Here is a 451,500-nt window from a genome sequence, read left to right as displayed (position 1 = left end):
TAGTAGCCGGCGCGCGAGACGCCGAGCAGGCGGGCCATCCGGGTGATCGGGAAGGAGGCCTGGTTTGCCTTCATGAACTCGAAGACCCGGACGGGATCGTCCCGGTCTCGCGGGCAAACCAGGCCGCCGCTCGAGAGAGAATGTCGCGCTCCTGGCGCAGCTGCTTGTTCTCGCGCCTGAGCCGCGCGAGCTCCTCGCGCTCGGTGGCATTCAGGCCGGTCTCGGCGGGGGCAGGTTTCACCTCACGCCGACCCTCCTGCCGGTCGGCAGAAGCCACCCAGTTCCGAATGGCCTGGGCGGAGGGTTCGAACTCGCGGGCAAGGTCGGCCGGGTCGCGTCCGGCACGGACCAGCTCGACCATTTGGCGCCGGAACTCCGGCGCGTACGCAGGATGGGTTTTGGGCATTGGGGGACACCTCACGCGAAAGCTTCGTGGATGTCCACCGAGACGGCTCTTCCGCAGGAAGCGTGGTTGGTGCTGGCCGGTGCGCTGCGGCTAGCTGCGGCGCCGCCGGCCGGGCGGTAATATTCGGAATGACGGACCTTTATCTCCTGCCAGGATGCCGCATCCGGGAGGTCACCCACCCGGACGCGAGCAACATCCAAATCGCTGCTGAGGCTCGGCAGCGGAACGGCCATTGTCCGGATTGTGGTGAGGCGAGCCATGCTGTCCACAGCCGCACGGTTCGGCACCCTGCCGACCTGCCCTGCCTTGGCCGCCAGGTACGCCTCCAACTTCAGGTGAGGCGCCTGTACTGCCGCAATCCGGCATGCTCGCGGCGGACCTTTGTTGAGCGACTGCCCAGCCTGATCGCGCCGCGGGCGCAGCGCACTGACCGGCTGGCGACGGCGCAGGGACGGGTTGGCGTTGCCATGGGTGGCAAGGCGGGCGCGCGCATGCTGCAGCAAATTGGGATGCCGACCAGCGGCGACACGGTGCTGCGCCTGGTGCGCCGCTTGCCCCTGCCGCGTTGCCAGGCTCCGCATGTGCTTGGTGTTGACGACTGGGCCCGGCGCAAGGGCCAGACCTATGGGACGATCCTGGTTGACCTGGAGCGGCATCGCGTCATCGACCTGCTGCCGGACCGGAGTGCCCCGACGCTGACCGACTGGCTCCGGCGCCATCGCGGGATCCGGATCGTCGCGCGTGACCGCTCGACCGAGTACGCCCGCGGCATTGGGCTCGGGGCGCCCCGGGCCGTGCAGGTTGCCGATCGCTGGCACCTGCTGCTGAACCTTCGGCAGATGGCCGAGCGCTGGCTGGCCGGGGTGCATGGCAGGCTCCGGCGCCTGCCGCCCATCCCGCGTCGGCCGCCTGGCCCGGCGCGGCGGACGAGCGCGTTCCCACGCAGCCAGGCCGAGCGGGCGGCCAGCGCCGATAGCCGGGCGCGCTGGAAGGCGCTCTACGATGAGGTTCGGCGCCGCATCGCGGCCGGCGAACCGCTGCTCACCATCAGCCGCCGCATGAGGCTGGCTCGCGGGACGGTGCGGAAGTTCGCCGATGCCGAGAGCTTTCCGGAGCGGGCGGTCCGGCCTCCCGGTCCCAGTATTCTGGATCCCTACCTCGACCACCTGGAGGCACGACTTGCGACCGGATGCGAGAACGCGATGGCGCTGTGGCGCGAACTGCGTGACCGCGGATTCCGCGGAACGGCGAGACAGGTCCACCGCTGGCTGGGCCCGCGACGAACGACACGCTCGAAACACACGCCACAGCGCGCAGGAGGAGCGCTGCCGGCCGCGCCATCTCCTGGGGATGACAGTGCACCGGCGCTCCCCTCGCCGAAGCAACTCGCCTGGTATCTGACGCGGCCGAGGGACCAGCTCAGCGAGGAGGAAGCTGCGGCCATCGCCCGCTTGGAGCAGGACGCCGAAGCTGCCACCGTCGCCGGGCTGGTCCGCCGGCTCGCAGACCTCCTGCGTAGCTGCTGTGTCAGCGCCAAGACGCGGTGCGGCGCACCGATTACCACCCTCGACGGCTGGCTCCGGGACGCCAGGAGGAGCGGTGTGGCCGCCATCACCACCTTTGCCGCCAGCCTTCAACAGGACGGGGCGGCGGTGAAAGCCGCTCTCACTACTTCATGGAGCAGCGGACAAACGGAGGGACAGGTAGGCAAGCTGAAGATGTTGAAGCGCCAGACCTTCGGACGCAGCAGCTTCGATCTCCTCAGGCGCCGCGTGCTCCTCGCCGCTTGAACCACGCTTCCTGCGGAAGAGCCACCGAGACGGGGCAAACCCAGCCTACCCGCGCGAGACGACCGAGGCGTTCCTCGACGGGCACGTGTCGTCCTTCGCCTTCTTCGGCGGCGTGCCGCTGTCGATCCTCTACGACAATCTCAAGATCGCGGTGGCCAGGATCTGCGGCGACGGCAAGCGCGAGCGGACGCGAGCCTTCACCGGCCTGGTCAGCCATTACCTGTTCCAGGACCGGTTTGGCCGGCCCGGCAAGGGGAACGACAAAGGCAAGGTGGAGGGGCTGGTGAAGTTTGCCCGCTCTAACTTCCTCACTCCGGTGCCGATCGCCGCTAGCTACGAGGCGCTCAACGCCATGCTGGCGGAGCGCTGCCGGCTGCGGCAGTCCGACCGGGCGGGCCGGCATGCCGAGACGATCGGCACGCGTCTGGCAGCGGATCTGGCGGCGCTGCAGCACCTGCCGGGTGTTGCCCTGGAGCCCTGCGAGACGATCAGCGCGCGGGTGTCGTCCACTGCCCTGGTCCGCTATCGCGGCAATGGCTACTCGGTGCCGACCGCGCATGGGTTCCAGACGGTGCTGGTGAAGGGCTTCGTCGACGCGGTGGTGATCCTGTGCGACGGCGCGCCGATCGCCCGCCACGCTCGCTCCTATGGCCACGGCGAGTTCGTCTACGACCCGCTGCACTACCTGGCGCTGCTCGAAACCAAGCCGGGCGCGCTCGACCAGGCGGCGGCCCTCCAGGGCTGGGCTTTGCCACCGGCCTTCCAGCACCTCCGCCAGCTGCTGGAGGCGCGTATGGGCAACCGCGGCAAGCGGGAGTTCATCCAGGTCCTGCGGCTGCTGGAGATCGCCGCCAAGGAGGTGGTGGCTGCCGCGGTGGCCGAGGCCATCCATCTCGGCGCCATCGGCTTTGACGCGGTCCGGCAGATCGTCCTGGCGCGGATCGAGCGGCGTCCGGCCAGGCTCGACCTGACCGCCTATCCCTATCTGCCGGGCACCGACGTGCGCATGACCCGGGCCGCGGACTACGCTGCGCTGCTGCAGGAGCAGGCGGCATGACCGCAGCCGATGCCATGCCGCATGGCACCAGCCAGGGGACGCCACAGGTCCTGCTGGCGCATCATCTCAAGCAGCTCCGGCTGCCGACGGTGCTGCGCGAATACGACAAGGTGGCCCGCGAATGCGCCCGCGACGGCGTTGACCACCCCCGCTACCTGCTGCGCCTCCTCGAGCTGGAGTTGATCGACCGCGAGCGGCGCCTGGTCGAGCGGCGGATCCGCCAGGCGCGGTTCCCGGCGACCAAGAGCCTGGACAGCTTCGTGTTCACCGCCATTCCCAGCCTCAACAAGATGCTGGTCCTCGAGCTGGCGCGCTGCGAGTACATCCTGCGGCGTGAGAACATCATCGCGCTCGGCAACAGCGGCACCGGCAAGAGCCACATCGCCCTGGGCCTCGGCCTGGCCGCCTGCCAGAGGGGGTTCAACGTCGTGTTCACCACGGCGGCCCAGTTGGTTCACCAGCTGATGGAAGCACGCGACGAGAGGCGCCTGCTCAGGCTCCAGCGTGACCTGCAGGCTGCCAAGCTGCTGATCATCGACGAGCTTGGCTACGTACCGCTGTCGCCGACCGGGGCGGAGTTGCTGTTCGAGGTGTTCAGCCAGCGCTACGAATACGGCTCCACCATCGTCACCTCAAACCTGCCGTTCGAGGAATGGACTACGGTGCTCGGCTCGGAGCGTCTCACCGGCGCCTTGCTCGACCGGCTCACCCACCATGTCCATATCCTGAGCATGAACGGCGAGAGTTACCGCCTGGCCCAGTCCACCGCCCGGCGCCGCCCGCCGGCCAAGACAGCACCAGCCGACGCCGCTGCAGGTCAGCAAATGGACCGCGACACCGGCGAGATCCTGCCCAGCTAACCACCGAAGGATCCAGCCACAGACCTCGCCGGGCCCCGATCGGGGCCCGGCGAGGTCTGCTGCCGCTCCGCCATCAATGGCTTGGTTTTACTCCGCCGCGCTGGCCTGGTTTTGCTCCGCCGTTGACAGCTCCATCGGTTCCGCTCGATCCTGATCCGCTGGGCCAAGAAACCCAGCAACTACCTCGCGCAGCTCCACTTCGCACTCGCCATCATCACCTGGCGACATGCCCTACCGGGATAGGCTCTTAGGCGCCTTTGCGGGCGCGGCATGAATGACGCCGCCGGGCACTGCGTCACCGCGCGCCATGGCGGCAGCTTCCCTTGCGGCTTGGAGAAGGCGGGCCCCCATCGAATTCAGACCTCAATTTTCCAGTACGCCATCGCTTCGCGGACGGCGTGGCGCGGATAGTACGGACCAGCATCAACCATGTCCTTCCGAATCCGCGCCAGTCGTCGTGTGGCGTCTTTGCGAATTCCGTCGTCGAGCGCCACTACGCCTGGAGGCACCTTCGCCTCACCGATGACCCGCGGCCAACTCGCGGGGTAGGCATCCCAGTCACCCCATTGATTGATTGTGGCCACCGTCTCGGAGAGGCTTTCGTGATCGCAATGCCAGCCGTAGAGGGCGCGTGCACAGATTCGGAGCATGGCCTTTACCTCCGGCACCGTGTCGGTGAAGGCTTTCAGCGGGGTCGGCAGCAACACCATGTTGCCGACGCACGAGAAGAACCGATGGTCTTGCACGACCAAATTCAGTGATTGGTACCGCGCGTCATCGACACCCCAGACATGACAGCACGACCAGTTCGGTCTGTCGTCGGAACGCAATCCGAGCGCATGCGTCAGTGCTTTGTTGGCGCCGAGATTCCCCTCTTGCTTGTGCGTGCCTTTGTTGAGTTGTTCGACGGACCAGTTGCTTTTGTAGAATAGACCTTTCCGCGCATATTCAGGGTACCAGAGCGGCAATAGCTGGAAGGTCGCAGGATCGACCCAGCGGGCCGTGCGCTCGATGAGGCGCATAACGTCGCCCAACTCCACCTCGACCCTGAGCGCGTCGAGCCCGTCCGGAAGCGTTGTCCTGGGCACTTTGCTTCCTTTTTTCCGGGTGGCTTTGGCGCGGCCGGCGGGCAGTATTTCGCTTGTCAGTTCCATGCTGGCGTCTACGCCTCGAAGGGATTGGCGACCTCGACCCCCATGGGCACGAAGTCGCGGGTGTTGCGCGTCGCCACGATGAGTCCCCGTGCACGAGCGATGCAGGCCACCGTCAAGTCCGCGAAGCCGGGCGTCACCCCCCGCAGGCGAGCCTGGTGCTGGAGTTGTCGCGCCTGCAGCGCGGCCTCGGTGTCGAAAGGCAGCACGCGGTCCGGATAGTTCGTCAGCACCGCGGCCAACCACTCGGCCAGATCCCGCGCGTGCCGGCTGGCACCGCTCGCCTCACGCTCGCCGATGCCTGCGGCAATCTCGGCCACAGCGGTGACGGGAAGGAACAGGCTCGACTGCTGGGCCACGATCCATGCGCGGGCAGCCGCCTTCTCCGGCGGCAACACGTCGCGCCGATCCGGCGCGGTCGCGGAGATCAGGTTCGTGTCGAGAAGGTAGCCGGCCATCACAGCCCGAGATCGCGGGCCGGCGTGCGATCGCGCTGGAGGTCGCCGCCCTCCGGGAAGGCGAGCAGCAGATCGGCCAGGCTCGGCTTCGCACCTCTGAGCCGCTGCCATTCGTCATAACCGAGGACCACGGCCACCGGCGCACCGTGCCGGGTGACGACTGTGCATTCGCCCTTGGCCGCCTGATCGACCACCGCCGAGAAGCTGGCCTTGGCATCGCGTAATTGAACCTCGCGCATGGCGCGACACCCCTATGTGACCACAGTGGTCATATAGGGAGAAATGGGGCACGGCTCCAGTCTACAAAATGCCCTGGAACGGCCGGGATGGGCGGACTGCGGACGCATGCGAGAGAGAATTAGCATTCTTATCGCTTAATTTTGCGCCTTTAGCCTTGAAAATAAGTTATCTAGAATGGTAACGGGTGGCTCACAAATCGAACAAGGAATCCCATGATGCGCCCCTACGCCGACGTCGACTACGAGAGCAAATCCTGCGTCCACAAGTATGCCGCCCAGCTCTTTGGCTTGGGGATCAAAGGTATTCAGGACACGACGGGCTGGGATCTACCCGTCATTATGAAGCGCATCTCTGAAGAGTCGGGCGTCACCCTCAACTCAATTCGGCAGATGCGGACAGGTGACCGCGATCCCCGCCGTTCCGCCGCCGCGGTCTCGGCCGCGATCACTAGGCTCGGCGGCCCGAAGATCGTCTTCCCTTCTCAATCAGCCGACGGCAAAGGCGCTGTGGTTTCCGACGCAGTGGGCCAACACGGCGAAACCAATGCCGATACCCTGCCGAACGAGGCCGGCAAAGAGCCCGTAGCGCCTATCGCCATCACTCTGACCCTCGCTGAAGCGAAGCGTCGCCTCGCGGCGACTTTCGACGCACCCGTGTCCGCTATCAAGATCATCGGCCACGACTGACCCGGAGGGATTCCCGATGCAGAACACACCGCAGTCCAAGAGCCTCGACAAGATTTTCGCGGCCATTGCGGCCAACACCGCTCCGAAAACGCTAAAGGTGCAGCGGCAGAACGCGGCTGAACGGAATGCGCTGGAGGTGGTCGAGGCCTGCGACCGCCGTCTGGCTGAACTCGCGGAATCTGCGACAGCTGACAGCCGCTCCCGCCGGGACGCGGCGAAAGTTTCCGCTAAAGCGGCGACGGCGGGGAGGCAGCGCACCATCCGCTACAGGGGTGCCTTCCGCAAGCCGCTCACCGAACGCCTGCGCAACGAGCCGGGCCGATGCCTTCTCATATGGCTGCCTCTGGCCAAGAAGGCGGGGCGCAAGGACCGCGGCCGGGTCGCCGGGGCGATCCGGCTGGATGAGCATGAACGGATCATTGTGGAGAACCTTGACCGCGGAACGCAGCATTCGTCCCTCTCCAACCTTCGGGCCGACTACGAGGCCGAAGGCGGCGGAACGGACTCCTGGGGTCGCTTCGAAACGGCCGACGGAACCTCAATTGCGAAGAGCATCGGCGTCGACCCGGCGGAGGCGCACGAGAGCCTCGGCGATTGAGACGCGCGAACGGCGCCGCCGCCATCCCGCGCATCCTCCCTGTGACCCCTATGCTAACCCCCGGTATTGGCGGCGCATGACGTGAAAATGCGAGCAGCGAAGGCTGGCGGCTGACTGTGTCACGCCACCCCCTTCAGCACGCCCGGTCCCGCCAAAACCTCGACGCTGCCTTCCCCCGCCATCTTCCGCAGCGTCGCCGCGGCCACCCGGTCGGCGATCGACAGCAGCACGTCATCGGCGACATGGGTGTAGCGCGCAGTGATGCTGCCGCTGCGATGGCCGAGCAGCGCCGCGATCGCCAGTTCCGAGCAGCCCAGGTCAGCGGCCAAGCTGGCGAAGGAATGCCGAAGGACGTGCGGTGTGATGTCTCGCGGCAGGCCGGCCGGCCGGACGATCCGCCCGAACAGCTTGGGGAAGCTGCTCATCTTCCCGTCTCCACGCGCGGGCGGGAACACCAGCGCTGCTGCATGACCAGGGCCAATCTGCCGCAGCAAATCGCAGGCAGCCATCGAGAGCGGCCGGAGGCTCTCGCCCGTCTTGGTGTCGGGGAGACGGGCCGTGCGGCGGGGCAGGTCGAGCATCGCCCACCGCAACGTCAGCGCCTCGCCGGTGCGCCAGCCGGTGAGCGCCAGGAAGCGGGCCACCTGGATGGTCGCCGGCCACCGCGGCGTACGTGGCGCCTTACCGTCATCCCGCGGCTTTGGCAGTTCGGCAGCAGCGGCGAGCCCGCGGCCAAGGGCAGCGTACTCCTCGTCGGACAGGCGCCGCTCTTTCTGGCGATCGGCATAGCGGATCACGCCCCGCACCGGATGCTCGGTGACCATCCGCTTGCGCTGCGCATAGGTGAAGATCCCGCCGAGCAGCCCCACGGTGCGTGACGCCACACCCCTGCCGCCGCGAACGTTGGAGAGGTCACCCTTCTTATTGGTCTTCACCCGCCTCCTGGTCGCACCTTCGGCGACTTGGTGCATGAAGTGCTCGACATCCTCGCGTGTCACCGCAGGCACCTTCATCCGGCCGAGCAGCGGCTTGATGTGGGCCTCGATGAAACTGCGATCGGTCAGCAACGTCGAGGGCTTCTTGGCGATCCCGCGCCGGGTCAGTAGCCGCCCGGCCTCGGCATCCTGCATGTACATGTCGCAGAGTTCGCCGATGGTTGCGGCCGAGCGCTTCGCCTTCTTGTCTGCCTGGGGATCCGCACCCTCGATCCTGGCCGCCACCAGCACTTGCTGCGCCTTGGCGCGGGCCGCGTCCGGCGTCCAGGGCGCGCCGTGGGTGCCGATGGTGTAGCGGCGCTGCCGGCCGTCCCGGGTGCGGTACATGATGAAGTAGCTGACGTGCTGCCCGGCGCGACGCCTCGCACCGAAGCCGGGCACCGAGCCGGTGCCGCCGTCGAAGATGGTCTCGTTGGGGGACATCGCGCGGATTTCGCGGAGCCCGATGCGGGTGCGTGGTGCGGGCATGCCTGGCCTCTGCTCTGGGTTCGAGATGCAGCCCCCAAAATCTGGGGTCACGACGGGGTAACCGGAGAGCGCAGATGTCAGCAAGTCGTTTTTTTAACAGGCAAATGATAAATCTGGTTATGCGTCGGATATCTCAAACGAACGCAAATCCAAGCAATCTAGATCTCAAGTATAACCACTCCCCAGGAAGGCGAAGGCCAGGCCGCGGGCCATGTCGGGGTCGAGGTCGGCCTCGGTGATCCGCAGCGCGCCGAGGCGACGGGCGGAGCCAGGCCTGGGCGGCGGCCATGACGGCGGTGGTGACGGGGCGAATTTCCACGCGGACGCCGCGCGGCAGGTCGAGCCAATAGGGTTCGGTGGGCAGGTCGAGGGTGAGCATTTGGTTCTCCATGCCGAGCGATCGTCGGGGAATCAGAGCACCGCAAGCATGGGCTAAGCGCGCGGCCGTGTTTCGGCTGATTGGGCGAGGATCGGCGACGAACTTCAGTCCCATTCGCACCGGGCACGACCGGCTTCATCGGTGCGGGAGGATGAAGCCATGCCGCACAACATCACGCTGAATGGCTGGATGGCTGTCCCATTATTGATCCGGCCTGGGTAATCTTGGGCTATGCAGCGTAGCGAAAGGTCCTATGCCCGAAGAAGCTGCGGACGCGATCGGGTAGCTTCGACAGCTTGCGCATGTGGCCGATGGCGGCACGCTTGAGCTGCACCTTGCTGCGTGCCGGCTCCTGGCGGGTGACCGCCTGCTTCAGGTCGCCGTTGACGCCCTCGTCCGGATTGAGTTCGGGGCTGTAGCCGGGGAGGTAGAACACCTCGATCTCGGCCTCCCGCCCGACAAGCCAGGCGCGGACCTTGGCCGAGCGATGGACCGGCAGGCGGTCGAGGATGAGGACGACTTTCTGGCCGGCATCCCGGACCAGACGGGCGAGGAAGCGGAGCAGGTCCGGTGCCGTGATGGCGCCGTCCAGCACCATCCAGCGCAGCTCGCCCTTGTTGGTCACCGCCGAGATCAGGCCGAGGTTGGCCCGCTTGTGGTTGACCCGCACCTCTGGCGTGCGGCCCCGGGGCGCGTAGCTGCGGCCGCGCACGTCATCAGAGCGCAGGCCGGTCTCATCACCCCAGAAGACAACGCCACCCTCGGCTTTGGCCCGGGCGGCAATCGCCGGGTTGGGTTTGCCCCGTCTCGGTGGACATCCACGAAGCTTTCGCGTGAGGTGTCCCCCAATGCCCAAAACCCATCCTGCGTACGCGCCGGAGTTCCGGCGCCAAATGGTCGAGCTGGTCCGTGCCGGACGCGACCCGGCCGACCTTGCCCGCGAGTTCGAACCCTCCGCCCAGGCCATTCGGAACTGGGTGGCTTCTGCCGACCGGCAGGAGGGTCGGCGTGAGGTGAAACCTGCCCCCGCCGAGACCGGCCTGAATGCCACCGAGCGCGAGGAGCTCGCGCGGCTCAGGCGCGAGAACAAGCAGCTGCGCCAGGAGCGCGACATTCTCTCTCGAGCGGCGGCCTGGTTTGCCCGCGAGACCGGGACGATCCCGTCCGGGTCTTCGAGTTCATGAAGGCAAACCAGGCCTCCTTCCCGATCGCCCGGATGGCCCGCCTGCTCGGCGTCTCGCGCGCCGGCTACTACGCTTGGCTCGGTCGGCCTCTGTCGGCCCGTGCCGAGGAGGATGCGGCGCTGCTGCGGCGGATCCGCACCGTGCACGCGACCTCGCGCCAGACCTACGCCGCGCTTACGGTGCATGCCGCCCTGCGCTCTGCCGGTATCCGGCACGGCCGCAAGCGCATTGCACGGCTCATGCGCAGCACCGGGCTGGTCGGTGCCAGCCATCGCCGCGGCGGACCGGTGACAACCCGCCGTGACGACAGCAGCAGGCCGGCGCCGGACCTGGTCGACCGCAACTTCACGGCCAGCGGTCCCAACCAGCTATGGGTCGCAGACATCACGTTCATTCCCACGGCAGCCGGCTTCCTCTACCTCGCCGTCGTGCTCGATGTCTGGAGCCGCAAGGTCGTTGGCTGGGCTACCGCCAACCATCTCCGCACCGAGCTGGTGCTCGATGCGCTCGACATGGCCGTCGGCCAACGCCGGCCGCGCGGCGTCATTCACCACTCGGATCAGGGGTCGCAAGGTGGATTCAAGTGGTCGTCGCAACACCAAGGCGGAGGGTGGTTGCGATGGCGGGTCGGCGGCGTTCGGATCGGGCTTTGCGGGCGAAGTCTCCTTCGCCAGGCCGCCCGGGAGTAGCCCGGCGTGAGGACCAGCGGCGCTTCTGGACGTTGATTGCGGCGGGACAGTCGAGCTGGGACGCGGCGATCGGCGTGGGGGTGTCGGAGGCGGTTGGGTCCCGCTGGTTTCGGGAGGCGGGCGGGATGCCACCATCGACGCTCGGGCGGTCGTCAAAGCCGCCTTCGGGACGATACCTGTTGTTTGCGGAGCGCGAGGAGATTGCGCTGCTGCGAGCCCAGGGCTGTGGAGTGCGAGAGGTTGCCCGGCGGCTGCGACGGGCGGCATCGACGGTCTCGCGCGAGCTACGGCGCAATGCGGCCACGCGCAGCGGCAACCTGGAGTACAGGGCCACGACGGCGCAGTGGCATGCTGAGCGGGCGGCGCGGCGTCCGAAGCCGGCGAAGCTGGTGACGCACCCGGCGCTGAGGGCGTATGTGCAAGATCGGCTGGCGGGTGCCGTGGTCTCTCCAGGCGGGGCTACGGTGCCCGGACCGGCGGTGCCGTGGAAGGGCCGGCGGCATGGACCGAGGCAGCCTCGGCGCTGGGCGAGAGGATGGAGCCCGCAGCAGATCTCGCGGCGGCTGCGGCTCGACTTTCCTGGCGATGGTGCGATGCGGATCAGCCATGAGGCCATCTACCAGTCGCTCTACGTCCAGGGCCGCGGCGCGCTGCGCCGCGAGCTGACGGCCTGCCTGCGAACCGGGCGGGCGCTGCGCGTGCCGCGGGCGCGGAGCCGGGGGCGCGGCAAGTCGCATGTCGCGCCCGAGGTGCTGATCAGCCAGCGCCCGGCGGAGGCGGACGACCGGGCCGTGCCGGGGCATTGGGAGGGAGACCTCATCCTTGGCCTTGGCAGCTCAGCAATCGGCACCCTGGTGGAGCGCACGACGCGGTTCACGATGCTGCTGCACCTGCCCCGCATGCCGGGTCATGGAGAGGGAACGCGCGTCAAGAACGGCCCGGCGCTGGCCGGGCATGGGGCGGAAGCGGTGCGCGACGCCATCACCCGCATGATCACCACCCTGCCGGAGGCGCTGCGCCGGTCGCTGACCTGGGACCAGGGGGCGGAGATGAGCGAGCACGCCCGGCTGCGGATCGACACCGGCGTGCAGGTGTACTTCTGCGAGCCGCACAGCCCGTGGCAGCGTGGCACGAACGAGAACACCAACGGGCTGCTGCGGCAGTACTTCCCGAAGGGGACTGACCTGAGCGCGCACGGCGCCGATGACCTCGCGGCCGTGGCTGCGGCGCTCAATGGCAGGCCTCGCAAGACGCTCGGCTGGAGAACGCCAGCCGAAGCGCTTGACGAGGCGCTGCGATCGGCTCAGGCAGGCGTTGCGACGACCAGTTGAGCCTGGGCAATATACGTCCCTGGCGTTCGGCAAGCGCTGCAGAGAAGCCGGCATCCGGCCGTCCATGGGTTCCGTCGGCGACGCCTATGACAATGCCCTGTGCGAGAGCTTCTTCGCCATCCTGGAATGCGAGTTGCTCGCGCGACGCCGCTTCGCCTCCCACGCCGAAGCGCGCATGGCAACCTTCAGCTTCATCGAGGCCTGGTACAACCCAGCCAGGCTCCATTCATCGCTGGGCTACCGATCGCCCATGACCTACGAAAAAGAGGAGCATCAAGCCGCCACAGCAGACCCGTAATCAACCAAGCCCATCAACTGTCCACCAGAGCGGGACAAACCCAAACCCAGCTTCAGATCATAGGTCGGGTTCGCGGCTTGGTCGGCCATAGGGGAATCATCCTCGCCCTCATCCGCCGGAGGGTAATTCCCGACAAAGCCGCTCTGGCTCTGAACCATGACCAGGATGCCGGTGATGCAGCCGAAGAGTGCCGCCAGGTCGCCCCAACGGCTGCCCTTACTCGCACCCCAGAGCAGTGCCGCCGTGATCGCTGTCGCGATAGCGAAGATCGCGGTCCACAACCAAAGATTCTCGCCGACATGTGCCGTCGCATACGCCTTCGTGGCGCGAATTGCCCGCATTGGCATTGACGTTCCTCCCGCCCGGGCTTGCTTGCTCGGTGCAGCAGCGTAAGCATGTATGGGTGCATGCTGCCAGTGTTTCGTGCAGGTCTGGTCTTCCCGGCCATCACACGCCGGTCCGGGATGCGCAGGATGCGGGACGAATGGCGGCTTTCCCGCCGCGTCAGTGCTGCCCCTCCGCGAGCAGGCTGGAATGCACCCAGCCCCGGGGCTCCGCTTCGCCGACGCGCAGCCAGCCGCCCGGCGCCCGGTCGAAGACCGTCAGCACTTGGCCGCGGGGCAGGGTGGACAGCACCTCGGCGCCGCCCCCCGGCCCGGCCCGGAGATTGGCCGGGGATTGCACGACCGCCCGGCCTTGCGGCTCCGCCATGCCGTTGCCCTGGCTTGCGGGAATGGCAACGCCGCTGCCGGCCGAGGCGTCGATCATCACCGGCTTCGCGGCCATGGGCGGGACCAGGACCATGCCGGGCGGGGCCCTGTCGGGCACGGCCGGTGCCGCCTCCGGCGCGCGGATGGCGGGCGGCGGTGCCGCATGGCAATAGCGGCGCTGCGCGTCGGCGGTGCTGCGCAGCAGGCCGGGGCCTTCCTCCATCACCACCAGGGGCGTGCCGCCACGCGGCGGCCCACCGTGCGAAGGCCGCCCGGTGCCGGGCAGGATGACGCGGATCACGAAATCCACCGGCGGCCCGTCCCGCGCCGCGACCTGGCCGCAGACGGCGCGCTCGTCCGCCGGGCCGAATTGATGCACCCGTACCGCGCCGAAACTGGCGCTCTCCGGCTCCCGCAGCCGGGCGCGGAGGGTCCGCAGCGCCGCCTGCTCGGCGATCTCGGCCGCGGCGGGCGGCGCCGGCGCCTGTTCGCTGCCGCCGGAGGAGGCGATCACGAGCACGAGCACCGCCCCGAGCAGTGCGCCACCGGCGCCCCAGACGAGCGGCTTCATGGGATGCACCGGCACTGCACCGGGCGCGACACGGTCGGCCATGCCGCTGGGAACCGCCCCGGCGCGGCCGGGTTCCACGGGGCGCCGCGCAAGCCTGCGCAGGTTACAACGAGTGGCCGGTCCGGCACCAACACCGCCCGCCGCCTCAGCCCGCGGCGGGCCGTGCCGCCCGGCGCATCGCCAGGGTCGGCAGCAGCGCCACCAGGCAGGCCACCGCCACGGCCAGGAAACTGTCGCGGAAGCCCAGCATCCCGGCCTGGGCCTGCAGGATGCGGCCGAGGAAATCATAGCTCCCGCCCAGGCGCTGGGTCTCCGGCACGCCATCCTGCCGCAGCAGCCCGTCGATCATCCGCAGCGCCTCCAGTGTCGCCGAGCCGCCGCCGCCATCCTGCGTGGCGACCATGGTCTGGGCATAGAGCTCAGTATGTTGCTCCAAGAGAATGGAAAGCAAGTTAACCCCGAGCGCCCCGCCCAATTGGCGCGCGAAATTGATCGCCCCCGCGCCCTGGCCGAGCCAGCGCGGCGGCAGGGCCCGCAGCGCGCCGGCATTCATGCTCGGCATCGCCAGGCCAAGGCCGATCCGCCCCACCAGGATCCAGAGCGCCATGCTCCAGAAGGGCGTGTCGGTATCCACCGCCCCCAACAGCCAGCAGGAGACGGCGAAGAACAGCAGGCCGAGCGCGATCGGCTGCCAGGGCGGCATCCGGTCCGCCAGCCGGCCCGCGATGGGGAAGACGATCACCATCACCAGCCCGGCGGGCATCAGCACCAGGCCGGCCCGTGTCGCCGTATAGCCCTGGATGGTCTGGACGAAGAGCGGCACCAGGTAGGTGGTGCCGAAGATGCAGGCGCCATAGACCAGCGCCACCGCCGAGGCGCCGGCGAAGCCGCGGTTGGCGAAGAGCCGCGGATTGAGCAGCGGCGCCCGCGCCCGCAACTCCCACAGCACGAAGCCGAGCGTGGCGGCGGTGGCGAGGCCAAGCTCGAACAGCACGCGGTTCGACCCCCAGCCCTCCCGCTGGCCGCTGGAAAGGCCGGTGAGCAGCGCGCCAAGGGCCAGGATCAGCAGGCCGAACCCGGCCCAGTCGAAGCGCCGGCGCGGGCTGTCGGCCGCACGGTCCGGCATGAAGACCAGCCCCATGCCGAGTCCGACCAGGGAAAACGGCACGGCCAGGAAGAAGACCGAGCGCCAGCCGTAATTATCCACCAGCAGTCCGCCGAGGGTCGGCCCCAGCGCCGGCGCCAGCACCACGCCGACCGCGAAAAGCCCCATGGCGGTGCCGCGCCGCTCCGCCGGGAAGACCTGGAAGATCAGTTGCATCGAGAGCGGCTGCAGCAGCCCCGCCGCGGCACCCTGCATGACGCGCCCGGCGATCAGCATTCCCTCGTTCGGCGCGAGGCCGGAGACGAAGGAGCCGGCGACGAAGATCGCCACCGCCACCACATAGGTGAAGCGGCAGCCGAAATTCTCCACCATCCAGGCATTCATCAGCATGGTGCCCGTCACCGCTGCGAGGAAGCCGGTGGAGAGAAGCTGCGCCTGATCCTGGCCGATGCCGAAGGCGCCCATCACCTCGGGCAGCGCGACATTGGTGATGGTGGAGGAGAGGATGGTGGCGATGGTGCCGATCATCGCCGTGAAGGTCACGAGATAGCGGTAGGCCGGGCCGAAGCGGCGCCCCAGCGCCTCGACGCTGCGTTCGCCGCCGGCCGGGGCCGGCCGGTCACTCATCCCGGCTATTCACGCGCCACCTCGATCTGCACCATCATGCCGGGGCGCAGCAGGCCATCCTCCGGCGGCGGCCGCAGCGCCACGCGGATCGGCAGGCGCTGGGTGATCTTGGTGAAATTGCCGGAAGGGTTCGGCGCGGGCAGCAGCGCGAATTCGCTGGTGGCGGCGCCGGCCACGCGTTCCACCACGCCCTCGAAGCGCTGGCCCGGCCAGGCATCCACCGAGAGCCGCACCGGCGTGCCGGGGCGGAAGTGGCGGATCTCGGTCTCCTTCACATTGGCTTCGACGCGGACCCTGGAGGGGTCATGCAGCATCACCAGCCGCTGCCCCGGCACGACATATTCGCCCGGATCGACGAAGACCCGGTCGATCGAGCCCTGGAAGGGCATGCGGATGATGCGGTCCTGCAGGTCAAGCTCGGCCCGGTCCCGCTGCGCCCGCAACTCCCGCTCCTGCGGCTCCAGCGCATCGAGCTGGCGGGCCAGCACGTTCAGCTCCTCGCGCCCGGCGGCGGCGGCGGCGATCTGCGCCTCGGCATTCTGGATCTCGGCCACGGCGCCCAGCACCTTCTGGCGCGCGGTGTCGAGCGCGCTGCGGGTCTGGTCGTGGCGCTGGCGGGTGCCGCTGCCGCTGGCCATGAGCTGCTGGGCGCGGCCGAATCACCCTCGGCAAAGAGCCGCTCGGCCTCCGCCGCCGGCAACGCGGCGCGCGCCACCTCCAGCCGGGCGCGGCTGGCCGCCTGCTGGCTGGTGGTCTGGAGGTCCACCATGGCCAGCCGCGCCTCCAGCTCCCGCCGCCGGGCGGCGAGGCTGGCCTGGCGCGCTTCCAGCTCGCGCGCCGCGAGCGCCGAATCGCGGCTGTCGATGCGGACCATCACCTCGCCGGCGGCAAGCTGGTCGCCGGCGATGACCCGCACCTCCGTCACCCAGCCGGGGACGCGGCTGGCGAAGGTGATCATATCCGCGGCGATGCGCGCATCATCCACGAAGACATGGGTGATGAGGCGGTGGATGAAGAGGCCGGCGCCGGCCAGCGCCGCCAGCAGCACGACGAGGATGGCGCCGAGCCGCAGCCGCTGCCGCGCCATGCCGGCCCGGCTGGCTTCGCGCACTGGTGCGCCGCCCGTTTTCGCACCCTGGCCGGGTGCCACCTGGTTCGGTCCGCTAGGCTGCCCGATGTCCATCCGCCGGGTCCTCCTGCGCCGGGCCTTCCGCCGCCGGGTCCTTCGCCGGGGTCGTGGGGCAGGCCGCCAGGCCCTGCGCCACGCGTTCCAGCACGGAGAGGCAGATCGCCAGTTCCGCCGCCGGGATGCCGGCCATGATCTCCGCCCGGATGCCGGTGGCCGCGGCCTCAATCCGCTGGGTCAGCGGCCGTGCCTTCAGGGTGAGGTGCAGGGTCTTGGCGCGGCGGTCATGCGGCGCCTCCCGCCGTTCCACCAGCCCCTCGCGCTCCAGCCAATCCAGGGTGCGGACCAGGGTCGGCCCCTCGATCGAGAGGCGGGCGGCAAGCTGCTTCTGGGTCAGCCCGTCGCCGCCGCGGGAGAGGTGCAGCAGCGCCAGCCAGCGCGCTTCCGTCAGGCCGAAGGGGGCGATGCGGGCATCCAGCCGGGCCCGCCAGCGCCGGGCGATCTGGCCGATGGTGGCGCCAAGCCGCCACTGGGTCTGGGCAAGGGAGGAGCCTTCAGGCATCCACTCAGGATAGGATGCCTGCGAATAGCTAGGAAGCTAGATATTCGTGGCCCGGGTCGGAACGGGCGTGCCGGGCGCCGCGAGATTGGGGCTTACCAGGCCGCGCGGTCTGCCCCCATGATCCGGCAAGGCGCCCGTGCGGCCACGGGACATGCCATGGCCGGCCGCCGGCGCATCGGGGGAGGGCCGCTCATCCGGGGGCGGGCTCCGCGTCCCGCGGCCTGAAGGGGAGATGCCGGGAATGCGCGAATTCAGGATGGTCTCGACCAGCGGCATCCTCGGCTATGGCTATCCCGAATCCAGCCTGAACGCGGCGCTGGAACGCGGCGTCGACATGATCGGCTGCGATGGCGGCAGCAGCGATCCCGGCCCCTATTACCTCGGCAGCGGCAAGCCGTTCGTCTCGCTGCGGGCGATGCGGCGAGACCTCCGGCTGATGCTGCTCGCCGCCATCCGGCACCGGGTGCCGATGGTGGTCGGCACCTGCGGCGGCGCGGGGGGCGAGCCGCATCTGCAACTCGTCGCCGACATGGTGCGGGAGATCGCGCGGGAGGAGGGGTTGCATTTCAGGCTGGCCCTGATCCATGCCGAGCAGGACAAGGACCTGATGCGGCGCCGCCTGCGCGAGGGCCGCACCCGGCCGCTCGGCCGCATGGCGCCGCTGGATGAGGGCGTGGTGGACCGCGCCGAGCGCATCGTCGGGCTCTGCGGGCCGGAGCCCTATATGCGGGCGCTGGACCAGGGGGCGCAGATCGTGCTCGGCGGCCGCAGCAGCGACCCCGCGCCCTTCGCCGCCAATTCCATGCGCGCCCAGCTTCCCCCGGCGCAGTCCTGGTATGCCGGCAAGATGCTGGAATGCGGCGCCGCCCCCGCCCTGCCGAAGGGGCCGGACTGCCTGCATGTGACGGTGCGCGAGGATGGCGTGATCTGCGAGCCGATGGGCGATCGCGCCTGCACGCCGATGTCGGTCGCCAACCATTCGCTGCACGAGAACGCCTCGCCGATCCGCCATGTCGAGCCGGGCGGCGTGCTGGATACCAGCGAATGCCGCTTCGAGGCGGTCTCCGCCAAGGCCACCCTCGTCACGGGCATGCGCTGGATGCCGGCCGAGACCTATACGGTGAAGATCGAGGCGGCGGAGCGCGTCGGCCACCGCGCCATTTCCATCTGCGGCACCCGCGACCCGGTGCTGATCGGCCAGCTCGACCACTTCCTCGGCCTGGTGCGCGAATTGGTGCGCGGCAAGGCGCAGGACCTGGAGATTTCGCCGGAGGAGTATCGCCTGACCATCCACTGCTATGGCCGCGACGGCGTGATGGCGGGGCGCGAGCCGGTGCGGGAGATCCGCGGCCATGAATTGGGCTTCGTGCTGGATGTGGTGGGCCGGACGCCGGATATCGCCCAGGCGGTGATCGCGCTCGCGCGCACCAGCATGCTGCACAGCGACTTCCCGGGCCGCTTGTGCAAGGAGGGGAACATGGCGATCCCCTTCTCGCCCTCCGACCTTTCGGCGGGGGAGGTCTTCCGCTTCAGCATGTCGCATGTGGTCATGCCGGATGACCCCTATGAGATGTTCCCCATCGAATATGAGAGCGTGTGATCCCATGCCTCGCATCCGCGACATCGCCAAGGTCTGCAAGAGCAAGAATGCCGGCCCCTTCGACCTGACCATCGACGTGGTCTTCGACGATCCCGGCCTGTTCCGCCGCGTGCGCGCGACCGGCGTGCTCTGCCCCGAACTCTTCGCCCGGCTCTACGGCGTTGGCGCCGGGGAGGTGCTCTTCACCGAATACGAGGCCGGGCTTGCCTTCAAGGCCACCCTCCCGCGCCTGGTCCCGGCCGGCGATATCGGCGATACCGATGTCTATGGCGCGCAGCAGCACACGCCGCTGCTCGATGTGGAGATCCCGGTGTGACGGAGGCCGCATCCCCGGTCCTCACCGGCCTGGAAGACGGCGTCGCCACCCTGGCGCTGAACCGGCCCGGGCGTGGCAATGCGTTGGGCCCGACACTGGTGGCGGCGCTGGGCGATGCCTTCGAGGGTGCGCTGGCCGGTGGCGCGCGGCTGGTGGTGCTGCGCGGCGAGGGCCGGCATTTCTGCACGGGCTTCGACCTGTCGGACCTCGACGACCTCTCGGATGGCGACCTGCTGCTGCGGGTGGTGCGGATCGAGGAGCTGCTGCAACGGATTCACGCGGCCCCCGTGCCGGTGCTCGCCATCGCCACCGGCCGCAGCTTCGGCGCCGGCGCCGACCTGTTTGCCGCCTGCGACCGGCGCATCGCTGTGGACGGCGCCAGCTTCGCCTTTCCCGGCCCCGCCTTCGGCCTGGTGCTCGGCACCGCGCGGCTGGCCGCGCTGGTCGGGCGGGATGCGGCGCGGGCGATGCTGCTCGCCGGCCAGGAGGTCACGGCCGAGGCGGCGCTGGCCTGTGGGCTCGCCACTGCCGTTGTGCCTCCGGCGGCGGTGCCGGCGGAACTTGCCCATGCGGCCGCGGCGGCGCGCCGGCTCGACCCCGAGACGGTCGCGGCGCTGCACCGGCGGACGGCGCCGGCGGAGAATGATGCGGATATGGCCGCGCTGGTGCGGTCCGCCAGCCGCCCCGGCCTGAAGCGGCGCATCCAGGACTACCGGGCGCAGGTGGCGGTAGCACGGCAGCAAAGATAGGGAGATCGGACGGATGCCCAAGGTTCAGGCGGAACGGCTGCGGGAGATCGGCCGCGCATTGCTCGTCGCCAATGGCGTGCCGGAGGATGAGGCCGCCACGGTGGCGCGGCATTGCGTGGCCGCCAACCTGGCCGGCCATGACAGCCACGGGATCATCCAGATCCCCGGCTATATCGACCGCATGAAGGCCGGCCATATCGTGCCCGGCGCCGCCTTCACCATCGTGCAGGAGAGCCCCACCACCACGGTGGTGGATGGCAATTGGGGCTTCGGCTACGTCATCAACGAACGCGCCATGCAACTCACCATCGAGAAGGCGCGCACATCCAACATCGCCGCGGCCAGCGTCTTCCGCCAGGGCCATGTCGGGCGGCTGGCCAGCTACCCGCTGATGGCGGCGGCGGCGGGGATGATCGGCATGGCCTGGGCGGATTCCGGCCGCTCGCCGAAATCCGTGGCGCCCTTCGGCGGGCGGGAGGCGCGGCTCGGCACCAACCCCTGGGCCATTGCCGTGCCCTCCGACCTGGAGGGGCCATTGTTCATCGACATGGCGACCTCGGCGGTCGCGGTCGGCAAGGTGAAGCTGGCCCAGGCGCGCGGCCAGCAGATCCCGCTGGGCTGGGTGGTGGACAGCGAGGGCCAGCTCACGACCGACCCGGCGAAGCTGCAGCCCGGCGGCGCGCTGCTGCCGCTCGGCGGCCCCGGCGAGGGCTACAAGGGCTACGGGCTGGCGGTGATCGGCGAGATTCTCTGCGGCATCCTCACCGGCCTCGGCTTCGGCGTGGAGCCCAGCGGGCGGCACAATGACGGCTGCTTCATGCTGGCGATCAAGGTGGATGCCTTCCGGCCGCTGCTGGAATTCCGCCAGCAGGTGACGGATCTCGCCGGCTACCTGAAAGCGACGCCACCCTCCACCGGCAGCAGCGGCGTGCTCTATCCCGGCGAGATCGAGCACCGGCAGGAGATCGAGCGCGCGCGGGAGGGCATCGAGATCGAGGCGGCCACCTGGAAGAAGCTGCAAGGGCTGGCGGAGGCCGGCAGCCTCGGCGCGCAACTCGGCTTCGGGGCGGCCTGACCCTTCTGCCCGGCGGGGAGCCGCATCGACGCTGCGCCGGAGATCGGGCGCTGCGGGCTGGAAACACGCGCATTTCCAGCCGGAGCGGCCTTGGACTAAGCTTCCCGCCAGCAGCATCGTCGGAACAGGCGGGAGGAAAGCCGGGCCATGGGCCAAAAAAGCAAGGTGGTTGCCAGTTTTGCCGAGGCGGTGGCGGATATCCCGGACGGATCGGTGATCGCCTTCGGCGGCTTCGCCGCGCCGGGCACGCCCTACAACCTCATCATGGCGCTGCTGGCGCAGGGGGCCCGCGACCTCACCTGCATCGCCAATACCACCGGCGGCGCGCATCAGCCGCGCATGCCCGATCTCGGCATGCTGGTGGAGAATGGCCAGGTGCGGAAGGTGGTCTGCAGCTTCACCGCCCCCGGCCGCCCGACCGATGTGCTGCCCTTCACCAAATACTACGAGGCCGGCGAGGTGGAGGCCGAGCTGGTGCCGCAGGGCACGCTTGCGGAGCGGCTGCGCGCCGCGGGCTGCGGCATCCCCGCCTTCTATACCCCGACCGGCGTCGGCACCGAAATCGCCGAGGGGCGCGAGACACGGGTCATCAATGGGCGCGAATACCTGCTGGAATACGCCATGCCGGTGGATTACGCCTTCCTGCGGGCGCATCGCGCCGATGCGGCGGGCAACCTGCAATTCCGCCTCAGCCAGCGCAATTTCAACCCGCTGATGGCCGCCGCCGCGCGCCATGTGGTGGTGGAGGTGGAGGAGGAGATCCTGCCCATCGGCAGCCTCGACCCCGACCATATCCATACCCCCGGCATCTTCGTGCAGCGGCTGGTGCGGATTCCGCCGGAGCCCGAGGGATTGTGGCCCGTTCGCCGGAAGGAGCGCGTGCGATGAGCGGCACGGACAAGATCGGCTGGTCCCGGCAGCAGATGGCGGACCGGCTGGCCCGTGAATTCCAGGATGGCTGGATCGTCAATCTCGGCGTCGGCATCCCGACGCTCTGTTCCAATACCGATATCGGTGGGCGCGAGATCACCTATCATGCCGAGAACGGCGTGATCGGCTATGGGCCGGTGCTGCCGGAGGGGCAGGAGGACCTGCACCTGGTGAATGCCGGCGGGCAGAACGTCTCGCTGAATCCGGGCGCCGCCGTGGTGCATCATGCCGACAGTTTCGGCATCATCCGCTCTGGCCGCATCGATGTGACTGTCATGGGCGCCTATGAGGTGGCCTGCAACGGCGACTTCGCCAATTGGAAGGTGGCCGGGGCCAAGGGCGGCGGCATCGGCGGCGCCATGGACCTCGCCGCCTGCGCCAGGCGCGTCTACATCATCCTGGAGCACAATACGCGCAGCGGCGCGCCCCGCCTGGTGGAACGCTGCGCCCTGCCGGTGACGGCGCGCGGGGTGGTGACGCTGGTCGCCACCAATCTCGGCCTCTTCGAGCCGCTGGGCGAGGGGTTTCGACTGCGCGAATTGGCGCCCGGCGTCACGCTGGAGGCGGCGCGTGCCGCCACCGGCGCGGCGCTGCTGGCGAGCTGAGGGGGCAAGGCCGATGGCCCGGCACATCGACTACTACGCTTCGCTCAACTCGCCCTGGACGCATCTCGGCGCGGCGCGGATCGAGGCGCTGGCGGCGAAGCATGGGGCTTCGCTGCGCATCTGGCCGGTGGATTTCGGCACCATCTTCGCCGGCTCCGGCGGGCTGCCGCTGCCGAAGCGCTCGCCGCAGCGCCAGGCCTATCGCTTGCAGGAACTGGCGCGCTGGCGCGACCATCTCGGCATCCCCATCACGATCCAGCCCAGGCATTTCCCGGCCAGGGAATTGCCCGCCACCTGCTGCGTGATCGCGCTGCGGGAGACCATGGGCGATGCGCCGGCCATCCGCCTCGCGCATCGCGTGCTGAAGGCGTTGTGGGAGGAGGAGCAGGATACCGGCGACCCCGCCACCCTCGCCGCGCTGATCGCCGAACAGGGCCTCGACCCCGAGGCGGTGATGCGGCTCGGCGCCGAGCCGCGCTGGGCGGAGCGGCGGGATGCGGATACCCAGGCGGCCCTTGCCCGCGGCGTCTTCGGCGCGCCGAGCTACGTGATCGGCGAGGATATCTTCTGGGGCCAGGACCGGCTGGAATTTGTGGACCGCCGGCTGGCCCGGGGCTGACGGAGCAACACCATGCCGGAAGGCTTCGTCGGGCAGTCCCTCCGCCGCGTCGAGGATGCGCGGTTCCTCACCGGCCAGGGCCGCTATGTCGCGGATCTGGCGGTGCCGGGCGCGCTGCACCTGCATGTGCTGCGCTCGCCGCATGCGCATGCCCGCATCCTGGGGCTGGAGGTGGCGGCGGCGCGGACCATGCCGGGCGTGCGGGCGGTGTTCACCGGCGCCGACCTGGCCGCCGACGGCATCGGCCCGCTGCCCTGCCCGGCGCAGGTGCAGACCATCGGCCCGCTCATCATCCCTGAGCGCCATGCCCTGGCGCGCGATACGGTGCGGCATGTGGGCGAGCCGGTGGCCTGCGTGGTGGCGGAGAGCGCCGCCGCCGCGCGGGACGCCGCCGAGGCCATCGCCGTGGACTACGAGGCGCTGCCGGCGGTGGTGGACAGCCTTGCTGCCCTGGCGCCCGGCGCGGCCCCGATCTGGCCGGAGGCGCCCGGCAACCTGGCCTTCCGCTTCGAACGCGGCGACCGTGCCGCGGTGGAGGCCGCTTTCGCCCGGGCTGCGCATGTCGTCGCGCTGGACCTGGTGAACAACCGCGTCCATGCCGCGCCGATCGAGCCCCGCGCCGCGATCGGCCGGCATGACGCCGCGACGGACAGCTTCGACCTGCTGCTCACCGGCCAGTCCGTCCACAATATCCGCGGGCAGCTTGCCTCCAGCGTCTTCCGCATGCCACCGGAGCGTATCCGCCTCTCCTGCCCCGATGTCGGCGGCGGGTTCGGGCTGAAGAACTTCCTGTTTCCCGAGTATGTGCTGGTGCTCCTCGCGGCGCGCCGCCTCGGCCAGCCGGTGCGCTGGGTGGCGGAGGGATCGGAGGAATTCCAGGGCGCCGTGCATGGCCGCGACATGCAGGGCAGGGCGCGGCTGGCGCTGGATGCGGAGGGGCGCTTCCTCGCACTGCATGCCGAGATGGCGGCGGATATGGGCGCCTATTGCTCGGCCAATGGGCCGGCCTGCCCGACCAATTCCTGCTCCACCGCCATGGGCGGCGTCTATGCCATCCCCGCCATCCTGCATGAGGTGCGGGGTGCCTTCACCAATACCACGCCGGTCGATGCCTATCGCGGCGCCGGCAAGCCCGAAGCCAATTACATGATCGAGCGGCTGGTGGATGCCGCCGCCCGGGCCTGCGGCTTCGACCCGGCGGCGCTGCGCCGGCGGAACCTGGTGACGCAATTCCCCTATCGCAGCGCCCTCGGCATGTTGATGGATTGCGGCCGCTTCACCGCCAATCTCGACGCGGCCGAGGCACTGGCGGACCGCCCCGGCTTCGCCGCCCGCCGTACCGCCTCCGAGGCGCGGGGCCGGCTGCGTGGCCTGGGGCTGGCCTGCTTCCTGGAAACCGCGCGCGGCGCGCCGAATGAATGGGCGGCGGTGCGCTTCGCCGAAGATGGCACCGTGCAACTCGCCATCGGCACCCAGTCCAATGGCCAGGGGCATGAGACGAGCTTTCCGCAGGTGGCCGCCGACCGGCTCGGCCTGCCCTTGGAGTGCTTCCGCCTGGTGCAGGCGGATACCGCGGCGGTGGCCAGCGGCGCCGGGCATGGCGGCGCGCGTTCCATGCATCTCGGCGGCGGTGCGCTGGTGCAGGCGATCGATGCCGTGCTGGAGAAGGCGCGCCGCGTCGCCGCGCATCTGTTGCAGGCGGCACCGGGCAAGCTGGAATTCGCCGCCGGGCGTTTCACCATGCCGGGCACCGGGCGCGGCATCGAATTGCTCGCCGTGGCCCAGGCCGCGCAGGATGCCGCGAACCTGCCGGAAGGGCTGGCACCGGGCCTGGATGCGGAGGCGATGAACCTCTCCGACCTCGTCACCTTCCCGAGCGGCAGCCATGTGGCGGAGGTGGAGGTCGATCCCGAAACCGGCGCGGTGGCGCTGTTGCGCTACCAGGCGGTGGATGATTTCGGCCGGCTGATAAACCCGCTGCTCACCGCCGGCCAGGTGCAGGGTGGCCTGGCCCAGGGCATCGGCCAGGCGCTGCTGGAACAGGTGGCCTATGACCCGGAGAGCGGCCAGTTGCTCAGCGCCTCCCTCATGGATTACGCCCTGCCGCGGGCGGCGGATCTGCCGATGCTGGAGATCAATTTCGGCGAGATCCCCACCGCCTCCAATGCGTTGGGCGTGAAGGGCTCCGGCCAGGCGGGCTGCATCGCCGCGCCGCAGACGGTGGTGAATGCGCTGCTGGATGCGCTGGCGCCGCTCGGCGTCACCGGCATCGACATGCCGGCGACGCCGGAGCGGGTCTGGCGGGCGATCCAGGCCGCCCGCGCGGGATAGGACATGCCGCCCCGCAGCCTGGATGCACCTTCCAAGGAGCAGCGCCACCGCCGCATCCTGGCCGCGCTGGCGGCCGACCCCACCGTGCGCATATCGGCCCTGGCCGCGGAATTCGGCGTCTCGGCCGAAACGGTGCGGCGCGACATCGAGCAATTGTCCCGCCAGGGCGAGGTGCGCCGCACCTATGGCGGCGCCTCCGTCACCCATGCCGGGTTGCAGCCGGCGGTGGGCCAGCGGGAGCGGATGGCGGTGGCGGAACGCGCCCGGATCGGCGCCGCCGCCGCCGCGCTGGTGGAGCCGGGGGCGGTGCTGATGGTCGATGCCGGCTCCACCACCGCGCATTTCGCCCGCGCCCTGGCCGGCCGCGAGCCGGAGGGCACGGTGCTCACCAACAGCCTTGGCGTGGCCGAGGCGCTGGCGCCGGCGCCGGGGATGCGGGTGCTGCTCTGCCCCGGCGAGTTCTATGCCGCCGAACGCGCCGCCTATGGGCCGGAGACCCAGGCTTTCCTGGAGCGCTTCAATGCCGATATGGCGCTGATTGGCGCCTCCGGCCTCACCCTGGCCGGGCCTTCGGATGTGGAAAGCCGGGCGGCCTGGGTGAAGCGGGCCATGCTGGGCCAGGCGGCGCGGCGGGTGCTGCTGGTGGATTCGGGCAAATCGGCAAGGCGCATCTGGAGCGGGTCTGCGACCTCTCCGCCCTGACCGACCTGGTCACCGACCAGCCGCCGCCGGCCAAATTGGCGGCCGCACTGGACCGGGCCGGGGTGCGGATCACGATCGCGCCGCCCGAGGTTTGATGTTTGATCTGCCACATGGCCTGGTGTAACTACCACATGGGCGGGATCGTATCGGGCATGGTTCATTTGCGGGCCGGGAGTTGCAGCGAGAGGACGGTGCCGGCCCCCCCTGGCCGCGGCGCCCGCTGCCGTCCTGGCCGGGCTGCGCTGGGTCCTGACCGATATCGACGACACCCTCACCACCGCGGGCCGCCTGACCGCCGCCGCCTATGCGGCACTGGAGCGGCTGGCCCTGGCCGGCATCGCGGTGGTGCCTATCACCGGCCGCCCGGCCGGCTGGTGCGACATGATCGCCCGGACCTGGCCGGTGGCGGCGGTGGTCGGTGAGAATGGCGCCCTCTGGTACGCGCATGACCCCGCCACCCGCCGGATGCGCCGGCATGCGGTGCAGGACCTGCCCGCCCGCGCGGCGCTGGAGCGGCTGGCGCAGCAGGCCATGGCGGCGGTGCCGGGCAGCGCGCTCGCCGCCGACCAGCCTTTCCGGCTTTTCGATGTGGCGGTGGATTTCCGCGAGGATGCCGGGCCGCTCGGCCTTGATGCGGCGGAGCGGATCGCCGGCATCTTCCGGGCGGGGGGCGCGGCGGCCAAGGTGTCCTCCATCCATGTGAATGCCTGGATGGGGCAATGGGACAAGCTTTCCGGCCTCCGGCACCTGTTTGCCACGCTGTGGCAGCCGCTGGAGGGGGTGCTGGGGCAGGTCGCCTATCTCGGCGACAGCCCGAACGACGCGCCGATCTTTGCCGAAGTGCCGCTTTCCATCGGCGTGGCGAATGTGCTGCCCTTCCTGGATGCGATGCCGGCCGCCCCGGCCTATGTCACCCGGGCGGAAGCCGGGGCGGGTTTCGTGGAATTCACCGAAGCCGTGCTGGCCGCGCGAGCCGCAACAAGGGGAGGAACCACATGATCCGTAGCATTCTCGGCGCCGCCGGGCTGGCCATCACGCTCGGCGCCTGGCTGCCCGCCGCCGAGGCGCAGCAGGCCGCCTGCAGCCATCGCGGCGCGCTGGACGACGCCTATTGCGACGAGGACCGCGACCTCACCGCCGACCCGCCGCAGGACCCGGCGCGCTTCCGCGACCCCTCCACCCTGGTCTTCGCCTATACGCCGGTCGAGGATCCCGCGCTCTATGCCAACCAGTTCCGGCCCTTCCTGGAGCACCTGACCGCCTGCACCGGCAAGCGCGTGGTGTATTTCCAGGTGACCAGCAACGCCGCGCAGGTGGAGGCGATGCGGAGCGGGCGGCTGCACATCGCCGGCTTCTCCACCGGCCCCACCGCCTTCGCGGTGAACCTGGCGGGCGCGGTGCCCTTCGCGGTGAAGGGCGGGCCGGAGCACTACGAGAGCTATCGCGTGCAGGTGCTGGTCCGCGCCGACAGCCCCTTCCAGAGCCTGACCGACCTCAAGGGCAAGCGCGTGGCGCATACCTCCGCCACCTCCAATTCCGGCAACCTCGCGCCGCGCGCCTTCTTCCCGGCCCAGGGGCTGGTGCCGGACCAGGATTACCGCGTGGTCTATTCCGGCGGGCATGACCGCAGCGTGATGGGCGTGAATGCCGGCGACTACGACGCGGCGCCCGTCGCCTCCGACGTGTTCGGCCGCATGGTCGGGCGCGGCCAGGTGAAGGGGGAGAATATCCGTGTCCTCTGGCAGAGCGCGCCCTTCCCGACCAGCTCCTTCGCCCTGGCGCACGACCTCAGGCCAGAACTGGCGGCGAAGATCCACCAATGCTTCTTCGACTACCGTTTCCCGGAGGCGATGCGGCGCGACCTCGGCGGCAATGACCGCTTCTGGCCCGCCACCTATCTGCGCGACTGGGAGCCGGTGCGCGCCGTGGCGGATGCCGTGAACGCCCCCTATACCCGCGCCAATTTCGACGCCGAGGCGCGCGCCGAGGAAGCCGCCGCGGCCCGCCGCGCGCAGCAGCGCCAGCAGCAGCAGGCGCCGGCCCCAGGGACGCCCCAGCCGGCTGCTCGCCCGCAGTGAGCGCCGCCGCGCAGCGCGGGCTGGAAATCCGCGGGCTGGTGAAGGAATACCAGCCGGGCAAGCCGGTGCTGCGCGGCCTCGACCTTGATGTGGCGGCGGAGGGGATCACCGCCGTCATCGGCCCCTCCGGCACCGGCAAATCCACCCTGATCCGCTGCATCAACCGGCTGGTGGAGCCGACCGCGGGCGAGATCCGGCTGCATGGCCAGGCGCTGACCGGGCTTCGCGGCCGCGCGCTGCGGCTGGCGCGGCGGCGCATCGGCATGGTGTTCCAGGAATACAACCTGGTGGAACGCCTCTCGGTGATGGAGAACGTGCTCTGCGGCCGGCTGGGCTATACGCCGCTCTGGCGCGCCTGGCTCAGGCGCTACCCGCCGGCGGATATCGAGCGCGCCTTTGACCTGCTGGATGCGGTGGGCCTGTCGGAACATGCGCCGCGCCGCGCCGATGCGCTCTCCGGCGGGCAGCGGCAGCGCGTCGGCATCGCCCGCGCCCTGATGCAGGGGCCGGACCTGCTGCTGGCGGATGAGCCGACCTCCTCCCTCGATCCCAAGACGGCGGTGGAGGTGCTGGAATTGCTGGTCCGGCTGACCGGCGCAGCGCGGGTGCCGGTGATCCTCAACATCCATAATGTGGAACTGGCGCGACGCTTCGCGCAGCGGATCATCGGCATGGCCGGCGGCGTCATTGTCTTCGACGGCCCGCCGGAGGCGCTGGAGCCCGGGCATCTCCGCCTGATCTATGGTGGGGAGGATTGGCTGTGAGCGGCGCCGCCGCGGCCGCGCGCCAGGCCTTCGCGCCGAATTGGGGCGCCCGGCTCGGCCTGCTGGCCCTGGCCGTCTATGCGGTCTTCGCGGCGACCCAGCTCGACCTGAACTGGGCCAGGCTGGCGGCCGGGTTCGGCGAGGGCGGGCGGTTCCTGGCGCGGATGTTCCCGCCGAACTTCACGCGCTGGGAATTGCTGCTGGAAGGCATGCTGGAGAGTTTGCAGATCGCGGCGCTGGCCTCCGCGCTCGGCATCCTGATCTCGCTGCCGCTCGGGCTGATGGCGGCGCGCAACCTCTCGCCCTGGTTCATCGCCGTGCCGACCCGCGCCTTCATCGCGCTCTGCCGCAGCCTGCATTACGTAATTGTCGCCATCCTCTTCGTGAAGGCGCTGGGCTTCGGAGCGCTGGCCGGGGTGGCGGCGCTCACCATCGCCAGCATGGGCTTCATCGCCAAGCTGTTTGCCGAGGCGATCGAGGAGATCTCCATGAAGCCTGTGGAGGCGGTGCGGGCGGCGGGCGCGCCGGGTGCCTCCGTGCTGCTCTATGCCGTGCTGCCGCAGGTGGCCTCGCGCTTCGTGGGCTTCTGCCTCTATCAGCTGGATTCCAACCTGCGGAACTCCACCCTGGTCGGCATCGTCGGCGCGGGCGGGATTGGCGGCACCCTCTTCGCCGCCTTCAAGCGTTTCGACTATGACTTCGTCTGCGCCATCCTGCTCACCATCATCGCGCTGATCTTCCTGGCGGAGGTCGTCTCCGGCCGGGTGCGGGCGGCGTTGCGATGAGCGCCACCTCCATCCCCGACCCGGCCGCGCCGCTGCGGCGGGAATGGCGGCGCTTCACCCCGGCGCAGCGGCTCTCGCGCTGGCTGGTCTGGCTGGTGGTCGTGGCCGCGCTGGCCTGGGCGGTGCGCAGCATCGACATCATCCCGGAATTCCTGGCCGATGCGCCGGAGCAGATGGCCGACCTGCTGGTGCGGATGTGGCCGCCGGACCTCGCGCATTACTACCCCGCGGTCCACGCCGCGCTGATCGAGACGCTGCATATCGCGACGCTCGGCACCATCCTGGCCTTCGCCCTGGCGGTCCCGGTGGCGCTGCTGGCCGCGCGCAATGTCTGCCCGCTGCGGCCGCTGAACGTGCTGGCGCAATTCATCCTGGTGGCGTCGCGTTCGGTGAACTCGCTGGTCTGGGCGCTGATCTTCGTCGCCATCTTCGGCCCCGGCGCCGCGGCCGGCACCTTCGCCATCGCCTTCCGCTCCGTGGGCTTCGTCGGCAAGCTGCTGTCGGAGGCGCTGGAGGAAACCGCGCCCGGCCCGGCGGAGGCGCTGCGCGCGGCCGGGGCACCCTGGGGCGCGGTGATGCTGAAGGGGTTCTGGCCGCAGGTGCAGCCGGCCTTCTGGGGCGTGGCGCTGTTCCGCTGGGACATCAATGTGCGGGAGAGCGCGGTGCTCGGCCTGGTCGGCGCCGGCGGCATCGGCGTGGTGCTGGACGATGCCATCAACTACTTCCAATGGGACCGGGTGGCGACGGTGCTGCTGGCGATCCTGGCCGTGGTGGTGGTGGCCGAGGTCGTCGTCACCCGCATCCGCGCGCGGCTGATCTGATGCGGGACGCGGTCGATATCCTCGTCATCGGCGGCGGCATCAATGGCTGCGGCATCGCCCGCGATGCCGCAGGGCGCGGTTTCTCGGTGCTGCTGGCGGAGCGCGGCGACCTCGGCGGCGCCACCTCCTCCGCCAGTTCCAAGCTGATCCATGGCGGGCTGCGCTACCTGGAGCAGTATGAATTCCGCCTGGTGCGGGAGGCGCTGGCGGAGCGCGAGGTGCTGCTGCGCATCGCGCCGCATATCGTCTGGCCGATGCGCTTCGTGCTGCCGCACCGGCCGGAGATGCGGCCGCGCTGGATGATCCGTGCCGGGCTGTTCCTCTACGACCACCTGGCCCGCCGCGTCAGCCTCCCGGGCACCGAGCAATTCGCCACTGCCCATGACCCGCGCGGCGCGCCGCTCAAGCCCGAAATCGCCACCGCCTTCGCCTATTCCGACTGCTGGGTGGAAGATAGCCGCCTGGTGGTGCTGAACGCCAAGGACGCGGCCCGGCGCGGCGCGGAGATCGCCGTGGGCAGCGCCTTCGCCGCGGCGGAACGCGGCGCCGCGGACTGGGCCTGCACGCTCCGCGACGCGGCGGGGCGGGAGCGCCTGGTGCGGGCCCGCGCCCTGGTCAATGCCGCCGGCCCCTGGGTGATGCAGGCGCAGGCAGCGGCGCATGCCCGCGCCGCCGAGCGGGTGCGGCTGGTCCGCGGCAGCCATATCGTGCTGCCCGCCCTGCATGCCGGGGAGCAGGCCTATATCCTGCAGAACGACGATGGCCGCGTGGTCTTCGTCATTCCCTATGAGGGGCGGTTCAGCCTGGTCGGCACCACCGACGTGCCGCATACGGGCGACCCAGCGATGGCGCGATGCACGCCGGAGGAGGCCGCCTATCTCTGTGCCGCGGTGGGCCGGCAGTTCCGCTGCGCGCCGCGCCCCGAGGATATCGTCTGGACCTATTCCGGGGTCCGGCCGCTGCATGACGATGGCGCCGACAACCCCTCTGCCGTGACCCGCGACTATGTGCTGAAGCTGGATACGGCCGGCGGGGCGCCGCTGCTTTCGGTCTTCGGCGGCAAGATCACCACCTATCGCCGCCTGGCGGAGGAGGCGATGGGCCGGATCGGCGGCGCGCTTGGCCGCGCCGGCACCGCCTGGACCGCCACGGCGGCGCTGCCGGGCGGCGAATCCTGGCGGCCTCGGCCTCGCGGCTTTCGAGGCGGAGATGGCGGGGCGGCACCCCTGGCTGCCCGCCGCCACCCTGCACCGGCTGGTGCGGGCCTATGGCGCGGAGACGGACGCGATGCTGGGCGGCGCCGCGAGCCTGGCCGATCTCGGCGCCGATCTCGGCGCCGGCCTCTCCGAGCGCGAGCTCGACTGGCTCCGGCGCGAGGAATGGGCCCGCAGCGCCGAGGATGTGCTGTGGCGCCGCAGCAAGCTCGGCCTGCACCTGACGCCGGCGCAACGCACGGCGCTGGCCGAGCGCATGGACGCGCCCCTGCGGGTGGGGTGAGGCGCCGCCCAGGGCTAAAGGAAGTCCTTCAGCTCCAGCCGGTCGCCCTGGGCCAGCAGGCCGGGGGGCGCCGGCGCGCAGCAAGGCCGCCGCCGCCGCATCCCGGAACAGCGCCGCGCGCAGGAAGGCCACCGCCAGCCCGGCGGTGCGCGCGTGGTAGGCGGGGTTGGACCAGCGTGGCCCCGCCGCCGGCTCGTCCGCGAAGGCGGCATGGTTGGCCCCCGCCAGCACCGCCAGCGCCTGGGGCGGGCCGCTGATGGCGCGGAAGGGGATCTCCCGGTCGGCCGGCGCCACGCCCTCGATATAGCCGTGGTCCTGGGTGCCGGTCACATGCAGCAGGGGCGTGGCGATGCGGCCGAAGGCGAAGCGCGGGGAGAGGCCGCGCGGCGGCACCGGCGAGAGCGCGATGCCCGCCCGCAGGCGCGGATCGAGCAACGCCAGGCCCCGCTCCCCGCCCGGCAGGCGCTGGCCGAGCAGGTGCTGCACCGTCCAGGCGCCATAGGAATGCCCGGCCGCCGCCAGGCGGGACAGGTCCACCCGGCCCTGCAACGGCCCCGGCGCGGCGGTGCGGCGGCTGAGCTCATCGAGCGCGAAGATGCCGTCCTGCAACCGTGCCAGCGCCTGCCCGGCATCCAGCGCCGCGGCCATCAGCGCGGCCGAAAAATCGCCGCCGCCCTGCCAGAGCGCGCTGTCGGTGCCGGGATGCTGGAGATGCAGCACCACGAAGCCCGCCCCCGCCAGGGCCTCACCGAGATAGCCAAGCCCGTCGCGCGAGCCGCCGAGCCCGTGCGAGACCACCACCGCCGGTGCCGGCGCCGAACCCGCGGGCAGGCGCAGCCGCACCGGCAGCGCGCGGCCACGGGCCGGATCGGTCCAGGTCCCGGTCAGTGCCGCCGCCGGCACCGTCATGCCGAAAGGGGCCAGGGCTGCGATGGTGAGCAGGGCACGGCGGCAAGGCGCCTGGTTGCTTGCATGCATCGATGCCTCTCGGTGCCGCCAGGAAGGGCGGTGCCGCTGGCGAACGCGCCGTGCCCGGGCCGGTTCAGCCGGGTTTCAGGTCATAGGTGATCCACATGGTCCGCTGCGCCAGCCGGTCATAGACGCCGCGGCCGCGGTAGTTGTTGTCGGCGGTGATCCAGCGGATCACGCTCCAGCCCCGGGCGCGGCCGATTTCGGCGATGGCCTCGATCAGCGCATCGGCCACGCGCTGGCCGCGGCAGGCGGGGTCCACGAAGAGGTCATCGAGGAAGCCGCCGGTGGCGGCGGCCAGCGGCCGGGCGAAGGGGCGGTAATGCGCGAGGCCGACGGCGCGGCCATCCGCCGTCTCGGCCACCAGGGCCTGCACCTCATGCGCCGGGTCCTGGATCCAGCCCCAGACGGTGGCACGCATCTCCGGCGTCTGCGTCACCCGGTAGAATTCGGCATAGCCGGCATAGAGGCGTTCCCAGTCGGCGCGGTGACGCGGGGCCAGGGGGACAATGCGGATGGCTTCGGGCATTGCGGGTTCTCCGTGGGGTGGCGGGCGATGGCGGCGCGGCTTGCATCTTGCCGGCCGGTTCACGCCCTCCGGCTGCGCCTCCGGGCGACCGGGCGGCTCATTCCGGCGCCTCACCGCCTTCCGGCCCGTAGAAGATCACCCAGGTGGCGAAATCCTCGGAGAAATTCCGGAAGCGGTGCTCTGCCCCGGCGGGGGCGAAGAGCAGGGCGCCGGTGGTGAAGTGGCTGATGCTCTCGCCGCAGAGGAACTCGCCATGTCCCGCGGCCACGACATAGACCTCGTCCCGGCTGTGCGGCGTCTGCGGGTCGGTGCCGCGCGGCGCGTACCAGCGCACTTCCAGCGTGCCATGCGACAGGATCAGCGCCGAGCGGCGGCCAGGCTCAGGCGGGACAAGGGCCGCCACGGCGGCGGCGAAGGCATGGGGCAGCGCGGGCGGCATGGCGGGCTTCCTCCTTCGCCGGCAAGCCTGGCGTCCTGCCCCGCCGCTGCCGACTGCGGCCCGGACCGTCGCACCTTTCGGCGCTCCGGTCATCGGGCGCATCTGGCCGGCCGATTCAGACCGTCGCGCCTTTCGGCGCTCCGGTCATCGGGCGCATCTGGCCGGCCGATTCAAACCGTCGCGCCTTTCGGCGCTCCGGTCATCGGGCGGCGTTACTCCGCCGCTTCCAGATGCACCGCCTTGGTATAGTCCTCCAGCGGGGCGCAGGTGCAGACCAGGTTGCGGTCGCCATAGACATTGTCCACGCGCTTCACCGGCGGCCAGTATTTATGGGCACGCACGAAGGGCAGGGGGAAGGCGGCCTGCTCGCGGGTATAGGGATGCGCCCACTCCTCCGCCATGACCTCGGCGGCGGTATGCGGCGCATTCTTCAGCGGGTTGTCGGCGCGGTCCACGCGGCCCTGCTCCACCGCGCGGATCTCGGCGCGGATCGCCACCATGGCCTCGATGAAGCGATCCATCTCCGCCTTCGGCTCGCTCTCGGTGGGTTCCACCATCAGGGTGCCGGCCACCGGCCAGGACATGGTGGGGGCGTGGAAGCCGTAATCCTGCAGCCGCTTGGCGATGTCCTCCACCATCACGCCGCCGCCCTGCTGGAAGCCGCGGCAATCCAGGATGCATTCATGCGCCACCATGCCGCGGGCGCCGCGATAGAGCACGGGGAAGTGCCCCTCCAGCCGCTTTGCCACGTAATTGGCGTTGAGGATCGCCACCGCCGTCGCGCGGGTGAGCCCGGCGGCGCCCATCATGCGGATATAGGCATAGCTGATGGGCAATATGGCGGCGCTGCCGAAGGGCGCGCTGCTGACCGGGCCATAGCCGGTCTCCGGCCCCGCGCCGGGATGCAGCGGGTGGTTCGGCAAATGCGGCGCCAGATGCGCCGCGACGCCGATCGGCCCGACGCCCGGCCCGCCGCCGCCATGCGGGATGCAGAAGGTCTTGTGCAGGTTGAGGTGGCAGACATCGGCGCCGATCGCCGCCGGCGAGGTCAGCCCCACCTGCGCGTTCATGTTGGCGCCGTCCATATAGACCTGCCCGCCATGGGCATGGACCAGGGCGCAGATCTCGCGGATCTGCTCCTCGAAGACGCCATGGGTGGAGGGATAGGTCACCATCAGCGCGGCCAGCCGCGCCGCGTGCTGCTCCGCCTTCGCCCTGAGGTCGCCGAGGTCCACATTGCCGTCGCGGTCGCAGGCCACCACCACCACCCGCATCCCCGCCATGACGGCGCTGGCCGGGTTGGTGCCATGCGCGCTGCTCGGGATGAGGCAGATGTCGCGCTGCGCCTCGCCCCGCGCCCGGTGCCAGGCGCGGATCGCCAGCAGCCCGGCAAATTCGCCCTGGCTGCCCGCATTGGGTTGCAGCGAGACGGCGGCGAAGCCGGTCACGGCGCAGAGCCAGCCCTCCAGCCGCTTCACCAGCGTGAAATAGCCCTCCGCCTGGTCCACCGGCGCGAAGGGGTGGATTTCCGCGAAGCCGGGGAAGGTGATCGGGATCATCTCCGCCGTGGCGTTCAGCTTCATCGTGCAGGAACCGAGCGGGATCATGCTGCGGTTCAGCGCGATGTCGCGGTCCTCCAGCCGCTTCAGGTAGCGGAGCATGGCATGCTCCGAATGGTGGCTGTTGAAGACCCCCGCCGTCAGGAAGGGCGTGGTCCTCTCAAGCGGCTCCGGCAGCCGCCGCGGGCCATCAAGCTCGCCGAGGCCGAGCCTGGCGCAGTTCCCCGCCTCGCAGATCGCCGCATCCAGCGCGACCAGGTCCTCGCGCGTCACCGTCTCGTCGAAGGCGATGGCGACGCAGCCGGCATCCACCCGGCGCAGGTTGAAGCCGCGATCCAGCGCACCCTGCACCAGCGCATCGGCGGCCTGGCCGGCTTCGATCGCGATGGTGTCGAAGAAGCTGTCGTACCGCAGCCCGAAGCCGGCGCGCCTCGCCGCATCGGCCAGCAGCGTCGCCTGGAGATGCACCCGCCGGGCGATGCGCGTCAGGCCCTGCGGCCCGTGCCATACCGCATACATGCCGGCCATCACCGCCAGCAGCACCTGCGCGGTGCAGATATTGCTCGTCGCCTTCTCGCGGCGGATATGCTGCTCGCGCGTCTGCAGGGCCAGCCGCATCGCCGGCGCGCCCGCCGCATCCAGCGAAACCCCCACCAGGCGCCCGGGCAGCAGCCGCTTATGCGCCTCCTTTACCGCCATATAGGCGGCATGCGGCCCGCCATAGCCGAGCGGCACGCCGAAGCGCTGGGTGCTGCCCACCACCACATCCGCGCCCATCTCGCCGGGCGGCGTCAGCAGGCAGAGCGAGAGCGGATCGGCTGCCACGATCGCCATGCCGCCGGCGGCATGCGCCGTCGCGATCTCGGGCGCGATGTCGCGCACCTCGCCTGTCGTGCCGGGATATTGCAGCAGCAGGGCGAAGGGCGTGAGCGCCGCCGCCGCCCTGGCGATCTCCGCCACCGGCACCACCGCGACCTCGATCCCCACCGGCTCGGCCCGCACGCGCACCACGGCCAGGGTCTGCGGATGCAGATCCGCCGCGACCAGCAGCGTATTGCCCTTGGCCTTGTGCGCGGCATGCGCCAGCGCCACCGCCTCGGCCGCCGCCGTGCCCTCATCCAGCAGCGAGGCATTGGCGATGGGCAGGCCGGTGAGGTCCGCCATCATGGTCTGGAAATTCACCAGCGCTTCCAGCCGTCCCTGGGCGATCTCCGCCTGATAGGGCGTATAGGCGGTGTACCAGCCCGGATTCTCCAGCACGTTGCGGAGGATCACTGGTGGCACATGGGTGCCATGGTAGCCGAGGCCGAGCAGCGATTTCACCCGCCGGTTCCGCTCCGACAGCGCGCGCAATTCGGCGATGGTCTCCGCCTCGGTCGCCGGGGGCGGCAGGGCGGAGAGATCCGCCTGGCGGATCGCCGCCGGCACGGTGCGCGCCGCCAGGTCATCGAGGCTGCCGGCGCCCACCACCTGCAGCATCTCGGCGATCTCGGACTCCGAGGGGCCGATATGGCGGCGGGTGAACTCGTCATGCTCCTCAAGCGCCGCCAATTGGGCCAGCGTATTCAAGCCCTGGGCGCTCACGCCTCGCTCTCCACGAAGGCGTGGTAGGCGGCCTCGTCCATCAGCCCGGCCGCTTCGGCCGGGTCGCGCGGCTCCAGCTTGAAGAACCAGCCCTCGCCGATGGGCTCGCGGTTGACCAGGCTGGGATCCTCGGCCAGCGCGCTGTTCACCTCGACGATGCGGCCGCCGACCGGCGCATAGATGTCGGAGGCGGCCTTGACGCTCTCCACCACGGCGCAGGCCTCGCCGGCCGCGACCTCGCGGCCGATCTCGGGCAGGTCCACGAAGACCACGTCGCCCAGCGCGTTCTGCGCGTGGTCGGTGATGCCGATGGTGGCGGCGTCGCCATCCAGGCGGACCCATTCATGGTCCCGGGTGAATTTCATCTCGGACATGCGGTCGGTCTCCAGCGGAGAGGGATCAGCGGGCGTAGCGGTGCGGGATGAAGGGCAGCGGCGCGACGCGGGCCGGCAGCGCCTTGCCGCGCACCATGAGTTCGAGGGCGGTGCCATCCGCGGCCTGCGGGCGGGCGACATAGCCCATGGCCATCGGCCCCCCGAGCGAGGGGCCGAAGCCGCCGGAGGTGATCTCGCCGATCGCCTCGCCGCCGGGCGCATGGATGGGGGTATGGCCACGGGCCGGCTGGCGGCCCTCCGGCCGCAGCCCGATCCGCAGGCGGCGCGGGCCATTGGCCAGCTCCTCCCGCACCCGCTCGGCGCCGGGGAAATTCCCTTCCATCCGGCGGCGCTTGCCGATGGTCCAGGTCAGCCCCGCCTCGACCGGGCTGGTGGTCTCGTCGATGTCGTTGCCATAGAGGCAGAGCCCCGCCTCCAGCCGCAGCGAATCGCGGGCGCCGAGGCCGGCGGGCGCGACGCCGGGCAGGTCCAGCAGGCTGCGGGCGAATGCCTCGGCCCGCTCGGCCGGGAGGCTGATCTCATAGCCATCCTCGCCGGTATAGCCGCTGCGGCTGACCAGGGCGGGGGTGCCGGCGATGCTCGTCTCCGCCATGCCGAGGAAGCTGAGCTTGGCAAGGTCCGGGGCCAGCGGCGCCAGCGTCGCCACCGCCTGCGGTCCTTGCAGGGCCAGCAGCGCCCGGTCCGGCAGCCGATGCAGTCGCACCCCGGCCGGCAGCGCGGCCTCGATCAGCGCAAAATCCTGTTCCTTGCGGCTGGCATTCACCACCAGGAAGAGCCGGTCGCCGAGATTGGCGACCATGAAATCATCGAAGATGCCGCCGGCCATGGTGGTCAGCAGGCCGTAGCGTTGCCGGCCGGGCTTCAGTCCCTGGACATCCGCGGGCGTGAGCCGCTCCAGCGCCGCCGCCGCGCCATCGCCCAGCAATTCGGCCTGGCCCATATGCGAGACGTCGAAGAGCGCGGCCGCGCTGCGGCAATGCAGGTGCTCGGCCATGATCCCGGCCGGGTATTGCACCGGCATGGCATAGCCCGCGAAGGGCACCATGCGGCCGCCCAGGCTGCGATGCAGCCGGCCCAGTGGGGTTTCGAGCGGTGCCTGGTCGGGTGTCTGGTCAGTCGAATCGGCCACGGGTCCCCCTGCCGCGGTTGCGGCGGTTTCAGTCCGTGGCCCCCCCTCTGTCCGATGACCTGAGAGATTCAGGGCGCATGCCGGGTGGCGGGCGACCCTTACTCCGTCGGTGCCGGCGCGAGTGGGCGCCGGGCTTTCCAGAGACCCCTTCCCCGCGCGGTCCTTCTGCCTGAGCGTTTCCGGGGGCCGGTTGCGCCTTCGGCGGCGGCCCGCAAGCAGGGGCCGCTCTCTCCCGCACGGGATCGGCGGGATGGCAGGTCTAGCCCGGCGGAGGGAAGGAGCGCAACCATCCGTTCCGCGGGCGCGGCCGAATCCGGCACCCGGTTCCGAAGGCTACCGCCGGGAGGGCCGCGCCGCCGCATGGGGCGCCGGGGCCGGCACCTCCCTCGGCGCGATGCGCAGCACGCCCCATCCGGCCAGCCCCGCGAGCAGCGAGCCGCCGAGGATGCCGATCTTCACCTCGTCCTGCAGCGCCGGATCGTTGGCGAAGGCAAGCATCCCGATGAACAGGCTCATGGTGAAGCCGATGCCGCAGAGCAGGGAAACCCCGACCAATTGGGGCCAGCTCGCCCCCATCGGCAGGTCGGCGAGGCCGAGGCGGATCGTCAGGGCCGCGCTGCCGAAGACCCCCACCAGCTTGCCCAGGAACAGCCCGAGGGCGACCCCGAGGGTGAGATGGTCCAGCAGCGCCTCCGTGGTCAGGCCGGCGAAGGAAACCCCGGCATTGGCGAAGCCGAAGACCGGGATGATCAGGAAGGCCACCCAGTTGTGGAGCCCGTGCTCCAGCCGGTGCAGCGGCGAGCCCTGCATCTCGTCCGGCCGGCCGGGCTGGGCGCGCAACGGGATGGTGAGGGCGAGGACGACCCCGGCGATGGTGGCATGCACGCCCGAGCGCAGCACGAGGAACCAGAGCGCCCCGCCCAGCAGCAGGTAGGGCCAGAGGCGCAGGACACCGCCCCGGTTCAGCGCCACCAGGGCGGCCACCACGGCGGCGGCGAGGCCGAGATCCAGCAAGGACAGGTCGCCGGTATAGAAGACGGCGATGATCGCGACGGCGCCGAGGTCGTCGATGATGGCCAGCGCGGTGAGGAATACCTTGAGTGAGGCTGGCACGCGCGACCCGAGCAGCGACAGAACGCCCAACGCGAAGGCGATGTCGGTGGCGGTGGGGATCGCCCAGCCGCGCAGCGTCGCCGGATCGCTCCAGTTGAAACCCGCATAGATCAGCGCCGGCACCGTCATGCCCCCGGCCGCGGCGATGCCGGGCAGGGCGCGGCGCGACCAGGTCGAGAGCTGGCCATCCAGGACCTCGCGCTTGATCTCGAGGCCGACGAGCAGGAAGAACACCGCCATCAGCGCGTCGTTGATCCAGTGCAGCAGGCTGAGCGGGCCGAGATAGGCATGCAGCGCCCCGAAATAGGCCGGCGCGAAAGGCGAATTGGCAACCGCCAGGGCGAGCGCGGCGGCGGCCATGAGGACCAGGCCGCCCGAGGCTTCGTTGTCGAGGAAGTGCCGCAGCATCGAGAGCGGTCGGCGGCGGATCGTCGCGGCGCCATCAGCCATGCCGGATCACCTCCCCACCTGGGCCCGCCCCGGCAGCATCGCACCCGCGGCACCGGCCGAACCTGGCCTTGTCTGTATTGCCGGCGCCTCCTGGATTGATGATCGCCCCCAATGCCTGATTCCCCTGAGCCCGCATCGCAGGCCTCAGACGCCATCGATCCCATGCTGGGTGAAGCAACAGATCCGGGAGGAAATCAGGCCCAGCGAAGCCCTGGAGGCCGAATTGCCCCGCACCGGCCGCCGGGGAGTCCAGCAGCCCACAGCGGCTCCAACGAAATCCGGGGCCGCGTCTCGGATATGGGGGAGGGATTCTGCCGGGGCTCCCCTGCCTCGTTCCGGCCCCTACCGCGGGCCACGCCGGCGGTTGAACGCCAGGTCCTCCGGGGTCAGTTCGAAGGAGACGAAGATGCGGTAATCCCGTGCCCGGCGGTCCTCGCCCACGGGCAGGGAGAGATTGACCGGCTCGCTGCTGCCGGTGGTGCGGGTTTCGTTACGGCCGAAGGCGACCCGCTCCACGAAGACCTGGCGGCTCAGCACCTGGTCATCCGGGCCGACCACGGCGACGAACCAGGGCAGGTCCACCGTGCGGCCCTGCGCCGCCGCGCCGCGCTCCACCGAGAAGCTGGTGGTCAGGGTGATGTCGATGCTGCGGTCGCCGCGGCCGGGGCGGCAACTGCCATTGATGCCGGCCAGCCTAGCGTCGAATTCCAGCGTCGTCAGGTCGCGCACCGGGCCTGGCCGGTAGCGGGTGAGATCGGCCCCCTCGGCCAGCAGCCCGGGGTTGGGGCAGGCCACGGGCAGGGGGGTCGGTCCGCTGCTGCCGCAGCCGGCCAGCGAGGCTGCCAGCACGGCCGCCAGGACGAATCGAACGCGCATCCCCATATTCCCCTTTGCATCCCGACCATGGCGGTTGCTGCATCCTGCGGCGGAAGGCAACAGCTTCGCCACAGGGCACGTTCCCATGAACAAACCCCCGGGCCGCTTTCCGGCCGGGCTGGAAAGGCATGGCGTTTCCAGTCAGGGCGGGCTTGGACTAGTCTGCGCCCCGCCCGGTCTGCGCAAGGCCGGTCTTCCCGCGGCCAGTCTGCCCGGCGGCGGGGTGGCGCGGCAACACGCGGCGAGCGAATGAAGGCAATGATGCAAGAGAAACCGCGCCTGAACATCCTGCTGGCCGGCCCGCGCGGCTTCTGCGCCGGGGTGGACCGTGCCATCAAGATCGTCGAGGAGGCGATTCGCCGCTACGGCCCGCCGGTCTATGTCCGGCACGAGATCGTGCACAACCGCTTCGTGGTGGAAAGCCTGGAACGCCAGGGCGCGGTCTTCGTCGAGGAGCTGGACGATGTGCCGGCGGACGCCCCGGTGGTCTTCTCCGCCCATGGCGTGCCGAAATCCGTCCCCGCCGAGGCCAGCCGGCGCAACCTGTTCTATCTGGACGCCACCTGCCCCCTGGTCAGCAAGGTCCACCGGGAGGCGGAGCAGCACTTCGCCCGCGGCCGCCACATCCTGCTGATCGGCCATGCCGGCCATCCGGAGGTGGTGGGCACCATGGGCCAGTTGCCGGCCGGCACGGTCAGCCTGGTGGAGGATGCCGAACAGGCCCGCAGCGTGCAGGTGCCGGCCGGCGCGCCGCTTGCCTTCATCACCCAGACCACGCTCTCGGTCGATGACACCGCCGGCATCGTCGCGGCGCTGCGCGAGCGCTTCCCCGAGATGCACGCGCCGGCCAAGGAGGATATCTGCTACGCCACCACCAACCGCCAGGCGGCGGTGAAGGCCATCGCCGGCCGGGCCGAGCTGATGCTGGTGGTGGGGGCGCCCAATTCCTCGAATTCGGTGCGGCTGGTGGAGGTGGCGGAACGCGCCGGCTGCCCGCGCGCGGTGATGGTGCAGCGCGGCCGCGACCTCGACCCCGGCATTGTCCGCGGCCTCGGCACCATCGGCATCACCGCCGGCGCCAGCGCCCCGGAGGTGCTGGTGGAGGAGGTGCTGGCGCGGCTGCGCGAGAGCTTCGACCTGGTGATCGAGGAGGTGGTGGTGGCCGAGGAGCGCATCACCTTCAAGCTGCCCGCGGCGCTGAATGCCTGAGTGGTCCGGTTGCCCGGACGGCGAAGCCGGGGGGGCGTGAACCGGCCCGCAGGATAGTGGTCCGGTCGCCCGGCGGCGAAGCCGGAGGGCGTGAACCGGCCCGCAGGATACAAGGCGGCCCGGGCGGCGGCGGGCCGCGCATGATGCAGCCGAAGCCCGTAGGCATCGTGGCGCCGCCGCGATAGAAGCCCGCCATGGCGGTCTATACCGAGGTCTCCGACGAGGCCCTGCGCGCATTCCTGGCCGGGTATCCGCTCGGCGATCTGCTCGCCTTCCGCGGCATCGCGGAGGGGGTGGAGAATTCCGAATTACGCCCTGCGCACCAGCACCGGCGACTTCATCCTGACGCTCTATGAAAAGCGCGTCGATCCCGGGGAATTGCCCTGGTTCCTCGGGCTGATGGAGCACCTCTCGGCGCATGGCCTGCCCTGCCCCCTGCCGGTGAAGGCGCGGGATGGCATGGCGCTGCGGGAATTGGCGGGGCGGCCGGCGGCGATCTGCACCTTCCTGCCCGGGGTCTGGCCGCGCCGGGTGCGGCCGGAGCATTGCTCCCCGCTCGGCGCTGCGCTGGCGCGGCTGCATGCGGCGGGCGAGGGGTTCGCCGCCACCCGGCCGAATGCGCTTGGCCCGGCCGGCTGGGCGCCCCTGCTGGAGCGCTGCCGGAGGGCGGGTGATGGGGCGGGCGATTCGGTGCAGCCCGGCCTCATCGCCGAGCTGGACGCGACGCTCGCCGGCATCCTGCGCGACTGGCCGGCGCCGGGCGCGCTGCCCACCGGGCATATCCATGCCGATCTCTTCCCGGACAACGTGTTCTTCCTGGAGGGCGCGGAGCGGCGGCCGGAGGTTTCCGGCATCATCGACTTCTACTTCGCCTGCACCGACCTGCTGGCCTATGACATCGCGGTCTGCCTGAACGCCTGGTGCTTCGAGCCGGACCGCTCCTTCAATGTCACCAAGGCGCATGCGCTGCTGGCCGCCTACCAGGCGCTGCGGCCCCTCGGCAGGGCGGAGCGCGCCGCCCTGCCGGTGCTCTGCCGTGGCGCTGCGCTGCGCTTCCTGCTCACCCGGCTCTATGATTGGGCGGCGACGCCGCCGGGGGCGCTGGTGACGCGCAAGGACCCGCTGGAATATCTCGGCAAGCTGCGCTTCTTCGCCCGCGCCGAGGGGCCCGCCGCCCTTGGCCTCTGAGCCGATGCAGAGCGTCGCCATCTGGACGGATGGCGGCTGCAAGCCCAATCCCGGCCCCGGCGGCTGGGCGGCGATCCTGCGCTATGGCAGCACGGAGCGCGAGCTCTCCGGCGCCGAACCCGCCACCACCAACAACCGCATGGAACTCACCGCCGCGATCAGCGCGCTTGAGGCGCTGAAGCGCCCCTGCCGCGTGGTGCTGCACACCGACAGCGAATATGTGCGCAACGGCATCTCCCGCTGGATCAATGGCTGGGTCCGCAACAACTGGCGCAACGCGGCCAAGGACCCGGTGGCGAACATGGAGCTGTGGCAGCGCCTGCTGGCTGCCGCCAAGCCGCACCAGGTGGAGTGGAAATGGGTGCGCGGCCATGCGGGGGACGCGATGAACGAAAGGGCGGACCGGCTGGCGACGGAGGCAAGGGAGAGGCTGCGGTTGGGGGTCCTGTAGGCCGCGACTACGTGCCGGGAATGCCGCGTGGGGCCCTCGGACGGAACCGGGCTGGTTGGGGCGCCAGGATTCGAACCTGGGAATGGCGGTACCAAAAACCGCTGCCTTACCGCTTGGCTACGCCCCAGCAGGCCCTCGCGCGGGCGCCCTCAATAAGCGTCAGCCCCCCCGCGTCGTAAAGCCCCCCTGCCGCCCGCCACCATGCCTGCGGCAACGCCGCCGCCGCCTGATGCGCCGTGGCGGCATCCGCGAAAAGGCCGAAGCAGGTGGCGCCGGAGCCGCTCATGCGCGCCAGCAGGCAGCCCGGCAGCGCCCGCAGTGCCGCCAGCACCACCGCCACTGGCGGGCAAAGCGCCACTGCCGGGGCCTCCAGGTCGTTCCGCAGCGCCGCGAGATCCCGCGCCATCGCCGCCGCATCCGGCCAGGCGGCGGGCAGGCTGGCCGGGGCGGAGAAGCCGCCCTGCCGTGCCCGGAACACCGTGGGCGTCGCCAGCGCCAGGCCAGGATTGACCAGCAGCAGCCCGCAATCCGGCAGGCCGGGTGCCGCCGACAGCACCTCCCCCACGCCGCCCATCCGCGCCGGGCGGGAGGCGATGCAGACCGGCACATCCGCCCCCAGCGCCGCGCCGATCCCGGCCAGCCGCGCCGCGCCGAGGCCCAGGCCCCAGAGCCGGTCCAGCCGCCGCAGCGCCGCCGCCGCATCGGCCGAGCCGCCGCCGATGCCGGAGGCCACCGGCAGGTGCTTCTCCAGGGTGAGCGCCGCCCGCGGCGGAATGCCGGCCGCCGCCGCCAGCGCCCGGGCCGCCCGCAGCACCAGATTGTCCGGCTCGGCTGCCAGCGCCGCGCCGAAGGGTCCGGTCAGGGTCAGGCTCAGGGACGCGGCCGGCCTGGCGGCAAGCCGGTCCGCCGCCGGCCCGAACACCACCAGGCTGTCGAGCAGATGGTAGCCATCCGTCCGGCGCCCGGTGACATGCAGATACAGGTTGACCTTTGAGGGTGCCGGCTCCGCCGGGGGCGAAGGCGCCGGCTCCGCCGGGAACACCGCCCGATGCCTCAGCGCTGGGCGGTGCTGGAGGGGAAGCCGGGCAGCCCGTCCCGCAGCTTGGCCTCGATCTTCGGGGTTTCCTCGGGTTCCGGGTCCAGGGTCAGGGCACGGCGCCACTGGAAGCGTGCCTCGCGCTGCCGCCCCGCCGCCCAGAGGGCATCGCCGAGATGGTCGTTGATGACGCTGGAACGCGGCTCCAGCTCCACCGACTTCTCCAGCCAGGTCACGGCGCCCGGCAGGTCGCCCAGGCGGAACAGCACCCAGCCCAGGCTGTCGGCGATATTGCCGTCCTGCGGCCGCAGCTCGGTGGCGCGCAGCAGCATGGCCTTGGCGCGATCGAGGTTCTTGCCCTGCTCGGCCCAGCTATAGCCGAGGTAATTCAGCACATAGGGCTGTTCCGGCGCGAGCTGGAGCGCATGCAGGAGGTCCTCCTCCGCCCGCGCCCAGTCGCCCGAGCGTTCGCGGGCGATGCCGCGGGCATAGAACAGCGGCCAGTCCCGCGCGCCCGGCTGGCTGGTGCGGGCCAGCGCCTGGTCATAGGCGGCGGCGGCCTCGGGGAAGCGGTTGCGGCGGCGCAGCAGGTCGCCAAGCCGGGCCGGCGGCTGCGGCATGGTGGGATAGGCCGCGGCCAGTTGCCGCAGCACGGCCACCGCCTCCTCCGTGCGGTCCAGCTTGTCGAGCAGGGCGGCGCGGCGCAGCCCCACCACTGGCGCCAGCGGATCATCCGTGGCGATGGAATCGAGCGCGGCCAACGCCTGTTCCTCGTGCCCTTCCTCGCCGAGCGCATCGGCGCTCAGCACCACCGCCGGGGCGAAGCCGGGCCGCAGCCGGAGCGCGAGCTGCGCCAGGATCAGCGCGAAATCGGACGAGCCCTGGCCGCGCAGCGCCCCGGCCAGCGCCGTATAGGCCTCCGCCATGCCATCGGTGGGGGAGGCGACGCCGCGCGCCGCCAGCAGGGCCGGCCGGCCCGCCACGGTCGCGGCCAGCGCCGCATCCTCGCCGCTTTCGGCCACCTGGTCGAGCAGCCGCTGCGCCTCCGCCCCGCGGCCGGACCGGGTGAGCACCCCCGCTGCCAGCACCGCCAGCCGCCAGGGCGGCTGCGGCTGGTCGGCCACCGCCTGGCGGGCGAAGCGCTCGGCTTCCCGCGGGCGGCCGGCGATATCGGCGATCAGCGCGGCATGCAGGGCGTTCAGGGCCCGCAGCCGGTTGCCCTCGGCCAGCGGGCGGAGCGTGGCCAGCGCCGCCTCCGGCTGGCCACGGCCCATCTGCACCCAGGCCAGCAGGGCCGGCTGCAGGATTTGCACCGGGCCGCTGCGGCCCATGGCGCGGAGCCGCTGCTCGGCCCTTTCCCAGCGGCCGGCCTGCGCATCGGCACCGGCCAGCAGCAGGTTGGCGGCGGGATTCTCGGGCAGGCGGCGGGCCAGGCGCAGCGCCTCCGGCCGGCCGTCCAGCAGGGTGGCGAGGAAGGCGCGGTTCAGTAGTTCCGGCTGGTCCGGGTCGGCGCGGAGCGCGGCGAGCATGCTGTCCGCAGCGAAGCGCGTATCGGTTTCGGCGGCGGCGAAGCGCCCGGCCAGATAGGCGCCATAGGCACCGGTCAACGGCGCGCCGCTGCCGCCGAAGCTGCTGCCGGGGCTGCCGCCGGCGGCGCAGGCCGAGAGAAGCGCGGCCGCGAGGAGCGCAAGCCGCAATGGGGGACCGGAACGCTGCATCGCAGCAGGCTAGCAGCGGCGGCCAGGGGGCGCCACCGCAAGCTGCGGCGCCCTGGCTGCGCCTGCCGGCTTTCCCTCCGGCTCCGGCATGATACGCTGCCGCATCTTGCCATGACATGACGGAGCAGAAAGATGCGCGCCCGGGTCCTGCTGATCCTTGGCCTGGTGCTGGCCGCGGCCCTGGGTGCCGCGCCCGCCCAGGCACAGAACCGCTTCAGCCTGGTGAACAGCACCGGCCAGACCATCGAGCGGGTCTATGTCTCGCCCTCCCGCGTCAATAATTGGGGGCCGGACATGCTGGGCACCGGGGTGCTGCCGCCGGGGCAGAGCGTCTGGATCGTGCCGCAGCTCAGCGACTGCGTGCTGGATGTGAAGGTGGTGTTCCAGGGCGGGCGGGAGGAGACGCGCTGGCAGATCAATGCCTGCAGCCTGTCGCGCATCGTCTGGGGCGGCGCCGCGGCGGGCGACCCCAGCTTCCAGTTCATCAACCGCGCCGGGATCACGGTGAACGAGCTTTACGTCTCGCTCAGTTCCGACCGCAATTGGGGGCCGGACCGGCTGGGCCGGGGCACCCTGCCGCCCGGCGCCGGCCTCTGGGTGAGTCTGCCCGGCGGCAAGGTCTGCGCCGTCGATATCCGCGTCGTCTATGCCAATGGCACCGCGACCGAGCGGCGCGGGGTCGAGACCTGCTCGGTGCGGGAGCTGAATTTCCGGTAGCTGCGGCGCATGATCCGCCGGATGGCCGGGTCAGCCCAGCCGGCCGTAATCGCCGAAGCCGGCCAGGACCGCCTCCATCTCCGCCTCGGTCAGCAGCACCGGGGCGAGGCCGGAGGCGCGCAGCGCCAGGTACTGGCGGGCCAGGTTCTCCACCTCCTCCGCCAGGGTCCGGGCCGAGGCCAGCGTCTTGCCCAGCGCCACCACGCCATGATTGGCCAGCAGCGCCGCCCGGCGCCCGGCCAGCGCCGCGACCGTGGCCTCGGCCAGGGCGGCGGTGCCGAAGGTGGCATAGGCCGAACAGCGGATATCGCCGCCTCCGGCGAGCGCGGTCATGTAGTGGAAGGGCGGGATGCCCTGCCGGGCGCAGGACAGGGCGGTGGCGAAGGGGCTATGGGTATGCACCACCGCCCCCGCCTCCGGCCGCGCGGCGTAGACCGCGGCATGCAGGCGCCATTCGGAGGAGGGCCGGCGCGCGCCTGACAGCACGGCGCCATCCAGGGCCAGTTCCACCAGGTCCTGCGGCGAGGTTTCGGCATAGGGCAGGCCGGAGGGGGTGATCAGGAAGCCGCGCGGCGTCCGGCAGGAGAGGTTGCCCGATTTGGCGGGCATGAAGCCCAGCGCATCCAGCGCCCGCGCTGCCCCGATGATCGCCTCCCGCATCTAACCCTCCCGCAGCCTGCGCACCTGGAGCACCGCCGGCCAGTCCAGGCAGCGGAAGGCACGCGAGTACGGGATTCCGTGGATCATCAGCATGGCACCCTCCCTTGCGACGCGGCGATCCTGTCGCAGGGGCCAGAAGACGCAAGCGCCAATATACGGGCCGCAACGGCAACAGTTCACGGAAGCCGGGTCACGTCTTGGAGATGGTGTGCTACCCTCCGCCACTACAACCGAGGCATGTATTCCGCCCCCCTATGGTGTCTTCCGCTCCATCACCCGCCGAACCCCGGAAGCGGCCCCCCCGGGCCCCACGGCGCTTCGGGCTGGCCACGCATCTGCTGGCCGTGCTGCTGGCTGCGCTGCTGCCGGCGCTGCTGGTGGGCGGGCTCGCCGTGGGCGTGGCGGTGCGGGGCTACCGCGCCGCCTTCGAGGCGCGGCTGCAGGATACCGCCCGCGCCCTGTCGCTGGCGATGGACCAGGAGATCGCGGCGCATCTCCAGACGCTGGAGGCGCTGGCCGGCTTCACCGGCATGGACCCGGAAGACGGCCTCGCCGGCTTCGACGCGCTGGCGCGGTCCGCGGCCGTCTCGCTCGGCACCTCGATCTTCGTCTACGGCCCGGGCCCGGAATGGCAGCAATGGGTGAATACGGCCAAGCCCCTGGGCTCGCCCCTGCCGGCCGGGCTCGCCATGGGATTCGAGCCGCGCGCGCCGGTGCCGCGGGTCTTCGCCACTGGCCGGCCGGCGCTCGGCGATATCGCCACCGGCCGGCTGCTGGGCCTGCCCCGCGCCGCCATCCTGGTGCCGATCCGGCAGGGCGATCAGGTGCGGGCGGCGCTCGGGGCGATCCTGGACCCAAGCCGCTTCTCCCGGACCCTGGCCTCGCTCGGCCTGGTCAATGGGACAGTGGCCATGCTGATCGACGGCCAGGGCGTGGTCGCGGCCCGCTCCGAGCGGGCCGGGGAAATGACCGGCCGCTTCATGCCGGCCTGGTATGCCCCCGCCATTGCCGACCGCAGCAACGGCCTGTTCGCCGGCCAGGGGCTCGACGGCCAGCCGATGATCCTGGCCTTCCAGCGCCTCGCCACCGACCCGGCCTGGACCCTGGTGGTGACGGAGCCGGCCTCGGCCTATCGCAATGCCTGGCAGACGCCGCTGATCGCCCTGGCCATCGGCGGCGGCGCGGCGCTCGCCTTCGGCCTGCTGGTCGCCGGCCTGCTGGCGCGGCGGCTGCTGCGGCCGCTGCATGCGCTGGTCGGCCATGCCGAGGCCGCGGCCGCCGGCGGCAGCCCCATCCCGCCGCCCGAGACGGGCGGCGGCATCGCCGATTCGCCCGGCTGCGCGACCGCCTGGCCGAGGCGCAGGCGGCCATCGCCGAACGCGGCGCCGAGGCGGCGCGGCTGGCCGCGGCGCTCGACACCACCACCTCCCTGGTCCGCCGCCTGGATGGCACCATCCTGCATTGGAGCCGCGGCGCGGAGGAGCTTTACGGCTGGCCTGCCGCCGATGCCATCGGCCAGGTGTCGCATGGCCTGCTGGAAACCGGCTTCCCGGAAGCCCTGGCGGCGATCGAGGCGCGGCTGCTGCGGGATGGCCAGTGGGAGGGCCTGCTCCGCCAGCGGGATCGGCAGGGGCGGGCACTGGTCGTCGCCAGCCGCTGGCGCCTGCATCGCGCGGCGCCGGGGGGCGACCTGGTGGTGGTGGAAGGTGCCGCCGACATTACCGCACGGGTGGAGGCCGAACGCTCCCGCGATCTGGTGGCGCGGGAGTTGCACCACCGGGTGAAGAACCTGCTCGCCACGGTGCAGGCCCTGGCGGCGCAGACCCTCCGCTCCGGCAGCCGCGACCCCGAGCAATTCGCCGCTGCCTTCACCGCCCGGCTGCGGGCCATGGCGCGGGTGCAGGACCTGCTGACAGTTGAGGACTGGCGTGACGCGGAGCTGGCGGCGGTGCTGCGCGCCGCGCTCTCGCCCTGGCTCGGCGCCGGCGGCCGCATCGCGCTGGCGGGGGAGGGGCGGGCGCGGGTTTCGGCCAAGCAGGCCCAGGCCCTGGTGCTGGCATTGCACGAACTGGCGACCAATGCCGGCAAGCATGGCGCGCTTTCCGCGCCGGAAGGCCGGGTGATCCTGTGCTGGCGCGCCGGGCGGCAGGGCGAGGTGGCGCTGGATTGGACCGAGCGCGGCGGCCCACCGGTCGCCGGCGCGCCTTCCCGGCGCGGCCTGGGCTCCCGCCTGTTGCAGGCCCTGCCGCGCGAGCTGGGCGGCGGGGCCACGGTGGCGCTGCGCTACGAGCCGGAAGGCGTGAGCGCCTCCATGCGCTTCTCCGCGCGGGTGGAGTAGGGCGGGGCGGCCTGCCTTTCGGAGTCTTGTCGGGAAATTTTACAGATGCCGGGGCCGTCCCAGGCGCTAGCCCTGCTCCGTCAGGAGGATGCGGTGGCGGCTTCGACGAGGGCATCGTCTGGTGGCAGGTCGGCATCGGCATGGCGGAGATGCCACAGCCGCTCATGGGCGGCGATCAGGGTCCACATCTCCTGCCGGCGCCGCCGGATATCGGGCTCGACGGCCATGGCCTCCTCGGTGAGGCGCAGAAGCCTGGCGGCAAGGTCGAGATGCCCCCCCGTCGCAGGCGCGGTGGACCGCGACGAGGAGGATGTCATGCAGCCGGCGGCTTCGATGGACCATGGGAGGCACGCGAGGTTCAGCCTTCAGATCTGCGTGGCCATCCGGCGGAAGGCCCTGGCGCATCCTTCATTGCCGGGACCTTCGGGAGGAAGGGGGCCAGGCGCGCCGTGGCGCCCGGCCCCATCCGGTTCAGCCCTTGCGGGCCCGCCGCGCCAGCCCGAGGCCGAGCAGGCCCATGCCGAACAGCGCCAGCGAGGCCGGCTCCGGCACGTTCGTCGGCGGGGTCGTGGCATTGCCGCCGGTGAGCAGCAGGTGCGAGATCGCCGGCTGCTGGCCGCCAGCATTCACGAAGTTGATGTCGAAGGTGCCGGTGCCGGTATTCGGGCTGATCGGCAGCAGCACGTTGTCGAACAGGTAGCCGGACCCGGTGTTGCCGGCGAACAGCGCGACCCCGAGGTCAACAATGAGCGGCAGGTTGGGCAGACCGGCAACATCCGTCCAGGTGACGGTCCAGGTTCCGCTGTTGCCGGCGCTGGCGGTGACGGTGAAGGCCACGCCACCGAGGCCGGTCGGGGTTCCGGCATCATCCGACTTGTCGAGATAGACGAACGACGTCCCAAGCGCCGTGTTCAGCGAGTTGGTCTCAGAGGTCGGCCCACCGCCCTGGCTCAGGTTGTCGGCGCAGGAAGTGGGATTGTAGGACGTCGCACCGATGAGCAGCGTGACATCGGAGGTCAGGCAGGCAGCGGCCTCGGCAGACGCAGGCAGCAGAGCGGGGGCTGCTGCCAGGGCTGCTGCCAGAGCGGCAGACCGCAGATAGTTGAAACTTGGCATTGGCTTCTCCTTGGTCCCAGTGGGGCAGTAGGCCGTGTTGTTCCTGGGTGAGGTCACTCCAGTGCCTCACGGTCCGGCTCCGCAAGCCTTAATGCAGGAGTCATGCCAACTAGAAAAACGGCCGAATTTCGCCAATTTGCCCATGCCGGGGCACCTTTTCGTAACTTTGTAAAATTTTACGACTCGTTCCAAAACCTGGAAATTTACGGAAGCGGTGACAGGCTTCCGCTATTTGGTCCTGCAATCGCAACATAGCGCGATGTGCTGGCGGCTTCGACGAGGGCATCGTCGAACGGCAGGTCGGCATCGGCATGGCGGAGGTGCCACAGCCGCTCATGGGCGGCGATCAGGGTCCACATCTCCTGCCGGCGCCGCCGGATATCGGGCTCGACGGCCATGGCCTCCTCGGTGAGGCGCAGAAGCCTGGCGGCAAGGTCGAGATGCCCCCCCGTCGCAGGCGCGGTGGACCGCGACGAGCATGGTATCGTGCAACCGCCTGCTGCGATGGGCCATGGGGTTTTCCGGACATTGCCCCTTCAGGGCGGCCCTGACCATGAGGCCACCCCTTGCACAGACCCTGCCGTAGCGGTTCAGCTCCTGCACCGGCCTGTCCGGCGACCGGAGCTTCACGTCAGGCAACGCGCCGGACCGCGCCTCAGCGGCCGCCGGACAGCGCCGTGGCCTGCGCGACCAGGCCCGGCCCCTGGGCCTCCAGCACCGCCTGCAGCAGTGCGCGCTGGTGCGCCTGGCCTGCGGCCTCGGCCTGCGGTCCCTCGGCTTGCAGCGTCACCATAGCGACGACCGGGGCGCCGCCGCCGCCACGCAGGCTGTTCCAGGCCTGCGTGGCGCGGGTGCGGAGCCCGTCGCCGGCCGGCCGGCCCTCCAGCCAGGCCGCGACTGCCACCGTGCCGGACTGGCCGCCGCCCTGGCTCTCGCCCTGCGCGCGGAACTGGCGCGCCTGCCAGGCCGCCATGCCGCCAGAGGGACGGATCCCGAAGCTGTCCTCCTCCTCGTCCCCTCCGGTGGCGCGCCGCCGTTCGGCGGCGACCGGGGCCCAGGTCACGCGCGATGGAAAGACCAGCAGCCGCGCCGAGACGGTGGCGCCGGGGCAGTGCAGTGCGGCGCCCTCGGCGGTGGCCGTGCATCCCTCCGGCGCGGTGAGCCGGGCCGGGACGGCGGTCGCCGGGCCGCCGAGGGCACTGTCCAGCCCGGCGGCCAGGGCCGGCCCCAACGCCGCCAGCGCCACCGCCAGCCCGGCCGCGGCGGCCAGCGCCGCGCCGCGCGGGGCGGCGGTGTCGGGCACCGCAGGGGGATGGGCGGGCGCCGCCGCACCATCCTCGCGGAAGGGCAGCCCGGCCAGGATCAGCAGCAGGATCACCACCGAGAAGAAGCCCCAGCCATAGATCACATGGTCCGCCGCCGCCGCCTCGGCGCTGCCGAGATACTGCCCGAGCACCACGATGCCCAGCGCCCGCAACCCATTGGCAATAATCGGCACCACCAGCGCCAGTACCATCACCAGCAGCCGCCGCCCCGGGCTGCGGAACATCGTCAGCGCATAGAGCGCGCCGAAGGCCAGGGCGGCAATGATGAAGCGCAGCCCGGCGCAGGCCTCTGCGACCAGATAGGTGCCGGAGGTGGTCTCGATGACGAAGCCGTCGATGTAATGCGTGATGCCGAGCAGGCGCAGCCCGAGCCCGATCATCCAGGCCGTCGCCGCCTGCAGCGCGGGCACGGCGAAGGCGCCGAAGGGCACCAGGAAGACGAGATAGGCCAGCGGCCCCGCCATGGCGCGGCAGATGCGCCAGCCCAGCACCGCCAGCACCAGCACCTCCAGCAGCGCCAGCGCGGCGAGTTGCCGGCCCTCCATGATTCCCAGCCGCTCCGCCACCAGCCAGGCCAGGACCGCAGGCAGGGCCAGCAGCGCCAGCAGTGGCGATGGCGCGGGCAGCAGCCCTGCCAGCCGGTCCCGGCGGTTCCAGGCCAGCCAGGCGGCGATGGGCAGCACCAGCCAGCAATGGTTGTAGGCGGTGGAGCGGTCCCAGGTGGCGATCGCCGCCGTGCCCTCCTCGGCGAAAAGGAAGCCGAACGGCACCAGCCCCAGGCCGAGCGCCACCAGCGCCGCGACCCAGGGCGCTCGGCGCGACCCGGCGGCCGCGGGGACCACCACCTCCGCCACCGCGTTCATGCCGCTGCTCCGATCTCGGCCAGGGAGGGTTGCGGGGCATCCGGCTCCAGCATCGGGTCCAGCCGCCGGAGCGTCGCCGCCCAGTCATGCCCGGCGGCGACGGCGGCCCGCGCCGCGCCGCCGAGGCCGGGATGCGCGCCGGCCAGCACCTCCCGCACCCGCTGCGCCATCTCGGCGGCGCCATCGGCCACCAGCAGGTCGCGGCCGGGCCGGGCGCGCACCCCCTCGAAAGCCTGGGGCGAGGCGATCACCGGCCGGGCCAGCGCCATCGCCTCCAGCACCTTGTTCTGGATGCCGCGCGCGATCCGGAGCGGCGCCACCGCCAGCGCGGCATGCGCGAGATAGGGCCGCACATCCGGCACCGAGCCCGTGACATGCACCCCCGGCAGCCGCGCCAGCGCCTGCACCGCGGCGGCGGGATTGGCGCCGACGATATGGAATTCCGGCGGCACCGCGGCGCCGGCCCGCAGCCCCGGCAGCACCTCGCGCGCGAACCAGGCCACCGCTTCGATATTCGGCCGGTAGCCCATGGTGCCGGTGAAGACCAGCGCGGGGGCCGGGCCGGAATAGGGATTGGGGTAGTCGCGGGCCGGGTCGAAGCGGGCGAGGTCCACGCCATTGTCCACCCAGTCCACCCGCGCCGCGCATTCCGGCGCGAGTTCGGCGAAGCGCCGGGCCTCCTCGCTGGAGACGAGGATGGTGCGGTCGAAGGCGGCGGCGGCCTGGCGCTCGAAGGCCAGGAGGGTGCGTGCCTCGCGGGCCCAGACCTGGCGCATCGGCGGGCGGGCGCCGGCGGCATAGGCCAGCCATTTCTCGGAATCCACATCCACCATGTCGAGCACCCGCCGCAGCCCAGGGCGCCGCGCTGCCGGCCCCATCGCGTAGGGCGCCATGGCCGAGGAATAGACGAAGACCGCGTCAAAGCGCCCCTCGGCCAGGCCCCGCTCCGCCCAGGCGCGGAGCCCCGGCTCGTGGAACCAGCCCAAGGTCAGCGGCCGGCCGGGGCGGAGTTGCAGCAGCGCCCGCGCGGCGGCCCGGATGCGGTGGCCGGTGGGCCGGCATTCCACCGCGGCGCAGCGCTGCCGCAGCACCGGCACATGCGCGAGGTCGGCCGGGTCATCGACCAGGCAGCCCAGCTCCACCTCCCAGCTTTCGGCCAGGTGATCGAGGATGTGCCAGGCGCGGATCTTCTCGCCCTTCTCCGGCGGGTAGGGGATGCGGTGGCACAGGAACAGCAACCGGCGGCGGGGCATCGCCTGGCTCAACCCAGGCCGCGCACGATCGGTGGCCCGAGCAGATTGGCCACCGGCAGCGGCAGCCGGCGCCAGGCGGCGATCATCAGTTTGTATTTCGGATTGGTGGGGTTGTGCTCGGGCAGCCGGGCGCCCTCGCGCAACTGGTAGCAATAGTGCAGCGGCTGCGCGGTGAAGCCCCAGTTCTTCTTGAAGTCGAAGGCGCCGGTGCCGGATTTGCTGCGGCCGAAATCGAACAGCCGCGCCCCGCGCTCCGCCCCGGCGCGGCGCATCACCTCCCAGTACATGAAATCATTGGCGGCCACCTGCCGCGCCTCCCGGGTGCCGCCGCCATAATAAGGGATCACCTCGTCGCGGAAATGGAAGTTCAGCACGGCCGCGACGGGGCGGCCCTCATGCAGCACCGTGGTCACGTCGTTCGCGCCGGGGAAGGCTTCGCCCAGCAGGCGGAAGTAGCGGCGCGGGAAGACGGGGGTGCCGAGGTTGCGGACGCTTTCCGCATAGACGCGGTGCAGCCGGTCGGTGTCGCCATCCGATACCGAGGTGAGACCGTTCTGGATGCCCTTGCGCACCATCGCCCGCTGCTTGCGCGGGATCGCCTTCATATCCGCCTCGGCATTGCCGCTGATGGGCTTGCGGAAGGTGTAGTAGAGCGGCGGCCGCACCGGCCAGCCCGGATCCGGCCGGTGCAGCCGGCGGAATTCGAGGCTCGGCGCGCCGATCCGCCGCATCAGCCCGAGCGCGTGGGATTCCAGCGCCGCCGCCGCCTCCGGCGTGCTCGCCACCGGGCCGCCATAGACGCAATAGGGGGTGGAAGCGAGGGTATCGCCGAAGAGCCAGGTGCGCATCCGCGCCAGCGGCAGCACGCCGGTAATGGCGCCATCCTGCTCCGCCAGCGCGTAATGCGTGGCATGGCCGAAGGCGCCGCGGATCACCTCGGCCCAGGCCGAGAGGTGGAAGAAGGTGGCCTCGGGCGTCGCCTGCACGAACGCGTCCCAGGCGCTGCGCGAAGCCTCGTCCAGCTCGCGAATGCGTACTGCCATCCCCGCCCCCTCATGCCGCCGCGCGCAGCGGGGCATCCGCCCCGTTGATCGCCGTGGCGAAAACCTCGTCCATCCGGCCCCAGGCGAAATCCTGGAGCAGCCGGTCCAGCCGCGCGGCCATGCTGCCAAGGCCCGTATAGTGCCGGAACCGCGACAGCCGCCCGGCCGCCTGCACGCGCGGCTGGCCCGGGTCCACCTCCCAGGGGTGGAAGTAGAAGATGCCGGCGCGCGCCTCGGCGGTATTGACCCGGCGCAGCCCGGCGCGGAACAACCCATAGGGCAGCAGGCGGAACCAGCCGCCGCCGGCGCAGGGCAGGTTGCGGCCCGGTGCGCGCACCGTGGTCATCGGCAGTTCCACTACGCCATCCGGGCTTGGCCGGTGCGGGCCGCGCGGCGCATCCGGCGCGCCATAGAGGTCATGGCTGATCGGGAAGACCGAGGAGCTGTAGCGATGCCCCTCCTCCGCCAGCACCCGGTGCGCCCAAGGGGTATGCGGGCCGATCGAGAAGGTGGGGGCGCGGTAGCCCACCACTGCGACGCCGGCGGCATCCTCCAGCACCTGCTTTGCGCGGCGGAGATCGGCACGGAAGGCGGCTTCGCCCAATTGGTCCACCGGCTCATGGCCATGGCCGTGGCTGGCGAGTTCATGCCCGGCCCCGGTGATGCGGCGGATCAGCGCCGGGTGGCGCTCGGCCACCCAGCCCAGGGTGAAGAAGGTGGCCCGCACGCCGGCGCCGGCGAAGGCTTCCAGCACGCGGTCCGTATTTGCCTCCACCCGGCGCTCCAGCCCGTCCCAGTCGGCACGGCGGATGGTGCCGGCGAAGGCCTGCACCTGGAACCAGTCCTCGACATCTACGCTCATGGCGTTGCGCGGCGCGGGCGCGCCGGGGGCATTCCGCGGCGCGGGCGTGCCGGGGGTATCGCGTGGCGGCGCGAGGTCCGGGCGGCTCATCGGCGGGTGCTGCCGATATCAGCGAAGAGGTCCATCATGCGGCTGAAGACGCGCTCGCGCCGGGCAGTCAGGCGCTCCAGCGCCTCGACCCGCTGCGCCAGGCCATCCAGCGCCGTCTCGTCACCGAAGGACGGCGCGCCGCCATAGGCCGCCGCGCCGCGCGGACCGGCATGCGGCAGGATGCCCTGGCCGCCGCCCAGATCCTCCTCCAGCTCCAGCGCCGTGGCCTCGACCAGAGAGGCGCTCAGCTCCGCGCTCCGCTCCAGCGCGCCGCCCAGCAGCACGCGCGAGCAGAGCCGGTTGATGCGGCGGGGGATGCCGCCGCTGTGCCGGTGCACGAGGTCGAGCGCCGTGTCCTCCCAGGCGGGCCGGCCATCCCAGCCCACCGCGCGCATCCGGTGCTCGACATAGGCATGGGTCTCGTCGCGCGACAGGCCGGCGAGATGGTAGGAGGCGAGCACCCGCTGGCGCAGCTGGTCGAGATCGGGGCTGGCGAGGGTGCGGCGCAGCTGCGGCTGCCCGAGCAGGATGGTCTGCAACGGCGCCCGCCCGCCCTCGGTGATGTTGGAGAGCATGCGCAGCTCCTCCAGCGCCGGCGGCGGCAGGCCCTGCGCCTCGTCAACGATGAGCAGGTAGCGCCGGCCGTCCTCCGTCGCGCCGGCCCGCAGCGCGGCGGAGATGCCGCGAAGCACCGTGGCCTTGTTCCCTTCCGAGGGTGCGCCGAAGGCATCGGCCACCAGGCGCAGCAGGTCGTCGCCGGAGACCTGCGTGGTCACGATCCGCGCCACCACGAAGCCATTGGGATCAAGCTCGGTGCAGAGCCGCTCCACCAGCGTGGTCTTGCCGGCGCCGACCTCGCCGGTCACCACCACGAATCCCTCGCGCTGCGCCAGGCCATACATGAGATGCGCATAGGCGCGGCGGTGCACCGAGCTGGCGAAGAACAGCCGCGCATCGGGCGTCATCTGGAAGGGATGCTCGCTGAAGCCGTAATATTCGGTGTGCATGGCGCCGGTCCTAGAAAGTCTGCCGCAGGCCGACCAGGATGATGTTCTGCGTGACGCGGCCATTCGTGGCGTTGCCGCTGCGGGTGATCAGCAGGTATTGCAGGATGGCCGAGAGCTTGGGGTTGATCTGGTGCGTCAGCCCCGCATTGGCGCTGAACAGGTCTCCCGATCCCGAGGTTGGGGAATCGAAATGGCCGTATTGCAGGTAGCCGAACAGGTTGGTCACCGGCGCCAGCGAATGCGACCAGCTCAGGGCGCCATAGATGCCTTCCTGCGCGAAGCCGGTGGTGCCGGGCGCGATGGCGACCGGGCGCTGGTCCTCATGGTACACCGAAAGCGTGAGGCTGTCCCGAGGCCAGGTCTGGGTGATCGCGGCCACGGCGCGCTTGATCCGCAGCAGGCTGCTCTGCACGCCGAGGAAGGAGCTACTGTAGGATTGCAGCGTCGGCGCCCCGGTCAAGGTATCCACCGGATTGCCGAGCGCATCGAGCGAGGTGGTGGACAATAGATCCGCCGCGAGCAGCGCCGAGGTCGCCAGCCGGTCGGAGTAGTTCGCGGTGAGGCGGGTTCGGCCGCCAAGCGCAACGCTGGCATCGAGATAGAAGGAATTGAAGCCGTCGCGGTGGCCGTATTTCGCGATGATCACGCTCTCCGGCCCCGGGGTCAGGCGTACGCCCACCGCCCAGACCGGATCCTGGATCCGCAGCGGCGGCACGCCGGCATAGCGCTGGTCCTCATAGCCGCCTTCAGCCAGCACGGCGACACCGCGCATGATGGCGTAGCGCGCCTCGATCGTGGCGATGTGGCGATGCGCGTTGTCCAGCACGCCGGTGCCTGAATAGAAGGTGCCGCTCGCCTGGCCCTGGAAGGCGAGGGGGCCGAAATCCTCGCCGGTGCGGACCACCGCATAGCCTTGATGGGCGGTGAATTCCTGGGCGGTGAAGAAGGGCGCCCCGCCCTGGGACAGGAACTGGTTGTTCCCGTCCTGGGAAACATGCTGGAAGGCGTAGCCGATCTGCGCCGTGGCCAGGCCGCCGAAGCGATGGATGTAGTAGGGCGAGGCCTGTATGCTGGTGGTCTGTACCTGGTTGCGCCGGTCGGTCACCAGCCCGCCCTGCGGCGAGGAACCACCGGCGGTCGCCTGCACGGACCCGGTACCGCGCAGATCGAAATACAGGCTCTGCGGTATCAGCGTGGCCAGCGCCTGGGCATTGTAGAGGTGGGCGATCCGGTTCTGGTCGCTCTCCGAGGCATAGATCTGGAAATTAGGCGAGTAGCTGAGCGTGCCCCGCAGCCGCGACGTGTCGGCCGTGGCGAAGATGCCGGGAATGATGCTGGTGATGAGGTCGGAACGCTGGCCGCGGCTGGTCTGGTTCACATTGTCGGTGCCCATCAACTGGACCGCCAGGCTCGGCACGATGTTCCAGCTTCGCCCCGCCGAGCCGGGCTCGGTAGTCGGCGCGCCGAAGGGGAAGCCGAGATTGCCGAGACGCACCGGTGGCGGGGAAAGCGGGCCGCTGGATTCGCCCTCCGTGGATGGCGCAGTCGAGGTCGGCCCAGGCCAGTCCGGCGCTTCGGTTCCGGGAAAGGGGGGCGGATCTGCCAGTGCCGGGGTCGCAGCCGCCAGCGCCGCCCCGAAGGCCGCGCAGCGCCCCGCCCATGCCAGCGCCCCGCGGCCGGGCCGCCCTTCGCTATGCGGCGGGCGATGCACCGTATTCACCGTATGCGCCAAAGGTGTCGTTGGCGGTGATCCGCACCCGGTTGAGCAGCAACTGCAATGTCGGGCAGGCCTCGACGATGTCGAGCGCGGCCTCCACCTCGTTGCGCTGCGTCCGCTCCGCCTGCACCACCATCACCACCTGTCCGGCGATGGGCGCGAGGCTGCTGGTGTCGCTGGTGGACAGGCAAGGTGAGGTATCGACGATGACGGCATGGTGCGGCATCGCCGTGGCCAGCCGCTGGAGGGCGGCCGCCATGGCCGCGCTGGGCGGCACCTCCGGCCCGCCGGGAACCGGCGCGCCATAAGGCAGGAACAGCAACCCGGGCACCGCCGTCGGCACCAGCATGCGGCGCGGATGCAGCGCCGGATCGGCCGCGAGCGTCCGCAACCCGGGCGCCTCGACCTGGCCGAGCAGATCGCCGAGCGAGCCATGCGACTTGCCGTCGGCATCGACCAGCACGACCGGCATGGCGCTGCTGACCGCCATGCTGACCGCGATGTTCAAGGCGTTGAAGGTCTTGCCCTCGTCGGGCCTGGCGCTGGTGATGAGGATGAGATGCGAACGGCTGTCACCCGGCTCGGCCGCCAGCATGGTGCGGACGATCTGGTGCTGCACGACGCCGATCTCTTCCGAGATCCGGCTCCGCGCGCCACCGGGGATCGTGGCCAGGCCGGCCCGCGTCAAGGTATCCAGGCTGATGCTGGCGGGGGTGGAATCGGCCGGCGCGGCCGCAGCCTCCGGCGCCACCCGCTCGTCGGGCGGCGCCGGCTGTGGCGGCTTTGGTGGCGGCGTCTGGGCGACCGGGCCGGGCGGGGGCGAAGGCGAGGGTGAAGGCGACAGCAGGTCGAAACCCTGCATGGCCTCCACCGCACGCTCGACCAGATGCGGGCGGCGCGCCGGGAACTCGTTCATGCGAAGGCCCTCAGCAGCAGCGTGGGCCCGGCCATGACGGCGCCGAACGCCAGGAGAAGAAGCACGAAGCCAGTCCCGAAGGCCAGCACCGGAAGCGCCCGGTGTGCCGGCGCCCCTCGCAGGGCCGATATGCCACCCAGGACCGGCAGGCCGATGCCGCGCAGGTCATGCACGGTGTAGAAGGTCGCATCCAGCTGCGCGAGCAGGAAGGCCAGCGCGGCGCCCGCGCCCAGGCCGAGCAGCAGCACCCCCGAGAGCAGCAGCGGGCGGTTCGGCGCGACCGGCAGGGCGGGAACCGTCGGCGGGTCCACCACCTCCATCTTGACCCGGTCCGATCCCGTCCGCGCCGCGTCGCCGATCTGCAGCGCCTCGCGGCGGGCCAGCAGCTCCTCGTAGTTGCGGCGCATGACGGTGTAGTCGCGGTCGAGATTGGTGAACTGCGCCGCCAGTTCCGGCTGGGTCCGCGCCACCGCCTCCAGCCGTTCCAGCTCGGCCTGGCCGTCGCGGGTCTGCCGCTCCAGCGATGCGACCTGGGCGTCCGCATCCACCATCCGCACCTTGAGTTGCTCATAGAGCGGGTTCGCGCGGGGGCCGGCGACGCTGCGGGGGCCAGCCGGGCGAGCCGGTCCGCCACCACCGCTGGCGCGCAATTCCTCGATCATGTTGCGGGTGCTGATGACCTCCGGATGCCGCTCGGTATAGCGCAGGCGCAGCTCACGCAGGTTCCGCTCGGCTTCCGCGAGCCGGCTTTCACCGCTGCCGCCATCCGCACCCGCCGGCAGCATGGCCGGAGCCTGCGCGAGCTGTTGCCGCGTGAGGTCGCGGCGCATGCGCGCGTCCTGCAATTCGCCCAGCAAATGCTGCTGCTGCACCCGCTGCGCATCGAGTCGCGAGGCGCCGCCATTCGCCGAAGGCAGCAGGTCCATGTAGCGGGCCTGGAACTCGGCCCGGCGGCGCTCGGCCTCGCGCAGCTTGACTTCATAGGATTGGATCTGCTGCGCCAGGAACTGCCGGGCATTGTCGATCTGCTGGCGGTCGGAGCCGGCGGCGGATTCGATGAAGAGGTTGATGACCGCCTGCACGACGTCATGGGCGAGACGGGGCTGCGGATCGCGATACTCGATGGTGAACAGGTTCCTGGTCTGCGGCGTGATGCGGATCGACCGCGCCAGGTCGAGCAGCAGCCGCTCGCGCGAGGCGGTGCTGTCCACCCGCATGTCGAGATCGGTCCTGGCGATCACCTTCTCCAGGTTCGGCCGGCTCAGCAGGGTCCGCTGCAGCATCTCGACCTGGCTGGTGGTGGAGTTGTCGATCGCGATGCCGCGGAGCAGCGAGCCCAGGATCGCATCGGCATCCGCATAGATGCGGGCATTCGCCTGGAACTGGTTCGGGATGGTGTAGACACCCGCCCAGCCAAGCCCGGCGACAAGCCAGGCGAGGGCCAGCGCCTTCCAGCGATGGCGCCAGGCGGCCGCGGCCTGGCGCCTGATGAGCGCGGCGATCTGCATGGTGTCGCGCCTTTCCCTAGAACCAGCCCTGTGGAATGACCAGCGTGTCCCCGGGCCGCATCGGCAGGTCCTGCGACACATCGCCGTCGCGCAGCAGGTCGGACAGGCGCACCTTGATGACTTCCGGCGGTGCGCCCTCCCGCTCGCGGCGGATGATCTCGGCGCGGTTCCCGGCGGCGTAGCGGGTCAGGCCCTTGGCGCTGATCATGACATCGAGCACCGTCATGCCGTCCCGGTAGGGGATGCCCATGGGCTGCGTCGCCTCGCCGAGGACCCGGATCTGCCGGTTCGGCGGCCCCTGGAAGGATTGCACCATCACGGTCACGTTCGGGTCGCGCACATAGGTGCTCAGGCGCTGCTCTATCTCGCGTGCGAGTTGCGAAGGGGTGCGGCCCGCCGCCTCGATATCGGGGACGAGCGGCAGCGAGATGCGCCCGTCGGGGCGTACCGGAAGGTTGGGGGCGCTGAGTTCCGGCGCACGGTAGACGAAGACGGTCAGCCCGTCGCCCGGACCGATGATATACCCGGAACTCGTTGCCGGGGCGTCCTCGGTAGCCGGCAACGGTGTCCGCGGGCCGCTGCCGCAGGCCGCCAGCGCAAGGGCACAGGCCAGCGCCACAGAAACAGTCAGCAAACGGTGCGCCACCATACCCTGCACTCCTCAGGAGCGCGCCGTCGCGGCGCGGCCTCGTCCGCCGGGGCGCAATGGCGCCCCTGTCCATGAAAGCGGTACCAGCCTATGCACCGTGAAGCATCCGGCGCAATAGACTTATGGGCAATTAAGACAAAATTTTAGACCCTCGCAGTCGCAAAAATGGAACCTCCGGCGGTACAGCCGCATCGCAGGGAGGCACAACTTGAGGTAGCACAGAACTATACTTCTGTGCATCACGTTACGGAAACCATCGTATCACAGCGCCGTGACGCCGAAGGTGGCCTCGAAACCCTATCGAGATGTTGATGCCGTTCTCCTGCCCCGGCCGCATTCTCGGGCTAGGTCTTTACCGAAATTAATCTCAAACTCTGGAGGCACGGCAAGCTGCCGAGAGCGACAGCGAGCCCCTCGGCCCGTGGCCTGAGGCATGCCGGGGAGTGGTACGATGACGAACCTGTTCGGCCACAGCGTCAGATCGGAACTGCTTCTTCTTTACGTAGTCGAAGCAATTGCATGCTTTGTGGCCGTATACGCCATACTTTCCTGGGGCATCGTCCAGGGGGTGCCCGCGGATCACGGCGGGACCGTCGCCTTCGCCGCCGCCTTCGCCCTGTGTTCCGGCATCATCTCCGGCGCCAGCGGCCTTTATCAGCCCGAGGCCTGGCAGCGGGCCAGGCGGTTGCTGGCCGGTGCCACCGTAGCCGCCCTGCTGCTGCTGCTGCTGGCGCGGCTGATCCTGATGGTGGTGGCCCCGGGCCAGTTCGGGAATGCCCCCTGGGGCAGCCTCACCGAGGTGCTGCTGGCCTCCGCCGCCGCCATCCTGCTGACGCGGCTCGGCTTCGCCGCCGCCGCGCGCAGCGGTTTCCTCAAGCATCGCCTGGCCGTGGTGCATGGGCCGGAAGGGCCACTCGCCCCCGAAGCCGAGGCCGCCGGGGACTCGCCGCGCCATGACCCCTTCGAGGTCGCCCTCGCCATTCCGGCCGGCGGCGCTCTCGCCGAGGCGCTCGCCCCCGAGCGGTTGCGGGCACGGCGCATCTGGGCCGTCGTCGCCGCCGATCCGGCGAGCGTGCCGGCCGCGGTCCGCCGCCGTTGCGAGGCTGCGGGCATGCCCGTATTCAGCGCCGCCGAATTCCGTGAGCGGCGCCTGAGCCGCGTGGATTTCGAGCATCTGCCCGAAGACTGGCTGGCCACCAGCGGCCCCCGGGACAGCCTGCTGGATGCCGCGGCACGCCGCGGCCTCGACCTTGCGGCCAGCCTCTCCCTGGTGCTGCTGACCCTGCCGGTGCTGCTGCTCACCGCGCTGGCCATCAAGCTCGACAGCCCCGGCCCGGTCTTCTATCGGCAGGAGCGCGTCGGCCGTGGCGGCCGGGTGTTCACGCTGCTCAAATTCCGCAGCATGACGGTGGATGCCGAGGCAGGCGGCGCGCTCTGGGCCAGCCGGCAGGATCCGCGCGTCACCCGGGTCGGGCGCCTGATCCGGCTGACCCGCATCGACGAGATCCCGCAGGTGCTGAACGTGCTGCGCGGCGACATGGCCCTCGTCGGCCCGCGGCCGGAGCGGCCCTGCTTCGTCGAGCAGCTCGGCCGGATCATCCCGCACTACAATGACCGCGCCTGCGTCAAGCCCGGCATCACCGGCTGGGCCCAGGTCAACTACCCCTATGGCGCCTCGGTGGAGGATGCCCGGATGAAGCTCGCCTACGACCTCTACTACATCCGGCGGCGCAGCCTTTTCCTGGACCTGCTGATCCTGGTCGCGACCGTCCGTGTCGTGCTGTTCCAGGAGGGTGCGCGATGAACCGGGCAGCCAGGCCGCGGCCAGCGTGACGGTCGCCGCCTCTCCCCTGTTCTATGCCGGCTGCGCCGCGGTCTGCCTGGTCTGGACCGTGCTGGTGCTCGGCGTCGGGCGCGGCCGGGCGATGCTCCTGCCGGCCATGGCCTGCGGCGGCGCCGCACTCTGGGCGGCGGCGGTGGCGCTCACGCCGGAGACGCCGCTTTCGGGGGTGGCCGGGGCGCTCGAGATCCTGCGCGGCGCGGTCTGGTTCGCCCTGCTACTGAGCCTCTGCCGCCGCGTCGCCGGCCGTGCGGCGCCTTTCGTGCGCCGCTTCGCCTGGGCGGGCGGGGTGGTGACGGTGCTTGCCCTGGCCTCGGTGATGCCCGGCGCCGATGACGCGCTGGCGCTGCCCACGCTGGGTTCGCCGGCGCTGCTGGCGCGGCTCGGCCTGGCCCTGCTGGTGGTGCTGCTGGCCGAGAACCTGTACCGCAATGCCAACGAAGCCTCGCGCTGGCAGGTCAATCTGCCCTGCATCGCGCTGGGCGGCCTCTCCGCCTTCGATGTGCTGCTCTATGCGGATGCGGCGCTCTACCGGGCGGTGTCCCCGGTGCTGCTCGATGCCCGTGCCGCGCTGACCGCGCTGGCGCTGCCGCTGCTGGCGGTCGCGGCGGTGCGCGGCCGGCGCTGGCGGCACGACCCCCCCGGTCTCGCGCGAGGTGGTGTTCCACGGCGCGACCCTGGTGGTGGCCGGCGCCTTCCTGCTGGGCGTCGGCGCCGCCGGGGAGGCGCTGCGCCATTTCGGGGCGGATTGGGGCCGGGCGGCGCAGGCAAGCCTGTTGGCCGGCGGGGTGCTGGTGCTGGTGGTCGCCGCCGCCTCGCGTTCCGTGCGGTCCAAGGTGCGGCGCCTGGTCGTGGATCACTTCTTCACCGCCCGCTACGACTACCGCCAGGAATGGCTGCGCTGCGCCACCGCCCTCTCTGCCCCCGACAACGAGGCGCCGGCTCCGGTCCGCGCCATCCGCGCCATCGCCGACCCGGTGGACAGCCCCGCCGGCGTGCTGCTGCTGCGCGACCCCGGCGAGCCCGGGCTGCGCTGGACCGGGTCCTGGAATCTGCCGGCCGAGCCGGTTGCGCTGCCCGAGGACCATGCCCTTTTCGCTGCGCTGCGGGACGGCGGCTGGGTCGCGGTTCTCGCCACGGACCTGCCGGCGGATCTGCGCGCCGCCTTCGGACCGCTCTGGCTCGCCGTGCCGCTCCTCCACCACCGCGAGGGGTTGCTGGGCGCGGTGCTGCTCGCCCGGCCGCGCGCCGCCTTCACGCTCGACCAGGAGGTCTTCGACCTGCTACGCACCCTTGGCCGGGAGGTGGCCATGTTCCTGGCCGAGCGCCGGGCCGCCGAGCGGCTGGTGGATGAGCGGCGGCTGGCGGATTATGCCAAGCGCTTCGCCTTCGTCGCGCATGACGTGAAGACCGTATCGAGCCAGCTCTCCCTGCTGCTCGCCAATGCGGATGAGAATCTGCAGGACCCGGAGTTCCAGCGCGACATGCTGCTCACCGTCCGTGCCTCGGCGACGCGGATCAATACCCTCATCGCCCGGTTGCGCCAGCCCGAGGAGGCGCCGGTCGCGCCGCCTGCCACTGCCGTCGCACCGCTGGCCCGGCTCCGTGCCATCGCCGGGGCAAGGGCACATCCCATCCATATCGAGGATGACGGACAGGCGCCGGACCTCGCGGCCATGGCACCGGAGCGCTTCGATGCCGCCGTGACGCATCTGCTCGACAATGCCGCCGAAGCCTCCGGTCCGGGCGAGCCGGTGCAGGTGCGGGTGCGGCACGAGGCCGGGCGCATCGTGGTGGACATCACCGATCGCGGCCAAGGCATGACCCCGGAATTCATCCGTGACGAATTGTTCCGCCCGCTCAGCACCTCCAAGCCGCGGGGCAGCGGCATCGGCGCCTGGCAGGCGCGCGACCTGCTGCGCGGCGCGGGCGGCGACCTGGCCGTGCTGAGCCGGCCGGGCGCGGGCACGACCATGCGCCTCACCCTGCCTGCCGCTGCCGCACGCCCGCTCGAGGCTGCGGCGCAGGAGAGGTGTGCATGAGCAAGCCGAAATTGCTGGTGGTCGAGGACGATCCCGGCCTCTGCGCGCAGTATCGCTGGGCCTTTCCCTCGTGCCGCGTGGTGATCGCCAATGACCGCAACCAGGCCGAGGCGCTGGCCCGCAAGGAACAGCCCGCCGCCGCCCTGCTCGATCTCGGCCTGCCGCCGGATCCGGAGGGGGTGAGCGAGGGCTTCGCCACGCTGGAGGCGCTGCGCCGCGCCTGCCCCGGCCTGCCGGTGGTGGTGGCGAGCGGCCAGGGCCAGCGCGAGAATGCGTTGCGCGCCGTATCGCTCGGCGCCTATGACTTCTGCGAGAAGCCGGTCGATCTCGCCGTGCTCCGCACCGTCGTGGACCGGGCGTTGCGGCTGCGCGAGTTGGAGGAGGAGAACCTGCGGCTCGCCGCGGCGCCGCGCCCTTCGCCGATCCGCGATATCGTCACCTCCGACGAGGCGATGCTGAAGGTCTGCCGCACCGTGGAGCGGCTGGGTGGCGTCTCGGTGCCCGTGCTGCTGCTGGGCGAGAGCGGCACCGGCAAGGAGGCCCTGGCGCGGGCGCTGCACGAGATGGGGCCGCGCGCCGGCAAGCCCTTCGTCGCCATCAATTGCGCCGCCATCCCGGAACCGCTGCTGGAAAGCGAGTTGTTCGGCCATGAGCGCGGCGCCTTCACCGGCGCGGTGCGCCAGGTGACCGGGCGGATCGAGGGCGCCGATGGCGGCACGCTGTTCCTGGACGAGATCGGCGACCTGCCGCTGCCGCTGCAGGCCAAGCTGCTGCGCTTCCTGCAGGACCAGGTGATCGAGCGGGTCGGCGGCCGCACCCAGATCCGGGTGGATGTGCGGGTTGTCTCGGCCACCAACCAGCCGCTGGAGGAGCAGGCCGAAAGCGGCCGGTTCCGCGCCGACCTGCTCTATCGCCTGAATTCCCTGACCATCCGCATCCCGCCGCTGCGCGAGCGGGGCGGCGATGCGCTGCTGCTCGCCCGCTGGTTCCTGGCCCGCCATGCCCGGGAATACGATCGCCGGCTGCGCGGCTTCGATGCCGAGGCCACCGAAGCCATCGCCGCGCATCGCTGGCCCGGCAATGTGCGCGAGCTGGAGAACCGGATCCGCCGCGCCGCCCTGATGGCGGAGGGGTCGCTGGTCACGGCCGCCGACCTCGAACTCGCCCCCGCCGCTGCGGCGCAGGAGGCGGATCTCGACCTCCGCGCCGCCCGGATGCGGGCGGAGCGCGAGGCCATCGAAAGGGCGCTGGCACGCAGCAATGGCAGCCTCTCGGCCGCTGCCCGGCTGCTCGGCATCAGCCGCCCGACCCTCTATGGCCTGCTGGACACGCATGGCCTGGCCATTCCCCGCCAGGCGCCGGACGCACCGGCCGCCACCCTTGCCTCAGATGCCGTGTAGCTGGAGATAAGCCATGGCCAAGCCGCTCCTGCCGTTCTACGCCCTTGGCCGTGCTGCCGGCCGCGTGCCCGTGCTGGCCCTGACTGCCGCGCTTGCCGCCGCCAGCCTGGCCGCCCCCCCGGCCGCGCTGGCTGGACCGCTCGAACGCGCCCAGGAGGCGCAGGCGCGCGGCGACCTGCGGGCGGCGCAGATCGAATTCCGCAATGCCGTGCGCGCCGAGCCGAATTCCGGTGCCGCCCGCGCGGCGCTCGCCTCCGCCAGCCTCGATCTCGGCGACATGGACGCGGCGGAGAAGGAGGCGCGCGCGGCGCTCGATCGCGGCTACGACCGGGCGGCCGGAACCGCGCTGCTGCTGCGGGCCTATCTCGGGCAGCGGCGTTTCCAGGAATTGCTGCGGGACTTCCCGGCACCGGAAGGCCAGCCACCGACGCCGGCGCAGGCGGCCGTCGCCGGCCAGGTGGCGGCGGCCCGCGCGATCACGCAGATGCTGCTTTCGCAGCCTGAGGACGCGGAGCGTTCGGTCGCCGATGCGCTGCGCCTGGCGCCCTCGGCCGTGGAGCCGCAACTTGCCGCCGCGGCCCTTGCCGTAAGCAAGGGCGACCGTGCCGCGGCCGAGGCCGCGACGGACCGGGCACTGGCGCTCGACCCGAATTCGGCCGAGGCGCTGCTGCGCAAGGCCAGCCTGCAACTGGAAGGCGGCGACCGCCAGGCGGCGGAGGAGAGCCTGGGCCGGGTGATTGCCCGCATGCCCGGCAATGTGGTGGCGCGGCTGCGGCGGGCGGAGGTGATGCTGCAACTCGGCGACACCGCCCGGGCGAAGCAGGATGTGGACGCCGCGCTGACCAGCCAGCCTGGCAGCGTGCCCGGCATCTACCTGCGTGCCCTGCTGCTCGCCCGTGCCCAGGACTGGCGCGGCGTGGACGAGACCTTGCAGCGCATTGGCCCGATGCTGGCCAATTTCCCCGATGGTTTCCTGTTGCAGGCGACCGCCAAGCGCGCGATCGGCCAGACGGCCCAGGCGGAGGACGCGGCGCGCCGCCATTTCGCACGCCGCCCGGAAGACCCGCGCGGGGCCAGGCTGCTGGCGACGCTCGAATTCGAGGGCGGGCGCCCCGACGCCGCCCGGGAGACGCTCCGGCGCCTGGATGCGCGCGGCGCCGCGGATGCCGAGGCGCTGGACATGCTGGGCCGCCTCTATGGCCTGGCCGGCCGCCGGCGCGAGGCGCTGGACGCCTTGCAGCGGGCCGCGGCCCTGGCGCCGGAGAATCCCGGCATCCTGACCCGTCTGGCCGCCGCGCGGCTCGCGGCCGGGGATGCCGCGGGCACGACGGCGACGGCGCATAGCGCGCTGGAACACGGAGCGGCCCAGCCCGGCGTGCGGGAAATGCTGGCCGCAGCGGCGATGGTGCAGGGCGACCTGGCCGCCGCGGCGGAGGAACTCGGCCGGCTGGACCCGAATGCCAAGCGCAGCGAGCCGGCTGGCGTGCTGGAGGGCACGCTGCACCTCGTGCATCTCGACCAGGCCGGGGCGCGCACGGCCTTCGAGGCGGTGCTGCGCGACTACCCGGAATCCGTCGGTGCCCGGCTCGGCCTGGCGCGGCTGGCTTCGATGCGAGGCGATCCGGCAGAGGCCGAACGCCTGATGGCGGAAGTGCTGCAGCGCCAGCCCGGCAATGCCGAGGCGATCAATCGCCTCGCCGCCGCCGCGACGTCCGGCGGCCCCCGCGCCGCCCCCGCCCGGGCCACGCTGGAGGCGGCACAGGCCGCCGCGCCGGGCGAGCCGCTGCTCGCCCTTGCCTTCGCCAATGTGCTGGTCCGCAGCGGCGATGCCGCCCGGGCGGTCACGGTGCTGGATGCGGAGGCGCTGGAGGCGCGCAGCCGCGGGCCGGCGCTGCATCTCGCCCGCGCCGAGGTGCGCGCCGCCGCAGGCCAATGGGCCGAGGCGGAGGCGGCGAGCCGGGCCGCGCTGGCCGAGGACCCGGACTCCTCCGGCGCGCGGCGGCAACTCGCCGCGCTGCTGACGCGCAATGGCGACGCGCGGGCGGCCGAGGCGGTGGTGCAGGAGGGGCTGCGGCGGAAGCCGGGCGACGCGATCCTGCAACAGACGCTGGTCGGGCTCACCTTGCAGGCGCAGGGGCTGGACGCGGCGCTCGCGGTGGCGGACCGGCTGGCGCAGCAGCCCGAGGCGCAGCCGGCGGCGGCGACGCTGCGCGGCGACCTGCTGCTCAATGCCCGGCGCCCGGAGGAGGCCGCGCGCGCCTTTGCCGCGGCCAATGCCGCGGCGCCCTCCTCGGTGCTGGCGATGCGGCAGGCCACGGCCTGGATGGCGGCCCAAAAGCCGGCGGAGGCCGCGGCGGCGTTGAGCGCCCGGCTGGAACGCGAGCCGGCGGATCTCGCCGCGCTGAACATGCTCGCCCAGTACGACCTCCAGGCCGGACGCCTCGCGGAGGCGGAGCGGCGGCTGACCGATCTGGTGGCGCGCTCGCCGACGAACGGGGTAGCGCTCAACAACCTGGCCTGGGTGCTGGCCCAGCGCGGCGGGCCGGACACCGCAAAGGCCCGCGGCTTTGCCGAGCGTGCCTATTTCCTGATCCCCGGCGCGGAGGCGGCGGATACCCTGGGCTGGATCCTGGCCCGCGGCGGCGAGGCCAAGCTGGCAGTGCCCTTGCTGCGCCAGGCGGTGGCGACCCCGCGGGCCGCACAGACGCCCGATCCGGCCATGTCCTACCGGCTGGCCTATGCGCTGCATGCGGCCGGTGAGCGCGAGGAGGCGCTGCGGGTGCTGGACCCGGTACTCGCCGGCGGCACGGCCTTCCCGGAGCGGCCAGAGGCGGAGCGTCTGCTCGCCGACCTTCGCGCCGGGCGCTGACGTGGCGCGGAAGGGGCAGGCCATGGGCAAATCCGCTGCGCCACTCCGCCGGCGGGACCTTGGCGTCCTGGCAGCCTCGGCACTGACCGCCTGTGGCGGGCCGCTTGGCGCCTCCGCCCAGTCCGGCGGGTTATTCGCGGGGCTGTCCGGAACGGTGCTGCCCGCGCCGATGCCCTGCCTGTCCAGGCCGGGCGAGGCGGCCGGCCTGGTCCTGGAGGGGACCGGGGCGCCGGCCGGGACCATCACCGTCTTCGGCCAGGCCTTCCGCCCCGGGCAGGTGCCGCGCCAGGCGCAATTGGTGGCGCATCTGGCGGATGGACGGCTGCTCCCAACCCAGATGGACGTGACGCGACGGCACCCGGACGGTTCGGCCCGCTTCGCGGTGGTCAGCCTCGCCGCCCCGGGGTTGGCCTCCGGCAGGCGAACCGGGGTGGTGCTGTCGGCCCGCCCGGCAGCAGCGGCGGCGCCGCTGGACCTCGCCGCGGGATTCGCGGAGCGGCGGGCGATCCTGGAAGTGGGGGCGGCCGGTGGCGAGCCCTGGCGGGCGGATCTCGGCGCGCTGCTGCGCTCGGGCCCGGCAGGCCAAAGGCCCTGGCAATCTGGGCCGCTGGCCAGCCAGGCGCGCATCGTGGTCCCGGTGCCCGCTGCCGCGGCGGGGGGCGCCACCTCGCTGCGGCTGGTGGCGGATGTCGCGCTGCGTGCGGATGGCACGCTCTGGGTCGATTTCTGGCTGCGCAATGATGTGGCGATGCTGCCTGGCGGCGGCCCGGCGAGCTATGCCGCGCGCCTGCTGCTCGACGGGCGCGAGGCGCTGCGGACCGGGCCGCTGCGGCAGGCCCAGTATACCGGCTGGGGCAGGCTGCTCGGCACCGCCCCCGGCGGCCGGCCTGCACCCGTCCCGCCGCTGGTGCGGCCGGATGCGGCCTCCCTGGTCGAGGCTGCGGGCGTGCCCCGCTACGATCTCTCGACCGGTGTGGATGAGGCCCTGCTGGCGCGGTTCGGCGCCGAGGCGGCGGCCCCCGCCTGGCAGGTGCCGCTCGGTGCGCGGGGGCTGACCCAGTATATGCCCATGACCGGGGGGGCGGGCGGATATCGGCCCGGCGACCCAGGCCCAGGCGGCCTGGCTCATCACCGGCGACCGGCGCGTGGCCGCCTATGTCATTGGCCAGGCCGAGGCGGCCGGCGCCGTGCCCTGGCATTTCTGGGACCCGCGGGGCGGCTCGGGCGGCACCGGCGGCTGGATGGACACCCGGCACCGGCCGAAGCTTTGGGTGGACTACCGTGGCGGCCAGGGCGGCACCGAGGGCCTGCTCCAGCCGGTGGGCGAGGATTCTGGCTGGACGTCCGACACCGCGCATCAGCCGGACCTTTGCTATGTGCCTTATCTGGTGACCGGCCGGCGGGCTTTCCTCGATAATTTGCAGGCGCAGGCTTCGCATGCCGTGATGACGCATTGGCCCTCAGGCTATGCGCGGGGGGGAGGCCGGGGCCACGGGGCCGGGAGAAGGCGTGAACGTGATCCGTGGCAACCAGGTGCGCGGCGCCGCCTGGTCGCTGCGCCAACTGGATGAGACTGGCTGGATCAGCCCCGAGGACGACCCGAACCGGGCCTTCTTCGAGGCGGCGGCGGCGGGGAATTGGACCTGGTTGCGGGCGCAGCTTCCGGCCCTGACCGCTTCGCAGGGCGAGGCGCATGGCTGGGTCGGCGATGCCACGGGGGAGGGCGGCACGCTGGCGCCGTGGCAGCAGGATTATTTCGCCTCCACCGCAGCGGCGGCGGCCAGGCGGGGCAGCGAGGATGCGAAGGTGGTGTTCGCCTGGATGGGCAATTTCCTGGCTGGCCGCTTCCTGGCCGGCGCGAAGGGCTTCAACCCGCGGGACGGAGTTGCCTATACCATCGCCATCGCGCCTGAAGGCGGCAAACCCGGGCCCTTCCGCAGTTGGGCGGAGTGCGGCGCGGCGACGCGCGCGCGCGGCCTGTCGAACCAGGACGGATGGTCGAAGAGCGGCGGCAATTACGGGCAGCTTGGGCTGCAGGCCCTGGCCGCGCTGCGCGATGTGGTCGGCTCGGAGGAGGCCCGCCGCGCCTATGACTGGCTGGCCGAGGCCGGCGCACCCGGCACGCGGCTGCGGGACTATTTCAGCGATCCGCTCTACAACATCGTCCCGCGCGGTGTGCACCGGGCTCCATCGCAGGCGCAGCGCTGCGTCGCCGTCGCGGCGGCGGCAGCATAGGCGCCAATGGCCGCAGCGTTGGGGATGGGCGGCGCGTCCCGCATGGCCGAACGGCTGGGGCAGGTGGCCGATGCCGAGCGGGAGCGCACCCCGCGATGCGGCAGGGTGCCTCGGGCAATTTGTAGCCCGGCATGCCAGAATACCCCTGCCGAGGTTTCCTCTATGGACGCAATCTGGAGTTCCCCGATGGATGCGACCCGCCAACCGGCCCCCGATTCCGTCGAACTGACCATCCTGATGCCCTGCCTGAACGAGGCGGAAACGCTCGCGGCTTGTCTTGCCAAGGCGAATGACTTCCTCAACCGCAGCGGGGTGGTCGGGGAGGTGGTGATCGCCGATAACGGCAGCACCGATGGTTCGCAGGAGATCGCCCGCGCACATGGCGCCCGCGTGGTGGATATTCCCATCCGCGGCTATGGCGCCGCGCTCCAGGGCGGCATCCGCAGCGCCCGCGGCAAGTACATCATCATGGGCGACAGCGACGACAGCTACGATTTCAGCGCCCTGGAGCCATTCGTCGAGAAGCTGCGCCAGGGCTACGACCTGGTCATGGGCAACCGGTTCCAGGGCGGGATCATGCCAGGCGCCATGCCGCCGCTGCACCGCTACCTCGGCAATCCGGTCCTGACCACGATCGGCAGGATCTTCTTCCACAGCCCCTGCGGCGACTTCCATTGCGGGCTGCGCGGCTTTACCCGCGAGGCAGCCTTGCGGCTGGATCTGCAGGCCACCGGGATGGAATTCGCCAGCGAGATGGTGGTGAAGGCCACCGTCGCGCAGATGCGGATCGCCGAGGTGCCGACCATCCTGTCGCCGGATGGCCGTTCACGGCCGCCGCACCTGAGAAGCTGGAGCGATGGCTGGAGGCATCTGCGGTTCCTGCTGCTCTACAGCCCGCGGTGGCTGTTCCTCTGTCCCGGCCTTGCGATGTTCGTCCTCGGCCTGCTCGCGATGGTCTGGCTGCTGCCGCGGCCCCGCAGCATCGGCAGCGTGACCTTCGACGTGCACACGCTGCTCTATAGCGCGGTCCTGGTCATTATAGGCTTCCAGTCGGTCCTGTTCTGGATCTTCGCCAAGATCTACGGCCTGCGCGAGAGGATCGTGCCACCGGACCCATGGTTCCAGCAGGCCGTCCGGATCATCACCGTTGAGCGGGGCCTGATCGCCGGCGCCTTCCTTCTGGTGCTCGGCGTGGCCCTGGGCGTGTCCGCGACCGCGTTCTGGAGCAGCCAGGACTTCGGAAGCCTGCGCACTTCCGAGACGATGCGATACGTGATCCCCTCGGCGACCATGATCCTGCTGGCCTTCCAGATGGTCTATGCCGCCTTCTTCATCAGCGTGCTGGACATCCGGGCTTCCATTGCTCCCGCCACCCCGGAGCCGCTCCCTGGCGCAGCCGAGCCGCAGCCCCGGTCCGCGCAGTGACCGTTCCGGCCGTATCGGCGGCGCAGGACCCTGCATTGCGGCCAATCTGCGCCGGGCTGCCGCCCGCCTTCGGACATCTGCGGGAGATCGTCCTGTTCCTGGCGGTCGGCGGCACGAGTGCCGCGATCTATGTCGTGCTGGGCGTCTTCTTCACCAGCCTATGCGGCTTCCGGCCGAGCCTCGCGATCGCCGCAAGCCTCGTGCTTCTCATGCCGCCGACCTATCTCGTCCAACGCAGCCTGACCTTCCGGTCCGACCGCAACCATGCAAGCGCCTTCCCGCGCTACGTCGCCACGCAGATCCTGGGCAATGCGCTCGCGGTGATTGGCTCCGAACTGTTCCCGGCCGTGATCCGGGGTCGGCCCTGGCTGGCCTTCTCGGCCGTCGCCATCGGGGTCGCGGCGACGAACTACGCCCTCTTGAAACTATGGACCTTCCGGAGAAGCCGATGAATCAGCCCAACGCCCAGTACAACCTGGCGCGCCCGGACTCCCTCGCGGTCCGGGTTGCGACGCAGGTCAGGTCGAGGATGTTTTCGGCCTTCATGGAGGAATTCGCGCCGGCCCCCCACGAAACCATCCTCGATCTCGGCGTGACCTCGGACCAGAGCTACACCTCGTCGAACTACCTGGAGGCGCTTTACCCCCACAAGGACCGCATCACCGCCGCAGGCATCGATGATGCGAGTTTCCTCGAGAGCCTCTATCCGGGGGTGAAATTCACCTATGCGAATGCGCTGGACCTGCCTTTCGCGGAGGGCTCCTTCGACATCGTCCATTCCTCCGCGGTGCTCGAGCATGTCGGATCTTTCGAGAACCAGGCGAGGATGGTCGCGGAATGCCTGCGCGTCGCTCGCCGCGGCGTCTGCCTGACCACGCCGAACCGGTGGTTCCCGGTCGAATTCCATACCCAATTGCCGCTGGTCCACTGGCTGCCGAAGCCCTTATGCCGGGCCGTCTTCCGCAAGGCTGGCTATGGCTTCTTCTCGGCGGAGGAGAACCTCAACCTGATGACCAGGGCCGAGCTGCGCCGGATCATGGCGGCGCATCCCGGCTGCCGGTTCCATTTCGCCCCGACGCGGCTCTGGGGCTGGACAAGCAACCTCGTCCTGATGATCCACCGGCCGGAGCCGATGGGCGGCCGCCGGCCCCACTGAGCGGGGGTGCTGCTGCGCGAGAGACCTGGCGGCGGCCTATTCCACAAGCTGCCGGGGCGCAGACAGGCGGGTCAGTTTCGCCTGGTCCGCGGGTTTTGCGGCATTGCCGACGACCTCGTACAGGAAGGCCGGCGGGCCCTCATCACTGCGCCATAGCAGGGTCCACCGGTCGGGAAATGCCGCGATCGTATCCCGTATCTGGCCGATATGCGCCAATTCGCGGCCGGCCTGGCCAGGCTGCAGCAGGACCAGCGGGATCGCATATTCGTCGATGGCGGCCATGACCTCGGTTGGCGAGGCGAAGCGTGGGACATACTCATGGGTATTGTAGCCTCCCGCCCCCAATAGCCGCACGCCCCGCACGGCGAAGAGGCTGGGGCGCATCCGGTCCCGCAGCGCCAGCTCCGATATCGCCGCGCCTTCCGCCTCAACCGGCATCGCCAGCAGGACGGACGGGTTCGCCGCTGACCAGTGGCGCCAGATCTGGGAAGCGGCCTCTCCCATCCCGAGCCGCGGACGCGGTGTTACCGCCGCCGCGCCAGGGAGCACGGAAAGGACGAGAAGGCAGAGGCCGGCCAGGGCGGGCGCAATGCCGCCGGACGGCCGCAGGCGCCTGGCAAGATGCAGCAGGAACCAGGCGGCAAGCAGCAGGGCCGGCAGGAAGGCGGGAAGCATGTAGCGATCCTGGATTCCGGACGGGACCAGTTCCTGGAAGACCGGCACTGCCAGGATCAGCGCCACGCAGCAGGCCAGCCAGGCCGCATCCGGGCCACGCCGCGGTTGCATGATGGTGGCGATCATGCCGCCAGCCGCCAGCAGCGCGCCCAGGGGCCCAAGCATGTCCAGCAGGAAGCCCAGATTCTGCGATGCCCGCAGCCACGAAATAATTCTGGTCGAAGCCGTACTGGAAGCCCACGGCCACGAGCGAGTAGGTGAACCAGTACCATGGTCCGGCGACCACCAGGACGACCACCGCCGAAAGCCACAGGCTGGGCCGCAGCAACAGGTCGAAGCGCCGGCCGATCAGGATGGCGAGGGGCGGCAGCAGGGCCAGGCAGGCCGCATTTCCCTTGGTCATCAGGGCGGCGCCCGCAACCAGCCCGAACAGCACGGCATCGCGTATCCGCGCCGTGTCCATGAATTGCGCGAAGGCCAGCATCGCAAGCAGGCAGAGCAGCGCCGTGAGCACGTCGAGCATCAGCATGCCGGTCTGCGCCTGCACGACCGGGCAGAGCATGAAGACACAGGCGACCGCGGCTCCTGCCGCGCGGCCCAGCCAGGGTGTCTCCGCCCGCCCCAGCCGGGACGCGGCCGCATGGTAGAGCGTGGTGGCCGATGCCGCCGTGATGAATGCCGAAAGCAGCAGCATCGCGGACCGGCTTGTCCCGGCCAGCAGCATCCAGACGGCCTCCAGACCGTAGAATAGCGGCGGCCAGTGCCCGATGCCGATCAGGGGATAATGGGCGGCGAATTCCTTCAGGAATGCGAGCGGCGAGGAGGGATGCATCCGGGCGAGATAATCCCGCACCAGCAGGCCCGTGACGAAATGCGATCCGTCATCGTCGGAGAACTCGGCACCATAGGCGCCGATCCTGTGCTGCAAGGCCCAGGCCAGCACCAGCATGACGCAGAAGGCCAGCAGGACCTCCATGGCGCCGACGCGCTGGGGCAGCACCGAGGCGCGCAGGGGGACCGCAAGGGACCGGCTCATGTCCGGCCTGCCCGCGATGCGCCGTGCCGAGCCGGCCCGGCTTCCGTCTCGATGAGGTTGGATGTGACGACCACCTTCGCGATCTCCCCAGCGTCACAACGCGTCCAGAAGCTTGACCACCTGCCACCTCTGGCGATGGGGAGGGATTCCCGGCCCCGATCCACCGCCGATTCTCCGTGATGTTCCGCAAGCCCGGCGGCGGCGCGACCGGCGCGCCCCTCCTACGATGCCACGGCCACCTGCGGCCCCCGCTCGGTGAGCAGCCTGTCGAAATAGGCGATCGTCTGGCCCAGCCCCTCGTCCAGGGAAACCTTCGGCTCCCAGTCGAGCAGGCGCTTTGCCAGCGTGATATCGGGGCAGCGCTGCATCGGGTCGTCCTGCGGCAGGGGGCGGTAGATGATCCTGGACCGGGACCCGGTCAGGTGCAGGATGCGTTCCGCCAATTCCCTGACCTGGATCTCTTGCGGATTGCCGAGGTTCACGGGGCCGGTCACCGAGTCATCGGTGGCCATGAGCCGCAGGAAGCCATCGAGCAGGTCATCGACGTAGCAGAAGGCGCGGGTCTGGGTGCCCGTGCCATAGAGCGTGATATCCTCGCCCCGCAGCGCCTGCACGATGAAGTTGGAGACGACCCGGCCGTCATTGGGATGCATGCGCGGACCATAGGTATTGAAGATCCGCGCAACCTTGACCCGCACCTTGTGCTGGCGATGATAGTCGAAGAACAGGGTCTCGGCGACGCGCTTGCCCTCGTCGTAGCAGGCACGCGGGCCCAGCGGGTTCACGTTGCCGCGGTAGTCTTCCCGCTGCGGATGCACTGTCGGGTCGCCATAGACCTCGCTCGTGCTGGCCTGCAGCACCTTGGCCTTCACCCGCTTCGCCAGGCCGAGCATGTTGATGGCGCCGATCACGCTGGTCTTGGTGGTCTGGACCGGATCGAATTGATAGTGAACCGGCGAGGCGGGGCAGGCCAGGTTGTAGATCTCATCCACCTCGGCATAGAGCGGAAAGGTCACATCGTGCCGCAATGCCTCGAACCGGGCGAAGCCCAGCAGGGCCGCGACATTGTCCTTGCGGCCCGTGAAGTAGTTGTCCACGCAAAGCACGTCGTGCCCGGCCGCCACCAGCCGCTCGCACAGGTGGGACCCCAGGAACCCGGCCCCACCTGTCACCAGGACGCGTTTGCGGGTCAAAGGCATGATACGCGGTTCCTTTCCGGTGGCGCCCGAACGGCACCAGTCCTGCCATGCGCTTCCTCGCGCGAAGCATCATCCCGCGGCCGCCGGATGCCCAGGACTGATCCGCAGCCCCGATCCGGCGACCGGAGGGCGATCCTGCCTGCTCCGGCGAAGCTTCCGTTGCGTGAAATCCTGGTCCGGACAGGCGATCGCCTGCCGATATCGTCCTCCGGCACCTGCTTCACCCCTGTGGAGCCTCCCTGGAATCCCCGCAGGGTTGAGAAGGCAGGTTGGCACGGCTGCGATGCCGTGGCGACCATTCCGCCGTCAACATTACGGCGAGGTGCCGGATGCAGCAGCGGGTGCCACGGCAGGATGGCGCGATCGAGGGCTGCTGCCGGCTGCCGACGCTTCCTTGCGCCTGCCCGAAGGCCGCGGCGCCCTCGGATGCCGCATGGGGGTGCGTCTCTTGCGCTGATGAATGCGCTCACATCGAGCTTGGCCAGCCCAGATGACCGGCGGGCCGGAGCGTCATACTGAGGCAACTGCATGTTCAGGCTGTCTGCCCTTTTGCATTGATGCAACTTCTGCGTGAGAATGCGGCTCGGCCGCCACCGATCGCGGCACGCTCACTCACGTTTTGCCTGCCTCCTTCCTACAATTTGTGATCAAAACTGGTGGCGTCCGAGTAATATCCTTCCAGATTAGGATGTGGAGGCTGAGGTCACATGGCCGTAGTTGAAGTAGCCCGTCCCGTGCGACAGGTTGGCGACACTTCGGTGGATGCCGGACGTGGCCCTGGACAATTGCCTTGGTACGAGTATGCGGCCCGCACAATTTGTCGGGACAAGGTGGTTTTGGATGTGGGCTGTGGCCTTGGCAATGGCCTTGATATCTTGGCCAAGACGGCACGGGAAGTCCGTGGTCAGGATCTCGACGGACGGCTCGTACGGCCCAACGTGCATATCGGCCCGCTGGAGGGGATTCCCGATAAGAGCGTTGACGTCATTACTTGTGTCGATGTCATCGAGCATGTCGAACAAGATGAGGCTTTCGTGCGCCAGTTAGCCCGCGTGGCGCGGGAGCGAATCTTTGTGAGTACGCCAAACTGGACGTTGTCTCGCTGCGAGTGGCCCTATCATGTGCGGGAGTATACACCACGACAACTGCGTGACCTGCTCAAGATTGCCGGTCAGGTCACCATGTCTAAAGGCGCGCCGTCAGGGGCCGAGGTCTGGCCCGTGAATGACTTCACCTACGATATGATGAACGCAGCTCGTAACTGGCCTCCAACAGGTTTCGCCACGCGATGTTTTTCGCGTATATTGCCGCGCTCGGCTCGTCTGCATGCACATCTCGCTGCGCTTGTGGATGTTCGCGTAAGTGCTGCCGGCTAGCTTGGGCAGGCTGTGCCGGGCTGGAGAAAGGGCACTCAGCCCCCTTCCGCTAGCTGCAGGCTGGCGGCATCGCACATCAACAAACAAGGTCCAGCGTTGGTTAACCCATCGGCTCCAGCTATTCGTTGGGCTGGTATCGTGTCCCCGATGCACCGCGCATGCAACTTGGTAGCTGCCGGCTGGTGGCGGCAGACAATCCGCTGCGTGGCCGCTTGCACCTACGCTCGCCGCGTGAGTTCATTACCAAGAAGGTATCGAATCCAGCCGATTGTCTGGTCTGATGCGGGCCAATGCAACGGCACGTGACTGAGGTTGCAATGAGTGCTCCTGAACTGCTCCGCCGCATCAATTCCAAGGTCGAGGCCTGGCGCCATCACCGGGCCATTTCGGCCGTACTGAATACGCCACCAACCCGGGAAAGCGGGCGCGATGCGGTCATCTTCAGTCAGGTCTGTGCTCGCGACTTCCTGATATACCTGCTGGCCGCGAAATCCTTCGCCCATCATACGGGCCTGGGCCGCTTCGCTGTCCTGGACGACGGCTCCCTGACCACCGAGCATCACGCCCTGCTGCGGCAGCATCTGCGCGGCATCAGGATTATGCATATTTCCGAGGTCCGTTCGGGTACGACACCCGCGGGCGGATGCTGGGAGCGGCTCATGAAGGCCGTGGAACTGGGGTCGGATGCCTATGTCATTCAGCTCGATTCCGACACGCTTACCCTGATGCCGCTTGGCGAGGTGCTGGACTGCGTGCGGCACGGCACCGCCTTCACCTTGACCGCGGAAGTCGATGCCCGCGTCGTGCCGGTCAGCCGTGCGATCGAAAAGGCAAAAGGCATCGACAGCCTTCACATCCAGATCGTCGCCGAAAGCCGGCTCGACTGCCTCAGCACGTCCTTCGCCACGAAATACATCAGGGGATGTGCGGGTTTCACCGGACTGCCACCGGGTGAAAGGCTGCCGATCGTCGAGCATATCTCCAGCCGGATGGGCGGTATCCTGGACCGGCGCTGGTCGGAATGGGGCACGGAGCAGGTCACCATGAACCTGCTCACCGCCAACTCGCCGGACCTGATGGTCCTCGCCCCGCCGATCTACGAAACCTATCTGGGGAAGCCTTTGGGTGGCCAAGCCAAGTTCGTGCACTTCATGGGGAGCTACCGGTACTGCGGCAAGGCCTATCGGCACCATGCCCTCCAGGCCATCGAAGCCCTGCACGGCCGGGCTTGAACCCCATCGCGCTTCCCGCACCCTGCCACCGGGGCGCGGCAGCCTGGCCCGAAGGACGGGCCGTAGCAGGGCATCCCAAAGGCTTCCCTGTACAGAAATTTCATTTCCGTCTTACATCCTGAAGGCTACGATCCCGGCCGTGTTCCCGATCACACCCCTGAGGGTCAATGGCTGCGCTTCGCACTTCGCTTCGCTGGAACACGCGGCAGCGGCCCGGCACTGATCGTCCAGGCGATGCCGATGGTCCGGCCTCCATCCGCCGCAGGCCAGGCGTCATCGCCTGCGGGCACCGCGTTCTGCACGGCAATGGATGACATGACAGCCGAAGCCGGAGAACTGGCCGGCAAGGACCGGGAAGGCCGAGTCGCGCCCGGCGAGTGGCCCCGGCCGGACCGGGCAAAGGGGATCCGGGTCGCCATCGCCTGCTCGGGGGTCGGCCATGTGCGGCGCGGGATCGAGGCCTGGGCGGAAGACCTGGCCGGTGCCCTCCGCCGCAGCGCCGCGACGGTGCGCTTCTTCGGTGCCGCCAGCCCCCCGGCCTGCGATACGGTGCATTGCTTCCGGCGGACCAGCGGCGCGGCCCGCGACCTCGCCCGGCTGTTCGAACGGGTGGGGGGGCTGGCGCTACGGCATGGGCTCCCCCTACGAGGTGGAGCAGACGAGCTTCGCCTTCAATCTCTGGCGGCAGATCCGCAGGGACTGCGACGTGGTGCATGTGCAGGACCCAATTCTGGCCCGCATGCTGGCGGCTGCGCATCGCCGGGGCCTGTCGCGGCCGCGCGTGATCCTGGCCAATGGCACCGGCGAGGCGCCGGAGATGTTGCGCCGCTTCGATTGGCTGCAGCACCTGACCCCCGGCGCCGCCGCGGCCTGGGAGCCGCAACGCCCGCTTGGCCAGGCCGCCTTCACCATCCCGAATTTCATCGACCCGGCGCGCTTCACCCCCGGCGACCGCCTGGCCGCCCGGGCGCGGCTCGGCCTGCCCGGGGACCGGGTCGTGGTGTTCTGCTGCGCCGCCATCCGGCGGCGGCATAAGCGGATCGACGTGCTGATCGAGGAATTCGCCACGGCCAATCGCGCCTGCGGCGGGCGGATGCTGCTGGTCGTCGCGGGTGGGCGGGAGCCCGAGACGGCCGAGGTGGTGGCCCTGGCGGAGCGCCTCCTGGGCGAGGATGCCCGCATCCTGATCGACGTGCCGCGGCCGGAGGTGCATGCCCTCTATCAGGCCGCGGACCTTTTCGTGCTGCCCTCGCTTTTCGAGATGTTCGGCATGGTGCTGCTGGAAGCCATGTCCTGCGGCCTGCCGGTGATCTGCCATGACACTCCGGATTTCCACTATGTCACCGGGCCCGGCGCCCTCCGGCAGGACATCGCCCGGACCGGCGGCCTGGCGGAGGCGCTGCTCGCCATGCTCGATCCTGTACGGCGCGCCGGCCTGGCCGCGGCCGCCCGGCGGCACGTGGAGGAGAATTTTTCCGATGCGGCGGTGATTCCGCAGATGCTGCGGATGTATGAGGCTGTCGCCAGCGGCCCTGGCAGCCGGGCATGACGGAGGGCGCAATGACCGCCGGAACGGAGCCGGACCTGCGGGCAATCCGCGTCAGCGTGATCATCCCGGCCTACAATGCCGCCAGGAGCCTGCCGCGGACGATCGACAGCGTCCTGGCGCAGACCGTCCCGCCCGCCGAGATCATCGTCGTCGATGACGGCTCCGCCGATGAGACCGCCGCGGTCGCGGAGGCCTATGGGGACCGCGTGCGGGTGATCCGCAAGCCCAATGGCGGCCCCGCCTCGGCCCGCAACCTCGGGGCGCGCGAGGCCACCGGCGAATGGCTGGCGCTGCTCGACGCGGATGACCAATGGCTGCCGGAAAAGCTGGAGCGGCAGCTCCCCTATACCAGGCCGCCGGAGGTGGGGCTGGTGCATGCCCTGATCTGCCAGCAGCCGATGAATGTCCCGCTCCGGCTGACCTTCGAGGATCTGTGGGACCGCAACTGGATCTGCAATTCCCACCGTGCTCGTGCGGCGCAACGCCTTCATGGCGCTTGGCGGCTTCGACGAGACGCGCGAACTCATCTCGGTCGAGGACTACAACCTGTGGACCCGCCTGGCCGCGAGCCGGTGGCAGATCGTCCTCTGCCCCGAGCAACTGACCCGCTATGCCCGCGGCATCGGCATTTCCTCGAATTCCGAGCGCTTCCTCAAGGCGTCGCTGTGCAACCTCACCCTGCTCGGCCAGGCGCTCGGCCTGCCGGCGCGGCAGGTGCGGGTGAAGATGGCCGCCACCTATCATGGCTTCGCGCGCGCGGCCGTGTTCGAGCGGGACCTTCCCCGGGCCCGGCACCTGCTCCGGCTCGGGCTGCGCTGCCGCCCGAGCCTGGAGAGCGCAGCGCTGCTGGGCATCGCCTGCCTGCCGGCGGGGCTGCTCAACAGCCGACGGACCCTGCGGCAGGTGATCAACCGCTACCGGGCGCAGGATCTCCCCGATGAAGGGCCGGGATTCGCGCTGCTGCTGGACGAGATGCTGCAGGACATCCTGCCTGGACCGGGCCAGGACAATGAACGGTCGCTGTTCCGGGCGCTGGCGCTGGTGGCGGTCCGGAACGGCCATGCCGCGGCGGACGACCAGGGCGCGATCCCGCGCATGGTCCAGGACCTGGCCTGGCTCGGCTATAGCGAGCCGGGGCGGCTGCTGAAGCAGCTCGGCGCCGGCCTGCCGCGCGACGAGGCGGGGCGCGCCGCGGCGCAATTGCTGGGTGAGCCGGCGGCGACCGGGCGCATGCATCTGTTCCTGCCGGTCCTCGCCGCCAGCCTCCGGCGGGCAGTGGCGCTTTCCGGGACGATGGGCATTGATGCTCTGCTGCCCAATCCGTCGCTGCAACCGCTGCTGCCGGATCCGGCCTCGCAGCCGGGCGAAGCCGGCGGGCGGGTGCGGGCGACCTATCTTCTCGCCCTGCTGGTCCTGGAAGGGCGGGGGCTCCAGCCGGAGTGGCCGCGCCAGCGTGCCGCCGCCGCCGTGGCCGAGCTGCTGCGGCGCCTCTTCCAGGACACGCCGCGTACCCTCAAGGAGCTGCGCCTGGATCAGGGCGATGCCGCCGCGCCGCAGATCGTGGCGCTCGTCGAGGAGGTGGACCGTCTGGGCCGGCATCTCTGGCTCGATGCGCTGTTCCTGGCGGAGCGGACGCTGCGGGACGTGGCGGCGGGCCCACCATCCACCACCAGGCCCATGGTTTCCGTCGGCGGCTGATACGGGGTGCCACCGCGGGCATTACGTTTCTTTGAAATAACAAAATCGCACTCGACGTCCAAAAATGATCTAGGATGCCGGAATGGCTCCGTCGGGCACTTCCCTGATGCGTGGTGCGACCTTCCCTTGGCGGGAGGGGCCGCCGGCCTGCGAAATGCCTGAAAGGCTACTGGCGTGCATGTGACCGATCTTGCCGCTCCGCATGAAGGTGATGCCGTGAATCTCCCGGCTGGCCGCCACAGGATGCATGCTGCCCCGGGCATCGCCGCGCCGGCGCATGGGCGATATGGAACGCGAATGCTGCGGGTCCTGACCCTGTCGACCTTGTTCCCGAACGCGGCGCAGCCGAATTTCGGCGTGTTCGTGGAGAACCAGACCTTGCGGCTGGCGGCCTGCGAGGGTGTCGAACTCCGGGTCGTGAACCCGATCGGGCTGCCACCCTTTCCGCTCGACCTGCACCCGCACTACCGCGACCTGCGATCGCTTCCCGAAGCGGAGTGCTGGAAGGGCGTGCAGGTGGCGCGGCCGCGCTTCCTGACTTTGCCGGGCCTTAGCGGGCCCCTTAACCCGTCGCTGCTGGTCCATGCGGCGCGCAAGGTGCTGCGGCGCTGGCAGGCCGAAGGCTTCCATTTCGACGTGATCGACGCCCAGTTCTTCTATCCCGACGGTCCGGCGGCCGCACGGCTCGCCCGGGAATTCGGGGTGCCCTTCTCGATCAAGGCGCGCGGGGCGGATATCCACTACTGGGGCGCGCGGCGGGCATGCCGGGCGCAGATCCTGCGGGCGGCCGCCGAGGCGGACGGGTTGCTGACGGTGGCGCAGTCGCTGCGCCAGGACATGGTGGCGATGGGCATGGAGGCCGCCAAGATCGGCGTCCACTATACCGGGGTCGACCTGGACCGGTTCCGCCCGCTCGACCGGGCGGCGGCGAAGGCGAAGCTGGGCGTCACCGGCCCGCTGGTGGTGAGCCTCGGGGCATTGATCCCGCGCAAGGGGCACGACCTCGTCATCGAGGCGATGGCCGGGATCCCGGATGCGACGCTGCTGGTGGCGGGGTCGGGGCCGGAGCAGGCACGGCTCCTCGCCCTGGCAGAGGCGCGTGGTGTCGCCGGGCGGGTGCGGCTGCTCGGCGGCGTGCCGCATGGGCAATTGCCGGCGATCCTGGCAGCCGCGGATGTGATGGCCCTGGCCTCGGAAAGCGAGGGCCTGGCGAATGCCTGGATCGAGGCCATGGCCTGCGGCACGCCAGTGGTGACACCGGCGGTGGATGGCGCGACCGAGGCGCTGGACCGGCCGGCGGCGGGGCGCCTGCTGCGGGAACGGACCCCGGCGGCGATCGCCGAGGCGATCCGGTCGATCCTGGCCGATCCGCCGGCGGCGGAGGCGGTGCGGGCCAGCGCGGAGCGCTTCACCTGGCAGCGGAATACCGCCGGGCTGCGCGAGCACCTGCAAAGGCTGTGCGGCACGGTCCAGGCCCGACCCGGCCTGCCAGCCTGAGCCGCCGGTCGGCAAAGGGCCTTGCGGCCCGGAGCCGGGAACCGCCGGCAGGATACAAGCCGTGCCGCAGTGCCGGCTCAGGCCGCCAGCGCCATCTGGCCCCGGCCCATCGCCTTCATGGAAGCGTGCCAGGCCTGGAACATCAGCAGGTTCCAGATCACCCGGTCATAGCCGCGTCCGTGATGCGCGAAATTCTCCCAGAGCCGGCGGCAGGCGCAGACATCGAGCAGACCGTGCTCGGCCAGCGCCTCATGGCTCATCAGCGCCTCCGCCCAGCCACGCAATTCCTGCCGCAGCCATACTTCCACCGGTGCGCCGAAACCCATCTTCGGCCGGTCCACGATGGCGCGCGGCACGCGGCGGTAGAGCAGCGCGCGCAGCGGCCGCTTGCCCTTGCCGTTCCGGCACTTGGCCGCGGCGGGGAAGCGCCAGGACAATTCGATCACCCGGTAGTCGAGCAGCGGGCAGCGGACCTCGAGCGAGGTGGACATGCTGGCGCGGTCCACCTTGGCCAGGATGTCGTCCACCAGGTAGGTCGCCGTGTCCATGAAGGTCATGCGGTCGACCGGCGCCGAGCGGCCGAGCCGGTAGGCCTTGGCGGCCAGGGGGTGGTCGAAGGCGCCGGGGGCGGTCAGCAGGGTGCCGGGGTCGAGGGATTGCGAGACCAGCATCTCATTGAGTTGCTCCGCGTCGCCCGCCTCAAGCAGGTTGCCGAGCAGGTGCAGGCGGCGCTCCAGCCGCGGGCTGCTCCATCGCCCCGCCGCGGGGCGGGCGAGGTGGTTCACCAATCCGCTGGCGAGGGAGCGGAAGGGCGCCGGCAGGGCCGCGCGCCGGTCGAGCCAGCTATCGACGGCGGCATAGCGCTGGTAGCCGGCGAACAACTCGTCCCCGCCATCGCCCGAGAGGGCGACGGTGACGCTGCGCCGGGCCAGGCGGCAGAGCAGCGTGGTCGGGATCATCGAATCATCGGCGAAGGGCTCGTCGCAGATGCCCGCCAGTTCGGGCACCACGGCCAGGATCTCGGCCCGGCTGAGATAGGATTCCACATGGTTGGTGCGGAGATGCTGCGCCACGGCAAGGGCATGCGGCGCCTCGTTCCACTCCCCGACATCGAAGCCGATGGCGAAGCTGTGCACCGGGCCGGAGGAGGTGGCGACCATCATCGCGGTCACCAGGCTGGAGTCGATGCCGCCGGACAGGAAGGCGCCGACCGGCACATCGGCGGTCATGCGGCGAGCCACCGCATCCTGCACCACCTCCTCCAGTTCCTCCTCCGCGGCCGGATGGCCGGCGGCCTGCGCCTCCAGCCCGGCGAGGGCCACCTCCCGCAGATCCCAATAGGCCCTCGGCGCGGGCGCCTGGCGCCGGGCGAGGGCCTGCTGGTCCATTTGCAGCAGGCGGCCGCCGGGCAGCTTGGCGATGGACGCGAAGATGGTCTGCTCGCCCGGCACATAGCCCAGTTGCAGGAAGCCGGCGAGTGCCTCGCCGGAGACGCGGAAGTCGAATTGCGGATGCGGCCAGAGCGCCTTCAACTCGGAGCCGAAGACGAAGCTGTGGCCCGCCCAGCCGTAGTAGAGCGGCTTCTTGCCGATGCGGTCGCGGGCCAGCGAGAGCACGCGGTCCCGCCGGTCCCAGATGGCCAGGGCGAACATGCCATTGACCCGGCGGATCGCCGCCTCGACCCCCCAGAGTGCGATCGCCTCCACCAGGACCTCGGTGTCGCAATGGCCGCGCCAGGGATGCGGGCCGCGGGCGGCATCGATCTCGGCACGGATCTCGCCGAAATTATAGACCTCGCCATTCATCATGATGGCGTAGCGCCCATCGGCGGAAAGCATCGGCTGATGCCCGGCGGGGGAGAGATCGATGATCGAGAGGCGGCGAAAGCCGAAGGCCAGGCCGCCGGCGCCATCGAGCCAGGTGCCGGCATCATCCGGGCCGCGATGCACCAGGCGGTCGCGCATCCGGGCGATCAGGCCACGCGCCGAGCTTTCGTCGCCGAGGCCGTCAGGAACCAGGAGGCCGACAATGCCGCACATGAACCTGGCCCTCTGAACCAGCCGCAGCCACCCGTAATGAAGGCGTCGCAATGCAAGTGTAACGTGTTATCCAAGCCGCAGATACACGCCATGCCGCGAATCTTCGCCTGATTCGCGGGGCAGGATATGACGTTATTGTGGGTGAGCGGTCGAGGATGCCGGGAACCGCGCCGGTTCCCTATTTCCCCGCCTGCTCCCGGCCATACCCCGCGATCACCTCCGCCGCCCGGCGGGCAAGCGCCGATTCGGGGCGGACGAAGACCATGTCGATCTGCGCCAGGACCGGGCCGATCCGCCTGAGGTCCAGGATGTCGAAGGGCAGGAACCCAAGCTTCCGCAGCTGCTCCGTGACGTCCGCGAGCCGGGGCGCCCCGGCATTGTATTCCGCGAGCGAGGCTTCCAGCAGCACCGCCTCCGTCCTTTCCAGGGTCGCGGCGGCACCAGCGAGCACGTCGAGTTCCGCGCCCTGCACATCGAGCTTGAGGAAGACGCTCCGGGCCGCGCGCTCCGCCGCCAGCGCCTCATCTAGCGTCTGCATCGGCAGCGAGATCTCGCTGCGGGCGAAGGCGGTGGTCTCGACATAGACGGAAGATCCCGTCTCGGCGACGAAGAACGGCACCTTCTCCCGGCGCTCCGCCCCGAGCAGGCCGATCTGGAAGGAGACGCGGCCGGGCGCCGCGGCCTGCACCGCTTCCAGCGCCGCCGCCTTGTCGGGCTGGGCTTCCAGCATCACGAAGCGGGCTTCGGGAAACACCGGCAGCGCCATGGTGGTCCACTCGCCGCGATAGGCCCCGGCATCCACCACAAGATCCGGCGCGAACCCCAATTGCCGCAGCCGGCGCAACCCGACCGGAACCCGATTCGCCATGATGTCGTAGAGGGGATCGAAATCCAGGTTGTTGCTCAGCTTCGACAGCCAGTACCGGCCGGCCCGCGTCGCCACGATCTGGCGGCTGAGGAATTTCAGCATGCGACTTGCCTCCTGCTGGTCCGGCCAGCCTCTATCCCACGGCATTACCACGAGACCCGACGCAGCCGGAATGACGGATCGGGCATCGGGCGGCAGGCCGCGCCCGCAGCCGGCGGCCTCGGCCATCAGCCAGGCCTGATAGCGCGCTGGCCCTGCCGCAGCAGCGCGCTGAAACCCCGGCGCCAGACCTCCTTGCGGCGCTCCGTCACCTCGGCGAGGGCGAGCACGATCGCCAGCGTGCCGCCGATGATGAACAGCCGCGTGGCCCAGAAATCGGGTGGCCAGGGCACCAGCGTGGCGAGGAACTGCGCCACCGGCAGATGGAACAGGTAGATCGCGAAGGTCGCCCCGGCACTCCAGCGGATCGGCCGCGCGAGCCGGTTCAGCACCGGGCCGAGCAGCCCGGGGATGGCCCGGACACCAACCAGATGCATGGCGAAAAGCCCGGCGACGACGTAGTCCAGGGCCAGTTCGGGCCGCCCCATCGAGGGCGGGATCAGGGTGAGGGGCCGCCCGTACCGCCGGCTCCAGATCTCATAGGCCACCCAGCCGGCCAGCGAGCCGAGATAGAGCAGCGTGCCGGCCACCCGCCCCAGCTCCCGCCGGGCGCAGAACCGGTAGGTTCCGAGGCCGAGCAGCCAGAGCGGGAACATCGCCGCGATCAGCGGCCCGACAAGGACCAGGACGGCGGCGATGCCCGGCAGCCGCCAGCGCGCCGGCGCGAAGACCGCAATGCCGAAGATCACATAGTACCAGACCTCGAAGCACAGCGACCAATAGGGCACGTTCGAGCCGAGCCGGAGCTGGCTGAACCAGAGCTCGTTCAGGAACAGCAGGCTGCTGACGAATTGCCAGGGCTGGCCCCCGGGGCCGGGCTCCCACCAGCCGGCATAGAGGTCCGGCCGCAAGGACCGGCCGATCGCATCCAGCAGGAAGGTGAGGACCAGCGCGGGCAGGGCCACGGAATAGATCCGGGCGGCGCGCGCCACGATGTAGGAGGAGGCCGACGCCTCCCGGCGGTCCGTCGCATAGCCGATGACGAAGCCGGAGATGACGAAGAAGATGGTGACGGCTTCCGCGCCGAAGCCGAGGAGCGGCCAGAGAAACCCGCCCGTGAAGCTGTGCCGCGACATATGGCCGAGGAAGACCGTCATCGCGGCCAGGAAACGAACGGCATCCAGATAGAGGGAGACTTCTCGGGTCAAGATCGGGGCCTGCTGGACGGGAACCTCTGCTGGACGGCGGCCCTCCGGACAGCCACCGGTGGTCGTGGCAGCATGCCTGCGGCCCGGCATGATGACCAGACTCCTACGCCCGCCAGTAGCCGGGTGAACCGCCGCCCGGCCCGTGCGGCGGCGCGCCCCTTGGTCCCGGCGGGCGTCTCCGGTCATGGCGATGGTTCACATTTCGATGCGGACGGGTTCGGATTCGCGCTTTCTGGTCGTATGATCCCGCCCGGACATGCCGAGGAGGCAGAGCAGGGGTGGCAACCTTCCTTGTGACCGGCGGGTGCGGCTTCATCGGCTCGCATCTCTGCGCGGCGCTGCGCGCGCGGGGCGACCAGGTGCGGGTGCTCGACGACCTCTCGACCGGGTCGGCGGGGAATCTCGCCCCCGGCGCGACGCTGCTGCGGGGCGATGTGGCCGATCCGGCGGCGGTCCGGGATGCGATGGCCGGGGTGGATGGCTGCTTCCACCTGGCCGCCATCGCCTCGGTGGAGCGCGGCGTGCGGGAATGGCTTGGCACGCACCGGGTCAACCTCTCCGGCACCATCGCGCTGCTGGAGGCGGCCCGCCCGGGCGGGGCGCATGGCAAGCCGGATGCCATCCCCGTGGTCTATGCCTCCTCCGCCGCCGTCTATGGCGACCATGCGGTGCTGCCGATCGATGAGGCGGCGCCGGCCAGGCCGCTCTCGGCCTATGGGGCGGACAAGCTGGGCTGCGAGCAGCACGCCCGCGTCGCCGGGATCGTGCATGGGATTCCGACGCTGGGCCTGCGGTTCTTCAATGTGTTCGGCCCGCGGCAGGACCCGCGCTCGCCTTATTCCGGCGTGATCTCCATCTTCTGCGACCGGCTGTCGCGCGGCGAGGCGGTGCAGGTCTTCGGCGATGGCCGGCAGACCCGCGACTTCGTCTTCGTCACCGATGTGGTGGCGGCCTTGCTGGCGGCCATGCGCGTGGCCTCGCCAGCGGCGCCGGTGTTCAATGTATGCACCGGCCAGCCGACCTCGGTGCGCGAATTGGCGGAGGTGGTGGCGAGGCTGTGCGAAACCCCGCTCGAACTGCGCCACGGGCCGGCGCGTGCGGGCGAGATCCAGCATTCCCTTGGCTCGCCGGCACGGGCGCGCGAGGCCCTGCATCTGGGCATGCCGGTGGGATTGCGAGCGGGTCTGGCCGAGGTTGTCGCCTGGCTGAGGGCAGGCCGGCCTGGCCTGGTGGATGGCTAGGACGGCGGCGCTTCGGGTCGGAAACCCGGGCTGGGGCAGGTCGATACCGCCCGATCGCACTCCGGCGGAACAGCAGGTCTATCCGGCGGCTAGCCCAGGAACCAAACGAGGATCGCGCCGATGCTCGACCAGAGCAGCAGGGAAAGACCGACGATGACCAGGGCGGCGGCTGGCCAGGCCAGGCGCTGCGGCATCGGGGCAGCCTGGAACTCGCCAGGAATCGCTTTCGCCCTGCCGAGCCGCCGTGCGTCCTGAAACCGAGTCACGAATTGCGCCTCCTCGAACGGTTGAGCCCTCTTCAAGCTCCCCTCTATTAAGAGTTGGTGGTAAAGAAACGGTTATCACAAGTCTAGGTTGATGTCACGGGTCCTGCACAGTGGCACAAACGCCTGAGCAGGCGGGGCGTCGCATCCGCCAGGGTAACTTTGGTCGTAACCAGGACCGTGACCATTACCGGGCGGGATTGCGTGGATCTTTCCCGCGCGCCCCGGGAAGGCCTTGGAGCGGGACTCGCCGCCTGCCGGCACGGCGATACGGGAGCGTTTGGCATGTGCGGCGTGGTCGGCCTGTTCCATCCCTCGAATCCGCATCTGCCCGAGGCCGGGCTGATCCGGCGCATGGCGGAGGCGCTGCGCCACCGCGGCCCGGATGGTGAAGGCTTCCATGCCGAACCCGGCTTGGCGCTCGGCCATCGCCGGCTGGCGATCGTGGACCTGGCCGGCGGGGCCCAGCCCATGGCCAGCGAGGATGGCCGGCTTGTCGTCTCCTTCAACGGCGAGATCTACAACCACCAGGCCCTGCGGCGCGAACTGGAGGCGGCCGGCCACCGCTTCCGCACCCGCTCCGACACCGAAGCCCTGCTGCATGGCTGGCGCGAATGGGGGCCGGGCCTGCTGGAGCGGCTGAACGGCATGTTCGCCTTCGCCCTCTGGGACCGCGGGCGGGGCGAGCTGCTGCTGGCGCGGGACCGGCTGGGCGAGAAGCCGCTGCACTACGCAAGGCTGCCCGATGGAACCCTCGCCTTCGCCTCGGAACTGGCCGGGCTGCTGGCCCTGCCGGCGCTGCCCCGCCGCCTCGACCCGGTGGCGGTGGATGATTTCCTGGCGCTCGGCTACGTGCCCGACCCGCATACCATTTACGCCGGCATCCGCCGCCTGCCGGCCGCGCATTTCCTGCTGCTGCGGCAGGGTGCCGCCGAGGTGCCGGCGCCGCGCCGCTACTGGCAGCCGCCGGTCGCGCCCCGGCCGGCGGCGGCGGACGATGTCGTGGCAGCGGAACTCGCGGCGCGGCTCGATGCCTCGGTGCGGGCCCGGCTGATGTCGGATGTGCCACTCGGCACCTTCCTCTCGGGCGGCGTGGATTCCGGCGCGGTGACCGCCCTGGCGGCACGGGCCGTGGCGGAGGCGGCGGGCGGGCCGCTCGCCACCTTCACCATCGGCTTCCCCGGCGAGGGCGACGAGCGGCCGCAGGCGGCGTTGGTCGCCGCCCGCTGCGGCACCACCCACCGGGCGGAGCCGGGCACGGCCGACTACCTCGCCGCCGCGCGGGACCAGGCGCGGATCTTCGGCGAGCCCTTCGGCGACCACTCCTCGGTGCCGACCCTGGCGGTCTGCGCCCTGGCGCGCCGGCATGTCACCGTGGCGCTTTCCGGCGATGGCGGCGACGAGGTCTTCGCCGGCTATCGCCGCTACCGCTGGCACGTGCTGGCGGAGGCGGTGCGCGCCTTCATCCCGAGCCCGCTCCGGCGGCAGGTGATCGGCGGCCTGGCCCGCGCCTACCCGAAGCTGGACCAGGCGCCGCGCTGGCTGCGGGCCAAGCATACGCTCACCGAGATCAGCCTGGAGAGCGCGCTGGGCTACTACCGCACCGTCTGCAAGCTGCACCATGACCGCCGCCGCGCGCTGCTCTCGCCGGGGCTGCGCGCCGCGCTGGACGGGCACGACCCGGCGGCGCGGATCGGCGCCCTGATGGCCGAATGCGACCCGGCCGACCCGCTGCTGCAGGCGCAATACGCGGATCTGCATACCTACCTGCCGGGCGACATCCTGGTGAAGACGGACCGCACCAGCATGGCGGTGTCGCTGGAGCTGCGCCCGCCGCTGCTCGACCATGAGCTGGTCGGCTGGGGCATGGCGCTGCCGGCGGGGCTGAAGCAGCGTGGCGGCCAGGGCAAGCATGTGCTGCGCCAGGCCGTGGCGCCGCTGCTGCCGCCGGAGATCCTGCAGCGGCGCAAGCAGGGCTTCGCCGCCTCCATCGGCGGCCAGCTCCGTGCCGGAGCGGCGGTGGTGCGCGACCGGCTGCTGGGCGCGCCGATGCTCGACAGCGGCCTGTTCGACGGCGCCGCCCTCTCCCGGCTGGTGGAGGAGCATGCCGAAGGCCGCCTCGACCATACCCAGGCGCTCTGGCACCTGCTGGTCTTCGAGGGTTTCCTGGCGGCGGAGGGTAGGGCGCTGCCCGATGCCGCGGCGGGCGCCGCGGACATGCTGGTGCGGGCCTGACGCATGGCGATGGTGGAGGAGGGCGGGGGCAGCATCCTGGCCCGCACGGCGCGCGGCGCGGGCTGGGTGATCGCCTGGCGGATGGCCACCCGGCTGCTCGGCTTCGTCAGCACGCTGGTGCTGGTCCGGCTGCTGACGCCGGGGGGATTTCGGCCTGGTGGCGCTGGCCACCACCTTCGCCATAGCGCTGGAGGTGTGGCTGGCGATCGGGGTGGAGGACCAGATCGTCCGCGCCCGGGCGCCGACGCGCAGCCTCTATGACACCGCCTTCACCCTGAACCTGCTGCGCAGCCTGCTGATCGCGGCACTGGTCGCGGCATCGGCGGAGGCGGCGGCCGGGTTCTTCGGGGATGCGCGGCTCGCCGGCGTGCTCTACGTCCTCGCGGCCAGCACGGCGCTGGGCGGCCTTGGCAATGTCGGCTGCGCCGATTTCCGGCGGGACCTGGCCTTCGACAAGGAATTCCGCCTGCTGCTGCTGCCGCGGCTGGCCGGCATCGCCGCCACCATCTCGCTGGCTTTCCTGATGCACAGCCATTGGGCGCTGGTGGCGGGCATCGTGATCACGCGGCTCGTCGGCGTGCCGATGGGCTACATCATGCATCCCTACCGCCCGCGCCTCTCGCTGGGCGCCTGGCGGGAGCTTGCCGGGGTGTCCTTCTGGACCTGGGCCTTCGCGGTGAGCACGATGGTGCGGGACCGGATGGACAGCGTGGTGATCGGCCGCAGCCTCGGGCCGGCGCAGGTCGGCGTCTATTCGGCCGCCTGGGAGGTTGCGGCCCTGCCGAGTAGCGAATTGGTGGACCCGATCTGCCGTGCCTGCATGCCCGGCTTCGCCGCGGCGCTGCGCTCCGGCAGCGAGGGCGCGGAGCATTACCTGCGCATTATCGCCCTGACGGGCCTGCTCAGCCTGCCGGCGGGGGCCGGCATCTCGCTGGTGGCCGGGCCGGTGGTCGGGCTGGCTTTCGGGGCCGCCTGGCTGGAGGCGGTGCCGGTTGTCGCGGTGCTGGGCCTCGCCCTGACGACATCCCTCTTTGGCTTCATCAGCGCGGCGTTGCTGAACGCGCATACGAAGCTCCAGAGCATGGTCTGGATCGCGCTCGGGACGGCGGCGCTGCGGATCGTCCTGCTGGTTACCCTCACCCCCTGGCTCGGCCTGCTTGGCAGCGCGATCGCGATGGCGATCACGCTCGTGGCGGAGCAGGCGGTGCTGGTGGCCCGCGCCCTGCACCATCTCGGGCTGCGCCCGGCGCGGTTGCTCGCGCAGGTCTGGCGGCCGCTGGTGGCGGTGGTGGTGATGGCGGCGGGGCTGTGGTGGGCCGGGCTCGGCTGGGCGCCGGCGCCCCTTGCCGCGGCGGCCGCGACGCGGGCGCTGCTGGCCGGCGTGACGCTTGGCGCGCTGCTCTATTTCGCCGTGCTTGGCGCCCTCTGGGTGGCCTGTGGCCAGCCCGCAGGGGCCGAGCGGGACCTGCTGTCCCTGATGCATCGCCTGCTGGGCCGGCTCGCCGGCTGGCTGCGTCGCGGCACGCTCGCCTGCCGGGGCGGCTAGGGTGGGCGGAGAACCGTGCCGCCCCGGCCCGGCTGTCGCGGGCGATGCCGCAGGGAGCGTTGTTGCGCTAGACCCATATCGCCCTGACTGTGGTCAGGGCGATATGGGCCTGGCCTTTATTGAGCCAGCGATTCACGCCCTGGGCGTTTTCACCCAGGACGATCGCGGGCTACAGCGGCGTGCCGAATCGATGGTTCGGCACGCCGCTGTAGCCTGTTGTTTGGTGAGCAGATTCACGCCTCCGGGCGGTTCCGCCCTGCGGCGATCCGCTCTAAGCGGCGCCCTGGCGGCGGATCGCGCCCATCAGCCGCGCCACCAGCCCGGCGCCGGACCAGGCCGGCACCATCTCGGCCCAGAGCAGGGGCACCGTGGCATTGGCGAAGCTCAGCTTGTAGCGGTCCGCGCCGGCCAGGAAGTCATACTCGCGGTCGCCGGCTGCGAGGGCCTGCTCCACCGCCAGATGGTGGCAGGTGAGGCCGGGCTTGGCATGCGGGTCGGCGCCACTGTCGGCAAAGCCGCTCTGATAGGCGTAGATCCGGCCGCGCAGGCGGAAATTATAGAGGTAGCCGGCGGCCTCCCCGGCCGCGTCCAGGCGGAACAGGTCCACCTCCCCCCGCGCCAGCGCGCGCGCGACCAGGGCGCGGTGGAAGCGCCGCATGAAGGGGTTGCCGAAGGCGCCGGGCTTGCCGCGGCGGCGCCAGCTTTGCCCATGCAATTCGATGAGCGCGTCCAGCCATTCCAGCGCCTCGGCCTCGGTTGCCGCGCGGCGCAGCGCGACCCCGCCCTGTTCCGCATAGCGCCGGGCGGAACGGCGGAGCTGGTAGCGCGTATTCGCGCTCAGCCCGCCGAGATAGCCGCGCCCCGCCGCGCGCACCGCATCGAGCCGCACCACCGGCGCCAGGCGTTCCTGCAGCCGCAGCACCGTGCCGCCCGCCGCGCGCAGCACCTCGGGCGGCACGCCGCCCAGCCGGAGGCGGCGGATGCCGGGGTGGCGCCACGCAGCCTGCAACAGCGCGCCGAGCACCTGCGGCCCCGCATCGCGGGCGAGCAGCGGCGCGTTGTGCTCGATGAAGGGCGCGTCGAGCGCCGTGTCGCCGCTTTCGGTGAGGCAAAGCTGGCCGTGGCGGCGGTTGAACAGCGCCAGGCCCACCAGGCGGCCACGCTCCTCCGCCCGCAGCAGCACGGGGTCGGGATAGCGCTCCCCGGCGAGGCATCCCACCCAGGTCCAGGTCTGGAAGAAGGCGGGATCGGCGGCCTCCGCCTCGAGCTGGCGCCATGTGGCGGCCAGCGCGTCGAAGCATTCAACCCGCGCGAGGGCCACCTCCACCGTCATGGCCGGTACAAGACCACGCCACGGCTCGCGCGGGAAGGTGCCGGTGTCGAATCGGTGGTCGAAGCCTGCCGGACTACAGGCCCGGTGCCACAGGGCGCAGCCTGCCATCGTCCAGCGCCCGGCGGCACGACCCGTGGTCCTGCGCGGGCCGTGGCCTTCCGGCCAGTCCGGGCGAGGGCACCGTGAGTGCCGCAGGGACGATGCTGGCCTACCTCCAGGGAGGCCTGACCGCGCTGGCCCTGCCGCCGCTGCTGCTGGTGCTGGCCGGATTCGCGGGCGGCCTGCTGGCTTGGCGCGGCTGGCGACCGGGCGCCCTGCTGGCCGTGGTGGCCGCTGCCGGGCTGCTCCTGCTCGCCACGCCGCTTGCCGCCGGGCTGCTCCGGGCCACGCTGGAGCGGGAGGTGACGCCAGGCATTCCGGCGGGAGGCGTGCCATTGGGCGCCATCGTGGTGCTCGGCGCCGAGATGGTGCATGGCCGGGACGGGGGCGATGTTGGCCCCCTGACCCTGGAGCGGTTGCGCGCCGGGGCGGCCCTGCACCGCCGCACCGGGCTGCCGCTGCTGGTCACGGGCGGGCCGCTTTCGCCGGGGAGCGCGCCGATCGCCGTGCTCATGGCCCGGAGCCTCACCGCGGATTTCGGCGCCGCTCCCCGCTGGGTCGAGGCGCGGGCGCGCGACACCAGGGAGAACGCGGCTTTCAGCGCCGCGCTGCTGCGTGGCGAAGGGATCGGCGCCGCCTATCTCGTCACCCATGCCTGGCACCTGCCGCGCGCCCAGGCGGCCTTCGCCCGGCAGGGGCTGGCCACCGCGGCCGCCCCGGTGCGGCTCGACCGGGTGCCGGACGGGCGGCTCTCGGAATGGCTGCCGCGGGCCGACCATCTGGGGGAAAGCTGGTTCTTCCTGCGCGAATGGGTGGGGCGGCTGGTCTATGCGCTGCGTGACTAGTCCCGGCACCAGCTTGGGCGCCCGGCTGGTGCCGGTGCCGCGCACGGGCCTGCCGGCCTGGTGCGATCGCTTCCTGGCGCCGCCGGGCAGCGGGGATTTCTTCGCCGGCCGCGCCTTCCATGACACCACGCTGGCGCATGCCCTGCCGGATGAGGCGGAGCCCCTGGTCGCCGCCTGCGGCGAGGTGGCCCTGCTGCCGCTGCTCCGCACCGGCGGGCGGCTGCAAAACCTCGCCACGCCCTATACCCTGGCCTGGCGGCCGCTCTTAGCCGAGGGGGCGGATCCGGCGGCGTTGCGGCAGGCCGGGCACGGCTTCGGCCGGTTACTGCGCGGCGGCCCGCCGGCGCGGCTGGAGGCGCTGGACGCCGAGGCGCCGGGCCTCGACGCCTTCCTCGCCGGGCTCGGCGCCGCGGGGCTCGCGCTGCACCGCTACCGGCACTTCGGCAATTGGCATGAGGCGCTGCCGCCCGGCCTCGGCTGGGCGGCCTACCTCGCCGCCCGCCCGCCGGCGCTGCGCACCACCATCGGCCGCAAGCTCGCCCGCTGCGGCCGGGAGATGCACTTCGAGTTGCACACCGCCCCCGGCGCCGCGCTGGACGCCGGGATAGCAGCCTATGAGGATGTCCGGGCCCGAAGCTGGAAGCCGCACGAACCCTTTCCCGCCTTCGACGCCGCGCTGATGCGGGCGGCGGCGAGGCTTGGGATGCTCCGGCTCGGCCTGCTGCGGGGGCGGGGGGATGGCCGTCCGGCGGCGGCGCAATACTGGATCGCCGATGGCGGACGGGCCTGGCTGCTCAAGCTCGCGCATGCCGAGGAAAGCCGCGCCGCCTCCCCAGGCACCGCGCTTACCGCCATGATGATCCGCGGGCTGCTGGAGGAGGATGGGGTGCGGGAGCTGGATTTCGGGCGCGGCGACGACCCCTACAAGCAGCTCTGGGTCGGGCGGCGGCGGCAGCGGATCGGCCTGGTGGTCGCCGATCCCCGCCATCCCGCGGGGCTGCTGGCGGTGGCGCGGCAGGTGGCTGGGCGCGGGCGGCAGCGGCTGCTCGGCTGGCTCGGCCGCGGCGACGAAGCGGGGAGCGACCACCGGCCATGAGGATCCTCTACAGCCACCGCATCCAGTCGCATGACGGCCAGGGCGTGCATCTGGAGGCGCTGGTCGCCGCGCTGCGCGCCGCCGGGCATGAGGTGCGGGTGGTGGGCCCCGCCGGCTATGCGCGGGCCGGGCTCGGCGGCGAGAGCGGCACCGTCGCGCTGGTGCGGCGGCTGCTGCCCGGCTTCACGGCGGAGCTCGCGGAGCTGGCCTATAGCATCCCGGCCTGGCTGCGCCTCGCCCGCGCCGCGCGGGAATTCCGGCCGGATGTGCTGTATGAACGGGCCAACCTGTTCCACCTCGCCGGCGCGCTGCTTGCCCGCGGCCGCGGCCTGCCCTTCCTGCTGGAGGTGAACTCGCCGCTGGCCGAGGAGCGCGCCCGCTTCGGCAGGCTGCGGCTGCGCCGCCTGGCGCGGGCTGCCGAGCGCTTCGTCTGGCGCAGCGCCGATCGCGTGCTGCCGGTGACCGAGGTGCTGGCCGGCCATGTCGCGGCGGCGGGCGTGCCGCGGGAGCGGATCGAGGTGGTGCCGAACGGCATCGACTTCGACGACTTCCCCGCGCCGGCGGCAGATACCCCGGAGGAAGGCGCCGAACTGACCCTCGGCTTCGTCGGCTTCGTGCGCGACTGGCATGGGCTGGACGCGGTGATTCGCGAGATCGCGGCCTGGCAGGGACAGCCGCGCCTGGCCCTGCTGGTGGTGGGCGAGGGCCCGGCGCGGCCGGGGCTGGAGCGGTTGGCGGCGGAGCTTGGTGTCGCCGGGCGGGTGCGCTTCACCGGCCTGGCCGACCGGGCGGCGGTGCCCGGGCTGGTCGCCGGCTTCGATATCGCGCTGCAGCCCGCCGCCGTCGCCTATGCCTCGCCGCTCAAGGTTTTTGAATACATGGCGGCGGGCCGTGCCATCCTGGCACCGGACCAGCCCAACCTGCGCGAGGTGCTGGAGGATGGGCGCACCGCGCTGCTGTTTGATCCGGCCCTGCCCGGCGCGCTGTGGCAGGGCGTGCTGCGCCTCGCGGCCGATCCGGTGCTGCGGGCGCGGCTCGGCGCGGCGGCGCGGGCGGAGGTGCTGCGGCGGGACCTCACCTGGGCCGGCAATGCCCGCCGCGTCCTGGCCCTGGCGGAGGCTGAACTGGCCCGACGGCGGGCGGCGGATGGCCGGCTGGCGGCGCCGCCGGGCGCGGAACAGCCGGGCGGGGCGGGGTGATGCGGCAACCGGTTCCCATGCCTCCGGGCGGGCGCAGGGGGTCAGCGCACCTGCCCCGGCCCCTCCAGCGCCACCACAGGGCCGCGCAGCACATTGCCCTGGAGTTCGGCCGGCGTATCGCTCAGGTTGCGCAGGAAGACGGTGCGCCAGGGTTGCAGGTTGGTGAAGCGGTTGTCGAGCAGGCGCAGGCTCTGCGTCGGCTGGGTCACGCCCTCCGCGCCCACGATCACGGCGACGCCGGGATTGCCGGAGCGTGGGCCCTTGCGCATCTCGTTGCCTTGCAGCAGCAGGTCGCCGCCATTCGGCAGGTCCAGCAGGTAGCTGGCCATGCCCTCCGGCCCGTCCAGGATCAGGCTGTCCACCACCTCCGTCCGCGCCGCCCGCGACTTGATGTGGTGGCAGATCACCGTCGCCTCGAACCGGGAGCGGCGGATGGCGAGCAGCGCCAGCCGCCCGGCATAGAGCCCATGCGCGCAGGCATGCAGATGGGCGCCGTTGCCGATGAACTCGCTATCCTCCACCACCAGCGATGCCTCCGGCGGGCCGCCGGCCAGGATGCCGTTCTGGTTGCCGAGGAAGCGGCTGCGCAGGATGCGGAGGTCGCCGCCCTCGGCCCGGATGCCGGCGGCATTGCCCCCCGGGAAGGCGGCGCCCCGGAAGGTGAGGCCGACCACCGAGGCATCGCGTCCGGCGATCACGAACAGCGCCTTGCCGGCGCAGATCGGGCCGCTGATCTCGACCGCGCCCATTCCGGCCGCCTCGATGCTGAGCCCGGCGGCGCGCCAGATGGCGCAGTCCCGGTAGCGTCCCGGCGCGATCAGCACCCGGTCGCCGTCGCGCGCCACGGCCGCGGCGGCGCTCGGCACCCGGAAGGCCTGGCCGGGGCCGACCCGCAGGGTTTCGGCCATCGCCTGACCCGCGAGGCCAAGGCAGAGCAGCAGCGCCATGGTGGCGCGGAGGGCGGGGCGGTTCATGCGGGCATCCTCGATTCCGCCCCGGCGGGGAGGGCGGCATGAACATGCCCTCCGTGGCCAGGCCTGGTCCAGCGCCGGAGAGGCTTTCCGCCGGTGGCGCGGCGCCCCTGCTGCTGCATGTCTTCCCGAGCTTCGCCGTGGGCGGCGCGCAGGTGCGCTTCTGCGCCCTGGCGAACCGCTTCGGGCCGCGCTGGCGCCACGCCATCCTGGCGCTGGATGGCTGCGGCGAATGCGCGGCGCGGCTCGGGCCGGAGGTGCCCTTCGAGCTGCTGCCCTCGCCGGTCCGCCGGGGCGAGGGCCTGGCGCGCAGCCTGTGGCGGATTCATGCGCTGCTGCGCCGGCTGCGGCCGGATGTGCTGGTCACGAGCAATTGGGGCAGCATCGAATGGGCGCTGGCCAACCTGCTGCCACCGCGCCTCAGGCACCTGCATACCGAGGACGGATTCGGCCCCGAGGAAAGCGCCGGCCAATTGCCCCGCCGCGTCGCCATGCGCCGGCTGGCGCTGCGCTGGAGCACGGTGGTGCTGCCCTCGACCATCCTGCTGCGCGCCGCGCAGGAGGCCTGGCGCCTGCCCGCCGGCCGGCTGCGCTACATCCCGAACGGGCTCGACCTGCGCCGCTTCCGCCCGGAGGGGCCGGCGGCCAGGCTGCCGGTGCCGGGGGAGGGTCCGCTGATCGGCACCGTCGCGGCGCTGCGGCCGGAGAAGAATCTCGGGCGGCTGCTGCGCGCCGCGGCGCTGCTGCTGCGGGAGGGCACCGCGCTGCGCCTGCTGGTGATCGGCGATGGGCCGGAGCGGGCGGAGCTGGAAGCCCTGGCGCGGGAGCTTGGCATCGGCGGGTCCGTGCTCTTCGCCGGGCCTGTGGCGGACCCGGCGGCGGCCTATCGTGGGATGGACCTCTTCGCGCTTTCATCGGATACCGAGCAGATGCCCTTCTCGGTGCTGGAGGCGATGGCCAGCGGCCTGCCGGTGGCGGCCACCGAGGTCGGCGACCTGCGTGCCATGCTGGCGCCGGAGAACCTGGCGCATCTCGCGCCGCTCGACGAGGCCGGGCTGGCGGCGGCGCTGCGGCCGCTGCTCGGCGACGCGGCGCTGCGCGCACGGCTCGGCGCTGCCAACCGGGCGAAGGCGGAGCGGGACTACGACGAGGAGACGATGTTCCAGGCCTATGCCGCCCTGATCGAGGGTGGGGCCGGGGTGGTGGGCGAACCGCATCCGGATACGGCAATGAAGCGGATCCGAGGCTGACACGACATGGTCGATACCTTCTGCATCCTGTTCAGCACCATCGGGTGCCTGGTGGTGATTTTCCGGGCGGTTCTGCTGGACCGGTCGCTGCCCTGGTTTCTGCCTGAGAAGGCACCGGAGCCCAAGGCCGCAGCCGATGCTCAGGCCCCTAGAAGTGGCTGGCGGACGAATGCGGCGGCGGCCCGCCGGAAGGGTTCAGCGTGAGGATCGCGCCGCATGCTCCGTAGCCTCTACGTAGTTCTGGTCTATCTTGCCTTCCTGGCACTGGGAGTGGTGGCGCCCTTTGTATTCAGCCTGGGCTATGTCTGGGTGGATACGTTCAATCCACAGCGGATTGACTATATAATGCTGCCTCTATTCCCCGTCTCTCTCGTCATGGGCGCAGGCGCGGTTGGTGGGTACATCCTGCTGGACCGACGCTCGCCACCACCGATCAGCCTGTTCATGGTGCTGACCCTGGCATTGGCCATCTGGGTAACGCTGACGACGGCATTCTTGGCGGTAGCGCCCGATGCAGCATGGGCGAAGTGGGACTGGGCATCCAAGACTATTCTTTTTTCTGCTTTTTTTCCTTTCATATTTCGCTCCAGGATACAGATCGAGGCGTTCCTTCAGGTTTACATCTTTTCTCTCACAATTCATTTTGTATCCGCCGCAATAAAAACGATCTTCAGTGGCGGCGGTTATGGCCGGGTACTTTCAGTGGCCGCTACATCCGGCGATTATGGCTTGGCGGAAGGCAGCACGCTGGCAGCAGTTGCCTTGATGGTGGTGCCAATCATTTTCTTCCTGAGGGCACACACACGAATCCTCCCGAAGTCCATTCTGACGGACGCGCTTTACGCTGGGCTGGTGGCGGCCGCGATAATCGGCGCAATCGGTACCTACGCACGCACGGGACTAATAGGCATGGTCGTCGTTGGCGTTGCAATGTGGATACGAACCAGCAGGAAGATAACCTTTGGCATCATTGGTGCTGTTGCAGCGGCGGCGGTAATCTATCTGACATCAGACGCTTGGAATGAGCGGATTTCAACGATCCAGGACTACGACCAGGAAAGTTCTGCATTAGGCCGTATTCTTGCGTGGAAATGGACACTGCAATTCGTTGCAAGCAATCCCCTGGGTGGCGGCTTCGATGCCTACAGGATCAATCAGATTGTCTTCCCTGCCACTGAATTGCATCCGGAACCGCTGGTGGTCTACGGCAAGGCGTTCCACAGCATTTATTTTGAAGTGCTTGGCGAGCACGGGTGGATCGGACTGGGGCTGTTCCTTGGGCTCGTCGCCACGACCTTCCTCACCCAGCAGGTCGTCGTGCGCCGGACCCGGAAGGTGAAGGAACTGGAATGGTGCCGGGAACTCGCACTCGCATTGCAGGTCTCTCTCCTTACCATGCTCGCGTGCGGAGCGTTCATTGGTATCGCGTTCCAGCCGATGTTTTATTATCTGTTCGCCATTTCTTCATGTCTTGGGCTGCACGTGCGGCGAGCATTGAAAAGCATGGCAGAGTCAGAGGCGTCCGCGCGCGTGGCTCGCCCGGGTGCGCGGTGGATCGAGGCACCCTCGATACGGCGGCTTGCAGCGACGGCCGAGGGTGCTGTTAGAAGGAAGCCTGCCGGCAGGACATGGCGAGAGCAGCCTTAAGCATTTCGCGCCCCGCGGGAGCAACTTGGCTCGAACAGAGCAGGGTTCGGCGTATGCTTACCGAAGGTGAAAGCGCCAAGACCAGGGTCGTCCTGGCTGTTTCAGGCTGCATCGGCAGCGCCCATGGTCTCGGTGCCTTGAGCGCTCCAGCGATTTTGCCATCCCGCCCGGCCGCGTGCACTGCTATCGATACGTCGCATAATCAGGCAAAGCCAGGAGGCCGTCCATGCCCATGTCGCTCCAGCAATTCGCGCAGAAATGCCACGACGCCTTGAAGGCCAATCCCGGCGCCCCCCGGCCGCCAGCAGGTATCCGCCCTGGTGCGGGAGGCGCTGCAGGACCCGGAATTCATCGCCGCCCATATCCCGGAGGGCACGCCGGAGCGGAAGGTGCTCTACGAGGACCCGGAACTCGGCTTCGCCATCCTGGCGCATGCCTATACGGGCGCGAAGAGCAGCAAGCCGCACGACCACGGCCCCTCCTGGGCGATCTACGGCCAGGCCGCCGGCGAGACCATCATGACCGACTGGGACTGCCTGGAACGGCCGGCCGAGGGCAAGCCCGGCAAGGCGCGCCGGCTGCGCGACTATTCGCTCAAGCCGGGCGATGCCCATCTCTATGAGCCCGGCGTGCTGCACTCGCCGCGCCGCGACGGCGCGACCCGGCTGCTCCGCATCGAGGGCGTCAACATGGACCGAGTGACACGGCTGCCCTACGAGGCGGTCGAGGGCTGAGCCCTCCGGTGCGGGCCCGGCGGTGGGGGCTGCGGCCCTCCGCCGGCCGGGCCATTCAGCGCCCGCGCGTCGCGGCCCAAGCCTCGGCGATCCGGGCCAGCGGGTCCGGCGCGGCCGGTGCGTGGCCGCCGCCGGAGGGCACATCGCCCCAGCGCCGCACCGGGCCGCTGTCGAGATGCACGAAGCCGCGCCGGGCATAGATGCCGACCCCGCCGCGCGCCATCGCCAGCGCGGTCTCGCCGAACCCCACCAGCCGCTCCGCCGGGACATGCAGGTCGAGCGCGCCGGCCCGCAGGTGCTGGCTGTCGCCGGCGCCGTCCACCGCCGCATTGGTCGCGGCCGTGCGATAGCCGGACAGGATCGTGAACTCGCCCCGCAGCCGCGCCCGCTGCGCCACCTCCCACAGGATGTCGATCGCGCGCGGGTCGAAGGGATGCACCGCGCCGGTCCGGCTATCCGCCAGCACCACCGAAATCTCGGCCAGCGCGGCGGGGTCGGCGGCCCGGCCGTCATGATAGGTGCCGGAGAAGCGGGCGCCGGTGGCCGCGTGCCGCAACAGCAACTGGCGCGGCGCCGGCCCCGCCTGGCGGGCCGCCTGACGGCGTGGGGCGGCCTGGGCCGCATAAGGAGGGAAGGTGAGCACGGCCGGAGCCGCGGCACCCAGAAGCAGGATCCGGCGTCGCATCGCCGCTGGAGTTACGGCAGGGAGAGACATAGCGAAACCCCGCCTCACGCGATCGCGTGCGGGACGAGGCTCAATATCGGCACAGGTTCGCCCGATCCGAGCGGTGGATCCTGGCACTTCTACATATCGGCGATCAGTCAGTGCAGGTGCGTTGCTACTCCACCCGGGCGCCGATCCGGCGCACCACCGCGCCGAAGACTTCCCGCTCCCGCCGGATGCGGGCCGCGAAAGCCTCACCGGCCTCGAAACGCGGGGTAAGGCCCATCATCGCGGTTGCCGCGGCCACCTCCGGCGCCGCCATCGCCGCTTCGAAGGCGGTGGTGAGCCGCGTCAGGATCTCGGGTGGCAGGCCGGCCGGCGCGGCGATGCCGAACCAGGGCAGGGCCTGCGCCTGGGGGAGGCCAAGCTCGGCCAGCGTCGGCAGGTCCGGCAGCAGCGGGTTGCGGGTTTCGCCTATCGTGGCGAGGCCGATCAGCCTGCCCTCCCGGATCGCCGGGATCGCCACCGAATCGAACAGCAACTGCACGCGGCCGGCCAGCAGATCGGTCAACGAGGGCGCCGAGCCGCGATAGGGCACGTGCTCCAGCCGGATGCCGGTGGCCTCGGCGAAGATCTCGCCGCTGAGCTGGGTGATCGTGCCATTGCCGGCGGAGCCGAAGCGCAGCCGCCCCGGATTGGCCTTCGCATAGGCCACCAGCCCCGCGACGTCGCGGAAGGGCAGCCCGGGATGCGCCGCGATGACGCCATGCGCGACCGCGGTCATCGTCACCGGCGTGAAGGCCTGCGCTGGGTCGTAGGGCAGTGGCATGACATGCGGGCTGATGGTGAGCACGGCGGTGGGGAAGGCCAGCAGCGTGTAGCCGTCCGGCCGCGCCCGCGCGACATATTCGGCGCCGATGCTGCCGCCGGCCCCGGCCCGGTTCTCGATCAGCACGGGCTGGCCGAGGATCTCGGCGAGTTTCGGCGCCAGGGGCCGCACCGCCAGGTCGGAACTGCCGCCGGGCGGATAGGGCACGACCAGCGTGATCGGCCGCGTCGGCCAGGTTTGCTGCGCCCGGGCCGGGGCACCCAGCAGGCCCGCGGCGGCGGCCGCCAGGCTCCGGCGTGCCAGGGGACGTGCCAGGGGATATGCCATGGAATGGCGGTTCATGCGGGCCTCCCTCGATCTTGTTGCTTGGTGCCAGCATAGCGCGGCCATGCCGCATGGAAGGGTGCCAATGCCGGATGCGGCATCAAGGAATCGGCACAGGGCTGCGCCGGATAAATCGGCCGCGGCAACGGAACACCCTTCACAGCCCCCGGCCGGCACCGGCATGCTCCCGCTGAAACCCGCGACACTGCGGGACCAGGGAGAGGGAATCGTCCACCATGACCGATGCCGCCTTCACGCGCCGCGCCGCCCTGCTCGGGGCCGCGACCGCCGGCAGCCTCCTGTTTGCCGGCGGCAAGGCAGGGGCGCAGCAGCGCCCGGCCGAGCTGAAGATCGGCATCACCACCTTCCTCTCCGGCCCTGCCAGCGTCTTCGGCGTGCCGGCGCGGCAGGCCGCCGAGATGCTCTTCGAGGAGATCAACAAGGCCGGCGGCATCGGCGGCGTCCCGGTCCGCGCCTTTTTCGTGGATGAGGGGCCGGGCACCGACCACCTCGTCGGCGAATACCGCCGGCTCGTGCAGAACGAGGGCGTGCAGCTCATCTTCGCCTCCATCTCCTCCGGTTCCTGCCTGGCCTGCACGCCGCTCTCGGACGAGATGCGCAAGACCACCGTGCTCTGGGATTGCGGCACCCAGCGGATCTTCGAGGAGGGGCCGCACCCCTTCGCCTTCCGCACCCAGGGCTATGCGACGCCGGAGGTGCTGGCACCGCTGCTCTATCTGCTGAAGCACAAGCCGGACTTCCGCAGCATCGCGGTGATCAACCAGGACTATGCCTGGGGCCGCGATTCCTGGGAGATCTGGAAGACCGCCATGGACACGCTGAAGCCCGGCGTGCGGGTGGTGGCGGAGATGTTCCCGCGTTTCGGCGCCACCGACTACAGCACGGAGGTCACGCGGCTGCTGGCGGCGCGGCCGGATGTGATCCTCTCCACCCATTGGGGCGGCGACCTGGTGACGCTGGTGCGGCAGGCAGCGGAGCGCCGGCTCTTCGACCGCTCGACCTTCGTGCTGCCGGTGGCCGAGGCCTCGATGCAGATCCTCGGCCGGACCATGCCGGCGGGGCATGTGATCGGCGCCCGCGGCGACCATTGGAACAACCACCCGCGCCCGAAGGACCCGGAGCGGCTGCGCCGCCTCGTCGAGGACTACCGCAAGCGTTACAACGAATACCCGATCTATCCCTGCCACCACATGGCGCAGGCGATCTCCGCCACCCAGGCCGCCTATGCCAAGGCGATCCAGGCCAAGGGCGGCGGCTGGCCGAATGACCAGGAACTGGCGAATGCCTTCCGCGGCCTCACCTTCGACTCGCCCACCTCCTCCATCACGCTCCGCGAGGACGGTCAGGGGCTGGAGGATCAGATCGTCGGCATGAGCTCCTTCAACGACCGCTTCCCCTTCGCGGTGCCGAAGGACATGGTGATCTTCCCGGCCGCCATGGTCAGCACGCCGGTCGGGCAGAAGAGCGTGGACTGGCTGAAGACGCTGAAGCCCGAGATCCTGGCGCAGGTGCCAGCCGCGATCGCGGGCTGAGCGCGGCTTCGCAGGGCGCCGATCGCTGAGGGGGGGAGGGCTGATGGCAGGCTGGTTTTCCGAGAACGGCCTGCTGCTGGGCCTCGCGCTGCTGGATGGGCTTTCCTATGCCGCGCTGGTCTTCATGGTGGCCGTCGGGCTGAACCTGGTCTTCGGCGTGCTGCGCATCGTCAATGTGGCGCATGGCAGCCTGTTTGCGATCGGCGCCTATACCGCGGCCTCGCTCGGCCTGTTCCTCTCGGCGCGGGGCCTGCCGCCGGCGGCGGGCTATGCGGTGCTGCTGCTGGCCGCGGTCCTGGTCGGTGGCGTGCTCGGCCCGGTGATCGAGCGCGGCGTGCTGCGCCGGGTCTATGGGCAGGAGGATGTGCTGCAGCTGCTCGTCACCTTCGCCCTGTTCATGATCCTGGAGGATGTGCAGAAGCTGATCTGGGGGGTGCAGCCGCTGTTCCATGACGCCCCGATGAAGTTCCTCGGCACGGTGGACGTGCCCTTCGGCGAGGATGTCATCCCCTTCACCGCCTACCAGATCTTCGTCGTGCCGGGGGTGGCGGTGGCGACGCTGGCGGGTCTCGCCTGGTTCCTGCGGCGGACGCTGACCGGCCGGGTGATCGTCGCCGTCACCACCGACAAGGAGGCGGCGACGGCCATGGGCATTGACGCCGCGAAGGTGACGCTGCTCACCTTCACCTTCGGCGCGGCGCTGGCGGCGCTGGGCGGCGCGCTGGCCTCGCCCACCACCTCGCTGGTGCCGGGGGTGGGGGCGCAGACCATCGTGCTGTCCTTCGCGGTGGTGGCGATCGCCGGGCTCGGCCAGATCGAGGGCGCCGCGCTGAGCGCGTTGATGATCGGCATGGGCCGCAGCATCGCGGTCTATTTCGAGCCGGAGCTGGAGGTGGTGGTGCCCTACCTCATCATGGTGGCGGTGCTGCTGGTGCGGCCGCAGGGGCTCTTCGGCGTGGTGGAGACCAGGCGCGTATGAACCGCCTGGTCGAGCCGCTGCTGGCGCTGGCCGCCACCGCCCTGCTGGTGCTGGCGGCCTGGGCGGTGCCCTGGCTGAAATTCGTGCTGACCATCGCGCTGGCCAAGGGGCTGGCGGTTCTCGGCATCCTGCTGCTGCTGCGCGCCGGGCAGGTGAGTTTCGGCCATTCCATGTTCATGGCGCTCGGCGCCTATACGGTGGCCTTCCTGGCGCCGCAGGTGCCGGAGGCGCTGCTGCTGCTGCCGCTGGCGGTGCTGTTCTCGGCGGTGGCCGGGCTGCTGATCGGCCTGTTCGTGGTGCGCTACCGCGACATCTTCTTCAGCATGCTGAACCTGGCGCTCTGCATGGTCTTCTATTCGGTGCTGGAGAAATTCTACGCCATCACCAAGGGCACCGACGGCATCCGTGTCACACCCATCACCATCGCCGGCCAGGAGCCGGGGCGGGAGACCCAGGAATGGCTGATCTTCGGCCTGGCGCTAGTGCTGGCGGTTGGATCCGGCCTGCTGGTGCGGGCCTATCTCGCTTCGCCCATGGGCCGGGCGCTGGCAGGGATCAAGACGCGGGAGACGCGGCTGGAATTCATCGGCGTGCCGGCCCGGCGGGTGCTGCTGTTTGCCTATGTGCTCTCGGCGGTGATGGGCGGCTGCGGCGGCGCGCTGCTGGCGATGACGACCCGGCATGTCACGCCGCTGCTGTCCTACTGGACCGCCTCGGGCGAGCTGGTCTTCATCCTCATCCTGGGCGGTGCGGGCAGCGCGCTCGGCCCCTTCCTGGGGGCGGCGGCCTATGAGCTGGTGCGGGTCTATGCCGCGGCGCTGGTCGCCGATGCCTGGCAGATGATCCTGGGCGGCGTGCTGCTGGCGGTGATCCTTTTCGCGCCGCAGGGTCTCTGGGGCATCGTGGCCGGCCGGCTGCGGGGCCGCGCATGAAGGGGAAGGACATGGGCGCGCCGCTGCTGGCCGCGCGCGGGTTGCGCCTCGCCTTCGGCGGGGTGAAGGCGGCGGATGGCATCGACCTCGATGTGATGCCGGGCGAATTCCTCGCCATCATCGGCCCGAACGGCGCCGGCAAGACCACCTTCATCAACATGGCCACCGGCTACCTGCGGCCGCAGGCGGGCAGCATCGCCTATGACGGCCATTCCATCCTCGGCCTGGCGCCGCGCGCCATCGTCCGCCGCGGCATCGCCCGCAGCTTCCAACTGCCGCAGCTCTTCACCGAGCATACCGTGCTGGAGAATGCGGCGCTTGCCATCGCCGCCCGCACCGGGCTGTGGTCGCCGCTGGCCCGGCTGCTCCGCCCCGGCATCCGCGCGGAGGCAATGGCGCTGCTGGACCGCTTCGGCCTTGGCCCCCTGGCCGGGGTGCGGGCCGATGCGCTGAACGAGGGTGCCCGCAAGCTCGCCGATATCGCCATGGCGGTGGCGCTGCAGCCGCGCCTGCTGCTGATGGACGAACCGACCAGCGGCGTCGCCACCGCCGAGAAGATGACCGTGGTGGAGACGCTGGTGCGGGTGCTGCGGCAGGCCGGCGTCACCGCGGTATTCGTCGAGCACGACATGGAGGTGGTGGCGCGCTTCGCCGACCGCGTGGCGGTCTGGAGCCAGGGCCGCATCCTCGCCCTCGGCCCGCCGGAACAGGTGCTGGCGGACCCGGTGGTGCGGCGCGAGGTGATCGGCATCGAGGCGGGGAGCGGCCATGCTTGAGCTCGATGGCGTCTCCGTCGATATCGCCGGCGTGCCGGTGCTGCGGGCGGTGCATCTGCATGTGCCGCCGGGCGGCCGGGTGGCGCTGATCGGCCGCAACGGTGCCGGCAAGACCACCACGCTCCGCGCCCTGATGGGGCTGCTGCCGGCGCGGCAGGGCCGGGTCACGATCGATGGGCGGGAGGCCACGGCGCTGCCGGCGCATCACCGCCCTCGGCTCGGCGTCGGCTATGCGCCGGAGGACCGGCGGCTCTTCGGCAGCTTCGCGGTGCGTGACAACCTGCTGCTGCCGGCGCAGGTGCTGAAGCTGCCCGCCGCCGAGACCGCGCGGCGGCTGGAGGCGGTCTTCGGGCTGCTGCCGGGATTGCGGGACTTGGCGCCGCGCCGCGCCGCGGGGCTCTCCGGCGGCCAGGGCAAGATGGTGGCGCTCGGCCGGGCGCTGATGGTGGGCACCCGCGCCGTGCTGCTGGACGAGCCCTTCCAGGGTCTCGCCCCGGCGCTGGCGCAGCGCTATGCGGAGGCGCTGAAGCGGCTGCACCACGCCCTGCCCGAGGTCAGCATCCTCATCACCGAGAGCAACCCGGGATTGCTGCGGCCGCTGGTGGAGCAGAGCTTCGTCATCGAGCGCGGCGAGATCAGCCGGGCCTGATCTCGCCTGGAGCATGATGCGTTCACCTTCGTTCACGCATCATGCTCCAGGCCTTTGTTTGATCGCGTGATTCACGCTTTTCGGTGCGAGCACCTCAAGCGATCACGCTCTAATCGGCGCCGGCCGACCGGGCCCTGGCGGGCGGCGCCACCACCTCCTGCGCCTTCGCCATCTCCTGCTCCACCCAGAGCCGGTGGTGCTCCTTGGCGTAATGGTAGTCCACCCGGCCGCTGCTCATGCCCTCGAAGGCGCCCTCGGTGCCGAGGGTGCCGATATAGATATGTGCCAGGATCGCGGCGAGCATCAGCATCGCCATGATGCCATGCGCCATATGCGCCCATTGCTGGCCGGCGATATCGGTGAGGGTGAAGGGGAACATCAGCAGGTAGCCCGAGGCGGCGACCAGCGCGCCGCCGCCGATCACGAACCAGAAGAGCAGCTTCTGGCCGGCATTGAATTTCCCGGCCGGCGGATGGCCGCGCGCCATCGGGCCGCCGGCCCGCAGCCAGGCGAGGTCGGTCCGCGTCGGCAGGTTCTCCCGCAGCCATACCGCCAGCATCACCGCCAGCCCGATGGTGAAGGGGAAGGAGAGGTACTGGTGCACCGCCTGGCCCCAGAAGGTCAGGCTGGTGAAGGCTTCCGCCCCGATCAGCGGCCGCAGCAGATAGCGCCCATAGGAGAGGTTGAGCCCGGACAGGCCAAGCAGGACGAAGCTGGTGGCGACCATCCAGTGGTTGGCGCGCTCCAGCCCGCCATAGCGCAGGATGCTGCGGCCGGACCGGCCGGATTCGATCTGTGTCGTGCCCTTCAGCAGATAGAACAGCGCCAGGGCGGCCAGCATGCCGAGCACCGCGATGGCGCCGGTCCAGCCCAGGGTGCTGTTGCGGAAGACGCGCCAGTCCCGCCCCTCCGGCTGGATCAGCACGGCGGCCGTCTGGTTGGGGATGGTGACCGCACCCTCGATCATGCCGCCGCGCAGCGCGCGCCGCAACTCCAGCTCCGCCGCATCCGACTGGCCGCGATCGGTGAAGGGGGCGGGCGTCGGGATCGGCGTCACGGGCGTCGGCGGCTGCGGCGGGGTGGTCTGGGATGCCTCCGGGGTCGGGCTGCCGGTGGGCGCCTGCGGCTCGGTGGTCACGGGCTGCTGGCCGCCGCCGGTGCCGCCGCGGCCGGCGCCGACTTCCGGTGCGATGGCCTGCACCGCGGGGGCGCCGGCGGCAGGCTCCTGCGCGTTTTGCTGCGCCTGGGCCGCCGGCGCTGCCAGCAGCAGCAGGGCGAGGGGCAGGATGCGGCGCATCATACGGCCAGGCCCTCCTTGTAGGCGGTGCGCCAGCCCCAGGCGCCGGAGCCATAGCCGCGGCGCTGCACCCGTTCCTTGTAGATGGCGGCGATGATCTCGCCATCCCCGGCCAGCAGCGCCTTGGTCGAGCACATCTCGGCGCAGAGCGGCAGCTTGCCCTCGGCCAGGCGGTTGGCGCCGTATTGCGCGTATTCCACCGCCGAGTTGTCGGCCTGCGGCCCGCCGGCGCAGTAGGTGCACTTGTCCATCTTGCCGCGGCCGCCGAAATTCCCCACCCGCGGGTATTGCGGCGCGCCGAAGGGGCAGGCGTAGAAGCAGTAGCCGCAGCCGATGCAGAGGTCCTTGTCGTGCAGCACCAGCCCATCCGCGGTGCCGTAGAAGCAGGAGACCGGGCAGACCGCGGCGCAGGGCGCGTCGGTGCAGTGCATGCAGGCCATGGAGATGGAGCGCTCGCCCGGCTTGCCGTCGTTGATGGTGACCACGCGGCGGCGGTTGATGCCCCAGGGCACCTCGTTCTCGTTCTTGCAGGCGGTGACGCAGGCGTTGCACTCGATGCAGCGGTCGGCGTCGCAGAGGAATTTCAGCCTTGCCATGGTCAGGCGCTCCTGATCTGGCAGAGCGTGACCTTGGTTTCCTGCATGAAGGTCACGGGGTCGTAGCCATAGGTGGTGACGGTGTTCGCGCTCTCGCCGAGCACGATCGGGTCAGTGCCGGGCGGGTAGAAGCGCCGGCGGTCCTCGCCCATGAACCAGCCGCCGAAATGGAAGGGCATGAAGGCGACGCCGGGCCCGACCCGCTCCGTCACCAGTGCCTTCACCCTGGCGCGGCTATTGCTTTCCGGCCCGGTCACCCAGACCCAGTCCTTGGCGCGGATGCCGCGCGCCTCGGCATCGCGCGGGTTGATCTCCACGAACATGTCCTGCTGGAGTTCGGCCAGCCACTTGTTGGAACGCGTCTCCTCGCCGCCGCCTTCGTATTCCACCAGCCGGCCGGAGGTGAGGATGATCGGGAAATCGCGCGCCACCTGGTGCGAGCGCATCTGCACCGATAGCCCGAGATGCGGCACCCGGTAGCCGCGGCGGTCCGGCATGGTTGGGTAGGTGCCGGCCGGCGCGGCGACCTTGCCATTCGAGGCCTGCATCACCGCGACCTGGCTGGCATCCGGGATCAGGTCGGTGCGCGGCGTGTAGATCGGCTCGCGGTGCACCGGCACCGGGTCCGGCAGGTTCCAGGCATTGGCCCGCGCCTTGCCGTTGCCATAGGGCAGGCAGCCATGCTCCATCGCCACGCGGATGATGCCGCCGGAGAGGTCGGTGGACCAGGAGACGCGGTCCGGCGCATCGCCGCCGACGCGCGCGATCACCTCCTTCTCGGTGGCGGTCAGCTCGTCGAACCAGCCGAGCCGCTTCAGCACCGCCACGGTGAATTCCGGATAGCCGCCCTGGATCTCGGAGCCCTTGGACCAACTGTCCTCGGCCAGCAGCGTCTCGCCGTTGCGCTCCACGCCGAAGCGGGCGCGGAAGGTGCCGCCGCCCTCCTTCACATGCAGGTTGGTGTTGTAGAGGATGTGCGTGCCGGGATGCTTCATCTCCGGCGTGCCCCAACAGGGCCAGGGTAGGCAATAGGTCTCTCCCGCCACCGGCGTGCCCTCGCGACCGCGCAGCGTGGTGACGTCGAAATGCTCCTGGTTCGCCATGTGCAGCTTGAGGCGTTCCGGCGACTGTCCGGTGAAGCCCAGCGCCCAGGCCCCGCGGTTGATTTCCCGCAGGATGCTCTCGGCGGAGACCGCGCCATCCCTGACCTCGATATTCTTGAACATCTCCCCGGCGAAGCCGAGCCGCTGCGCCAGCGCATACATGATGTCGTAGTCGTTGCGGCTCTCGAAGACCGGATCGACGACCTTGTCGCCCCATTGCAGCGAACGGTTGGAGGCGGCGCGGCTGCCGCTGCATTCGAAGCTGGTGCAGGCGGGCAGTGCATAGGTGCCGTCGCGGCGGTTGGAGACCTGAGCGTAGGTGGTGGGGTGCGGATCGGCTATCACCAGCAACTCCAGCGCCTCCAGCCCCTTCACCATCTCCGGCATGCGGGTGACGGTATTGCCGCCATGGCCCATGACCACCATGGCCTTGCAATTGGTGGGCTGCTCGATCTGGTCGCGCGGCAGGAGCACGGCATCGAACCAGCGGGTGCTCGGGATGCCGGGCGTCTGCATCAGCTTCTCGCTGACGAAGCGGCGCAGCATCCAGTCGTAATCGACCTCCCAGACCCGGCACCAATGGCGCCAGGCATTCTCGTCCAGCCCATAATAGGCGGGCAGGGTGGAGACATCGAGGCCCATATCGGTCGCGCCCTGCACATTGGTATGGCCGCGGAAGATATTGGCGCCGGTGCCGGGCGCGCCGACATTGCCGGTGGCCAGCAGCAGGATGGAATAGGCGCGCACATTCGCCGTGCCGACGGTCTTCTGGGTGGAGCCCATGCACCAGACCAGCGTGCTCGGCTTCTGCGTGGCAAAGATCTGCGCGACGCGCTTCAACTGCTCTCCCGGCACGCCGGAGACGCGCTGCACCTCCTCCGGGTTCCACTTCTCCACTTCCTTGCGGACATCCTCCATGCCGTAGACCCGCTGGCGGATGAACTCCTTGTCCTCCCAGCCATTCTGGAAGATGTGCCAAAGTATCCCCCAGATCACCGGGATGTCGGTGCCGGGGCGGATGCGGACATGCTCCGTGGCATGCGCGGCGGTGCGGGTGAAGCGCGGGTCGATGACGATCAGATGCGCCCGGTTCTGCTCCTTGCCGATCAGCACATGCTGCATCGCGATGGGATGCGCCTCGGCCGGGTTGCCGCCCATGATGGCGATGGTGCGGGCATTGCGGATGTCGTTGTAGCTGTTCGTCATCGCGCCGTAGCCCCAGGTATTGGCGACGCCGGCGACGGTGGTGGAATGGCAGATGCGGGCCTGGTGGTCGGTATTGTTGGTGCCCCAGAAGGCGCCGAGCTTGCGGAACAGGTAGGCGGCCTCATTGGTGAATTTGGCGCTGCCGAGCCAGAACACCGCCTCCGGCGTGCTGCGCTCGCGGATCTCCAGCAGCTTCGCCGCAATCTCGTCCAGCGCCTGGTCCCAGCCGATGCGGCGCCACTCGCCGCCGACCAGCTTCAGCGGATATTTCAGCCGCCGGTCGCCATGCGGGATCTCCCGCACCGAGGCGCCCTTGGCGCAATGCGTGCCGCGGTTGATCGGTGATTCCCAGGCGGGTTCCTGGCCGACCCAGACGCCCTCCTGCACCTCGGCGATGACGGTGCAGCCGACCGAGCAATGGGTGCAGACATTCTTCCGCCGCTCGATCGGCGCGCCGAAATTGGTCGGCCCGGCCGCCGCCGGCCGCACCGCGCCGGGGCCGATGCCGCCCAGCGCCGCCAGCCCGGCGCCGCCGAGCCCGGCCTGGCGCAGGAAGCCGCGGCGATCCAGCCCGCCCGGCGAAAACCCCTGATGGACCGAGGCAAGCCGCTGCCGCGCGGCATGGCCCTCACTGCGCTTGATGAGCATGGCCCGGGCGCCCCGCTTCAGTCGCTGTTGGTGCGGTAGTAAGCCTGGATATGCGGCGTCTCCCGGTAGCGGGGCTTGCGCTTCTCCGCCTCGCTTTCCTTGGCCGGCGGCAGGCCGCCGGTGCCGCCATCGGCCTCGAAGGCGCCGGCCGGGGTTGCTGCGACGGCGGCCAGGCCAAGCACCTTCAGGACGCCGCGCCGCGCCGGTGCCCTGCCTTCCGTCCCATTGGCCATCGCCACCGCCCCTCCCGAGCCCACTGGACATGGCCATCGCGGCCGGGTCCGCAGCGGAAACGCGCGAGCGGACCGGGAGATGCCCGGCGTCCTGGTTTCAGGCGTCCGGATCGCCGGCATTCGGGAAGAACAAGGGATTCGCCGTCGATCCGGTAGCCGGCGATCGCCGCCTGGCCCGCCGGCGAGGCCAGCCATGCGATGAAGCGCTCCGCCTCCGCGGCCTTCACATGCGGGTGCCGCGCGGGGTTCACTGCCATGACGCCATACTGGTTGAACAGTCGCCGGTCGCCCGCGAGCAGCAGCCGCAGCGCCTGGCGGTTGCGGAAGGCCAGCCAGGTGCCGCGATCGGCCAGGATATAGGCATCCTGCGCGGCGGCGGTATTGAGCGCCGGCCCCATGCCCTGCCCGACCTCCCGGTACCAATGCCCGCGGCCCTGCCGCACCGGATCGATTCCGGCCGCCTGCCAGAGCCGCAGCTCCGCTGCATGGGTGCCGCTGCGATCGCCGCGGGAGACGAAGGCCGCGCCCGCCGCGGCGATCCGCCGCAGCGCCGCCACCGCATCGTCGAGCCCGGCGATGCCGGCCGGGTCCGCTTGCGGGCCGATCAGCACGAAATCGTTGAACATCACCGGGTGGCGCGGCCCGCCATGTCCCTCGGCGACGAAACGCTCCTCCGCCGCGCGGTCATGCACCAGCACGGCATCGGCATCGCCGCGCCGGGCGACATCCAGCGCCTGGCCGGTGCCGAGCGCCACCACCCGCACCGCGATTCCGGTCTCCTGCGTGAAGAGCGGCAGGATATGGCCGAACAGGCCGGATTGCTCGGTGGAGGTGGTGGAGGCCAGGGTGATGAAGCGGTCCTGCGCCGCGGCCGGAGGCGGGGCGAGCAGCAACAGCAGGGCACGGCGGGAGGAGCGGGGCATGAGGGGGGTGCTACCCCAGCCCGCTTCCCCATGCCAAGCTCCGCCTCGGGGACCGAACAAGACATGTCGCAAACGGAAAGCACCGCCGGCCGGGCGGCCCATGGAATGCAAGAGGCGATGCCAGGACGCATCCCGGACCGCATCCCGCTGGCCCGGATCATCACTCCGCAATCGGTCGCCGTCATCGGCGCCTCCGATGACATTGGGAAATTCGGCGGCCGGGTGATCCATTACCTGATCCGCCACGGCTATCCCGGCCGGCTGCTGCCGATCAACCCGAACCGCGCCAGCATCCGCGGCCTGCCGGCCTTCCCCGGCATCGGCGCCGCGCCGGGGCCGGTGGATGTGGCGATCCTGGCGGTGCCCGCCGCGGCGCTGCTGCGGCAGGTGGAGGATTGCGCCGCCGCCGGGGTCGGCGCCTGCATCATCATCACCGGCAAGCTGGCCGAGGCCGGCGCGGCCGGCGCGGCCCTGCAGAAGCAGGTGCTGGCGGTGGCGCGGGCGGCGGGGATGCGGCTGGTCGGGCCGAATTGCCTCGGCATCTTCAACATGACCGATGCGGCCATGCTCTCCTCCTCCCTGGCGCTGGAGGCGGAGGGGCTGCGGCCGGGCGGCATCGGCATGGTGAGCCAGAGCGGCGCACTGATGGGCACGCTGGTCTCGCTCGGCCATGGCTATGGCGCGGGGTTCAGCCGCTGCATCTCGGTCGGCAACCAGGCGGATCTGGAACTCTGCGACTTCCTGGAATTCCTCATCGAGGATGCGGCCACCCGCGTCATCACCCTCTATGTCGAGGGGCTGGTGGCGCCACGCCGCTTCGCGCCGCTGCTGCGCCGCGCCCGCGCCGCGGGCAAGCCGGTGCTCTGCGTCAAGGCCGGGCGGTCGGAGGCGGGGGCGCAGGCGGCGCGTTCCCATACCGCCAGCCTGGCCGGCTCCTTCGCTGCCTTCGAGGCGGTGTGCCGCGAGGCCGGCGCGGTGCTGCTGGAAGACCCGGCGGCGATGGTGCTGGCGGCGGATGCGCTGGACCGGCTGCCGCGCCTGCCGCGCGCCGAGCTCGGGCTCGCGGTCATCGCCTCCTCCGGCGGCAGCACCGTGACCTGCGCGGACCAATTGCCGGCGGCGGGGCTGCGGCTGGCCGAGCTTTCGGCGGCCACGCGGGCGGAGCTGCGGCGCTTCATGCCGGAAAGCCACGTGCATCTGCCGCTCGATACTGGCTCCTTCGACGAAGGCACCAGCGAGGACGGGTTGCAGGCCTGCATCCGCGCCTTCATGGCCGATGACGATATCGGCGCCGTGGTCTTCCCGATGACCACCCAGCCCGCCATGGCCGGCCGCGCCGCCCTGCTGCCGCCGCTCTGCCAGGAAGGGGGCAAGCCGCTGCTCTATGTCATGACCGCCGGCACGGTGGGCGATGCCGCCCGGGAGCGGATGCGGCAGGTCGGCTTCCCCTTCTACGATCGCGTCTCGGACGCGCTGGCGGTGCTCCGGGCGCTGGAGGCGGAGGCCGCCGGCCGCGCCCGGGCCAAGCTGCCGCCCCCCGCCCGGCCGGAAGCCGCCGGGCCGGTGCCGCCGGGGCTGCCGTCGGGCGCGTTGAACGAGGCCGAGGCGAAGCGCCTGGCCGCAGCCTATGGCATCCCGGTAACGCGCGAGCGGCTGGTGCGGAGCGCGGCGGAGGCGGCGCTGGCGGCGCAGTCCATCGGCTATCCCGTCGTGCTGAAGGGCGTGAGCCGCGGCGTGGTGCACAAGAGCGATCTCGGCATCGTCAAGCTGGACCTGGCCGATGCCGATGCGGTGCGCGCGGCCTTCGCCGATGTCGCGGCGCGGCTGGAGCGCGCCGCGCCGGAGGGCATGGAGGGCGCGCTGGTGCAGGAGATGGCGCGGGGCGAGGTGGAGCTGATCCTCGGCGCGCGCCACGACCCCGGCCTCGGCCCAATGGTGCTGGTGGGCGCCGGCGGCATCCTGGTGGAGGTGCTGCGGGATGTGCAGGTGGCCCCCGCGCCGCTGCGCGGCGCCGATGCCATGGCCATGCTGGAGCGGCTGAAGCTCTGGCCGGTGCTGGCCGGGGTGCGCGGCCGGCCGGCGCTGGATGCGGCGGCGGCGGCGGCGGCGCTGGTGCGGCTCTCCTGGCTCGCCGCCGATCTCGGGCCGCGCCTGGTGGAGATGGATCTGAACCCGCTCATCCTCCGGGCCGCCGGCCATGGCGGGGTGGCGGTCGATGCGCGGGCGACGCTGCTCGCTTCCGCCTAATGGAGACGCCGATGCCAAGAACCCCATTTCCCCGCCGCGGCCTGGCCGCCCTGGGGGCCTCGCTCGCCCTGCCGGCCATCGCGCGGGCGCAGACGGACTACCCGAACCGGACGATCACCCTGATCGTGCCCTATCCGCCGGGCGGCAGCACCGACAACGTCTCCCGCCCCGTGGCGCCGAAGCTCGGCGAGGTGCTGGGCCAGCCGGTGGTGATCGAGAATCGCGGCGGCGCCGGCGGCACGCTCGGCGCGGGGCTGGTCGCGCAGGCGCGGCCGGATGGCTATACGCTGCTGACCTTCCCGACCGCCGTGCTCACCATCAGCCCGCACATGATGCAGCTTTCCTATGATCCGGCGCGGGCCTTCACGCCGGTCTCGCTGCTGGCGATGTCGGATGGCGTGGTGGCGATGCACCCCTCCGTGCCGGTGCGCACGATCCAGGAGCTGGTGGCCTATGCGAAGGCCAATCCGGGGCGGCTGCGCTTCGGCTCCGCCGGCAATGGCACCATCACCCAGATGACCGGCGAGATCTTCGCCGATGCGGTCGGCATCCAGATGGAGCATGTGCCCTATCGCGGCTCCTCCCCGGCGCTCACCGACCTGCTGGCTGGCCGGGTGCAGCTGCAATTCGACCCGATCGCCATCCCCGCCATCAAGGACGGAAGGCTGATCGGCCTGGCCACCACGGGCGAGCGGCGCAGCGCGGAATTGCCCGACCTGCCGACGCTTCGCGAACTCGGGATGTTTGGCGAGGGAGGCCTCTCCTTCTTCGGCCTGGCGGGCCCGGCGGGCCTGCCGCCCGAGGTGGTGGGGCGCCTCACCGCGGCGCTGGAGCGCGTGCTGGCCATGCCGGAGGTGGCGCGCGCCATGGCCCCGGTGGGGCTGACGCCGCGCTTCGAGGCGGGCGAGGCTTTCGCCCGCCGGCTGCGGAATGACCGGGAATTGTTCGGCGCGGCGGTGCGGCGGACCGGAGCAAAGGTGGAATAGCATGGAACATGTGAAGGTCTGGGACGAGGGTCCCGTGCGCATCGTGGCGCTGAACCGGCCCGACAAGGGCAATGCCATCAGCAGGCTGATGGCCGAGGAGGTGCAGGCGGCGATGCAGGATTTCGCCGCCTCCGACCAGCGCGTGGCGGTGCTGACGGCGATGGGCAGCAAGGCCTTCTCCTTCGGCGCCGATGTCTCGGAGCCGCCGGAACTGTGGCGCGCCGTGCCGAATGTCGGCTGGCAGACCGACAAGCCGCTGATCGCCGCGGTGGAGGGCTGGTGCATCGGCGGCGCCCTGGTGCTGGCGATGATGGCCGATCTCGCGGTCTGCGGCGCCCGCGCCCGGTTCTACTACCCGGAGGCCAAGCTCGGCCTGACCGGCGGCATGATCGCGGCGCTGCCCTCCCGCATCCCGCACAAGATCGCCATGGAGCTCATGCTGCTCTGCCGCACCTTCGAGGCCGAGCGTGCCGCGCAGGTGGGCCTGGTGAACGAGGTGGTGCCGGAGGGCCAGGCGCTGGCCAAGGCCATCGAATGGGGCAGGGAGATGGCCGGCTTCGCGCCGATGGTGCTGGGCGGGATCAAGCGCATGGTGCTCGACGACATCCTGCCGCGCGGCCCCTCCGAGCAATGGGCGCTGCAGGGGCAGCGGCTGAACGCCATCCGCGATTCCGAGGATTTCCGGGAGGGCGTGGCGGCCTTCCGCGACAAGCGGCCACCGGCCTTCCAGGGGCGCTGAGGGCGGCCCGATGACCGCAGGGCCGCATGGCCCGGAGGTCTGAATCGGGCCGGAGATACAAGGCGCCCACCGGGGCGGAGCGGGGCATTCAGGCCACGGGCGTGCCCGCCGGCTGGGCCAGCGCCGCCTCCAGCACCGCGATGGTCGCGGTGGCGATGTCCAGCACGACGTCCCGCAGCGCCAGCATCTCCGCCCCTGGCAGGCGCTGCCCCGCGGATTGCAGCCGGCGCGCCGCCGTGGCCAGCCGGGTGGCGCCCAGCGTGGCGGCGGCGCCGGCCAGGCGATGCGCCGGCGGGATCATCTCCGGCCAGGACTCCGCCGTCACCTCATGCAGCAGCGCGGTGGCCGCCTGGATCTCCTGCAGGAATCCCAGCGCAAGGCCCTGCGCCGCCTCCGGGCCGAGCCCCGGCACGGCGAGCAGCGCCTCGCCCTGGCGGCTCAGCAGCGGCAGGCTGGCGAATTCGCCGGCAGCCTCCGCCGGGGGCGGCGCGGCAGCCTCGGCCGTGCCGGCGGTCAGCCGTTCCAGCGCGGCGATCAGCGCCTCCCGCTCGATCGGCTTGGCGAGATGGGCATCCATGCCGGCGGCACGGCAGGCGGCGATGTCCTCGGCGAAGGCGCCGGCGGTCACTGCCAGGATCGGCACCTGGCCGGCGGCGCCGGGCAGCGCGCGAATGCGCCGGGTCGCTTCCTGCCCATCCATGCCGGGCATCATCACATCCATCAGCACGACATCGAAGGGCTGGTCCGCGGTGCCATCCGCCGCCATGGTTGCCACCGCCTGGGCGCCGTCGGGAACGCAATGCACGCCATGCCCGGCGGATTCCAGCAGGGCGCGGGCGACGGCCAGGTTGGCGGGCACGTCATCGGCCACCAGGACCCGCAGCTTGCGGCGTGCCGGGGATGCCGCCGCGGGCTCCTGCGGCCGCGGCTGCGGCGCCGCCACGGGCGGCAGCGGCAGCTCGACCCAGAACAGCGCGCCGGTTCCGTCCGGTGCCGCCGCATTGCTGTCGCAGCCGATGCGCCCGCCCATCCGCTCCACGATATGCGCTGCGATGGTGAGGCCGAGGCCGGTGCCGCCCAGCAACTCGCTCCGCTCCAGCTGCACGAAATCACCGAAGATGGCGGAGCGTGCATCCTCCGGGACCCCGGGGCCGGTATCGCGCACCTCGATCCGCACCAGGACGCGGCCCGAGGCATCGGCCTCCCGCTGCCGCAGCAGGCCGTGCAGCTCCACCTGGCCGCCGGGCGGGGTGAATTTGACCGCATTGGACAGCAGGTTGAGCAGCAATTGGCGCAGCCGCGTCTGGTCGGCCAGCACCATCGGCGGCAGCTCGGGGGCCAGGGCAAGATGCAGGGTGAGGCTCTTCTCCCTTGCCGCCGGTTCGATCAGCGTGGCGCAATTCTCCAGCAGGCCAGGCAGGGCGGTCGGCACCGGCCGCAGCTCCAGCCGCCCGGCCTCCACCTTGGCGAGGTCGAGCACGTCATTCGCCACCGCGACCAGGTGCCGCCCGGCGGCCTCCAGCACCCGCGCCCGGGCCCGCTGCTCCCCGGTGAGGCCGGGATCGCCGGCCAGGGCCTGCGCCAGGCCGAGCACGCCGTTCAGCGGCGTACGCAGCTCGTGGCTCATATGCGCGAGGAAGCGCGACTTCGCCTCGGTGGCGGCCGCCGCCGCGTCGCGCGCCGCGGCGAGATCGGCCATGGCATGTTTCAGGGGCGTGATGTCGGTGCGGATGCCGACCGTGCCGCCATCCGGCGTCCGCCGCTCGGTCACCAGGATCCAGCGGCCATCGGGCAGCAGCCGCTCCATCGGCTCGAAGTCGCCGCGGTGCCAGGACCGGACCTCCGCCACGAAAGCCTCGAGGTCCTGGCCCGCCTGCGGGTACTGCCCGCGCCTGGCGCCTTCGCGGATGATGTCGTCGAAGGCCGCGCCCGGCATGATGAAGGGGGCGCTGACGGCATAGAGGTCGCGGTAGCGCTGGTTGCAGATCACCAGCCGGTCCTCGGCATCGAACATGACGAAGCCGTCCGACATGGAGTCGATCGCGCTTTCCAGCACGGCGCGCGCCCGGGCCCGCTCGGCTTCGGTCCGCTCGCGCTGCCGGAGCGCCGCGTCCAGCGCCAGCGCCAGGGCGATCAGCAGCATCGAGGTGCCGGCGGCGACTGTCAGCAGCACGCGGCGGTCGCGCGACCATTCCGCGAAGGCGGCGCCCGTCTCGTAGCTGGCGACGATATGGAGGTCGGGATAGAGCGCCGCGCGCGCCGAGGCGATCACCTGCACATCGGCGAAGCGGCCCGGCATCTCGACCGCGGCGCCATCCGCCGGCAGGCCGGCCGCGCTACGCTCCAGCCGGCGCCCGATGCGGGTCTCGTCATGCGGCACGCTGGCCAGGAGCTGCCCGTCCGCGCGTTCGATGGAGATGCGCAGGCCCGGAACCTCGCCGACCGGCGCGAGCAGGGTAGCGACCAGGGAGACCGGCACCTCCGCCACCGCCAGCAGGGGACCGGTGCCGGGCAGGGTCACGGGGCGGCTGAAGAACAGCGCCCATTCCCCGGTCAGCGGGTTCCGCATCGGGCCGATGATCGCCACCGCGCCCTGGTGGGAGGCCCCGCCCCCGGCATCGAGCGGCAGCATCCGCTGCCGGGAGGCGGGCAGGGCAGCCGCCCAGGGCCGGCCATCGGGCCGGAGCAGCAGCAAGTCGCGGAAGTTGAGAATTCTGGAAATTCAGCTCCCGCAGCATGCGGCTGGCCGCAGCCGGATCGATCTCTCCGGCCTGCGCCAGTTGCGCCATCACGGCCGGCAGCCCGGCCAGCATCCCGTCCACCGAGAGGAAGTGGCGGTTGAGCGTGCTCTCGACCACGCGGGTGACGCCCTGCACCGTCTCGGCCGCGGCGCCACGTGCGCTCTGCCGCAGGCGTTCCAGCAGCCCGGCGGTCCCGGCCGCCAGCGCCAGCAGCAGCAGCAGCAGCGACAGGCCGACTGCGAAGCGGAGGGCGCGTGCCTGCATGGCTAATCCGCCCTTGTCCAGAGACCGAGCGAGGGGGCGATGAAGCGGTTCCAGGTCGCGGCGCAGTCCGGCCCGCAGCGCTGCACCCAGCCCGGCAGCACAACATCGCGCAGCAATTGCAGGCGGCGGGCCTCGTCCTGCCAGCGCTCCTCGATGACGATCATCCGGCCAGGCCGGCCTTCGGTGCAGTCCGGCCGCCCGGCATTGCAGGCGAGCCCGTCCTCGGTCTCGCGTTCCGCGGCCTGCCAGATCTCCTCCTGCAATTCCAGCAGGCCTGCCCGCAACTGGCCCCGGATTGGCTCCGGCAGCGCCTCCCAGGCGGCCGTATTGGCGCCGAAGATCGACACGCCCCAGCTGATCGCCAGCCGCGAGATATGCGTGGCCACCTCATGCAGGCCCACGGCATTGCCGGACAGCGCGCCGGTGATCGCGCATTCCACCACGCCGCCGCGCATGGCCGCGACGGTTTCGGCGAAGGGGATCACCACCGGCGTGCCGCCGAGCCCGCCCACCAGTTCCGACTGGCCGACCGAGGAGGTCCGCACCCGCCTTCCCGCCAGGTCGGCGAGGCCGGAAAAGGGGCGCCGGCAGAACACGACCTGCGCCGGATAGGTATAGACCGCCAGCAGTTCCACCCCGTAGCGCTCCCGCAGCAGGGATTCGAGCCGCGGCCGCCAGAGTTCCACGGTCCGCCGCAGCGCCGCCATGTCCGGGTTCAGCACCGGCAGGTCGATGGCATTGAGCTCGGGCTCCTCCGCGGCGGCGACGGCGAGCAGCACATCGCCGAAGGGCACCACCCCGAGGCGCATGAGCTGGAGCATCTCCTGCCCGCGGATGCCGCTGCGGTCGAAGGGCGCGATCTCCGCCCGCACCCGCCCGCCGGTGAGTTCCGGCACGCGGCGGGTCCAGAAGGGCTGTTCGTGGCGGAGATACTGGCTGAGTTCCGCCAGGCCGCCAGCCACTTTGAGCCGGATCGGCGCCTCCTGCGCCAGGCCCCTGCCGGCAAGGCCGGTCAGGGCCAGGATCAGGGCCAAGGCCAGGACCAGCGGCGCGCGGGACGCGGGCGTGCCGGCACGGGAAGGGAACTGCCCGGCTACAGGCGATCGGGGAAAGCGCATCGGATGCTCCGGCATGCCGGTTGGTGTCCAGGGGCCAGTTGGTGGTCCAAATGCGCTCTAGCACAACTCAGTGTTGAATACCCGGCAATCCAGTTTGGCACCGAAGGCATGGCCCGCCAATCCTCATGCCGGCCCGCCATGGTCGAAGGCGATCGACTTCACCAGCGCCCAGACCCCCTGGCCCGGCGCCAGGCCGAGCGTGCCCACCGCATCCCGGGTCAGCCGCACCAGCAGCGGCGTCGGCCCGACCAGCAGGCGCAGCAGCACCTCATGCGGGCTGCCGGGTGCCGGGCCGATGCTCTCCACCGTCGCGGGCAGCACGTTATGCGTGGCCAGGCCCTCGGGCGGGCGGGTCGCCAGCGCCACGTCGCGGGCGCGCAGCCGGAGCCGGAGCCTCGTGCCCGCGGGTTCGGGCCGGAGCGGCACCAGCAGGCTGCCGCCGGCGAAATCGAGGCGGGAGAGGCCGCGCCCGGGATCATGCCCCGCCACCAGGCAGCGCAGCACCGCCCCGGCATCGCGGCGGCCGGCCAGCAGCGGCAGGTCGGGGCGGGAGGTCAGCGCCTCCGGGGTGCCCGATGCCAGCACCCGCCCGGCCTGCAGCAGCACCAGCGTATCGGCCAGCCGGTCCACCTCCTCCAGCGCATGCGTCACATGCAGCATCGGCACCCGGAAGGTATCGCGGACGCGCTCCAGCAGCGGCAGCACCTCCGCCCGGCGCGGCAGGTCGAGCGAGGCCAGCGGCTCATCCAGCAGCAGCAGCAGGGGCCGGGCCAGCAGGGCGCGGCCGAGCGCCACCCGCTGCCGCTCGCCACCGGAAAGCCCGGCCGGGCGGCGGCGCAGCAACCCGCCGATGCCGAGCAGCGCCACCACATCCCCGAAGCCCGGCCCCGTGGCCTCGCGCGGCGCGCGGCGGGCGCCGTAGCGGAGGTTGCTCTCGACCGAGAGATGCGGGAACAGCCGCGCCTCCTGGAACACCACGCCGCAGCGCCGCCGCTCGGCCGGCACCAGCAGGCCGCTTGCGGTATCGGTCAGCACCGTGCCGTCCAGCGCCACCCGCCCGGCGCGCGGCCGCAGCAGCCCGGCCACCGCCGCCAGGATGGTGGATTTGCCGCAGCCGGAGGGGCCGAACAGCACCGTGACGCCGGGAGTCGGCGCGGCGAAGGCGATATCGAGGCTGAACCCCTCGCCCCCGCGCGGCGGCGGCCAGTCATGGCGCAGTGCGACCTCCAGCATCAGGCGATCGGCAGCATCAGGTGCGCCCGAGCAGGCGGTGCAGGTGCCGCGCCACCGCCTCCGCCAGCAGCAGCCCGGCCACCGCCAGGCCGAAGGATATGCCGGCCATGCGCGCCGCCGCCGCCTCGCCCCCCGGTGTCTGGGTGGCGGCATAGATCGCCAGCGGCAGGGTCTGGGTCTCGCCCGGGATATTGGCGGCGAAGGTGATCACCGCGCCGAATCCGCCGAGCCCCGCGGCGAAGGCGAGGATGGCGCCGGAGAGGATGCCGGGCGCGATCAGCGGCAGGGTGATGGTGAGGAAGCGGTCGAAGCCGCCGGCGCCGAGGCTCCGCGCCGCCGCCTCCAGCCCCGGATCGACACCTTCCAGGGAGAGCCGCACGGCGCGGACGATCAGCGGGAAGGTCATCACCGCGGTGGCCAGCGCCGCGCCCTCGGTGGTGAAGACCAGGCGGATGCCGAACCATTCCTGCAGCGGCGCGCCAATCGGGCCGCGCAGGCCGAACAGCATCAGCAGCCCCCAGCCGACCGCCACCGGCGGCACCACCAGCGGCAGATGCGCCAGCGCATCCAGCAGCGGCCGGCCGAGGAAGCGGCGGCGCGAGAGCAGCCAGGCGGTGACGACCGCGAGCGGCAGGGAGAGCACCACGCTCCGCCAGGCCACCGCCAGGCTGAGCCGCACCGCCTCCCATTCCTCGGCCGAGAGCCAGTCCGGCATCAGGAGCGCACCCGGAAGCCCAGCCGTCGCCAGACCGGCGCCGCCTCCGGCCCGGTCAGGAGGGCCAGCAGCGCCGCCGCGGCCGGGGCGGCGTGGCGGGTCAGGGCGAAGGGGTAGATGATGGGGGTGTGGCTGCCCTCGGGGAAGCGGCCGGCGATGCGGATGCCGGGGACGGCGGCGGCATCGGTCGCATAGACGATGCCGAGCGGCGCCTCCCCCCGCTGCACCAGCAGCAGGGCAGCGCGGACATCCCCGGCCCGCGCCAGGCGGGGCACCACGGCCTCCCAGGCACCGAGCGCGATGAGCGCCTGCCGGGCATAGCGGCCGGCCGGGACATGCGCCGGGTCGCCGATGGCCAGCCTTCCCTGCGGCCCGAGCAGCGCCGCCAGGTCCAGGCCGGGCTCCAGCGCCACCTCCAGCGGCCGGTCGGCCGGCGCCACCAGCACCAGCGCATTGCCGAGCGGGGCGATGCGCGTCTCCGGCCGGATCAGGTCGCGCGTCGCCAGGTAGTCCATCCAGTCCTCATCGGCGGAGGCGAAGAGATCGGCCGGCGCCCCCCTGCTCGATCTGCCGCGCCAGCGCCGAGGAGGCGGCGAAGGAGAAGCGCAGCGGCGGCCTTTCCCCTCTGCCCTGGCGCCAGAGCGGCTCCAGCGCCCGCAGCCCGTCCTGCAGGCTGGCGGCGGCGAAGACGGTGAGCGGTGCCGGCTGCGCGAGGGCGGGGGTGCCCGCCAGCACCGCGGCGGCGAGGCCGAGCAGGTCGCGGCGGGTGCCGGGGTGGCGCATGCGGGCGATCCTCTCCTTCCGGATAGAGTCGGCCTTAACCTTCCGCGCCCGTGCCGGCAATCCGGTGCCTGCGCGGTGCAGGGTGGCGTTGCCGGGGCGTTGTTGCCGGGGCGCCGGGCCGCGTGCTGTCCTGGGGCAAGGATTCCAGGGGAACGCCAAAGATGCCTGCCATGCCACCACGGTTCCGGCCATTCCTTGGCCGCCGCGCCGCACTCGCCGGTTCCGCCGCCCTGCTCGCCCCTCTGCTCGCCCCTGGGGCGCGGGCGCAGCAGCCGGCCTGGCCGAGCCAGCCGCTGCGCCTGGTCGTCACCTTCGCGCCGGGCGGCTCCACCGACCTGATCGCGCGGCTGGCGGCGAAGGGGTTGCAGGAGCGGCTGGGCCAGCCGGTGATCGTGGAGAACCGGCCGGGCGCCGGCGGCACGCTGGCCACCAATTTCGTCGCGCAATCGGCGCCGGACGGGCATACGATGCTGCTTTCCACCAGCACCGTCATGGCGATCAGCCCGGCGCTCTACCGCAATGTCGGCTACCACCCGATGCGGGATTTCGCGCATGTGGCCCTGCTGACGACGCAGCCCCTGGTCTTCGTCGCCAACAAGGGCTTCCCCGGCCGGACCCTGCAGGACGTGGTGCGGCTGTCGCAGGAGGCGCGCGACGGGCTCGACATGGCCTCCTCCGCCTCCGGCTCGCTCAACCACATGCTGATCGTCCGCTTCGCCGAACTCACCGGGGCGAAGCTCACGCATGTGGCCTTCCGCGGCGCCGGGCCGGCCATGACCGCGGTGGTGGGCGGCACGGTGCCGATGATGTCGGACAGCCTGCCCTCCGCCGCCGCGCCGATCCGCCAGGGTTCGGTGCGGGCGATCGCGATCTCCGCCGAGGCGCGCAGCCCGACCTTCCCCGATGTGCCGACCTTCCGCGAACAGGGCGTAGATCTGGTGACGATCGGCTGGTTCGGCATCGCGGTGCCCGCCGCCACGCCGGGCCCGGTGCAGCAGCGCCTCAACCGCGAACTGCGCGCGGTGATGGCCGAGCCGGAGGTCCGCGCACGCCTGGCCGAGAGCGACAGCCAGGCCGGCGACCTTTCGGTGGAAGCCTTCACGCAAATGGTGGGCGAGCATTGCGCGATGTGGCCGCCGGTGGTGCGGGCGAGCGGGGCGAGCGCGGATTAGTCTAACGCCGTCCTGACCGGAAACGCGCGCGTTTCCGGTCAGGACGGCAAAGTTGGCCGATCTCATGAAGCTGGATCACAGTCTGGAAGACTGTGATCTAGGGCTCCAGCCGTACCCCGGTCCGCTCCACCACCACGCGGTATTTCTCCATCTCCTGCTGGATGAAGGCGCGCGCATCGGCGAGGCTGTTCGGCTTGCGCCAGGTGTCGTGGCCGGCGGCGAGCAGCCGGTCGCGCAGCGGATCCTCGTGCAACGCGGCCACCAGCGCCCGGTTCAGGGCCCCTGCGATGGCGGGCGGCATGTTCGGCGGGCCCACCAGGATGAACCAACTGTCGAATTCGAAGCCCGGCACCCCGGCTTCCGCCAGGGTGGGCAGGTCGGGGAAGGTGGGGAAGCGTTGGAGGCCGGTGACGGCGACGCCGCGCACCATCCCGTCCCGCAGCATGGCATTGGCGGAGGCCAGCGCGGCGATGCCGAATTGCGCCTCCCCGGTATGGATCGATTGCAGCATCTGCGCGCCGCTGCGATAGGGCACATGCACGAATTTGGTGCCGAGATGCAGCCCGAGCATCTCCGCCGCCAGGTGCAGCACGCCGCCGACGCCCGAGGTGGCATAGGTGATGCTGTCCCGCGGCGCCTCCCGCAGCCGCGCCACGGCCTCGGCCGGGGTCCGGCCGGGGAAGCCGTTGGTCACCACCAGCACCAGCGGCGGCGCGCCGATGATGCCGAGATGGGTGAAATCCGCCACCGGGTCATAGCGGTTCCAGCCGATCAGCGCATTGGGCGCGATGGCATGCGAGCCGGTTTCCGCCACCATGATGGTGTGCCCATCCGCCGGCTGCCGGCGCAGCCATTCGCTGGCCACCGCCCCGGCCGCGCCCGGCCGGTTCTCCACCACCACCCGCGTGCCGGCGCCGAGCTGCGCGGCGATGCGGTCCGCCAGCAGCCGCGCGGCGATATCGGTGGAGCCGCCCGGTGCATAGCCGGTCACCAGGCTGACCGGCCGTTCGGTGAAGCTCTGCGCCCGGGCCGTGAAAGGGGCGGCGAGCAGGGCGGTGGGCGCGAGCAGGAACGGGCGGCGGCGCATGCGGCGTTCTCCCTGTGGCAAGCTTCGTTGCCGTCAGGAAAGCATCTGGCGCGGGGCCGCGGAAGCGAAATCGGCGCTCAGGCGCCCTGCAATTGCACCTCCTGCTGCGCGCGCTGCCGCTCGGCGTAATTGGCGCTGGTATATTCGGTCATGAAGTCGAGATAGGTGAAGGGCGGGTATTTCGCCGGGTGCTCCGCATCCACGCAGGTGGGCAGGGGTGCGATCCGCGCGTCGTAATCCGCATCCAGGAAGAAGGGAATGGCATAGCGTTCCTGGCCGCTGCGGTTGGTGACGCGGTGCGGCGTGGCGAGGAAGCGCTCATTGCTCCAGCGCCGCAGCATCATGCCGCCATTCACCAGGAAGGCGCCCTCCGGCGCGGGCGCATCCACCCAGGTGCCGTCGGGCAGCCGCAGCGACAGGCCAGGCACCCGGTTCTGCGCCAGGATGGTCATGAAGCTGGTATCGGAATGCGGCGCCAGGCCCCATTCCTCCTCGCCGCCCACCGGATCCTGCTGCGGGTAGTGGGTCATGCGCAGGGTGAACATCGGCTCGCGGAACTTGTCCGCGAAGAAATCCGGCGCCAGGCCGAGGGCCACGGCATAGAGCGGCGCCAGGCGCAGCCCCAGCCCCTCCATGGCGCGCGCATAGTCGAGCACCAACTCGCGGAAGCCCGGGAGGTCCTTCGGCCATTGGTTCATGCCGCGGAAGCGCCGCCCTGCCACCACATCCGGGTGGTCGGCCGGCCGCTCGCGCTTGAAGAACACCGCCTCGTTCGCATTCGGCTTGTAGACGGTGCCGAGGCTGTTCAGCCGCGTGGTGGCGCCGCGCATCGGCAGGTAGCCGATATTGTGCTCGTTGAAGGGCATCGCGAGCTTGGCGTCGAGCGGCTGGTCGTGGAAGCGCCGCGCGGCCGCGAAGGCGGCCTCCACCAGCGCATCCGGCACGCCGTGGTTGCGCACGAAGTAGAAGCCCACCTCGGTGAAGGCACGGCGCAATTCGGCGCCGAGGCGCTCCTGCGCGCCGGCTTCGTCCGCCAGCAGCGGGGCGAGGTCGAGGACGGGGATCACATCGGCCATCGGGGGCTCCTTCGCTTTCACCTGAAGCCTAGGCCCGGCCGGGCGGCGCGGGAAGCCGTGGCCTCATTCCACACGCAGCATGGCCGAAAGCCCGGCATGCTGATGTTCCAGCACCTGGCATTGCAGCATCCAGTCGCCGGGATTGTCGGCCAGGAAGGCCAGCTCCATGCGTTCCTGCGGGCCCAGCAGCACGGTGTCGCGGAAGGGCCGATGCGGCACCGGGCGGCCATTGCGGGTAATCTGGCGGAAGGCATGGCCATGCAGGTGCAGGGGATGCGAGAAGGCGGATTCGTTGCGGATATCCAGCACATAGCTCCGGCCGAGCCGCAGCACCGCCAGGGGCTCCTGCCGTTCCTGCGGGGCATTGGCATGGCCATTGACGGTCCAGGCCAGGCCGCGCGCCCGCGCATCCTGCATGCCCGGCCGCAGCATGCTCCGCATGCCGCCGGCCAGCACCACCGGGATGGCCTCGGCCCGCGCCAGGTCGGGCTCCGGCACCGGGTTCGGCGGCAGCCGCACCGCATCGGCGGGCGGCATGGCGCGCAGCCGCTCCGCCGCATAGACGATGTCGAGCAGCCGGAAGGGCCGCCTGGCATAGGTCTCGTCCACCACCTGCGCCCGGTCGCCGGGGGTGCCGGTGCAGTCCAGGATCAGGTCGGCGCGCATCCCGGGGCCGAGCACCACCAGATCCCCCTCCGGCGGATGCGGCTCCACCGGCTGGCCGTCCAGCGCCACCACCAGTGGCGCATGGCCGGTGAAGCGGAGCGTGAAGATGCGGGCATTGGCGGCATTCAGCAGCCGCAGCCGCAGCCGCTCCCCGGCCCGCACCGGGAAATCCTCCGCCCGCCTGCCGTTCAGGGTGACGAGATCGCCGAGCCGGCCAGCGTAATGGGCATCGCGCAGATTGTCGAAATCCTCGGCGATGCCGCCATCCTCCTGCAAGCGCCAGTCGCGCAGCACCCAGAGCAGGTCGCGGTCCACCGGCGGCGGCGCCGCCTCCGCCACGATCAGCGCGCCGCCAAGGCCGCGTGCCACCTGCTCATGCGCCTCCCATTGCGGGTGGTACCAATGGGTGCCGGCATCGGGCGGGGCGAAGACGTAGTCGAAGTCGCCGCCTGGCGGCACCGGCGGCTGGGTGATGCCGGCGGCGCCGTCCATCGCATTGGGCAGCCGGATGCCGTGCCAGTGGATGGAGGTCGGCTGCGGCAGCCGGTTCTCCAGCCGCAGCCGCAACGTCTCGCCCTGGCGGGCCTGCAGCAGCGGGCCGGGCGAGGTGCCGTCATAGGCCCAGATCCCCGTCTCCGGCCGTCCCGCCCCGAGCAGCGCCTGCCGGGCCAGCGCCGCGACGAGGCGGCGGGGCTCCGCCGCGGCGGAGGCGGGCAAGGGCGGCAACAGCGCGGCGCCGGCGGCGGTGAGCAGGGCACGGCGGGGCAGTCGGGACATGCTGGGGCTCCGGCAGGCGGATGATCGGGCAATGCCCTGCTTTTCCCCGGCCGGCCTATAGGGCCTTCGGGAATCCTGCAAATCCCGGGGCGGAGTGGCCTATATTGTGGGGAGAAAAAGGGAGGATACGATGGCAGCGATGCCCGGTCCCGAGGTTCGGGCCTGTTTCGACGAGGCGACCAATACCGTCACCTATCTCGTCTGGGACCCCGCGACATTGCACGGCGCGGTGATCGACCCGGTGCTGGACTGGGACAACCGCAGCGGCGAGGCCGATACCCGCAGCGCCGATGCCGTGCTGCGCCTGGCCGAGGAGGCGGGGGTCACGCTGGACTGGGTGCTCGAGACCCATGTGCATGCCGACCACCTCACCGCCTCCCCCTATGTCGCGCTGAAGACGGGGGCGCGGGTCGGCATCGGCGAGCATATCCGCGACGTGCAGACCATCTTCCGCCCGGTCTTCGACGCCGAGGACCTGGCACCCGAGGGCGGCGACTTCGACCGTCTGTTCCGCGATGGCGAGGAATCTGCGATCGGCACCCTCCCGGTGCGGGTCCTGCACGTGCCGGGCCATACCCCGGCCTGCGTCGCCTATGTGATCGGTGACACCGCCTTCGTCGGCGACACGCTGTTCATGCCGGATTACGGCACCGCGCGCTGCGACTTCCCCGGCGGCGATGCGCGGGTGCTGTGGCGTTCCATCCGCCGCCTGCTGGCGCTGCCGCCGGAGACGCGCATCTTCACCTGCCACGACTACAAGGCCCCCGGCCGCGACCACTTCGCCTGGGAGAGCACGGTGGCAGAGCAGCGGGCGCGGAACCCGCATGTGAAGGACGGCATGTCGGAGGAGGAGTTCGTGCGGATGCGCGAGGCCCGCGACGCCAAGCTCGCGCCGCCGCTGCTGCTGCTGCCCTCCATCCAGGTGAATATGCGCGCCGGCCGCTTCCCGCCGGCCGAGCGCAACGGCGTGCATTACCTGCGGGTTCCGGTGGTGCTGAAGGGTGGGCTGCGGGTCTGAGGCCGATCGCGATCCGCGGCGCGCGAAGCCGGCGGCGCGGTGAGCATGCCCGCTCCGCGGCACGAACCCGCATGGCCCTATGATATAGCCGCACGCCATGGCAGAGGCTGCAATCGAACCTGTCGCCTTCGGGCAGGCGGGCCCGCCTGAAGGACGCTCCGGGCGCCACCATATCGGAGGCCATCGCATCGGAAGGCTGTTGGATGCATTCGCACGATGACCGAAACAGTTCCGATCGACCCCTCGGATCGGACGCGGTGAAGGCCTTGGCCGATGCGGTTGCCGCCCTTCGGGAACAGTTCAACCGTGAGCGGGAGCGGGCCGACACATTGGCCGGCGAGGCAGCCGAGTTGCGCGGGCGGGCAGGACGGGCGGAGGGCGAAGCCGCCGCCCTGCGCGATGCCCTGGGGCGGGAGCGGATTCGCGCCGATCAATCCGAGGCAGCCGCCCGGCAAGCCCGCCAGGCCGAGGCGGAAGCCCTTGAGCAGGCCACCGGCCTGGAAAGCGAAGTCGAGACACTTCGCACCGCCCTCGCCGCGGCCGAAGACGACCTGGAAGCCGCCGAGCAGGATCGGACCCGGTTGCGGGCCGAGCGCGACGCCGTGCAGGCCGAATTGGCGGACTGGACGGCAGGCGGGCCGGTCGAGCGGGCATGGCGCGCGTTGCTGCACCGCCGGGTCAGCAACCTGGCGCGGTTGCTGAACCGGTAGCGTCCCGCCTGCCGGCAGGATCGGGCAATGGCTCGACGCGTCCTAATCCTGTGACAGAGTGGCCGTCCTGAAATGGCACGGAAGGGGAGAAGCCATGGCCGAGGTCACGGAGGCGCTGCGCCGCCAGATGCGCGAGGAATTGCCCGAGGTGGCCTCGATCCAGGATGCCGGCCTGCGCGAGCGGGTGGTGGAAGCCTGGGCCCTGGCCATCGCCCGCAGCTCCTGGCGTTCCATCCGCGACATCCCGCCGGCCGGCAATCCCGGCCAGATGCTGCTGACCCGCGGCGACCAGACCGACCATATCCGCGGCGTCACCCGCCTGGCGATGCGCATGGCCGAGGAGATGGCGGCGAGCAACCCGGACATGCCGATCCGGCATGACATCGTGGTGGCCGGCGGGCTCTGCCACGATATCGGCAAGCCCTGGGAATTCGACCCCGAGAACCGCCGCCGCTGGGAAGCCGCGCCGCGCGCCACCGGCCTGCCCTCCATCCGGCACCCGGCCTATGGCGTGCATCTCTGCCTGCTGGCCGGGCTGCCGGAGGAGGTGGCGCATATCGCCGGCGCCCATTCCGGCGAGGGTGAGCTGGTGGTCCGCAGCCTGGAGAGCACCGTCGTGCACCTGGCCGATATCGGCTGGTGGACCATGGCGCTGGCCGGCGGGATCGTGAAACCGGAGACGATCTCGGCCAAGTACCGCCGGCCGATCTCGCTGTAACCATGTGGCGGGGTTGATCCCCGGGCCGCGCTGCCGGAGACTGCCTGCAAGCCCCGCCGGAACCATCCGGCAAGCACGGAGGAAACCATGGCAGTCCGGACCCCGGAGGGCCGCGCATGAGCGCGCCAGCCGCCAGCACAACGACCAGCAGCGCGGCAGTGGATGCCGCCGCATACCGCGCGCGGCACCGCGCCTGGATCGCCGCCAACCTGCCGCCGCAGTGGCGGGCCGATGCGGTGGACTACAGCCCGCCGACGCTCGACGAGCAGAAAGCCTGGGAGGCGCGGCTGCACCAGGCCGGGCTCTGGGGCATCGCCTGGCCGCGCGACTATGGCGGGCATGGGCTGAGCCTGCGCGAGCACCTGATCGCCAACCAGGAGATCGGCCGCGTGCCGATGCCGGAAAGCGCCAATTCCATCGGCAAGGAACTGGCCGGGCCGATCATCCTGGCCGTCGCCACCGAGGAGCAGAAGCGCCGCTACCTGCCGGCGATCCTGGAAATGCGCGAGATCTGGTGCCAGGGCTTCTCCGAACCCGAGGCGGGGTCCGACCTCGCGGGGCTCCGCACGCGCGCGACGCGGGATGGCGCCGCCTGGCGCATCAATGGCCAGAAGGTCTGGACCTCAGGCGCGCACCGGGCGCAGCGCTGCCTGCTGCTGGCCCGCACCGGCACCCTGGAGGAGCGCCACAAGGGCCTCTCCCTCTTCGCGCTCAAGCTCGACCAGCCCGGCGTGACCGTGCGGCCGCTGAAGCAGATCACCGGCGATGCGGAGTATTGCGAGGTCTTCTTCGACAATGCCCTGGTCGAGCCGGAGGACGCGCTGGGCGAGCCCGAGAAGGGCTGGCAGGCCGCGGTGCGCGTGCTGGAAGTGGAGCGCGGCACCAACCGCATGTACCGCGCCTGGCGCTTCGAGGAGCAGTTGCGCCACTTCGTCACCACCTGCCGCAACGACCCGGCGCTGGCGCGGCTGCTGGAGGATCAGCATCTCCGCCAACGCATCGCCCAGGTGCAGGTGGATATCGAGGTGCTGAAGCGCCTGGTGGAGCAGGTGGTGGAGGACCTCGCCAGCGGCGGCAGCATTGGCGGCCGCGGCAGCCTGATGAAGCAGCATTGGAGCGAGGCGCATCAGCGTTTCGCCGCCCTGGCGATGGAGGTGCTGGACCGCGCCCCCTATCCGCCCAGCCCGGAAGTGGCGGCGGCGCAGCGGCGCTTCCGCAAGCTCTATCTGCAGGTGCGGGCGGAGACGATCTATGCCGGCACCACGCAGATCCAGCTCGGCATCATCGCCGACCGCATCCTGAAACTGCCCCGGGGGGCGTGAGCATGGGCGTGAGCATGAGCGCGACATTCGACGCCGCCGAGGACATCGCCCGCACCGCGCAGCGCGCGGCGGAAGCCTGCGCCGGGCTGGATGCGGCGACCGCGGCGCGCCGCCTCGGTGAGGACGGGCTGCTCGGCGTGCTGGCGCCGGAGGAGGTGGGCGGGCTGGCCCTGCCGCTTTCCGCCGCGGCGCCGGTGGTGGCGGCGGCCGAGGCGGCGCTGCTCGCCTTCCCCCCTGGTCGAGGCGCTGCTGGCGGCGCGGCTGCTGGCGGGACCACGGCCGGACCTTGCCGCGCGGATCGTGGCGGGGGAGGCGCTGTGCAGCATCGTCGGCGCCGGGACGCTGCGGGCCGGGCCGGCCGGCGTCAGCGGCGTGGTGGGTCAGGTGCCGCTGGGACAGAAGGCGCAATGGCTGCTGGCGCCGCTGGAGGGCGGCGGCGCGGTGCTGCTCGACCTCGCCGCGCCAGGTGCCGAGGTGGTGGAGGAGCCAGGGCTCGACCTCGAACGGCCGGCGGCGCGCGTCACCCTGCGCGATGCGGCGGCAGAGATGCTGCCGGAGGCCGGCTGGGCGCAGCTTTGCGCCGATGCGCTGCTGCTGCGCGCCGCGGGCGCGCTCGGCGCGGCGGAGCATTGCATGGAGCGCGCCATGGCGCATCTGACCGGCCGCAAGCAGTTCGGCCGCACGCTGGTCTCCTTCCAGGGGCTGCGCTTCGAATTGGCGCGGCACAAGCTGGCGCTGGAAGGCGCGCGGCACGCGCTGGCGCATGCGCTGGCCACCGCGGCGCAGGACCCGCGCGGCGAATCCGTGGCGCGCCTGGTCTGCCGCGCCACGGCAGCGGAAGCGGCGCCGCTGATCGTCGAGGGCGCGATCCAACTGCATGGCGGCATGGGTTTCACCTGGGACCTCGGCCTGCACCGGCAGTTGCGGCGGGTGCGGGAGGCGGCGGCGGCGCTGGATGCGGTGGCCTCGCGCGCGGCGCTGGCGGACCGGCTGGACCAGGCGTGGTCGGCATGAAGGCCCAACATCTCTCGGCCGGGCTGGATGCGCTGTTCCGGCCCGCCAGCATCGCCGTCATCGGCGCCTCCACCGACGCCGCCAAGATCGGCGGCCGGCCGGTGGATTACCTGAAGCGGGCCGGCTTCAAGGGGCGCATCCTGCCGGTCAATCCCGGCCAGCGGGAGGTGCAGGGCCTGCCGGCCTTCGCCTCGCTGGATGATGCGCCGGGCAGCGTCGACCTGGTGGTGGTGGCGGTGCCGGCGGCGGCGGTGCCGGAGGCGATCGAAAGCTGCATCCGCAAGGGCGCGCGCGCCGTGGTGCTGTTCTCCGCCGGCTTCGGCGAGGTGGATGCCAAGGGCCGCGCCGCGCAGCAGGCGATCCTGGCGCGCTGCCAGGCGGCGGGCATCCGGCTGCTCGGCCCCAATGCGCTCGGCCTCATCAATCCCGGCGATGGCGTCTACTGCACCTTCACGGCCTCGCTCGGCCCGCATTGGCCGCGGCCGGGGAAGGTGGCGATCGCCAGCCAGAGCGGCGCGGTCGGCACCTATTGCTATACCCTGCTGGCGGACCGCGGCTGCGGCATCAGCCATCTCGTGACGACGGGCAACGAGGCCGATATCGACATCGCCGCCTGCATCGCCTGGCTGGCCGAGGACCCCGCCACCGAGGTGATCCTCACCTATCTGGAGGGCTGCCGCGACGGCGCCCGGCTGCGCGCGGCGCTGCGCCTGGCGGCGGAGCGCGGCAAGCGCGTGGTGGCGATGAAGGTGGGGGTTTCCGAACAGGGCGCGGCGGCCACGGCCTCCCATACCGGCACGCTGGCGGGATCGGACGCCGGCTACCAGGCGGCTTTCGAGGAGGCCGGCGTCTGGCGCGCCTCCTCGCTCAGCGAGGCGGCGGATGTGGCGGCGGCCTGCGCGGCGGGCGATCTGCCGCAGGGGCGGCGGCTTGGCATCGTCACCGTCTCCGGCGGTGCCGGCGCCTTCATGGCGGATATGGCGGCCACGGAAGGGCTGGGATTGCCGGCGCTGCCGGATGCGGCGCAGGCGGAAATCCGCGCCCTGCTGCCCTTCGCCGCACCGCGCAACCCGGTGGATTCCACGGCGCAGGTGGCGAATGACCGGAGCCTGCTCGGCCGCATGCTGGCGATCATGCTGCGCGAGGGTGGCTTCGACGTGCTGATCGCCTTCCTCGGCTTCATGGGCGAGGACCCGGCGCGGCTGGCGCTGACCCTGCCGGCGCTGGAGGAATTGCGGGCGCGGCACCCCGGCACGCGCTTCATCCTCTGCATGCGCTGCCTGCCCGCGGTGCGGCTCGACCTGCACGCGAAGGGCTTCGTCACCTGCGTCGAGCCCGCCGAGGCGATGCGTATCGCCACCGCGCTGTGCTGGCTGGGCGAGCGCGGCGCGCGCCAGGATGCCTTGGCGCTGCCGCCCGCCAGCGCATTGCCGGAGGGCGATCTGGACGAGGCCGCCTGCCGCCGCCTGCTGGAAGCGGCCGGCATCCCCTTCGCGCCGCAGCGCGTCGCACGGAATGCGGCGGAGGCGGCCGATGCCGCCGCCACGCTGGGCTTCCCGGTGGTGCTGAAGGTGCTCTCGCCCGATCTTGCGCATAAATCGGATGTCGGCGGCGTGCGGCTCAATCTGCGCGATGCGGCGGAGGTCGCGACGGCTTTCGAAGCGATGCTGGCGGAGGTGCGGGCCCGCGCGCCGGCGGCGCGCATCGAGGGCGCGCTGGTCTCGCCCATGGTGCGGGATGGGGTGGAGGTGGTGCTGGGCGCCACGCGCGACCCGGTCTTCGGCCCGCTGGTGATGTTCGGCCTGGGCGGCGTCTTCGTGGAGCTGTTCCGCGACGTCGCCTTCCGCCTGGCGCCAATCGACCATGCCGGCGCGCTCGCCATGCTGCGTTCCATCAAGGGGCGTGCGCTGCTGCAGGGCGCGCGCGGGCGGCAGCCGGTGGATGAGGGGGCGCTGGCGGAGGCGCTGGTCGCGCTCTCCCGCTTCGCCGCGGCGCATGGGGAGGCGCTGGAGAGCGTCGAGGTCAATCCCTTCATGGCGCTGCCGCAAGGCGGGATGGGCGTCGATGCCGTCATCCTGCGCCGCTCCCGAACCTGAACAGGGGAATGCCGATGCCTTCCGATGTCGTGACGCTTGAAGTCTCCGATTACGTGGCGGTGGCGACGCTGAACCGCCCGCCGGTGAATGCCGTGAACTGGGAGATGCGGGAGCGGCTGATCCAGATCTTCGACGAGGCCACCGACCGCGACGATATCCGCGTGGTGGTGCTCACCGCGCAAGGGAAGGTCTTCTGCGCCGGCGCCGACCTGAAGCAGCGGCCGGACCCCGGCAAGCACGGCCAGTACTGGTGGCACAACCGCCTGACGCGCGAGACCGGCAATGCCATCAAGGAATGCGCCAAGCCGGTGATCGCGGCGGTGAATGGCGCGGCGCTGGGTGCCGGCTTCGGCCTGATGGCGGCCTGCGACATCATGCTGGCGGCCGAGGAGGCGGTCTTCGGCATGCCGGAGATCGATGTCGGCCTGGCCGGCGGCGCCGCCATGCTGCGTGAGCTGTTCGGGCGGTCGAAAACCCGGCGCATGATGTTCACGGGGCAGCGGCTGCCGGCTGCCGAGCTCTACCGGCTCGGGGTCATCGAGGCCTGCCTGCCGGCGGCGCAATTGCTGCCGGAAGCCATGAAAATCGCCACGGAGATCGCCGGCAAGAGCCCGCTCGGCATCCGCTACGCCAAGACCTCCTGCAACATGGTGGAGCTGATGCCGCAGAAGGACGCCTATCGCTTCGAGCAGAACTTCACCTACGAGCTCTCGAAGACGGAGGATGCGCTGGAAGCACGGCGGGCGCAGCTTGAGAAGCGCAAGCCGGTGTTCAAGGGGCGGTGACGGGAAGGGGGAGGGCGCGATGCACAGGCGAAACCTGCTCGGGGCGGCGCTGCTGGCCGCGGCGGCGCGGCCGGCCCTGGCCCAGCCCGGCGGGGCACAGCCCTGGGCGCCGTCCAGGCCGGTCGAGATCGTCGCGCCCTATGCCGCGGGCGGACCGACGGACCGCTACGCCCGGGAATTCGCCGCCCGCCTGGCCGAGCTCTGGCGGCAATCCGTGGTGGTGAGCAACAAGCCGGGCGGCGCCTCGGCCATCGGCACCGCCGCGGTGGCCCATGCGGCGCCGGATGGGCATACGCTGCTGCTGGCGAGTTTCGGCATCATCACCAACCAGATCATGCTGCGCAACCTGCCCTATGACCCGAAGGCCTTGGCACCGCTCTGCCGGATCGCGCTGGGCGGCGGCATCCTCTACATCCATCCCTCCGTGCCGGCGCAGAACCTTCAGGAACTGGTAGCCTGGGCGCGCGCCAATCCCGGCGGGTTGCGCTTCGGCTCCGCCGGCATGGGGTCCTCGCCGCATATCTCGGCCGAGCTTTTTGCCTGGCGGTCGGGGATCGAGATCCTGCACACCCCCTATCGCGGCATCGCGCCGGCGATGACCGACCTCATCGCCGGCCATATCAACGCGCTCTTCGACAGTCCCACCTCGCTCCGCTTCGCCCGCGAGGGGCGGGTGCGGGCCATCGCCATCACCCAGCCGGCGCGCTCGCCGCTCGCGCCGGAGGTGCCGACCATGCTGGAGAGCGGCTTCGACGTGATGGCCCGCACCTTCTACGGCTTCTTCGCCCCGGCCGCGGTGCCGGCGGAACTCCGCGCCCGCATCGCCGCCGATCTCCGCAGCGTCGCGGCCACCGAGGGCGTCCAGCGCCTGATCCGCGAGGACGGGCTGGAGCCGCATGCCGATGACCCCGAGACCTTTGGCCGCTGGCTGGAGGAGCAGGTGGGCTTCTGGTCCCGTGTGATCCGCGAGCGCAACATCCAGATGTAGCGGCCGGTCGTTGCGACAGGCGGTCGATCCCGGCCGGCCGCCCTCATCGCCGCCTGATTTCCCAGGGCCGAGGTTTTGTCCCGCCGGGACCCCTGGTATGCTGGCCATTCGAGGATGGAGACCCGAATGGGAGAGGCCCAGAATCAACCCGGCGCTGCAGGCGGGACCGGCACCCGCGACCTGGCGCTGCTGTCCTTCGAGGAAGCGCTGGGGGAGCTTGAGGATATCGTGAAGTCGCTGGAAGGCGGCCGGGGCACGCTCGCCCAGGCGATCGCGGATTACGAGCGCGGCGCCGCGCTCCGCCGCCATTGCGAGACCAAGCTGGCGGAAGCCGAGATGAAGGTGCAGGCCATCGTGGAGGGCCCGGGCGGCCCCAGCCTGCGCGACGTGGAGTAGGGCCCCCAACCGATGGACAGCAGTATGGAGGCCCCCGCCCTTCCGCGCGCCATGGCGGCGGCGGCGGCGGAGATCGATCAGGCACTGGAGGTCTTGCTGCCCCAGGCCGAGGGGCCGGAATCCCGGCTTTTCGAGGCGATGCGCTATGCCGCCATCGGCGGCGGCAAGCGGCTGCGCGGCTTCCTGGTGCTGGAGGGGGCGCGGCAATTCGGCGTCTCCCGCCAGGCCGCGCTGCGGGCGGCCGGCGCCGTCGAGATGCTGCACGCCTATAGCCTGGTGCATGACGACCTGCCGGCGATGGATGACGACGACCTCCGCCGTGGCAAGCCCACCGTCCACCGGGCCTTCGACGAGGCCACCGCCATCCTGGCCGGCGATGCCCTGCAGACCCAGGCCTTCAGCGTGCTGGCCGAGGAGGATACCCACCCCGACCCCGCCGTGCGGATCGAACTGGTGCGCTGCCTCGCCCGCGCCGCCGGGGCGCGCGGCATGTGCGGCGGGCAGATGCTGGACATGTTGGCGGAAGCGGCGGGCGAGGCGCTGGACGAGCCCGCCATCGGCCGGTTGCAGACCCTGAAGACCGGCAAGCTGATCGAATTCGCGGCGGAAGCGGGAGCGCTGCTGGGCAAGGCGGCGGGGCCGCAGCGGCATGCGCTCTGCCTCTATGGCCGCGACCTCGGCGCCGCCTTCCAGATCGCCGACGACCTGCTGGATGCCACCGTCTCCACGGCGGAGGCGGGCAAGCGCACCGGCAAGGATGCCGGGGCGGGCAAGGCCACGCTGGTCGGGCTGCTCGGGCTGGAGCGGGCCCGGTTGCAGGCCGAGCGCCTCGTTGCGCAGGCGAAGACCCATCTTGACGGATTCAACGAACGGGCCGACCTGTTGCGGATGCTCGCGGATTTCGTGATCGAGCGGAGGAATTGATGGCTGGCCTTCCTTCCACTCCGCTCCTCGACCGGGTGCGCGTGCCGGCCGACATGCGGAACCTCTCGGCCGAGCAGCTCAAGCAATTGGCGGCGGAATTACGGGCCGAGACAATCCATGCGGTGAGCCAGACCGGCGGGCATCTCGGCGCCTCGCTCGGCGTGGTGGAACTGACCGTCGCGGTGCATGCGGTCTTCGAGACGCCACGGGACCGGCTGATCTGGGATGTCGGCCACCAGGCCTATCCGCACAAGATCCTCACCGGCCGGCGCGGCCGCATCCGCACGCTCCGCCAGGGCGGCGGCCTCTCCGGCTTCACCCGGCGGAGCGAGAGCGAATACGACCCCTTCGGCGCGGCGCATTCCAGCACTTCCATCTCCTCCGGCCTCGGCATGGCGGTGGCGCGCGACCTGAAGGGCGACAACCGGAACGTCATCGCGGTGATCGGCGACGGCGCGATGAGCGCGGGCATGGCCTATGAGGCCATGAACAATGCCGGCGCCTCCAATGCCAACCTCATCGTCATCCTGAACGACAACGACATGTCGATCGCGCCGCCGGTCGGCGCCATGAGCGCCTACCTGTCGCGGCTCATTTCCTCCCGCCCCTTCGTCAACCTGCGGGAGCTGATGGGGCGGCTGGCCAAGCGCTTCCCGGCGCCGCTGGAGCGTGCGGCGCGGCGCGCCGACGAATATGCGCGCGGGCTGCTCACCGGCGGCACGCTTTTCGAGGAATTGGGCTTCTATTACGTCGGGCCGATCGATGGCCACGACCTCGACCACCTGCTGCCGGTGCTGCGCAACCTGCGCGACACCGAGCATCGCGGCCCGATCCTGCTGCATGTGGTGACCAAGAAAGGCAAGGGCTACGCGCCGGCCGAGGCCAGCGCCGACAAGTACCACGGGGTGGTGAAGTTCAACGTCGTCACCGGCGAGCAGGTGAAGGCGCCGCCCGGCCCGCCCTCCTATACCAAGGTCTTCGCCAATGCTCTGATCGCCGAGGCGGAGGCCGATCCGCGCATCGTGGCGATCAATGCCGCCATGCCCTCCGGCACCGGCCTCGATCTCTTCGCGAAGAAGTTCCCGAAGCGCAGCTTCGATGTCGGCATCGCCGAGCAGCACGCCGTCACCTTCGCGGCCGGCATGGCGACCGAGGGGATGAAGCCCTTCTGCGCCATCTATTCCACCTTCCTCCAGCGCGGCTACGACCAGGTGGTGCATGACGTGGTGCTGCAGGGCCTGCCGGTGCGCTTCGCACTCGACCGCGCCGGGCTGGTCGGCGCCGATGGCGCGACCCATGCGGGGGCCTTCGACATCGCCTATCTCGGCTGCCTGCCCGGCATCGTGCTGATGGCGGCGAGCGACGAGGTGGAGCTCATGCACATGGTGGCCACCGCCGCCGCCATCGACGACCGGCCGAGCGCCTTCCGCTACCCGCGCGGCGAGGGGCTCGGGCTTGAGTTGCCGGAGCGCGGCACGCCGCTGCCGATCGGCAAGGGGCGGGTGCTGCGGGAAGGCGGCACGGTCGCCATCCTGTCCTATGGCGCCCGCTTGCAGGAGGCGCTGAAGGCGGCCGAGGAACTCGGCGCGCGCGGCCTTTCCACCACCGTCGCCGATGCCCGTTTCGCCAAGCCGCTCGACACCGAACTGGTGGAGCGGCTGGCGCGGGACCACGCCGTGCTCATCACCATCGAGGAGGGCTCGGTCGGCGGCTTCGGCAGCCTGGTGTTGCAGCACCTGGCCTGGAAGGGGTTGCTGGACCACGGGTTGAAGGTGCGGCCGATGTGCCTGCCGGACCGCTTCATCGACCACGAGAACCCGAAGAAGCAGTATGACGAGGCCGGGCTGAATGCCGGCCATATCGTCGCCGCGGCCGTCGCCGCCCTGGGCGCGGAGGCTGCGGCGCTACCGGCGCGCGCATGATCGGCGCCGGCACGGCCGGTGCGCCCCGCGCGAAGCCCGGCAAGCTGCGCGCGGACCAATTGCTGGTGGATCGCGGGTTGGCGGAAAGCCGCACCCGGGCGCAGGCGCTGATCCTGGCCGGCAAGGTCTTCTCCGCCGAACAGCGCATCGAGAAGCCGGGCCAGGTGCTGCCGCCGGACCGGCCGCTGGAGGTGCGCGGCCAGGACCACCCCTGGGTTTCCCGCGGCGGGGTGAAGCTGGCGCATGGGCTGGCGCATTTCGGCCTGTCGCCGGCCGGGCGGGTCTGCCTCGATATCGGCGCCTCCACCGGCGGCTTCACCCATGTGCTGCTGGAAGGGGGGGGCGGCGAAGGTCTATGCGGTGGATGTCGGCCACGGCCAATTGGCCTGGGGGCTGCGGAACGACCCGCGCGTGGTGGTGCTGGAACGGGTGAATGCCCGCTACCTTGATGAGGCTTCCGTGCCCGAGCCCGCCGGCGCGCTGGTCTGCGATGCCAGCTTCATCGGCCTCGCCACGGTGCTGTCGGCGCCGCTGGCGCTCTGCGCGCCGGGCGCCTGGGCGGTGGCGCTCATCAAGCCGCAATTCGAGGTGGGGCCCCATATCGCCAAGGGCGGCGTGGTGCGGGACCCGGCGGTGCATCGTGCCGTCTGCGACCGCATGGCGGATTGGTGGGCCGGGCTGCCCGGCTGGCGGGTGCTGGGGGTGGAGCCGAGCCCGATCCTGGGCCCCGAGGGTAACCGCGAATTCCTGATCGCGGCCGGGAAAGCCGGCTGAACCCGCTTGAGACCGCCGAACGGGCCCTGGCCCTGGTTATTGAGCCGGCACATGTGGCCCTGCATGCAGCCGCTGGCATGAATCGGCCTGGAGGAAATCCGGGGCAGCCTTCATCCGCTGTAAACGGCCCGCCGCCAAACTCGCTGCCGGTCCCGGCACCATGGCCGGCAGCATGGAATGGCGGAATGCAGATGACCGAAGTGAATGGCGTGGCGGGCCCGGCCCGCACTGCGCGTGGACTGCGCCTGGGGCTGGCGCCGAAGCTGCTCTCGGCGGTCGCCATCCTGGGTGTGGTGGCGATGGTGGTTGCCGGGATGGGCTATCGCGCCCTGTCCCAGGCCACGGCGCAGCTCCAGGAGCGCGAAGTGCTGGCCGAGCGCCAGTTCTGGCTCGGCCGCATGGGCTCCAACCTGCTGGGCTATGCGCGCGCCGCGGAATGGCTGCCCCTGGAATTGCCACCCGATCAGCGCCGCCACTGGGAAGCCGCGCTCGAAGAGGAGCGCCGCACCATGGAGACGCGGCTGGAGCAGCTTGAGCGCAACCTGCTGGTGCCGGCGAATCGCACGGTAATGGGCGAGGTCCGGCGCGAGCTGGACCGCCACCGCGCGGTCGCATCCCGGGTGCTGGAACAGAGCCGGGCCGGGCAGTTGCAGGCGGCCCAGAACGCGCTTTTCGAGGGCGCCCCCATCGTGACCCGCATGCGCGAGCTGATCCGTGGCGCCGAGGAGCGGCAACGCGCTTTCGCGGAAGCCATGGAAGCGCGCATCGAGGCGGATATCGCGCGGACCCGCGCCTGGCTGGTCGGCGTCTCCTTGGCCGGCATCCTGGCCGGCACCGGCCTCGCGCTGCTGATCGTGCTGCGCGGCGTGACCCGGCCACTGCAGCGCCTCGCCGGCACGGCCACGACGCTGGCCGGCGGCCGCATCGAGGAGGAAACCCCCGACCGCAACCGCACCGACGAGGTGGGTGCGATCGCGGAGGGGCTGGAGGCGCTGCGCCTTACCGCCCGCCAGGCGCGCCAGTTGGAGGCCGAGGCGGCTGGGATGCGGGACCGGGCGGAGCACGAGCGGGCCCAGGCGCAGCATGCCCTGGCCGAGACGATGGAACGCAGCCTGGGCGGCGTGACCCAGGCGCTCGCGGCTTCGGCCACCGAGTTGCAGGCCTCGATCGGCACGCTCTCGGCCACCGCGAATCGCACCGCGGAACAGGCCGCGGCGGTGGCGGCCGGAGCTGGTCAGGCTGGCGGCAATGTCCAGACGGTCGCGGCGGCGGCCGAGGAATTGGCGGCCTCGGTCGGCGAGATCACCCGGCAGGTGGCGCAGGCCGCGCAGGTGGCCAACCGGGCAGTGGAGGAGGTGCGTACCACCGATGGCGTGGTCGGCAGCCTGGCCGAGGCGGCGGGCCGCATCAGCGAGGTGGTGCGCCTCATCAGCGACATCGCCGGCCAGACCAACCTGCTGGCGCTGAACGCCACCATCGAGGCGGCGCGCGCCGGCGAGGCCGGAAAGGGCTTCGCCGTGGTGGCCAGCGAGGTGAAGCAGCTCGCCGCGCAGACCGCCCGCGCGACCGAGGAGATCGCCAGCCAGATCACCGGCATCCAGGGCGCTACGGAGCAGGCGGTGCGCTCCATCAAGGGCATCGCCACGGTGGTCTCGGAGATCGACCACATCGCCGGCAGCATCGCCGCGGCGGTGGAGGAGCAGGGCGCAGCGACGCAGGAGATCGCCCGCAACGTGGCCGAGGCGGCGCGGGGCACCACCCATGTCTCCACCACCATCGCCGAGGTGACGCAGGGCGTGGAGGACACCACCGCGGCGCTGCGCGTGCTGGACCAGGCGGGCGCCGAGGTGGCGCGCCAGGGCGAGACGTTGCGCGGCGAACTCGGCAGTGTGATGGGGCGGCTGCGGCAGGTGGGCTGAACCGCCCGCGGCGGGCTTGGCGGGTGGCGGCGCCGCCGGGGTGTCCGGGGCCGCAAGGCCCGCCGTCCGCCTCCGGGTTGCGGACGCATGAAGCCCGGAGCTTCGGCCGCTGCCCGCGCCGGGCCCCTCAACCTCGCCCGTGCTGCCGCGTTGCCGTTCCGGGTCAGCGTAGCGGGGATGCATGCCGCAGCTTTTCTCACCGCGCGCCGATGCGCGGCTGCGGGTCGCACTCGCCCTCGGTGCCGGTGCCCTGGTGATGGCGGCCGCGGCGGGTTTCGTCTATGTGCGGTCCGACCGTGCCTGGCGGGTGGGGGTTGCCGCGCCGCAGCCCATCCCCTTCAGCCATGCCGTCCATGCCGGTGGGATCGGCCTCGATTGCCGCTTCTGCCATGCGGGGGTGGAGCGCCAGGCGGCGGCCGGCATGCCGACAGCCGAGACCTGCCTCGGCTGCCACCGCCAGGTCTGGAACGTCGCGGCCCAATTCGCGCCGCTGGAGACCGCGCTGGCTTTGCAGGTACCGGTTCCCTGGGCCTCGGTCCACCGGCTGCCGGAGCATGTGCGGTTCCACCACGGGGCCCATACCGCGGCGGGGGTGGCCTGCGAGTCCTGCCATGGGCAGGTCTGGACCATGCCGCGCACCGTGAAGGCAGAGACTCTTTCCATGGCCTTCTGCCTGGGCTGCCACCGCGACCCCGCGCCCCGGCTGCGCCCGGCCGAGGCGGTGTTCAGCCGGGACTGGCAGCCGGGTTCCGCCTCGCAGCCAACGCCCGCAGACGCCGCGACCCCGCGGCTGCAGCATTTCGGCGTCGAGATCCCGGCCCTCACCCGCTGCTCGACCTGCCATCGCTGAGGGATCGCAAGGCCGGCCGGCGCGTTGGGCGCCTGGCAACCCCGGGGAGGCAACGGATGCCGCAGGCCGCGCCTGCCACACCCTATTGCGGGGTGCCACCATCGCCCGGCGATGTCGCCTGGAACCTCGACCCCTGGCTGATCGCCGCCCTGCTGCTCGGGCTGCTGCTGGCCTGGGGGCCGGCGGGGCGGGGCGGGGATCGCAGGATCCTGTTCGCCGGCTGGGCCGTGCTTGCCGCGGCGCTGCTCTCGCCGCTCTGCAACCTGTCGGTGGCGCTGTTCTCGGCGCGGGTCGGCCAACACTTGGTGCTGCTGACGGCTGCGGCGCCGTTGCTGGCGCTCGGCCTCCGGGGGCCGCGCTGGATGGCCTCGCCGGGCGGGCTGGCGGCGGCGGCGGGGGCCTTCGCGGTGGCGCTCTGGGCCTGGCACCTGCCGGGCCCCTATGCCGCCACCTTCCGCTCCGACCTGGCCTATTGGGCGATGCAGGCAAGCCTGCTCGGCACCGCGGCCTGGCTCTGGCGAGGCTTGCTGCTGGGCGTGGCGGCGCGGCCGGATATGGCGCTGCTGGCGGGCCTCGCCACGGCGGCGCAGACCGGCGCGCTCGGCGCGCTGCTGACCTTCGCGCCGCGCCCGCTTTTCGCGCCGCATGGCCTGACCACCTTGGCCTGGGGCCTGACGCCGCTGGAGGACCAGCAGCTCGGCGGGCTGTTGATGTGGGTGCCGGGCGGGCTCGCCTTCGCCGCCGTGTCCCTGCCCGCGCTCGCCCGTGCCCTGCGCGACACGGCGCTGCCCCGGCCGCGCGCGTGAGGCGGGGTGCCGTCGCGCCAGCCCTGCCGCTGGCGCTTGCCGCCTGCACCGGGGTGCAGACGCCGCTCGATCCCTATGGCGAGCAGGCCGGGCGGATCGCCGGGCTCACCTGGCTGCTGTTCGGCGGCGGCACCGCGATCTTCCTGCTGGTGATGGGGTTGCTGGCTCTGGCGATCCTGGCGCCCGCCCGGCTGCGGCGCGGCATGGGCTCGCACCGCTTCGTGCTGCTGGGCGGCATCGCCTTCCCGGTCGCGACCCTGGCCGCGCTGCTGGTCCATACCCTCGGCGTCTCGCGCGCCCTGGTGCTGCCGGCGGAGGCGGCGCCGCTGCGCATCGAGGTGATCGGCCGGCAATACTGGTGGGAGGTGCGCTACCCGGATGCCGGGGAGGGCGCCGTCACCGCCAATGAGATCCGCCTGCCGGTGGGCCGCGAGGTGGAGCTGCTGGTCTCCTCCGCCGATGTGATCCATAGCCTCTGGCTGCCCAACCTGCATGGCAAGATCGACATGATCCCGGGCCGGGTGAACCGGCAGCGGTTCCGTGCCGGCCGCACCGGCGCGCTGCGCGGCCAATGCGCCGAATTCTGCGGGTTGCAGCACAGCTTCATGGCCTTCTGGGCGGTGGTGCAGGAGCCCGCGGAATTCGAGGCCTGGCTCGCCCGCCAGCGCGCCCCCGTGCCGCCGCCTGCCAGCCCCGAGGCGGCGCGCGGCATGCGGGTCTTCGGCGAGGCCGGCTGCGGCGCCTGCCATGCGGTGCGCGGCACCGAATGGCAGGGGCGGCTCGGCCCCGACCTGTCGCGCGTCGGCTCGCGCCTTTCGCTCGCGGCGGGTGCGCTGGAGAACCGCCACGGCACCCTGGCCGGCTGGATCGCCGGCGCCCAGGACATCAAGCCCGGCAACAGCATGCCCGCTTACGGAAGGGCGCTGGAAGGGGCGGACCTCCTGGCGGTGGCGACTTGGCTGGAGGGGCTGCGGTGATGGACACCGCGACCCCCCGCATCGAGGCCGAGGATACGCCCAACCCCCTGCCACGCCCGCCGGAGGAGCTGGAGCGGCTGCGCGAGGCATGGCGGATGCCGCGTGGCATCGCGCGGCTCACGGAGTTCAACAACAACCTGATCGGCCCGCTTTTCGTGGGCACGGCGCTGCTGTTCTTCCTGCTGGCCGGGGTGCTGGCGCTGCTCATCCGCGCCCAGCTTGCCGTCCCCGGCCTGACCCTGGTGGATGCCGCCACCTTCAACCAGCTCTTCACCATGCATGGCACGGTGATGATGTTCCTCTTCGCCGTGCCGGCGGTGGAGGCGGTGGCGGTCACCCTGCTGCCCGCCATGCTGGGCGCGCGGGAACTGCCCTTCCCGCGGCTCGGCGCCTATGCCTGGATGATCTACGCGATCGGCGGCTTGAGCTTCTTCACCAGCCTCTTCTTCGGCGCCGCGCCGGATGGCGGCTGGTTCATGTACCCGCCGCTGACCAGCAAGGAGAATTCGCCCGGCATCAATACCGACATGTATCTGCTGGGCATCGGCTTCATCGAGATCTCGGCCATCGCCGGGGCGATCGAGCTCATCGTCGGCATCCTGCGCTGCCGCGCGCCGGGCCTGACGCTCGGCCGCATGCCGATCTTCGCCTGGGCGATCCTGGTCTTCGCGGCGATGGTGATCTTCGCCTTCCCCGCCGTCATCGTGGCCAGCACCCTGCTGGAACTGGAACGCGCCTTCGGCTGGCCCTTCTTCCTGCCCGAGCGCGGCGGCGACCCGCTGCTCTGGCAGCACCTGTTCTGGTTCTTCGGCCACCCGGAGGTCTATGTGATCTTCCTGCCGGCGGCGGGCATGGTCTCGATGATCGTGCCGGCCATGGCGGGCGTGCCGCTGCTGGCGCATGGGCTGGTGGTGATGGCGCTGGTCGGCACCGGCTTCCTCAGCTTCGGGCTCTGGGTGCACCACATGTACGCCACGGGCATCCCGGCACTGAGCCTGGCCTTCTTCGCGGCGGCGGGCTTCGCCGTCTCGATTCCCTCGGGGCTGCAGGTCTTCGCCTGGATCGCCACCTTCGCCGCCGGCCGGCGGGTGCAGCGCAAGGTGCCGACGCTTTTCGTCTTCGGCTTCCTGTTCATCTTCGTGATCGGCGGGCTGACCGGGGTGATGGTCTCGGTCACGCCCTTCGACTGGCAGGCGCACGACACCTATTTCATCGTGGCGCATCTGCATTACGTGCTGATCGGCGGCATGGTCTTCCCGCTGCTGGCGGCGCTCTATTACTGGGCGCCGGCCATCGGGCAGCCGCTGTCGGAGCGGCTCGGCACCTGGGCCTTCTGGCTCTTCTTCCTCGGCACCAACCTCACCTTCTTCCCCATGCATGTCAGCGGGCTGATGGGCATGCCGCGGCGCATCTACACCTATCCCGCCGGAATGGGGCTGGAGTTGTGGAACGCGCTCTCCTCGGCCGGCGCGGCGATGGTGGCGGTGGGCGCGGCGGTGCTGCTGGCGGATGTGGCGCTGAACTTCCGGGTCGGCGGATCGGGCCAGGGCGAAGGCGAGCAGAATCCCTGGCGGGCCGGCACGCTGGAATGGCTGAACAACGCGAATTACGGCCCGCGCAGCATCCCCCGCGTGCGCAGCCGCTATCCGCTCTGGGACGAGCCCGGATTGTCGCGCCAGGTGGATGCCGGCGGCCATTACCTGCCCTTCACCGCCACCGGCCGGCGCGAGGCGCTGGTCACCAGCCCGGCCGAGGCGCTGCCGCAATATGTCGCGGCGCTGCCCCAGCCGGGCTGGGGGCACGTGGTGGCGGCGCTCGGCACCTGCGCCTTCTTCTTCGCCCTGACCGTGCCGCTGATGATCGTGGCGGCGGTGGCGGGGCTGGTGACGCTTGGCGGCTTCATCGGCTGGCTCTGGCATGGCAGCGATCCCGGCCCGCTCGGCCCGCAAACCGTGGATATCGGCGATGGCTACCGGCTGCCGACCCATGCCACCGGCGCCGTCACCACCTCCTGGTGGGCGGTGGTCACGCTGATGCTGGTGATGGGCACCGGCTATGCCTGCCTGCTCGGCACCTACCTGTTCCTGTGGCTGGTGAATGGCGACGCGATGTGGCCGCCGCCCAGCCAGGGGCTGCCGGTGGCGGGCTGGGGCCTGCTGGCGCTTGGCCTCTACGCGGCGGGGGCGCTGGTGCTCTGGGGGGGCGGCGCGGGCCCTCGGGCGGCGCGGGCGCTGGGTGGTGCGCGGCGTGCTTTTCCTGGCCTCGCTGCTCTTCCTGGCCGGTGCCGTGATCGATGGCTGGGCGCTGTGGCAGGGCGGGGTGCGGCCGACCACCCATGCCTATGGCGCCGCCTGCTGGACGCTGTTTGCCTGGCAGGGATTCCACGTGGCGGTCGCGCTGCTGATGTCGCTCTATACGCTGGCGCGCTCCCTGGCCGGCAAGCTCGACGGGCAGCGGCGGCTGACCATGGACAATACGCTGCTCTTCTGGGGCTATACGGCGGGGCAGGGCATGGTGGGGCTGGCGCTGACGCACGGCTTCCCGAGGCTGCTGGCATGAGCGGCGGCGCCCAAGGCCGGGGTGCGCCGGGGCGCCGCGCCCGCCCGGTGCTGGAGGTGCTGCTCTCCGTGGCCGGCCTGGCGATCTGGGCCGGGCATTTCGGCGCGATCTACGCCACCAATGCCGTGGCCTGCGAACGCGGCTTGGCGGGCACCAGGCTGCTGGGCCTACCCTGGGTGCCGGCGCTGGTGGCGGGCTTCACCCTCCTGGCCCTGGCCGGGCTCGGCCTGGTGCTGCGCCCGGCCTTCTCCAGGCTGGAGGGACCGCTGGACGAGGGCGGCGAGACGGAACCCCGCTTCACCCGCTGGTTCACCGCCGCCACGGCGGTGCTGGCCGGGCTGGCGGTGCTGTTCCAGGCGGTCCCCGCCCTGGTCCTGCCGCCCTGCGGCTGAAAGGCCCGGGCCTATCGCGGCCGGAGTCGCGCCTCCGCACGAGGCCCACCCTCGCCAGGGCCGAGCGGCATGCCGGCCGGCACCGGCGGCACCCCTGCCGCGCCCAGGGTATAGAGGAAGGCGGCGGCATCGCGTGCCTCGGCCTCGGTCAGTCCGGTATCGGGCATGGCCGAGCCGGGGGAGATCGCCTGCGGGTCGCGCAGCCAGGCCACCAGGTTCTCCGGCGCATTGGGCAGCCGGCCGGCGACATAGCCGCGCCTGGCCCATTCGCCGAGCGGCGGCCCGACCCAGGAGACCGCGCCCGGCACGCCCGGGATCACATGGCAGGCGCCGCAGCCATGCTCCAGGATCACGGAGCGGCCGCGCTCCGGCGTGCCGCCGGCAACCCGGAGATGCGGCGGCACCTCCGCCTCGCCGCAGGCGGCGAGCGCCAGCAGGGCCGCCGTCCAGGCACCACCGCGCCGCGCCATGCCACCCAGGGCAGCCTCCCGTCATGGATGGCCCGCCAACGTGGCGGCGGGGCGCCGGGTTGCGCGGCCGGGAACCATCGCGGCGCGCCCGGCGTAGCAACCTCGGGACCATGGCCATCCCGCCCCGGCCCGCAATGGCGTTCGGAGAGCCCAGCCATGATGCAGGACTCCGCCTTCGGCCCCAGCGGGGCAGGCTTGTATCTTGCCGGCCGATTCACGCCCTCCGGCTGCGCCTTCGGACGACCGGGCGGCCCAGGCCGCGCCGGACCGCGCGCGTGACCGCGGAGCGCCGGGACGGGCGGCCCGCGCCCCTGGATGAGCCGCCGCTGCCCTGGACCCTGCCGCCGCCGGACCGTCGCTCGGTGCTGCGCGCGGCGGGCGCCTCGCTCGCCCTCGCCGCGGCGGCGGGCTGCGACCCGGGGCCGGAGGAATTCGGCGACCCGCTCTACGCCCGCCCGCGTGGCGTGGCCGCGGAGGAGCGCCGCTATGCCACGGTGCTGGAGCTGGAGGGCATCGGCCGCGGCGTGCTGGCGCGGACCCGCGCCGGGCATCCGGTGAAGATCGAGGGCAATCCCGCGCATCCCGGCAGCCTCGGCGCCACGGATGTCTTCCTGGAAGCGGCGGTGCTCTCGCTGCACGACCCCGCGCGTTCCCGCCATATCCGCCAGGGCGGGCGCATCCCGCGCGCGGCGCCTGCGCCCGAGGCCGCGCTGGCGGCACTGGCCGCGGCGACACCGGGCGGGGAGGGGTTGCGGCTGCTGACCGGCCCCATCGCTTCCCCCACCACGGCGCGGCTGATCGCGGCGGTGCTGGCGGCGCATCCCGGCGCGCGCTGGCACCAGTGGTCGCCTTTGGCCGAGGATGCCGCGCTGGCCGGGGCGCTGCTGGCCTTCGGCGAGCCGGTGGCCACCCTGCACGACCTCTCGCGCGCCGCCACCGTGCTCGCCCTCGGCGCCGACCTGCTGGGCGAGGGGCCGGCGCAATTGCGCCATGCGCGGGACTGGTCGGCAGCGCGGGCGGCGGGGCGGGCATCGGGGCGGCTGCCGGTGCTCATCGTGGCGGAATCGACGCCAAGCCTGACCGGCGCCAAGGCCGATCGCCGCCTGGCGCTGCGGCCGGAGGGGATCGAGGCCCTGGTGCGCGCGGTGGCCGCCGAACTCGGCGTGATCCCGGCCGGCGCCGGCCACCCCGATGCCGCGCCGATCGCCGCCGCGCTGCGCCAGGCCGGCCCGGCGGCGCTGGTGGCGGCAGGGCGTGGCCAGGCGCCGGCGGTGCATGCGCTGGCGCAGGCGATGAACGCGGCGCTAGGCGCCATCGGCGGCACGGTGCGGCACCTGGCGCCGGTGATGGCGCGGCCGGAGGAGTGCGGCGCCTCGCTCCAGGCCCTGGCCGCCGCGATGGTGGCGGGGGAGGTGAGGGGGCTGCTGATCCTCGACGCCAATCCGGCATATGACGCGCCGGCCGGTCTGGATTTCGCGGCGCTGCTCGCCCGCGTGCCGGTCTCGGTGCATGCGGGGCTCCATGTCGATGAGACGGCGCTGCTCAGCGCCTGGCACCTGCCGCTGAAGCACCCGCTGGAATCCTGGGGCGATGCCCGCGCCCCGGACGGCACCGCCGCCATCCGCCAGCCCGCCTGCCTGCCGCTGGTGCCGGCGGCGCGTTCGGCCGAGGAGATCCTGGCCAGCCTGGCCGGGGTGGCGCCGGACGGCGAAACGCTGGTGCGCGGCACCTGGAACCTCGGGGAGGCGGAATGGCTCGCCGCCCTGGAGGCGGGGGTGCTGCCGGGCACGGCGGCGCCGGCACGCCCGGTGCGCCCGCGGGCGGGCTTCGACCCCGGGCCGCCCGCGCCAGCCGCCACGGGGCTGGTCGCGCTCTTCGCGCCCGACCCGCATCTCCGGGGTGGCGAATTCGCGCCGAATGCCTGGCTGCAGGAATTGCCGCGGCCGATCACCAAGCAGGCCTGGGGCAATGCCGCGCTGCTCGCGCCGGCGGATGCGACGGCGCTGGGCCTGGCGGATGGGGATGAGGTGGAGTTCTCGCTGCGCGGCCGGGCGGTGCGGGCGCCGGTGCTGGTCATGCCCGGCCAGGCAGCGGGGGTGGTGACCCTGCCGCTCGGCGGCGGCAGGCTGGTGGCGGGCGGCGTGCCCGGCCGCACCGGCTTCGACGCCTATCGGTTGCGCCCCGCCGACGCGCCCTGGGTGGTGCCGGGCCTCGTCCTGCGGCCCACCGGCGGGCGCGGCGGGGTGATCACCACCGCGCATCACCATGCCCTGGAAGGGCGGGAGCCGCCGGTGCGGAGCGTGGTGCCGGGCGAGGCCATCCCACCCTTGCCGCCGCCGCGCTCGCTCTACCCGGACTGGGAATACCCCGGCCAGGCCTGGGGCATGGCGGTGGATCTCGATGCCTGCATCGGCTGCAATGCCTGCGTCATCGCCTGCCAGGCCGAGAACAACACGCCCGTGGTCGGGCCGGAGGAGGTGGCGCGCGGCCGGGAGATGCACTGGCTGCGCGTGGACCGCTATGCCGAGGCGGATGGCCGTGCCGCCTTCCAGCCCGTACCCTGCATGCATTGCGAGAAGGCGCCCTGCGAGGTGGTCTGCCCGGTCAATGCCACGGTGCACGACAATGAGGGGCTGAACCTCATGATCTATCCGCGCTGCATCGGCACCCGGACCTGCTCCAACAACTGCCCCTACAAGGTGCGGCGCTTCAACTGGTTCGGCTATGCGCGGCAGGAGGGCGCGGTGGCGGTGCGCAACCCGGATGTGCCGCTGCGGCCGCGCGGCGTGATCGAGAAATGCACCTATTGCCAGCACCGCATCGCCGCCGCGCGCACGGAGGCGGGGATGCAGGGCCGGCCGATCCGCGACGGCGAGGTGGAGACCGCCTGCCAGCGCGCCTGCCCGACCCGCGCCATCACCTTCGGCGATGTGAACGACCCCGATACCGCCGTTTCCCGCGCCAAGCGGGAGGGGCGCAACTACGCGCTGCTCGGCGGCCTCGATACCCGCCCGCGCACCACCTACCTCGCCCGCGTCGCCGCGCCGCAGGATGCGCCGGGCGGCGCGGGCGCGGCTGGCCTGCCGCCAGGGGATGCGGGGTGAGTGGCGGCCCGGCCGGCGCGCCGCGCCGCGGCCAGGGCTGGCGCGCCGTGCTCGATCTTGGCCTCGCGGCGGCCGGCACGGCCTTGCTGGCCTGGGCGGCTGCGGCCCCGCGGCGGCGCCGTGTCGATGCCCCGCGGCCGCGCCGCATGCCAGCCCCGCGCGCCGTCACTCCGGCGGCGGAGAGCGGCTGGGCGGCGGAACCCGCGAGTGATGCCATCGATACCCGCCCCGTCGCCGTCATCCCGCTGCGGCGGGATTTCGGCTGGCGCTTCACCCTGGGGCTGGCCGCCGCCACGGCGGGCACCCTGCTGCTGGCCTATGCGGCGGTGGCGCTGCTGCTCACCGGCACCGGGCTCTGGGGCACCAACATCCCCTTCGTCTGGGGTTTCGACCTCATCAACTATGTCTGGCTGATCGGCATCGCCAATGCGGCGAGCCTGGTCGCGGTGGTGCTGGTGCTGCGCCGGCACGGGCTGCGCACTGCGATCAACCGCTTCGCCGAGGCCGCGGCGCTGGCCGCCGTCGCGGCCGCGGCGCTCTATCCGGTGCTGCATCTCGGCCGGCCCTGGCTGTTCTACTGGGTGCTGGCCTATCCCGCGAGCTTCCAGGTCTGGCCGCAATTCCGCAGCACGCTGATCTGGGACTTCTGGGGCATCATGTCGCACCTCGTGGTGACCGGCCTGTTCTGGTACACCGGGCTGATCCCCGACCTCGCCACCATGCGCGACCGCGCGGCGCTGCATGGCCGGCACCTGACGGCGCAGGCCTATGGGCTGGCGGCGCTGGGCTGGCGCGGCTCGGTGCGGCACTGGGCGCGGCACCAGGCGGCCTATCGGCTGGTGGCGGCGCTGGTGCTGCCGATGCTGGTCTCGGCCCAGACCATCGTGGCGCTGGAATTCGCCACCACCCTGGTGCCGGACTGGCACCAGGCGCGGCTGCCGCTGCATGTGGTGGCCACCGGCATCCCCTCCGGCCTCGGGGTGGTGCTGGCGCTGGCCGTCGTGCTGCGCGAGACGCTGGGCCTGCAACGCTACATCGACGACGCCGACATGGACCTGCTGGCACGGCTTACCGCCGCCGCCGCGCTCGGCTGCGGCTGGCTCTACGCGGATGAGCTGATGACCGCCTGGCTGGAGGATGCGGCCACGCGGCTGGGCATGGTCGCGCGCGTCTTCGGCCCCTATGCCGGGCTCTACTGGGGCAGCGTGGCGCTGGTGGTGGTGGTGCCGCAACTGCTCTGGCTGCCGGCGCTGCGGCGCAGCGCGCCGGCTGCCGTGGCGATCGGCATCGCCGCGGCGGCGGGCGTCTGGCTCGACCGCTTCTCGCTCATCGCCGGCGGGCTGCTGCGGGACCACCTGCCGCGCAGCGGGCCGCTCTATGCGCCGACCGTGCCGGAATGGACGCTGCTGCTCGGCGCGGTCGGGCTCTTCGTGCTGCTGATGCTGCTGTTTGCGCGCTTCCTCCCGGTCGTGTCGATGTTCGAGACGCGGCACGAGGAAAGCGGGAAGGACGTGCCATGAGCGCCGGCCTCATGGCCGAATTCCAGGAGGCCGAGGCGCTGCTGCGGGCGCTGCGCGCCGCCCGTGCCGCCGGCTGGCGCCGGATGGACGCCTATGCGCCCTATCCCCTGCCCGAGGCCGCGGAGCTGCTCGATGCGCATGGCGGGCCGGTGGCCTGGATCGCGATCGGCGCCGGGCTCTGCGGCGCCGCGCTGTCCTATGGCACGCAATACTGGCTGAGCGTGCACGACTACCCCATCAATGTCGGCGGCCGGCCGCTGCATGCCTGGCCAGCCTTCCTGCCCGCCACCACCATCGTCGCCATCCTCTGGGCGGCGGCGGCGGCGCTGCTCGGCATGTTGGCGCTGAACCGCTTGCCGCGGCTGCACCACCCGGTCTTCGCCGTGCCGGGTTTCGGCCGGGCGAGCGAGGACCGCTTCTTCCTGTTCCTCTCCTCCCGCGACCCGCGTTTCCGGCCGGAAGCGACGGCGCGTTTCCTGCACGGCCTCTCGCCGCTGCGGGTCAGCGAGGTGCCGGAGAAATGAGGCGCCGGGAGTCCATCCGGTGCCGCCGCCAGGCCTGGCGGTTGGTGGCCGCCTCCGGCCTGCTGCTGCTCGCCGGCTGCGACGGCTGGCCGGCCAGCACGCCCTCCCCGCCGCCCGCCGCGCCGCCGCCCGGCGCCGTGGCGCAGGGCGAGGCCGCGCGCCGCGCCGCCCTCGCCCCGCCCGGCCCGCCCGTGGATGCGGCGCTGCTGCGGCGCGGGGCAGCGCGCTTCGCCATCTTCTGCGCGCCCTGCCATGGCCCGGGTGGCGAGGGCGACGGCCCCGTGGTGGTGCGCGGCTTCCCCCGGCCAGCCGCCATCGCCGGCACCGCGCCCGGGCGCAGCATGGCCGCGATGGCCACCAACCTGGCCGGCGCGCATCCCTTCGAGGACCGCATCGCGCCGGCGGATCGCTGGGCCATCGCGCATTTCGTCGGCCGGCTCGAAGTCGCCGCGCCATGAGGGCCGGCGCGCTGCTGCTGCTGGCGCTCGCCGCGGCCGCCCTGGCGGCTTTCGGCGGGCCGGCGCTGCTGGAGGCCTGGCTCTTCGCCTTCCTGTTCTGGGCCAGCCTGGCGCTCGGCTCGCTCGGGGCACTGGCGATCGGCCATCTGCTCAAGGAGGAATGGCTGCGGCCGGTGCGCGGGCCGCTGGAGGCCGCGGCGCGCACCATGCCGCTGCTGGCGGTGATGGCCGTGCCGGTGCTGCTCGGTCTGGCGCAGCTCTACCCCTGGGCCGGGCCGGGCGGCGGGGCGGTGCTGGAGGGGCCGCGCGCCCTGTGGTTGCAGCCCTGGCCCTTCCGGCTGCGCGCGGCGGGTTTCCTGGCGCTCTGGATCGGGCTGGCCTGGCTGCTGGCGCGGCCGGGGCGGCCGGACCGGCGCCTCTCGGCCCTGGTCTTCGCGCTGCTGCTGCCGAGCGTCACCCTGGCGGCGCAGGACTGGTCGCTCTCCCGCGATCCGGCCTGGTTCGGCAGCCTGCAAGGCATCGCTGCCTGGGTGGAGGGGCTGGCGGGGGCGCTGGCCGCGGCAACCCTCACCGCCCTGGCCCGTGGCACGCCGTCCCGGGAGGAGTCGATGGTGGGGCTGGAACGGGCGCTGCTCACCCTGGCGCTGGCGGTGCTCTGGCTCTGGTTCACCCAGTACATCGTGGTGTGGATGGCGGATCTGCCGGCGGAGGCTGGCTGGTACCTGCGCCGGATGCGGGGCGGCTGGGCCTGGATGGGCCTCGGCCTCGCCGTGCCGGCGCTGCTGGCGGCGATCCTGCTGGCCGCGCCGCCGCGGCACGGGCCCTGGCGCATGGGCCTGGTCTGCGCCCTGCTGCTGGTGCAGCACGCCGCGCATCTCTGGTGGGTGGTGCGGCCCGATGCGCCGCTGGCCCTGCCGCCCGCCTGGCTGGATGCGGCGATGCTGGCCGGGCTCGGCGCCGCCTGGCTGGCCTGGTGGCGGGAGGGGCTCGTGGCGCGCGCCGGGGCATGAGCAGTGGCCGCCGGCCCGGCCGGAACCCGGACCGCCCGGGCCGGTTCTGGGATGGCATGATGCCGCTGGAGGCCCGCATGGAGCGCCGGATATTGCCCGCCACGGCGACCCGCGTGGCGCGGCATACCCCCGAGGCGATCAACCGCCGCATCGCAGCGGAGATCGAGCGTAGCATCCGCTTCCATGCCGGGCACCCGGACCGGATCGACCATCGCCTGCGCGAGCTTGATGCGGAATGGGATATCGAACGGACGCTGGAGACCAATGCGGCGACGCTCGCGCTCGGTGGCACCCTGCTCGGCATCTTCGCCGACCGGCGCTTCCTCGCCCTGCCGATGGCGGTCACCGCCTTCCTGCTGCAGCACGCCTTGCAGGGGTGGTGCCCGCCGGTGCCCTTCTTCCGCAGGCGCGGCGTGCGGACCGCGCAGGAGATCAACCGCGAACGCACCGCATTGAAGGCGCTGCGCGGCGATTTCAGGCCGGTGGAGCAGGCCGCCGGGGGCGACCTCCGCGCCGAAGCCGCGCTCCGGGCGGCGGCCGCGTGACGGGAGCGGGGATCGTCCGGTGAGGCGCCATGCCGCCCGGACCCGCCGCGGCACGGCCGGCTCGCGGCGCATTCCGGGATGGCTGAGCGGCGCCCTGGTGCTTGGCGCCTTCGCCGCGCTGGTCGTCGCGGAGACGCGGCGCCCGCTGCGCCGGCCGGTGGAGCCGAAGCTCCGCCGCGACCTGCGCAACCTGGCGGTGGCGGCGTTGAGCGCGGCGACCTTGCAGGTGCTGGAGAAGCCGGTGGTCGAGCCACTGGCGCGGGCGGTGGAGCGCCGGCGCTTCGGCCTGCTGCAATGGTTGCGGCTGCCGCGCTGGCTGGAGGTGCCGCTGGCCGCGGCGCTGATGGACTACACCCTCTATCTCTGGCACGTGCTGACGCATCGCGTGCCGTTCCTCTGGCGCCTGCATGTCGTGCACCATGCCGATCTCGACCTGAGCGCGACCACGGCGCTGCGTTTCCATTGCGCGGAAATGGCGGTCTCGGTGCCCTGGCGGGCGGCGCAGGTGGCGCTGCTCGGGGTCGGGCCGCGGGCGCTTTCGGTCTGGCAGACGCTGCTCTTCGCCTCGATCCTCTTCCACCACTCCAATCTGCGGCTGCCGGCCCGGCTGGAGCGGCGGCTGGTGCCCTTCATCGTCACGCCGCGGATGCATGGCATCCACCACTCGGTCGTGCAGGCGGAGACCGATTCCAACTGGTCGAGCGGCCTGACGCTCTGGGATCGGCTGCACCGCACGCTGCGGCTCGATGTGCCGCAGGAGCGCGTGACCATCGGCGTCCCGGCCTGGCGGGACCCGGCCGCGGTCACGCTGCCGCGGCTGCTGGCGATGCCCTTCGCGCGGCAGCCGCCGAGCTTCGTGTTCCCGGCCGGTCAGCGGGATTTCGGCGATTGCGCCTCGCGCAGCGAGCCGCCGCTCTCCGCCAGGCGCCGCAGGAGCTCGGCTGGCCTCCAGCGCGCGCCGTAGCGCTGGTGCCATGCGGCGATCTGGTTGTAGATCTCCCGCGCGCCGATGCCATCCGCCCAGAACATCAGCCCACCGCGGTAGCGCGGGAAGCCGAAGCCGTTCAGCCACATCACGTCGATGTCGCTGGCGCGCAGGGCCTTGCCTTCCTCCAGGATCTTGCAGGCCTCGTTCACCGAGGAAAACAGCAGCCGTTGCAGGATCTCCTGATCCGTGAAGCTGCGCTGCTCGATCCCCATGCCGGCGGCGACCTCCCGGATGATCCGGTGGGTCTCCGGGTCCACATGCGGGGTGCGGTCGCCCTTCTCGTAGCGGTACCAGCCGGCGCCGGTCTTCTGGCCCTTGCGGCCCATCTCCACCAGCCGGTCCGGGATCGGCAGCCCGCGGTAATTCGGGTCGGCCGCGGCGCGGCGCTTGCGGGTCTGGTAGCTGACATCGAGCCCCGACATGTCGTTCACCGCGAAGGGACCCATCGGGTAGCCGAAATCGACCATCACCTTGTCGATCTGCTCGGGCAGCGCACCCTCCTCGACCATCAGCCCCTGCTCGATGTTGAAGGGCACGCGGCTGCGGTTGGCGACGAAGCCATCGCAATTCCCGGCATAGGCGCTGATCTTGCCGATGGCGCGGCCGAGCTTCATCGCCGCCGCCAGGGTCGCGGGCGCGGTCTTCGCGCCCTCCACCACCTCCAGCAGCTTCATCACATTGGCGGGCGCGAAGAAATGCGCGCCGGCCACCGCTTCCGGGCGGCGCGTGACCGCCGCGATCGCGTCGATATCGAGGGCCGAGGTATTGGAGAGCAGCAGCGCGCCGGGCTTCATGGCGGCGTCCAGCTTCGCGAAGATCTCCTGCTTCACCGGCAATTGCTCGAAGACCGCCTCAATCACCACGTCGCAATCGGAGATCGCCTCGTAGCTCTCCACCGGTTCGATCAGCGGCAGGCGGCGATCCATCTCCGCCTGGGCGAGGCTGCCGCGCTTCACGCTGACGGCGTAGTTGTCGCGGATGCGCCCCATGCCGCGGGCCAGCGCCTCGGGCGAGGCATCCAGCAGCTTCACCGGGATGCCGTGGTCGGCGAAGCTCATGGCGATGCCGCCGCCCATGGTGCCGGCGCCGACTACGGCGGCGGTCCTGATCTCCGGCAGCGGCAGGTCCTTCGGCAGGAAGGGGAGGCGGGCCACCTCGCGCTCGGCGAAGAAGGCGTAGCGCAGCGCCCGCGCCTCCTCGGAATTCTCCAGCTCCTCGAACAGCCGGCGCTCGGTGCGGAGACCCTCCTCGAAGGGCTGCGTCACCGCCGCCTCGACCGCGGCGATGCAGTGGTAGGGCGCCTTCTGGTTGCGCGCCCTGCGGGCGATGGATTGGCGCATGGTGTCGAAGAGGCCGGGATCGGCCTGTTTCACGGTCATGTCGCGCACCCGCGGCAGGGGCCGGAGGGTGGCGATGCGTTTGGCATAGGCAATGGCCTCGGCGCGCAGATCCCTGCCCTCGACGATCTCGTCGATGATGCCGAGCGCCTTCGCCTCCGGCGCCGGAACATGGCGGCCGCTGACGATCATCTCCAGCGCCGCTTTCGGGCCGATCAGCCGTGGCAGGCGCTGGGTGCCGCCGCCGCCGGGCAGGATGCCGATCAGCACCTCCGGCAGCCCCACCTTGGCGCCGGGAACGGCGATGCGGTAGTGGCAGCAGAGTGCGTTCTCCAGCCCGCCGCCCAGCGCATAGCCGTGGATGGCGGCGACGACGGGCTTGCTGCTGGCCTCCAGCGCATCATAGCTGCGGCGCTTCGGCGTCGCGCGCGGCTTGCCGAAGCGGCGGATATCGGCGCCGGCGATGAAGCTGCGCCCGGCGCCCATCAGCACCATGGCGGCGACCGCGGGATCCGCCTCGCCCTGCTCCACGGCGGCGACGATGCCCTCGCCGACACCAGGGCCGAGCGCATTGACCGGCGGATAATCGACCGTGATGACGCCGATCCCATCCTGGACCTCGAACCGCACCACCGTATCATCCGCCATTCCCGTCATTCCTCCCCGATGGGCCTGCCATGCCGCTCGGCCGAGCTTTGCCGCCTTCAGGTGATTCCGCAACCCTGCGGCCCGGCGCGGCCGGTGGCCTCCCCGGCTTCGGTCAGGGGATCGCCGGCATCCAGCGGCTCGGCCTCGGCAGCCAGGCGGCTCGGCAGCAATTCGCCGCGCCGTTCCAGCAGCGGATGCGCGGCGGAAGCCAGATGCGCGCCGACGCGCCGGAGGTCGCGTACCGCGTCCAGCAGCAGGCCGGAGGCCGCGCCGCCCGCCCCGGCCGGCAGCGCCCCGGACTCGGCGAGCCGCTGCGCCGCGTCGCGCTCGGCGGTGCGCAGCGCTTCCTTGCCCCGCACCAGCCGCCGCGCCGCCTCGGCATCCTCCAGCATGAAGACCGCGACGGCGAGGCGGAGCTGCTCCAGCAGCGTGGCATGCAGCACCGCGAGTTCCTGCGCCTCGCCCGGGCCCAGCGCCAGGCCGCGCCGCATCCGCTTGGCGGCGTGCCGCACCAGGTCGCGCTCCACCACATCCGCCGCATGTTCGAGCGCGATGGCGAAGGCCTGGATCTCGGCCAGCCGCCGGCCCTCCTCGTCGCCCAGGCTCTCGCGCGGGACGCGCGCGAGATAGGCATGCACGGCGCGGTGCAGCCGGTCCACCACGTCATCCATGCGCGCCACCGCGCGGGCGGCGTCGCGGTCGGTGCCGCGGAAAGCCTCGGCCGAGCCCTTCAGCATCGCCTCCACCGCATCGGCCATGCGCAGGACCTCCCGCGCCGCATTCGCCAGCGCGACGGAGGGCGTGCGGAGCGCCGCCTCGTCCAGGTAGCGTGGCGCCCCTTCATCGGCATCGGGGCTGCGGTCGGGCAGCACGAGGGTCAGCAGCCGGGCGAGGGCCGGCAGCAGCGGCAGGGCGAGCGCCGCCGTCGCCAGGTTGAAGGCGAAATGCGCATTCGCCACCAGCCGCGCCGGCACCGGATCGAGGGCCGCGAGCCAGGCCACCGCCTGCGGCAGCAGCGCCAGGGCCAGGGCGCAGCCGATGATCCGGTTGAGCAGGTTGCCGAGCGGCACCCGCAGCCGCGCCCGGTCCCGCGCATCGCCCCCGGCCTCGAACAACGGGTTCAGCGCGCTGCCGAGATTGGCGCCGACCACCATGGCGAGCGCCGCCTGCGGCTCCACCACGCCGCTGCCGGCCAGCGAGGCCACGAAGAGCACCGCGGCCACGCTGGAATGCGCCGCCCAGGCAATGGCGGCGGCCAGCAGCAGGTTCGGCAGCGGCTGGTCCGCCACCATGCCGAGCAGGGCGCGCAGCGTCGGCGAGGCCTCGACCGGCGCCATGCTCTCCAGCATCAGGTGCAGGGCGAGCAGCATCAGCCCGAGGCCGATCGCCACCCGGCCGAGGTCGCGGCTGCGCGTGCGGGTGGCGCGGCGGAAGGCGATGACGCCGGCCAGCACCAGCGCCGGAAACACGGCCGTGACATCGAAGGACAGGAGCTGGACGATCAGCGCCGTGCCGACATTGGCGCCCAGCATGGCGGCCAGCGCCGGCGCCAGCGCCACCGCGCCGGCGGCGGCGAAGGAGCCGACCATCAGCGCCGTCGCCGTGCTGCTCTGCAGCAGCGCGGTGACGCCGAGCCCGGCCAGCAGGGCGCGCAACTGGCCGCCGAGCGCGACGCCCAGCGCCTGGCGCAGCCGGCTGCCGAAGGCGCGCTGCACCCCGCTCTGCACCATGTGCAGGCCCCAGAGCAGCAGCGCCGCTTCCCCCCGCCAATTCCCAGCAGCAGCCGTGCCTCAGCCATGCCCGGTCCGACCTCCCCTGCGACAACCTGCCGGCCTCAACCCAACCGGCAGGATTGCCCGAGCATACGCCGGAATGTCCCATCGTGCAGCACGAGGACATGCCAGGCCACGGCCAGGAGATGCACGGCCAGGAGCGCGGCGAGGCTCCAGGCCAGCGCCTCATGCGCTTCGCCCCAGAGCCGGCCGCCCGGTATGGGAAAGGGCGGCGGCAGCGGCAGGCCGCCGAAGACGGATACCGGCCGCCCGCGCGCCCAGCGGTCCAGCAGGCCGGCGGCCGGCACGGCCAGGGCCGTGAGGAGCAGGGCCCCATGCATGAGGCGCGCGGCACCATGCTGCCAGCGCGGCGTGCCCGGCAGCGGCCCCGGCAGGGGCCGGACCGCGCGCCAGGCCAGGCGGAGCACCGCCAGGCCGAGCGCGAGGACACCTAGCGAGTAATGCGCCTCCCGCCCGAGGTCGCGCAGCGGCCCGCGCGGCAATCCCCCATCGCGAGCCCGAGCAGGAAGGCCGCGACGATCGCCGCGGCCGAGGCCCAATGCAGCAGGCGGGCGCCGGCATCGTAGCCGGGGCTGCCTGGCGCCGTGCCGGTCATGGCACGGCCCTAGCGCTGCCGGGTGGAGAGCTGGCCGGTCCAGCCATCCACCATCAGCCGCGCCGCACGGCCATCGGCATCCGCCGTCCGGAGCTTCCAGGCGCCGCGCTCCCATTCCAGATCGGTCACGCGCGGATAGCCGGCGCGGCGGGCGGCCTCGATGGCCGCCGCGGCATCCACCGGCGCCGCCGCGGCCAGCCGGTGGCGGTCGTCGCGGCGATCGTCGTCGCAGGCCAGGACGGCGCCGCCGGGGCGGGTCATGCTGCGGGCCTCGAATTCCCCATCCCGCTCCGGGTGGCCGGTGAATTCCACCTTCTCGCCGACCGTGGCGGCGGCGGCACAGCGTTCGGCATCCACCGTGACGCGGCCGCCCTGTTCGGTGACAAGCACCAGCCGCTCGCCGCGTATCTCCCCGATGGTGCCGGCGAGGCGCTGGCCCCCGGCGGCCTCCCGCGCCCGCTCCGAGGCCAGCGCAGCGCCTGCGGGGATGAGGCCGCAGAGGGCGATGGCCAGCGCCAGCTTCACCATGGACTCCTCGATGCCCGTCATGACCTGTTCTCCTGTTTGCGGCGGCGGGGTGGCCGCCGGGTTGCGATGGGGGCATCCTGGCCGGGCCAGGCTGAACCGGCGCTGAGCCGGCGGTTCAGCCGGCGTTCAGCTTGCGAGGCGTATCGGGACCACCATGCAGCGCAGACCCGCCCTCCTTGCCGCCTGCCTGGCGGCCCTCGCCATCCGCCCGGCCGCGGCCCGTGACAACGACGACCAGGAGCGCGCCCGGGCGGCGCTGGCCGCCGGCGAGATCCGGCCGCTTGCCGAGATCCTGGCCGAGATCGAGCGCCGCTATATCGGCCGGGTGATCGAGGTCGATCTCGACCGCGAGGACGGCCGCTGGGTCTATGAGCTGAAGCTGCTGCCACCGAGCGGGCGGGTCTTCGAGCTGGAGGTGGATGCCGCCACCGCCGCGGTGCTGCGGAGCAAGGGGCCGGCCCAGGAGCGGCGCTGATGCGGGTGCTGGTGGTGGAGGACAGCGAGGCGCTTGCCGGACAGCTCCGCGCCGCACTCGCGCAGGCGGGCTTCGCCGTGGACCAGGCCCCGGACGGGGAGGAGGCGCTGTTCCTCGGTGAGACGGAGCCCTACGATGCCGTCGTGCTCGATCTCGGCCTGCCGCGGCTGGACGGGCTTTCCGTGCTGCGGCGCTGGCGCGCGGCGGGGCGGCGCATGCCGGTGCTGATCCTGACCGCCCGGGATGCCTGGACCGAGAAGGTGGAAGGGCTGAACGCCGGCGCCGACGACTACCTGGCCAAGCCCTTCGTCATGGCCGAGCTGATCGCGCGCCTGCAGGCCCTGATCCGCCGGGCGCATGGGCTGGCGCGGCCGGAGATCGTGCTGGGAAGGCTGCGCATAGACACCGCCGCGCGTGGCGTGACGCTGGAGGGCCTGCCGGTGCGGCTGACCGCGCTGGAATACGGGCTGCTCGCCTATCTCGCGCATCATGCCGGGCGGCCGGTCTCCAAGACCGAGCTGACCGAGCATCTCTACGCGCAGGATTTCGACCGCGACAGCAACACGCTGGAGGTCATCGTGGCCCGGCTGCGGCGGAAGCTCGGCGAGGGGTTGATCGAGACGGTGCGCGGCCAGGGCTATCGGCTGGCGTCGGGTCCGGGCTACAGCGGCGTGCCGAATTGATGGTTCGGCACGCCGCTGTAGGCTGTTGTGTGTAGAGCAGATTCACGCCTCCGGGCGGTTCCGCCCTGCGGCGATCTGCTCTAGAGCATTTTCCGTTCACAAGGGTCACGGTAAATGCTCTGCCTCATTGCTTTCAGGGCAGATTCACGCCTTCGGGCGATGCCGCCCTGCGGCGATCCGCTCCAGGCACTGCCGCCATGGGCTCGCTGACCCGCCGCGTCGCGCTGCTCGCCTCGCTCTGGGTCGCGGTGGGCCTCGGCTTTGCGGGCTGGTTCGTCTCCGGCCTCGCCGAGCGCCACATCGAGCAGGCCGCGGATGCACGGCTCTCGACCATGCTCGACGCGGTCGTCGCCGCGGCGGCGGTGGATGCGGCAGGAAGGCCACGCCTCGACCGGCCGCTGCCCGACCCGGAATTCGAAAGGCCGCTTTCCGGCCGCTACTGGCAGGTGACCGGACCGGGAGGCGTGGCCACCTCCCGCTCGCTCTGGGATTCCGGCCTGCCACCGCCCGCCGGCACGGGCGAGGGCGGCATGGTGGCCCGGGACGCCCCCGGCCCGCGCGGCGAGAACCTCCGGCTGCTGGAGCGTCGCGTCGAGATTCCGGACGCGGCGGGGCCCTTGTTCGTCCAGGTGGGTGTGTCGCGGGAGGCGACGGAGCAGGAGGTGGCACGGCTGCATCGCGGCCTCGCCCTGGCCTTCGTCCTGCTCGGGGCGGGCCTCGTCGGCGGGCTGGCGGCGCAGGTGGTCTGGGCCATGCGGCCGCTGCGCGCGGCGCAGCGGGCGCTGGCGGCAGTGCGGGCGGGGGAGCGTGACCGGCTGGCCCTCGTCGCGCCGGCCGAGATCGCGCCTCTCGTGGAGGAGGTGGATGCGCTGATCGCGCAGAACCGCGCGACGGTGGAGCGGGCGCGCGCCCATGTCGGCAACCTGGCGCATGCGCTGAAGACCCCCGTGGCCGTGCTGCGGAATGCGCTGGACCAGCCCGACCCGCAGGTGCGGATCGCGCGCGCGCAATCCCTGGAGATCGAGCGGATCGTGCAGCACCACTTGGCGCGGGCGCGCTCCGCCGCGCTGGCCGGGGCCGCGGCGGCCAGCGCCTCGCCGCTCGCCGCCGCCGAGGAGGTCGCCGCCGCCCTGCGGCGCCTGCGGGCGGAGGAGGGCATCGGGATCGCCGTGCAGGGCGATGCCGGGCTGCGCGTCCGCGCCGACCGGCAGGACCTGATCGAGATGATCGGCAACCTGATGGAGAATGCCTGCAAATGGGCCGCCGCACGGGTGGAGGTGCGGGTCCATCCCTCCGGCCGCAGCGTGGCGGTGGCGGTGGAGGATGACGGCCCCGGCCTGCCGCCGGAGCAGGCGGAGGCGGCGCTGGACCGGGGCGTGCGGCTCGACGAGGCCCGGCCGGGCGCCGGGCTCGGCCTCGCCATCGCCGCCGACCTGGCCGCGCTGCATGGCGGGCGGCTTACGCTCGGCCGCGGCGCCGGCCTCGGCGGCACGCTCGCCATGCTGGAACTGCCGGCTGCCGAGCAGGGTGCCGACGGGGGGCTCCGGCGGTCCTGGCGCCGTGCGGGACCGGCACCCGCGCCCTCGGCCGGTTGAGGCGGGCACCCCAAAATCTCCACTGGAAGCGGCCGCCCGCCGGGTCTTTACTTTCCGCATGGCCGCCGGGCGGCCCCGCCGGACGCCCGCAAGCAAGGCAGGGAGAGCCAAGAATGGACAACAAGGTGCGCCGCATCGGCATCCTGGCGCCGCCGGGCAATGTGGCCATGGAGCGCGAGCTGCCGGCGCATCTGCCGCCCGGCGTGGTGATGAACCACAACCGCCTGTCGCGCCCCGGCAACGCCATCTCCCGGGAATCGCTGCTGGCCATGGCGGAGTCCCTCGAGCAGGCGGCGCACGACCTCGCGCAGGCCTATCCCGAGGTGATCGTCTATGGCTGCACCAGCGGCAGCTTCCTGGAAGGGATCGGCAACGAGGCGCGGCTCGCGGCGCGGATCACCAGCCGCACCGGCATCCCCGCGGTCACCACCTCCACGGCGGTGGTCGAGGCGTTGCAGGCGCTGGGCGCGCGCCGGGTCTTCCTCATCACCCCCTATCCGGACGAGGTGAACGAGCACGAACTGGCCTTCCTCAAGCATTTCCGGATGGAGACCGTCGCCCTGGAAAGCTTCCGCTGCCCGACCAGCGAGGATATCCGCACCATCTCCTCGGACCAGGTGGCGGAGCTGGTGCTGGGCAATGCGGCCGCCATCCGCGATTGCGACACCATCTTCATCAGCTGCACCAATCTCCTGACCCTCGACCGCATCGCGATGATCGAGGCGCGGTCCGGCCGGCCGGTCATCAGCTCCAACCAGGCCTCGCTCTGGGCCGGGCTGGCGCGGATGGGGGTGCCGATGGGGGGGCATTACCGCCGGGCGGCTGTTCCAGGCCGGCCCCGCCGCAAGGGCCGCGTAATCCAGCGGCGGGGATCGCGGGCGATGCTTTCCAGACGGCTCCTCCTGGCCGCGTCCGCCTTCGCCGCCCGGCCGGCCGGCGCGAGCGAGCCATTCCCGACCCGGCCGCTCCGCCTCATCGTCCCCTATGCGCCCGGCGGCTCGACCGACCTGCTGGCCCGCATGGTGGCCGAGCGGATCGCGCCGGGCCTGGGCCAGCCGGTGGTGGTCGAGAACCGGCCCGGCGGCGGCGCCATCATCGGCAGCGAGGCGGCGGCGCGGGCGGCGCCGGACGGGCATACGCTGCTGATGGCCACCAATGGGTCGCACGCCATCAATGTCGGCATCTTCCGCAGCCTCCCCTATGATCCGCTGCGCGACTTCGCGCCGGTGACGATCGTTGCCTCGGTGCCGCTGGTGCTGGTGGTGGCGCCCGGCTTCCCCGCGACGACCCCGCAGGAGCTGGTGGCCTATGCGCGGACCAGGCCCGGGCAGCTCAGCTACGGCTCCGCCGGCACCGGCGCCTCCGGCCACCTGGCCGGGGAGATGCTGAAGCGGCTGGCCGGGATCGACATGGTGCATGTGCCCTATCGGGGCGACGGCCCGGCGCTGGTCGATGTGATCGGTGGCCGGCTGGCCATGAATTTCGCCAACCTTCCGGCCGCGATCGGCTTCATCCGCGCCGGCACGCTGCGGCCCCTCGCGGTGAGCGCCGGGTCGCGCACGCCCGCATTGCTTGACATCCCGACCCTGCGCGAGGCCGGCATCCCGGAATTCGAGGTGGACCCGTGGTATGGCCTGATGGCGCCCGCGGGAACACCGCCCGCCGTGATCGGCCGCTTGCAGTCCCTGGTGGCGGTGGCGCTGGCCCTGCCTGACGTGCGGGAGCAATTGGCCGGGCTCGGGGCCCAGCCGGTCGGCAATAGCCCGGCGGAATTCGCCACGGTGCTGCGGAACGATATCGCCCGCTATGTGCGGGTGGCGAAGGAGGCGGGGATCGAGGCCAATTAATCAGCCTTGATATCCGCTCTGGCGATCACCTCGCGCCAGGTCTCGCTCTCCCGCCGGAGGAATTCGGTAAAGGTGGCGCGGCCGAGCGGCGCGGCGTCGAAGCCGATGCTCTCCAGCTTCCGCCGGAGCTCCGGCTGCGCCAGGGCGGTGGCGCAGGCCGCCTCCAGCCGTTCCGCGACCGCTGCCGGCAGCCCGGCCGGGGCCGCCAACCCGTACCAATTCGTCGGCTCGAAGCCGGGCAGGGCCTCCGCCACGGTCGGTGTCGCCGGGCTGCGGGCCGAGCGTTCCGCCGAGGTCACGGCCAGGAGCCGCACCTGGCCCTGCTCCACCGCCGCCCAGGCCGAGCTGTCACTGAAGAAGACATCGACATTCCCCGCGGCCAGGTCGCTCATGGCCGGGGCGGTGCCACGGTAGGAGGCATGCACGAAGCGGCCGGTGCCGAGCCGGAGGTTGAACAATTCCGCCGCGAGATGCGTGACGGTGCCGATCCCCGCATTGGCGAAGCGCAGCCGCGTGGGGTCGCTGCGCGCGATGGCGAGCAGGCCGGCCAGGTCGCGCGCGGGGAAGTCCGGGCGGCAGACCAGCAGCAACGGGCTGGTGCAGACCCGCGAGACATGCGTGAGGGCGAACGGCGCATAGGGGCTCGGCCGCAGTTGCGGGCCGATGGTGACGGTGCTCGGGCTTGTCATGGCCAGGGTATTGCCGTCCGCCGGCGCCTGGGCCATGGCCTGCATGCCGATGGCGCCGCCGGCGCCGGAGCGGTTGTCCACCACCAGCGGCTGGCCGAGCGAAGCCTCCATCGCTTCCGCCAGGACACGGCCGGTCAGGTCCACGCCGCCGCCGGCCGCGAAGGGGACAATCAGGCGGATCGGCCGGTCCGGCCATGCCGCCCGGGCGCGTTCCGGCGCCAGCAGGAAAGGGGTGGCGCCGAGCAGCAGCCGGCGGTGGATGCGCAGGGACATTGATGGGCGCTCCCGGCCTGGAGGCGGCATCGTGGCCGTGCGGCGCCCCGGGCCGCAAGGACAAAGCGCGCGGCGCCGCCTCACCCCTTCCTGCCGTAGCCCCCGCCGCCCGGCGTGCGGATGGTGACGATGCTGCCCCGCTGCAGGGTCTGCTGGCGCCGTGTGTCGGTGGGGGTGCCGTCGATCAGCACCTCGCCCAACGCGCCGGCCTCGCCGCCGAAGAGGCCCGGGGCGGCGAAGCGCAGGCGTTCGGTGACGAAGACCGCGGCGACATCGGCGGCCTCGCATTCCACCACGGTCTCATGGCCCCGCCCGCCGGCCTGCCGCCCGGCGCCGCCCGAGCCCTCGCGCAGCGCCTTGCGGTGGACCAGCACCGGCGCGGTCCGCTCGGCGATCTCGACCGGGGTGGCCGAAATGTTGGAGGGCCAGGAGACGGCATCCACCCCGTCCTGCGCCGCGCCGGCGCCCGTGCCGCCATTGAAGAACAGCACATTGGCGAAGGTCCGGCCGCGATCATCGGTGCCCGCCAGGTTCATGATCCAGAGCGGGCTGCCCGGCGCCGCGCGCACCTTCTCGGGCAGCACCTCGGCCAGGGCGCCGAAGATCAACGGCGGCACGTAATGGCCGGTGGCGGCCCGCCCGCCCACCGCCGCCGGGTAGCGCGGGTTCAGGATGCAGCCCTCCGGCGCGGTGACGGTGATGGCGCGGAAGATCCCGTCATTGTTCGGCAGTTCCGGCAGCAGCAGCGCCTTGATGGCGAAGGCGGTCATGGCGGTGGTATAGGCCAGCACGCAATTCAGGGCGCGCGGCTGCTGCGGGCTGGTGCCGGCGAAATCCACCGCCACGCCGCCGCCGCGCAGCGTGACCGCGACCTGGAAGGTGAAGGGCTCCTCCAGCCCGTCGGTCTGCATGGCATGGCGCCAGCAGCCTTCCGGCAGGGCGGCGATGCGCCGGCGCATCTCGGCCTCCGAGCGGCCGAAGATCTCCGCCGCCACCGCCGCCAGATCGGCCAGGCGATGGTCGGCCAGGGTCTGGCAGACGCGGTCATGGATCAGCGCCAGCGCCGCGACCTGGGCCCAGACATCGCCCTCGGTCTGGTCGGGCGTGCGCACATTGGTGCGCAGCAGGGTGATGAGGCTGGCATCCGCCGCGCCGTCGCGCAGCAGCCGCATCGGCGGGATATGGAAGCCTTCCTCGAAGAGCTCCCGTGCCTCGGTGCTGCGGATCCGGCCGCCGATATCGGGCACGTGGCTCGTGGTGGCGCCGAAGGCGACGATGCGGCCACCGCTGAAGACCGGCCGCACCAGGGAGATGTCGTTGAGGTGCCCGGTGCCGATCCAGGGATTGTTGGTGATGTAGACATCGCCCGGCCGCATCGTCTCCGGCGGGACGGCGGCGCAGACGGCGCGCACCGTGGCCGGCAGGGTGCCGATGAAGCTCGGGATGGAACCGGTATTCTGCGCCAGCGAATGGCCCGCCGCATCGGTGAGCACGCAGGCGAAGTCGTTCGCCTCGTTCGACAGGGTGGAGAAGGAGGTGCGGACGATCGCCTTCGCCGCCTCGTCCACCGCCGAGATCAGCCGGGTCCAGACCAGCTCCAGGGTCACGGGGTCCAGGGCCATCAGCCGAGCTCCACCAGGATATTGCCGGAATCGAGCACGGTGAACCGCCCGGCGGGGCCGACCACCAGGGTCGAGCCGGCCTCCTGCACCAGGGCCGGCCCCGCGGCGGTGAAGCCGGCGGGCAGGGCGGCGCGGCTGAAGACCGAGGCGGTCATGGTGCCGGCCTCGAAGCGCACCTCGCGCCGCTCCGGCCCGGTGCCGGCGGCGGTGCCGAGGCGGGGCGTCGGGGCGGTGGCCTTGCGCCGGCCGCGTAGCACCACCCGGGCATGCACCAGGTCGATCGGCACGGCGGGCGGGGGGCGGCTGTAGCGGGCTTGGTAGGCACGGTGGAAGGCTTCCGCCACCAGCCCGTGCAGCGCCGCATCCGCCACCGGCCAGGGGGTGGGCGGCAGGGGCACCGGCATATGCGCGCCCTGGCCGACGCAGCGCGCATCCACCAGCCGCTCCGGCGCCAGCGCCGCATCCTGCCAGCCGCCGAGGGCGAGCACCTCGCGCGCCTCGGCCTCCAGCGCGGCGAAGGCGGCGTCCAGATCGGCGGCGCTCCATTCCTTCAGCCGCCGGCCCAGGGTGGCGACGCGGTCCACGCGCGGCGGCGCCGCCAGCATGCCGAGCGCCGAGGCGACACCCGCCTCCGGCGGCACGATCAGCCGGCGGATGCCGAGCTTGCGTGCCAGATGGCAGCCATGCACCGGGCCGCCGCCGCCGGTGCAGACCAGGGTGAATTCGGCGGCATCGCGGCCGCGTTCCGCCAGATGGGTGCGGGCGGCGCCGGCCATGGCTTCGGTCGCCACGTCATGGATGCCCCAGGCGACATCCTGCGGCGCCAGGCCAAGCGCCTCGGCCAGCCGCGCCACCGTGGCCTCCGCCGCCGCGCGGTCGAGCGGCAGCTCGCCCCCGGCGAAGCGGGCGGGATCGAGGTAGCCCAGCAGCAGGTTCGCATCCGTCACGGTGGGCGCCTGGCCGCCGCGGCCATAGCAGGCCGGGCCCGGCTCCGAGCCGGCGCTGTCCGGCCCCACCTTCAGCAGGCCGATCGCGTCGCGCCGGGCGATGCTGCCGCCGCCGGCGCCGATCTCGATCAGGTCCACGGTGGAGATGCGGATGGGCAACCCGCTGCCCTCGATGAAGCGCGCCTGGCGGGCCGCCTCGAATCCGAAGACCACCTCGGGCTCGCCATGCTCCACGACGCAGAGCTTGGCGGTGGTGCCGCCGAGGTCGAAGGCCAGCACCCGCGCCTCCTCCGGCCCGGCGAGGAAGGCGGCGGCGAGACCCCCCGCGGCGGGGCCGGATTCCAGCAGTTGCACCGGGGCGCGCTGCGCTTCCTGTAAATGGGTCAGCCCGCCGTTGGAGAGCATCAGCACCAGCGGCCCGGCGATGCCGAGCCCGGTCAATTCGGCGCCGAGCCTCGCCAGGTAGCGCTCGGCCAGCGGCGCCACATAGGCATTGGCCGATGCGGTGGAGCCGCGCTCGTATTCCCGCACCTCGCGCACGATCGCATGCGAGGCGGTGACGGAGACCTGCGGGAAGCGCTTCTTGATGAGCGCGGCCGCCGCCGCCTCATGCGCCGGGTGCAGGTCGCTGTGCAGGAAGAGCACGGCGACGGATTGCGCGCCCATGGCGACCGCCTCGGCCACCTGCGCCTCCAGCGCCGCGGCATCGAGCGGCTGCAGCACCGTGCCGTCCGCCTTCACCCGTTCCGGCACTTCGAGCCTCAGCTCCCGCGGCACCAGCGGCGCCGGGGGCACGAGTTGCAGGTCATAGAGCTCGTAGCGGCGTTCCCGGCCGATCTGCAGGATGTCGCGGAACCCCGCCGTGGTGACCAGCGCCGTGACGGCGCCCTTGCGCTCGATCAGCGCATTGGTGAAGAGCGTGGTGGCATGCACGACCCGGCTCACCGCCGCGGGCGGCACGCCACGATCCGCGAGCAGGCGCCTGGTGCCGTCCAGGATGCCCAGCACCGGGTCCGCATGGGTGGTCAGGACCTTGAGGGTGCCGGACCGCAGGCCATCCGGGTCATGCAGGACCAGGTCCGTGAAGGTGCCGCCGATATCGATGCCGAGGGAGAGTGCCACGCCAGGTCACCTGCTGGGGAATGCCGCCGGGGCGCTGGCCCGGGGCGGGCCGCCATGCCCGCCACCGGACGCGGCCGGTTCAATGGGGAGGGGGAATATCGGGAGGATGGCGATGCCGGGACCAGGCCGGGTTTCCCGCGGTCGCCCGGCACCGGACAGGTCATGGCCCTTCGTGTTGCGCTTGCCGTTGCGCGAGCTTGGTGCGCTTTCGCCCCATGGGCAAGCCAGCTTGCCCTGCGCGCCTTTCAGCGCGGCCCCGTGCCGCCGCGCCCGATGCCCGGAATTGCAGAGGGGCGGCCCCTGCGAGGCCGCCCCTCCTCCGGTCGCCCCTGCGGCATGGGGCGTCACCGCGGCCGGGTATAGACCACCTCGGTGTTCTCGCCGCCACCGCTCAGCCAGGCCTCGCGGCCGGGGCCCGCGGGCAGCGCCGCGGGATACTCCAGCTCCTCCCCATCGCCGGAAGGGCTGGCGAAACGGGCCTGCCGGTTGGCCTGCGCCATGAGGCCGCCACCGCCGCCGGCGCCGCCGCTGTCGTAGGTGATGGTCATGTTCTCGCCGCCGCCCGAGATCGTGGCGCTGCCGCCGCCGACGATATTGCCGGGGACGCCGGACATGCCGTTCAGGGATTGCGCCTGCACCGCGCCGGCGGCGAGGCCCAGGGCGAGCGCGGCGGCGCCGAAGAGACGCAGGGTCTGGATGTGATGGAGAAACATGGTCGCCTCCGATGCGCGGATTGTCCGCGGCGGATCGAACCATGCGCGCAAGCCGGCCACGCCGATGTGTGCCGGCGCACACCCCGCGATTCCGCGTCGCGGGCGGACCGTTCGCGGCGCCGGGCCTCGCGGCCCTGTGCCGGCCGGACCGCTCCGTCGCCGAGGCCCGGCATCAGCGGCCGCGGCCGGTCCTGGCCTGCAACTCGTCGATGCGGCGGGATGCATCGGCCTTGGTCAGCCCGGGGTCGAATTCCTCTCCCGCCTCCTCGCAGAGGGTCTTGAGATAGCTGGCCTGGGCGCCGGTCATGCGCTCATCGCCGGTGGTCCAGTCATCCGGGTCCTTGATGGTATTGGAGCCGGGATCGGGATCCTGCTTCGGGTTGTCCTGGTGGTCGGCCTGGTTCTGCTGGCGTGCGGCCATGCTGCAATCCTCTTTCGAAAGCGATGTTCCCTAAACGTTCACGGTTGGCCAGGGTTTCCGTCGCGCCCGCACCGGCTTCGGCACAGGAAGCCCCGGGGCCGCCCATGCGTTGGCTCCTCGATGCCGGACTCCATGGACGACCCACGGGTGCTCTACGCCGCCGACCGCACCGTGCTGGCGGCGGAGCGGACCTATGCCGCCTGGGTCCGCACCGGGCTGGTGGCGCTGGTCGCGGGCGTGGGCGCCAAGACCTCGCTCGGCAGCGTGCTGCCGGAATGGGCCATCCTGTTCAACGCCACGCTGCTGGTGCTGTTCTCCGGCTTCTGCTTCGCGGTGGCGGTGTGGCGGGAATTGCGGCCGGGCCATGACTCGCCCCGGCGGTCCGATGTCTGGCGGTTGCCGCGGCTGCTGCTGGTGGTGGTGAATGGCGGGCTGCTGCTGGTGTCGCTGGGCGCATTGATGGGGGTCTGGTTCGGGCGGACCGGCGGCACTTGATATCGACGGCGCTTGATCGTGACCGATCAAGCGCCCCTCAGTCGCCGGGCGGGCCGCCTCCGCGGCCCTTGGCTACGCCGCACTGGCGGCGACCCGCAGAAGCGGGCTCGGCATCGGTCATTGACCGATGCCGTTGGTATGAATTGGCCCGCCGGGTGGCCGGCGGGCCGGCCTCAGGGCTTGCGGAAGCCGTGTAGGATCATGTCGTAGAAGCCCTCGGCGATTTCGGGCGCGGTCGCCGGGCCTTCGGGACTGTACCAGCGCGGCAGCCAGTTGAGCGCGCTCAGCACCAGCCGCGCCGCCAGCGCGACATCCAGCGGCCGGACCTCCCCCCGGTCCACCGCCTCCTGCAGGATGCCCCGCAGCAGGCCCTCGTATCTGTCGCGCCAGGCCAGCCTTTCCTTGCGCCGGCGCACCTGCGGGTCGTTCCAGAAGACCGAGGAGGAGGCGATCCAGGCCCAGCGGTACTGCTCGAAGAAGGCGGCCGATTCCAGCATGAAGCGGCGCAGCTTCTCGACCGGCGGCGCGGCCTCGTCGATGCTGGCCTGCACCCGCTCATACATCGCCCTGGTGGTGCCGAGGACGAGGGGGCGCAGCATCGCGTCCTTGTCCGGGAAATAGTGATAGAGCGTGGCCTTGGAAATGCCGCAGCCCTCGGCGATGTCGCGCACCGAGACGCCATCGAAGCCGCGCGTGGCAAAGAGCCGGCACGCCTCCGTCAGGATCTGCAGCACCCTCTCCTGGGGCGGGCCGCCGGCATCGTCCAGGCCCAGGATATCGGCCAGGTCCCTCATGCGCGCCTCGAAGGTGCCGCCGGCCGCCTCATTCCAGGGCGAGGCCGAGGCGCCGGACATTCTCCCGCTCCTCCGCCGCCTGCCGCCGGACAAATTCGGTATAGGTGGCGGGGTCCTTGTAGACCACGGGCTGGTCGAGCCGCGCCAGGTAGGCGAGGGATTCCGGCGCGTAGAGCGCCGCCTTGAACGCATCGTGCAGCACCGACACCACCTCCGGATCCATGCCCTTCGGGCCGGCCAGCCCATAGGGCGAGGTGGCGACGATGCCGTAGCCCAGCTCCTTCAGCGTCGGCGCGTCCGGGAAGCGGGGCAGCCTCTCCTCGGTCCAGACGCAGAGCAGCCGCAGCTTTCCGTCCAGGACGAGCTGCGACCAGTGGCTGGCCGTGGCGACGGCGTCGATCTGGCCGGAGAGCAGCGCATTGCTCAGCTCGCTGCCGCCGCGGAAGGGCGCGTGCAGCCATTCCAGGCCCTCGGCCTGCGAGAGCCGCTCCATCACCACATGCGATTCCGTGCCGATGCCCGGCGAGCCGTAGGAAACGGCACCCGGCCGCCGCTTCGCCGCGGCGACGAGATCGCCCCAACTGCGGAAGGGGGAATCCGCCCGCACCACGACGCCGAAGGTGTAGCCGGTCAGGCAGATGATCCAGGTGAAATCCTCCGCCGGGTCGAAGGGCGGGCGGGCCGACATGGCGGGCACGCGCATGACCGTCCCGGGCATCTGGCTGAGCGTGTGGCCATCCGGCCGCTCCGACAGCAGCAGCCGGGCGCCGAGGGTGCCCTGGGCGCCGGTGCGGTGCTCGATCACCACGGGCTGGCCGAGGTTTCGGCCGGCGATCTCGCCCAGCACCCGCGTATAGACATTCGGGCCGGGCGCCCAGACCGCGATGATGCGGATGGGGCGGTTCGGGAAACCCTGGCCAGCCGGAGCCTGCGCCAGCGCCGGCGCCGCCAGCAGCGTGGCGCCGGCGGCCAGGATCCCCCGCCGGCCGAGCGGCAGGGGGGTTCGGATCATGCTGCGTCCTTTCACGAAAGCATTGGCCGGGCCTGCTCCCTGCGGGCAGGCCCGGCCGGGGCGCCATGCTCAGGCCGGCCGGAACATCGGGAAGGGCGGCCCGTCATTCTGGGTGGGCTTGAAGGCGACCGTGACCTTCTGGCCGATCGCCAGGCTGTCGAGGTCGCAATCCACGATGTTGGTCATCATGGTCGGCCCCTCCTCCAGCGTCACATAGGCGATGGCATAGGGTTCCGGCGCGCGCTTCATGACGCTCAGGCTGTAGATGGTGCCGCGGCCGGAGCCCTCGCGCCATTCGGTCCGCTCGCTGAAGCAGAAGGGGCAGACCGCGCGGGGATACCAATGCGTCTTGCCGCAGGCGGTGCAGCCGCGGAGCAGGAATTTCCCCTCCCGCGCGGCGGCCCAGAAGGGCTCGGTCTCGGGGTTCGTCATCGGCGCGGGGATCGCGCGCTCCTTGCCAGCCATCGGCGTCACTCCCGTTCCATGATGAGCGTGGCGCCGCCATGCCGGCTGCCGAGCAGCCCGCCGGTGCCATGCGCCAGCGCGATGTCGCAGTTCTTCACCTGCACCTTCGGATGCGCCTCGCCACGCAACTGCCGCACCGCCTCGATCACCTTGGTGATGCCGCCGCGGTTCGCGGGGTGGTTGTTGCAGAGCCCGCCGCCATCGGTGTTGAAGGGCAGCTTGCCGGTGCCCGAGATCAGGTTGCCATCGGCGACGAACCTCCCGCCCTGGCCCTTCTCGCAGAAACCGAGATCCTCGATCTGCATCAGCACCGTGATGGTGAAGCTGTCATAGATGCTGGCGTATTTGATGTCGGCCGGCTTCACCCCGGCCTCCGCGAAGGCGGCCGCGCCGGAGCGCACCGCAGCGGAATAGGTGAGGTCCACCTCGCCGCCCATCTGGCCCTTCATGGATTCGCCGGCGCCCATCACCTTGACCTTCGGCCGCTTCAGGCTGCGCGCGATCTCGGGCGCCACCACCACCAGCGCGCCGCCGCCATCGCTGACGACGCAGCAATCCAGCCGGTGCAGCGGCGTGGCGATGAGGGGCGAGTTCACCACCTCCTCCACCGTCACCACGTCGCGCAGCATCGCATGCGGATTGTACTGCGCGTGCTGCGAGGCGGCGACCTTGATCCAGGCGAGCTGCTCGCTGGTGGTGCCGTACTGGTGCATGTGCCGCGCCGCGCACATGGCATAGGCATTCACCGTGGCGACGCCGGTGGGGAATTCCCATTGCGTGTCCGGCGCATCGGCGCCGCGGATGCGCGGCACCGCGCCGGAATGCCCCTCGCTGCGCGGCCGGCCGGCGAGGGTGATCAGCGCCACCCGGCACTTGCCGGCCATGATCGCCTCGGCCGCATGCGCCACATGCGCGATGTAGGAACAGCCGCCGACATCGGTGGAATCGAGGTGGCTGAGCTTCAGGTTCATGTAGTCGGCCATGGCCAGCGGGCCGAGGCCGGGCGCGTCGCCGGCGCAGAAATAGCCGTCCACATCCGCCTTGGTAAGGCCGGCATCGGCCAGCGCGCCGACCGCCACCTCGGCATGGAGTTGCGCGACCGACTTGTCCTTTGCCAGCCGCGTCGGGTGCTCGAAGGCCCCCGCGATATAGGCACTGCCCTTGATCGTCATGCTGTCCTCCCCATCCGTCCTATCCTCGTCGCCCCGGGCGGCCTCATGCCGCTTCCAGCAGCCGGGCGGCGTGCCAGTTGCGGTCGCCATACTCGAATTCCGCCAGCATGATCCGCCGGGCGAGCCGGCTGGCCGGCAGCGCCTCGGTCACGCCCATGCCCCCATGCATTTGGATGGCGGCCTCCGCCACGAAGCGCCCGGCCTCGCCGAGCCGCAGCTTGGCGAAGGAGACCTCCCGCCAGGGCAGGGCGGGCGCCGTGCCCGCTGCCCGCAGCAATTGCGCGACCAGGCCGCGGGTATTCTCCGCCGCGACATGCATCTCGGCAACCCGATGCCGCAGCGCCTGGAAGCTGGCGAGGGCGGTGCCGAATTGCACGCGCGCCGAAAGATAGGCGATGGTCTGCTCGATCAGCGCGCCCATGGCCGACACCGCTTCGACGCAGGTGAGGAAGGCGCCGAGGTCGCGCGCCGCCGCCACCGCCTCCCGCACCGCCGCGCCGCGGGCCAGCAGCCTGGCCGGGCTGTGCAGCGCCAAGTCCGCGCTCAGCCGGCCGTCGATCCGCAGATGGCGCGTTACGGCGAGGCCCGGCGCATCGGCCGGCAGCAGGAAAAGCCCCGGCTCCGCCGCCGCGATGGGGCAGGCGAGCAGGTAATGCGTCGGCTCCGGCACCAATTCCAGGCCGAGCAGGCTGCCTTCCAGCAGCCAGCCCTCGCCCTCCATGCGCGCCGTGACCGCGCCGGGTTCCAGTACCGGGCAGGGCCGCATCCGGCCGGTCGCCACCGCTGCCTGCATCGCCGCATCGGGAACGGCCCGCAGCAGCATGGGCACCACGCCGCAGGCGGCGGCGACGGGCAGGGGCATGGCGCTGCGCCCGGCGCCATCGGCCAGCGCCACCAGGTCGGCGATCGCGCCGCCGGCGCCGCCCGCCGCTTCCGGCAGCAGCGTCCCGGCCCAGCCAAGCTCCAGCAGATCCCGCCAGTGGCGGGCGAGGCAGGCGGCACGGTCCGGCGGGTCCTGGCGGTGGGCGAGGTCCTGCTCCAGGGCAAGGCCGAAGCGCAGCGCCGCCTCGAAGGCATCGCCGGGCAGCAGGGGCTTGGGGGCGTAGGCCATGGCGGTCAGGTCCCGAAGAGCTGGCGGGCGATGACGTTCTTCTGCACCTCGCTCGATCCGCCGAAGATCGTCTTGGCGCGCAGATACAGGTAGTTCTGCAACCATTCGATCTCCCCCACCTCGGCATTCGGGCCGGAGGCATCCACCGGCCGGAACCGCGTGGCGAGCCGGTGGCCGACCGCATCCAGCGCAACCTGGCTGGTGCGCTGCATGGCCTCGGAGGTGGAGAGCTTGAGGACGGAGGGCGCGATGCCGAGCGGCCTGCCATTCATCACGTCATCGATGGCCGCGAGGCCCAGTTCCCGCGCGCCGCGCAGCTCGGCTTCGATCTGCAGCAGGCGCATCGCCAGCATCTCCCGCTTCAGCCGGTTCTGCGGCCCTTGCAGCTCCGCCGCCACCAGCGCCCGGGCGCGGTCGAGGAAGCGGAAGGCCGGCGCGACATTGGCGCCGCCCAGCCTTTCGCGGTCGAGCAGGAATTTGCCATAGGTCCAGCCCTTGCCTTCCTCGCCGATGCGGTTGGCGGCGGGCACGCGGACACCGTCGAGGAAGACCTCGTTCACATGATGCCAGCCATCGATCGTCGGCACCGGGCGCACGGTGATGCCGGGCGAGCGCAGCGGGATGAGCAGCATGGTGATGCCCTCCTGGCGCTTGCCCGCGCTGGAGGTGCGGACCAGCGTGTACATCCAGTCGGACTCATGCGCGTGCGAGGTCCAGAGCTTCTGGCCGGTGACGACATACTCCTCGCCATCCCGCTCCGCCCGCGTCTTCAGCGAGGCGAGGTCGGAGCCGGCGCCCGGTTCGGAATAGCCCTGGCACCACCAGTCCTCGCCGTTCAGGATGCCGGGCAGGAAGTGCGCCTGCTGCTCCGGCGTGCCGAATTCGATCAGCACCGGGCCGATATGCCGAAGCCCATGGTGGTATTGCGGCGGGCAGTCGCATTCCGCCATCACCTCGTCGAAGGCATGGCGATGCCGCAGGTCCCAGCCCGTGCCGCCATGCGCCTTCGGCCAGCTCGGCGCGCCCCAGCCACGGGCATGCAGGATGCGCTGCCAGGCGCTCCATTCCTTGCGGCCGAGCTTCCGGTTCGCCGCGACCACGGCGCGGATCTCCGGCGGGCAATGGGACAGGGCGAATTCGCGCAGCGTGCGGCGGAAGGATTCCAGATCGGCGGCATCATCCATGGCCGGCTCGGTTCTCCCTGGACTGCGGCTGGCGCGTTCCGGGGCCCACGCGCCACGCCTGGCTTCCGCCACCCATGCCAACCGGACGGTCGGTCAAAAGCGAGGCTAGGGCCCGGAGGCGGGCTTGGCAATCCTGCCCCGCAGGCCCCGGCCGGCCAAGCATCAGCCGGCCCTGGCGCCGGACCGCTCGACGATGCCGCGCCAGCGGTTCACCTCGCGCTCCACATAGCTGCGCAGCGGCTCGCCCGAGAGCATCAGCGGCGTGCTGCCGGTGCCGGACAGGGTCTGCGCCACCCGCGGCTCGGAAAGCGCGGTGGTGAGCCCCTCCGCGAGCCGCGCCACGATCGGCGCCGGCGTGGCGGCGGGCGCCATGATGGCGGACCAGCTGGTGGTCACGGCGCCATCGAGCCCGGCCTCGCCGATGGAAGGCACATCGGGCAGCGCCGGCATCCGCGCCGCGGCGGTGGTCGCCAGCGGCCGCAGCCGCCTGGCTTCCAGAAAGGCGCGGGTCGAGACCAGGTAGTCGAACATGATGTCGGTGCGGCCGCCGACCAGATCGTTCAGCGCCGGGGCGCTGCCCTGGTAGGGCACATGCGTGAACTGCACCCCGGCCTCCAACTGGAACAGCTCGGCCGCCATATGCGTGCCCGTGCCGATGCCCGAGGAGGAATAGGTGACTTCCCCGGGATGCGCCTTCGCATGCGCGACCAGCTCCTGCACGGTGCGGAAGGGCCGGTCCGGGTTGCAGACCAGCAGCAGCGGCGTCTGCGTCAGCCCATGCACCGGGATGAAGTCGCGCAGCGCATCGTAGCGCACGGAGCGGTAGAGCACCGGGTTCGTCGCTATGGTGCCCTGGGTGCCGTAGAGGATGGTATAGCCATCCGCCGCCGCGCGCGCCGCCGCTTCCGTGCCGATCGCGCCGCCGGCGCCGGGCCGGTTGTCGATCACCACCTGCTGGCCGAGTTCTGCGCCGAGCGGCTGCGCGACCAGGCGGGAGGAGGTGTCGGTGATGCCGCCCGGCGTGAAGGGCACGATCCAGGTGATGGGCCGTGCCGGCCAGCCCTGCGCCGCGGCGCGCCTGGCGAGAACGGGGACGAGCGCGGCGCCCAGCACCGCCCTGCGGGCGATTCCTGACATGATGTTTCCTCCGGTTATGGACCGACCGTTCGGTCGAGACTAGCGCGGGGGGCGGGACCTTGGCGACCCCGGGCGGAGTCCGGGTCCGTCCCTAGCCCGGCGCCCGCCGATGGTCCCGCCGTGCCGGCCGCTGCGGCGCCACCGGCACCGGTTCGGCCGGCCGGTTGATCCAGACCAGCCCGGTGGCGCTGCCGGCCGGCATCCCGCGTGCCAGGTCCCGGTCCATGCGGCGCAAGCGCGTCGCAAATTCCGGAGTGTAGATGCTGTAGTCCACGGCCGGGCGGGAAGCGCCGCCGCGGCCGGGCGCCGGCAAGGCGCCGTAGCGATCGGCATTGGGCCAGATGGCCATCACCTTGCGGGCATAGCCATAGCCGATATCGGGCGTCTGCGAGTGGTAGGCGGCGGCGGCCAGCGGCCAGCTTCCGCTGGCACGGTGCAGCGCCTTGAGGAAACGCGCCGCGTAATTGGCATTGGTCTGCGGATCGAAGGCGCTGTCGAGCGAGGCGAAGGCGTCCGGATGGTGCAGCAGGTTGACCTGGGCGCAGCCGATATCGATGGACCTGATGCCGCTCGCCTGGAACAGCCGCACGGCGGCGATCGCCTCCTCCTTGCTGGCATGGAAATAGCCGGTGCCGGCCACATTGATGGTCCAGGGCCAGGGCACGGTGCGGCCGGTTGCCGGGTCCGGCCTTCCGCTCTCGACAAGGGCGATGCTGCGCAGGAGGTGAGCCGGCAGCCCTCCGCTCCGCTCGGCGGCGGCGATGGCCGGCAGGCAAAGCCCGCCCGTCGCACCAGCGGGGGCAGGGCGCGGGTCCGCCGTGGCGACGATAGGGAGCAGCAGGAACAACGCCGTCATCAGGTGTTTCATGCGACCCGCCCAGCCAGCCACGGCGCGCCGAGACTATGCCGCAGGGACGGATGCCGTCGAGCCGGAGCGGATGGAACTCCCGCGATTGTTGGCTGCGGGTTCATTGCGCCCGGCGCTGCGTGTTCCGTGGCGCGAGCGATGCCATGGCGGAACCGAATTGCCGGCTCAGGCGCCGGCGGCCTGGTCCAGCGGGTGCAGGTCCCCGAGCATCGTGGGAATCAGCTCGCTGACGGTCGGATGGATGTGCATGCTGCGCTGGATCACCGTGCAGGGTGCCTTCGCGGCCATGACATCGAGCAGGGAGTGCACGATCTCGTCGCCTTCCACGCACAGCAGCGCGGCGCCCAGGATCAGCTTCGTCTCGCGATCGACGAGCACCTTCATGAAGCCCTGGGTTTCGCCGCGCTCCCTGGCGCGGCCGACGCGCGTCATCGGCAGATGACCCTTGAGCACGGGCCGGCCGGTGGCGCGCGCCTCCGCCTCGGTCATGCCGACACGGCCGAGCGGCGGATCGGTGAACAGCGCATAGGCCGGAATCCGGTCCGAGACACGGCGGGGGTCGTTGTCGAGAAGATTGGCCGCGACGATCTCGTAGTCATTGTAGGAGGTGTGGGTGAAGGCGCCCCGCCCATTGACGTCGCCCAGGGCCCAGATGCCCTCGGCGCTGGTCCGGAGCTGGTCATCGACTTCGATGTAGCCCCTGGCGTCGAGCGTCACGCCAGCGGCCGCAAGGTCGAGGTCCTCGACATTCGGCCGGCGCCCGACCGACAGCAGCAGGTGGCTGCCGCTGACGGATATGGGCCCGCTGCCCAGCGCCGCATCGAGCCGGATGCCGCCATCGTGTTGCGCGACCGCGACGTCGCGCACGCCGAGGTGGCAGGCGATGCCCTCGGCCTCGAGGATTTCGCGCAGGGTGTCCGATACGTCCGGATCCTCGCGCGCGATCAGCCGGTCGGCCATCTCCAGGACGCTCACCCTTGCGCCGAAGCGGCGGTACATCTGCGCGAATTCGAGGCCGATATAGCTGCCGCCGACGACGATCAGGTGGTCCGGGACGCGGTCCATCGCCATCATCGAGGTATTGGTGAGATAGGGCATGCCGGCGAGGCCGGGCCAGTCGGGCACCAGCGGCCGGCCGCCGGTATTGATGAAGATGCGCGGCGCGCTGAGCCTCTGGTTGCCGACGGCGACCTCGTGCGGTCCGGTGAACCGCGCCGATCCCCATACCAGGGTGAGATCCGGCGTCCCTCCGATCCAGGCGGCGAGGCTGTCGAGCGAGGCCTGCACGATCCGGTCCTTGCGCGCCTTCACGGCGGCCATGTCGACGCTCACCGCGCCGCCGATGCCCACCCCGTATTCCGCGGCGCGCCGGGCCATCTGCGCCACGCGGGCGCTTGCCACCAGGGTCTTGGTCGGGATGCAGCCGTCATTCACGCAGGTGCCGCCGAGATGCTCGCGCTCGATCAGCGCGGTCTTCAGGCCGCTCCGCGCGAGGCGGACCGCGAGGGGCGGCCCCGCCTGGCCGCTGCCGATGACGATCGCCTCGAATTGCCGGGTCATCCTGCCTGCCTTTCCTGCGTGGCCGCCGCGGGCGCCGGTCGCCGGACCTCATCCTGCGCGCAAGGAGGCCGGCGCGCATCAGGGCCGCGCTCATCACCAGCCCGGCCATCGGCATCGGCCCTGGCCGCGCGAGCAAGGCCGGCATCCGGCACCTCGCGCCCATGGCCGGGTTCCTGCCGGCGGCCTGGAATCAGATTCTCGCGATCAACCCGGGCCCGGCCGCACCACGCACTACAGCGGCGTGCCGAATTGATGGTTCGGCACGCCGCTGTAGCCTGTTGTTTGTAGAGCAGATTCACGCCTCCGGGCGGTTCCGCCCTGCGGCGATCTGCTCTAGCCGCGCGAGGCCAGGGCCACCCCGCCCAGCGTCATCGCCAGCGCCGCCATCTGCCGCAGCCCGAGCGGCTCATCCAGCACGAGCCCGCTGCTGAACACGCCGATCACCGGCACCAGCAGCGAGCCGATCGCCGCCGTGCTCGCCGGCAGCCGCTTCAGCGCCTGGAACCAGGCGAGATAGGCGAGACACTGCGCGATGACCGCCACATAGGCGAGGCAGCCCCAGCCGATGATGCCGACGCGCGAGAGGTCCAGCCGCTCGAAGGCCAGCGCCACCGCGACCACCGGCAGCATGCCGATGCCGAGCTGCCAGGCCACCATGGGCACGGGCGGCATCTGCACCGGGAAGCGCTTGGTGAAGACCGTGCCGGAGGCGAACATCAGCGCCGTGCCCAGGATGGCGGCGACGCCGGGCAGCTTTTCCGCCAGCACCGCCGCCGGCACCGAGACCAATTGCCCCGCCATCAGCAGCGTCACGCCGCCAAGCCCGAGCACCAGCCCCGCCAGGCGCCGCCAGGTCGGCCGCTCGCCGAGGAAGGGCCAGGCCAGGATGGTTGCCCAGACCGGCATGGTATAGGCGATGATCGCCGCCTCGGAGGCATCCAGCCAGAACAGCGACAGCGGCGCGACGCCGCTCCAGGAGGTGACGTTGAGGATGGCGGCGACGACCAGCCGCCCCCATTGGTCCGGCCGCGGCAACAGGGCGTCCCGCTGCGCGAGGGCGATCGTCAGCAGCAGCAGGATGGCGCCTCCGCCGGCCAGCACGCGGAAGAAATAGGGCGGCCATTCCTGCATCAGCAGCTTCATGACCGGCCAGTTGAAGCCCCAGGCCGCCGCCGTGACCAGCAGCAGCCCCAGACCCTGCAGCCGCGCGGAGCTCACGCGCCGGATGCGCCGGGCCAGGGTTCCGCCGGGGCAGGGGAGAGGCCCGCCCCATGCGGGGCCGCCGGCGGGACATCGGGCATCGCCATCCGCTACAGGATTGCCGGCGCCCGCTCAATATCCCGCCCGTGCCGGGCGGCGGCGCAGACCTCCGCTTGCGGGCGGGGCACGGGCCCGCCTAGGCTCCCGGCCGCATGACCCGGTTCCTTCTCCGCCGCCTCGCGGTGGCATTGCTGGTGGCGATGACGGTGCTGACGCTGAGCTTCATGCTCACGCGGCTGTCGGGCGACCTTGCCATCTCCATCGCCGGGCCGAATGCGACGCAGGAGGATGTCGAGCTCATCCGCCGCGCCTATGGCCTCGACCGGCCATTGACCGTGCAGTATTTCGACTGGATCGGGCGGGCCGTGCTGGGCGATTTCGGCACCTCCTACTTCTTCCGGGAAAGGGTTTCGACGCTGATCGGCAGCCGCCTGCCCATCACCCTCACGCTCGGCCTGGTGGGGCTCGGCATCGCGCTGGTGGTGGCGATCCCGCTCGGCATCATCGCCGCGGTGCGGGAGGGGAGCTGGGTGGACCGGGCGGTGATGCTGGTGGCGCTGGTGGGCCAGGCCATGCCCTCCTTCTGGCTCGGCCTGCTGCTGATGGTCGTGCTCGGGCTGCAGCTGCAATGGCTGCCGATCTCCGGCACCGGGTCCTGGGAGCATTTCGTCATGCCCGGGATCGTCCTGGCCTTCTCCGCCATCCCGGCGCTGATGCGCCTGACCCGCAGCGGCATGGTGGAGGCGCTGGCCTCCGACTACATCCGCACGGCGCGGGCCAAGGGGCTGACCCGGCTTTCCATCCTGGCCAAGCACGCGCTGCGCAATGCCGCCATCCCCGTGGTCTCCATCGCGGCGGTGCAGCTCGGCTTCATGCTCGGCGGCTCGATCGTGATCGAGACGGTCTTCGCGCTGCACGGCGTCGGCTTCCTGGCCTGGGAGAGCATCAGCAAGAACGACTTCCCGGTGGTCCAGGCCGTCGTGCTGGTGTTGGCGCTGATCTATATCGGCCTGACCCTGCTGGCGGACCTGCTGAATGCCGTGCTCGACCCCAGGCTGCGCGCATGAGCGCGACGCTGGCGGCACCGCGCGGCCGGGTCCGGCACAGGCTCGGCCTCGCCCTGGGCGTGCTGATCGTGGGATTCATCGGGCTGGCGGCCATCTTCGGCCCGGCGCTGACGCCGCACGACCCCTTCGCGCAGGATCTCGGCCAGCGGCTGGTCGTGCCCTTCTGGATGGAGGGCGGCAGCCTGGAGCATCCGCTCGGCACCGACCAGCTTGGCCGGGACTACCTGGCACGGCTGGTCTACGGCGCGCGGATCTCCATGGTGATCGGCGTGCTGACGGTGATCGCCTCCGGGCTCATCGGCATCACGCTCGGCGTGCTCGGCGGGTTCTTCGGCGGCCGGGTGGATGACGTGGTGCTCTTCGCCATCACCTGCCGGCTGTCGATCCCGGTGGTGCTGGTGGCGCTGGCGGTGGTGGGGCTGATGGGCAACAGCTTCACCCTGGTGATCCTGGTGCTGGGCCTGCTGCTCTGGGACCGTTTCGCGGTGGTGGCGCGCTCCACCACCATGCAGGTGCGCAACCTGGATTATGTCAGCGCCGCCTGGTGCGCCGGCTCCTCCCGCGTCTCCATCCTGGCGCGGGAGGTGCTGCCGAACATCGCCACCCATCTCGCGGTGGTGGCGACGCTGGAGATGGCGCTGGCGATCCTGCTGGAGGCGGCGCTGAGCTTCCTCGGCCTCGGCGTGCCGCCGCCCCTGCCTTCCTGGGGGCTGATGATCGCGGAGGCCAAGGACTACATGTATTTCAGCCCCTGGGTCATCATGGTGCCCGGCGTCGCGCTGTTCGTGCTGGTCTTCGGCATCAACCTGCTGGGCGACGGGCTGCGCGACATGCTCGGCGCGCAGGACGCGCGATGACGGCCCCTCTCCTGGATGTCCGGGGCCTCAAGGTGCAATTCGGCGGCCACACCGCCGCGGTGCGCGGCGCCTCGCTGAGCCTCCGCAAGGGCGAGACCCATTGCCTGGTGGGCGAATCCGGCTGCGGCAAATCCGTGACCGCGCTGGCGGTGATGGGCCTGCTGGCGCGGGGCGCGCGGCGGCAGGCGGAGGTGCTGTCCTTCGCCGGCCAGGACCTGCGTAACCTTTCCGAAGGTCGCATGTCCCGGCTCAGAGGCGACCGGATGGCGATGATCTTCCAGGAGCCGATGACCAGCCTGAACCCCGCCTATACCGTGGGCTCGCAGATGACCGAGGTGCTGCGCCGCCACCGCGGCACGCCTCGCGCCCAGGCGGTGGACCGCGCGGCGGAGCTGCTCGGCCGGGTCGGCATCACCGCGCCGGGGATGCGGCTCGGCCAGTTCCCGCACCAGCTTTCCGGCGGCCTGCGGCAGCGCGTGATGATCGCCATGGCGCTGATGTGCGAGCCGGAATTGCTGGTGGCGGACGAGCCCACCACGGCGCTCGACGTGACCGTGCAAGCGCAGATCCTGCGGCTGCTGGCGGCGTTGCAGCGTGAACTGGGCCTCGGCATCCTGCTCATTACCCATGACCTCGGCATCGTCGCGCGCATCGCCGACCGGGTCTCGGTGATGTATGCGGGGGAGGTGGTGGAGAGCGCGCCGACCGCCCAGCTTTTCGCCGCGCCGCGCCACCCCTATACGCGCGGCTTGCTGAGCTGCGTGCCGGTGCCCGGCAAGGTGCGGCGGGACGAGCCGCTCGGCAGCATCCCCGGGGTGGTGCCGCGCCTGCCGCCCGGCTTCCAGGGCTGCGCCTTCCGCGATCGCTGCCCCCATGCGGCGCCGGCCTGCGCCGGCCCGGTGCCGCGCCAGCCCGCCGGGCCGGAGCATGAATTCCTCTGCACCCTGCCGCCCGACTGGGTGCGCCGGGCGGAGGCGGCCTGATGGCGGCGCCGGCCATCGAGGTGCACGGGCTGCGCCGCGTCTTCCGGGTGCGCCAGGGCTTCTTCGCCCCGCCACGCGAGGTGGTGGCGGTGGATGACGTCTCCTTCAGCATCCCCGCCGGCAGCGTGCTCGGCGTGGTGGGGGAGAGCGGCTGCGGCAAGTCCACCCTGGCGCGGCTGATCCTCGGCCTGCTGCCGCCCTCGGCCGGCGATGTGCTGGTGGATGGCAAGAGGCTGGCCGATCTCGACCGCCGGGCACGGGCGCGGCTGATCCAGCCGGTCTTCCAGGACCCCTTCGCCTCGCTGAACCCGCGGCGGCGGGTGCGGGACATCGTGGCCATGCCGCTGGCCGCCCAGGGCGATGTCCCTGGCCCCGAGGCCGCCCGGCGCGTCGGCGAGATGCTGGAACGGGTCGGCCTCTCGGCGGAACAGGGCGAACGCTTTCCGGCGCAGCTCTCCGGCGGCCAGCGGCAGCGCGTGGCGATTGCCCGCGCGCTGGTGCTGCGGCCGCGCATCGTGGTCTGCGACGAGCCGACCAGCGCGCTCGACGTTTCCGTGCAGGCGCAGATCCTGAACCTGCTGGCGGAGCTGCGGCGGGAGCTTGGGCTGACCTACCTCTTCATCAGCCACAACCTCGCGGTGGTGGAGCATGTCGCGAGCGAGGTGGCGGTGATGTATCTCGGCCGCATCGTCGAGCGGAACCAATCCGAGGCGCTGTTCCGCGCCCCCGGCCATCCCTATACCCGTGCCCTACTCGCCAGCGTGCTGACGCCGGAACCCGGGCTCGGCGTGCCGGATGTCGGGCTTGGCGACGTCATGCCGGACCCCGCCAATATCCCACCCGGCTGCCGCTTCCACCCGCGCTGCCCGCAGGCCTTCGGCCGCTGCCCGCAGGAGGCGCCGCGCGCCTGGCCCACGCCCGGCGGCGGCTTCGCCGAATGCCACCTGCTGGAGGAGCCGGCACCCGCCGGAACGGCGGATGCCGAGGCGCCTCAGCGCCAGCTTGCCAGGTAGAAGCGCGGCAGCTCGTCCCGGTAGGGCGTGAAGTTGAGCTGCTTCGAGAAGGCGTAGGTGTTCACGTAGGTGTGCAGCGGCATCCAATAGGCCTGCTCGGTGATGCGGTGGATGGCGGCGGAATAGGCGCGCAGGCGCGCCTCCTCGTCATTGGTGGAGCCACCTTCCTCGATCAGCCGCTGCAATTCAGGATCGCGCGCATAGTCGTCATTGCCGCCGCCGAACCAATTGGGCAGGAAGGCGGAGACGTCGTTGATGGAGTAGCTGCCCCAACTGCCCATATACATCGCCAGCTCGCCGCGCCAGGCGCGCTGGATCGCGGGCGCGACCTGCAACAGGTTCAGCCGGGCCCGGATGCCCACCACCTGGAGGTAGTTCTGCACCGCCTCCGACCATTGCCGCGGCTGGACATAGCTGGTGAGCTCGATGTCGAAGCCGTTGGGGAAGCCGGCCTCGGCCAGCAATTGCCGCGACTTGGCGGGGTTGTAGTCGTAGCGCACCGCCGCATTCCCGTCGCAGCCGAATTGCGAGGGGTAGCAGGGTGCCGGCGGCACGCGGGAGCCGCCGGTGACGAGCTTCTCGGCGATCGATTGCCGGTCCACGGCGTGCCAGACGGCCTGGCGCACCTTCAGGTTGGTCATCGGGTTGGGGCCGCTGCGCCCCGAGGCGTCCAGTTGCAGGTAGCCGACGCGCATGGATTCCTGGCGCACCGCCTGCAAGGTCGGCAGCCGGTTCACATTGGCGATCTGGTCCGGGTTCATGTTCCAGATCCAGTCCACCCGGCCCGAGAGCAATTCGGTCAACTCCGTCGCCGCATCCGGCACGAAGCGCGCGGTGATGCGGCGGATGGCGGGCTTGCCCTTGGGGCCGCCGGCGTAATAGCCGTCGAACCGCTCGAATTCGACCGCCGTGCCGGTCTCGACGCGGGTGATCCGGTAGGGGCCGGCGCCGATCGGGGCGCGGGCATAGCCCTCCGGGCCAACGCGCTCGCGATAGGCCTTGGGCCAGATCCCGGTGACCAGCGCCAGGTATTCCAGCGCCGCCGGGGTCGGCCGCTTCAGGTGCAGGCGCACCGCCAGGTCGCCGGTCTTCTCGGCGCGGTCCATCCAGGCATAGTTGCTGGGGGTCGCGACGCGGCTTTCCGGGTTCGCCACCGTGTTCAGGGTATAGACCACGTCATCGGCGCCGAAATCGCTGCTGTCGTGGAATTTCACGCCCGGGCGCAGCTCGAAATCGAGCGTCTTGGTATCCACCCAGCGCCAAGCGGTGGCCAGCGCCGGGACGATGCGGAAGCTTTCCGGGTCGCGGTGCACCAGCCCCTCCCAGGCGTGGTGGCCGAGGATGAGGCCGGTGCGCTGGCTGTTGAAATAGGGGTCGATATTCGGCACCGCGTCGCGGAACACGACACGCAGCGTATCCGCATTGCGCTGCGCCTCGGCCCGCCGCGGCGCCAGGGCCGGCAGCGCGAGTCCCGCCGCCAGCACGCCATGCCCGAGGCTGCGTCGCCCGATCGCCATGAGACGTCTCCCGTTTTCCGTTGCCGGACGGTAGGGACAGGGCGGGGTGGGATGCAAGCCTCGGCTACGGCGGGGGCGCGCCCGGCCTGCGATGACCCCGGGCCGTCACAGGAACGTGCCCCTGACATCCACGCTGGAGCGGACGCCGATATCCCCGATGGTCGCCTCCAGCCAGCGCCCGGCACAGGCGCGGCCGACGGCTTTCAGGTGCTCGAGGAAAGCAAGCTCGGCATTGGCCTTGCTGGCGACGCCGAGGGCCTTCATCCCCTCCTCGTCGCCGATCATGTGGATGCGCATGTTCTTGTAGCGGGCCGCGAAGGGCTCGGTCATGCCACCCTCCTCCAGCAGGCGCTGCACGAAGGCGATCGCCCGCATCTCGTGCATCAGGGAGGAGTTGAAGGCGATCTCGTTCATGCGGTTGTCGATCTCGGAAGGGGTGCGCGGCACGCCTTCGCGGATGAGGGGGTTGATCTGCACCAGCACGACATCCGCGGTCTGGCAGTTGTAGATCAGCGGCCAGATCGCCGGGTTGCCCATGTAGCCGCCGTCCCAGTACGGGTCGCCGTCGATCTCCACGGCCTGGAAGAGATGCGGCAGGCAGGCGGAGGCGAGCAGGGCGTCGAGCGAGATGTCGTCGCGGCCGAAGACCCTTGGGCGGCCGGTGCGCACATTAGTGGCGGTGACGAAGAGGCGGATCGCCTCGCAGGCGCGCACCGCCTCGATGTCGATCTGGCCGGCGAGGATATCGCGCAGCGGCTGCAGGTTCAGGGGGTTGGTCTGGTAGGGCGAGAAGAGATGGCTGAACAGGTCCAGCCAGAGGAATCGCGGTGAGCAGTCGAGGTTCCAGCGGCCGGCGATGCGGTCGGCCAGGCTGCGCCGGAAGGGGCTGAAACGCGCCGCCTCGCTCGCGCTGAGCCAGAAGCGGTCGAGTGCCTGCCGGGCACCGGCCGCGCCGCCCTTGGCGAAACCCGCGGCAAGCGCGGCGGCATTCAGGGCCCCGGCGCTGGTGCCGCTGACCGCCTCGATGGCGATGCGCCCGTCCTCGAGCAGGCGATCGAGCACGCCCCAGCTGAAGGCGCCATGCGCACCCCCGCCTTGCAGCGCGAGGCTGATCCGGGGCGCGCCTGGCTCCTTTGGCCGCGCCGCCAATTCGTGCCGCTCCGGATTCTGCCCCCCCGCCGCCCGCACGGTCGTCGGCTCCGTTCATATGCATCTCCTTCAGGATCTCCCGATGGCCGGCGCGCCCGATTGCCGCCTTCGACCAGGGGACGCAACCCCTGCAAAGCGAGCATGGGCGTCCCGCGGGGCGGCGGGGTCAGGGGCCACCAACCCCTTCGCCGCGTGCGGCGGTGGCGATCGAGACCAGGAGGGGCGCGCACCGCCTCGGCGCCCTCGGCGGCGAGGCTGAAATCGGAACTGCGCAGCCAGGTGTGCACCAACCCGGCCACCAGGGCGTGCAGGGCCAGCGCCGCCGTCTCGGGCGTCCAGGGCGGTGCCAGGCCGCCCGGCGCGGCGGCGCGGGCGAAGATGCGCCGGAACTCGGTGCGCAGGGCCTCGTCGGCACGCTGCTGCCGGTCGAGCGCGGCGGCCATCTCCTCGGTGTATTCGCAGCGGACCAGCACTACCGTGAGGATGCGGCGGCGGTTCGGGTCGGCCTGCAGCTCGGCGAAGGCCGCGGCCAGGGCCCGGGCGAGTTCGGCCAGCGGGTCGGGGCCGGGATAGGCAGCCAGCCTCGCCAGCAATTCCTCGCTCGGCAGGCGGGCCCGCTCGTCGATCGCGAGGAACAGGTCCAGCTTGTCGCGGAAGTGCCAGTAGACGGCGCCACGGGTCACGCCGGCGGCGCGCGCCACCTCCTCGAGGGTGGCGCGGGAGACGCCGCGCTCCAGGAAGACCTGCTCGGCGGCATCCAGCAACGCCTCGCGCGTTTTTTCGGCTGCTTCCTTCGTGCGCCGCGCCATTTCGCCTGCATCCTGCCTGGTGTCCTGATTCCCAAGTCCTCTGGCCTTCGTTCTCAGGCCACCAGCCTTTGTTTTCAGTGACCTGCTGATCCGCTTCGTTCGCTGGTGATCCAGCGAACTTCGCGGGCAGGACACCAGGGCCTTTACATACAGCCATGTTCGTATATTAACAAGCCGCCGCGGCCCGGCTGCGATCCCCCCCCTCGTTGGGGCTGAACCCGGCCCTGCGGCGAGGAATCCTCCCCTCGCCGGGCCCGGGCCGCGGCTCCCTGCCGGAAGCGGCGCCTCATTGCAGTGAGTATGGATGGCCATGGCCGCGATGCCCTGGAGTGCCTTCGTCGCCCGCGCCCCCGGCGCCCGGCTGCCTGACGCGATGGGCAGCCAGCGGTCTCCGGCAGGCGGATTCCGGATTGGACAAAGCATGCGCCGTGGCGTTATCGGCGACAGCGCCGGGCGGTCCCATGCCAGCCCCGGCCAGCCATGATGCCCGGGGAGCCCATGCCGAACCGTCCGTTTCGCGGCCTTGCCCGTCTCGCCGCCATGCTCCTGCTCGCCTGCGCCGTGGCTGGCCAGGTCGCCGCCCAGCCCGCGCCGTCCGGACCGCCGGCGGTCGGCGTCATCGAGGCCACGCGCCGCCCCATCACCGAGAGCTACGAGTTCATCGGCCGCGTGCAGGCCATCCACCGGGTGGACCTGGTGGCGCGCGTCGCCGCCTTCCTGGAGGATCGGCTGTTCACCGAGGGCGCGGAGGTGAAGGCGGGAGAGTTGCTCTACCGGCTGGAGCGCGGCCCCTATGAGGCCGACCTCGCGGCCAAGCAGGCAGCGGTCGCCCAGGCTGAGGCCGAGCTCATCAATGCCAGGGCCACGCTTGCCCGCGCGCGGGACCTGCGGTCGACCGGTGCCGGCACGCAGGTCGCCCTGGACAATGCCATCGCGCAGGAGCGTTCGGCCAATGCCCAGGCGCTCGCGGCGCAGGCGCAGATGCGCCAGTCGCAGATCAACCTCGACTACACCGAGATCAGGGCCCCGATCGATGGCCGCATCGGCCGCACCGCGGTCACGGTCGGCAATGTGGTCGGGCCGAATTCCCGGTGTCCTGGCGACGATCGTGAGCGAGGATCCGATGTATGTCACTTTCCCGGTCCCGATGCGCACCGCCCTGGAGTTGCGCGGCCGCTATGCGAACAAGGGCGGGTTCGAGGCGGTGGTGATCCGGCTGCGCCTGCCGAATGGCCGCCTCTACGAACAGACCGGGAAGCTGGGCTTCGTCGATATCGATGTCAGTCAGGACACCGATACGCTGACGCTCCGCGGCACCATCCCGAACCCCGTTCTCCCCGCCGAGAAGGTCGGTGACATCCGCTTGCGCGAACTGTTCAACGGCGAGTTCGTGACGGTGGCTCTGGAAGGGGCCGAGCCGGTGCAGGTCCTGACCATCCCGCGCGAGGCGGTGCTGTCCGACCAGCAGGGCGACTTCGTCTATGTGGTCGGCGCCGACAACCGGGTGCAGCGGCGCGCCGTGCAGCTCGGCCAGTCCACCCCCGAGTCCGCCGTGGTCACCGACGGCCTCAGGGAAGGCGAGAAGGTGGTGCTGGAAGGCGTGCAGCGCGTCCAGCCGAACATGGAGGTCTCGCCCGGCCCCGCGGATACCGGCGTCCAGGCGATGGATGGCGCCCCGGCAGGCCGGAGATAGGCCCATGATCTCCTCGACCTTCATCGACCGGCCGCGGCTGGCGATCGTCATCTCCGTCGTCCTGACGCTCGCCGGCGCGCTCGCGCTGCTGCGCATCCCGGTCTCCCAATTGCCGGACATCGTGCCGCCGGAGGTCGAGGTTTCCGCCGTCTATCCCGGCGCCTCCGCCGAGGTGGTGGAGGCCACGGTGGCGCAGGTGCTGGAGTCCAAGGTCCTCGGCGTGGACCAGATGCTCTACATGCGCAGCACCAGCGGCAACGACGGCAGCTACAGCCTGAATGTCAGCTTCGCGCTGGGCACCAACCCCGACATCAACACCGTCAACGTCAACAACCGCGTCCAGACGGCGATGGCGCAACTGCCGGAGGAGGTGCAGCGCCAGGGCCTGACGGTCCTGAAGCGGTCCTCCTCGATCCTGCAATTCGTGATGATGACCAGCGATGTCGACGAGCACGACCCGCTGTTCCTCACGAACCTCGCCACCATCAACGTCATCGACGAGCTGGCGCGCACGCCGGGCGTCGGGCGGGCGCTGCTCTTCGGCCAGCTCAACTATTCCATGCGGATCTGGTTCGACACCGCGCGCCTGGTCAGCCTGAACCTGGCGCCCTCGGACATCGTCCGGGTGATCCAGGCGCAGAACGTGCAGGCCCCGGTCGGCCGCGTCGGCGCCCGGCCGATCCCCGACGACCAGCGGCTGCAATTGAACGTGCAGACCCAGGGCCGCCTCTCGACCCCCGAGCAATTTGGCGAGATCGTGATCCGCGCCAATCCGGATGGCTCCGTGCTGCGCGTGCGCGACGTCGCCCGGGTCGAGATAGGGGCGCAGAACGAGGACACCTTCACCCGGCTGAACGGCCGGCCCGCGGTCGCCATCGGCATCTACCAGGCCCCCGGCGGGAACGCGGTGAACGCCGCCGCGGCGGTCCGGGAGACCCTGGACAAGGTCGTCGGGCGCCTCCCCGCGGGCGTGAAGGTCCAGGCGGTCTATGATTCGACCACCTTCGTGATCGACACGATCAGCCAGGTGGTGATGGCGGCCTTCGAGGCCCTCGCCATCGTGGCCGTGGTGGTGTTCCTGTTCCTCGGCAACCTGCGCGCAACCATCATTCCGCTCATCGCGGTGCCGGTCAGCCTGATCGGCACCTTCGCGGTGCTGCTGCTGATGGGCTACTCGGCCAATACCGTCTCCCTGCTGGCGATGGTGCTCGCCATCGGCATCGTGGTGGACGACGCCATCGTGGTGGTCGAGAACGTCGAGCGGGTGATGGAGGAGGAGCCGGACCTCGCCCCGGCCGAGGCCACCCGGAAGGCGATGGCGCAGATCACTGCGCCGATCATCGCCATCACCCTGGTGCTGCTCTCGGTCTTCGTGCCGATCGCCTTCATCCCGGGCATCTCGGGCGAGTTGTTCCGGCAATTCGCGGTGACGATCAGCGTCTCCATGGTGATCTCGGCGATCAACGCCCTGACGCTCTCGCCGGCGCTCTGCGGCGTCCTGCTGCGCCACACCGGCGCGAAGCGCGGGGTCATGGCCTGGGTCTCGCGGCGCATCGACAGCGTGCGGGACGGCTATGCCGGGGTGGTGGGCAAGACGCTGCGCCTCGCCGTCCTGTCGCTGGCGCTGGTCGCGGCCCTGGGCGCGGGCACCTGGGCCCTTTCGCTGCGGACGCCCACGGGCTTCCTGCCGGAGGAGGACCAGGGCTCCTTCTTCATCATGGTACAATTGCCGGCCGGCGCCTCCGTGGCCCGCACCGGGCGCGTGGTCGGCGAGGTCGAGGAACTCCTCAAGGCCACGCCGCAGGTCCAGGACGTGATCTCGATCGTCGGCTTCTCGCTGCTCGACGGCTTCTCAGCGAGCAACTCCGCCTTCATGGTCGCCCGGCTCAAGCCCTTCGCGGACCGCACGGCGGCCGCGGATTCGGCGCAGGCGGTGATCGCCCGGACCTTCGGCGCGGCCCAGCGGATCCGCAACGCGAATGTCCTGCCCTTCAACCTGCCGCCGGTCGTCGGCCTCTCCACCACCGGCGGCTTCGAATACATGCTGGAAAGCCTGCGGGGCGCCGACCCGGTGGCTATTGGCGGCGTGATGCGAGGCCTGGTCAGCGCCGCCAATGCGGACCCGCGGCTCGCGCGCGTCTTCTCGACCTATACCGCCGCCAATCCCTCGCTGTTCCTCGATATCGACCGCACCAAGGCGCAGGCGCTCGGCCTCAGCGTCAGCGACGTGTTCACCACCTTGCAGGCGACGCTCGGCGGCGCCTTCGTCAACAACTTCAACCTGTTCGGCCGCACCTGGCAGGTGAACCTGCAGGGCGAGGCCGCCGACCGGCGCGACGCCGCGGCGCTGTGGAAGATCCAGTTCCGTAATAGCAACGGCGCGATGGTGCCGCTGCGCTCCATCGCGACCCTGCGCACGGTCACCGGCCCGCAGGGCATCACCCGCTACAACAACTACCGTGCCGTCACGATCAACGGGGGCGCGGCACCGGGCGTCTCCTCCAGCGAGGCGATGGCGGCGATGGCCGAGATCTCGGCGCGGACCCTGCCGGCCGGCTACGCCTACGAGTGGACCGGCACCGCCTTCCAGGAGCAGCAGGCGAGCGGCCAGACAGGGATCATCCTCGCCCTGGCGGTGCTCTTCGCCTACCTGTTCCTGGTGGCGCTCTACGAGAGCTGGGTGATCCCGATCCCGGTGCTGCTCTCGGTGATCGCGGGCGTGATCGGCGCCTTCGCCGGCGTCCTGGTGGCCGGGCTCTCGCTCGACCTCTATGGCCAGATCGGGCTGGTCGTGCTGATCGCGCTGGCGGCCAAGAACGGCATCCTGATCGTCGATCGCGAAGGAGCAGCGCGAGAGCGGCGTGCCGATCCGCGAAGCGGCGCAGATTGCCGCGAAGCTGCGGTTCCGCGCGGTGATGATGACCTCCATCGCCTTCGTCCTGGGCCTGGTGCCGCTGGTCGTGGCGACGGGCGCCTCGCAGGTCGCGCGGCGCAGCGTCAGCACGCCGGTCTTCGCCGGCATGATCGTGGCCAGCACCATCGGCATCTTCCTGATCCCGATGCTCTACGTGGTCTTCCAGCACATGCGGGAGTGGACGCATCGCCGCTTCGGCCGCGGCCATGCGGCCCGGGCGCAGGGCACCGGCCAGGCGGCCGAGTAGCCCGGGGATGGCGCCGCGCGCCGGTGGTGGCGCGGCACCGCCGGGACCGATCCGTGGTCCTATGCGGGCGGCGCGACGCCGAATTCCTGCGCCAGCCTGGACCAGCGCCCGCGCTGCTCCGCAAGGGTGGCGGCGAAGCCTTCCGGCGTGCCGCCGCGCCGCACCAGCAGGCCGGCGCCCCGCAGCCGCTCGGCGAGGGACGGGTCGGCGACCACGGCCGCCGCCTCGGCGGCGATGCGCCCCCCGCAGCGCCTCCGGCATGCCCTTCCAGCCGAAGATTCCGTGGATGCCTTCCTGCCGGAAATCCGGAAAACCCTGCTCGGCGCTGGTCGGTACCTCCGGCACGGCGGGGGCGCGCTCCTGCCCGGTGACGGCGAGCAGCCTGAGGCGCCCGTCGCGCACCGCGCCGACCACCGGTGCCAGCGGCGCCATCAGGGCATGCAGCCGCCCGGCCAGCAGCTCCGTCACCACCGCCGCCCCGGCGCCGCGATAGGCGACATGCACCAGGTCGAGCCCGGCATCGCGCAGGAAGGCGCGCATGGCGAGGTAGGGCGGGCCCATCGCCGAAGTGTAGTTGAGCGCGCCCGGCCGGGTCCGCGCCAGCGCCACGAATTCCGCCAGATCCCGCGTCGGCAGCGATGCCGGCACCACCAGGCCGAATTGGTCGCTGGTGAGGTCCACCACCGCCGGCAGCTCGGCCAGCGGATCGAAGCCGAGGCGCGGGTGCAGGATCGGCGTCACGGTCATGACCCCGTGATTGGCCAGGAACAGCGCCTCGCCCGGCCGGGTGGCGAGCATGGCCTCCAGCGCCGGGATGCCGTCGGCACCCGGCCTGCCCTCGACCACGACCGGCTGGCCCCAGCGCGCCGTCAGCCGTTCCGCCACCACACGGGCGATCAGGTCGAGCGAGGAGCCGGGCGTGGCCGGGGTGATCACCCGCACCCGGCGCTCCGGCCAGGGTTCCGCCAGGGGCGCGGCCGGGGCCGGCGGGGTCTCCGCGGCGGCGGCGCCGATCCAGGGCAGTGCGGCGATGAGGGCGCGGCGCCCGATGATTGCGGCGGGGGGCTGGAGGTGGTGCATGGGGTCCTCCCTGGTTCAGCCGGCGAGGCACGCAGAAGAGGCTGGCCGGGCCATGCGCGGAAATCGTATCTTGGCATGGTGCGATAACCGGATGGCATAGCTCAGGCCAGGGATCATGCCGGACCAGCAGGCGGGAGCCGACCAGCGCATCGCCCGGCGGCTCAGGTTGCGGGACCTCCACATGCTGCGGGTGGTGGCGGAGCTCGGCAGCATGGCGCAGGCGGCGGAGCGCCTGGCGATGTCGCAGCCGGCGATCTCCAAGGCCATCGCCGGGATGGAGCGCAGCCTGGGCGCGCCGCTGCTCGACCGCGGCCCGCGCGGCGTCGAGCCCACCGCCTATGGCCGCGTCCTGCTGGCGCGCGGCACCGCCATGCTCGATGAGCTGCGCCTGGGGATCGAGGAGATCCGCTTCCTGGCGGACCCGGCCACCGGGCGGCTGCGCATCGGCACAACCGAGCCGATGACCGCCATCGTCTCCGCTGTCATCCTGCGGCTCTCGCCACGCTACCCGCGCATGACCTTCGAGGTCGAGATGGCGGATACCGGGTTGCTGTTCCAGCGCCTGCGCGACCGGAGCCTCGACCTTGCGGTCAGCCGCACGGCGGGCGCCGCCGCCGAGCCCGACCTGCTGGTGGACCCGCTCTTCGACGACCCGCTGGTGGTCATGGCCGGCCGGCGCAACCCGCTGGCCCGGCGGCGGCGCATCCTGCTGGCCGAGCTCATGGCGGAGCCCTGGGTCCTGCCGCCACCCGACTCCTTCCTCGGCGGGATGATCGCCGCGGCCTTCCGCCTGCGCGGGCTGGACCCGCCGCGGGCGGTGACGACGCGTTCCGTGCGGCTGGCGGTGAACCTGCTGGGCAATGGGTGCTTCCTGAGCGTGCTGCCCTCCGCCATGCTGCGCTTCCGGGCGCAATACCCCGCCCTGGCGGCGCTGCCGGTGGAGCTTGCGGAAACCCGGCGGCCGATCGCGCTGATCACGCTCGGCAACCGCAGCCCCGCCCCGGCGGCGCGGCTTTTCACGGAATGCGCCCATGCGGTGGCGCGGCTGCTCCCGGGCGGCGGGTAGCAGGACTCCGTTCCGCCTGCCGCCCGCAACCCCCGCACCCCTCCGCCCGTTCCCCGCCGGCACGCCCCGAGGGAACCCCGCGCCATGCCGGACCAGAAACCCACCCCGCAGCCGCCGCAGAAGCAGGACCGCCAGCCCGGCATCGAGGCGGAGATGACGCCGCAGCCGCGCGACCGGATGGAGGGTTGGAAGCCGGCCGGCAAGCTCACCGGCAAGCGCGCCGTGGTGACGGGCGGCGATTCCGGCATCGGCCGCGCGGTGGCCATCGGCTTCGCCAAGGAGGGCGCCGATGTAGTGATCCTCTACAAGGACGAGCAGCAGGATGCCGAGGAGACCAAGCGGCATGTGGAGGCCGCCGGGCGGAAATGCCTGGCCATCGCCGGCGATGTCGGCGATGCCGGCTTCTGCCGCCAGGCCGTGGAGAAGGCGGCACAATTCCTCGGCGGCCGCATCGACATCCTGGTGAACAACGCGGCCGAGCAGCATATCTGCAAGGACTTCGCCGAAATCCCCGAGGCCCAGGTGGAGCGGACGTTCCGCACCAATATCCTCGGCTATTTCTGGATGGCGAAATACGTGCTGAAGCACATGCCGGAGGGCGGCACCATCATCAACACCACCTCCGTCACCGCCTACAAGGGCAGCGGGGGCCTCATCGACTATGCCAGCACCAAGGGCGCCATCGTCGCCTTCACCCGCAGCCTCTCGCAGAACCTCTTCGAGCAACGGAAGATCCGGGTGAACGCGGTGGCGCCGGGGCCGATTTGGACGCCGCTGATCCCGGCCAGCTTCGACGAGCAGAGCACCGCCAGGCACGGCGAGTCCGCGCCGATGGAACGGCCGGGCCAGCCGGACGAGGTGGCGCCCAGCTATATCTTCCTCGCCGCCGCGAGCGACAGCAGCTACATGAACGGCCAGGTGCTGCACCCGAATGGCGGCACGGTGGTGAACGGGTAGCGGGCGATTACACCCAGCGCCTGACCCGCGCCCGATAGGCGTTGTAGGCGGCGCCGAACCGCGTGGCGAGGTAGGCCTCCTCCCGCGCGATCACCAGCCGGTCGAGCAATTGCTGGCTGGCCAGCGCCGCCAGCCAGCCCCAGAGATCGCCCCAGCGCAGCGCGAAGCCGATGACCAGCAGCACGAGGCCGAGATAGACCGGGTTGCGGCTGAAGCGGAAGGGGCCGCGCTCGACCAGCGCCTGGTCCGGCTTGTCCGGCCGCGGGTCGGTGCCGGCGCGGGTCATCGCCAGGATTGCCCAGAGGATCAGCCCGAAGGCGGCCAGGAACACCAGGTTGGCCAGCATCGGCAGCGGCCCGCCGACCGGCAGCGGCACCGCCTGCCGCAGCAGCCAGGCGAAGGCGATTAGCCCCGCCACCAGCAGCGGCGGCGGCAGCAGCACGCCGGGGCCGTGGTCGGGAGCGTCCTTGCCGGTGCCCGACATGCTCAGGCGGCGTTCCGCGCCGGCAGGACCATCCAGCCGGGGATGCGCGGCGTCAGCACCGCCCCGCCGCAATGCAGCGCCCGGCCATCCAGCGCCTCCAGCCGCAGCAGGGCGAGGCCCAGGCCGTCGCGGCCGGAACGCATCTCGCCCATCTCGGCCCCCTCGGCCAGCACCGGCGTGCCGCGCGGCGGCAGCGGGCCGGCCACGGCCACCGGCACCAGGCGGCGCTTGAGCAGGCCGCGATACTTCGTCCGGGCGGTGAGTTCCTGGCCCATGTAGCAGCCCTTGCTCCAAGAGATGCCCTGGAGCTCGTCGAAGCCGGCCTCCAGCAGCACCGTCTGCTCGGCGGCCATATCGCGGGAGCCGTCCGGCAGGCCGAGGCCGAGGCGGTGCCGGTCCCAGTCCTCCGGCGTGGCATCGGCGCCGGGCAGGGGGGGCGGCGGCGAGGACGCGCCAGCCGGCCGCCGGCAGGCGGGGGTCGGGGGCGGCGGGCATGCCCGTGGGCAGGGGCACGCCGCCCCAGCCGGCATGCACGGCGAATTCGGCCGAGAGGTCGCGCAGCGCGACGCGGGACCGCAGCCGGAAGCGCGAGAGGCGCTGCGCCAGCATCGGCGCCTGCGCCCGCTCGCAGTCCAGCAGCAGCCGGTCCTCCTCCGCCAGGATGAGGAAATCGGCCAGCCACTTGCCCTGCGGCGTCAGCAGCGCGGCCCAGACCGCCCGGCCCGGGGCGGCCTCGGCGACATCGTTGGAAACGAGGCCCTGGAGGAAGGCGATACGGTCCTCGCCCGCCACCTCCAGCACGCCCCGGTCGGGGAGAAACGCGATCGGCATCCCTGGCAGGTGGCATCGCCGGGGCAGTTCTGCAACGGGTCGGCCTGCGGCCAAGGGGTCGGGACGATCCGGCCCGGACGTGCTACAGGCGCCCGCCGTGCGCATCCTTTTCATCACCTCCACCCGGATCGGCGATGCCGTGCTCTCCACCGGGCTGCTGGACCGGCTGATCCGCCGCCACCCCCATGCCAAGGTGGTGGTGGCCTGCGGCCCGGTGGCCGAGGGCGTCTTCGCCCGCATGCCGAACCGCGCCTGGACCATCGTGCTGGAGAAGCGCCGCTTCCGGCTGCACTGGCTGGACCTCTGGCGGCAGGTGGCGGGCACGCGCTGGGACTTGGTGGTAGACCTCCGCGGCTCCGGCTTCGCCTGGGCGGTGCGGGCGCGCCAGCGCCTGGTGATGCGCGGCGGCCGCAGCCCCGGGCACCGGCTGGCGCAGCTTGGCGCGCTGCTGGGCCCAGGGTCGGATGGGGACCCGGCGCCGCTGCCGGTGGCTTGGTTCGGCCCGGCCGAGGTGGAGCGGGCGGCGGTGCTGCTGCCGGGCAGCAGGCCCTGGATCGGCCTCGGCCCCACCGCGAATTGGGCGCGCAAGACCTGGCCGGCGGAGCGTTTCGTGGCGCTGTTCCGCGCCCTGACCGCGCCGGGAGCGCCGCTGGAAGGGGCCCGCGCCGCCATCCTGGGCGGACCGGGTGCCGAGGAGGCCGCCATGGCGGCGCCGGTGCTGGCGGCGCTGGGGGAGGATGCGGTGGACCTGGTCGGCCGCCTCTCGCTGCCGGAGGCGGCGGCGGTGCTGGCCCGCTGCGCGCTGTTCGTCGGCAATGATTCCGGGCTGATGCATCTCTCGGCAGCGACCGGGACGCCGACGCTCGGCCTCTTCGGCCCCTCCCGCGTCGAGGAATACGCCCCGGCCGGGCGCCGCACCGCCACCGCCGTGGCGCCGGGCAGCCCGGGGCTGGATTCCATGCCGGGCCTGACGGTGGAGGCGGCGCTGGCGGCGGCCGAGGGCCTGCTGGCGCAGCCGGCGGTGCCGGCGTGACGGACCCGGCGAGCACATCCGGTGGCATGTCCCTTGGCACCCCCCGCCTCTCCGCCCTGGTGGTGGCCCGGAACGAGGCGGCACGGCTGCCCGCCTGCCTCGACAGCCTGGCCGCGGCGGATGAGCTGGTGGTAGTGCTCGACCGCAGCGGCGATGCCAGTGCGAAGATCGCCCGGCAGCACGGCGCCCGCCTGCTTGAGGGGGCCTGGGAGTTGGAGGGCGCGCGGCGCAATGCCGGCATCGCCGCCTGCACCGGCGACTGGATCCTGGAAGTGGATGCGGATGAACGGGTGCCCCCGGCGCTCTGGGCCGCGATCCGCCAGGTGATCGCCGCTTCGCCGCATGGCTTCCACCGGGTCCGCATCGACAATTACGTGGGCGAGCGGCTGATCCTGCATGGCTGGGGCGGCAGTTTCGGCACCACGCTGAAGCCCGTCCTGTTCCGCCGCGGCGCCAAGCACTGGCGGGCCCAGCGGGTGCATCCCGGCCTCGACTGGACCGGCACCGAAGGCGAGCGGATCACCCTGGCCGGCATCCGGCACGAGGTGGATCGCGACATCTCCGACATGCTGCGCCGGCTGGACCGCTATTCCTCGGCCAAGGCCACGGACCTGCTGGCGGCCGGCAGGATCGGCTCCCTGCCCGACAACCTCCGACGCTGCGTCTCGCGCTTCCTGAAATGCTACTTCGGCCGGCGCGGCTGGAAGGAGGGCGGCTGGGGGCTGCTCATCGCGCTCTGCGCCGGGCTGTTTCCGCTGCTGGCGCATCTGAAGGCCCGGCTGGAGCCGGAGCGGCACCGCCCTTCCGGCCCCGTCGCCTGATGCGCATCGTGATGGCGACGGAAGGCCCGCGGATCGCGGCGGAGGCGATCGGCAACCAGGCCCTCGGCGGCGCCGAAACGGCCTTCGCCCTGCTGGCCCAGGCCCTCGCGCGGCGCGGCCATGCGGTGGAGGTGCGGGCGGGCGAGGCGCCGGCGGAGACGCGGCACGGCATCGCCTGGGCACCGCTGGCGGAGCGGGGCGGCGCGGCGGCGGAACTGGTGCTGGCGAACCGCCTGCCGCGGCTGTTCCGCGCCCTGCCCCGCGGCCGGCGCGTGCTGTGGCTGCACAATCCCGGCTCCTACCTGCGCAAGCCCCGCCACCTGCTGCCGCTGCTGGCGGCCCAGCCGCGGCTGGTGACGCTCGGCCCCCGCCATTCGGCCAGCCTGCCGCGCTGGCTGCCGTTCCGCCCGGTGGAGATCCCGCTCGCCATGGCGCCGCCCTTCGATGCCGGCGTCCCGCCGCGCCCACCGCCGGCGCCGGTCGCGGTCTTCACCTCCAGCCCGCTGCGCGGCCTGGACTGGCTGCTGGATCTCTGGGAGGCGCGGATCCACCCGGCCCTGCCGGCGGCGGAGTTGCATCTCTATTCCGGCGCCGCCACCTATGGTGGGGATGCGCGCCTCGCCGCCAGAGCGGCGCCGGCGCTCGCCCGCGCCGCCGCCCTGCGCGCCGCCGGCGTGCGTCTCCATGAACCATTGCCGCGCCCCATCCTGGCGGCGCGCCTGGCCGAGGCCCGTCTCATGCTCTATCGCGGCGATCCCGGGGAGACCTTCTGCCTGGCCCTGGCCGAGGCCCAGGCGCTCGGCCTGCCCTGCGTGGTGACGCCGCTCGGCGCCGTGCCGGAGCGGGTGGTGGATGGCGAAACCGGGGTGGTGGCGCGGAGCGATGCCGATTTCGCCGCCGCCGCCATCCGCCTGCTCTCGGATGATGCCGCCTGGACCGCGATGCACCGGGCGGCCCTGGCGCGCGGCCCCGGACCGGGCTGGGACCAGGTGGCGGCACGTTTCGAGGCGCTCGTTGCATGAGGATGGCGCATGTCATGGCCGGCGCCCCCATGGGCGGGGCCGAGGGCTTCTTCGAACGCCTCACCCCCGCCTTGCAGGCGGCGGGCGAGGCGGTGCTGCCGGTGATCCGACGGGATGCCGGGCGCGCGGCGCGGCTGCGCGCGGCGGGGCTCGATCCGGTGGAACTGCCCTTCGGCAACCACTTCGACCTCACCACCCGTTCCCGCCTGGCCGCGACCCTGGCCGGCTTCCGGCCAGAGGTGGTGGTGGCCTGGCAGAACCGCGCCAGCCTCTATGCCGGCAAGATCCGGCGCGACGGCGCGGCCTGGACCCTGGTGGGGCGGCTCGGTGGCTACTACAGCCTGAAATACTATCGCCACTGCGACCATCTGGTGGGCAATACGCGGGACCTGCGCGACTGGCTCGTCCGCCAGGGCTGGCCCGCCGAAAGGGCGCATTTCGTGCCGAATTTCGCCACTGATTTCGCCGGCACGGCGCCCGCGGACCTGCCGGCGCCGCCGGGCATGCCGCGCCTGCTCGCCCTCGGCCGGCTGCATCCGAACAAGGGCTTCGACGTGCTGCTGCGGGCGCTGGCGCTGCTGCCGGGGGCGCATCTCTCGCTCGCCGGCGAGGGGCCGGAACGGGCGGCGCTGGAGCGGCTGGCACGGGAGCTCGGGGTGGCGGATCGCGTGGCCTTCCTCGGCTGGCGGCAGGATGCCGGGGCGCTGCTGGCCGGCTGCGACATCTTTGTCTGCCCCTCCCGGCATGAGCCGCTGGGCAATGTGGTGCTGGAAGCCTGGTCGGCGGCGCGGCCGGTGGTGGCCGCCGCGGCGCAGGGGCCGGTGGAGATGATCCGCGAGGGCGAGACCGGGCTGCTGGTGCCGAAGGAGGCGCCGGCGCCGCTGGCCGCCGCCATCGCCGGGCTGCTCGCCGATCCCGGCCGCGCCGCCGCCCTGGCCGATGCCGGCCGGGCGGAATTCCTGCGCGCCCATGCTGAGGCGCCGGTGCTGGCGCGCTGGCGGGGATTCCTGCACGCGGTGGCCCCCGCCGCCGCGCGCGAGGTGGCCTGATGTGCGGCCTCGCGGGGCTTGCGCTGCGCCAGGGGCTCTCGCCCGCCGGCGCCACGCTGGATGCGCTGAGCCGGGCGCTGGCGCATCGCGGGCCGGACGGGGCGGGGCACCATGTCTCCGGCAGCGTCGCGCTGGCGCATAACCGCCTTGCCATCATCGACCTCGTCACCGGCGACCAGCCGTTGTTCGCTGGCGCCGCGGCGCTGGTGGCGAATGGCGAGGTCTACAACTACCGGGAGTTGCGCGAGCAGAACCAGCTTCACTGCGCGACCGCCAGCGATTGCGAGCCGCCGCTGCATCTCTGGCGCCGCGACGGCATCGGCTTCGCCGACACGCTGCGCGGCATGTATGCCATCGCGCTGCATGACCGCGCCACGCGCCAGGTGGTGCTGGCCCGCGACCCCTTCGGCATCAAGCCGCTCTACCTGGCCGAGGTGGCGGGCGGCATCGCCTTCGCCTCGGAACCCCAGGCGCTGATCGCCGCCGGGCTGGTGCAGCCACGCATCCGGCGCGAGGCCCTGGCCGAGCTGCTGCAGATCCAGTTCACCACCGGCGCGGAGACCATCTTCGGGGGCATCTGCCGGATCCTGCCCGGCGAGACGGTGGTGATCTCCGACGGCGCCGTGACCGAGCGCCACCGCCGCGCCGCGCTGCCCGAGGGCGGGCCGGAGCCGATCGAGGCCGAAGCCGCGCTGGCCCGGCTGGATCAGGCGCTGGAGGAAAGCGTGGCACTGCACCAGCGGAGCGACGTGCCCTACGGCATGTTCCTCTCGGGCGGCATCGACAGCGCCACGGTGCTGGCCATGATGGCGCGGCTCAACGAGCGCCCGGTGCTGGCCTTCACCGCCGGTTTCGACGTGCCCGGCGCGGCGGATGAGCGCGCCGCCGCCGCCCATGCCGCGGCGGCCGCCGGGGCGCGGCATGTGACGGTCGCGGTGGATGAGGCCATGGTCTGGCGGCACCTGCCGGAGATCGTCGGCGCCATGGACGACCCGGCGGCGGATTACGCCATCATCCCCACCTGGTTCCTCGCCCGCCGTGCCCGCGAGGAGGTGAAGGTGGTGCTCTCGGGCGAGGGCGGCGACGAGATCTTCGGCGGCTATGGCCGCTACCGCGCCGCCATGCGGCCCTGGTGGCTGGGCGGCAAGGCGCCCCGTTCCCGCGGCGCCTTCGACCGGCTGGATGTGCTGCGGGAGCCGCCGACCGGCTGGCGCGACGGCACCGCCGCCGCCGAGACCGCCGCCGCCTCGGCCGGCCGCACCCGGTTGCAGGCGGCGCAGGCATTGGATCTGGCGGACTGGCTGCCGAACGACCTGCTCATCAAGCTCGACCGCTGCCTGATGGCGCATGGGGTGGAGGGGCGGACGCCGCTGCTCGATCCCGGCCTGGCCGCCGCCGCCTTCCGCCTGCCGGATGCGCTGAAGGTGCAGGGCCACAGCGGCAAGTGGCTGCTGCGGCAATGGCTGGCGCGCCACTTCCCCGCCAGCGAGCCCTTCAAGCCGAAGCAGGGCTTCACCGTGCCGATCGGTGCCTGGATCCAGGGCGTCGGGGAAAGGCTGGGGCCGCTGGTGGCGGCGCAGCCGGGGGTGGCGGAGATCGCCCGGCCCGACCGGGTGGCGGCGCTGTTCCGCCATGCCGGCGGCGAGAAGCACCGCGGCTTCGCAGCCTGGCATCTGCTGTTCTACGCGCTGTGGCACCGCCGCCATATCGAGGGCAGGCCGGCGGAGGGGGATGTCTTCGAGGTGCTGGCGGGGCGCTGAACCAGACCCGTCGGCTTGCCGGCGCGGCCGGGCCGCAGGAAAAGGGGTGCTTCGGAGGGAGTGTTTGCGATGGCCGGCTTCGACCTCATCCTGCGCGGCGGCGCCTGCGTGCTGCCCTGGGGCACCGAGACCACGGATCTGGGCGTGCGGGAGGGCCGCATCGCCGCCATGGGCGACCTCCGCACCGCGGCGGCGGAGCAGGAGATCGACTGCCGCGGCCTGCATGTGCTGCCCGGGCTGATCGACGCGCATGTGCATCTCCGCGACCCCGGCGACCCGGCGGTGGAGACGCTGGAGACCGGCACCCGCGCCGCCGTGCTCGGCGGCCTCGCGGCGGTCTTCGACATGCCGAACACCACCCCCGCCATCACCGATCGCGCGCGGCTGGACTGGAAGCGGGACTACCTGGCGGGCCGCGCCTTCTGCGATGTCGGGCTCTATGTCGGCGCCTCGAAGAAGAACATCGCCGAGCTGGCGGCGCTGGAATTGCAGCCCAATGTCTGCGCCGTGAAGGTCTTCGCCGGCTCCTCCACCGGCGACCTGCTGGTGGAGGACGATGCCAGCCTGGAAGCCGTGATGCGCAGCGGCCGCCGCCGCATCTGCTACCATTCCGAGGACGAGTACCGGCTGCAGGCGCGCAAGCCGCTGTTCCGCAGCGGCATGCCCCACCGCAACCACATGGAATGGCGCGACGTGGAATGCGCGGCGCTCGGCACGCGGCGGCTGATGGCCATCGCGCGCGCGACCTCCCGCCCGGCGCATATCCTGCACGTCTCCACCGCCGAGGAACTGGACTACCTGCGCGATTTCCGCGACGTCGCCACGGTCGAGGTGCTGGTGAACCACCTCACCCAGACCGACGAGGCCTATGACCGCCTCGGCGGCTATGCGGTGATGAACCCGCCGATCCGCGACGCTCGCCACAGGGAAGCGGCCTGGGCCGCGGTGCGCGACGGCACGGTGGATGTGGTGGGCAGCGACCATGCGCCGCATTCCCGCGCCGCCAAGGAACGCCCCTGGCCGGAGACGGCGGCTGGGCTGACCGGGGTGCAGACCATCGTGCCGGTCATGCTGGACCATGTGGCCGCCGGGCGGCTCTCGCTGGGGCGGCTGGTGGACCTGATGTGCGCCGGCCCGGCGCGGGTCTATGGCGTCTCCGGCAAGGGCCGGCTGGCGGCGGGCTACGACGCTGACTTCACCGTGGTGGACCTGAAGCGGCAGCGCAGCATCGAGGAAAGCTGGATCGCCTCGCCCTGCGGCTGGACCCCCTTCGCCGGCCATCGCTGCACCGGCTGGCCGGTGATGACCATCATCCGCGGCCAGGTGGCGATGCGCGAGGACGAGGTCCTCGGCCCGCCGCGCGGTGCGCCGGTCCGCTTCGCGGAGGCGCGCGGGGCGTAGCGGGCGGCGCTCCCGCCGCGGCGCACCCGCCCGGGCGCCGGCGAGGGACGCCCCTCGCCGGCCGCTGGAAACTTTAACGTGAACGCAAACGATCGCCGCCGCGCCTGGCGGCCGTTGACCGGCGCCCCGGAAGCGGGCCGCATTGGCGCGGGAATGCCAGGACATCCGGCCGGGGGGCCGGCGGCTCGTGGCGGCCGGGACCAGGCACGGGACAAGACGGGGGACGTTCGGATGGTGAAGCTGTCGTGCTGGCCGAAGCCGGCCCTGGTCGTGCTGTGGCCGGTCCTGCTGGCGCCGCTGGCGGGCTGCGGCCTGACGGTGGAGCGCAGCGACCGGATCGCCGCGACCCAGCGGGCCCTGGCGGATGCGGAGGCGCGCGGCGGCGCGCTGCGGCAGCAGGTGGGCGAACTCGAAGCCACGCTGGCCGCGGAGCGCCGCGCCGCCGGCGACCTCGCCGCGCTGGAGGCCCGGCTGGCCACGGCGCGCGGCACCCTGGCCACCGCCCAGCGGAACCGCGGCGCCGCCGACCTCCAGGCGAAGGGCCTGCGCGAGCGGATCGCCGCCGAGGAGCAGCGGCTCGCCGAATTGCAGGCCGATGCGGACCTGACGCAGCAGACCTCGGTCCAGCGCCGCGACAGCATTTCCGAATCGGAGCGGCGGATCGCCGGGCTGCTTGACCAGTCCAGCGCCGCCGACCAGCGCCTGGCCGGGCTGACCGGGCAGGTCGCCCAGGCGGAACGCCGGCTGGCGGAGCTGCGCGACCAGGCGGCGGGCCAGGACGGGCGGTTGGCTGCGCTCGGCGAACGCGCGGCGGCCGAGGAGCGGCGCCTCGCCGGCCTCCGCGAACAGGCCGCGGCCGCGGAGCGGCGGCTGGCCGGGCTGCGCGAGGAGGTGGGCACGGAGGACCGGCGCCTGGCCGGCCAGCGCGACACCGCGGCGACGGAGGAGCGGCGCCTGCAATCGCTGCGCACCACCATCGAGCAGGCGCAGCGGTCGCTGGCCGAGCGGCAGCAGGCCGGGAGCGAGGCCGAGCGGCGCCTCGCCGGCCTCCGCACCGAGACGGCGACGGCGGAACGCGACCTCGCCGCCCGCCGCGCCGCGCTGGCCGAGGCCGAGACCCGGCTCGCCCGCACCAACCAGAGTGCCGAGGCGGCTGCGACCCGGCTGCGCGGACTGGAGACGCGCTCCACCGACCTCACCGGCCAGGTCGCCGAGACCGAGCGCCGGCTGGCCGGGCTGCGCCAGGCCCTGGCGGCGGCCGAGACGGCGCAGGCCGAGCACCGCACGCAGATCGGCCAAGCGCAGGCGGAACTGGGCCGCCTCGGCACCGCCCGCGAGGCGGCGGCCGCCACGCTGCGCGACCTGGAAGCCCGCAGCGCCGAGCTCCGCACCGCCGTCGGCGCCGCCGAGCGGCGGCTGGCCGAATTGCGCGACGGCACGGCGGCGGAGGAGCGCCGCCTGCAAGCCGCGCGTGCCGAGGCGCAGGCGGCCGGCACCGAGCTTGCCGCCCGCCGTGCCGCGCTCAGCGAAACCGAAACCCGGCTGGCCAGCGCCAACCAGGCGGCGGCGGAGGCGCGGCAGGTCGCGGAGGCCACCGCGGCGGCCCGGCAGGAACAGGCCCGGCTGCAGGACCAGGCGCAGACCCTGCGGGGCGAGGTGGCGACCATGGAGCGGCGCCGCCAGGAACTCGGCGAGATGATCGCGGAGGCGCAGTCCCGGTTGCAGCAGCAGCGCCAGGAACTGGCGGAACTCGGGGCCCGGCTTGCCCGCGAGCGGCAGGGGATCGGCAGCGGCCGGGCGATCCCGGCCTCGGAACGCTCCGATGCGCCGGCCCCGGCGGAGATGCAGAAGGAGGAGTTTGCCTCGCCGCCACGGCAATAGGCCCGGCGTCTCACCAGAGGCCCGGCCAGCGCCGCCGCCGATGCGCCTCCTGCTCCGCGGTGAGCACCGCCCTGCCATCCGCCACCCCCTGCTGCATCGGCAGGGCGAGCGGCGGCTGCCGCCAGCAATCGACGCGGCCGAGGCTGCGGGTGCAGTAGGGTGGCGGCGGGGGCGGTGGCTCCTCCGGCCGGCAATAGCCCTGGCCGCGGTCCAGCCGCACCACCGAGCAGTCCCGGCCGCTGACCACGGAGACCACCGCATCCACCGGCGTGCGGCCGATCACCGCGACCGAGCCCAGGCCGACCGCGGTGGCGGCGCCGAGCCCGGCGGGATCGCAGCCGGCGAGGGAGAGCAGCAGGAGGGGCAGGAGGCGGTGCATCGCCGCATCCAACCACCCCGGGCTTAACGCCCCGCCAAGGGGCTGCTATGCACCGCGCCGGTTCCGGGGGAAATCCGTGTCCGATATTTTCGACGAGGTGGAGGAAGACTATCGCGCCGAGCGCATGAAGCGGCTGCTCGCCCGCTATGGCGGCCTGCTGACCGGCGCCGCGCTGCTGGTGCTGCTGGGCATCGCCGGGCTGGAGGGCTGGCGCTGGTGGCAGGACCGCGCGGCGGCACAGGCGGCGGTGAGCTACCTCGCCGCCGGCCGCAGCGCCGCCGAGCCGGGAGCCGATGCCAAGGCGGTGGCCGAACGCTTCGCCGGCATCGCGGCGGAGGCGCCGAGCGGCTACCGCATGCTCTCCCGGCTGCGCGCCGCGGCACTGCTGGCCGAGGCCGGGGACAAGCCCGGCGCCCTGGCGCTCTGGGACGCGGTGGCGACGGATGACGCGGTCGATCCGCTCTATCGCGACTTGGCCACCGTGCTGTGGGGGCTGCACTCGCTCGATGCCGGGGATCCGGCGGCGGTCGAGGCGCGGCTGGCGCCGCTGGCGGCAGACAATGGCCCGTGGCGCGCCTCGGCGGCCGAGATCCTGGCCCTGGCCGCGCTCAAGCGGGGCGAGACGGAAGCCGCCCGCCGCGGCCTGGCGGCGCTGGCCGCCGATGACACCGCGCCGCAGGGCGTGCGCGACCGGGCCGGGCGGCTGCTCTCCGGCCTCGGCGGCTGACAGCGGGGGGAACAGGATGCCGGGAAAGAACATGCGGGACGCAGCGCGCCCCAGGCCGGGCCGTGAGACGACCCGCCGGGCCGTCCTGCTGGGCGCCGCCGGGCTGCTGGCCGGCTGCGAGACCATCACCGAATCCTTCGACAGCATCTTCGGCGAAAGGAAGCGGCCCCTGCAGGGCGAGCGCCTGCCGGTGCTGGCGGCGGACCGGCCGCTCGGCGTGAGCGAGGCGGAGGGCGGCGCGCCGGTCAGCCTGCCGCCGCCCGAGCCCATGGCCGAATGGCCCCAGGCCGGCGGCGTGCCCGGCCATGCGCCGGGCCATCCCGCGCTCGGCGCGCCGCTCAGCGAGGCCTGGCGGAGCTCGGTCGGCAGCGGCTCGGCCTATCGCCGGCGGCTGACCGGCCCCCCCATCATGGCCGGCGAGACGGTCTATGCCATGGATGCCTATGGCGAGGTGACGGCGCTCGATGCCGCCACCGGCCGGCGGCGCTGGAGCCTCGATACCCGGCCGGAGAAGGAGCGCGATGGCGCGCTCGGCGGCGGCGTCGCCTTCGAGGGCGGGACGCTCTATGCCGTCACCGGCCTGGCGGAGGTCCTGGCGGTGGAGCCCGGCGATGGCACCGTGCGCTGGCGGGCGCCGCTGTCCGCCCCGGCGCGCGGCGCCCCCACGGTGGCCGGCGGCCGCATCCTGGTGCCGACTACCGAGAACCAGCTCCTCGCCCTTTCGGTCGAGGATGGCCGGCGGCTCTGGACCTATCGGGGGCAGCCCACCGTGACCATGACGCTCGGCCTGCCGGCACCGGCGGTGGAGGGCGAGACCGTGGTGGCCGGCTTCGCCTCCGGCGAGCTCGCGGCGATCCGCGCCAATGACGGGCGGGTGATCTGGAGCGAGACGCTGGCCTCGGCCCGCGGCGGCGGCCTGGCCGATATCGCCGCCATCGCCGCCCTGCCGGTGATCGACCAAGGCCGGGTCTTCGCCACCGGGCTCGGCGGCCTCACCATCGCGATCGACCTCCGCTCCGGCCGGCGGCTCTGGGAGCGGGAGGTGGCGGGGGCGGAAACCCCCTGGGCGGCCGGGAATGCGCTGTTCCTGCTGGCCACCAATGGCGACCTGATCTGCTTCGGCCGCGATGACGGCCGGGTGCGCTGGCTCCGCCCGCTCGGCCGCTTCGAGAACGAGGAGCGCCGCCGCGACCCGATCAATTGGGGCCCGCCGGTGCTGGCGGGCGGCCGGCTGCTGGTGGCCGGCAGCCATTCCCGGATGGTCGAGGTGAACCCGCTGGATGGCGAGATCCTGGCCACCACCCGGCTCTCCGACGGCGCCACCCTGCAACCGGCCATCGCCGGCGGGACGCTGTACCTGCTGACCGACGACGCGAGGGTGGTGGCGCTGCGCGGCCAGGGCTAGCGCCCGCCTTTCCCGCCCCGGCGCATTTTCCGGGGCAGGGCGCGAGCACTTTGGCCGGAAATGCTGTAGAGGGGGGGGCCGCCCGGGGTTCCGGGCGCCCCCCCTTACCTCCGGTATCGCCTGCACCATGCTGCCCGTCATCGCCATCATCGGCCGCCCCAATGTGGGCAAGTCCGCGCTGTTCAACCGGCTGGTCGGCCGCAAGATCGCCATCGTGGACGACACCCCCGGCGTCACCCGCGACCGCAAGGAGGCGGAGGGCCGGGTCGCCGGCCGCCCGGTGCGGCTGATCGACACCGCCGGGCTGGAGGAGGCGGCACCCGAGACCATCATGGGCCGCATGCGCGCCAGCAGCGAGGCGGCGGTGCGCCAGGCCAGCCTGGTGCTCTTCGTCATGGATGCCCGGGCCGGCGTCACCCCCACCGACCGCGCCTTCGCCGATTGGCTGCGCCGCCAGCCCGTGCCGGTGATCCTGGTGGCGAACAAGACCGAGGGGCGGCACGGCGGCTATGCCGCGATGGAGGCCTATGAACTCGGCCTCGGCGACCCGGTCGCGGTCTCGGCCGAGCATGGTGACGGCATGGGCGAGCTGCACGACGCGGTGCGCGAATACCTGCCCGACGAGGACGCGCCGCGGGAATGGACGGGCGAAGGCCATGACCCCAACCGGCCGCTGCGCCTCGCCATCATCGGCCGCCCCAATGCCGGGAAATCCACCCTGCTGAACGCGCTGCTCGGCGAGGAGCGGATGATCACCGGGCCGGAACCCGGCCTCACCCGCGATGCCGTGGCGGTGGAATGGACCGATGCCACGGGCGGGAAGGTGCGGCTGGTGGATACCGCGGGGCTGCGCAAGAAGGCGCGCATCCAGCACCACCTGGAGCAGATGTCCGCCGCCGCCTCCCTCGCCGCCCTCCGCGAATGCGAGGTGGCGGTGCTGGTGGTGGACGCCCTGCTCGGCATGGAGGAGCAGGAGCTGCGCCTGGCCCGCCTGGCCGAGCGCGAGGGCCGCGCCGTCGTCATCGCGCTGAACAAATGGGATGCGGTGGAGGACCGCGCCGCCACCCGCAAGCGGCTGGACGACACGCTGATGACCAGCCTGACGCAGTTGCGCGGCATCCCGGTGGTGCCGCTCTCGGCGCAGACCGGGCGGGGCGTGGAGCGGCTGATGCCGGCGGTGCGCGCCACCTATGCGCTGTGGAACCGCCGCATCGGCACCGGCGAGCTGAACCGCTGGTTCGAATCCGTGCTGGAGCGCCACCCGCCGCCGCTGGTGGAGGGCCGCCGCATCAAGCTGCGCTACGCCACCATGGCCAAGGCGCGGCCGCCGACGCTGGTGGTCTTCGGCACCCGCGCCGAGCAATTGCCGGAGGACTACCGGCGCTACCTGGTGAACAGCTTCCGCGAGACCTTCGCAATGCCGGGCGTGCCGATCCGCTTGCAGGCGCGGGGGACGAAGAATCCGTTCGAGGATCAGGACTGACGAGGGCGCAGGCCAGAGGGGCGCTGCCCCTCTGGACACCCCGCCAGAGGCCACAGGGCCTCTGCACACCCTAGGTTCGGCCCTCATGGTGGGGCCAGCCGCTTCGACCAGACCCTGCGGCCGCCGGCATAGGCGAGCAGGCGGCCGAGCCGGGTGAGGGTGCCGGGCGATGGCGGGTCGGAAAACAGCCGATCCAGCAGCCTGGCCTGGAAGCGGTGCAGCGCTTCGGACAAATCCCGGTTCGGCATGTAGCAGGGCAGCATCGGCAGCGCGCTGAACAGGCCGAGGCGGCGGGCCAGCATCAGCCCGCCCATGCGCAAGAGCCGCATGGCCCGCCGCGCGGCCCGGCAGAGCCAGTATTCGATGCCGCGCAGCGCCGACGGGCACTGCGGCAGGGTGAGCGCCACCAGCAGGCGGGACCAGAGCCCGGCATGGGCGAGGCGGCGGAAGTGGCGGCTGACGGTATCGGGCTTGCCGAACTGCTCCGGCAGGGCATGCCAGGGCTGGCCGGAGACGGCGGCGTGGAAGATGCCGTCCATGCGGCTCCGCCATTCATCCCCGAGCGGCCGGCCGGCGCTGCCCTCCCGCCGGAGGAAGGGCGCCAGCACGGCCCATTCCGCATCCGAGAGCGGTGCCCAGGCGCGGCGGGGGGTGAAGTGGGCCATGCCGGACTGCCTCCAGGGTGAGAGTTGCATTAGGAACATAATAGGAACTTTGCGCTGGCGCAAGGACAAAGCAGGACCGGGATTGCGCCCTGCGCCCCTCTCCGCTGCAATGCCGATCAGGAGGAACCGCCCGATGTCCGAGAGCCTGATCCGCCTCACCGCCACCGAGGCGGTGGCCCGCCTGCGCCAGGGCGATGTCTCGCCGCTCGAACTGGTCGAGGCCGCGGCCGCGCGCATCGCCGCGGTGGAGCCGGCGGTGAATGCGCTGCCGACCCTCTGCCTCGACCGCGCCCGCGCCCATGCGCGGCGGCTGATGGCCGGCGAGGGGCGGGAGGCGGAGGGCGAGCCCGGCTGGCTCGGCGGGTTGCCGGTGACGATCAAGGACCTGACCGATGTGGCCGGGGTCCGCACCACCTATGGCTCGCCGATCTTCCGCGACCATGTGCCGGAACGCTCGCACCCGCTGGTGCTGCGGATCGAGCGGCTGGGCGGCATCGTCATCGGCAAGTCCAATACGCCGGAATCGGCGCCGGCGGCTCCACCTTCAACGAGGTCTTCGGCCGCACCCGCAATCCCTGGAACACCGCGCTCACCTGCGGCGGCAGCACCGGCGGCGGCGCGGTGAGCGTCGCCACCGGCGAGGCCTGGCTGGCGCATGGCAGCGACCATGCCGGCAGCCTGCGCCGGCCCGGCACCTATTGCAGCGTGGTGGGGCTGCGGCCCTCGCCGGGGCGCGTCACGCGCGGCACGCCGAACAACCTGTTTGCGCCGCTTTCGGTGCTGGGGCCGATGGCGCGGAACGTGGCGGATGTGGCGCTGTTCCTCGACACCATGGCGGGCTGGGACCCGGCCGACCCGCTCACCTATGATGCGCCGGCCGAGAGCTACGCCGCGGCGGTGGCGGGGGCGGAGGCGCATCGCCCGCGCCGCATCGCCTTCACCGCCGATTTCAACGGCGCCCTGCCGGTGGACCGCGAGACGCGCGCCATCTGCGCCGCAGCGGTGCGGCGCTTCGAGGAAGCGGGCTGCGTGGTGGAGGAGGCCGCCCCCGATCTCGGCGACTTGCAGGAGGCTTTCCTGGTGCTGCGCAGCCAGCATTTCGTGGTGGACCGCGAATTGCAGCTCGCCAGCCACCGCGACCTCATCAAGCCCGACATCATCTGGAACACCGAGCGCGGCTTGCGCGAGACGCCGAGCCGCCTGGCCTGGGCGGAACGCGAGCGCGCCGCATTCTACCGCCGCATGGCCGCGCTCTTCGCCCGATACGATGTCTTCGTGACGCCGGGCGCGGCGACGCCGGCCTTCGACGTGATGCTGCGCCACCCGGAGAGCGTGGCCGGGGTGAAGCTCGAGAATTACATGGCGGCCTCGATGCTGAACGCCGCCATCACGGTGGCCGGCTGCCCGGCGGTGGCGGTGCCCTGCGGCTTCGACCAGCACGGCAGGCCGATCGGCCTCCAGATCGCCGCGCCGCCACGGCGGGAGGAACGCGCGCTGCGCGCGGCGGCGCTCTTCGAGCGGCTGAGCGGGCTCGACAAGCGGCTGCCGGTCGAGCCGCGGGCGGGGGCGGTGCCGCCGGTGGAGGGGGCGGGTTAGCGAAGCCGGTCCTACAGGGTCGCGGCGGGGCTGATCTCGGAAGCCAAAGAAGGCCCGGCGCGTGGGAGCGCGCGCCGGGCCAGGTTGGGGACGTGGGTCCCTTGGGACCAAGGCCAGAAAACACCCTCTTGTCAGCGCCACGCTGTGCGAAGCCGCACATCCCGCGCTCGCCATCCCGTGCGCCCCTTGCAAGGCGTGCGCGGGGCGGAGCGAGGCCATGGCGAAACATCCGAATGAGCCACCAGGCGGAAGCAGGGCGGACCCTCCAAGGGCCGAGCCGGAGGGCGACGCCTTCACGCCATGGCTTCGCTGGCTGGAGCGCAGCCTGCATCAGCATTTCGATGCCGTTGCCGCCGAACCCATCCCGGAGGACCTGTTGCGGCTGATCGAGGAGGATCGCCCGGAGCGGGAGCGGTTCAGGCTGCGCCGGGCCAGCGACCGAGCTGAATAGGCGATGGTTTCGCGATGCGCCGAAGCCCTGGCCGATGGCGCCAGCGGAAGCCGGCGCGTTCAGTCCGGCGGTGCAGGCCGCGGCGGCGGCGTCCGCCTGGTATTCGCCGGCCGCTGCGGCTCTGGCCGCGGCTGCGCGCGCGCCGGTTGCGGCTTCCGCCGCGGTTCGGCTCCGAAGGCGCGCGGGATGTCGTGCTCGAAGGCGCGCGGGATGTCGTGCTCGAAGGTGCGCGGGATATCGTGCTGGAAGGTCCGGCGAAGGTCATCGAAGAAATCGGCGCGCGCCGGCAGGGCGAGAACGAGAGCCGCGCCCAATCCCAGCATGGTTGCGCGAAGACCCATCCTGCTTCCCTCCGCATGCGGTCCCGTTTCAGGGCACCGCCTCACCCCGCCTTCACATGCTCCCGCAACCGCGGCATCAGCTCCACCAGGTTGCAGGGCTTGTGCCGTGCATCCAGTTGGAAGACCAGGATATCGTCCCAGGCATCCTTGCAGGCGCCGGTGCTGCCGGGCAGGGCGAAGAGGTAGGTGCCCGAGGCCACGCCGCCCAGCGCCCGGCTCTGCATCGTGCTGGTGCCGATCTTGCGGTAGCTGAGCATGCGGAACAGCTCGCCGAAGCCCTCGATCTCCTTCTCCAGCACGCGCTGGAAGGCTTCGGGCGTCACGTCGCGGCCGGTGATGCCGGTGCCGCCCGTGGTGATGGCGCAATCCACCGCGGGGTCGGCAATCCAGCGGCGCAGCACTGCCTCGATGGCATCGGCCTCGTCGCGGACGATCTCGCGCGCCACGCAGCGGTGCCCGGCCGCCTCGATCCGTTCCTGCAAGGTCTGGCCGGAGCGGTCATTCGCCATGTCGCGCGTGTCGGAGACGGTCAGCACCGCGATGTTGACGGGCAGGAATTCCAGGGATTCGTCGATCGGCATGGGGGGTCTCCGGCTTGGTTGCCCCTACTGTAGCCTCGCCGTGCGCCGGCGCAGCATCGCCGTGACCTCCTCGGTCCCGCTGAATTTCGGGAAGCTGCCGGCGGCCATCTGGTCCAGGCTCGGCGCCGGCAGGCCGAGGCGGGAGGCATAGATCCAGGAATAGGCCAGGACCTGCTGCACGAAACCCCGTGTCTCGTCGAAGGGGATGCTCTCGATGAACAAGGAAGGGATCGTCGCGGTGGCCGCTGGCGGGCAGCCACTTCGCCAGGTTGCCCGGCCCGGCGTTATAGGCGGCCAGTAGCCGGATCAGGTTGCCCTCCACCACCTCCAGCCGCGCCAGGTGATGCACGTAGCGCTGGCCGAGTTCCAGCGAGAAGCCGGGGTCGTGCAGCCGGTGCGCCGCCTCGCCGCTGAGCGAGGGGTCGTTCGCCACGAAGCTCGCGGTCGCCGGCATGATCTGCATCAGGCCGCGCGCCCCGGCCGGGGAGACGGCGGCGGCATTGAAGCGGCTTTCCTGCAAGGCCAGCGCATAGAGCAGCGCCGGGTCCACCCGGAAGCCGCCCTGCGGCAGCAGCCGGGGCAGCGGGTAGCGGGCGAAGTCGCGCGGCCGCCCATCCACGGTCTGCGAGGCGCCGGCCAATTGCGCCGCCAACCCGGTGAGATTGGCCTGGGAGGCCACCACCAGCATGGCCCGGAGCAGGCCGGGGTTGTTCCGCGCTTGGCCGAACAACTGGCGCAGCTCCGCCTCCGCCCGCGCCGCCTGGCCGACCTGAAGCAGCGCCAGCGCCCGCCAGCCGCCGGCGGTCTCGGCCACGGCGGCGGCCTCGGCCTCGCCCGCCACCTCCTGCTGCCAGGCGAAGCTGGTGGCGAGGCCGAGCGCGCGGCGCGCGACCAGCCCGTAGAAGGTCCGCGGCTCCTGCGCCGCCTGCATCATCCAGGTGACATAGAGCTGCGGCTGGCGGGCGCGGACCGCGGCGCGGGCGGTCCAGAAGGCGGCGGCGGCGCGGAGCACGGGGGCGGCGCCTTCGGCCCGGGCGGCGGCCTCGAAGAAGGGCAGGGCGGTGGGGTAGTGCCCCTGGCCCCAGGCGGCGAGGCCGGCGGCGAAGGCGGCCTGGCCCGCCCCGGCACGGTTCGGACCGGCCCGCAGCGCCTCGGCGGCGATGCGCAGCGCCGGCCCGTCCTGGCCGGCGCGGAACAGGCCGAGGGCGAGGTCGGATTTCAGCAGCGCGGCATAGGCCGGGGTCATGCCGCGGCTGCGGGTGATCAGCGCGAGCCCCGCCTCGGCATTGCCCTCCCGCGCCCGGTCGCGGAGGCTGCGGTCGAGCGCGGGGTTGCGGATGATGGCGGCGCTGGCCGCATCGCGCTCCTCCGGCGCCAGCGAGGTTTCGGGGGAGAGGGAATCGGGCGCCGGCGGCGGCGCCGGCAGGGGCGCGCCGCGCGGCAACAGGCGGGTGAGCAGGTCATGTAGCCGTAGCGCGTCCGGATGGTCGGCATGATTGCCGAGCCAAGCCTGCACCTCCGCGGCGCTGGGCGCGGCCGCGGGGTCGAGCCAGCGCGCCGCCAGCACATGGCCGAGCAGGCGCCGGTCGGCCAGCCGCTCGGTCTCGCGCGCCGCCGCCTCCGGCTCGCCGCGGGATTGCAGGTCGAAGATGCGGCGCAGCCGGGCGGCGTCGGAGGGGGCCAGGACCTGCGGCAGGCCGGCGGCCTCCCCTTGCGGGGCGGGGCGGGAGAGGCTCATGGCGGTCTGGTCGTGGGCCCGTTGCGCCATGGCGGGGATGGCAACCCCCGCGCACAGCACGGCACCCCACAGGACCCCGGCACGCAGGGGGCGAAGGGTGCGCCGGGCCCGGGGGCCGGTCGCTCGCATGCGGGTTTCCGTTACCGTTCCCGCTTGCCGTTGCGCAAGCCCCGGATTGCCGGGAGCGTCATGAAAAACCCCGCCGGGGGGCCTGAATCCCGGAAGGCCATCGATCCGGGATTGGTAAACAATCCGTGCGTTATTGCCCTTGTTTTGCCTCAATTGCGCGCTTGAGCAGCAGCAGGTCGGTCCAGGCATCGCGCTTCGCTGCGGGGTTACGCAGCAGATAGGCGGGGTGCAGGGTGGCGAGGGCGGGCAATGCCTCGTCTTCCCGAATCATTACTTCGAGCCAACGGCCGCGCAGCCGGGTTATGCCTTCGCGCGAGCGTAGCAGCGCCTTGGCCGAGACCCCACCCACCAGCACCAGCCGCCGCGGCGCCGCCAGCGCGATGTGGCGCAGCACGAAGGGCAGGAAGAGCGCGATCTCGGCCTCGGTCGGCGTGCGGTTGCCGGGCGGGCGGAAGGGCAGGATATTGGTGATATAGGCGTCGCGCGCCCGATCCAGGCCGATCGAGCCCAGCATCCGGTCCAGCAGCCGGCCGGAGGCGCCGACGAAGGGCAGGCCCTGGCGGTCCTCATCGGCGCCGGGCGCCTCGCCGATCAGCATCAGGCCGGATTGCGGCGCGCCATCGGCGAAGACCAGGTTGGTGGCGGTCTCGCGCAGCGGGCTGCCGTCGAATGCGGCCATGGCGGCGCGGAGCGCCTCCAGGCTGCCGGCAGCGGCGGCGAGTTCGGCGGCGCGGGCGGCGCCGGGCGGGGCGGGGCGGGCGGCGGCGGGGGTGGGGCGGACCAGGGCCGGCCGGGCGGGGCGGGGCTCCGGCGGGGCGCCAGGGGCGGGGCCGGTTGCGGCGGGCGCGGCGGTGCGGTCGAGGGGCTGGTCCGCCAGGCTCTCCTCGGCGCCCCAGTCGAGCTGCAGCCGCAGCGCCGCCAGCAGCAGCGCCGTATCGGTTTCAGCCTGCATCCATCGCGCCCTGGCCCATGCTGGTGATATCGCCCCTGGCCGGGGTTCCGCGCAACCCGCCCCTCCGCTACATCCCCTGCAAACCAAGAGAGGTCGCAGGCATGTCCGAGGCTGAGCAGCGCGAGGCGATGGAATTCGATGTCCTGATCGTGGGCGGCGGGCCGGCGGGCCTGGCAGCGGCGATCCGGCTGAAGCAGCAGGCGCCGGAGGCCAGCGTCTGCCTGGTGGAGAAGGGCGGCGAGATCGGCGCGCATATCCTCTCCGGCGCGGTGCTGGAGCCGCGCGCGCTGGACGAGCTGATCCCGGACTGGCGGGACGACCCGCCGGCCCTGGCCACCCCGGCCGCCGACGACCGCTTCATGCTGCTGACCGCGACGCGCGCCTTCAAGCTGCCGACGCCGCCGCAGATGAACAACCACGGCAACTGGATCGTCAGCCTCGGCAATGTCTGCCGCTGGCTCGGCGCCAAGGCCGAGGCGCTGGGGGTGGAGATCTATCCGGGCTTCGCCGCCTCCGAGAGCATCATCGAGGACGGCCAGGTCAAGGGCGTGGTGGCCGGCGTCATGGGCATCCTGAAGGATGGCGAGAAGGGGCCGAACTACCAGCCGGGCATGGAGCTGCGCGCCACCTATACCCTGTTTGCCGAGGGCTGCCGCGGCTCCCTGACCAAGAAGCTCTTCGAGCGCTACAACCTGCGGGACGGGGTCGCGCCGCAGACCTTCGCGCTCGGCATGAAGGAGCTGTGGGAGATCCCGCGCGAGAACCACAAGCCCGGCCTGGTCTGGCACAGCACCGGCTGGCCGCTGACGCAGGACACCTATGGCGGCTCCTTCCTCTACATGCTGGGCGAGAACCTGGTTTCGATCGGCTTCGTGGTGGGGCTCGATTATTCCAACCCCTGGCTCTCGCCCTTCGACGAATTCCAGCGCTTCAAGATGCATCCGGCGGTGCGGAAGATGCTGGAGGGCGGCAAGCGCATCGCCTACGGGGCGCGCGCGCTGAACGAGGGCGGCATCCAGGCGGTGCCGAAGCTGGTCTTCCCCGGCGGCATGCTGATCGGCGACACGGCGGGCTTCCTCAACGTGCCGAAGATCAAGGGCACGCATACCGCCATGAAATCCGGCATGGTGGCGGCCGAGGCGGTGGCCGCGGCCCTGGCCGGCGAGGAGCGCCCGGCGGTGCTGGAGAGCTACCCGGAGGCGCTGAAGGCAAGCTGGGTCTGGTCCGAGTTGCAGGGCGTGCGGAACATCCGCCCGGGCTTCGCCAAATACGGCTTCTGGGGCGGCATGGTGAATGCCGCGCTCGACACCTATGTCCTGCGCGGCAAGGCGCCCTGGACCTGGACGCACCACCAGGACCACGAGACGCTGAAGCCGGCGGCGCAGTCGAGGAAGATCGAATACCCGAAGCCGGATGGCGTGCTGACCTTCGACCGGCTCTCCTCGGTCTTCCTCTCGAACACCAACCATGAGGAGGACCAGCCGGCGCATCTGGTGCTGCGCGACCCGGCCCGTTGGACACCGGTGAACTGGGACCAGTTCCGCAGCCCGGAAAGCCGCTACTGCCCGGCCGCCGTCTATGAGGCGGTGGGGCCGGAGGCGGAGCGGGAGCTGCGCGGCACGCCGGATGCGGAGGCCACCGGCGAGGGCGCCGCGGTGGAGGCCGGCGATGCCCGTGCGCGGCTGGTGATCAACGCGCAGAACTGCGTCCACTGCAAGACCTGCGATATCAAGGACCCCTCGCAGAACATCGACTGGAAGACGCCGGAGGGCGGCGGCGGGCCGAACTACATCGGCGGGATGTAGGCGCCGGGGCCGTCTCCCGACCGCTTCGCGCGGGGTTGGGCGGCGGCGGGGCTCGATGGGGCCGCACCCGCCGGCGGGAACGGCGGGTGGGCGCCGCGCATCCCCGTGGTCCCGGACCAGATCAGCGCCCCTTCGGCGCGGAACCACCGGCGGTGATGCTGCCGGTGCGCCTGCGCGCGAGTCCTCCGTTGCGACACGGCGCTTCGGACCCGGCGGCCCATGCCGCTTGGCGGCCCTCGGGGATTCCCTAGGCATTTATTCTTGAGGCGCGAGGCAGGCCCGCCGCGGCGCCGGCCTCCTGTCGCGGCATCCTGGCCAGCGTAGGCGAGCAGCGAGGTGTTCGCCACGACCTACCATGCCTTCGGGTCAGCAATTATTGCGTTAAAGAAGATGGCGATGGATTTTACATGAGGCAATTCATTCTTTTAAACTTAAATTTAAAACCAACTCTCGATGTATAGACAGATTTAGTCGCTAAGCTGGGAAAGACATTAATATTAAGACTATCTCACAATTTAGACGACATACTGTAAACAACTTGCGACGAAAGAAACCATCACGATTACGTCGGCCAATTTGGCATCCGATAACATTTTTGTTTAGTTGGAAACTTCTCCAGATCTGCCGCGCACGGGCGGCTTTTGGCGGGTTTGGGGCTTGGCACGCTGCTTGCGACAGGGTGCTGCGTAGCGATCCTGCTACGTGACCCACCTTGGGGGAGTGCCTCTCAATGACCTCGACCCTGCGCAACATCGCGCTCGCCGGGACCGTGCTGGCGGGCCTCGGCTTCGCCGCGCCGTCCCAGGCGGCCCTCATCATCACGCCCGGCAACAATCCGCAGCCGAATCAGGCCAACGTCATCGACAATCCCTGCACGGGCGCCATCGCGGGTCCTGCCCTGACGATCCAGGGCTGCCTGAACACCGATTCCACCAAGCTGGTGAACTTCACCGCCCTGGAGAACATCCAGTACGCTGCCGGCGGCCAGGCCCGGATCGTGGCGCAGGATGGCGACTTCAGTAACCTGACGATCAGCTATGCCGACGGCTCCGCCTTCACCTCCCTGATCCTGAACATCGACGCGAATGCCGCCGGCTCCGTGACCTTCACCGGCATTCCCGGCGGCACCTCGGCGCCCTTCGCCCTGTCCGCCTCCGGCAACAACTTCTTCACCATCACCGGGGAGAGCTTCACCTCGATCAGCTTCATCACCACGGTTGGCATCATCGGCCTCGATCTCGTCAGCGACGTCGCCCAGGTCCGCATCGGCACCGCCGTGCCGGAGCCGGCCTCGATGGCCTTGTTCGGCATGGGCCTGCTCGGGCTCGGGATCGCCAGCCGCCGCCGTCGCCAGGACGGCGAGGCCTGACCCGCATGTCGGGGGACCCATAGGGGTCCCCCGATCGCTCCGGAGGGACAGCGCCCGGTCCCGCCGCGGCCCGCCGAGCGTGGGCCCGCGCCGGGCCGGCGAGTGGAGATCGGGCCCATGGCCAACCATCCCCGCGGCAATCCGCGAGACGTGCATCTCTCCTTCAATCTCACGGTCGCGGAGGCCGTGACGGTCGAGGAGTTCCGCATCCGGGAGCGGCTCCCCTCCCTGGCGGAGGCGCTCCGGCGCCTGGTCAGGACCGGCGTCGGGGCCTGGGAGGACGCCAGGGCCGCCGGGCCCTACATGCCGGCAACAGCCATGGGGGAAGACCGATGAGATCCATGGCTTCGGGGGACCGGGGCGGGGCGGAAGAGCCGCTCGGCTATGTCCGCGCCCTGGTGAACCTCATTCACCTCTCGCGGGAGGTGATCCATGAGTATGAGGACGAGAATATTCCGCCAGGCATGGCAGGCAGGATGAGGCGGGGAGGGCGCATTCCTCCCTGGCCGTCGCCGCAGCCGAGCAGGAAGGAATCGGCCGGCCGGCCGGCCATCCGCGGTTGGCGACGCTTCCGGCCGTCCTCTGCAGTGCCCTCCTAGATCGGATTTGCGCTGGGGAGACGAAGGCCGGCCTTGCATTCGTCTCCACGCGCATTCCGGGCCGCCCCTCGGGTGGCTTCCAACCGATCCAGGCAAGGCGAACCCCACATGCATCCCATGGTCCGTCGAAGCAGGCGATTGCACGACATCATCCTCGTCGCGGTCCACCGCGCCTGTGACGACGGGCATCTGGAACTGGCCGCCGGTCTCCTTTGCCTCAGCGAGGGAGTGATTCCTGACGAGCCTGATCCCAGGCGCCGCCGGCATGAGATGGGCACCCTGATCGCCGCCCATGAGCGGCTGTGGCATCTCCGCCATGCCGAAGCCGAACTGCCGCCGGGCAGCGCTTTCCTTGGGAGCCCTGCCGCATCATCCTGACTCCGCCCGGCTTTCCCCGCCAGATCGGATCGCCGGCTGGTCTGCATGCGCCCGCGTTCAGGCGCCGGCGCGAAGCCGATCACCAGGGATCAGCTTGCGCGGCTTTGCGGCTGCGGCATGCTGCGCGCCCGACAGGCTCCGAGGCACTCCCCGCCTGCGCCTGCCATTGCTTGCACGGAGGTGCGCATTCCATGCTGACGATCTACGGCGTCTATCGCTCCCGCGCCTCGCGCAACATCTGGCTGGCGAAGGAGATCGGCCTGCCCTTCCGGCATGTCCCGGTCATCCAGGCCTACCGGCTTCCCGACCCCGCCGCGCCCGATGCGCCGCTGCATACCCGCTCCGCCGGGTTCCTCGCGGTCAATCCCAGCGGCCACATCCCGTCGATCGAGGACGACGGCCTGGTGCTGCACGAGTCGCTGGCGATCAACCTGTATCTGGCGAAGAAATACGGCGGCAGGCTCGGCCCCGCCGATATCGCGGAGGACGGGCTGATGACCATGTGGTCGCTCTGGGCCGCGACCGAGGCCGAGCCGCAGGCGATCGAGGTGCTCTATCATCGCGTCGCGAAGCCGCCGGGAGAACGCGATCCGGCCAGGGCCCAGGCCGCCATCGAGGCGCTGCGCGCGCCCTTCGCCGTGCTGGACGCGGCGCTCGCCCGCACGGGCTTCGCCGTCGGCGGGCGCTTCACCGTGGCGGACATCAACCTGGCGGAAGTGTTCCGCTTCGCCCTGCCGGCGCCGGAACTCTTCGACGCGGCGCCGCGCGTGAAGGCCTGGATGGAGACCTGCCATGCCCGGCCCGCCTTCCGCGAGATGATGGCGGAGCGCGACCGCGAGGCCTGACACGGGGCGAGGCCGGGGCCACCCGGCGCCGCATCCCTTGGCAGCCCGGGGCGGGCTTGCCTGGCCCGCATCCAGGGCCTTGCCGTAGCGGTCCAGCGCGGCAGCGACCTCCGGCAGCGTCCCGCCCAGGGGCAGGCTGTCGCTGGCCAAGGCGAGATGCGGGGCGCTGCGCTCGAACAGGGCGACGCAAGGCTCGGAAGGGTCGAACCGGGATGGGTAGAGGAGGCCCGCCGGGTGGTCGTGCAGCGCGGCCGGACAGGAACCACGTGGCCATGGTTGCCGCTTCCGCAGCCCCTTGTGGCATCCGCCGGGGTTTCCCCACTAGGCTGGCGGCCGATGCACCGGCCGCCAGCGCGAGGGCAGCATGATCTCCGCCGATTGGTGCCGCCTGATGGCGGCCTACAACAGCGAAATGAACGGCCGGCTCTATGCCGCCGCCGCGGCGGTGCCGGAGGCGGAGCGGCGCGCCGGACGCGGCGCCTTCTTCGACTCCCTGCATGGCACGCTCTGCCATCTGCTCTGGGCCGACCGCACCTGGATGAGCCGCTTCGCCGGCTGGCCGAAGCCCCCCGGCGGCATCAAGGAAAGCCCCCGCCTGATCGAGGACTGGGACAGCCTGCGCGCCGCCCGCGCCGAGGCCGATGCCGAGATCGAGGCCTGGGCGGCGGGGCTGGACCAGGCTTGGCTGGCAGCCCCTTTCACCTGGTTCAGCGGCGCCACGGGGCGGGAGATGACGAAGCCCGCCTGGGTGCTGGTGGCGCATCTCTTCAACCACCAGACGCATCACCGCGGCCAGGCGCATTGCCTGGTGACGCAGGCGGGCATCCGCACCGAGGATACCGACCTGCCCTGGACGGTGGACCTCAAGGCGCTGGGGCTGGAATAACGGCCGGGCCGCTATTCCATGGTGATGTTGTTCTCCCGGATGATGCGGCCCAGCACCTCGATCTCGCGCCGCGCCACCGCGTCCATCTCGGCCACGGTCAGCGGCCGCAGGATCACCCCGCCCTCCTCGGCGCGGCGCTGCACATCCGGCTGGGTAGTGGCCTCGCGCAACGCCGCGTTGACGCGCCCGATGATCCCGGGCGGCGTGCCGGCGGGGGCGAAGAAGGCGAACCAGGCATCGACGATGAAGCCCGGCAGGCCGGCCTCGGCGGTGGTCGGCACCTCCGGCAGGGCCTTGATCCGGGCGGCGCTGGCGATGGCGAGCGCCTTTACCCGGCCGCCCTGCACCAGGCCGATGGCGGAGGAAGGCGTGGTGATGAACATCTCCACCCGGTCGCCGGCCACGTCCTGCAAGGCCGGCGCGGCGCCGCGATAGGGCACATGCACCATCTCCACCCCGATGGCGCGGCTGAACAGCACGCCGGCGATATGCTGGATGGAGCCATTGCCCGAGGAGGCGTAGTTCAACTGCCCCGGCCGGGTCTTCGCCAGCGCGATGAACTCGGCCAGGCTGTTCACCGGCAGCCCGGGCGCGGCGAAGATGCCGTGCGGCGCCACGGTGGCCATGCCGACCGGCGCGAGATCCCGGATCGGGTCCCAGGGCAGGTTGCGCATCATCGCCGGGTTGCCGGCGTGGTAGCCGTTGTATTGCAGCAGCAGGGTATGGCCATCCGGCGCGGCGCGGGCCACCGACTGGATGGCGATATTGCCATTGGCGCCGGGCTTGTTCTCGATCACCACCTGGGCGCCGAGCGCGCGCGTCAGCGAGTCCTGGAACAGCCGCGCGGCGAAATCGCTGCCGCCGCCGGGCGGGTTCGGCACCACCACGGTGATGGGGCGGTTCGGCCAGGCGGGCTGGGCGCGGGCGAGTGCGGGCGCGGCGAGGGCGGCGCCGGCCAGCAGGGCGCGGCGGGTGGTGTGCGGCATCGGTGTCCTCCCGGAATCATTGCCTTGCCCCTATCGCCGCCGGGGCCGCCATGCAAGCGCGCTCAAAGGAAGCGGTCGAGCCAGGACAGCACTTCCTCCGGCGCCTCCTCGGCCAGGTAATGGCCTGAGGCGACCGCGCCGCCCGTGACCTCGCCCGTTGCGTATCGGCGCCAGATCGCCAGCGGCTCGTACCATTCGCCGAGCTTGCCCTTGGCGCCCCAGAGCGCCAGCAGCGGGCACTGCACCTTCTCGCCCCGGGCGCGGCTTTCACGGTCATGCACCAGGTCGATGGTGGCGGCGGCGCGGTAGTCCTCGCAGATCGAGGTCACGGTGCCGGGCTCGCGCAGCGCGGCCAGGTAGTCGGCCCGCGCCTCCGGGTGGAAGAAGCCGCGGTCCTTCGGTTCGCGCGAGGTGTGGAGGTCGAACCAGTCCTCGACATCCCGGAGGATCATCCGCTCCGGCCGGTCATGCGGCTGGGCCAGCCAGAACCAGTGGTAGTAGCCCATGGCGAAACCCATGTCGGTGCGCTCGAAATGCTCGATGGTCGGGATGATGTCCATGGTGCAGAGCCGCTCCACCCGCTCCGGATGGTCGATCGCCAGGCGGTGCGCGACCCGGGCGCCACGGTCATGGCTCACCACCCGGAAGCGGTTGAAGCCGATCCCCCGCATCAGCGCCACCAGGTCCTGCGCCATCTCCCGCTTGGCATGGGCGGCGTGGTCGGGGCTCGGCGGCGGCGAGCTGGAGAAGCCGTAGCCGCGGAGATCCGGCGCGATGACGGTGAAGCGCCGCGCCAGGGCGGGCGCGAGCCGGTGCCACATGGCATGGGTCTGCGGATTGCCATGCAGCAGCAGCAGGGGCGGGCCCTCGCCACCCTGGCGCAGCCGGATGCGCTGCCCGTTCGCCTCATGGTATTCCAGCGCGAAGCCCTTGAAGAACATGGCCGCCCCCTTCCTGGTCCCCGCCGATCCTAGAGCAGATCGCGGACGGGCGTGAACGTCCGGGAGCGTGAATCTGCTCTGCAAACAAAGGGCTACAGCGGATGGCGTTCAGGAATGAACGCCATCCGCTGTAGCCCTCCCGGGCGGGGACGCCAGCCGGTTGACCGCCGCCCCGGCCGGGGCCAGCCTTGCCGCCATACCCCCAAGGGAGAATGACGATGTCCGAGGATTCCGCACTCTTCGACAAGGGCATGCCGATCCGGCGCGAGGTGCTGGGCGCCGCCTATGTCGATGCCTCGATGTCCAAGGCCGACGACTTCATGATGTCCTTCCAGCGCGCCACCACCGCCTGGGCCTGGGGCTGGGCCTGGGGCGACCCGACGCTGGACCGCAAGACCCGCAGCCTCATCAACCTGGCGATGCTGACGGCGCTGAACCGCGCGCCGGAGATCAAGCTGCACGTGAAGGGCGCGCTGAACAACGGCGTGACGGTGGAGGAGATCAAGGCGGCGCTGCTGCATGCCACCGCCTATTGCGGCATTCCGGCCGGGCTCGATGCCTTCAAGGCGGCGCATGAGGTGCTGGTCGCCGAGGGCGCGCTGAAGCCCGGGGCTGGCGGGACGCGGCGCGAGGTCGAGGAGAAGCCGATGCCGGAGGCCCTGTGATGCCTGGCGCCATCAAGCGCATCGGCTTCATCGGCATCGGCAACATGGGCTGGCCGATGGCGGCCAACCTGCTGAAGGCGGGCTTCGATGTCGCGGTCTGCGACGCGGTGCCCGGCCGCTCCGCGCAATTCGTGCAGGAGGTCGGCGGCCGCGCCGCCGGCAGCCCGGCCGAGTGTGCGCAGGGCGCCGATTGCGTCATCACCATCCTGCCCACCAGCCGGCAGGTGGCGGAGGTAGCGGAGGGCATCGCCGGGGCGCTCGGCGCCGGCACGCTGGTGATCGACATGACCTCCGGCCAGCCCGGCAAGACCCGGGAGATCGCGGCGGCGCTGGCGCCGAAGGGCGTGGCGATGCTGGATTGCCCGGTCTCCGGCGGCGTGCCGCGCGCGAAAACCGGGGAGCTGGCCATCATGGCGGGCGGCGAGGCGGCGGATCTCGACCGCGCCGATCCGGTGCTGAAAGCCATGGGCACCAGCATCCATCGCTGCGGCGGCATCGGCGCCGGCCAGGCGATGAAGGCGCTGAACAACCTGGTCTCCGCCGGCGGCTTCCTGATCGGGATCGAGGCGCTGCTGATCGGCCAGCGCTTCGGCCTCGACCCGGCGCTGATGGTGGATGTGCTGAATGCCTCCACGGGCATGAACAACAGCACGCAGAAGAAGTTCAAGCAGTTCGTGCTGTCGCGCCGCTTCGATGCCGGCTTCGGGTTGGAGCTGATGGTGAAGGACCTCTCCATCGCCCTCGAAGTCGGGCGGGAGACGGGGACGCCCACGCCCTTCGCGGCGCTCTGCCGGGAGATGTGGGCCAGCGCGGTGCCGCTGCTCGGCCCGGGCCAGGACCATACGGCGCTGGCGCAGCTTTCGGAGAAGCTGGCGGGCGAAGCCTTGGGCGGCGGCAACCGGCCGGGAGGCGGAGCATGAACTGGGAAGCCTACGCGATCCGCTACGGCCGGCACGACCGCCCGGCGCAGAGCAATTTCCTGCTGCCGGTCGAGGACCCGCATGAGGCCATGCCGCTCGACTATTTCGTCTGGCTGCTGCGCGGGCCGGATGGCCACGATATCGTCGTGGATACCGGCTTCGATGCGGCGCTCGCCGAGAAGCGCGGCCGCAGGATCAGCCGCTCCGTCGCCGAGAGCCTGCGGGCGATGGACTGCGACCCGGCGAAGGTGCGGGATGTGGTCATCACCCATCTGCACTACGACCATGCCGGCAGCATCGGCATCTTCCCGAATGCCCGCATCCATATCCAGGACCGGGAGATGGCCTATGCCACCGGCCGGCACATGTGCACCGCCTGCATCCGCCTGCCCTTCGAGGCGGATCACGTGGTCGCCATGGTCCGCGCCCTGTTCGCCGACAAGGTGCAGTTCCATGACGGCGAGGGCGAGGTGGCGCCCGGCGTGACGCTGCACCGGGTCGGCGGCCATTCGGACGGCTTGCAGGTGGTGCGGGTGGAGACGGCGCGCGGCCCGGTGGTGGTCGCCTCGGACGCGCTGCATTTCTACGCCAATGCGGGCACCGGCAATCCCTTCCCGATCATCTTCGACCTCGGCGCCATGACCCAGGGCTGGCGCATCGCCAGGCGCCTGGCCGGGGGCGACGAGACGCGGGTGATCCCCGGCCACGACCCGGAGGTGCGGAACCGCTTCCCCGCCGTGCCGGGCCAGGATGGCGAGGTGGTGGCGCTGCACCTGGCGCCGCTGGCCTGAACCGGCAATCCGGGATGAGGCTGGCGCCCCGGGGCCAGCTCTGGGCGCAGGGTCGGAGTGTCGAGGATTCTTACAGCCCCAGCAGAACCCGTGCGAGCGGATGCCTAACTCCTTGATGGAGTTCGGCACCCCGGATTGGCGCGCTTCTTGCTTCCGCAGCCTGCTTTTATGTCGGTGAGGAAGACGTTTCCAAGGAGCGCAGCCAGTGCATTCTCCGAAGCCTGCCAGCCGGCCCGCATCCAACCGCTCGCCGTCACGCTGGATTCCGCGATGGGCGACGGCCGCCGTGGTCGCTCTGCCCATCCTGGCCAGCATTGGCCTGGCCGAGGCCGCGCCGGTCACTTTCTCCGCCTCGGGCGCCAACCCCGCCGCCATCCAGGGGCAGGTGGACGCCTTCCGGGCGGCGCTCGGTGGGCTGAACCCCAACCTGGCCGGCTCCGCTGGCACCGGCCGGCGCGAGATCAACTGGGACGGGGTGCCGGACGCCCGCTCGGTGCCCAACCCCCTGCCCGCCGACTTCTTCAACACGACCTCCCCGCGCGGCGTGGTGTTCGCGACGCCGGGCACGGGCTTCCAGGTCAGCGCCAATCCCGGATCGGGCGCGCCGGTCGAGTTCGGCAACATCAACGCGAGCTACCCCGGCTACTTCGCCACCTTCTCGCCGCAACGGCTGTTCACTGCCCTCGGTAGCAACGTGGTGGATGTGGACTTCTTCGTGCCCGGCAGCACCACACCCGCGCTGACCCGCGGCTTCGGGGCGGTGTTCACGGACGTCGACCTCGCTAACACTACAAGCTTGGCCTTCTTCGACGTGAACAATCTTCTCCTCGGCAGCTTCTTTGCCCCACCCGGGCTGACGGGCAGTGAGAGCCTCTCCTTCCTCGGAGTCGATTTCGGCACCGCCGTGATCTCGCGGGTGCGGATCACCAGCGGGAATTCCGCGCTGGGCCCGAACGAGGCTGGAGGCATCGACCTCGTGGTGATGGACGACTTCATCTATGGCGAGCCGATCGCCCGCGCCGCAACTGTGCCCGAGCCCGGCACGCTCGCCCTGTTCGGATCGGCGGTCGCGGGACTGGTCGCGCTGCGACGCCGCCCAGGCAAGGCGGGCGAGAGCACCGGCGCGCATACCTGACGCCGATGGACCGGGCAACTGCCTTCCTGCCCGGGTGCGGCCTGCCGGCAGGGCTGCTGTGGGTCGCGCCTTGCTTCCGAGGTCCGGGACAGTGACGCCGCGCCGGCCATCGGCGCGGCGATCACTGCCGTGTCCCGCAGGTGGCAGTCCTGGTCCCGAAGCTCGGGCGCAGGATGCCAGCCTTCTGGCTTGCTGATTCCGCCCGGACGGCGTTTGCCCTACCGCGCCATCATCAGCATCGCCGTCAGGAACAGCCCGCCCAGCGACAGCCCCATGGAGAGGCCGGGCCAATAGGGCCGCGCCCCGCCGCCCACCAGCAGCGCATTGGCGGCGAGTGAGCCCATCAGCCCCGCCACCGGCTGCATCCAGGGCAGTTTCCAGAACCCCCAGGCCAGCAGCACCAGCCAGAAGGCGAAGGCGCCGCGGCCGAGGATATGGAAGGCCCGGTCGGCCGCCTCCGCCTCCGGCCGCAGCCCCGGGGTGGAGCAGCGCGCCTCGATGACGGCGCCCAGCGAGAGCGCCACCAGCGCCAGGAAATAGATCTGCATGGCCTGTTCCGCCCCCCCCCTGCCGCCGGCCCGCGCCGGCCCCGGCGGCAGGCGGCGCCGGAGCGGCGGCCGCATCCCCAACCTTCCCCTGCCGCACCGGTCCCGGCGGGCGGCGGACCCTTGCCGGAGGGGCCTGGAGTGTCAACCTCTGCGGGACCGGGGGTCGCCGGCCGGGCATTCCTGGCCTAGCTTCGGCCCCCAACGGATCAGCGACAAGGCGAGAGAGACCTCATGCCCGACACCTCCATGCCGGATCTGACACGCCTGAAATTCGGCGTCGGCCAGCCCGTGCCGCGCAACGAGGACCCGGCGCTGCTGCGGGGCCGCGGCCGCTACACGGATGACATCAGCCTGCCCGGCCAGCTTTTCTGCGCCATGGTGCGCAGCCCCTATGCGCATGGCACCATCACCGGCATCGACACGGCGGCGGCGAAGGAGGTGCCCGGCGTCGTCGCCGTCTATACCGGCGCCGACCTCCAGGCCGCCGGCTTCGGCGTGCTGCACTGCACGCTGCCGCTGAAGAACCGCGACGGCACGCCGCTGCGCAACATCGAACGCCCGGCGCTGGCCATGGACAAGGTGCGCTTCGTCGGCGACCCGGTGGCCTGCGTGGTGGCGGAAAGCCGGGCGGCGGCGCGGGACGGCGCCGAGGCGGTCTTCCTCGATATCGACGTGCTGCCGGCGGTGACGGAAGCCTCCGCCGCCGCCGCGCCGGATGCGCCTGATCTCTATGACCACATCCCCGGCAATGTTGTGCTGGACTTCCACTATGGCGACGCGGCCAAGGTGGCGGCGGCCTTCGCCAGCGCCGCGCATGTGACGAAGCTTTCCATCCGCAACAACCGCGTCGTGGTCTGCGCCATGGAGCCGCGCAGCGCCATCGGCGAATACGACGCCGCAAGCGGCCGCTACACGCTGCATGTCGGCTGCCAGGGCGTCTTCGGCTTGCGCGGGCAGATGGCGAAGGACATCCTGAAGGTGCCGGTCGAGAAGGTGCATATCCTCACCGGCAATGTCGGCGGCAGCTTCGGCATGAAGGCCAGCGCCTATCCCGAATACCCCTGCCTGCTGCATGCGGCGAAGGAACTCGGCCGGCCGGTGAAATGGACCGATGACCGCAGCGGCGCCTTCCTCTCGGACCAGCATGGCCGGGACCATGAGGTGGAGGCGGAACTGGCGCTGGATGCCGAGGGCCGGGCGCTGGCGGTGCGGCTGACCGCCTTCGCCAATATGGGCGGCTACCTCGCCACCGTGGGGCCGCTGATGGGCACCGGCAATTTCGTCAAGAACATCCAGAGCAACTATGCCACCCCGCTGATCGAGGTGAACACGAAATGCGTGGTGACGAACACCACGCCGGTCTCCGCCTATCGCGGCGCCGGGCGGCCGGAGGGCAACTACTTCTTCGAACGCCTGCTGGAACAGGCGGCGCGGGAGACCGGCCGCAGCGCCATCGAGCTGCGCCGCATCAACCACATCAAGCCCGACCAATTCCCCTTCGCCACCGCCTCCGGCAGCACCTATGACAGCGGCGATTTCACCGCGGTGCTGGACCAGGCGCTGCGGGCCGCCGACTGGGACGGCTTCCCGGCGCGCCGCGCGGAAAGCCAGGCGCGCGGCAAGCTGCGCGGGCGCGGCATCGGCAATTACCTGGAATGCACCGCGCCGCCGATGAAGGAACAGGGCGAGATCCGCTTCGAGCCGGATGGCACCGTCACCATCATCACCGGCACGCTGGATTACGGCCAGGGCCACTGGACGCCCTTCGCCCAGGTGCTGCACGAGCGGCTCGGCGTGCCCTTCGAGGCTATCCGGCTGGTGCAGGGCGACAGCGACCGGCTGGTCGCCGGCGGCGGCACCGGCGGCTCGAAATCCCTGATGGCCTCGGGCGCCGCCATCGTCGAGGCGGCGGCGCTGGTGATCGAGAAGGGCCGGCAGGCGGCGGCGCATATGCTGGAGGCCGCGCCCGCCGATATCGAGTTCGACCGCGATGCGGAGGGGCATGGCCGCTTCACCATCGCCGGCACCGACCGCAGCATCGGCATCATGGAACTGGCCGAGCGCCTCCGCACCGCCAACGACCCGCCGCCGGACCTGCCCACCAGCCTCGATGTCCGCCACGTCTTCGACCAGGCGCCGATGGCCTTCCCCAATGGCTGCCACATCTGCGAGGTGGAGATCGAGCCGGAGACCGGCCATGCCGAGGTGGTGCGCTACATGTCAGTCAACGACTTCGGCGTGATCGTGAATCCGCTGCTGGTCGAGGGCCAGGCGCATGGCGGCATCGTGCAGGGCATCGGCCAGGCCCTGTATGAGCATGTGGCCTATAGCGAGGAGGGCCAGTTGCTGAGCGGCAGCTACCAGGATTACTGCCTGCCGCGCGCCAGCGACCTGCCGAGCTTCGGCTTCCAGAGCCATCCGGTGCCGGCGAAGACCAATCCGCTCGGCGCCAAGGGCTGCGGCGAGGCGGGCTGCGCCGGGTCGCTGCCGGCGGTGATGAATGCGCTGGTGGATGCGCTGGCGGAATACGGCGTCAGCCATATCGACATGCCGGCGACCCCGGAGCGGATCTGGCGGGCGATCCAGGCGGCGCGGGCCTAGTGGTCCGATCCTGACGCCTGGGGATCAGGCGTCAGGTGAATCGGCCCACCAGCGGCCTACGCCTGCCCGGGCATGTCGGCCGGGGTCCATTCCGGTTCCACCGCGAAGGTGTCATGACGGAATTGTGAACAATCCGAACGTGAATTCGGAATGGCCAATTCCGCCGGTAAATGGGGCTTCGGGCGGCTCGCCCGGCCCGGCGCGCGCAATCGTGAGGTTCCAGCCCACCGCCCCGGCGCTAGCCATCAACCACGGCGCGCCCGGCAAGGAAGGGCAACCGGGGGGATGGTGGGCGAGACGACCTGGAAGAGCATGGCGGCGACGGCGCCTCGACGTCCCGCGCGGAGATCGGGCGGCCTCGGTGTCCGGGCGCATCTGGTGCTGCTTGCCCTGCTGGCGCTGCTGCCGGCCTGGGGCCTCGCCGGCTTCGCCGCCTGGCGCCTCGCCGAGGCGGAACGGGTAGCGCTCATCCATGCCGGCCAGGATGCCGCGCGCGACATCGCCGCGACGGTGGAGCGCGAGGCGGCGGCCCTGCGCGCCAGCCTTATGGCGCTGGCCACCTCGCCGGCCCTGGCGGCCGGCGACCTGGCCGCCTTCCGCCAGCAGGCGGCGCTGCTGCATGCCGCCGATGGGGTGGAGGTGGTCCTCGCGCCGGCCGTGAACGGCGCCGCTGCCCGTGTCCGGCCAACCTTTTCTGGCCTGCAGCGCGATGCCGCCAGCGACCGGAAACTGGTCACGCTCAGCCGGATCATCGGTCCGGGGGACCCGGCCACCGCCGATCGTGGCCCGGTCCGGCTGTCGATCACCACGGATGCCCTGGACTTCTGGTCGGAGGCCTTGCAGCGCACGACCCTGCCCGAGGGCTGGGTCGCCTCGGTTCTGGATGCGCAGGGCACCATCCTGGCCCGCGCGCCGCAGCCGGAACGCTTCGTCGGCCAGCCCGTGCATCCCGAGGCCGCCGAGGTGCTGCAGGATGCCAGGACGGCGACCGAGGGCTGGTCCACCGGCGCCACGCGGGAGGGCACGCCGGTGCATATCGCTTGGCGCCTGGTCCCGGACCTGCGCTGGACCGTGCTGGTCGGGATCCCGCGGGATGAGGTGGATGGCGCCCTGCTGCGAGCCCTGCTGCCGGTGCTGCTGGGGGGGCGGCGTGGCGCTGGCGGTGCTGAGCCTGGGCTTCGGCTTCTGGACCAGGCGTTTCCTGGCCCGGCCGCTGCTGGCGCTGGCCGCCGCGGCCGCGGCGGCCGGGCGCGGCGCGGTGCCGGCACCGGTTGCGGCCTCCGGGGTCCGGGAGATCGATGCGGTCGCCGCCGCCCTGGAAGCCGCCGCCGCCGAGCGCCGCGACCGCGAGGCGGAGGCGCTGGCCCTGGCGGCGCGGTTGCAGGCGGTGCTGGACCACGCGCCCATGGGCATTGCCCTGGCCGAGGCGCCTTCCGGCCGGATCAGGCTGGCCAACCGGCGGCTGGGCGCGATGCTTGGCCTGCCGCCCGGGGGTGCCGGCCGCATCCCCCCGCATCTGGCGCGGGACGCCCGGGATGCCGAGGGCAGGCCGGTGCCGGAAGCGGAGATGCCGCTCGCCCGGGCCCTGGCGGGGGCGGCGCCGGAGGCCTGCCAGGGCGAATATCGCCTCCGCCGGGGCGATGGCGGCTTCATCTGGGTCCGGGCGCTGGCGGCGCCGATCCGCGACCGCGATGGCGGGATCGGCGGCGCCGTGCTGGCGCTCTCCGGGATCGATGCCGAGCGCCAGGCCGCCGCGGCGCTGCGCGAGAGCGAGCTGCGCTTCCGCACCCTGGCCGAGGCGGTGCCGCAGATCGTCTGGTCCAGCGGCCCGGATGGCACCGTGGACTACTACAACCGGCGCTACCGTGAATTCGTGGGCGACGGCCCGGAGCCGGAGGAGGCCGGCCTCCAGGTGCCGATCCATCCGGAGGACCGCGATGCCGCCCGCGCCGCCTGGCGCCAGGCCCTGGCGACCGGCGAGCCCTATGAGGCCGAGTACCGGCTGCACCGGGCCGATGGTGTCTGGCGCTGGTTCGTCGCCCGCGCCCTGCCGGCCCGCGATGCCGAGGGCGGCATCCACCGCTGGCTCGGCACCGCGACCGACGTGACCGAGCTGGTCGAGACCCGCCAGGCGCTGGAGGGCCAGGTGGCGGCCGAGGCGGCAGCCCGCCAGGCAGTGGTGGCGGCGGCCGAGGCGCTGGCCGGTTCCGAGTCCCGCTTCCGCAGCTTCGCCGAGGCCAGCCCGGACCTGCTCTGGGTCCTGGAACTCGGCGAGGACCGCCTGGACTATCTGAGCCCGGCCTTCGAGCGCCTCTGGGGCGAGCCGCCGCCGGACCGGCCCGGCCTCGGCCCGCTGACCACCGGCCTGCATCCCGAGGATCGCGACCGGGTCGAGGCGGCCCTGCCGCGGCTGCTGGAGGGCGAGGCGATCGACCTCGAATACCGCATCCGCCGGGCCGATGGGCAGCAGCTCTGGCTCCGGGTGCTGGGCTTCCCGATGCGCGATGCCGGCGGCCGGGTCGTGCGCATCGGCGGCTTCGCGCGCGACGCCACCCAGCGCAAGGCGGCCGAGCAGCGGCAGCGGCTGCTGATCGGCGAACTGAACCACCGGGTCAAGAATACCCTGGCGACCGTGCTCTCGCTGGCGCGGCAAACGGCGCGGCGCGGCCGGGGGGCGGAATTCCTCGAGGATTTCCAGGCGCGGCTGATGGCCCTGGCGCGCGGCCATGACCTGCTGACCTCCAGCACCTGGCGCGGCGCGACGCTCGGCGAGGTGGTGGCGACCGCTCTGGCCCCCTGGCGGGGCGGGGAGGTGCCGCTTGATGCCGGGACCGGTGCGGGGGCCGGGCGCGTCGCCTTCGGCGGCCCGCCGGTCTGGCTGGCGCCGCGGCAGGCGCTGGGGCTGGGGCTGGCGATCCATGAGATGGCGAGCAATGCCGCCCGGCATGGCGCGCTGCTGGTGCCGCAGGGCCGGGTCTCCTTGACCTGGCATCGGTTGGATGGAGGTATGCTGCAACTCGACTGGGCCGAATCCGAGGGGCCGCCGGTCCGGCCGCCGCAACGCCAGGGTTTCGGCGTGCGGCTGCTGGAATCCGGGCTGGCGGGGGAGCTTGGGTCGGGGGCGGAGGTGGTGCTGGACCATGCGCCGGAAGGATTCCGGGCCAGAATTCGCTTCCTTCCCGCCGAGGAGGCATGACTTGGGGCGCGCGAGTGACAGGCGGCGATGACCGAGAAAAGGTGCGGGCGATGACAGGGCTTACGGGGCGGCGCGTGCTGGTGGTGGAGGACGAGGCGCTGGTAGCGATGCTGGTGGAGGATGCGCTGCTCGATGCCGGCGCCTCGATCATCGGCCCGGCCGCGACGGTGGCCGAGGCGCTTGCCCTGCTGGCGCGCGAGAGGCCGGAGGCGGCGGTGCTCGACCTCAACCTGGCCGGCGAGACCTCGACCCCCGTGGCCGATGCCCTGGCCGCCCGCGGCATCCCCTTCGTGGTCGCCACCGGCTATGGCGCGGACGGGCTGCCCCCCGGCCATGCCAATGTGCCGGTCCTGGCCAAACCCTACGACCCCGACGACCTGACCGCCGCGCTCATCCGCCTCTGCGGCTGAGCGGTCCGGCCAGGTGCCGAGCCACAGGGCTTGGCCAGCACCGGCACTGGCTGACCTGACATCGTGGTCGCGGGGATCATGGCCGGGCTCGGCCTGGAGCATGATGCGTTCACCTTCGTTCACGCATCATGCTCCAGGCCTTTGTTTGATCGCGTGATTCACGCTTTTCGGTGCGAGCACCTCAAGCGATCATGCTCTAGCCGGAACTGGCAGATCGCGCGGCAGTCCTTGGCGGAGTGGCCGGGAGCAGCCCCCGGACATGCCTCGGGAAACCCTCCTGCGTGGGAAGGTCGTTATCCCGATCGGCCGTCCGGGTCGTGAACCAGGGAGGCTCCGGATGCGGAAGTTCATTGTGGCCGAGTTGAGGGCATCGCTCCAGAAGGGGCCGTCCCCCGGGCTGTCAGACAGATGATGCATAATGGCATGGAGGGAATGGGTTGGATGATGGGCGGCATGGGCCTGCTCTGGCTCCTGCTGCTCATCCTGCTTGCGCTCGGGATCGCGGCACTCATCAAGTATCTCCGCTCAGGCCGCTGAGCGGATGCCTTTGGCTGGGATCAAGGATGTCCTCCGGCGGACCAGCCCGCCGACGCGGCCCATCAGATCCCTGCATGCTGCGTCGATGCCGGATTGGTCACGCGCCACTGCCGCATCCGCCACCAGCAGCACGCGCCTCGCCCCGCAGTGCCGATGGATCTGGCGCCGGTAGCCCTGGCGCCGGCTGGCTGGCCGCCGCGGCCACCGGCAGCCAGAGCGTCACCACGGTGCCCTGGCCGGGCGTGCTGGCCAGGGCCAGCGCGCCGCCGGACTGCACCGCGAAGCCATGCGCCATGGAGAGGCCGAGGCCGCTGGCCTGGCCGGTCTCGCGCGTGGTGAAGAAGGGCTCGGTGGCCCGCGCCAGGGTGGCCGCATCCATGCCCGCGCCGGAATCCTCCACCGCGAGCCGGAGATAGCGGCCGGGCCGCAGCCCCTGCGGGTGGCCCGGCCCGACCGTCTCCGCCGTGGCGGAGAGGCGGAGCCTGCCATCCCCCGGCATGGCGTCCCGCGCATTGAGCGCCAGGTTGAACAGCACGAGGTCGAGCTGCATGCGGTCCGCCTGCACCGGCGGCAGGTCCGGCGGCACTGCGATCTCCAGCGCGATGCCGGGGCCGAGCGGGCCATGCAGCAGGGCGGCGAGGTCGCGCAGCACCGCCGCGACCTCGACCGGGCCGGTCCGCAAGGCATCGCGGCGGGCGAAGGCCAGCATCCGGCGGGTCACGTCGGCACCGCGCTCCGCCGCCTCCAGCGCCGCCCTGGCGTAGCGGCGCACCCGCGCGGGATCCTCGGACTTGGCCTCCACCAGATGCAGCGCCCCGGTCATCACCTGCAACAGGTTGTTGAAGTCATGCGCCACGCCGCCGGCGATGCGGCCCAGTGCCTCCAGCTTCTGCGCCTCCCGCAGCCGCGCCTCCGCCTGGTTGCGGGCCGTGAGGTCGATCAGCACCGAATAGCTGCACAGGAAGCGGCCGGCCGCGTCATGCTCGGCGCGGGACCGCACCAGCACCTCCACCCGCTCGCCGTTGCGGCGGAGCATCCGGTACTCCACCTCCCGCACCTCGTCGCCGGGGGCCTGCAGCGCCGCCAGCGCGGCTTCCCAGCGCGCGGCGCTGTCCCCGGGCATGAACTCCCCGGTGCGGCGGCCCAGCACCTCCCGCTCATGCGTGTAGCCGAGGAAGGCCAGCCATTGCTCGCTGACCCGGATCAGCCTTCCCTCGGCATCCACCGAATGGAAGGCGGCCGGGGTGCGGTCGTAGATCCGGCGCAGCTCGGCCTCCCGCGCCGCCAGCTCGGCGGTGCGTTCCGCCACCCGCTGCTCCAGCCCCTCCTTGGCCCTGAGCAGCGCCGCCTCGGCCCGCTTACGGTCGGTGAGGTCGAGGATGAAGGCGACGATCTGCTCGCGCGCCTCCCCCGTCAGGGCATAGCCGATCAGGATCGGCACCCGGCTGCCATCGGGGCGGAGATATTCCTTTTCATACGACGTGCAGACGCCCTTGGCGCGCGCCTCGGCGAGGCCGGCGGCATCGGCCGGGCGCCATTCCGCCGGCGTCATCGCGTCCCAGCGGAGGTCGCCCGCCTCCAGCGCCGCGCGGTTGCGGCCGGCAAGGCGCAGCAGCGCGTCATTCGCCTCCAGGATGCGGCCATGCACATCGCCGCGCAGCACGCCGATCGGATTGGCCTCGATCAGGGCCCGCAACTCGGCCTCGCGCTCGGCGAGGCGCTGCTCGCGCATCCGGGCCTCGGTGATGTCGAGATTGACCCCGAGCATCCGCGCCGGCCGGCCGGCAGCATCCACCTCGATGCGGCCGCGGGCGGCGATCCAGCGCGGCATCCCGTCGGTGGCGCGGCGGATGCGGAATTCGGTGGCGAATTCCCTTGAACCTGCCGCCAGCGCGGTGGCCTGCATGGCCTGCACCCGCGCCCGGTCCTCCGGGTGCACCAGCCGGAACCAGTCGGCGGAATCCGGCGGCGGCGCGGCCGGGTCGAGGCCGAACAGCCGGTATTGCTGCGCCGACCAGACCTGCCGCCCGCTGCCGGGGTCGAGGTCCCAACTGCCGATCCCCGCAGCCTCCTGCGCCAGGCGCAGCCGCGCCTCGCCCTCCCGCAGCGCATCCTCGGTGGCGCGGCGCGCGGTCACGTCCCGCAGCGCGCCGAGGGCGCGGGCGGGCCTGCCATCCGGCCCGGCCAGCACCTCGCCGCGATCGGCCAGCCAGCGCAGGCCGCCATCCGGCCACAGCAGGCGGAACTCGAAGGCATAGGGGCCGGGCCGGGCGAAGGCGGCGGCGGTTTCCGCCGACATCCGCGCCCGGTCCTCCGGGTGCAGCCGGGCCAGCCAATCGGCGTCGCCGGAGCTCCAGGTATCGGCGGCCGCAGCTGGCGGCAGGCCGGAGAGCGCCAGGCATTCCTCCGTGCGCAGCACCCGGCCGCTGGCGATGTCGTAGTCGTAGCAGCCGATCTGCCCGGCCCGCTGCGCCAGCCGGAACCTGGTCTCGCTGGCCCGGAGCGCCGTCTCCGCCTCCCGCCGGCGCCGCAGCATGGCATCGAGCGCGGCGGCGAGCCCGGCCGCCTCGGCGAAGCCGGTCCCGCTTCCGGCCGGGTGCGGCAGGGCGGCGTCCGCGTCCTGCTCCAGCCGCGCCGCGGCCCCGGCCAATTGCCGCAGCGGCCGGGCCAGCCACCAGGCGGCGGCCCAGCCGAGCAGCGCTGCCAGCAGCGCCGCGCCGCCACCCAGCAGCAGGATCTGCCGCTGCATCGCCCGCATCGGCGCCAGCGCCCTGGCGGCATCCTCCCAGGCCACCACCACCCAGCCGAGGCCGGGATAGTCGCGGTGGCCCCGGGTCGGCGCCGCCACCGCGAAGTCCCGGCGGCCCTCCGGCCCGGGCCCATCCAGCCCCGCCCCATCCAGGGCGAGGCGGCCCTGGCCGCCGGGGGGCAGCGCCAGGATGCGGCCCAGCAGCCCCGCCGGGCCGGCCAGCACCTCGCCATCCCGGCGCAGGATCAGCATATGCGGGTCGGCCGGGCCGGCCGGCGCCACTGCCTCGATGGCCCAGCGCCAGTCGAGCTGCGCCAGGATCACGCCGACCACCTGCCCGGCCGCGTCATGCACCGGTGTCGCCAGGTCCACCAGGCGCAGCGGCTGGCCGGGTCGCCCCGCCAGCACCGGCGCCGGATGCACATCCGCCACCACCGGCCCGTCGAGCGCGCGGCGCAGGATGTCCTGGCCCGAGAGGTCCTGGCCCTCCAGCAGGCGGCGGCTATCGGCCAGCACCCGCCCGTCCGGCGCGACGAAGGCGAGCAGGGCATAGTCGCCGGTCGTGTCTTGCAGCCGGGCCAGGATCTCCCGCCGCGTCTCGGGCGGCGTGGCCGGGTCGCGCATCAGCGGCAGGCCGGCGGCGACCTGCAGGTCGCGCCAGCGGGCGAAGATGCCGCGATCCAGCATCTCGGCGAATTGCCGGGCATCGCCGGCCAGATCCTCCAGCAGCTCGGCCTGCACCCCCCGGCTCGCTTCCCCACAGGCCAGCAGGCTGGTGGCGAGGGCGGCCAGCAATGCGATGCTGCCGAAAGCGGCGGCCAGAATGAAACGGAGGGGCGGAAGCGCCTGTGCCATGACCGGAACGAAAGGGGTATGCGGTTGTAGCCGCAGCCTCTCATGGCCGGCGCGTCACATGGACGTCAGGCGTTGGGGCATCAGGCGTTGGGGCGGCGTCGGGCCGGACCGCCCGGCCGGCAGGCAAGCCCCGGCGCCTGGCACCGGGGAGCCGCGCATCCCCTGTGCGCCCGCGGGAAGCGCCGCCGATCGGCCGGGGCGGCGCAACTTTGTGTTTGACCCCCGCTGCGCTGCGGATCGACGATCCCCGCGGCGGCGTCCCGCTGATCCGGCCGATGCCGGAGGAGGCCGCGGCAGGATGGGGTGCCGGCGCCACCCTCGCCTTCAGCCCGCACCACCACATGGGAGGTGACGATGAACGCGACATCATCCCTGGCCGACACGGCTGCCGAACTGGCCAGGTCATTCATGGGACAGGTCCTGCGGCCGGGCGATCCGGGCTACGAGGACGCCAGGAAGGTGCATAACGGCCTCATCGACAAGCGCCCGGCACTCATCGCCCGCTGCGGCGGCCTGGCCGACATCGTCGATGCGGTGAAGCTGGCGCGCGACCAGGGGCTGGAGGTCGCCGTCCGCGGCGGCGGCCACAATGTCGCGGGGCGCGCGACGACCGAGGGCGGCCTGATGCTCGACCTGTCCTTGATGCAGGGCATCCATGTCGATCCGCGGGCACGCACCGCCCGCGCGCAGGGCGGCGTCACCTGGAACGGGTTCAACCGCGAGACACAGCTCCACGGCCTCGCCACCACGGGGGGGCGTGGTCTCCTCGACGGGCATCGCGGGCCTGACGCTCGGCGGCGGGCTCGGCTGGCTCATGGGCAAGCATGCGCTGGCCCTCGACAACCTCCTGTCGGCGGAGGTCGTCCTGGCCGATGGCAGGGTCGTCACGGCGAGCGCCGGGGACAATACCGACCTCTTCTGGGCCCTGCGCGGCGGCGGCGGCAATTTCGGCGTGGTGGCGTCCTTCGAATACCGCCTGCACGCGGTGGGGCCCATGGTCACCGGGGGGGCTCATCGCCTATCCCTTCAGCGAGGCCTGGGACGTGCTGCGGCACTTCCGGGATGTCACGGCGTCGCTGCCCGACGAGTTCACCGTCTTCGGCGGCCTGGTCCACGCGCCGGACGGGTCGGGCGCGAAGCTGGCGCTGCTCGTGATGTGCCATTGCGGCACGCCCGCCGCGGGCGAGGAGGCGGTCCGGCCGATCAAGCGGTTCGGCACGCCGGCGCTCGACGCGGTCGGGCCGATGCCCTATTCCCAGCTCAACGCGATGCTGGACGCGGCCTATCCGCGCGGCGCGCTCAACTACTGGAAGTCCAACTTCCTCTCCGGCCTGAGCGACGACGCGATCCGGACGATGATCGGCTGCTTCGCCGAATGCCCGACGCCGATGGGGCAGTTGCTGCTCGAGCACTTCCACGGCGCCGTCGCGCGCGTCGGCGTCGCCGACACCGCCTTCCCGCACCGCACCGAGGGCTACAACATGCTCGTGCTCTCGGAATGGATGGACCCGGGCCAGAACGATGCCTGCATCGCCTGGGCCAGGGAGTCCTACGCCGCGCTGCGGCCCTTCATGGGCGCCGGCCGCTACATGAATTACTTCGGCGACGATGAACCTGGCGATGCGGTCGCCGCCGCCTATGGGCCGAACTACCGGCGGCTGCAGGCGATCAAGGCGAAATACGATCCCGGGAACTTCTTCCGCCTGAACCACAATATCCAGCCGGCTGCCTGACCGGGCCGGGGAAAGTCGAAGGCGGGCGGCTGCGTCGCCCGGACCGTCAGCCTCAGTGCCGCCGGTCTGGGTCGCCGGCCCGCAACCGTCCCTCCGCCAGCCACCGCCGGCAGGCGGGCGGCAGCGTCGCCTTCAGCTTCGCCTCGTAGAGGGCGAGGTCCGCCTCCCGGAACACGCCCCGCCAGCGGCCGACCTCGCCGCGGTGGAAGAACCGGTCCGCCCCGCCCTCCAGCATGCCGACCGCCCGCGTCATGATCGCTGCGCCCTCGCGGCGCATCGCCGCGAACCCGGCCGCCTCGACGAGGGCGGGCCAGGTCTCGTCCGGGACGGCGATGCCGAGGTGGTCCGCCACCCGGCGCATCTCGCTCGCCAGGTCCGCCTTCAGGTCGGCGTAGTGCACCAGGAGCAGGTTCGGGCGGTGCCGCTCCTCCCACCAGCTCCGCTCGAAGTGGAAGTAGGACATGCTCGGGCTGCCGTCCGCATCGCCTGGCACCACGCCCTCGGTCAGCCACCGGTGGAAGAAGTCGGCCGGGTCGGCGGGGAGAGGCGGGTAGGGCCGATCGATCGCCGGGTCCGCCATCCCCTCCCGCTCAAGCGCGGCCAGCATCTCGGCCTCGAAGCCGGAGGCGAAGTGGTGGAAGGAGAGGCAGGCGTCGCGCCCGTCCCGCGCGACATGGATGTAGCGGACCTCATCGTGGAGCGGCAGGCCGTCGGCGGGCAGGTGCGCCTTCAGGAAGCGGCGGTGCGCCTGCGCCTCGACCCGGGCCATCACCGCGTCCAGCGGCTCGGGGAAGCGCCGGTCGATCCAGGGCGAGACCAGCGGGATCGACCGCGGCTCCGGGGTCTGGAAGACGAGCAGGTCGACGATGCGCTGCATCCAGGTGGTGCCGCACTTGGGGTAGGTGGCGATCACCACGTCGCCGGGGCGGGGCCGGTACCGGTCCCAGCGGGTGCTGTCGATGATCCAGGTGCGGTAGACGCGCTGCGCGGGCCGGGTCGGCATGGGGCGGCACCTCCGATGCCGCAGACTACCGCCGCGGGCGTGGTGGTGGACAACCCAGGGCGACGGTCCCCGTCCCAACCCTTGCCGCATCGTCCGTGGGAGGGTGCGCAGCCTTTGGAAGGGTGTCCTACACCGCCCGGCTGTGCCGTCCGGTGCCGGTGCCGAGATGGGCGTCGAAGCAGGCCGCCACATGGCGGACATGCCGCCGCCCGGCCGGCGTCACCCGCAGCATGTCGGGCATCAGGTCCAGGATGCCGTCCCCGGCCAGCCGCGCCAGGGCGGGCCGCGCCTCGGCCAGCAGCGCCGGCGGCAAGGCGGTGAGGTCGAGGGCGAAATCGCACATCACCCGCTCGATCACCCCCCGCCGCAGCCGGTCCTCCGGGGTGAGGGCGAGGCCGCGGCGCACCGGCAGCTCGCCCGCCTGCACCGCCGTGACGTATTTCCGCTCATCCGTCGCGTTCTGGGCATAGAAGGCCCCCGGACCGGTGCCGATGCTGCCGATGGCCGAGGCGCCGAGGCCGAGCAGCACCGGCGCCGTATCCGTGGTGTAGCCCTGGAAGTTGCGGCGGAGCCGCCCCTCCCGCGCCGCCACCGCCATGGCATCCTCCGGCCGGGCGAAGTGGTCGAGGCCGATGGTCTGGTAGCCGGCGCGCGCCAGCACCGCCTCCGCCGCCTCGGCCTGGCGCAGCCGTTCCAGGGCGCCGGGCAGGTCCTCGCTGCGGATGGCGTTCTGGTGCGGCTTCATCCAGGGCACATGGGCATAGCCGAAGACCGCCACGCGGCTGGCCCCGAGATCGGCGGCGAAACCGGCGCTGGCCGCCACGTGCGCCTCGGTCTGGCCGGGCAGCCCGTACATCAGGTCGAGGTTGATGCCGGTGATGCCGGCGCGGCGCAGCCGCTGCACCGCCGCCTCGACGCATTCGGCGGGCTGGATGCGGCCGATCCGCCGCTGCACCTCGGGCGCGATGTCCTGCACGCCGAGCGAGGCGCGGTTGATGCCGGCCTCGGCCAGCGCCTCCACCATCGCCTCGTCCAGGACCCGGGGATCGAGCTCCACCGCCAGTTCGGCCCCCGGGCGGAAGCCGAATTCGGCTCGCAGCGTGGCAAACAGGTCGCGCAGCGCCGGGGCGCCGATGGTGCTCGGCGTGCCGCCGCCGAGATGCAGCGCCGCCACCCCGGCATGTCCGGGCAGCGCCGCGGCCAGCAGCGCCGCCTCGCGCCGCAGCGTCGCGGCGTAATCGACGATGCGCGCCTGGTTCCGCGTCACCGAGGTGTGGCAGCCGCAATACCAGCAGAGCGCCCGGCAGAAGGGGATGTGCAGATACAGCGAGAGCGTATCCGCCGGGCCGATGCCGCCGAGCCAGCCACGATACTCGGCCTCCGCCAGCGGCGCGAAATGCGGCGCGGTCGGGTAGCTGGTGTAGCGCGGCAGGTTGGCGAGGGCGTAGCTGATCGGGACGTTCGGGCTCATGCCCGCATTGCTAGGCCCGGCCATGGCCGGCTTCCTTGCGCGGGATCAATCCGGCGGCAGATGCAGCGCCAGCCAGAGGGTTTCCGCCGCCGGGTCGGTCCAGGCGACGCGATGCCGGCACCGCGCCGGGATCACCGCGCAGTCGCCGGGGGCCAGCACCCTTTCGGTGCCATCGGCGAAGCCGAGCCGGGCGGCGCCGGCCAGCAGCAGCACGAATTCCGCGCCAGGCTGGTCGTACCATTGCCCCGGCGGATCGGCATGGGCGAGGGAGGCGATGCGCTCCACCCGCGCGCCACCGGCGGCGAGCAGGGTGGCGAAGCTCTCGCCGCCCGGCGCCGCGGCCGGGCCATCCGCGATCCGGCCGAAGCGCGGCGCGGGGGCAGGGGCTGGTCGCGTGCCCGGGCCGCTGGCGGGCGGCATCAGGCGGCACCCTGCGCGGCCCGCACCGGGGCGGTGACGCAGGGCGCCGGGCGCGTCATGGCCGGCGCGGCGACCGGGGCGAAGCGGTCGGGATCGGGCATCGGATGGCTCCTGTGGCGCGGGCCGGAGGCCCGCAAAGGCCCGGCATGCTCTCATGCCACTTCCGTGCCACGCTGCTTCGGATTGGCCCCCGGCACCGCCTCTCGCATCCGTGAAGACGGGCCGGGCCGACCGATGCAGGCCCGGCGCGTTCGCCGGGGGTAGGTTTTGGGGGTTGGGATGGCAGAACGACGCGGCAAAAGGCCGAAGGCGGCGCATCCTGTCGCGCCGGCATCCGCGCCTCCGGCGGCCAGCCCGGGCTCCGCCCCGGGCACGGCGGCCGGTGCCGGGCTTTCCGGGGCAGCGGCGCCGCGCGGCCAGGAGTCCCGCCCCGCCATGCCGGGCCAGGCTCCGGCACAGCCCCCGGCCCCGGCTGTGCCACGGCTCTATCTGCTGCATCCGTTGCTGATCGGCCCGCTGCCCGCCTGGGATGCCGCCTTCGCGCATGCCGCCGGGCTTGGCTTCGATGCGGTGCTGCTGGCGCCGGTCTTCGCCCCGGGCGGCAGCGGCAACCTCTTCCATACCGGCGACCCCGATGCGCCGCATCCCGTGCTGGAGGCGCCGGGCGATGCCGCCGCGGTGCTGGAGGCGCTGGCCGGCCGGGCCCGGGCGCAGGGGCTTTCGCTGTATCTGGATCTGGTGCTGGACCGGGCCGGCGCCGATGGCGCCCTGGCCGCCGCTCATCCTGGCTGGTTCGAGGATGCCGCCGGTGCCCTGCCGCTCGACCCCCGGATGCCCCTGCCCGAACGCGGCGCGCTGCGCGCCCGGCTGGAGGATGCGGCGGTGGAGGCGGCGCTGGGCGAGTGGTGGGAGGCCCGGCTGCGCCGCTTCGCCGCTGCCGGCGTGGCGGGCTTCCGCTGCGATGCTCCGGCGCGGGTGCCGGCCAGCCTCTGGCGCCGCCTGGCCGATGCCCTGCCGGACTGCCGCTTCCTGGCCTGGACCGCCGGCCTGCCGGCCCCCGCCGTGCCTTCGCTCGCCGGCGCCGGCTTCGCCGCGGTCTTCGACAGCCTGGCCTGGTGGGACCTGCGCGGCGCCTGGCTGGCCGAGGAGGCGGCGCGGCTGGCCACCATCGCGCCTGCCATCGCCACGGTGGAGGCGCCCTTCGGCCCGCGCCTCGCCGGGCATTTCGAGGACCCGCTGATGGCGGAGCGGGCGGCGCGGCGGCACCTCCGGGTGGCCGCCGGGATCGGCGCCGGGATGCTGGTGCCGATGGGCTTCGAATACGGCGCCCGCCGGCCGCTCGACCCCGCCCGCGACCGGCCGGGGGATTGGGCATGGCTGCGCAGCCATGCCGGCTTCGACCTCTCCGCCGAACTCCGCGCCGCCAATGCGCAATTGACGCCCCGGCGGCTGGAGCCGGCGGAGTTGCGGCCGCTCTCCGGCCCCGCCGCGCCGGTGGCGGCGCTGCTGCGGGCCGGGGCGGCGGATGCGCGGCTGGCGCGATCGGCGGGCCTGGTGCTGGCCAATGCCGATCTCCGCGCCGGCGCCCCGGTCTCTGCGGAGGCGCTGCTGCCTGGCGCCGGCGGCGGCTTCGCCCGCTTCCGCCCGGCCTGGCCCGAAGCGGGCGAGGCGCTGGTGCCCGGCGCCACCCTGCATCTCGACGCCGGCGAGGTGCGGCTCTTCGAGGCCGAGGCGCCGCGGCCCATCCTGCTCCCCGAGGACGAGGATGCCCTCGCCGCAGCCGAGGCGCCGCGCATCGGCATTGAGGCGGTGACGCCCACGGTGGATGCCGGCCGCTTCCCGGTGAAGCGCGTGGTGGGGGAGGTGGTGGAGGTTTCCTGCGACCTGATCTGCGACGGCCATGACAAGCTCGGCGCCGCGTTGCTCTGGCGCCCGGCGGATGAGCCGGACTGGCGGGAGGCGCGGCTCCGGCCGCTCGGCAATGACCGCTGGGCCGCCGCCTTCCCGCTGGAGCGGATGGGCCGCCACGTCTTCATGGTGGAAGCTTGGCGCGATGCCTTCGCCAGCTTCCGCGACGAGCTGGAGAAGAAGCACAGCGCCGGGGTGCCGGTCGCGCTGGAACTGGAGGAGGGCCGGCTGCTGGTGGCCGGTGCCGCCGAACGGGCGGGAGGCGCGCTGGCCGAGCTGGCGGCGCGGCTGGCCACGGCGCAGGAGGCCGAGCGGCTGACCCTGCTGCTCTCGGCCGAGATGGCGCGCTTCATGGCGGCGGCGGATGACCGCCCCTTCCGCACCCGCAGTGCCGAATTGCCAGTCGAGGCGGAGCGCACCGGCGCCCGCTTCGCCAGCTGGTACGAGCTGTTCCCGCGCAGCCAAAGCGGCGACCCGCAGCGGCACGGCACCTTCGACGACGTGATCCGCCGCCTGCCGCATATCCGCGCCATGGGCTTCGACGTGCTGTATTTCCCGCCGATCCACCCGATCGGCCGTGCCTTCCGCAAGGGGCGGAACAACACCCTGACGCCGGGGCCGGACGACCCCGGCAGCCCCTATGCCATCGGCTCGGAGGAGGGTGGGCACGATGCCATCCACCCGCAGCTCGGCACGCTGGAGGATTTCCGCCGCCTGGTCGCGGCGGCGCGCGACCATGGGCTGGAGCTGGCGCTCGACTTCGCCATCCAGTGCAGCCCGGACCATCCCTGGCTGAAGCAACACAAGGCGTGGTTCGACTGGCGGCCGGACGGGTCGCTCCGCTACGCCGAGAATCCGCCGAAGAAGTACCAGGACATCGTCAACGTCGATTTCTACAACGAGGGCGCAGTGCCCTCCCTCTGGATCGCGCTGCGCGACGTGGTGCGCTTCTGGGTGGAGCAGGGCGTGCTGCTCTTCCGGGTGGACAACCCGCACACCAAGCCCTTCCCCTTCTGGGAATGGCTGATCGCCGACATCCGCGCGCGCCACCCCGACGCGGTCTTCCTGGCCGAGGCCTTCACCCGCCCCAAGGTGATGTACCGGCTGGCCAAGATCGGCTTCAGCCAGTCCTATACCTACTTCACCTGGCGGAACGAGAAGCAGGAGATCCAGGACTACCTGACGGAGCTGACGACGACGGCACCGCGCGACTTCTTCCGGCCCCACTTCTTCGTCAACACCCCCGACATCAACCCGCCCTTCCTGCAGACCGGCGGCCGCGCCGGCCATCTCATCCGCGCGGCGCTGGCGACCACGCTCTCGGGCCTCTGGGGCATGTACCAGGGCTTCGAGCTCTGCGAGGCCACGCCGCTGCCGGGCCGCGAGGAATACCTGGACTCGGAGAAATACGAGATCCGCGCCTGGCCGGACCGCCGGCCGGGCGACATCGTCGAGGAGATCACCCGCCTGAACATGATCCGCCGCGCCAATCCCGCCTTGCAGACGCATCTGGGCATCGCCTTCCACAATGCCTTCAACGACCGCGTGCTATGGTACCGGAAATCAACGCCGGACCGTGGCAACGTCGTGCTCTGCGCCGTCAGCCTCGATCCGCATGCAGTGCAGGAGGCGACGGTGGAATTGCCGCTCTGGGAATGGGGATTGCCGGATCATGCGGCGCTGGAGGCGGAGGACCTGCTGCGCGGCCACCGCTTCACCTGGGCCGGCAAGACGCAGCGGCTGCGCCTCGATCCCGGGGAACTGCCCTTCGGCATCTGGCGCGTGCGCCCGGCGGAGGGCGTCTGATGGGGCGCGCGAAGGCGGAGGCGCCGGCACCGGGCCTGGTGGATGAGCCGCAATGGTATCGCGACGCGGTCATCTACCAGCTGCACCTCAAGAGCTTCTTCGACAGCAACGACGACGGCGTCGGCGATTTCGCCGGGCTGCTGCAGAAGCTGGACTATGTGGCGGAGCTTGGCGTGGACACGCTCTGGCTGCTGCCCTTCTATCCGAGCCCGCGCAAGGATGACGGCTACGACATCGCCGATTATCTCGGCGTGCATCCCGACTACGGCACGCTGCACGACGCGCGCCGCTTCATCCGGGAGGCGCATGCGCGGGGGCTGCGCGTCATCACCGAGCTGGTCATCAACCACACCAGCGACCAGCACCCCTGGTTCCAGCGCGCCCGCCTGGCCAAGCCCGGCTCCTCGCACCACAATACTACGTGTGGTCGGAGACCGACCAGCGCTACCAGGGCACGCGCATCATCTTCCTCGACACCGAGAAGTCCAACTGGACCTGGGACCCGGTGGCGAATGCGTATTTCTGGCACCGTTTCTACAGCCACCAGCCCGACCTGAATTTCGACAACCCGCGCGTGCTCACCGAAGTGCTGAACGTGATGCGCTACTGGCTGGAGATGGGCGTGGACGGGCTGCGGCTCGATGCCGTGCCCTATCTGGTGGAGCGCGAGGGCACCAATAACGAGAACCTGCCCGAGACGCATGAGGTCCTGAAGAAGATCCGCGCCAAGCTGGATTCGAGCTTCCGGAACCGGCTGCTGCTGGCCGAGGCGAACCAGTGGCCGGAGGACACGCAGCAGTATTTCGGCGCCGGCGACGAATGCCACATGGCCTTCCACTTCCCCCTGATGCCGCGCATGTACATGGCGATCGCGCAGGAGGACCGCTTCCCCATCACCGATATCCTGCGCCAGACGCCGGATATCCCGGATGGCTGCCAATGGGCGATCTTCCTGCGCAACCACGACGAGCTGACGCTCGAGATGGTGACGGACCGGGAGCGCGACTACCTCTGGTCCACCTATGCCGCGGACAAGCGCGCCCGGCTCAACCTCGGCATCCGCCGCCGCCTGGCGCCGCTGCTGGAGCGCGACCGCCGGCGGATCGAGCTGATGAACGGGCTGCTGCTCTCCATGCCCGGCACGCCGGTGATCTATTACGGCGACGAGATCGGCATGGGCGACAACATCTTCCTTGGCGACCGCGACGGGGTGCGGACGCCGATGCAGTGGAGCCCGGACCGCAATGGCGGCTTCAGCAAGGCGGACCCGGCGCGGCTGGTGCTGCCGCCGATCCAGGACCCGCTCTATGGCTTCCAGGCGGTGAATGTGGAGGCGCAGGCGCGCGACCCGCATAGCCTGCTCAACTGGACGCGCCGGACGCTCGCGGTGCGCAAGCGCTCGCGCGCCTTCGGCCGCGGCGCCATGCGGCTGCTCTATCCGGCCAACCGCAAGGTGCTGGCCTTCCTGCGCGAATACGAGGGCGAGCTGATCCTCTGCGTCTTCAACCTCTCGCGCTCGGCGCAGGCGGTGGAACTCGATCTTGCGGCCCAGGCCGGGCGCGTGCCTGTGGAGATGCTGGGCGGCACCTCCTTCCCGCCGGTCGGCCAGCTTCCCTATCTGCTGACCCTGCAGCCCTTCGGCTTCTACTGGTTCATGCTGGCGACCGAGACGGCGCTGCCGCCCTGGCACCGGCCGGCGCCCGAGCCGCTGCCGGATCTGCGCACCCTGGTCCTGAGGGCTGATGTGAAGGAACTTCTCAGCGACTCCGTCCGCCGTGAGCTGGAGCATTCCAAGCTGCCGGAATACCTGCGGAAGCGCCGCTGGTTCGCCGCCAAGGACGAGCAGTTGGAAACCACGCGCCTCACCGCCATCGCCGCGCTGCCGGAGACGCACGGCGCGGGTGTCATGGCGGAGGTGGAGGTCCGCCTGCCGGGCCGCACCGAACGCTACGCCCTGCCGCTGGCTGGGGTCGAGGACAAGGAGGGCGTGGGGCCGCTGGCAGCGCAGCTCGCGCTGTCGCGGCTGCGGCAGGGGCGGCGTGTCGGCTACCTGACCGACGCCTTCGCCGATGACCGGATGCCCGGCGCGGTGCTGGCCGCGATGCGCGAGCGCCTGGTGCTGCCGACGGAGGATGGCGAGATCCGCTTCCTGCCCACCCCGCGCCTTGCCGAGATCGCGCTGCCGGAACCGGCGGAGATCCGGCGGCTCGCGGCGGAGCAGTCTAATCCCACGCTGATCTTCGGCGAGGCGGTGGTGCTCAAGATCATCCGCCGCATCAATCCCGGCATCCACCCGGAGGCCGAGATGACCCGCCACCTCACCGAGGCCGGCTACGCCAATACGGCGCCGCTGCTCGGCGAGGTGGTGCGGGTCTCGCCGGACGGCACGCCGCACACGCTGATGCTGACGCAGGGCTTCGTCCGCAACCAGGGCGATGGCTGGGGTTGGACGCTCGATTGGCTGTCCCGCGCGGTGGACGAGGTCGCGCTGACGGATGAGGCACCGGAGGATCCCTTCGCCGGCTATGCCCCCTTCGCCACCGCGCTCGGCCGGCGGCTTGGCGAATTGCATGCCGTGCTGGCGCGGCCGCACCCGGACCCTGCCTTCACGCCGGAGGTTGCGACGGCGGCGGAGCGCGCGGCCTGGGCCGCCGGGGCGCTGGCACAGCTCGACCCCGCGCTCGACCTGCTGGCGGCGCGGCAGGATCTGCCGGAGGCGGATGCGGCGCGCGCGGCGCGCGTGCTGGGGCGGCGCGATGCCCTGCGCCAGGCGGTGCATCGCCTGGCGCAATCGGCCGAGGGCGCGCTGAAGACGCGGGTGCATGGCGATTTCCATCTGGGGCAGGTGCTGGTGGCGCAGGGCGATGCGGTGATCGTGGATTTCGAGGGCGAGCCGGCCCGCAGCCTGGCGGAGCGTCGCGCCAAGGGCAGCCCGCTGCGCGACGTGGCCGGGCTGCTGCGCAGCCTCGACTATGCCGCCTCGGTCGCCACCGCGACCGAGGCCTCCGGCACCGCCACCGCGGCGCCGACGGAACGGCGCGCGGCGCTCCTCATGCGCTGGCAGCAGGAAGCCGCTTCCGCCTTCCTGGCCGCCTATCGCGCGGTGGAGGCGGCGGCGCCCGACCCCTGGGTATCGGCGGAGGCGGAAGCGCCGCTGCTCGACCTCTTCCTGCTGGAGAAGGCGGCCTATGAGATCCGCTACGAGGCGGCGAACCGCCCGCAATGGATCGGAGTGCCGCTGCGCGGCCTGGCGGCGCTCACGGACCGGCTGGCGCCGGCATGATGGAGGCCGGCATCGAAGCCCTGGTGGCGGGCCGCCACGGCGACCCCTTCGCCCTGCTCGGCCCGCATGGCGAGGAGCTGCGCAGCTTCCAGCCCGGCGCCCGCGGCGTGACCGTGCTGGCGCGGGACGGCGGCGCGGAGCTTGGCCGGCTGGATCTCGTGCACCCCGCCGGGCTCTTCGCCGGCAGGGTCGCGCGGCAGGTGCCCTATCGCCTGCGCATCGCCTGGCCCGGCACCGTGCAGGAGACGGAGGACCCCTACAGCTTCGGCCTGCTGCTCGGCGAGCTCGACCTGCACCTGTTTGCGGAGGGGCGGCATTTCGAGATGTCGCGGGTCTTCGGCGCCCAGGCGATGGTGCTGGATGGCGTGGCCGGCGTCCGCTTCGCGGTCTGGGCGCCGAATGCGCGCAGGGTCTCCGTGGTGGGCGAGTTCAACGGCTGGGACGGCCGCCGCCACCCGATGCGGCTGCGCCGGGAGGCCGGGGTCTGGGAGTTGTTCATCCCGCGGCTGCGCCCCGGCCTCAGCTACAAATACGAATTGCTCGGCCCGGATGGCGCGGTGCTGCCGCTGAAGGCGGACCCGGTTGCGCTGGCGACCGAGGCACCGCCCGCCACCGCCTCCCGCATCGCCGGCGCCGCGCCCGCCGCCTGGACCGATGCGGCCTGGATGGAAAGCCGCGCCGCGCGCCAGGCGCCCGATGCGCCGCTCTCCATCTACGAGGTGCATGCCGCCTCCTGGTGGCGGGATGCGGAAGGCGCATCGCCGGACTGGGACCGGCTGGCCGACCGGCTGATCCCCTATGTGCAGGGCATGGGCTTCACGCATCTGCAATTCATGCCGGTGATGGAACATCCCTTCGGTGGCTCCTGGGGCTACCAGCCGCTCGGCCTGTTTGCGCCGAGCGCGCGCTTCGGCACCCCGGCCGGCTTCGCGCGCTTCGTCGACCGCGCGCATGCGGCGGGCGTGGCCGTGCTGCTGGACTGGGTGCCGGCGCATTTCCCGACCGACCCGCATGGGCTGTACCAGTTCGACGGCACCGCGCTCTACGACCATGCCGATCCGCGCGAGGGATTCCATCCGGAGTGGAACAGCGCGATCTACAATCTCGGCCGCAACGAGGTGCGCGGCTTCCTGCTGGCCAGCGCGCTGCATTGGCTGGAGCACTACCATGTGGACGGGCTGCGGGTGGATGCCGTGGCCTCCATGCTCTACCGCGACTACTCCCGCAAAGCCGGCGAATGGATCCCGAACCGCCATGGCGGGCGGGAGAACCTGGAGGCCGTGGCCTTCCTGCAGGAGCTCAACACCGTGGTGGCGGAACGCTGCCCCGGCGCCATCGTGGTGGCGGAGGAAAGCACCGCCTGGCCGGGCGTGACGCGGCCGGTGCGCGAGGGCGGGCTCGGCTTCACCTACAAATGGAACATGGGCTGGATGCACGACACGCTCCGCTACATGGAGCATGACCCGGCGCATCGTGCCTGGCACCACGACGACATGACCTTCGGCCTGGTCTATGCCTGGAGCGAGCGTTTCGTCCTGCCGCTCAGCCATGACGAGGTGGTCTATGGCAAGGGTTCGCTGCTCGGGAAGATGCCGGGCGACCCCTGGCAGCAATTCGCCAATCTGCGCGCCTATCTCGGCTTCATGTGGACGCATCCCGGCAAGAAGCTGCTCTTCATGGGCGGCGAGATGGCGCAGCCCACGGAATGGAACCACGACGCCGCCCTGCCCTGGCCGCTGCTCGACGACCCGCGCCACCGCGGCATGCAACGCCTGGTGCATGACCTGAACGCCGCCTATCGCGGCATCCCGGCGCTGCACCGCCAGGACTGCGCGGCGGAGGGGTTCCGCTGGGTGGTCGGCGACGACCGCGCGCAGAGCGTCTTCGCCTGGCTGCGCTTCGGGGCCGAGGGTGAGGCGCCGGCGCTGGTGGTCTGCAACATGACGCCGGTGCCGCGGCATGGCTACCGCATCGGCGTGCCGCGCGAAGGCACCTGGCACGAGGTCTTGAACACCGACGGCGCCGCCTATGGTGGAACCAACAGCGGGAACGGCGGTTCCGTTGCGGCGGAGGCGGTCGCGAGCCACGGCTTCGCGCAGTCCCTGCCGCTGTTCCTGCCGCCGCTGGCCGTCCTCATCCTCCTGCCCCAGGGGTAGCATGCCACCCATCCCGAACCGCCTGCTGCCCGGCAGATCCGATCCGCTGGGGGCCACCTGGGATGGGCTCGGCGTGAATTTCGCGGTCTTCTCCGCGAATGCCGAGCGCATCGACCTCTGCCTCTTCGATCCCGCCGGCCGGCGCGAGATCGCGCGGCTGTCCTTGCCCGAATGCACCGACGAGGTCTGGCACGGCTACCTGCCGGAGGCGCAGCCCGGCCTGCTCTACGGCTATCGCGCCTTCGGCCCCTATGAGCCGCGGCGCGGGCACCGCTTCAACCCGCACAAGCTGCTGCTCGACCCCTATGCGCGGCAATTGGCCGGCGAGGTGCGCTGGGCGGATGTGCTCTTCGGCTACCGCGTCGGCGCCGGCCGCGCCGACCTCTCCTTCGACCGTCGCGACAGCGCCCCCGCCATGCCGAAATCCGTGGTGGTGGACGACAGCTTCAATTGGGGCGACGACCGGCCGCCCGGCGTGCCCTGGGACCGGACGGTGATCTACGAGGCGCATCTGCGCGGCCTCACCATGCGGCGGGACGACATCGCGCCGCGCGAGCGCGGCACCTTCGCGGCGCTGGCGGACCCGCGCATCGCCGAGCATCTCCAGCGGCTCGGCGTCACCGCGATCGAATTCCTGCCGGTCCAGGCCTTCCTGCAGGACCGCTTCCTGGTTTCGAAGGGGCTCAGGAATTACTGGGGCTATTCGACCCTGGCCTTCTTCGCGCCCGAGCCGCGCTACCTGGTCGCGCCCTGGATGCGGAACGAGGTGAAGGTGGCGGTGCGCCGCCTGCACGCCGCCGGCATCGAGGTGATCCTGGATGTCGTCTACAACCACACCTGCGAAGGCAGCGAGATGGGGCCGACGCTCTCCTGGCGCGGCCTCGACAACGCCTCCTACTACCGGCTGATGCCGGGGGAGGAGCGCTACCACATCAACGACACCGGCACCGGCAACACGCTGAACATCTCGCATCCGCGGGTGCTGCAGATGGTCATGGACAGCCTGCGCTACTGGGTGCGCGAATACCATGTCGACGGGTTCCGCTTCGACCTCGGCACCATCCTGGGGCGGGAGGGGACGGGCTTCGACCAGGGCTCCGGCTTCTTCGACGCGGTGCGGCAGGACCCCGTGCTGTCGCGCGTGAAGCTCATCAGCGAGCCCTGGGACATCGGCCCCGGTGGCTACCAGGTCGGCAACCACCCGCCGGGCTTCGCCGAGTGGAACGACAAGTACCGCGACGGCGTGCGCCGCTTCTGGCGCGGCGATTCCGGCATGCGGGCGGAACTCGCGGCGCGGCTGACCGGCTCGGCCGACCTCTTCGACCGGCGGCGGCGGCGGCCCTGGGCCAGCGTGAACTTCCTCGCCTCGCATGACGGCTTCACGCTGCATGACCTGGTGACCTATGAGCAGCGCCACAATGAGGCGAATGGCGAGGACAACCGCGACGGCCATTCCGACAACCACAGCAGCAACTGGGGCGTGGAGGGCGAGACCGAGGACGGCGCGATCAACGCCACGCGCGTCGCGGTGAAGCGCGCCATGCTGGCCACGCTGTTTGCCTCCGCCGGCACGCCGATGCTGCTCGGCGGCGACGAGATGGGCCGCACCCAGGGCGGCAACAACAACGCCTATTGCCAGGACAACGAGACCAGCTGGTTCGACTGGGCCCGCGCCGCAACGCCGGAGGCGGAGGCGCTCAACCGCTTCACCGCCCGGCTGATCGCGCTCCGCCACCGCCTGCCGCCGTTGCGCCCGGCGGTCTTCCTGCATGGCGGCACGGAGCTGCGGCCGGGGCTGAACGACATCGCCTGGTTCGACCAGCACGGCCAGGCCATGGCGCCCGATGCCTGGAACGAGCCGGAGGCGCGCACCCTGGCGATGCGCCGCGCGACGGTGGCGCCGGATGGCAGCGTCGATGTCATCTTGCTGCTGCTGAACGCGGATGGCGCCGGCCATGCCTTCGCCCTGCCGCAGCCGCGCCTCGACTGGCGGCTCGTGCTCAGCAGCGCGCATCCGGAGGCGGAGGAGCGGCCGGTGCCGGATGAGGCGGTGCCGGTGGCGCCCCGCGCCGTGGCGCTGCTCACGGCGCGCCTGCCGCCGTGACGCGCTTCGCCCAGCCAACGCGCTGGGGCGCCACGCTGCTGGCCCCTGGGCGCACCCGCTTCCGCCTTTGGGCGCCGGACAGCGCTGGCGTGCTGCTGGAGGTCGAGGGCGGGCAGCCGCTGCCGATGCAGGCGGAGGCGGAGGGCTGGTTCGCGCTGGAGGCGCCGGCCGGCGCCGGGGCGCGCTACCGCTTCCGCGTCGCGCCGGACCTTGCCGTGCCGGACCCGGCTTCGCGGCTGCAGGCGGGCGATGTGCATGATGCCTCGGTGGTGGTCGATCCCCGCGCCTTCGCCTGGCGCCATGCCGGGTGGCGCGGCCGGCCCTGGCATGAGGTGGTGCTGTATGAGGTGCATGCCGGCACCATGGGCGGCTTCGCCGGCGTGCAGGCGGCGCTGCCGCGCCTCCGCGAACTGGGGATCACCGCGATCGAGCTGATGCCGATCGGCGATTTCCCGGGCGCGCGGAACTGGGGCTATGACGGCGTGCTGCCCTATGCGCCGGATAGCGCCTATGGCACGCCTGACGAGCTGAAATCCCTGGTGGATGCCGCGCATGGCCTGGGGCTGATGGTCTTCCTCGATGTCGTCTACAACCATTTCGGCCCGGATGGCGCCTATCTGCACGCCTATGCGAAGCGCTTCTTCGACGAGGGCGTGCACACCCCCTGGGGCGCCGCCATCGATTTCCGCGAGCCCGCGGTACGCGACTATTTCGAGGAGAACGCGCTCTACTGGCTGAACGAATACCGCATGGACGGGCTGCGCTTCGATGCCGTCCATGCCATCGCGGAAGCCGGTTGGCTGGACGCGCTGGCGGCCCGCCTCCGCCGGGAGATCCCGGACCGCCAGATCCATCTCGTGCTGGAGAACGAGCGCAACGCCGCCCGCCACCTGCGCCCGGCCGGCGGCTTCGACGCGCAGTGGAACGATGACGGCCACAACATCCTGCACCCGCTGCTGACCGGCGAGCGCGAGGGCTATTACGAGGATTTCTCCGGGAACGGTGCCGAGAAGCTCGCCACCGTGCTGGAACAGGGGTTCCTGTTCCAGGGCCAGCATTCGGCACATCTCGGCGCACCGCGCGGGGAGCCCTCGGCGCACCTGCCGCCTACCGCCTTCGTGCTCTTCCTGCAGAACCACGACCAGGTCGGCAATCGCGCCTTCGGCGAGCGGCTGGCACGGCTGGCGGAGCCGCGGGCGCTGGCGGCCGCCACGGCGCTGCTGCTGCTCTGCCCGCAGATTCCGCTGCTCTTCATGGGCGAGGAATGGGGCGCCAGCGCGCCCTTCCTGTTCTTCACCGACCACAATCCGGACCTCGCGCCGCTGGTCCGCGATGGCAGGCGGCGCGAATCGCGAAGTCCGTCGCCTTCCAGGACCCTGCGACGCGCGAGCGCATCCCCGACCCGAATGCCGAGGCCAGCTTCCGCGCCTCCATCCCCGACCCCGCCGAGGCGGAACGGCCACCGCATGCGGAGGTGCTGGCGCTGCATCGCCGCCTGCTGGCGCTGCGCCAGGCGCAGATCGTGCCGCATCTGCCGGGCGCCCGCGCCATCAGCGCCCATGCGGTGGGCGAGGCCGCGGTGCTGGCGCGCTGGCGGCTCGGCGATGGCAGCGTGCTGGCCATCGCCTGCAACCTCGGCCCGCAGCCGGCCTCCTGCACGGCGGCGGGGGAGGTGCTCTTCGAGGGCATGGCCGGGGCCGCCGGCGCGCTGGGCACCGGGAGGCTGCCGCCGCGTTGCTGCGTCGCCATGATCGAGCCGGCGCAACCAGGCGCCGGCCCGGACGGGCTGATGATGAAAGGTCCGGGATGACCGACACAGCCTTGCAGGACCTGGCGGAAGTCGCGGGCATCGCCACCACCTGGCGCGACGTGCATGGCGAGGAGCGGGCGGTCGGGCCGGAGACGCTGCGCGCCGTGCTCGACGCGCTCGGGCTGGAGGGCGATGCCGGCGAGGCGCGCGCCGCGCTGGCTGCGCTCGCGGCGCGGTTGCCGCCGCTGCTGACGCTCGCTTGCGGCCCGGACGGCGCCGCGGTGCCGGGCGCCGCGCCGGGCGACCGCTTCCGGCTGGAGCTTGAGGGCGGCGATCCCATCGAGGGCCGGCTGGAACGGGGCTGGGGCGGCGAGGCGCGGCTGCCGGCCCTCCGCCAGCCCGGCTACCACCGCCTGACGCTCGATGCCGGCCATGCCGTGGTGGCGGCGGCGCCCCCGCGCTGCTTCACCCTGGAGGATGCCGACGCGGCGCTGCACCAGGGCGCGGCGCCCTGGGCGCTGGCCGCGCAGATCTATTCGCTGCGACGGGAGGGCGATCTCGGCATCGGCGATTTCGGCGGCGTGGCGGAGTTGGCGCGCGCGGCGGCGCGACGCGGCGCGGCGGCGCTGGCGGTCAGCCCGGCGCATGCGCTGTTTGCCGCCGACCCCGGCAAATACGGCCCCTATGCGCCTTCCAGCCGCATCCTGCTGAACGTGCTGCATGCCGACCCGGAGGCGGCGCTCGGCCCCCTGCCGCCGATGGCGGCGCCCGAGGACGCGGAGCTGATCGACTGGCCGGCGGCGACACGGCGCAAGCTCGACCGGCTACGCGGGTTGTTCGACCTCGCCGCCAACCATCCGGGCTTCGTCGAGTTCCGCAACCAGGCCGGGTCGGCGCTGGAGGACCATGCGCGGTTCGAGGCGCTGCACGCGCATCTCCTGGCCGAGGACCCGGCGCGCTGGCACTGGCGCGACTGGCCCGAGGAGCTGCATGCGCCGCAATCCCCCGGCGTGCAGCGCTTCGCCCGCGACAACCCGCGCGAGGTGGCCTTCCATGCCTTCTGCCAATGGCTTGCCGATGCCTCGCGCGGCGCGGCGCAGCGGGCGGCCTGCGAGGCCGGCATGCCGATCGGGCTGATCGCCGATCTCGCGGTCGGCACCGATGGCGGCGGCAGCCATGCCTGGTCGCGGCAGCGGGAGATCCTGCCGGATGTTTCCGTGGGCGCGCCGCCGGATGTCTTCTCGCCGCTCGGCCAGGATTGGGGGCTGACCGCCTTCTCGCCGCTGGCGATGCGGGCCGAGGGATTCGGCGCCTTCCTGGAATTGCTGCGCGCCACCTTCCGCCATGCCGGCGGGTTGCGCGTGGACCATGCCATGGGCTTGCAGCGGCTCTGGGTCGTGCCGCGCGGCGCCGGGCCGGCGGAGGGCGCCTATCTCCGCTATCCCGTGGAGGACCTGCTGCGGCTGCTGGCGCTGGAATCGCACCGCCACCGCGCCATCGTCATCGGCGAGGATCTCGGCACCCTGCCGGAGGGTTTCCATGACCGGATGGAGGGTGCCGGCATCCTCGGCATGCGCGTGCTCTGGTTCGAGCAGACAAAGCAGGGCGGCTTCCGGCCGCCGCGCGACTGGTCCCGCGCCGCCGCGGCAATGACCACCACGCATGACCTGCCGACCGTGCTCGGCTGGTGGCGCGGCCGCGACATCGACTGGCGCGAGCGGCTTTCGCTCTTTCCCGAGGCCGGCCAGGCGGCGCAGGAACGCGAGCGCCGCCGGGCCGAACGCGGTGCGCTCTGGACCGCCTTCCTGGAAAGCGGCGCCGCCACCGGCGACGAACCGGGCGCCGAGGCCACCGACCCCGTGCTCGACGCCGCGCTCGCGCATGTCGGCGGCACCGCCTGCCGGCTGGCGATCCTGCCGATGGAGGACGCGCTGGCCCTCACCGAACAGCCGAACCTGCCCGGCACCGTGGAAGGCCATCCGAACTGGCGGCGGCGCCTGCCGGGCGAGGCGGCGGCGCTGCTGGAGGAGGAGGCGGTGGCGCGCCGGCTGGAGGTCTTCGCGCTGGCCCGCCCGCGCGGTGGGAGCTGAGGCCTTGGCGGTCCCGCAAGCCGCCCCGCTGCGGGCCACCGCGCGCCTGCAATTCCACGCGGGCTTCACCCTGGATGATGCGGTGCCGCTGGTGCCCTACCTGGCGCGACTCGGCATCAGCCATCTCTATGCCTCGCCGATCCTGAAGGCGCGGCCCGGCTCCACCCATGGCTACGACATCGTGGACCACGGGCGGATCAACCCGGAGCTTGGCGGCGAGGCGGCGCTGGGGCGGCTCACCGCGGCGCTGCGGGCGGCGGGGATGGGCCTCATCCTGGATATCGTGCCGAACCACATGGGCGTCGGCGGCAGCGACAATGCCTGGTGGCTGGACGTGCTGGAATGGGGGCGGCAGAGCCCCTATGCGCCCTTCTTCGACATCGACTGGGAGCCGCCGGACCGCACCCTGCAGAACCGGCTGCTGGCACCCTTCCTCGGCGCGCCCTATGGCGAGGTGCTGGCCTCCGGCGACCTCCGGCTGCGCTTCGAGGCGGCGACCGGCCGGCTCGATGCCTGGTATTTCGAGCACCGCTTCCCGATCGCGCCGCAGCACTACCACCATGTGCTGGTCGCCGCCGGGGATCCGGCATTGGAACCGCTGGCCCAGGCCTTCGGCCGCATCGGGCTGCGCCAGCGCGACCGCGGCGAGGCGCGGGCGGAGGCGGCGCGGGCGCATGCCGCGCTCGCCGCCCTCGCCACCAGGCCGGAGGGCGGCGCCATGCTGGAGGCCGCGCTCGCCGCATTCGACCCGGCGACGGAGGCGGGCAGGGACCGGCTGCACCGGCTGCTGGAGCGCCAGCACTACCGCCTGGCCTGGTGGCGCGCCGCGGCGGACGAGATCAACTGGCGCCGCTTCTTCGACATCACTTCGCTGGCCGGGCTGCGCGCCGAATTGCCGGAGGTCTTCGACGCCACGCATGAGCTGGTGCTGCGCCTCTATGCCGAGGGCAGCATCGACGGCGTGCGCATCGACCATGTGGATGGGCTGGCCGATCCGCGCGGCTATTGCCGCAAGCTGCACCGCCGGATGCAGGCGGTGCGCCCGGAGCAGCAGCCGCTGATCTGGGTGGAGAAGATCCTGGCGCCCTTCGAGGCGCTGCGCACGGATTGGCTGGTGGACGGCACCACCGGCTACGACTTCATGGACGAAGCCTCCGGCGTGCTGCACGACCCGGCCGGCGAGGCGCCGCTCACCGATCTCTGGACCGGGACCACCGGGCGCCCCGCCCTGTTCGAGACCGAGGCGCGCGAGGCCCGGCGGCAGATCCTGCGCGACAACCTGGCTAGCGAATTGCATGGCACCGCCGCCGCGCTGAAGCGCGTCGCGGCGCGCGACCTCGCCACCCGCGACTTCACCCTCACCGCGCTGCGCCGCGCGCTGGCGGAGGTGCTGGTGCATTTCCCGGTCTATCGCCTCTACATCACGCCCGGCGGCCGGGTGGCGGAGGACAAGCGCATCCTGGCCTGGGCGCTGGCCGGGGCGCGCCGCACCGTGCGCGCCACCGAACGCCCGCTGCTCGAATTGCTGGATGCCTGGCTCGGCGGCGAGGCGCCGCGCAGCCTGCCGCCGGCGCAGCGGCGCGAAAGGCTGACCGCCGCGGTGCGCTTCCAGCAGCTCTCGGCGCCGGTCGCGGCGAAGAGCGTGGAGGACACCGCCTTCTACCGCTACGGCCGGCTGCTGTCGCGGAACGAGGTGGGCTCCGACCCCGGGCACTTCACCGTGACGCCGGCCGGCTTCCACGCCACCGCCCGGGCCCGGGCGAAGCAATTCCCGCGCGCCCTGCTGGCCACCGCGACGCATGACCACAAGCGCGGCGAGGATACCCGCGCGCGCCTGGCCGTGCTTTCCGAGATCGCGCCCGAATGGGCAGCGGCGGTGGCGCGCTGGACCCGGTTGAACGCCCCGCTGCGGCGGGAGCTGGAGGGCGGCCCGGCGCCCGGCATGAGCGCCCAGATCATGCTCTACCAGACCCTGGTCGGTGCCTGGCCGCTCGGCCTCGACCCCGGCGACGAGGCGGGGGTGGGCGGCTTCCTGGAACGGGTGGCCGCCTGGCAGGGAGAAGGCGCTGCGCGAGGCCAAGCGCCGCACCGAATGGGCGGTGCCCAATGCCGAATACGAGGCCGCCTGCCGCGACTTCCTCTTCGCCATGATGGCGCCCGAGCGGGCCAGCCACATGCGGGACGAGATCGCCGCCTTCGCCGCCCGGATCGCCCCCGCGGGCGCGGTGAACGGCTTGGCGCAACTCGTGCTGCGCTGCGCCGCGCCGGGCGTGCCGGACCTCTACCAGGGCACCGAGTTCTGGGATTTCAGCCTGGTCGATCCCGACAACCGCCGCCCGGTGGATTGGGCGGCGCGCCAGGCGGCGCTGGAGGCCGGCACCTCGCCCGCGGAGCTGCTGCCGCAGTGGCAGGACGGGCGGGTGAAGCAGGCGGTGCTGGCCCGCGCCCTGGCGCTCAGGGCGGCGCATCCGGCGCTCTTCGCTGCCGGCGACTACCAGCCGCTGGTGTCGGAGGGGCCGCGCGCCGGGCATCTTCTGGCCTTCGCCCGCACCCATCGCGGCCGTGCCGTGGTCGCGGTGGTGACGCGCCTGCCCGCCGCCCTGCTAGGCGATGCCGCCCTGCCGCTTGTCCCGCAGGCGGAATGGGAGGGAACCGAACTCGCGCTGCCGCATTTTGATGGCGCACGCACCTGGCGCGAGGCGCTGACCGGGACAAACTTGGCTGCCCCCGGCGATCGGCTGCCCGTGGGACGCCTGCTCGCCCGGCTGCCGGTCGCGTTGCTGGAGGTGGGATGAGCCGGATCGTCGTCGTCTCCAATCGGGTGCCGGTGCCGGCGGGCAATGCCGGCCATGCCGGCGGATTGGCGGTGGCCCTGCTGGGGCTGATGGAGAGCCGTGGCGGCTTGTGGTTCGGCTGGAGCGGCGCGGTGACGGAGCGGGTCGGCGCGCCCGGTTTCGTGCAGCGCGGTGCCGTCGGCTATGCCACGCTCGATCTCACCGAGGCGGAGCATGGCGGCTACTACACCGGCTATTCCAATGGCGTGCTCTGGCCGATGCTGCACAGCCTGCCGCACCTGATGTCCTTCCGCCGCCAGGATCTCGACACCTACCGGCGGGTGAACCGGCGCTTCGCCGACAACCTGGTGCCGCTGCTGCGGCGGGACGACCTGATCTGGGTGCATGACTACCACCTGATGTCCTTCCCGGCCGCGCTCCGGGCGCGTGGCGTCGGCAACCCCACCGGCTTCTTCCTGCATGTGCCCTTCCCGGGGCCCGAGGCAGCCTCGGTGGCGCCCGGCATCCGGGGCTTGGTGCAGGATCTGCTGACGACCGACCTGCTCGGTTTCCAGACCACCGCGGACCGCGACAATTTCGCCGCCGCCGCCACCGGCTTCACCGATGCCCGGCGCACTGGGGATGCGGTGATCGAGGCGGGCGGCCGCGAGATCCGCCTCGGCGTCTTCCCGGCGGAGATCGCGGCGCAGGAATTCGCCGCCACCGCCGCCGCCGAGGCGCGGGCGGAGCCGGCGCGGCTGCTGGAACGCTCGCTCGGCGGCCAGGCGCTGCTGCTTGGCGTCGACCGGCTGGACCCGACCAAGGGCCTGCCGGAGCGGCTGGATGCCTTCCGCCGCCTGGTGGCACGCCGCCCCGCCCGCAGCCTGGCCCTGCTGCAGATCGCCGCCCCCTCGCGCGAGGATGTGGCGGTCTATCGCCGCCTGCGCGAGGAGTTGGATACCGCGGCCGGCGCCATCAACAGCGAATTCGGCGAGCCGGACTGGCTGCCGCTGCGCCTGCTCGCCCGGCCGCAGCCGCGCGAGACCCTGGCGGGCTTCATGCGGCAGGCGCGGGTCGGCGTGGTGACCCCGCTGCGCGACGGCATGAACCTGGTTGCCAAGGAATACATCGCGGCGCAGGACCCGGCGGACCCGGGGGTGCTGGTGCTCTCCCGCTTCGCCGGCGCGGCGGCGCAGCTCGGCTCCGCCCTGCTGGTCAATCCGCATGATGCGGAGAGCATGGCGGAAGCGCTGGCGCAGGCGCTCGACATGCCGCTGGCCGAGCGCCAGGCGCGCTGGCAGGTGGCCTGGGGCGCGATCGCCGGCGCCTCGCCCGAAGGTTGGGGCGAGAGCTTCCTGCGGGCCCTCGCGCCAGAGGAACTGGACCGGCTGCCGGTGGCCGGGCGGGCCTGAGCCACTTGATCGGCCGGCAAGCTGCAAGCCGCCCCACCACTATCCCTGCCGCAGCACCGCCCGCACCGAGCCATTCGCCGCCAGTCGGTAGCGGCGCCCGGCCCAGGCCAGTTCGGCGCCGAAGCTGCTGGCCAGCCAGGCCAGCAGGTGCAGGCCATGCGCCGCCGGCCCCAGCCAGAGCCCGCGCCGCAGCGTGCGCGCGGCGAGCGCGGCGGCCCCCGGCGGCAGCACCTCCCGCGCGATCGCGGCCCGGAGCCCGGCGCGCAGGCGCTGCAGCAGCAGCGCGGCGCCGAGCCAGGCCAGCGCCGCCCCGCTGCCCGTGGCCACCGCCGCCAGGGCCACCGCGCCACCCGCCGCCGGCAGGACGAGGAACAGCCCGGCCAGCGCCCAGACACCCGGCGCATGCAGCCGCACCAGGCGGTACTGGCGGCGGCCGAAACCCAGGGCCGCGCGCAGGCCGGGCGCGACCGGCCCCGGCGGCCGCACCGTCAGCGGCGCATAGATCCGCAGGCCCGCCGCGCGGGCGCCAAGGCTCAGCGCCAGGTCGTCGGAGATTGCCCGGTCCCAGAGGCGCGGCAGGTCCAGCCGGGCCAGCGCCGCCCGGCTGATCGCCGTGGCACCGCCCCAGCACAGGTTGCAGCGGGCGCAGCGCGGCAGGGTGGCGATGCCCATGTCGATCAGCGCCAGCAGGGCGGCCGCGATGCCCGGGCCGCCCGGCAGGGTCCAGCGATAGCCGGTGGCGATGTCGCCCTGGCCGGTCAGCAGCGGCCGCACCAACTGGGTGAGCAGGCCGGGCGGCGGCACCATGTCGGCATCCAGCGTCACCAGCGCCGCATCCTCCGGCCGCAGCGCCGCCAGCGCAGCGAGCAGGTTATGGACCTTCTGGCCGCGCCGCGCCGCCGCCCCCGCCAGCACCACCGAAGCCTGGCCCGGCCGCGCGGCGGCGAAGCGGGCGAGCGGCGCGAAGGCCGGGTCGGCGGCGGATTCCACCGCGAAGGCCACGCGCCAGGCCGGGTGGTCCTGCGCCGCCAGCGCCGCCAGGAATTCCGGGAGCAGCGGCGCCGCGCCGCGCACCGGCACCAGGACCAGGATCGGCGGCCAGGCCGCCGGTTGCGGCTGCGGCCGCCGCAGCAGCCGCAGATAGAGCGCCGGGGCCAGGGTCGCCAGCAGCGCCAGCACCATCCAGCCCAGCAGCACGGCCCCTGCCGCCAGCCCCATCCATGCCCTCCTGCCCCGGTCGCGAGGGCGCAGCCTGCCGTCGCGGCGGGGTTCTGACCAGAACTTGATCGCCAGGGGCGCATCACCAGTCAGTAGATTAACCTTTGTGACAAAACATCCTTTGCGTGCGAACCGACCTGACGGCACACTCCATCATCGCGCTGGGATGTGACGGAATGGCCGAATTCGATCAGTTGGCGCAAGGCGGCCCTGGGCAGGATGGCTCCGGCGCGGCAACGCCCTCGGCACCCGGCCGCGCCTGATACGAAAGACACGTCCATGGTCCCGATCGAGCCCGAATTCTCCGCCTACAATACCGATGAGGAACCCTGGCGGATCGCCCGGCTGATCCGCACCGATGGCCGGGTGCGCGAGCTTCTCCGCATCCTGACGCCGGAGACGGCGGAGGTCGAGGGATGCCTCGGCGAGCGGATCTGGACCGGGCATGTGCTGCGCCTGCATGACGAGCGCGGCACGGTGCAGGCTCATGTCAGCGCCGCGCTCGGCGCCTCCGGCTGGCTCTCGGTGATCGCCCTGGCCCTCGCCCGGGCCTGGGACGGGGAGGATGAGGGCGAGGTGGAATTCCTGGTGGAGGGGGAATCCATCCCCTGGCCGGTGGAAGCGATCCTGCCGGCACCCTGAGCTAGCCATTCACGGCACTGGTTCCGGCGCATCCTCCACCGCCGGCCGGCCGGTGACGAAGCGCCAGTGGTGCCAGAGCAGCCGCGCCGCCAGCGAGCGCCAGGGCCGCCATGCCAGCGCCAGCTCCGCCAGCGGCTTCGGCCCCGGCCGTGCCGGCAGGCCGAGCAGATGCGCGGCGCTCGCCGCCAGCGCCAGGTCGCCCGCCGGGAAGACATCCGGCCGCTGCTCCGCAAACAGCAGGTGCACCGCCGCGGTCCAGGGGCCGAGGCCCTTCACCGCGGCGATATGCGCCACCGCCGCCGCATCCTCCATCCCCGCCAGCGCCGCGAAATCGAGCCGCCCCTCCAGGCAGGCGGCGGCGAGGGAGCGCGCATGCGCCGCCTTGGGCCGCGACAGCCCGGCGGTGCCGCAGAGTGCCGCATCGTCCAGCGCCAGCAGCCCTGCCGGTTCCAGCGCGCCGGGCAGGGCGCTGAGGCGCCGCCAGATGGCGCCGGCCGCCTGGTTGCTGATCTGCTGGCCGCAGATGGCGCGCAGCAGGCCGGGGAAGCCGGGCTGGCGGACCCGCCAGGGCAAGGGCCCGGCGGCGGCCTCGATCGGCGCAAGGCGCGGGTCGGCGGCGACCAGCGCCTCCAGCCCGTCACGGGCCCAGGGGGGGAGGGCCGGGGGGCAAGGGGGGGGCGGCGGGGTAGCGGAGGAGGAGAGGGGGGGCCATCCCCGCCGCCTTTAGCGCATCGGCACCCGGAGGGGGACCGGGAGATCGCCGCGCGCCACCCCGCAACTGGCCCCGCCCTGTTGCCGCCGGAAGCCCCGGCATGTGGCGAATTGCAACGGAATGCAACGGGCGCGGGCCGGGCAACGAAGCGAAACATCCTGCCCCGCCAAAGCCATGCGCCGCGCTATATCAGGGGCATCATGGAACCGCAGCCGCATATCCTGGTCGTGGACGACGACCGCGAGATCCGCGACCTCCTCGCCAAATTCCTGGAACGCCAGGGCATGCGCGTGACCGCGGCCCGGGATGCGCGGGAAGCGCGCAGGCTCTGGCCGCTCGGCCGCTACCACCTGGTGGTGCTGGACCTGATGCTGCCCGGCGAGCCCGGGCTCGATCTCGCCCGCTGGCTGCGCAGCCAGGGGCCAGGGGATGGTGGTGTGCCGATCGTCATGCTGACGGCGATGAGCGAGGAGACGGACCGCATCGTCGGCCTGGAACTCGGCGCCGACGACTACGTGGCCAAGCCCTTCAACCCGCGCGAGCTGGTGGCCCGCATCCGCGCCGTGCTGCGCCGTGCCTCCGGCGAGGCCGGCGCCGCCAAGGAGCCGCCGGCCAAATCCGTGCGCTTCGCCGGCTGGACCCTGGAGCCCGGCCGCCGCCGCCTGCTCAACCCCGATGGCGCCGAGGTACCGCTGACCGGGGGCGAATACGAATTGCTGCAAGTGCTGGTGGAGCGCCCCAACCGGGTGCTGACCCGCGACATGCTGATGGACCTGCTGCGCGGCCGCCAGGCCGGGCCCTTCGACCGGGCGATCGATGTTGCCGTCTCCCGGCTGCGGCGCAAGCTGGAGGATGACGGGCGCAACCCCAGCCTCATCAAGACCGTGCGCGGCGGCGGCTATGTGCTGGCCGCGACGATCGACCGGGCCTGAGCATGGGCGTGCTGCGCCGCCTCTGGCCGCAAAGCCTGGCGGGCCGCACCGCGCTGGTGCTGCTGCTCGGCCTGACCTTGGTGCAGGGGGCGGGGCTGCTGATCCATGCGCTGGACCGGGTGGACCTGCAGCGCTTCGCCCAGGGGCGCGAGATCTCGGCCCGCACCTTCGGCCTCTGGCGCAGCCTGGTGCTGGCCGCGCCCGAACGCCGCGCGGCGCTGCTGGCGGATGTGGACCTGCCCGCCGGGGTCTCGGCCAGCCTCGATGACCAGCCCCTGGTGCCCGCCGATGCGCCGCCGCCGCCGCTGCCGGCGCTGCGGCGCTACCGCATGGAGCAACTGGCCGGCGGCGGGCCGCCCCGGCTTCGGCCACGCGAGGCGCGTTTCGCCAGGCTCGGCGGCCCCGGCCACTTCATGGCCTCGCTGCGGCTGCCGGATGGGCCATGGCTCAATCTCCGGGTGGAGGTGCCGGCGCCACGGCCTTGGCATTCGCCCACCTTCCTGATCGCCTTCCTGGTGATGACCGCGGCCGCCGCCGCGCTGACCCTCTGGGCGGTGCGGCGGCTGACCCTGCCGGTGCGGGCGCTGGCCGAGGCGGCGGACCGGCTCGGCCGCGACGTGAACGCGCCGCCTTTGCCGGAACGCGGCCCGGCCGAGGTCGCGACCGCCGCGCATGCCTTCAACACCATGGCCGGGCGCATCCGCCGCTTCGTCGGCGACCGCACCCAGATGCTGGCGGCGATCGGCCATGACCTGCGCACGCCGATCACCCGCCTCAGGCTGCGCGCCGAGTTCATGGAGGATGACGAGCAGCGCGGGAAGATGCTGCGCGACCTCGACGAGATGGAGGCGATGATCGCCGCCACCCTTGCCTTCGCCCGCGACGACGCGGCGGCCGAGGCCACCGTGCCGCTCGACCTCGCCGCGCTCTGCCGCACCGTGCTGGACGAGGCGGCGGATGCGCGGCCGGAAGCCGCCGCCAACATCGCCTATGCCGGGCCGGAGCGGCTGGTGGTGCCGGTGCGGCCGGTGGCGATGAAGCGGGCGCTGGCCAACCTGGTCGGCAATGCGCTGGCCTATGGCGGCGCGGCGCGGCTGACCCTCTCGCCCCCTGCGGCGCCACGACAACCGCTGCGCCTGGTGGTGGAGGATGACGGGCCGGGCATCCCGGATTCCGAGCTGGAGGCGGTGTTCCAGCCCTTCCGCCGGTTGGAGGCCAGCCGCAACCGCGAGACCGGCGGCGCCGGGCTCGGCCTGCCGATCGCCCGGAACATCCTGCGCGCGCATGGCGGCGATGTGGTGCTGCGCAACCGCGCGGCGGGCGGGGCGGGGCTGGAGGCGGTGGCGACGCTGCCGGTCTGACGCCTGCCAATTCGCCCTCCTGCCCGCCCGAACCCGGATGCGGCGCCACCGTTGTGGCCGGCGAGGGAGTTGGAGGCGACCATGCCACGCGGCGACAAGTCGGCCTATACGGGCAAGCAGAAGCGCCAGGCCGAGCATATCGAGGAAGGCTACGAGAAACGCGGCGTCCCTGAGGAGGAGGCCGAGCGCCGCGCCTGGGCAACCGTGAACAAGCAGACCGGCGGCGGCAACCAGAGCGGCTCCGGCCGCGGCAAGCCGGACACGACCGTCTCGGCGCGGCGCGGCGGCAGGAAGGGCGGCGCCGCCTCGGCCGCGCGGCCGGCGGCGGCGCGCTCGGCCTCGGCGAAGAAGGCGGCAGCGACGCGCAAGCGCAATGCGGCGAAGGGCAAGGGGTAGGACGGCTCCGGCGCACAAGGTCGGGTGTGGCGAGGTTATGTTCCTTTGATCGGCGGCGCCTGTCAGGCCCGCATCGCCAACGGCGCACCGACCAGACCGTCCCGTCGATCTGGCCACAGTAAAAACCACCAGGCAGCAGGAGCAGCTCAAGGCCGAAGCCGCCGAGGGCCCGGGCCCACAGCGCCCGCCTTGCATCAACCCCACCGCCCGGCAACCATCCAAAGGCAAATCAGCTCTTGACCGCGAAGACAGTCGCTCAGTCGTCCTGGCAGGCGAACGGTAGCCATCAGAGGCGTTTGGCTATTCCATGATCCGAACCGGCATCCTTCTCGCCCTGCTGTCCGCCGCGCTGTTCGGCGCCAGCACGCCCCTCGCCAAGCTCCTTCTGGGGGCCGTTGACCCTTGGATGATGGCTGGCCTGCTCTATCTCGGCGCAGGCATCGGCCTTGCCTCCGTTCACCTTTCGCGGGAAGCCCTCCGGCTGCCTGCCGTTGAGGCGCCGCTGCGTCGCTCCGACATGCCGTGGCTGGCCCTGGTGATCGTGGCAGGCGGTATCCTGGGGCCGCTACTGCTGATGTTCGGCCTCTCCCGCACCGACGCGGCGGGGGCCTCGCTCCTGCTCAACCTCGAAGGCTTGGCGACCATGGGCATCGCCTGGGTCGTCTTCCGGGAAAACGTGGACCGCCGGCTGCTGCTGGGCGCCTTCGCGATCCTTGCCGGGGCCATCCTGCTGTCCTGGCAGGGGCAGGCGTCCTTCCAATGGGGCGCCCTGCTGATCGCCGGGGCCTGCCTTTGCTGGGGGATCGACAACAACCTGACGCGCCGGCTGTCCTCGGCCGATCCGGTGCGGATCGCCATGCTCAAGGGCCTGGTCGCGGGCGCGGTCAACCTTCTGCTCGCGCTGCTGAACGGGGCGGTCCTGCCGCCCGCCGGCATCCTCCTGGCCGTAGGCGCCGTCGGATTCCTGGGATATGGCGTGAGCCTCGTGCTGTTCGTGCTCGGCCTGCGCCATCTCGGCGCCGCCCGCACCGGGGCCTATTTCTCGCTCGCGCCCTTCGTCGGGGCGGTTCTCGCCATCCTCATGCTGGGTGAGTCCTTGTCGGCGCAAGTGCTGATCGCGGGTGGGTTGATGGGATTGGGCCTTTGGCTGCACCTCTCGGAACGGCACGACCACGAACATGCCCATGAGGCGATGGAACACGAGCATCGCCATACTCACGACGCGCACCACCAGCATGAGCACGGCCCGGAGGTGCCGCCCAGTGAGCCGCACACGCATCGGCACCGGCACGCGCCCCTGGTGCACTGTCACCCGCATTACCCCGATCTGCACCATCGGCATGGTCACGGGCGCGCCCACTGAGGCTTGCCTTTCTGGCGCGCCGTGGCCGCCTTGTATCTTCGGGCCGATTCGGACCTCCGGGCCATGCGGCCCTGCGGTCATCGGTCCGCCTCAACCCGCCAGCAGCCGCCTGAGCTTGCGCACCGCGCTGTCCGGCGTGGTGAAGACCGGCCGGCCGGTCGCCGCCTCCACCAGGGGCGCGGCGCGGGCCAGGCTGAATTGCGCCAGGGCGATCACGTCGCACTGCGCGAGGTCGCGCGCCGCCTCGGCCGCCAGCCGGTCATGCTCGGCCAGGTCGCCGCGGTCGAGTGCCGCCAGCCCGCCCTCGACCAGCTTCGGCACCACCGTGACGCCGGCCGGGAATTCCGGGGGCATGGTGTCGAGGGTCGGCTGGAAGGTGGCGAGCAGGCCGATCGTCGGCCGCGTCCGATGACCGGAGGGCGATGCCCGCAGGTCTGAATCGGCCGCGCCCATCGCGGCCGCGCAGGCTTCCTCGATCATCGCCTCGTTTGGCTTCAGGACAGGCTTGGGCGCCAGGTCGCGCGCCACCGCCTCGATGCAGGGGCCGAAGGCGGAGCAGGTGAAGAGGATGCCCGCCGCGCCGGTGCCGGCGGCATAGCGCGAGAGGGTGAGGAACCGCTCCGTCATGCCGGGCGTGAGCCGGCCCTCCCGCGCCAGGTCGGCCGAGAGGCTGTCATCCAGCAGGTTCATCAGCGTGGCCTCCGGCCAGGCCCGGGCGAAGGCGGCCTCGATCGGCGGCGGCGAGTGGCGGAGGGCGTGGATCAGGGCAATGCGCATGGCGGGGTCCTTGGTGGCATCACTTCGCGACGCAGCGCTTCAGGGGGGGAGGGGAATTCGCTGCAATCCGGGAAGGTGATCTCATCCGGCCCGCGCCTTTCCACCCGCAGCAGGTTGGGGTTGCCGCTGCAGCCGAAGCCGCCATCCGGCGGCACCCTGCCGCCGAAGGCGGTCATCACCGGCTGCATCGGGGTGAAGCGGAATTCCAGGCCCTGCGGCTGGATCGCCACCGTCTCGATGGTGCGCTGGCGATAGGCGATATCGAGCGAGGTGGAGCGCATCACCACGTCGCGGGTGAAGATCACGGTGGGGCTGCCGAAACAGGCGGGGGTGTCGTTGTCCACCGGCGGGAATTGCCCACCGGTCCAGGCGCCGAAGATCCATTCATGCGGCGGCGCCTGGCGCTGCTGCGCCCCGGCATCCCCCGTTGCCGCGAGCGGCAATCCCAGCGCCAGAAGCAGGGTCCAATGCCGCATGCGCGATCCTCCTCGATCCCAGGTCGGTCCCGCCCTTCTAGCGCCGATCAGTCCTCAGACCTAGGCCGGCACCGCCACCGGCACCCGCGGCCCGTCCCGCACCGGCAGATGCACCAGCGCGGCGAAGCCGGCGGCGAGGATGCTGATGACCCACATCTGGTCGTAGCTGCCGGTCCGGTCGAAGACCAGCCCGCCGAGCCAGGCGCCGGTGAAGCCGCCGATCTGGTGGCCGAGGAAGATCATGCCGAAGATCGTCGCCAGCCAGCGGGTGCCGAATTCCCGGGCGCAGAGCGCCATGGTGGGCGGCACGGTGGAGAGCCAGAGCAGCCCCATCAGCGCGGAAAAGATGAGCACCGAGGCGGTGGTCTTCTCCACCAGCATGAAGCCGGCCATCAGCACGCCGCGCCCGGCATAGATCGCCACCAGCAGCTCCCGCCGCCGCCAGCGCCCGGCCAGCTCCCCCCGCCGCCAGGGAGCCGGCGATGTTGAACAGCCCGATCAGGCTGATGGCGCCGGCCCCCACCGCGGCCGGCAGGTGGCAGCTTGCGACGAAGCCCGGCAGGTGCACCGCCAGGAAGCTCACATGCATGCCGCAGACGAAGAAGCCGAAGAACAGGCACCAGAAGGTGGAATCCCGCAGCGCCACCGAAAGCGCCTCCCGCGCCGTCTGTTCCGTGGCGCCGGGGGCGGGCGGCGCCGGCGCGTCGTTCAGCGGCAGGGCCAGCGGGATGATGAGCAGGGAGGCCAGGGCCACCCCCAGCATTGCCGCCTGCCAGCCGAAGCCGTTGATGCCGAGCTGCACCAGCGGCACCACCAGGAACTGCCCGAAGGAGGAGCCGGCGGTGCCGAGGCCGATGGCGCGGCTCCGCATCGAATCCGGCAGCAGCCGGGTGAGGCTGGCCATCACCACGGGCATCCCCGCGGCCGAGACGGCAAGGCCCATCACCACCCCGGCGAAGAAGGTGAACATCGGCAGCCCCTCCGACATCGCCATGCCGAAGACGGCGCAGGCCTGCAGCGCCGCGCCGCCCATGATGACCCGGCGCGCGCCGATCCGGTCCGCCACCTGGCCTAAGACCGGCTGCGAGACGCCGTTCAGCAGCACCTGGAGCGCGATGGCGAAGGCGAAGCCGGAGGCGGTCCAGCCATGCGCCGCGGTCATTGGCGCCAGGAAGAGGCCGGAGGTCTGGCGCAGCCCCATCCCCAGGGCCGCGGTCAGCATGGCGCAGCCGAGCAGCAGGCCGATACTGACCGGCAGGCGGGGGGAGGAGGCGGGGGAGGCTGGCATGGGCGGCACCTCAGGCATGGCGGAGGATGGAGCGCGGCACGCAGCCGGCCCTTCCGGAAGAGGCCATGTTCCCATCGGCTGCCCAGGCGCCGCAACCGCGCCGGGCGCATGGTGCCCGTGCCACCCATGCCCGGAACGCGGGGCCAGGTGCCGTGAATTGCGCCCCCCCGCGCGGCCGTGCCATGCCCCTGCCGGTGCCGGCCCGCCGTGGCCGGCAAGGGAGCCCCGGATGCTGCGTCGCCTCTACGACTATGTGCTTGCGCTGTCCGCCCACCGGCGCGCCCCCGCCTGGCTGGCGGTGGTGAGCTTCGCCGAGAGCAGCGTCTTCCCCATCCCGCCCGATGCCATGCTGATCCCGATGTGCCTGGCGCGGCCGGACCGGGCCTGGCGCTATGCCGCGATCTGCACCATCGCCTCGGTGCTCGGCGGCATCGCCGGCTATGCGATCGGCTATTTCCTGTTCGAGGCGCTGGCCGAGCCGGTGCTGCGCGCCTATGGCCATGCCGATGCGCTGCTGCGCTTCGAGGGCTGGTACGCGCAATGGGGGGCGCTGGTGATCCTCATCAAGGGGCTGACGCCGATCCCCTACAAGATCGTCACCATCGCCTCCGGCGCCGCGAAATTCGATTTCCTGGTCTTCATGGCCGCCAGCATCGTGACCCGGGGCGCCCGCTTCTTCCTGCTGGCCTGGCTGCTGCAACGCTTCGGCCCGCCGATCCGCGACTTCATCGAGCGGCGGCTGACCCTGGTGACGACCGGGGCAGCGCTGGGCATCGTGGCTGGATTCGTGGCGCTGCGCTGGCTGTGATCTCGGGGCGGAGCGGCTTGCCGCTGCGGAATTCCACGATGGCGGGATGGCCCTCAGCCTGGACGTCCCGCTCGCTCCATTGGAATAGCACGGCGTTGTAGCCCTCGAAGCGCGTGCTGCAATAGAGGATGCCGCGGAAGCCGGCGGCGCGGGCGGCATCGGCCACGAAGCGCGGCACGAAATATTCCGGCTTCCAGGGGCTGTCCCGGTCGGGGCGCAGCCGCCCCATCACCGCGTTGAGGCCGGCGGTCAGCAGGCTCACGCTCTGGCCCTGCGCCTGGCTCTTCCCCTGGCCGGCCGTGACCCCGGCGAGGTCGAGCAGGCCGGAGAGGCGCCGCATCCGGAAGCACTGGACCCAGGCGATGCAGCGCGAAGCGGGCGCGGTTTCCGCGCAGGCGCCATAGGCGCTGGAGGCCAGGTAGAAGACCGTCTGGCCATGGTGGTTGAAGCGGCCCTCGTTCCAATTGGCGGGCGGCGGCCCCATCTCGGCGGCGCTGCGGCGCTGCGGCGTTCCGGGCCATCGGGCAGGCGGGCGCGGTGCCAGAGCGCCTCGTCCAGCGTGACCTTGGGCGCCCGGCGCACCGCGGCCAGGATGCGCCGGCCCACCGGATGGTCGAGGCCGAGATAGGGGAAGCGGGCGAGATGCACGCCCAGCGCCTCCATCTCTCGCGCGAACCTGGCCGCATCGCCCGCCCTTGCCATGCCTCCACATCGCGGGACGGCGGGCCGGGTTCAGGCGCGGCGCTCGGTATGCAGCGCCAGATGCGGGGCGAAGGGCGCGAGGTCCGGCACCAGGCCGAGGCCGGGACCCTGCGGCGGCGCCACCAACCCGTCGTGCAACTCCAGCACGCCCTCCAGCAGTCCCTCCCGCAAGGGGTTGGGGTTGGCATCCCATTCCAGCAATCCGGGGCCGCGCACCGCGGCCAGCAGGTGCAGCGAGGCCAATTGGCCGATGCCGCCGCCGAGGAAATGCGGGCAATAGCTCCGTCCGGCGCCCAGCACCGCCTGGGCCACCGGCAGGGTCGCGGTGAAGCCGCCCCATTTGCAGGCATCCGGCTGCACCACCGCGAGATGCCCCGCCTCCAGCGCCTCGTGGTAGGCCAGCGCGCCGCGCAGGTTCTCGCCGGCGGCGAGCGGGCTGCTGGCGGCGGCGCGGACCTGCGCCCATTCCCAGGCCGGGCGGTCGGCGGCCAGCGGCTCCTCGATCCAGGTGAGCGGGAATTGGCCGAGCACGCCGGCCATGCGCACCGCCTGCGCCACGTCCCAGCCCTGGTTGATGTCCACCATGCAGCGCTCGCCCGGGCGGAGCGAGGCGAAGATCGGGGCCAGGGTGGCGACATCCCGTGCCTCGCCGAAGCCGATCTTGATCTTGAAGGCCCGGTAGCCGCGGGCGCGGGCCGCCTCCACCTGCTCCAGCGCCATGGCATCCGGGTTGAGGCCGGAGGCGTAGCAGGGCAGTGGCGAGGCATCGCTGCCGCCGAGCCAGCGGAACAGCGGCAGCCCGGCGCGGCGCGCGAACAGGTCGTGCAGCGCGATATCGGCGCCGGCCAGCGCCGCGGCGAAGGCGCCGGGCTCGCCCGCCTGCAGGCCCCAGAGATGCAGCCCGCGGCTGATCTCGTGCCAGGTGGCGCGCGGGTCAGTGATCTCGCGGCCGAGCAGGCGGGGGGGCGATGAAGGCATCGAAGAGCCGGGCGCGATGCTCGGCGCCGACGGTCGGGAAATTCGCCCAGGCCTCGCCCCAGCCGAAGCCGCCCTCCGCATCCTCCAGCCGGAGGAAGACGGCGACGCGTTCCGTCATGGCGCCGAAGGCATTCACCACCGGCACCGCGATGGGGGCGCGGAAGACGAAGCTTTCCGCGCGGACAAGTCTCACCACTGCGAAATCCTTATTGCTCGCGCCAGGGATGCGCGGCCCAGAGTTGCTCATACTGCGTCTTCAGCGCCAGCAGCGCCGCGCGGTAGTCGTCCGGGCCGAGGTAGCGCAGCGGCAGCATCTGCTGCGCCGCCGCCGCCTTGAATTCCGGGTTCTCGATGGTGCGGCGCACCGAAAGGGCCAGCCGATCCAGGATCGGCCGCGGCATGCCGGCGGGGGCGCCGACGCCGCGCATCGAGCCCTCCACCACGTCGAAGCCGAGTTCGCGGAAGGTGGGGACATCGGGCGCGCCTTCCCAGCGCCGCACCGCCATGGAGCCGAGCGGGCGGATCAGCCCCTGGCGCCAATCGGCCATGCCCTCGCCCATGTTCACCACGGCGAGCGCCAATTGCTTGGAGAGCAGCGAGGTGCGCACCTGAGAGGAGCCGCCGAAGGGCACGTGCAGGAATTTGGCCCCGGTGAGGCGTTCCAGCGCCAGCATCGCCAGGTGGTCGTCGGAGCCGACGCCCGTGGTGCCATAGGCCAGCTCGCCCGGCCGCCGCTTCGCTTCCTCGATCAGCGCGGCGAGCGAGGCGACCGGGCTGTCGGCCAGCACCCAGAAGCCGCCGGGATCGTCCACGATATTGGCGATGGGGGAGAAGTCCTCGAAGCGGAACCGCGCCTGCCGCTCGATCGGCACGGTGATGATGTTCGGCGTATTGGTGAAGCCGATGGTATAGCCATCCGGCTTGGCGCGGGCGAGTTCGCCCCAGCCCACCTCGCCGCCGGCGCCGGCGCGGTTCACCACCACCACGGGCTGGCCAAGATCCCTTTCCATGAAGCGCGCCAGGGTGCGCGCCGCCACATCCGTGCCGCCGCCGGGGGGCGAAGGCGACGATCATGGTGATGGCGCGCTCCGGGAAGGCCTGCGCCGAGGCCGCGGCGGGCAGCGCGAGAAGCCCGGCGAGGCTGGTGGTGAACGAACGTCTGAACATCGGCGCAATTTCCTCCCGCCGGCGCATCTCCGCGCGCCGTGGCGTGCCCGATCGGACCACGGGCGCGGGCGGGTGGCAACCGGAGGGCAGGATATTTTGCGCGGATGGAGCGGCGCGATTGCGCTTGGCGCGGCCGGGGCGGCTTGCCATGCTCGGAACGGTCCCCTGGCCTGAACCCCCGGGCCCGATCGGAGGCATGCCGATGCGACAGATCCTCTCCCGCCTGCTGCCCGCGGCGCTGCTGCTCGGCCTCGCTGCTGCCCCGGCCCTGGCCGGGACGACCCTCGATGCGGTGAAGCGCAACGGGCATCTCCGCTGCGGCGTCTCGGTGGGCCTGGCCGGGATGTCGCAGCCGGATGCGCAGGGCGTCTGGCGCGGCTTCGATGCCGATATCTGCCGCGCGGTCGCCGCCGCCGTCTTCGGCGATGCGGAGCGGGTGCGCTTCGTGCCCACCACCACGCAGACCCGCTTCACTGCCCTGCAATCGGGCGAGGTGGACATGCTCACCCGCACCACGGCGCTGACCCTGGCGCGCGACAGCCAGCTTGGCCTCACCATCACGGTGGCGCATTTCTACACCGGCCAGGGCGTGCTGGTGCATCGGCGGCTGAACATCACCCGCGCCGAGCAGCTCGACGGCGCCACCTTCTGCGCCACCCAGGCTTCGGAGATCGAGCGCAACCTGGCGGACTGGGCGCGGCAGAAGAACCTGCGCATCACCACCATCCCCTTCGACACGCCGCCCACCATATTGCAGGCCTTCCTGGCCGGCCGCTGCGACGCCATCAGCAACGACATGATCAACCTCTCCGGCAACCGCATGGCGGCGCCGAACCCGGATGACCTGGTGCTGCTGCCCGACCTGATCTTCAAGGAGCCGCATGGCGTGCTGGTGCGGAACGGCGATGCCGAATGGGCGGCGCTGACGCGCTGGGCGGTCTTCGCGCTGTTCCAGGCGGAGGAGATGGGGCTGACGCGGGAGAATGTGGCCGCGATCCGCGAGACGACGCAGGATCCGAAGATCCGCCGCTTCCTCGGCCTCACCGAGAATGTCGGCACCGGCTGGGGCCTGCCCGCCTCCTGGGCCTTCGAGGTGGTGCGGCAGGTCGGCAATTACGCCGAGGTCTTCGACCGCGGACCGGGCCGCACCCTCGGCATGGAGCGTGGCCCGAACCGCCCCTGGACCGAGGGCGGGCTGCTGATGAGCTGGCTCTGGCAGTAGCGCCGGCCGGCGCTACTCCCGCCAGGGATGCTCCGCCCAAAGCTTCTCGTAGCGGCTGCGCAGCGCCTGCAGCTCCGCCAAATAGGCCTCCGGCCCGAGGAAGCGCAGCGGCAGCATCTGCTGCGCGGCGAGGGCCTGGAATTCCGGATTGTCCACGGTGCGGCGGACCGCCAGCGAAAGCCGCGCAAGCGCATCCGGCGGCACGCCCGCCGGCGCCGCCATGCCGCGCATCGAGCCTTCCACCACATCGAAGCCGGCTTCCCGGAAGGTGGGCGCGTCCGGCGCCACCTCGGTGCGGCGCTCGCCCATCTGGCCGACCATGCGCATGAGGCCCTGGCGACTTTCATGCACGCCCTCCGCCACGTTCATGGAGGCGATGGCGATCTGCCGGCCGAGCAGGGCCTGCTTCACCTGGCTGCTGCCGGAATAGGGCACGTGCAGCAGCTTCACCCCGGCCTGGCGCTCGAAGGCCAGCACCGCCAGGTGGTCGTCGGAGCCGATGCCGGTGGTGCCATAGGTCACCGAATCCGGCTTCGCCTTCGCCGCCGCGATCACATCACCCAGGGAGCGGAAGGGGCTGTCCGTCAGTACGTAGAAGGCGCCGGGATCGTCCACGATATTGGCGATGGGGGTGAAGTCATCGAGCTTGAAGCGGGTGCGGCGCTCGACCGGCAGGGTGACGATGTGAGGCGTGTTGATGAAGCCGATGGTCAGCCCATCCGGCCGCGCCCGCGCCAGTTCCGCGAAGCCGATCTCGCCGCCGGCGCCCGGCCGGTTCACCACCACCATGGGCTGGCCGAGGTCACGTTCCAGGAAGCGCGCCAGGGTCCGGGCGGCGAGGTCGGTGCCGCCGCCGGCCGCGAAGGCGACGATCATGCTGAGCGGCCGGTCCGGCTGCCATTCGGCGCGGGCGGGGCGGGCCAGGGTCGCGGCGCCGGTGGCGGCGAAGGTGAGGAGGCTGCGGCGGGTGGTCATCCGGTGGTTCCCGATATGGGAAGGGCCGGCGGTGGTCCGCCGGCCCTTCTCGTCGATCCGATGCAGGTGCTGCAGCCTCAATCGGCGGCCAGCGCCATCCGGCTGCGGTTGAGCACGGTCTTCACATGGTCCTCCGCGGCATCGACCACGCGCACAGTCTCCTCCGGAGTGAAGACATGGCCGGCGCCGGGCATGACGCGGTAGTCGATGGTGATGCCGCGCTGGGTGTTCAGCTTGTCCACCAGCTTCTTCACCGAGGATTCCGGCACCAGTTCGTCCTCGGCGCCGTGCAGGATCAGGCCGTTGCAGGGGCAGGGGGCGAGGAAGCCGAAATCATAGTGGCTGGCGGGCGCGCTGATGGAGACGAAGCCGCCCATCTCCGGCCGCCGCATCAGCAATTGCATGCCGACATAGGAGCCGAAGGAATAGCCGGCCACCCAAAGGCTATGCGCGTTCGGGTTCACCGCCTGGAGGAAGTCCAGCGCCGAAGCCGCATCGCTGATCTCGCCGATGCCGCCGTCGTAACGGCCCTGGCTGCGCCCGACACCACGGAAATTGAACCGCAGGACCGAGAAATTCATCGCCTGGAAGCGCTGGTAGAGCGCGTGGATCACCCGGTTGTTCATCGTTCCGCCATGCAGCGGATGCGGATGCAACACCAGCGCGACCGGAGCATTCGGCTGCTTCGAGTGGTGATAGCGGCCTTCGAGCCGACCATCAGGGCCGGCGAACATGACCTCAGGCATCGTCCCGTGGGTCCAATTCCGGTTTGGCCGTGCGCGCCAGGGCTGCCGGGGGAGGCATGGTGGTTGCCTTCACCGACAAGCCAAGCGCGCACCGACGCTTGGTGGGGAAGTCCTTGCCGACGCCGCGCCTGCCGCCCCCGCCATCCCGGAGGGATGGTGAGGCCAGACTGCCGCGCCGGCCGCCATGCCGGACCGGAACCATCGGCCGCCCCGATTGTTGACCGGGGAGGTCGGGCAAAATAGCCTCTTTCCAACGACGGTCCTTGCGAACCTGCTCTGTCGCGGACATTTGGCTCCGATCATGACCTTGGCGCCCCGGGGAAGGCTCCCGGATCCCAGGGGTGGCGGGAATATAGGTATTCACCTCCGGCTTTCATAACGGATTCATGGCAGGCATCCCATGTCCCAGGCTCTGGTCCGGTATGCGGTTCCCGTGCATGTCACTGAAAACGGGCTTGTGAACAGGTTATTTGCCCTGTGCGGGAATAGTAGACCACTCAATCCCCGAAGAGGCGATTTTTGGGCCGGATGCACGATTTGTGGCCGGCGAAGGGAGGTCTGACCCATGCGCCTCTCGACCCGTGGTCGCTATGCCGTGATGGCGATGGTCGAGCTCGCGATGCGCCAGCAGGCCTGCGGCGCCGGCGAGGGTGGCGCCGAGCGGCCGGTCAGCCTGGCCGAGATCGCCCAGGCCCAGCAATTGTCCCTGGCCTATCTGGAACAGCTCTTCGGGCATCTCAGGCGCGGCGGGCTGGTGGCCTCGGCGCGCGGCCCCGGGGGCGGCTACCGCCTGGCCCGCCCGGCCGCCGCCATCGCCATCGCCGAGGTGGTGGAGGCGGTGGACGAGCCGATCCGCGCCACCCGTTGCGAGGAGGGAGCGCCGGGCTGCCTGGCCGGCCATCGCTGCCTCACCCATGACCTCTGGGCCGAGCTTGGCGAGCAGATCCGCCTCTTCCTTAGCCACATGACCCTGGCCGATGTGGTGGCCGGGCGGGTGCTCGGCCGGGCCGCGATCCCGTATGCCGAGCCCTTTGCCGGGGATTCCCCGTGAACGAGCTCTATCTCGACGCCAATGCCACGGAACCGCTGCGGCCGGAGGCGCGGGCGGCGGTGCTGGCGGCGCTGGAGGCTGGGGGCAACCCCTCCTCCGTGCATGGCGCCGGCCGCGCCGCCCGGCGGCTGCTGGAGGGCGCGCGGGAGGATCTCGCCGCCCGCTTCGGCGCCAGGCCACAGGATGTGATCTTCACCGGCGGTGGCACGGAAGCGAATGCGCTGGCGGTGCGGGGGCTCGGCCAGGGCCGCCGGGTGCTGCTCGGCGCCACCGAGCATGCCGCGGTGCTGGCCGCCGCGCCCAGGGACACAGGAGGGGCCGAGACCATCCCGGTGCGGCCCGACGGCACCGCCGACCTGGCGGCGCTGGAGGCGCTGCTGGCCTCGGGCGGGCCGGCCCTGGTCTGCCTGATGGCCGCCAACAACGAGACCGGCGTGCTGCACCCGATCCCCGAGGTAGCGGCGCTCTGCGCCCGCCACGGCGCCCTGCTGCATGTGGATGCGGTGCAGGCGGCCGGGCGGGTGGCGATGGACCGGGCGGCGGATAGCCTGGCGCTTTCCGGCCATAAGCTGGGCGGGCCGCCCGGCGCCGGGGCGCTGCTGCTGCGGCCGGGGCTGCATCTGCCGGCGCTGATCGCCGGCGGCGGGCAGGAGCGCGGGCGGCGCGGCGGCACCGAGCCGCTGCCGGCCATCGCCGGCATGGCGGCGGCGGCCACGGCGGCGGTGCCGGAAGCGGCCGGGCGGTTGGCGGTGCTGCGCGACCGGATCGCCGCCGGGCTGCGGGCGCTGGCGCCGGAGGCGGTGATCGCCGGGGAGGCGGCGCCGCGCCTGCCCAATACCCTTTCCATCGTCCTGCCCGGCGTGCCGGCGGAGACGCAGGTGATCGCGCTCGACCTGATGGGGCTGCGGGTCTCGGCCGGCGCCGCCTGTTCCTCGGGCAAGGTGGCGCGGAGCCATGTGCTGGCCGCCATGGGCTTCGGCGAGGCGGCCGGCTGCGGCATCCGCGTCTCCCTGCCCTGGAACGCGGCGGAGGATGCGCCGGAGCGCTTCCTGGAAGCCTGGGCTGCCATGCGCGCGCGCCTCTCGCGCCGGGCGGCCTGACGGGCCATCTTGGCTGGACCATGCACCCCGATCGCCCCGTCTATCTCGACAACCACGCCACCACGCCGCTCGACCCGCGCGTGCTCGCCGCCATGCGCCCCTGGTGGGAGGAGAATTTCGCCAATCCCCACAGCGTGGAACACGCCATGGGGCGGGAGGCGGAGGCGGCGGTGGAGGCGGCGCGGGCGGAGATCGCCGGGCTGATCGGGGCGGAGGCCAGGGAGATCGTGCTGACCTCCGGCGCCACCGAGGCCAACAACCTGGCGATCAAGGGCGCCGCCCGTTTCGCCGCGGCCCAGGGGAGCGAGCGCCGCCGGATCGTGACGCTGGCGACCGAGCATAAATGCGTGCTGGAGAGCGTCCGCGACCTGGCCGCCGAGGGCTTCGAGCCGGTGCTGCTGCCGGTCGGCCCGGGCGGCCTGCTGGACCTCGACCTGCTGCGGGACACGGTGGACAAGCGGGTCCTGCTGGTCAGCGTCATGGCGGTGAACAACGAGATCGGGGTGGTGCAGGACCTGGAGGTGGTGGGCGCCATCGCCAAGGCGGCCGGCGCGCTGTTCCACACTGATGCCGCCCAGGGCTGCGGCCGGATCGCGCTGGATGTGGCGGAGATCCAGGCCGACCTGCTTTCCATCTCCGGCCACAAGATCTACGGGCCGAAGGGGATCGGCGCGCTGTATGTGCGGCGGCGGCCGCGGGTGCGGCTGGCGCCGCTGTTCTCGGGTGGCGGGCAGGAGCGGGGCTTCCGCTCCGGCACCCTGCCGGCGCCGCTGGTGGTGGGGCTCGGCGAGGCGGCGCGGATCGCGGCCGGCGAGGGGCTGCTGGATGCCGGGCGGATCGCCGGGCAGCGCGACCGCTTCCTGGCCGCGCTTGAGGCCGAGGTGCCGGGGCTGCGGCTGAACGGGGACCCAGAGCGGCGGGTGGCGGGCAACCTCAACCTCACCTTCCCCGGCGAATTGGATGCCCAAGGCTTGATGGCCGAGGCGCCGGAGGTCTGCGTCTCGACCGGTTCCGCCTGTTCCTCGGCCGCGGTCGAGCCCTCCTATGTGCTGCGGGCGCTTGGTATGCCGGAGGCCGAGGCGCGTGCCACCTTGCGGATCGGGATCGGTCGCTTTACCTCCCCCGCCGATGTGGACCGCGCGGCTGCCGCCCTGGCCGCGGCATGGCGCCGCGTGGCGGCGGCCCGGCCCGCCCGGACCGGAACGGAGTAGCAGCAAGCGATGCCCAGGATGACCTTCATCGAGCGCGACGGCACCCGCCGCGAGGTGGAAGCCCCGCTCGGCCTCTCGGTCCTGGAGATCGCGCACAAGCATGGCGTCGATATCGAGGGCGCCTGCGAGGGCAGCCTGGCCTGCTCCACCTGCCATGTGATCGTGGACGGGCCCTGGTTCGGCCAGCTCTCCGAGCCGACCGAGGATGAGGAGGACATGCTGGACCTGGCCTTCGACCTCCAGGAGACCAGCCGGCTCGGCTGCCAGATCATCATGACCGAGGCGCTGGACGGGCTGGTGGTGAAGCTGCCGTCCGGCACGCGGAATGCGGGCGGATGATGGCCCGCTGGGAGACGGAATTCGGCGCCGAAGGCGGGCTCTACCGGCGCCTCCGCGCCGCCTGCGCCGAGGATTGGCGGGCCTATACCTGGCATCCCTTCGTGCAGGGACTGTCGGAGGGCACGCTGCCGCTGGCCGCCTTCCGGCGCTACCTCATCCAGGACTACCTCTTCCTGATCCATTTCGCCCGCGCCAAGGCGCTCGCGGTCTTCAAGGCCGAGAGCATCGAGGCGATGCGGGAGAAGACCGCGGCCATCGGCGCCATCCTCTCGGAGACGCTGATGCACCTGCGCTACTGCGCCGAATGGGGCATCCCGGAGGCCGAGGTGCGGGGCACGCCGGAAGCCTCGGAGACGGTGGCCTATACCCGCTACGTCATCGACCGCGGCCTGGCCGGCGACATCCTCGACCTCGAAGTGGCGCTGGCGCCTTGCACGGTCGGCTATGGCGAGGTGGCGCTGCGCATCCTGGCCGATCCGCGCCGGCGGCTGGCGGAGAACCCCTATGAGACCTGGATCGCCACCTATGCCGATCCCGGCTACCAGGCGATGGCGCGGGCCGCCGCGGCCAGGATCGACGCGCTGGGCCTGAGTCATGGCGGCGAGGCCCGCTTCGCCAGTCTTTCCGCCACCTTCGCCGAGGCCGCGCGGCTGGAGGCGCGGTTCTGGCAGCAGGGGCTGGATGCGGCCCTCGGCCGGATGCCGGGCTATGAGCGGGCGCACCGGCCGTGAGGATTCTCGTGGCCCGCCTCATGGTGCAGCCATGAGGATTCTTGTTGCCCGCCTCGTGGCGCAGCCATGAGGATTCTTGTCGCTATGTCCGGCGGCGTGGACAGCAGCGTCGTCGCCGGGCTGCTGAAGGCCGAGGGGCATGAGGTGGTCGGCGCCACCCTGCAGCTCTACGACCACGGCGCCGCCGTGAGCCGCAAGGGCGCCTGCTGCGCCGGCCAGGACATCCATGATGCCCGGCGCGTGGCGGACCTGCTCGACATCCCGCATTACGTGCTGGACCGCGAGACGCGCTTCCGCGACGCCGTGGTGCAGGATTTCGCCGATAGCTATGCCCGCGGCGAGACGCCGATCCCCTGCGTCCGCTGCAACCAGACCGTGAAGTTCCACGACCTGCTGGATCTGGCCCAGGGCCTCGGCTGCGAGGCGTTGGCCACCGGCCATTACGCCCGCCGCGTGGAAGGCGCGGCCGGGCCGGAACTGCACCGCGCCGCCGATCCGGCGCGGGACCAGAGCTATTTCCTCTTCGCCACCACCCCGGCGCAATTGGCCTTCAGCCGCTTCCCGCTCGGCGGCTTCGCGGACAAGGCAGCGGTGCGGGCGGAGGCGCAGCGGCTCGGCCTGCCGGTGGCGGAGAAGCCGGACAGCCAGGATATCTGCTTCGTCCCGGAAGGCCGCTACCATCAGGTGGTGGAGGGCCTGCGCCCGGATGCGGCGGAAGCCGGGGAGATCGTGCATCTCGATGGCCGGGTGCTCGGCCGCCATGCCGGGATCGCGCGCTATACGGTGGGCCAGGGCCGCGGCCTCGGCGAGGCTTCGCGGGATGCCGGGCAGCCGCTCTATGTCGCGGCGCTGGAGCCCGGGCGCCGCCGCGTGGTGGTGGGGCCGCGCGCCGCCCTGCCGCAACAGGCGGTGCCGGTCGGCGAGATGAACTGGCTCGCCCCGCCGCCCGCCGCGCCGCGCCGCTGCCAGGTGAAGCTGCGCGCCCGGGAGGCGCCGCAGGAGGCGCTGGTGGAATGGGACGCGGCGGCCGCGACGCTGCTGGTGCGCCCGGCGGTGCCGGCGATCGCCGCGCCGGGCCAGGCCTGCGTGCTCTATGACGGGGAGCGCGTGCTGGGCGGCGGCTTCATCCGCCGCGCCGGGCTTGGCGTTGACATGGTGGGGACGGCGGCTTAAGTCCGCCGCCTCCGTTCTGGCGGTGTAGCTCAGCTGGTTAGAGCACGGCACTCATAATGCCGGGGTCGGCGGTTCAAGTCCGCCCGCCGCTACCAACGGAAGAGCGCCAGGGGCTAGGGGTCGGGCGCGATTTTCAACCAAGCCGCTATTCGGCACGCCTCTGGCCCCGGCGGCAAGCGAAATTCGTTTGACCGGCGTTTGCCGAATGCCTAAGGGGGACGGCGTCGCGTGCCCTGGGGCCGTGGTGCTCGCGCGCGCGGGGTTTCCGCCTGCCGCCGGGCCGGGTCTGGGCGAACCGGAACATCGCTTCATCCTGCAGGGGCTGCTGGCGCCGCAACACAGGTGCCAGTCCCAAGCCGTCCCGGTGCGCCGACAGGCCGCGGGGGCGCATACCAGGGCCGGCGGGCGCACCTCCCGCGCGGGCCTTCCGAAAGACACATCGGCCTATGGCATCCACTTCCCTTTCCACCGCCCATGACACCGCGGGCACCGAGGATTTCGCTGCCCTCCTCGACGCCAGCCTGGGCGACAATACCGGCTTCGCCGGCTCCGTCCTCTCCGGCCGCGTCATCCGGGTCGAGGGCGATGTCGCCGTCATCGATGTCGGGCTCAAGAGCGAAGGCCGCGTGCCGCTCAGGGAATTCGCCCCGGCCGGCGAGACGGCCGAGGTGAAGGCCGGCGACGTCATCGACCTCTTCGTCGAGCGCTACGAGGACCGCGACGGCGCCATCAAGCTGAGCCGCGAGAAGGCCCGGCGCGAGGAGGCCTGGACCGTGCTGGAGAAGGCGCATGCCGCCAACCAGCGCGTCGCCGGCACCATCTTCGGCCGGGTGAAGGGCGGCTTCACCGTCGATCTCGGCGGCGCCGTCGCCTTCCTGCCGGGCTCCCAGGTGGACACGCGGCCGATGCGCGACGTGGCCCCCCTGATGGGCGCCCCGCAGCAATTCCAGATCCTGAAGATGGACCGGCCGCGCGGCAATATCGTGGTCTCCCGCCGGGCCGTGCTGGAGGAAGCCCGCACCGAGCAGCGCGGCGAGCTCATCAAGGGCCTGAAGGACGGCGTGGTACTGGACGGCGTGGTGAAGAACCTCACCGACTACGGCGCCTTCGTCGACCTCGGCGGCGTCGATGGCCTGCTGCATGTCACCGACATCGCCTGGCGCCGGGTCAATCACCCCTCCGAGGTGCTGACCATCGGCCAGCCGGTGAAGGTGCAGGTGATCCGCTTCAACCCGGAGACCCAGCGCATCAGCCTCGGCATGAAGCAGTTGATGGCCGACCCCTGGGAGGGCGTGGCGCTGAAATACCCGGTCGGCGCCAAATCGCCGGCCGCGTCACCAACATCACCGATTACGGCGCCTTCGTGGAGCTGGAGCCGGGGATCGAGGGGCTGGTCCATGTCTCCGAGATGAGCTGGACCAAGACCAACGTGCATCCCGGCAAGATCGTCTCCAGCTCCGAGCAGGTGGACGTGATGATCCTGGACGTGGATGAGGGCAAGCGCCGCATCTCGCTCGGCATCAAGCAGGCGCTGGGCAACCCGCACGAGCTGTTCGCGGAGGCGCATCCGCCCGGCACCATCGTCGAGGGCGAGATCCGCAACATCACCGAGTTCGGCCTCTTCATCGGCCTGCCCGGCGATATCGACGGGCTCGTGCATGTCTCCGACCTCTCCTGGGACGTGCCCGGGGAGCAGGCGATCACCGCCTACAACAAGGGCGATGTGGTCAAGGCGAAGGTGCTGGACGTGGATGTGGGCAAGGCCCGCATCTCGCTCGGCGTCAAGCAGTTGGAGGCCGACCCGGCCGCCGAGGTGCTGGACCGCGTCCGCAAGGGCGACATCGTCACCTGCGTGGTGAGCGCGGTCGAGAGCAACGGCATCGAGGTGAAGGTCGAGGACGTGCTCACCGGCTTCATCCGCCGCGCCGAGCTTGGCCGCGACCGTGCCGACCAGCGGCCGGAGCGCTTCTCCCCCGGCGAGCGCGTGGATGCCCGCGTCACCATGGTGGACCGTGCCGCCCGCCGCCTGACCCTGACCATCAAGGGCAAGGAGATCGAGGAGGACCGGGCCGCAGTGGCGCAGTATGGCACCTCCGACAGCGGCGCCTCGCTCGGCGACGTGCTGGCCGCGGCCATCCGCCGCCGGAACCAGGCCGCCACCGAGGAGTAGCGCCGGCATCCCGCGGCGGAGGGGCTGGCCCCTCCGCCGCGGCGCCGGCCGGATTGCGATCATGCCGCCGGGCATGGGTGGGTTTCCCATCCGGGCCCGGCGGCATCGTCGTTGCTTCGCCCCTCCGGTCATCGGACGGCAAGCAGGAGGGACCCGATGCAGGACGAGCAGGAACTGCCCGCCGCCGCCGGCCAGGTGGCGAAATCCTATCCCGAACTCTACCGCGCCTATGCCGCGCTCGGCGCCGCCTGCGCGGCCAGCGGGCCGGTCGAGGGCCCGGCGCTGCGCCTGGTGAAGCTGGCCCTGGCGATCGGCGCCGGCTCCGAGGGCGGCGTCCATTCCCATGCCCGGCGCGGGCTGGAGGAAGGGCTTTCGCCCGAGGCGCTGAAGCAGGTGGCGCTGCTGGCGGTGCCGACGCTCGGCTTCCCCCGCGCGGTGGCGGCGCTGACCTGGATCGAGGATGTGACGGACCCCGTCGCCGGGCGGGGCTGACCCGGCCTGTGCCCCGGGGGCCGGGGTGGGGGCAGCCGGCCGCGCCTTGGAACTCCCCCAGATTCCAGCGGTTTATGTGCCATGCCGTGGCTGCCGGCCGCCATGCCCTGTGAACCCCTCAGGCCAGCCTCCCGCAGGCCGGGCTTCCCGCCACGGCGTGCGAGGTCTATGCGACCCTCTGCATTCACAAGACGGATACCGGACCCATGACCCAGGCCGAACTTGCGGCGGTTCAGGCGCATCTGCGCCGGCTGCTCGGCAACCAGCGCATCACCCTCGCGGTCCCGCCGCGCAAGAATGCCTCCGTGGAGCTGCGCGTCGGCGATGAATTCGTCGGCACGGTCCATCGCGATGCCGAGGAGGGCGAGGTTTCCTACGCCATCCAGATCGTGGTGCTGGCCGAGGACCTCTCGCAGGTGAACTGAGGCCGCGACCAGCCAGGCCATCAGCGGGTGCCGAACATCCGGTCCCCGGCATCGCCGAGGCCGGGCAGGATATAGCCGTGCTCGTCCAGGTGGCTGTCGATGGCGGCGGTCCAGATGGGCACTTCCGGGTGCACCGCGTGGAAATGCGCGATGCCCTCCGGCGCCGCCAGAAGGCAGACCAGGCGCAGCTCGCGGCAGCCGCGCTCCTTCAGCCGGTCCACCGCCGCCACCGCGGAATTGGCGGTGGCGAGCATGGGGTCGAGCACGATCACCAGGCGTTCCGCCACATCCGGCGGCGCCTTGAAGTAGTATTCCACCGCCGCCAGCGTCTTCGGGTCGCGGTAGAGGCCGATATGGGCGATGCGGGCGGAGGGGATCAGCTCCAGCATCCCGTCCACGAAGCCCATGCCCGCGCGCAGGATCGGCGCGAAGACCAGTTTCTTGCCCGAGAGGATCGGCGCCTTCATGGTGGTGAGCGGCGTCGCGATCTCGATCTCCTCCAGCGGCAGGTCGCGCGTCACCTCGTAGCAGAGCAGCATGCCGATCTCGTTCAGCAGGCGGCGGAAGCCCTGGGTGGAGCGCTCGGCATCGCGCATCAGGGTGAGCTTATGCTGCACCAGCGGATGCCCCACCACATGCACGTCCCTCATCATCGGCTGCCCTTTTCTGCTGCCAGGGAGCATACCCCCGGTGCCGCCGGCCCGCCGAGGCCGGAGCCCAAGCCAATAGCGGAGCCGGGGCGGGGGCGCATCAGGCAGGTTCCATCCAGCGCCGCGGCTTGCGGCCGAGGCAGAGCCGCACCAGGCCATCGACGGCCCGGAGCAACCCCTTCGGGACCCGCCAGTCCGGGTGCCCTGCGCGGTAGGCGATGATGGCGGGAAGGATCGGCGCCACCTTTTCGGACAAATCCCGGTCCCACAGCAGGCAGGACGGCGCCGGCAAGGCGGAGTGCAGCCGCAGCCGGCGGGCCAGGGTGATGGCGCGGAGCCCCATGATGCGGATGCCCCGGCGGAAGGCGCAGCAGACCCAGTAGGTGAGGCCGCGGAGGGCGGCCGGGCAGGTGGGGCAGGCGACCTCCATCAGCAGCCGGGCCCAGAGCTTGGCATGCGCCCAGCGGCGGAAGCTGCGGGAGACGGTATCCGCCTTGCCATGCGCCTCCGGCAATTGCGCCCAGGCGGCGCGGCCGCCCCGCGGGTGCTTGAGCGTCACGGCACGGAAGATGGCGTCGAGCCGGGCGCGGGTATCGGCCGGCGGGCGGCCGGCGCGGCGGGTGAGGGAGAGACCGCAGCCCATGGCGGCGAGGCTGGGGGCGATGGCCTCCCATTCATCATCGGTCAGCGGCGCCCAGGGGCGCACCGGCGTCCGGCAGCGGATGGGGTCGAGGGAGACGCGGTGGAGGAATTCGAGGCGGGAGGGGAAGTCCGGAGGGAGGAAGTTGGGCATGGGGTGCGGCCTCCGGCGGGTGGGGGAAGAGGCGCGGAGGGTAGTAGGAATATAGTCCTTTGTCAAGGGAATGAGGGGTGGGGAGGATGGGTGGTTGGGCGACCGGTCGTGCCCAGAAAGCCGCAACTGCCGTTCAGGGCGGAAAGCGGCTGTAGAAGTCTCGCCACCGAAACGCCTGGTCCACCTCCGTGAGCGGACATAGACGCAGCGCGCCTGAGCCCAAGCTGCACGGCGTGGTTTGGCCGAGAGGAGACTGTCCACTCTTGAAACGGATGTGCTTACCGATTGTCCGCTTTTTGCGGGGGTGAGCCCTCGCCGACCGGGGCGGCGGCCCGATTCCTGGCCCCCCCTTTGACAAGGTCGACTCGGGTTTTGCATTCTGTAGTCGTTACGTCGGAGAGAGTGCATCAGTGGCCCTAGGACAGTTCAATCGTCGTGAGAACGACAAGACACAACCGAAGTCCCTTGCGCTGATCCAGGTGGCCTCCGGCGAGATTTGGGGCAGGACCCCAAGGAACGGTTTCGAGCCTGCTGTGCAAGCCTACGCAGGGAAGCTGAAGAACCGCCGTGGCATCGACTTCACCACGCTGATCGATCCCCATCCCGATGGCTCGCCATTCGAGGTGAGATGGTATCTAACGGCAACGCCTGGGGTCGAATACCGCTGCAAGGATGGCGAAGACTTCGCATGCATTAAGGCTGTTGTCACGAACATGCAGCCATAAAGGCAGACAAATGGCCAAAGTCAAACTTTCTAAATATGAACCTGATTACGACATCACGCCTCAGGCGATATTCTGGCGTGCGCTGAAGTATTTCACAACGATGATCCGCGAAGGTGAGGATGGGCTTGATGAGTTTCAGGCAGCCTCTTTCACAATCGGCAACGATATCCGCTTTGATCTTCGGACGTATGCGGGTCATCCTGAATTTACGGTGACGCTCTATCTGCCGAATGACGTAAAGGACAAGGAAGAGATCTCTCGCGTCATCAAGATCGTCATCAAGGAGATGGTCATCCCCAAGAATGCCATCGCATGGCAGCGCGGCGAGCCGTTCACATATGGAGATCTGAAAAGGCCACGGGGTGATCGTCTGCGCGAGCCAGAGGCCAGGATTTTGGCCCTCAAAATTGCGGCACAACAGCCCAATCGGACGGCATCGACGCAGTTCATTAAGAGGGAAGTACCGAAATATACCGAGCTATCGGAGGTCGACCGCCGCCGGTCGCCCAGTCGCGGTAATGAGGCGCTGTGGCAGCAGATCGTCGGCAACGTCATCTCACATCAGGAGACGCCGGCGGGACCCTTCAAGAAGGGCTATGCGACGAGGACGTTAAACGGCCTTTCGGTTACCGAGAAGGGAATGGCCTACCTGAACAGCATGGGGTTCTTGGCTTCCTTCACACCTTTAGCCGAGTAGCGGCTCTTGTAGCCCAAGGGCAGCCATTTCATCTCGGTCTTGCCCATGTCCTGCTTGTCCCAAACGAACCAGGCATAGGCGGTCGTCCCGCTTCCTTTTTGGACAGCGCCAGCTGGGTAGAAGGTGATCCGCTCGCTGAACACCCATATCCGTGTTGGAGGCGTCTTCGCGAAGATCGTTCTCTGACGGTTAGCGCCCTCAACGAAGGCAAGGCGCAGTAGGAGCGCCATCTTGCAGCGAGCCTGCACCAGACCAGCCTTTACGAAAGCCTCGGCGGAGTTATACGGCGGGTTGGTGATGATGTTGTCTGCGACGTGATCAGCCTTGAGGAAGTCGACGCCAGCCTCGCCATAGCCGCGGTCAAAGAGATCGGTAGATAGCACAGGGGATCCCGTCGTCTCGAGGACGCGCGACATTGCCCCGTCGCCGCACGCAGGCTCCCAAATGCTGCCCTCAAACTGCTCGTTGGCAATCAGGGCATGCGTCGCCCATTCAGGAGTAGGAAAATAGTCAGGTCCCTGAAGGTCGGCAAAACGCTTTAACGTCGGCTTGAAACCGCCGTTCAGGTTGTATGTCGAGTCCATGGTTCGATTCTAGCTGAGGGTGGGCCAGAACGAAACCATGGTGTCCAGTCACATACCATCTGTCAGTTTCCACCGAAGCGGCTCTGCGTCCGCTTTGGATGAGCTGCGACAATCGACTGAACGACCGCCTTGGGCGGATGCTGTTGAAAAAGTCGGCCGCAGGCGCCTGAGAGGCATTGTTGCGCAATACCCGTGCGACGAGGAGTTCCGGTAGAAACTAGAGTTGCGGACCAGGGCCGACTCCCGTTCTTTCCTTGGTTGCTCAACGGCCGCCCAGAGTTTTTCAACACAATCGGCGCATAACCGCCGGTCCAGGCTGCTGCCTAGCAATATCCGCTTGCCCGCCAACATCGGACATACCGGCTTCGGGCACGAAGGTCGCCTTTAGGCCGTCGTCCGGCCGTCACCCCCTAAAACACCGTCCCATCACTCACCACCCGCACCGGCGGCCCCCCCATCCGCCCTTAACTCCGCCGCCAGCCTCCGCCCCGCCGCCCAGGTCCCCCCCCTCCAGCACCCGCGCCAGCGGAAACGCCTCGGCCGCCACCCCCAACCTCTCCCGCACCAGCGGCGCCACCGCGTCCAGCAGCGCCACCGCCAGCGCCCGCCACTCCACCACCAGCACATCCCCCGGCGCGTGCTCGGCCGCCAGCGCCGCCGGGTCACGCGGCCGGATCACCCCCATGTCGAGGAACAGCCCGCCGTTGCGGTATTCCGGCAGCCCGGTCAGCGCCTCCAGCCCGCCCACCGCGATCCCGGCCGCCTGCAAGGGCTCGATCAGCGAATAGGCCAGCCATTGCGAGAGCTTGTGGAAGGGGATCAGCCCATCCGTCGCATCCGCCCGGCGGATGCCGGGGTGCCGCCAGCAATCGCCGAGGTTCACGCCCTCCAGCACCACCCGCCCCGGCCAGATCGGCCCGAGCCGCCGCAGCAGCGTGATGAGGATCTCCCGCGCCGGCAGGGTGCCGCCCGCGGCCTGGGCGGCCAGCGCGTCGAACAGCGCGCCGGGGCGGTCGAGCCCCTCCGCCGCCAGCGTCTCGCCGAGGCGCCGCAGCAGCGCGGCGCGGCCCTCCAGCCCGACCAGCGGGTTCTCCGGCCCAGCCTGGAAACCGGCTTCGAGGTCGGCGGCGCCGATGGTGGCGAGGCGCGCGGCATCGGCGCGGGGGGAACGGCCGTCGGCGGCGAAGGCGCCGGCGCCGAACATCGCCAGGCTGGCGACGGCCAGGCCCTCGGACCGTGCCAGCACCGCGCCGGTCGCCGCCTCGCGGTAGCGCCAGGCCATGCCGGCGCCGGCATCCAGCAGCACCGAGACGATCACCAGGTCGAAACCGGCGCGCGCCCGCTCCGCCGCATCCTCCGGCAGCCTCGCCCGCAACGCGCCCCAGCGGTCGTGGCCGCGACTCAGGAAATGCCGCCAGCGCGCGTGGAAGGGCACGGCGAGATCCGGGTAGTTCTCCCGCACCACCCCCGCCACCAGTGCGGCGGTGGCGTCCAGGCGCCCGGGGTCCAGCGTCCAGGCCTGCAGCCTGCCGTCGAGGCCGAGGGCGTAGAGTTCCCGCGACCGCTCCCGCACCGCCTCCGGCGTCAGCAGCAGGCCAGGGGCGCTCACATCTGCTCCAGGGGCCGGCCGATCGTAGTCTCCGGCACCGCCGGCTCCGTGGCGTAATAGCCGGCGGCCTTCTTCGCCTCCATCTCCACCGAGGCATCGGGCGGGATGCGGTCCTCCGGGATCGGCACCCGCTCGCCGATTGCGATCCCCTGCGCCACCATGGCGTCGTGCTTCATGTTGGACATCGAGACCAGCCGGTGGATGCGCGTCACGCCGAGCCAGTGCAGCACATCCGGCATCAATTGCTGGAAGCGCGCATCCTGCACGCCGGCCACGCATTCCGTGCGCTCGAAATAGGTCGCGGCCTGGTCGCCGCCCTGCTGGCGCTTGCGGGCATTGTAGACCAGGAATTTCGTGACCTCGCCCAGCGCCCGCCCCTCCTTGCGGTTATAGACGACGAGCCCGACGCCGCCCTCCTGCGCCGCGCGGATGCATTCCTCGATGCCATGGATCAAATAGGGCCGGCAGGTGCAGATATCGGAGCCGAAGACGTCGGAGCCGTTGCATTCGTCATGCACGCGGCAGGTCAGCGGCGTGCGGGGATTGGCCAGCTCCCGCGGCTCACCGAAGATATAGACGGTGATGCCGCCGATCGGCGGCAGAAACACCTCCATGTCCGGGCGGGTGACGAGATCCGGGTACATGCCGCCGGTCTGCTCGAACAGCGTGCGGCGCAGCTGGTGCTCGGCCACGCCGAAGCGCCCGGCGATTCCGGGCAGCCACCAGACCGGGTCGAGCGCCGCCTTGGTGACGGAGACATCGCCGCCGGCATGCAGGACATGTCCATCCGCGCGGAGCCGGCCGGCCTGCATCGCCCCATTCACCTCGGCCAGGTTCAGCCGCGCCCGGGTGACGGCGATGGTCGGGCGGATATCGATCCCCTCGCCGATCGCCTCGGCGAAGGCCGCGGCCGCGACATGCCCCCAGGGGTCGAGCGAGACGATCCGGCCCGGCTCGGTCCATTGCGGGTGCGGCCCGATCTCCACCACCGGCTGGGTATTGGCGAGGTCCGGCCTTTGCAGCGGCGAGAGCGTGCCGGAGGAGACCGCCAGCGCCCGGTAGAGCGAATAGGACCCGCCATGCGCGCCGATCACGTTGCGGTCCGCCGGCCGGGTGACCGAGCCGATCACCGGCCCGCGCTCCGCCGGCGTGCCCGCCCCCCAGCGCAGCCGCCAGCGATGCGCCAGCGGTTCGGGGTGGGAAGTGAGGCGGATATGGCCGGGCTGGTTGCTGCTCATCTGGATCACCTGGCCCGCACGGATCGCGGGCGCCCGCCATTACGACGCCATGCCATGAGGCGAAGTGCAAGGACCAGATCGGCCTGGCACCGGCCGCCCGTTTCCTGCGTCGCGCAGGGTCGCGTGGCGATTCCCTCCGGGGCGAAGCTGCTTTAGGCTGTCGCCGCGCCGGGCATGGGACCGGCCGGCCTGGGACAGGACCGCCACGCAGGCCCGTATTCTCCAGCCGGTCGGGAGGCCCGCATGCACCCCTTCACCATCGCCCCTGCCATCGCGGCCCGCGTTGCCGCCCGCTGCGGCACGCCGCATCCCTTCGCGCGGCTCGATCCGCGGCACACCGCGCTGGTGGTGATCGACATGCAGAACGGCTTCATGCGGGAGGACCTCTCGCATGCCTTCTGCGCCATGGCGCAGCATGTGGTGCCGGCGGTGAACCGCCTGGCCGCGGCGCTGCGCGAAGCCGGCGGCGCCGTGTTCTGGGTGCAGAACACCTTCGATGCGCGCTGCGAGACCGAATGGTCCATCATGCAGGAGATGGCGACGCCGGAAGCCCGCGCCCGCCGCGCCGCGGCGATGAGTGAGGGCACGGAAGGCCACCGGCTCTGGCCCGGCCTCGATGTCCAGCCCGGCGACACCATCGTGCCGAAATACCGCTACAGCGCCTTCATCCAGGGTGCCTCGGACCTGCCCGAGCGGCTGCGGGCGCTCGGCCTCGACACCGTGCTGATCGCCGGCACCGTCACCAATGTCTGCTGCGAGAGCAGCGCGCGGGACGCGATGATGCTGAATTTCCGCACCGTCATGGTCAGCGATGCCTGCGCCGCGGTGACGGATGCCGAGCACGCCGCCTCCCTCACCGCCTTCCACCTGCAATTCGGCGATGTGCTGACGGTGGCGCAATGCATCGCCGGCTTCCGCCGGGAAGCAGGGATCGCGGCATGAGGCCGAAAGTCGCCTTCATCGGCACCGGCGGCACCATCGCCTCGGTCGGCCGCGGCCCGCTCGATATTTTCGACTATGGCGCCAACGGCACGGTGCTGCAGGCGGATGCGATCCTGGCGCGCTTCCCGGAGGTGCAGCAGGTGGCGGAGGTGGTGCCCATCCGCTTCCGCAACCTGCCCTCGACGCGGGTGGGCTGGGAGGAATGGCGGGAGCTGCTGCTGCTCTGCGAGGACGTGGCGGCGGCGCAGCCGGACCTGGCCGGCATCGTCATCGGCCATGGCACCTCCTCGCTGGAGGAGACGGCCTATTTCCTCTCGCTGACCCTGAAGACCGCCCTGCCCGTGGTGCTGGTGGGGGCGCAGCGGCCGAATTCCGCGCTCTCCAGCGATGCCGGGCTGAACCTGGTGAATGCGGTGCGGGTGGCGGCGAGCGAGGGCGCGCGCGGGCTCGGCGTGCTGGTGCTGCTGAATGACGAGATCCATGCGGCGCGGGAGGTGACCAAGACCTCCACCGGGCGCTTGCAGACCTTCCGCAGCCCGGATTTCGGCTGCCTCGGCCATGCCGATGGCGACAGCATCGCCTGGTATCGCCGGCCGCTGCGCCGGGTGGCGCCGGATACGGGATTCGACGCGCGCGGCCTGGCGGTGCTGCCGCGCGTGGATATCGCCTATACCTATGCCGGGGCGGATGGCACGGCGGTGCGCGCCTTCCTGGCGGCGGGCGCGCAGGGCATCGTCTGCGCCGGCTTCGCGCCGGGCTTCGTCACGCCGGGCGATGCGCTGGCCTTGCAGGAGGCGCGGGCGCTCGGCGTGACCGTGGTGGTCTCCACCCGCGCCGGCAGCGGCCGCGTCTTCCCCACCACCAAGCTGCGCGAGGCCGGCTTCCTGCCGGCCGACAACCTCACGCCGCAGAAGGCCCGCATCCTGCTGGCCCTGGCGCTGACCCGCACGGCGGAGCAGGCGGAGATTGCGCGGATGTTCGGGGAGTATTGACGGTGGCGGGGCTGTGTGGTGGCGGCTTTGGGTGGGAAGCGGACGCAGGTAAGCGCTGCATCAAGGTCTGCTCCGCGCCCTTCTCAGTAGTTCGCGGGCTACTGGCCGGATCCTGATAGCAGACTTCGGAGCCGCAGCGGTCGCGAGCGGGACGGTTCTGGGGTGAGTAACACCGCCGAGCCTCTGAAGCGACCTTCAGGATTCAGAGGAGCGCGGCAAGGGAGCGAGCGCGCTCCAACGTCAGTGCGTTCCAGGCGCCGCAGCAAGCGTGCACGATGGCGTGATAGCCGACAAGGAAGCGCTGCGAGCGGAAGCACTCTCCCCAGGCTCAACTGGTCGTCGCAACGCCTGCCTGAGCCGATCGCAGCGCCTCGTCAAGCGCTTCGGCTGGCGTTCTCCAGCCGAGCGTCTTGCGAGGCCTGCCATTGAGCGCCGCAGCCACGGCCGCGAGGTCATCGGCGCCGTGCGCGCTCAGGTCAGTCCCCTTCGGGAAGTACTGCCGCAGCAGCCCGTTGGTGTTCTCGTTCGTGCCACGCTGCCACGGGCTGTGCGGCTCGCAGAAGTACACCTGCACGCCGGTGTCGATCCGCAGCCGGGCGTGCTCGCTCATCTCCGCCCCCCTGGTCCCAGGTCAGCGACCGGCGCAGCGCCTCCGGCAGGGTGGTGATCATGCGGGTGATGGCGTCGCGCACCGCTTCCGCCCCATGCCCGGCCAGCGCCGGGCCGTTCTTGACGCGCGTTCCCTCTCCATGACCCGGCATGCGGGGCAGGTGCAGCAGCATCGTGAACCGCGTCGTGCGCTCCACCAGGGTGCCGATTGCTGAGCTGCCAAGGCCAAGGATGAGGTCTCCCTCCCAATGCCCCGGCACGGCCCGGTCGTCCGCCTCCGCCGGGCGCTGGCTGATCAGCACCTCGGGCGCGACATGCGACTTGCCGCGCCCCCCGGCTCCGCGCCCGCGGCACGCGCAGCGCCCGCCCGGTTCGCAGGCAGGCCGTCAGCTCGCGGCGCAGCGCGCCGCGGCCCTGGACGTAGAGCGACTGGTAGATGGCCTCATGGCTGATCCGCATCGCACCATCGCCAGGAAAGTCGAGCCGCAGCCGCCGCGAGATCTGCTGCGGGCTCCATCCTCTCGCCCAGCGCCGAGGCTGCCTCGGTCCATGCCGCCGGCCCTTCCACGGCACCGCCGGTCCGGGCACCGTAGCCCCGCCTGGAGAGACCACGGCACCCGCCAGCCGATCTTGCACATACGCCCTCAGCGCCGGGTGCGTCACCAGCTTCGCCGGCTTCGGACGCCGCGCCGCCCGCTCAGCATGCCACTGCGCCGTCGTGGCCCTGTACTCCAGGTTGCCGCTGCGCGTGGCCGCATTGCGCCGTAGCTCGCGCGAGACCGTCGATGCCGCCCGTCGCAGCCGCCGGGCAACCTCTCGCACTCCACAGCCCTGGGCTCGCAGCAGCGCAATCTCCTCGCGCTCCGCAAACAACAGGTATCGTCCCGAAGGCGGCTTTGACGACCGCCCGAGCGTCGATGGTGGCATCCCGCCCGCCTCCCGAAACCAGCGGGACCCAACCGCCTCCGACACCCCCACGCCGATCGCCGCGTCCCAGCTCGACTGTCCCGCCGCAATCAACGTCCAGAAGCGCCGCTGGTCCTCACGCCGGGCTACTCCCGGGCGGCCTGGCGAAGGAGACTTCGCCCGCAAAGCCCGATCCGAACGCCGCCGACCCGCCATCGCAACCACCCTCCGCCTTGGTGTTGCGACGACCACTTGAATCCACCCTCTGAACTGCTGCCGGTTTGATGGACACCTAATTAAGGCTTTCACCCGATCGGAGGCCCTGGGATGGGACAGAGAATATTCAGCCGCGAGTTCAAGCTCGATGTGGTGAAGTTGGTGAGGGATCGCGGGGTGGCGGTGGCGCAGGCCTAGCGCGACAGATCGACGCACCGCACGATACGCGAGAGGCACGCTGGATGCAGGCGCTTGCCGAAGGGACGCTCGTCGGCCCGACTTGGGACGGTCGCGCAAGCCCGTAAACCCCGCTGCATAGTACCGGACCACTGCGTCCCGCAGCGCCTGCCGCTCCATGCCCGCCGGAAAGGGATTCACGCCCGTGGCCGTCGTAGCGTCACACCCAAGTCTGACCCCTGCTCGGCGGTATTAGCCGACCGGCAACCAGCGCCCCAAACACTCCGTGCAGAGTGACGGAAAACCAGAAGCTGAATTGAAGTTTAGCGCACCCGATTTATTGGAACGAAACAGTACCACTCTCCACGAAAGGTTCATAGCGAACACTAGAGGTGGAAGAAGCGCACTCATCTGGAGTTAAGCTTGCCTGAGTCACCATAAAGCCCGTGTCATAGAGTGTGGTATCTTCAATCCGACCGTTGAATATATATCTTCTCTGGCTTGGATCAGGCAATATTTGTGACAAGAAAGGCAAATTGTTTCCTGAAGGACCTGCCATATTTGGGATGATCGGAGCATCCACTACAACGGACCCTGAATACGGAACCGAAATACGCCTTACGAGCCATCTGTGGGTAACCGTGACGAGTGAATTTGGAGCGACTTGAATTGGATAGGTTTCCTGGACTGAGCGGCGCGTTGTGTAGTTTTCCTCTGCCGTGTCCGAGACAGTTATAGTCTGAGTAAAGCCAGATTCGACACCTATCCCTGCGCCGCCACCAATCCCGCCAGGAACTGCTGGAGCGCTCACGTTGACTGACGCCGTTACTTTTTGTGTTGTTCCCGTCACTATAGAAGTTAGTTTGGTCACCCTCTGCCCAACAGTGACTTCCTCTGTATGGGCGAAGCTGAAAGATTGTTGTAGGCTAGTGCAATTTCGATAAAATCCGCGCATGCCGACGTAAGAGATCGGAAGTGCTGACCAGTTAGGTTGATCGAGAGTGACCTGAGGTGGCGTAGTGAGGATAATCTCACCGTTAAGCGCCAACCTTCCTACGACATCATATTGTTCAGGGTGTGTGATCTCCCAACACCGCTCTGGGCGATTGCCGTCCGGATCGCGAGGACCATATGAGCGGCACTCATATCGTCCGGTCGGCACTTGCCGCGTTTCTTGCTTTATGCGCCGATCGCCCAACTGGTTGAGTGCTCTGGTAACTTCCCCACGGACGTTAACAACCACTTGCTGGTCAGAGTTGGCAGCTGGAAGGGCAGCCAAGGTAGGATTTGCGACGGTTGCGGTATTAGATCGCAGGAAATTTTGGAGAATAGTGGCACCCGATGCGAATGAGCCGGTGCATGCGCACTCGGGGTTGCCGCCGCCACTTGCGTTTTGACAGCTTGCGACCTGCCCTTCAGGGCAATCGACGCTGCACACTCCACCATTCTCGTTGGTTGCTGAACAACTTGAAGGCAATGCCTCGCTTTGCATGGCCACAGAGAAATAGAGAGTTGGAAAAAGCAGTAAGCGAGCGCTGCGCTTATCTATCACCATCTTCTGTGCTCCGCATCTTATTCCAACTCAAGGACGCTGGCGGAGAAAGCCAACGCAAGTCAATGGCTTTGACAGCTACCCCTCAGTTCGGGTGCGTAGCATGGCAGCGACTCCTCAGTTGGTCCGAATCGGAGACGGTTCCCCCTATGGCAGGGAAGTTGTCCGGCGCCTTGAGATGATCTCTCATTTCCAGAGGGGCGGGACGGAGGGATGATTTGGCCTACTCGACGGAACGCCGCGCGGCGGTTCTGAGGAAGCTGGAGCCGCCGAACGCGGTGCCCTTGCGGCAGCTGGCCAAGGAGGAAGGGATCTCCGAGGCAACGCTGCACACCTGGCGCCGCGAGGCTCGCCGCCAGGGGCGGCTCCTGCCCGATGCCGACGCCGGCCCGGAGGGTTGGACGTCGCGCGACAAGTTCGCCGCCGTTCTCGAGACCGCCGCCCTGAACGAGGCCGATCTCGCCGCCTACTGCCGCCAGCGGGGTCTCTACCCCGAGCAGATCCAAGCCTGGCGGACCGCCTGCGAGCAGGCCAACGACTGGGACCGCGCCAGCAGCCAGCGGCTGGGCCAGGCGACTAAGGAGGAGAAGAAGCGCATCAAGGCCATCGAGCGGGACTTGGCGCGCAAGGAGAAGGCGCTGGCCGAGGCGGCGGCGCTGCTGGTGCTGCGAAAAAACGCCGCGGCGATCTGGGGGGACGGCGAGGACGCATGATCAGCACCCCAGATCGCCAGAACGCCATGGCGCTGATCGACCAGGCTGTCGCGGCCGGCGCGCGCCGCGCCCAGGCCTGTGCGGAACTCGCGCTCGATGAACGGACCTGTCGCCGCTGGCGGGCCCGGGACGGCGCGCCCGAAGACCGCCGCCCGACGGCGCCTCGGCCAGCACCGGGCAACAGGCTGTCCGAGGCGGAACGCCAGGCCGTGCTGGAGGCCTGCAACAGCCAGGCCTTCAAGAGCCTGCCGCCAAGTCAGATCGTGCCCCGCCTCGCAGACCAGGGCCGCTACATCGCCTCGGAAGCAAGCTTCTACCGCATCCTGCGGGCTGAGGGTCAGCAGCACCACCGTGGCCGGGCGAGGCCGCCGGCGCGTCGCCAACCGCCGACCAGTCACCGCGCCCGCGGCCCCTGCGAAGTCTGGAGCTGGGACATCACCTGGATGCCCGGCCCGATCCGGGGCGGGTTCTTCTATCTCTACCTCATCCTCGACGTCTACAGCCGCAAGATTGTCGGCTGGGAGGTCCACGAGCGCGAAGCCGCCGAGCTGGCCGCCGAGCTCGTGCGCCGCGCGGTCTGGGCCGAGGGCTGCCTCACCCGCCCTCTCGTCCTGCACGCCGACAACGGCAGCCCGATGAAGGGCGCGACCATGAAGGCCACCCTCGAACGGCTCGGCGTCATCGCCTCCTACAGCCGCCCGCGCGTCAGTGACGACAACCCGTTCTCCGAAGCCCTGTTCCGTACCTGCAAGTACAGGCCGGACTGGCCAGCATCGGGGTTCGCCAGCAGGGAGGACGCGCAACACTGGGTCGCCCGTTTTGTGGCCTGGTACAACCACGAGCACCGCCACAGCGCGATCCAGTTCGTCACGCCCAGCGCCCGGCATGCAGGTGAGGATCGCGCGCTCCTCGAGCGTCGGACCGAGCTCTATACCGAAGCTCGCGCCGCCAACCCCGCGCGGTGGTCACGCCAAATCCGAAACTGGGCGCCGGTCGGCGACGTCTGCCTCAACCCCGAGCGCGACATCAGCGACCACGAAATCAGAGACGCCGCCTGATGGGCACCGGACAACTTCTTTGACAAATACCGGGTTCGACGGGCAAGCAGCGAAAGTCTGCGTCCGCCCAGTCATACCGCCGAGCGTATGTCCCGACCCATCGAGAAAAAGCCCGCGCGCGGCCCTGAGGACTGACCGCGCCGCCCTTACCGGGCGACGGTGGGTCCCTTCATAGGCGCGGCGGTATCAGTCGCCGGAGTCGCCATTCCGTTACCGGCCAGCACCTGTCATTCGGCTGTCTAATCTGAATTTCCGCTTCGGGTCGCGAGCGGCCCCCCCAAGACGGCCGCTGGCATGAGTGCTCCGATCCCTGCATGGCCGCATCACCCGCAGGCGTGAAGCACCCTCACCCCCGCCTCACCCAAACCGAAACGCCGCGCTGCTGCCGCGCCGTCCCGGGGTGACATCCAGCCGCGCCGGAATCCAATCCCGCAGCCCGGCGACATGGCTGATGACCCCCACCAGCCGGTCCTGGCCATGCAGCCCGGTCAGCACCTCCATCGCCGTTTCCAGCGTGTCGCCATCCAGGCTGCCGAAGCCCTCGTCGATGAAGAGGCTGTCGATCCGCCGCGCCCCGGCATGCGCCTGCACGGTATCCGCCAGCCCCAGCGCCAGGGCGAGGGAGGCGCAGAAGCCCTCGCCGCCGGAAAGCGTGCCGGCCGGCCGCGCCTGGTCGTTCCACTGGTCCAGCACCTCGATATCGAGGCCGACGGCGGCGCGGCCGCTCAGCGGCTCCTCCCGCCGGCGGATGGCATAGCGGCCGCCCAACATGCCGCGGAGGCGCCGGTTGGCGGCGGCCAGCGCCTCGTCGAACAGGCTGCGCAGCACGAAGCCTTCCAGGTTCAGCTTCTTCGGGTTGTTGCCGCGCGCGAGGTCGGCGAGGTCGCGTTTCAGGCCGTAATCCGCCTGGCTCTCCGCAAGCCGGTGCTCGGTGGCGGTGATCTCGGCCAGCAGCCGGTCCTGCGCCTCCAGCGCATTGCGCCGCGTGGTGGCGGCATCGGCCGCCTCGCGCGCCGCCGTGCCGGCCACCGCCAGCGCCGCCTCCAGCGCCGGCAGGTCCGGGGTGGTGAGGCCGGCGGCGGCGGCGCGGGCCTGGACGGCCGCCGCCTCCGCCGCCGCCATCGCCGCGTCGAAGCGGCTGACCTCGGCGGCCAGGGCATCGGTCTCGGCGGGCTCGATCAGCGCCGCGGCGAAGCTGCCGAGATCGGCGAAGCCCGCCGCCCGCGCGGCGGCTTCCAGCGCCACGCGGCGGGTGGCGCGCGCCGTGGCGGCGGCTTCGGCGGCGCGGGCGCTGGCGGCGGCGGCGGCCTCGGCGGCGGTCGCGGCGGCTTCGGCGGCGGCCCGGGCCTCGCGCTGGCGGCCGAGCGCCGCCTCCAGCCCGCGCGCGGTGGCGGCGGTGCCGGCGATGGCGGAGCGCAGCGCCTCGGTGCTGCCGGCCCCGGGCGGCAGGGCGGCGAGGCGATCGGCATGGGTCGCCTCGGCGACCGAGAGGGCCAGCGCCGCCGCCCGCTCCGCCGCGCTGGCACCCTCCAGCGCCTGGGTCGCGGCCAGGGCCTCCGCGCGCGCCGCCGCCTGCGCTTGGCGCAGCCCCGGCAGGGCCCGCAGCGCGGCCTCGGCCGTGGCGAGGGCCGCCTTTGCCTCGGCCAGCGCCCCGGCGGGCGGCGCTGCATTGGCGCCGAGCCTGTCCCGCCGCGCCGCCTGCTCGGCTTCGGCCAGGCGCAGCGCGCCCTCCGCCGCCTGGGCCTTGGCGCGGGCGGCGTCCAGCGCGGCGGCGGCGCGGGCCTCGGCCGCGTCCAGCAGGGCGAGGTCGGGCAGCGGGCCGGATTCCGGCTGGGCCGGTGTGGGGTGATGGGTGCCGCCGCAGACCGGGCAGGGGGCGCCGGGCTGCAGGCCGGCCGCCAGCACCGCGGCGTGTTCGGCGGCGAGGCGTTGCGCGGCTTCCAGCCGGGCGGCGCGGCTGGCGGCATGGGCGGCCTCCGCCTCGGCCAGCGCGGCGCGGGCGGGGGGGAGGGCGGCCTGGCAGCGGGCGAGGGCGCGCAGGGCTTGGTCCAGCGCCGTGGCATCCGCGGCCTGGCGGGTAGCGGCCTCCAGGCCCAGCCGGTGCCGTTCTGCCTGGGCGGCCACCGCCTCGCGCTCGGCCAGGGCGCGGTCGGCGGCCTCGGCGGCGGTGCTTGCCGTGGCGGCGGTGGCGGCAGCGGCGTCATGCCGGGACTTCGCCGCCTGCGCCGCCGTGCGCGCCTCCTGCAAAGCCATGGCGGCGGTGGCGACGCGCTCGGCCAGATCCAGCAACCCCTGGAGCCGGATGCTTTCCGCCGCCGCTGCCCGCGCCTCGGCCTCCCGCGCCGGCGCATCCGCCAGCGCCGCGGTGGCGGCGGCGAGGGCCTGCTGCGCCGCGCTGGCCCGGGCGGCATCCGCCGTGGCCTGGGCCGCCGCCTGATCCGCCGCCTGGCGGGCCTGCCGCGCCGCCTCGGCCTCGCCGCGCAGCCGGTCGGCGCGGCGGGCGGCGTCGAGGCGGGCGCGGTCGGCGGCGACGGCGGCGGCGCGGGCGGTGAGCGCCGCCAGCCCGGCCTCGGCCGCCTCGCGCGCCGCCAGGGTCTCGGCGGCGCGGCGGCCCGCCTCGGCCAGGGCGGCGGCCTCGCGTTCGCGGAGCGCCGCGGCCTCGCGCGCCGCCTCGGCCTCGGTGAGGGCCTGTTGCATGGCCCCGCGCGCCGCCTCGGCGCTGGCGAGGTCGGCGGCGCCGGCCTGGTCGATCAGCACGCGGCGGCGGGCGCTCCATTGCGCCATGGTCTTCTCGGCGCTGTCGGCCTGTTCCTTCAGCCGGGCCTGGATGCGTTCATAGAGGTCGGTGCGGAACAGGGTGCGCAGGATCTCCTGCCGCGCGCCCGGCCCGGCGCTCAGCAATTCGCGGAAGCGGCCCTGCGGCAGCAGCACCACCTGGCGGAATTCGGCGGCGTGATAGCCGAGCAATTCCGTGACGCGCGCCCGCACCTCGGCATCGCGTTCCAGCGGATTGCCTGGACCGGTGAGGCGCGAAAGCGCGACGGAACTCCGCTCCTCCACGAAACCGCCGCCACGCTGCTTCGGCCGCATCTGGGTAGGACGGCGGCAGATGCGCCACTGTTCCTGGCCGAGCGCGAAGTCCAGCGTCACCTCGGTGGCCATGGCCGCCGCGGCGTGGTGACTCCGCAGGTGGCCGGCGCCGCGTTCCGGGCCGCCGCTGCTCTCGCCGAACAGCGCGTAGCAGATGCCGTCCAGCACGGTGGTCTTGCCGGCGCCGGTAGGGCCGGCGATCAGGAACAGCCGGTGCTCGCCCAATTGGCCGAAATCGATCTCCTGCCGGCCGCCATAGGCGCTGAAGGCTTGCAGCGTGAGGCTGAGGGGCCGCATCGCTCAGCCCTCGTCCCGGGCCAGGCCGATCGCCGCCCGGGCCACCGGCAGGGCGGCTTCCGGCAAGGCCTCGCCGCGCATCTCGCGCCAGAATTCGCCGAGCAGGGTCAGCGGCTCGGCGGTTTCCGGCCGGTGCGCGGCGGGGGCGAGCATCAGGTCCAGCCCCTCGTGCCGGCCATAGCCGAAGCCCAGGATATGCGGGTGGCGTTCGGCCAGGCGGCGCTGCGCCTCGAAGATCGGCAGCGGGTCGGTGAGCGTCACCTCCAGCCAATCGGTGCTGGGCGGCGCCGCCAGCAGCTCGGCGAAGCTGCCGCGCAGCCGCCGCAGCTCGCGCCGCGGGGTCAGCGGAATGGCTTCGGTCCGCACCGCCCCGGCGGCGTCGATCTCCACCAGCGTCACGGATTTCGCCTGGCCCGCCTCGCTGAAGGAATAGGCCAGCGGCGAGCCGGCATAGCGGATGCGCCCGCCGGCCAGGCCCTGCGGCCGGTGCAGGTGGCCGAGCGCCACGTAGTGGAAGCCCTCGAAGCGCGAAGCCGCCACCGCCTTGGCGCCGCCCACGGCAAGCAGCCGCTCGCTCTCGCATTCCTCGCCGCCGGCGACGAAGGCATGCGCCACCATCACCATGCGGGCGCCGGCCGGGCATTGCTCGCGGAGATGGCGGCAGAGGAAGCCGAAGCCGGCATCATGGTCGGCGATGGCCTCGCCCGCGAAGAGCCGCGCCAGCAGCAGGGGCGAGGCATAGCCGGAGGGCAGCACCCAGACCTCGCCATGCGCGTCCTCGAAGCGGATGGCCTGGCCCAGCGCCGAATCGGCGATATGCAGCCCGGCGCCGCGCAGCAGCGAGGCGCCGAAGGAAAGCCGCTCGGTGGCATCGTGGTTGCCGGGGATCAGCACGACCGGCACGCCGAGGTCGAGGATGCAGCGGCGCAGGATCTCGTCCAGAAGCTCCACCGCCTCGGTCGGCGGCACGGCACGGTCGAAGACATCGCCGGCGATCAGCAGCGCGTCCGGCCGCGTTTCCCGCAGGATGTCGAGGAACTGGCCACGCAGCAGATGCGCCTGGTCCTCAAGGAAGGAGGCGCCGCAAAGGGCGCGGCCGAGATGCCAGTCGGCGGTGTGCAGCAGGCGCATTGCGGCGGAGGATGCGCAGGCGGGGCGAGTCGGTGCAAGCCTGCCGGGGCAGGGCGGCCCGGCGGGGCCGCCCTGTAAGCGTTTCCGACGCAGCCGGGCTCAGGCGGCCTGCCTGGCCTTGCGGCGGCGGGTGAGGCCGAGGGCGACCAGGCCGGCGCCGAACGGGCCGAGCGAGGCCGGTTCGGGCACCGCCACCTGGGTGGCCTCGCCGGCATTCAGGACGTCGAAGGCCCAGTTGGTGGCGCGGTTGTTGAAGGAGCCGAAACCGGAGAAGCCATCGGACAGGTTGGGTCCATTGGCGAAATTGGCGAAGGTCTGGACGGAGACGGTGTAGCTGCCGGGAGCCAGGAGTGCCTGGAGGAAGGTGTCATAGTGATTGCCGGTCACGGGATCGGCCGGCACGTTGCCGTCGCCGTCGTCATTCTCATCAATGAGCGCGCCGCTGCCGTCGAACAGCGCCAGGATGGGGTCGAAGCCGCCGCCCGGGATCACCTGCCCGGCCGCATTGGTACCCCCGGCATAGGAGTAGGTCCGCAGCGTCACCGTGGATGTGGCGCCGACATCGAAGTTGAAGAGCAGCACTTGGTTCGGGTCCGAGAGGCTGCCGGTGAAGGAGAAATCCGCGGCCTGCGCGGCACCGAGGCCGCCGACCGCAACGGTGACGACGGCTGCCAGCAAGGCTTGTTTGAAACGACGCATTACAGACTCCAGCTTTGTCCCGCCCCATTCGTTGGGGGCAGGCATCGAAAGCAAGTGCCGTGCCATGGGATAGACGATTGAATTCATTGCGGCCTCAGTTCATCGCCGCGTGAGCTGTAAATTTTTGCGACGGCAATGACCGGATTGACGCGGGCCGGACCACCTCCGACCCTTGGTCCCGACCCCTGGGCCACCACAGGAGAGGAAGCGCCGCCATGTACCGCATCGATGTCCTGATCCAGGGCTATCCCGGCAAGTCGCTCTGCCATGGGGGGCTGGGCTGGAGCACCATCGCGCTGCTGCGGGGCGGCGGCCGGACCATCCTGATCGATGTCGGCTCCTTCGCGGTGCGGCCGGAATTCGGCCGGCAACTCAAGGCGGCGGACTGCGCGCCGGAGAGCGTCACCGATGTGGTGCTGACCCATGCGCATTGGGACCATTCGGTGAACTACACGCTCTTCCCGCAGGCCGACCTCTGGATCGGCCGGGCCGAGATGGACTGGGCGACCAGCGTGGAGCCCGGCTTCAACCCGCTGCCGGAACTCTATGTGCGGGACCTGGCGCAACACCCGCGGCTGCATCTGCTGGAGGATGGCCAGGCTTTCCTGCCCGGCCTCACCGCGCATCTCTGCCCCGGCCATACGCCGGGCTGCCTCGTGTACCGCATGACGGGGAACGACGTGCCGGTGGTGTTCAGCGGCGATGCGGCGAAGAACCGGGCGGAACTGCTCTCCATGGCCACCGACATGACCATGGATGCCGGGGCCAGCCGCGCCAGCCTCGACCTGATCTGGGGGCTGTGGAAGCAGGCGCCGGGCACGCTGCTGATCCCGGGGCATGACCTGACCATGCGGCTCGATGCCGCGGGGCGGCCCGAATATATCGGCCAGCGCCGCGCCGGCATCGCCGCCTGGTTCAGCGAGGACCTGGAGGTGATGCAGGAATTCGACATCTCCGCGCCGCGGTTCTGAGCTTGGCCGACCGGGCCTGGGTGCGGCTGCCCTCCGGCCGCCGCCTCGACCTCATCTCCCCCACGGCCTTCGACTGGACCGACGAGGACCTGGCGATCGGCCTCTCCCGCACCTTCCGCTGGGGCGGGCATTCCGTCTGGCCGGGCGCGCCGCTTTCGGTGGCGCAGCATTCGCTCGCGGTGCTGGCGCTGCGCCGCCAGCGCAGCCGCCTGCCATTGAGCCAGGCGGAGGCGCGGCGGGAATTGCTGCATGATGCGGAGGAGGGGCTGCTTGGCTTCGACTGCATTTCGCCGCTGAAGCCCTTCCTCGGCGCCGGTTTCGCCGATCTGCAATCGCGCCTGCAGGCGGTGGTGGCGCTGCGCTACGCCCTGCCCTCCTGGACCCCCGAGGCGAAGCGCCTGCACAAGACCTGCGACGTGGCGCTGGCGGCGGCGGAGGCGGTGCATGTCGCCGGCTGGACCCGGGCGGAGGTGCGGGGCACGCTCGGCATCCGCGCCGCGGTGCTGGAGGCGGACCCGCTGGCGACACCGGGCGAGACGCCCTGGCGCCCCTGGCCGCCGGAGGCGGCGGCGGAACGCTTCCTGGCGGCGCTGCATGAATTGGCCTGACGTCGCGAGAAAAAACATTGGACTTTCCGTGCCCTAGCGCCGAGTCTTAAGCCCTTGTCCCAGGCGCCGGCTGACGGAGGGCGGCACGGCGATGATGGCGGGCTCGCATGTTGCACTCGGCGCCGCGGCCTGGATCGCGGCGGCGCCGCAGCTTGGCCAGCCCGCCCTGGCGCCGGCGGCGCTGGGCCTGGCGGTGCTGGGGGCGCTGCTGCCGGATATCGACCATCCGAAATCCTGGGTCGGGCGGCGGCTACGGCCGCTCTCCCATGCTATCGCCGCGGTCTTCGGGCATCGCGGCGTGACGCATTCGCTTGTCGCGGTGGCGGGCTGCGGCGCGCTGCTGCTGAACGAAGGGGTGCCGCGGCAGGTCGTGGCGCCGCTGGTGGTGGGCTATCTCAGCCATCTGCTGGGCGACCTGCTGACCCCGGGTGGGCTGCGCCTGGCCTGGCCCTTCCGCGGCACCTGGGCGCTGCCGCTCTGCCGCACCGGCTCCCCCTTCGAGCCGCTGGTGGTGGCGCTGGCCCTGCTGGCCGCCTGGTATCTGATGCCGGCGCGGCCGGACCCGCGGCCGCAGCTCCAGCGCCTCGGCCTGCTGGTGGCACCCTTGCCGCCGCCGCCCCCGGCGCGGCCTGCCGCGCCCCCGGTGAAGCGCCGGCCCGCCGCATGGCACAGCGCCAGCCGCTGAGGGGCTACCCCTTGGCCTCCGGCCCCGGCCGCGCTTGGATGCGGCCGAGACGAATCCCCGGGAGAGACCCATGCCGAACACTGCCGCCGTGCCGATCGCCGGCAACCGCTTCCTCATCGTGGGCGGCGCCAGCCTGGTCGGCTCCGCCACCGCCGCGGAACTGCTCGACCATGGCGCGGCGGAGGTGGCGCTGTTTGATAATTTCGCCTTCGGCTCGGAAGCCGCCATCGCGCATCTCAAGGACCATCCGCGGCTCCGGCTGATCCGCGGCGACGTGATGCGCATGGCGGACCTGCTGGCGGCGACCAAGGGCATGGCCGGGATGCTGCAACTCGCCGCCTTCATGACGCTGTCCATGGACCGCGACCCCTGGGGCGGGCTGGATGTGAATATCCGCGGCGTGCAGAACGCGCTGGAGGCGGCGCGCGCCAATGCGGTGCGCAAGGTGGTCTTCGCCTCCTCCAACGCCACCTACGGCTATGGGCCCGGCGTGGCGGGCGACCTGGTGGAGACCACGCCCTTCCACAGCCATGGCGCGCCGCCGGCGGCCATCATCTACGGCGCCAGCAAGATCATCGGCGAGCAGCTCTGCCGCGACTACCACCGCAAGCACGGGCTGGACTATGTCGTGCTGCGCTATTCCACGGTCTATGGGGAGCGGCAGCACTACCGCGCCGCCAATGCCCTCTACATCATCGAGACCTTCGACAAGGTGAAGCGTGGCGAGCGGCCGCAGGTCTTCGGCGACGGCAGCGAGACCAAGCATTTCGTCTATGTCGGCGATCTGGCGCGGGCCAACCGCATGGCTTTCGAGAGCGCGGCGAGTGATGTGGCGGTGAACACCTCCGGCCCCGAGCCGATCACCACGCTGGAACTGGTGAAGCTGGTCACGGAACTCGCTGGAGGCGGCGCCGAGCCGGAATTCGTCGGCAACGAGTCGGGCAAGGTGCGCCTGACCTCCGGCGGCGCCTTCCGCATCGTGCATGACGAGGCGGAGCGCGCCATCGGCTGGAAGCCGCTGGTCGGGATGCGGGAGGGGCTTGGCCGGCTGATCGCTTGGCGCGAGGGCAATGAGGGGAAGCAGGCATGAGCCTCACCCGCCGCGGCGCCCTGGGCGCCGGCCTCGCCGCCCTCGCGGCGCCGGCCCTGGCGCAGAATGCAGGCTTCCCGAACCGGCCGCTGGAACTGGTGGTGGGCTTCGCCCCCGGCGGCGGCACGGATGTCACGGCGCGCACCTTCGCCCGCTTCCTGGAGCCGCGTCTTGGCCAACCAGTCGTGGTGCAGAACCGCCCCGGCGCCTCGGGTGAGCTGGCCTGGGCCTATGTGGCGCGGGCCCGGCCGGATGGGCATGTGATCGGCATCACCAACATGCCGAGCTTCGTCACCATCCCGATCGAGCGCAGCGCCGCGCAGTACAGGCTGGAGGACTTCGCCTATATCGGCAATCTCGTCACCGATCCCTCCGGCCTGGTGGTAGTGGCGGAGAGCCCGATCCGCGACATGCAGGACCTCATCGCCCGTGCCCGGCGCGACCCGGAGGGCGTCACTGTCAGCACCTCCGGCGTCGGCACCGACGACCACCTGATGCTGGTGCTGATCGAGCAGGCGATGGGCGTCAGGCTCACGCCCGTGCATTTCAACGGCGCCGCGCCGCAGAAGAATGCGCTGCTCGGCCGCCAGGTGCAGGCGGCGGCGATCAATGTGGGCGAGGTGATGCCGGCGTCGGAGGGGTTGCGGATGCTGGCCCAGGCCGGGGCACAGCGCTCCCGCCTCGCCCCCGATGTTCCGACCCTGACCGAGCAGGGGGTGGCGGCGGTGATGCAGTCCGAACGCGGCATCATCACCGCCGCCGGCACGCCGCCCGGCGCGGTGGCGAAGCTGCGCGAGGCGACGGCGGCGGTGGCGCAGGATCCGGGAATTCCGCCGCGCCATCGAGGCGCAATTCACCGAACCGGCCTATGAGCCGGGCGAAGCCTGGGCCGCCCGGCTGCGCGAGGCGGCGCGGGAATTCGCCGCGTTGTGGCAGCGCTCGCCCTGGGTGCAGCGGTAGGGAAGGTTCAGGTCCCGAGCCGCGCGGCGTGCTGTTCTGCCCAGCGCGTCCGCGGCAGGAAGCCCGGGTCCTGGCGGCAGGCCCGCTCCGTCTCCGCGATGATCACCGCATCGGGCTGGTCGAGGTCGAAGGCGCGGCCATGCGGCTGCGGCACGTGGAAGGGCGTGTCCAGGAAGGCTTCCAGCGGATTGCCCTCGGGGTCCGCGAAATAGACCGACCAGGCATTCCCGTGGTCGATCTGGCGCATCCCGGTCGCCCCCAGGGCGAGCGCATGGTCGCGGATGGCGCGCAGCGCCGCCAGGGAATCGACCGCGAAGGCCAGGTGGTTGACCCGCGAGGGCGCGCGCTGCCCGGGCGCGCCCGACATCAGTACGAGCTGGTGGTGCGCCGCGGCGCTGCCGCTCATGAACACCATCTCGCAGCCCAGATCCCTGGCGGTGCCCTGGTCGCTGACCTCGAGGCCGAGCACCTCGGCATAGAAGCGCTGCATCCTCGGCAGGTCCTGCACCTGCAGCGCGACATGCGAAAGGCGCGCGTGGAAATCGGGCATGGCGCATCTCCGTTTGGCGTGCGGCTGGCCGCCGCGATCCTGCCTGCCGCATCAGGCGGCAATGCCGGGCCGGCTGTCCAGCCGGGACAGCGCCGGCTCCCGAGCGGGATACCCATGGGTCGCGGCCCGTGCTTCACCCTCGCGATCGGCCCTGGCCGATGGGCCGGCAATGGCATTCGCTTGAGCGTGATTCCTGCATCCGGCTACCGATGGGAAAACTTCGCACTGGGAAATGCAAATGCACACCGAACGCGAAAAAATGCTGGCTGGGGAGCTTTACGATGCTCTCGATCCCGATCTCGTCGCTGCCAGATACAGGGTCAGGGATCTGTGCCAGAAGCTCAACGCGTCCAGTGACGCGGACGAAGATCTGCGCCGTGAGCTTTGCAGGCAGATTTTTGCAAAAGGCGGTGACACGGTATGGATGCAGCCGCCATTCTACTGTGACTACGGCTCCAACATAGAGCTGGGCGAGCGCGTATTCTTCAACTTCAACTGCATAGTTCTCGATGTCTGCCGGGTTCGTATAGGCGACTACACGCTCTTCGGGCCGGGCGTCCAGATCCTGACGCCGATGCATCCCCTCGATGCCGCCCTGCGCCGGAAGCAGGAATATGGCAAGCCGGTCGAGATCGGATCGGATGTATGGGTGGGGGCGGGGGCCTTCATCCTGCCTGGCGTGCGCATCGGATCGGGCACGGTGATCGGCGCCGGCAGCGTCGTGACGCGCGACCTTCCAGCCCGGGTATTTGCGGCCGGCAACCCCTGCCGTGTCATCCGCGGGATTGCTGCGGATGAGCGCGAAGCTTACCCATCCGCGCCCTAGTACCAACGGACCGGTCCGAGGCGCCGAACGGCGCCCGCGCCGAGTGGCGCGAAGCCAAGCAAACCGGAGGTTTGCGCCCGGCGATTGAGGGCAAGAAAAAAGCATACCAGGGGTCGATGAAATCGGCCGCTGGTATCAGCCGCGATCTGCTCGCGGCGGGCTTCGGTGTCGCAGGCCCGGTCTGCCATGGCCAGGGCATCGCGCGGCAGGCGCCATGGCAAGGCCTTGGCGACGGGTCCCGCCCCTATTCCGGGCGCCAGTTCAGCCGCCGCCGCAGCCAGTCCCGATAGGCCAGGGTCGCCGCCGCCGGGGGCACCAGTGCGGCGAGCAGCGGCGCCGCCTCGGCCCCGGTGCGGATGCGCAGCCCGGCGGGCAGGCCGGCGCGGCTCTCCTCCTCCTGCCAGCGCTGCGCTGCGCCGCGCCAGAGCGCCACCAGATTGGCCGGGGTCAGCGCCGGCAACACCAGCGCCGCGCGCAGCCGTGCCGCCGCCGCCGCCGCGTGGAAGGCGGCCCAGAGGGGCGCCGAGGGCGGCGCCGCGCCGCTGGCCGCGAGATCGGGCAGGGCCGGGGTTTCCGGCAGCGTGCTGTCGCGCGCCCCGGCGGCATCGAGGGTGAACCAGGGCCGCGCCTGCAGCGCCGCCAGCCGGGCCGGCACCTCGGCGCCCTGGAGCAGGATGGCCTCCACCGCGCCCTGGGCCAGCGCCGCCTCCGCCTGGTCCGGCGACAGGCCGAGCACCGGGGTGGCGGTGACGCCCAGCAGGTCGAGCCCGAGCAGCGCCGCCGCGCCGGGCGCGTCCGCCGCCGGCAGGCCGAGCCGCAGCGGCGCCCCGGCGGCCGGGAAGCCCCGCCCGGCCACCACCGCGATCCCCTGCATGGCGCAGACCGGCAGCCAGCCGGCGGCATCGAAGCGGGCGCGCGGGTCGCCCACCAGCCGGGCCTGCGCCGCGGCGCCGGGCAGCACCAGCAGGGTGCGGCCATCCGGCGCGGCCTGGGTGGCGAAGCGGTTCGCCGCGGTGACGCCATCGGCGCCGCCGAGCACGCTGCGCTCCAGGCTCACCGCGCTGGTCGCGCCGCGGGCGAGGGCGGCGGCGAGCCGCTCCGACCAGCGGGCCAGCGGCCCATCCTCCGGCCCCGGCACCAGCAGCTTCGCGGTGGCGGGCAGCATGGCGCCGGCCCGGCCGGGCAGGGTGGCGGCGGCGGCGCCGAGCAGCAGGCCACGCCGGGTCGGCACGAGGCGGTCGGTCATCGCTGGTCCCCCCTCTCTTGCAGCTTCGGCCCGGCCGCCTGGCCGGGGCAGGTCCCTATGCGGCGATGGGCTGGCGCGGGCACCTGGCCCGGACCTTCGCCCGACCTTCAACCCTTGGACCGGAAAGCCCTTCGGCCCTCGGGCGGTTTGGCATCCGCCGACCGATTCGGCCCTCCGGGCGCAGGCGCCCTTCGGCCCTCGGGCGGATTTGCCTCTACCGGCCGATTCAGTCCTCCGGGCGCAGGCGCCCTGCGGCCATCGGGGGTTTGCCTCTACCGGCCGATTCAGCCCTCCGGGCGCAAGCGCCCTCCGGCCATCGGGCGGTGTCAACTGTCGTAGCGCAGCAGCGCCTCGAAAGGCAGGTCGAGGCGGGTGCGGCCGCCGAGGAAGGTCAGCTCGATCAGCGCCGCGGCGGCCGGCACCTCGGCGCCCGCCTGGCGTAGCAGCGCGATCGCCGCCGCCATGGTGCCGCCGGTGGCCAGCAGGTCGTCCAGCAGCACCACGCGCTGGCCGGGCACCACCGCATCCGCCTGCATCTCGATCCGGTCGGAGCCGTATTCCAGCGCATAGTCGAGGCCGATGGTCGCCCCCGGCAGCTTGCGCGGCTTGCGCAGCATGATGAAGCCGAGCCCGAGTTCCAGCGCCAGGGGGGGCGGCGACGAGGAAGCCGCGGCTCTCGATGCCGGCCAGCAGGTCCGGCCGATAGGGGCGGATGATGCGGGCCAGCCTGGCCATGGCAGCGCGCCAGGCGGGGCCGTGCCGGAGCAGGGTGGAGATGTCGTAGAACAGGATGCCGGGCTTCGGGAAATCCGGGATGCCGCGGATATGCGCCCGCAGGTCGAGCGTCTCCGTATCGGCTGCGGTCTGGGTCATGGCCGGTCCTTCCGGGGTCGCGGGCTTGGGCCTGGGGCGGCGGGTCGGGACCGCTCTAAGCACCCCATGCGCCGCGCCGCAACCGGGGGCGGGGCTTGGCGCGGCCGCCGGCTTGCGCCATGTGGCGTCGCATGTCGCGCACCGTCATCGCCATCCCGCTCGGGCTGCTCGGATTCCTGCTCTATGTCGGGGGCGTGGTGGCGCTGGCCGACCATGTGCTGCGGCTGCACTGGGCTTGGCAGGCGCCCTTTTTCCTGGTTGCCGGCATCGCCTGGGCCTGGCCGGCGCAGCGGCTGATGCTCTGGGCAGCGGGCACCGGCCGGGGCTGACCGCGGGCAGGCGCGGCAAGCCCCGCCGGCGCGCCGCCTGCGGGGCCTTGCCTGCGGGGCCTTGCCTGCAGGTCCGGGCCAGGGGCCCGGGAGCTGGTCTTCCCCGGGTCCGCCTGCCCGGCGGGCGCGCTACGCCGCCTTTTGGGTCGGGGCCGCGATTGTGCCGGAAGCGGGGCTTTCCGCGGCTTCCTCTTCGGGGACCGGATCCGCGGTGACAACCGACAGGATGCTGGTGCCCTGGCTCTTCATCATGATCAGCAGGCCGACCACCATGAAGGAGACGGCGGCCGGGGTGCTCAGGCGCAGCATGGCCATGACCGCGCCCAGCACCGCGAAGCCGGCGATCCAGAGCCAAGTATGCTCGCCGATATGCCTGAAGACGGGGAATTTCATTGCTAGCCTCCCTCTGAGCACCACCGCTCGGGATTACAAGTTAGCAATGTTGCGGACAGAATTGCGACAGGGATTCCAGCGGGCGGACTGAATTGGTTGCGATGGGTCGGATGCCTCCACCGGCCGGTGCCGGGCTGCCCCCGGCCCGACCAGGACCGGTCGCATCCCTCAGGGCAATGCAGGAACTGGCCTCCTGGCAGGGGGCGGGGTCAGACCTGCCCGACCAACCCGGTCTCTTGGAGCGTGTTCGGATCGGGCAAGACAGCCTTGCGGGATCTGTCGGCCGCAGGGCGCTTCCCATCATCGGGAACGGGCCGTCCGCATAGGCTCTGATCGGCATTGCCGACCTGTAAGGAAACCCGACTCCGGGCCGCGCGCCACCGCACCTCCTCCTCCATTGAGATCACCCGGGGCGCCGGATTGATGTCGAATCGCTCCGATGCGGGGCTGCGAGGCACGGCAGCAAAGTCATGATCGTCCCGAATACGGACTGATGGATTTAAAAATAGAAACTTTGGCGCACGGCCATGTTCTTCTGGATATTCAACGAATCGTAACAGATGATCCGTAATGAATCAGGACTTCGTTCCAGGACTTCGTTCCAGGACATCGGGAAAAATGTCGGCGGTTCTTACAGCCTTGCGGCCAGAGCCGGTTAGCCGATGCCAGGATTCGATTGGCCAGACCCCAACCCAAAAAGTTGTGCATCCGTTGGATCATGTCGCGAAGCCGAGATAAGACTGATTGAGTATTGAATACATGGAATACATCGACGTGATAGAAACGCGCCCACGAACTCGTGTCGCAAGCCCGCGCGCCCACCTCCGGTGCCGGCAGAATCCTGGCACACTGCTTGCCCCTGCATCCCAGGCGATTGGCTCCCGGCCGGCGCCTTCACCAGGAGGAAGACATGCAGATCAGATCCGCCCTGCTGGCGACCTGCGCGGCGGCCGCGCTCAGCCTCACCCTGGGCATGGGCTCCGCCTCGGCCATTCCGCTCGTCAACGCGCCGGGAACGGTGGGTCCGATCAGCTCGGGCGGCAGCACCTTCTCGAATATCGGCTGCATCATCACCAATGCCGGCGGCCTGGCCTTCCCGACCAACTGCAACCAGATCGACGCCTCCACCAGTGGCGGCAACCTGAACCTCGCCAGCGGCTTCACCGCCGGCTTCGGGACCTTCGACGATGCGCTCATCACCTATCAGGTGACCAGCGCAACCCCAATCACCTCGATCGGCCTGACCTTCAACGGCACCTTCCTCGGCCTGGCCGTCGCGTCGGTCACCGAGACCGTCTACAGCGATGCCGCCAGGACGAATATTGTCGCGCAGGTGGAGGTCAGCTGCAGCCTGCTTGGCTGCAACCGATCCGAAGTCATCCCGCTGGGCGCCGGCTACACCACCCTGTATGTGACGAAGGACATCAACGTCTCCGCGGCTGACCTGGGGCTGGCCCAGATCAGCTCCATCGGCCAGTCCTTCCACACCACCCCTGTCCCCGAGCCGGCCTCCCTGGCGCTGTTCGGCCTGGGCCTGCTCGGCCTCGGCCTGGCCGGGCGGCGCCAGGCTGCGAAGGCGGCCTGAGCGGTTGCTTCGCGCAGGACGGGACCGGGCGGCCTCATGAACGGGGCCGCCCCGCCGGAAGCCGTCAGGATGGCGGGGCCTGAACAGCCGGCCGGACGGTGAGGATCCTGTCCAGATGCGCGGCAAGGCCCGGATCCCGCCAGGATGGCCCGCGCCAGCCGATATGGCCATCGGGCCGGACAAGAAAGGCCGCTTCCCCCTTGCCGTAGGCGGCCGCAAATGCGCCCTCGGCATCATGGTAGAAGGCAAGGCCGGGCCATTCCGGCAGGCCTGCCCCCGGCGCGATCGCGGCCACCCGCAGATGGGGGCCGAGACGCGGCCCCACCTCCCGCGCGAAACCCGCGAGATCCGCCGCGCTCCCAGGGATGCCCGCCCCGGCGAGATGCACCAGCAGGAGGTGTTCCGTCCCCCGCAGCACATCGAAGAGCCGCAGGGGGGAAGCCGACCCCGTGCCGCCGGAGGCCGATGGCATCCGGGGCGCGGTCGCCGGCGGCCGGGCCGGCGGCGCCGCCGGCATCATCCCGGACCCAGCCGGTGCCGCGGTAGGAGACCAGGATCTGGGTATCGGCGAGGCGATCCGGCTTGCTGCCCGCCTCGCGCCCATAGCCCTCGCTCGCGGCGCGGGTGCGGGCGACGACCTCGGCGCCGACGGGCCGCCGTTCCGCCTCGTAGCTGTCGAGCAGGCTCTCCGGGGCCGCGCCCTTGAGGACCAGCGCCAGCTTCCAGGCCAGGTTGCAGGCGTCCTGGATGCCGGTATTCATCCCCTGTCCGCCGGTCGGCGGATGGATATGCGCCGCGTCGCCGGCGATGAAGGCCCGGCCCTGGCGGTAATGCGCGGCAAGCCGCATGCTGATGCGGAAGACCGAGGACCAGCGCAGGTCGGAGAGCCGCGGCCTGTCGGGCAGCAGGTCGTCGGCCACCGCCTGGATCTGCGGGAGATCCGGCCCCTGCAATTCGGCTTGGATGCCGTGGTCCGAACCGCCGGGAGAGGCGAGCCCGGCGGGTGCGAGCATGGAGACCCTGTAGCGGCCGGGCTCCGGCAGGGGAATGGCGATGAACATGTCGGGCGCGCCGCCCTCGACCAGGCGCAGGGCCCGGAGCGCCATCCCGCGCGGCAGGTCCCAGCCGATATGGACATCGCCGAGCATGAACATCATCGGGAAGGCATCGCCCTCGAAACCGATGCCGAGCGCGCGCCGCACGGCGCTATGCGCCCCGTCGCAGCCGACCACGTAGCGGAAGCCGGCGCTCTCAGGCGGCCCGCCCCCGGCCTGTTCGAGCCGCACCGCGACGCCCTCCGCATCCTGGCTCAGGCCCGTGAGCGTGACCCCGCGCTCGACCGTGATGCCGAAGCGGCCGAGATGGCGGGCAAGCAGGCGTTCCGTCTCGTATTGCGGCAGGCCGAGCTGGGCATAGGGCAGGTCGGGAAGCTCAAGGCGGGCATCCCTCGGCGGTTGGCCGTGGAGGATCGACCGCAGCCCCTCGATCCAGATTCCGGCATCGATCATCTCGCGGGCGATCCCCATGGCATCCCAGACTTCGAGGGTGCGGGGCGTCACGCCGATGGCGCGGCAATAGGGCAGGGGCTGCGCGAGCCGGTCGATGATGCGGCAGCGGGCGCCATGCCGCGCGAGTTCCGCCGCCATGGTCAGGCCGACCGGGCCCGCGCCAACGACCAGGATCTCCGCCATCGCGCGCTCCCTGCCGATCGTTCCGTGCAACGGCAGGCGTGCCATCGCCGGGCCGGGAGGTCAATCCAGGGCATCGGACCGGTGTTCCGGCGGCCCTTCAAGGGGCCGCCGGGCGGGTATTGCGATTCTAGGTCCGGCGGCGGGCGGCCAGGGTCATGCCGAGCAGGCCCAGGGAGAGCAGGGCCAGTGCGGATGGCTCCGGCACGGTGACGACCCGGGCATTGGTCAGCAGGAAGCTCACCATGTCAGAGGGGCCGCCAGTGTCCAGGTTCTCGAACCGCAGCGCCACCGTCAGGGTATTGGTCGGCGCGGCGAAGAGCACGCCGAAGAAGCTGTCGTAGCGGTAGAGACCGCTCAACCCGCCCGGCTCGTTGGGCAGGATGCCCGTCTCCAGCGGCGGGTAGAAGGCGTCCAGAGGGAAGGCGCCGACGAACATCGGCATCCGGTAGTCCAGCTGCCCGGCAAGGCCGATGATCTCGAAGGGCAGCGTATAGGTGATGCTGTTGGTGCCGGTGCAGATGGCGAAAGCATCCAGGCACTGGAAGCTGCCGCCCCAGCTGCCCGAGGAGACCGCGACAGCGGGTTTGGCGCCGAAGCCATCTGAGGCGACCATGCTGTAGCTCGGGAAACTCTCCAACGTAGCCGGCGTAGGGAGCACCGCTAGCCAGGCGGCGGCATCGTAATAGGCTTGCCCGGATAGAGCCGCCTCGGCCCGAGGCGCCGCCAGCGCCAGCACCGCAGCAAGCAGCACCCCACTCCATCTGGCCATGTCGCCCTCCCGGCTTGTTATGCGCAACGATGCGCCGGGCGTGCGGCGGGCGGAACCCGCGCTTTGCTTCGTAGCGGCAACGTGATGGCGGCTGGTGCAGCAGAGGCGGCGGAGGCGGCGCTGGAGGGGCGGCCAAGCCCCGCTGTGATCATCCGCACCGCCGCCCGGAATTGCGAAGCCCCTGCAGGAGCTTGCTCCTGCAGGGGCCTGCCGGTTCCGATCTGGTCGGAGCGAGAGGATTCGAACCTCCGGCCCCTGCGTCCCGAACACAGTGCTCTACCAGGCTGAGCTACGCTCCGTCACCCGGACCCGTCTCCGCCCCGGCATGGCCGGTGCGGCGGAGGCGGCGATATAGCCTCCATGCCGCAGCGGGGCAAGCGGGTGCGTCGCGGCCGGGCCGCTTCGGGCGAAGCCCGGGGCGGCCGCGCTCCGGCCCTCCCGCCGGGGCTGCCCTATGCCACCTTGTAGGGGCGCAGTGGTTCCGGCACCCGCATGTCCCGCGGCACCTGGAAATCCCGCGCCGCGCCGCGCATCGCCTCCGACGGGCGCGGCAGGCCGCTGCGGTCGGCATAGTCCCGGAAGCCCACCCGGCCCTGCCGCCGCCGGCCACCGAGCGCCCGGGCGCAGATCACGTCCAGCACGGTGACGCCCAGCACCGCCGCGAAGGCCAGGCCGGCATTCTCCTGCCGGGGATTGCGGCCATCCAGCGCGGTGGCGAGGGTGCCGAGATCGAGCACGTCGCCGCCCACCCGGCCCCAGATCCAGGGCGCCGGATTCTCCGAGGCGAGGATGCCGGCCCCGGTGGCGATCTCGCGCAACCCATAGCTGGCGACCAGGCGCTCATTGCCCTCCATGCCGAGGGCGCGGGTCAGGCCGCGCGAGGCCAGCAGCTCGGTCGCGCCGAGGGCGATGCTGAACCAGCCGAGGCCGCGCGCCAGCCTGTCGGCCGAATCGCGCCGCCGGCGCCGCGATGCCGCATGCTGCCGATCGGGTCGTCGATGGGCCATGACACCACCTGCCTATTTCAGGGTTTGAGGACCACCTTGATGCAGCCGTCCTGCTTGTCGCGGAAGGTCTTGTACATCCCCGGCCCGGCATCGAGCCCGACGGTATGGGTGATGACGAAGGAGGGGTCGATCTGGCCTTCCTCGATGCGCCGCAGCAGGTCGTCGGTCCAGCGGTTCACATGGGTCTGGCCGGTGCGGATGGTCAGGCCCTTGTTCATGACCATGCCGAAGGGAACCTTGTCGATCAGCCCGCCATAGACGCCGGGCACCGAGAGCACGCCGGCCGGGCGGCAGACATACATCATCTCCCGCAGCACATGCGCGCGGTCGCTCTCCAGCATCACCGCCTGCTTCACGCGGTCATAGATGCTGTCGAGCGTGGCCGTCGCATGCGCCTCCATGCCCACCGCGTCGATGCATTTCTCGGGGCCCTTGCCGCCGGTGAGGTCCTGGAGGCGTTCGAGGACGCTCTCCTCCTCGAAATTGATGGTGGTGGCGCCGCCGGCCCGTGCCATGGAGAGGCGTTCCGGCACGCGGTCGATGGCGATCACCTGCTTCGCGCCGAGCAGCAGGGCGCTGCGGATCGTCATCTGCCCGACCGGCCCGCAGCCCCAGATGCACACCGTATCCTCGGGCTGGATGTCGCATTGCACCGCGCCCTGCCAGCCGGTCGGGAAGATGTCGCTGAGGAAGAGCAGCTTCTCGTCCGGGATCCCGGCGGGCACCTTGATATGCGTCGCATCAGCGAAGGGCACGCGGAGGTATTCGGCCTGGCCGCCGGCATAGCCGCCGGTGAGGTGGGTATAGCCGAAGAGGCCCGCGGTGGTGTGGCCGAAGACCTTGTCGGCCATCGCCTTGTTGCGGTTGCTGCGCTCGCAGACCGAGAAATTGCCGCGCCGGCACTGCTCGCACTCGCCGCAGAAGATGGTGAAGGGCACCACGATGCGGTCGCCGACCTTGAGCTTGCCGCGGGCCTCCGGGCCGACCTCGACCACCTCGCCCATGGTCTCGTGGCCCATGATGTCCCCGTTCTCCATGGCGGGGATGACGTTGTCGTAGAGATGCAGGTCGGAGCCGCAGATGGCGCAGCTCGTGACCTTGATGATGGCGTCGCGGGGATGCTCGATCTTCGGGTCGGGCACCGTGTCGCAGCGGATGTCGTGCTTGCCGTGCCAGCAGAGTGCGCGCATGCCAGGCTCCCTCCGGCAGCCGGCGCCCGGACCCTCCGGCAGCCACCGCCGGGCCAGCAACGCAGCCGGCCCGGCGGGGTTTGTGATGCCGTGGCGGAAGGTTTTCCGGGCGCCGCCCGGCCCCGCTTCAGCCCGCGCGGACCAGCAGGTGCCGCTTGCGGCCGAGCGAGAGCTTGGCGGCGCCATCCCGCAGGTCGGCCGCCGTCACCACCTGCTGCGGGTCGGCCACCGGCGCGTCGTTCAGCCGGATGCCGCCCTGCGCCACCAGGCGCCGCGCCTCGCCCTTGCTCGCCACCAGTTGCGCCGCCACCAGCAGGTCGAGCACCGGCGCCGGCAGGCTGGCGGTGAGGCTGGGCAGGGTCTCGGCGGCCTGGCCTTCCTCGAAGGCGCGCCGCGCCGTCTCGGCCGCCGTCTCCGCCGCGGCGCGGCCATGCAGCAGCGCGGTGGCCTCGGTGGCCAGCAGCTTCTTCGCCTCGTTGATCTCGGCGTCCCGCAGGGCGGCGAGGCGGCGCACCTCCGGCATCGGCAGCTCGGTGAAGAGTGCCAGGAAGCGGCCGACATCGGCGTCATCCGCGTTGCGCCAGAACTGCCAGTAGTCATAGGGGCTGAGGCGGTCCGGGTTCAGCCAGACGGCGCCGGCCGCGGTCTTGCCCATCTTGGCGCCGGAGGCGGTGGTGAGCAGCGGCGTGGTCAGGCCGAAGGCTTCCGCGCTCGCCATCCGGCGCACCAGGTCGGCGCCCATGACGATATTGCCCCACTGGTCGGACCCGCCCATCTGGAGCGTCACGCCATGCCGCCGGTGCAGTTCCAGGAAGTCGTAGGATTGCAGCAGCATGTAGTTGAATTCGAGGAAGCTCAGCGGCTGGTCGCGCTCCAGCCGGAGCCGCACGCTGTCCATGGTCAGCATGCGGTTGACGCTGAAATGCCGGCCCACGTCGCGTAGGAAGGGGATGTAGCGCAGCTCGTCCAGCCATGCGGCATTGTCGAGCATCAGCGCGCGGCCGGGCGCGAAATCCAGGAAGCTCTCGAAGCTGCGGCGGATGCCGGCCTTGTTCGCCTCGATCCGCTCCTCGGTCAGCAATTGGCGGGCTTCGTCCTTGCCCGAGGGGTCGCCCACCTTGGTGGTGCCGCCGCCGATCAGCGCCACCGGCCGGTGGCCAGTGGTCTGCAACAGCCGCAGCAGCATGATGGAGAGCAGGTGGCCGACATGCAGGCTGTCCGCCGTGCAGTCGAAGCCGATATAGGCGGCGACCTGCCCCTCCCGCAGGCGCGTATCCAGCGCCGCCGAATCCGTCACCTGGTGGATGTAGCCACGCTCCTGGGCGGCGTGGAGGAAGTCGCTGGTCGGGCCGGTCATGCTCTGGAACCACTCGAAACCTGGCCGCGCCCGTGCTTGCTTGCAGGGCGGGGGGTGCCCCCGTTAGCACAGGGCTGGCAGGCATAGAACCATGGGGCATCGAAGCATCGGGTTGATGAGCGGCACTTCGCTGGACGGGGTGGATGCCGCCTGGGTGGAGACGGATGGCGAGACCATCGCCCGCACCGGCCCGGCCCTGACCCTGCCCTATGCCGCCCCGCTGCGGCAGGACCTGCGGCGGCTGCTGGACCTCGCCGCTGGCCCCACCCCTGGCCTCGACCCGGCCGACCCCTTCCTGGCCGATTGCGTCCACCGCCTGACGCTCCGCCATGCCGAGGCAGTGGCGGCGCTCAGCGACCGCCTGCGCCGCGAGGCCGGCGAGGCGGCCGACCTGCTGGGCTTCCATGGCCAGACCATCCTGCACCGGCCGCAGCAAGGGCGGACCTGGCAGGTGGGCGATGCGGCGCTGCTGGCGCGGCTCACCGGCCTGCCCGTGGCGCATGATTTCCGCAGCGCCGATGTCGCCGCCGGCGGCCAGGGGGCGCCGCTGGTGCCGGTCTTCCATGCCGCCCTGGCCCATGCCCTGCCGAAGCCGCTGGCAGTGCTGAATCTCGGCGGCGTCGGCAATGTCACCTGGATCGGGCCTGGGGACGCGTTGCTGGCCTTCGATACCGGCCCGGCCAATGGCCCGCTGGATGACTGGGCGCGCCGCGCCGCCGGCCTGGACTACGACGCCGAGGGCCGCCTGGCCCTGGCCGGGCGGGCGGATGCGGCGGTGCTCGGGCGGCTGCTGGCGCATCCCTTCCTGGCAGCGCCGCCGCCCAAGTCGCTCGACCGGCTGGATTTCAGCCGGGCGCTGCGGGAGGCGGGGCTGGAGCAACTCTCGCCCGCGGATGGCGCCGCCACCCTGGTGGGCTTCGCCGCCGGCTGCGTCGCCGCCGCGTCGCGCCACTTCCCGGCGCCGCCGCGGCAATGGCTGGTGGGCGGCGGCGGCCGGCGCAATCCGGCGCTGATGCGGGCGCTGCAAGCCGCGCTGGGCCAGCCGGTGCGGCCGGTGGAGGCGGTGGGCTGGGATGGCGATGCGCTGGAGGCGCAGGCTTTCGGCCTGCTGGCGGCCCGGGTCGCGCGCGGCCTGCCGCTGACCTTCCCGGGCACCACCGGGGTGGCGCGGCCGCTGCTTGGCGGGCGGCTGCTGGCGCCGGGCTGAGGGCCGGCGCGCCCAGGCTATTCCGCCGCCTGCTGCTCCTTCAGATGCGGCCAGCGCGCCAGCGTCACCGGGCTGTCCGGGGCATAGGCGATGCAGGTGCCGACCAGCGCCGGGCGCTTGCGGGGCGGCGCCTCGCCGGCGGCGATCCGCCGCGCCGCCTCCTCGCGCTCCCTGGCGGCGCGGATGGGGTAGAGGGTCTGGTAGGCCACCGTCGCCATCTGCCCGAGCAACTCCCGCAGATGCGTGCAGCCATGGGTGCCGCCCACCCGCTCGACCACCGCGCGGTTGAAGCCGGGGCCGATCCTCAGCCCGGCCAGGCGGCTGAAATCGGCGCCGCCTGCGGGCAGATCGCATAGGGGGTATGGTCGGAGGAGGCCTCGCAGGCCACCACCTGCATGTCCTCGGCGATGGTCAGGCGCAGCCACATGCCGTGCAGCGGGGTGCCCGGCGGCACCTCGCCGCGGCTCTCGTTGCGGAAGGACGTGGCCTTGGTATCGAGCAGATGCGCCTCGATGTCATAGAGCCCGTCGGCCCTTTGCCAGCCGCGCAACTGGATGTCGCGCAGATGCAGCAGCTTCCGCTCGACGGGGGTGGGAAGGGGCATGGGCATCTCCGGATGGTGCAGCGCAACAAGGACCTATGCCATACGGCGATGTCCTTGGCCAGCAGAGGAGGCGCGGGCGGAAGAGGCGTGGTTTCGAGACAGGGTCGGGTTCGGAACGGCAATCCAATGGCAGGCCGGTATGGCCTGCGGTGCTCGCATTCCTGTCCCTTGATTTACAGAATGTCGGGATTGTTTACATCATTTTGAATGCACAAAAATTGCGTTGCTAAGCCCTTGGGAAAAGAGCCTCATTTTCAGCGGCATGGAATTTGCTTCAGCAGGCAGCGTGCGGTTGCGCGCAGAGGGTGAAACACCAAGCGGAGGCTACCATGCTTCGAAAGCTTTTCTGTCTGGGCCTTTTCATTGCGGCGTCAGCTCTGGGTGGACTGCGAGCGAATGCCGCCCCGATCGCGCTGGATCAGTGGTACACATTTGGTTTCAGAGATGTCGGTTCCAGCCTGACCAGCGGCGCCGGCTTCATACTTGGCGTCAATCCTCCCAGCATCGCGGCACCCGATGCCCCCTGGACCTTCACCCTGTCCGCTCCGGGTACTTTGACTCTTCTCGATGGATTCAGCTCGGGCGATCAGTTCAACGTCACCGACTTCGGGAGCCTGCTTGGGCCTACATCGGTTCCCGTTCCAGGGTCGGACTGCGGCGGTGACATCAGCGCCTGCCTGGCCAATCCGAACATCAGCCATGGTGTCTTCGCACTTGGCGTCGGCAACCACTCCATTGGTGGCACCGTGCTGCTGTCGCCCTTCGGGGCTGGCGCCGGCTTCTTCCTGGTGAGTTCGGTCGCGGTTCCCGAGCCCGCCTCCCTCGCCCTTTTCGGCACAGCCTTGCTGGGCCTGGCCCTGGTTCGCAAGCGCAAGGCGGCCTGACCGGCGCATTGTCGGTCCTCTTTGCGGCGGGCAGGGCGGCGTCCCGGACACGGTGCGCCGCCTGTCCGGCCGGAGCACCATCGGTGCCGGATCTGCGAGGAAAACCGAAATACGGCCCAGGCAGGCCCTCACGCAGCAATGCGGCAATCATCCGGCTGTGATGGCAACCAACGGGGTCTTCATTCGTCGCGCCGCGCCGTTTCCGGTAAGAGGAACGGCGTCCTATCCATTCAGCATCCAGCATTTTCCAGCCTTGAGGGGGGGTAAGCGGACCGTGCCTGACAATGGCCGCCCGACCGCGCCCGATATCGAACCGATCCGCGGCTTCGCCGAGGGCTCGCCGAACCCCACCGTAGTGTTCGGCGGCCCGGCGCAGCGGTTCCTCTATGCCAATCCGGCCTTCTGCCTGGCGGCCGGGCGGGAGGCGGCGGAGTTGCTCGGCCTCTCCCTGGCGGCGGCCTTCCCGGACTTGGCGGCGGCGGGGCATCTCGCCGCTCTCGAACAGGTGCGGCTGACCGGTGCCGCCCGCCGCACGCCTGGCCAGCCGCTGCGGCTCCGCCCCGATGCCGTGCCGGGCTTCTGGGAGATCGAGGCGACGCCGCTGCACGACCCGCAGGGCGCCATCTGGGGCGTGCTGGCGCAGCTCCGCGACGTGACCGCCCAGCAGGCGGCGCTGCGCCGGGCGGAGGCGGCGCAGGCGACCCTGGACGCGCTCTTCGACCATATCCCCGAAGGGCTGCTGTTGGCCGAGGCGCCGGAGGCCCGCCTGATCCGCGTCAGCGCCCACGGGCTGCAACTGGCCGGGCTGGAGGCCGCCGCGGTGCTGGGCCAGGAGGCCGCCCTGCACCCCGCCACCTGGCAGGTCTTCCGCCCGGATGGCACCACCCCCGCCGCGCCCGAGGAATTGCCGCTGACCCGCGCGGTCCGCCGGGGCGAGACGGTGCGGCAGGAGACCTGGCTGCTGCGGCGGCGGGACGGCACCGTGGTGCCCATCCTGTGCAGCGCCGGGCCGATCCATGACGCGGCCGGCCGGATCAGCGGCGGCATCCTGGTCTGCCGCGACGTCACCGACCTCACCCGGGCCGAGGCCGCGCTGGCGGCGAGCGAGGCACGCTACCGCGCCCTGGTCGAGGCCGGCGCGCTGGCGGTCTGGACCACCGCGCCGGATGGCCGCCTGCTGCACGGTGCCGACTGGGCGGAATTCACCGGCCAGGCACCCGCGGAGGCGGCCGGCTGGGGCTGGCTCGACGCCGTGCATCCCGAGGACCGGGAGCGGGTGCGGGATGCCTGGGCCGCCGCCCTGGCGCTGGGCAGGGCCTATGACACCGAATACCGGCTCCGCCATGCCGATGGCGATTGGCGCTGGACCGCGGCCCGCGCCGTGCCGCTGCGCGACACCGCCGGGCGGGTCATCGAATGGGTGGGCGCCAATACCGATATCGACCTCCGCAAGCGCGCCGAACAGGCGCTGCTGGCCAGCGAGGACCGTTTCCGCACCCTGGCCGAGGCCATGCCGCACCTGGTCTGGCAGACCGATGCGCGGGGCGAGCCGGAATACATGAACCAGCGCCTGCGCCGCCAAGCCGGGCTCGACCTGGCGGCGGCGCGGCACGGCGGCTGGCTCGCCATGCTGCACCCGGAGGACGCGCCGGCGCTGAGCCTGGCCTGGGAGGCGGCGCTGGAGGGCGGCGGCGACTACGAGGCCGATACCCGCCTGCGTGGCGCCGATGGCGGCTATCGCTGGTTCCAGGTGCGCGGCGCGCCGGTGCGCGACGCGGCCGGCCGCATCCGCCACTGGGTCGGCACCTGCACCGACATGGAGGACCGGCACCGCGCCGAGGACGCGCTGCGGGAGGCGCTGGCGGCGCAGCAGGCCCTGGCGCGGGAGGCCGAGCACCGCATCAAGAACAGCCTGCAACTGGTGGCCGCGCTGCTCCGCCTGCAGGCCGGGCGGATGGAGGAGCCCGCGGCCCGCATCGCGCTGGAGGCCGCGACGGTGCGGGTGCAGGCGGTGGCGGAGGCGCATCGCGCCCTGCAGAACAGCCCGGACCTGAAACATGTGCGGCTCGCCGACATGCTGCACGAACTGGCCGCCGGCGCCGCGGTGCAGCACCCCGGCGCCGATCTCCGCACCGAGGCCCCGGAGGGGCTGACGCTCGATGCCGAGCGGGCGATTCCGCTGGCGCTGATCCTGAGCGAGCTGGTGGCGAAGGCGCTGCGCCATGCCGAGCCCGGCGCGGGGCCGGTGCGGCTTTCCGCCCGGCTGGAGGAGGGGGTGCTGCTGGCCATGGTGGAGGGCCAGGGCCGCTTCCTGCCGGATGAGGATTCGCCGGAAGGCCGGGCGGCGAGCCTGGGCGCGACGGTGATCCGGGCCCTGTCCCGGCAGATCGGCGCGACGCTCGCGACCGAGCTCACCGGGGAGGGCGGCACCCGCGTGGTGCTGCGGCTGGCGCCGGAGGAGGCTGCGGCGGAGGCCGGGTAGGCGCGGCTTGTGTCCTGCGGACCGGTTCACGCCCTCCGGCTGCGCCGCCGGACGACCGGGCGTCTCAGCCCTCGCAGCCCTCGTCGCGCAGCAGCGCCTCCACCGCCTCCATCGGCACGTCGGCGGCGGTGAAGGCCTCGCCCGGGCCGCGCAGCAGCACGAAGCGCAGCGCGCCGTCCCGCACCTTCTTGTCCTTCCGCATCCGCCCGAGCAGCGCCGCCACCGCGAAGCCGCGCGGCAGGTCGGCGATGCGGGCGGGCAGGCCGCAAGCGGCAAGGTGGGACACCACCCGCCCCGGCAATTCCTGGCTGCAATGCCCGAGCCTGGCCGAGAGCGCGGCGGCGAGGCCGAGCCCCACCGCCACCGCCTCGCCATGCAGCAGGGTGCCGCCATAGCCGCATTCGGCCTCCAGCGCATGGCCGAAGGTATGGCCGAGATTGAGCAGGGCGCGGCCGCCCTCGGGGCTTTCCTCGCGCTCGTCCCCCGCCACCACGGCGGCTTTCAGGCGGCAGCTTTCCAGCACCGCATGGGCGAGCGCCGCCGGGTCGCCGGCCACCAGCGCCGGGCCTTCAGCCTCGCACCAGCGCCAGAGCGTCTCGCCGGCCAGCAGCCCGTGCTTGGCGACCTCCGCATAGCCGGCGCGGAGTTCGCGCGGCGGCAGGGTGGCCAGGGTCCCGGTATCGGCCAGCACCAGGCGCGGCTGGTGGAAGGCGCCGGCCAGGTTCTTGCCGGCGGCCAGGTTCACGCCGGTCTTGCCGCCGACGCTGCTGTCCACCTGGGCCAGCAGGGTGGTCGGCACCTGCACGAAGGGCAGGCCGCGCAGCGCCACCGCCGCGGCGAAGCCGGCGAGATCCCCCACTACGCCGCCGCCCAGCGCGATGACCGCCGTGCGCCGCTCGATCCCCGCGGCCAGCAATTGCTCCAGCACGGATTCCAGGGTGGCGAAGCCCTTGCTCGATCCGCCTGGGGGCACGGTGACCTCGGTGGCGATGTTGAAGCCGGCCTCGGCCAGGCCCTCCCGCAGCGTGGGCAGGTGCAGCGGCCCGACCGTGGCATCGGTGACGATCGCCACCCGCCGGGCCGGCAGCACCGGCGCCAGCAGCGCCCCGGCGCGGGCCAGCAGCCCGCGGCCCACCAGGATGTCGTAGCTGCGTTCGCCCAGCGTCACCGGCAGGCGGGCGGGCGGCTGCCAGGCCGCCAGGGCCTCGGCGACGCGGCGGGTGGTGACCTCGGGACTCTCGTCGGTGCAGGCGATCACGATATCGGCCTCGGCATAGAGGGGGTGGCGCGCCGTCATCAGCCGGTCCAGCACCAGGCCGGGATCGGCATTGAGGAACATCGGGCGGTGCTCGCGTCCGGCGACGCGGCGGAGCAGGGTGGCGTGCCGGCATTTCAGCCAGACCGAGACGGCGCCGGCCGCCCGCACCGCCGCCCGGGTGCGCGGGTCGGTGAAGGCGCCGCCGCCGGTGGCCAGCACCACCGGCGGGCCGGCGATGAGGCGGGAGATCACCCGGCGCTCGCCGTCGCGGAAATGCGCCTCGCCGTAGCGGCTGAAGATCTCGGTGATGGGCTGGCCGGCGGCGGCCTCGATCTCGGTATCGGCATCGAGGAAGGGCAGGCCGAGCCGGGCGGCCAGGCGGCGGCCAATGGAGGATTTCCCGGCCCCCGGCATGCCGACCAGCACGATGCTGCGGCCCCAGGGATGCGGGGCCGGGGAACCCCCATGCGGCTGCGGGCCGATGCAGCCATCGAGGGCCGGACCGGGGGCATGACCTGCAGTGGAGGGAGCGAAGGCGTTGATGGTGTTGCGCGACACGATGACCAAGGCTAGCACACCGGCGGCCGCGCGCGAGGACCCTGCCCCCGATGTTCCGTCGACCCTACCTGCTTCTCGCCGCGATCCTGGCCGGCGTCCTGGTGATCGGACTGCTGGCGGTGGGGGCTTTCCCGCCCTCCGTCAGCCCCGCCCCGGTGGATCGCGTGCTGCCCAATGACCGGTTCCAGACCCGGTAGAGCGGATCGCTGGAGGGTGGAGACGCCCGGAGGCGTGAATCTGCTCGTAAAACAACAGGCTACGGCGCATCGCAGTCCGGTTGGGACTGCAATGCGCCGTAGCCTGCCGCCCGGCCCCCGGCGCCCTGGGTGCCAGGCGTGAGCGGGCCGGAGCAGCCGCCCGCCGGACCGGCGGCACCGGGCGCCGCCCGGCCCGCCGGCAGCCCTGACGGGCGGCACCTCGAAGCCTTCCTGGAGATGCTGGCGGCGGAACGGGGCGCCGCGCCCAATACCCTGGCCGCCTATGGCGCCGACCTCGAGGATTTCGCCGGCTTCGCCCGGGCGGCCGGCCAGGCCCCTGCGGGCGCGGATGCCGAGTTGCTGCGGGCCTATCTGCGCCGCCTGGCCGATGCCGGGCTGAAGCCTCGCACCGCCGCCCGGCGCCTCTCCGCGCTGCGGCAATTCTACCGCTTCCTGGCCCGCGAGGGGGTGCGGCAGGAGGACCCGACCGAGTTGCTGGACAGCCCCCGCCTGCCCCCCACCCTGCCGAAGCCGATCGCCGAAGCGGAGGTGGCGGCGCTGATCGAGGGCGCCGGCCGGCTGCCCGGCCACCGTGGCCCGCTGGCGGCGGCGGCGCTGGAACTGCTCTATTGCTCCGGCCTCCGGGCCAGCGAGCTGGTGGCGCTGCCCGCCGCCGCGCTGCGCCCCGACGCGGCGCTGATCGCGGTGCGCGGCAAGGGCGGGCGGGAGCGGCTGGTGCCGATCTCGGCCCGGGCGCGGGACGCGGCGCTGGCGGCGCGCGAGGCGCTGGGCGAGCGCCCCAGGGGGAAGGCCGGGAGAAAGGCCGAGGGCAAGCCCGCCGCCCTGCCGCCGCGCTGGCTGTTTCCCGCCCGCGGCGCCTCCGGCCACATGACGCGGCAGCATCTCGGCCTGCTGCTGAAGGATGCGGCGCTGGCGGCGGGGATCGAGCCGGCGCGGGTCAGCCCGCATGTGCTGCGGCATTCCTTCGCCAGCCATCTGCTCGGGCGCGGCGCCGATCTCCGCAGCCTGCAATTGCTGCTGGGCCATGCCGATATCGCCACCACCCAGATCTATACCCAGGTGCTGGAGGAGCGGCTGAAGGCGTTGGTGGAGGCGCATCACCCGCTGGCGGAGGGATAGGCCGCCGGCAACAGCACGCCCCCGTGACGATGAACCACCGGCACGTTCCTCCGTTGTCACCCCGGAGCAGCCCTACCTGCTACGGAGAACCGCCATGAACAACATCGTCTGGATCGTTGGAGCCGTCGTGATCGTCCTCGTCGTCCTGTCCTTCCTCGGCCTGCGCTGAGCCGGCCGGCGCGCGTGGCTGGTCAGGCCGGGCGCGCGCCGGGGGCGGCGGGCGGCGGCCCGCCCTGCAATGAAGCCTGCAAGGAATAACCCAGGGGCAGCCAGGGCCGATCCGGCCAGGTCCATAGCCCCTCGGCGTCCTGCACCAGGCCCCGGAACATCCGCCAGGGCAGCCGCGGGTGTTCGTGCAGCCAGTCCAGGCTGAGGCCGGCAGCGGCCAGGGCGCCCAGCACCTCGGCCAGCGGGTGCATCCAGGTATGGGTGCGGCGGTGCTGCAGCCGGGCGGCGCCATCGGCGTAGTCGCCGGGCTCGTCGAGGACCAAGGCTTCCCGCTGGAAATAGGGGACGAACCAGCCGGGCCTGCCATCCGGGGTCTCGGTGGCGTCGTCGAAGACGAAGGCGGCGGGGTGGCCCTCCGCCAGGTAGAGCCGGCCGCCGGGGCGCAGGAAGCCGGCGACGATCCGGGCCCAGCCCGCGATATCCGGCAGCCAGGGCAGCGCCCCCCAGGTGACGAAGACCAGGTCGAAGCCGGCCGGCTCCGGGATGGCGCGGGGCGCGTCGTAGAGATCGGCCTCGACGAAGCGCGCCCGGTTGGCCAGGCCCAGTTTCCCGGCCAGGCCCCGCGCCGCGGTGATGGCCGGGGCGGAGAAATCGAGGCCGACCACCGCCGCGCCCTGCTGCGCCAGGACCAGCGTGTCCTTGCCGAAATGGCATTGCAGGTGCAGCACCCGGAGCCCCGCCACCGGCCCCAGCTCCGCCGCCACAATGGCGTCCAGCCGGCCCTGCCCGGCCCGCAGCGGGCCGAGGTCGTAGCTGCTGCCGGGGCCGAGATGGATCGCCACCCGCTCATCCCAATTCGCCTGGTTCGCCGCGCGCCAATCCTCTGCGGCCATGGCTGCCTCGCTTCCGCCCCCGCTTCCGCCCGCTTCCCCTGGCCCCCCGTTTCCGCTAACCCCGCGGGCCCAAGGGACCATTGATGCGCCATTTCCTGGACTTCGAAAAACCGCTCGCCGAACTCGAGGGCAAGATCGAGGAATTGCGGCGGACCACCGATGCCGGCGGGATCGACGTGGCCGAGGAGGTGGGGCGGCTGCGCGACAAGGCGCAGTCGCTGCTCCGCGCCACCTATGCCAGGCTCTCGCCCTGGCAGAAGACCCTGGTGGCCCGCCACCCGGACCGGCCGAAATGCCTCGACTACATCCGCGCCCTGATCGAGGACTGGACGCCGCTGGCCGGCGACCGCGCCTTCGCCGACGATGCCGCGGTGGTGGGCGGGCTCGGGCGGTTCCGCGGCCGCGCCGTGGCGGTGCTCGGCACCGAGAAGGGCAGCGATACCGAAAGCCGGGTGCTGCATAATTTCGGCATGGCGCGGCCGGAGGGCTACCGCAAGGCGCGGCGGATCATCGAACTGGCCGGGCGCTTCGGCCTGCCGATCCTGAGCTTCGTCGATACCGCCGGCGCCTTCCCCGGCATCGAGGCCGAGGCGCGCGGCCAGGCGGAGGCCATCGCCCGCTCCATCGAGGCCTGCCTGGAGGCACCGGTGCCCTTCGTCGCCACCATCATCGGCGAGGGTGGCTCGGGCGGCGCCATCGCGCTGGCCGCCGCCGACCGCATCCTGATGCTGGAGCATTCGATCTATTCGGTCATCAGCCCGGAGGGCTGCGCCAGCATCCTCTGGCGCGACGCCGCCCAGGCCCCCACCGCGGCCGAGGCGCTGAAGCTCACCGCCGAGGACCTCCGCCGCCTGAACCTGGTGGATACGGTGGTGCCGGAGCCCATGGGCGGCGCCCAGCGCGACCCGGAGGCGGCGATCGCGGCGGTGGGCCAGCAGGTCTGGGCCTGCCTGGAGCCGCTGCTGGCGCTGGATGGCGCCACGCTCCGCGCCCGGCGGCGGGAGAAGTTCCTGGAGATGGGGCGGAACAGCGTGGTGTGAGCGCCTTCGGAACAGGGCGCCCGAGGGGGGCGCGCGGATCGGGCCGGCGCAGCCGCCGGCGGCAGCCGCCACGCATGAGCCCGCGCGACGCCACGCCCGATCCCGCCCCGCCCGCCCGCATGAGCCCGGCGGAGCTCCGCGCCGCCTTCTTCGGCACCTTCCCCGCCGTGGCGCCAGCCATCATCCTCTCCGCCATCGACCAGACCATCGTCGCCACCGCGCTACCCTCCATCGCCGGCGCCATGGGGGCGGTGGAGAGCATGTCCTGGGTGGTGGTGGGCTATCTCATCACCGCCACCATCGCGGCGCCGGTCTATGGCCGGCTCGGCGATGTCTTCGGCCGGCGCCGGCTGCTGCTCGTGGCGCTCTGCGTCCATGCGCTCGGCGCACTGATCGCCGCCACGGCCGGGAGCTTCGCCTGGCTGATCCTGGGGCGGCTGGTGCAGGGGGCCGGGGGCGGCGGCCTCACCACCCTCACCATGGCGCTGATCGGCGAGGCGGTGCCGCCGCGGGAGCGTGGCCGCTTCCAGGCCTGGATCGCCGCCTGCTTCACCTTCGCCTCCTCGCTCGGCCCGGTGGCGGGGGGTGGCTGACCGAGCAATTCGGCTGGCGATCGGTGTTCTGGGTGATGCTGCCGGCGCTGGGCCTGGCCTTCCTGCTGGCGCTGCGGCTGCCGAAGCGGGACCAGGGCGGGGCGGGCAGCCGGCATGCGGGCTTCCGCTTCGACCTGCCGGGGGTGATGTTCTTCGCCGGCTTCGTCGCCCCGGCCCTGCTGGCGCTGTCGCAATTGCAGCGGCTCCAGGTGGCGGCGCTGCCGGCGGCGGCGGGGCTGGCGCTGCTGGCGGCCATGGCGCTCTGGCTGCTGCTGCGGCAGGAGCGGCGGGCGCGCGACCCGCTGCTGCCGCTCGGCCTGCTGGCGGAGCCCACGATCCTGCGGAGCAACCTCTTCACTGCCTGCGCCCATGGCGCGCTGGTGGCGCTGGTGAGCTTCCTGCCGATCTACCTGCAAAGCGTGCGCGGCCTGTCGCCGGCCATGGCCGGGCTGCTGCTGCTGCCGCTTTCCCTCGGCAGCGGGATCGGCGGGCTGACGGCGGGGCGGCTGATGACCCATACCGGGGTCGCGGCGCCGCTCGCCGCGATCGGGCTCGGGGTGGGGGCGGCAGGGCTGGTGGCGGTGGCGCTGGTGGCGCCGTTGCTGCCGGACCTGCCGCTGGCCTTGCTGCTGGGCCTGGTGGCGATGGGGATCGGCTGTTCCTATCCGGTGTCGCAGATCACGGTGCAGGTGGCGGCGGGGGCGGCGCGGCTCGGCGCGGCGGCGGGGGCGGTGCAGTTCTTCCGGACGCTCGGCGCGGCCATCGGCACGGCGCTGCTGGGGGCGCTGCTCTTCGGCAGCCTGGCGGCGGGCGACCCGGAGGTGGCGGCGCTTTTCGCCCGCCTGGTGCGGGAGGGGGCGCGGCTGCTGCCGCAACTCGGCGCCGCGGAACGGGCGGCGCTCGGCATCGGGCTTACGGATGCCTTCCGCGCGGCCTTCCTCGGCGCGGCGCTGCTGGCGGCGGCGGGCAGCGCGCTGGCCTGGTGGGTGCCGGTGCGGCGGGTGTGATCACCCCAGGCTGTTGCGGTACTCGTGCTCCCGCGTATCCACCCAGGAAAGCCGCAGCTCCACCGGCCGGTCGCCGATGGCATGGGCCACCCGCAGGATGCGCAGCACCGGCGCCGCCGGTGGCAGGCCGAGCAGGGCGGCGATGTCAGGGCTGGCGGCCTCGGCGCGCAGCCGCTCCTCGGTGCGCAGCACGGAGAGGCCGAAGCGGCGCTGATAGAGGCCGTAGATCGTGCCCTCCCGCCCCGCGAAACCCTCGGCATCGAGGCCCGGGAACAGGCCCGCCGGCATCCAGAGCTCGTCCAGCATCACCGGCCGGTCCTGCAGGTATTGCAGGTTCTGTGCCCGGTGCATCGGTGCCCCGGCCTCCAGGCCGAGCAGGGCGGCATGGTCGGGGGCGCAGGGCAGGGGGGGTCTGGAAATCCAGCAATTCCGTGCGCGGAGGCTCCAGCAGCCCATCGGCGCGGGCGATATGGAGGAAGTAGAATTGCGTGCGGTCCGGCACGTCGCGCGGAACCCGTGCCGCGCTGTCCAGCTCCGGCACGAAGGTGCCGCGGCCCTGGCGGCGGACCAGGGCGCGGGCGGCGACCAGCTCATCCACCGCGCGGCGCACCGTGCCGATGGCGCAGCCGAAGCGTTCCGCCAGGAACCGCTCGGCCGGCAGCGGCGTGCCGGGCGGGAAGGCGCCCGCGGCCAGGTCCTGTTCCAGCGCGGCATGGATGGAGCGCCAGAGCGGCGGTTCGGCATTCATGCAGGTCATCTAACTCATCTGGTTGACCTTCCGTCAACCGGCGCCTAGCTTCCCCGGACCCGAGCGAGAAGGGAGGGGCGCAATGACGATCCACTTCGTCGTCCATGACGAGGGCGACAGCGTGGGCGTGGTGGTGGTCGAGGGCCTGGCTTCTGGCCAGAAGCTCACCGGCTGGATCATGGACCAGGACAAGATGATCGAGTTCGACGCGAAGTCGAACATCCCGATCGGCCACAAGCTGGCCATCAAGCCGATCAAGTCGGGCGACACCATCATCAAGTACGGCGTGGATATCGGCCGCGCGGTGGCCGATATCGGCGCCGGCGAGCACGCGCATGTGCAGAACGTCAAGACCAAGCGCTGGTAGGGAGCGGCTGAGATGGGCATGAACCTGAAGGGCGCCGCCTTCGAGGGCTGGCGCCGCGAGAACGGCCGCATGGGCGTGCGCAACCACGTCATCATCCTGCCGGTGGATGACCTGGCCAATGCCGCATGCGAGGCGGTGGCGAACAACATCAAGGGCGCGCTGGCCATCCCGCACGCCTATGGCCGGCTGCAATCGGCGCCGACCTCGAGCTGCATTTCCGCACCCTGATCGGCACCGGCTGCAACCCGAATGTGGCGGCGGTGATCGTGATCGGGATCGAGCCGGGCTGGACCGGCAGGATCGTCGAGGGCATCGCCAAGACCGGCAAGCCGGTCGAGGGCTTCGCGATCGAGCAGAATGGCGACATCAACACCATCGCCAATGCCTCCCGCGCCGCCTACAAGATGGTGAAGCACGCCTCGAAGCTGAAGAAGACCAAGGCGCCGCTGACCGAGCTTTGGGTCAGCACCAAATGTGGCGAGAGCGACACCACCTCGGGCCTGGCAAGCTGCCCCACCGTGGGCAACAGCTTCGACAAGCTCTGGGCCAACGGCAATACGCTGGTCTTCGGCGAGACCACGGAACTGACCGGCGGCGAGCATCTGGTGGCCGAGCGCTGCAAGACCCCCGAGATCCGCGCCCAGTTCCAGGCGATGTTCGACCGCTACCAGGGCGTCATCGAGGCGCACAAGACCAGCGATCTCAGCGACAGCCAGCCGACCAAGGGCAATATCGAGGGTGGCCTCACCACCATCGAGGAGAAGGCGCTCGGCAACATCCAGAAGATCGGCAAGAAGTGCACGGTCGATGGCGTGCTGGACAAGGCCGAGGAGCCGACCCATCCCGGCCTCTGGTTCATGGACAGCAGCAGCGCGGCGGCCGAGATGGTGACGCTCTGCGCCGCTTCCGGCTTCGCGGTGCATACCTTCCCGACCGGCCAGGGCAATGTCATCGGCAACCCGATCCTGCCGGTCATCAAGCTGACGGCCAATCCGCGCACCCAGCGCACCATGAGCGAGCATATCGACGTGGATGTGACCGGGCTGCTGCAGAAGCGGATGAACATGGACGATGCCGGCGAGGCGCTGCTGGATTGCATCCTCCGGACCGCGGATGGCGAACTGACGGCGGCCGAATTGCTGGGCCACCGGGAGTTCAGCCTGACCAGGCTCTACGAGAGCGCCTGACCCCGCAGGGCGGGCGCCGTCCTGGCGCCCGCCACTCGCCGCGGCGTAACCTCCCCGGCCAGAATTCCCGGGGGCTGCGCCATGGCCGAGCATTACGACGCCGACTATTACGATAATGGGGAAACCCGCACCGCCGAGGCGCGCGAGGCCGATCTCGCCGCCCGCCTGCCCGGCATCGTCGCCGCGGCGATGCAGGCACCCGCCCAGGCCGAACGCCTCGCCGGCATCGACCCCGCCGGCATCACCAGCCGCGCCGCGCTCGCCCGGCTGCCGCTGCTGCGGAAATCCGACCTGCCGGCGCTGCAACGCGCCGCGCCGCCCTTCGGCGGCTTCATCGCCGGCCCGCCCGGCGGCTTCGCCCATCTCTTCACCTCCCCCGGCCCGATCTTCGAGCCGGAGGGTCCCGGCCCCGATCCCTGGCGCATGGCCCGCGCCCTCCATGCCGCCGGCTTCCGCCGCGGCGACATCGTGCTGAACACCTTCGGCTACCACCTGACGCCGGGCGGCTGGATCATGGACCGCGGCGCCCGGGCGCTCGGCTGCGCGGTGATCCCGGCAGGGCCGGGGCAGACCGAGCAGCAGCTCGACCTCATCGCCCAGTACCGGCCGGCGGCCTATTGCGGCACGCCGGATTTCCTGAAGATCCTGCTGGATGCGGCGCAGGCGGCCGGGCGGCCGGCGGATTGCCTGCGCAAGGCCCTGGTCAGCGGTGCCGCCTTCCCGCCCTCGCTCCAGACGGAACTGGCCGGGCGCGGGGTGGCGGCCTTCCAGTGCTACGCCACCGCCGATCTCGGCTGCATCGCCTATGAAACCCCGGCCCGCGAGGGGCTGGTGGTGGAGGAGGACGTGATCCTGGAGATCGTCCGCCCCGGCACCGGCGACCCGGTGCCGGAGGGTGAGATCGGCGAGGTGGTGGTCACCACCCTGGACCCGCACCACCCGATCCTGCGCCTGGCGCTCGGCGACCTCTCTGGCGTGCTGCCGGGGGCCTCGCCTTGCGGCCGGACGAACATGCGCATCCTCGGCTGGCGTGGCCGGGCCGACCAGACCGCCAAGGTGCGCGGCATGTTCGTGCGGCCGGAGCAACTGGCCGAGATCGCCCGCCGTCACCCGGAACTGGCGCGGCTCCGGCTGGTGGTGACGCGCGCGGGCGAGCAGGACGCCATGCTGCTGCGCGCCGAAGCCTCCAGCGGCGACGACTCCCTGCGGGAGGCGGTGGCGCAAAGCCTCCAGGCGGTGACCAAGCTGCGCGGCGCGGTGGAGATCCTGGCGCCGGGCAGCCTGCCGAATGATGGCAAGGTCATCGCCGATGAGCGGCCGGTCGGAAGCTAGAGCGGATCGCCGCAGGGCGGAACCGTCCGGAGGCGTGAATCTGCTCTACAAACAACAGGCTACAGCGGCGTGCCGAACCACCAATTCGGCACGCCGCTGTAGAGCAGACCGCGGACGGATGTGAACGTCCGGGAGCGCGAATCTGCTCTGCACATAAGGAACCACAGCGGATTGGCGTTCAGGAAGGAACGCAATCCGCTATGGAGCAGACCGCGGTTCAGTTGGGACGGCGGCCTGCGCTAGAGCGTGATCGCTTGAGGTGCTCGCACCGAAAAGCGTGAATCACGCGATCAAACAAAGGCCTGGAGCATGATGCGTGAACGAAGGTGAACGCATCATGCTCTAGCGCGTCGGCGCGCCGATTCCCGGTGCGCGGGTGATGCCGCCAACGCCTGGGTTCACCCCGACCGGGTAGCCAGCCCCGGCGCCGCCCGTGCCGCCCGTCGGTGCGCGCTCAATGCCGCCGACGCCTGGGGAGACACCGGTCACGGTCGGGTTCTGCATGGCGCGGCTTGGATCCTGCTGAATGTTCCGAAGCTGCTGCTGGCGCAGTATGGACTCGTTCGTGCCGGTCGGCATGGTGCTGAGTGGGCCGGTCTCCTTCGACGGCTCGCAGGCGGTCAGGCCGAGCATGACAAGGGCGAACCCCCCCAAGCCTCCAGGTGATATTCATCGTGCTGCTCCCATTCGCCCTGCCGGATCGAATGCTCCGGCAATTCGGAAATGCCGCGCGCAACGATTTGTGCCCCCCGCAGGGCGGAATCACAAGCTAATTCCTCCCTGAAACGACCCGCTGGAGCAGGCCGCGGTTCCAACCGGGCTGCGGTTTGCTCTAGGCCAGCCCTGGCGCCGGCCCCCCCGGCAGCAGCGCGGGGGAGGCGGCCGGCGGCGCGGGCTGCGGCGCCGGGGCGGTGAAGACCGGCACGGTGTCGCTGCCGGCGGCCTCCACCGCGAGGTCCAGGGTCTCCACCAGGCTGGTCGCCAGCAGCAGCGGCGTGGCTTGGCTCTCGGCCCGGAGCGCCGCGGCCAGCCTGCCATCCGGCTCCACCGCCCAGGCAAGGGCCAGGGCCGGCACGCCCGGCAGCCGCCGCCGCGCCCGGCGCAGCAGGTAGCGGGCGGTCGCGGTGCTGCTGCCGCCCTCCAGCAGGCAGAGGCAGAGCAGCCGGGGCGGCGCCGCCGGCCCGGCCGCCGCGCCGCCGATCTGCACGCCGAAGCCGCGCCGGGTCAGCACCTGGCCCAGCATGGCGGCCAGCAGCGGGTCGAAGGGGCCGCGGCCGGGCATGCAGAGCACTGCCCCCGGCGTGGTCCAGGCGGGCGGCAAGGGCATCGTTTCCTCGCCCGGCTCCTCGCCTTCCGGCGGCTTCGCCTCGGCCTCCTCCGCCTCCTCCAGATCCTCGATCAGGGTCAGGACGCTGCGCTCCAGGGTCTCCAGCCGCTCCGGCGCCAGGGTGCCGCGCTGCGCATCCGTCTGCGCCAGGCGCAGCGCCGGCAGCGCCACCGCATCCAGGTATTCGGTGATCCGCTGCTCCTTCAGGCAGCGCTCCACCTGCTCGGCCAGCGCATCGGCATCGCCGGCGAGCGCCCGCTGGTAGAAGGTTTCCTCCGGGTCGAGCGGCGGGCTGTCGCCCAGCATGACCTCCAGGAATTCCAGCTGCTCCACATGCCGGCCGAGCACCACCAGGCAGACCGTCAGCGGCACCGCCAGCAGCAGCCCGATCGGCCCCCAGAGCCAGGTCCAGAAGGTGGCGGCGGCAATGACGGCGATGGGCGAGAGGCCGGTGGAATGGCCGAAGATCCAGGGCTCGAAGACCTGGCCCATCACCATCTCGCTGACCCCGAAAAGCGCCAGCACCCAGAGCAGGGTGGCCCAGCCCGGGTCCACCGCCAGGCCGAGCAGGGCCGGGAAGGCGATCGCGACGAAGACGCCGATGAAGGGCACGAAGCGCATCAGCCCGGCCACGAAACCCCAGAGCAGCGGGTTCGGGATGCCGATCAGCCAGAGCGCGGTCGCGATGAACAGGCCGAAGCAGGCATTCATCGCGGTCTGCGCCAGGAAGAAGCGGGAGAGGCGATAGGCGGCGTCGTCCATCGCCGCCATGGTCCGGTGCAGGTCGCTGGCGCCGGCCAGGCGGATCAGCCGGTCCCGCAGGTCCTCGCGGTAGAGCAGGATGAAGATCACCAGGACGATGACGATGCCGGTGGTGGCGAGCGGGCCGAGCAGCGGTTCCGCCAGGTGCTGCAGGGTCTCGAAGGATGTCGGGTCGGGGCTGTGGATCTCGACCGGGATCGGCCGCTCGCCCGGCGTCGGGCGGGCGAGGGGGGAGGCGGGCCGCGGCACATCGCCGGGCGGGCCTTCCGGAGTGCCGGCGCGGTGGCCGAATTCCGCCAGCACCCCGTTCAGCCGTTGCAGCAGGCCGCCGGAGCCGCGCAGCCCATCGAGCTTCGCCGTGATCGTGGCCTGGTAGCTCGGCAGGTTGGCGGCGAGGCTGGTCGCCTGGCGCGCCATCAGCGTGCCGATGCCGAAGATCACCGCGAAGCCGAGCACCACCACCACCAGCACCGAGGCCGCGCGCGGCACCGAGATGCGGCGCAGCACCCGCACCAGCGGCGCCAGCACGAAGCTCAGCAGCACCGCGAGCACAAGGGGGGATCAGCAATTCACGCGCGAAATAGAGCACCGCGATGGCGATGATCGCGCCCTGCAGCATCTGCATGCCGGAGCCGGGCGTGGCCGCCGCGGCGAGGGCGCGGCGTGGGGCAGGGTTTGGGGAATCTGACATCCGGGCCGGGGTTCCGCCGCAAGCAGCGGCCGGGGATCGGCCGCCATGGCGCAACGCCGGCCGGCGCCGGCCGTTGCGTGACAGGCTTGAAGGCGTCAGAACCCGTCAGGGAAGGCGGCGGGCCGGGACATGCCGCCGCGCCTGGGGGGCAGCCGCTTTGGAACAGGCTCTCGAATGGGTGGCCCAGCACCGTGCCGCCATGGTCGCGCTGGTCGTGGTGCTCATGCTCACGCTTCTGGCGGGCCGCCGATAGGCAAGCCCCCGCGCCGCGATCCGCGCGGGGGCCGCCCTGCCGGCGGCGCCGGCCTCGATCATGTCGGCGGCGCCGGCCTCGATCATGTCGGCGGCGCCGGCCTCGATCCTGCCGGCGGCGCCGGATCAGTCCTTCAGCCGCGGCATCTCCCGCTCCACCACCGCGGCCAGGATGCCGGCGCCATAGGGGATGGCGGCGTCGTTGAAGTCGTAGCGCGGGTTGTGCACCTCGCAGCCGCCGGCCTCGCCCAAGCCGTTGCCGACCAGGATATAGGCGCCGGGCCGCTCGGCCAGCATGTAGGAGAAATCCTCCGAGCCCATCACCGGCGGGCGCTGGCGGTCCACATGCGCCTCGCCCACCATGGCGGCGGCGGCATCGGCGATCAGCGTGGTCTCGGCCTCGCTGTTCAGCACCGGCACGGTGATCTCGCGGAAGGCCAGTTCGGCGGTCGCGCCGAAGCCGGTGGCGATGGAGAGCGCCAGCGCCCGCATCCGCGCCTCGACCAGCCGCATCACCTCGGTCCGGTAGGTGCGGACGGTGCCGCGCAGCGCCACCCGTTCCGGGATGACGTTGTAGGCCTGGCCCGCGGTAAAGCCGGTGACGCTCACCACCGCGGTATCCGCCGGCGGCACGTTGCGCGCCACCACGGATTGCAGGGCGGAGACGATCTGGGCGCCGCAGATCACGGGGTCGATCGTGCTCTCCGGCCGCGCGCCATGGCCGCCCTTGCCATGCACATGGATGTCGAAGAAGGCGGCGCCGGCCATCATGGCGCCGGCGCGGATGCCGTAATGCCCGATCTCCATCCCCGGCCGGTTGTGCAGCCCATAGACGCTGTTGCAGGGGAAGCGCTCGAACAGCCCCTCGGCGATCATCGCCCGGGCGCCGCCCTGGCCCTCCTCGGCCGGCTGGAAGATGAAATGCACGGTGCCGTCGAAGTTCTTCGTCTCCGCCAGGTAGCGGGCGGCGCCGAGCAGCATGGTGGTATGCCCGTCATGGCCGCAGCCATGCATCTTGCCGGGGTTCCGGCTGCGATGGGCGAATTCGTTCTCCTCCGGCATGTCGAGCGCGTCCATGTCGGCGCGCAGCCCGACCGCGCGGTCGCCGTTGCCGTTGCGCAACACGCCGACCAGCCCGGTGCCGCCGATGCCGCGATGCACCTCGATGCCCCAGGCGGCGAGGCGCTCGGCCACCAGGGCGCTGGTCCGCTGCTCCTCGAAGCCGGTTTCCGGATGGGCGTGGAAGTCGCGGCGCCACTCGGTCAACTGGTCCTGGTAGCGGCGGATATGCTGGATCGGGTTCACGGGGGCCTCCTTGGCGGCGCACAGTATCGGATTCGTGGCGATGATGGGCAAACCCCGCATGGCTGGGCTATGGCTAGAGCAGGGGGCGTGAAGCGCATGGGCCTGATGGATCAGGGAACGGAAGAGGCGTCGCGGCCGCTGCGGCAGGTGCCGGTGCCGCGCGGCTATGCCCGCGGCATGCCGCTGCCCTGGTGGGCCAAGCTCGGCATCAAACTGGCCCTCGCCAAGCTCGGCCTGCATGGCGCGCGGGCCAGGCGGCTCGGCTTCGCCGAACCCTCCTTCGGGGCCGAGGACCCGGCCCGGCTGCTGGACGGGCCGATGGCCTGGCTGCGGCGGGCGGAGGCGGTGCTCGGCCGGCCGCCGCGCAGCCTGCTGGAGATCGGGCCGGGGCGGATGGTGCTGCGGGCGCCGGTGCTGGCCGGGCTCGGCTTCCGGCGCATCTGGTATGCCGACCCGGCCGACAGCGCGCCGATGGACCCCGCCCCCTACCGGGCGGCCGCGGGCGCAGCGCGGGCGCGCGGCATCCCGGTGCCGGACCTCGAGGATTGCCCGGACCGCGCGGCCATCCTCGCGCGCTGCAATGCCCGGCTGCTGACCGGCGGGCCCGGCATGCTGGCCGCCATCCCGGATGGCAGCATCGACCTGGTGGTGAGCGAGGTGGTGCTGGAACATGTGCGGCGGGAGGATCTGGCGCCGCTGCTGACGCAGCTTCGGCGGGTGACGGCGCCGCGTGGGCTCGGCCTGCACTGGATCGACTTCCACGACCATCTGGGCGGCGGGCTGCAGCACCTGCGGCTCAGCGACGGGTTCTGGGCCAGCCCGCTGGTCGGCCGGGCCGGGATCTACGTGAACCGGCTGGGCCTCTCGGCCATGGTCTCGCGCTTCCGCCGGGCCGGCTTCGCGGTGACGGTGCCGGAGGCGATGGCCTGGCCGAGCCGCCCCTCCGGCCCGCGCCGCCCGCACCCCGAGGCGATGCGCCCGGCGGCGGACGACCTGATCTGCCACGCCCTGCTGGAGACCCGGCCGGCAGGGGGGGTTGAGCCTTCCATGCTGACGGAAGCTTGCGCCGGCGCCACGGCGCGGAGCCTATGGTCGTTGCATTGCCATCCGCGCTAGGCTGCGGAACATCCATCCCCGGGGAGGATCGCATGTTCCGTCGCGCGCTGATCGCCGCGCTTTTCGCCCTGCTGGCCGTGCCCGCCGGGGCGCAGTCGAACGACCCGTCCTTCAGGGTCATCAACAACACGCAGAACGTGGTGAACGAGGTCTATGCCTCGCCCGCCAACCAGCGAAGCTGGGGCCAGGACCGGCTGGGGACCGAGACGATCGCCCCCGGCAGCAGCTACATCGTGCGCCTGCCGGCCGATGGCCAATGCGTCTACGACATCCGCATCGTCTACCAGGGCGGCAATGCCGAGGAGCGGCGGAACCTCAATACCTGCAACATCACCGACGTGGTGCTGGGCGAGGCCCAGGCGGCACCGCCCGGCCAGGCCCAAGGGCAGACCCAATCGGGCAACCCCTCCTTCAACCTGATGAACCAGAGCGGCCGGGTGATCGAGCAGTTCTTCGCCTCGCCCTCCTCGCAGCAGGACTGGGGGCCGGACCGGCTGGGCAATGACGTGGTGCAGCCGGGCGCGACCTATGCCGTCCGCCTGCCGGTCGGCGAATGCAGCTACGACCTGCGCTGGGTCTGGCAGGGCGGCCAGTCGCAGGAGCGGCGGAACGTGAATACCTGCACCATGAACAACTACGTGGTGCGGTAGGCGCCCCAGGCCCTCCCCCGCCAGTGGTCCGATCCTGGCGCTTGGGAACCAAGCGTCAGGTGAATCGGCCCACCAGATCAAGGCCGGTGGTGCAAACCAACGGACCTCTCCGTTGGATTTGCACCACCGGCGGGGGAGGGTGGAAGCCGGGTTCAGGCGGCGCGGGCGGTCCGCAGCGCCTGCCAGACGATCTCCGGCGTCGCCGGCATGTCCATGTGCGTCACGCCGTCGCCGGCAAGCGCATCCACCAGCGCATTCATCAGGGCAGGAGGCGAGCCCACCGCGCCGGCCTCGCCGGCGCCCTTGACGCCGAGCGGATTGGTCTCGCAGGGCACCTCGATCAGCTCGACCTCGATATCCGGCAGGTCCTCCGCCCGCGGCAGGGCATAATCCATGAAGGAGGCGGAGAGGAGCTGGCCGCTCTCCTTGTCATAGGCGGTGCGCTCATGCACCGCCTGGCCGATGCCCTGCGCCACGCCGCCCTGCACCTGGCCGCGCACGATCATCGGGTTGATGGCATGGCCGACGTCATCCACCACGATGTAGCGCGGCACCTCGACCAGGCCGGTATCGGGATCGACCTCCACCTCGGCGATGTGGCAGCCATTGGGGAAGGTGTGGGACTTGATCTCCGCCACCTCCGCCGCATCCAGCAGCGTCGCGCTCTCGCCCCGCGCCGCGCGCTCGCGCTGGATCTTCGCCAGCGACAGGATATCGACGCCGCGATCGGTGCCGACCACGGTGAAGCGGCCGCCAGCCGGGGTGAATTCGATGTCGGCGACCGAGGCTTCCAGGTGTTCGGACGCCGCCTGCTTGCCCTTCTCGATCACCGTCGCGGTGGTGAGCAGGATCGCCTGGCCCTCGGAATAGAGGCTGCGGGCGCCGCCGGTGCCGCCGCCGGTCGGGATCACGTCCGAATCGCCCTGGACGATGCGGATCTTCTCGATCGGGATGCCCAGCTCATGGCTGGTCAGCATGGCATAGGCGGTCTCGTGCCCCTGGCCGGTGGACTGGGTGCCGACCAGCACCTCCGCCATGCCATCGGCCGCGAAGCGCACCTCGGCGCGTTCGGTCGGGCCGCCGCCGGTGGCTTCCAGGTAATAGGCGAGGCCGATGCCGCGCCGCCTGCCGCGCGCCGCCGCGGCCGCCCGCCGCGCCGGGAAGCCGGCCCAATCGGCCTTGGCGAGCGCGGTATCCAGCACGGTGGCGAAATCGCCGCTGTCATAGCGCTGGCCGATGGCTGTCGTGTAGGGCATGGCGCTCTGTGGCACCATGTTGCGGCGGCGCAGCTCGGCGCGTTCGATGCCGAGCTCGCGCGCCGCGGCGTCGATCAGCCGTTCCACCAGGTAGTTGCTCTCGGGCCGCCCCGCGCCGCGATAGGCATCGACCGGCACGGTATTGGTCAGCACGCCCAGCACCCGCGCATGGATCGCCTGGAAACCATAGACGCTGGCCAGCACCTTGGTGCCGGCGCCGGTCGGGATGAAAGGCGCGAAGGTGGAGAGGTAGGCGCCCATATTGGCGTAGTTGCGGGTGCGCAGCGCCAGGAATTTGCCGTCCTTGTCGGTGGCCAGCTCGCCCTCGGTGATGTTGTCGCGGCCATGCGTGTCCGAGAGGAAGGCTTCCGTGCGCTCGCTGGTCCATTTGACGGGCCGGCCGAGCCGGCGTGCCGCCATGCAGACCAGCGCGTATTCGGCATAGAGGTAGAGCTTCATGCCGAAGCCGCCGCCGACATCCGGCGTGACGACGCGGAACTTCTCCTCCGGCAGCTTGAAGACGTTGTCCGCGAGCAGGCTCTTCACCAGCCAGGACCCCTGGGTGCCGACATAGAGGGTGAACTTCCCCTCCGCCGCGTCGTAATCGGCGGCGGCGGCGCGCACCTCCAGGCTGGAGACGACCACGCGGTTGTTCACCACGGTCAGCCGCGTGACATGCGCCGCCTGCGCGATCAGCGCCGTGGCCTTGGCCTTGTCGCCGGCCTCCCAGTCGAAGCAGATGTTGTTCGGCACGTTGTCCCAGACGAGCGGCGCGCCCGGCTGGTGCGCGGCGGCGAGGTCGGTGGCGGAGGGCAGCTCCTCGTAATCCACCATCACCGCCTCGGCGCCGTCGCGCGCCGCCTGGGGCGTCTCCGCCACCACGAAGGCCACGGGGTCGCCGACATGCCGCACGCGGTCCCCGGCGAGCGCGCCGCGCGGCGTCTCGGCGCGGTCGGTGCCGTCGATGTTCTTGAGCGGGATGATGCAGGGAATCTCCCCCAAGCCCTCCGCCTGCCAGTCCTGGTTGGTGATCACCGCCAGCACGCCGGGCACCGCCATGGCGGGCGCCGTGTCGATCGAGAGGATGCGCGCCGCCGCATGCGGGCTGCGCAGCACCACGGCATGCGCGGCGCCGGGCATCGGGATGTCGTCGGTATAGCGGCCGCCGCCCTTCAGCAGGCGTGGATCCTCGATGCGGCGCATCGGCTGGCTGAGCCCGGAATTTGGCCATGGCAACCCCCGTCGGTTTTTCTGCCCCCATCATCTGCGGAGGAAGGGGCGCGGGGGGAAGGGGGGTATCGCCGGCCCGGCCCGATTCAGCGCCGGCCACCCCGCGGGAGGCCGGTGAACACATCGGCGTGGGGGGGCGCCTGGAGCGTTTTCCGTTCGCATTCGCTCACGGAATCCGCTCCAGCCTTTGTCTTATCGAGCAAATTACTCCGTCCAGGCGATTCCGCCTGCACGGAGTTTGCTCTAAAGCAGCTTCGGCAGGGTGGTGGCGATCAGCACGGCGCCGGAGATCGCCAGCAGGCCGAGGACGACGCGGCGGAAACCCGCATCGCTGAAGCGGTGAAACAGTCGGGCGCCGAGCAGCGAGGGCACCAGCATCGCCGGGAGGACCACGGCGAAAAGCCGCGCCGCCTCGGCGGAGACGGTGCCGGTGGCGAGATAGGCCGCCATGGTGGTCGCATGCATGGCCAGGTTGAAGACCTGGATGACGGCGCGCTGGGCATGCCGGTCCCAGCCCCGCAGCGTCACCCAGAGGATCGGCGCCGGGCCGCTGAGCCCGCCGAGCCCGCCCATGACGCCGCCGGCCCAGCCGGCCCCGGCATCCGCCAGGCGGCCGCCGCGGGTGATGCGCGGCAGGTCCTGGGCGAAGAGCATGGCCGGGCACCACAGCACCAGCAGCAGCCCCACGGCCAGCCTGAAGCCGAGCGGGTCGATCCGCCCGAGCAGCAGCACCCCGAGCGGCACGCCGAGCAGGCCGCCGGCGACGAAGGGCAGGATGCACCGCCAATCGAGGCCGGGCCGGAGGGACCCCAGGCCGATCACCTGGCCGACCAGCGAGCCGAAGACCACCAGCGGGCCCGCCAGCACCGGATCGACCGTCCAGGCCCAGATGGCCATGGCCACGAGGCCGAAGGCGAAGCCGGTCAGGCCCTGCACGAACCCCGCGGCCGCGGCGCCCAGCGCGACGGCGCCGATGAGGGGTCCATGCCCGCGCCCCGCCTAATGCGGCGGTGCGCCCGCCGCACCCTCCCCCGGCCCCGGCGCGGATGCGGCGCGGTAGCCCGCCCGGCGCTTCACCCATTCCCGCATCCCCTGGAACACCACATAGAGCATCGGGATCATGAAGATGCCGATGGCCGAGGCGGCGATCATGCCGCCGAAGACCGGCGTGCCGACGGCGCGGCGGGACAGCATGGCCGCCCCCGTGGCGGTCACCAGCGGCACCAGGCCGAGCACGAAGGCGATCGAGGTCATCATGACGGCCCGGAACCGCAGCCTGGCCCCCTCCAGCGCCGCCTCGCGGATGGGGAGGCCGCGCAGCTCCCGCGCCTCCTTGGCGAATTCGATGATGAGGATGCCGTTCTTGGCGGCCAGCGCGATCAGCACCACCAGCCCGATCTGCGCATAGACATCGAGCGCGAGCCCGCCGAGCCAGATCGCCAGGAAGGAGCCGAGCCCGCCCACCGCCACGGAGAGCAGCACCGGCACCGGGATGGTCCAGCTCTCATAGAGCGCCACCAGGAACAGATAGGCGAAGAGCACCGCCAGCCCGACCAGGATGCCGGTCTGCCCGGAGGCTTGGCGTTCCTGATAGGCGGTGCCGGTCCATTCATAGCCATAGCCCGGCGGCAGCGCGCGGGCCGAGATCTGCTCCATCGCCAGCAGCGCCTCACCGGAGGAGATGCCCGGCCGCGCCGCGCCGTTCAGGGTGACGGAGCGGTAGTTGTTGTAGCGCTGCACGGTCTGCGGCCCGACCACCACCCGCACATCCGCGAAGGCGCGCAGCGGCACCATGTCGCCGCGGTTGTTGCGGACCCGGATGCGCCAGATATCCGGGATGTCGTCGCGGTCGCTGCCTTCGGCCTGGATGTTCACCTGCCAGACCCGGCCGAAGAGGTTGAAGTCGTTGACGTAGAACCCGCCCAGCGTGGCCTGGAGCGCGCTGAAGATGTCGCTGATCCGTACCCCCAGCGCCTGCGCCTTGTCGCGGTCCACATCGAGGTAGAGGCTCGGCGTGGTGGGCGAGAAGGTGGAGAAGACCGAGGTCAGCCGCGGGTCCTGGTTGGCGGCGACGATCAGGCCAAGCATGGCGCTGCCGAGCTCGGCCGGCGGCCGGCCCTCGAAATCCTGCAACTGGTACTCGAAGCCGCCGCCGGTGCCGAGGCCGATGATCGGCGGGATGTTGAAGGCGAAGACATTGGCGACGCGGATGCCCTGCGCGGCGCCGAAGACCCGGCCGATGGCGGCGAAGACGCTGTCCTGGGTCGCCGTGCGGTCCGCGAAGGGCTTCATCCGCGCCACCATGAAGGCGGAATTGGACTGCGCCCCGCCATCGATCAGCGAGAAGCCGACGATCGCCAGCACGTGCTGGATGGCGGTGTTCTGCTGCAGGATCGCCTCCACCTGCATCGCCGCTTCCCGGGTGCGGGAGACGCTGGCGCCCTGCGGCAATTGCAGCTGCACGAAGAAGGCGCCCTGGTCCTCCTGCGGCAGGAAGCCGGAGGGGGTCTGTTTCGAGAGCGTCCAGATGCCGAAGGCGAAGCCCGCGGTCAGCAGCAGGGCCAGCAGCGCGAAGCGCACCAGGCGCCGCACCACCGCCGCATAGCCGTCGCGCACCTTGTCGATGCCGCGCAGCACGTATTTGATCGGCCCCCGCCGCGGCCCGGTATGGCGCAGCGCCAGGGCGCAGAGCGCCGGCGAGAGGGTCAGCGCATTGATGGCGGAGATCACCATCGCCACGCTGATCGTCACCGCGAATTGCCGGAACAGCACGCCCGAGACGCCGGGGATGAAGGCCACCGGGATGAAGACGGAAAGCAGCACCAGGGTGATCGCGATGATCGGCCCGGTGATCTCGGCCATGGCCTGCTTCACCGCGGCGGCGGGCGGCAATTCCGGGTGCTGCTCCATCACCCGCTCGACATTCTCCACCACCACGATGGCATCGTCCACGACGATGCCGATGGCCAGCACCAGCGCCAGCAGGGAGACGGTATTGGCGGTGAACCCCACCGCCAGCAGCACCGCGAAGGTGCCGATCAGGCTGACCGGCACGGCGACGGTCGGGATGATGGTGGCGCGGACCGAGCCGAGGAACAGGTAGACCACCAGGACCACCAGCACGAAGGCTTCCAGCAGCGTCTTGACCACCTCATGGATCGTGTCGGTCACGAATCCCGAGGTGTCGTAGACCACCAGGTACTTCACCCCCTCCGGGAAGCGGCCGGAGAGGCGGTCCAGCGTGTCGCGCACGGATTGCGCCACCTGCACCGCATTGGCGCCGGGCGAGAGATAGATGCCCATGGTCACGGTGGGGCGGCCGTTCAGCCGGCTTTCGGTGTCCATGCTGGTGGCGCCCAGCTCGACGCGCGCCACGTCCCGCACCCGGAGCACGCTGCCATCGGGATTGGCCCGGATGATGATCTCGCCGAACTGCTCCGGCGAGGTGAGCCGCCCCTGGGTCTGGATATTGAGCTGGAACTGCTGGTCCTCGCTGATCGGCCTGGCGCCGATGCGGCCCACCGCCGCCTGCACGTTCTGCGACTGGATCGCCTGCACGATGTCCTGCGGCGTCACGTTCAGGCTGATGAGGCGGTCCACCTCGAACCAGATGCGCATGGAATAGTCCATGGCGCCGAACAGGTTCACCTGGCCGACGCCCGGCACGCGGGCCAGGGTGTCGATCATGTTGATGGTGGCGTAGTTGGAGAGGAACAGCGGGTCCTGCTCCCCATTCTCGGAATAGAGCGCCAGGAATTGCAGCACCGCGGAGGATTGCTTGCGCACCGTGATGCCGTTCCGCTGCACCTCCAGCGGCAGCCGGGCCAGCGCCGCCTGCACCCGGTTGTTGACGTTGACCGTGTTGATGTCCGGGTTGGTGCCGAGCGCGAAGGTGACGTTCAGCGAATAGGTGCCGTCATTGGCGCTGTTCGAGCGCATGTAGAGCATGCGGTCGGCGCCGTTCACCGCGCTCTCGATCGGCTGCGCCACCGTCGCCTCCACCACCGCCGCCGAGGCGCCGGGATAGCGGGCGGTGACCGAGACCTGCGGCGGCACGATGTCCGGGAACTGGCTGACCGGGATGGAGAACATGGCCAGCAGCCCGGCGATCGTCATCACGATGGAGATGACGATGGCCAGCCGCGGCCGGTCGACGAAAACGCCGGAGATCATGGCGGCTCAGCCCTGCCGGTCGCTGGCGGGGGCGGCCGCCGGTGGCCTGGCTGGCGCCGCGCCCGGCGGGGTGGCGGGCGGGCGGGCGGGCGCGGCGGCGGGCGGTGCGGGCGGGTTCAGGCTGCCGGCGCTGCCCGCGCGGGCGGCCGGCGGCGTCGCCGGCGCCGGGTTCACCGGCTGGCCCGGGCGGACGCGCTGCAAGCCCTCGGCGATCACGCTCTCGCCGCCCTGGAGGCCCTCCTCCACCACCGCCGTCTCGGCGCTGCTGCGGCCGAGCCGGACATTGCGGCGCTCCGCCTTGTTCTCGGCGCCGACCACGAAGACGTAATTGCCGCCCTGGTCCTGCAGCACCGCGGCGCGCGGGACGACGATGGCCAGCACCGGCTCCGCACCCTCGACATTCACGGTGACGAACTGGCCGTCGATCAGCTCCCGGTCGCTGCCCTGGGCGCCCTGCGCGCTGTCGCGGCGCGGGTTGGGGATGAGGGCGCGGATCAGCAGCGTATCGGTGTTGCGGTCGATCTGGGTATCGATGAAGTCGATCCGGCCGGTCTGGTCATAGAGCCGGCCGTCGGTCAGCCGCACCCGCACCACCATGGCCGCGACGCCGCCGCGCGATTCGTAGCGGTTGCGCAGCTCGACCGCGCTGCGGGCGCTGACGGTGAAGGCGACGCGCATCGGGTCCTGGCTGACGATGGTGGCCAGCGGCTCGGTCAGGGTCGGCGAGACGACATTGCCCGGCGTATAGGTGGCACGGCCGATCTTGCCGTCGATCGGCGCAATGATGTCGGTATAGCCGAGGTTGATCTCGGCGGTGCGCACCTGCGCCTGGGCGCCGAGCACCTGGGCATTCGCCGTCCGCTCCTGCGCCTGGGCATTGTCCAGCGCCACCTGGGTGCCGGCGCCGGTCTGCCGCAGATCCCGCGCCCGGGTCAGGGTCACGCGGGCATTCTCCAGCGTCGCCTGGGCGGCGGCGACATTGGCGCGGGCTTGTTCGAGCTGCGCCTCGAAGGGTGGCCGCTCGATTCGGAACAGCACGTCGCCCGCCTTCACCTCCTGGCCTTCCTGGAACAGCCGCTCCTGCAGGAAGCCGGTGACGCGGGCGCGGATATCGACGCGGTTCACCGCCTCGATCCGGCCGGTGAATCGCTGCTCTCCGTCACCGGCCGGCGCTCCGCCGTCACCACGCCGACGGCCGGCGGGCCCTGCGGACCGAACTGGGCCTGGGCCGCGGGCAGGGCGAGCAGCAGGAGAAGCAACGCGAGTGGAAGGCGGAGCATCGGATCGGGATTCCCGGGGGGAGGGCGGATGTTGCACCAGCGAAGGCGCAGAAAGCACGCGGCGCAGCGTTACCGCAACCTTGCCGTGGCCCGATGAAATATCGGTCATGCCTGCGCCGCGCCAGCCCCGTCTTCCGCCGGCTTCGTCTCCAGGCTGGGCCGGGCTTGCCGCCTCCTGCCGCCAGGGGCAGGCTGCCGCCATGTGGTTCACCCCGCCCCGCGCGATTCCCGCCCGCCTCTTCTCCGCCCTGCCGGAGGCGCATCGCCGCGCCCGCCGCACCCCCTGGTCCGATGCCAACCGGGCCGGCGCGGCGATCGACAGTTTCCTGGAAGGCCCCTGCTTCGACGCGGCGGGGCAATTCCTGGTCACCGATATCCCGAATGGCCGCATCTTCCGGGTCGGCCCCGCCGCCTGGGAACTGGTGGCGGAATACGAGGGCTGGCCGAACGGCATGGCCGCCGGGCCGCGGGATGGCGCGCATGCCGGTGCCCTTCTCATCACCGACTACCGGCACGGGCTGCTCAGCCTCGACCCCGCCACCGGCGCCATGGCCCCGGTGCTGGAACACATCCTGTCGGAGGGCTTCAAGGGGCTGAACGACCTGGTGCTGGATGCGGCGGGCGGCATCCTCTTCACCGACCAGGGCCAGAGCGGCTTGCAGGACCCCTCCGGCCGGGTCTGGCGGCTTTCCCCGGAGGGGCGCATCGACCGCCTCATCGGCAATGCGCCGAGCCCGAACGGCATCGCGCTGAACCAGGCGGGCACGCATTGCTACGTGGCGATGACCCGGGCCTGCGAGGTCTGGCGCTTCGCGCTCAGGCCGGATGCGGTGGTGGGCAAGGCGAATTGCTTCGTCCGCATCCCCGCTGGCACCTCCGGCCCGGATGGCATGGCGGTGGATGCGCATGACCGGCTCTTCGTCGCCAATCCCGGCCATGGCCAGGTCTGGGGCGTGGACCCGCATGGGCAGATCATGCTGCGAGTGGACTGCACGGATTTCGGCCGCCACACCACCAATTGCTGCTTCGCCCCGGATGGCACGACCCTGCTGATCACCGAAAGCGCCAGCGGAAGGGTGCTGGCGGCGGATATCCCGCCGCCCTGACCTCATGCGCCGACGATTCCGCTTGACCCGGGCGGCGCCCGGGGCGCAGAACTGCGGCGCCACAATAGAACGCCGTTCTGTTGCGCAGAACATCAGGAGACCCAGGGATGCCCGCACCCGGACGCCGCCTGCTGCTCGCCGGCCTCGCCGCCCCCGCCCTGCTGCGCGGCCTGCCCGCCCGCGCCCAGCCTGGCCCGGCCGCGCAGGATTGGCCGAGCCGCCCCGTCCGCATGGTGCTGCCCTATGCCGCCGGCGGCCCCACCGACATCATCTGCCGGCTGATCGCCGAACGCATGTCGCAGCGCCTGCCGCAGCAGGTGGTGGTGGAGAACCGCTCCGGCGCGGGCGGCAATATCGGCGCTTCCAACATCGCCAAGTCGCCGGGCGACGGGCACCACCTGCTCTTCACCAATATCGGCCATGCGGTGAACCGGGTGCTCTATCCGCAGCTCGACTACGACCCGGCGCGCGACCTCGCGCCCATCACCATCGTGGCGGAAACGCCGATGGTGCTGCTGGTGCCGCCGAATTCGCCCTGGCACAGCTTCGCCGAGTTCATCGCCGCGGTGCGCGCCGCGCCGGGGCGCTACAGCTACGGCACCAGCGGCGGCGGCGGCGCGCTGCAACTGGTCTCGCTGCTGCTGCTGCGTGCCGCCGGCCTGCAGATGACCGAGGTGCCCTATCGCGGCAGCGGCCCGGCGGCGCTCGACCTCGCCGCCGGCACGCTCGACATGATGTATGACGCGGGGCTCACCGGCTTCGCGCTGGCCAAGGGCGGCCAGGGGCGGGCGCTGGCACTCTCCGCCGCCGAGCGCAGCCCGGCCATGCCGGATCTCCCCACCATCGCCGAACTCGGCTTCCCGGAGGCGGTCTTCAGCGTCTGGCAGGTGATCCTGGCCCCCGCCGCCACCCCGGCGCCGCTGCGCGCGCGCATCCAGCGCGAGGTCGCCGCGGTGCTGGCGGAGCCGGCGCTCCGGGCGCGGCTGGCGGAACTCGGCGCCGAGCGGCTGATCGGCAATACCCCTGCCGAGGCCGAAGCCTATGTGGCGGCCGAGATGCGCCGCTGGGAGGTCATCCTGCGGGAAGCCGGGCTGCCGGCGCAGTAGCATGGCCGCAGCGGAGGAACCCGGCGTTGCCGCGGTGGAACGCGCGCTCTCCCTCCTCGCCGCCTGGCGGGAGGGGGAGGCGGCGCTGAGCCTGGCCGAGCTCGCCGCCCGCACCGGCCTCTACAAGAGCACCATCCTGCGGCTGCTGGCCTCGCTGGAGCGGTTCCGCTGCGTCCAGCGCCGGCCGGACGGGCAATGGGCGCTGGGGCCGATGCTGTTCCGCTGGGGGATGCTCTATCAGCGCGGCCTCCGCCTCGATGCGATCCTGCCGCCGGCGCTGCGCCGCCTGGCCGACGAGTCCGGCGAGAGCGCCACCTTCTGGGTGCGGGAGGGCGGGCAGCGGCTCTGCCTGTTCCGCGCCGACAGCCCGCGCGCAGTGCGCGACCACCTGCTGCCGGGCGAGTTGCTGCCGCTGGAGCAGGGCGCCGGCGGCCGGGTGCTGCTGGCCTTCGCCGCCGGCCCGCCGCCGCCGGGCACGGACCCGGTGGTGGTGACGCTGGGCGAGCGCGACCCGGACATGGCGGCGCTGGCCGCGCCGGTCTTCGGCGGCGGCGGCGCCCTGGCCGGGGCGCTGGCCCTCTCCGGCCCGCGCGCCCGGCTGGCGCCGCTGGCGGAGGCGCTGAAGCCGGCGCTTGCTGCCGCCGCCGCCGCCCTTACCCGCCGCCTCGGCGGCGATCTCGGCTGAATCCGCGGAGTCCCCCCCCCCAATGGAAACCCCAACCCCGCTCGCGCATCTGAAGGTGGTCGAGTTCACCCATATGGTCATGGGCCCCACCACGGGCATGGTGCTGGCCGATCTTGGCGCCGATGTGGTGAAGGTGGAACCGGCGCCGGAGGGCGATTCCACCCGCCGGCTGACCGGCTCCGGCACCGGCTTCTACGCCGCCTTCCAGCGCGGCCGCCGCAGCCTCTGCGTGGATATGAAAACGCCGGCGGGGCTGGCGCTGGTGCGGAAGCTGGTCGCCGGCGCCGATGTGCTGATCGAGAACTTCCGCCCCGGCGCCATGGAGAAGCTGGGGCTGGGCCGGGCGGCGCTCTCGGCGGAGAATCCGCGGCTGATCTACTGTTCCTGCAAGGGCTTCCTGCCCGGCCCCTATGAGCACCGCACCGCGCTCGACGAGGTGGTGCAGATGATGGGCGGCCTGGCCTACATGACCGGGCCGGTCGGCAAGCCGCAGCGGGCCGGCAGCAGCGTGATCGACATCATGGGCGGCATGGCCGCCGCCATCGCCATCCTCGCCGCGGTGGCGGAACGGGAGCGGACCGGCCGCGGCCGCCATGTCGAGGCCGGGCTCTTCGAGACGGTGGCGCTGCTGATGGCGCAGCACATGGCGCAGACCGCCATCACCGGGCAGGAGCCGCAGCCGATGTCGGTCCGCACCCCGGCTTGGCCGGTCTATGACGTCTTCGATACCGCCGATGGCGGCCAGGTCTTCGTCGGCGTGGTGACCGATACGCAATGGCCCGCCTTCTGCGCCGCCTTCGGCCTGGACGACCTGGCCGCCGACCCGTCGCTGGCCACCAAGCAGCAGCGGGTCGCGGCGCGCGCCCGCACCATCCCGCGCGTCGCCGCGGCCTTCCGCGCCTATACCAAGCCCGCACTGATGGCGAAATGCGAGGCGCTGGGCCTGCCCTTCGCGCCGATCGGCCGGCCGGCGGAGCTCTTCGACGACCCGCACCTGAATGCCTCCGGCGGCCTGGTGCCGCTCACCCTGCCGGATGGCCGCCCGGTGAAGCTCCCCGCCCTGCCGGTGGCGATCGACGGCCAGCGCCCAGGGGGACCTGGCACGGGCCGGCGCGACCTGGTGCCGCCCGGCGCGGATGGCGCGGCGATCGCGGCGGAGCTTGGCTACAGCGCGGCGGAAATCGCGGCAATGCGACAGGAGGGGGTATTGGCGGGGCCGGAGCGGTTCCAATAAGCTATCATGACGTTTTCGCTTCGACAGAAACCAGGAACGCCGGCTCGGCATGCTGCAGAATTTCGACCTCGCGGTCAGCCGGGCTGTACTGGACGCATTCGGCGGATCGAAGGGTTTCGATTGGGTGATGCGGCTGCTGATCGAGGTCGATCTGCTGCGCATGGGCCCCATCGTCGCCCTGATGCTCTTCGTATGGGTCATGCCGAAGGGGCGGGTCGAGGCGCGGCCGGAGGTCGTGTTCCGCAGCATGGCGGGCATTTTCGTCGCGACCCTCCTGAGCCGTATCCTGCAGAATTTCCTGCCCGCCCGGCCGCGGCCACGCCTCGGGGCCGAGACCCTGCCCTTCGCGGATCTCGGGCACCTCATCTTCCTGGACGACTGGAGTTCCTTTCCCTCGGATACCGCCACACTGGTCTTCGCCATGGTCGCGGCCATCTGGGTGGTGTCCCGGCGCCTGGCCGTGGTGGCGGCGATCTGGGGCACCTTCGTTGTCTGCTTTCCGCGGCTCTATCTCGGCTACCACTATCTCTCCGACATGCTGGCGGGCGCCCTGTTCGGCGCCCTGGCCGCGGCGGTGGTGCAGGGGCTGCCGCTGCTGCGGTGGCCCGCCAGCCTCGCCCGCCGCTGGACCGAACGCTATCCGGCCATAGCCGTGGTCATGCTGCTGATCCTTGGCTATGAATTGATGAGCAGCTTCCGCAGCGTCATGCAGGTGCGCGACGCCCTCCGCGAAACCCTGCACGCCCTGCGGGCCTGAGCGTCCGGTCGTCCGGAGGCGCAGCCGGAGGGCGTGAATCGGCCGGCAGGATACAAGCCGCCGGGCCCCGGATTGCCGATCGGGGCTGCCCGTTCAGTGATGCACGAAGACCGCGCAGGGTGCGTCCCGCAGCAGGCGGCGCGTCATGGCGCCGAGCAGCAGCGCGCGCAGCCCGGTATGGCTGAAGGCGCCCATCACCAGCAGGCGGGCGCGGAGCCTCGCCGCCTCGGCCAGCAGCAATTCCGCCGGCTCGTCACCCTCCATGGCCCATTCCTGCACCGACATCCCGTGCCGGCGGAGATAGCCGGCCCCCTCGGCCGCCAGCAGCGCCGCCCGGGCCGGATCCGGATCGGCGGCGAGCAGCATCACCGGCGAGCCCTCGTCCAGCCCCAGCAGGGCGAAAAGCTGCAACGCGCGCAGGGCGGGCACGGAGCCGTCATAGCCGACCAGCACCGGCGCCGGGGGCGGTGCGGCGGCGCCGGGCGGCACCACCAGCAGCGGGCGGGCGCCGTCCCGCAGCAGCGCCTCGATCACCGGGGCGACATCCTCCGCCTCCTCCCGCCCCAGGGTGCAGTCGCGGCCGAGCACGACCAGGTCGTGCCCCGCCCCGACCCGCAGCAGGGCGGGCTCCGGCGCCTCCTCCAGCCGCAGCATCTCGAAGGGGAGGCCGCCCGCCGCCTGCTGGCAGGCCGCCAGCGCTGCCGCCGCCGCGGCCTCGGCCTGGGCGGCGAGCCTGGCGTTGCGGCGCTCGGCGAAGGCGGCGGCGCCGATCGGCACCGGCTCATTGGCATCGAGCGTATGCGGGCGGTCCAGCACCGTGGCGGCGGTGATCGCCGCGCCGGTCCGGCGGGCGAGGGCGAAGGCGGCGTCGCGGGCGGCCAGGGCGCCGGGGGTGTCGTCCAGGGCAACAAGGATGCTGCGCAGCATGCGGGGATCCTCCGGCGGGCAGTCTAGAGCGTGATCGCTTGAGGTGCCCGCACCGAAAAGCGTGAATCACGCGATCACACAAAGGCCTGGAGCATGATGCGTGAACGAAGGTGAACGCATCCTGCTCCAGGTCGGATTGCGCTCATTCCTGGACGCCAATCCGCCGGGGCCTTTTGTTTGCAGGGCGGATGCACGCCCCCATACCCGTCTTTGCCGGACAGGTGAACGTGTTGAGGTTGCCGACCCGGGCGCGACGGGCCGCGGCAATGTTCGGGTGCAGGGCCGGCGCCGGGCCGGAACGGCGGCCCGCCGTTGACGGTGCCGGTTCCTCGATCAGACTGCCGGAGACACGCGAGGAGGAACCGCCATGGCGATCGCCGACGAACACCGCATGCTGCAGGACCTGGTGACCAGGTTCGTCGATCGGGAACTGATTCCCCTGGAGCCTCCGGTGCTCAGGCGCGAGGCCACCGGCGGCCGCTTCGCCCTCACGGAGGAGGAAAAGGCGCCGCTCCTGGCCAAGTGCAAGGAGCTGGGCCTCTGGGGCCTCGACAGCCCGGAGGAGTTCGGCGGCGCCAACCTGCCCGTGGAGGCCCTGGCCCTCGTCAACGAGGAGCTGGGAAGGACCGTTACGCCCTTCATCTTCCCGCCCGACAGCCCGAACCTGCACATGATGCTGCAGGTGGCGAGCCCCTGGCAGCGGGAGCGCTACCTGGAGCCCTATGCCCGCGGCGAGGCGACCAGTTGCATCGCCATCTCGGAACCCGGCGCCGGTGGCGACCCGGCCGGCATGGCGACCCGCGCCGTGCCGGAGGGCGACGACTGGGTGATCAACGGCCGCAAGATCTGGGTCAGCAACGTCCCCGCCTGCGACTTCATCATCCTCATGGCCCGCACGGGCGAGGGCAAGCGCCAGGAGGGCGTGACCGCCTTCATCGTCGAGAAGGGCACGCCCGGCTTCATCATCGAGCGGGAGATCCCGATGATCGGGGGGCGGCGCACCTATGAGCTGGTGTTCGAGGACTGCCGGGTCCCGTCCCGGCAGGTCCTGGGCGAGCCGGGCAAGGGCTACGCGCCGATGCAGCTTCGCCTCAACATCCGGCGCCTGGAGATGGGGGCGCGCTGCATCGGCATGGCCCGCCGCGCCCTCGCCATGATGATCGGCCACGTCAAGGAGCGCTCGACCTTCGGGGTGAAGCTCTCCGACCGGCAGGCGATCCAGTGGTGGATCGCCGATGGCGCGACACGCATCCATGCCTGCCGTCTCATGGTGCACAACGCCGCGCGCACGGTCGATGCCGGGGGCGACGTCCGCGGCGAGGCCAGCATGATCAAGGTCTTCGGCACCGAGATGGCCTCGGACATCATCGACCAGGCCATGCAATCCTTCGGGGCGATGGGCATGACGAAGGAACTGCCGCTGCAGCAGCTCTCGAACATGATCCGGGTGATGCGGATCTACGAGGGCCCGACCGAGGTGCACCGCATGTCGCTGGCGCGGCGCGTCCTGAAGGAAGGGATTTAGGGCGGATCGCCGCAGGGCGGAACTGCCCGGAGGCCTGAATCCGCTCTGCAAACAACAGGTTGCAGCGGCGTGCCGAACCATTGCTTCGCCACGCCGCTGTAGGGCGCGCGAGGCGGCCGGGCCGAAGCGGCGCAGAGGCTCTCTCCGCCGGAACCGGCGGGGTCGCGCGCAAGGCCGGCCGCGCGTGCCATGGGCAGGGGCCCCTACTCGGCGGCCTTCGCCCCATGCCGGGCAAGCCAGTCCTTCGCCTGGTCGTCGCCCAGCGCGACCGCACGCCGATGCCAGGCCACCGCGGCGGCGGGATCTCCGGGGATGTTCGCGTGGATGCCGGCCAGGAACCCGGGATCATAGGTCCGGCCGAACGCCGCCGCGCCGGCTACTCGGCCCGGATCGACGCCGCCGCCACCACCGCCCGCCATTGCGGGACCTCGGCCCGGAGCCGTTCGGCCAGCGGCTCCGGCCCGGTCAGCAGCAGCTCCGCACCGCGTTCCGACAGGCGGCGGGAGAGTTCGCCCGCCGGCGCGCGCAGCGGCGCAAGCTCGGCCAGCATGCGTTGGATCGCCTCCGGCGGCGTCGCCTTCGCGGCGAAGAAACCGTACCAGAGCGTCGAGGCATAGCCCGGCACCGCCTCCCGCACCGCCGGCACGTCGGGCAGCAGGGGCGCGCGTGCCTCGGTCGTCACCGCGATGCAGCGCGCGGTGCCGGCGCGGATATGCTCCAGCGGAACGGAGAGGTCGCCGACGAAGCAGTCGATGTCGCCGGCCAGCAAGGCGTTCATGACCAGTTGCGCCCCGCGATAGGGCACATGGGTCAGCTCCACGCCCGCGCGCTGCAGCAGCATCGCCATGGTCAGGTGCGTCGAGGAGCCGACGCCCGAACTGCCGAAGGTGAGGCGGTTCGGGGCCGCCCGCGCAAGGGCGAGGAATTCCGCGAAGCTCGCGGGGCCATTGGCGCGCACGACGAGGGTATAGGGCGACTGCATCACCAGCGTCACCGGCAGCAGGTCCGTGAAGGGATCGAAGCCCAGGTCGCGGCGGAGCGCCGGCAGGGTGGCGACGGCGTTGGAGGTGATGAGGAAGGTGTGGCCGTCCGTCGCCTGCGCGACGTGCTGCATGCCCACCGCGCCGCCCGCACCCGCCCGGCTGTCATAGACCATGGGTTGGCCGAGCTTCGGCGTGAGGGCGTCCACGAAGAAGCGTCCCGGCACGTCCTGCGGACCGCCGGGCGCGAAAGGGCTGATCAGCCGGACGGGGCGGCTGGGCCAGGCGGGCGCCTGCGCGAACGCGGGGGCGGCCAGCCCGCCCAGCAGCGCCGCGCCGAGGCCACGGCGGGTGATGGTCATGCGCGTTCCTCCCAGGCTTTGTCGTTGGGCCCAGCCTGTTGCCTTCCGGCGGCCATGTCCATCGGCATGAAGGGCGGAACGGGTGTTGCTGGAACCCTGGACCGGCGGGGTTCGGCCCTTCAGCGCCGCAGCAGCAGGAACCCGCCGCTGCAGACCAGCAGCGCCACCGCGAAGGTGCCGAGCGCCGCCGCCACCCCGCCCCAGGCGGCCGCGACGCCGGAGACGGCCTGCAGCACCGCCGCGCCGCCGAAGAAGGAGATGTTCAGCGCCGAGAGCGCCCGCCCCGTCTGCTCCGGCGCCACCGCCGCCCGCACCAGGGAAAAGCCCAGCACCTGGAAGGCAATGATGAGGCCGAATGCCACCAGCACCGCCGTATCGAAAGCCGGCGGCAGCATGGCCAGGCCGAACAGCGCGGAAAGCGGGCCGCCCGGCCCGCCGGCGACCAGCAGCAGGATCAGCAGCCCGGCCACCACATGGCTGCCGACCATCAGCGCGACGCGGCGGCCGAGCGCCCGGTCCACCGCCCCCGCCAGGGCCGGCGCCAAAGCAAGGGCAATAGTGCAGGCGAGCAGGATATTCCCCGCCTCCACCCGCGGCAGCCCCTTCACCTGCATCAGCCAGGGCCCGCCCCAGAGGCCGCGCACGCCGAGCACCACCGCGAAGCTGGCGAAGGCGAAGACCATCAGCGGCCGCATGGCGGGCGAGACGGCCAGCGCCACCACCTCCCGCGCATCCTGCCAGAGCGAGGGCGCCGCGCTGCGGGGCGGCGGCGCCTGGCGCACCGTGGCCGCCACCGCGCACCAGGCGCAGGCGGCCAGCGCCGCCGCGGCCCAGAAGCCGGCGCGCCAGCCCTGCCACTCGATCAGCAGCGCCAGCGGGCTGGCCGAGAGCAGCATGCCGGTATTGCCCACCGCCTGGATGATGCCGGACCACAGCCCGAACCGCGTCGCGGACATGGCATGCGCGGCATAGGTGATGGGGCACATCAGCATCCCCGAACAGCCCACCCCCAGCACCACCTGCGCCAGCAGCATCGAACCCGCGCCCGGCGCCAGCGCCGCCAGCACCGCGCCGAGCCCCGCGATGGCCAGCAGGGTGAGGGAGGTGCGGCGCACCCCCCAGCGGTCCAGCGCCACGCCGACCGGGATCATGGCGAGCGCGAAGGCGGCCGGGAAGGCGCCGGTCAGCGCCGCCAGCCCCTCCGCGCTGAGACCGAGATCGCGCGAGAGCACATCCGCCGCGACGGCCGGCAGGGTCCGCACCGCATTGGAGAAGACATGCCCCAGCGCCAGCGCCAGGATCGGCACCGCGAGCGCGGTGCCGCGCGCCTCCGCCTGAGCCACCTCCGGCTAGTTCCGGAACATCTTCCCCGGGTTGAGGATGCCCTTGGGGTCCAGGCTGGATTTGATGCCGCGCATCACCGCCAGCGCCTCCGCCCCGTGCTCCTGTTCCAGGAATTCGCGCTTGCCGAGGCCGATGCCGTGCTCGCCGGAACAGGTGCCGCCCGCCGCCAGGCCGCGCGCCACGATCCTGCGGTCCATCTCCCAGGCGCGTTCCAGCCCCTGCGGGTCGTTCGGGTCGAAGAGGATCACCTGGTGGAAATTGCCGTCGCCGACATGGCCGACGATGCAGGTGGTGTGGCCGGCGGCGATCGCGTCCTGCTTGGCGCCGACCAGCGCCTCGGCCAGGCGGGAGATCGGCACGCAGACATCGGTGGTGATGCCGCGCCAGCCGGGCTTCAGCGCGATCGCCGCCCAATAGGCGTCGTGCCGGGCCTTCCAGAGCCGGTTGCGGGCCTCCGGGTCGGTCGCCCAGGCGAAGCCCTCGCCGCCGTATTCCGCGGCGATCGCCTCCACCGCCTCGGCCTGCTCGGCCACCCCCGCCTGGCTGCCGTGGGATTCCAGGAAGAGGGTGGGCACCTCCGCATAGCCCTCCAGCTTCGAGTAGCGGATGCAGGCGCGCATCTGGTCGGCATCCAGCAGCTCGATCCGCGCCACCGGGATGCCGGCCTGCATGGTGGCGATCACCGTCTCCACCGCGGCACCGAGATCGGGGAATTGGCAGACGGCGGCGGACATCGCCTCCGGGATGCCATGCAGCCGGAGCCGCACCCGGGTGATGACGCCGAGCGTCCCCTCGCTGCCGATGAAGAGGCGCGTCAGGTCGTAGCCATTCGCCGCCTTGCGGGCGCGGCCGCCGGTGGTGATGACCCGGCCATCCGCCAGCACCACCTCCAGCCCCAGCACATTCTCCCGGATGGTGCCGTAGCGCACGGCATTGGTGCCGGAGGCGCGGGTGGCGCACATGCCGCCGATGGTGCAATGGCTGCCGGGATCGACCGGGAAGAACAGCCCCTGGTCGCGCAGGTGGTCGTTCAATTGCTGCCGCGTCACGCCGGGCTCGATCAGGCAATCCATGTCCTGGGCATTGACCTCCAGCACCGCGGTCATGCGCGAGAGGTCGAGCGAGATCCCGCGCCGCACCGGGGTGACATGCCCCTCCAGGCTGGTGCCGGCGCCGAAGGCGACCAGCGGCACGCCATGCTGGTGGCAGAGCGCCAGCACGCGGCTCACCTCCTCGGTGGTCTCCACGAAGGCCACGGCATCGGGCAGCACCGGCGGGCTGGGATCCTCGCCATGGCCGTGCTGCTCCCGCACGGCCTCTGCGGTGGAGAGGCGCTCGCCCAGGAATTCCCGGGCGGCGGCGATGACGGCATCCACGGGCCGGGGCGGAATGGTGTTCACGGTGTTTCCTCCTCCCGCCGCAGCGGGCAGGTGAGACAATGCGGGCCGCCGCCGCCGGCGGTGAAGAGCGAGAGGGCGGGGTCGAGAACCTCAAGCCCCTCAGCCCGCAGGGCGGCGTTCAGGGTGGTGCTCTCGCGGGCGGATATCACGCGCCCGCCGCCCAGGGAAAGGATGTTGCAGCCAAGCCGCATCGCCTCGCGATAGGGCACGCCGAGGCAGCGGATGCCGTGGCCGGCGAGCCAGGCGATGAAACCCTCCGGCAGCACATCGAGGCAGGCCACGGCGAGGCCCGGCGCGGCCATGCAGAACAGCACGTCGAGGTGCAGGAAATGTTCGTCGAAACCTTCGATCCTGACCTCCCAGCCCTCCGCACGCAGCCAGCCCGCGAATTGCGCCGCGCCATCGAGGTCGGTGCGGCCGCCGCTGGCGCCGACCAGGGCCAGGCCGGAGCGGAGGATATGGATATCGCCGCCCTCCAGGGTCCCGGCCGAGGATTTGCGCCAGAACCGGCTGCCCTGCGCCGCGTGCCAGTCCAGCAGCGGCGCGTATTCGCCGCGGCGCTGCGGCCGTTCCAACTGGCAGAGCACGGGGCCGCGATGCGTCACCACCACGGAATCGCGCGTATAGGCCATGTAGGGGAGGTGCGGCTCCGGCAGCAGGCTATGGACGGTGGCGCCGCCCTGGCGCAGCGCCGCCACCAACTCCCCATGCTGCGCCGCCAGCGCCGGCAGGTCCGGCTGGCTGCCGCCGGCCAGCGTCCGGCGGACGATGCTGTTGGTGGGAATCCAGCGGTAGTGATCGGGCGGGCAGACCAGCACCTCCGTGAGGCGGCCGGTTTCCGAGCTTGTGGTCCAGTCGGGCATGGCGGGAGGGTGCCGCGCGGCCCGGCGCGCGTCCAGGCCGCGTTGACGCCCCCGCGTTGACGCCCCCCCGCGTTGACGCCATGAGCCCCCGCGCCTAGCGTCCGGGTCCATTCCGATGCGGCATGAGGGGGGAAACGATGGCGAACAAGGTGAAACAGGCGTGGAAGTCCGGCAAGGCGGTGGTGAATGGCTGGCTCGCCATCCCCTCCGCCTTCAGCGCCGAGATGTATTCGCAGTCCGGCTGGGACAGCGTGACGGTGGACATGCAGCATGGCGTGCAGGACTACCTCTCCTGCGTCGCCTGCTTCCAGGGCATGCAGCCGCATGGCGTGACGCCGATGGTGCGGGTGCCGTGGAACGAGCCGGGCATCATCGGCAAGGTGCTGGATGCCGGCGCCTATGGCGTGATCTGCCCGATGGTGAATACCGAGGCCGAGGCGCGCGCCCTGGTGCAGTACAGCAAGTATCCGCCGAAGGGCACCCGCAGCAACGGCCCGATCCGCGCCGGCCTCTATGGCGAGGGCGGCAACTACCAGGCCACCGCCAATGACGAGATCCTGGTCATCCCGATGATCGAGACGCAGCAGGCGCTCGACAACCTGGAGGCCATCCTGGACGTGCCGGGGATCGACGGCATTTATGTCGGCCCCTCCGATCTCGGCCTCTCGCTCGGCATGGCGCCGAAGCTGGACCGGGAGGAGCCGGAGATCCTGAAGATCTACGAGCGGCTGCTGAAGGAAACCTCCAAGCGCGGCATCGCGGCCGGGCTGCACAACGGCACGGCGGGTTATGCCAAGCGCATGATAGATATGGGCTTCAAGCTGGTCACCATCGCCAATGATGTCGGCCTGATGGTCCAGGCGTCCCGCGCCGCGGTGAAGGAGGCGCGTGGCGAGGGCCCCGGCCTGCCGCCGCCCGATACCAGCGCGCGCGCGAACCCGAAGACCGGGGCCACTGCCGGCTGAGCCGGCCGGTCGCCCGAAGGCGCAGCCGGAGGGCGTGAATCGGCCGGCAGGATACAAGCCGGCCGGAACTTTCGGGCAGGCCGGCGCGGCAGGCTGCGCCGGTCTTTTCCAGGGGGCGGGCCGCAGGCGGCCCCCCCGAATGGGTCCTGCCTTCCACCTCAACGCCAGGCACAGAGAAAGCCCAGCACGAAGCAGAAAGCCGTTTTCATGAAGCGTCGTAGTCTTGTTTCCATGCTCGCCGCCGCGCCGTTCCTTCCCACGGCCGCTGCCCTGGCCCAGACGGCACCCGCTGCCGCAAGCTGGAGCCCCGACCGCCCCATCCGCTTTGTCGTTGGCTTCGCGCCGGGGGGCAGCACCGACACCGCCGGGCGGGTGATCGCCGAGGCGATCACCGGGTCCTTGGGTCAGCCGATCGTGGTGGAGAACCGCACCGGCGCCGCCGGCAATATCGGTTCCGAATTCGTCGCCCGCAGCGCCCCGGACGGCTATACCTACATCGTGGCCTCGCTCGGCACCCATGCGACGAATCAGTTCCTGTATTCCGATCTGAGCTTCCATGTCGTGCGCGACTTCGCGCCCGTCTCGCTTGCCCTGCTGAGCGGCTGCATCCTCGTGGTGCATCCATCCGTCCCGTTCCGGAGCGTCTCCGACCTGATCGCCTATGCGAAGGCCAATCCCGGCAAGCTGAACCTCGGCACCAGCGGCCCGGGCGGCTCGCAGCATTTCGCCGCCGCCCTGTTTGAGCAGCAGGCCGGCGTGAGCTTCACGCATGTGCCCTACCGGGGCGGCGCTCCGGCGATGGCCGATCTCGTTGCGGGCCGGCTCGACGTCATCTTCTCGCCGGTGGTCGAGGCGATACAGCACGTGAAGGGCGGCCAGTTGCGGGCCCTCGGCGTCACCCGCCAGGAGCGTGCCCCGAGCCTGCCGGATATCCCGACGGTTGGCGAGACCGTGCCGGGCTATGTCTTCAACAGTTGGCTGGGCATCTTCGCGCCGGCCCGCACGCCGGCGCCGATCATCGCCCGCATGTCCGCCGAGATCGCGGCCGCGATGCGTTCGCCGGCGGTCCGTGAGCGGGTGGAGCAACTGGGCTACCAGCCGGTCGGCAGCACACCCGAGGAGTTCGCCGCCTTCCAGCTCGCGGAACTGGAGAAGGTGCGGGAACTGGTCCGGGTCTCCGGCGCGAGCGTGAATTAGCGGGCTTCCGGGCACCACTCCGCTCGCCCGTGGTGGAGGCCGGCGTCATGCAACGCAGCCGCGGCGGGGGTGAAAGTCTCACCGCCCGCCTGGAAATGCGCTAGCCTCCACCGATGCCTCGCCTGATCGCCGCGCGGCTGCTGCAGATCGCCGTCACCCTCCTCATCCTCTCGGCCCTGATCTGGCTGGTGATGGGGCTGATGCCGGGCGATCCGCTGGACCTCGCCATGCTCGCCGACCCGGCGCTGACCGCCGCGGACCTGGAGCGGATGCGGGCGCTGCACGGGCTCGACCGGCCACTGCACGAACGCTACCTCGCCTGGGGCGCGGCGGTGCTGCGGGGGGAGTTCGGCTTCTCCCGCCTCTATGCCGTGCCGGTGGCGCGGGTGCTCTGGCCGGCGCTGGGCTCCACCCTGGTGCTGCTCGGCGCGGCGCTGGCGCTGGCCGCCGGTTGCGGCGTGCTGCTCGGCGTGCTGGCGGCGGTGCGGCCGCGCCTGGCGCCGGCGGCCGATGCCCTCGCCATCCTGGCGCAATCCACGCCGAGCTTCTGGCTCGGCATCCTGCTCATCATCCTCTTCGCCGTGACGCTGGGCTGGCTGCCGGCCGGCGGCGTGGCGGAGAGCGGCGGCGTGCTGGAGGCGCTGCGCTTCCTGGCGCTGCCGGTGGCGACGCTCGCCATCGTCAACCTCGCCACCTATTCGCGCCATTCCATGGCCTCGATGCAGTCGGTGCTGGCCGAGCCCTATATCCGCACCGCCCGCATGAAGGGCCTCCCGCCCCGTGCCGTGATCTGGCGCCATGCCTTCCCGAATGCGGCGATGCCGGTGCTGACCGTGGCGGCGCTGGATGCCGGCGGCCTGGTCTCCGGCGCGCTCATCACCGAGACCATCTTCGCCCGCCCCGGCATGGGCAAGCTGATCTATGACGCCGTCATGGGCAATGACTACAACCTGGCGCTGCTGGCCCTGCTGCTGGCCTCGCTGGTGACGATGCTGGCGACGCTCGCCGCCGATGTGGCGCAGCGCCTGCTCGACCCGCGCTTGGCTGGCTGATGCGCCTCGCGCTGGGGCTTGCCCTGCTCGGCCTGCTGGCACTCGGTGCCGTGGCGGCGCCCTGGGTGCAGGCGGCGCTCGGGCATGACCCCTTCACGCCGGACCTGTTCCAGCGGCATGGCCCGCCCTCGGCGGAGTATCCGCTCGGCACCGATGATCTCGGGCGGGACATGCTGCTCAGGCTGCTGTTCGGCGCGCGGGTGTCGCTGCTGGTGGGGGTGGCGGTGGCACTCGGCGCGACCGGGCTCGGCACCGCCATCGGCCTGGCGGCGGCCTGGGCGGGGGGGCTGGCTGGATGCGGTGCTGATGCGGCTCGCGGATGGCATGCTGGCCCTGCCCGCCCTGCCGCTGCTGGTGGTGCTGGCGGCGGTGGATACCGGCCGGCTCGGCCTGCCGCGCGGCGAGGCCGCCTCCGACATCGCCCGCATCGTGGTGATCCTGACGCTGTTCGGCTGGGTGGGTGTGGCGCGGCTGGCCCGCGCCGCGGCGCTCGGCCAATTGGCGCAGGATTACGTGGCGGCGGCGCGGGTGGCCGGCGCCAGTGAGGCGCGGCTGCTGTGGCGGCACGTGCTGCCGAATATCCTGGGGCCGATCACGGTGGCCTCCGCCATGGCGGTGGCGGGCGCCATCCTGGCCGAGAGCACGCTGAGCTTCCTCGGCCTCGGCATTCAGCCGCCGGCGCCTTCCTGGGGCAATATGCTGGCCAATGCGCAGGAACTGGTCTTCAGCGCGCCGCTGGCCGCGCTCTGGCCGGGGCTGGCGATCCTGATGGCGGTGGCGGGCTGCACGCTGGTGGCGGATGGGGTGCGGCGGCTGGTGCCCTGATACTGTAGCGCAGTTCTGCCCCCTGATCGGCAGCCATGGCGCTCCCTATCTGGCAGCACGGCATAGGATCGGAGGTTGGCGATGGAGATCAAGCGCGCGGGTTCCCAGCCTTCCGGCAAGGGACCGGGGGAATGGTTCACCGGCACGGTCCGTATCGACCCGCTGTTCAGCCCACCGGATCCGGCCCGGGTTGCCGGGGCCCTGGTCACCTTCGAACCGGGTGCCCGCACCGCCTGGCACACGCATCCGCTCGGCCAGACGCTGATCGTCACCACCGGCTGCGGCTGGGTGCAGCGCGAGGGCGGGCCGGTCGAGGAGATCCGGCCTGGTGACGTGATCTGGTTTCCGCCCGGCGAGAAGCACTGGCACGGCGCCACGCCGACCACGGCCATGAGCCATATCGCCATCCAGGAAAGGCTCAACGGCTCGCCTGTCGACTGGATGGAAAAGGTGAGCGACGAGCAGTACCGGCGCTGACGGTCTCGCCCCGTGGCGCCTGCCTGGCCGGATGCTCCTTTCCTGGCACCCGGTCGGCAGGACCCGCTCTCCATCCCAAGCAATCATTCCGCAGGTCCGCTCCTGTGCGGCGGCCGCAACCCACGCCCCCGCATCACCGCGCCCTCGCCGAACCTCGCCCGCAGCGCCTCCACCGCCGCCCAGCGCGCGGCGCGCCGTGGCGCCTCCGGGTCCGCCAGGTCGCCGCGATCCGCCTCCGCCGCCGGCGCCAGGGGTTGCGCGCCGATGCCGATCAGCCGGAAGGCGGTGCCATCCGCCTCGCGCAGCAGCAGCGGCCGGGCGGCGGCAAACAGCGTCTCCGGCAGCCGCGTCGGGGAGGGCAGGCGGGTATTGCGGGTGCGCTGCGCGAAGCCCGCGGTCTTCAGCTTCAGCACGATGCCGGCGGCGGCGAAGCCCTTCTCCCGGAGCCGCCGCGCCAGCTTCTCGCAGAGCCGCCAGAGCGGCTGTTCCAGCGCCGCCACGGTGGCGATATCCGTATCGAAGGTGGTTTCGGCGCTGATGCTTTTCGTCTCGCGGTCGGGGTTCACCGCGCGGCTGTCCTCGCCGCGGGCGCGGGCGGCCAGCGCCGGGCCATCCTCGCCGAAGCGCCGCGCCGCCTCCTGCGCGGTCAGCGCCGCCAATTGACCGAGCCGGGTGAAGCCGGCCGCGTGCAGCTTGCGCTCCAGCGCCGGGCCGACGCCGGGCAGCAGCGTCACCGGCTCCTCCGCCAGCAGCGCCGCCGCTTCCGCCCGGCCGATCACCGCGAAGCCGCGCGGCTTGCCCCGCTCCGCCGCGATCTTCGCCAGCAGCCGGTTGGGGGCGAGGCCGATCGAGATGGTGACGCCCACCTCCCGCTCCACCTGCCGCGCGAAGCGGGCCAGCACGGCGGCGGGCGGCGCGCGGTGCAGCGCCTCGGTGCCCGCCAGGTCCAGCACCGCCTCGTCGATCGAGAGCGGCTGCACCAGCGGCGTCAGCGCCTCCATCAGCGCGCGGATCTGCCGGGCGGCGGCGGTGTATTTCGGCATCTGCGGCGGCAGCACCACTGCATCCGGGCAGAGCCGCAGCGCCTTGAACATCGGCATTGCGCTGCGCACGCCGGAGGTGCGGGCGATGTAGCAGGCGGTCGCGACCACGCCGCGCTTGCCGCCGCCGATGATGAGCGGGCGGGATTGCAGTTCCGGCCGGTCGCGCTTCTCGACGCTGGCATAGAAGGCGTCGCAATCGACATGCGCGACGGCCAGCGCGAAAAGCTCCCGGTGCCGGATGATGCGGCGGGAGCCGCAGGCGCAGGCGGCGCGCTCCGCCGGCACTTCCAGGAAACAGTCGCGGCAGAGGGCGGGCATCAGCGCCGCCCGGCCAGCAGCAGCAGGGGCAGCGCGGCAAAGAGGCCGAACAGCAGCAGCGAAACGGCCCCTTCCGCGGTGCCGAACCGCGCCAGCCAGGCCCGCGGCGCCAGGCCGCGCAGGGCCCAGCTTCCGGCAAGTTCCGCCGCCAGCAGCAGCAGCGCCGTGAGCCCCATGCGCGCCCGTGGCCCCGGCCGCGCCGGCACGGCCAGCCGCGTCGCCGCCCAGCGCGCCGCGAGCAGGCAGGCGAGCAGCATCAGCGGCGCCTCCACCAGCACCGCCGCGCCCGGCCCGATCCGCGGCACCAGCAGGAACTCCCGGAACGGCCCCAGCACCCAGCCCGCCGCCAGGGCCAGCGCCGCATAGGCCAGCCCGGCCCGCATCTCACGCATCCCAGAGCCTTGCCGCGCCGAGCACGCCGGAACTGTCGCCATGCGCGGCCGGCAGCAGCGGCGTGGTGACGCTGTCGCTGAAGACCCAGCGGGGCCAGAGCGCCGGCACCTCCCGGTAGAGATGCGCCATGTTGGAGAGCCCGCCGCCCAGCACGATGCAATCCGGGTCCAGCAGGTTGATGACCTGCGCCAGGGCCCGCGCCAGCCTTTCGGTGTGCCGCACCAGCGCGGCGGCGGCGCGCGTATCGCCTGCGGCGGCGCGGGCGGGCAGGGTGCCGGCATCCCGCGCCCCCGGCCCATCCGCATCGGCGGCGAGGGCCGGGCCGCAGAGGAAGGTCTCGGTGCAGCCGCGCCGGCCGCACCAGCATTCCGGGCCGGGGTGTTCCTCGGCCGTCATCCAGGGCAGCGGGTTGTGGCCCCATTCGCCGGCGATGCGGTTCCGCCCTTCCAGCAGGCGCCCGCCGGTGACGATCCCGGCGCCGACCCCGGTGCCGAGGATGGCGGCGAAGACCGTGCGGTGGCCGGCCCCGGCGCCATCCGCCGCCTCGCTCATCGCCAGGCAATTGGCGTCGTTGCTGATGCGGAGGGGGCGGCGGAGCCGCGCCTCCAGGTCCCGATCCAGCCGGCCGCCATTCAGCCAGGTAGAATTGGCGCCCCGCACCAGCCCGGTGGCCGGCGAGAGGCTGCCGGGGATGCCCACCCCCACCGTACCGGCCTGGCCCAGCGCCGCCTCCGCCGCCTCCACCATTTCGCCCAGCAGGGCGATGACGCCGGGGTAGCTCGGCGGCGTCGGCGCGCGGCGGCGCAGCAGCACGGCGCCCGCCGCGTCCAGGGCCGCGATCTCCGTCTTGGTGCCGCCGAGGTCGATGCCGATGCGGATCATGCTGCGCCGCAGGGTGGGCCAGCCGGTCCCGGATTCGCAAGCCTTGCGACAATGCGTCCGGGACGCCGCCGCTTGCAGCGGCGGGTCCGGGAAAGCGCCACCTTGCGGTAGCGCGTCCGGGGTGCTGCACTCGGGGGCATGTCGGAAACGCTGCTCGATGTGCAGGGCCTCTCCTGTCCCTTGCCCGTGCTGAAGGCGAACAAGGCGCTGCGCAGTCTGGCGCCCGGCGCCCGCCTCACCGTGCTGGCCACCGATCCGGCCAGCGTGAAGGACTTCTCCGCCTTCTGCCAGGAAACCGGGCATGAGCTGGTCTCCTTCGGTGAAAGCGAAGGGGTCTATCGCTTCGTCTTGCGCCGGAAAGCCTCGCCATGAGCGTGCTGCTGCTGACCCACCGGGCCTGCCTCGCGCATGATCCCGGCGATTTCCACCCGGAATGCCCGGACCGGCTGCGGGCCGTGCTGCAGGCGCTGGACTGCGAGGAATTCTCCGACCTCATCCGCGACCAGGCGCCGGAAGCCACGCTGGAGCAGCTCTGCCGCGTGCATCCGCGCAACTATGTGGAGGCCATCCTGGCCATCCGCCCGGCGATCGGGGACAGCGTGCCGCTGGATGGCGACACCATCATGAGCCATGGCAGCGCCGAGGCCGCGCTGCGCGCCGCCGGCGCCGGGGTGGCGGCGGTGGATGCGGTCTGCCGGGGGGAGGTGCGCCGCGCCTTCTGCGCCACCCGCCCGCCCGGCCACCATGCCGAGCCGGCGCGGCCGATGGGCTTCTGCTTCTTCTCCAACGCCGTCATCGCCGCCCGCCACGCCCAGGCGGCGCATGGGCTGGCGCGCGTCGCCATCCTGGATTTCGACGTGCATCACGGCAATGGCAGCCAGGCCTGCGTGGAGGGCGATGCCAGCATCCTCTACGCCTCCTCGCATCAATGGCCGCTCTATCCCGGCACCGGCGATGCGCGGGAGCGGGGTGTGGGCAATGTGTTCAACGCGCCGCTGCGCCCGGGCGCCGATGGCGCCGCCTTCCGCGCCGCCTGGGCCGGGATGCTGCTGCCGGCGGTGGAGGCTTTCGCGCCCGAATTGCTGGTGGTCTCCGCCGGCTTCGACGCGCATGCCCGCGACCCGCTGGCGCAATTGCGGGTGCGGGAGCCGGATTTCGCCTGGCTCACCGCCGAGCTCTGCGGCATCGCCGAGCGCCATGCCGGCGGCCGTGTGGTCAGCCTGCTGGAAGGCGGCTACGACCTGGAGGCGCTGGCCACCTCCACCGCGGCGCATGTGCGGGCGCTGATGCGGGCGTGAGCCGATATCCCGACCTTGCCGCCTATTTCGCCCGCATCGGCCATGCGGGGGCCGCCGAGCCGACCTTGACCGTGCTGCGCGCGCTGCATGCCCACCACCCGGCCAGCATCGTCTTCGAGGGGCTCGACCCCTTTCTCGGCCGCCCCGTCAGCCTCGATCCTGCCGCGATCGAGGCCAAGCTCGTGCAGGGGCGCCGCGGCGGCTATTGCCATGAGCAGAATGGCCTCTTCCATGATGTGCTGGCGGCCCTGGGGTTTTCCGTCACCGCGCTGGGCGGCCGCGTCGTCTGGATGAGGCCCGGGCGGGCAGCGCCCCTGACCCACCGGCTTACGCTGGTGGACCTGGCGGAGGGTCGCTTCATCGCCGATGTCGGTTTCGGCGGCCAGGGTCCGACCGCGCCGCTTCGGCTGGAGCCCGGCCTCGAACAGCCCACGCCGCATGGCACCTACCGCCTGCTGCGCGAGGGCGAGGTCTTCGAGGCGCAGATGCGGCTGCCCGACCGCTGGGAGGCGATGTATCGTTTCACCCTCGCGCCCCAGGCGCCGGCCGATTTCGAGATGGCCAATTGGTTCACCGCGACCCATCCGCGCACGCGTTTCACCCGCAACCTCGTGGCCGCCCGTGTGGTCGGCGCGGCGCGGGCGAGCCTGTTCAACGCCACGCTTTCCACCCGACACCCGGATGGCAGCCTGGAGCAGCGCAGCCTGCGGGACGCGCAGGATCTCGGGCAGGTGCTGGAGGAGGTCATGGGCCTGGACCTGCCCGTGCCGGCGGCGGCGATCTGGGCGCGGCTGCCGGAACAGCCGGTGCCGCCCTGGCCCTGATCGCGGCGCCTGGCCGCACCCGGCTTTGCAGCCCGCTTCCCGGCGCCGGCCAATCGGCTCGGCGCTATTCGGGCCGCATCGCCGGCGCCCAGGCCTCATGGCCCGGCATGTAATTGCGGTTGTTGATCGCCGCGTTGCGGTTCACCAGCGGCCGCGCATAGAGCGGATGCGTCATGCTCCGCACCTCATGCTCCACCGTGAACAGCACCCGGCCACTGTCAAGGTCGGTGATGTCGGTGAAGCGGTATTGCCAGGGATTGCTTTCCTCGGTGATCAGCCCGCGGTCCCTCAGCCTGGCATGCGGGCCGCCGAAATCGGCGAGGGTGATCTGGATGTGGTGGCCGTCGAAATCCGGTGGCGTGCGGTCGGTCTCGCGGAACACCAGGTATTGGTGGTTGGCGACCAGCGCGCGCGCCATCTCGCCGCGCGCATCCCGTTCCAGCGTGGCGGGGGCGCCCAGGATCTCGCGGTAGAAGCGGGCGATGCCCGGCAGGCTGCCCGCCGGCACCTCGAATTCGACATAGGAGATGCCGAGTGTGATCCGGCCCCAGCGCGCCGCATCCGGCGCATGGCAGCGGATGCGGTTGCCCCAGGGGCAGGTTGCCTCGACATGGTCCTCGGCCTCGGTGAAGGCGAAGCGCGTGCCCTCCAGGGGCTTGCGGGCGCGGGCCAGCCGTTCCAGCAACTGCGCCCGGTCCGGCAGCACCAGGCCGGTCACGCCGCGCACCACCTGCGGCTTGCCGGCGGGCAGGTGGAACTGGCTGATGCCGGCATTGGCCCACATGTTGTCGATGCCGGTCATCAGGTAGGGGTCGCGGGTCAGCCCGAGCCCCGCGATGTAGAAGGCGGTGGCCAGGAGCTGGTCCGGCACCCGCACATTCACATGCTGCAGCTCCACCACATTGCCGAGGGATTCCCGGGTGCGGTCATAGGGGCTGTCGAGCCTGGCGGTGCCGTCCATCCTGGGTTCCTCCCGCGCTGTTCCGTAGGCCGTCGTGGCTTCGGGCTGCCGTCCGCGGGACGAGGCGCGCGCTCCGCAGCGGCTGTTCCGGCGCGAGCTTCGCCCCGGGCGGCGGCGCTGTCCAGGCGGGAGGGCGCTGCCGGCGCGAGCGGGCATTGCCCTCCGGGCCATCGGCATCGCACCCTGGCGGAACCATCGGGGGAATCCACCATGCCTGCCACGCGCCGCCGCCTGCTCACCGCCGCCCTGACGCTTCCCTGCATCCTGCCGCGCGGCGCGCTGGCGCAGGCGGCCTGGCCGGCGCGGCCGGTGCGGGTGCTGGTGGGCTTCCCGCCCGGCGGCGGCGTCGACATCGTGGCGCGGCTGCTGATGCCGAAGCTGGCCGAGCGCCTGGGCCAGCCCTTCCTGGTGGAGAACCGGGCCGGCGCCAATGGCAATATCGCCATGGAGGCGGCGGTGAAGGCCCCGGCCGATGGCTATACGCTGTTCTACGGCAATGTCGGCAATCTCGGCGTGACCAATGCGCTCTATCGCGACCTCAGCTTCGACACGCTGCGCGACTTCGCGCCGGTGGCGCAGACCATGGAAAGCTCTCTGGTGATCGCGGTGGCGGATGCGGTGCCGGTGCGGAGCCTCGCCGACCTGCTGGGTTATGCGCGGGCCAATCCGGGCCGGCTGAACGCGGGCTCCGCCGGGGCCGGCGGGCCTTCGCACCTGGCGCTGGAATTGTTCAAGCGGCAGGCCGGGCTCGACATCATCCACGTGCCCTATCGCGGCAGCGCGCCGGCGGTGCAGGACCTGGCGGGCGGGCGCGTGCAGATGCTGATCGACGGCTACAGCCTGATGCGGGGCGCGGTGGAGAGCGGTCGCGCCCGGGTTCTGGCGGTGGCGGCGGCGGAACGCCAGGCGATCCTGCCGGCGGTGCCCACCGCCACCGAGGCCGGGCTGCCGGGCTTCGAAGCGGGAAGCTGGCACGCCCTGGTCGCCCCCGCCAATACGCCGCCCGCGGTGCTGCGCCGGCTGGAGGCGGCGGTGGAATGGGCCTTGCGGGAAACCGACCTGCCCCAGGCCTTCGCCGGCCAGGGCGTGGCCGCCCGCTTCCGCAACGCCGCCGAGACCCGCGCCTTCATCGCGGCCGAGCGCGAGCGCTGGGGCGGGGTGGTGCGGGAGGCGGGCATCACCCTGGAATAGCGGAGGGTCGGTCAGTCCCCGCGCCGGAAGCGCCAGGCTGCGCCATGGCCTGACCTGCATCGCCGCGGAGCGGAGGCGTGCTTCACGGCCAAGGGCAATGGCGAAGCGCAGCCGGGCCGAGCCCGTCGGGCGGGTTCAGCCCGCCGCCACGGCGCCCAGCAGCCCGGCATGGCTAATCCGCGTATTGCCCGGCAGCCTGGATGATCGGCCGCCATTTGGCGATATCGGCCTGCCAGAAGCGGCGATGCGCCTCCGGCGTCGCCCGGTCCTGCGCCACCGGGGCGGTGCCGAGCTCGGCGAAGCGCTGGACCAGCCGGGGGTCGCGCAGCGCCGCCTGCAGGGCCTTGGACAGGCGCTGCTGGATCTCGGGCGGGGTGCCCTTCGGCGCATAGAGCCCGTGCCACACCGTCACCTCGAAGCCGGGCAGCCCGGCCTCGGCGGAGGTCGGCACATTGGGCAGGGAGCCGACCCGTTCCGGCGTCGTCACCGCCAGGACCTTGATGGCGCCGGCATTGATCTGCTCGGTGGTATTGGTGGTCTGGTCGCACATCAGATCGATCCGGCCGGAGAGCAGTTCCTGCATCGCCGGGCCGGTGCCGCGGAAGGGCACGGTGGTCATGGAGGTATCCACCGCCTTCTGCAGCAGCAGGCCGCAGAGGTGGCTGGCGGCGCCGATGCCGGCATTGGCGTAGTTGAGCCGGTCGCCCTCCCGCTTGATGACCGCCACCGCCTCGGCCAGCGTATTGGCCGGGAAGTCCTTCTTGGCCACGAGCGTCATCGGCACCTCGGTGACGAGGCCGATGGTCTCGAAGCCGCCCACCGGGTCGTAGGGGAGGCGGCGGTAGAGGGTGGGGGCGGTCGCCATGCCGATATGGTGCAGCAGCAGGGTATAGCCGTCCGGCCGCGCCTGGGCGACGCGGGCGGCGCCGAGGGTGCCGCCGGCGCCGCCGACATTCTCCACCACCACGGTACGGCCGAGGTCGCGGCCCGTGGCCTCGGCCACCAGGCGGGCCACGGTATCGGTCGGGCCGCCGGCCGCGAAGGGGACGATGATGGTGATGGTGCGGCTGGGGAATTGCTGCGCGAAGGCCGGGCCGGAGGCCAGGCCCAGCGAGGCGAGCGCCAAGGTGGCGCGGCGGGTGATGCGGGTCATGGGGCTTCCCTGCAAATGGGCCGGCTTGGCGCCGGCATGATTTCCTGGAACGCGCCGGGCGCGGCGTCGTTGCGCTGCGTCAATGCCGGCCGCGATCGGCCGGCCTTTCCCGGTTCAGGCGTCCATCTTCAGGGCTGCGATGAAGGCGCTCTGCGGGATTTCGACCTTGCCGAATTGCCGCATGCGTTTCTTGCCTTCCTTCTGCTTCTCCAGCAGCTTGCGCTTGCGGCTGATATCGCCGCCGTAGCATTTGGCGGTCACGTCCTTGGACAGCGCGCTGATGGTCTCGCGCGCGATCACCCGGCCGCCGATCGCCGCCTGGATCGGGATCTTGAAGAGCTGGCGGGGGATGAGTTCCTTCAGCTTCTCGCAGATCTGCCGGCCGCGCTTCTCGGCGGCGCTGCGATGCGCCATGAAGCTCAGCGCATCCACCGGTTCCGCGTTGACCAGCAGGCTGATCTTCACCAGGTCGCCTTCCTCGTAGCCGTCCATGGCGTAGTCGAAGCTGGCATAGCCGCGGGAGATGGATTTCAGCCGGTCGTAGAAGTCGAAGACCACCTCGTTCAGCGGCAGCCGATACACCGCCATGGCGCGGTTGCCGACATAGGTGAGCTCCACCTGCTGGCCGCGGCGGTCGTTGCAGAGGGTCAGCACCGCGCCGAGATACTCGTCCGGCACCATGATGGTGGCCTTGATCCAGGGCTCCTCGATGCTGTCGATGAGGCTGCCATCCGGCATGTCGGCCGGGTTGTGCAGCTCGGTCAACTCGCCATTGGTCTTGCGGATCTTGTAGACCACGGAGGGCGCGGTCGCGATCAGGTCAAGGTCGAATTCGCGGGAGAGCCGCTCCTGCACGATCTCCAGGTGCAGCAGGCCGAGGAAGCCGCAGCGGAAGCCGAAGCCGAGCGCGGCGGAGGTCTCGGCCTCATAATGGAAGCTGGCATCGTTCAGCCGGAGCTTCGCCAGGCTCTCGCGCAGCTTCTCGAAATCATCGGCATCGACGGGATAGAGGCCGCACCAGACCACGGGGATGGAGGGCTTGAAGCCCGGCAGCGCCTCGGTGGCCGGGTGGCGGTCGTCGGTCAGGGTGTCGCCGACATTGGTATCCGCCACCGTCTTGATGGCGGCGGTGATGTAGCCCATCTCGCCCGGGCCGAGGCTGTCCATCGCCACCATCTTCGGCGTGAAGACGCCGCATTGCTCCACGGTATGGACCTGGCCCTTGGCCATCATGCGGATGCGCTGGCCCTTGCGCAGATGGCCGTCCTTCACCCGCACCAGGATCACCACACCGAGATACTGGTCGTACCAGCTATCCACCAGCAGGGCCTTGAGCGGCGCGTCCGGGTTGCCCTTGGGCGGCGGCAGCCGGGCCACCAGCGCGTCCAGCACGCCCTCGATGTTCAGGCCGGTCTTGGCGCTGATCTCCACAGCATCGGAGGCATCGAGGCCGATCACGTCCTCGATCTGCTGCTTCACCCGGTCGGGCTCGGCGGCCGGCAGGTCGATCTTGTTCAGCACCGGCACGATCTCATGCCCGGCATCGATCGCCTGGTAGACATTCGCCAGGGTCTGCGCCTCGACCCCCTGGGAGGCATCCACCACCAGCAGCGAGCCCTCGCAGGCGGCCAGGCTGCGGCTCACCTCATAGGCGAAGTCCACATGGCCGGGCGTGTCCATCAGGTTCAGGACATAGGTCTTGCCGTCCTTGGCCGGATAGGCGAGCCGGACGGTCTGGGCCTTGATGGTGATGCCCCGCTCCCGCTCCAGCTCCATGTTGTCGAGGAGCTGTTCCTTCATCTCCCGCGCGGCCACGGCGCCGGTGGCCTGGATCAGCCGGTCCGCCAGGGTGGACTTGCCGTGGTCGATATGGGCGATGATCGAGAAGTTGCGGATCTGGGAAAGGGGCGTGTCGGTCATCTGCTTCCATTGGCCAGGGGGGACGCAGTGGGGCGGGGCTCCCGGCCTGTCAGGGGGAGATAGGGCAGATCGCGCCCCGATCAAAGGCCCGGGATCGAAGGCCCAGGATTGAAGGACAGTCCGGCGGGGGCGGGCGGGCGGCACTCCCTCCGCCGCGTCACGTCCCTGGCGAAGGGTGCGCCACGATATCCCGCGCCAGGTCCATCCCGGGGCCGCTTCGTTCCGTATTGCGGATGACGGAAACCTGGCCCCGCTGCTCGAAGATCGCGAACCGCACCTCGCTCAGATCCTCGATACCGCGCAGGCGCAGGATGCCGTATAATTCGCTCCGCGTCAGCCCGCAGCGCCGGAGGTCGTCGTCGAGCACCCGCCCATCTGCGACCAGCAGGCGCGGAGCGTGTTCGATGAGGTGGGCCACGCTGGGGAACTGGCGAAGCCGCGTGACGCACCAGTGCGCGAAGAGCACCGCCGCCAGGGTGGCCACGCCGGCGAGGTAGCTTGCATCGCTGGCATTCGGCACGCGCCCGACGATGGAGCCGACCGCGACGGCGGCGACGAAGTCGAAGGGCGACAGATCGGTGAGGGTGCGACGCTGGCCGATCCGAAAGCCGAGGACGGCGGTGACATAGAGCAGCAGCGCCTTGAGCGCCACCCAGCCCATCTCACCGGCACCTCCGATCAGGTGGTCCATGGAATTCCTCGCGCCCCGTCAGGACCTTAGCACCGCCCCCGTCGCCTTCACCACCGCGGCCACGACACGCTCGGCCACCGCCTCGATCTCCGCATCCGTCAGCGTCGCCTCGCGCGGCTGCAGCGTCACCTGGATGGCGAGGCTGACCTTGCCCTCCGGCAGGCGCTCCCCGGCATAGCGGTCGAAGAGCACGACCTCGGTGATGAGGCTGCGGTCCGCGCCGCGGGCGGCCCGCAGCACCGAATCGGCCGGCACCGCCGCATCCAGCAGGAAGGCGAAGTCGCGCCGCAGCGGCTGGAAGGCGGGCAGGTCCGGGGCGCCGCGCTTCCGGCGCTTCGGCTCGGGGATCGCATCCAGGAAGACCTCGAAGCCGACTGCCGGCCCCGCCAGGTCCAGTGCCGCCAGCACCCGCGGGTGGATCTCGCCGAATGTCGCCAGCACCGTCTTCGGCCCCTGCCGCACCACGCCGCTGCGCCCGGGGTGGTAGAAGCCCGGCGCATCCGCGGTGACGCTCACCGCCGCCATCGGCACGCCGAGCGCCGCCAGCACCGCCAGCGCATCGCCCTTGGCGTCCATGGCGTCCATGGCGCGGGCAGGTTCCGCCCAATGCCGCGGCGTATGGCCGCAGCGCAGCCCGGCGGCCACCAGCAACTGCCCCTCCGGCGACTGGTCCCGCCAGGCGCCGCCCAGTTCCGCCAGGGCCAGGTCCGGGTAGCCCCGTGCGGCATTGCGGCCGGCCGCCAGCAGCAGGCTGGCGAGCGGGGTCGGGCGCATCTGGTCGAGATCGGCGGCGATCGGGTTCACAAGGTGCAGCGCCTCCGGCGTATCACCGAACAGCGCCGCCACCCGCCGCTCCAGGAAGCCGAAGCTGACGCAATCCTGCATCCCCCGCGCCGCCAGCACCCGCCGTGCCAGGGCCGAGCGCGCCTGTTTCGGTGTCAGCGTGGCGGGCGGCACCGGCGAGGCCACCGGCAGCGAGACCGGCGGCACCTGGTCGAGGCCGCGGATGCGCAGCACCTCCTCCACCAGATCGCATTCCGGCTCGATTGCGGCGCAGCCCTCGGCGGCGGCGCGGGCGCGCTCGGCGGGCAGGCCGGGGGCCTGGGCCAGCGCGCCGGGTGCCGCCACGTCATTCCGCCAGGACGGCACGGCGACGGTGACGCGCGCCGCATCCCGCGCCTGCACCGCGAAGCCAAGCCCTTCCAATATCCCCACCGCCTCCTCCGGCGGCACCTCCGCGCCGCCATAGGAGGCCAGGCGCCCGAAGCGCAGCGTGGCGCTGCGGCGCCAGTCCGGCTCGGCCCCGGCGCCCACCACCTCGCTCGCCTCACCGCCGCAGAGCGCGATCATCATGGCGGCGGCGGCCTCGATCGCCACCGGCATCAGGGCAGGATCGATGCCGCGCTCGAAGCGGCTGCGCGCATCGGTGCGGATGTCGTGGCGGCGGCCGGACAGGGCGATGCGCACCGGGTCGAAGAGGGCGCATTCGATGAAGGCTTCGGTGGTGGCCTCGTCGCAGCCGCTGGGCTCGCCGCCGATGATGCCGCCCAGCGCCTCGACGCCCGCGGCATCGGCGATGACGCCATCCTCCGGGGTCAGCGTGTAGGTCTTGCCGTTCAGCGCCGCCAGGCTCTCGCCCTCCCGCGCCATGCGCATGGTGAGCACGCTGCCGGAGACCTTCCGCACGTCGAAGACATGCAGCGGCCGGCCGAGGTCATAGGTGAAGAAATTGGTCACATCGACCAGCGCATTGATCGGCCGGAGCCCGATCGCCACCAGCCGGTCCTGCAGCCATTTGGGCGAGGGGCCGTTCCGCAGCCCCCGCAGGGCGCGCCCCAGCACCCATTGGCAGGCGCGCGGGTCCGCGATCCCCCATTGGAGGGGCGAAGCGAAGGCGGCCGGCACCGGCTCCGGCGCGAAGGGCTTCAGCCGGCCGAGCCCCGCCGCCGCCAAGTCCCGCGCCACGCCGCGCACCGACAGCGCATCGCCGCGGTTCGGGGTGACGCTGATCTCCACCACCGGGTCGTCCATGCCGGCCCAGCGCACATAGCTCTCGCCGAGCGGCGCCTCCGCCGGCAGGTCGACGATGCCGCTATGGTCGTCGCCGAGACCCATCTCCCGCGCCGAGAGCATCATGCCCTCGCTCTTCACGCCGCGGATCTCGCCGATCTTGAGCGTGATACCGGTGCCGGGGATGAAATCGCCGGGCAGGGCCAGCACGCCCATCATACCGGTGCGGGCATTGGGGGCGCCGCAGACCACCGAGAGCAGTCGGCCGTCGCCGACCTCCACCGTCAGCGCCCGGAGGCGGTCCGCATTCGGGTGCTGCCTGGCTTCCACCACCCGGGCGATGCGGAAGGCGGCGAGGCTGGCGCCGCGATCCTCCACCCCCTCGACCTCCAGGCCGATGCCGTTCAGGCAGGCGGTGATCCGCTCCAGCGGCGCATCCGTCTCCAGATGCTCGCGCAGCCAGCTCAGGGAGAATTTCATCTCACACGCCCTCCGCGAGGGAGGGCGGAGAAAGTGGGTCGGCGGCGTAGTGGCGCAGCCAGCGCAGGTCGCTTTCGTAGAAGGGGCGGAGGTCCGGCATGCCGTGCTTCAGCATGGTAATGCGCTCGATCCCCATGCCGAAGGCGAAGCCCTGCCATTCCCGCGGATCGATGCCGCAATTGGCCAGCACCCGCGGATGCACCATGCCGCTGCCGAGAATCTCCAGCCAATCCCCCCCTTTGCCGAGTTCGCCCGTCCTGCGGTTCCAGCCGATATCCACCTCCATCGAGGGTTCGGTGAAGGGGAAGTAGCTGGCGCGGAAGCGCACCGGCAGGTCGGAAATGCAGAAGAAGGCGCGGAGGAAGTCGATCAGGCAGCCCTTCAGGTGGCCGAGCGTGATGCCGCGGTCGATCACCAGCCCCTCCACCTGGTGGAACATGGGCGAATGCGTCGCGTCATGGTCGGCGCGGTAGGTCCGGCCGGGGACGATGACGCGGATCGGCGGCGGCTCGGCGATCATGGTGCGGATCTGCACCGGCGAGGTATGGGTCCTGAGCACGGGCCGCCGGCCGTCCGGGTCGGCCGGCAAATAAAACGTGTCGTGGTCCTGCCGCGCCGGGTGGTGCTCCGGGATGTTGAGGGCGCCGAAATTATACCAGTCGCCCTCGATATCCGGCCCCTCCGCCACCCGCAGGCCCATGGCGCCGAAGATCGCCACCAGCTCCTCCATGGTGCGGCTGATGGGGTGGATGCCGCCCTGCTCCGCCCCGGCGGGCGGGTGCGGCCGCGGCGGCAGCGTCACGTCCAGCCGCTCGGCGGCGAGCCGCGCTTCCAGCGTCGCCGCCTCAAGCGCCAGGCGGCGGGACTCGATGGCGGCTTCCAGCTCCGCCTTCAGGCGGTTGAGCGCGGCGCCGCGTTCGCGCCGCGCCTCCGGCGCCACCGCGCCCAGCCCCTTCAGCAGCGCGGTGAGCCGGCCGCTCTTGCCGAGTACGCCGACGCGCACCGCGTCCCAGGCGCGGAGATCGGCGCTGGCGGCAAGCTGCGCCGCGATCTCCTGCCGCAGCGCGGCCAGGTCGTCGGAGGGGGCGAGGTCGGTCATGGCACCTGTTCCGCAAACGCGAAGGGCCGCGCCCACCGCCCGGGGGTCTCTCCCCGGCGGCCGGACGCGGCCCTCTGGCTGAAGGGCAGCGGGGTACCCGCCGCCACCGGAGTTACGCGGGCTGCGCGCCCTTGACCTTCTCCACCAGCGCCGCGAAGGCCGCCGGGTCGTCGAAGGCGATGGCCGCCATCACCTTGCGGTCCATCTCGATATTCGCCGCCCTGACGCCGGCGATGAATTTGGAATAGGTCAGCCCGTGCTCCCGCACCGCGGCGTTGATCCGCTGGATCCAGAGGCCCCGGAAGTCGCGCTTCTTGTTGCGGCGGTCGCGATAGGCGTATTGCAGCGCCTTCTCGACCCGCTCCAGCGCGGGACGGTAATTGGTGGAAGACCGGCCGACATAGCCCTTGGCGAGCTTGAGGACCTTCTTGTGCCGGGCATGGGCGGTAACGCCCCGCTTCACGCGTGCCATGTCTCGATGCCCCCCCTTACCGGTCCAGACCATAGGGCATCCACTGCTTCACAGTGATGCCGTCCTGGTGGCGCAGCACCTGGGTGCCGGTGTTCTGCCGCTTCACCTTCCTGGAGCGGGCGGAAAGGCAATGCCGCTTCTTGCCCGGGCCGGCCAGCACCTTGCCTGTCGCGGTGAGCTTGAAGCGCTTCTTCACCGAAGACTTCGTCTTCATCTTGGGCATTTCGGACCTCCTGGTCGGGGTTTGCGCCTGCGGAACAGGCACGAGGCCGCGGCCGGGCATGCCCTACAGGCCCGGACGCGCGGAAAGCGAGGGCGGGCGTATAGCGGCGGGGCGGGTGGGGCGCAAGGGCAGGCCGGGCCGCCCGGGTCAGGCGGATCGCCGGCCGGAGTATTGTACTGAATTGTAGCGAGCACATCCTCCGGTGAGCTCGGCCGGGGCACCGGTGGAAGGCCCGCCGCGCTCCCGACTGGCGGAACCACGGCCCGGGCAGGTTTCCGGAAAGCCAGTGAATCCAAGGTGCCACGCTGCAATCAGCCTAGTTCCGCCCCGCCTGCCTCTACGGAAGGGGTAGCCCTGTATCGGTGGATGGCCCCCTGATTCTTACTTTCTGACTGTTTCTTGGGGCGGGCTATACAACCGTAGATTGGTGGACCGGGCAGGCCATTATGGCAATGATCCTGACAACGCCTGGACTGGTTGTTGCATTTCCACCCTGGGTCGCTGGCCTGATTGGCAGCAGACTTCATGAGACTTGCCACGACCGGGCTTCGCTACAGCCTTGGCGGGTTCTTGCCCGCCTGCAACTCACGATGGAGCAATGCGGTGGCAACGAGCACATTTACCCTGTTCAGGACAACTTTCAAAGCCGGCGGCAGTGACCAGTTGAGCACCAATACTACGACGCCGGCTGCACATAACGTGAGTACAACAGGCGCCAACAATTACGTCCTCGGCGATCAGGCCGGTTCCGCTGAGACTTTCAGCTTCGCGGGCGATGGCCTTACCTATACCTACCTTGGCAGAGCGACCTATACTGGGTCGAACACCACTTCTGGATTTTACGCTTCGGGTAGTGATGGTAATCAATATTACTTTTCGACAAGCGCCCCGCAGGGTATCGCCAATGCCAAGGTAACGAAGACTGTTGACGCCGCGGGGCCTAGCGCGACGACTGACTTCGCCATCTGCTTCTACCCCGGCACCCTGGTCCGCACGCCCTCGGGCGATGCCGCGGTCGAGGCCCTGAAGATCGGCGATATCGTCCTCACCCATGAGGGCAAGGCCGCCTCCATCCGCTGGATGGGCCACCAGACCGTCTCCACCCTCTTCGCCGACCCGCTCACCACCCTGCCGATCCGCATCCGCGCCGGCGCCCTGGCCGAGAACCTGCCGGAACGCGACCTGCTCGTCTCGCCCGCCCATGCCATCCTGGTGGAGGGCGTGCTGGTGCAGGCCGGCGCCCTGGTGAACGGCACCTCCATCCTGCGCGAGGCGGCGGTGCCGCAGGTCTTCACCTACCATCATGTCGAACTGGCCGATCATGCGCTGATCCTGGCCGAGGGCGTGCCGGCCGAGACCTTCGTGGACAATGTCGAGCGCGCCGCCTTCGACAACTGGGCCGAGCATGAGGCGCTCTACGGCGCCGAGGCCGCGATCCCGGAAATGGACCTGCCGCGCGCCAAGGCGCATCGCCAGGTGCCGATGGCGGTGCGCGAGCGGATCGCCGCCCGCGCCGAGGCGCTGTTCGGCGCCGCCGCGATCGCCGCCTGAGGCCCAGCCGGCCGGACCGGAACCGGCGGCCCGGCATCCGGGCCGCCGCGACACCTGCGGCGAGGCCCGCGGCACCCCCCTCCCGGGGCGGCGCCGCGGGCCTTCCGCGTTCCGCCGATCGGGGCTGACCGGCGCCGCCCCATCCCCTATACCGGGCCGAAGCGGCCTGGGAGCTTGGGGCATGACGGGGCAATCCATCCTGATCGGCCGGGGCGACCGCCCCTGCGAGTTGCTGCTGAGCCGCGCCAATCGCCATGGCCTTATCGCCGGCGCCACCGGCACGGGGAAGACCGTCACCCTCCAGGTGCTGGCCGAGGGCTTCTCCCGCGCCGGCGTCCCGGTTTTCTGCGCCGATATCAAGGGCGACCTCTCCGGCCTCAGCCAGCCCGGCACGCCCCACCCGAAGCTCGAGAAGCGCGCGGCGGAGATCGGGGTGGCGGATTTCGCCTATGAACCCGCCCCGGTGGTCTTCTGGGACGTCTTCGGCCAGCAGGGCCACCGGCTGCGCGCCACGGTGGCGGAGATGGGCCCGCTGCTGCTGGCCCGGATGCTGGAACTGAACGACACCCAGGAAGGCGTGCTGAGCATCGCCTTCAAGCTGGCCGATGACGACGGACTGCTGCTGCTGGACTTCAAGGACCTCCGCGCCATCCTCGGCCATGTCGCCGACCGCGCCGAGGAAGTCCGCACCCATTACGGCCAGGTCAGCAAGGCCACCATCGGCACCATCCAGCGCCGGCTGCTGGTGCTGGAACAGGCGGGGGCCGAGGAATTCTTCGGCGAACCGGCCCTGGCGCTGACCGACCTCATGCTGCTGACCCCGGATGGCCGCGGCGCGGTGAATGTGCTGGCCGCCGATAAGCTGGTGCAGAGCCCCCGCCTCTACGCCACCTTCCTGCTCTGGCTGCTCTCCGAACTGTTCGAGGAACTGCCGGAAGTGGGCGACCTGGAGAAGCCCAAGCTCGTCTTCTTCTTCGACGAGGCGCATCTGCTGTTCCGCGATGCCCCGCGCGCCCTGGTGGAGAAGGTGGAGGCGGTGGTGCGCCTCATCCGCTCCAAGGGGGTGGGCATCTATTTCGTCACGCAGAACCCGCTGGACCTGCCGGCGACGGTGCTGGGCCAGCTCGGCAACCGGGTGCAGCACGCGCTGCGCGCCTTCACGCCACTGGAGCAGAAGGCGGTGCGGGCGGCGGCCGAGACCTTCCGCCCCAACCCGAAGGTGCGGGTGGAGGAGGCCATCGGCCAATTGGCGGTGGGCGAGGCACTGGTCTCCACCCTGGCCGCGGATGGCACGCCGAACCCGGTGGAACGCGCCCGCATCGCGCCGCCGCGCAGCCGGATCGGCGCTATCACCCCGGAGGAACGGGCGGCGGTGCTGGGCCGCAGCCCGCTGCTCGGCCGCTACGACCAGGCGGTGGACCGCGACTCGGCCTATGAGATGCTGCATGGCCGCGCCACGACCGTGCCGGCCGAGCCCGGCCCGGCCCCGGTGCGCGGCGGCAGCCCCTGGGGCAATACCGGGCCCGGCTCCTGGTCCCCGGCGCCGGCTTCGCCCGGCCCGGGACGCATCCCGCAGATCCCGCAGCGCCGCCAACCCGCGCCGCAGGCCAGGCCCGGCGGCGTGCTCGGCGATATCCTCACCGGCAGCGGCGGCAAGCGGGAGGGGGTGGCGGAGGCCATGGCGAAATCCCTGGCCCGGACCATCGGCAACCAGCTCGGCCGGCAACTCGGCGGCTCGGTGCTGCGCGGCGTGCTAGGCTCCATCCTGAAGCGATAGGCGGGGCTGGCGCCGCCATCGGGGATATGTGCCGGCCGATTCAGCCCTCCGCGCCTGCGGCGCTTCGGCCATCGGGCATGTTTGCGGCCGGCCGATTCAGCCTTCCGCGCCTGCGGCGCTTCAGCCATCGGGCGGCCTGCCCTTGGATCGGCGGGCCGGCCGGGGCATATCTGCGCCCGTGATGGTTCCCTTCCGCAAGATGCACGGCCTCGGCAATGATTTCGTCATGCTGGATGCCCGCGCCGCCGATCTCGGCATGACCCCGGCCCGCGCCGCCGCGCTGGCGGACCGGCGCACCGGCATCGGCTGCGACCAGCTCATCCTGCTGGAGCCGGGCGCGCCGGGCCTGGCCGATGTCTTCATGCGCATCCGCAACCCCGATGGCTCCGAGGCCGGGGCCTGCGGCAATGCCACGCGCTGCGTCGCCTCGCTGCTCGCGGCCGAGACCGGGCGCAGGCGCGTGGTGGTGCGGACCATCAGCGGCGACCTGCCGGCCGAGGCGCTGCCGGATGGCCGCTTCACCGTGGATATGGGCTCGGCCCGGCTCGACTGGCGGGAGGTGCCGCTGGCCCGCGCCATGGACACGCTGCACCTGCCCCTCGCGCGCGGCGTGCTGGCGGACCCGGCGGCCTGCAGCATGGGCAACCCGCACGCCACCTTCTTCGTGCCGGATCTGGATGCGGTGCCGGTGGCGGCGCTCGGCCCCTCATTGGAGCAGGACCCGATCTTCCCGGAGCGCGCCAATATCGGCTTTGTCCAGGTGCTGGGGCCGGAGCATCTCAGGCTGGTGGTCTGGGAAAGGGGCGCCGGGCTGACCCTCGCCTGCGGCTCCGGCGCCTGCGCGGCGCTGGTGAATGCGGCGCGGCGCGGCCTGGTCGGGCGGCGCGCCACGGTGAGCCTGCCGGGCGGCGACCTCGAGATCGCATGGCGGGCGGATGGGCATGTGCTGATGACCGGCCCCGTCGCCACCGCCTTCACCGGCGAGATCGAGCTGGGCGCCTTTCCGGCATGACCCTTGATGTCCTGACCTTCGGCTGCCGCCTCAATACCTACGAGTCGGAAGCCATGCGCGACCTGGCCGGCAAGGCCGGGCACACCGATACCATCCTGGTGAATACCTGCGCCGTGACGGCGGAGGCCGAGCGCCAGGCCCGCCAGGCGATCCGCAGCGCGCACCGGAAGAATCCCGCGGCCACCATCCTCGTCACCGGCTGCGCCGCGCAGATCGCGCCGGAACGCTGGGCGGCGCTGCCGGGGGTGGCGCGGGTGATCGGCAATGCCGACAAGCTGCGCCCCGAGGCCTGGGCGCTGGACGCACCGCCCGCCCCCGTCACCGACATCATGGCCGCCACGGAAACAGCGGCGCATCTCGTCACCGATTTCGCCGGCCGGGCGCGAGCCTTCGTGCAGGTGCAGCAAGGCTGCGACCACCGCTGCACCTTCTGCGTCATCCCCTATGGCCGCGGCCCCTCGCGCTCCGTGCCGATCGGCGCCATCGTCGAGCAGGTGCGGCTGCTGGCCGGGCGCGGCTACCGGGAGGTGGTGCTGACCGGGGTGGACATCACCTCCTACGGCCCGGACCTGCCGGGGCGGCCGAGCCTTGGCCAGATGGTGCGGCGCCTGCTGGCGCTGGTGCCGGAACTGCCGCGGCTCCGGCTCTCCTCGCTCGACCCGGTGGAGATGGATGACGACCTCTGGCGGCTGATCGCCGAGGAGCCGCGGCTGATGCCGCATCTGCACCTGTCGCTCCAGCACGGCGCCGACCTGATCCTGAAGCGCATGAAGCGCCGGCATCTCCGGGCGGATGCCATCGCCCTCGGCCGCCGGGCGCGGTCCTTGCGCCCGGACATCGCCTTCGGCGCCGACCTCATCGCCGGCTTCCCCACCGAGACCGAGGCGCAGTTCCAGGAGATGCTGGATCTGGTGGGCGAGATGGAACTCACCTTCCTGCACGTCTTTCCCTATTCCGAGCGGCCGGGCACCCCGGCGGCGCGGATGCCGCAACTGCCGGTGCCGCTCCGGCGGGAACGCGCGGCCCGGCTGCGCGCCACCGGCCAGGCGGCGGCCGCGCGGTTCTTCGCAACACGGGTCGGGCAGGAGGAAGCCGTGCTGTTCGAGCGTGAGGATCGCGGCCATACCGAGCATTTCGCGCCGCTGCGCCTGGCCGGCGGCGGAGCCCGGCCCGGCGAATTGCGCCGGCTGCGGGTCACCGGCACGACGCCGGACGGGCTGTTGGCGGAGGCCGCCTAGGCATGGCGCTGCGTGACTGGATCGGCCGCCTGCGCGGCCGCGGCGCCGAGACCCCGGCCGAGGAGCCGCCGTTCACCACCCCGCCCGGCCAGCCCCCGGCGCCGGTCCCGCCCGAGGGGCCGCCGACCATGCCCCCGGCGGCATCACCGGCCATCCCGGTGCCGCCGCTGCCGCCCAGCCCGCCGCCCTTTTCGCCGCCAACCCCGCTCGGGCGGCTCTCCGAATCCGGCTTCACCCCCCCCCCCGCTGCCCGGCGCGGAGGAGTTGCGCCCGCAGGACGATGCCGGGGCGCTGCGCGAGGCGGAAGCACGCCAGCAGACGGCGCAGCGCGAGGCCGAGGCGCGCGAGGCCGCCGCCGCCCCGCCGCCAGGCCATGCCGTGGAGCTCCGGCCGCCCTCGGAGCCCGTGGCGATCCCGCCCGCGCAGGCCAGTGGTGGCGCCCCGCTGCCCGGAGCGGTGGCACCGCGCCCCGCCGCGCCCGCGGCCGAACCTGTTCCCGCCGCACCCGCGGCCGAACCTGTTCTCATCGCGCCTGCGGCCGAACCGGCCACCGCCGCGCCCGGCGGCTGGTTCTCCCGGCTGAAATCCGGCCTGGCCCGCTCCACCGCCCGCCTTACCGAAGGCGTCACCACCCTGTTCCGCAAGCGCCGCCTGGACGAGGCCGCGCTGGAGGAATTGGAGGAGATGCTGATCACCGCCGATCTCGGCGTCGCCGCCTCCGCCCGCATCGTCGAGGGCTTCCGCCGCAGCCGCTTCGGCAAGGAGGTCACGGATGAGGAGGTGAAGGCGGCGCTGGCCGAGGAGATCGCCGCCATCCTCGCCCCCGTGGCGCATGAGATGGAGGTGGACCCGCGCCGCGCGCCGCATGTGGTGCTGGTGGTGGGCGTCAACGGCACCGGCAAGACCACCACCATCGCCAAGCTCGGCCGCATCTACCGCGAGCTTGGCCTGACCTGCGGCTTCGTCGCCGGCGACACCTTCCGCGCCGCGGCGGTGGAGCAGTTGCAGATCTGGGGCGAGCGCACCGGCTGCCAGGTGCATGCCCCGGCCAAGCCCGGCGCCGATGCCGCGGGCCTCGCCTTCGACGCGCTGCGGGCGGCGAAGGAGGCCGGCACCCAGGTGCTGCTGGTGGATACCGCGGGGCGGCTGCACAACAAGGCCGCGCTGATGGAGGAATTGCGGAAGATCATCCGCGTGCTCAAGCGCCAGGACGAGACGGCGCCGCATTCCGTGCTGCTGGTGCTGGACGCCACCACCGGCCAGAACGCGCTGCAGCAGGTGAAGGTCTTCAAGGAGATGGTGGCGGTGACCGGGCTGGCGGTGACCAAGCTGGACGGCAGCGCCAAGGGCGGCGTGGTGGTGGCGCTGGCCCAGGAATTCGGCCTGCCCGTGCATATGGTGGGGGTGGGCGAGACGGCGCAGGACCTCCGGCCCTTCACGGCGCGGGATTTCGCGCGGGGGCTGGTCGGGCTGGATTGACGCAGGCGCCAGGGCCCCCGACCCTGGCGGCCTGATCAGCCGGGGTGGATAGCATGACTGTGGCCTGGGAACGCCTGACCGCGCCGGACCTCAAGGCGCTCGCCGCGCGGGACGCGCTGGTGGTGCTGCCGATCGGCAGCCTGGAGCAGCACGGGCCGCATCTGCCGGTCTGGACCGACAGCCATGCCGCGCACAACCTCTCGCTCCGTGCCGCCGAGGCGGTGGCGGGGGAGATGCCGGTAGTGGTGCTGCCGCCGCTCTGGCTCGGGCTGTCGGAGCACCACTTCCCCTTCGGCGGCACCATCAGCCTGGACTACGCCACCTTCCACGCGGTGCTGCGCTGCGTGGTGCGCAGCTTACGCGCCGACGGCTTCTCGAAGCTGTTCATCGTGAATGGCCACGGCGGCAATATCGATCCGCTGGCGGTCTCGGCGCGCGAGCTGGCGCATGAATTCGGCATCCCCGTCGTCGCCACCACTTGGCCGAACGTGGCGCCCGCCGAGATCGCCGGCATCCTGACGGCGCAGCCCGGCATCCACCATGCCTGTGAGGGCGAAACCAGCCTCTGGCTCGCGCTCGAGCCCGACCAGGTGCGGCAGGACCGCATCGCCGGGGCGCTCTCCAATGCCGCGCCGCCCACGCCCGCCGGCGCCTCGCGCTTCTGGAGCTTCGAGGAACGCGCGCCCCGCACCGGCGTCCGCGGCGACCCGCGCGCCGCCACCGCGGAGAAGGGGCAGCGGATCATCGAGGCGGTCACCGCCGGCCTGGCCCGCATGATGCGGGACCCGGCGCTGTGGCGCGCCCCGGACCCGGTCTGGGTGCCGGGCCGCGCCCAGCAGCCGCCCGCTTAGTTCCTGCGGGCCGGTTCACGCCCTCCGGCTTCGCCTGCGGACGACCGGGCCGCTTGTATCTTGCGGGCCGGTTCACGGCTCCGGGCCTCGCGGCCCTTTGCCGACCGGGTCGCTCAGTAGCTGAAGGGCAGGTTCAGCCGGGCGCCGGGGGCGGGGGCGAAGAGCCGCTCCTCGGTGCGGTCCGGCACGCCCTGGGCGGCCTGGCCGCGGCCGGGCAGGCGGCGCTGGATCACGTCGGGGGTGAAGCTCGGCCCCTCGGGCCGGATGACGCGCGGTGCCTCCAGGTCCCGGTTGGGAACCGGCGCGGCCTCCAGCCGCGAGGCCGGCGGGGCGGGGGGCGTCAGGTCGGCGGTCTCCGGCGGTGGCGGCTCCGGCCGCGCGGCCTGGCGCGGCCGGCGGCGGCGGCGTGGCCGGGGAGCGGGTGCCGGGCGGGGCGGGGTTTCGGCCTCGGGCGCCGCCTCCTGCGCCCCGGCCGGGCCGGCGACCAGGGCGCCAAGCGCCAGCAGCAGCAGGCCCCGGCGCGTCACAGCCCCTGCGCCTGCGGCAGCGGGCGGGTGCCGCGCGGGTCCTCCGGCGGATTCAGCGCCGGCGGGCCGAGCGGCGCGCCCGCCGTCTCCCGCCAGCGCCGCAGCGCCCAGCGGACCGAGGGAAAGGCGATCTCCTCCCACGGGATGTCCTCCCATCCAAACCAGCGCAGTTCCAGGCTTTCCGGCCCCGCCTCGATGCCTGGCTCGGCCAGGCTGGCACGGAAGATGACCTGCACCTGGCCGAGCCGGGCGATGGAATAGACCGCCAGCACCCCCTCCAGCGCAATGCGGGCGCGGGCTTCCTCCCAGGCTTCGCGGCGGGCGCCTTCCTCCACCGTCTCCTGCATTTCCAGGTAGCCGGCGGGCAGGGTCCAGAAGCCGGCGCGCGGCTCGATGGCGCGGCGGCAGAGCAGGATGCGCCCGCCCTCGGCGACGACGCTGCCCACCACCACCTTCGGGTTCTCATAGGCGACGAAGCCGCAATCCGCGCAGGTCAGCCTTTCGCGGTCGTCACCCTCGGGGATGCTGCGGACGAAACCGGGCATCGGCCAAGGATGCGCGCGCCCTGCCGCCGCTGCAAGCCCCGCCCACCCGGCGCGACACGATGCCGCGCCTGCAACGACGTGATCGGTCCGCCGCGGAACATTCCCGCAATGGAGCGATTACCGTTTCCGTAACCAGTGGGGGCGGGCCATGGTCATGCTGCGGTGCATGCTACCCTGGCGGCGGTTGCCGAGGCTGCTCCTGCTTGCCCTCGGCCTCGTGCTGGATGCCTGTGGCGTGCCATCGGCCGGTGGCAACCAACCCGCGGCCGGCGTCGTGGTCGAGCGTGATGTTCCCTATGCGGAGGGCCCGCGCCACCAGCTCGATCTCTACCGGCCCGAGGCGGCGGGCCGGCGGCCCCTGATCCTGTTCTTCCATGGCGGCTTCTGGCAGATGGGCGGCAAGGACAGCCTGGAGAACCAGGTCCTTGCCTCCGGCCTGGCCTCGCGTGGCGCGGTGGTGCTGGTGGCGAATTACCGCCTCTATCCGGAGACGCGCTTTCCCGGCTTCCTGGAGGATGCCGCAGCAGCAGTGGCCTGGGCGCGGCGCAATGCCGAGCGGCTCGGCGCCGCCCCGGAGGGCATCTTCGTCGCCGGGCATTCCGCCGGCGCCTATATCGCCATGATGCTGGCGCTGGACGGGCAATGGCTGGCGGGGCAGGGGTTGCGGCCGCGCGACCTGGCCGGCGCCATCGGCATCGCCGGCCCCTATCTCGGCGACTTCCCGCGCCATTGGACGGTGCGCGGGGTCTTTGCCGGGCAGCCCGATCTGGCGGCGCTGCTGCCCGGGAGCTTCGCCACGGCCGCGGCGCCGCCGCTGCTGCTGCTGGGCGGTGGGATTGACGCGGTGGTCGAGGCCCGGCACCTCCAGGGCCTAGCCGAGCGCGTGGCCGGGGCGGGCGGCAGGGTCGAGGCGCATGTCTACCCCGGCGTCGGCCATCTCGGCATCCTGATGTCGCTGCCCTGGCTGCCGGCGATGGCGCCGGTCGCGGAGGACATCATGCGCTTCGCCCTGCGCCAGGGGAGGCCGCAGGTGGCATCGCAGCCGCCGGGCATCCTACAGGCCGCCGTTGGACCGTGACCTTGGCCGCGCGCCAGGAGGATTTGCATCCTGCGGGCCGGTTCACGCCCTCCGGCTTCGCCTCCGGACGACCGGGCCACTCAAACCCGCAGGTCGAGCAGGGAGCCGCGCGGCATGGGCCGGCTGGGTTGCGGCGGCACCGCCTCCAGCGGCCGTTGCGGCGCGGCCTGGTCCGCGCGGGCGCTGGCGGGCTGGGCCTGGGCGATGCCCCGGGCCGGCTGGGCCGCTTCGTTGCGGCCGATCGCCGGGGTGAGGCCGGCGAGCGAGGTGCTGCTGATCATGCGCAGGATGATCGCGCCGAGATCCGAATTCGCGGTTAACGCCGGCCGCCGCCCGGTCGGCGGGCGGTCCCGGCGGATCGGTGCGGCGCGGCTGATCTGCATGCCCGGGAGGTTACGCCCCCGGACCATTAACCCTCAAGTAACCATTGGTTGACGGAAGGACGGGTGGCGCCCTTATGCCGTCTCCAGCACCGCCACGCCCGGCAGGGTCTTGCCCTCCAGCCATTCCAGGAAGGCGCCGCCGGCGGCCGAGACATAGGTCATCCGCTCCGCCACCCCCGCATGTTTCAGGGCCGCGACGGTATCGCCGCCGCCGGCGATGGATTTCAGCCCGGCGGATTGCGTCAGCCCGGCGACGGATTGCGCCACCGCCACCGTCGCCGCATCGAAGGGCGGCGTCTCGAAGGCGCCGAGCGGGCCGTTCCAGACCAGGGTGCTGGCCTGGCGCAGCCGGGACTCGATCATCGCCACCGTGTCCGGCCCGACATCCAGCGCCATCATCTCGGAGGGCACGGCATCCACCCCCACCGTCCGGGTCGGCACATGCGGCGCGAGGGCGGCGGCCACCACCAGGTCGGTGGGCAGCAGGATCTCGCAATGCGCCGCCTCGGCCTCCTCCAGGATGCGGAGCGCGGTGCCATGCATCTCGGCCTCCTGCAGGGAGCGGCCCATGGCGTGGCCCTGGGCGGCGAGGAAGGTATTGGCCATGGCGCCGCCGATGACCAGCACATCCACCTTCTTCGAAAGGTTGCCCAGCAATTCCAGCTTGGTCGAGACCTTGGCGCCGCCGACGATCGCCACCACCGGCCGGTTCGGGTTGCCGAGCGCCGCATCCAGCGCCTCCAGTTCCGCCTGCATCAGCCGGCCGGCGAAGCTCGGCAGCAGCCGCGCCACGCCCTCGGTGCTGGCATGGGCGCGATGCGCGGCGGAGAAGGCGTCGTTCACGAAGACATCGGCGAGCTGCGCCAGCGCCGCGGCCAGGGCGGGGTCGTTCTTCTCCTCACCGGCATGGAAGCGGGTATTCTCCAGCAGCAGCACCTGGCCGTCCCGCAGCGCCGCCACCGCGGCCTCCGCCTCCGGCCCCACGCAATCCGTGGCGAAGCCCACCGGCCGGCCGATCGCCGCGGCCAGCGCCTCGGCCATCGGCCGCAGCGACATCTCCGGCACGCGCTGGCCCTTCGGGCGGTCGAAATGGCTGCAGATGATCACCCGCCCGCCCTTTTCCGCCAATTCGCGGATGGTGGGGCAGAGCCGCTCGATGCGGGTGCGGTCGGTGATGATCCCGTCCTTGACCGGCAGGTTCAGGTCGGCGCGCAGCAGGACCCGCTTCCCCTTCGGGTCGAGATCGTCGAGGGTGCGGAAGCGGGCCATGCGTCGCGTTGCTCCTTTTATGTGACGGACCGATTCACGCCGGCAGGGCTAGCGCCCCGCCGGCGGCCGGGTTGCGGGCTACAGCCTGCCGAGCAGCGCGGCGGTGTCCGACATGCGGTTGGAGAAGCCCCATTCGTTGTCGTACCAGCCCATGACGCGGATCATCTTCCCGCCGTCGATGCTCTGGGTCTGCGTCGCATCGAAGGTGCAGGAGGCGGCGTTGTGGTTGAAGTCCACCGAGACCAGCGGCTCCGTGTTGTAGAACAGGATGCCCTTCAGCGCGCCCTCCGATGCCTCCTTCATCGCGGCGTTCACCTGCTCCTTGGTCAGGCCCTCGGCCTTCAGGTTCACGTCGAGCGAGACGATGGAGACATTCGGCGTCGGGATGCGGATGGCGGTGCCGTCCAGCTTGCCCTTCAGCTCCGGCAGCACCAGGCCCACCGCCTTGGCCGCGCCGGTCGAGGTCGGGATGGCGGAGACCGCGGCCGCGCGCGCCCGGTGCAGGTCCTTGTGCAGCGTGTCCACGGTGTTCTGGTCGCCGGTATAGGCGTGGATCGTCACCATGTAGCCGCGCAGGATGCCGAATTTGTCGTGCAGCACCTTCGCCATCGGCGCCAGGCAATTGGTGGTGCAGGAGGCGTTGGAGACGATCTTGTGCTGCGGCTTCAGGATGTCGTGGTTCACGCCATAGACGATGGTCGCCTGCGCCGTGATGTCGGCATGCTCCTCGGCCCAGGTGATGGGGGCGGAGACCAGCACCTTGCGCGGCCCGGCCTTCAGCAGCAGCGCCGCCTTGTCGCTGCTGGTGAAGATGCCGGTGCATTCGGCGGCCACGTCGACGCCCTGCCAGGGCAGCTTGGTCGGGTCGCGCTCGGCCGTCACCTTGATGGGCGCGTAGCGGCGGCCGTTGCAGGTGATGACCAGGCTGTTGCCCTCGACCTGCACCTCGCCGGGGAAGCGGCCATGCACGCTGTCGTAGCGGAACAGGTGGGCATTGGCCTCGACCGAGCCGAGGTCGTTGATCGCGACCACCTCGATATCGTCGCGCCCGCTCTCGATGGCGGCGCGCAGCACCAGGCGACCGATGCGCCCGAACCCGTTGATGGCGACCTTCACGGCCATGGTTTCATCCCCTCTGTGCAAGATGCCCGGTCAGCCTAGCCGCTTCCGCACGGCCGCGGCCACGGCCTCCGGCGTGATTCCGAAATGCCGGTACAGTTCCTCGGCCGGCGCCGAGGCGCCGAAGCCGGTCATGCCGATGAAGAGGCCCTCCGGCCCGAGCCAGCGCTCCCAGCCGAAGCCGGCCGCCGCCTCGATGCCGACGCGGAGCGCCCCGCCCAGCACCTGTTCGCGGTAGCTTTCGTCCTGCGCCGCGAAGAGCTCCCAGCAGGGCAGGGAGACCACGGCGGTGGCGATACCCTCCGCCGCCAGCGCCGCGCGCGCCGCCAGCGCCACCTGCATCTCCGAGCCCGAGGCGATCAGGGTGGCACGGCGCGGCCCGGCGGCCTCCTCCACCACATAGCCGCCGCGGGCGCAGCGGTTCTCGCCGGCATCGGCGCGGAAGGCCGCCAGGTTCTGCCGGGACAGCGCCAGCAGCGAGGGCCCCTCGGCGCGTTTCACCGCAAGTTCCCAGCACTCGGCGGTTTCCATCGCATCGCCGGGGCGGAAGACGGCGATGTTCGGCATGGCGCGGAAGGAGGCCAAGTGCTCCACCGGCTGGTGCGTCGGCCCGTCCTCGCCGAGGCCGATGCTGTCATGGGTCAGCACATGGACCACGCGGAGCCGCATCAGCGCCGCCAGCCGGATGGCCGGGCGCATGTAGTCGGAGAAGACCAGGAAGGTGCCGGAATAGGGGATGATGCCGCCATGCAGCGCCATGCCGTTCATGGCCGCCGCCATGCCGTGCTCGCGCACCCCGTAATGGATGTAGCGCCCGGCGAAATTCCCCGGCGCGATGGCCGGCACCCCCTTCACATTGGTGTTGTTGGAGCCGGTGAGGTCGGCCGAGCCGCCCACCATCTCCGGCACCGCCGGCACCAGCGCCTCCAGCGCCCGCTGGCTGGCGACGCGGGTGGCGAGTTTCGGCCGGTCCTCCGCGAGTTTCGCGCGCAGCGCGGCCAGCGGCTCGTGCCAGTTCTCCGGCAGCCTGCCGGCCATGGCGCGCTCGAATTCGGCCTGCTGCGGATGTCGCGCCAGGCGCTTCAGCCAGCTCCGGCGGGTGCCGGCGCCGCGCCGCCCGGCGGCCTCCCAGCGCTCGCGCAGCCCTTCCGGCACCTCGAAGGGCGGGTGGTTCCAGCCCAGGGCGGATTTCGCCGCCGCCGCCTCGGCCGCGCCCAGCGGCGCGCCGTGGCTCGCCGCGGTGCCCGCCTTGGTCGGCGCGGCGAAGCCGATGATGGTGCGGCAGGCGATCAGGGTCGGGCGGCGCGAGCGCATGGCCCAACCCAAGGCCGAGGCCACCTCCGCCGCGTCATGCCCATCGATGCGCCGCACCGCCCAGCCATAGGCGGTGAAGCGCTTCAGCGCGTCGTCCGAGAGGGAGAGCGCGGTGTCGCCATCGATCGAGATGCTGTTGTCGTCATAGAGGACGGTCAGCTTCTCCAGGCCGAGATGCCCGGCCAGCGAGGCGGCCTCATGGCTCAGCCCTTCCATCAGGTCGCCGTCGGAGGCGATTACCCAGGTGCGGTGGTCCACCAGGGACTTGCCGAAGCGCGCCGCCAGCAGCCGCTCGGCCAGCGCCATGCCGACCGCGGTGGCGATGCCCTGGCCGAGCGGCCCGGTGGTGGTCTCGATCCCGGGATGCTCGCCATATTCCGGGTGGCCGGCGGCCGGGGAATGCAACTGCCGGAACCGCCTCAGCTCCTCGGTCCCCATCCCGGCATGGCCGGTCAGGTGCAGCAGGGCATAGAGCAGCATGGAGCCATGCCCGGCCGAGAGCACGAAGCGGTCGCGATCCGGCCAGCGCGGGTCGGCGGCATCGAATTTCAGGAAGCGGGTGAAGAGGGTGGTGGCCACATCGGCCATGCCCATGGGCATGCCGGGATGGCCGGATTTCGCCTGCTCCACCGCATCGATGGCGAGGGCGCGGATCGCATCCGCCATCCGCCTTTCTTCCGTCGCCGGGCGCGCGAGCAGCGCGGCCTGGGCGGCCTGGGCGGGGTTGGGCCGGGCAACCGGCTGGGTATCGGGCTCGAGCGTCGCCAAGCGGAGGGATCCTCCCAATCGGCGCGCCCTATACGGCGGCGCGCCGGAAGGGGCAACCCGGGCGCCCCGCCCCGCCCCGCCCCGCCCCGCCCCGCCCCGGCCCGGCCGCCGTCTCAGGCGGCCTGCGCCCGCTTGCCGGCGGTGAGGGCGGCGAGCGCCGCCTCGAAGGCGGGCTCCAACGCCTCGGCAGTGAAGCGGAGCCGGGTGCCGCCGGATTCCGGGTCGCATTCCAGCACCTCCACCGCCGCCCGGGCGCCGCCACGCCGGTCCAGCACCAGGCTGCCCCGCTCGCCGACGCGGGCACCCTCCGGCAGGGCCAGCAGGGCACCGCCGCGGGAGATGTTGCTCAGCACCGTGCCGTGCCGCTCGCCACCGAGCAGCAAGGTGCAGGGCTCCCCCGCCGGATGCCGTGCATGCAGCCGGCGGTCGGCATCGGCGCTGGCGGTGCGGACCACATGGTTGATGGTCCGGCGCAGCGCCGTGGTGTTCCCGGCGACGGCGGCGCTGGCGGCCTGCATCTCCCCGGCCCGCCGGCCGGTTTCCGCCGCCTCGCGCGAGACCTCGGCGATGCGGTCCGAGACCTCCTGCGCGGCGCCGGTGGTCTCGGCGATGTTGCGGCTGATCTCGCGGGTCGCCGCGGCCTGCTGCTCCACCGCGGCGGCCACCGCGACCGTCACCTCGGCGATCTCGCCGATGGTGCGGCCCACCCCCTCGATCACCGTCACCGAGGTCTGGGTCTCGGCCTGGATGGCGCCGATCTGCTGGGTGATCTCCAGCGTGGCCTTGGCGGTCTGGGCGGCCAGCGCCTTCACCTCCCCGGCCACCACGGCGAAGCCCTTGCCGGCCTCGCCGGCGCGGGCCGCCTCGATGGTGGCATTGAGCGCCAGCAGGTTGGTGCGGCTGGCGATGTCCTCGATCAGCCGGGCGACATCGCCGATCCGGGAGGTGGAGTCCGCCAGGCCGCGCACCGTGTCCTGGGCGCGGTGGCCATCCCCGGTGCCGCGCCGCGCAACGTCGCTCGCATGCGCCACCTGGCTGGAGATTTCCCGGATCGAGGCGCTGAGCTGCTCTGCCGCCGCCGCCACCGCCTGGGCATTGCCCTGCGACAGCCTCGCCGCCCCGGCCACGGCCTCGGCATTGCCGCCGACCCGGGCGGCGGATTGCGCCACGTCCTCCGCATTGCGGGCCATCTCGGCGGCGCGCTCGACCATGCCGCCAACCGCTTCGTCGGCCACGGCCTCGATCCTGGTGGCCATGTCGCGCACCGCCTCGCGCCGCGCGATCGCGACGCGCCGCTCCTGCTCCAGCCGCTCCTGCTCGGCGAAGGCCAGCCTGGCGCGGAGGGCGCGCAGCAGGGAGAAGGCCGGGCCGAATTCCCCGGCGGCCGGCAGCTCGATCTCCCGCGTCAGGTCGCCCTGCGCCAGGGCCGTGAGATGCGCCTCCAGCCGGCGCAGCGGCCGGCGGATGGCCAGCAGCACCAGCACCCCGCAGCCGATCGTGGCCAGGCCGCCCAGTGCGGCCGCCAGCCCGGCGGCGGACCCGGAGAGGCCGGGCCAGCCCGCCAGGCCAAGCGCCGCCACCACGACGGCCGCCGCGGCCAGCAGCCGCCCGGTGATGCTGGCGGCGACCTGCCGCAGCCGCGCCATCGGGCTGCGGGAGACAATCTCGCCATCCCGCAGGCCAAGGTTTCGGGCCGTGCCCGCGCGCATCCGGGCATAGGCCGCCTCGGCCGCCGCCGCCTGCGCGCGCGAGGGCTGCGAGCGGATGGAGATGTAGCCGGTGACCTTGCCCGCCGTGAGCTCGGGCGTGACATTGGCCCGCACCCAGTAGAAATCGCCCGTCTTGCTGCGGTTCTTGACCAGCCCCTCCCAGGGGCGGCCGGCCTTCAGGGTGGCCCAGAGATCGGCGAAGGCCGCCTTCGGCATATGCGGGTGCCGCACCAGGTTGTGCGGCGAGCCGACCAGCTCCGCTTCGGTGAAGCCGCTGACCCCGGCGAAGCTGCGGTTGACGAAGGTGATGCGCCCGCCGGGATCGGTGCGGGAGACCAGCGGCTCCGCCGCCGGGACCGGGATTTCGCGGTCGGTGATCGGTTCGTTGATACGCAAGGCCGGTTCCTTCGCGATGGGCAGGAGAGCGCCTGCGATTGGGCGCCGCTACCCTTTGCCGTTCGGTTAAGCCCCGCGCGCGTCAGGCGGCCCGCCGCCCTGCCCACCGCCCTGGCGGCCCAACCCCCCTGGCGGGGTAGCCTCCGCCCATGGATTCCCCCGTGCCCAGCCCCTACCGCGAGGGATTGCCGCCCCAGCCCCCCGGGCCGCCGGAGGGGGAGCAGCATTTCACCGCCTCCCAGACCGTGCGCGACCTGGTGATCGGCACGGCGGACGGGCTGACGGTGCCCTTCGCCCTGGCGGCCGGCCTCTCCGGGGCGGTGGCCGCCAATCCGCTGATCGTCACCGCGGGCATGGCCGAGATCGCCGCCGGCTGCGTCGCCATGGGGCTCGGCGGCTACCTCGCCGCCCGCACCGATGCGCAGCACTACGTCACCGAAAGGGCACGCGAGGAGCAGGAAACCAGGGACTATCCGGAGCGCGAGAAATGGGAGGTCTCGGCCCTCCTGCACCGCTACGGGCTGCGCGGCGAGACCCTGGCGCGGGCCACAGAGGCCATTGCCAGCGACCGCCGGCGCTGGGTGGATTTCATGATGCGCTTCGAGCTGGAGATCGCCGAGCCCGCGCCCGGCCGGGCGGCGCAGAGCGCGGCCACCATCGGCGGCGCCTATGTGGTGGGCGGGCTGATCCCGCTCGCCCCCTATATGGTCCTGGCCGAGACGTTGCCGGCCCTGGCGGCCTCCTGCGGCCTGACCGGCACGGCGCTGCTCGGCTTCGGCTGGCTGAAGGCCCGCGCCACCGGCCTGCCGCCATTGCGCGGGGCCCTGCAGACCCTGCTGATCGGCGGCCTGGCCGCGGCCACCGCCTTCCTGGTGGCGCGCTGGGTCGGGGGCTGACCCGGTTTCCGAACCCGATCCCCTCAGGGGGGTGCGAACCGGTCCCGTGCCGTGCCTTGCCCGGCCTTGCGCTGGGATCACACCGCGATCACACCGCCCGGTTCGCCCGCGCCACCACCGCCTCGAACAGCACTTGGCAGCCCGCTTCCGCCTCCTCCGGCAGGATGCTCTCTTCCTCGTTGTGGCTGAGGCCGTCCTTGCAGGGGGTGAAGATCATCGCCGTCGGCACGCGCCGCGCCACATAGACCGCGTCATGCCCGGCGCCGCTCACGATCTCCCGCGCCGGCAGGCCGAGCCGCGCCGCGGCCTGGCGCACCAGATCGACGCAGCCCGCATCGAAGGGCTGGGCGGGGAAGCGGAACAGCTCGTGCAGTTCCAGCGGCAGGCCGCAATCGCGGGCGATGAAGCCGGCCTCGCGCGGGAATTGCGCGGCCAGGCGCTCGATCTCGGCGGTGTCGGGGTGGCGGAATTCGACGCTGAAGCGCACCTCGCCAGGCACCACGTTGCGGCTGTTCGGCAATACTTGCAGGAAGCCCACCGTGCCGCGTCCGTCCTCGCCGCGGGCACGCATCATGCGGTCCACCAGGTCGATGATGCGGGCGGCGCAGACCAGGGCATCCCTGCGGGCGGAGGGCGGCGTGGTGCCGGCATGGCTGTCCTGGCCCAGCACGCGCGCATCCCACCAGACCTGCGCCTGGGCGCCGGTGACGATGCCGATCTGCTTGGCCTCCCGCTCCAGGATCGGGCCCTGCTCGATATGCAGTTCGAAATAGGCATCGGCGGGGAAGGGCTCGGCCTTGTGCGGCCCCTTGTAGCCGATCTGGTCCAGCGCTTGGCCGACCGTGACGCCCTCCACATCCGGCAGGGCATAGACCTTGTCCTGCGGATAGACGCCGGCCCAGACGCCGCTGCCCATCAGGGAATGGCCGAAGCGGCTGCCTTCCTCATCGGTCCAGTTCACCAGTTCCAGCGGCGCCTCGGTGGTGATGCCGAGGTCGTGCAGGCTGCGCATCACCTCCAGCCCGGCGATGACGCCGAGCGCGCCGTCGAATTTCCCGCCCGAGGGCTGGCTGTCGAGATGGCTGCCGAACAGCACCGGCGGGCGCTCTGGGTAGCGGCCCTCGCGGCGGGCGAACATATTGCCGATGGCATCCACCCGCACCGTCAGGCCGAGCGCCCGGCACCACTCGGCAAAACGCTCGCGGCCCTGGCGGTCCACCTCGGTGAGGGTCAGGCGGCGGACGCCGCCCTTCGGCGTGGCGCCGATCTCCGCCATGGCCATCAGGCTGTCCCAGAGGCGCTTGCCGTCGATCCGCTGATTGGTGCCGCTCATCCTGCCCGCCTGCCGCTTCCGGAGTCTGCGGGACTACGCCGGGCGCGGCCGGCGGGCAAGGCGCGGGCTTGCGATCCGGGCAGGGGCGGGGCATAGGAATATAACACCAACTACGTCGTCGATGCCACAAGGCCCACATGTTGTCGTGAGCGGGGCAGGTTAGCGCAAGTTCATTGTTTATTAGAGGGTTGATGGATGAAATGGTCCGCGCCATAAGTGCGGAGCATTTTGAAATTAATCCCATTGCCCCATCCTGGACGGATGTGGCTTTGGTTAGTACACGTCGTCTCTATCAGGCAGTCGTAGAAGTGCTTCTGGAAGAAGAAGACCAAAATCCCGGGCTTTGTCCAGGATTGACCGAATTTCAGGCTCACTTTCTAGCCGGGTGCGCGCTAGCTCGCGGGCGTGCTTTATCGGCCCAACAAGAATAGACAAGTCATGAGCAATGAGATGCGCCCTGATGGTGGCCTCGCGCGCCTCTAGAAGGTCCTGTATCTTGTATGCATAGATTTCGCTGAAATCCGTCTTTGGAAAGTTAGTATCGGCAGGGGAGTTTAACATAAGTTCAGCACTAAATTGGGCCTGGAAATTCCAAAGGACATTGGACTTGGCAAGTAGTATACTCTCAGGAAACTTATTGGTGATGCCCCAGATACGATGAGCGAATTTGTTTCTATGAGAAGAAGCCCTTCTGATGGCAATGGTGGACGCGCAGAACAGGTCGGCATCGCCCTTTGATAGCGTGTCCTTCGCTGTAGCATCTAGAACTGCGAACTGAGCAGTTTGGCTTTCTATGGCAGAGTACATTATCACGAAGGGGCCAGACTTCGTGTGCAGCATTGATGCCAGAACAATCCCCATTTGAGCCTCGACCTGTGACCATGCCGCTATAGTTCCGGCAATGAGTTCGGCGTGCTCTCGGCGGGCCTTCATGGCGTCCATGCCAAAGTTGATGCTCCACTCTCCTTTCCCGATCTTAGGCAGCGCAGATGATAAGGGTTGAGGTGCCATGAATATTCACCCGAATATAGTCAACGGAACCGATTTGTCCGAAACGATGCCCTCGGTTTCCGCCGCAGCGGCCCCCTGTCGTAACCCTTTGGAATCATTGAAAGCCTATCCGCCCACCGCGAAACCGGCCGCCCGGAAGCGCGCGGTCCCCTCCGGCCCGGTGAGGTACTGCAGCAGCGCCGCCGCGCCTGCCGGGTCCGTGGCACGGGTCGCCACCGCGCCGAGATAGGGCGTGACCAGGTTCACCGCCTCCGGCAGTGGGCCGACCAGGGTGACGCCGGGCACCACCACGATCTCGCTGATCTGCGTCATCACCAGGGCGGCGCGGCCTTCCGCCACCGCCTGCACCGCGGCGAGCCCCTGCTGGAACAGCAGGCTGCGCGGCCGCAGCGTCTCGGCGATATTCCATTGGGCGAAAAGCCGGTCGAGATGGATGCCCGTGGTGGCGCCGCGCGAGCCATCGGAATAGGCCAGGACCGGGGCGGCGAGCAGCGCGGCGCGCAGCGCCTCGGGCGTGGCGATATCCGGGGCGGGCGCACCCTCCCGCGCCGCGAGGCCGATGCGCATGCGGCCGAGCTCGGCGCGGCTCTCGCCCCGCACCAGGCCCTCGCGCGCCATGGCCTCGATCTGCGCGGCGCTGTTGAGCACGAGGTCGGCGGCCTCGCCCGCGCGGATGCGGGCGGCGACGGCACCGGCATTGCCGGTGGCCTGCACCACGCGGTGGCCGGTGGCGCGGGTGAAGCCCGGGATCAGGTCGTGCACGGGATGCTCCACGGCGCCGGTGCCGAGCACCCGGAGCGGCGGGGCCTCCTGCGCCGCCGCCCATCGCCATGGCAGCAGCGCGGCCAGTGCCAGCAACCCGCGTCGTGCCGGGGCGTGTCGCATGGGCGCGCTTCCTCCTGCCGTGGCTGCCGTCAGTAGATCGGCCAGAGGCCCGGCGTGGCAAGCTCCAGCAGGTGCCCGTCCGGGTCGCGGAAATAGATGCTGATGCTGCCGCGTGGCCAATCCGTCCGGCCTTCCTCCGCCACGCCATGCGCGGCGAGGCGCGCCTGCCAGGCCGGCAGGTCGGCGGCGGCGATCGAGAGCGCGCAATGGATTGGCCCGGCGCCGTCATGCGGCGGGATGGTGCCGCCGGGCAGGTGCGCGGTATGGGTCGCGGCGCCGCGGTGGAAGATCAGCAGCGCGCTGCGCCCGCCGACCGGATAGGCGGTGAGCCGCTCGTCCCGGAACATGGGCGAGAGGCCCAGCACGGTTTCATAGAAGGCGCGGGCGCGGTCCATGTCGTCCACATAGAGCGCGGTTTCCAGCACGCCGGAGAGGGGCGGGGGGGGCTTGCTCGGGCATGGCCCGATCCTCGGCCCGGCCGGGGGGCGCGGCGCAAGCCCGCCCTGGCGATGGCCGCATCGGCCGCCGATATGGGCGGGGTGCGCCGCCGCGATGCCCTTGCCCTGCTGCTGCTGGCCGCCTCGTGCCAGGCCGCGGAGCCGTCGCGCCCGATTCCGGCGGAGCCCCCGCGCGCCGAACCGGCCGCGCAGCCCCGCGACTTCGATGCCTGGTGGGACCGCCAGCGGGAGAAGGAGGCGGCGGACCGCTTCTGGAACGGCCCGCGCGAGCAGCGGCGGGCCCTCACACGCGACCAGGTCGAGCGCTGGGAAAGGCAGCGCGAAGTCCGGCGCGGCTGGGCGCCCTATCCGTTCTGAGGTCGCGCCGGGGGTCCCGGCTTGCCGGAATCGCCATCGCCTGCGAATTTCCCCCCTGACCTTCCCGGAGACAGCCCCATGGCCCATGCCCTCGGCGCGCCCGCCGCGCCTGCCCTGCTGCGCAACTCGGATCTCGATGCCGAGGCGGTGCGGCAGGCGCGGATCGACCTCGCCGCCTGCTTCCGCATGGCCGCGCGGCTCGGCCTGCATGAGGGGATCTGCAACCATCTGAGCTTCGTCGTGCCCGGCCGCGACGACCTGTTCCTGGTGAATCCCTATGGCTGGGCCTTCGGCGAGATCACCGCCTCCCGCCTGCTGATCTGCGACTTCCGGGGCAATGTGGTGGCGGGCGAGGGCGTGCCGGAGGCCACAGCCTTCTACATCCATGCCCGGGTGCATCTGAACAAGCCGCGCGCGAAGGCAGCCTTCCACACGCATATGCCGAATGCCACCGCCCTGGCGATGCTGGAGGGGCCGCCGCTGGCCTGGGCCGGGCAGTCGGCGCTGAAATTCTACGGCCGCACCCTGGTGGACGAGGAATATGGCGGCCTGGCGCTGGATGAGCAGGAGGGCGACCGCATCGCCGCCAGCCTTGGCGAGGCCGATATCGTCTTCATGAAGAACCACGGCGTCATGGTGGTCGGCCCCGGCATCGCCGAAGCCTGGGACGACCTCTACTACCTGGAACGCGCCTGCGAGGCGCAGCGCCTGGCCATGGCGACGGGGCGCCCGCTGAAGCCGGTGCCGCGCGAGATGGCGGAAAGGACCTATCGGCAGATGCGCCAGGGCGACCGCGAAAGCGCCCGGCTGCACCTGGAGAGCATCAAGCGCATCCTGGCGAAGGACGAGCCGGACTTCATGGCGTGACGCGACCCGGCGGCGCGGTGCTGGAATTCCGCAGCGGCGGCGCGGTGCCGGCGGCCTTGCACGGCGTCGCCTTCGCGCCCTGGCCGCCGCCGGATGACTGGAGCCTGGCGGCGGGCGCCCTGCCGCTCGGCGAGCCGCCCCTGGTGCCCGCGCCCGGCCGCGATCCGGCCGCGGGCGCGGCGATCCTGGAGCCGGACGGGCGGGTCTGGATCATCGACCCCGCCAAGGGCTTCGGCGGCTATGCCCATACCTTCCCCAAGGGCCGGATCGAGCCGGGGCTCGACCCGCAGCGGGCGGCGATGAAGGAATGCTTCGAGGAAACCGGCCTCGGCATCGCCATCACCGGCTGGCTCGGCGACTTCGACCGCTCCACCACGACGACCCGGCTCTACCTGGCGCGGCGCCTCGGCGGCTCGCCGGTGGCGTTCGATCCCCGGGAGGTGGAGGCGGTGCGGTTGGTGCCGGTGGTGGATCTGCCGGCCTGGCTCACCAATGCGCATGACGCGAAGCCGGTCGCCGCGTTGCTTCAGCACATCGCCACCACGGGATTCTGACCATGTGGATATTCCTGGCCGAAGCCTTCCTCAGCATCGTGACAAACCCGGGGGGAGCCGGACACGCTCAAGGTCCGCGGCCGCTTCAAGGGCGATATCGAGCGCGTCTTCCCCGAGGCGCAGGTGGAGGCCTGGGTCGGCACCGACTATGCCTATCGCGCCACCCTGCCGCGCGCCCGGGTGGCGGAGGCCATGGCCAGGGCGGCAACCGAGATCAAGGCCACCAACTTCAAGGGCTCCGTCCCGGAACGCTGGCGGCACGAAGCCTATATGCGCATCTGGTCGGTGCTGGCGGAGGAGCAGGACCGGCGGGAGGGAAGGCCGCCGCGCAAGCGCTGAAGCGGGGGAAGCCGCGTCAGGCCGGCGCCGGCAGCGCCCGCAGCCGCGCCAGCGGTGTCGCCAGCACCACCGCGAGCGATAGGCAGAACCCGCCCGCCGCCAGCGCCATCGCCGCCTCCAGCCCCGCCATGGCCGCGACCGCGCCACCCGCCAGCGCACCCAGCGGCCGCGCGCCGAAGATCGCCGCCTGCATCGTGGCCCCCACCCGCCCGAGCAGCGCCGCCGGTGCCACCGCTTGGCGCAGGCTGGTCTGCGCCACCTGCCAGAGCATCGGCCCGAAGCCCAGCAGGAACCAGGTCAGCCCCGGCAGCAGCAGCCCCGGCAGGGCCGGCGCCGCCAGCATCGCGCCCGCCGCCACCACCGAGAGCCCCGGCCCCGCCACCAGCAGCGCCCGCGGCGCCAGGTGCCGGGTCAGCCTGCCCGCCGCCAGCGCCCCCAGCACGAGCCCGGCGCCATACCCCGCGAGCGCGGTGCCGGCGCCGGCCGCATCCAGCCCGAGGCGCGTCAGGGCGAAGGGCACGAAGACGGCGGTCAGCGCCATGAAGCTGCCGTTCCAGGCGATGGCGCAAAGCGCCACGGCGCGCAGCAACGGCTGGCGCCAGACGAAGCCGGCGCCCTCGGCGATGGCGCGGCCGACCGGCGGGCGGTTGGGCGATGAGGCCGGGGGCAGGGCCGGCAGGCCGCGCGCCGCGATCGCCGCCGCGCCCAGGGCGGCCAGCCCGGCCGCGAGCAGGGCCAGCGCCGGCTCCCCGGCCCGGGCGGCCAGCAGCCCGGCCAGGACCGGCGCGGCCAGGGTGGCCAGGGCGCGGGCCAGTTCCAGCCGGGCATTGGCGGGGACCAGGGCTTCCCCGCCGCGCGCGGCCAGGGCCGGCACCGCGGCGAAGGCGGCCAGCGCGAAGACCACCGTGCCGGCGCTGCCGAGGAAGGCCGCCAGGCCCAGTAGCGGCGTGGCGCCCCACCAGCCGGCCAGCGCCGCCAGCAGCAGGGCGAGCCCGGTCGCGCATTGGGCACGGATCATCAGGTGCCGCCGGTCGGCGCGGTCCACCAGCGCCCCGGCAGGCAGCGAGACCAGCAGCCAGGCCGCGCTCTGCGCCGCCACCAGCAGGCCGACCAGGCCAGGCCCGGCGCCGAGCGACAGGGTGGCCAGCAGCGGCAGGGCGGCGAGCGCCAATTGGTCGGCCGCATGGGCGGAGGCTGCGGCGGCGGCGAGGCGGGTGATGGGGCTCGGCATGGCGGCGCCTTTCAGGTCTGCCGCCGATGTGGCGCGGGCGGGGAAGGTGGCGCCATCCGGGCATTGCCCCGGCATGCGGGGACGGGGGCGCCGCCGGGAAATGCCCTATGCCTGCCGCACCATGGCGCGGGCGGCCACCGCCACGCCAGGCAGGCCGGCCAGCATCCGCTCGCGCTGCGTCATGGCCCCTGCTCCAGGCCGGCCCGCAACCGGCGGCCCTCCTCGCTGGCGGGGTCGATCAGCCCCTCGCGCAGGAAGAGGTCGATCAGCACCAGGTTGACGTTGAATTTCACGCGGCCGGTATCCCGCACCGTCTCCAGCACGCGCTGTGCGGGCCACAGTTCGAAGCGTTCCACCTCGTCGTCACCGGGGCGGGGCGTGACATCCTCTGGCAGGTCGAGGTCGAAGCAGTGCAGCACGTCCCGCCGCATGCCCCGCTCGGTCGCCATCACATAGGAGACGCGGCCAGTCCGGCGGGCCCGCAGGGCGAGTTCGGGGGGCAGGCTGGCTTCCTCGCCCGCCTCCTTCACCAGGGTTTCCTCGGCCGAGAGCCCGGCCGGGATGCCGCCGGCGACCAGGTTGTCGAGCTGGCCGGGCGCCACCGCCTTGTCCTTCGCCCGCCAGCCGATCCAGAGGTGCAGGCCCTCCGGCCGGCGCACCAGGCCGTTCACATGCACGCCCTGGGAGATCACGCCGAAGGCGGGCAGCGCGCCGCGGTCGAGGGCGGCGAGCACCGGCCCCTCCGCGGCCGCCCGGATATCGAAACGCTCGCCGCGCAGGCGGAAGAAGCCGCGGCCGGCGAGCGAGGCCGCCACCGTCGCCAGCGCCTCCGACCGCGCGCCGGGGCCGCGGAGCCGGCCGGCCATGGCAACGCCCGCGGCATCGAAATGGGATTCACGGGGGAAGAAGGTCAGCGCCTGCGCCAGTTCGGCCGAAAGCCAGCCCACCTGGGCCTCGGCGATGCGGAAGGGCACCAGGCCGGCGGGCGAGGGGAGGTTGTTGCAGGCATCGATATGGCGCTGGAAGGGGCTCATGCCCTTCTGTAACGCCGCCCGCACCGGCTCGGCCAGATGGCCGGTTCGGCGCCCCGGTTTGCCCGGCGGCGCTTCCGCCCCATCTTGGGGGGAACGATCTGGAGTCTTCCCGTGAGTGAATCCAAGGCGGCCGAGCGCGGCCACCTCGCTACCCTATTGACCCTCGCCCCCTGGCTCTGGCCGAAGGGGGAGCCCGGGCTGCGGGCGCGCGTCGTCATCGCGTTGCTGTTCCTGGTGGCGGCCAAGCTGGCGAATGTGCTGGTGCCGATCGCCTATGCCCGCGCCGTGGATGCGCTGGGGCCGAAGCTCGGCACCGCCGCCGGCATCGCGGCGGTGCCGGTGGCGCTGGTGCTGGCCTATGGCCTGCTGCGGGTGGCGAGCAGCGTCTTCGGCGAGTTGCGCGATGCGGTCTTCGTGCGGGTGCAGGCGCGGGCCAGCCGGCGGATCGCGCTGCAGGTCTTCCGGCACATGCATGCGCTGTCGCTGCGCTTCCACCTGGACCGGCAGACCGGCGGCCTCTCGCGCGTTATCGAGCGCGGCACGCGGGGCATCACCTTCGTGCTCGACTTCATGCTCTTCACCATCATCCCGACGATCCTCGAGATCCTGGTGGTGGCGGCGATCCTCTGGGGCATGTTCAGCTTCGCCTATGCCGCGGTGACGCTGGGGACCATCGCGATCTATATCGCCTTCACCCTGCTCTTCACGGACTGGCGGCTGCGCTTCCGGCGGGAGATGAACGCCACCGACCAGGAGGCGAATACCAAGGCGATCGACAGCCTGCTGAACTACGAGACGGTGAAGTACTTCAACAACGAGCCGCATGAGGAGCGCCGCTACGACGCCTCGCTGTCCCGCTACGAGCATGCCTATATCCGCTCCGAGGTGACACTGAACTGGCTGAACATGGGCCAGTCGGCGGTGATCGCCATCGGCCTCACCATCGTCATGCTGATGGCGGCGGGGGGGTGTCACGCGGGGCGAGATGACGGTCGGCGATTTCGTGCTGGTGAATACCTACCTCATCCAGCTCTACCTGCCGCTGAACTTCCTCGGCTTCGTCTATCGCGAGATGAAGCAGTCCCTCACCGACATGGAGGCGATGTTCAGCCTGATGCGCGAGGAGCGCGAGGTCGCGGATGCCCCCGGCGCGCCGGACCTGCCGCCGGGGCCGGGCGAGCTGGTCTTCGAGGATGTGCGCTTCGGCTACCGGCCGGACCGCGTCATCCTGAAGGGCGTCTCCTTCCGGGTGCCGCCGGGGCGGACGCTGGCCATCGTCGGGCCGACCGGGGCGGGGAAATCCACCATCTCCCGCCTGCTGTTCCGCTTCTACGACGCGACGGGCGGCCGCATCCTGGTGGATGGCGTGCCGATCGGCAGCGTGACCCAGGCCTCGCTGCGCGCTTCCATCGGCGTGGTGCCGCAGGACACCGTGCTGTTCAACGACACCATCCGCTACAACATCGCCTATGGACGGCCCGGCGCCTCGGAGGAGGAGATCGTGCAGGCGGCGAAGCTGGCGCAGGTGCACGACTTCGTGGAGCGGCTGCCGGATGGCTACCGCACCATGGTGGGGGAGCGCGGGCTGAAGCTCTCCGGCGGCGAGAAGCAGCGCGTGGCGATCGCCCGCACCATCCTGAAGAACCCGCGCATCCTGATCCTGGACGAGGCGACCAGCGCGCTGGATACCCATACCGAGCAGGAGATCCAGGCGGCGCTGCGCCAGGTCTCGGCCAACCGCACGACGCTCGTGATCGCGCATCGGCTCTCCACCGTGGTGGAGGCGGATGAGATCATCGTGCTGCGGGATGGTCGGATCGCCGAGCGTGGCAGCCATGCCGCGCTGATCGCCGAGGACGGCCTCTATGCCGAGATGTGGCGCCGCCAGTCCGAGGCGGTGGCGGCGGCCGAGGCGGCGGCGGCGGCGCAAGCGGCGGCCGGCCTCGACGCGTCGCGCAGGGCGCGGCTCGGCGAGGACGCAGCCGCCGCGCTCTGAACCGGTGTGGCGGCCGGCCTCGACGCGTCGCGCAGGGCGCGGCCCGGCGAGGATGCGGCCGCCGCGCTCTGAACCGGTGCGGCGGCTGCGTCACACCGGGCATGGAATGCCGGGCCCGGTGTGGCGGCAGGGGTTTCGCCGGGCCGCCCCACGCCCTATCTGCGCCGGGCAGGAGGAGGCAGCCGCATGCAGCTAGACCCCCAGGGCGTGGCCCCGGAAGACCTGAGCCACGCCGGCTCGGTGGTGGACAAGGCCATCGAATACATGATGGAGCAGAAGATCGCCCCGGTTTCGGTGGCCTCGGCCCTGCTCGGCGGCGCGCTCGGCCTGCTGGCCCGGACCATGGAGGACCGGGCGATCGCCGCGGTGCTGCGGAATGCCCTGGCCTCGGTCGAATCCGGGGGAATTGCGGGAAATGCGGGAGCATCTGCCGGGCGGCCAGCACCACCCCGCCGAGATGTGAGGGGCCACGCCAAGCCTTGACGCCCCGCGCCCGGCGGGGCATACGGCCCGGCTCAATCACCCAACCCGCATGCGGCGAAGCCTTGCCGCTGCGCCTGCCTTCAGGAACTGCACCATGGCCCGCCGCTGCGGCATCACCGGCAAGGGCGTGCTGACGGGAAACAACGTCAGCCACGCCAACAACAAGACGCGGCGTCGCTTCCTGCCCAATATGCAGGAGACGTCGTTCTTCTCGGACGTGCTGGCGGCCCCCGTGCGGCTGCGCCTTTCGGTGAACGGCATCCGCACCATCGAGCACAATGGCGGGCTCGATGCCTTCCTGCTCGGCACGCCGGACCGCAAGCTGCCGGTCGAGGCGATCACCCTGAAGCGCCGCATCGCCCGGGCGCAGGCGAAGAAGGCTGCAGCCGCGGCGGCCTGAGCCCATTTCTTAGGGGCTTCTTTACCTTTGATGGCTAAAGCCGGGCGTCATGCCCGGCTTTTTGCTGCCCATCCTCTCCGGCCTGCTGGCCGCCGCCATCCTGCTGCTGCCGCTGCTGCGGGCCCGGCAGGGGCGGCGCTTGGCTGAAGCCGCCGCCGCCAGCGCCCGGCGCAGTGCCGAGGCCCGCGCCCGCTGCCTCGGCCTGCTCGCCCAGGAGTTGCAGGCCCCCGGCCTCGCCCTGCTCGGCCATGCCGGCACCCTGCCGCCGCCGCAGGCCGCCGCCATCGCGGCCGAGGGCCGGCGCCTGCTGCGGCTTTCCGACGACATCGCCGAATTCCTGGCCGCCGAGGCCGGTCCGCGCAGCCTGCGGCCGGAGGCGCTGCCGCTCGCGCCCTTGCTGGAGGAGGCGATCGCCGCCACCGCCGCCCAGCTCGGCCCGGGCACCCGGCAATGGCGGCTGGCGCCCGGCCTCGCGGGCCTGACGCTGCATGCCGACCGGCGGGCGTTGCGGGGTGCGCTGCTGCAGGTGCTGGCGCGGGCGGCGCGGATGACCCGGGATGGCGACTGGATCGACCTCCGCCCCGTGCTGACCCCGGAGACGCTGGCGATCGTGGTCGAGGATGAGGGCGCCGGGCTCGGCGCCGAGGATCTCGCCGCCGCCGCCCCGGTGGTGACGGAGGCGGAACGCACGCGCGGCCTCGGCTTCGGCCTGGCGGTGGCGCGCTCGCTGCTGGAGGCGCATGGCGGTGGGCTCCGGCTGGAAGCGCTGCCCGGCGTCGGCGCCCGCGCCTGGCTGAGCCTGCCGCGGGACAGGGTGGTGGCGTAGAAAAAGGCTCAGTCGGATTTCGGTTGGGCCAGGAAGGCCGAGAGCGCTGCGGTGGCCTCATTCGGCCCGGCGGCATCCTCGGCAAGCTGCGTGTAGAATTGCGCGATGGCCTGGTAGGCGGCGCGGGCGCCGGCATCCGGGGCCACGAAATCGGCGATCTCCTCCATCTCGCCGACCCAGCGATAGGCCTTGTCATACATCGGCGGCACCATGCGGCCGAACCAGGCCAGCAATTGCGGCTGGCTCCTTTCCAATCCCCGGAACAGCCCCTCGGCGGCGCCGGCCCGGGTGGCCGCCAGCATCATGGCGGAGGAGAGCGCCACCAGCCCCTTGGTGATGCCGGCATAGGACATCTTCAGCGCCGAGGCGGCGCCGACCGGACCATCCAGGAGGCGGATATCCAGCCCGTGCCGACCCAGCACCCCAAGCCGCGCCGCCTCCGGCCCCGAGAGATAGAGGGCGGGGGTATAGCCATCCGGCCGCGGCGGGCCGCCGATGATGCCGCCATCCACGAAAGCGGCGCCGCTTCCGGCCAGGATGGCGGCGATGCGCCGCACCGTCTCCGGGCTCACCGCATTGCAACAGGCGAAGGCGGGCTTCCGTGCGGCGGCGGCGAGATGCGGCGCCAGCCGCTCCGCCAGATCAGGCGCATCGGCGGGCGGCAGGATGGAGAGGATGATCCCGGCCCCGGCGATGCCGGCGAGGTCCGTGCCCTGCATGCCGGCGGCCGCGGCGCGCTTCGTGCTGGCCGGGCTGCGGCCCTCCAGCCAGGTCAGTACGGTGACGCCGTTCTCCGTCAGGCGCCGGGCGATGCCGGCCCCCATGGCGCCCTGGGCGATGATGGCGACGACCGGCGGCATGGCGGCTTCCTTCTCCGGGAGGCACAGGTATCGCAGATACCGCCGGGTTTGACAGCCGGGCTGCCTCCGGGCCGAGATGCCGGCCAGATGGAGGCCGCCCATGGACACGCTGACCCTCGCCGTCGTCTCCCGCAACTACTTCAACCTGCCGGCCTGGATCGCTCTCCATGCCGGGCTGTTCGAGGCCGAGGGGCTGGCGGTGCGGATCGACCATATCGAGGGCATCGAGGAGGTGAACGAACGGCTCCGCGATGGCCGCGCGGAGCTTGCCTATGGCGTGACCGAGCATGTGATCCTGGATGCCGAGCAGGGCGGGCGCCAGGTCATCATCGGCGGCAATGTGAACCGGCTGCCCTTCTCGCTGATCGCCCGGGCCGGAATCGGCAGCCTGGCGGGGCTGCGCGGCAAGCGGATCGGCGTGTCCTCGATCCGCGCCGGCAGTTCCTCGCTCATCATGAAGCTGCTGGCGGCGGAGGGGCTGCATTGGCCCGGCGACTACGAGCTGGTGCCCTGCGGCCCGATCCTGGCGCGGTGGGAGCTGCTGCGCTCCGGCGGCATCGATGCCGGGTTGCAGGGGGCGCCGCTGGACCGGATCGCGCTGGACCAGGGCTTCGTCTCCCTCTGCGAACCGCGCCAGGATTTCCAGTTCACCAGCCTGGATGTGGATGCGGATTGGGCGGCGGCGAATCGCGGCCTGCTGCTGCGCTTCTGCCGCGCCTTCCTGCGGGCGCATGAATGGTTCTACCGGAACCGGGAGGGCGCCAATGCCATCGCCATGCGGGAGGCGGGCATCGAGGAACGCTACGCCAACCTTGCCTGGCAGGACTACACACGGGCAGGAATCTTCCCGCGCGACGGCGAGGCCAGCGCCGCCGGGGTGCAGGCGCTGATCGAGACCAGCGCCTTGATCCGCGCACTCCCCTCGCGCGCGCGGACCCATGCGGAAGACTATATCGACCGCGGCTTCCTGGCCGAGGCGCGGGCCTCGCTATGAGCATCGACTATGGCGACCGTGCCCGGCTCGGCCTGCTGGTGCCCTCCGGCAACAGCGTGGCGGAGCCGGAGATCCGGGCCATGCTGCCGCAGGGCGTCACGGCGCTGGTGACCCGGCTGGAATTGCGCGGCAGTTCCGAGGCCGAGTTGCTCGGCATGCTGGCGGCGCTGGAGCCGGCCGCGCGGCTGCTGGCGGATGCGCGGGTGGCGCGCATCGTCTTCCACTGCACCGCGGTCTCCACCTTCGCGCCGCATCTGGCCGGCGAGATCCGGGCGCGGATCGAGGCCGCCACCGGCCTGCCCGCCCTGGCTACAGCGGATGCCATCCTCGCCGCGCTGGCCGTGCTCAGGGCCCGCCGCGTGCTGCTGGTGACGCCCTATATCGCCCCGGTGCATGCCCGCGAGGTGGATTTCCTGGCCGCGCATGGCGTGGCGGTGGCGGGCGGGGAGGGGCTCGGCATCGATAGCAATGCCGAGATGGCGCGGCTGCCGCCCGCCACCATCCGCGACCAGGCGCTGCGGGCCGCCGCGGCGGCGCCGGGGGCGGAGGCCTGCTTCATCAGTTGCACCGCCATCCGTTCCGCCGAGCTGATCGAGGGGCTGGAGGCGGCGCTGGGCATGCCGGTGCTGACCAGCAACCAGGCCATAGCCTGGCATGCGCTCCGCCAATGCGGCATCGGCGATGCGGTGCCGGGCTTCGGCCGGCTTCTCACCCTGCCGGGCTGAGGCCTGGGAGAGGGCGATTCACGCCCCAGCCTGTTCCAGTCCGGGCCGATCGCGCTCTATCATCGCTACCGAAACGGAGGAAACCACATGACCCAGCTTACCCGCCGCGGCCTCGGCGCCGCAGCCTTCCTCGGCGGCATCGCCCCCGGCCTGCTGCGCGCCCAGGGGCGCACCGTGCTGCGGATCGGCTGGACCAGCGGCGACGGGGCGCAGGATCCCTATGCCGTCGGCGCGCGGGAGTTCAAGAAGGCGCTGGAGAAGCGCGTCGGCGAACGGGTGGATGTGCAGCTCTACCCCAACCGCGCCATTGGCGATGAGCGGCCGCTGCTGGACGGGATGCGGCTCGGCACGGTGGATATGGGCGTCATCACCAATGCGGTGATCGCGCAGATCGAGCCGGCCTTCCAGGTGAACGACATGCCCTTCCTGTTCAGCAGCGAGGCGCAGGGCCATCGCGTGCTGGACGGGCCGGTGGGCGCGCAATTGAAGCAGCGGCTGGAGACGCGGGGCGTGATCCCGCTCGGCTACATGGAAGGCGGCTTCCGCCACATGATCAACAATGTCCGGCCGATCGCCAAGCCGGAGGATCTGCGCGGCATCAAGTTCCGCGTGCTGCAGAGCCCGGTCTATATCGAGATGTATCGCGCGCTCGGCGGCAATGCGGTGCCGATGGCCTGGGGCGAGACCTTCACCGCCGTGCAGCAGGGCGCGATCGACGGGCTGGAGATCCCGCTCGGCGTCATCGACCAGAACAAATACTACGAGGTGACGAAGTACCTGTCGCTGACCGGGCATATCTATTCGATGATCGGGCTGCTGATCTCGAAGCGCAGCTTCGACCGGCTGCCGGCCGAGCTGAAGACCGCGGTCACGGAAGCCGCGGCGGAAGCCACGCCGGTGCAGCGCGCCGAGAATGCCCGGAACGCCGCCGAGATCGCCCGCGGCCTGGCGGGCAAGGGCATGCAGGTGAACGAGGTACCGGACAAGACCGCCTTCCGCCGCGCCGTGCTGCCCATGTATGAGAGCTTCCGCGGCCAGATCGGCGCCGAGATCATCCGCGACGCGCTCGCCGCGGTGCAGTAGTGGCGCGACTGCTGGGCGCCGTGGCCGGCGCGGCGGCGGCGCTGACGCGGGCCAGCATCGTGGTCGCCGCCGCGCTGATGCTGCTGGCCATCACCTACCAGGTGGTGATGCGCTACGTCTTCGGCGCCACGCCCTCCTGGAGCGAGGAGCTGGCGGTGCTGCTGTTCAGTTGGTCCGTGCTGGGCGGGCTGGCGCTCGGGGTGCGGGAGGGCTGGCATGTGCGGCTCACCCTGCTGCCGGATGCGCTGCCGGCCCGGGCGCGCCTCTGGACCGAGCGCGCGACGGATGCGGTGACGGCGGCGCTCGGGTTGTTCCTGGCCTGGTCGGGCTGGCGCTTTCTCGACATCACCTCGGGCTCCGTCTCCGCGGCGGCGGGTTATCCGATCGAGATCCTGAATGCGCTGGCGCCGATCAGCGGCGCGCTGATGGCGCTGTTCGCGCTGGAGCGCGTGCTGCGGCCGGGTGGCGCGCTGGAAAGCCCGGCCGCATGACGCCGATCTCCTGGTGCCTCACCGCGGGTTTCGCGGGGCTGGTGCTGCTGGGCTTCCCCTTCGCCATCGCCATTGCGCTGGCGGTCACGGCGGCGCTGGTGCTGGCGGATATCGAGCCGGCCTTCCTGGCGCAATCCGTCATCAGCGGCAGCCAGCAATTCAGCCTGCTGGCCATTCCCCTCTTCATGCTGGCGGGCGAGCTGATGACCGCCGGCGGGCTGTCGCAGCGGCTGGTGGACCTGGCCGGCACGCTGGTGCGGCACCGCACCGGCGGGCTGGCGATGGTGGCGGTACTGGCGGCGCTGGTCTTCTCGGCGATTTCCGGCTCGGCGCCGGCCACCACGGCGGCGATCGGCAGCATCCTGATCCCGGCGATGGTGCGGGCGGGCTATTCCGCCGCCTTCGCGGCCTCCATCGCGGTCAGTGCCGGCGTGCTCGGGCCGCTGATCCCGCCCTCCATCGCCTTCGTCATCTGGGGGATCATCGCGGAGCAGTCGATCGGCCGGCTGTTCCTCTCCGGCGTCGTGCCGGGAATAACCTTGGCGGCGGGGCTGCTGGCGCTGTGCTGGGTGCATGCGCGGAGGGCCGGCGTGCCGCGCCTGCCGCGCGCCAACCTGGCCGAGACCTGGCAGGCCTTCCATCGCAGCAAATGGGCGCTGGCCTCGCCGGCGGTGGTGCTGGGCGGCATCTATGGTGGCATCTTCACGCCGACCGAGGCTGCCGCCATCTCCTGCGTCTATGCGCTGCTGGTCGGGCTTTTCGTGGAGCGGCAATTGTCGCTGCCGGCCTTGCCGGAGATCTTCAGCCGCGCGATGCAGACCAGCGCCATCGTCTGCGCCATCATCGCGGTCTCGACCGGCTTCGGCATCCTGGTGGCGCAGGAGCAGATCGCCCCGCGCTTCGCCCATTGGATGGCCGATAACGTCAGCGAGCGCTGGCTGGCGCTGGCCGCGCTCAACATCGCCTTCTTCCTGCTGGCGGCAGTGATGGACGAGATCGCCATCATGGTGATCCTGGGGCCGATGCTGATCGCCATCGCCAACCGCTTCGGCGTGGACCCCATCCATTTCGGCGCCATCATCGTGACCAATGTGGCGATCGGCATGGCGGCGCCGCCGATCGGCTATTGCCTCTTCATCGGCATGGCGATCAGCCGGCTGACGCTCGGCCAGATCAGCCGCGCCATCTGGCCGCAGATCCTGCTGATGCTGGCGGTGCTGTTCCTCACCACCTACATCCCGGGTTTCGCGCTGCTGCTGCAACCCGCCGGGAGATGACGATGCCACTCTTCGACCCCGCCGATTTCCGCATCCCGCCCGGCATCACCCATGTCTGCGCCGGCGGCGAGACGCCCTTCCTCCGCCGCCACGACGCGGCGCTGCTGCGATACGCGCAGGACAAGAGCGGCGGCCCCCCCGGCCGCGACGCGCAGGATGCGGTGGTGCTGAGGGCGCGCGACCGGGTGGCGACGGCCTGGGGCGTGGCCCGGGCCGATATCGGCTTCTGCGCCCATGTGGCGGAGGGCGTCTCGCTGGTGGTGGAGAGCCTGGACTGGCAGCCGGGCGACAACATCGTGGTGGACCCGGACGAGTATCCCTCCGTCGTCGCGCCGCTCGCCCTGCAACGGCATCCGAAGGTGGAACTGCGCTTCGCCAGGATCGGCGATGCGGCGGCGGTGGCCGCGCAGGTGGATGCGCGGACCCGGATGATCGGCGTCAGCGCCGTCTCCTTCCTCACCGGGGAGCGGCACGACCTGGCGGCGCTGCGGCGGGTGGCGGACCAGGTGGGCGCGCTGCTGGTGGTGGATTACACCCAGGCGGCGGGCTATCTGGAGATCCGGCCGGATGTCGCGGATTTCGCCTTCGCCGCCTGCTACAAATGGCTGCTCGGCATGACCGGCACCGCCATCGCCTATTGGAACCGGGCGCGGCAGCCGGGCTGGATGCCCGGCACCGCGGGATGGCACAGCATCGCCTCCATGGGCCGGCCGGACTATGCAGGCGATCTGGCGCTGGTGCCGGATGCGATGCGCTTTGCCAGAGGCAATCCGGCGCATGCATCGCTCTATGTGCTGGACTCGGCGCTGGACTACCTGGCGGGGTTCGCGCCGGCGGCGGTGCAGGCGCATGTGCAGGGCCTGACCACGGCGCTGCTGGCGCGGCTCGATGAGGCCGGCATCGCCAGCACCACGCCGGCGGCGCCGGCGCGGCATGGGGCGAGCGTCTGCATCGCCTCGCCTGATGCCGCCGCCATCACCCGCGCGCTGTTCGAGCGCGGCGTCTATGCCTGGAACGGCCGCGGCCGCATCCGCTTCAGCTTCCACGGCTTCAACACAGCCGCGGATGTGGAGCGGATCATGGCGGCGCTGCGGGAGGAGTGGCGGGGTTAGGAGATTTCCGCCCGCACGATCCGCGCGCCTTCCACCATCGCCCGCATCTTGCCGAAGGCGACCTCGCGCGGCAGGTATTTCATGCCGCAATCCGGCGCCACGATCACCTTCTCCGGCGCAACATGCGGCAGCGCCCGGCGGATGCGCGCCGCCACCACCTCCGGCGTCTCCACCTGCATGTCGGACAGGTCGATGACGCCGAGGATGATGGTCTTGCCGCGCAGCGTCTCCAGCACCGCGGTGTCGAGCCTGGACTGCGCCGTCTCGATCGAGATCTGCTGCACCTTGCAGCCGCAGAGTTCCGGCAGGAAGGAATAGCCCGAGGGCCTGGCATGGATGATGGCGGCATAGCCGAAGCAGATATGCACGGCGGTGCGGCCCTCGATGCCTTCCAGCGCCCGCTCCAGCGCCGCCAGCCCGTATTGCCGCGCCTTCTCCGGCCGCGCCTGCATATAGGGCTCGTCCACCTGCACCACATCGGCGCCGGCGGCGAAGAGGTCGCGGATCTCCGCATTCACGGCGGCGGCATAGTCCTGCGCCAGTTCGGCCTCGTCGGCGTAGAAGTCGTTCTGCGCCTGCTGCGCCATGGTGAAGGGGCCGGGCACGGTGATCTTGATCTGGCGGTCGGTATGGGCGCGGAGGAACTGCACGTCCCGCACCTCCACCGCATGGCGCCGGCGGATGCGGCCGACCACGCGCGGCACCGGGTTGGGGTGACCGCTGCGGTCGAGCGCCATGCCGGGATTGTCGATATCCACCCCTTGCAGCGCGGTGGCGAAGCGGTTGGAATAGCTCTCGCGCCGCATCTCGCCATCGGTGATGATGTCGAGCCCGGCTTCCTCCTGCGCGCGGATCGCCAGCAGGGTGGCGTCGTCCTGCGCCTGGCCGAGATATTCGGGCGCGACCCGCCACAGCTCCCGCGCCCGGACGCGCGGCGGGAAGCGGCCGGCGAGCCGCTCCCGATCGATCAGCCAGTCCGGCTGCGGATAGGAGCCGACCAGCGAAGTCGGCAGCAGGGTCTCGGCCATGGGGGGGTCCTCCCTTTGCATTGCCGATCTCTATAGGCTGCCCGCCCCGGTAGCCGGAAGGCCGGCGCGCATTTATGCTCCCGCCAAACAGCCGGGACGCGGAGGGGATGGATATGCGGCCGAATGACGGCGGATGGACACGCCGGGGCGCGCTCGGTGCCGCGGCCGGGCTGCTGGCGGCACCGCGCCTGGCCCGCGCCGCCTTCCCGGACCGGCCGGTGCGGCTGATCGTGCCCTATGGCGGCGGCGGGCAGACCGATATCGTCTCGCGCCTCACCGCTGAGGCCATGGCGCAGCGCCTTGGCCAGCCGGTGCTGGTGGACAACCGCCCCGGCGGTGCCGGCAACCTGGCGGCGGAACTGCTCGCCCGCTCGCCGGCCGATGGCTACACCATGAGTGTCGCCACCATGGGGACGAATAGCGGGCTGAACGCGCTGCTCTATCGCAGCGTCGGCTATGATTGGGAGCGGGATTTCGCGCCCATCGGCATGTTCTGCTCCACCGCCTGCGTGCTGCTGGTGCATACCTCCATCCCCGGGCGCGACCTGCCGGAACTGCTGGACTGGATCCGCGCCAATCCCGGACGCTTCACCTTCGCCTCCGCCGGGGTCGGCGCCATCACGCATCTGGCGATGGAGTTGCTGGGCTCGCGGCTTGGGCTGGAGATGGTGCATGTGCCCTACCGGCAGAGCACCCAGGCGATGACCGACCTGCTTTCGGGCCGCGTGCATTCCCGCTGCCTCGGCCTGCCGGAGGGCGATACGGTGCGCAGCGTGGCCAGCATCCGGCCGATGGCGGTGACGACCACGCAGCGCAGCCCGCTCTGGCCCGGCGTTCCGGCCATGGCGGAGACGGTGCCGGACTACGAGGCTTCCAGCTATTTCGGTCTCTCCGTGCCGGCGCGCACGCCGCCCGAGGTGGTGGCGCGGCTGAACGGCGCCTTGCAGGCGGCGCTGCAGGATGAGCGGGTGCGCGCCGCCTATGCCCGGGTCGGCGCCGACCCGGCGGAGCCGCACGCGCCGGAATGGTTCGGCGCCCGCGCGCGGGCGGATGCGGCGAAATGGTCGCCGCTGATCCGCGCCCTCAAGCTGACCGCGGAATAGGAGGCGGAGATGTCCTTGGCCCTGAGCCCCGAATTGCAGTCCTGGGTGGGCCGCACCCGCCTGGTGGAGGACGAGATCAGCCTGACCGCGGTGCGCCGCATCGCCGGCATGCTGGATATCGACCCGGAGCGCTTCCAGCGCGGCACGGTGCTGCCGCCGCACTGGTTCACCATGTTCTTCGCCGATATCGCGCGGCATTCCGATATCGGGCCGGACGGGCACCCGAAGCCCGGCACCTTCCTGCCGCCCATCCCGCTGCCGCGGCGCATGGGCGCGGGGCGGCGCGTGCGCATCCCCGGCCTGCTGCGGGTCGGCGACACCGCGACCAAGACGGCGGAGGTCGCGGCCATATTGCCGAAACAGGCCCGCACCGGCTTCATCACCGTGCTCACCATGCGCCACACCATCCGGCGCGGCGAGGAGGTGATCGCGGTCGACGAATTCGATGCGATCTACCGCGAGGCGGTGCAGCCCGGCGAGCGGAGCGCCGTGGCGCCGCCGCAACCGGCCCCGGCCGATCCCGCCTGGCGCGAGGAATGGCAGCTCGATCCGCCGCTGGTCTTCCGCTACTCCGCCGTGACCTGGAATGCGCATCGCATCCATTACGATGCGGATTATTCACGGCAGGTCGAGGGCTATCCGAACACCGTGCAGAATGGCGGGCTGACCATGCAGCTTCTGCTGGATGCGGCGGTGAAGCACACGCCGGGCCGCCTCACGGGGTTCAGCGCGCGGCTGACACGGCCGCTCTATGTGGGCGAGACGGTGACGCTGGCGGGGCAGGGGCTGCGCGACGGCAAGTCCCTGGCCTGGGCGGCGGACCGGGACGGCAATCTCTGCGCCCGGCTCGACCTGGAATTCGCGCAATGACCGGTGGGCCACTGGAGGGCGTGCGCGTGGTGGACCTCACCACCGTGGTGGTGGGGCCGATCTGCACGCGGACGCTGGCGGATCAGGGGGCCGAGGTGGTGAAGGTGGAAGCGCCGGGCGGCGATATCCTGCGCTACCTCGCCGCCGGCAGCCGCACGCCCGCCATGTCCGGCAAGTTCATCAACTTCAACCGCAACAAGCGCAGCATCGTCCTCGACATCAAGAAGCCGGAGGGTCTCGCGGCGCTGAAGCGGCTGATCGCCGAGGCGGATGTCTTCGTCTCCAATGTCCGGCCAGCGGCGCTGGCCCGTGCGGGGCTCGACCACGCATCGCTCGCGCCGCTGAACCCGAGGCTGATCCATTGCGGCATCGTCGCCTTCGGCACGGATGGCCGCTACGCCAACCGCCCGGCCTATGACCCGATCATCCAGTCCCTCTCCGGCGTCGCCGGCACCTTCGAGCGGGCGATCGGCGAGCCGCGCTTCGTGCCGATGGTGATGACCGACCACATCGCCGGGCTGATCGCCGCCCAGGCCATCGGCTTCGCGCTGTATCGGCGGGAGCGGACCGGCCAGGGCGAGGCGATCGAGGTGCCGATGTTCGAGAACATGGCGAGCTTCGTAACCAGCGAACATCTGGGCGCCGCCACCTTCGATCCGCCGGAGGGGCCGAGCGGCGATGGGCGGCTGCTGAGCCCCGATTACCGTCCGCTGCCGACGCTGGACGGCTACATCACCGTCCGCCCGAACGACAACCGCCAGGCCTTCGCCTTCTTCGACGCCATCGGCCAACCGGAGCTGAAGGACGACCCGCGCTTCACCACCGCGATCCGCCGCACCGAGAACGCCGCCGACTACTTCACCGTGCAGGTGGAGGCGCTGGCCACGAAGACCACGGCGGAATGGCTGGACATCTTCGCCAGGGCCGATGTGCCGGCGGCCGGGTACAACCGGATCGACGACCTGCTGCACGATCCGCACCTGCAGGATGTCGGCTTCTGGCAATTCGACGAGCACCCCACCGAGGGCCGCATCCGCCGCACCAAGGTCGCCAACCGCTTCGGCGGCGGCATGCGCGAGGCGGTGCTGCCCGCGCCGCGCCTCGGCCAGCATACGCGCGAGGTGCTGGCGGAGGCCGGCTATGCCGAGGCCGAGATCGACCGCATGCTGCAAACCGGCGCCGCCATCGGCACCGCCTAAGGAACACCCCATGTCGAAAGCCCCAACCTGGCGCTCGCTGCTCTTTGTCCCCGCCACCGCCGAGCGCTTCGTCGCCAAGGCGCATACCCGCGGCGCCGATGTCATCATCCTCGACCTCGAGGATTCCATCCCGCCGGCGGAAAAGGAGGCGGCACGCGCCGCACTGCCCGGTGCCGCCGCGCAGGTGGGCCAGGCGGGCGCCGAGATCTGCGTGCGCATCAATCGCCCGCTGGAATTGGCGATCCCCGACATCGCCGCGGCGGTCATGCCCGCCGTCACCGCGCTGATGCTGCCCAAGGTGATGGGGCCGGAACATATCCGCCTGCTGTCGGAGGTGGTGGCGGCGCGGGAGGCGGCACTGGGCCTCACGCCTGGCCATACGCGCTTCATCGGCATCGTGGAGACGCCGCAGGCGCTGCCGCATCTGGCCGCCATCGCCGCGGCCGATCCGCGTATGGCGGCGCTCGGCGTCGGCGCCGAGGACCTGGCGACCGAGCTTGAGGCGGTGCCGGGTGGCGACCTGCTGTATCATTTCGGCATGATGGTGGTGGCGGCGGCGCGTGGCGCCGGCATCCTGCCGTTGGGCTCGGTCGGCGCCTTCGCGGATTTCAACGACCTGGAGGGCTACCGCGCCTCGCTCAAGCGATCCCGCCGGCTCGGCTTCGCCTGCACCGCCTGCATCCATCCGCTGCATGTGCCTGTTATCAACGAGGAATACGGGCCGGCCCCGGCGGAGGTGGACCGCGCCCGCCGGCTGATCGCGACTTTCGAGGATGCGCTGGCCAAGGGCCTGGGCGCGGTGGCTTTCGAGGGCGCGATGATCGATCTGCCGGTCGTGGAACGCGCGCGGCGCTTGCTGGCGCGCGTGCGCAGTTAGGGGCCGCGCTGCATTGCGGCATCGAGGAGGAGGTCATGACCCCGAACCCCGCCGGGACGGAACCCGGCATGCTCTCCGGTTTCGGCAATGAATTCGCCACCGAGGCGCTGCCGGGCGCCCTGCCGGTGGGGAGGAACTCGCCGCAGAAGGTGCCCTTCGGCCTCTATGCGGAGCAACTCACCGGCACCGCCTTCACCGTGCCGCGCAGCGAGGCGCGGCGGAGCTGGCTCTATCGCATTCGCCCCTCCGCCGCGCATCGTGCCTTCCGCCGCATCGGGCAGGGGCTGCTCTGCGGCGCGCTGGCCGAGCCCAACCCGAACCGCCTGCGCTGGGACCCGCTGCCGCTGCCCGAGGAGCCCACGGATTTCGTGGAGGGCCTGGCGACCCTTGGCGCCAACGCAGCGGCCGAGGCGCTGTCCGGCGTGACCATCCACCTCTATGGCGCCAACCGATCCATGCAGCGGGTCTTCATGGACAGCGATGGCGAATTGCTGCTGGTGCCGCAGCAGGGGCGGCTGCTGCTGGCCACCGAATGCGGCCGCCTGGCGGTGCGGCCGGGCGAGATCGCCGTCATTCCCTGCGGCATGAAATTCCGTGTGGAATTGCCGGATGGCGCGGCGCGCGGCTATGTCGCGGAGAACCACGGCGCGGCGTTGCGGCTGCCGGACCTTGGGCCGATCGGCGCCAATGGCCTGGCCAATCCGCGCGACTTCCTCTCGCCGGTCGCCTGGTTCGAGGAGCGCGACGAGCCCACCGAACTGGTGCAGAAATTCCAGGGATCGCTCTGGGCGACCATGCTCGACCATTCGCCGCTGGATGTGGTGGCCTGGCACGGCAACAATGCGCCCTGCAAATACGACACGGCGCATTTCATGGCGATCAATACGGTCAGCTTCGACCACCCCGATCCCAGCATCTTCACCGTGCTGACCTCGCCCACCACGGCGCCGGGCCTGGCGAACATGGATTTCGTGATCTTCCCGCCGCGCTGGATGGTGGCGGAGAATACCTTCCGCCCGCCCTGGTTCCACCGCAACGTCATGAATGAATGCATGGGGCTGGTGCAGGGCGTCTATGACGCGAAGGCGGAAGGTTTCCTGCCCGGCGGCGTCAGCCTGCATCCGCGGCTCAGCGCGCATGGCCCGGATGCGGCGACGACGGAACGCGCGATCCAGGCGGAACTGAAGCCGCAGCGCATCGAGGGCACCCTGGCCTTCATGTTCGAGACCAGCCAGGTGATCCGGCCGACCCGCTTCGCCATGGAATGCCCGCAGCTTCAGCCGGAATACGACGCCTGCTGGGACGGCATTCCGAAGGGCTTCACCGGCGGCTGATCTCAGCCGGCCAGGGCGCGGGCCAGGGCGAAGCTTCGCTCCCGGGCGGCGGCGAGGCGCGCGGCCACGACTTCGACCGCATCGCGATCCGCGGCCAGCGCGGTGCGGCGCGCGGCGATCATGTCCCGCATGTTGCCGGGCGCCGGGCCGCCGAGCACGGTGCGGGCACGGATATTCTCGGCCGGGTCCAGCGCCTGGCGCAGCGCGGCCTCGGCGATGCCGAGCGGCTTGCCGAACAGCGTGCCTGCGGCTGCATCGAGATCGGCGCTGCGGATCATGTCGGCCCGCTTCCCCGCCTCCAGCGCGTCCCGCACCACCAGCGCGACGATGTTGTGCGCCATGCGGAAGGAGAGGCCGGATTCGCGGGCGATGACATCGGCCAGTTCCGTCGCACTGCCGAAACCCTCCGCCGCCGCGCCCGCCATGCGCTGCGGGTCGAGGGTGAGGCCGGCCAGCACCTCCTCCGCCAGTGCCAGGATGCGGCGGGTGCGGCTGGTGGCGTCGAGCACCGGCTCGTTCACCGCGGTCACGGCGTCGTTCACATCGGCGAAGGCGGTGTTCTTGGTGCAGGCCAGCGCCGCGGCGAGGGCGCCCTGCACCATGCCGGCGGCGGCCTTCATATGCTCCAGCGCCACCGGGTTCTTCTTCTGCGGCATGATGCTGCTGACCGCGCTGTGGCGGTCCGCCAGTTCCAGGAAGCCGTATTCCCAGGTGCTCCAGGCCTGCAGGTCGGTGGCGAGGCGGGAGAGCAGGGTCATCAGCACCGCCATCGCCGCCGCCGCCTCCAGCGCATCGTCGCGCGAGGAGACGGCGTCATAGGCGATCTCCAGCGGCGCGGCGAAGCCGAGCAGTTCCGCGGTCAGGCCGCGGTCCAGCGGAAAACCCGTGGTGCTCAGCGCGCCGGCGCCGAGCGGGCAGAGATCCGCATGCGCCAGTGCGCCGGAAAGCCGCCGGTGGTCGCGCGCCAGCGCATCGGCGGCGGAGAGCAGCCAATAGCCGAAGGTGATGGGCTGGGCGTGCTGGGTATGGGTATAGCCCGGCATGACGGTGGCGGCATGCCGCTCCGCCAGGTCGAGCACCGTGCCGCGCAACCTGGCGAGGCCGGCCAGCAGGGCGACCAGTTGCTCCCGCAACGCCATGCGCCAGGTGGTGGCGTTGAGGTCGTTGCGGCTGCGCCCGGTATGCAGCCGCCCGCCCACATCCGGGCCGAGCGCCTGCACGATGCGGCGCTCGACATAGGAATAGAGGTCCTCCTGCCGGTGATCCACCGGCACGGAATCCGGCCCCTGCGCCGCCAATTCCAGCACCGTGCCGCAAAGTGCTGCGACGGAATCGCAGGCGACGATGCCCTGGCGCTCCAGCATCAGCGCATGCGCGAGATGCACCCACATCTCATGGTCGAAGACCTGCGCCTGGGCGCGCAGCACGGCGGGGCGGTAGTAGCTCTCGACCAGGCGGTCGGAGGGCGGCTCCTTCACCCGCTCGCGCAGGCTGACTTCCTCGGCCATGGCCGCCCCCCCTTCGCCCGGCGCTACTCGTAGACCAGCGACAGCGTCTCGGCGACGAGCGCCGGGCGCGGGTTGCCCTCCACCTCCACCATGGCTTCCATGGTGAGGCGGGCGCCGCCCTCGATCGGGTCGATGGCCTTCAGCGTGAGATGGCCGCGGATGCGTGCCCCCGCCGGCACCGGCGCGGTGAAGCGCACCTTGTTCGAGCCGTAATTGACGCCGCGCGAGCGCTTCTTGATGCGGTAGATGTTCTGGTTCAGCTTCGGCAGCAGCGACAGCGTGAGATAGCCATGCGCGATGGTCTTGCCGCCCGGCATCTCGCGTTTGGCGCGCTCCACGTCGATATGGATCCATTGATGGTCGCCGGTCGCCTCGGCGAATTGGTCGATCATCTTCTGGTCCACCACCATCCAGTCGCTGGTGCCCAGCTTCTGGCCGAGATGCCCGCGCAGCGCCTCGATGCTTTCGATTTCCAGCATGCGTCATCCTCCCGATACCGGGGAATTCGTCGCATATCGGCCGGGCCCTGACCAGCACCCCCTCTTGCCTTCCGGCCCGGCCAGGCTCCACCCTTGGCCACCCGGGACCAGGAGCCTTCCGTGCCGTCCATATCCGCCGCCCTGGCGCGCAGCCGCCGGCGCCTGCCTGCGCTTGCCGCCCTTGCCCTGCCCTTGCTCGTCCAGCCGGCCGTGGCGCAGCGCGCCGCCGATGCGCTCACCATCGGCGTCGCCGCGCCGGCCACCTCGGTCGATCCGCATTTCTTCAACGCCGCGCCCAATGCGCAGCTTGCCGCGCATGTCTTCAGCCGGCTGGTGGAGCGCGACGCGCGGGTGCAGTTGCAGCCGGGCCTGGCGGAGAGCTGGCGCGCGGTGGAGCCGACCGTCTGGGAATTCCGCCTGCGCCCCGGCGTCAAATGGCATGACGGACGCGACTTCACCGCCGATGACGTGGCCTTCAGCCTCTCGCGCGCCGGCAATGTGCCGAACAGCCCGGGCGGCTATGGCAGCTTCCTCCGCATGATCTCGAAGGTGGAGGTGGTGGACCCGCTCACCATCCGGCTGCATACCCGCCAGCCGCATTCCCTGCTGCCGACCGAGATGGGCTATATCGCCATCGTCTCGCGCCATGCCGGCGAGGGCGCCAGCACGGAGGACTACAACAGCGGCCGCGCGGCGATCGGCACCGGCCCCTATCGCCTGGTCTCGCACAGCGCCAATGACCGCACCGAACTGGCGCGCAACGAGGCGTATTTCGGCGGGCGGGAGCCCTGGTCTCGCGTCACGCTCCGCTTCCTCGGCAATGACGCGGCCCGCAGCGCGGCGGTGCTGGCCGGCGATGTCGACCTGATCGACCAGGTGCCCTCGGCCGACCTGGCGCGGCTCCGGCGCGACCCGCGCGTCGGCGTCTTCGAGATCCAGGGGCTGCGGCTGATCTTCCTGCAGGCGGATTTCTCGCGCGAGGGCAGTCCGCCCGGTGTCACCGACAACGAGGGCCGGCCGCTGGAGGCGAATCCGTTCAAGGATCAGCGCATCCGCCGCGCGCTCTCCATCGCCATCAACCGGGAGGCGCTGGCGGAGCGGGTGATGGAGGGGGCGGCGCAGCCGGCCGGGCAATGGCTGCCGCCCGGCGTCTATTCGCACAACCCGGATGTGCCGGTGCCGGCCTTCGACCCCGAGGCGGCGCGGCGCCTGCTGGCCGAGGCCGGCTTCCCGAACGGCTTCCGCCTCACCCTGCACAGCCCGAACGACCGCTACCCGAACGACGCCAAAACGGCCCAGGCCATCGCCCAGATGTGGAGCCGCATCGGCATCCGCACCGAGGTGGCGGCGCTGCCCTGGACCAGCTTCTCCGCCCGTGCGGCGCGCCAGGAATTCGCCATCCGCCTCACCGGCTGGGGCAGCACCACGGGGGAGGCGAGCTACCTGCTGGCCAATGTGCTCGGCACCTATGACGCGGCGGCGCGGCGCGGCGCCTCCAATGCCGGGCGCTATTCCAACCCGGCGCTGGATGCGCTGACCGACCGCGCCACCGCCACCATCGACGCGCAGGAACGGGAGGTGCTGCTGCGCCAGGCGGTGCGGCTGGCCACCGACGAGGTGGCGCTGGTGCCGCTGTTCCACCTGGTGAATTCCTGGGCGGCGCGGCGCGGCCTGCGCTATGAGCCGCGCATGGACGAACGCACCCTGGCCATGGGCCTCAGGCGGGCGGAATAGCGGAAGGGACGGAATGGACGATCTGGCGCATTTCGCCGCCGCGGCCCGGCCCGGCCGCATGGAGTTCCAGGCCGCGCCTGGCCACCTGCCGCCGGGCCAGCGCGTCTATGCCATCGGCGATATCCATGGCTGCGACGAGAGGCTGGCGGCGCTGCATGCCATGATCGGCGAGGACCTCGTGGCACGGCCCACGGCGCGGCCGCTGCTGCTGCATATCGGCGATTATGTGGACAAGGGGCCGGACAGCGCCGCGGTGGTAGCCCGCCTGGCTGCCGGGGCGCTGCCGGGGGTGCCCGCAGGCGTGCCCGTCGTGAACCTGATGGGCAACCACGAACGCACCATGCTGGACGCACTGGCCGGGGAGCGCGCGGCGATCACCGACTGGCTCTTCACCGGCGGAAGGGAGGCGCTGGCAAGCTGGGGCATCGACCCGGAAGCGCCGCCCGGCCAATGGCCCGGGCTGATCCCGGTGGCGCACCAGTCCTTCCTCCGCGGCCTGGAGATGCACCACCGGCTGGGCGACTACCTCTTCGTCCATGCCGGCATCAAGCCGGGGGTGGCGCTGGAGGCGCAGGCGGAGGACGACCTGCTGCGCATCCGCCACTCCTTCCTGGCCTCGGAGGCCGATTTCGGCATGGTGGTGGTGCATGGCCATACGCCGGCGCGCGGCCCGGTGGTGCGGCGGAACCGCATCGGCATCGATACCGGCGCGGTCTTCGGGCGGGAACTGACCTGCCTGGTGCTGGAGGCGGACCGCCTAGCCTTCCTGCAGGCATAGGGTCTGCCAGGGGCTGCATGCAACCACAGGTTACGGTATGCTGTCGCCGGGCTTACCATTTCCGGGGCGTTGCCGCATTGACCTTCGCATTCAGGGCGCTCCGGTGCCTGGCCGGCATGGCCCAGGCGGCATGGCTGCTGCTGCTGGCCGGCCTCGGCACCGCCCCGGTGCGGGCAGCGGAGGCGCCGCCGATCCTCCTCAGGGTCGTGGGCGGCCATGACGGAATCGGGCAGTATCTCGACCAGGAGGTCCCGTTCTGGACCCGGCGCGTGCCGGAACTGACAGGCGGCCAAGCCGTGGCAACGATCGCGCCCTTCGACCGCAGCGGCATCCGCGGCGAGGAGATGCTGAAGCTGATGCGGCTCGGCGTGGTCCCCTTCGGCACCGTGCCGCTTGGCCTGGCGGCGGCCAACGACCCGGAGCTGAATGCCATCGACCTGCCGGCGCTCAGCCCGGATCTCGCCACGCTGGGCCGCATGGTGGCGCTGTGGTGGCCGCATCTCGCGGCGGTCCTGCGGGAACGCTACGGGGTCGAGCTGCTCGCCATCTATACCCATGCGGCGCAGGTGGTCTTCTGCCGCGAGCCCTTCACCGGCCTGGCCGACCTGGCGGGGCGCCGGGTGCGGACCTCCTCGGTCGGCCAGTCGGAGCTGGTGACGGCGCTGCGGGGCGTGCCGGTGGTGATCCCCTTCGCCGAGACGGCCGCGGCGCTGCGGGGCGGCGTGGTGGAATGCGCCATCACCGGCGCCCTGGTCGGGAACCGCATCGGGCTGCATCAGGAGGCGTCGCATGTCTCGCCGCTGTCCATCAGTTGGCTGGTCTCGATCTTCGGCGCCAACCAGGCAGCCTGGGCGGCCCTGCCCGAGACGGTCCGGACCCGCCTGCGCGATGGGCTGGCGCAGTTGCAGCAGGAGATCTGGGAGAAGGCCGACCGGGACGGCCGGGAGGGCCTGGCCTGCAATGCCGGCCTGCCGGATTGCCTGGCCGGTCGGCGCGGCCGGATGCGGATCGTCCGGGAGAATTGGGTCGATGGAACCCGGCGCACCCAATGCTGGCCGAGACCGTGGTGCCGAACTGGGTCGAGCGCTGCGGGCGGGACTGCGCCATCGCCTGGAACCGCATTGCCGCCCCCCTCCTGCATATCTGGGCCGCGGAGGAATAGGCCGTTCCAGGCGGAAGACGCGGCTCGCCGCCGACACCGCGCGCCAGCCTGGATGCCCGCCCGGAGGCCATGCAGCGCGGCCGCAGCGTCGTGTGCCTGCTTCCCGATCCTGACGCCGTGAATGATGTCGCGCGGCAGCCGTGCAGCCGCGGGCCGCCGCGTGCGTTCCATTCCTGATTCCTTGTCTGCGCGAGAGGCGGAGGGAGCGTCCCATGAACCTGGATCTGCGGCTGCAACGGGTCTTCGATCGTGTCGAGCTGGTGAGCGGCATCGGCACCCCGGATCTCGGGCAGATGTGCGTCATGGCCTTCGTGGCCGCCCTGGCCGGGGAGGGGCACACCGATGCCCCGAGCTGCGCCTCCCAGCTCATCCGGGCCTTCGCCATCCCGCTCAACGACCATATGCCGCGCGAGGCGCGCCAGCGCCTGAAGCCCTTCGCCCCGCGTATCCTCGGGACCAATGACGGGCTCGACGCGGCGCGCGCCGAGGTGCTGCGCCAGGTCGTGGCCGAGGAGATCCTGCCGAGGACCCTGGAGCACCGCCAGGCGGCACCCGGCGCCGCCGCGCCGCAGTGGCGGGCGGGCCCGCTCGGGCGCCTCTGGCTCCGCTTGTGCCGGCGCGAACTGCATAACCGGATCGCCAGGCTCCTCGCCCAGGCCGGGCACGATCACCGGCCCGGCCATGCGGACGACCTGGCGAGTGCCGCGGGGCGGCTGATCGGCCTCTGCGCGCGCAGCACCACGGATGCCCGCGAGGCGGAATGGTACTGGAGCCGGGCCATCGGCCTCTTGGACAGGCTCTGCGATGTCGGGGCGGAGCGGCGCCGCGAGCCGGAGGTGCGGGCGGACCGCCTGGAGCGGTTCGAGGCAATCCTCGACGGGCGCCGGCCCGGCAGCGGCACGCATGCCGTCGCGCCACCCGCACTCCGCCTCTTCTAGGGGCCGGTCCCGTTCCCGGCCGCCTTCCCGGACGGCAAGCCGCTGAGCGGCCCGGTCGCCCGAAGGCGGAGCCGGAGGGCGTGAACCGGCCCGCAGGATGCCAAGCCGCCCGGTCGTCCGGAGGCGGAGCCGGAGGGCGTGAACCGGCCGGCAAGATACAAGCGGCCTGGCTTTCCGGGGCAGGCGCGAGGCATCCGGGGCCGTGAGTCTTCGGTTGCCCGGCGCCGGCCTTGCCGGGGGTGCGCTGGTGGCTCCGGCCAGGCCCGCGGATGTCCCCGACAGGCCGGGCATCAGCCCGGCCGGGATCACCAGGTTCCGGTGGACTGCCAAGCCAGGAGCTTCCATTCCCCCCCCGCGCTCGCGCCACACACGCATGTTCTTGTCGTTATAGACGTCCTGTTCCCGCTCAAGGCGAGCGTGCCCGCGCATCAGCCCAACCAGGATCACCAGGTCGCCGTCGATCCGATAATCGGTTTCCGTCAGGTCAAGATCGGCCGCATAGGTGAGGCTATGGGAACGGACAGCGGTGAGATAGGCCTGCTTGTCGTAGATCTTTCCTCTGCTGTTAATATAAATGAACTTTTCATCAATAATATGCGCCATGGTTTCGGCATCATTGCTGCGGATGGCTGCGATGCGGGTTTGCTCCAACCGTCTCACGGCCTCAAGCGCGGGCTTGTCTGAATTGCTGAGTGTCATTGTGGCACCGGGATTGAAAGAGTTCAGGAATTGAAGGGGGCATGGGGTTCGGCGTGGCGGGCCGTGCCGGGGCTTGGTGGCCCGGAACCGGTTGTCGTCTTCATCCGTCGGACCGCCTTTCAATGATGCCGCGGCCTTGGCTTTCAGGCCGTGTCGCGTGCCGTGCGGCAGCCTGGCCGACGCTGGAGCAGATCGCCGCAGGGCGGAACCGCCCGGAGGCGTGAATCTCCCCTACAAACAACAGGTTACAGCGACTGTGGGGTGTTACCAGGGCCGCGGCCCCGCCAGGCCCCTCATCCTGGCTGCGGTAGCCGGGACAGGCGGGATCGGGCCCATGCACGGCGCATGACGGCCACCCATCCTCCGAGGTTCCGCTCACCGGATACGCCCCCGAGGGGGCGGCCTTCCCTGGCCTCTGCACGCCGAGTACGGGCCTCGCTGCCAGGCCGATCCCGAAATCCCGCAAGCCGGTCTGCACGGACATGTCCGCACCCACCTCCGCAAGGGCGCAGCCTTCCGGTGGCCTGCCGCCTCGGCATCCGCCCCGGGCGGCAGGGAAGGCTTCGGATCGAGGCTGGCACACCCAGATAGCGCAGACAAACGAGATTGTTTGGGTGTTGACTGCGTAATTCCTGCAGGATCAGGGAGGAGCCAAGATGGACATCGAACTCGCCCGAACCTTCCTCGCCATCGTCGCTGCCGGCAGCTTCGTGCGTGCCGCGGAACTCCTGAATGTCAGCCAGACCACCGTCAGTGCCCGCGTCCGGGTGCTGGAGGAGCAGCTCCGGCGGCCGGTCTTCGTCCGCAGCAAGGCCGGGGCGTCGCTGACGCCCGCCGGCGAACAGTTCTTCCGCCACGCGCCGGCGCTGGTGCAACTCTGGGAGCGTGCCCGCCACCAGGTCGCCGTGCCGGCCGGCCGGCGGGCCGTGCTGGCGATCGGGGGCGAGCTCAGCCTGTGGGACCCGCTTCTCCTCCGCTGGCTGCTGTGGATGCGCGCCTCGGCGGCCGATGTGGCGCTGCGTGCCCTGGTCGGGCTGCCGGAGGATCTGCTGGACCAGGTCGCCCAGGGAATCCTCGACATCGCCGTCGTCTACGAGCCGCGCTACAGGCCCGGGCTCAAGGTCGAGCTCCTTGCCGAGGAGAGGCTCGTGATGGTGGCCACGCCGCCCGGGGCCGACGGTGCCAGCGCCGACTACGTCCAGGTGGACTGGGGCCCGACTTTCGCGCTCCAGCACGGTATCGGCCTGCCCGGAAGAGCCGATCCGGGCCTCTTTGTCAGCCTCGGTCCGCTGGGCCTGGGCTACATCCTCCAGGCGGGCGGGACGGGATACTTCCGCCACGGGACAGTCCAGCCGCATCTGGAGAGCGGCAGGCTGGAACTGGTGAAGGATGCGCCGGAGTTCCTGTACCCAACCCATGTCGTCTATGCCGAGACCGGCGATGCGGAGCTGATCCGGATCGCCGTCGAGGGCCTGCGCCATGTTGCCCGCAGCAATGCCTCATGAGCAGGCCCGCCGCCCCTGCCCTGCGGAGGAGGGGGGCGAAAGGGACGGACCATGCGCTGGGGCGGGCGCGATCCGCTCCCGCGCCTTGCCGCCTCGGCCGCAGGATCAGCGCGGCGCTGCCTCCAGGGCCTCGATCAGCAGGCGCAGGCTGGCGGCAGCGAATTCGCGCATATTGCCGATCCGGTCCGGGCTGCCGGTCTCCAGCGTGATGGCGCGCTCCACCGGGCCGGAGACCGCGAGGCAGGCATGGCCGGCGGCATGGCCGTAGCGGTTGCCGGTGGGGCCGGTGGCGCCGGTCTCGCCCAGGCCCCAGACCGTGCCCAGCCGCTCCCGCGCGCCGCGCGCCAGCAGCGCCGCATAGGGTTCGGAGGAGGGCGGCACATCGCCCAGCGCCGCCTGCGGGATATCCAGCAGGATGCTGCGCGCCTCCCGCGTATAGACCACGGCGCCGCCGCGGAAATAGGCCGAGGCACCCGGCACCGCGAGCAGCGCGGCGGAGATCAGCCCGGCGGCCGAGGATTCCGCCACCGCGATGCTCTCGCCGCGCGCCTTCAGCAACGCGCCGGCCTTCTCGCCAAGGGGCAGCAGGGTCTGCATCACGGGCTCCTTGCCTCGGTTCCGGGGGATGGTGCCGCGAAGCCGGGCAGGTCGTCGAGGGCCAGCGAGCCGCCGCCCACCACCGGCACCGCCCTGGTGCCGCGCGCCAGCATCTCGGCCAGGGCCTGGTGCAGGGTGGCGGTGGCGGCCAGGGGCTCGCCCGGCACGGGTTCGGCGCGGCGCGGCGCCTCGGCGATGGTGAAGAGCGCCAGGCGTTTCAGCGCCCGGTCCTGGCCGAGGAATCCCGCCACGAAGCCGTCCGCCGGGTGCGCCAGCAATTCCGCCGGGGCGGCGTGCTGCACCAGGCGACCGGCGCGCAGGATGGCGACGGCATCGCCAAGCCGGATCGCCTCCTCCACGTCATGCGTCACGATCAGCACGGTCTTGCGGAGCTGCTTCAGCAGCCGCAGCACCTCCTCCTGCAGGCGGCCGCGCAGCACGGGATCGACGGCGCCGAAGGGCTCATCCATCAACAGCACCGGCGGGTCGGCGGCCAGGGCCCGCGCCACGCCGACGCGCTGGCGCTCGCCGCCCGAAAGTTGGCGCGGCAGGCGGTGGGCGAAGCGCGCGGGGTCGAGGCCGACCAGCGCCAGCACCGCCTCCACCCGCGCGGCGATGCGGGCGCGGTCCCAGCCGAGCAGGCGCGGCACGGTGGCGATATTCGCCGCCACGTCCCGGTGCGGAAACAGCCCGACATTCTGGATGACATAGCCGATGCCGCGCCGCAGCGTGACCGGATCGGCCCGCAGCGCATCCTGCCCGCCGATGCGGATGCTGCCGCCGGAGGGCGCCACCAGCCGGTTCACCATGCGCAAGGTGGTGGTCTTGCCGCAGCCGGAGGGGCCGATCAGCGCGCAACTCGTCCCTTCCGGCACGGTCAGCGTCAGCCCCGCCACCGCGGGCGCCGGGGCGCCGGGCCAGTGCTTCGAGAGGTCGCACAGCTCGATCATGCGGTGCCGCTCCATCGGGCGCTGGCGCGTTCCAGCCGGCCGAAGCCGTATTCCATGCCGAGCGCCAGGGCCGCGATGGCGATGCCGCCGACCAGCAGCCGCCCGGTCTCCAGCAGCGCCATGCCCTGCGTCACCAGATCCCCGAGCCCGCCGCCGCCGATGAAGGTGGCGAGCGCCGCGCCCGAGACCACCTGCACCGCGGCAATGCGGAGGCCAGCGAAGATCAGCGGCGCCGCCAGCGGCAGCTCCACCCGCAGCAGCCTTTGCCGCGCCGTCATGCCGAGGCCCGTCGCGGCCTCCAGCGCCTGGCTGTCCACGCCGCGCAGCCCGATGACGGCATTCACCAGCACCGGCGGCAGTGCCACCAGGGCCAGCGCCACCACCGAGGGCGTGAAGCCGACGCCGAGCAGCGGCAGCAGCGCCGCCAGCACCGCCAGGCTCGGCAGGGTACGCAGCAGCCCGGCGGCGGCGATGGCCGCCTCCGCCAGCCGGGCGCGCCGCGCCACCAGCAGGCCGAGCGGCAGGGCCAGGGCGATGCCGATCGCCAGCCCCGTGAGGGACAGCAGCAGATGCTCGCCCAAGGCGCCGAGGAAGATGCCAGGATTGGCGCGCAGCCAGGAAAGCCCCTCCGCCAGCGCGCCCATCAGGCGGCCTCCGGCAGGCGGCGCTGCGCGGCGCGGAGCGCCTGGTCCAGCGCCAGGGCCAGCAGGCAGGTGAGCCCGGCGCCGACCAGGATCTTCTCGGTATGGCCCTGGTCGAGCCCGGTCAGGATCAGCGTGCCGAGCCCGCCCGCATTGATATAGGCGCCGACCGTCGCGGCCGAGACCAGCGTCACGCCAGCCACCCGCAAGCCGCCGATCAGCGCCGGCAGGGCGAGCGGCAATTCCACCCGGAACAGCCGCTGCCGCCGCGTCAGCCCCATGCCATCCGCGGCCTCCAGCACCTCCGCCGGCACGGTCCGCAGGCCGGTGACGAGCGCGCGCAGCAGGATCGGCACGGCATAGGTGACGAGCGCCAGCAGGGCCGGGGTGAAGCCCAGGCCCAGCACCGGCACCAGCAGGGCAAACAGCGCCAGGGTCGGGATGCTGTAGAGCACCGAGGCCGTGCCCAGCGCCACCCCGCGCAGCGCCCCGCAGCGCGCCGCCAGCACGCCGAGCGGCAGGGCGATGGCCAGCGCGATCAGCATGGCGGCCGCGACCAGGCCGATATGCTGGAGCAGCGCCTGGCCGACCACATCCAGGTTGCGGGTGGTCCATCTCATGGCCGGGGCTGGGCCAGGAAGCGCGCCGCCACCTCGCGCGGCTCGTCGCCATCCTGATCCACCTGGCGGTTCAGTTCCTGCATCACCGGGTTGTCGAGCCGCGCATTCACCGCCGCCAGCACGGCCTCCAGCGGTGGGAAGCGCTGCATCGCCTCCGGCCGCACCACCGGGGCGAGCTGATAGGGCGGCCAGAGGCCCCGGTCATCCCGCAGCACCACGAAGCCGCCGGTGGCGATCTGCCAATCCGTGGCATAGGCATTCACCACATCCGCCTGGCCATGCCGCAGCGCCGCGTAGCGCAGGCCGAGCGCGGCGAATTGCCGGAAGCGGCGGAAATGGATGCCATAGACGCGGACCAGCCCCGGCAACCCATCCGCCCGGCCGGCGAATTCATTGCCGGCGGCCAGCGTCAGTTGCGGCGCGGCGCGGGCGAGGTCCGAGAGCGTCGCCAGCCCGTATCGCCGCGCCGTCTCCGGCAGGACCAGCAGCGCATTGCCATTGTCGATGCCGGAGGGCGCCAGCCAGGTAAGGCCGAATTCGCGCTCATACCCCTCGCGCACCCGCCGGTAGACCTCCGCCGCGCTGCCCTCCGTGGAGGCGCGCAGGACGACGCCGAGGCCGGTGCCAGTATATTCGGGATAAAGGTCGATCTGCCCGGCCAGCAGGGCCTGCTGCGCGATCAGCGTGCCGCCGAGATTGAGTTGCCGTTCCACCCGGGCGCCCGCCGCCTCCAGCGCCTGGGCGTAGAGCTCCCCCACCACCAACTGCTCGGTGAAGTTCTTGGAGCCGACGCGCAGCACGGGCGGCTCCTGCGCCCGCGCCAGGCCCGGCAGCAGCAGCGCGGCGGCCAGCAGCCGGCGCCGCCTGGTGGCCCCGACGGGGAAGGGCAGGGTGCGGGATCTCATATCGGCGCAGCAGACCAGCCCCGGCCGGCGCCGGGCAAGGCAAAATCCCGCCACCGCTTGGCTTCCCGCGGTCCTGCCGGCACACTGGCCGCCAGCCGCCAGGGACCGACCATGCCCAATGCCGCCACGCCGGCGCGCCTCATCATCGGCATCAGCGGTGCCTCCGGCGCCATCTACGGCGTGCGGCTGCTGGAATTGCTGCGGCCGACGTCGGTCGAGACGCATCTCATCCTGTCGCAGACCGCGCGCCTGACGCTCGCGCATGAGACCGGGCTGAAGCCGGCGGCGGTGGAGGCGTTGGCCGATGTGGTGCATGGCCATGCCGATCTCGGCGCCGCCTGCTCCTCCGGCTCCTTCCGCACGCTGGGCATGGTGGTGGCGCCCTGTTCCATCAAGACGATGTCGGAGATCGCCACGGGCGTCACCCCCAACCTGCTCTCGCGCTCCGCCGATGTGGTGCTGAAGGAGCGGCGGCGCCTGGTGCTGATGCTGCGGGAGACGCCGCTGCATCTCGGCCATATCCGCAGCATGGCGGCGGTGACGGAGGCGGGCGCCATCCTCTACCCGCCGGTGCCGGCCTTCTATGCCAGGCCGGCCTCGATCGCCGAGATGGTGGACCATACGCTCGGCCGGGTGCTGGATCTCTTCGACATCGACCTCGGCACGGTGCAGCGCTGGGGCGGGATGCCGGGCCGCAAGGCCCCGGTCTAGAAGCCCGGCCGCGGCGTCTGCTCCATCACCACCGTGGAAAGCCCGCCATCCGCCAGGATCTCGGCGCCGTTCACATAGCCGGCGCGCGGGCTGGCGAGGAACAGCACCGCATCGGCGATGTCCTGCGGCGTGCCGATGCGGCGGCTGGGCAGCATCGCCTCCCGCCGTTCCTTGATGCCGGGCGCCTGGTAGAAGCTCTCGGACATCGGCGTGCGGATCAGGCCGGGGCTGACGATATTGCTGCGGATGCCCTGCGGCCCCCATTCCAGCGCCAATTGCCGCGACAGCATGGCCACCGCCGCCTTGCTCGGGCTATAGGCGCCGCTGCGCGGCTGCGGGTTGGAGGCGGCGATGGAGGCGATATGCACCAGCGCGCCGCTGCCCCGCTGCATCATGCCCGGCCCGAAAGCCTGGGCGCAGATCAGGTAGCCGGTGAGGTTCACCGCCAGCAGCGCGTTCCACTCCGCGATGCCGAGGGTCGCCAGCGGCCCGGGCCGCAGCACGCCGGCATTGTTCACCAGGATATCCGCCGGGCCGAGATCGCGCGCCACCGCCGCGGCCGTGGCGGCGACGCCAGCCTCATCGGTGGTGTCGCAGGCGAAGGCGGCGGCGCGGCCGCCGGCGCCGTTGATCTGCGCGGCCAGCGCCGTGCAGCCCTCGCCATCCCGGTCGAGCAGCGCCACATCGGCGCCGGCGGCGGTGAAGGAGAGCGCGATCGCCCGCCCCATGCCCCCCCCGCCGCGCCGGTGACGACCGCAACCTTGCCCGCAAGCCCGAGCCAATCCGCCGCCATCGCCCTTCCTCCCGCCTTTCCGGGATCAGGCACGCGGCGGGCGCCTCCGGTCAAGCGCCGCCGAGGCCCCGGTGCGGCACCGCCGCCTCGGTTTCGAGGAAGGGCCCCTCCACGCGCATGGGCCGGCGGCCCCGCGCCGCCACCTCGGCGGCCGGCAATTGCAGCGGCTGCCAGTTCAGGGGGCCGCCGCGGGCGCGGGCCAGGTCGCCCGCGCGCAGGCCGAAGACCACCCGCCCGATACCGGCGAGATAGGCCGCAGCGGCGCACATCGGGCAGGGCTCGGTCGAGGCGTAGAGCGTGGCGCCGGCCAGCCTGCCAGGGCCATGCTGCGCCGCCGCCACGCGGATCGCCGCCATCTCGGCATGGGCGGTGGGGTCGCCGGTGGTGATGGCGGCGTTGCCGGCCTCGGCGAGGGCGCTGCCATCCGGGGCCAGCAGCACCGCGCCGAAGGCGCCGTCGCCGCGGGCGCGCGCCTCGACCGCAAGCGCGATGGCGCGGCGCATCGGCGTGGCATCCGCCCCGCTCATGCGCGGAGCAGCCGTGCGGCATCCAGCGCGAAATAGGTCAGCACCCCATTCGCCCCGGCGCGCTTGAAGGCGAGCAGGCTTTCCATCATCGCCCGCTCATGCTCCAGCCAGCCATTCCGCACCGCGGCCATGATCATCGAATACTCGCCGCTCACCTGATAGGCGAAGGTCGGCACGCCGAAGCGCTCCTTCACGCGGCGGACGATGTCGAGATAGGGCATGCCCGGCTTCACCATGACCATGTCGGCGCCCTCGGCGAGGTCGAGCGCCACCTCGCGCAGCGCCTCGTCGGTATTGGCCGGGTCCATCTGGTAGGTCTTCTTGTCGCCGCGCAGCGCCTTGCCCGAGCCCACCGCATCGCGGAAGGGGCCATAGAAGGCCGAGGCGTATTTGGCGGCATAGGACATGATCCGGGTGTCGATCAGCCCGGCATCGTCCAGCGCCACGCGGATGCGCCCGACGCGGCCATCCATCATGTCGGAGGGCGCGATCACGTCGATCCCGGCCTCCGCCTGGATCACCGCCTGGCGCACCAGCACCTCCAGGCTGTCGTCATTCGCCACGTAGTCGCCGCGGATCACTCCGTCATGGCCATGGTCGGTATAGGGGTCGAGCGCCACGTCGCCGACCAGGCCGATCCCGGGGAATTCCCGCTTCAGCAGCCGGGCGCTGCGGCAGATCAGGTTCTCCGGGTTCAGCGCCTCCGTCCCCTCCGCATCCTTCAGGTTCAGGGGCGTCATCGGGAAGATGGCGATGGCCGGGATGTCCAGCTTCGCCGCCGCCTCCACATGCCCTGCCAGCCGGTCGAGCGTGACGCGGGAGACGCCGGGCATGGAGGCGACCTCGCTGGTCTGCCCCGCGCCCTCCATGACGAAGATCGGCCAGATCAGGTCGTCCACGGAGAGCGCGTGCTCGGAGACCAGCCGGCGGGTCCAGGCGTCCCGCCGGTTACGCCGCATCCGGACGGTCGGGAAGCCGCCCGGCGGCTGGTCGCGGCTCATTGCGCGGCCTGCGCCTGGTTCGCGGTGGCCGCCCCCAGCGCCTGGTCGAGATCGGCCAGGATGTCGTCGATATGCTCGATGCCGATCGAGAGCCGCACATAGCCCGGCGTCACCCCGGTCTGCGCCTGCTCCGCCTCGGAGAGCTGGCTATGCGTGGTGCTGGCGGGATGGATCGCCAGCGACCGCGCATCGCCGATATTGGCGACATGGTAGAACATCTGCAGCGCGTCGATGAAGCGCTTGCCGGCCTCCATGCCGCCTGCCAGCTCGAAGCCCATCAGGCTGCCATAGCCGCCCTTGAGATAGGCATCGGCGCGGCGCTTCGCCTCGCCCTGCTGCACGCTCGGGTGGATCACCTGCGTCACCGCCGGGTGCTGCGAGAGGAAGGCGGCGACGCGCAGCGCGTTCTCGCAATGCCGCTCCATGCGCAGCGGCATGGTCTCCAGCCCTTGGATGAACATGAAGGCGTTGAAGGGCGCCATGGCGGCGCCGAGGTCGCGCAGCACGCAGGTGCGCATGCGCAGAATATAGGCGATGGGGCCGAGCGGCTTCGCCGCCTCGGTCCAGACCGCGCCGTGGTAGCTGGGATCGGGCTTGTTCAGCGTCGGGAACCGGTCGCCATGGGCTGCCCAGTCGAAATTGCCGCCATCCACCACGATGCCGCCGATGCTGGTGCCATGGCCGCCGATGAATTTGGTGGTGGAATGCATCACCACCGCGGCGCCATGCTCCAGCGGCCGGCAGATCACCGGCGCCGCCGTATTGTCCATGATGAGCGGCACGCCAAGCTCGCGGCCGATCCTCGCCACTTCGCCGATCGGGAAGACCTGGAGCTTCGGGTTGGGCAGCACCTCGGCATAGTAGCAGCGGGTGCGGGCATCGGTGGCGCGGCGGAAGCCCTCGGGATCCGCGGGATCGACGAAGCGGGCCTCGATGCCGAGCTGCTTCAGCGTATTCGCGAAGAGGTTCCAGGTGCCGCCATAGAGGTCGGTGGAGGTGACGAAATTGTCCCCCGCCTCGCAGAGATTCAGCACGCAGAAGCTGGTCGCCGCCTGGCCGGAGGCCACCGCCAGCGCCGCCACGCCACCCTCGACCGCCGCGACGCGGGTCTCCAGCGCATCGCAGGTGGGGTTCATGATGCGGCTGTAGATATTGCCCATCTCCTGCAGCCCGAAGAGCCGGGCGGCATGGCCGGTATCCTGGAACTGGAAGGAGGTGGTCTGGTGGATCGGCACCGCGACCGAGCCGGTTGAGGGGTCGGCCCGGAAGCTGCCGCCATGCAGCGCCAGCGTCTCGGGATGGGTGATGTTCGGCCGTGCCATGTCCTGCCTTCTCCTGCGGAACTCGCCTCGGGCGGAGTCGTGCCACTTCGGGCCCCGCAGCGGAAGGGGCAGGGGCTCGCGGGTGCCGCGGCCCTGCAAGCGAAGAGCCAAGGCGGATTGGCGTTCAGGCATGAACCCGATCCGCCCTAGGGTGTTGCGATGCCGATCCGCTCACGCCTCCTGCCCCTGCTCCTGCTCGCCGCTTGCGCCGGGCCGGACTTGCCCTTCGCGACCGCCAGGGCGCCGAACTCGGTGCAGCAGATGGCGATTCCAGGGCCGGAGGGCGTGACCCTGCACGCCCTGCTCGCCCTGCCGGAGGGGCCGGCAAAAGGCGCGGTGGTGGTCGCGCTGCATGGCTGCAGCGGCCTCGCCCCGCCGAACCGGCGCCTGCGCCTGCCGCTGCGGGAGGCCGATTGGGCTGCCCGCCTCACCGAAGCCGGGCATCCCGTGGTCTTCCCCGACAGTTTCGGCAGCCGTGGCCTGGGGAGCGCTTGCGGGGTGCGGGGCTTCCCGGTCTCGCCCGAGAGGGTGCGGCGGGAGGATGCCCGCGCCACCGCCGCCTGGGCCGTGGCGCAGCCCTGGGCGCTGCCCGGCGGGGTGGTGCTGCTCGGCTGGTCGCATGGCGGCTCCGCCACCCTGGCCGCGGTGGCCGCACCGCTGCCGCCCGGCCAAATCCGCGCCGCCATCGCCTTCTATCCGGGCTGCGGCACCTTGTCGCGGGCCGGCGGCTGGGTGCCGGCGGTGCCCGTCCTGCAACTGCTCGGCGCCGCGGATGACTGGACCCCGCCCGGCCTGTGCCAGGGCCTGGCCGCCGGCCATGCCGGGC

394 protein-coding genes, 3 tRNA genes, 26 pseudogenes and 2 riboswitches (2 of these 425 cut by a window edge) are annotated in these 451,500 nt (G+C 71.6%); of the genes and pseudogenes, 232 read left to right on the top strand and 191 right to left on the bottom strand.

Annotated features, from left to right (window positions below; all coding sequences use genetic code 11):
* Nucleotides 1-74: the start of an IS3 family transposase gene (locus KSF81_RS25115; RefSeq protein WP_254453373.1), read on the bottom strand. Its footprint begins 610 nt before the window's first position; 74 of the gene's 684 nt are visible here — the first part of the coding sequence; the start codon lies at nt 72-74; its stop codon lies beyond the left edge, outside the window.
* Complete coding sequence (locus KSF81_RS25110; protein WP_256444243.1) at nt 71-406, bottom strand: transposase; 336 nt, start codon at nt 404-406, stop codon at nt 71-73. Before KSF81_RS25110 ends, KSF81_RS25115 begins: the two co-directional genes overlap by 4 nt.
* Before the next feature lie 128 nt (nt 407-534).
* Here KSF81_RS25110 and KSF81_RS25105 point away from each other — a divergent pair, with 128 nt between their 5' ends.
* The 3 genes and pseudogenes from KSF81_RS25105 to istB all read left to right on the top strand — a co-directional run bounded on the left by KSF81_RS25105 (nt 535) and on the right by istB (nt 4,113).
* The gene (locus KSF81_RS25105; RefSeq protein ID WP_217380068.1) at nt 535-2,196 is read left to right on the top strand and encodes an ISL3 family transposase; all 1,662 of its coding nucleotides are present in this window, start codon (nt 535-537) and stop codon (nt 2,194-2,196) included.
* A gap of 43 nt (nt 2,197-2,239) precedes the next feature.
* Nucleotides 2,240-3,253: pseudogene (locus KSF81_RS25100) on the top strand (Mu transposase domain-containing protein); the annotation flags it as partial.
* A gap of 14 nt (nt 3,254-3,267) precedes the next feature.
* Nucleotides 3,268-4,113: an IS21-like element helper ATPase IstB gene (gene istB, locus KSF81_RS25095; protein ID WP_305801257.1), complete on the top strand. Its 846-nt coding sequence runs from the start codon at nt 3,268-3,270 to the stop codon at nt 4,111-4,113.
* A gap of 356 nt (nt 4,114-4,469) precedes the next feature.
* Here istB and KSF81_RS25090 read toward each other — a convergent pair whose 3' ends face one another.
* Genes KSF81_RS25090 through KSF81_RS25080 form a run of 3 tightly spaced genes read right to left on the bottom strand, consistent with a single transcriptional unit; the run spans nt 4,470 to nt 5,961 of the window.
* Nucleotides 4,470-5,267, bottom strand: coding sequence for a hypothetical protein (locus KSF81_RS25090; protein ID WP_254453740.1), 798 nt, complete (start codon nt 5,265-5,267; stop codon nt 4,470-4,472).
* Between the two features lie 8 nt (nt 5,268-5,275).
* Nucleotides 5,276-5,722: a PIN domain-containing protein gene (locus KSF81_RS25085; RefSeq protein ID WP_217381294.1), complete on the bottom strand. Its 447-nt coding sequence runs from the start codon at nt 5,720-5,722 to the stop codon at nt 5,276-5,278.
* Nucleotides 5,722-5,961: a type II toxin-antitoxin system Phd/YefM family antitoxin gene (locus tag KSF81_RS25080; RefSeq protein ID WP_217381293.1), complete on the bottom strand. Its 240-nt coding sequence runs from the start codon at nt 5,959-5,961 to the stop codon at nt 5,722-5,724. Before KSF81_RS25080 ends, KSF81_RS25085 begins: the two co-directional genes overlap by 1 nt.
* A gap of 213 nt (nt 5,962-6,174) precedes the next feature.
* On the opposite strand from KSF81_RS25080, the gene KSF81_RS25075 reads away from it, so the two are divergent.
* Nucleotides 6,175-6,648: a hypothetical protein gene (locus KSF81_RS25075; RefSeq protein ID WP_217381292.1), complete on the top strand. Its 474-nt coding sequence runs from the start codon at nt 6,175-6,177 to the stop codon at nt 6,646-6,648.
* A gap of 16 nt (nt 6,649-6,664) precedes the next feature.
* Nucleotides 6,665-7,246 carry a hypothetical protein gene (locus KSF81_RS25070; protein ID WP_217381291.1) on the top strand — a complete coding sequence of 194 codons (582 nt, stop codon included), beginning with the start codon at nt 6,665-6,667 and terminating at the stop codon, nt 7,244-7,246.
* Nucleotides 7,247-7,365: 119 nt separating this feature from the next.
* Here the strand turns inward: KSF81_RS25070 and KSF81_RS25065 are convergent, their stop codons facing one another.
* Both KSF81_RS25065 and KSF81_RS25060 read right to left on the bottom strand, forming a co-directional pair.
* Nucleotides 7,366-8,709: a site-specific integrase gene (locus tag KSF81_RS25065; protein ID WP_217381290.1), complete on the bottom strand. Its 1,344-nt coding sequence runs from the start codon at nt 8,707-8,709 to the stop codon at nt 7,366-7,368.
* A gap of 608 nt (nt 8,710-9,317) precedes the next feature.
* Nucleotides 9,318-10,055, bottom strand: coding sequence for an IS630 family transposase (locus tag KSF81_RS25060; RefSeq protein WP_254453739.1), 738 nt, complete (start codon nt 10,053-10,055; stop codon nt 9,318-9,320).
* Here KSF81_RS25060 and KSF81_RS25055 point away from each other — a divergent pair.
* The 4 genes and pseudogenes from KSF81_RS25055 to KSF81_RS25040 all read left to right on the top strand — a co-directional run.
* Entirely contained in the window at nt 9,937-10,272 is a 336-nt protein-coding gene (locus tag KSF81_RS25055) for a transposase (RefSeq protein WP_256444243.1), read from the top strand. The genes KSF81_RS25060 and KSF81_RS25055 overlap by 119 nt on opposite strands.
* On the top strand, nt 10,269-10,961 hold the full coding sequence (locus KSF81_RS25050) for an IS3 family transposase (RefSeq protein WP_254453369.1): 693 nt from the start codon (nt 10,269-10,271) through the stop codon (nt 10,959-10,961). Before KSF81_RS25055 ends, KSF81_RS25050 begins: the two co-directional genes overlap by 4 nt.
* Nucleotides 10,892-12,292 (top strand): IS30 family transposase, encoded by a 1,401-nt coding sequence (locus tag KSF81_RS25045; protein ID WP_217378041.1) that lies wholly within the window; start codon nt 10,892-10,894, stop codon nt 12,290-12,292. The genes KSF81_RS25050 and KSF81_RS25045 overlap by 70 nt, the downstream gene beginning before the upstream one ends.
* 4 nt (nt 12,293-12,296) lie before the next feature.
* Nucleotides 12,297-12,590: pseudogene (locus KSF81_RS25040) on the top strand (transposase); the annotation flags it as partial.
* Here the strand turns inward: KSF81_RS25040 and KSF81_RS25035 are convergent.
* From KSF81_RS25035 to KSF81_RS25015, 6 genes are all read right to left on the bottom strand, one after another.
* Nucleotides 12,566-12,931, bottom strand: coding sequence for a hypothetical protein (locus KSF81_RS25035; protein ID WP_217381288.1), 366 nt, complete (start codon nt 12,929-12,931; stop codon nt 12,566-12,568). The pseudogene KSF81_RS25040 and the gene KSF81_RS25035 sit on opposite strands and share 25 nt — an antisense overlap.
* Before the next feature lie 163 nt (nt 12,932-13,094).
* The gene (locus KSF81_RS25030) at nt 13,095-13,913 is read right to left on the bottom strand and encodes an SH3 domain-containing protein (RefSeq protein ID WP_217381287.1); all 819 of its coding nucleotides are present in this window, start codon (nt 13,911-13,913) and stop codon (nt 13,095-13,097) included.
* A gap of 103 nt (nt 13,914-14,016) precedes the next feature.
* Complete coding sequence (locus KSF81_RS25025; RefSeq protein WP_217381286.1) at nt 14,017-15,603, bottom strand: DHA2 family efflux MFS transporter permease subunit; 1,587 nt, start codon at nt 15,601-15,603, stop codon at nt 14,017-14,019.
* A 5-nt stretch (nt 15,604-15,608) separates the two neighbouring features.
* Nucleotides 15,609-16,091 (bottom strand): efflux RND transporter periplasmic adaptor subunit, encoded by a 483-nt coding sequence (locus KSF81_RS25020; protein WP_309139751.1) that lies wholly within the window; start codon nt 16,089-16,091, stop codon nt 15,609-15,611.
* A 2-nt stretch (nt 16,092-16,093) separates the two neighbouring features.
* Nucleotides 16,094-16,714 carry a biotin/lipoyl-binding protein gene (locus KSF81_RS31685; protein ID WP_309139672.1) on the bottom strand — a complete coding sequence of 207 codons (621 nt, stop codon included), beginning with the start codon at nt 16,712-16,714 and terminating at the stop codon, nt 16,094-16,096.
* Between the two features lie 52 nt (nt 16,715-16,766).
* Nucleotides 16,767-17,291 carry a MarR family transcriptional regulator gene (locus KSF81_RS25015; protein WP_217381284.1) on the bottom strand — a complete coding sequence of 175 codons (525 nt, stop codon included), beginning with the start codon at nt 17,289-17,291 and terminating at the stop codon, nt 16,767-16,769.
* Between the two features lie 241 nt (nt 17,292-17,532).
* Between KSF81_RS25015 and KSF81_RS25010 the strand changes: the two genes are divergently transcribed.
* From KSF81_RS25010 to glpD, 15 genes and pseudogenes are all read left to right on the top strand, one after another.
* Complete coding sequence (locus tag KSF81_RS25010; protein WP_254453738.1) at nt 17,533-18,891, top strand: acyclic terpene utilization AtuA family protein; 1,359 nt, start codon at nt 17,533-17,535, stop codon at nt 18,889-18,891.
* Between the two features lie 4 nt (nt 18,892-18,895).
* Complete coding sequence (locus tag KSF81_RS25005; RefSeq protein ID WP_254453737.1) at nt 18,896-19,207, top strand: DUF4387 domain-containing protein; 312 nt, start codon at nt 18,896-18,898, stop codon at nt 19,205-19,207.
* Nucleotides 19,204-19,956 (top strand): enoyl-CoA hydratase/isomerase family protein, encoded by a 753-nt coding sequence (locus KSF81_RS25000; RefSeq protein WP_217381282.1) that lies wholly within the window; start codon nt 19,204-19,206, stop codon nt 19,954-19,956. The genes KSF81_RS25005 and KSF81_RS25000 overlap by 4 nt, the downstream gene beginning before the upstream one ends.
* A gap of 13 nt (nt 19,957-19,969) precedes the next feature.
* A complete protein-coding gene (locus KSF81_RS24995; RefSeq protein WP_217381281.1) occupies nt 19,970-21,031 on the top strand; it encodes an Ldh family oxidoreductase in 1,062 nt (353 codons plus the stop codon).
* 147 nt (nt 21,032-21,178) lie between these two features.
* Nucleotides 21,179-21,919, top strand: coding sequence for a CoA transferase subunit A (locus KSF81_RS24990; RefSeq protein ID WP_217381280.1), 741 nt, complete (start codon nt 21,179-21,181; stop codon nt 21,917-21,919).
* Nucleotides 21,916-22,566 carry a 3-oxoacid CoA-transferase subunit B gene (locus KSF81_RS24985; RefSeq protein WP_217381279.1) on the top strand — a complete coding sequence of 217 codons (651 nt, stop codon included), beginning with the start codon at nt 21,916-21,918 and terminating at the stop codon, nt 22,564-22,566. The genes KSF81_RS24990 and KSF81_RS24985 overlap by 4 nt, the downstream gene beginning before the upstream one ends.
* 13 nt (nt 22,567-22,579) lie before the next feature.
* Nucleotides 22,580-23,185 (top strand): 2-hydroxychromene-2-carboxylate isomerase, encoded by a 606-nt coding sequence (locus KSF81_RS24980; protein ID WP_217381278.1) that lies wholly within the window; start codon nt 22,580-22,582, stop codon nt 23,183-23,185.
* A 12-nt stretch (nt 23,186-23,197) separates the two neighbouring features.
* Nucleotides 23,198-25,516 carry a xanthine dehydrogenase family protein molybdopterin-binding subunit gene (locus tag KSF81_RS24975; protein ID WP_217381277.1) on the top strand — a complete coding sequence of 773 codons (2,319 nt, stop codon included), beginning with the start codon at nt 23,198-23,200 and terminating at the stop codon, nt 25,514-25,516.
* Nucleotides 25,517-25,519: 3 nt separating this feature from the next.
* Entirely contained in the window at nt 25,520-26,218 is a 699-nt protein-coding gene (locus KSF81_RS24970; RefSeq protein WP_254453736.1) for a DeoR/GlpR family DNA-binding transcription regulator, read from the top strand.
* A gap of 159 nt (nt 26,219-26,377) precedes the next feature.
* Nucleotides 26,378-27,217 carry an HAD-IIB family hydrolase gene (locus KSF81_RS24965; RefSeq protein ID WP_217381848.1) on the top strand — a complete coding sequence of 280 codons (840 nt, stop codon included), beginning with the start codon at nt 26,378-26,380 and terminating at the stop codon, nt 27,215-27,217.
* Nucleotides 27,214-28,296, top strand: coding sequence for a phosphate/phosphite/phosphonate ABC transporter substrate-binding protein (phnD, locus tag KSF81_RS24960; protein WP_217381276.1), 1,083 nt, complete (start codon nt 27,214-27,216; stop codon nt 28,294-28,296). The genes KSF81_RS24965 and phnD overlap by 4 nt, the downstream gene beginning before the upstream one ends.
* The gene (gene phnC, locus KSF81_RS24955) at nt 28,293-29,060 is read left to right on the top strand and encodes a phosphonate ABC transporter ATP-binding protein (protein WP_217381275.1); all 768 of its coding nucleotides are present in this window, start codon (nt 28,293-28,295) and stop codon (nt 29,058-29,060) included. The genes phnD and phnC overlap by 4 nt, the downstream gene beginning before the upstream one ends.
* Nucleotides 29,057-29,845, top strand: coding sequence for a phosphonate ABC transporter, permease protein PhnE (phnE, locus tag KSF81_RS24950; RefSeq protein ID WP_217381274.1), 789 nt, complete (start codon nt 29,057-29,059; stop codon nt 29,843-29,845). Before phnC ends, phnE (KSF81_RS24950) begins: the two co-directional genes overlap by 4 nt.
* Entirely contained in the window at nt 29,842-30,666 is an 825-nt protein-coding gene (gene phnE, locus KSF81_RS24945; RefSeq protein WP_217381273.1) for a phosphonate ABC transporter, permease protein PhnE, read from the top strand. The genes phnE (KSF81_RS24950) and phnE (KSF81_RS24945) overlap by 4 nt, the downstream gene beginning before the upstream one ends.
* Nucleotides 30,666-32,163, top strand: a pseudogene (gene glpD, locus KSF81_RS24940) (glycerol-3-phosphate dehydrogenase). Before phnE (KSF81_RS24945) ends, glpD begins: the two are co-directional and overlap by 1 nt.
* 1,042 nt (nt 32,164-33,205) lie before the next feature.
* Here glpD and KSF81_RS24935 read toward each other — a convergent pair.
* From KSF81_RS24935 to KSF81_RS24905, 7 genes are all read right to left on the bottom strand, one after another.
* Nucleotides 33,206-33,661, bottom strand: a complete 456-nt coding sequence (locus tag KSF81_RS24935; protein WP_217381272.1) for a GNAT family N-acetyltransferase — start codon at nt 33,659-33,661, stop codon at nt 33,206-33,208.
* 97 nt (nt 33,662-33,758) lie between these two features.
* Nucleotides 33,759-34,100: a cupin domain-containing protein gene (locus KSF81_RS24930; protein ID WP_217381271.1), complete on the bottom strand. Its 342-nt coding sequence runs from the start codon at nt 34,098-34,100 to the stop codon at nt 33,759-33,761.
* A 212-nt stretch (nt 34,101-34,312) separates the two neighbouring features.
* On the bottom strand, nt 34,313-37,243 hold the full coding sequence (gene gcvP, locus KSF81_RS24925) for an aminomethyl-transferring glycine dehydrogenase (RefSeq protein ID WP_375293353.1): 2,931 nt from the start codon (nt 37,241-37,243) through the stop codon (nt 34,313-34,315).
* Nucleotides 37,240-37,617, bottom strand: coding sequence for a glycine cleavage system protein GcvH (gene gcvH, locus KSF81_RS24920; protein WP_217381270.1), 378 nt, complete (start codon nt 37,615-37,617; stop codon nt 37,240-37,242). The genes gcvP and gcvH overlap by 4 nt, the downstream gene beginning before the upstream one ends.
* Nucleotides 37,618-37,642: 25 nt before the next feature.
* On the bottom strand, nt 37,643-38,767 hold the full coding sequence (gcvT, locus tag KSF81_RS24915; protein WP_309139671.1) for a glycine cleavage system aminomethyltransferase GcvT: 1,125 nt from the start codon (nt 38,765-38,767) through the stop codon (nt 37,643-37,645).
* Nucleotides 38,768-38,812: 45 nt separating this feature from the next.
* Nucleotides 38,813-38,910, bottom strand: a riboswitch (glycine riboswitch).
* A gap of 4 nt (nt 38,911-38,914) precedes the next feature.
* Nucleotides 38,915-39,012, bottom strand: a riboswitch (glycine riboswitch).
* A gap of 88 nt (nt 39,013-39,100) precedes the next feature.
* Nucleotides 39,101-40,330, bottom strand: a complete 1,230-nt coding sequence (gene nhaA / locus KSF81_RS24910) for a Na+/H+ antiporter NhaA (protein ID WP_217381269.1) — start codon at nt 40,328-40,330, stop codon at nt 39,101-39,103.
* Nucleotides 40,331-40,672: 342 nt separating this feature from the next.
* Nucleotides 40,673-41,206 (bottom strand): hypothetical protein, encoded by a 534-nt coding sequence (locus KSF81_RS24905; protein WP_217381268.1) that lies wholly within the window; start codon nt 41,204-41,206, stop codon nt 40,673-40,675.
* A 258-nt stretch (nt 41,207-41,464) separates the two neighbouring features.
* Between KSF81_RS24905 and ispH the strand changes: the two genes are divergently transcribed.
* From ispH to rnhA, 3 genes and pseudogenes are all read left to right on the top strand, one after another.
* A complete protein-coding gene (ispH, locus tag KSF81_RS24900) occupies nt 41,465-42,415 on the top strand; it encodes a 4-hydroxy-3-methylbut-2-enyl diphosphate reductase (protein WP_217381267.1) in 951 nt (316 codons plus the stop codon).
* A gap of 194 nt (nt 42,416-42,609) precedes the next feature.
* A pseudogene (locus KSF81_RS24895) lies at nt 42,610-43,603 on the top strand (homoserine kinase).
* Nucleotides 43,593-44,054, top strand: a complete 462-nt coding sequence (rnhA, locus tag KSF81_RS24890; RefSeq protein WP_217381266.1) for a ribonuclease HI — start codon at nt 43,593-43,595, stop codon at nt 44,052-44,054. Before KSF81_RS24895 ends, rnhA begins: the two are co-directional and overlap by 11 nt.
* 52 nt (nt 44,055-44,106) lie before the next feature.
* Here the strand turns inward: rnhA and KSF81_RS24885 are convergent.
* The 3 genes from KSF81_RS24885 to KSF81_RS24875 all read right to left on the bottom strand — a co-directional run bounded on the left by KSF81_RS24885 (nt 44,107) and on the right by KSF81_RS24875 (nt 46,787).
* Nucleotides 44,107-44,181: transfer RNA gene (locus KSF81_RS24885), tRNA-Gln, on the bottom strand.
* Nucleotides 44,161-45,096, bottom strand: coding sequence for a 4-(cytidine 5'-diphospho)-2-C-methyl-D-erythritol kinase (locus KSF81_RS24880; protein ID WP_217381265.1), 936 nt, complete (start codon nt 45,094-45,096; stop codon nt 44,161-44,163). Before KSF81_RS24880 ends, KSF81_RS24885 begins: the two co-directional genes overlap by 21 nt.
* Nucleotides 45,097-45,107: 11 nt before the next feature.
* Entirely contained in the window at nt 45,108-46,787 is a 1,680-nt protein-coding gene (locus KSF81_RS24875) for a tetratricopeptide repeat protein (protein ID WP_254453735.1), read from the bottom strand.
* Nucleotides 46,788-46,940: 153 nt separating this feature from the next.
* On the opposite strand from KSF81_RS24875, the gene KSF81_RS24870 reads away from it, so the two are divergent.
* Entirely contained in the window at nt 46,941-47,525 is a 585-nt protein-coding gene (locus KSF81_RS24870; protein WP_217381263.1) for a Tat pathway signal protein, read from the top strand.
* A gap of 30 nt (nt 47,526-47,555) precedes the next feature.
* Here KSF81_RS24870 and KSF81_RS24865 read toward each other — a convergent pair whose 3' ends face one another.
* Nucleotides 47,556-48,185, bottom strand: coding sequence for a class II aldolase/adducin family protein (locus tag KSF81_RS24865; protein WP_217381262.1), 630 nt, complete (start codon nt 48,183-48,185; stop codon nt 47,556-47,558).
* Nucleotides 48,186-48,276: 91 nt separating this feature from the next.
* On the opposite strand from KSF81_RS24865, the pseudogene KSF81_RS30485 reads away from it, so the two are divergent.
* Nucleotides 48,277-49,869 (top strand): annotated as a pseudogene (locus KSF81_RS30485) (hypothetical protein); the annotation flags it as partial.
* A gap of 12 nt (nt 49,870-49,881) precedes the next feature.
* Complete coding sequence (locus tag KSF81_RS30480; RefSeq protein WP_309139670.1) at nt 49,882-50,523, top strand: sensor histidine kinase; 642 nt, start codon at nt 49,882-49,884, stop codon at nt 50,521-50,523.
* Between the two features lie 80 nt (nt 50,524-50,603).
* Here KSF81_RS30480 and KSF81_RS24855 read toward each other — a convergent pair whose 3' ends face one another.
* From KSF81_RS24855 to KSF81_RS24800, 12 genes are all read right to left on the bottom strand, one after another.
* A complete protein-coding gene (locus tag KSF81_RS24855) occupies nt 50,604-50,840 on the bottom strand; it encodes a hypothetical protein (protein ID WP_217381260.1) in 237 nt (78 codons plus the stop codon).
* A gap of 154 nt (nt 50,841-50,994) precedes the next feature.
* The gene (locus tag KSF81_RS24850) at nt 50,995-51,696 is read right to left on the bottom strand and encodes a PEP-CTERM sorting domain-containing protein (RefSeq protein WP_309139669.1); all 702 of its coding nucleotides are present in this window, start codon (nt 51,694-51,696) and stop codon (nt 50,995-50,997) included.
* A 146-nt stretch (nt 51,697-51,842) separates the two neighbouring features.
* The gene (locus KSF81_RS24845; RefSeq protein ID WP_217381259.1) at nt 51,843-52,037 is read right to left on the bottom strand and encodes a hypothetical protein; all 195 of its coding nucleotides are present in this window, start codon (nt 52,035-52,037) and stop codon (nt 51,843-51,845) included.
* A gap of 257 nt (nt 52,038-52,294) precedes the next feature.
* Nucleotides 52,295-53,827: an exosortase A gene (gene xrtA / locus KSF81_RS24840; RefSeq protein WP_217381258.1), complete on the bottom strand. Its 1,533-nt coding sequence runs from the start codon at nt 53,825-53,827 to the stop codon at nt 52,295-52,297.
* Nucleotides 53,824-55,080 carry a TIGR03087 family PEP-CTERM/XrtA system glycosyltransferase gene (locus KSF81_RS24835; protein ID WP_217381257.1) on the bottom strand — a complete coding sequence of 419 codons (1,257 nt, stop codon included), beginning with the start codon at nt 55,078-55,080 and terminating at the stop codon, nt 53,824-53,826. The genes xrtA and KSF81_RS24835 overlap by 4 nt, the downstream gene beginning before the upstream one ends.
* A gap of 8 nt (nt 55,081-55,088) precedes the next feature.
* Nucleotides 55,089-56,123 carry a FemAB family XrtA/PEP-CTERM system-associated protein gene (locus KSF81_RS24830; protein ID WP_217381256.1) on the bottom strand — a complete coding sequence of 345 codons (1,035 nt, stop codon included), beginning with the start codon at nt 56,121-56,123 and terminating at the stop codon, nt 55,089-55,091.
* Between the two features lie 10 nt (nt 56,124-56,133).
* Nucleotides 56,134-57,075, bottom strand: coding sequence for an XrtA system polysaccharide deacetylase (locus KSF81_RS24825; protein WP_217381255.1), 942 nt, complete (start codon nt 57,073-57,075; stop codon nt 56,134-56,136).
* Entirely contained in the window at nt 57,072-58,082 is a 1,011-nt protein-coding gene (locus KSF81_RS24820) for an AAA family ATPase (RefSeq protein ID WP_217381254.1), read from the bottom strand. The genes KSF81_RS24825 and KSF81_RS24820 overlap by 4 nt, the downstream gene beginning before the upstream one ends.
* 10 nt (nt 58,083-58,092) lie before the next feature.
* On the bottom strand, nt 58,093-59,577 hold the full coding sequence (locus KSF81_RS24815) for a TIGR03016 family PEP-CTERM system-associated outer membrane protein (RefSeq protein ID WP_217381253.1): 1,485 nt from the start codon (nt 59,575-59,577) through the stop codon (nt 58,093-58,095).
* A gap of 196 nt (nt 59,578-59,773) precedes the next feature.
* Nucleotides 59,774-60,715 (bottom strand): hypothetical protein, encoded by a 942-nt coding sequence (locus KSF81_RS24810; protein ID WP_217381252.1) that lies wholly within the window; start codon nt 60,713-60,715, stop codon nt 59,774-59,776.
* Complete coding sequence (locus KSF81_RS24805) at nt 60,712-62,223, bottom strand: XrtA system polysaccharide chain length determinant (protein ID WP_217381251.1); 1,512 nt, start codon at nt 62,221-62,223, stop codon at nt 60,712-60,714. Before KSF81_RS24805 ends, KSF81_RS24810 begins: the two co-directional genes overlap by 4 nt.
* 16 nt (nt 62,224-62,239) lie before the next feature.
* Nucleotides 62,240-62,872 (bottom strand): XrtA/PEP-CTERM system exopolysaccharide export protein, encoded by a 633-nt coding sequence (locus KSF81_RS24800; RefSeq protein WP_217381250.1) that lies wholly within the window; start codon nt 62,870-62,872, stop codon nt 62,240-62,242.
* Nucleotides 62,873-63,305: 433 nt separating this feature from the next.
* Between KSF81_RS24800 and KSF81_RS24795 the strand changes: the two genes are divergently transcribed.
* Nucleotides 63,306-64,676 carry an exopolysaccharide biosynthesis polyprenyl glycosylphosphotransferase gene (locus KSF81_RS24795; protein ID WP_309139668.1) on the top strand — a complete coding sequence of 457 codons (1,371 nt, stop codon included), beginning with the start codon at nt 63,306-63,308 and terminating at the stop codon, nt 64,674-64,676.
* Between the two features lie 253 nt (nt 64,677-64,929).
* Here the strand turns inward: KSF81_RS24795 and KSF81_RS30475 are convergent, their stop codons facing one another.
* Complete coding sequence (locus tag KSF81_RS30475) at nt 64,930-65,346, bottom strand: hypothetical protein (protein ID WP_254453732.1); 417 nt, start codon at nt 65,344-65,346, stop codon at nt 64,930-64,932.
* 25 nt (nt 65,347-65,371) lie between these two features.
* Between KSF81_RS30475 and prsK the strand changes: the two genes are divergently transcribed.
* The 8 genes from prsK to KSF81_RS24755 all read left to right on the top strand — a co-directional run bounded on the left by prsK (nt 65,372) and on the right by KSF81_RS24755 (nt 75,839).
* Nucleotides 65,372-66,754, top strand: a complete 1,383-nt coding sequence (gene prsK / locus KSF81_RS24790) for an XrtA/PEP-CTERM system histidine kinase PrsK (protein WP_309139667.1) — start codon at nt 65,372-65,374, stop codon at nt 66,752-66,754.
* A complete protein-coding gene (prsR, locus tag KSF81_RS24785) occupies nt 66,751-68,154 on the top strand; it encodes a PEP-CTERM-box response regulator transcription factor (protein ID WP_217381248.1) in 1,404 nt (467 codons plus the stop codon). Before prsK ends, prsR begins: the two co-directional genes overlap by 4 nt.
* A gap of 13 nt (nt 68,155-68,167) precedes the next feature.
* A complete protein-coding gene (gene prsT, locus KSF81_RS24780; protein WP_217381247.1) occupies nt 68,168-71,023 on the top strand; it encodes an XrtA/PEP-CTERM system TPR-repeat protein PrsT in 2,856 nt (951 codons plus the stop codon).
* A gap of 22 nt (nt 71,024-71,045) precedes the next feature.
* Nucleotides 71,046-72,440, top strand: a complete 1,395-nt coding sequence (locus KSF81_RS24775; protein WP_217381246.1) for a hypothetical protein — start codon at nt 71,046-71,048, stop codon at nt 72,438-72,440.
* A gap of 92 nt (nt 72,441-72,532) precedes the next feature.
* On the top strand, nt 72,533-73,258 hold the full coding sequence (locus KSF81_RS24770; RefSeq protein WP_217381245.1) for a hypothetical protein: 726 nt from the start codon (nt 72,533-72,535) through the stop codon (nt 73,256-73,258).
* 186 nt (nt 73,259-73,444) lie between these two features.
* Nucleotides 73,445-74,683, top strand: coding sequence for a glycosyltransferase family 2 protein (locus KSF81_RS24765; protein WP_217381244.1), 1,239 nt, complete (start codon nt 73,445-73,447; stop codon nt 74,681-74,683).
* Between the two features lie 35 nt (nt 74,684-74,718).
* Nucleotides 74,719-75,135, top strand: a complete 417-nt coding sequence (locus KSF81_RS24760) for a GtrA family protein (RefSeq protein ID WP_217381243.1) — start codon at nt 74,719-74,721, stop codon at nt 75,133-75,135.
* Nucleotides 75,132-75,839 carry a class I SAM-dependent methyltransferase gene (locus tag KSF81_RS24755; RefSeq protein WP_217381242.1) on the top strand — a complete coding sequence of 236 codons (708 nt, stop codon included), beginning with the start codon at nt 75,132-75,134 and terminating at the stop codon, nt 75,837-75,839. The genes KSF81_RS24760 and KSF81_RS24755 overlap by 4 nt, the downstream gene beginning before the upstream one ends.
* Nucleotides 75,840-75,875: 36 nt before the next feature.
* Here the strand turns inward: KSF81_RS24755 and KSF81_RS24750 are convergent, their stop codons facing one another.
* The 3 genes from KSF81_RS24750 to KSF81_RS24740 form a co-directional block, all read right to left on the bottom strand.
* A complete protein-coding gene (locus KSF81_RS24750) occupies nt 75,876-76,277 on the bottom strand; it encodes a hypothetical protein (RefSeq protein ID WP_217381241.1) in 402 nt (133 codons plus the stop codon).
* The gene (locus KSF81_RS24745; protein ID WP_217381240.1) at nt 76,267-77,550 is read right to left on the bottom strand and encodes a glycosyltransferase family 39 protein; all 1,284 of its coding nucleotides are present in this window, start codon (nt 77,548-77,550) and stop codon (nt 76,267-76,269) included. Before KSF81_RS24745 ends, KSF81_RS24750 begins: the two co-directional genes overlap by 11 nt.
* A gap of 221 nt (nt 77,551-77,771) precedes the next feature.
* A complete protein-coding gene (locus KSF81_RS24740; RefSeq protein ID WP_217381239.1) occupies nt 77,772-78,749 on the bottom strand; it encodes a UDP-glucuronic acid decarboxylase family protein in 978 nt (325 codons plus the stop codon).
* Nucleotides 78,750-79,456: 707 nt separating this feature from the next.
* Here KSF81_RS24740 and KSF81_RS24735 point away from each other — a divergent pair.
* From KSF81_RS24735 to KSF81_RS24715, 6 genes and pseudogenes are all read left to right on the top strand, one after another.
* On the top strand, nt 79,457-80,125 hold the full coding sequence (locus KSF81_RS24735; protein WP_217381238.1) for a bifunctional 2-polyprenyl-6-hydroxyphenol methylase/3-demethylubiquinol 3-O-methyltransferase UbiG: 669 nt from the start codon (nt 79,457-79,459) through the stop codon (nt 80,123-80,125).
* A gap of 317 nt (nt 80,126-80,442) precedes the next feature.
* Nucleotides 80,443-81,357 carry a hypothetical protein gene (locus tag KSF81_RS24730; protein ID WP_217381237.1) on the top strand — a complete coding sequence of 305 codons (915 nt, stop codon included), beginning with the start codon at nt 80,443-80,445 and terminating at the stop codon, nt 81,355-81,357.
* A gap of 631 nt (nt 81,358-81,988) precedes the next feature.
* Nucleotides 81,989-82,906, top strand: a complete 918-nt coding sequence (locus KSF81_RS24725) for a glycosyltransferase family 4 protein (protein ID WP_254453731.1) — start codon at nt 81,989-81,991, stop codon at nt 82,904-82,906.
* Nucleotides 82,903-83,268, top strand: a pseudogene (locus KSF81_RS32475) (glycosyltransferase family 2 protein); the annotation flags it as partial. The gene KSF81_RS24725 and the pseudogene KSF81_RS32475, both read left to right, overlap by 4 nt.
* Nucleotides 83,269-83,371: 103 nt before the next feature.
* Entirely contained in the window at nt 83,372-84,604 is a 1,233-nt protein-coding gene (locus tag KSF81_RS30470; protein ID WP_254453730.1) for a glycosyltransferase family 2 protein, read from the top strand.
* 297 nt (nt 84,605-84,901) lie between these two features.
* On the top strand, nt 84,902-86,101 hold the full coding sequence (locus tag KSF81_RS24715; RefSeq protein WP_217381234.1) for a glycosyltransferase: 1,200 nt from the start codon (nt 84,902-84,904) through the stop codon (nt 86,099-86,101).
* A gap of 77 nt (nt 86,102-86,178) precedes the next feature.
* Here the strand turns inward: KSF81_RS24715 and asnB (KSF81_RS24710) are convergent, their stop codons facing one another.
* The 3 genes from asnB (KSF81_RS24710) to KSF81_RS24700 form a co-directional block, all read right to left on the bottom strand.
* Nucleotides 86,179-88,140 (bottom strand): asparagine synthase (glutamine-hydrolyzing), encoded by a 1,962-nt coding sequence (asnB, locus tag KSF81_RS24710; RefSeq protein ID WP_217381233.1) that lies wholly within the window; start codon nt 88,138-88,140, stop codon nt 86,179-86,181.
* A gap of 178 nt (nt 88,141-88,318) precedes the next feature.
* On the bottom strand, nt 88,319-89,110 hold the full coding sequence (locus KSF81_RS24705) for an FkbM family methyltransferase (protein WP_217381232.1): 792 nt from the start codon (nt 89,108-89,110) through the stop codon (nt 88,319-88,321).
* A gap of 125 nt (nt 89,111-89,235) precedes the next feature.
* The gene (locus KSF81_RS24700) at nt 89,236-90,315 is read right to left on the bottom strand and encodes an acyltransferase (RefSeq protein WP_217381231.1); all 1,080 of its coding nucleotides are present in this window, start codon (nt 90,313-90,315) and stop codon (nt 89,236-89,238) included.
* Between the two features lie 278 nt (nt 90,316-90,593).
* On the opposite strand from KSF81_RS24700, the gene KSF81_RS24695 reads away from it, so the two are divergent.
* From KSF81_RS24695 to KSF81_RS24685, 3 genes are all read left to right on the top strand, one after another.
* On the top strand, nt 90,594-91,556 hold the full coding sequence (locus tag KSF81_RS24695) for an NAD-dependent epimerase/dehydratase family protein (RefSeq protein WP_217381230.1): 963 nt from the start codon (nt 90,594-90,596) through the stop codon (nt 91,554-91,556).
* A gap of 548 nt (nt 91,557-92,104) precedes the next feature.
* Nucleotides 92,105-94,054 carry an asparagine synthase (glutamine-hydrolyzing) gene (asnB, locus tag KSF81_RS24690; protein WP_217381229.1) on the top strand — a complete coding sequence of 650 codons (1,950 nt, stop codon included), beginning with the start codon at nt 92,105-92,107 and terminating at the stop codon, nt 94,052-94,054.
* A 157-nt stretch (nt 94,055-94,211) separates the two neighbouring features.
* Nucleotides 94,212-95,600, top strand: coding sequence for an oligosaccharide flippase family protein (locus tag KSF81_RS24685; RefSeq protein ID WP_217381228.1), 1,389 nt, complete (start codon nt 94,212-94,214; stop codon nt 95,598-95,600).
* 271 nt (nt 95,601-95,871) lie between these two features.
* Here KSF81_RS24685 and KSF81_RS24680 read toward each other — a convergent pair whose 3' ends face one another.
* On the bottom strand, nt 95,872-97,041 hold the full coding sequence (locus KSF81_RS24680) for a GNAT family N-acetyltransferase (protein ID WP_217381227.1): 1,170 nt from the start codon (nt 97,039-97,041) through the stop codon (nt 95,872-95,874).
* Between the two features lie 92 nt (nt 97,042-97,133).
* Between KSF81_RS24680 and KSF81_RS24675 the strand changes: the two genes are divergently transcribed.
* Genes KSF81_RS24675 through KSF81_RS24665 form a run of 3 tightly spaced genes read left to right on the top strand, consistent with a single transcriptional unit; the run spans nt 97,134 to nt 100,172 of the window.
* On the top strand, nt 97,134-97,877 hold the full coding sequence (locus tag KSF81_RS24675) for a YdcF family protein (RefSeq protein WP_217381226.1): 744 nt from the start codon (nt 97,134-97,136) through the stop codon (nt 97,875-97,877).
* Complete coding sequence (locus KSF81_RS24670) at nt 97,861-98,973, top strand: GNAT family N-acetyltransferase (protein ID WP_217381225.1); 1,113 nt, start codon at nt 97,861-97,863, stop codon at nt 98,971-98,973. The genes KSF81_RS24675 and KSF81_RS24670 overlap by 17 nt, the downstream gene beginning before the upstream one ends.
* A complete protein-coding gene (locus tag KSF81_RS24665) occupies nt 98,970-100,172 on the top strand; it encodes a glycosyltransferase family 4 protein (protein ID WP_217381224.1) in 1,203 nt (400 codons plus the stop codon). Before KSF81_RS24670 ends, KSF81_RS24665 begins: the two co-directional genes overlap by 4 nt.
* A gap of 41 nt (nt 100,173-100,213) precedes the next feature.
* Here KSF81_RS24665 and KSF81_RS24660 read toward each other — a convergent pair whose 3' ends face one another.
* Nucleotides 100,214-101,146, bottom strand: coding sequence for a hypothetical protein (locus KSF81_RS24660; RefSeq protein WP_217381223.1), 933 nt, complete (start codon nt 101,144-101,146; stop codon nt 100,214-100,216).
* A gap of 38 nt (nt 101,147-101,184) precedes the next feature.
* On the opposite strand from KSF81_RS24660, the gene KSF81_RS24655 reads away from it, so the two are divergent.
* The 4 genes from KSF81_RS24655 (at nt 101,185) to KSF81_RS24640 (ending at nt 104,774) form a co-directional block, all read left to right on the top strand.
* On the top strand, nt 101,185-102,393 hold the full coding sequence (locus tag KSF81_RS24655) for a glycosyltransferase (protein ID WP_217381222.1): 1,209 nt from the start codon (nt 101,185-101,187) through the stop codon (nt 102,391-102,393).
* 6 nt (nt 102,394-102,399) lie between these two features.
* Entirely contained in the window at nt 102,400-102,597 is a 198-nt protein-coding gene (locus KSF81_RS24650; RefSeq protein WP_217381221.1) for a hypothetical protein, read from the top strand.
* Between the two features lie 12 nt (nt 102,598-102,609).
* Entirely contained in the window at nt 102,610-104,040 is a 1,431-nt protein-coding gene (locus KSF81_RS24645; RefSeq protein WP_217381220.1) for a putative O-glycosylation ligase, exosortase A system-associated, read from the top strand.
* A gap of 320 nt (nt 104,041-104,360) precedes the next feature.
* Complete coding sequence (locus KSF81_RS24640; protein ID WP_217381219.1) at nt 104,361-104,774, top strand: hypothetical protein; 414 nt, start codon at nt 104,361-104,363, stop codon at nt 104,772-104,774.
* Nucleotides 104,775-104,829: 55 nt separating this feature from the next.
* On the opposite strand, the gene KSF81_RS24635 is transcribed toward KSF81_RS24640, so the two are convergent.
* Together KSF81_RS24635 and KSF81_RS24630 are read right to left on the bottom strand one after the other, a co-directional pair.
* Nucleotides 104,830-105,417 (bottom strand): YcbK family protein, encoded by a 588-nt coding sequence (locus KSF81_RS24635; protein ID WP_217381218.1) that lies wholly within the window; start codon nt 105,415-105,417, stop codon nt 104,830-104,832.
* Nucleotides 105,418-105,613: 196 nt separating this feature from the next.
* Entirely contained in the window at nt 105,614-106,609 is a 996-nt protein-coding gene (locus tag KSF81_RS24630) for a tripartite tricarboxylate transporter substrate binding protein (RefSeq protein WP_217381217.1), read from the bottom strand.
* Nucleotides 106,610-106,827: 218 nt separating this feature from the next.
* On the opposite strand from KSF81_RS24630, the gene KSF81_RS24625 reads away from it, so the two are divergent.
* Genes KSF81_RS24625 through KSF81_RS24605 form a run of 5 tightly spaced genes read left to right on the top strand, consistent with a single transcriptional unit; the run spans nt 106,828 to nt 111,480 of the window.
* The gene (locus KSF81_RS24625; RefSeq protein WP_254453728.1) at nt 106,828-108,144 is read left to right on the top strand and encodes an ABC transporter substrate-binding protein; all 1,317 of its coding nucleotides are present in this window, start codon (nt 106,828-106,830) and stop codon (nt 108,142-108,144) included.
* A gap of 43 nt (nt 108,145-108,187) precedes the next feature.
* Nucleotides 108,188-109,123, top strand: coding sequence for a branched-chain amino acid ABC transporter permease (locus tag KSF81_RS24620; RefSeq protein WP_217381216.1), 936 nt, complete (start codon nt 108,188-108,190; stop codon nt 109,121-109,123).
* Nucleotides 109,120-110,055 carry a branched-chain amino acid ABC transporter permease gene (locus KSF81_RS24615; RefSeq protein WP_217381215.1) on the top strand — a complete coding sequence of 312 codons (936 nt, stop codon included), beginning with the start codon at nt 109,120-109,122 and terminating at the stop codon, nt 110,053-110,055. Before KSF81_RS24620 ends, KSF81_RS24615 begins: the two co-directional genes overlap by 4 nt.
* The gene (locus tag KSF81_RS24610; RefSeq protein WP_254453727.1) at nt 110,052-110,831 is read left to right on the top strand and encodes an ABC transporter ATP-binding protein; all 780 of its coding nucleotides are present in this window, start codon (nt 110,052-110,054) and stop codon (nt 110,829-110,831) included. Before KSF81_RS24615 ends, KSF81_RS24610 begins: the two co-directional genes overlap by 4 nt.
* The gene (locus tag KSF81_RS24605; RefSeq protein WP_217381214.1) at nt 110,824-111,480 is read left to right on the top strand and encodes an ABC transporter ATP-binding protein; all 657 of its coding nucleotides are present in this window, start codon (nt 110,824-110,826) and stop codon (nt 111,478-111,480) included. Before KSF81_RS24610 ends, KSF81_RS24605 begins: the two co-directional genes overlap by 8 nt.
* A gap of 109 nt (nt 111,481-111,589) precedes the next feature.
* Here the strand turns inward: KSF81_RS24605 and KSF81_RS24600 are convergent, their stop codons facing one another.
* The 5 genes from KSF81_RS24600 to KSF81_RS24580 are packed head-to-tail and all read right to left on the bottom strand — an operon-like array spanning nt 111,590 to nt 117,486.
* Nucleotides 111,590-112,780, bottom strand: a complete 1,191-nt coding sequence (locus KSF81_RS24600) for a formate dehydrogenase subunit gamma (protein ID WP_217381213.1) — start codon at nt 112,778-112,780, stop codon at nt 111,590-111,592.
* Entirely contained in the window at nt 112,777-113,373 is a 597-nt protein-coding gene (fdh3B, locus tag KSF81_RS24595) for a formate dehydrogenase FDH3 subunit beta (protein ID WP_217378674.1), read from the bottom strand. Before fdh3B ends, KSF81_RS24600 begins: the two co-directional genes overlap by 4 nt.
* A 2-nt stretch (nt 113,374-113,375) precedes the next feature.
* On the bottom strand, nt 113,376-116,330 hold the full coding sequence (locus KSF81_RS24590) for a formate dehydrogenase subunit alpha (protein WP_217381212.1): 2,955 nt from the start codon (nt 116,328-116,330) through the stop codon (nt 113,376-113,378).
* 17 nt (nt 116,331-116,347) lie between these two features.
* Nucleotides 116,348-116,563 (bottom strand): hypothetical protein, encoded by a 216-nt coding sequence (locus tag KSF81_RS24585; protein WP_217381211.1) that lies wholly within the window; start codon nt 116,561-116,563, stop codon nt 116,348-116,350.
* Complete coding sequence (locus KSF81_RS24580) at nt 116,515-117,486, bottom strand: substrate-binding domain-containing protein (protein ID WP_217381210.1); 972 nt, start codon at nt 117,484-117,486, stop codon at nt 116,515-116,517. Before KSF81_RS24580 ends, KSF81_RS24585 begins: the two co-directional genes overlap by 49 nt.
* Before the next feature lie 117 nt (nt 117,487-117,603).
* Here KSF81_RS24580 and KSF81_RS24575 point away from each other — a divergent pair, with 117 nt between their 5' ends.
* From KSF81_RS24575 to KSF81_RS24565, 3 genes are read left to right on the top strand one after another with little or no spacing between them, the layout of a single operon-like run.
* The gene (locus KSF81_RS24575) at nt 117,604-119,733 is read left to right on the top strand and encodes an acetate--CoA ligase family protein (protein ID WP_217381209.1); all 2,130 of its coding nucleotides are present in this window, start codon (nt 117,604-117,606) and stop codon (nt 119,731-119,733) included.
* A gap of 11 nt (nt 119,734-119,744) precedes the next feature.
* Entirely contained in the window at nt 119,745-120,719 is a 975-nt protein-coding gene (locus KSF81_RS24570) for a tripartite tricarboxylate transporter substrate binding protein (protein WP_217381208.1), read from the top strand.
* A gap of 1 nt (nt 120,720) precedes the next feature.
* Nucleotides 120,721-121,458, top strand: coding sequence for an enoyl-CoA hydratase/isomerase family protein (locus KSF81_RS24565; RefSeq protein WP_217381207.1), 738 nt, complete (start codon nt 120,721-120,723; stop codon nt 121,456-121,458).
* Between the two features lie 88 nt (nt 121,459-121,546).
* Here KSF81_RS24565 and KSF81_RS24560 read toward each other — a convergent pair whose 3' ends face one another.
* Nucleotides 121,547-124,153 (bottom strand): PAS-domain containing protein, encoded by a 2,607-nt coding sequence (locus KSF81_RS24560; protein ID WP_217381206.1) that lies wholly within the window; start codon nt 124,151-124,153, stop codon nt 121,547-121,549.
* Nucleotides 124,154-124,163: 10 nt separating this feature from the next.
* Here KSF81_RS24560 and KSF81_RS24555 point away from each other — a divergent pair, with 10 nt between their 5' ends.
* A complete protein-coding gene (locus KSF81_RS24555) occupies nt 124,164-124,469 on the top strand; it encodes a hypothetical protein (RefSeq protein WP_217381205.1) in 306 nt (101 codons plus the stop codon).
* On the opposite strand, the gene KSF81_RS24550 is transcribed toward KSF81_RS24555, so the two are convergent.
* The 5 genes and pseudogenes from KSF81_RS24550 to KSF81_RS30465 form a co-directional block, all read right to left on the bottom strand.
* Complete coding sequence (locus KSF81_RS24550) at nt 124,466-125,581, bottom strand: TRAP transporter substrate-binding protein (protein ID WP_217381204.1); 1,116 nt, start codon at nt 125,579-125,581, stop codon at nt 124,466-124,468. The two genes, KSF81_RS24555 and KSF81_RS24550, sit on opposite strands and share 4 nt — an antisense overlap.
* A 123-nt stretch (nt 125,582-125,704) precedes the next feature.
* Nucleotides 125,705-126,814: a molybdenum ABC transporter ATP-binding protein gene (modC, locus tag KSF81_RS24545; RefSeq protein ID WP_217381203.1), complete on the bottom strand. Its 1,110-nt coding sequence runs from the start codon at nt 126,812-126,814 to the stop codon at nt 125,705-125,707.
* 16 nt (nt 126,815-126,830) lie between these two features.
* The gene (modB, locus tag KSF81_RS24540; RefSeq protein WP_217381202.1) at nt 126,831-127,529 is read right to left on the bottom strand and encodes a molybdate ABC transporter permease subunit; all 699 of its coding nucleotides are present in this window, start codon (nt 127,527-127,529) and stop codon (nt 126,831-126,833) included.
* A pseudogene (modA, locus tag KSF81_RS24535) lies at nt 127,529-128,047 on the bottom strand (molybdate ABC transporter substrate-binding protein); the annotation flags it as partial. The gene modB and the pseudogene modA, both read right to left, overlap by 1 nt.
* 4 nt (nt 128,048-128,051) lie before the next feature.
* Nucleotides 128,052-128,312: a hypothetical protein gene (locus KSF81_RS30465; protein WP_254453725.1), complete on the bottom strand. Its 261-nt coding sequence runs from the start codon at nt 128,310-128,312 to the stop codon at nt 128,052-128,054.
* 170 nt (nt 128,313-128,482) lie between these two features.
* Between KSF81_RS30465 and KSF81_RS24530 the strand changes: the two genes are divergently transcribed.
* A complete protein-coding gene (locus KSF81_RS24530; protein ID WP_217381201.1) occupies nt 128,483-129,484 on the top strand; it encodes a tripartite tricarboxylate transporter substrate binding protein in 1,002 nt (333 codons plus the stop codon).
* A gap of 97 nt (nt 129,485-129,581) precedes the next feature.
* Here the strand turns inward: KSF81_RS24530 and KSF81_RS24525 are convergent, their stop codons facing one another.
* From KSF81_RS24525 to KSF81_RS24515, 3 genes are all read right to left on the bottom strand, one after another.
* Nucleotides 129,582-130,571, bottom strand: a complete 990-nt coding sequence (locus tag KSF81_RS24525) for a tripartite tricarboxylate transporter substrate binding protein (protein WP_217381200.1) — start codon at nt 130,569-130,571, stop codon at nt 129,582-129,584.
* Between the two features lie 77 nt (nt 130,572-130,648).
* Nucleotides 130,649-131,647, bottom strand: a complete 999-nt coding sequence (locus KSF81_RS24520) for an isopenicillin N synthase family oxygenase (protein ID WP_217381199.1) — start codon at nt 131,645-131,647, stop codon at nt 130,649-130,651.
* Nucleotides 131,648-131,710: 63 nt separating this feature from the next.
* Complete coding sequence (locus KSF81_RS24515; RefSeq protein WP_217381198.1) at nt 131,711-133,090, bottom strand: multicopper oxidase family protein; 1,380 nt, start codon at nt 133,088-133,090, stop codon at nt 131,711-131,713.
* A gap of 130 nt (nt 133,091-133,220) precedes the next feature.
* Here KSF81_RS24515 and KSF81_RS24510 point away from each other — a divergent pair, with 130 nt between their 5' ends.
* From KSF81_RS24510 to KSF81_RS24430, 17 genes and pseudogenes are all read left to right on the top strand, one after another.
* On the top strand, nt 133,221-134,108 hold the full coding sequence (locus KSF81_RS24510) for an MBL fold metallo-hydrolase (RefSeq protein WP_217381197.1): 888 nt from the start codon (nt 133,221-133,223) through the stop codon (nt 134,106-134,108).
* A gap of 257 nt (nt 134,109-134,365) precedes the next feature.
* Complete coding sequence (locus KSF81_RS24505) at nt 134,366-134,818, top strand: hypothetical protein (protein ID WP_217381196.1); 453 nt, start codon at nt 134,366-134,368, stop codon at nt 134,816-134,818.
* Nucleotides 134,819-134,912: 94 nt separating this feature from the next.
* Nucleotides 134,913-135,536 carry an HD domain-containing protein gene (locus KSF81_RS24500; RefSeq protein WP_217381195.1) on the top strand — a complete coding sequence of 208 codons (624 nt, stop codon included), beginning with the start codon at nt 134,913-134,915 and terminating at the stop codon, nt 135,534-135,536.
* A gap of 116 nt (nt 135,537-135,652) precedes the next feature.
* Complete coding sequence (locus KSF81_RS24495; protein ID WP_217381194.1) at nt 135,653-136,858, top strand: acyl-CoA dehydrogenase family protein; 1,206 nt, start codon at nt 135,653-135,655, stop codon at nt 136,856-136,858.
* Between the two features lie 90 nt (nt 136,859-136,948).
* Complete coding sequence (locus KSF81_RS24490; protein WP_217381193.1) at nt 136,949-137,872, top strand: acyl-CoA dehydrogenase family protein; 924 nt, start codon at nt 136,949-136,951, stop codon at nt 137,870-137,872.
* Nucleotides 137,869-139,968, top strand: coding sequence for an acetate--CoA ligase family protein (locus KSF81_RS24485; protein ID WP_217381192.1), 2,100 nt, complete (start codon nt 137,869-137,871; stop codon nt 139,966-139,968). The genes KSF81_RS24490 and KSF81_RS24485 overlap by 4 nt, the downstream gene beginning before the upstream one ends.
* Nucleotides 139,969-139,976: 8 nt before the next feature.
* Nucleotides 139,977-140,753 (top strand): enoyl-CoA hydratase/isomerase family protein, encoded by a 777-nt coding sequence (locus tag KSF81_RS24480; protein WP_254453724.1) that lies wholly within the window; start codon nt 139,977-139,979, stop codon nt 140,751-140,753.
* A gap of 19 nt (nt 140,754-140,772) precedes the next feature.
* Nucleotides 140,773-141,741 (top strand): tripartite tricarboxylate transporter substrate binding protein, encoded by a 969-nt coding sequence (locus KSF81_RS24475; RefSeq protein WP_217381191.1) that lies wholly within the window; start codon nt 140,773-140,775, stop codon nt 141,739-141,741.
* Between the two features lie 126 nt (nt 141,742-141,867).
* Nucleotides 141,868-142,137: an exodeoxyribonuclease VII small subunit gene (gene xseB / locus KSF81_RS24470; protein WP_217381190.1), complete on the top strand. Its 270-nt coding sequence runs from the start codon at nt 141,868-141,870 to the stop codon at nt 142,135-142,137.
* A gap of 12 nt (nt 142,138-142,149) precedes the next feature.
* Nucleotides 142,150-143,061: a polyprenyl synthetase family protein gene (locus tag KSF81_RS24465; protein ID WP_217381189.1), complete on the top strand. Its 912-nt coding sequence runs from the start codon at nt 142,150-142,152 to the stop codon at nt 143,059-143,061.
* Nucleotides 143,061-144,983 carry a 1-deoxy-D-xylulose-5-phosphate synthase gene (gene dxs, locus KSF81_RS24460; RefSeq protein WP_217381188.1) on the top strand — a complete coding sequence of 641 codons (1,923 nt, stop codon included), beginning with the start codon at nt 143,061-143,063 and terminating at the stop codon, nt 144,981-144,983. Before KSF81_RS24465 ends, dxs begins: the two co-directional genes overlap by 1 nt.
* Nucleotides 144,980-145,757: pseudogene (locus tag KSF81_RS24455) on the top strand (TlyA family RNA methyltransferase). The gene dxs and the pseudogene KSF81_RS24455 overlap by 4 nt, the downstream one beginning before the upstream one ends.
* Nucleotides 145,758-145,942: 185 nt before the next feature.
* Complete coding sequence (locus KSF81_RS24450) at nt 145,943-147,676, top strand: methyl-accepting chemotaxis protein (RefSeq protein WP_217381187.1); 1,734 nt, start codon at nt 145,943-145,945, stop codon at nt 147,674-147,676.
* Nucleotides 147,677-147,857: 181 nt separating this feature from the next.
* Entirely contained in the window at nt 147,858-148,526 is a 669-nt protein-coding gene (locus KSF81_RS24445) for a cytochrome c3 family protein (protein ID WP_217381186.1), read from the top strand.
* Nucleotides 148,527-148,582: 56 nt separating this feature from the next.
* On the top strand, nt 148,583-149,332 hold the full coding sequence (locus KSF81_RS24440) for a cytochrome c oxidase assembly protein (protein ID WP_217381185.1): 750 nt from the start codon (nt 148,583-148,585) through the stop codon (nt 149,330-149,332).
* Nucleotides 149,329-150,309, top strand: coding sequence for a c-type cytochrome (locus KSF81_RS24435; protein ID WP_217381184.1), 981 nt, complete (start codon nt 149,329-149,331; stop codon nt 150,307-150,309). The genes KSF81_RS24440 and KSF81_RS24435 overlap by 4 nt, the downstream gene beginning before the upstream one ends.
* On the top strand, nt 150,309-153,260 hold the full coding sequence (locus KSF81_RS24430; protein ID WP_254453723.1) for a cbb3-type cytochrome c oxidase subunit I: 2,952 nt from the start codon (nt 150,309-150,311) through the stop codon (nt 153,258-153,260). The genes KSF81_RS24435 and KSF81_RS24430 overlap by 1 nt, the downstream gene beginning before the upstream one ends.
* Nucleotides 153,261-153,271: 11 nt before the next feature.
* Here KSF81_RS24430 and KSF81_RS24420 read toward each other — a convergent pair whose 3' ends face one another.
* Nucleotides 153,272-153,730: a cytochrome c family protein gene (locus KSF81_RS24420; RefSeq protein WP_217381182.1), complete on the bottom strand. Its 459-nt coding sequence runs from the start codon at nt 153,728-153,730 to the stop codon at nt 153,272-153,274.
* Nucleotides 153,731-154,005: 275 nt separating this feature from the next.
* Here KSF81_RS24420 and KSF81_RS31680 point away from each other — a divergent pair, with 275 nt between their 5' ends.
* Genes KSF81_RS31680 through KSF81_RS24385 form a run of 7 tightly spaced genes read left to right on the top strand, consistent with a single transcriptional unit; the run spans nt 154,006 to nt 161,855 of the window.
* On the top strand, nt 154,006-156,834 hold the full coding sequence (locus tag KSF81_RS31680) for a 4Fe-4S dicluster domain-containing protein (protein WP_217381181.1): 2,829 nt from the start codon (nt 154,006-154,008) through the stop codon (nt 156,832-156,834).
* Entirely contained in the window at nt 156,831-158,354 is a 1,524-nt protein-coding gene (gene nrfD / locus KSF81_RS24410; protein WP_217381180.1) for an NrfD/PsrC family molybdoenzyme membrane anchor subunit, read from the top strand. The genes KSF81_RS31680 and nrfD overlap by 4 nt, the downstream gene beginning before the upstream one ends.
* A complete protein-coding gene (locus KSF81_RS24405; RefSeq protein WP_217381179.1) occupies nt 158,351-158,878 on the top strand; it encodes a DUF3341 domain-containing protein in 528 nt (175 codons plus the stop codon). Before nrfD ends, KSF81_RS24405 begins: the two co-directional genes overlap by 4 nt.
* Entirely contained in the window at nt 158,875-159,336 is a 462-nt protein-coding gene (locus KSF81_RS24400; protein WP_217381178.1) for a cytochrome c, read from the top strand. Before KSF81_RS24405 ends, KSF81_RS24400 begins: the two co-directional genes overlap by 4 nt.
* Nucleotides 159,333-160,346, top strand: a complete 1,014-nt coding sequence (locus KSF81_RS24395) for a hypothetical protein (protein ID WP_217381177.1) — start codon at nt 159,333-159,335, stop codon at nt 160,344-160,346. The genes KSF81_RS24400 and KSF81_RS24395 overlap by 4 nt, the downstream gene beginning before the upstream one ends.
* Nucleotides 160,347-160,402: 56 nt before the next feature.
* Complete coding sequence (locus tag KSF81_RS24390) at nt 160,403-160,891, top strand: hypothetical protein (protein ID WP_254453722.1); 489 nt, start codon at nt 160,403-160,405, stop codon at nt 160,889-160,891.
* A 19-nt stretch (nt 160,892-160,910) separates the two neighbouring features.
* Nucleotides 160,911-161,855, top strand: coding sequence for a sterol desaturase family protein (locus KSF81_RS24385; protein WP_217381176.1), 945 nt, complete (start codon nt 160,911-160,913; stop codon nt 161,853-161,855).
* On the opposite strand, the gene KSF81_RS24380 is transcribed toward KSF81_RS24385, so the two are convergent.
* From KSF81_RS24380 to KSF81_RS24365, 4 genes are all read right to left on the bottom strand, one after another.
* Nucleotides 161,762-163,864 (bottom strand): 3-hydroxyacyl-CoA dehydrogenase NAD-binding domain-containing protein, encoded by a 2,103-nt coding sequence (locus KSF81_RS24380; protein ID WP_217381175.1) that lies wholly within the window; start codon nt 163,862-163,864, stop codon nt 161,762-161,764. The two genes, KSF81_RS24385 and KSF81_RS24380, sit on opposite strands and share 94 nt — an antisense overlap.
* 56 nt (nt 163,865-163,920) lie before the next feature.
* Entirely contained in the window at nt 163,921-165,612 is a 1,692-nt protein-coding gene (locus KSF81_RS24375; RefSeq protein WP_305801254.1) for a Na/Pi cotransporter family protein, read from the bottom strand.
* 86 nt (nt 165,613-165,698) lie between these two features.
* A complete protein-coding gene (locus KSF81_RS24370) occupies nt 165,699-166,139 on the bottom strand; it encodes a cytochrome b (RefSeq protein ID WP_217381173.1) in 441 nt (146 codons plus the stop codon).
* Between the two features lie 122 nt (nt 166,140-166,261).
* Nucleotides 166,262-166,801, bottom strand: coding sequence for a PepSY domain-containing protein (locus KSF81_RS24365; protein WP_217381172.1), 540 nt, complete (start codon nt 166,799-166,801; stop codon nt 166,262-166,264).
* Between the two features lie 133 nt (nt 166,802-166,934).
* Between KSF81_RS24365 and KSF81_RS24360 the strand changes: the two genes are divergently transcribed.
* The 4 genes from KSF81_RS24360 (at nt 166,935) to KSF81_RS24345 (ending at nt 171,380) form a co-directional block, all read left to right on the top strand.
* On the top strand, nt 166,935-167,255 hold the full coding sequence (locus KSF81_RS24360) for a PepSY domain-containing protein (RefSeq protein ID WP_217381171.1): 321 nt from the start codon (nt 166,935-166,937) through the stop codon (nt 167,253-167,255).
* The gene (locus tag KSF81_RS24355; RefSeq protein ID WP_217381170.1) at nt 167,255-167,938 is read left to right on the top strand and encodes a response regulator transcription factor; all 684 of its coding nucleotides are present in this window, start codon (nt 167,255-167,257) and stop codon (nt 167,936-167,938) included. Before KSF81_RS24360 ends, KSF81_RS24355 begins: the two co-directional genes overlap by 1 nt.
* A 197-nt stretch (nt 167,939-168,135) precedes the next feature.
* Nucleotides 168,136-169,533, top strand: coding sequence for a sensor histidine kinase (locus KSF81_RS24350; RefSeq protein ID WP_217381169.1), 1,398 nt, complete (start codon nt 168,136-168,138; stop codon nt 169,531-169,533).
* A gap of 113 nt (nt 169,534-169,646) precedes the next feature.
* Nucleotides 169,647-171,380, top strand: a complete 1,734-nt coding sequence (locus KSF81_RS24345) for a tripartite tricarboxylate transporter substrate-binding protein (protein ID WP_217381168.1) — start codon at nt 169,647-169,649, stop codon at nt 171,378-171,380.
* Here KSF81_RS24345 and KSF81_RS24340 read toward each other — a convergent pair.
* From KSF81_RS24340 to KSF81_RS24320, 5 genes are all read right to left on the bottom strand, one after another.
* Nucleotides 171,377-172,342, bottom strand: coding sequence for a tripartite tricarboxylate transporter substrate binding protein (locus KSF81_RS24340; protein WP_217381167.1), 966 nt, complete (start codon nt 172,340-172,342; stop codon nt 171,377-171,379). The two genes, KSF81_RS24345 and KSF81_RS24340, sit on opposite strands and share 4 nt — an antisense overlap.
* 80 nt (nt 172,343-172,422) lie before the next feature.
* The gene (locus KSF81_RS24335) at nt 172,423-173,964 is read right to left on the bottom strand and encodes a hydantoinase B/oxoprolinase family protein (RefSeq protein WP_217381166.1); all 1,542 of its coding nucleotides are present in this window, start codon (nt 173,962-173,964) and stop codon (nt 172,423-172,425) included.
* On the bottom strand, nt 173,964-176,033 hold the full coding sequence (locus KSF81_RS24330; protein WP_217381165.1) for a hydantoinase/oxoprolinase family protein: 2,070 nt from the start codon (nt 176,031-176,033) through the stop codon (nt 173,964-173,966). Before KSF81_RS24330 ends, KSF81_RS24335 begins: the two co-directional genes overlap by 1 nt.
* 344 nt (nt 176,034-176,377) lie before the next feature.
* A complete protein-coding gene (locus tag KSF81_RS24325; protein WP_217381164.1) occupies nt 176,378-176,746 on the bottom strand; it encodes a hypothetical protein in 369 nt (122 codons plus the stop codon).
* Between the two features lie 172 nt (nt 176,747-176,918).
* Nucleotides 176,919-177,167, bottom strand: coding sequence for a DUF3072 domain-containing protein (locus tag KSF81_RS24320; RefSeq protein ID WP_217381163.1), 249 nt, complete (start codon nt 177,165-177,167; stop codon nt 176,919-176,921).
* A 132-nt stretch (nt 177,168-177,299) separates the two neighbouring features.
* On the opposite strand from KSF81_RS24320, the gene KSF81_RS24315 reads away from it, so the two are divergent.
* On the top strand, nt 177,300-177,662 hold the full coding sequence (locus KSF81_RS24315; protein ID WP_217381162.1) for a DUF202 domain-containing protein: 363 nt from the start codon (nt 177,300-177,302) through the stop codon (nt 177,660-177,662).
* A gap of 173 nt (nt 177,663-177,835) precedes the next feature.
* Here the strand turns inward: KSF81_RS24315 and KSF81_RS24310 are convergent, their stop codons facing one another.
* The 10 genes from KSF81_RS24310 to KSF81_RS24265 all read right to left on the bottom strand — a co-directional run bounded on the left by KSF81_RS24310 (nt 177,836) and on the right by KSF81_RS24265 (nt 188,183).
* Nucleotides 177,836-178,516, bottom strand: coding sequence for a TetR/AcrR family transcriptional regulator (locus KSF81_RS24310; protein ID WP_217381161.1), 681 nt, complete (start codon nt 178,514-178,516; stop codon nt 177,836-177,838).
* Nucleotides 178,485-179,468, bottom strand: a complete 984-nt coding sequence (locus KSF81_RS24305; RefSeq protein ID WP_217381160.1) for a tripartite tricarboxylate transporter substrate binding protein — start codon at nt 179,466-179,468, stop codon at nt 178,485-178,487. The genes KSF81_RS24310 and KSF81_RS24305 overlap by 32 nt, the downstream gene beginning before the upstream one ends.
* A gap of 69 nt (nt 179,469-179,537) precedes the next feature.
* Nucleotides 179,538-179,933 carry a Zn-ribbon domain-containing OB-fold protein gene (locus KSF81_RS24300; RefSeq protein WP_217381159.1) on the bottom strand — a complete coding sequence of 132 codons (396 nt, stop codon included), beginning with the start codon at nt 179,931-179,933 and terminating at the stop codon, nt 179,538-179,540.
* Nucleotides 179,934-179,938: 5 nt separating this feature from the next.
* A complete protein-coding gene (locus tag KSF81_RS24295) occupies nt 179,939-181,195 on the bottom strand; it encodes a thiolase domain-containing protein (RefSeq protein WP_254453721.1) in 1,257 nt (418 codons plus the stop codon).
* On the bottom strand, nt 181,149-182,216 hold the full coding sequence (locus tag KSF81_RS24290) for an acyl-CoA dehydrogenase family protein (protein WP_217381158.1): 1,068 nt from the start codon (nt 182,214-182,216) through the stop codon (nt 181,149-181,151). Before KSF81_RS24290 ends, KSF81_RS24295 begins: the two co-directional genes overlap by 47 nt.
* Nucleotides 182,217-182,221: 5 nt before the next feature.
* Nucleotides 182,222-183,400: an acyl-CoA dehydrogenase family protein gene (locus KSF81_RS24285; RefSeq protein ID WP_217381157.1), complete on the bottom strand. Its 1,179-nt coding sequence runs from the start codon at nt 183,398-183,400 to the stop codon at nt 182,222-182,224.
* Between the two features lie 162 nt (nt 183,401-183,562).
* Entirely contained in the window at nt 183,563-184,537 is a 975-nt protein-coding gene (locus KSF81_RS24280; RefSeq protein WP_217381156.1) for a tripartite tricarboxylate transporter substrate binding protein, read from the bottom strand.
* A 91-nt stretch (nt 184,538-184,628) separates the two neighbouring features.
* Nucleotides 184,629-185,405 (bottom strand): lytic transglycosylase domain-containing protein, encoded by a 777-nt coding sequence (locus KSF81_RS24275; RefSeq protein WP_254453720.1) that lies wholly within the window; start codon nt 185,403-185,405, stop codon nt 184,629-184,631.
* 165 nt (nt 185,406-185,570) lie between these two features.
* A complete protein-coding gene (locus KSF81_RS24270; protein WP_217381155.1) occupies nt 185,571-186,965 on the bottom strand; it encodes an FAD-containing oxidoreductase in 1,395 nt (464 codons plus the stop codon).
* A gap of 333 nt (nt 186,966-187,298) precedes the next feature.
* Nucleotides 187,299-188,183, bottom strand: coding sequence for a DMT family transporter (locus KSF81_RS24265; RefSeq protein WP_217381154.1), 885 nt, complete (start codon nt 188,181-188,183; stop codon nt 187,299-187,301).
* 194 nt (nt 188,184-188,377) lie between these two features.
* On the opposite strand from KSF81_RS24265, the gene KSF81_RS24260 reads away from it, so the two are divergent.
* Genes KSF81_RS24260 through KSF81_RS24245 form a run of 4 tightly spaced genes read left to right on the top strand, consistent with a single transcriptional unit; the run spans nt 188,378 to nt 192,145 of the window.
* Nucleotides 188,378-189,292: an ABC transporter permease gene (locus tag KSF81_RS24260; RefSeq protein WP_217381153.1), complete on the top strand. Its 915-nt coding sequence runs from the start codon at nt 188,378-188,380 to the stop codon at nt 189,290-189,292.
* Nucleotides 189,289-190,149, top strand: coding sequence for an ABC transporter permease (locus KSF81_RS24255; protein ID WP_217381152.1), 861 nt, complete (start codon nt 189,289-189,291; stop codon nt 190,147-190,149). Before KSF81_RS24260 ends, KSF81_RS24255 begins: the two co-directional genes overlap by 4 nt.
* A complete protein-coding gene (locus tag KSF81_RS24250; protein ID WP_217381151.1) occupies nt 190,146-191,132 on the top strand; it encodes an ABC transporter ATP-binding protein in 987 nt (328 codons plus the stop codon). The genes KSF81_RS24255 and KSF81_RS24250 overlap by 4 nt, the downstream gene beginning before the upstream one ends.
* Entirely contained in the window at nt 191,132-192,145 is a 1,014-nt protein-coding gene (locus tag KSF81_RS24245; RefSeq protein ID WP_217381150.1) for an ABC transporter ATP-binding protein, read from the top strand. The genes KSF81_RS24250 and KSF81_RS24245 overlap by 1 nt, the downstream gene beginning before the upstream one ends.
* Here the strand turns inward: KSF81_RS24245 and KSF81_RS24240 are convergent.
* The 3 genes from KSF81_RS24240 to KSF81_RS24230 all read right to left on the bottom strand — a co-directional run bounded on the left by KSF81_RS24240 (nt 192,124) and on the right by KSF81_RS24230 (nt 195,620).
* The gene (locus KSF81_RS24240) at nt 192,124-193,662 is read right to left on the bottom strand and encodes an ABC transporter substrate-binding protein (protein ID WP_217381149.1); all 1,539 of its coding nucleotides are present in this window, start codon (nt 193,660-193,662) and stop codon (nt 192,124-192,126) included. The genes KSF81_RS24245 and KSF81_RS24240 overlap by 22 nt on opposite strands.
* 105 nt (nt 193,663-193,767) lie before the next feature.
* Nucleotides 193,768-194,724, bottom strand: a complete 957-nt coding sequence (locus KSF81_RS24235) for a patatin-like phospholipase family protein (RefSeq protein WP_217381887.1) — start codon at nt 194,722-194,724, stop codon at nt 193,768-193,770.
* Nucleotides 194,652-195,620 carry a TetR family transcriptional regulator gene (locus KSF81_RS24230; protein ID WP_217381148.1) on the bottom strand — a complete coding sequence of 323 codons (969 nt, stop codon included), beginning with the start codon at nt 195,618-195,620 and terminating at the stop codon, nt 194,652-194,654. The genes KSF81_RS24235 and KSF81_RS24230 overlap by 73 nt, the downstream gene beginning before the upstream one ends.
* Nucleotides 195,621-196,100: 480 nt before the next feature.
* Here KSF81_RS24230 and KSF81_RS32470 point away from each other — a divergent pair.
* The 3 genes and pseudogenes from KSF81_RS32470 to KSF81_RS24220 form a co-directional block, all read left to right on the top strand.
* Nucleotides 196,101-196,646, top strand: a pseudogene (locus KSF81_RS32470) (efflux RND transporter periplasmic adaptor subunit); the annotation flags it as partial.
* Nucleotides 196,647-196,728: 82 nt separating this feature from the next.
* Nucleotides 196,729-197,313 (top strand): efflux RND transporter periplasmic adaptor subunit, encoded by a 585-nt coding sequence (locus KSF81_RS30455; protein ID WP_375293352.1) that lies wholly within the window; start codon nt 196,729-196,731, stop codon nt 197,311-197,313.
* Nucleotides 197,288-200,474, top strand: a pseudogene (locus KSF81_RS24220) (efflux RND transporter permease subunit). The gene KSF81_RS30455 and the pseudogene KSF81_RS24220 overlap by 26 nt, the downstream one beginning before the upstream one ends.
* 59 nt (nt 200,475-200,533) lie before the next feature.
* On the opposite strand, the gene KSF81_RS32465 reads toward KSF81_RS24220, so the two are convergent.
* Nucleotides 200,534-200,689, bottom strand: a complete 156-nt coding sequence (locus KSF81_RS32465) for a hypothetical protein (protein WP_217381146.1) — start codon at nt 200,687-200,689, stop codon at nt 200,534-200,536.
* Nucleotides 200,690-200,783: 94 nt separating this feature from the next.
* A pseudogene (locus tag KSF81_RS32460) lies at nt 200,784-201,554 on the bottom strand (Bug family tripartite tricarboxylate transporter substrate binding protein); the annotation flags it as partial.
* 115 nt (nt 201,555-201,669) lie between these two features.
* Between KSF81_RS32460 and KSF81_RS24205 the strand changes: the two are divergent.
* Both KSF81_RS24205 and KSF81_RS24200 read left to right on the top strand, forming a co-directional pair.
* The gene (locus KSF81_RS24205) at nt 201,670-202,620 is read left to right on the top strand and encodes a LysR family transcriptional regulator (protein ID WP_217381145.1); all 951 of its coding nucleotides are present in this window, start codon (nt 201,670-201,672) and stop codon (nt 202,618-202,620) included.
* 84 nt (nt 202,621-202,704) lie between these two features.
* Nucleotides 202,705-203,577, top strand: coding sequence for an SDR family oxidoreductase (locus KSF81_RS24200; protein ID WP_217381144.1), 873 nt, complete (start codon nt 202,705-202,707; stop codon nt 203,575-203,577).
* A gap of 7 nt (nt 203,578-203,584) precedes the next feature.
* Here KSF81_RS24200 and KSF81_RS24195 read toward each other — a convergent pair whose 3' ends face one another.
* Nucleotides 203,585-204,061 (bottom strand): isoprenylcysteine carboxylmethyltransferase family protein, encoded by a 477-nt coding sequence (locus tag KSF81_RS24195; protein ID WP_217381143.1) that lies wholly within the window; start codon nt 204,059-204,061, stop codon nt 203,585-203,587.
* A 2-nt stretch (nt 204,062-204,063) separates the two neighbouring features.
* Nucleotides 204,064-204,892 (bottom strand): annotated as a pseudogene (locus KSF81_RS24190) (YgfZ/GcvT domain-containing protein).
* 97 nt (nt 204,893-204,989) lie between these two features.
* Here KSF81_RS24190 and KSF81_RS24185 point away from each other — a divergent pair.
* The 7 genes from KSF81_RS24185 to KSF81_RS24155 all read left to right on the top strand — a co-directional run bounded on the left by KSF81_RS24185 (nt 204,990) and on the right by KSF81_RS24155 (nt 213,859).
* A complete protein-coding gene (locus KSF81_RS24185; protein WP_217381142.1) occupies nt 204,990-205,925 on the top strand; it encodes a glycosyltransferase family 9 protein in 936 nt (311 codons plus the stop codon).
* 26 nt (nt 205,926-205,951) lie between these two features.
* The gene (locus KSF81_RS24180; RefSeq protein WP_217381141.1) at nt 205,952-206,746 is read left to right on the top strand and encodes a glycosyltransferase family 2 protein; all 795 of its coding nucleotides are present in this window, start codon (nt 205,952-205,954) and stop codon (nt 206,744-206,746) included.
* An 11-nt stretch (nt 206,747-206,757) separates the two neighbouring features.
* On the top strand, nt 206,758-207,768 hold the full coding sequence (locus tag KSF81_RS24175; RefSeq protein ID WP_217381140.1) for a glycosyltransferase: 1,011 nt from the start codon (nt 206,758-206,760) through the stop codon (nt 207,766-207,768).
* A 14-nt stretch (nt 207,769-207,782) separates the two neighbouring features.
* Nucleotides 207,783-208,817 (top strand): glycosyltransferase, encoded by a 1,035-nt coding sequence (locus KSF81_RS24170; protein ID WP_254453719.1) that lies wholly within the window; start codon nt 207,783-207,785, stop codon nt 208,815-208,817.
* Nucleotides 208,817-210,577, top strand: coding sequence for an asparagine synthase (glutamine-hydrolyzing) (gene asnB, locus KSF81_RS24165; RefSeq protein WP_217381138.1), 1,761 nt, complete (start codon nt 208,817-208,819; stop codon nt 210,575-210,577). Before KSF81_RS24170 ends, asnB (KSF81_RS24165) begins: the two co-directional genes overlap by 1 nt.
* Before the next feature lie 69 nt (nt 210,578-210,646).
* Complete coding sequence (locus tag KSF81_RS24160) at nt 210,647-211,978, top strand: dihydroorotase (protein WP_217381137.1); 1,332 nt, start codon at nt 210,647-210,649, stop codon at nt 211,976-211,978.
* 231 nt (nt 211,979-212,209) lie between these two features.
* Nucleotides 212,210-213,859, top strand: a complete 1,650-nt coding sequence (locus KSF81_RS24155; protein ID WP_217381136.1) for a hypothetical protein — start codon at nt 212,210-212,212, stop codon at nt 213,857-213,859.
* Nucleotides 213,860-213,869: 10 nt separating this feature from the next.
* On the opposite strand, the gene KSF81_RS24150 is transcribed toward KSF81_RS24155, so the two are convergent.
* Nucleotides 213,870-214,238 carry a hypothetical protein gene (locus tag KSF81_RS24150; protein WP_217381135.1) on the bottom strand — a complete coding sequence of 123 codons (369 nt, stop codon included), beginning with the start codon at nt 214,236-214,238 and terminating at the stop codon, nt 213,870-213,872.
* Between the two features lie 76 nt (nt 214,239-214,314).
* Between KSF81_RS24150 and KSF81_RS24145 the strand changes: the two genes are divergently transcribed.
* From KSF81_RS24145 to der, 3 genes are all read left to right on the top strand, one after another.
* Nucleotides 214,315-214,965 carry a tetratricopeptide repeat protein gene (locus KSF81_RS24145; RefSeq protein ID WP_217381134.1) on the top strand — a complete coding sequence of 217 codons (651 nt, stop codon included), beginning with the start codon at nt 214,315-214,317 and terminating at the stop codon, nt 214,963-214,965.
* Between the two features lie 31 nt (nt 214,966-214,996).
* Nucleotides 214,997-216,370 carry a PQQ-binding-like beta-propeller repeat protein gene (locus KSF81_RS24140; RefSeq protein WP_217381133.1) on the top strand — a complete coding sequence of 458 codons (1,374 nt, stop codon included), beginning with the start codon at nt 214,997-214,999 and terminating at the stop codon, nt 216,368-216,370.
* 127 nt (nt 216,371-216,497) lie between these two features.
* Complete coding sequence (der, locus tag KSF81_RS24135) at nt 216,498-217,853, top strand: ribosome biogenesis GTPase Der (RefSeq protein WP_217381132.1); 1,356 nt, start codon at nt 216,498-216,500, stop codon at nt 217,851-217,853.
* An 83-nt stretch (nt 217,854-217,936) separates the two neighbouring features.
* Here the strand turns inward: der and KSF81_RS24130 are convergent, their stop codons facing one another.
* Nucleotides 217,937-218,518, bottom strand: a complete 582-nt coding sequence (locus KSF81_RS24130) for a transposase (RefSeq protein WP_217381131.1) — start codon at nt 218,516-218,518, stop codon at nt 217,937-217,939.
* On the opposite strand from KSF81_RS24130, the pseudogene KSF81_RS24125 reads away from it, so the two are divergent.
* Both KSF81_RS24125 and KSF81_RS24120 read left to right on the top strand, forming a co-directional pair.
* Nucleotides 218,517-220,114, top strand: a pseudogene (locus KSF81_RS24125) (amidase). The gene KSF81_RS24130 and the pseudogene KSF81_RS24125 sit on opposite strands and share 2 nt — an antisense overlap.
* A 217-nt stretch (nt 220,115-220,331) precedes the next feature.
* Entirely contained in the window at nt 220,332-220,565 is a 234-nt protein-coding gene (locus tag KSF81_RS24120) for a hypothetical protein (RefSeq protein WP_217381130.1), read from the top strand.
* A 59-nt stretch (nt 220,566-220,624) separates the two neighbouring features.
* Here the strand turns inward: KSF81_RS24120 and KSF81_RS24115 are convergent, their stop codons facing one another.
* The 4 genes from KSF81_RS24115 to KSF81_RS24100 all read right to left on the bottom strand — a co-directional run bounded on the left by KSF81_RS24115 (nt 220,625) and on the right by KSF81_RS24100 (nt 224,306).
* Nucleotides 220,625-220,906, bottom strand: a complete 282-nt coding sequence (locus KSF81_RS24115) for a hypothetical protein (RefSeq protein ID WP_217381129.1) — start codon at nt 220,904-220,906, stop codon at nt 220,625-220,627.
* A 41-nt stretch (nt 220,907-220,947) separates the two neighbouring features.
* Entirely contained in the window at nt 220,948-221,487 is a 540-nt protein-coding gene (gene moaB, locus KSF81_RS24110; protein WP_217381128.1) for a molybdenum cofactor biosynthesis protein B, read from the bottom strand.
* Nucleotides 221,405-223,255, bottom strand: coding sequence for a lytic transglycosylase domain-containing protein (locus KSF81_RS24105; protein ID WP_254453718.1), 1,851 nt, complete (start codon nt 223,253-223,255; stop codon nt 221,405-221,407). Before KSF81_RS24105 ends, moaB begins: the two co-directional genes overlap by 83 nt.
* A gap of 229 nt (nt 223,256-223,484) precedes the next feature.
* Nucleotides 223,485-224,306 carry a uracil-DNA glycosylase family protein gene (locus tag KSF81_RS24100; RefSeq protein WP_217381127.1) on the bottom strand — a complete coding sequence of 274 codons (822 nt, stop codon included), beginning with the start codon at nt 224,304-224,306 and terminating at the stop codon, nt 223,485-223,487.
* A gap of 101 nt (nt 224,307-224,407) precedes the next feature.
* On the opposite strand from KSF81_RS24100, the gene KSF81_RS24095 reads away from it, so the two are divergent.
* From KSF81_RS24095 to KSF81_RS24075, 5 genes are all read left to right on the top strand, one after another.
* The gene (locus KSF81_RS24095; protein WP_217381126.1) at nt 224,408-226,111 is read left to right on the top strand and encodes an electron transfer flavoprotein-ubiquinone oxidoreductase; all 1,704 of its coding nucleotides are present in this window, start codon (nt 224,408-224,410) and stop codon (nt 226,109-226,111) included.
* Nucleotides 226,112-226,841: 730 nt separating this feature from the next.
* Nucleotides 226,842-227,480 carry a PEP-CTERM sorting domain-containing protein gene (locus KSF81_RS24090; RefSeq protein WP_217381125.1) on the top strand — a complete coding sequence of 213 codons (639 nt, stop codon included), beginning with the start codon at nt 226,842-226,844 and terminating at the stop codon, nt 227,478-227,480.
* 117 nt (nt 227,481-227,597) lie between these two features.
* Complete coding sequence (locus tag KSF81_RS24085) at nt 227,598-227,816, top strand: hypothetical protein (protein WP_217381124.1); 219 nt, start codon at nt 227,598-227,600, stop codon at nt 227,814-227,816.
* An 832-nt stretch (nt 227,817-228,648) separates the two neighbouring features.
* Nucleotides 228,649-229,302 (top strand): glutathione S-transferase family protein, encoded by a 654-nt coding sequence (locus tag KSF81_RS24080; RefSeq protein WP_217381123.1) that lies wholly within the window; start codon nt 228,649-228,651, stop codon nt 229,300-229,302.
* 364 nt (nt 229,303-229,666) lie between these two features.
* The gene (locus KSF81_RS24075) at nt 229,667-230,188 is read left to right on the top strand and encodes a DinB family protein (RefSeq protein ID WP_217381122.1); all 522 of its coding nucleotides are present in this window, start codon (nt 229,667-229,669) and stop codon (nt 230,186-230,188) included.
* Nucleotides 230,189-230,199: 11 nt separating this feature from the next.
* Here the strand turns inward: KSF81_RS24075 and KSF81_RS24070 are convergent, their stop codons facing one another.
* Complete coding sequence (locus KSF81_RS24070) at nt 230,200-231,174, bottom strand: tripartite tricarboxylate transporter substrate binding protein (RefSeq protein WP_217381121.1); 975 nt, start codon at nt 231,172-231,174, stop codon at nt 230,200-230,202.
* A gap of 62 nt (nt 231,175-231,236) precedes the next feature.
* The gene (locus KSF81_RS24065; RefSeq protein WP_217381120.1) at nt 231,237-232,115 is read right to left on the bottom strand and encodes an alpha/beta fold hydrolase; all 879 of its coding nucleotides are present in this window, start codon (nt 232,113-232,115) and stop codon (nt 231,237-231,239) included.
* 218 nt (nt 232,116-232,333) lie between these two features.
* Between KSF81_RS24065 and KSF81_RS24060 the strand changes: the two genes are divergently transcribed.
* The 4 genes from KSF81_RS24060 to KSF81_RS24045 all read left to right on the top strand — a co-directional run bounded on the left by KSF81_RS24060 (nt 232,334) and on the right by KSF81_RS24045 (nt 235,626).
* Nucleotides 232,334-232,780 (top strand): carboxymuconolactone decarboxylase family protein, encoded by a 447-nt coding sequence (locus KSF81_RS24060; protein ID WP_217381119.1) that lies wholly within the window; start codon nt 232,334-232,336, stop codon nt 232,778-232,780.
* Complete coding sequence (locus tag KSF81_RS24055; protein WP_217381118.1) at nt 232,780-233,700, top strand: NAD(P)-dependent oxidoreductase; 921 nt, start codon at nt 232,780-232,782, stop codon at nt 233,698-233,700. Before KSF81_RS24060 ends, KSF81_RS24055 begins: the two co-directional genes overlap by 1 nt.
* Nucleotides 233,697-234,491, top strand: a complete 795-nt coding sequence (locus KSF81_RS24050; protein WP_217381117.1) for an N-acyl homoserine lactonase family protein — start codon at nt 233,697-233,699, stop codon at nt 234,489-234,491. The genes KSF81_RS24055 and KSF81_RS24050 overlap by 4 nt, the downstream gene beginning before the upstream one ends.
* Nucleotides 234,492-234,777: 286 nt before the next feature.
* Nucleotides 234,778-235,626: a PEP-CTERM sorting domain-containing protein gene (locus tag KSF81_RS24045; protein WP_217381116.1), complete on the top strand. Its 849-nt coding sequence runs from the start codon at nt 234,778-234,780 to the stop codon at nt 235,624-235,626.
* A gap of 218 nt (nt 235,627-235,844) precedes the next feature.
* Here the strand turns inward: KSF81_RS24045 and KSF81_RS24040 are convergent, their stop codons facing one another.
* Nucleotides 235,845-236,249 (bottom strand): multidrug DMT transporter permease, encoded by a 405-nt coding sequence (locus KSF81_RS24040; RefSeq protein ID WP_217381115.1) that lies wholly within the window; start codon nt 236,247-236,249, stop codon nt 235,845-235,847.
* Nucleotides 236,250-236,405: 156 nt separating this feature from the next.
* On the opposite strand from KSF81_RS24040, the gene KSF81_RS24035 reads away from it, so the two are divergent.
* Nucleotides 236,406-238,775 carry a xanthine dehydrogenase family protein molybdopterin-binding subunit gene (locus tag KSF81_RS24035; RefSeq protein WP_217381114.1) on the top strand — a complete coding sequence of 790 codons (2,370 nt, stop codon included), beginning with the start codon at nt 236,406-236,408 and terminating at the stop codon, nt 238,773-238,775.
* Between the two features lie 111 nt (nt 238,776-238,886).
* On the opposite strand, the gene KSF81_RS24030 is transcribed toward KSF81_RS24035, so the two are convergent.
* Nucleotides 238,887-239,723 carry a hypothetical protein gene (locus tag KSF81_RS24030; RefSeq protein WP_217381113.1) on the bottom strand — a complete coding sequence of 279 codons (837 nt, stop codon included), beginning with the start codon at nt 239,721-239,723 and terminating at the stop codon, nt 238,887-238,889.
* Nucleotides 239,724-239,877: 154 nt separating this feature from the next.
* Here KSF81_RS24030 and KSF81_RS24025 point away from each other — a divergent pair, with 154 nt between their 5' ends.
* The 3 genes from KSF81_RS24025 to KSF81_RS31005 all read left to right on the top strand — a co-directional run bounded on the left by KSF81_RS24025 (nt 239,878) and on the right by KSF81_RS31005 (nt 242,918).
* Nucleotides 239,878-241,971, top strand: coding sequence for a PAS domain-containing protein (locus tag KSF81_RS24025; protein WP_217381112.1), 2,094 nt, complete (start codon nt 239,878-239,880; stop codon nt 241,969-241,971).
* Nucleotides 241,972-242,021: 50 nt separating this feature from the next.
* Nucleotides 242,022-242,381, top strand: coding sequence for a response regulator (locus tag KSF81_RS24020; protein ID WP_217381111.1), 360 nt, complete (start codon nt 242,022-242,024; stop codon nt 242,379-242,381).
* Between the two features lie 408 nt (nt 242,382-242,789).
* A complete protein-coding gene (locus KSF81_RS31005) occupies nt 242,790-242,918 on the top strand; it encodes a hypothetical protein (protein ID WP_256444281.1) in 129 nt (42 codons plus the stop codon).
* Between the two features lie 97 nt (nt 242,919-243,015).
* Here KSF81_RS31005 and KSF81_RS24015 read toward each other — a convergent pair whose 3' ends face one another.
* Nucleotides 243,016-246,522, bottom strand: coding sequence for a PAS domain-containing protein (locus KSF81_RS24015; RefSeq protein ID WP_217381110.1), 3,507 nt, complete (start codon nt 246,520-246,522; stop codon nt 243,016-243,018).
* Between the two features lie 354 nt (nt 246,523-246,876).
* Here KSF81_RS24015 and KSF81_RS32455 point away from each other — a divergent pair, with 354 nt between their 5' ends.
* Both KSF81_RS32455 and KSF81_RS24005 read left to right on the top strand, forming a co-directional pair.
* The gene (locus KSF81_RS32455) at nt 246,877-247,677 is read left to right on the top strand and encodes an FAD-dependent oxidoreductase (protein WP_217381109.1); all 801 of its coding nucleotides are present in this window, start codon (nt 246,877-246,879) and stop codon (nt 247,675-247,677) included.
* The gene (locus tag KSF81_RS24005; RefSeq protein WP_217381108.1) at nt 247,566-248,255 is read left to right on the top strand and encodes a BBE domain-containing protein; all 690 of its coding nucleotides are present in this window, start codon (nt 247,566-247,568) and stop codon (nt 248,253-248,255) included. The genes KSF81_RS32455 and KSF81_RS24005 overlap by 112 nt, the downstream gene beginning before the upstream one ends.
* Before the next feature lie 52 nt (nt 248,256-248,307).
* On the opposite strand, the gene KSF81_RS24000 is transcribed toward KSF81_RS24005, so the two are convergent.
* From KSF81_RS24000 to KSF81_RS23990, 3 genes are all read right to left on the bottom strand, one after another.
* Complete coding sequence (locus KSF81_RS24000) at nt 248,308-249,258, bottom strand: sulfotransferase domain-containing protein (protein WP_217381107.1); 951 nt, start codon at nt 249,256-249,258, stop codon at nt 248,308-248,310.
* A gap of 127 nt (nt 249,259-249,385) precedes the next feature.
* Nucleotides 249,386-250,729, bottom strand: coding sequence for an oxygen-independent coproporphyrinogen III oxidase (gene hemN / locus KSF81_RS23995; protein ID WP_217381106.1), 1,344 nt, complete (start codon nt 250,727-250,729; stop codon nt 249,386-249,388).
* A gap of 45 nt (nt 250,730-250,774) precedes the next feature.
* Nucleotides 250,775-251,149, bottom strand: coding sequence for a cupin domain-containing protein (locus tag KSF81_RS23990; protein ID WP_254453716.1), 375 nt, complete (start codon nt 251,147-251,149; stop codon nt 250,775-250,777).
* A gap of 435 nt (nt 251,150-251,584) precedes the next feature.
* Here KSF81_RS23990 and KSF81_RS23985 point away from each other — a divergent pair, with 435 nt between their 5' ends.
* The 9 genes and pseudogenes from KSF81_RS23985 (at nt 251,585) to KSF81_RS23950 (ending at nt 270,432) form a co-directional block, all read left to right on the top strand.
* Nucleotides 251,585-254,863 (top strand): alpha-1,4-glucan--maltose-1-phosphate maltosyltransferase, encoded by a 3,279-nt coding sequence (locus KSF81_RS23985; protein ID WP_217381105.1) that lies wholly within the window; start codon nt 251,585-251,587, stop codon nt 254,861-254,863.
* Nucleotides 254,863-258,146: pseudogene (gene treS / locus KSF81_RS23980) on the top strand (maltose alpha-D-glucosyltransferase). Before KSF81_RS23985 ends, treS begins: the two are co-directional and overlap by 1 nt.
* Nucleotides 258,143-260,302 carry a 1,4-alpha-glucan branching protein GlgB gene (gene glgB, locus KSF81_RS23975; protein WP_217381104.1) on the top strand — a complete coding sequence of 720 codons (2,160 nt, stop codon included), beginning with the start codon at nt 258,143-258,145 and terminating at the stop codon, nt 260,300-260,302. Before treS ends, glgB begins: the two are co-directional and overlap by 4 nt.
* Nucleotide 260,303: 1 nt before the next feature.
* Complete coding sequence (glgX, locus tag KSF81_RS23970; RefSeq protein ID WP_217381103.1) at nt 260,304-262,406, top strand: glycogen debranching protein GlgX; 2,103 nt, start codon at nt 260,304-260,306, stop codon at nt 262,404-262,406.
* Nucleotides 262,403-263,698, top strand: a pseudogene (gene treZ / locus KSF81_RS23965) (malto-oligosyltrehalose trehalohydrolase); the annotation flags it as partial. The gene glgX and the pseudogene treZ, both read left to right, overlap by 4 nt.
* Nucleotides 263,671-264,216: a DUF3459 domain-containing protein gene (locus tag KSF81_RS31670; protein WP_309139746.1), complete on the top strand. Its 546-nt coding sequence runs from the start codon at nt 263,671-263,673 to the stop codon at nt 264,214-264,216. The pseudogene treZ and the gene KSF81_RS31670, both read left to right, overlap by 28 nt.
* Nucleotides 264,213-266,246 (top strand): 4-alpha-glucanotransferase, encoded by a 2,034-nt coding sequence (gene malQ, locus KSF81_RS23960; protein WP_217381102.1) that lies wholly within the window; start codon nt 264,213-264,215, stop codon nt 266,244-266,246. The genes KSF81_RS31670 and malQ overlap by 4 nt, the downstream gene beginning before the upstream one ends.
* A 4-nt stretch (nt 266,247-266,250) precedes the next feature.
* Nucleotides 266,251-268,923 (top strand): malto-oligosyltrehalose synthase, encoded by a 2,673-nt coding sequence (treY, locus tag KSF81_RS23955; RefSeq protein ID WP_217381101.1) that lies wholly within the window; start codon nt 266,251-266,253, stop codon nt 268,921-268,923.
* A gap of 114 nt (nt 268,924-269,037) precedes the next feature.
* Entirely contained in the window at nt 269,038-270,432 is a 1,395-nt protein-coding gene (locus tag KSF81_RS23950; RefSeq protein ID WP_217381100.1) for a trehalose-6-phosphate synthase, read from the top strand.
* Between the two features lie 39 nt (nt 270,433-270,471).
* Here the strand turns inward: KSF81_RS23950 and KSF81_RS23945 are convergent, their stop codons facing one another.
* Nucleotides 270,472-271,650, bottom strand: coding sequence for a glycosyltransferase family 2 protein (locus tag KSF81_RS23945; RefSeq protein ID WP_217381099.1), 1,179 nt, complete (start codon nt 271,648-271,650; stop codon nt 270,472-270,474).
* A 279-nt stretch (nt 271,651-271,929) separates the two neighbouring features.
* On the opposite strand from KSF81_RS23945, the gene KSF81_RS23940 reads away from it, so the two are divergent.
* Nucleotides 271,930-272,292 (top strand): hypothetical protein, encoded by a 363-nt coding sequence (locus KSF81_RS23940; protein WP_217381098.1) that lies wholly within the window; start codon nt 271,930-271,932, stop codon nt 272,290-272,292.
* Nucleotides 272,293-272,301: 9 nt separating this feature from the next.
* Here the strand turns inward: KSF81_RS23940 and KSF81_RS23935 are convergent, their stop codons facing one another.
* Nucleotides 272,302-272,865: a DNA-3-methyladenine glycosylase gene (locus KSF81_RS23935; protein WP_217381097.1), complete on the bottom strand. Its 564-nt coding sequence runs from the start codon at nt 272,863-272,865 to the stop codon at nt 272,302-272,304.
* A gap of 339 nt (nt 272,866-273,204) precedes the next feature.
* On the opposite strand from KSF81_RS23935, the gene KSF81_RS23930 reads away from it, so the two are divergent.
* From KSF81_RS23930 to KSF81_RS23915, 4 genes are all read left to right on the top strand, one after another.
* Nucleotides 273,205-273,936 carry a response regulator gene (locus KSF81_RS23930; RefSeq protein ID WP_217381096.1) on the top strand — a complete coding sequence of 244 codons (732 nt, stop codon included), beginning with the start codon at nt 273,205-273,207 and terminating at the stop codon, nt 273,934-273,936.
* Between the two features lie 2 nt (nt 273,937-273,938).
* Nucleotides 273,939-275,297: an ATP-binding protein gene (locus tag KSF81_RS23925; RefSeq protein ID WP_217381095.1), complete on the top strand. Its 1,359-nt coding sequence runs from the start codon at nt 273,939-273,941 to the stop codon at nt 275,295-275,297.
* A gap of 81 nt (nt 275,298-275,378) precedes the next feature.
* Nucleotides 275,379-275,693 (top strand): plasmid stabilization protein, encoded by a 315-nt coding sequence (locus KSF81_RS23920; RefSeq protein WP_217381094.1) that lies wholly within the window; start codon nt 275,379-275,381, stop codon nt 275,691-275,693.
* 307 nt (nt 275,694-276,000) lie between these two features.
* The gene (locus KSF81_RS23915; RefSeq protein ID WP_217381093.1) at nt 276,001-277,056 is read left to right on the top strand and encodes a DMT family transporter; all 1,056 of its coding nucleotides are present in this window, start codon (nt 276,001-276,003) and stop codon (nt 277,054-277,056) included.
* A gap of 90 nt (nt 277,057-277,146) precedes the next feature.
* On the opposite strand, the gene KSF81_RS23910 is transcribed toward KSF81_RS23915, so the two are convergent.
* Genes KSF81_RS23910 through KSF81_RS23900 form a run of 3 tightly spaced genes read right to left on the bottom strand, consistent with a single transcriptional unit; the run spans nt 277,147 to nt 279,597 of the window.
* Nucleotides 277,147-277,833, bottom strand: coding sequence for an aspartate/glutamate racemase family protein (locus KSF81_RS23910; protein WP_217381092.1), 687 nt, complete (start codon nt 277,831-277,833; stop codon nt 277,147-277,149).
* On the bottom strand, nt 277,818-278,309 hold the full coding sequence (locus KSF81_RS23905) for a hypothetical protein (protein ID WP_217381091.1): 492 nt from the start codon (nt 278,307-278,309) through the stop codon (nt 277,818-277,820). Before KSF81_RS23905 ends, KSF81_RS23910 begins: the two co-directional genes overlap by 16 nt.
* A 37-nt stretch (nt 278,310-278,346) precedes the next feature.
* Nucleotides 278,347-279,597, bottom strand: coding sequence for an MFS transporter (locus KSF81_RS23900; protein WP_254453715.1), 1,251 nt, complete (start codon nt 279,595-279,597; stop codon nt 278,347-278,349).
* Nucleotides 279,598-279,826: 229 nt separating this feature from the next.
* Between KSF81_RS23900 and KSF81_RS23895 the strand changes: the two genes are divergently transcribed.
* Entirely contained in the window at nt 279,827-280,405 is a 579-nt protein-coding gene (locus KSF81_RS23895) for a YqaA family protein (RefSeq protein WP_217381090.1), read from the top strand.
* On the opposite strand, the gene KSF81_RS23890 is transcribed toward KSF81_RS23895, so the two are convergent.
* Genes KSF81_RS23890 through KSF81_RS23875 form a run of 4 tightly spaced genes read right to left on the bottom strand, consistent with a single transcriptional unit; the run spans nt 280,323 to nt 283,122 of the window.
* Nucleotides 280,323-281,117, bottom strand: coding sequence for an RES family NAD+ phosphorylase (locus KSF81_RS23890; RefSeq protein ID WP_256444280.1), 795 nt, complete (start codon nt 281,115-281,117; stop codon nt 280,323-280,325). The genes KSF81_RS23895 and KSF81_RS23890 overlap by 83 nt on opposite strands.
* 20 nt (nt 281,118-281,137) lie before the next feature.
* Nucleotides 281,138-282,085 (bottom strand): mandelate racemase/muconate lactonizing enzyme family protein, encoded by a 948-nt coding sequence (locus KSF81_RS23885; protein ID WP_217381088.1) that lies wholly within the window; start codon nt 282,083-282,085, stop codon nt 281,138-281,140.
* Nucleotides 282,042-282,278, bottom strand: coding sequence for a hypothetical protein (locus KSF81_RS23880; protein ID WP_217381087.1), 237 nt, complete (start codon nt 282,276-282,278; stop codon nt 282,042-282,044). Before KSF81_RS23880 ends, KSF81_RS23885 begins: the two co-directional genes overlap by 44 nt.
* A gap of 13 nt (nt 282,279-282,291) precedes the next feature.
* Nucleotides 282,292-283,122 (bottom strand): tripartite tricarboxylate transporter substrate binding protein, encoded by an 831-nt coding sequence (locus tag KSF81_RS23875; RefSeq protein ID WP_217381086.1) that lies wholly within the window; start codon nt 283,120-283,122, stop codon nt 282,292-282,294.
* 332 nt (nt 283,123-283,454) lie between these two features.
* Here KSF81_RS23875 and KSF81_RS23870 point away from each other — a divergent pair, with 332 nt between their 5' ends.
* Nucleotides 283,455-284,474, top strand: coding sequence for an amino acid ABC transporter substrate-binding protein (locus tag KSF81_RS23870; RefSeq protein ID WP_217381085.1), 1,020 nt, complete (start codon nt 283,455-283,457; stop codon nt 284,472-284,474).
* 12 nt (nt 284,475-284,486) lie between these two features.
* On the opposite strand, the gene KSF81_RS23865 is transcribed toward KSF81_RS23870, so the two are convergent.
* Together KSF81_RS23865 and KSF81_RS23860 are read right to left on the bottom strand one after the other, a co-directional pair.
* The gene (locus KSF81_RS23865; RefSeq protein ID WP_217381084.1) at nt 284,487-285,449 is read right to left on the bottom strand and encodes a tripartite tricarboxylate transporter substrate binding protein; all 963 of its coding nucleotides are present in this window, start codon (nt 285,447-285,449) and stop codon (nt 284,487-284,489) included.
* Between the two features lie 77 nt (nt 285,450-285,526).
* Entirely contained in the window at nt 285,527-286,195 is a 669-nt protein-coding gene (locus KSF81_RS23860) for an alpha/beta hydrolase (RefSeq protein ID WP_217381083.1), read from the bottom strand.
* A 565-nt stretch (nt 286,196-286,760) separates the two neighbouring features.
* Here KSF81_RS23860 and KSF81_RS23855 point away from each other — a divergent pair.
* From KSF81_RS23855 to KSF81_RS23810, 10 genes and pseudogenes are all read left to right on the top strand, one after another.
* Complete coding sequence (locus KSF81_RS23855) at nt 286,761-287,246, top strand: Rrf2 family transcriptional regulator (protein ID WP_217381082.1); 486 nt, start codon at nt 286,761-286,763, stop codon at nt 287,244-287,246.
* On the top strand, nt 287,243-288,346 hold the full coding sequence (locus tag KSF81_RS23850; RefSeq protein WP_217381081.1) for an aminotransferase class V-fold PLP-dependent enzyme: 1,104 nt from the start codon (nt 287,243-287,245) through the stop codon (nt 288,344-288,346). Before KSF81_RS23855 ends, KSF81_RS23850 begins: the two co-directional genes overlap by 4 nt.
* 20 nt (nt 288,347-288,366) lie before the next feature.
* Nucleotides 288,367-289,557 (top strand): cysteine desulfurase family protein, encoded by a 1,191-nt coding sequence (locus KSF81_RS23845; protein ID WP_217381080.1) that lies wholly within the window; start codon nt 288,367-288,369, stop codon nt 289,555-289,557.
* Nucleotides 289,558-289,566: 9 nt separating this feature from the next.
* A complete protein-coding gene (locus KSF81_RS23840; protein ID WP_217381079.1) occupies nt 289,567-289,896 on the top strand; it encodes a ferredoxin family 2Fe-2S iron-sulfur cluster binding protein in 330 nt (109 codons plus the stop codon).
* Complete coding sequence (locus KSF81_RS23835; protein ID WP_309139663.1) at nt 289,893-290,627, top strand: TenA family protein; 735 nt, start codon at nt 289,893-289,895, stop codon at nt 290,625-290,627. The genes KSF81_RS23840 and KSF81_RS23835 overlap by 4 nt, the downstream gene beginning before the upstream one ends.
* 66 nt (nt 290,628-290,693) lie before the next feature.
* The gene (gene mnmA / locus KSF81_RS23830) at nt 290,694-291,800 is read left to right on the top strand and encodes a tRNA 2-thiouridine(34) synthase MnmA (RefSeq protein ID WP_217381078.1); all 1,107 of its coding nucleotides are present in this window, start codon (nt 290,694-290,696) and stop codon (nt 291,798-291,800) included.
* 18 nt (nt 291,801-291,818) lie between these two features.
* A tRNA-Met gene (locus KSF81_RS23825) sits at nt 291,819-291,895 on the top strand.
* A 351-nt stretch (nt 291,896-292,246) separates the two neighbouring features.
* Nucleotides 292,247-293,970, top strand: a pseudogene (gene rpsA / locus KSF81_RS23820) (30S ribosomal protein S1).
* Nucleotides 293,971-294,126: 156 nt separating this feature from the next.
* The gene (locus KSF81_RS23815; RefSeq protein ID WP_217381077.1) at nt 294,127-294,462 is read left to right on the top strand and encodes a carboxymuconolactone decarboxylase family protein; all 336 of its coding nucleotides are present in this window, start codon (nt 294,127-294,129) and stop codon (nt 294,460-294,462) included.
* 206 nt (nt 294,463-294,668) lie between these two features.
* On the top strand, nt 294,669-294,887 hold the full coding sequence (locus tag KSF81_RS23810; protein ID WP_217381076.1) for a DUF3126 family protein: 219 nt from the start codon (nt 294,669-294,671) through the stop codon (nt 294,885-294,887).
* A 20-nt stretch (nt 294,888-294,907) separates the two neighbouring features.
* Here the strand turns inward: KSF81_RS23810 and upp are convergent, their stop codons facing one another.
* Together upp and KSF81_RS23800 are read right to left on the bottom strand one after the other, a co-directional pair.
* Complete coding sequence (gene upp, locus KSF81_RS23805; protein ID WP_217381075.1) at nt 294,908-295,540, bottom strand: uracil phosphoribosyltransferase; 633 nt, start codon at nt 295,538-295,540, stop codon at nt 294,908-294,910.
* Between the two features lie 97 nt (nt 295,541-295,637).
* Entirely contained in the window at nt 295,638-296,330 is a 693-nt protein-coding gene (locus tag KSF81_RS23800) for a transposase (RefSeq protein WP_217381074.1), read from the bottom strand.
* A 410-nt stretch (nt 296,331-296,740) separates the two neighbouring features.
* On the opposite strand from KSF81_RS23800, the gene KSF81_RS23795 reads away from it, so the two are divergent.
* Entirely contained in the window at nt 296,741-297,055 is a 315-nt protein-coding gene (locus KSF81_RS23795) for a hypothetical protein (protein WP_217381073.1), read from the top strand.
* 10 nt (nt 297,056-297,065) lie between these two features.
* Nucleotides 297,066-297,752, top strand: a complete 687-nt coding sequence (locus KSF81_RS23790) for a hypothetical protein (RefSeq protein WP_217381072.1) — start codon at nt 297,066-297,068, stop codon at nt 297,750-297,752.
* Here KSF81_RS23790 and KSF81_RS23785 read toward each other — a convergent pair.
* From KSF81_RS23785 to KSF81_RS23775, 3 genes are all read right to left on the bottom strand, one after another.
* A complete protein-coding gene (locus KSF81_RS23785; protein WP_217381071.1) occupies nt 297,701-298,336 on the bottom strand; it encodes a hypothetical protein in 636 nt (211 codons plus the stop codon). The two genes, KSF81_RS23790 and KSF81_RS23785, sit on opposite strands and share 52 nt — an antisense overlap.
* Nucleotides 298,337-298,766: 430 nt before the next feature.
* Nucleotides 298,767-299,945 (bottom strand): DUF1688 family protein, encoded by a 1,179-nt coding sequence (locus KSF81_RS23780; protein WP_309139662.1) that lies wholly within the window; start codon nt 299,943-299,945, stop codon nt 298,767-298,769.
* Nucleotides 299,942-301,183: a GTP cyclohydrolase II gene (locus KSF81_RS23775; protein ID WP_217381070.1), complete on the bottom strand. Its 1,242-nt coding sequence runs from the start codon at nt 301,181-301,183 to the stop codon at nt 299,942-299,944. The genes KSF81_RS23780 and KSF81_RS23775 overlap by 4 nt, the downstream gene beginning before the upstream one ends.
* A gap of 243 nt (nt 301,184-301,426) precedes the next feature.
* Between KSF81_RS23775 and KSF81_RS23770 the strand changes: the two genes are divergently transcribed.
* Complete coding sequence (locus KSF81_RS23770; protein WP_217381069.1) at nt 301,427-302,125, top strand: isochorismatase family protein; 699 nt, start codon at nt 301,427-301,429, stop codon at nt 302,123-302,125.
* A complete protein-coding gene (locus KSF81_RS23765) occupies nt 302,122-303,117 on the top strand; it encodes an asparaginase (RefSeq protein WP_217381068.1) in 996 nt (331 codons plus the stop codon). Before KSF81_RS23770 ends, KSF81_RS23765 begins: the two co-directional genes overlap by 4 nt.
* A gap of 328 nt (nt 303,118-303,445) precedes the next feature.
* On the opposite strand, the pseudogene KSF81_RS23760 reads toward KSF81_RS23765, so the two are convergent.
* The 3 genes and pseudogenes from KSF81_RS23760 to KSF81_RS23755 all read right to left on the bottom strand — a co-directional run bounded on the left by KSF81_RS23760 (nt 303,446) and on the right by KSF81_RS23755 (nt 306,580).
* A pseudogene (locus KSF81_RS23760) lies at nt 303,446-304,848 on the bottom strand (IS30 family transposase).
* Nucleotides 304,849-305,097: 249 nt separating this feature from the next.
* Nucleotides 305,098-305,211 (bottom strand): annotated as a pseudogene (locus KSF81_RS32450) (IS630 family transposase); the annotation flags it as partial.
* 151 nt (nt 305,212-305,362) lie between these two features.
* Nucleotides 305,363-306,580: a hypothetical protein gene (locus tag KSF81_RS23755; RefSeq protein ID WP_217381067.1), complete on the bottom strand. Its 1,218-nt coding sequence runs from the start codon at nt 306,578-306,580 to the stop codon at nt 305,363-305,365.
* Between the two features lie 215 nt (nt 306,581-306,795).
* Between KSF81_RS23755 and KSF81_RS23750 the strand changes: the two genes are divergently transcribed.
* A protein-coding gene (locus KSF81_RS23750) for an IS3 family transposase (protein WP_254453714.1) occupies nt 306,796-308,348 on the top strand; the annotation gives its coding sequence in 2 pieces (ribosomal slippage) (nt 306,796-307,255 and nt 307,255-308,348; 1,554 coding nt in all).
* Nucleotides 308,349-308,705: 357 nt separating this feature from the next.
* Here the strand turns inward: KSF81_RS23750 and KSF81_RS31195 are convergent.
* From KSF81_RS31195 to KSF81_RS23735, 3 genes are all read right to left on the bottom strand, one after another.
* Complete coding sequence (locus tag KSF81_RS31195; RefSeq protein WP_217381066.1) at nt 308,706-311,735, bottom strand: AAA family ATPase; 3,030 nt, start codon at nt 311,733-311,735, stop codon at nt 308,706-308,708.
* A gap of 3 nt (nt 311,736-311,738) precedes the next feature.
* Nucleotides 311,739-312,866: an exonuclease SbcCD subunit D gene (locus tag KSF81_RS23740; protein ID WP_217381065.1), complete on the bottom strand. Its 1,128-nt coding sequence runs from the start codon at nt 312,864-312,866 to the stop codon at nt 311,739-311,741.
* 99 nt (nt 312,867-312,965) lie between these two features.
* Nucleotides 312,966-313,565 carry a DVUA0089 family protein gene (locus KSF81_RS23735; protein WP_217381064.1) on the bottom strand — a complete coding sequence of 200 codons (600 nt, stop codon included), beginning with the start codon at nt 313,563-313,565 and terminating at the stop codon, nt 312,966-312,968.
* 215 nt (nt 313,566-313,780) lie between these two features.
* Here KSF81_RS23735 and KSF81_RS23730 point away from each other — a divergent pair, with 215 nt between their 5' ends.
* The 5 genes from KSF81_RS23730 to KSF81_RS23710 all read left to right on the top strand — a co-directional run bounded on the left by KSF81_RS23730 (nt 313,781) and on the right by KSF81_RS23710 (nt 317,791).
* Nucleotides 313,781-314,536: an MBL fold metallo-hydrolase gene (locus KSF81_RS23730; RefSeq protein WP_217381063.1), complete on the top strand. Its 756-nt coding sequence runs from the start codon at nt 313,781-313,783 to the stop codon at nt 314,534-314,536.
* 2 nt (nt 314,537-314,538) lie between these two features.
* Nucleotides 314,539-315,144 carry an HD family hydrolase gene (locus KSF81_RS23725; protein WP_217381062.1) on the top strand — a complete coding sequence of 202 codons (606 nt, stop codon included), beginning with the start codon at nt 314,539-314,541 and terminating at the stop codon, nt 315,142-315,144.
* A gap of 91 nt (nt 315,145-315,235) precedes the next feature.
* Nucleotides 315,236-315,829, top strand: a complete 594-nt coding sequence (locus KSF81_RS23720; RefSeq protein ID WP_217381061.1) for a metal-dependent hydrolase — start codon at nt 315,236-315,238, stop codon at nt 315,827-315,829.
* A 70-nt stretch (nt 315,830-315,899) separates the two neighbouring features.
* Nucleotides 315,900-316,919 carry an NAD(P)-dependent oxidoreductase gene (locus KSF81_RS23715; protein ID WP_217381060.1) on the top strand — a complete coding sequence of 340 codons (1,020 nt, stop codon included), beginning with the start codon at nt 315,900-315,902 and terminating at the stop codon, nt 316,917-316,919.
* Nucleotides 316,916-317,791: a tripartite tricarboxylate transporter substrate binding protein gene (locus tag KSF81_RS23710; RefSeq protein WP_217381059.1), complete on the top strand. Its 876-nt coding sequence runs from the start codon at nt 316,916-316,918 to the stop codon at nt 317,789-317,791. Before KSF81_RS23715 ends, KSF81_RS23710 begins: the two co-directional genes overlap by 4 nt.
* Nucleotides 317,792-317,886: 95 nt before the next feature.
* Here the strand turns inward: KSF81_RS23710 and KSF81_RS23705 are convergent, their stop codons facing one another.
* Complete coding sequence (locus KSF81_RS23705; protein WP_217381058.1) at nt 317,887-318,429, bottom strand: VOC family protein; 543 nt, start codon at nt 318,427-318,429, stop codon at nt 317,887-317,889.
* 238 nt (nt 318,430-318,667) lie between these two features.
* On the opposite strand from KSF81_RS23705, the gene KSF81_RS23700 reads away from it, so the two are divergent.
* The gene (locus tag KSF81_RS23700; protein ID WP_254453713.1) at nt 318,668-319,255 is read left to right on the top strand and encodes a sugar O-acetyltransferase; all 588 of its coding nucleotides are present in this window, start codon (nt 318,668-318,670) and stop codon (nt 319,253-319,255) included.
* Between the two features lie 244 nt (nt 319,256-319,499).
* Here KSF81_RS23700 and KSF81_RS23695 read toward each other — a convergent pair whose 3' ends face one another.
* A complete protein-coding gene (locus KSF81_RS23695; RefSeq protein WP_217381057.1) occupies nt 319,500-320,501 on the bottom strand; it encodes a hypothetical protein in 1,002 nt (333 codons plus the stop codon).
* A gap of 326 nt (nt 320,502-320,827) precedes the next feature.
* Nucleotides 320,828-321,374: pseudogene (locus tag KSF81_RS23690) on the bottom strand (adenine phosphoribosyltransferase).
* 131 nt (nt 321,375-321,505) lie between these two features.
* Between KSF81_RS23690 and KSF81_RS23685 the strand changes: the two are divergent.
* Nucleotides 321,506-321,703 (top strand): DUF2842 domain-containing protein, encoded by a 198-nt coding sequence (locus KSF81_RS23685; protein WP_217381056.1) that lies wholly within the window; start codon nt 321,506-321,508, stop codon nt 321,701-321,703.
* A gap of 129 nt (nt 321,704-321,832) precedes the next feature.
* Here the strand turns inward: KSF81_RS23685 and KSF81_RS23680 are convergent, their stop codons facing one another.
* Entirely contained in the window at nt 321,833-322,096 is a 264-nt protein-coding gene (locus tag KSF81_RS23680) for a hypothetical protein (protein ID WP_217381055.1), read from the bottom strand.
* A gap of 910 nt (nt 322,097-323,006) precedes the next feature.
* On the opposite strand from KSF81_RS23680, the gene KSF81_RS23675 reads away from it, so the two are divergent.
* Nucleotides 323,007-323,681, top strand: a complete 675-nt coding sequence (locus tag KSF81_RS23675) for a PEP-CTERM sorting domain-containing protein (protein WP_254453712.1) — start codon at nt 323,007-323,009, stop codon at nt 323,679-323,681.
* 64 nt (nt 323,682-323,745) lie between these two features.
* Here KSF81_RS23675 and KSF81_RS32445 read toward each other — a convergent pair whose 3' ends face one another.
* The 7 genes and pseudogenes from KSF81_RS32445 to tyrS form a co-directional block, all read right to left on the bottom strand.
* On the bottom strand, nt 323,746-324,153 hold the full coding sequence (locus KSF81_RS32445) for a hypothetical protein (protein ID WP_375293351.1): 408 nt from the start codon (nt 324,151-324,153) through the stop codon (nt 323,746-323,748).
* Between the two features lie 163 nt (nt 324,154-324,316).
* Nucleotides 324,317-325,372, bottom strand: a pseudogene (locus tag KSF81_RS23670) (FAD-dependent monooxygenase); the annotation flags it as partial.
* Between the two features lie 127 nt (nt 325,373-325,499).
* A complete protein-coding gene (locus KSF81_RS23665) occupies nt 325,500-326,141 on the bottom strand; it encodes a PEP-CTERM sorting domain-containing protein (RefSeq protein ID WP_217381053.1) in 642 nt (213 codons plus the stop codon).
* 222 nt (nt 326,142-326,363) lie between these two features.
* Nucleotides 326,364-326,440, bottom strand: a tRNA-Pro gene (locus tag KSF81_RS23660).
* A 153-nt stretch (nt 326,441-326,593) separates the two neighbouring features.
* Nucleotides 326,594-327,148, bottom strand: a complete 555-nt coding sequence (locus KSF81_RS23655) for a cyclase dehydrase (protein WP_217381052.1) — start codon at nt 327,146-327,148, stop codon at nt 326,594-326,596.
* Nucleotides 327,149-327,165: 17 nt separating this feature from the next.
* Nucleotides 327,166-328,338 (bottom strand): zinc-dependent alcohol dehydrogenase, encoded by a 1,173-nt coding sequence (locus tag KSF81_RS23650; RefSeq protein WP_217381051.1) that lies wholly within the window; start codon nt 328,336-328,338, stop codon nt 327,166-327,168.
* A gap of 127 nt (nt 328,339-328,465) precedes the next feature.
* On the bottom strand, nt 328,466-329,695 hold the full coding sequence (tyrS, locus tag KSF81_RS23645; protein WP_217381050.1) for a tyrosine--tRNA ligase: 1,230 nt from the start codon (nt 329,693-329,695) through the stop codon (nt 328,466-328,468).
* 91 nt (nt 329,696-329,786) lie between these two features.
* Between tyrS and KSF81_RS23640 the strand changes: the two genes are divergently transcribed.
* Entirely contained in the window at nt 329,787-330,902 is a 1,116-nt protein-coding gene (locus tag KSF81_RS23640; protein ID WP_217381049.1) for an anhydro-N-acetylmuramic acid kinase, read from the top strand.
* A gap of 17 nt (nt 330,903-330,919) precedes the next feature.
* Here the strand turns inward: KSF81_RS23640 and KSF81_RS23635 are convergent.
* Nucleotides 330,920-331,506, bottom strand: a pseudogene (locus tag KSF81_RS23635) (DUF2889 domain-containing protein).
* A gap of 329 nt (nt 331,507-331,835) precedes the next feature.
* Between KSF81_RS23635 and KSF81_RS23630 the strand changes: the two are divergent.
* Together KSF81_RS23630 and KSF81_RS23625 are read left to right on the top strand one after the other, a co-directional pair.
* Nucleotides 331,836-332,390 carry a PEP-CTERM sorting domain-containing protein gene (locus tag KSF81_RS23630; RefSeq protein WP_217381048.1) on the top strand — a complete coding sequence of 185 codons (555 nt, stop codon included), beginning with the start codon at nt 331,836-331,838 and terminating at the stop codon, nt 332,388-332,390.
* A gap of 274 nt (nt 332,391-332,664) precedes the next feature.
* Nucleotides 332,665-334,872 (top strand): PAS domain S-box protein, encoded by a 2,208-nt coding sequence (locus KSF81_RS23625; RefSeq protein ID WP_217381047.1) that lies wholly within the window; start codon nt 332,665-332,667, stop codon nt 334,870-334,872.
* Between the two features lie 64 nt (nt 334,873-334,936).
* On the opposite strand, the gene aroB is transcribed toward KSF81_RS23625, so the two are convergent.
* A complete protein-coding gene (aroB, locus tag KSF81_RS23620; protein WP_375293350.1) occupies nt 334,937-336,688 on the bottom strand; it encodes a 3-dehydroquinate synthase in 1,752 nt (583 codons plus the stop codon).
* A 50-nt stretch (nt 336,689-336,738) separates the two neighbouring features.
* Between aroB and KSF81_RS23615 the strand changes: the two genes are divergently transcribed.
* Nucleotides 336,739-336,885, top strand: coding sequence for a hypothetical protein (locus KSF81_RS23615; protein WP_217381046.1), 147 nt, complete (start codon nt 336,739-336,741; stop codon nt 336,883-336,885).
* Nucleotides 336,886-337,122: 237 nt separating this feature from the next.
* Nucleotides 337,123-338,025, top strand: coding sequence for a tyrosine recombinase (locus KSF81_RS23610; RefSeq protein ID WP_254454232.1), 903 nt, complete (start codon nt 337,123-337,125; stop codon nt 338,023-338,025).
* Nucleotides 338,026-338,216: 191 nt separating this feature from the next.
* Here the strand turns inward: KSF81_RS23610 and KSF81_RS23605 are convergent, their stop codons facing one another.
* The gene (locus KSF81_RS23605) at nt 338,217-339,086 is read right to left on the bottom strand and encodes a bifunctional 2-polyprenyl-6-hydroxyphenol methylase/3-demethylubiquinol 3-O-methyltransferase UbiG (protein ID WP_217381044.1); all 870 of its coding nucleotides are present in this window, start codon (nt 339,084-339,086) and stop codon (nt 338,217-338,219) included.
* Nucleotides 339,087-339,169: 83 nt separating this feature from the next.
* Here KSF81_RS23605 and KSF81_RS23600 point away from each other — a divergent pair, with 83 nt between their 5' ends.
* Complete coding sequence (locus tag KSF81_RS23600; protein WP_217381043.1) at nt 339,170-340,126, top strand: acetyl-CoA carboxylase carboxyltransferase subunit alpha; 957 nt, start codon at nt 339,170-339,172, stop codon at nt 340,124-340,126.
* A 74-nt stretch (nt 340,127-340,200) separates the two neighbouring features.
* A pseudogene (locus KSF81_RS32440) lies at nt 340,201-341,726 on the top strand (MFS transporter).
* On the opposite strand, the gene KSF81_RS23585 reads toward KSF81_RS32440, so the two are convergent.
* Nucleotides 341,727-342,182, bottom strand: a complete 456-nt coding sequence (locus tag KSF81_RS23585) for a GntR family transcriptional regulator (RefSeq protein ID WP_217381042.1) — start codon at nt 342,180-342,182, stop codon at nt 341,727-341,729. It lies immediately after the preceding pseudogene.
* Between the two features lie 94 nt (nt 342,183-342,276).
* A pseudogene (locus KSF81_RS23580) lies at nt 342,277-342,474 on the bottom strand (GntR family transcriptional regulator); the annotation flags it as partial.
* A gap of 82 nt (nt 342,475-342,556) precedes the next feature.
* On the opposite strand from KSF81_RS23580, the gene KSF81_RS23575 reads away from it, so the two are divergent.
* The 4 genes and pseudogenes from KSF81_RS23575 to KSF81_RS23565 all read left to right on the top strand — a co-directional run bounded on the left by KSF81_RS23575 (nt 342,557) and on the right by KSF81_RS23565 (nt 345,360).
* Complete coding sequence (locus KSF81_RS23575; protein ID WP_217381041.1) at nt 342,557-342,841, top strand: UxaA family hydrolase; 285 nt, start codon at nt 342,557-342,559, stop codon at nt 342,839-342,841.
* Nucleotides 342,842-342,853: 12 nt separating this feature from the next.
* Nucleotides 342,854-343,200: pseudogene (locus tag KSF81_RS32435) on the top strand (UxaA family hydrolase); the annotation flags it as partial.
* A gap of 45 nt (nt 343,201-343,245) precedes the next feature.
* Nucleotides 343,246-344,028: a hypothetical protein gene (locus KSF81_RS23570; protein ID WP_375293377.1), complete on the top strand. Its 783-nt coding sequence runs from the start codon at nt 343,246-343,248 to the stop codon at nt 344,026-344,028.
* Nucleotides 344,029-344,109: 81 nt separating this feature from the next.
* Nucleotides 344,110-345,360, top strand: coding sequence for a phenylacetate--CoA ligase family protein (locus KSF81_RS23565; RefSeq protein ID WP_217381040.1), 1,251 nt, complete (start codon nt 344,110-344,112; stop codon nt 345,358-345,360).
* A 342-nt stretch (nt 345,361-345,702) separates the two neighbouring features.
* On the opposite strand, the gene KSF81_RS23560 is transcribed toward KSF81_RS23565, so the two are convergent.
* The 3 genes from KSF81_RS23560 to KSF81_RS23550 form a co-directional block, all read right to left on the bottom strand.
* Nucleotides 345,703-345,993 carry a hypothetical protein gene (locus KSF81_RS23560; protein WP_217381039.1) on the bottom strand — a complete coding sequence of 97 codons (291 nt, stop codon included), beginning with the start codon at nt 345,991-345,993 and terminating at the stop codon, nt 345,703-345,705.
* 199 nt (nt 345,994-346,192) lie between these two features.
* The gene (locus KSF81_RS23555; protein ID WP_217381038.1) at nt 346,193-348,001 is read right to left on the bottom strand and encodes an AI-2E family transporter; all 1,809 of its coding nucleotides are present in this window, start codon (nt 347,999-348,001) and stop codon (nt 346,193-346,195) included.
* A gap of 517 nt (nt 348,002-348,518) precedes the next feature.
* Nucleotides 348,519-349,697, bottom strand: a complete 1,179-nt coding sequence (locus KSF81_RS23550) for a M20 aminoacylase family protein (RefSeq protein ID WP_309139660.1) — start codon at nt 349,695-349,697, stop codon at nt 348,519-348,521.
* Nucleotides 349,698-349,793: 96 nt separating this feature from the next.
* Between KSF81_RS23550 and KSF81_RS23545 the strand changes: the two genes are divergently transcribed.
* Both KSF81_RS23545 and KSF81_RS23540 read left to right on the top strand, forming a co-directional pair.
* A complete protein-coding gene (locus KSF81_RS23545; RefSeq protein ID WP_254454229.1) occupies nt 349,794-350,813 on the top strand; it encodes a class I SAM-dependent methyltransferase in 1,020 nt (339 codons plus the stop codon).
* A gap of 32 nt (nt 350,814-350,845) precedes the next feature.
* Nucleotides 350,846-351,463 carry a hypothetical protein gene (locus tag KSF81_RS23540; protein WP_217381035.1) on the top strand — a complete coding sequence of 206 codons (618 nt, stop codon included), beginning with the start codon at nt 350,846-350,848 and terminating at the stop codon, nt 351,461-351,463.
* Between the two features lie 152 nt (nt 351,464-351,615).
* On the opposite strand, the gene KSF81_RS23535 is transcribed toward KSF81_RS23540, so the two are convergent.
* The 5 genes from KSF81_RS23535 to KSF81_RS23515 form a co-directional block, all read right to left on the bottom strand.
* Nucleotides 351,616-353,922 carry a xanthine dehydrogenase family protein molybdopterin-binding subunit gene (locus KSF81_RS23535; protein ID WP_217381034.1) on the bottom strand — a complete coding sequence of 769 codons (2,307 nt, stop codon included), beginning with the start codon at nt 353,920-353,922 and terminating at the stop codon, nt 351,616-351,618.
* A 270-nt stretch (nt 353,923-354,192) separates the two neighbouring features.
* Nucleotides 354,193-354,909 carry a sulfite exporter TauE/SafE family protein gene (locus tag KSF81_RS23530; RefSeq protein ID WP_256444367.1) on the bottom strand — a complete coding sequence of 239 codons (717 nt, stop codon included), beginning with the start codon at nt 354,907-354,909 and terminating at the stop codon, nt 354,193-354,195.
* A 39-nt stretch (nt 354,910-354,948) separates the two neighbouring features.
* Nucleotides 354,949-358,122, bottom strand: coding sequence for an efflux RND transporter permease subunit (locus tag KSF81_RS23525; protein WP_217381033.1), 3,174 nt, complete (start codon nt 358,120-358,122; stop codon nt 354,949-354,951).
* A 6-nt stretch (nt 358,123-358,128) separates the two neighbouring features.
* A complete protein-coding gene (locus tag KSF81_RS23520; protein ID WP_217381032.1) occupies nt 358,129-359,247 on the bottom strand; it encodes an efflux RND transporter periplasmic adaptor subunit in 1,119 nt (372 codons plus the stop codon).
* Entirely contained in the window at nt 359,244-359,402 is a 159-nt protein-coding gene (locus KSF81_RS23515; RefSeq protein ID WP_217381031.1) for a hypothetical protein, read from the bottom strand. The genes KSF81_RS23520 and KSF81_RS23515 overlap by 4 nt, the downstream gene beginning before the upstream one ends.
* Before the next feature lie 200 nt (nt 359,403-359,602).
* Here KSF81_RS23515 and KSF81_RS23510 point away from each other — a divergent pair, with 200 nt between their 5' ends.
* From KSF81_RS23510 to KSF81_RS23490, 5 genes are all read left to right on the top strand, one after another.
* Nucleotides 359,603-360,508, top strand: a complete 906-nt coding sequence (locus KSF81_RS23510; protein WP_217381030.1) for an SMP-30/gluconolactonase/LRE family protein — start codon at nt 359,603-359,605, stop codon at nt 360,506-360,508.
* A gap of 107 nt (nt 360,509-360,615) precedes the next feature.
* Nucleotides 360,616-361,614, top strand: coding sequence for a tripartite tricarboxylate transporter substrate binding protein (locus KSF81_RS23505; protein ID WP_217381029.1), 999 nt, complete (start codon nt 360,616-360,618; stop codon nt 361,612-361,614).
* 1 nt (nt 361,615) lies between these two features.
* The gene (locus tag KSF81_RS23500) at nt 361,616-362,299 is read left to right on the top strand and encodes an IclR family transcriptional regulator (RefSeq protein ID WP_217381028.1); all 684 of its coding nucleotides are present in this window, start codon (nt 361,616-361,618) and stop codon (nt 362,297-362,299) included.
* 22 nt (nt 362,300-362,321) lie between these two features.
* Nucleotides 362,322-363,533: a CaiB/BaiF CoA-transferase family protein gene (locus tag KSF81_RS23495; RefSeq protein ID WP_217381027.1), complete on the top strand. Its 1,212-nt coding sequence runs from the start codon at nt 362,322-362,324 to the stop codon at nt 363,531-363,533.
* A 49-nt stretch (nt 363,534-363,582) separates the two neighbouring features.
* Entirely contained in the window at nt 363,583-364,290 is a 708-nt protein-coding gene (locus tag KSF81_RS23490; RefSeq protein ID WP_217381026.1) for a phosphatase PAP2 family protein, read from the top strand.
* A gap of 93 nt (nt 364,291-364,383) precedes the next feature.
* On the opposite strand, the gene KSF81_RS23485 is transcribed toward KSF81_RS23490, so the two are convergent.
* Nucleotides 364,384-365,217 carry a universal stress protein gene (locus tag KSF81_RS23485; RefSeq protein WP_217381025.1) on the bottom strand — a complete coding sequence of 278 codons (834 nt, stop codon included), beginning with the start codon at nt 365,215-365,217 and terminating at the stop codon, nt 364,384-364,386.
* 367 nt (nt 365,218-365,584) lie between these two features.
* Between KSF81_RS23485 and KSF81_RS23480 the strand changes: the two genes are divergently transcribed.
* Entirely contained in the window at nt 365,585-366,742 is a 1,158-nt protein-coding gene (locus tag KSF81_RS23480) for an acyl-CoA dehydrogenase family protein (RefSeq protein ID WP_217381024.1), read from the top strand.
* 376 nt (nt 366,743-367,118) lie between these two features.
* On the opposite strand, the gene KSF81_RS23475 is transcribed toward KSF81_RS23480, so the two are convergent.
* The 4 genes from KSF81_RS23475 to KSF81_RS23460 all read right to left on the bottom strand — a co-directional run bounded on the left by KSF81_RS23475 (nt 367,119) and on the right by KSF81_RS23460 (nt 371,691).
* The gene (locus tag KSF81_RS23475) at nt 367,119-368,084 is read right to left on the bottom strand and encodes a tripartite tricarboxylate transporter substrate binding protein (RefSeq protein ID WP_217381023.1); all 966 of its coding nucleotides are present in this window, start codon (nt 368,082-368,084) and stop codon (nt 367,119-367,121) included.
* Nucleotides 368,085-368,203: 119 nt separating this feature from the next.
* Nucleotides 368,204-369,427, bottom strand: coding sequence for an MFS transporter (locus KSF81_RS23470; RefSeq protein WP_217381022.1), 1,224 nt, complete (start codon nt 369,425-369,427; stop codon nt 368,204-368,206).
* A gap of 6 nt (nt 369,428-369,433) precedes the next feature.
* Entirely contained in the window at nt 369,434-370,828 is a 1,395-nt protein-coding gene (locus KSF81_RS23465; protein ID WP_375293349.1) for an FAD-binding oxidoreductase, read from the bottom strand.
* Nucleotides 370,825-371,691 carry a dimethylarginine dimethylaminohydrolase family protein gene (locus tag KSF81_RS23460; RefSeq protein ID WP_217381021.1) on the bottom strand — a complete coding sequence of 289 codons (867 nt, stop codon included), beginning with the start codon at nt 371,689-371,691 and terminating at the stop codon, nt 370,825-370,827. Before KSF81_RS23460 ends, KSF81_RS23465 begins: the two co-directional genes overlap by 4 nt.
* Nucleotides 371,692-371,828: 137 nt before the next feature.
* Here KSF81_RS23460 and KSF81_RS23455 point away from each other — a divergent pair, with 137 nt between their 5' ends.
* From KSF81_RS23455 to KSF81_RS23435, 5 genes are all read left to right on the top strand, one after another.
* Entirely contained in the window at nt 371,829-372,656 is an 828-nt protein-coding gene (locus KSF81_RS23455) for an HpcH/HpaI aldolase/citrate lyase family protein (RefSeq protein WP_217381020.1), read from the top strand.
* 207 nt (nt 372,657-372,863) lie between these two features.
* Nucleotides 372,864-373,853, top strand: a complete 990-nt coding sequence (locus KSF81_RS23450) for a tripartite tricarboxylate transporter substrate binding protein (RefSeq protein WP_217381019.1) — start codon at nt 372,864-372,866, stop codon at nt 373,851-373,853.
* Nucleotides 373,854-373,966: 113 nt separating this feature from the next.
* On the top strand, nt 373,967-374,905 hold the full coding sequence (locus tag KSF81_RS23445; protein ID WP_217381018.1) for an ABC transporter permease: 939 nt from the start codon (nt 373,967-373,969) through the stop codon (nt 374,903-374,905).
* Nucleotides 374,906-375,211: 306 nt separating this feature from the next.
* Nucleotides 375,212-375,730, top strand: a complete 519-nt coding sequence (locus tag KSF81_RS30430; RefSeq protein WP_254453710.1) for an ABC transporter permease — start codon at nt 375,212-375,214, stop codon at nt 375,728-375,730.
* A gap of 81 nt (nt 375,731-375,811) precedes the next feature.
* Complete coding sequence (locus KSF81_RS23435) at nt 375,812-376,207, top strand: cupin domain-containing protein (RefSeq protein WP_217381017.1); 396 nt, start codon at nt 375,812-375,814, stop codon at nt 376,205-376,207.
* A gap of 83 nt (nt 376,208-376,290) precedes the next feature.
* Here the strand turns inward: KSF81_RS23435 and KSF81_RS23430 are convergent, their stop codons facing one another.
* From KSF81_RS23430 to KSF81_RS23420, 3 genes are read right to left on the bottom strand one after another with little or no spacing between them, the layout of a single operon-like run.
* Nucleotides 376,291-377,568, bottom strand: a complete 1,278-nt coding sequence (locus tag KSF81_RS23430) for a DNA polymerase IV (protein ID WP_217381016.1) — start codon at nt 377,566-377,568, stop codon at nt 376,291-376,293.
* Nucleotides 377,568-377,951, bottom strand: a complete 384-nt coding sequence (locus KSF81_RS23425) for a hypothetical protein (protein ID WP_217381015.1) — start codon at nt 377,949-377,951, stop codon at nt 377,568-377,570. The genes KSF81_RS23430 and KSF81_RS23425 overlap by 1 nt, the downstream gene beginning before the upstream one ends.
* 1 nt (nt 377,952) lies before the next feature.
* Nucleotides 377,953-378,843, bottom strand: coding sequence for an ROK family protein (locus tag KSF81_RS23420; RefSeq protein WP_217381014.1), 891 nt, complete (start codon nt 378,841-378,843; stop codon nt 377,953-377,955).
* Nucleotides 378,844-378,981: 138 nt separating this feature from the next.
* Here KSF81_RS23420 and KSF81_RS23415 point away from each other — a divergent pair, with 138 nt between their 5' ends.
* Genes KSF81_RS23415 through KSF81_RS23405 form a run of 3 tightly spaced genes read left to right on the top strand, consistent with a single transcriptional unit; the run spans nt 378,982 to nt 380,965 of the window.
* Nucleotides 378,982-379,215, top strand: coding sequence for a sulfurtransferase TusA family protein (locus KSF81_RS23415; RefSeq protein ID WP_217381013.1), 234 nt, complete (start codon nt 378,982-378,984; stop codon nt 379,213-379,215).
* Nucleotides 379,212-380,141 carry a histone deacetylase family protein gene (locus KSF81_RS23410; RefSeq protein WP_217381012.1) on the top strand — a complete coding sequence of 310 codons (930 nt, stop codon included), beginning with the start codon at nt 379,212-379,214 and terminating at the stop codon, nt 380,139-380,141. Before KSF81_RS23415 ends, KSF81_RS23410 begins: the two co-directional genes overlap by 4 nt.
* The gene (locus tag KSF81_RS23405; protein WP_217381011.1) at nt 380,138-380,965 is read left to right on the top strand and encodes an arylamine N-acetyltransferase; all 828 of its coding nucleotides are present in this window, start codon (nt 380,138-380,140) and stop codon (nt 380,963-380,965) included. The genes KSF81_RS23410 and KSF81_RS23405 overlap by 4 nt, the downstream gene beginning before the upstream one ends.
* Before the next feature lie 64 nt (nt 380,966-381,029).
* Here KSF81_RS23405 and KSF81_RS23400 read toward each other — a convergent pair whose 3' ends face one another.
* Nucleotides 381,030-381,926 carry a hypothetical protein gene (locus KSF81_RS23400; protein WP_217381010.1) on the bottom strand — a complete coding sequence of 299 codons (897 nt, stop codon included), beginning with the start codon at nt 381,924-381,926 and terminating at the stop codon, nt 381,030-381,032.
* 210 nt (nt 381,927-382,136) lie between these two features.
* On the opposite strand from KSF81_RS23400, the gene KSF81_RS23395 reads away from it, so the two are divergent.
* Nucleotides 382,137-383,117, top strand: coding sequence for a tripartite tricarboxylate transporter substrate binding protein (locus tag KSF81_RS23395; protein ID WP_217381009.1), 981 nt, complete (start codon nt 382,137-382,139; stop codon nt 383,115-383,117).
* 172 nt (nt 383,118-383,289) lie between these two features.
* On the opposite strand, the gene KSF81_RS23390 is transcribed toward KSF81_RS23395, so the two are convergent.
* The 7 genes from KSF81_RS23390 to rpmI all read right to left on the bottom strand — a co-directional run bounded on the left by KSF81_RS23390 (nt 383,290) and on the right by rpmI (nt 391,165).
* A complete protein-coding gene (locus KSF81_RS23390) occupies nt 383,290-384,270 on the bottom strand; it encodes a tripartite tricarboxylate transporter substrate-binding protein (RefSeq protein WP_217381008.1) in 981 nt (326 codons plus the stop codon).
* 114 nt (nt 384,271-384,384) lie between these two features.
* A complete protein-coding gene (lepA, locus tag KSF81_RS23385) occupies nt 384,385-386,190 on the bottom strand; it encodes a translation elongation factor 4 (RefSeq protein WP_217381007.1) in 1,806 nt (601 codons plus the stop codon).
* 157 nt (nt 386,191-386,347) lie between these two features.
* Nucleotides 386,348-386,881, bottom strand: a complete 534-nt coding sequence (locus KSF81_RS23380; RefSeq protein ID WP_217381006.1) for a DUF421 domain-containing protein — start codon at nt 386,879-386,881, stop codon at nt 386,348-386,350.
* A gap of 18 nt (nt 386,882-386,899) precedes the next feature.
* Entirely contained in the window at nt 386,900-389,371 is a 2,472-nt protein-coding gene (gene pheT, locus KSF81_RS23375; RefSeq protein ID WP_217381005.1) for a phenylalanine--tRNA ligase subunit beta, read from the bottom strand.
* A gap of 1 nt (nt 389,372) precedes the next feature.
* Complete coding sequence (pheS, locus tag KSF81_RS23370) at nt 389,373-390,470, bottom strand: phenylalanine--tRNA ligase subunit alpha (protein ID WP_217381004.1); 1,098 nt, start codon at nt 390,468-390,470, stop codon at nt 389,373-389,375.
* A 112-nt stretch (nt 390,471-390,582) separates the two neighbouring features.
* Nucleotides 390,583-390,942, bottom strand: a complete 360-nt coding sequence (rplT, locus tag KSF81_RS23365) for a 50S ribosomal protein L20 (RefSeq protein WP_217381003.1) — start codon at nt 390,940-390,942, stop codon at nt 390,583-390,585.
* Between the two features lie 16 nt (nt 390,943-390,958).
* On the bottom strand, nt 390,959-391,165 hold the full coding sequence (gene rpmI / locus KSF81_RS23360) for a 50S ribosomal protein L35 (protein ID WP_217381002.1): 207 nt from the start codon (nt 391,163-391,165) through the stop codon (nt 390,959-390,961).
* A gap of 663 nt (nt 391,166-391,828) precedes the next feature.
* Here rpmI and KSF81_RS23355 point away from each other — a divergent pair.
* From KSF81_RS23355 to KSF81_RS23330, 6 genes are all read left to right on the top strand, one after another.
* Nucleotides 391,829-392,716: a Hint domain-containing protein gene (locus tag KSF81_RS23355; protein ID WP_217381001.1), complete on the top strand. Its 888-nt coding sequence runs from the start codon at nt 391,829-391,831 to the stop codon at nt 392,714-392,716.
* A 181-nt stretch (nt 392,717-392,897) separates the two neighbouring features.
* Nucleotides 392,898-394,493, top strand: coding sequence for a helicase HerA-like domain-containing protein (locus tag KSF81_RS23350; protein WP_217381000.1), 1,596 nt, complete (start codon nt 392,898-392,900; stop codon nt 394,491-394,493).
* Between the two features lie 178 nt (nt 394,494-394,671).
* Nucleotides 394,672-395,505: a diaminopimelate epimerase gene (dapF, locus tag KSF81_RS23345; RefSeq protein ID WP_217380999.1), complete on the top strand. Its 834-nt coding sequence runs from the start codon at nt 394,672-394,674 to the stop codon at nt 395,503-395,505.
* On the top strand, nt 395,502-396,743 hold the full coding sequence (mtaB, locus tag KSF81_RS23340) for a tRNA (N(6)-L-threonylcarbamoyladenosine(37)-C(2))-methylthiotransferase MtaB (RefSeq protein ID WP_217380998.1): 1,242 nt from the start codon (nt 395,502-395,504) through the stop codon (nt 396,741-396,743). The genes dapF and mtaB overlap by 4 nt, the downstream gene beginning before the upstream one ends.
* 525 nt (nt 396,744-397,268) lie before the next feature.
* On the top strand, nt 397,269-398,222 hold the full coding sequence (gene ftsY / locus KSF81_RS23335) for a signal recognition particle-docking protein FtsY (protein WP_309139743.1): 954 nt from the start codon (nt 397,269-397,271) through the stop codon (nt 398,220-398,222).
* Between the two features lie 53 nt (nt 398,223-398,275).
* The gene (locus KSF81_RS23330) at nt 398,276-399,073 is read left to right on the top strand and encodes a creatininase family protein (RefSeq protein WP_217380997.1); all 798 of its coding nucleotides are present in this window, start codon (nt 398,276-398,278) and stop codon (nt 399,071-399,073) included.
* 113 nt (nt 399,074-399,186) lie between these two features.
* Here the strand turns inward: KSF81_RS23330 and KSF81_RS23325 are convergent, their stop codons facing one another.
* Together KSF81_RS23325 and KSF81_RS23320 are read right to left on the bottom strand one after the other, a co-directional pair.
* A complete protein-coding gene (locus tag KSF81_RS23325) occupies nt 399,187-399,600 on the bottom strand; it encodes a hypothetical protein (protein ID WP_217380996.1) in 414 nt (137 codons plus the stop codon).
* The gene (locus KSF81_RS23320) at nt 399,597-400,145 is read right to left on the bottom strand and encodes an NUDIX domain-containing protein (RefSeq protein ID WP_217380995.1); all 549 of its coding nucleotides are present in this window, start codon (nt 400,143-400,145) and stop codon (nt 399,597-399,599) included. Before KSF81_RS23320 ends, KSF81_RS23325 begins: the two co-directional genes overlap by 4 nt.
* 154 nt (nt 400,146-400,299) lie before the next feature.
* On the opposite strand from KSF81_RS23320, the gene KSF81_RS23315 reads away from it, so the two are divergent.
* A complete protein-coding gene (locus KSF81_RS23315) occupies nt 400,300-401,223 on the top strand; it encodes an alpha/beta hydrolase (RefSeq protein ID WP_217380994.1) in 924 nt (307 codons plus the stop codon).
* Between the two features lie 80 nt (nt 401,224-401,303).
* Here KSF81_RS23315 and KSF81_RS23310 read toward each other — a convergent pair whose 3' ends face one another.
* The 5 genes from KSF81_RS23310 to KSF81_RS23290 form a co-directional block, all read right to left on the bottom strand.
* On the bottom strand, nt 401,304-401,504 hold the full coding sequence (locus KSF81_RS23310) for a hypothetical protein (RefSeq protein ID WP_217380993.1): 201 nt from the start codon (nt 401,502-401,504) through the stop codon (nt 401,304-401,306).
* Between the two features lie 174 nt (nt 401,505-401,678).
* Nucleotides 401,679-402,875 (bottom strand): phosphoglycerate kinase, encoded by a 1,197-nt coding sequence (locus tag KSF81_RS23305; RefSeq protein ID WP_217380992.1) that lies wholly within the window; start codon nt 402,873-402,875, stop codon nt 401,679-401,681.
* Between the two features lie 78 nt (nt 402,876-402,953).
* Nucleotides 402,954-403,997: a type I glyceraldehyde-3-phosphate dehydrogenase gene (gap, locus tag KSF81_RS23300; protein WP_217380991.1), complete on the bottom strand. Its 1,044-nt coding sequence runs from the start codon at nt 403,995-403,997 to the stop codon at nt 402,954-402,956.
* A 30-nt stretch (nt 403,998-404,027) separates the two neighbouring features.
* Nucleotides 404,028-406,076: a transketolase gene (gene tkt / locus KSF81_RS23295; protein WP_375293348.1), complete on the bottom strand. Its 2,049-nt coding sequence runs from the start codon at nt 406,074-406,076 to the stop codon at nt 404,028-404,030.
* A gap of 113 nt (nt 406,077-406,189) precedes the next feature.
* Nucleotides 406,190-408,181 carry a methyl-accepting chemotaxis protein gene (locus tag KSF81_RS23290; RefSeq protein ID WP_217380990.1) on the bottom strand — a complete coding sequence of 664 codons (1,992 nt, stop codon included), beginning with the start codon at nt 408,179-408,181 and terminating at the stop codon, nt 406,190-406,192.
* Nucleotides 408,182-408,342: 161 nt separating this feature from the next.
* Here KSF81_RS23290 and KSF81_RS23285 point away from each other — a divergent pair, with 161 nt between their 5' ends.
* The gene (locus tag KSF81_RS23285) at nt 408,343-409,077 is read left to right on the top strand and encodes a VIT1/CCC1 transporter family protein (RefSeq protein ID WP_309139659.1); all 735 of its coding nucleotides are present in this window, start codon (nt 408,343-408,345) and stop codon (nt 409,075-409,077) included.
* Between the two features lie 88 nt (nt 409,078-409,165).
* On the opposite strand, the gene KSF81_RS23280 is transcribed toward KSF81_RS23285, so the two are convergent.
* The 4 genes from KSF81_RS23280 to KSF81_RS30425 form a co-directional block, all read right to left on the bottom strand.
* Complete coding sequence (locus KSF81_RS23280) at nt 409,166-410,410, bottom strand: Zn-dependent hydrolase (protein WP_217380988.1); 1,245 nt, start codon at nt 410,408-410,410, stop codon at nt 409,166-409,168.
* 273 nt (nt 410,411-410,683) lie between these two features.
* Nucleotides 410,684-411,352 (bottom strand): hypothetical protein, encoded by a 669-nt coding sequence (locus KSF81_RS23275; RefSeq protein WP_217380987.1) that lies wholly within the window; start codon nt 411,350-411,352, stop codon nt 410,684-410,686.
* 174 nt (nt 411,353-411,526) lie between these two features.
* Complete coding sequence (locus tag KSF81_RS23270; RefSeq protein WP_217380986.1) at nt 411,527-412,306, bottom strand: substrate-binding domain-containing protein; 780 nt, start codon at nt 412,304-412,306, stop codon at nt 411,527-411,529.
* A 29-nt stretch (nt 412,307-412,335) separates the two neighbouring features.
* Entirely contained in the window at nt 412,336-412,731 is a 396-nt protein-coding gene (locus KSF81_RS30425) for a VOC family protein (RefSeq protein ID WP_309139658.1), read from the bottom strand.
* Nucleotides 412,732-412,815: 84 nt separating this feature from the next.
* Here KSF81_RS30425 and KSF81_RS30420 point away from each other — a divergent pair, with 84 nt between their 5' ends.
* The 4 genes from KSF81_RS30420 (at nt 412,816) to KSF81_RS23250 (ending at nt 414,881) form a co-directional block, all read left to right on the top strand.
* The gene (locus KSF81_RS30420; protein ID WP_254453709.1) at nt 412,816-413,121 is read left to right on the top strand and encodes a hypothetical protein; all 306 of its coding nucleotides are present in this window, start codon (nt 412,816-412,818) and stop codon (nt 413,119-413,121) included.
* A 78-nt stretch (nt 413,122-413,199) separates the two neighbouring features.
* Nucleotides 413,200-413,988, top strand: coding sequence for an aldolase (locus KSF81_RS23260; protein WP_217380984.1), 789 nt, complete (start codon nt 413,200-413,202; stop codon nt 413,986-413,988).
* Complete coding sequence (locus KSF81_RS23255; RefSeq protein WP_217380983.1) at nt 413,985-414,542, top strand: NUDIX hydrolase; 558 nt, start codon at nt 413,985-413,987, stop codon at nt 414,540-414,542. The genes KSF81_RS23260 and KSF81_RS23255 overlap by 4 nt, the downstream gene beginning before the upstream one ends.
* A 123-nt stretch (nt 414,543-414,665) precedes the next feature.
* Complete coding sequence (locus KSF81_RS23250) at nt 414,666-414,881, top strand: hypothetical protein (RefSeq protein WP_217380982.1); 216 nt, start codon at nt 414,666-414,668, stop codon at nt 414,879-414,881.
* 16 nt (nt 414,882-414,897) lie between these two features.
* Here KSF81_RS23250 and KSF81_RS23245 read toward each other — a convergent pair whose 3' ends face one another.
* Both KSF81_RS23245 and KSF81_RS23240 read right to left on the bottom strand, forming a co-directional pair.
* Complete coding sequence (locus KSF81_RS23245; protein ID WP_217380981.1) at nt 414,898-416,112, bottom strand: MFS transporter; 1,215 nt, start codon at nt 416,110-416,112, stop codon at nt 414,898-414,900.
* A 179-nt stretch (nt 416,113-416,291) separates the two neighbouring features.
* Nucleotides 416,292-417,146, bottom strand: coding sequence for an NUDIX hydrolase family protein (locus tag KSF81_RS23240; protein WP_217380980.1), 855 nt, complete (start codon nt 417,144-417,146; stop codon nt 416,292-416,294).
* 36 nt (nt 417,147-417,182) lie between these two features.
* Between KSF81_RS23240 and KSF81_RS31665 the strand changes: the two are divergent.
* The 5 genes and pseudogenes from KSF81_RS31665 to KSF81_RS23220 all read left to right on the top strand — a co-directional run.
* Nucleotides 417,183-418,052: pseudogene (locus tag KSF81_RS31665) on the top strand (ABC transporter transmembrane domain-containing protein); the annotation flags it as partial.
* Between the two features lie 79 nt (nt 418,053-418,131).
* Nucleotides 418,132-419,142, top strand: a complete 1,011-nt coding sequence (locus tag KSF81_RS31660) for an ATP-binding cassette domain-containing protein (protein WP_309139657.1) — start codon at nt 418,132-418,134, stop codon at nt 419,140-419,142.
* 186 nt (nt 419,143-419,328) lie between these two features.
* On the top strand, nt 419,329-419,625 hold the full coding sequence (locus tag KSF81_RS23230; protein WP_217380979.1) for a hypothetical protein: 297 nt from the start codon (nt 419,329-419,331) through the stop codon (nt 419,623-419,625).
* A gap of 94 nt (nt 419,626-419,719) precedes the next feature.
* Nucleotides 419,720-420,025 carry a 50S ribosomal protein L28 gene (gene rpmB, locus KSF81_RS23225; RefSeq protein WP_217380978.1) on the top strand — a complete coding sequence of 102 codons (306 nt, stop codon included), beginning with the start codon at nt 419,720-419,722 and terminating at the stop codon, nt 420,023-420,025.
* Between the two features lie 49 nt (nt 420,026-420,074).
* Nucleotides 420,075-420,851 (top strand): sensor histidine kinase KdpD, encoded by a 777-nt coding sequence (locus KSF81_RS23220; RefSeq protein ID WP_217380977.1) that lies wholly within the window; start codon nt 420,075-420,077, stop codon nt 420,849-420,851.
* 8 nt (nt 420,852-420,859) lie between these two features.
* Here KSF81_RS23220 and KSF81_RS23215 read toward each other — a convergent pair whose 3' ends face one another.
* The gene (locus KSF81_RS23215; RefSeq protein ID WP_217380976.1) at nt 420,860-421,711 is read right to left on the bottom strand and encodes an NAD(P)-dependent oxidoreductase; all 852 of its coding nucleotides are present in this window, start codon (nt 421,709-421,711) and stop codon (nt 420,860-420,862) included.
* 100 nt (nt 421,712-421,811) lie between these two features.
* On the opposite strand from KSF81_RS23215, the gene KSF81_RS23210 reads away from it, so the two are divergent.
* The 6 genes from KSF81_RS23210 to KSF81_RS23185 all read left to right on the top strand — a co-directional run bounded on the left by KSF81_RS23210 (nt 421,812) and on the right by KSF81_RS23185 (nt 427,393).
* Complete coding sequence (locus tag KSF81_RS23210) at nt 421,812-422,705, top strand: ABC transporter substrate-binding protein (RefSeq protein WP_217380975.1); 894 nt, start codon at nt 421,812-421,814, stop codon at nt 422,703-422,705.
* Nucleotides 422,702-423,430 carry an aspartate/glutamate racemase family protein gene (locus tag KSF81_RS23205; RefSeq protein ID WP_217380974.1) on the top strand — a complete coding sequence of 243 codons (729 nt, stop codon included), beginning with the start codon at nt 422,702-422,704 and terminating at the stop codon, nt 423,428-423,430. Before KSF81_RS23210 ends, KSF81_RS23205 begins: the two co-directional genes overlap by 4 nt.
* Before the next feature lie 87 nt (nt 423,431-423,517).
* Nucleotides 423,518-424,513, top strand: coding sequence for a TRAP transporter substrate-binding protein (locus KSF81_RS23200; protein ID WP_217380973.1), 996 nt, complete (start codon nt 423,518-423,520; stop codon nt 424,511-424,513).
* Nucleotides 424,513-425,004, top strand: coding sequence for a TRAP transporter small permease (locus tag KSF81_RS23195; protein ID WP_217380972.1), 492 nt, complete (start codon nt 424,513-424,515; stop codon nt 425,002-425,004). Before KSF81_RS23200 ends, KSF81_RS23195 begins: the two co-directional genes overlap by 1 nt.
* Nucleotides 425,001-426,281 carry a TRAP transporter large permease gene (locus KSF81_RS23190; protein WP_217380971.1) on the top strand — a complete coding sequence of 427 codons (1,281 nt, stop codon included), beginning with the start codon at nt 425,001-425,003 and terminating at the stop codon, nt 426,279-426,281. Before KSF81_RS23195 ends, KSF81_RS23190 begins: the two co-directional genes overlap by 4 nt.
* A 2-nt stretch (nt 426,282-426,283) precedes the next feature.
* On the top strand, nt 426,284-427,393 hold the full coding sequence (locus KSF81_RS23185; RefSeq protein WP_217380970.1) for an aminotransferase class V-fold PLP-dependent enzyme: 1,110 nt from the start codon (nt 426,284-426,286) through the stop codon (nt 427,391-427,393).
* Here KSF81_RS23185 and KSF81_RS23180 read toward each other — a convergent pair.
* A complete protein-coding gene (locus tag KSF81_RS23180; RefSeq protein ID WP_217380969.1) occupies nt 427,390-428,421 on the bottom strand; it encodes a uroporphyrinogen decarboxylase family protein in 1,032 nt (343 codons plus the stop codon). The genes KSF81_RS23185 and KSF81_RS23180 overlap by 4 nt on opposite strands.
* Before the next feature lie 113 nt (nt 428,422-428,534).
* Here KSF81_RS23180 and KSF81_RS23175 point away from each other — a divergent pair, with 113 nt between their 5' ends.
* Genes KSF81_RS23175 through hmgA form a run of 5 tightly spaced genes read left to right on the top strand, consistent with a single transcriptional unit; the run spans nt 428,535 to nt 433,804 of the window.
* Nucleotides 428,535-429,524, top strand: coding sequence for a tripartite tricarboxylate transporter substrate binding protein (locus tag KSF81_RS23175; protein ID WP_217380968.1), 990 nt, complete (start codon nt 428,535-428,537; stop codon nt 429,522-429,524).
* A gap of 9 nt (nt 429,525-429,533) precedes the next feature.
* A complete protein-coding gene (locus KSF81_RS23170) occupies nt 429,534-430,394 on the top strand; it encodes a hypothetical protein (protein ID WP_217380967.1) in 861 nt (286 codons plus the stop codon).
* Nucleotides 430,391-431,593 carry a CaiB/BaiF CoA-transferase family protein gene (locus KSF81_RS23165; RefSeq protein WP_217380966.1) on the top strand — a complete coding sequence of 401 codons (1,203 nt, stop codon included), beginning with the start codon at nt 430,391-430,393 and terminating at the stop codon, nt 431,591-431,593. Before KSF81_RS23170 ends, KSF81_RS23165 begins: the two co-directional genes overlap by 4 nt.
* 10 nt (nt 431,594-431,603) lie before the next feature.
* On the top strand, nt 431,604-432,470 hold the full coding sequence (locus tag KSF81_RS23160; RefSeq protein WP_217380965.1) for a CoA ester lyase: 867 nt from the start codon (nt 431,604-431,606) through the stop codon (nt 432,468-432,470).
* Between the two features lie 35 nt (nt 432,471-432,505).
* Nucleotides 432,506-433,804 (top strand): homogentisate 1,2-dioxygenase, encoded by a 1,299-nt coding sequence (gene hmgA / locus KSF81_RS23155; protein WP_217380964.1) that lies wholly within the window; start codon nt 432,506-432,508, stop codon nt 433,802-433,804.
* A gap of 2 nt (nt 433,805-433,806) precedes the next feature.
* On the opposite strand, the gene argH is transcribed toward hmgA, so the two are convergent.
* Both argH and KSF81_RS23145 read right to left on the bottom strand, forming a co-directional pair.
* A complete protein-coding gene (gene argH, locus KSF81_RS23150; RefSeq protein WP_217380963.1) occupies nt 433,807-435,312 on the bottom strand; it encodes an argininosuccinate lyase in 1,506 nt (501 codons plus the stop codon).
* A 23-nt stretch (nt 435,313-435,335) separates the two neighbouring features.
* Nucleotides 435,336-435,791, bottom strand: a complete 456-nt coding sequence (locus KSF81_RS23145) for a MaoC family dehydratase (protein ID WP_217380962.1) — start codon at nt 435,789-435,791, stop codon at nt 435,336-435,338.
* A 120-nt stretch (nt 435,792-435,911) separates the two neighbouring features.
* Here KSF81_RS23145 and KSF81_RS23140 point away from each other — a divergent pair, with 120 nt between their 5' ends.
* The 4 genes from KSF81_RS23140 (at nt 435,912) to KSF81_RS23125 (ending at nt 440,403) form a co-directional block, all read left to right on the top strand.
* A complete protein-coding gene (locus tag KSF81_RS23140) occupies nt 435,912-437,525 on the top strand; it encodes an ABC transporter substrate-binding protein (RefSeq protein WP_309139656.1) in 1,614 nt (537 codons plus the stop codon).
* A 13-nt stretch (nt 437,526-437,538) separates the two neighbouring features.
* On the top strand, nt 437,539-438,303 hold the full coding sequence (locus KSF81_RS23135) for a metallophosphoesterase (RefSeq protein WP_254453708.1): 765 nt from the start codon (nt 437,539-437,541) through the stop codon (nt 438,301-438,303).
* Between the two features lie 116 nt (nt 438,304-438,419).
* Nucleotides 438,420-439,586 carry a TRAP transporter substrate-binding protein DctP gene (dctP, locus tag KSF81_RS23130; RefSeq protein WP_217380961.1) on the top strand — a complete coding sequence of 389 codons (1,167 nt, stop codon included), beginning with the start codon at nt 438,420-438,422 and terminating at the stop codon, nt 439,584-439,586.
* 91 nt (nt 439,587-439,677) lie between these two features.
* Complete coding sequence (locus tag KSF81_RS23125; RefSeq protein ID WP_217380960.1) at nt 439,678-440,403, top strand: hypothetical protein; 726 nt, start codon at nt 439,678-439,680, stop codon at nt 440,401-440,403.
* A 405-nt stretch (nt 440,404-440,808) separates the two neighbouring features.
* On the opposite strand, the pseudogene KSF81_RS32430 reads toward KSF81_RS23125, so the two are convergent.
* A pseudogene (locus tag KSF81_RS32430) lies at nt 440,809-441,006 on the bottom strand (DUF4440 domain-containing protein); the annotation flags it as partial.
* Nucleotides 441,007-441,758: 752 nt separating this feature from the next.
* On the opposite strand from KSF81_RS32430, the gene KSF81_RS23115 reads away from it, so the two are divergent.
* Complete coding sequence (locus tag KSF81_RS23115; protein ID WP_217380959.1) at nt 441,759-442,607, top strand: LysR family transcriptional regulator; 849 nt, start codon at nt 441,759-441,761, stop codon at nt 442,605-442,607.
* Between the two features lie 105 nt (nt 442,608-442,712).
* On the opposite strand, the gene KSF81_RS23110 is transcribed toward KSF81_RS23115, so the two are convergent.
* Genes KSF81_RS23110 through KSF81_RS23090 form a run of 5 tightly spaced genes read right to left on the bottom strand, consistent with a single transcriptional unit; the run spans nt 442,713 to nt 446,374 of the window.
* Nucleotides 442,713-443,204, bottom strand: coding sequence for a CinA family protein (locus KSF81_RS23110; RefSeq protein WP_217380958.1), 492 nt, complete (start codon nt 443,202-443,204; stop codon nt 442,713-442,715).
* The gene (locus tag KSF81_RS23105; RefSeq protein WP_217380957.1) at nt 443,204-444,154 is read right to left on the bottom strand and encodes an ABC transporter ATP-binding protein; all 951 of its coding nucleotides are present in this window, start codon (nt 444,152-444,154) and stop codon (nt 443,204-443,206) included. Before KSF81_RS23105 ends, KSF81_RS23110 begins: the two co-directional genes overlap by 1 nt.
* Complete coding sequence (locus tag KSF81_RS23100; RefSeq protein WP_217380956.1) at nt 444,151-444,798, bottom strand: ABC transporter permease; 648 nt, start codon at nt 444,796-444,798, stop codon at nt 444,151-444,153. The genes KSF81_RS23105 and KSF81_RS23100 overlap by 4 nt, the downstream gene beginning before the upstream one ends.
* Nucleotides 444,798-445,415 (bottom strand): ABC transporter permease, encoded by a 618-nt coding sequence (locus KSF81_RS23095; protein WP_217380955.1) that lies wholly within the window; start codon nt 445,413-445,415, stop codon nt 444,798-444,800. Before KSF81_RS23095 ends, KSF81_RS23100 begins: the two co-directional genes overlap by 1 nt.
* Nucleotides 445,412-446,374 carry a glycine betaine ABC transporter substrate-binding protein gene (locus KSF81_RS23090; protein ID WP_217380954.1) on the bottom strand — a complete coding sequence of 321 codons (963 nt, stop codon included), beginning with the start codon at nt 446,372-446,374 and terminating at the stop codon, nt 445,412-445,414. The genes KSF81_RS23095 and KSF81_RS23090 overlap by 4 nt, the downstream gene beginning before the upstream one ends.
* Nucleotides 446,375-446,431: 57 nt before the next feature.
* Here KSF81_RS23090 and KSF81_RS23085 point away from each other — a divergent pair, with 57 nt between their 5' ends.
* A complete protein-coding gene (locus tag KSF81_RS23085; protein ID WP_217380953.1) occupies nt 446,432-447,031 on the top strand; it encodes a UbiX family flavin prenyltransferase in 600 nt (199 codons plus the stop codon).
* Here KSF81_RS23085 and KSF81_RS23080 read toward each other — a convergent pair.
* From KSF81_RS23080 to KSF81_RS23065, 4 genes are all read right to left on the bottom strand, one after another.
* Nucleotides 447,028-447,759, bottom strand: coding sequence for an SDR family NAD(P)-dependent oxidoreductase (locus KSF81_RS23080; RefSeq protein WP_217380952.1), 732 nt, complete (start codon nt 447,757-447,759; stop codon nt 447,028-447,030). The genes KSF81_RS23085 and KSF81_RS23080 overlap by 4 nt on opposite strands.
* 115 nt (nt 447,760-447,874) lie before the next feature.
* On the bottom strand, nt 447,875-448,351 hold the full coding sequence (locus KSF81_RS23075; protein WP_217380951.1) for a nucleoside deaminase: 477 nt from the start codon (nt 448,349-448,351) through the stop codon (nt 447,875-447,877).
* Nucleotides 448,348-449,352 (bottom strand): porphobilinogen synthase, encoded by a 1,005-nt coding sequence (hemB, locus tag KSF81_RS23070; protein WP_217380950.1) that lies wholly within the window; start codon nt 449,350-449,352, stop codon nt 448,348-448,350. Before hemB ends, KSF81_RS23075 begins: the two co-directional genes overlap by 4 nt.
* Nucleotides 449,349-450,674 carry an O-acetylhomoserine aminocarboxypropyltransferase/cysteine synthase family protein gene (locus KSF81_RS23065; protein WP_217380949.1) on the bottom strand — a complete coding sequence of 442 codons (1,326 nt, stop codon included), beginning with the start codon at nt 450,672-450,674 and terminating at the stop codon, nt 449,349-449,351. The genes hemB and KSF81_RS23065 overlap by 4 nt, the downstream gene beginning before the upstream one ends.
* Nucleotides 450,675-450,833: 159 nt before the next feature.
* On the opposite strand from KSF81_RS23065, the gene KSF81_RS23060 reads away from it, so the two are divergent.
* Nucleotides 450,834-451,500 carry the 5' portion of a dienelactone hydrolase family protein gene (locus KSF81_RS23060; protein ID WP_217380948.1) on the top strand. The gene runs 182 nt beyond the window's last position, so only the first 667 of its 849 coding nucleotides appear in the window; the start codon lies at nt 450,834-450,836; its stop codon lies beyond the right edge, outside the window.

The sequence above is a fragment of the Siccirubricoccus sp. G192 genome (genome assembly GCF_019084075.1).
Classification (GTDB): domain Bacteria; phylum Pseudomonadota; class Alphaproteobacteria; order Acetobacterales; family Acetobacteraceae; genus G192.
Note: the sequence above shows the minus strand (reverse complement) of the source record. Positions and strands in the feature narration are given on the sequence as shown.

Coding starts and splice junctions, on each gene's coding strand:
- KSF81_RS25110 (WP_256444243.1), bottom strand. CDS start 406: ATGCCCAAAACCCATCCTGCGTACGCGCCGGAGTTCCGGCGCCAAATG.
- KSF81_RS25105 (WP_217380068.1), top strand. CDS start 535: ATGACGGACCTTTATCTCCTGCCAGGATGCCGCATCCGGGAGGTCACC.
- istB (WP_305801257.1), top strand. CDS start 3,268: ATGCCGCATGGCACCAGCCAGGGGACGCCACAGGTCCTGCTGGCGCAT.
- KSF81_RS25090 (WP_254453740.1), bottom strand. CDS start 5,267: ATGGAACTGACAAGCGAAATACTGCCCGCCGGCCGCGCCAAAGCCACC.
- KSF81_RS25085 (WP_217381294.1), bottom strand. CDS start 5,722: ATGGCCGGCTACCTTCTCGACACGAACCTGATCTCCGCGACCGCGCCG.
- KSF81_RS25080 (WP_217381293.1), bottom strand. CDS start 5,961: ATGCGCGAGGTTCAATTACGCGATGCCAAGGCCAGCTTCTCGGCGGTG.
- KSF81_RS25075 (WP_217381292.1), top strand. CDS start 6,175: ATGATGCGCCCCTACGCCGACGTCGACTACGAGAGCAAATCCTGCGTC.
- KSF81_RS25070 (WP_217381291.1), top strand. CDS start 6,665: ATGCAGAACACACCGCAGTCCAAGAGCCTCGACAAGATTTTCGCGGCC.
- KSF81_RS25065 (WP_217381290.1), bottom strand. CDS start 8,709: ATGCCCGCACCACGCACCCGCATCGGGCTCCGCGAAATCCGCGCGATG.
- KSF81_RS25055 (WP_256444243.1), top strand. CDS start 9,937: ATGCCCAAAACCCATCCTGCGTACGCGCCGGAGTTCCGGCGCCAAATG.
- KSF81_RS25060 (WP_254453739.1), bottom strand. CDS start 10,055: ATGGCCTGGGCGGAGGGTTCGAACTCGCGGGCAAGGTCGGCCGGGTCG.
- KSF81_RS25050 (WP_254453369.1), top strand. CDS start 10,269: ATGAAGGCAAACCAGGCCTCCTTCCCGATCGCCCGGATGGCCCGCCTG.
- KSF81_RS25045 (WP_217378041.1), top strand. CDS start 10,892: ATGGCGGGTCGGCGGCGTTCGGATCGGGCTTTGCGGGCGAAGTCTCCT.
- KSF81_RS25035 (WP_217381288.1), bottom strand. CDS start 12,931: ATGCGGGCAATTCGCGCCACGAAGGCGTATGCGACGGCACATGTCGGC.
- KSF81_RS25030 (WP_217381287.1), bottom strand. CDS start 13,913: ATGGCCGACCGTGTCGCGCCCGGTGCAGTGCCGGTGCATCCCATGAAG.
- KSF81_RS25025 (WP_217381286.1), bottom strand. CDS start 15,603: ATGAGTGACCGGCCGGCCCCGGCCGGCGGCGAACGCAGCGTCGAGGCG.
- KSF81_RS25015 (WP_217381284.1), bottom strand. CDS start 17,291: ATGCCTGAAGGCTCCTCCCTTGCCCAGACCCAGTGGCGGCTTGGCGCC.
- KSF81_RS25010 (WP_254453738.1), top strand. CDS start 17,533: ATGCGCGAATTCAGGATGGTCTCGACCAGCGGCATCCTCGGCTATGGC.
- KSF81_RS25005 (WP_254453737.1), top strand. CDS start 18,896: ATGCCTCGCATCCGCGACATCGCCAAGGTCTGCAAGAGCAAGAATGCC.
- KSF81_RS24995 (WP_217381281.1), top strand. CDS start 19,970: ATGCCCAAGGTTCAGGCGGAACGGCTGCGGGAGATCGGCCGCGCATTG.
- KSF81_RS24990 (WP_217381280.1), top strand. CDS start 21,179: ATGGGCCAAAAAAGCAAGGTGGTTGCCAGTTTTGCCGAGGCGGTGGCG.
- KSF81_RS24985 (WP_217381279.1), top strand. CDS start 21,916: ATGAGCGGCACGGACAAGATCGGCTGGTCCCGGCAGCAGATGGCGGAC.
- KSF81_RS24980 (WP_217381278.1), top strand. CDS start 22,580: ATGGCCCGGCACATCGACTACTACGCTTCGCTCAACTCGCCCTGGACG.
- KSF81_RS24975 (WP_217381277.1), top strand. CDS start 23,198: ATGCCGGAAGGCTTCGTCGGGCAGTCCCTCCGCCGCGTCGAGGATGCG.
- KSF81_RS24970 (WP_254453736.1), top strand. CDS start 25,520: ATGCCGCCCCGCAGCCTGGATGCACCTTCCAAGGAGCAGCGCCACCGC.
- phnD (WP_217381276.1), top strand. CDS start 27,214: ATGATCCGTAGCATTCTCGGCGCCGCCGGGCTGGCCATCACGCTCGGC.
- phnE (WP_217381273.1), top strand. CDS start 29,842: ATGAGCGCCACCTCCATCCCCGACCCGGCCGCGCCGCTGCGGCGGGAA.
- KSF81_RS24935 (WP_217381272.1), bottom strand. CDS start 33,661: ATGCCCGAAGCCATCCGCATTGTCCCCCTGGCCCCGCGTCACCGCGCC.
- KSF81_RS24930 (WP_217381271.1), bottom strand. CDS start 34,100: ATGCCGCCCGCGCTGCCCCATGCCTTCGCCGCCGCCGTGGCGGCCCTT.
- gcvH (WP_217381270.1), bottom strand. CDS start 37,617: ATGTCCGAGATGAAATTCACCCGGGACCATGAATGGGTCCGCCTGGAT.
- nhaA (WP_217381269.1), bottom strand. CDS start 40,330: ATGGCTGATGGCGCCGCGACGATCCGCCGCCGACCGCTCTCGATGCTG.
- KSF81_RS24905 (WP_217381268.1), bottom strand. CDS start 41,206: ATGCGCGTTCGATTCGTCCTGGCGGCCGTGCTGGCAGCCTCGCTGGCC.
- ispH (WP_217381267.1), top strand. CDS start 41,465: ATGATGCAAGAGAAACCGCGCCTGAACATCCTGCTGGCCGGCCCGCGC.
- KSF81_RS24870 (WP_217381263.1), top strand. CDS start 46,941: ATGCGCGCCCGGGTCCTGCTGATCCTTGGCCTGGTGCTGGCCGCGGCC.
- KSF81_RS24865 (WP_217381262.1), bottom strand. CDS start 48,185: ATGCGGGAGGCGATCATCGGGGCAGCGCGGGCGCTGGATGCGCTGGGC.
- KSF81_RS24855 (WP_217381260.1), bottom strand. CDS start 50,840: ATGACATCCTCCTCGTCGCGGTCCACCGCGCCTGCGACGGGGGGGCAT.
- KSF81_RS24845 (WP_217381259.1), bottom strand. CDS start 52,037: ATGGCCGTCGAGCCCGATATCCGGCGGCGCCGGCAGGAGATGTGGACC.
- xrtA (WP_217381258.1), bottom strand. CDS start 53,827: ATGAACGCGGTGGCGGAGGTGGTGGTCCCCGCGGCCGCCGGGTCGCGC.
- KSF81_RS24835 (WP_217381257.1), bottom strand. CDS start 55,080: ATGCCCCGCCGCCGGTTGCTGTTCCTGTGCCACCGCATCCCCTACCCG.
- KSF81_RS24830 (WP_217381256.1), bottom strand. CDS start 56,123: ATGGCAGTACGCATTCGCGAGCTGGACGAGGCTTCGCGCAGCGCCTGG.
- KSF81_RS24825 (WP_217381255.1), bottom strand. CDS start 57,075: ATGAGCCGCCCGGACCTCGCGCCGCCACGCGATACCCCCGGCACGCCC.
- KSF81_RS24820 (WP_217381254.1), bottom strand. CDS start 58,082: ATGCACACCGAATATTACGGCTTCAGCGAGCATCCCTTCCAGATGACG.
- KSF81_RS24810 (WP_217381252.1), bottom strand. CDS start 60,715: ATGAACGAGTTCCCGGCGCGCCGCCCGCATCTGGTCGAGCGTGCGGTG.
- KSF81_RS24805 (WP_217381251.1), bottom strand. CDS start 62,223: ATGCAGATCGCCGCGCTCATCAGGCGCCAGGCCGCGGCCGCCTGGCGC.
- KSF81_RS24800 (WP_217381250.1), bottom strand. CDS start 62,872: ATGGTGGCGCACCGTTTGCTGACTGTTTCTGTGGCGCTGGCCTGTGCC.
- KSF81_RS24795 (WP_309139668.1), top strand. CDS start 63,306: ATGCCGGGGAGTGGTACGATGACGAACCTGTTCGGCCACAGCGTCAGA.
- prsR (WP_217381248.1), top strand. CDS start 66,751: ATGAGCAAGCCGAAATTGCTGGTGGTCGAGGACGATCCCGGCCTCTGC.
- prsT (WP_217381247.1), top strand. CDS start 68,168: ATGGCCAAGCCGCTCCTGCCGTTCTACGCCCTTGGCCGTGCTGCCGGC.
- KSF81_RS24775 (WP_217381246.1), top strand. CDS start 71,046: ATGGGCAAATCCGCTGCGCCACTCCGCCGGCGGGACCTTGGCGTCCTG.
- KSF81_RS24765 (WP_217381244.1), top strand. CDS start 73,445: ATGGATGCGACCCGCCAACCGGCCCCCGATTCCGTCGAACTGACCATC.
- KSF81_RS24755 (WP_217381242.1), top strand. CDS start 75,132: ATGAATCAGCCCAACGCCCAGTACAACCTGGCGCGCCCGGACTCCCTC.
- KSF81_RS24750 (WP_217381241.1), bottom strand. CDS start 76,277: ATGCCGGTTGAGGCGGAAGGCGCGGCGATATCGGAGCTGGCGCTGCGG.
- KSF81_RS24745 (WP_217381240.1), bottom strand. CDS start 77,550: ATGAGCCGGTCCCTTGCGGTCCCCCTGCGCGCCTCGGTGCTGCCCCAG.
- KSF81_RS24740 (WP_217381239.1), bottom strand. CDS start 78,749: ATGCCTTTGACCCGCAAACGCGTCCTGGTGACAGGTGGGGCCGGGTTC.
- KSF81_RS24735 (WP_217381238.1), top strand. CDS start 79,457: ATGGCCGTAGTTGAAGTAGCCCGTCCCGTGCGACAGGTTGGCGACACT.
- KSF81_RS24730 (WP_217381237.1), top strand. CDS start 80,443: ATGAGTGCTCCTGAACTGCTCCGCCGCATCAATTCCAAGGTCGAGGCC.
- KSF81_RS24725 (WP_254453731.1), top strand. CDS start 81,989: ATGGGCTCCCCCTACGAGGTGGAGCAGACGAGCTTCGCCTTCAATCTC.
- KSF81_RS24715 (WP_217381234.1), top strand. CDS start 84,902: ATGCTGCGGGTCCTGACCCTGTCGACCTTGTTCCCGAACGCGGCGCAG.
- asnB (WP_217381233.1), bottom strand. CDS start 88,140: ATGTGCGGCATTGTCGGCCTCCTGGTTCCTGACGGCCTCGGCGACGAA.
- KSF81_RS24705 (WP_217381232.1), bottom strand. CDS start 89,110: ATGCTGAAATTCCTCAGCCGCCAGATCGTGGCGACGCGGGCCGGCCGG.
- asnB (WP_217381229.1), top strand. CDS start 92,105: ATGTGCGGCGTGGTCGGCCTGTTCCATCCCTCGAATCCGCATCTGCCC.
- KSF81_RS24680 (WP_217381227.1), bottom strand. CDS start 97,041: ATGGCAGGCTGCGCCCTGTGGCACCGGGCCTGTAGTCCGGCAGGCTTC.
- KSF81_RS24675 (WP_217381226.1), top strand. CDS start 97,134: ATGCTGGCCTACCTCCAGGGAGGCCTGACCGCGCTGGCCCTGCCGCCG.
- KSF81_RS24670 (WP_217381225.1), top strand. CDS start 97,861: ATGCGCTGCGTGACTAGTCCCGGCACCAGCTTGGGCGCCCGGCTGGTG.
- KSF81_RS24665 (WP_217381224.1), top strand. CDS start 98,970: ATGAGGATCCTCTACAGCCACCGCATCCAGTCGCATGACGGCCAGGGC.
- KSF81_RS24660 (WP_217381223.1), bottom strand. CDS start 101,146: ATGAACCGCCCCGCCCTCCGCGCCACCATGGCGCTGCTGCTCTGCCTT.
- KSF81_RS24655 (WP_217381222.1), top strand. CDS start 101,185: ATGAACATGCCCTCCGTGGCCAGGCCTGGTCCAGCGCCGGAGAGGCTT.
- KSF81_RS24650 (WP_217381221.1), top strand. CDS start 102,400: ATGGTCGATACCTTCTGCATCCTGTTCAGCACCATCGGGTGCCTGGTG.
- KSF81_RS24645 (WP_217381220.1), top strand. CDS start 102,610: ATGCTCCGTAGCCTCTACGTAGTTCTGGTCTATCTTGCCTTCCTGGCA.
- KSF81_RS24630 (WP_217381217.1), bottom strand. CDS start 106,609: ATGAACCGCCATTCCATGGCATATCCCCTGGCACGTCCCCTGGCACGC.
- KSF81_RS24625 (WP_254453728.1), top strand. CDS start 106,828: ATGACCGATGCCGCCTTCACGCGCCGCGCCGCCCTGCTCGGGGCCGCG.
- KSF81_RS24620 (WP_217381216.1), top strand. CDS start 108,188: ATGGCAGGCTGGTTTTCCGAGAACGGCCTGCTGCTGGGCCTCGCGCTG.
- KSF81_RS24615 (WP_217381215.1), top strand. CDS start 109,120: ATGAACCGCCTGGTCGAGCCGCTGCTGGCGCTGGCCGCCACCGCCCTG.
- KSF81_RS24610 (WP_254453727.1), top strand. CDS start 110,052: ATGAAGGGGAAGGACATGGGCGCGCCGCTGCTGGCCGCGCGCGGGTTG.
- KSF81_RS24605 (WP_217381214.1), top strand. CDS start 110,824: ATGCTTGAGCTCGATGGCGTCTCCGTCGATATCGCCGGCGTGCCGGTG.
- KSF81_RS24600 (WP_217381213.1), bottom strand. CDS start 112,780: ATGATGCGCCGCATCCTGCCCCTCGCCCTGCTGCTGCTGGCAGCGCCG.
- fdh3B (WP_217378674.1), bottom strand. CDS start 113,373: ATGGCAAGGCTGAAATTCCTCTGCGACGCCGACCGCTGCATCGAGTGC.
- KSF81_RS24590 (WP_217381212.1), bottom strand. CDS start 116,330: ATGCTCATCAAGCGCAGTGAGGGCCATGCCGCGCGGCAGCGGCTTGCC.
- KSF81_RS24585 (WP_217381211.1), bottom strand. CDS start 116,563: ATGGCCAATGGGACGGAAGGCAGGGCACCGGCGCGGCGCGGCGTCCTG.
- KSF81_RS24580 (WP_217381210.1), bottom strand. CDS start 117,486: ATGCCCCGCTCCTCCCGCCGTGCCCTGCTGTTGCTGCTCGCCCCGCCT.
- KSF81_RS24575 (WP_217381209.1), top strand. CDS start 117,604: ATGCCAGGACGCATCCCGGACCGCATCCCGCTGGCCCGGATCATCACT.
- KSF81_RS24570 (WP_217381208.1), top strand. CDS start 119,745: ATGCCAAGAACCCCATTTCCCCGCCGCGGCCTGGCCGCCCTGGGGGCC.
- KSF81_RS24565 (WP_217381207.1), top strand. CDS start 120,721: ATGGAACATGTGAAGGTCTGGGACGAGGGTCCCGTGCGCATCGTGGCG.
- KSF81_RS24550 (WP_217381204.1), bottom strand. CDS start 125,581: ATGCGCTTTCCCCGATCGCCTGTAGCCGGGCAGTTCCCTTCCCGTGCC.
- modC (WP_217381203.1), bottom strand. CDS start 126,814: ATGCTGGAGGTCGCACTGCGCCATGACTGGCCGCCGCCGCGCGGGGGC.
- modB (WP_217381202.1), bottom strand. CDS start 127,529: ATGCCGGACTGGCTCTCGGCCGAGGAATGGGAGGCGGTGCGGCTCAGC.
- KSF81_RS30465 (WP_254453725.1), bottom strand. CDS start 128,312: ATGCGCCACCCCGGCACCCGCCGCGACCTGCTCGGCCTCGCCGCCGCG.
- KSF81_RS24530 (WP_217381201.1), top strand. CDS start 128,483: ATGCCACCACGGTTCCGGCCATTCCTTGGCCGCCGCGCCGCACTCGCC.
- KSF81_RS24525 (WP_217381200.1), bottom strand. CDS start 130,571: ATGCGCCGCCGCCCGTTCCTGCTCGCGCCCACCGCCCTGCTCGCCGCC.
- KSF81_RS24520 (WP_217381199.1), bottom strand. CDS start 131,647: ATGGCCGATGTGATCCCCGTCCTCGACCTCGCCCCGCTGCTGGCGGAC.
- KSF81_RS24515 (WP_217381198.1), bottom strand. CDS start 133,090: ATGTCCCGACTGCCCCGCCGTGCCCTGCTCACCGCCGCCGGCGCCGCG.
- KSF81_RS24510 (WP_217381197.1), top strand. CDS start 133,221: ATGGCAGCGATGCCCGGTCCCGAGGTTCGGGCCTGTTTCGACGAGGCG.
- KSF81_RS24500 (WP_217381195.1), top strand. CDS start 134,913: ATGGCCGAGGTCACGGAGGCGCTGCGCCGCCAGATGCGCGAGGAATTG.
- KSF81_RS24495 (WP_217381194.1), top strand. CDS start 135,653: ATGAGCGCGCCAGCCGCCAGCACAACGACCAGCAGCGCGGCAGTGGAT.
- KSF81_RS24490 (WP_217381193.1), top strand. CDS start 136,949: ATGCGGCGACCGCGGCGCGCCGCCTCGGTGAGGACGGGCTGCTCGGCG.
- KSF81_RS24485 (WP_217381192.1), top strand. CDS start 137,869: ATGAAGGCCCAACATCTCTCGGCCGGGCTGGATGCGCTGTTCCGGCCC.
- KSF81_RS24480 (WP_254453724.1), top strand. CDS start 139,977: ATGCCGATGCCTTCCGATGTCGTGACGCTTGAAGTCTCCGATTACGTG.
- KSF81_RS24475 (WP_217381191.1), top strand. CDS start 140,773: ATGCACAGGCGAAACCTGCTCGGGGCGGCGCTGCTGGCCGCGGCGGCG.
- xseB (WP_217381190.1), top strand. CDS start 141,868: ATGGGAGAGGCCCAGAATCAACCCGGCGCTGCAGGCGGGACCGGCACC.
- KSF81_RS24465 (WP_217381189.1), top strand. CDS start 142,150: ATGGACAGCAGTATGGAGGCCCCCGCCCTTCCGCGCGCCATGGCGGCG.
- dxs (WP_217381188.1), top strand. CDS start 143,061: ATGGCTGGCCTTCCTTCCACTCCGCTCCTCGACCGGGTGCGCGTGCCG.
- KSF81_RS24450 (WP_217381187.1), top strand. CDS start 145,943: ATGCAGATGACCGAAGTGAATGGCGTGGCGGGCCCGGCCCGCACTGCG.
- KSF81_RS24445 (WP_217381186.1), top strand. CDS start 147,858: ATGCCGCAGCTTTTCTCACCGCGCGCCGATGCGCGGCTGCGGGTCGCA.
- KSF81_RS24440 (WP_217381185.1), top strand. CDS start 148,583: ATGCCGCAGGCCGCGCCTGCCACACCCTATTGCGGGGTGCCACCATCG.
- KSF81_RS24430 (WP_254453723.1), top strand. CDS start 150,309: ATGGACACCGCGACCCCCCGCATCGAGGCCGAGGATACGCCCAACCCC.
- KSF81_RS24420 (WP_217381182.1), bottom strand. CDS start 153,730: ATGGCGCGGCGCGGTGGTGCCTGGACGGCGGCCCTGCTGGCGCTCGCC.
- KSF81_RS24405 (WP_217381179.1), top strand. CDS start 158,351: ATGAGCGCCGGCCTCATGGCCGAATTCCAGGAGGCCGAGGCGCTGCTG.
- KSF81_RS24400 (WP_217381178.1), top strand. CDS start 158,875: ATGAGGCGCCGGGAGTCCATCCGGTGCCGCCGCCAGGCCTGGCGGTTG.
- KSF81_RS24395 (WP_217381177.1), top strand. CDS start 159,333: ATGAGGGCCGGCGCGCTGCTGCTGCTGGCGCTCGCCGCGGCCGCCCTG.
- KSF81_RS24390 (WP_254453722.1), top strand. CDS start 160,403: ATGATGCCGCTGGAGGCCCGCATGGAGCGCCGGATATTGCCCGCCACG.
- KSF81_RS24380 (WP_217381175.1), bottom strand. CDS start 163,864: ATGGCGGATGATACGGTGGTGCGGTTCGAGGTCCAGGATGGGATCGGC.
- KSF81_RS24365 (WP_217381172.1), bottom strand. CDS start 166,801: ATGACGGGCATCGAGGAGTCCATGGTGAAGCTGGCGCTGGCCATCGCC.
- KSF81_RS24360 (WP_217381171.1), top strand. CDS start 166,935: ATGCAGCGCAGACCCGCCCTCCTTGCCGCCTGCCTGGCGGCCCTCGCC.
- KSF81_RS24355 (WP_217381170.1), top strand. CDS start 167,255: ATGCGGGTGCTGGTGGTGGAGGACAGCGAGGCGCTTGCCGGACAGCTC.
- KSF81_RS24350 (WP_217381169.1), top strand. CDS start 168,136: ATGGGCTCGCTGACCCGCCGCGTCGCGCTGCTCGCCTCGCTCTGGGTC.
- KSF81_RS24345 (WP_217381168.1), top strand. CDS start 169,647: ATGGACAACAAGGTGCGCCGCATCGGCATCCTGGCGCCGCCGGGCAAT.
- KSF81_RS24340 (WP_217381167.1), bottom strand. CDS start 172,342: ATGTCCCTGCGCATCCACCGCCGGCTGCTGCTCGGCGCCACCCCTTTC.
- KSF81_RS24335 (WP_217381166.1), bottom strand. CDS start 173,964: ATGGCCCTGGACCCCGTGACCCTGGAGCTGGTCTGGACCCGGCTGATC.
- KSF81_RS24325 (WP_217381164.1), bottom strand. CDS start 176,746: ATGTTTCTCCATCACATCCAGACCCTGCGTCTCTTCGGCGCCGCCGCG.
- KSF81_RS24320 (WP_217381163.1), bottom strand. CDS start 177,167: ATGGCCGCACGCCAGCAGAACCAGGCCGACCACCAGGACAACCCGAAG.
- KSF81_RS24315 (WP_217381162.1), top strand. CDS start 177,300: ATGGACGACCCACGGGTGCTCTACGCCGCCGACCGCACCGTGCTGGCG.
- KSF81_RS24310 (WP_217381161.1), bottom strand. CDS start 178,516: ATGTCCGGCGCCTCGGCCTCGCCCTGGAATGAGGCGGCCGGCGGCACC.
- KSF81_RS24305 (WP_217381160.1), bottom strand. CDS start 179,468: ATGATCCGAACCCCCCTGCCGCTCGGCCGGCGGGGGATCCTGGCCGCC.
- KSF81_RS24300 (WP_217381159.1), bottom strand. CDS start 179,933: ATGGCTGGCAAGGAGCGCGCGATCCCCGCGCCGATGACGAACCCCGAG.
- KSF81_RS24295 (WP_254453721.1), bottom strand. CDS start 181,195: ATGGCGACCGCAACTGGCACGCCGCCCGGCTGCTGGAAGCGGCATGAG.
- KSF81_RS24290 (WP_217381158.1), bottom strand. CDS start 182,216: ATGGCCTACGCCCCCAAGCCCCTGCTGCCCGGCGATGCCTTCGAGGCG.
- KSF81_RS24285 (WP_217381157.1), bottom strand. CDS start 183,400: ATGGATGATGCCGCCGATCTGGAATCCTTCCGCCGCACGCTGCGCGAA.
- KSF81_RS24280 (WP_217381156.1), bottom strand. CDS start 184,537: ATGTCAGGAATCGCCCGCAGGGCGGTGCTGGGCGCCGCGCTCGTCCCC.
- KSF81_RS24275 (WP_254453720.1), bottom strand. CDS start 185,405: ATGAAACACCTGATGACGGCGTTGTTCCTGCTGCTCCCTATCGTCGCC.
- KSF81_RS24270 (WP_217381155.1), bottom strand. CDS start 186,965: ATGACCCGGCAATTCGAGGCGATCGTCATCGGCAGCGGCCAGGCGGGG.
- KSF81_RS24260 (WP_217381153.1), top strand. CDS start 188,378: ATGACCCGGTTCCTTCTCCGCCGCCTCGCGGTGGCATTGCTGGTGGCG.
- KSF81_RS24255 (WP_217381152.1), top strand. CDS start 189,289: ATGAGCGCGACGCTGGCGGCACCGCGCGGCCGGGTCCGGCACAGGCTC.
- KSF81_RS24250 (WP_217381151.1), top strand. CDS start 190,146: ATGACGGCCCCTCTCCTGGATGTCCGGGGCCTCAAGGTGCAATTCGGC.
- KSF81_RS24245 (WP_217381150.1), top strand. CDS start 191,132: ATGGCGGCGCCGGCCATCGAGGTGCACGGGCTGCGCCGCGTCTTCCGG.
- KSF81_RS24240 (WP_217381149.1), bottom strand. CDS start 193,662: ATGGCGATCGGGCGACGCAGCCTCGGGCATGGCGTGCTGGCGGCGGGA.
- KSF81_RS24230 (WP_217381148.1), bottom strand. CDS start 195,620: ATGGCGCGGCGCACGAAGGAAGCAGCCGAAAAAACGCGCGAGGCGTTG.
- KSF81_RS24205 (WP_217381145.1), top strand. CDS start 201,670: ATGCCGGACCAGCAGGCGGGAGCCGACCAGCGCATCGCCCGGCGGCTC.
- KSF81_RS24200 (WP_217381144.1), top strand. CDS start 202,705: ATGCCGGACCAGAAACCCACCCCGCAGCCGCCGCAGAAGCAGGACCGC.
- KSF81_RS24195 (WP_217381143.1), bottom strand. CDS start 204,061: ATGTCGGGCACCGGCAAGGACGCTCCCGACCACGGCCCCGGCGTGCTG.
- KSF81_RS24180 (WP_217381141.1), top strand. CDS start 205,952: ATGTCCCTTGGCACCCCCCGCCTCTCCGCCCTGGTGGTGGCCCGGAAC.
- KSF81_RS24175 (WP_217381140.1), top strand. CDS start 206,758: ATGGCGACGGAAGGCCCGCGGATCGCGGCGGAGGCGATCGGCAACCAG.
- KSF81_RS24170 (WP_254453719.1), top strand. CDS start 207,783: ATGGCCGGCGCCCCCATGGGCGGGGCCGAGGGCTTCTTCGAACGCCTC.
- asnB (WP_217381138.1), top strand. CDS start 208,817: ATGTGCGGCCTCGCGGGGCTTGCGCTGCGCCAGGGGCTCTCGCCCGCC.
- KSF81_RS24160 (WP_217381137.1), top strand. CDS start 210,647: ATGGCCGGCTTCGACCTCATCCTGCGCGGCGGCGCCTGCGTGCTGCCC.
- KSF81_RS24155 (WP_217381136.1), top strand. CDS start 212,210: ATGGTGAAGCTGTCGTGCTGGCCGAAGCCGGCCCTGGTCGTGCTGTGG.
- KSF81_RS24150 (WP_217381135.1), bottom strand. CDS start 214,238: ATGCACCGCCTCCTGCCCCTCCTGCTGCTCTCCCTCGCCGGCTGCGAT.
- KSF81_RS24140 (WP_217381133.1), top strand. CDS start 214,997: ATGCGGGACGCAGCGCGCCCCAGGCCGGGCCGTGAGACGACCCGCCGG.
- der (WP_217381132.1), top strand. CDS start 216,498: ATGCTGCCCGTCATCGCCATCATCGGCCGCCCCAATGTGGGCAAGTCC.
- KSF81_RS24130 (WP_217381131.1), bottom strand. CDS start 218,518: ATGGCCCACTTCACCCCCCGCCGCGCCTGGGCACCGCTCTCGGATGCG.
- KSF81_RS24120 (WP_217381130.1), top strand. CDS start 220,332: ATGGCGAAACATCCGAATGAGCCACCAGGCGGAAGCAGGGCGGACCCT.
- KSF81_RS24115 (WP_217381129.1), bottom strand. CDS start 220,906: ATGGGTCTTCGCGCAACCATGCTGGGATTGGGCGCGGCTCTCGTTCTC.
- moaB (WP_217381128.1), bottom strand. CDS start 221,487: ATGCCGATCGACGAATCCCTGGAATTCCTGCCCGTCAACATCGCGGTG.
- KSF81_RS24105 (WP_254453718.1), bottom strand. CDS start 223,255: ATGGCGCAACGGGCCCACGACCAGACCGCCATGAGCCTCTCCCGCCCC.
- KSF81_RS24100 (WP_217381127.1), bottom strand. CDS start 224,306: ATGCAGGCTGAAACCGATACGGCGCTGCTGCTGGCGGCGCTGCGGCTG.
- KSF81_RS24095 (WP_217381126.1), top strand. CDS start 224,408: ATGTCCGAGGCTGAGCAGCGCGAGGCGATGGAATTCGATGTCCTGATC.
- KSF81_RS24090 (WP_217381125.1), top strand. CDS start 226,842: ATGACCTCGACCCTGCGCAACATCGCGCTCGCCGGGACCGTGCTGGCG.
- KSF81_RS24085 (WP_217381124.1), top strand. CDS start 227,598: ATGGCCAACCATCCCCGCGGCAATCCGCGAGACGTGCATCTCTCCTTC.
- KSF81_RS24080 (WP_217381123.1), top strand. CDS start 228,649: ATGCTGACGATCTACGGCGTCTATCGCTCCCGCGCCTCGCGCAACATC.
- KSF81_RS24075 (WP_217381122.1), top strand. CDS start 229,667: ATGATCTCCGCCGATTGGTGCCGCCTGATGGCGGCCTACAACAGCGAA.
- KSF81_RS24070 (WP_217381121.1), bottom strand. CDS start 231,174: ATGCCGCACACCACCCGCCGCGCCCTGCTGGCCGGCGCCGCCCTCGCC.
- KSF81_RS24065 (WP_217381120.1), bottom strand. CDS start 232,115: ATGTTCTTCAAGGGCTTCGCGCTGGAATACCATGAGGCGAACGGGCAG.
- KSF81_RS24060 (WP_217381119.1), top strand. CDS start 232,334: ATGTCCGAGGATTCCGCACTCTTCGACAAGGGCATGCCGATCCGGCGC.
- KSF81_RS24055 (WP_217381118.1), top strand. CDS start 232,780: ATGCCTGGCGCCATCAAGCGCATCGGCTTCATCGGCATCGGCAACATG.
- KSF81_RS24050 (WP_217381117.1), top strand. CDS start 233,697: ATGAACTGGGAAGCCTACGCGATCCGCTACGGCCGGCACGACCGCCCG.
- KSF81_RS24040 (WP_217381115.1), bottom strand. CDS start 236,249: ATGCGGCCGCCGCTCCGGCGCCGCCTGCCGCCGGGGCCGGCGCGGGCC.
- KSF81_RS24035 (WP_217381114.1), top strand. CDS start 236,406: ATGCCCGACACCTCCATGCCGGATCTGACACGCCTGAAATTCGGCGTC.
- KSF81_RS24030 (WP_217381113.1), bottom strand. CDS start 239,723: ATGCACGGGCTGGCCGACGAAGCGTTCCGGCTGCGGCGCGCGGGCCAG.
- KSF81_RS24025 (WP_217381112.1), top strand. CDS start 239,878: ATGGCGCCCTGCTGCGAGCCCTGCTGCCGGTGCTGCTGGGGGGGCGGC.
- KSF81_RS24020 (WP_217381111.1), top strand. CDS start 242,022: ATGACAGGGCTTACGGGGCGGCGCGTGCTGGTGGTGGAGGACGAGGCG.
- KSF81_RS31005 (WP_256444281.1), top strand. CDS start 242,790: ATGATGCATAATGGCATGGAGGGAATGGGTTGGATGATGGGCGGCATG.
- KSF81_RS24015 (WP_217381110.1), bottom strand. CDS start 246,522: ATGGCACAGGCGCTTCCGCCCCTCCGTTTCATTCTGGCCGCCGCTTTC.
- KSF81_RS32455 (WP_217381109.1), top strand. CDS start 246,877: ATGAACGCGACATCATCCCTGGCCGACACGGCTGCCGAACTGGCCAGG.
- KSF81_RS24000 (WP_217381107.1), bottom strand. CDS start 249,258: ATGCCGACCCGGCCCGCGCAGCGCGTCTACCGCACCTGGATCATCGAC.
- hemN (WP_217381106.1), bottom strand. CDS start 250,729: ATGAGCCCGAACGTCCCGATCAGCTACGCCCTCGCCAACCTGCCGCGC.
- KSF81_RS23990 (WP_254453716.1), bottom strand. CDS start 251,149: ATGCCGCCCGCCAGCGGCCCGGGCACGCGACCAGCCCCTGCCCCCGCG.
- KSF81_RS23985 (WP_217381105.1), top strand. CDS start 251,585: ATGCCGGGCCAGGCTCCGGCACAGCCCCCGGCCCCGGCTGTGCCACGG.
- glgB (WP_217381104.1), top strand. CDS start 258,143: ATGATGGAGGCCGGCATCGAAGCCCTGGTGGCGGGCCGCCACGGCGAC.
- glgX (WP_217381103.1), top strand. CDS start 260,304: ATGCCACCCATCCCGAACCGCCTGCTGCCCGGCAGATCCGATCCGCTG.
- KSF81_RS31670 (WP_309139746.1), top strand. CDS start 263,671: ATGGGGCGCCAGCGCGCCCTTCCTGTTCTTCACCGACCACAATCCGGA.
- malQ (WP_217381102.1), top strand. CDS start 264,213: ATGACCGACACAGCCTTGCAGGACCTGGCGGAAGTCGCGGGCATCGCC.
- KSF81_RS23950 (WP_217381100.1), top strand. CDS start 269,038: ATGAGCCGGATCGTCGTCGTCTCCAATCGGGTGCCGGTGCCGGCGGGC.
- KSF81_RS23945 (WP_217381099.1), bottom strand. CDS start 271,650: ATGGGGCTGGCGGCAGGGGCCGTGCTGCTGGGCTGGATGGTGCTGGCG.
- KSF81_RS23940 (WP_217381098.1), top strand. CDS start 271,930: ATGGTCCCGATCGAGCCCGAATTCTCCGCCTACAATACCGATGAGGAA.
- KSF81_RS23930 (WP_217381096.1), top strand. CDS start 273,205: ATGGAACCGCAGCCGCATATCCTGGTCGTGGACGACGACCGCGAGATC.
- KSF81_RS23925 (WP_217381095.1), top strand. CDS start 273,939: ATGGGCGTGCTGCGCCGCCTCTGGCCGCAAAGCCTGGCGGGCCGCACC.
- KSF81_RS23920 (WP_217381094.1), top strand. CDS start 275,379: ATGCCACGCGGCGACAAGTCGGCCTATACGGGCAAGCAGAAGCGCCAG.
- KSF81_RS23915 (WP_217381093.1), top strand. CDS start 276,001: ATGATCCGAACCGGCATCCTTCTCGCCCTGCTGTCCGCCGCGCTGTTC.
- KSF81_RS23910 (WP_217381092.1), bottom strand. CDS start 277,833: ATGCGCATTGCCCTGATCCACGCCCTCCGCCACTCGCCGCCGCCGATC.
- KSF81_RS23905 (WP_217381091.1), bottom strand. CDS start 278,309: ATGCGGCATTGGACCCTGCTTCTGGCGCTGGGATTGCCGCTCGCGGCA.
- KSF81_RS23900 (WP_254453715.1), bottom strand. CDS start 279,597: ATGCCAGCCTCCCCCGCCTCCTCCCCCCGCCTGCCGGTCAGTATCGGC.
- KSF81_RS23895 (WP_217381090.1), top strand. CDS start 279,827: ATGCTGCGTCGCCTCTACGACTATGTGCTTGCGCTGTCCGCCCACCGG.
- KSF81_RS23890 (WP_256444280.1), bottom strand. CDS start 281,117: ATGTGGAGGCATGGCAAGGGCGGGCGATGCGGCCAGGTTCGCGCGAGA.
- KSF81_RS23885 (WP_217381088.1), bottom strand. CDS start 282,085: ATGCCTTCATCGCCCCCCCGCCTGCTCGGCCGCGAGATCACTGACCCG.
- KSF81_RS23870 (WP_217381085.1), top strand. CDS start 283,455: ATGCGACAGATCCTCTCCCGCCTGCTGCCCGCGGCGCTGCTGCTCGGC.
- KSF81_RS23865 (WP_217381084.1), bottom strand. CDS start 285,449: ATGACCACCCGCCGCAGCCTCCTCACCTTCGCCGCCACCGGCGCCGCG.
- KSF81_RS23860 (WP_217381083.1), bottom strand. CDS start 286,195: ATGCCTGAGGTCATGTTCGCCGGCCCTGATGGTCGGCTCGAAGGCCGC.
- KSF81_RS23855 (WP_217381082.1), top strand. CDS start 286,761: ATGCGCCTCTCGACCCGTGGTCGCTATGCCGTGATGGCGATGGTCGAG.
- KSF81_RS23845 (WP_217381080.1), top strand. CDS start 288,367: ATGCACCCCGATCGCCCCGTCTATCTCGACAACCACGCCACCACGCCG.
- KSF81_RS23840 (WP_217381079.1), top strand. CDS start 289,567: ATGCCCAGGATGACCTTCATCGAGCGCGACGGCACCCGCCGCGAGGTG.
- KSF81_RS23835 (WP_309139663.1), top strand. CDS start 289,893: ATGATGGCCCGCTGGGAGACGGAATTCGGCGCCGAAGGCGGGCTCTAC.
- mnmA (WP_217381078.1), top strand. CDS start 290,694: ATGAGGATTCTTGTCGCTATGTCCGGCGGCGTGGACAGCAGCGTCGTC.
- KSF81_RS23815 (WP_217381077.1), top strand. CDS start 294,127: ATGCAGGACGAGCAGGAACTGCCCGCCGCCGCCGGCCAGGTGGCGAAA.
- KSF81_RS23810 (WP_217381076.1), top strand. CDS start 294,669: ATGACCCAGGCCGAACTTGCGGCGGTTCAGGCGCATCTGCGCCGGCTG.
- upp (WP_217381075.1), bottom strand. CDS start 295,540: ATGATGAGGGACGTGCATGTGGTGGGGCATCCGCTGGTGCAGCATAAG.
- KSF81_RS23800 (WP_217381074.1), bottom strand. CDS start 296,330: ATGCCCAACTTCCTCCCTCCGGACTTCCCCTCCCGCCTCGAATTCCTC.
- KSF81_RS23790 (WP_217381072.1), top strand. CDS start 297,066: ATGGCCAAAGTCAAACTTTCTAAATATGAACCTGATTACGACATCACG.
- KSF81_RS23785 (WP_217381071.1), bottom strand. CDS start 298,336: ATGGACTCGACATACAACCTGAACGGCGGTTTCAAGCCGACGTTAAAG.
- KSF81_RS23775 (WP_217381070.1), bottom strand. CDS start 301,183: ATGAGCAGCAACCAGCCCGGCCATATCCGCCTCACTTCCCACCCCGAA.
- KSF81_RS23770 (WP_217381069.1), top strand. CDS start 301,427: ATGCACCCCTTCACCATCGCCCCTGCCATCGCGGCCCGCGTTGCCGCC.
- KSF81_RS23765 (WP_217381068.1), top strand. CDS start 302,122: ATGAGGCCGAAAGTCGCCTTCATCGGCACCGGCGGCACCATCGCCTCG.
- KSF81_RS23755 (WP_217381067.1), bottom strand. CDS start 306,580: ATGGTGATAGATAAGCGCAGCGCTCGCTTACTGCTTTTTCCAACTCTC.
- KSF81_RS31195 (WP_217381066.1), bottom strand. CDS start 311,735: ATGCGGCCCCTCAGCCTCACGCTGCAAGCCTTCAGCGCCTATGGCGGC.
- KSF81_RS23740 (WP_217381065.1), bottom strand. CDS start 312,866: ATGCGCCTGCTGCACACCGCCGACTGGCATCTCGGCCGCGCCCTTTGC.
- KSF81_RS23735 (WP_217381064.1), bottom strand. CDS start 313,565: ATGCGTCGTTTCAAACAAGCCTTGCTGGCAGCCGTCGTCACCGTTGCG.
- KSF81_RS23730 (WP_217381063.1), top strand. CDS start 313,781: ATGTACCGCATCGATGTCCTGATCCAGGGCTATCCCGGCAAGTCGCTC.
- KSF81_RS23720 (WP_217381061.1), top strand. CDS start 315,236: ATGATGGCGGGCTCGCATGTTGCACTCGGCGCCGCGGCCTGGATCGCG.
- KSF81_RS23715 (WP_217381060.1), top strand. CDS start 315,900: ATGCCGAACACTGCCGCCGTGCCGATCGCCGGCAACCGCTTCCTCATC.
- KSF81_RS23710 (WP_217381059.1), top strand. CDS start 316,916: ATGAGCCTCACCCGCCGCGGCGCCCTGGGCGCCGGCCTCGCCGCCCTC.
- KSF81_RS23705 (WP_217381058.1), bottom strand. CDS start 318,429: ATGCCCGATTTCCACGCGCGCCTTTCGCATGTCGCGCTGCAGGTGCAG.
- KSF81_RS23700 (WP_254453713.1), top strand. CDS start 318,668: ATGCACACCGAACGCGAAAAAATGCTGGCTGGGGAGCTTTACGATGCT.
- KSF81_RS23695 (WP_217381057.1), bottom strand. CDS start 320,501: ATGACCGACCGCCTCGTGCCGACCCGGCGTGGCCTGCTGCTCGGCGCC.
- KSF81_RS23685 (WP_217381056.1), top strand. CDS start 321,506: ATGTCGCGCACCGTCATCGCCATCCCGCTCGGGCTGCTCGGATTCCTG.
- KSF81_RS23680 (WP_217381055.1), bottom strand. CDS start 322,096: ATGAAATTCCCCGTCTTCAGGCATATCGGCGAGCATACTTGGCTCTGG.
- KSF81_RS23675 (WP_254453712.1), top strand. CDS start 323,007: ATGCAGATCAGATCCGCCCTGCTGGCGACCTGCGCGGCGGCCGCGCTC.
- KSF81_RS32445 (WP_375293351.1), bottom strand. CDS start 324,153: ATGCCATCGGCCTCCGGCGGCACGGGGTCGGCTTCCCCCCTGCGGCTC.
- KSF81_RS23665 (WP_217381053.1), bottom strand. CDS start 326,141: ATGGCCAGATGGAGTGGGGTGCTGCTTGCTGCGGTGCTGGCGCTGGCG.
- KSF81_RS23655 (WP_217381052.1), bottom strand. CDS start 327,148: ATGGCCCATCGACGACCCGATCGGCAGCATGCGGCATCGCGGCGCCGG.
- KSF81_RS23650 (WP_217381051.1), bottom strand. CDS start 328,338: ATGCGCGCACTCTGCTGGCACGGCAAGCACGACATCCGCTGCGACACG.
- tyrS (WP_217381050.1), bottom strand. CDS start 329,695: ATGACCGGCCCGACCAGCGACTTCCTCCACGCCGCCCAGGAGCGTGGC.
- KSF81_RS23640 (WP_217381049.1), top strand. CDS start 329,787: ATGGGGCATCGAAGCATCGGGTTGATGAGCGGCACTTCGCTGGACGGG.
- KSF81_RS23630 (WP_217381048.1), top strand. CDS start 331,836: ATGCTTCGAAAGCTTTTCTGTCTGGGCCTTTTCATTGCGGCGTCAGCT.
- KSF81_RS23615 (WP_217381046.1), top strand. CDS start 336,739: ATGTTCCGTCGACCCTACCTGCTTCTCGCCGCGATCCTGGCCGGCGTC.
- KSF81_RS23610 (WP_254454232.1), top strand. CDS start 337,123: ATGCTGGCGGCGGAACGGGGCGCCGCGCCCAATACCCTGGCCGCCTAT.
- KSF81_RS23605 (WP_217381044.1), bottom strand. CDS start 339,086: ATGGCCGCAGAGGATTGGCGCGCGGCGAACCAGGCGAATTGGGATGAG.
- KSF81_RS23600 (WP_217381043.1), top strand. CDS start 339,170: ATGCGCCATTTCCTGGACTTCGAAAAACCGCTCGCCGAACTCGAGGGC.
- KSF81_RS23585 (WP_217381042.1), bottom strand. CDS start 342,182: ATGGGCTGCTGGAGCCTCCGCGCACGGAATTGCTGGATTTCCAGACCC.
- KSF81_RS23575 (WP_217381041.1), top strand. CDS start 342,557: ATGACGATCCACTTCGTCGTCCATGACGAGGGCGACAGCGTGGGCGTG.
- KSF81_RS23570 (WP_375293377.1), top strand. CDS start 343,246: ATGGTGAAGCACGCCTCGAAGCTGAAGAAGACCAAGGCGCCGCTGACC.
- KSF81_RS23565 (WP_217381040.1), top strand. CDS start 344,110: ATGGCCGAGCATTACGACGCCGACTATTACGATAATGGGGAAACCCGC.
- KSF81_RS23560 (WP_217381039.1), bottom strand. CDS start 345,993: ATGCTCGGCCTGACCGCCTGCGAGCCGTCGAAGGAGACCGGCCCACTC.
- KSF81_RS23545 (WP_254454229.1), top strand. CDS start 349,794: ATGGGCCTGATGGATCAGGGAACGGAAGAGGCGTCGCGGCCGCTGCGG.
- KSF81_RS23540 (WP_217381035.1), top strand. CDS start 350,846: ATGTTCCGTCGCGCGCTGATCGCCGCGCTTTTCGCCCTGCTGGCCGTG.
- KSF81_RS23535 (WP_217381034.1), bottom strand. CDS start 353,922: ATGCGCCGCATCGAGGATCCACGCCTGCTGAAGGGCGGCGGCCGCTAT.
- KSF81_RS23525 (WP_217381033.1), bottom strand. CDS start 358,122: ATGATCTCCGGCGTTTTCGTCGACCGGCCGCGGCTGGCCATCGTCATC.
- KSF81_RS23515 (WP_217381031.1), bottom strand. CDS start 359,402: ATGCTCCGCCTTCCACTCGCGTTGCTTCTCCTGCTGCTCGCCCTGCCC.
- KSF81_RS23510 (WP_217381030.1), top strand. CDS start 359,603: ATGTGGTTCACCCCGCCCCGCGCGATTCCCGCCCGCCTCTTCTCCGCC.
- KSF81_RS23505 (WP_217381029.1), top strand. CDS start 360,616: ATGCCCGCACCCGGACGCCGCCTGCTGCTCGCCGGCCTCGCCGCCCCC.
- KSF81_RS23500 (WP_217381028.1), top strand. CDS start 361,616: ATGGCCGCAGCGGAGGAACCCGGCGTTGCCGCGGTGGAACGCGCGCTC.
- KSF81_RS23495 (WP_217381027.1), top strand. CDS start 362,322: ATGGAAACCCCAACCCCGCTCGCGCATCTGAAGGTGGTCGAGTTCACC.
- KSF81_RS23490 (WP_217381026.1), top strand. CDS start 363,583: ATGCTGCAGAATTTCGACCTCGCGGTCAGCCGGGCTGTACTGGACGCA.
- KSF81_RS23485 (WP_217381025.1), bottom strand. CDS start 365,217: ATGCTGCGCAGCATCCTTGTTGCCCTGGACGACACCCCCGGCGCCCTG.
- KSF81_RS23480 (WP_217381024.1), top strand. CDS start 365,585: ATGGCGATCGCCGACGAACACCGCATGCTGCAGGACCTGGTGACCAGG.
- KSF81_RS23475 (WP_217381023.1), bottom strand. CDS start 368,084: ATGACCATCACCCGCCGTGGCCTCGGCGCGGCGCTGCTGGGCGGGCTG.
- KSF81_RS23460 (WP_217381021.1), bottom strand. CDS start 371,691: ATGCCCGACTGGACCACAAGCTCGGAAACCGGCCGCCTCACGGAGGTG.
- KSF81_RS23455 (WP_217381020.1), top strand. CDS start 371,829: ATGGCGAACAAGGTGAAACAGGCGTGGAAGTCCGGCAAGGCGGTGGTG.
- KSF81_RS23450 (WP_217381019.1), top strand. CDS start 372,864: ATGAAGCGTCGTAGTCTTGTTTCCATGCTCGCCGCCGCGCCGTTCCTT.
- KSF81_RS23445 (WP_217381018.1), top strand. CDS start 373,967: ATGCCTCGCCTGATCGCCGCGCGGCTGCTGCAGATCGCCGTCACCCTC.
- KSF81_RS30430 (WP_254453710.1), top strand. CDS start 375,212: ATGCGGCTCGCGGATGGCATGCTGGCCCTGCCCGCCCTGCCGCTGCTG.
- KSF81_RS23435 (WP_217381017.1), top strand. CDS start 375,812: ATGGAGATCAAGCGCGCGGGTTCCCAGCCTTCCGGCAAGGGACCGGGG.
- KSF81_RS23430 (WP_217381016.1), bottom strand. CDS start 377,568: ATGCCCGCCCTCTGCCGCGACTGTTTCCTGGAAGTGCCGGCGGAGCGC.
- KSF81_RS23425 (WP_217381015.1), bottom strand. CDS start 377,951: ATGCGGGCCGGGCTGGCCTATGCGGCGCTGGCCCTGGCGGCGGGCTGG.
- KSF81_RS23420 (WP_217381014.1), bottom strand. CDS start 378,843: ATGATCCGCATCGGCATCGACCTCGGCGGCACCAAGACGGAGATCGCG.
- KSF81_RS23415 (WP_217381013.1), top strand. CDS start 378,982: ATGTCGGAAACGCTGCTCGATGTGCAGGGCCTCTCCTGTCCCTTGCCC.
- KSF81_RS23410 (WP_217381012.1), top strand. CDS start 379,212: ATGAGCGTGCTGCTGCTGACCCACCGGGCCTGCCTCGCGCATGATCCC.
- KSF81_RS23400 (WP_217381010.1), bottom strand. CDS start 381,926: ATGGACGGCACCGCCAGGCTCGACAGCCCCTATGACCGCACCCGGGAA.
- KSF81_RS23395 (WP_217381009.1), top strand. CDS start 382,137: ATGCCTGCCACGCGCCGCCGCCTGCTCACCGCCGCCCTGACGCTTCCC.
- KSF81_RS23390 (WP_217381008.1), bottom strand. CDS start 384,270: ATGACCCGCATCACCCGCCGCGCCACCTTGGCGCTCGCCTCGCTGGGC.
- lepA (WP_217381007.1), bottom strand. CDS start 386,190: ATGACCGACACGCCCCTTTCCCAGATCCGCAACTTCTCGATCATCGCC.
- KSF81_RS23380 (WP_217381006.1), bottom strand. CDS start 386,881: ATGGACCACCTGATCGGAGGTGCCGGTGAGATGGGCTGGGTGGCGCTC.
- pheT (WP_217381005.1), bottom strand. CDS start 389,371: ATGAAATTCTCCCTGAGCTGGCTGCGCGAGCATCTGGAGACGGATGCG.
- pheS (WP_217381004.1), bottom strand. CDS start 390,470: ATGACCGACCTCGCCCCCTCCGACGACCTGGCCGCGCTGCGGCAGGAG.
- rplT (WP_217381003.1), bottom strand. CDS start 390,942: ATGGCACGCGTGAAGCGGGGCGTTACCGCCCATGCCCGGCACAAGAAG.
- rpmI (WP_217381002.1), bottom strand. CDS start 391,165: ATGCCCAAGATGAAGACGAAGTCTTCGGTGAAGAAGCGCTTCAAGCTC.
- KSF81_RS23350 (WP_217381000.1), top strand. CDS start 392,898: ATGACGGGGCAATCCATCCTGATCGGCCGGGGCGACCGCCCCTGCGAG.
- mtaB (WP_217380998.1), top strand. CDS start 395,502: ATGACCCTTGATGTCCTGACCTTCGGCTGCCGCCTCAATACCTACGAG.
- KSF81_RS23330 (WP_217380997.1), top strand. CDS start 398,276: ATGACTGTGGCCTGGGAACGCCTGACCGCGCCGGACCTCAAGGCGCTC.
- KSF81_RS23320 (WP_217380995.1), bottom strand. CDS start 400,145: ATGCCCGGTTTCGTCCGCAGCATCCCCGAGGGTGACGACCGCGAAAGG.
- KSF81_RS23315 (WP_217380994.1), top strand. CDS start 400,300: ATGCTGCGGTGCATGCTACCCTGGCGGCGGTTGCCGAGGCTGCTCCTG.
- KSF81_RS23310 (WP_217380993.1), bottom strand. CDS start 401,504: ATGATCAGCAGCACCTCGCTCGCCGGCCTCACCCCGGCGATCGGCCGC.
- KSF81_RS23305 (WP_217380992.1), bottom strand. CDS start 402,875: ATGGCCCGCTTCCGCACCCTCGACGATCTCGACCCGAAGGGGAAGCGG.
- gap (WP_217380991.1), bottom strand. CDS start 403,997: ATGGCCGTGAAGGTCGCCATCAACGGGTTCGGGCGCATCGGTCGCCTG.
- KSF81_RS23280 (WP_217380988.1), bottom strand. CDS start 410,410: ATGAGCGGCACCAATCAGCGGATCGACGGCAAGCGCCTCTGGGACAGC.
- KSF81_RS23275 (WP_217380987.1), bottom strand. CDS start 411,352: ATGGACGCCATGAAGGCCCGCCGAGAGCACGCCGAACTCATTGCCGGA.
- KSF81_RS23270 (WP_217380986.1), bottom strand. CDS start 412,306: ATGCGACACGCCCCGGCACGACGCGGGTTGCTGGCACTGGCCGCGCTG.
- KSF81_RS30420 (WP_254453709.1), top strand. CDS start 412,816: ATGGCCGCATCGGCCGCCGATATGGGCGGGGTGCGCCGCCGCGATGCC.
- KSF81_RS23260 (WP_217380984.1), top strand. CDS start 413,200: ATGGCCCATGCCCTCGGCGCGCCCGCCGCGCCTGCCCTGCTGCGCAAC.
- KSF81_RS23245 (WP_217380981.1), bottom strand. CDS start 416,112: ATGCCGAGCCCCATCACCCGCCTCGCCGCCGCCGCAGCCTCCGCCCAT.
- KSF81_RS23240 (WP_217380980.1), bottom strand. CDS start 417,146: ATGAGCCCCTTCCAGCGCCATATCGATGCCTGCAACAACCTCCCCTCG.
- KSF81_RS31660 (WP_309139657.1), top strand. CDS start 418,132: ATGACGGTCGGCGATTTCGTGCTGGTGAATACCTACCTCATCCAGCTC.
- KSF81_RS23230 (WP_217380979.1), top strand. CDS start 419,329: ATGCAGCTAGACCCCCAGGGCGTGGCCCCGGAAGACCTGAGCCACGCC.
- rpmB (WP_217380978.1), top strand. CDS start 419,720: ATGGCCCGCCGCTGCGGCATCACCGGCAAGGGCGTGCTGACGGGAAAC.
- KSF81_RS23220 (WP_217380977.1), top strand. CDS start 420,075: ATGCCCGGCTTTTTGCTGCCCATCCTCTCCGGCCTGCTGGCCGCCGCC.
- KSF81_RS23215 (WP_217380976.1), bottom strand. CDS start 421,711: ATGCCGCCGGTCGTCGCCATCATCGCCCAGGGCGCCATGGGGGCCGGC.
- KSF81_RS23210 (WP_217380975.1), top strand. CDS start 421,812: ATGGACACGCTGACCCTCGCCGTCGTCTCCCGCAACTACTTCAACCTG.
- KSF81_RS23205 (WP_217380974.1), top strand. CDS start 422,702: ATGAGCATCGACTATGGCGACCGTGCCCGGCTCGGCCTGCTGGTGCCC.
- KSF81_RS23200 (WP_217380973.1), top strand. CDS start 423,518: ATGACCCAGCTTACCCGCCGCGGCCTCGGCGCCGCAGCCTTCCTCGGC.
- KSF81_RS23190 (WP_217380971.1), top strand. CDS start 425,001: ATGACGCCGATCTCCTGGTGCCTCACCGCGGGTTTCGCGGGGCTGGTG.
- KSF81_RS23185 (WP_217380970.1), top strand. CDS start 426,284: ATGCCACTCTTCGACCCCGCCGATTTCCGCATCCCGCCCGGCATCACC.
- KSF81_RS23180 (WP_217380969.1), bottom strand. CDS start 428,421: ATGGCCGAGACCCTGCTGCCGACTTCGCTGGTCGGCTCCTATCCGCAG.
- KSF81_RS23175 (WP_217380968.1), top strand. CDS start 428,535: ATGCGGCCGAATGACGGCGGATGGACACGCCGGGGCGCGCTCGGTGCC.
- KSF81_RS23170 (WP_217380967.1), top strand. CDS start 429,534: ATGTCCTTGGCCCTGAGCCCCGAATTGCAGTCCTGGGTGGGCCGCACC.
- KSF81_RS23165 (WP_217380966.1), top strand. CDS start 430,391: ATGACCGGTGGGCCACTGGAGGGCGTGCGCGTGGTGGACCTCACCACC.
- KSF81_RS23160 (WP_217380965.1), top strand. CDS start 431,604: ATGTCGAAAGCCCCAACCTGGCGCTCGCTGCTCTTTGTCCCCGCCACC.
- hmgA (WP_217380964.1), top strand. CDS start 432,506: ATGACCCCGAACCCCGCCGGGACGGAACCCGGCATGCTCTCCGGTTTC.
- argH (WP_217380963.1), bottom strand. CDS start 435,312: ATGGCCGAGGAAGTCAGCCTGCGCGAGCGGGTGAAGGAGCCGCCCTCC.
- KSF81_RS23145 (WP_217380962.1), bottom strand. CDS start 435,791: ATGCTGGAAATCGAAAGCATCGAGGCGCTGCGCGGGCATCTCGGCCAG.
- KSF81_RS23135 (WP_254453708.1), top strand. CDS start 437,539: ATGGACGATCTGGCGCATTTCGCCGCCGCGGCCCGGCCCGGCCGCATG.
- dctP (WP_217380961.1), top strand. CDS start 438,420: ATGGCCCAGGCGGCATGGCTGCTGCTGCTGGCCGGCCTCGGCACCGCC.
- KSF81_RS23125 (WP_217380960.1), top strand. CDS start 439,678: ATGAACCTGGATCTGCGGCTGCAACGGGTCTTCGATCGTGTCGAGCTG.
- KSF81_RS23115 (WP_217380959.1), top strand. CDS start 441,759: ATGGACATCGAACTCGCCCGAACCTTCCTCGCCATCGTCGCTGCCGGC.
- KSF81_RS23110 (WP_217380958.1), bottom strand. CDS start 443,204: ATGCAGACCCTGCTGCCCCTTGGCGAGAAGGCCGGCGCGTTGCTGAAG.
- KSF81_RS23105 (WP_217380957.1), bottom strand. CDS start 444,154: ATGATCGAGCTGTGCGACCTCTCGAAGCACTGGCCCGGCGCCCCGGCG.
- KSF81_RS23100 (WP_217380956.1), bottom strand. CDS start 444,798: ATGGGCGCGCTGGCGGAGGGGCTTTCCTGGCTGCGCGCCAATCCTGGC.
- KSF81_RS23095 (WP_217380955.1), bottom strand. CDS start 445,415: ATGAGATGGACCACCCGCAACCTGGATGTGGTCGGCCAGGCGCTGCTC.
- KSF81_RS23085 (WP_217380953.1), top strand. CDS start 446,432: ATGCCCAATGCCGCCACGCCGGCGCGCCTCATCATCGGCATCAGCGGT.
- KSF81_RS23080 (WP_217380952.1), bottom strand. CDS start 447,759: ATGGGGCGGGCGATCGCGCTCTCCTTCACCGCCGCCGGCGCCGATGTG.
- KSF81_RS23075 (WP_217380951.1), bottom strand. CDS start 448,351: ATGAGCGGGGCGGATGCCACGCCGATGCGCCGCGCCATCGCGCTTGCG.
- hemB (WP_217380950.1), bottom strand. CDS start 449,352: ATGAGCCGCGACCAGCCGCCGGGCGGCTTCCCGACCGTCCGGATGCGG.
- KSF81_RS23065 (WP_217380949.1), bottom strand. CDS start 450,674: ATGGCACGGCCGAACATCACCCATCCCGAGACGCTGGCGCTGCATGGC.